The sequence below is a fragment of the Cupriavidus sp. P-10 genome (assembly GCF_003402535.2).
Taxonomy (GTDB): domain Bacteria; phylum Pseudomonadota; class Gammaproteobacteria; order Burkholderiales; family Burkholderiaceae; genus Cupriavidus.
On record NZ_AP025170.1, the window covers coordinates 1 to 452545 of the forward strand.

Annotated in this window: 416 protein-coding genes, 2 tRNA genes, 3 pseudogenes and 2 riboswitches (1 of these 423 cut by a window edge); of the genes and pseudogenes, 265 read left to right on the forward strand and 156 right to left on the reverse strand. The window is 66.8% G+C overall.

The features are described from left to right. The 9 genes and pseudogenes from dnaA to CTP10_RS00040 all read left to right on the forward strand — a co-directional run bounded on the left by dnaA (window position 1) and on the right by CTP10_RS00040 (window position 16709). The gene (gene dnaA, locus CTP10_RS00005) at window positions 1-1794 is read left to right on the forward strand and encodes a chromosomal replication initiator protein DnaA (RefSeq protein ID WP_116320111.1); all 1794 of its coding nucleotides are present in this window, start codon (window positions 1-3) and stop codon (window positions 1792-1794) included. Window positions 1795-2173: 379 nt separating this feature from the next. Continuing rightward, window positions 2174-3289 (forward strand): DNA polymerase III subunit beta, encoded by a 1116-nt coding sequence (gene dnaN / locus CTP10_RS00010; protein ID WP_116320112.1) that lies wholly within the window; start codon window positions 2174-2176, stop codon window positions 3287-3289. A gap of 242 nt (window positions 3290-3531) precedes the next feature. Then, window positions 3532-6057, forward strand: a complete 2526-nt coding sequence (gene gyrB, locus CTP10_RS00015) for a DNA topoisomerase (ATP-hydrolyzing) subunit B (RefSeq protein ID WP_116320113.1) — start codon at window positions 3532-3534, stop codon at window positions 6055-6057. A 608-nt stretch (window positions 6058-6665) separates the two neighbouring features. Beyond that, window positions 6666-6911, forward strand: a pseudogene (locus CTP10_RS41240) (ankyrin repeat domain-containing protein); the annotation flags it as partial. Window positions 6912-7334: 423 nt separating this feature from the next. Then, the gene (locus tag CTP10_RS00020; protein WP_233528159.1) at window positions 7335-9572 is read left to right on the forward strand and encodes a sigma-70 family RNA polymerase sigma factor; all 2238 of its coding nucleotides are present in this window, start codon (window positions 7335-7337) and stop codon (window positions 9570-9572) included. A gap of 35 nt (window positions 9573-9607) precedes the next feature. Next, window positions 9608-11059, forward strand: a complete 1452-nt coding sequence (locus CTP10_RS00025) for an ATP-binding protein (protein WP_116320115.1) — start codon at window positions 9608-9610, stop codon at window positions 11057-11059. 24 nt (window positions 11060-11083) lie between these two features. After that, window positions 11084-13951 carry a Z1 domain-containing protein gene (locus CTP10_RS00030; protein WP_116320116.1) on the forward strand — a complete coding sequence of 956 codons (2868 nt, stop codon included), beginning with the start codon at window positions 11084-11086 and terminating at the stop codon, window positions 13949-13951. After that, entirely contained in the window at window positions 13935-14939 is a 1005-nt protein-coding gene (locus CTP10_RS00035; protein WP_116320117.1) for a PD-(D/E)XK motif protein, read from the forward strand. The genes CTP10_RS00030 and CTP10_RS00035 overlap by 17 nt, the downstream gene beginning before the upstream one ends. Then, window positions 14940-16709, forward strand: coding sequence for an AIPR family protein (locus CTP10_RS00040; protein WP_116320118.1), 1770 nt, complete (start codon window positions 14940-14942; stop codon window positions 16707-16709). It begins immediately after the preceding gene. Window positions 16710-16889: 180 nt separating this feature from the next. On the opposite strand, the gene CTP10_RS00045 is transcribed toward CTP10_RS00040, so the two are convergent. Beyond that, window positions 16890-18440: a DNA cytosine methyltransferase gene (locus CTP10_RS00045; protein ID WP_116320119.1), complete on the reverse strand. Its 1551-nt coding sequence runs from the start codon at window positions 18438-18440 to the stop codon at window positions 16890-16892. A 142-nt stretch (window positions 18441-18582) separates the two neighbouring features. Between CTP10_RS00045 and CTP10_RS00050 the strand changes: the two genes are divergently transcribed. From CTP10_RS00050 to CTP10_RS00060, 3 genes are all read left to right on the forward strand, one after another. Next, window positions 18583-19035 (forward strand): very short patch repair endonuclease, encoded by a 453-nt coding sequence (locus CTP10_RS00050; RefSeq protein WP_116320120.1) that lies wholly within the window; start codon window positions 18583-18585, stop codon window positions 19033-19035. A gap of 20 nt (window positions 19036-19055) precedes the next feature. Continuing rightward, window positions 19056-19406 carry a hypothetical protein gene (locus CTP10_RS41245; RefSeq protein ID WP_233528160.1) on the forward strand — a complete coding sequence of 117 codons (351 nt, stop codon included), beginning with the start codon at window positions 19056-19058 and terminating at the stop codon, window positions 19404-19406. Window positions 19407-19742: 336 nt separating this feature from the next. Further along, complete coding sequence (locus CTP10_RS00060; protein WP_116320122.1) at window positions 19743-20072, forward strand: DUF1484 family protein; 330 nt, start codon at window positions 19743-19745, stop codon at window positions 20070-20072. Between the two features lie 105 nt (window positions 20073-20177). On the opposite strand, the gene CTP10_RS00065 is transcribed toward CTP10_RS00060, so the two are convergent. The 7 genes from CTP10_RS00065 to CTP10_RS00095 all read right to left on the reverse strand — a co-directional run bounded on the left by CTP10_RS00065 (window position 20178) and on the right by CTP10_RS00095 (window position 27274). Then, the gene (locus CTP10_RS00065) at window positions 20178-20945 is read right to left on the reverse strand and encodes a YdcF family protein (protein WP_233528161.1); all 768 of its coding nucleotides are present in this window, start codon (window positions 20943-20945) and stop codon (window positions 20178-20180) included. 49 nt (window positions 20946-20994) lie between these two features. Then, window positions 20995-22568 (reverse strand): IS3 family transposase gene (locus tag CTP10_RS00070; RefSeq protein ID WP_271815432.1). Its coding sequence is split into 2 segments (ribosomal slippage): window positions 20995-22139 and window positions 22139-22568, totalling 1575 coding nucleotides; the frame shifts between segments, so codons are not numbered across the junction. Window positions 22569-22661: 93 nt separating this feature from the next. Continuing rightward, complete coding sequence (locus tag CTP10_RS00075) at window positions 22662-23060, reverse strand: DUF350 domain-containing protein (RefSeq protein ID WP_116322302.1); 399 nt, start codon at window positions 23058-23060, stop codon at window positions 22662-22664. 63 nt (window positions 23061-23123) lie between these two features. After that, window positions 23124-23852, reverse strand: a complete 729-nt coding sequence (locus tag CTP10_RS00080; protein ID WP_158577724.1) for a hypothetical protein — start codon at window positions 23850-23852, stop codon at window positions 23124-23126. Between the two features lie 4 nt (window positions 23853-23856). Further along, a complete protein-coding gene (locus tag CTP10_RS00085) occupies window positions 23857-25029 on the reverse strand; it encodes a glutathionylspermidine synthase family protein (protein WP_116322303.1) in 1173 nt (390 codons plus the stop codon). Next, window positions 25029-26444, reverse strand: a complete 1416-nt coding sequence (locus CTP10_RS00090) for a saccharopine dehydrogenase NADP-binding domain-containing protein (RefSeq protein WP_116322304.1) — start codon at window positions 26442-26444, stop codon at window positions 25029-25031. Before CTP10_RS00090 ends, CTP10_RS00085 begins: the two co-directional genes overlap by 1 nt. A 170-nt stretch (window positions 26445-26614) precedes the next feature. Beyond that, window positions 26615-27274: a methyltransferase family protein gene (locus CTP10_RS00095; protein ID WP_116322305.1), complete on the reverse strand. Its 660-nt coding sequence runs from the start codon at window positions 27272-27274 to the stop codon at window positions 26615-26617. A gap of 155 nt (window positions 27275-27429) precedes the next feature. On the opposite strand from CTP10_RS00095, the gene CTP10_RS00100 reads away from it, so the two are divergent. Further along, entirely contained in the window at window positions 27430-27753 is a 324-nt protein-coding gene (locus tag CTP10_RS00100; RefSeq protein WP_116322306.1) for a nucleotide pyrophosphohydrolase, read from the forward strand. A 70-nt stretch (window positions 27754-27823) separates the two neighbouring features. Here the strand turns inward: CTP10_RS00100 and CTP10_RS00105 are convergent, their stop codons facing one another. From CTP10_RS00105 to CTP10_RS00115, 3 genes are all read right to left on the reverse strand, one after another. Further along, a complete protein-coding gene (locus CTP10_RS00105; protein ID WP_116322307.1) occupies window positions 27824-28696 on the reverse strand; it encodes a hypothetical protein in 873 nt (290 codons plus the stop codon). A 325-nt stretch (window positions 28697-29021) separates the two neighbouring features. Then, window positions 29022-30233 carry a hypothetical protein gene (locus CTP10_RS00110; protein WP_116322308.1) on the reverse strand — a complete coding sequence of 404 codons (1212 nt, stop codon included), beginning with the start codon at window positions 30231-30233 and terminating at the stop codon, window positions 29022-29024. A gap of 145 nt (window positions 30234-30378) precedes the next feature. Next, the gene (locus CTP10_RS00115) at window positions 30379-31269 is read right to left on the reverse strand and encodes a class I SAM-dependent methyltransferase (protein ID WP_116322309.1); all 891 of its coding nucleotides are present in this window, start codon (window positions 31267-31269) and stop codon (window positions 30379-30381) included. Window positions 31270-31343: 74 nt separating this feature from the next. Here CTP10_RS00115 and CTP10_RS00120 point away from each other — a divergent pair, with 74 nt between their 5' ends. Continuing rightward, window positions 31344-31775 carry a helix-turn-helix domain-containing protein gene (locus CTP10_RS00120; RefSeq protein ID WP_116322310.1) on the forward strand — a complete coding sequence of 144 codons (432 nt, stop codon included), beginning with the start codon at window positions 31344-31346 and terminating at the stop codon, window positions 31773-31775. A 78-nt stretch (window positions 31776-31853) separates the two neighbouring features. Here CTP10_RS00120 and CTP10_RS00125 read toward each other — a convergent pair whose 3' ends face one another. From CTP10_RS00125 to CTP10_RS00140, 4 genes are read right to left on the reverse strand one after another with little or no spacing between them, the layout of a single operon-like run. Further along, complete coding sequence (locus CTP10_RS00125) at window positions 31854-33047, reverse strand: DUF3322 domain-containing protein (protein WP_116322311.1); 1194 nt, start codon at window positions 33045-33047, stop codon at window positions 31854-31856. Continuing rightward, window positions 33044-36418 carry an ATP-binding protein gene (locus CTP10_RS00130; RefSeq protein ID WP_116322312.1) on the reverse strand — a complete coding sequence of 1125 codons (3375 nt, stop codon included), beginning with the start codon at window positions 36416-36418 and terminating at the stop codon, window positions 33044-33046. Before CTP10_RS00130 ends, CTP10_RS00125 begins: the two co-directional genes overlap by 4 nt. Then, entirely contained in the window at window positions 36411-37103 is a 693-nt protein-coding gene (locus CTP10_RS00135; protein ID WP_442875096.1) for a DUF4194 domain-containing protein, read from the reverse strand. Before CTP10_RS00135 ends, CTP10_RS00130 begins: the two co-directional genes overlap by 8 nt. A gap of 2 nt (window positions 37104-37105) precedes the next feature. Continuing rightward, entirely contained in the window at window positions 37106-38560 is a 1455-nt protein-coding gene (locus CTP10_RS00140; protein WP_116322313.1) for a DUF3375 family protein, read from the reverse strand. Window positions 38561-38757: 197 nt separating this feature from the next. On the opposite strand from CTP10_RS00140, the gene CTP10_RS00145 reads away from it, so the two are divergent. The 7 genes from CTP10_RS00145 to CTP10_RS00175 all read left to right on the forward strand — a co-directional run bounded on the left by CTP10_RS00145 (window position 38758) and on the right by CTP10_RS00175 (window position 47304). Next, complete coding sequence (locus tag CTP10_RS00145) at window positions 38758-39882, forward strand: Fic family protein (RefSeq protein ID WP_116322314.1); 1125 nt, start codon at window positions 38758-38760, stop codon at window positions 39880-39882. Window positions 39883-40470: 588 nt separating this feature from the next. Next, complete coding sequence (locus tag CTP10_RS00150) at window positions 40471-41673, forward strand: DUF4382 domain-containing protein (protein WP_442875130.1); 1203 nt, start codon at window positions 40471-40473, stop codon at window positions 41671-41673. Between the two features lie 139 nt (window positions 41674-41812). Beyond that, window positions 41813-42733: a DUF72 domain-containing protein gene (locus tag CTP10_RS00155; RefSeq protein ID WP_116322316.1), complete on the forward strand. Its 921-nt coding sequence runs from the start codon at window positions 41813-41815 to the stop codon at window positions 42731-42733. A 22-nt stretch (window positions 42734-42755) separates the two neighbouring features. After that, window positions 42756-44177, forward strand: a complete 1422-nt coding sequence (gene dbpA, locus CTP10_RS00160) for an ATP-dependent RNA helicase DbpA (RefSeq protein WP_116322317.1) — start codon at window positions 42756-42758, stop codon at window positions 44175-44177. 156 nt (window positions 44178-44333) lie between these two features. Further along, the gene (locus tag CTP10_RS00165) at window positions 44334-44774 is read left to right on the forward strand and encodes a CBS domain-containing protein (RefSeq protein ID WP_116322318.1); all 441 of its coding nucleotides are present in this window, start codon (window positions 44334-44336) and stop codon (window positions 44772-44774) included. A 336-nt stretch (window positions 44775-45110) separates the two neighbouring features. Then, window positions 45111-46601 (forward strand): MDR family MFS transporter, encoded by a 1491-nt coding sequence (locus CTP10_RS00170; RefSeq protein WP_116322388.1) that lies wholly within the window; start codon window positions 45111-45113, stop codon window positions 46599-46601. A gap of 82 nt (window positions 46602-46683) precedes the next feature. Further along, a complete protein-coding gene (locus CTP10_RS00175; RefSeq protein ID WP_116322319.1) occupies window positions 46684-47304 on the forward strand; it encodes a glutathione peroxidase in 621 nt (206 codons plus the stop codon). A 21-nt stretch (window positions 47305-47325) separates the two neighbouring features. On the opposite strand, the gene gstA is transcribed toward CTP10_RS00175, so the two are convergent. The 3 genes from gstA to CTP10_RS00190 all read right to left on the reverse strand — a co-directional run bounded on the left by gstA (window position 47326) and on the right by CTP10_RS00190 (window position 50264). Continuing rightward, window positions 47326-47952, reverse strand: coding sequence for a glutathione transferase GstA (gene gstA, locus CTP10_RS00180; RefSeq protein ID WP_116322320.1), 627 nt, complete (start codon window positions 47950-47952; stop codon window positions 47326-47328). A gap of 195 nt (window positions 47953-48147) precedes the next feature. Beyond that, window positions 48148-48876 (reverse strand): maleate cis-trans isomerase family protein, encoded by a 729-nt coding sequence (locus CTP10_RS00185; protein WP_116322321.1) that lies wholly within the window; start codon window positions 48874-48876, stop codon window positions 48148-48150. 89 nt (window positions 48877-48965) lie between these two features. After that, window positions 48966-50264, reverse strand: a complete 1299-nt coding sequence (locus tag CTP10_RS00190) for an MFS transporter (RefSeq protein WP_116322322.1) — start codon at window positions 50262-50264, stop codon at window positions 48966-48968. A gap of 42 nt (window positions 50265-50306) precedes the next feature. Here CTP10_RS00190 and CTP10_RS00195 point away from each other — a divergent pair, with 42 nt between their 5' ends. The 3 genes from CTP10_RS00195 to CTP10_RS00205 all read left to right on the forward strand — a co-directional run bounded on the left by CTP10_RS00195 (window position 50307) and on the right by CTP10_RS00205 (window position 53590). Next, on the forward strand, window positions 50307-51173 hold the full coding sequence (locus CTP10_RS00195; protein WP_233528318.1) for a GntR family transcriptional regulator: 867 nt from the start codon (window positions 50307-50309) through the stop codon (window positions 51171-51173). A 43-nt stretch (window positions 51174-51216) separates the two neighbouring features. Beyond that, a complete protein-coding gene (locus CTP10_RS00200; protein WP_116322324.1) occupies window positions 51217-52077 on the forward strand; it encodes a fumarylacetoacetate hydrolase family protein in 861 nt (286 codons plus the stop codon). Window positions 52078-52366: 289 nt separating this feature from the next. After that, window positions 52367-53590 (forward strand): M20 aminoacylase family protein, encoded by a 1224-nt coding sequence (locus tag CTP10_RS00205; RefSeq protein ID WP_116322325.1) that lies wholly within the window; start codon window positions 52367-52369, stop codon window positions 53588-53590. A 43-nt stretch (window positions 53591-53633) separates the two neighbouring features. On the opposite strand, the gene CTP10_RS00210 is transcribed toward CTP10_RS00205, so the two are convergent. Further along, window positions 53634-54509: an AraC family transcriptional regulator gene (locus tag CTP10_RS00210; protein WP_233528314.1), complete on the reverse strand. Its 876-nt coding sequence runs from the start codon at window positions 54507-54509 to the stop codon at window positions 53634-53636. A gap of 129 nt (window positions 54510-54638) precedes the next feature. Here CTP10_RS00210 and CTP10_RS00215 point away from each other — a divergent pair, with 129 nt between their 5' ends. From CTP10_RS00215 to CTP10_RS00230, 4 genes are all read left to right on the forward strand, one after another. Further along, on the forward strand, window positions 54639-55895 hold the full coding sequence (locus CTP10_RS00215) for an MFS transporter (RefSeq protein ID WP_233528315.1): 1257 nt from the start codon (window positions 54639-54641) through the stop codon (window positions 55893-55895). A 365-nt stretch (window positions 55896-56260) separates the two neighbouring features. Next, the gene (locus CTP10_RS00220; protein ID WP_233528316.1) at window positions 56261-56560 is read left to right on the forward strand and encodes an EamA family transporter; all 300 of its coding nucleotides are present in this window, start codon (window positions 56261-56263) and stop codon (window positions 56558-56560) included. An 88-nt stretch (window positions 56561-56648) separates the two neighbouring features. Further along, complete coding sequence (locus CTP10_RS00225) at window positions 56649-56933, forward strand: hypothetical protein (protein WP_233528317.1); 285 nt, start codon at window positions 56649-56651, stop codon at window positions 56931-56933. 160 nt (window positions 56934-57093) lie between these two features. Next, the gene (locus CTP10_RS00230) at window positions 57094-58086 is read left to right on the forward strand and encodes a Bug family tripartite tricarboxylate transporter substrate binding protein (protein WP_116322326.1); all 993 of its coding nucleotides are present in this window, start codon (window positions 57094-57096) and stop codon (window positions 58084-58086) included. A 16-nt stretch (window positions 58087-58102) separates the two neighbouring features. Here the strand turns inward: CTP10_RS00230 and CTP10_RS00235 are convergent, their stop codons facing one another. Further along, window positions 58103-58783, reverse strand: coding sequence for a response regulator transcription factor (locus CTP10_RS00235; RefSeq protein ID WP_116322327.1), 681 nt, complete (start codon window positions 58781-58783; stop codon window positions 58103-58105). Window positions 58784-59050: 267 nt separating this feature from the next. On the opposite strand from CTP10_RS00235, the gene CTP10_RS00240 reads away from it, so the two are divergent. Beyond that, the gene (locus tag CTP10_RS00240) at window positions 59051-59758 is read left to right on the forward strand and encodes a response regulator transcription factor (protein ID WP_116322328.1); all 708 of its coding nucleotides are present in this window, start codon (window positions 59051-59053) and stop codon (window positions 59756-59758) included. 71 nt (window positions 59759-59829) lie between these two features. On the opposite strand, the gene CTP10_RS00245 is transcribed toward CTP10_RS00240, so the two are convergent. The 4 genes from CTP10_RS00245 to minC all read right to left on the reverse strand — a co-directional run bounded on the left by CTP10_RS00245 (window position 59830) and on the right by minC (window position 63216). Continuing rightward, window positions 59830-60909: a porin gene (locus CTP10_RS00245; protein ID WP_116322329.1), complete on the reverse strand. Its 1080-nt coding sequence runs from the start codon at window positions 60907-60909 to the stop codon at window positions 59830-59832. A gap of 335 nt (window positions 60910-61244) precedes the next feature. After that, window positions 61245-61499: a cell division topological specificity factor MinE gene (gene minE, locus CTP10_RS00250; protein ID WP_006164360.1), complete on the reverse strand. Its 255-nt coding sequence runs from the start codon at window positions 61497-61499 to the stop codon at window positions 61245-61247. Between the two features lie 21 nt (window positions 61500-61520). After that, window positions 61521-62336 carry a septum site-determining protein MinD gene (minD, locus tag CTP10_RS00255; protein ID WP_116322330.1) on the reverse strand — a complete coding sequence of 272 codons (816 nt, stop codon included), beginning with the start codon at window positions 62334-62336 and terminating at the stop codon, window positions 61521-61523. A 67-nt stretch (window positions 62337-62403) separates the two neighbouring features. Then, the gene (minC, locus tag CTP10_RS00260; protein ID WP_116322331.1) at window positions 62404-63216 is read right to left on the reverse strand and encodes a septum site-determining protein MinC; all 813 of its coding nucleotides are present in this window, start codon (window positions 63214-63216) and stop codon (window positions 62404-62406) included. 241 nt (window positions 63217-63457) lie between these two features. Between minC and CTP10_RS00265 the strand changes: the two genes are divergently transcribed. Continuing rightward, window positions 63458-64429 (forward strand): magnesium and cobalt transport protein CorA, encoded by a 972-nt coding sequence (locus tag CTP10_RS00265; RefSeq protein WP_116322332.1) that lies wholly within the window; start codon window positions 63458-63460, stop codon window positions 64427-64429. Window positions 64430-64574: 145 nt separating this feature from the next. Next, window positions 64575-65276 carry a tetratricopeptide repeat protein gene (locus tag CTP10_RS00270; RefSeq protein ID WP_116322333.1) on the forward strand — a complete coding sequence of 234 codons (702 nt, stop codon included), beginning with the start codon at window positions 64575-64577 and terminating at the stop codon, window positions 65274-65276. 278 nt (window positions 65277-65554) lie between these two features. Here CTP10_RS00270 and gatB read toward each other — a convergent pair whose 3' ends face one another. From gatB to gatC, 5 genes are all read right to left on the reverse strand, one after another. Beyond that, window positions 65555-67012, reverse strand: coding sequence for an Asp-tRNA(Asn)/Glu-tRNA(Gln) amidotransferase subunit GatB (gatB, locus tag CTP10_RS00275; protein ID WP_116322334.1), 1458 nt, complete (start codon window positions 67010-67012; stop codon window positions 65555-65557). 130 nt (window positions 67013-67142) lie between these two features. Then, window positions 67143-68252: a dienelactone hydrolase family protein gene (locus CTP10_RS00280; protein WP_116322335.1), complete on the reverse strand. Its 1110-nt coding sequence runs from the start codon at window positions 68250-68252 to the stop codon at window positions 67143-67145. Between the two features lie 11 nt (window positions 68253-68263). Further along, complete coding sequence (locus CTP10_RS00285) at window positions 68264-68722, reverse strand: hypothetical protein (RefSeq protein WP_116322336.1); 459 nt, start codon at window positions 68720-68722, stop codon at window positions 68264-68266. A gap of 2 nt (window positions 68723-68724) precedes the next feature. Continuing rightward, window positions 68725-70230 carry an Asp-tRNA(Asn)/Glu-tRNA(Gln) amidotransferase subunit GatA gene (gene gatA, locus CTP10_RS00290; RefSeq protein ID WP_116322337.1) on the reverse strand — a complete coding sequence of 502 codons (1506 nt, stop codon included), beginning with the start codon at window positions 70228-70230 and terminating at the stop codon, window positions 68725-68727. A gap of 93 nt (window positions 70231-70323) precedes the next feature. Then, a complete protein-coding gene (gatC, locus tag CTP10_RS00295) occupies window positions 70324-70623 on the reverse strand; it encodes an Asp-tRNA(Asn)/Glu-tRNA(Gln) amidotransferase subunit GatC (RefSeq protein WP_116322338.1) in 300 nt (99 codons plus the stop codon). Window positions 70624-71251: 628 nt separating this feature from the next. Here gatC and CTP10_RS00300 point away from each other — a divergent pair. The 7 genes from CTP10_RS00300 to CTP10_RS00330 all read left to right on the forward strand — a co-directional run bounded on the left by CTP10_RS00300 (window position 71252) and on the right by CTP10_RS00330 (window position 79437). After that, window positions 71252-72295: a rod shape-determining protein gene (locus CTP10_RS00300; protein WP_008648066.1), complete on the forward strand. Its 1044-nt coding sequence runs from the start codon at window positions 71252-71254 to the stop codon at window positions 72293-72295. A gap of 196 nt (window positions 72296-72491) precedes the next feature. Continuing rightward, the gene (gene mreC / locus CTP10_RS00305; RefSeq protein WP_116322340.1) at window positions 72492-73475 is read left to right on the forward strand and encodes a rod shape-determining protein MreC; all 984 of its coding nucleotides are present in this window, start codon (window positions 72492-72494) and stop codon (window positions 73473-73475) included. Beyond that, on the forward strand, window positions 73472-73984 hold the full coding sequence (mreD, locus tag CTP10_RS00310; RefSeq protein WP_042883744.1) for a rod shape-determining protein MreD: 513 nt from the start codon (window positions 73472-73474) through the stop codon (window positions 73982-73984). The genes mreC and mreD overlap by 4 nt, the downstream gene beginning before the upstream one ends. A 34-nt stretch (window positions 73985-74018) precedes the next feature. Next, the gene (gene mrdA / locus CTP10_RS00315) at window positions 74019-76325 is read left to right on the forward strand and encodes a penicillin-binding protein 2 (RefSeq protein WP_116322341.1); all 2307 of its coding nucleotides are present in this window, start codon (window positions 74019-74021) and stop codon (window positions 76323-76325) included. An 11-nt stretch (window positions 76326-76336) separates the two neighbouring features. Then, the gene (rodA, locus tag CTP10_RS00320; RefSeq protein WP_116322342.1) at window positions 76337-77479 is read left to right on the forward strand and encodes a rod shape-determining protein RodA; all 1143 of its coding nucleotides are present in this window, start codon (window positions 76337-76339) and stop codon (window positions 77477-77479) included. Window positions 77480-77654: 175 nt separating this feature from the next. After that, window positions 77655-78335, forward strand: a complete 681-nt coding sequence (locus tag CTP10_RS00325; RefSeq protein ID WP_116322343.1) for a DUF484 family protein — start codon at window positions 77655-77657, stop codon at window positions 78333-78335. Window positions 78336-78345: 10 nt separating this feature from the next. Continuing rightward, complete coding sequence (locus tag CTP10_RS00330) at window positions 78346-79437, forward strand: tyrosine recombinase XerC (RefSeq protein ID WP_411860331.1); 1092 nt, start codon at window positions 78346-78348, stop codon at window positions 79435-79437. A gap of 1 nt (window position 79438) precedes the next feature. Here CTP10_RS00330 and CTP10_RS00335 read toward each other — a convergent pair whose 3' ends face one another. Continuing rightward, window positions 79439-80395 carry a transcriptional regulator GcvA gene (locus tag CTP10_RS00335; RefSeq protein ID WP_116322344.1) on the reverse strand — a complete coding sequence of 319 codons (957 nt, stop codon included), beginning with the start codon at window positions 80393-80395 and terminating at the stop codon, window positions 79439-79441. 248 nt (window positions 80396-80643) lie between these two features. Here CTP10_RS00335 and CTP10_RS00340 point away from each other — a divergent pair, with 248 nt between their 5' ends. From CTP10_RS00340 to pxpA, 6 genes are all read left to right on the forward strand, one after another. Continuing rightward, window positions 80644-81012 carry a DUF2917 domain-containing protein gene (locus tag CTP10_RS00340; RefSeq protein ID WP_116322345.1) on the forward strand — a complete coding sequence of 123 codons (369 nt, stop codon included), beginning with the start codon at window positions 80644-80646 and terminating at the stop codon, window positions 81010-81012. 164 nt (window positions 81013-81176) lie between these two features. Further along, entirely contained in the window at window positions 81177-81914 is a 738-nt protein-coding gene (gene lipB, locus CTP10_RS00345) for a lipoyl(octanoyl) transferase LipB (RefSeq protein ID WP_116322346.1), read from the forward strand. Between the two features lie 40 nt (window positions 81915-81954). Beyond that, entirely contained in the window at window positions 81955-82950 is a 996-nt protein-coding gene (lipA, locus tag CTP10_RS00350; RefSeq protein WP_116322347.1) for a lipoyl synthase, read from the forward strand. Window positions 82951-83086: 136 nt separating this feature from the next. Further along, window positions 83087-83737 carry a 5-oxoprolinase subunit PxpB gene (pxpB, locus tag CTP10_RS00355; RefSeq protein ID WP_116322348.1) on the forward strand — a complete coding sequence of 217 codons (651 nt, stop codon included), beginning with the start codon at window positions 83087-83089 and terminating at the stop codon, window positions 83735-83737. Next, window positions 83734-84753 carry a biotin-dependent carboxyltransferase family protein gene (locus tag CTP10_RS00360; protein WP_116322349.1) on the forward strand — a complete coding sequence of 340 codons (1020 nt, stop codon included), beginning with the start codon at window positions 83734-83736 and terminating at the stop codon, window positions 84751-84753. Before pxpB ends, CTP10_RS00360 begins: the two co-directional genes overlap by 4 nt. 71 nt (window positions 84754-84824) lie before the next feature. Continuing rightward, window positions 84825-85565 carry a 5-oxoprolinase subunit PxpA gene (gene pxpA / locus CTP10_RS00365; RefSeq protein ID WP_116322350.1) on the forward strand — a complete coding sequence of 247 codons (741 nt, stop codon included), beginning with the start codon at window positions 84825-84827 and terminating at the stop codon, window positions 85563-85565. Window positions 85566-85595: 30 nt separating this feature from the next. Here pxpA and CTP10_RS00370 read toward each other — a convergent pair whose 3' ends face one another. The 5 genes from CTP10_RS00370 to CTP10_RS00390 are packed head-to-tail and all read right to left on the reverse strand — an operon-like array spanning window position 85596 to window position 90556. Then, window positions 85596-86870 (reverse strand): VanZ family protein, encoded by a 1275-nt coding sequence (locus CTP10_RS00370; RefSeq protein WP_116322351.1) that lies wholly within the window; start codon window positions 86868-86870, stop codon window positions 85596-85598. Window positions 86871-86890: 20 nt separating this feature from the next. Further along, window positions 86891-87595 carry an ABC-type transport auxiliary lipoprotein family protein gene (locus CTP10_RS00375; RefSeq protein ID WP_116322352.1) on the reverse strand — a complete coding sequence of 235 codons (705 nt, stop codon included), beginning with the start codon at window positions 87593-87595 and terminating at the stop codon, window positions 86891-86893. Window positions 87596-87615: 20 nt separating this feature from the next. Further along, complete coding sequence (locus CTP10_RS00380; protein WP_116322353.1) at window positions 87616-88554, reverse strand: MlaD family protein; 939 nt, start codon at window positions 88552-88554, stop codon at window positions 87616-87618. Continuing rightward, the gene (locus CTP10_RS00385) at window positions 88551-89423 is read right to left on the reverse strand and encodes an ABC transporter ATP-binding protein (protein ID WP_116322354.1); all 873 of its coding nucleotides are present in this window, start codon (window positions 89421-89423) and stop codon (window positions 88551-88553) included. Before CTP10_RS00385 ends, CTP10_RS00380 begins: the two co-directional genes overlap by 4 nt. Beyond that, window positions 89420-90556 (reverse strand): MlaE family ABC transporter permease, encoded by a 1137-nt coding sequence (locus CTP10_RS00390; protein WP_116322355.1) that lies wholly within the window; start codon window positions 90554-90556, stop codon window positions 89420-89422. Before CTP10_RS00390 ends, CTP10_RS00385 begins: the two co-directional genes overlap by 4 nt. 197 nt (window positions 90557-90753) lie before the next feature. Here CTP10_RS00390 and CTP10_RS00395 point away from each other — a divergent pair, with 197 nt between their 5' ends. The 3 genes from CTP10_RS00395 to CTP10_RS00405 are packed head-to-tail and all read left to right on the forward strand — an operon-like array spanning window position 90754 to window position 92759. Continuing rightward, window positions 90754-91635, forward strand: a complete 882-nt coding sequence (locus tag CTP10_RS00395; RefSeq protein ID WP_116322356.1) for a biotin--[acetyl-CoA-carboxylase] ligase — start codon at window positions 90754-90756, stop codon at window positions 91633-91635. Continuing rightward, window positions 91632-92462 carry a type III pantothenate kinase gene (locus tag CTP10_RS00400; protein WP_116322357.1) on the forward strand — a complete coding sequence of 277 codons (831 nt, stop codon included), beginning with the start codon at window positions 91632-91634 and terminating at the stop codon, window positions 92460-92462. The genes CTP10_RS00395 and CTP10_RS00400 overlap by 4 nt, the downstream gene beginning before the upstream one ends. 48 nt (window positions 92463-92510) lie before the next feature. Beyond that, entirely contained in the window at window positions 92511-92759 is a 249-nt protein-coding gene (locus CTP10_RS00405) for a hypothetical protein (RefSeq protein ID WP_116322358.1), read from the forward strand. Between the two features lie 9 nt (window positions 92760-92768). Here the strand turns inward: CTP10_RS00405 and rfaE2 are convergent, their stop codons facing one another. From rfaE2 to CTP10_RS00445, 8 genes are all read right to left on the reverse strand, one after another. Then, entirely contained in the window at window positions 92769-93263 is a 495-nt protein-coding gene (gene rfaE2, locus CTP10_RS00410; RefSeq protein WP_116322359.1) for a D-glycero-beta-D-manno-heptose 1-phosphate adenylyltransferase, read from the reverse strand. Between the two features lie 121 nt (window positions 93264-93384). Beyond that, window positions 93385-94350, reverse strand: coding sequence for a LysR family transcriptional regulator (locus CTP10_RS00415; RefSeq protein WP_116322360.1), 966 nt, complete (start codon window positions 94348-94350; stop codon window positions 93385-93387). A gap of 517 nt (window positions 94351-94867) precedes the next feature. After that, a complete protein-coding gene (locus CTP10_RS00420; RefSeq protein ID WP_116322361.1) occupies window positions 94868-95731 on the reverse strand; it encodes a ferritin-like domain-containing protein in 864 nt (287 codons plus the stop codon). Between the two features lie 186 nt (window positions 95732-95917). Beyond that, a complete protein-coding gene (locus CTP10_RS00425; protein ID WP_233528319.1) occupies window positions 95918-97102 on the reverse strand; it encodes a patatin-like phospholipase family protein in 1185 nt (394 codons plus the stop codon). A 138-nt stretch (window positions 97103-97240) separates the two neighbouring features. After that, window positions 97241-98068, reverse strand: a complete 828-nt coding sequence (locus CTP10_RS00430) for a PhaM family polyhydroxyalkanoate granule multifunctional regulatory protein (protein WP_116322363.1) — start codon at window positions 98066-98068, stop codon at window positions 97241-97243. A 63-nt stretch (window positions 98069-98131) separates the two neighbouring features. After that, on the reverse strand, window positions 98132-98968 hold the full coding sequence (locus CTP10_RS00435) for an enoyl-CoA hydratase/isomerase family protein (RefSeq protein ID WP_116322364.1): 837 nt from the start codon (window positions 98966-98968) through the stop codon (window positions 98132-98134). Window positions 98969-99104: 136 nt separating this feature from the next. After that, on the reverse strand, window positions 99105-100085 hold the full coding sequence (locus tag CTP10_RS00440; RefSeq protein ID WP_116322365.1) for a fumarylacetoacetate hydrolase family protein: 981 nt from the start codon (window positions 100083-100085) through the stop codon (window positions 99105-99107). Between the two features lie 93 nt (window positions 100086-100178). Continuing rightward, window positions 100179-101141: a Bug family tripartite tricarboxylate transporter substrate binding protein gene (locus CTP10_RS00445; RefSeq protein WP_233528320.1), complete on the reverse strand. Its 963-nt coding sequence runs from the start codon at window positions 101139-101141 to the stop codon at window positions 100179-100181. Between the two features lie 250 nt (window positions 101142-101391). On the opposite strand from CTP10_RS00445, the gene CTP10_RS00450 reads away from it, so the two are divergent. The 4 genes from CTP10_RS00450 to CTP10_RS00465 all read left to right on the forward strand — a co-directional run bounded on the left by CTP10_RS00450 (window position 101392) and on the right by CTP10_RS00465 (window position 104731). Beyond that, window positions 101392-102225 carry an IclR family transcriptional regulator gene (locus CTP10_RS00450; protein ID WP_199414687.1) on the forward strand — a complete coding sequence of 278 codons (834 nt, stop codon included), beginning with the start codon at window positions 101392-101394 and terminating at the stop codon, window positions 102223-102225. An 85-nt stretch (window positions 102226-102310) separates the two neighbouring features. Beyond that, on the forward strand, window positions 102311-103276 hold the full coding sequence (locus CTP10_RS00455; RefSeq protein ID WP_233528321.1) for a DUF3108 domain-containing protein: 966 nt from the start codon (window positions 102311-102313) through the stop codon (window positions 103274-103276). A 127-nt stretch (window positions 103277-103403) separates the two neighbouring features. After that, complete coding sequence (locus CTP10_RS00460) at window positions 103404-104246, forward strand: alpha/beta fold hydrolase (RefSeq protein ID WP_116322368.1); 843 nt, start codon at window positions 103404-103406, stop codon at window positions 104244-104246. A 227-nt stretch (window positions 104247-104473) separates the two neighbouring features. Then, a complete protein-coding gene (locus CTP10_RS00465; RefSeq protein WP_116322369.1) occupies window positions 104474-104731 on the forward strand; it encodes a BTH_I0359 family protein in 258 nt (85 codons plus the stop codon). 105 nt (window positions 104732-104836) lie between these two features. Here the strand turns inward: CTP10_RS00465 and CTP10_RS00470 are convergent, their stop codons facing one another. Beyond that, the gene (locus tag CTP10_RS00470; RefSeq protein ID WP_116322370.1) at window positions 104837-105229 is read right to left on the reverse strand and encodes a rhodanese-like domain-containing protein; all 393 of its coding nucleotides are present in this window, start codon (window positions 105227-105229) and stop codon (window positions 104837-104839) included. A gap of 242 nt (window positions 105230-105471) precedes the next feature. Here CTP10_RS00470 and CTP10_RS00475 point away from each other — a divergent pair, with 242 nt between their 5' ends. From CTP10_RS00475 to CTP10_RS00495, 5 genes are all read left to right on the forward strand, one after another. Next, complete coding sequence (locus CTP10_RS00475) at window positions 105472-106533, forward strand: homocysteine S-methyltransferase family protein (protein WP_116322371.1); 1062 nt, start codon at window positions 105472-105474, stop codon at window positions 106531-106533. A gap of 17 nt (window positions 106534-106550) precedes the next feature. After that, on the forward strand, window positions 106551-109298 hold the full coding sequence (gene metH / locus CTP10_RS00480; protein WP_116322372.1) for a methionine synthase: 2748 nt from the start codon (window positions 106551-106553) through the stop codon (window positions 109296-109298). A gap of 267 nt (window positions 109299-109565) precedes the next feature. Continuing rightward, window positions 109566-109979: a hypothetical protein gene (locus CTP10_RS00485; RefSeq protein WP_116322373.1), complete on the forward strand. Its 414-nt coding sequence runs from the start codon at window positions 109566-109568 to the stop codon at window positions 109977-109979. A gap of 289 nt (window positions 109980-110268) precedes the next feature. Next, entirely contained in the window at window positions 110269-110901 is a 633-nt protein-coding gene (locus tag CTP10_RS00490) for a response regulator (protein WP_116322374.1), read from the forward strand. 66 nt (window positions 110902-110967) lie between these two features. Further along, the gene (locus CTP10_RS00495) at window positions 110968-111375 is read left to right on the forward strand and encodes a response regulator (RefSeq protein ID WP_116322375.1); all 408 of its coding nucleotides are present in this window, start codon (window positions 110968-110970) and stop codon (window positions 111373-111375) included. Window positions 111376-111477: 102 nt separating this feature from the next. Here CTP10_RS00495 and CTP10_RS00500 read toward each other — a convergent pair whose 3' ends face one another. Continuing rightward, the gene (locus CTP10_RS00500) at window positions 111478-112881 is read right to left on the reverse strand and encodes a sensor histidine kinase (RefSeq protein ID WP_116322376.1); all 1404 of its coding nucleotides are present in this window, start codon (window positions 112879-112881) and stop codon (window positions 111478-111480) included. A gap of 285 nt (window positions 112882-113166) precedes the next feature. Here CTP10_RS00500 and CTP10_RS00505 point away from each other — a divergent pair, with 285 nt between their 5' ends. Together CTP10_RS00505 and CTP10_RS00510 are read left to right on the forward strand one after the other, a co-directional pair. Beyond that, window positions 113167-113331: a DUF1328 domain-containing protein gene (locus tag CTP10_RS00505; protein ID WP_029047756.1), complete on the forward strand. Its 165-nt coding sequence runs from the start codon at window positions 113167-113169 to the stop codon at window positions 113329-113331. Window positions 113332-113380: 49 nt separating this feature from the next. Beyond that, entirely contained in the window at window positions 113381-113806 is a 426-nt protein-coding gene (locus tag CTP10_RS00510) for a DUF883 family protein (RefSeq protein ID WP_116322377.1), read from the forward strand. 158 nt (window positions 113807-113964) lie between these two features. Here CTP10_RS00510 and CTP10_RS00515 read toward each other — a convergent pair whose 3' ends face one another. Then, window positions 113965-114288 (reverse strand): DUF1840 domain-containing protein, encoded by a 324-nt coding sequence (locus CTP10_RS00515; protein WP_116322378.1) that lies wholly within the window; start codon window positions 114286-114288, stop codon window positions 113965-113967. A 276-nt stretch (window positions 114289-114564) separates the two neighbouring features. Here CTP10_RS00515 and argS point away from each other — a divergent pair, with 276 nt between their 5' ends. From argS to CTP10_RS00540, 5 genes are all read left to right on the forward strand, one after another. Further along, window positions 114565-116361, forward strand: coding sequence for an arginine--tRNA ligase (argS, locus tag CTP10_RS00520; protein WP_116322379.1), 1797 nt, complete (start codon window positions 114565-114567; stop codon window positions 116359-116361). Window positions 116362-116461: 100 nt separating this feature from the next. Beyond that, on the forward strand, window positions 116462-117229 hold the full coding sequence (locus CTP10_RS00525; RefSeq protein ID WP_116322380.1) for an SPOR domain-containing protein: 768 nt from the start codon (window positions 116462-116464) through the stop codon (window positions 117227-117229). Between the two features lie 184 nt (window positions 117230-117413). Continuing rightward, the gene (locus tag CTP10_RS00530; protein ID WP_116322381.1) at window positions 117414-118049 is read left to right on the forward strand and encodes a thiol:disulfide interchange protein DsbA/DsbL; all 636 of its coding nucleotides are present in this window, start codon (window positions 117414-117416) and stop codon (window positions 118047-118049) included. A gap of 94 nt (window positions 118050-118143) precedes the next feature. Then, entirely contained in the window at window positions 118144-118947 is an 804-nt protein-coding gene (locus CTP10_RS00535; protein WP_116322382.1) for an SDR family oxidoreductase, read from the forward strand. A gap of 2 nt (window positions 118948-118949) precedes the next feature. After that, complete coding sequence (locus CTP10_RS00540) at window positions 118950-119792, forward strand: helical backbone metal receptor (RefSeq protein ID WP_116322383.1); 843 nt, start codon at window positions 118950-118952, stop codon at window positions 119790-119792. Window positions 119793-119801: 9 nt separating this feature from the next. On the opposite strand, the gene CTP10_RS00545 is transcribed toward CTP10_RS00540, so the two are convergent. Beyond that, on the reverse strand, window positions 119802-120878 hold the full coding sequence (locus CTP10_RS00545; protein ID WP_116322384.1) for an MBL fold metallo-hydrolase: 1077 nt from the start codon (window positions 120876-120878) through the stop codon (window positions 119802-119804). Between the two features lie 246 nt (window positions 120879-121124). Here CTP10_RS00545 and CTP10_RS00550 point away from each other — a divergent pair, with 246 nt between their 5' ends. From CTP10_RS00550 to CTP10_RS00670, 25 genes are all read left to right on the forward strand, one after another. Beyond that, on the forward strand, window positions 121125-121589 hold the full coding sequence (locus CTP10_RS00550; protein WP_116322385.1) for a MerR family transcriptional regulator: 465 nt from the start codon (window positions 121125-121127) through the stop codon (window positions 121587-121589). Window positions 121590-121682: 93 nt separating this feature from the next. Then, window positions 121683-122177, forward strand: a complete 495-nt coding sequence (locus tag CTP10_RS00555) for a PaaI family thioesterase (RefSeq protein WP_116322386.1) — start codon at window positions 121683-121685, stop codon at window positions 122175-122177. Window positions 122178-122214: 37 nt separating this feature from the next. Then, the gene (locus CTP10_RS00560) at window positions 122215-123396 is read left to right on the forward strand and encodes an isovaleryl-CoA dehydrogenase (RefSeq protein ID WP_271815440.1); all 1182 of its coding nucleotides are present in this window, start codon (window positions 122215-122217) and stop codon (window positions 123394-123396) included. Window positions 123397-123526: 130 nt separating this feature from the next. Continuing rightward, the gene (gene aceK, locus CTP10_RS00565; RefSeq protein ID WP_116324008.1) at window positions 123527-125350 is read left to right on the forward strand and encodes a bifunctional isocitrate dehydrogenase kinase/phosphatase; all 1824 of its coding nucleotides are present in this window, start codon (window positions 123527-123529) and stop codon (window positions 125348-125350) included. Further along, the gene (gene can / locus CTP10_RS00570; protein ID WP_116324007.1) at window positions 125347-126018 is read left to right on the forward strand and encodes a carbonate dehydratase; all 672 of its coding nucleotides are present in this window, start codon (window positions 125347-125349) and stop codon (window positions 126016-126018) included. Before aceK ends, can begins: the two co-directional genes overlap by 4 nt. 80 nt (window positions 126019-126098) lie before the next feature. Continuing rightward, window positions 126099-127277, forward strand: a complete 1179-nt coding sequence (locus CTP10_RS00575; protein ID WP_116324006.1) for an acetyl-CoA C-acetyltransferase — start codon at window positions 126099-126101, stop codon at window positions 127275-127277. Window positions 127278-127355: 78 nt separating this feature from the next. Next, entirely contained in the window at window positions 127356-128036 is a 681-nt protein-coding gene (locus CTP10_RS00580; RefSeq protein WP_116324005.1) for an SDR family oxidoreductase, read from the forward strand. A 30-nt stretch (window positions 128037-128066) separates the two neighbouring features. Continuing rightward, complete coding sequence (locus tag CTP10_RS00585) at window positions 128067-129197, forward strand: acyl-CoA dehydrogenase family protein (protein WP_116324004.1); 1131 nt, start codon at window positions 128067-128069, stop codon at window positions 129195-129197. 120 nt (window positions 129198-129317) lie between these two features. Next, window positions 129318-129986 carry a 2-hydroxychromene-2-carboxylate isomerase gene (locus CTP10_RS00590; protein ID WP_116324003.1) on the forward strand — a complete coding sequence of 223 codons (669 nt, stop codon included), beginning with the start codon at window positions 129318-129320 and terminating at the stop codon, window positions 129984-129986. Further along, window positions 129983-130669, forward strand: coding sequence for an HAD family hydrolase (locus tag CTP10_RS00595; RefSeq protein WP_116324002.1), 687 nt, complete (start codon window positions 129983-129985; stop codon window positions 130667-130669). Before CTP10_RS00590 ends, CTP10_RS00595 begins: the two co-directional genes overlap by 4 nt. Continuing rightward, complete coding sequence (locus CTP10_RS00600; RefSeq protein WP_116324001.1) at window positions 130666-131094, forward strand: YchJ family protein; 429 nt, start codon at window positions 130666-130668, stop codon at window positions 131092-131094. Before CTP10_RS00595 ends, CTP10_RS00600 begins: the two co-directional genes overlap by 4 nt. 89 nt (window positions 131095-131183) lie before the next feature. Continuing rightward, on the forward strand, window positions 131184-132791 hold the full coding sequence (locus tag CTP10_RS00605) for a carboxyl transferase domain-containing protein (RefSeq protein WP_271815441.1): 1608 nt from the start codon (window positions 131184-131186) through the stop codon (window positions 132789-132791). 81 nt (window positions 132792-132872) lie between these two features. After that, complete coding sequence (locus CTP10_RS00610; protein ID WP_116316856.1) at window positions 132873-133763, forward strand: dienelactone hydrolase family protein; 891 nt, start codon at window positions 132873-132875, stop codon at window positions 133761-133763. Between the two features lie 44 nt (window positions 133764-133807). Next, window positions 133808-134596 carry an enoyl-CoA hydratase/isomerase family protein gene (locus CTP10_RS00615; RefSeq protein ID WP_116316857.1) on the forward strand — a complete coding sequence of 263 codons (789 nt, stop codon included), beginning with the start codon at window positions 133808-133810 and terminating at the stop codon, window positions 134594-134596. Between the two features lie 337 nt (window positions 134597-134933). After that, window positions 134934-136346 carry an adenosylmethionine--8-amino-7-oxononanoate transaminase gene (gene bioA, locus CTP10_RS00620; protein WP_116316858.1) on the forward strand — a complete coding sequence of 471 codons (1413 nt, stop codon included), beginning with the start codon at window positions 134934-134936 and terminating at the stop codon, window positions 136344-136346. Beyond that, window positions 136336-137550 carry an 8-amino-7-oxononanoate synthase gene (gene bioF / locus CTP10_RS00625; protein ID WP_116316859.1) on the forward strand — a complete coding sequence of 405 codons (1215 nt, stop codon included), beginning with the start codon at window positions 136336-136338 and terminating at the stop codon, window positions 137548-137550. The genes bioA and bioF overlap by 11 nt, the downstream gene beginning before the upstream one ends. Continuing rightward, window positions 137547-138284: a dethiobiotin synthase gene (bioD, locus tag CTP10_RS00630; protein ID WP_116316860.1), complete on the forward strand. Its 738-nt coding sequence runs from the start codon at window positions 137547-137549 to the stop codon at window positions 138282-138284. Before bioF ends, bioD begins: the two co-directional genes overlap by 4 nt. Window positions 138285-138307: 23 nt before the next feature. Further along, window positions 138308-139330, forward strand: a complete 1023-nt coding sequence (gene bioB, locus CTP10_RS00635) for a biotin synthase BioB (protein WP_116316861.1) — start codon at window positions 138308-138310, stop codon at window positions 139328-139330. A gap of 98 nt (window positions 139331-139428) precedes the next feature. Then, window positions 139429-141444 carry an acetyl/propionyl/methylcrotonyl-CoA carboxylase subunit alpha gene (locus CTP10_RS00640; RefSeq protein WP_116316862.1) on the forward strand — a complete coding sequence of 672 codons (2016 nt, stop codon included), beginning with the start codon at window positions 139429-139431 and terminating at the stop codon, window positions 141442-141444. 156 nt (window positions 141445-141600) lie between these two features. Next, window positions 141601-142542: a 2-hydroxyacid dehydrogenase gene (locus tag CTP10_RS00645; protein WP_116316863.1), complete on the forward strand. Its 942-nt coding sequence runs from the start codon at window positions 141601-141603 to the stop codon at window positions 142540-142542. Between the two features lie 54 nt (window positions 142543-142596). Next, window positions 142597-143532 carry a hydroxymethylglutaryl-CoA lyase gene (locus tag CTP10_RS00650; RefSeq protein ID WP_116316864.1) on the forward strand — a complete coding sequence of 312 codons (936 nt, stop codon included), beginning with the start codon at window positions 142597-142599 and terminating at the stop codon, window positions 143530-143532. A gap of 22 nt (window positions 143533-143554) precedes the next feature. Beyond that, window positions 143555-144055, forward strand: a complete 501-nt coding sequence (locus CTP10_RS00655; RefSeq protein ID WP_116316865.1) for a YbaK/EbsC family protein — start codon at window positions 143555-143557, stop codon at window positions 144053-144055. Next, window positions 144052-144486: a thioesterase family protein gene (locus tag CTP10_RS00660; protein WP_116316866.1), complete on the forward strand. Its 435-nt coding sequence runs from the start codon at window positions 144052-144054 to the stop codon at window positions 144484-144486. Before CTP10_RS00655 ends, CTP10_RS00660 begins: the two co-directional genes overlap by 4 nt. Continuing rightward, window positions 144479-144742, forward strand: coding sequence for a DUF1289 domain-containing protein (locus tag CTP10_RS00665; RefSeq protein WP_116316867.1), 264 nt, complete (start codon window positions 144479-144481; stop codon window positions 144740-144742). Before CTP10_RS00660 ends, CTP10_RS00665 begins: the two co-directional genes overlap by 8 nt. A gap of 11 nt (window positions 144743-144753) precedes the next feature. After that, the gene (locus tag CTP10_RS00670; protein ID WP_116317790.1) at window positions 144754-145668 is read left to right on the forward strand and encodes an MBL fold metallo-hydrolase; all 915 of its coding nucleotides are present in this window, start codon (window positions 144754-144756) and stop codon (window positions 145666-145668) included. A gap of 89 nt (window positions 145669-145757) precedes the next feature. Here CTP10_RS00670 and CTP10_RS00675 read toward each other — a convergent pair whose 3' ends face one another. From CTP10_RS00675 to CTP10_RS00700, 6 genes are all read right to left on the reverse strand, one after another. Further along, complete coding sequence (locus CTP10_RS00675; protein WP_116317791.1) at window positions 145758-147926, reverse strand: TonB-dependent receptor; 2169 nt, start codon at window positions 147924-147926, stop codon at window positions 145758-145760. A 156-nt stretch (window positions 147927-148082) separates the two neighbouring features. Next, window positions 148083-148550, reverse strand: a complete 468-nt coding sequence (locus tag CTP10_RS00680; protein WP_442875131.1) for a hypothetical protein — start codon at window positions 148548-148550, stop codon at window positions 148083-148085. Continuing rightward, window positions 148501-149766 (reverse strand): GTP-binding protein, encoded by a 1266-nt coding sequence (locus CTP10_RS00685; RefSeq protein WP_116316868.1) that lies wholly within the window; start codon window positions 149764-149766, stop codon window positions 148501-148503. The genes CTP10_RS00680 and CTP10_RS00685 overlap by 50 nt, the downstream gene beginning before the upstream one ends. 254 nt (window positions 149767-150020) lie before the next feature. Next, window positions 150021-150710 (reverse strand): RNA polymerase-binding protein DksA, encoded by a 690-nt coding sequence (dksA, locus tag CTP10_RS00690; protein ID WP_233527968.1) that lies wholly within the window; start codon window positions 150708-150710, stop codon window positions 150021-150023. Between the two features lie 320 nt (window positions 150711-151030). Then, window positions 151031-152125 (reverse strand): CobW family GTP-binding protein, encoded by a 1095-nt coding sequence (locus CTP10_RS00695; protein ID WP_116316869.1) that lies wholly within the window; start codon window positions 152123-152125, stop codon window positions 151031-151033. Between the two features lie 30 nt (window positions 152126-152155). Continuing rightward, window positions 152156-152662 (reverse strand): Fur family transcriptional regulator, encoded by a 507-nt coding sequence (locus tag CTP10_RS00700; RefSeq protein WP_116316870.1) that lies wholly within the window; start codon window positions 152660-152662, stop codon window positions 152156-152158. Window positions 152663-152799: 137 nt separating this feature from the next. Here CTP10_RS00700 and CTP10_RS00705 point away from each other — a divergent pair, with 137 nt between their 5' ends. The 5 genes from CTP10_RS00705 to CTP10_RS00725 all read left to right on the forward strand — a co-directional run bounded on the left by CTP10_RS00705 (window position 152800) and on the right by CTP10_RS00725 (window position 157722). Next, window positions 152800-153699 (forward strand): alpha/beta fold hydrolase, encoded by a 900-nt coding sequence (locus tag CTP10_RS00705; RefSeq protein WP_116316871.1) that lies wholly within the window; start codon window positions 152800-152802, stop codon window positions 153697-153699. A gap of 293 nt (window positions 153700-153992) precedes the next feature. Next, window positions 153993-154979 (forward strand): tripartite tricarboxylate transporter substrate-binding protein, encoded by a 987-nt coding sequence (locus CTP10_RS00710; protein ID WP_116316872.1) that lies wholly within the window; start codon window positions 153993-153995, stop codon window positions 154977-154979. Window positions 154980-155251: 272 nt separating this feature from the next. Beyond that, a complete protein-coding gene (hslV, locus tag CTP10_RS00715) occupies window positions 155252-155788 on the forward strand; it encodes an ATP-dependent protease subunit HslV (protein ID WP_116316873.1) in 537 nt (178 codons plus the stop codon). Window positions 155789-155825: 37 nt separating this feature from the next. Next, a complete protein-coding gene (gene hslU / locus CTP10_RS00720; protein ID WP_116316874.1) occupies window positions 155826-157157 on the forward strand; it encodes an ATP-dependent protease ATPase subunit HslU in 1332 nt (443 codons plus the stop codon). 232 nt (window positions 157158-157389) lie between these two features. After that, a complete protein-coding gene (locus CTP10_RS00725; protein WP_116316875.1) occupies window positions 157390-157722 on the forward strand; it encodes a hypothetical protein in 333 nt (110 codons plus the stop codon). Between the two features lie 35 nt (window positions 157723-157757). On the opposite strand, the gene CTP10_RS00730 is transcribed toward CTP10_RS00725, so the two are convergent. Then, window positions 157758-158369 (reverse strand): response regulator transcription factor, encoded by a 612-nt coding sequence (locus CTP10_RS00730; RefSeq protein WP_116316876.1) that lies wholly within the window; start codon window positions 158367-158369, stop codon window positions 157758-157760. Window positions 158370-158390: 21 nt separating this feature from the next. Continuing rightward, entirely contained in the window at window positions 158391-159779 is a 1389-nt protein-coding gene (locus tag CTP10_RS00735; RefSeq protein ID WP_116316877.1) for an ATP-binding protein, read from the reverse strand. 199 nt (window positions 159780-159978) lie between these two features. Here CTP10_RS00735 and CTP10_RS00740 point away from each other — a divergent pair, with 199 nt between their 5' ends. Next, on the forward strand, window positions 159979-160455 hold the full coding sequence (locus CTP10_RS00740) for a copper chaperone PCu(A)C (RefSeq protein WP_116316878.1): 477 nt from the start codon (window positions 159979-159981) through the stop codon (window positions 160453-160455). A gap of 191 nt (window positions 160456-160646) precedes the next feature. On the opposite strand, the gene CTP10_RS00745 is transcribed toward CTP10_RS00740, so the two are convergent. Beyond that, window positions 160647-161582 (reverse strand): LysR family transcriptional regulator, encoded by a 936-nt coding sequence (locus CTP10_RS00745; RefSeq protein ID WP_116316879.1) that lies wholly within the window; start codon window positions 161580-161582, stop codon window positions 160647-160649. A 94-nt stretch (window positions 161583-161676) separates the two neighbouring features. Between CTP10_RS00745 and CTP10_RS00750 the strand changes: the two genes are divergently transcribed. Continuing rightward, window positions 161677-162216: a DMT family transporter gene (locus CTP10_RS00750; RefSeq protein WP_116316880.1), complete on the forward strand. Its 540-nt coding sequence runs from the start codon at window positions 161677-161679 to the stop codon at window positions 162214-162216. Here CTP10_RS00750 and CTP10_RS00755 read toward each other — a convergent pair. Beyond that, entirely contained in the window at window positions 162189-162419 is a 231-nt protein-coding gene (locus tag CTP10_RS00755; RefSeq protein WP_116316881.1) for a cysteine-rich CWC family protein, read from the reverse strand. The two genes, CTP10_RS00750 and CTP10_RS00755, sit on opposite strands and share 28 nt — an antisense overlap. A 331-nt stretch (window positions 162420-162750) precedes the next feature. Between CTP10_RS00755 and argB the strand changes: the two genes are divergently transcribed. From argB to metW, 5 genes are all read left to right on the forward strand, one after another. Continuing rightward, window positions 162751-163668 (forward strand): acetylglutamate kinase, encoded by a 918-nt coding sequence (gene argB / locus CTP10_RS00760; protein WP_116316882.1) that lies wholly within the window; start codon window positions 162751-162753, stop codon window positions 163666-163668. Window positions 163669-163737: 69 nt separating this feature from the next. Continuing rightward, window positions 163738-164697, forward strand: a complete 960-nt coding sequence (locus CTP10_RS00765) for a pyrimidine 5'-nucleotidase (RefSeq protein ID WP_116316883.1) — start codon at window positions 163738-163740, stop codon at window positions 164695-164697. Beyond that, window positions 164694-165374, forward strand: coding sequence for a nucleoid occlusion factor SlmA (slmA, locus tag CTP10_RS00770; RefSeq protein ID WP_199414490.1), 681 nt, complete (start codon window positions 164694-164696; stop codon window positions 165372-165374). Before CTP10_RS00765 ends, slmA begins: the two co-directional genes overlap by 4 nt. A 286-nt stretch (window positions 165375-165660) precedes the next feature. Further along, on the forward strand, window positions 165661-166851 hold the full coding sequence (metX, locus tag CTP10_RS00775; RefSeq protein ID WP_116316884.1) for a homoserine O-succinyltransferase MetX: 1191 nt from the start codon (window positions 165661-165663) through the stop codon (window positions 166849-166851). Then, window positions 166848-167459, forward strand: a complete 612-nt coding sequence (gene metW / locus CTP10_RS00780; protein WP_063241126.1) for a methionine biosynthesis protein MetW — start codon at window positions 166848-166850, stop codon at window positions 167457-167459. Before metX ends, metW begins: the two co-directional genes overlap by 4 nt. 33 nt (window positions 167460-167492) lie before the next feature. Here metW and CTP10_RS00785 read toward each other — a convergent pair whose 3' ends face one another. Then, on the reverse strand, window positions 167493-167921 hold the full coding sequence (locus tag CTP10_RS00785) for a VOC family protein (protein WP_116316885.1): 429 nt from the start codon (window positions 167919-167921) through the stop codon (window positions 167493-167495). Between the two features lie 87 nt (window positions 167922-168008). Between CTP10_RS00785 and CTP10_RS00790 the strand changes: the two genes are divergently transcribed. Continuing rightward, entirely contained in the window at window positions 168009-168587 is a 579-nt protein-coding gene (locus tag CTP10_RS00790; RefSeq protein ID WP_233527932.1) for a TetR family transcriptional regulator, read from the forward strand. Here the strand turns inward: CTP10_RS00790 and CTP10_RS00795 are convergent, their stop codons facing one another. Further along, complete coding sequence (locus CTP10_RS00795; protein WP_116316887.1) at window positions 168588-169502, reverse strand: LysR family transcriptional regulator; 915 nt, start codon at window positions 169500-169502, stop codon at window positions 168588-168590. It abuts the gene before it with no gap. A 111-nt stretch (window positions 169503-169613) separates the two neighbouring features. On the opposite strand from CTP10_RS00795, the gene CTP10_RS00800 reads away from it, so the two are divergent. Then, window positions 169614-170501, forward strand: coding sequence for a DMT family transporter (locus tag CTP10_RS00800; RefSeq protein ID WP_116316888.1), 888 nt, complete (start codon window positions 169614-169616; stop codon window positions 170499-170501). 101 nt (window positions 170502-170602) lie between these two features. Then, complete coding sequence (locus CTP10_RS00805) at window positions 170603-171451, forward strand: acyl-CoA thioesterase (RefSeq protein WP_116316889.1); 849 nt, start codon at window positions 170603-170605, stop codon at window positions 171449-171451. Window positions 171452-171463: 12 nt separating this feature from the next. On the opposite strand, the gene CTP10_RS00810 is transcribed toward CTP10_RS00805, so the two are convergent. Beyond that, a complete protein-coding gene (locus tag CTP10_RS00810) occupies window positions 171464-172723 on the reverse strand; it encodes a muropeptide transporter (protein WP_116316890.1) in 1260 nt (419 codons plus the stop codon). Between the two features lie 154 nt (window positions 172724-172877). On the opposite strand from CTP10_RS00810, the gene CTP10_RS00815 reads away from it, so the two are divergent. Further along, the gene (locus CTP10_RS00815) at window positions 172878-173837 is read left to right on the forward strand and encodes a M48 family metallopeptidase (protein WP_116316891.1); all 960 of its coding nucleotides are present in this window, start codon (window positions 172878-172880) and stop codon (window positions 173835-173837) included. Between the two features lie 95 nt (window positions 173838-173932). Further along, a complete protein-coding gene (locus tag CTP10_RS00820; RefSeq protein ID WP_116316892.1) occupies window positions 173933-176002 on the forward strand; it encodes a S8 family peptidase in 2070 nt (689 codons plus the stop codon). An 82-nt stretch (window positions 176003-176084) separates the two neighbouring features. Here CTP10_RS00820 and argC read toward each other — a convergent pair whose 3' ends face one another. Beyond that, window positions 176085-177032 carry an N-acetyl-gamma-glutamyl-phosphate reductase gene (gene argC / locus CTP10_RS00825; protein WP_116316893.1) on the reverse strand — a complete coding sequence of 316 codons (948 nt, stop codon included), beginning with the start codon at window positions 177030-177032 and terminating at the stop codon, window positions 176085-176087. Between the two features lie 272 nt (window positions 177033-177304). Continuing rightward, complete coding sequence (locus CTP10_RS00830; RefSeq protein WP_116316894.1) at window positions 177305-178081, reverse strand: exodeoxyribonuclease III; 777 nt, start codon at window positions 178079-178081, stop codon at window positions 177305-177307. Between the two features lie 30 nt (window positions 178082-178111). Between CTP10_RS00830 and pyrE the strand changes: the two genes are divergently transcribed. Both pyrE and CTP10_RS00840 read left to right on the forward strand, forming a co-directional pair. Then, window positions 178112-178816 carry an orotate phosphoribosyltransferase gene (pyrE, locus tag CTP10_RS00835; protein ID WP_376790652.1) on the forward strand — a complete coding sequence of 235 codons (705 nt, stop codon included), beginning with the start codon at window positions 178112-178114 and terminating at the stop codon, window positions 178814-178816. 86 nt (window positions 178817-178902) lie between these two features. Then, window positions 178903-180234: a patatin-like phospholipase family protein gene (locus tag CTP10_RS00840; RefSeq protein WP_116316896.1), complete on the forward strand. Its 1332-nt coding sequence runs from the start codon at window positions 178903-178905 to the stop codon at window positions 180232-180234. A gap of 29 nt (window positions 180235-180263) precedes the next feature. Here CTP10_RS00840 and CTP10_RS00845 read toward each other — a convergent pair whose 3' ends face one another. The 4 genes from CTP10_RS00845 to CTP10_RS00860 form a co-directional block, all read right to left on the reverse strand. Further along, window positions 180264-181073 carry a polyphosphate kinase 2 family protein gene (locus tag CTP10_RS00845; protein WP_116316897.1) on the reverse strand — a complete coding sequence of 270 codons (810 nt, stop codon included), beginning with the start codon at window positions 181071-181073 and terminating at the stop codon, window positions 180264-180266. 98 nt (window positions 181074-181171) lie between these two features. Continuing rightward, window positions 181172-182038 (reverse strand): diaminopimelate epimerase, encoded by an 867-nt coding sequence (gene dapF, locus CTP10_RS00850; protein ID WP_116316898.1) that lies wholly within the window; start codon window positions 182036-182038, stop codon window positions 181172-181174. 53 nt (window positions 182039-182091) lie between these two features. Then, window positions 182092-182985, reverse strand: a complete 894-nt coding sequence (locus CTP10_RS00855) for a lipid A biosynthesis lauroyl acyltransferase (RefSeq protein WP_116316899.1) — start codon at window positions 182983-182985, stop codon at window positions 182092-182094. Next, window positions 182982-183863, reverse strand: a complete 882-nt coding sequence (locus CTP10_RS00860) for a lysophospholipid acyltransferase family protein (protein ID WP_116316900.1) — start codon at window positions 183861-183863, stop codon at window positions 182982-182984. Before CTP10_RS00860 ends, CTP10_RS00855 begins: the two co-directional genes overlap by 4 nt. A gap of 304 nt (window positions 183864-184167) precedes the next feature. On the opposite strand from CTP10_RS00860, the gene metK reads away from it, so the two are divergent. The 3 genes from metK (at window position 184168) to CTP10_RS00875 (ending at window position 189323) form a co-directional block, all read left to right on the forward strand. Then, window positions 184168-185331: a methionine adenosyltransferase gene (gene metK / locus CTP10_RS00865; RefSeq protein ID WP_029047350.1), complete on the forward strand. Its 1164-nt coding sequence runs from the start codon at window positions 184168-184170 to the stop codon at window positions 185329-185331. Between the two features lie 1040 nt (window positions 185332-186371). Then, window positions 186372-187316: a Kdo hydroxylase family protein gene (locus tag CTP10_RS00870; RefSeq protein WP_116316901.1), complete on the forward strand. Its 945-nt coding sequence runs from the start codon at window positions 186372-186374 to the stop codon at window positions 187314-187316. 327 nt (window positions 187317-187643) lie between these two features. Then, window positions 187644-189323, forward strand: coding sequence for a GMC family oxidoreductase (locus CTP10_RS00875; RefSeq protein WP_116316902.1), 1680 nt, complete (start codon window positions 187644-187646; stop codon window positions 189321-189323). Between the two features lie 25 nt (window positions 189324-189348). Here the strand turns inward: CTP10_RS00875 and CTP10_RS00880 are convergent, their stop codons facing one another. Continuing rightward, window positions 189349-191019, reverse strand: coding sequence for an acyl-CoA dehydrogenase family protein (locus tag CTP10_RS00880; protein ID WP_116316903.1), 1671 nt, complete (start codon window positions 191017-191019; stop codon window positions 189349-189351). A 211-nt stretch (window positions 191020-191230) separates the two neighbouring features. After that, window positions 191231-191332, forward strand: a riboswitch (TPP riboswitch). A gap of 103 nt (window positions 191333-191435) precedes the next feature. Between CTP10_RS00880 and thiC the strand changes: the two genes are divergently transcribed. From thiC to CTP10_RS00915, 7 genes are all read left to right on the forward strand, one after another. Beyond that, window positions 191436-193316: a phosphomethylpyrimidine synthase ThiC gene (gene thiC, locus CTP10_RS00885; protein WP_116316904.1), complete on the forward strand. Its 1881-nt coding sequence runs from the start codon at window positions 191436-191438 to the stop codon at window positions 193314-193316. A 142-nt stretch (window positions 193317-193458) separates the two neighbouring features. Beyond that, window positions 193459-194649 (forward strand): FAD-dependent oxidoreductase, encoded by a 1191-nt coding sequence (locus CTP10_RS00890; RefSeq protein ID WP_116316905.1) that lies wholly within the window; start codon window positions 193459-193461, stop codon window positions 194647-194649. 12 nt (window positions 194650-194661) lie between these two features. Continuing rightward, entirely contained in the window at window positions 194662-194859 is a 198-nt protein-coding gene (gene thiS / locus CTP10_RS00895; RefSeq protein ID WP_029047356.1) for a sulfur carrier protein ThiS, read from the forward strand. 4 nt (window positions 194860-194863) lie between these two features. Then, window positions 194864-195706, forward strand: coding sequence for a thiazole synthase (locus tag CTP10_RS00900; RefSeq protein ID WP_116316906.1), 843 nt, complete (start codon window positions 194864-194866; stop codon window positions 195704-195706). Beyond that, a complete protein-coding gene (locus tag CTP10_RS00905) occupies window positions 195703-196836 on the forward strand; it encodes a thiamine phosphate synthase (protein ID WP_116316907.1) in 1134 nt (377 codons plus the stop codon). The genes CTP10_RS00900 and CTP10_RS00905 overlap by 4 nt, the downstream gene beginning before the upstream one ends. A 7-nt stretch (window positions 196837-196843) precedes the next feature. Further along, window positions 196844-197350 carry a GNAT family N-acetyltransferase gene (locus CTP10_RS00910; protein ID WP_116316908.1) on the forward strand — a complete coding sequence of 169 codons (507 nt, stop codon included), beginning with the start codon at window positions 196844-196846 and terminating at the stop codon, window positions 197348-197350. A gap of 122 nt (window positions 197351-197472) precedes the next feature. Continuing rightward, a complete protein-coding gene (locus CTP10_RS00915) occupies window positions 197473-197922 on the forward strand; it encodes a PaaI family thioesterase (protein WP_116316909.1) in 450 nt (149 codons plus the stop codon). Window positions 197923-197945: 23 nt separating this feature from the next. On the opposite strand, the gene CTP10_RS00920 is transcribed toward CTP10_RS00915, so the two are convergent. Continuing rightward, window positions 197946-198380 carry a PGDYG domain-containing protein gene (locus CTP10_RS00920; RefSeq protein WP_116316910.1) on the reverse strand — a complete coding sequence of 145 codons (435 nt, stop codon included), beginning with the start codon at window positions 198378-198380 and terminating at the stop codon, window positions 197946-197948. Window positions 198381-198387: 7 nt separating this feature from the next. After that, entirely contained in the window at window positions 198388-199224 is an 837-nt protein-coding gene (gene thiD / locus CTP10_RS00925; protein ID WP_199414491.1) for a bifunctional hydroxymethylpyrimidine kinase/phosphomethylpyrimidine kinase, read from the reverse strand. Window positions 199225-199282: 58 nt separating this feature from the next. Continuing rightward, a riboswitch (S-adenosyl-L-homocysteine riboswitch) is annotated at window positions 199283-199376 on the forward strand. 119 nt (window positions 199377-199495) lie between these two features. Here thiD and ahcY point away from each other — a divergent pair. The 4 genes from ahcY (at window position 199496) to CTP10_RS00945 (ending at window position 203110) form a co-directional block, all read left to right on the forward strand. Beyond that, window positions 199496-200929 carry an adenosylhomocysteinase gene (ahcY, locus tag CTP10_RS00930; protein WP_116316912.1) on the forward strand — a complete coding sequence of 478 codons (1434 nt, stop codon included), beginning with the start codon at window positions 199496-199498 and terminating at the stop codon, window positions 200927-200929. Window positions 200930-201023: 94 nt separating this feature from the next. Continuing rightward, window positions 201024-201374 (forward strand): phage holin family protein, encoded by a 351-nt coding sequence (locus CTP10_RS00935; protein WP_116316913.1) that lies wholly within the window; start codon window positions 201024-201026, stop codon window positions 201372-201374. A gap of 40 nt (window positions 201375-201414) precedes the next feature. Next, a complete protein-coding gene (gene metF / locus CTP10_RS00940) occupies window positions 201415-202245 on the forward strand; it encodes a methylenetetrahydrofolate reductase [NAD(P)H] (protein WP_116316914.1) in 831 nt (276 codons plus the stop codon). Between the two features lie 121 nt (window positions 202246-202366). After that, window positions 202367-203110: a Mut7-C RNAse domain-containing protein gene (locus CTP10_RS00945; RefSeq protein WP_116316915.1), complete on the forward strand. Its 744-nt coding sequence runs from the start codon at window positions 202367-202369 to the stop codon at window positions 203108-203110. A 39-nt stretch (window positions 203111-203149) separates the two neighbouring features. Here the strand turns inward: CTP10_RS00945 and CTP10_RS00950 are convergent, their stop codons facing one another. Continuing rightward, window positions 203150-203767, reverse strand: a complete 618-nt coding sequence (locus tag CTP10_RS00950; protein WP_116316916.1) for a 5-formyltetrahydrofolate cyclo-ligase — start codon at window positions 203765-203767, stop codon at window positions 203150-203152. Window positions 203768-203876: 109 nt separating this feature from the next. On the opposite strand from CTP10_RS00950, the gene CTP10_RS00955 reads away from it, so the two are divergent. From CTP10_RS00955 to CTP10_RS00970, 4 genes are all read left to right on the forward strand, one after another. Further along, a complete protein-coding gene (locus tag CTP10_RS00955) occupies window positions 203877-205832 on the forward strand; it encodes a lytic transglycosylase domain-containing protein (RefSeq protein ID WP_116316917.1) in 1956 nt (651 codons plus the stop codon). Window positions 205833-205938: 106 nt separating this feature from the next. After that, window positions 205939-206961, forward strand: coding sequence for a complex I NDUFA9 subunit family protein (locus CTP10_RS00960; protein WP_116317794.1), 1023 nt, complete (start codon window positions 205939-205941; stop codon window positions 206959-206961). 159 nt (window positions 206962-207120) lie between these two features. Next, entirely contained in the window at window positions 207121-207810 is a 690-nt protein-coding gene (locus CTP10_RS00965; RefSeq protein WP_116316918.1) for a glutathione S-transferase family protein, read from the forward strand. Between the two features lie 57 nt (window positions 207811-207867). Further along, entirely contained in the window at window positions 207868-209115 is a 1248-nt protein-coding gene (locus tag CTP10_RS00970; protein WP_116316919.1) for a multifunctional CCA addition/repair protein, read from the forward strand. An 18-nt stretch (window positions 209116-209133) separates the two neighbouring features. Here the strand turns inward: CTP10_RS00970 and CTP10_RS00975 are convergent, their stop codons facing one another. Both CTP10_RS00975 and CTP10_RS00980 read right to left on the reverse strand, forming a co-directional pair. Further along, entirely contained in the window at window positions 209134-209328 is a 195-nt protein-coding gene (locus CTP10_RS00975; protein ID WP_116316920.1) for a DUF2905 domain-containing protein, read from the reverse strand. 15 nt (window positions 209329-209343) lie between these two features. After that, the gene (locus tag CTP10_RS00980) at window positions 209344-210546 is read right to left on the reverse strand and encodes a class I SAM-dependent methyltransferase (protein ID WP_116316921.1); all 1203 of its coding nucleotides are present in this window, start codon (window positions 210544-210546) and stop codon (window positions 209344-209346) included. 15 nt (window positions 210547-210561) lie between these two features. Between CTP10_RS00980 and CTP10_RS00985 the strand changes: the two genes are divergently transcribed. The 3 genes from CTP10_RS00985 to ttcA all read left to right on the forward strand — a co-directional run bounded on the left by CTP10_RS00985 (window position 210562) and on the right by ttcA (window position 212999). Beyond that, the gene (locus CTP10_RS00985) at window positions 210562-211410 is read left to right on the forward strand and encodes an SDR family oxidoreductase (protein ID WP_116316922.1); all 849 of its coding nucleotides are present in this window, start codon (window positions 210562-210564) and stop codon (window positions 211408-211410) included. A 97-nt stretch (window positions 211411-211507) separates the two neighbouring features. Continuing rightward, a complete protein-coding gene (locus CTP10_RS00990) occupies window positions 211508-211912 on the forward strand; it encodes a dihydroneopterin aldolase (RefSeq protein WP_116316923.1) in 405 nt (134 codons plus the stop codon). 145 nt (window positions 211913-212057) lie between these two features. Next, window positions 212058-212999 carry a tRNA 2-thiocytidine(32) synthetase TtcA gene (gene ttcA, locus CTP10_RS00995; RefSeq protein ID WP_116316924.1) on the forward strand — a complete coding sequence of 314 codons (942 nt, stop codon included), beginning with the start codon at window positions 212058-212060 and terminating at the stop codon, window positions 212997-212999. Window positions 213000-213075: 76 nt separating this feature from the next. On the opposite strand, the gene CTP10_RS01000 is transcribed toward ttcA, so the two are convergent. Further along, window positions 213076-214179: a DUF6279 family lipoprotein gene (locus CTP10_RS01000; RefSeq protein ID WP_233527933.1), complete on the reverse strand. Its 1104-nt coding sequence runs from the start codon at window positions 214177-214179 to the stop codon at window positions 213076-213078. Window positions 214180-214193: 14 nt separating this feature from the next. On the opposite strand from CTP10_RS01000, the gene glmU reads away from it, so the two are divergent. Together glmU and glmS are read left to right on the forward strand one after the other, a co-directional pair. Then, window positions 214194-215558, forward strand: coding sequence for a bifunctional UDP-N-acetylglucosamine diphosphorylase/glucosamine-1-phosphate N-acetyltransferase GlmU (gene glmU, locus CTP10_RS01005; protein WP_116316925.1), 1365 nt, complete (start codon window positions 214194-214196; stop codon window positions 215556-215558). A gap of 105 nt (window positions 215559-215663) precedes the next feature. Continuing rightward, the gene (glmS, locus tag CTP10_RS01010; protein ID WP_116316926.1) at window positions 215664-217502 is read left to right on the forward strand and encodes a glutamine--fructose-6-phosphate transaminase (isomerizing); all 1839 of its coding nucleotides are present in this window, start codon (window positions 215664-215666) and stop codon (window positions 217500-217502) included. 141 nt (window positions 217503-217643) lie between these two features. On the opposite strand, the gene CTP10_RS01015 is transcribed toward glmS, so the two are convergent. The 6 genes and pseudogenes from CTP10_RS01015 to CTP10_RS01040 form a co-directional block, all read right to left on the reverse strand. Next, window positions 217644-218462, reverse strand: coding sequence for a hypothetical protein (locus tag CTP10_RS01015; RefSeq protein WP_116316927.1), 819 nt, complete (start codon window positions 218460-218462; stop codon window positions 217644-217646). Window positions 218463-218473: 11 nt separating this feature from the next. Further along, window positions 218474-219085, reverse strand: a complete 612-nt coding sequence (gene lpoB, locus CTP10_RS01020) for a penicillin-binding protein activator LpoB (protein WP_116316928.1) — start codon at window positions 219083-219085, stop codon at window positions 218474-218476. A 66-nt stretch (window positions 219086-219151) separates the two neighbouring features. Continuing rightward, window positions 219152-219574: a YcfL family protein gene (locus CTP10_RS01025; protein ID WP_116316929.1), complete on the reverse strand. Its 423-nt coding sequence runs from the start codon at window positions 219572-219574 to the stop codon at window positions 219152-219154. 99 nt (window positions 219575-219673) lie between these two features. Continuing rightward, the gene (locus CTP10_RS01030; RefSeq protein ID WP_147316177.1) at window positions 219674-221161 is read right to left on the reverse strand and encodes a COG3014 family protein; all 1488 of its coding nucleotides are present in this window, start codon (window positions 221159-221161) and stop codon (window positions 219674-219676) included. A gap of 194 nt (window positions 221162-221355) precedes the next feature. Continuing rightward, window positions 221356-221493, reverse strand: a pseudogene (locus tag CTP10_RS01035) (transporter); the annotation flags it as partial. Between the two features lie 23 nt (window positions 221494-221516). Then, window positions 221517-222467 (reverse strand): LysR family transcriptional regulator, encoded by a 951-nt coding sequence (locus CTP10_RS01040; protein ID WP_116316931.1) that lies wholly within the window; start codon window positions 222465-222467, stop codon window positions 221517-221519. 107 nt (window positions 222468-222574) lie between these two features. On the opposite strand from CTP10_RS01040, the gene CTP10_RS01045 reads away from it, so the two are divergent. The 4 genes from CTP10_RS01045 (at window position 222575) to CTP10_RS01060 (ending at window position 225265) form a co-directional block, all read left to right on the forward strand. Beyond that, entirely contained in the window at window positions 222575-223555 is a 981-nt protein-coding gene (locus CTP10_RS01045; protein WP_116316932.1) for a Bug family tripartite tricarboxylate transporter substrate binding protein, read from the forward strand. Window positions 223556-223886: 331 nt separating this feature from the next. After that, entirely contained in the window at window positions 223887-224366 is a 480-nt protein-coding gene (gene bfr / locus CTP10_RS01050) for a bacterioferritin (RefSeq protein WP_116316933.1), read from the forward strand. Between the two features lie 99 nt (window positions 224367-224465). Next, a tRNA-Cys gene (locus tag CTP10_RS01055) sits at window positions 224466-224540 on the forward strand. A gap of 281 nt (window positions 224541-224821) precedes the next feature. Continuing rightward, window positions 224822-225265, forward strand: a complete 444-nt coding sequence (locus tag CTP10_RS01060) for a GNAT family N-acetyltransferase (RefSeq protein WP_116316934.1) — start codon at window positions 224822-224824, stop codon at window positions 225263-225265. A 64-nt stretch (window positions 225266-225329) separates the two neighbouring features. Here the strand turns inward: CTP10_RS01060 and dmeF are convergent, their stop codons facing one another. Then, window positions 225330-226328 (reverse strand): CDF family Co(II)/Ni(II) efflux transporter DmeF, encoded by a 999-nt coding sequence (dmeF, locus tag CTP10_RS01065; RefSeq protein ID WP_116316935.1) that lies wholly within the window; start codon window positions 226326-226328, stop codon window positions 225330-225332. Between the two features lie 232 nt (window positions 226329-226560). Between dmeF and CTP10_RS01070 the strand changes: the two genes are divergently transcribed. Beyond that, complete coding sequence (locus CTP10_RS01070) at window positions 226561-227439, forward strand: alpha/beta fold hydrolase (protein ID WP_116316936.1); 879 nt, start codon at window positions 226561-226563, stop codon at window positions 227437-227439. A gap of 449 nt (window positions 227440-227888) precedes the next feature. Here the strand turns inward: CTP10_RS01070 and CTP10_RS01075 are convergent, their stop codons facing one another. Next, window positions 227889-229352, reverse strand: coding sequence for an aminotransferase-like domain-containing protein (locus tag CTP10_RS01075; RefSeq protein ID WP_116316937.1), 1464 nt, complete (start codon window positions 229350-229352; stop codon window positions 227889-227891). Window positions 229353-229735: 383 nt separating this feature from the next. Between CTP10_RS01075 and CTP10_RS01080 the strand changes: the two genes are divergently transcribed. Beyond that, complete coding sequence (locus CTP10_RS01080; protein WP_116316938.1) at window positions 229736-231067, forward strand: aspartate aminotransferase family protein; 1332 nt, start codon at window positions 229736-229738, stop codon at window positions 231065-231067. A gap of 118 nt (window positions 231068-231185) precedes the next feature. Next, a complete protein-coding gene (locus CTP10_RS01085; RefSeq protein ID WP_116316939.1) occupies window positions 231186-232703 on the forward strand; it encodes a CoA-acylating methylmalonate-semialdehyde dehydrogenase in 1518 nt (505 codons plus the stop codon). On the opposite strand, the gene CTP10_RS01090 is transcribed toward CTP10_RS01085, so the two are convergent. Then, window positions 232681-232866 carry a helix-turn-helix domain-containing protein gene (locus CTP10_RS01090; protein WP_233527934.1) on the reverse strand — a complete coding sequence of 62 codons (186 nt, stop codon included), beginning with the start codon at window positions 232864-232866 and terminating at the stop codon, window positions 232681-232683. The two genes, CTP10_RS01085 and CTP10_RS01090, sit on opposite strands and share 23 nt — an antisense overlap. Window positions 232867-232890: 24 nt before the next feature. Here CTP10_RS01090 and CTP10_RS01095 point away from each other — a divergent pair, with 24 nt between their 5' ends. The 3 genes from CTP10_RS01095 (at window position 232891) to CTP10_RS01105 (ending at window position 234948) form a co-directional block, all read left to right on the forward strand. Further along, window positions 232891-233154 (forward strand): hypothetical protein, encoded by a 264-nt coding sequence (locus CTP10_RS01095; RefSeq protein WP_233527935.1) that lies wholly within the window; start codon window positions 232891-232893, stop codon window positions 233152-233154. Between the two features lie 9 nt (window positions 233155-233163). Then, on the forward strand, window positions 233164-233367 hold the full coding sequence (locus tag CTP10_RS01100; protein WP_116316940.1) for a hypothetical protein: 204 nt from the start codon (window positions 233164-233166) through the stop codon (window positions 233365-233367). A 183-nt stretch (window positions 233368-233550) separates the two neighbouring features. Further along, complete coding sequence (locus CTP10_RS01105) at window positions 233551-234948, forward strand: amino acid permease (protein WP_116316941.1); 1398 nt, start codon at window positions 233551-233553, stop codon at window positions 234946-234948. Between the two features lie 3 nt (window positions 234949-234951). Here CTP10_RS01105 and CTP10_RS01110 read toward each other — a convergent pair whose 3' ends face one another. Beyond that, window positions 234952-236361 (reverse strand): aminotransferase-like domain-containing protein, encoded by a 1410-nt coding sequence (locus CTP10_RS01110; protein ID WP_116316942.1) that lies wholly within the window; start codon window positions 236359-236361, stop codon window positions 234952-234954. Window positions 236362-236524: 163 nt separating this feature from the next. Here CTP10_RS01110 and CTP10_RS01115 point away from each other — a divergent pair, with 163 nt between their 5' ends. From CTP10_RS01115 to CTP10_RS01135, 5 genes are all read left to right on the forward strand, one after another. Then, the gene (locus CTP10_RS01115) at window positions 236525-236872 is read left to right on the forward strand and encodes a DUF2917 domain-containing protein (RefSeq protein ID WP_116316943.1); all 348 of its coding nucleotides are present in this window, start codon (window positions 236525-236527) and stop codon (window positions 236870-236872) included. 263 nt (window positions 236873-237135) lie between these two features. Continuing rightward, a complete protein-coding gene (gene icmF, locus CTP10_RS01120) occupies window positions 237136-240426 on the forward strand; it encodes a fused isobutyryl-CoA mutase/GTPase IcmF (RefSeq protein ID WP_116316944.1) in 3291 nt (1096 codons plus the stop codon). A 155-nt stretch (window positions 240427-240581) separates the two neighbouring features. Further along, complete coding sequence (locus CTP10_RS01125) at window positions 240582-241019, forward strand: HIT family protein (RefSeq protein WP_116316945.1); 438 nt, start codon at window positions 240582-240584, stop codon at window positions 241017-241019. Between the two features lie 53 nt (window positions 241020-241072). Beyond that, window positions 241073-241927, forward strand: coding sequence for a 3-hydroxybutyryl-CoA dehydrogenase (locus CTP10_RS01130; RefSeq protein ID WP_116316946.1), 855 nt, complete (start codon window positions 241073-241075; stop codon window positions 241925-241927). Window positions 241928-242147: 220 nt separating this feature from the next. After that, window positions 242148-242480, forward strand: coding sequence for a hypothetical protein (locus tag CTP10_RS01135; protein ID WP_116316947.1), 333 nt, complete (start codon window positions 242148-242150; stop codon window positions 242478-242480). Between the two features lie 27 nt (window positions 242481-242507). Here CTP10_RS01135 and CTP10_RS01140 read toward each other — a convergent pair whose 3' ends face one another. Continuing rightward, a complete protein-coding gene (locus CTP10_RS01140; protein WP_116316948.1) occupies window positions 242508-242930 on the reverse strand; it encodes a DUF3293 domain-containing protein in 423 nt (140 codons plus the stop codon). 2 nt (window positions 242931-242932) lie between these two features. Continuing rightward, window positions 242933-243601, reverse strand: coding sequence for a Crp/Fnr family transcriptional regulator (locus CTP10_RS01145; RefSeq protein WP_116316949.1), 669 nt, complete (start codon window positions 243599-243601; stop codon window positions 242933-242935). 281 nt (window positions 243602-243882) lie between these two features. Here CTP10_RS01145 and CTP10_RS01150 point away from each other — a divergent pair, with 281 nt between their 5' ends. From CTP10_RS01150 to CTP10_RS01180, 7 genes are all read left to right on the forward strand, one after another. Continuing rightward, the gene (locus CTP10_RS01150; RefSeq protein ID WP_116316950.1) at window positions 243883-245841 is read left to right on the forward strand and encodes an AMP-dependent synthetase/ligase; all 1959 of its coding nucleotides are present in this window, start codon (window positions 243883-243885) and stop codon (window positions 245839-245841) included. A 23-nt stretch (window positions 245842-245864) separates the two neighbouring features. Beyond that, a complete protein-coding gene (locus CTP10_RS01155; protein ID WP_116316951.1) occupies window positions 245865-246827 on the forward strand; it encodes an ABC transporter ATP-binding protein in 963 nt (320 codons plus the stop codon). Window positions 246828-246840: 13 nt separating this feature from the next. Next, on the forward strand, window positions 246841-247755 hold the full coding sequence (locus CTP10_RS01160; RefSeq protein ID WP_029046687.1) for a branched-chain amino acid ABC transporter permease: 915 nt from the start codon (window positions 246841-246843) through the stop codon (window positions 247753-247755). A 24-nt stretch (window positions 247756-247779) separates the two neighbouring features. Next, window positions 247780-248856: a branched-chain amino acid ABC transporter permease gene (locus tag CTP10_RS01165; protein WP_116316952.1), complete on the forward strand. Its 1077-nt coding sequence runs from the start codon at window positions 247780-247782 to the stop codon at window positions 248854-248856. Window positions 248857-248957: 101 nt separating this feature from the next. Then, a complete protein-coding gene (locus CTP10_RS01170; protein ID WP_116316953.1) occupies window positions 248958-250295 on the forward strand; it encodes an ABC transporter substrate-binding protein in 1338 nt (445 codons plus the stop codon). A 110-nt stretch (window positions 250296-250405) separates the two neighbouring features. After that, complete coding sequence (locus CTP10_RS01175; protein ID WP_116316954.1) at window positions 250406-251221, forward strand: ABC transporter ATP-binding protein; 816 nt, start codon at window positions 250406-250408, stop codon at window positions 251219-251221. Between the two features lie 173 nt (window positions 251222-251394). Next, window positions 251395-252645 carry a phenylacetate--CoA ligase family protein gene (locus CTP10_RS01180; protein WP_116316955.1) on the forward strand — a complete coding sequence of 417 codons (1251 nt, stop codon included), beginning with the start codon at window positions 251395-251397 and terminating at the stop codon, window positions 252643-252645. 223 nt (window positions 252646-252868) lie between these two features. Here the strand turns inward: CTP10_RS01180 and CTP10_RS01185 are convergent, their stop codons facing one another. The 8 genes from CTP10_RS01185 to CTP10_RS01220 form a co-directional block, all read right to left on the reverse strand. Further along, entirely contained in the window at window positions 252869-253270 is a 402-nt protein-coding gene (locus CTP10_RS01185) for a YbaN family protein (RefSeq protein ID WP_233527936.1), read from the reverse strand. An 85-nt stretch (window positions 253271-253355) separates the two neighbouring features. Further along, complete coding sequence (locus CTP10_RS01190) at window positions 253356-254333, reverse strand: NAD(P)H-dependent flavin oxidoreductase (protein WP_116316957.1); 978 nt, start codon at window positions 254331-254333, stop codon at window positions 253356-253358. A 130-nt stretch (window positions 254334-254463) separates the two neighbouring features. Further along, a complete protein-coding gene (creC, locus tag CTP10_RS01195; RefSeq protein WP_116316958.1) occupies window positions 254464-255894 on the reverse strand; it encodes a two-component system sensor histidine kinase CreC in 1431 nt (476 codons plus the stop codon). Window positions 255895-255903: 9 nt separating this feature from the next. After that, window positions 255904-256617: a two-component system response regulator CreB gene (gene creB / locus CTP10_RS01200; RefSeq protein ID WP_271815668.1), complete on the reverse strand. Its 714-nt coding sequence runs from the start codon at window positions 256615-256617 to the stop codon at window positions 255904-255906. A gap of 11 nt (window positions 256618-256628) precedes the next feature. Further along, window positions 256629-257756, reverse strand: a complete 1128-nt coding sequence (locus CTP10_RS01205) for an NAD(P)/FAD-dependent oxidoreductase (RefSeq protein ID WP_116316959.1) — start codon at window positions 257754-257756, stop codon at window positions 256629-256631. Between the two features lie 1017 nt (window positions 257757-258773). After that, window positions 258774-260099 (reverse strand): sigma-54-dependent transcriptional regulator, encoded by a 1326-nt coding sequence (locus CTP10_RS01210; RefSeq protein WP_116317797.1) that lies wholly within the window; start codon window positions 260097-260099, stop codon window positions 258774-258776. Window positions 260100-260107: 8 nt separating this feature from the next. Beyond that, the gene (locus CTP10_RS01215; RefSeq protein ID WP_116316960.1) at window positions 260108-262141 is read right to left on the reverse strand and encodes a sensor histidine kinase; all 2034 of its coding nucleotides are present in this window, start codon (window positions 262139-262141) and stop codon (window positions 260108-260110) included. A gap of 100 nt (window positions 262142-262241) precedes the next feature. Then, a complete protein-coding gene (locus CTP10_RS01220; protein ID WP_116317798.1) occupies window positions 262242-263537 on the reverse strand; it encodes a dicarboxylate/amino acid:cation symporter in 1296 nt (431 codons plus the stop codon). Between the two features lie 395 nt (window positions 263538-263932). Between CTP10_RS01220 and CTP10_RS01225 the strand changes: the two genes are divergently transcribed. The 5 genes from CTP10_RS01225 to CTP10_RS01245 all read left to right on the forward strand — a co-directional run bounded on the left by CTP10_RS01225 (window position 263933) and on the right by CTP10_RS01245 (window position 268129). Further along, window positions 263933-264253: a (2Fe-2S) ferredoxin domain-containing protein gene (locus CTP10_RS01225; RefSeq protein ID WP_029046700.1), complete on the forward strand. Its 321-nt coding sequence runs from the start codon at window positions 263933-263935 to the stop codon at window positions 264251-264253. Between the two features lie 174 nt (window positions 264254-264427). Next, window positions 264428-265081 carry an alpha/beta hydrolase gene (locus CTP10_RS01230; RefSeq protein ID WP_116316961.1) on the forward strand — a complete coding sequence of 218 codons (654 nt, stop codon included), beginning with the start codon at window positions 264428-264430 and terminating at the stop codon, window positions 265079-265081. Window positions 265082-265147: 66 nt separating this feature from the next. Continuing rightward, window positions 265148-266356: a D-alanyl-D-alanine carboxypeptidase family protein gene (locus CTP10_RS01235; RefSeq protein ID WP_116316962.1), complete on the forward strand. Its 1209-nt coding sequence runs from the start codon at window positions 265148-265150 to the stop codon at window positions 266354-266356. A 49-nt stretch (window positions 266357-266405) separates the two neighbouring features. Beyond that, a complete protein-coding gene (locus CTP10_RS01240) occupies window positions 266406-266714 on the forward strand; it encodes an HP0495 family protein (protein WP_116316963.1) in 309 nt (102 codons plus the stop codon). Window positions 266715-266932: 218 nt separating this feature from the next. Beyond that, a complete protein-coding gene (locus CTP10_RS01245; protein ID WP_116316964.1) occupies window positions 266933-268129 on the forward strand; it encodes a class I SAM-dependent rRNA methyltransferase in 1197 nt (398 codons plus the stop codon). A gap of 31 nt (window positions 268130-268160) precedes the next feature. Here the strand turns inward: CTP10_RS01245 and CTP10_RS01250 are convergent, their stop codons facing one another. From CTP10_RS01250 to CTP10_RS01260, 3 genes are all read right to left on the reverse strand, one after another. Then, a complete protein-coding gene (locus CTP10_RS01250) occupies window positions 268161-270272 on the reverse strand; it encodes an ATP-dependent helicase (protein ID WP_442875100.1) in 2112 nt (703 codons plus the stop codon). 164 nt (window positions 270273-270436) lie between these two features. Further along, entirely contained in the window at window positions 270437-270970 is a 534-nt protein-coding gene (locus CTP10_RS01255; protein ID WP_116316966.1) for a TlpA disulfide reductase family protein, read from the reverse strand. Window positions 270971-271088: 118 nt separating this feature from the next. Beyond that, window positions 271089-271625, reverse strand: a complete 537-nt coding sequence (locus CTP10_RS01260) for a thioredoxin fold domain-containing protein (protein ID WP_233527937.1) — start codon at window positions 271623-271625, stop codon at window positions 271089-271091. Window positions 271626-271764: 139 nt separating this feature from the next. Between CTP10_RS01260 and CTP10_RS01265 the strand changes: the two genes are divergently transcribed. The 5 genes from CTP10_RS01265 (at window position 271765) to zwf (ending at window position 276407) form a co-directional block, all read left to right on the forward strand. Next, window positions 271765-272397, forward strand: coding sequence for a hypothetical protein (locus CTP10_RS01265; RefSeq protein ID WP_116317800.1), 633 nt, complete (start codon window positions 271765-271767; stop codon window positions 272395-272397). An 82-nt stretch (window positions 272398-272479) separates the two neighbouring features. Beyond that, window positions 272480-273139 (forward strand): LysE family transporter, encoded by a 660-nt coding sequence (locus CTP10_RS01270; protein WP_116316967.1) that lies wholly within the window; start codon window positions 272480-272482, stop codon window positions 273137-273139. A gap of 71 nt (window positions 273140-273210) precedes the next feature. Further along, the gene (locus CTP10_RS01275) at window positions 273211-273381 is read left to right on the forward strand and encodes a hypothetical protein (protein ID WP_199414492.1); all 171 of its coding nucleotides are present in this window, start codon (window positions 273211-273213) and stop codon (window positions 273379-273381) included. A gap of 363 nt (window positions 273382-273744) precedes the next feature. Next, the gene (nagA, locus tag CTP10_RS01280) at window positions 273745-274848 is read left to right on the forward strand and encodes an N-acetylglucosamine-6-phosphate deacetylase (RefSeq protein WP_116316968.1); all 1104 of its coding nucleotides are present in this window, start codon (window positions 273745-273747) and stop codon (window positions 274846-274848) included. A gap of 71 nt (window positions 274849-274919) precedes the next feature. Then, on the forward strand, window positions 274920-276407 hold the full coding sequence (gene zwf / locus CTP10_RS01285; RefSeq protein ID WP_116316969.1) for a glucose-6-phosphate dehydrogenase: 1488 nt from the start codon (window positions 274920-274922) through the stop codon (window positions 276405-276407). A gap of 65 nt (window positions 276408-276472) precedes the next feature. On the opposite strand, the gene CTP10_RS01290 is transcribed toward zwf, so the two are convergent. Together CTP10_RS01290 and CTP10_RS01295 are read right to left on the reverse strand one after the other, a co-directional pair. Then, window positions 276473-278017, reverse strand: coding sequence for a YifB family Mg chelatase-like AAA ATPase (locus CTP10_RS01290; RefSeq protein WP_116316970.1), 1545 nt, complete (start codon window positions 278015-278017; stop codon window positions 276473-276475). Between the two features lie 106 nt (window positions 278018-278123). After that, window positions 278124-278402, reverse strand: a complete 279-nt coding sequence (locus CTP10_RS01295) for an accessory factor UbiK family protein (protein ID WP_029046713.1) — start codon at window positions 278400-278402, stop codon at window positions 278124-278126. A 390-nt stretch (window positions 278403-278792) separates the two neighbouring features. Here CTP10_RS01295 and CTP10_RS01300 point away from each other — a divergent pair, with 390 nt between their 5' ends. The 12 genes from CTP10_RS01300 (at window position 278793) to mnmH (ending at window position 290478) form a co-directional block, all read left to right on the forward strand. Then, on the forward strand, window positions 278793-279587 hold the full coding sequence (locus CTP10_RS01300) for a TorF family putative porin (RefSeq protein WP_116316971.1): 795 nt from the start codon (window positions 278793-278795) through the stop codon (window positions 279585-279587). Window positions 279588-279641: 54 nt separating this feature from the next. Continuing rightward, a complete protein-coding gene (locus CTP10_RS01305; RefSeq protein WP_010814843.1) occupies window positions 279642-279980 on the forward strand; it encodes a P-II family nitrogen regulator in 339 nt (112 codons plus the stop codon). 32 nt (window positions 279981-280012) lie between these two features. Then, window positions 280013-281563 (forward strand): ammonium transporter, encoded by a 1551-nt coding sequence (locus CTP10_RS01310; RefSeq protein ID WP_116316972.1) that lies wholly within the window; start codon window positions 280013-280015, stop codon window positions 281561-281563. Between the two features lie 529 nt (window positions 281564-282092). Continuing rightward, on the forward strand, window positions 282093-283388 hold the full coding sequence (gene gshA / locus CTP10_RS01315; RefSeq protein WP_116317801.1) for a glutamate--cysteine ligase: 1296 nt from the start codon (window positions 282093-282095) through the stop codon (window positions 283386-283388). 23 nt (window positions 283389-283411) lie between these two features. Continuing rightward, entirely contained in the window at window positions 283412-284365 is a 954-nt protein-coding gene (gene gshB, locus CTP10_RS01320; RefSeq protein ID WP_116316973.1) for a glutathione synthase, read from the forward strand. A gap of 78 nt (window positions 284366-284443) precedes the next feature. Continuing rightward, window positions 284444-284899 carry a PTS sugar transporter subunit IIA gene (locus CTP10_RS01325; protein WP_116316974.1) on the forward strand — a complete coding sequence of 152 codons (456 nt, stop codon included), beginning with the start codon at window positions 284444-284446 and terminating at the stop codon, window positions 284897-284899. Beyond that, window positions 284868-285137 (forward strand): HPr family phosphocarrier protein, encoded by a 270-nt coding sequence (locus CTP10_RS01330; protein WP_116316975.1) that lies wholly within the window; start codon window positions 284868-284870, stop codon window positions 285135-285137. The genes CTP10_RS01325 and CTP10_RS01330 overlap by 32 nt, the downstream gene beginning before the upstream one ends. A 58-nt stretch (window positions 285138-285195) precedes the next feature. Next, window positions 285196-286986 carry a phosphoenolpyruvate--protein phosphotransferase gene (gene ptsP / locus CTP10_RS01335; RefSeq protein WP_116316976.1) on the forward strand — a complete coding sequence of 597 codons (1791 nt, stop codon included), beginning with the start codon at window positions 285196-285198 and terminating at the stop codon, window positions 286984-286986. 223 nt (window positions 286987-287209) lie between these two features. Further along, window positions 287210-287515 carry a (2Fe-2S)-binding protein gene (locus tag CTP10_RS01340; RefSeq protein ID WP_199414493.1) on the forward strand — a complete coding sequence of 102 codons (306 nt, stop codon included), beginning with the start codon at window positions 287210-287212 and terminating at the stop codon, window positions 287513-287515. 126 nt (window positions 287516-287641) lie between these two features. Beyond that, the gene (bfr, locus tag CTP10_RS01345; protein ID WP_061957256.1) at window positions 287642-288121 is read left to right on the forward strand and encodes a bacterioferritin; all 480 of its coding nucleotides are present in this window, start codon (window positions 287642-287644) and stop codon (window positions 288119-288121) included. Between the two features lie 195 nt (window positions 288122-288316). Beyond that, complete coding sequence (gene selD, locus CTP10_RS01350) at window positions 288317-289363, forward strand: selenide, water dikinase SelD (RefSeq protein ID WP_116316978.1); 1047 nt, start codon at window positions 288317-288319, stop codon at window positions 289361-289363. An 11-nt stretch (window positions 289364-289374) separates the two neighbouring features. Next, a complete protein-coding gene (gene mnmH, locus CTP10_RS01355; RefSeq protein WP_116317802.1) occupies window positions 289375-290478 on the forward strand; it encodes a tRNA 2-selenouridine(34) synthase MnmH in 1104 nt (367 codons plus the stop codon). A 21-nt stretch (window positions 290479-290499) separates the two neighbouring features. Here the strand turns inward: mnmH and CTP10_RS01360 are convergent, their stop codons facing one another. The 3 genes from CTP10_RS01360 to gpmA all read right to left on the reverse strand — a co-directional run bounded on the left by CTP10_RS01360 (window position 290500) and on the right by gpmA (window position 293917). Further along, window positions 290500-291264 (reverse strand): HesA/MoeB/ThiF family protein, encoded by a 765-nt coding sequence (locus CTP10_RS01360; RefSeq protein ID WP_116316979.1) that lies wholly within the window; start codon window positions 291262-291264, stop codon window positions 290500-290502. Window positions 291265-291361: 97 nt separating this feature from the next. After that, window positions 291362-292969 (reverse strand): S41 family peptidase, encoded by a 1608-nt coding sequence (locus CTP10_RS01365; RefSeq protein WP_116316980.1) that lies wholly within the window; start codon window positions 292967-292969, stop codon window positions 291362-291364. Window positions 292970-293170: 201 nt separating this feature from the next. Continuing rightward, a complete protein-coding gene (gene gpmA, locus CTP10_RS01370; protein WP_116316981.1) occupies window positions 293171-293917 on the reverse strand; it encodes a 2,3-diphosphoglycerate-dependent phosphoglycerate mutase in 747 nt (248 codons plus the stop codon). Between the two features lie 180 nt (window positions 293918-294097). Here gpmA and CTP10_RS01375 point away from each other — a divergent pair, with 180 nt between their 5' ends. From CTP10_RS01375 to CTP10_RS01400, 6 genes are all read left to right on the forward strand, one after another. Continuing rightward, window positions 294098-294511 carry a rhodanese-like domain-containing protein gene (locus tag CTP10_RS01375; RefSeq protein ID WP_116316982.1) on the forward strand — a complete coding sequence of 138 codons (414 nt, stop codon included), beginning with the start codon at window positions 294098-294100 and terminating at the stop codon, window positions 294509-294511. A gap of 165 nt (window positions 294512-294676) precedes the next feature. Beyond that, the gene (gene grxC / locus CTP10_RS01380) at window positions 294677-294934 is read left to right on the forward strand and encodes a glutaredoxin 3 (RefSeq protein WP_116316983.1); all 258 of its coding nucleotides are present in this window, start codon (window positions 294677-294679) and stop codon (window positions 294932-294934) included. Between the two features lie 1217 nt (window positions 294935-296151). After that, on the forward strand, window positions 296152-297852 hold the full coding sequence (gene ltrA / locus CTP10_RS01385; protein WP_116316984.1) for a group II intron reverse transcriptase/maturase: 1701 nt from the start codon (window positions 296152-296154) through the stop codon (window positions 297850-297852). A gap of 184 nt (window positions 297853-298036) precedes the next feature. After that, complete coding sequence (secB, locus tag CTP10_RS01390) at window positions 298037-298555, forward strand: protein-export chaperone SecB (RefSeq protein WP_116316985.1); 519 nt, start codon at window positions 298037-298039, stop codon at window positions 298553-298555. A 97-nt stretch (window positions 298556-298652) separates the two neighbouring features. Beyond that, on the forward strand, window positions 298653-299669 hold the full coding sequence (locus CTP10_RS01395; RefSeq protein WP_116316986.1) for an NAD(P)H-dependent glycerol-3-phosphate dehydrogenase: 1017 nt from the start codon (window positions 298653-298655) through the stop codon (window positions 299667-299669). 39 nt (window positions 299670-299708) lie between these two features. Beyond that, window positions 299709-300686, forward strand: a complete 978-nt coding sequence (locus CTP10_RS01400; RefSeq protein WP_116316987.1) for a Bug family tripartite tricarboxylate transporter substrate binding protein — start codon at window positions 299709-299711, stop codon at window positions 300684-300686. Window positions 300687-300697: 11 nt separating this feature from the next. On the opposite strand, the gene trmL is transcribed toward CTP10_RS01400, so the two are convergent. Together trmL and CTP10_RS01410 are read right to left on the reverse strand one after the other, a co-directional pair. Beyond that, window positions 300698-301168, reverse strand: a complete 471-nt coding sequence (gene trmL, locus CTP10_RS01405) for a tRNA (uridine(34)/cytosine(34)/5-carboxymethylaminomethyluridine(34)-2'-O)-methyltransferase TrmL (RefSeq protein ID WP_116317803.1) — start codon at window positions 301166-301168, stop codon at window positions 300698-300700. A gap of 62 nt (window positions 301169-301230) precedes the next feature. Continuing rightward, on the reverse strand, window positions 301231-302070 hold the full coding sequence (locus tag CTP10_RS01410; protein ID WP_116317805.1) for a ComF family protein: 840 nt from the start codon (window positions 302068-302070) through the stop codon (window positions 301231-301233). Here CTP10_RS01410 and CTP10_RS01415 point away from each other — a divergent pair. The 8 genes from CTP10_RS01415 (at window position 302059) to CTP10_RS01450 (ending at window position 308857) form a co-directional block, all read left to right on the forward strand. Further along, on the forward strand, window positions 302059-303030 hold the full coding sequence (locus CTP10_RS01415; protein ID WP_233527939.1) for a methyltransferase domain-containing protein: 972 nt from the start codon (window positions 302059-302061) through the stop codon (window positions 303028-303030). The genes CTP10_RS01410 and CTP10_RS01415 overlap by 12 nt on opposite strands. 261 nt (window positions 303031-303291) lie before the next feature. Continuing rightward, window positions 303292-303801 carry a DUF2244 domain-containing protein gene (locus tag CTP10_RS01420; protein ID WP_116316988.1) on the forward strand — a complete coding sequence of 170 codons (510 nt, stop codon included), beginning with the start codon at window positions 303292-303294 and terminating at the stop codon, window positions 303799-303801. Window positions 303802-303859: 58 nt separating this feature from the next. Continuing rightward, a complete protein-coding gene (coxB, locus tag CTP10_RS01425; RefSeq protein ID WP_116316989.1) occupies window positions 303860-305125 on the forward strand; it encodes a cytochrome c oxidase subunit II in 1266 nt (421 codons plus the stop codon). A 38-nt stretch (window positions 305126-305163) separates the two neighbouring features. Beyond that, window positions 305164-306771, forward strand: coding sequence for a cytochrome c oxidase subunit I (ctaD, locus tag CTP10_RS01430; RefSeq protein WP_116316990.1), 1608 nt, complete (start codon window positions 305164-305166; stop codon window positions 306769-306771). A 63-nt stretch (window positions 306772-306834) separates the two neighbouring features. After that, window positions 306835-306966 (forward strand): cytochrome oxidase small assembly protein, encoded by a 132-nt coding sequence (locus CTP10_RS01435; RefSeq protein WP_209756341.1) that lies wholly within the window; start codon window positions 306835-306837, stop codon window positions 306964-306966. 17 nt (window positions 306967-306983) lie between these two features. Next, complete coding sequence (locus CTP10_RS01440; protein WP_116316991.1) at window positions 306984-307619, forward strand: cytochrome c oxidase assembly protein; 636 nt, start codon at window positions 306984-306986, stop codon at window positions 307617-307619. Between the two features lie 12 nt (window positions 307620-307631). Continuing rightward, complete coding sequence (locus tag CTP10_RS01445) at window positions 307632-307856, forward strand: DUF2970 domain-containing protein (protein ID WP_116316992.1); 225 nt, start codon at window positions 307632-307634, stop codon at window positions 307854-307856. Between the two features lie 140 nt (window positions 307857-307996). Further along, window positions 307997-308857: a cytochrome c oxidase subunit 3 gene (locus CTP10_RS01450; RefSeq protein WP_116316993.1), complete on the forward strand. Its 861-nt coding sequence runs from the start codon at window positions 307997-307999 to the stop codon at window positions 308855-308857. Window positions 308858-308982: 125 nt separating this feature from the next. On the opposite strand, the gene CTP10_RS01455 is transcribed toward CTP10_RS01450, so the two are convergent. Continuing rightward, window positions 308983-309192: a twin transmembrane helix small protein gene (locus CTP10_RS01455; RefSeq protein ID WP_029046742.1), complete on the reverse strand. Its 210-nt coding sequence runs from the start codon at window positions 309190-309192 to the stop codon at window positions 308983-308985. A gap of 117 nt (window positions 309193-309309) precedes the next feature. Here CTP10_RS01455 and CTP10_RS01460 point away from each other — a divergent pair, with 117 nt between their 5' ends. The 5 genes from CTP10_RS01460 to CTP10_RS01480 all read left to right on the forward strand — a co-directional run bounded on the left by CTP10_RS01460 (window position 309310) and on the right by CTP10_RS01480 (window position 313642). Next, on the forward strand, window positions 309310-310092 hold the full coding sequence (locus tag CTP10_RS01460) for an SURF1 family protein (RefSeq protein ID WP_116316994.1): 783 nt from the start codon (window positions 309310-309312) through the stop codon (window positions 310090-310092). Window positions 310093-310166: 74 nt separating this feature from the next. Beyond that, entirely contained in the window at window positions 310167-310835 is a 669-nt protein-coding gene (locus tag CTP10_RS01465; RefSeq protein WP_116316995.1) for an SCO family protein, read from the forward strand. Between the two features lie 10 nt (window positions 310836-310845). Continuing rightward, a complete protein-coding gene (locus CTP10_RS01470) occupies window positions 310846-311958 on the forward strand; it encodes a COX15/CtaA family protein (RefSeq protein ID WP_116316996.1) in 1113 nt (370 codons plus the stop codon). After that, on the forward strand, window positions 311955-312899 hold the full coding sequence (cyoE, locus tag CTP10_RS01475) for a heme o synthase (protein ID WP_116316997.1): 945 nt from the start codon (window positions 311955-311957) through the stop codon (window positions 312897-312899). The genes CTP10_RS01470 and cyoE overlap by 4 nt, the downstream gene beginning before the upstream one ends. A 128-nt stretch (window positions 312900-313027) precedes the next feature. Next, complete coding sequence (locus CTP10_RS01480) at window positions 313028-313642, forward strand: SCO family protein (protein WP_116317806.1); 615 nt, start codon at window positions 313028-313030, stop codon at window positions 313640-313642. A 125-nt stretch (window positions 313643-313767) separates the two neighbouring features. Here CTP10_RS01480 and rpoH read toward each other — a convergent pair whose 3' ends face one another. Further along, entirely contained in the window at window positions 313768-314697 is a 930-nt protein-coding gene (rpoH, locus tag CTP10_RS01485) for an RNA polymerase sigma factor RpoH (protein ID WP_116316998.1), read from the reverse strand. Between the two features lie 349 nt (window positions 314698-315046). On the opposite strand from rpoH, the gene CTP10_RS01490 reads away from it, so the two are divergent. Continuing rightward, a complete protein-coding gene (locus CTP10_RS01490; protein WP_116316999.1) occupies window positions 315047-315925 on the forward strand; it encodes a pirin family protein in 879 nt (292 codons plus the stop codon). A gap of 27 nt (window positions 315926-315952) precedes the next feature. Here the strand turns inward: CTP10_RS01490 and ybiB are convergent, their stop codons facing one another. The 5 genes from ybiB to CTP10_RS01515 all read right to left on the reverse strand — a co-directional run bounded on the left by ybiB (window position 315953) and on the right by CTP10_RS01515 (window position 321227). Next, a complete protein-coding gene (ybiB, locus tag CTP10_RS01495; RefSeq protein WP_116317000.1) occupies window positions 315953-316945 on the reverse strand; it encodes a DNA-binding protein YbiB in 993 nt (330 codons plus the stop codon). A 94-nt stretch (window positions 316946-317039) separates the two neighbouring features. Continuing rightward, window positions 317040-317843, reverse strand: coding sequence for an ABC transporter ATP-binding protein (locus CTP10_RS01500; RefSeq protein ID WP_116317001.1), 804 nt, complete (start codon window positions 317841-317843; stop codon window positions 317040-317042). Between the two features lie 18 nt (window positions 317844-317861). Next, window positions 317862-318773, reverse strand: coding sequence for a nitrate ABC transporter permease (ntrB, locus tag CTP10_RS01505; RefSeq protein ID WP_116317002.1), 912 nt, complete (start codon window positions 318771-318773; stop codon window positions 317862-317864). 56 nt (window positions 318774-318829) lie between these two features. Continuing rightward, window positions 318830-320170, reverse strand: coding sequence for a CmpA/NrtA family ABC transporter substrate-binding protein (locus tag CTP10_RS01510; protein WP_116317003.1), 1341 nt, complete (start codon window positions 320168-320170; stop codon window positions 318830-318832). 421 nt (window positions 320171-320591) lie between these two features. After that, window positions 320592-321227, reverse strand: coding sequence for an ANTAR domain-containing response regulator (locus CTP10_RS01515; protein WP_116317807.1), 636 nt, complete (start codon window positions 321225-321227; stop codon window positions 320592-320594). 242 nt (window positions 321228-321469) lie between these two features. Between CTP10_RS01515 and CTP10_RS01520 the strand changes: the two genes are divergently transcribed. Both CTP10_RS01520 and maiA read left to right on the forward strand, forming a co-directional pair. Beyond that, the gene (locus tag CTP10_RS01520) at window positions 321470-322171 is read left to right on the forward strand and encodes a fumarylacetoacetate hydrolase family protein (protein ID WP_116317004.1); all 702 of its coding nucleotides are present in this window, start codon (window positions 321470-321472) and stop codon (window positions 322169-322171) included. 4 nt (window positions 322172-322175) lie between these two features. Next, window positions 322176-322823, forward strand: coding sequence for a maleylacetoacetate isomerase (gene maiA, locus CTP10_RS01525; RefSeq protein ID WP_116317005.1), 648 nt, complete (start codon window positions 322176-322178; stop codon window positions 322821-322823). Between the two features lie 107 nt (window positions 322824-322930). Here maiA and ftsY read toward each other — a convergent pair whose 3' ends face one another. After that, complete coding sequence (gene ftsY / locus CTP10_RS01530; protein ID WP_116317006.1) at window positions 322931-324094, reverse strand: signal recognition particle-docking protein FtsY; 1164 nt, start codon at window positions 324092-324094, stop codon at window positions 322931-322933. Between the two features lie 228 nt (window positions 324095-324322). Here ftsY and CTP10_RS01535 point away from each other — a divergent pair, with 228 nt between their 5' ends. The 5 genes from CTP10_RS01535 (at window position 324323) to CTP10_RS01555 (ending at window position 329123) form a co-directional block, all read left to right on the forward strand. Continuing rightward, window positions 324323-325861 carry a M16 family metallopeptidase gene (locus CTP10_RS01535; RefSeq protein ID WP_116317007.1) on the forward strand — a complete coding sequence of 513 codons (1539 nt, stop codon included), beginning with the start codon at window positions 324323-324325 and terminating at the stop codon, window positions 325859-325861. A gap of 9 nt (window positions 325862-325870) precedes the next feature. Then, complete coding sequence (locus CTP10_RS01540) at window positions 325871-327262, forward strand: M16 family metallopeptidase (protein ID WP_116317008.1); 1392 nt, start codon at window positions 325871-325873, stop codon at window positions 327260-327262. A gap of 88 nt (window positions 327263-327350) precedes the next feature. Further along, entirely contained in the window at window positions 327351-328070 is a 720-nt protein-coding gene (gene rsmD, locus CTP10_RS01545; protein WP_199414494.1) for a 16S rRNA (guanine(966)-N(2))-methyltransferase RsmD, read from the forward strand. Window positions 328071-328309: 239 nt separating this feature from the next. Continuing rightward, window positions 328310-328795 (forward strand): pantetheine-phosphate adenylyltransferase, encoded by a 486-nt coding sequence (gene coaD, locus CTP10_RS01550; RefSeq protein ID WP_116317009.1) that lies wholly within the window; start codon window positions 328310-328312, stop codon window positions 328793-328795. A gap of 67 nt (window positions 328796-328862) precedes the next feature. Next, on the forward strand, window positions 328863-329123 hold the full coding sequence (locus CTP10_RS01555) for a YfhL family 4Fe-4S dicluster ferredoxin (RefSeq protein ID WP_116317010.1): 261 nt from the start codon (window positions 328863-328865) through the stop codon (window positions 329121-329123). 132 nt (window positions 329124-329255) lie between these two features. Here the strand turns inward: CTP10_RS01555 and CTP10_RS01560 are convergent, their stop codons facing one another. The 8 genes from CTP10_RS01560 to CTP10_RS01595 all read right to left on the reverse strand — a co-directional run bounded on the left by CTP10_RS01560 (window position 329256) and on the right by CTP10_RS01595 (window position 337584). Then, a complete protein-coding gene (locus tag CTP10_RS01560) occupies window positions 329256-331112 on the reverse strand; it encodes a PhoX family protein (protein WP_116317011.1) in 1857 nt (618 codons plus the stop codon). 205 nt (window positions 331113-331317) lie between these two features. Further along, window positions 331318-331914, reverse strand: a complete 597-nt coding sequence (gene pth, locus CTP10_RS01565) for an aminoacyl-tRNA hydrolase (RefSeq protein WP_116317012.1) — start codon at window positions 331912-331914, stop codon at window positions 331318-331320. 161 nt (window positions 331915-332075) lie between these two features. Beyond that, complete coding sequence (locus CTP10_RS01570) at window positions 332076-332690, reverse strand: 50S ribosomal protein L25/general stress protein Ctc (RefSeq protein ID WP_116317013.1); 615 nt, start codon at window positions 332688-332690, stop codon at window positions 332076-332078. A 133-nt stretch (window positions 332691-332823) separates the two neighbouring features. Next, entirely contained in the window at window positions 332824-333777 is a 954-nt protein-coding gene (locus CTP10_RS01575) for a ribose-phosphate pyrophosphokinase (RefSeq protein ID WP_116317014.1), read from the reverse strand. Between the two features lie 95 nt (window positions 333778-333872). Beyond that, a tRNA-Gln gene (locus CTP10_RS01580) sits at window positions 333873-333949 on the reverse strand. A gap of 59 nt (window positions 333950-334008) precedes the next feature. Continuing rightward, the gene (gene ispE, locus CTP10_RS01585; RefSeq protein WP_116317015.1) at window positions 334009-334887 is read right to left on the reverse strand and encodes a 4-(cytidine 5'-diphospho)-2-C-methyl-D-erythritol kinase; all 879 of its coding nucleotides are present in this window, start codon (window positions 334885-334887) and stop codon (window positions 334009-334011) included. Further along, window positions 334884-335492 (reverse strand): lipoprotein insertase outer membrane protein LolB, encoded by a 609-nt coding sequence (gene lolB, locus CTP10_RS01590; protein ID WP_116317809.1) that lies wholly within the window; start codon window positions 335490-335492, stop codon window positions 334884-334886. The genes ispE and lolB overlap by 4 nt, the downstream gene beginning before the upstream one ends. 124 nt (window positions 335493-335616) lie before the next feature. After that, entirely contained in the window at window positions 335617-337584 is a 1968-nt protein-coding gene (locus CTP10_RS01595) for a tetratricopeptide repeat protein (protein WP_233527940.1), read from the reverse strand. A 140-nt stretch (window positions 337585-337724) separates the two neighbouring features. On the opposite strand from CTP10_RS01595, the gene mutM reads away from it, so the two are divergent. The 3 genes from mutM to mutY all read left to right on the forward strand — a co-directional run bounded on the left by mutM (window position 337725) and on the right by mutY (window position 342179). Then, on the forward strand, window positions 337725-338600 hold the full coding sequence (mutM, locus tag CTP10_RS01600) for a bifunctional DNA-formamidopyrimidine glycosylase/DNA-(apurinic or apyrimidinic site) lyase (protein WP_116317016.1): 876 nt from the start codon (window positions 337725-337727) through the stop codon (window positions 338598-338600). Between the two features lie 273 nt (window positions 338601-338873). Further along, on the forward strand, window positions 338874-340826 hold the full coding sequence (locus tag CTP10_RS01605; protein ID WP_116317017.1) for a dynamin family protein: 1953 nt from the start codon (window positions 338874-338876) through the stop codon (window positions 340824-340826). A gap of 180 nt (window positions 340827-341006) precedes the next feature. After that, complete coding sequence (mutY, locus tag CTP10_RS01610) at window positions 341007-342179, forward strand: A/G-specific adenine glycosylase (RefSeq protein WP_116317018.1); 1173 nt, start codon at window positions 341007-341009, stop codon at window positions 342177-342179. Between the two features lie 18 nt (window positions 342180-342197). Here mutY and CTP10_RS01615 read toward each other — a convergent pair whose 3' ends face one another. The 11 genes from CTP10_RS01615 to CTP10_RS01665 form a co-directional block, all read right to left on the reverse strand. Continuing rightward, window positions 342198-342866: an LON peptidase substrate-binding domain-containing protein gene (locus CTP10_RS01615; protein ID WP_116317019.1), complete on the reverse strand. Its 669-nt coding sequence runs from the start codon at window positions 342864-342866 to the stop codon at window positions 342198-342200. A 109-nt stretch (window positions 342867-342975) separates the two neighbouring features. Continuing rightward, a complete protein-coding gene (rapZ, locus tag CTP10_RS01620) occupies window positions 342976-343860 on the reverse strand; it encodes an RNase adapter RapZ (protein ID WP_116317020.1) in 885 nt (294 codons plus the stop codon). A 121-nt stretch (window positions 343861-343981) separates the two neighbouring features. Then, complete coding sequence (locus CTP10_RS01625; RefSeq protein ID WP_116317021.1) at window positions 343982-344314, reverse strand: PsiF family protein; 333 nt, start codon at window positions 344312-344314, stop codon at window positions 343982-343984. A 177-nt stretch (window positions 344315-344491) separates the two neighbouring features. Then, the gene (gene hprK, locus CTP10_RS01630; RefSeq protein WP_063236682.1) at window positions 344492-345463 is read right to left on the reverse strand and encodes an HPr(Ser) kinase/phosphatase; all 972 of its coding nucleotides are present in this window, start codon (window positions 345461-345463) and stop codon (window positions 344492-344494) included. Between the two features lie 80 nt (window positions 345464-345543). After that, on the reverse strand, window positions 345544-345999 hold the full coding sequence (gene ptsN / locus CTP10_RS01635; protein WP_116317022.1) for a PTS IIA-like nitrogen regulatory protein PtsN: 456 nt from the start codon (window positions 345997-345999) through the stop codon (window positions 345544-345546). A gap of 370 nt (window positions 346000-346369) precedes the next feature. Further along, window positions 346370-346720, reverse strand: a complete 351-nt coding sequence (gene hpf, locus CTP10_RS01640; RefSeq protein WP_029046778.1) for a ribosome hibernation-promoting factor, HPF/YfiA family — start codon at window positions 346718-346720, stop codon at window positions 346370-346372. A gap of 48 nt (window positions 346721-346768) precedes the next feature. Further along, window positions 346769-348247, reverse strand: coding sequence for an RNA polymerase factor sigma-54 (locus tag CTP10_RS01645; protein ID WP_116317023.1), 1479 nt, complete (start codon window positions 348245-348247; stop codon window positions 346769-346771). A gap of 155 nt (window positions 348248-348402) precedes the next feature. After that, window positions 348403-349203: an LPS export ABC transporter ATP-binding protein gene (gene lptB / locus CTP10_RS01650; protein ID WP_116317024.1), complete on the reverse strand. Its 801-nt coding sequence runs from the start codon at window positions 349201-349203 to the stop codon at window positions 348403-348405. 53 nt (window positions 349204-349256) lie between these two features. After that, window positions 349257-349904: a lipopolysaccharide transport periplasmic protein LptA gene (gene lptA, locus CTP10_RS01655; RefSeq protein ID WP_116317025.1), complete on the reverse strand. Its 648-nt coding sequence runs from the start codon at window positions 349902-349904 to the stop codon at window positions 349257-349259. A gap of 138 nt (window positions 349905-350042) precedes the next feature. Further along, entirely contained in the window at window positions 350043-350672 is a 630-nt protein-coding gene (gene lptC / locus CTP10_RS01660; RefSeq protein ID WP_116317026.1) for an LPS export ABC transporter periplasmic protein LptC, read from the reverse strand. A gap of 22 nt (window positions 350673-350694) precedes the next feature. Further along, window positions 350695-351678, reverse strand: a complete 984-nt coding sequence (locus CTP10_RS01665; protein WP_116317811.1) for a KpsF/GutQ family sugar-phosphate isomerase — start codon at window positions 351676-351678, stop codon at window positions 350695-350697. A 151-nt stretch (window positions 351679-351829) separates the two neighbouring features. On the opposite strand from CTP10_RS01665, the gene CTP10_RS01670 reads away from it, so the two are divergent. Further along, entirely contained in the window at window positions 351830-353809 is a 1980-nt protein-coding gene (locus CTP10_RS01670; RefSeq protein WP_116317812.1) for a monovalent cation:proton antiporter family protein, read from the forward strand. 19 nt (window positions 353810-353828) lie between these two features. On the opposite strand, the gene CTP10_RS01675 is transcribed toward CTP10_RS01670, so the two are convergent. Together CTP10_RS01675 and CTP10_RS01680 are read right to left on the reverse strand one after the other, a co-directional pair. After that, window positions 353829-354218 (reverse strand): ribbon-helix-helix domain-containing protein, encoded by a 390-nt coding sequence (locus CTP10_RS01675; protein WP_116317027.1) that lies wholly within the window; start codon window positions 354216-354218, stop codon window positions 353829-353831. Between the two features lie 86 nt (window positions 354219-354304). Further along, entirely contained in the window at window positions 354305-354883 is a 579-nt protein-coding gene (locus tag CTP10_RS01680) for a DJ-1/PfpI family protein (RefSeq protein ID WP_116317028.1), read from the reverse strand. A 167-nt stretch (window positions 354884-355050) separates the two neighbouring features. Between CTP10_RS01680 and CTP10_RS01685 the strand changes: the two genes are divergently transcribed. From CTP10_RS01685 to CTP10_RS01695, 3 genes are all read left to right on the forward strand, one after another. Next, window positions 355051-355623: an adenine phosphoribosyltransferase gene (locus CTP10_RS01685; RefSeq protein WP_116317029.1), complete on the forward strand. Its 573-nt coding sequence runs from the start codon at window positions 355051-355053 to the stop codon at window positions 355621-355623. A gap of 53 nt (window positions 355624-355676) precedes the next feature. Then, complete coding sequence (locus tag CTP10_RS01690) at window positions 355677-356288, forward strand: LysE family translocator (RefSeq protein ID WP_116317030.1); 612 nt, start codon at window positions 355677-355679, stop codon at window positions 356286-356288. A 178-nt stretch (window positions 356289-356466) separates the two neighbouring features. Beyond that, window positions 356467-358146, forward strand: a complete 1680-nt coding sequence (locus CTP10_RS01695) for a Na/Pi cotransporter family protein (RefSeq protein WP_116317031.1) — start codon at window positions 356467-356469, stop codon at window positions 358144-358146. Window positions 358147-358155: 9 nt separating this feature from the next. Here the strand turns inward: CTP10_RS01695 and CTP10_RS01700 are convergent, their stop codons facing one another. Beyond that, on the reverse strand, window positions 358156-358641 hold the full coding sequence (locus tag CTP10_RS01700; protein WP_116317032.1) for an adenosine-specific kinase: 486 nt from the start codon (window positions 358639-358641) through the stop codon (window positions 358156-358158). Window positions 358642-358755: 114 nt separating this feature from the next. Here CTP10_RS01700 and CTP10_RS01705 point away from each other — a divergent pair, with 114 nt between their 5' ends. After that, window positions 358756-359358 carry a histidine phosphatase family protein gene (locus tag CTP10_RS01705; protein ID WP_116317033.1) on the forward strand — a complete coding sequence of 201 codons (603 nt, stop codon included), beginning with the start codon at window positions 358756-358758 and terminating at the stop codon, window positions 359356-359358. Between the two features lie 26 nt (window positions 359359-359384). Here CTP10_RS01705 and uvrA read toward each other — a convergent pair whose 3' ends face one another. Next, window positions 359385-362249: an excinuclease ABC subunit UvrA gene (gene uvrA / locus CTP10_RS01710; protein ID WP_116317034.1), complete on the reverse strand. Its 2865-nt coding sequence runs from the start codon at window positions 362247-362249 to the stop codon at window positions 359385-359387. A 432-nt stretch (window positions 362250-362681) separates the two neighbouring features. Between uvrA and CTP10_RS01715 the strand changes: the two genes are divergently transcribed. After that, window positions 362682-363932, forward strand: a complete 1251-nt coding sequence (locus CTP10_RS01715; RefSeq protein WP_116317035.1) for an MFS transporter — start codon at window positions 362682-362684, stop codon at window positions 363930-363932. Between the two features lie 276 nt (window positions 363933-364208). Next, entirely contained in the window at window positions 364209-364766 is a 558-nt protein-coding gene (locus CTP10_RS01720; RefSeq protein WP_116317036.1) for a single-stranded DNA-binding protein, read from the forward strand. 75 nt (window positions 364767-364841) lie between these two features. On the opposite strand, the gene CTP10_RS01725 is transcribed toward CTP10_RS01720, so the two are convergent. Next, the gene (locus CTP10_RS01725) at window positions 364842-365189 is read right to left on the reverse strand and encodes an ArsR/SmtB family transcription factor (protein ID WP_116317037.1); all 348 of its coding nucleotides are present in this window, start codon (window positions 365187-365189) and stop codon (window positions 364842-364844) included. 281 nt (window positions 365190-365470) lie between these two features. On the opposite strand from CTP10_RS01725, the gene CTP10_RS01730 reads away from it, so the two are divergent. Both CTP10_RS01730 and kdpE read left to right on the forward strand, forming a co-directional pair. Further along, complete coding sequence (locus CTP10_RS01730; protein ID WP_116317038.1) at window positions 365471-368371, forward strand: DUF4118 domain-containing protein; 2901 nt, start codon at window positions 365471-365473, stop codon at window positions 368369-368371. Next, entirely contained in the window at window positions 368372-369067 is a 696-nt protein-coding gene (gene kdpE / locus CTP10_RS01735; protein WP_116317039.1) for a two-component system response regulator KdpE, read from the forward strand. Window positions 369068-369180: 113 nt separating this feature from the next. On the opposite strand, the gene CTP10_RS01740 is transcribed toward kdpE, so the two are convergent. After that, a complete protein-coding gene (locus CTP10_RS01740; RefSeq protein WP_116317040.1) occupies window positions 369181-370107 on the reverse strand; it encodes a LysR family transcriptional regulator in 927 nt (308 codons plus the stop codon). A gap of 102 nt (window positions 370108-370209) precedes the next feature. Between CTP10_RS01740 and CTP10_RS01745 the strand changes: the two genes are divergently transcribed. From CTP10_RS01745 to CTP10_RS01775, 7 genes are all read left to right on the forward strand, one after another. Then, entirely contained in the window at window positions 370210-371184 is a 975-nt protein-coding gene (locus tag CTP10_RS01745; RefSeq protein WP_116317041.1) for a tripartite tricarboxylate transporter substrate binding protein, read from the forward strand. A gap of 38 nt (window positions 371185-371222) precedes the next feature. Next, complete coding sequence (gene leuC, locus CTP10_RS01750; RefSeq protein ID WP_116317042.1) at window positions 371223-372641, forward strand: 3-isopropylmalate dehydratase large subunit; 1419 nt, start codon at window positions 371223-371225, stop codon at window positions 372639-372641. Then, on the forward strand, window positions 372634-373278 hold the full coding sequence (gene leuD / locus CTP10_RS01755; RefSeq protein WP_116317043.1) for a 3-isopropylmalate dehydratase small subunit: 645 nt from the start codon (window positions 372634-372636) through the stop codon (window positions 373276-373278). Before leuC ends, leuD begins: the two co-directional genes overlap by 8 nt. Window positions 373279-373505: 227 nt before the next feature. After that, a complete protein-coding gene (locus tag CTP10_RS01760) occupies window positions 373506-374534 on the forward strand; it encodes a porin (RefSeq protein ID WP_233527941.1) in 1029 nt (342 codons plus the stop codon). A 24-nt stretch (window positions 374535-374558) separates the two neighbouring features. Next, window positions 374559-375545, forward strand: a complete 987-nt coding sequence (locus tag CTP10_RS01765; protein WP_116317045.1) for a Bug family tripartite tricarboxylate transporter substrate binding protein — start codon at window positions 374559-374561, stop codon at window positions 375543-375545. Further along, a complete protein-coding gene (locus tag CTP10_RS01770) occupies window positions 375542-376474 on the forward strand; it encodes a BMP family ABC transporter substrate-binding protein (protein WP_116317046.1) in 933 nt (310 codons plus the stop codon). Before CTP10_RS01765 ends, CTP10_RS01770 begins: the two co-directional genes overlap by 4 nt. Window positions 376475-376599: 125 nt before the next feature. Next, window positions 376600-378087, forward strand: a complete 1488-nt coding sequence (locus CTP10_RS01775) for an ATP-binding protein (protein ID WP_116317047.1) — start codon at window positions 376600-376602, stop codon at window positions 378085-378087. A 56-nt stretch (window positions 378088-378143) separates the two neighbouring features. Here the strand turns inward: CTP10_RS01775 and CTP10_RS01780 are convergent, their stop codons facing one another. Continuing rightward, a complete protein-coding gene (locus CTP10_RS01780; RefSeq protein WP_116317048.1) occupies window positions 378144-379325 on the reverse strand; it encodes a GGDEF domain-containing protein in 1182 nt (393 codons plus the stop codon). A 385-nt stretch (window positions 379326-379710) separates the two neighbouring features. Between CTP10_RS01780 and CTP10_RS01785 the strand changes: the two genes are divergently transcribed. Continuing rightward, window positions 379711-380055, forward strand: a complete 345-nt coding sequence (locus tag CTP10_RS01785; protein ID WP_116317049.1) for an RcnB family protein — start codon at window positions 379711-379713, stop codon at window positions 380053-380055. A gap of 97 nt (window positions 380056-380152) precedes the next feature. Here the strand turns inward: CTP10_RS01785 and CTP10_RS01790 are convergent, their stop codons facing one another. Further along, entirely contained in the window at window positions 380153-380401 is a 249-nt protein-coding gene (locus CTP10_RS01790) for a hypothetical protein (protein WP_116317050.1), read from the reverse strand. Window positions 380402-380929: 528 nt separating this feature from the next. Here CTP10_RS01790 and CTP10_RS01795 point away from each other — a divergent pair. From CTP10_RS01795 to CTP10_RS01810, 4 genes are all read left to right on the forward strand, one after another. After that, entirely contained in the window at window positions 380930-382132 is a 1203-nt protein-coding gene (locus tag CTP10_RS01795; protein ID WP_147316178.1) for a collagen-like protein, read from the forward strand. A gap of 124 nt (window positions 382133-382256) precedes the next feature. Further along, entirely contained in the window at window positions 382257-382751 is a 495-nt protein-coding gene (locus CTP10_RS01800) for a two pore domain potassium channel family protein (protein ID WP_116317051.1), read from the forward strand. A gap of 129 nt (window positions 382752-382880) precedes the next feature. Further along, window positions 382881-383234 carry a hypothetical protein gene (locus tag CTP10_RS01805; RefSeq protein WP_116317052.1) on the forward strand — a complete coding sequence of 118 codons (354 nt, stop codon included), beginning with the start codon at window positions 382881-382883 and terminating at the stop codon, window positions 383232-383234. A gap of 367 nt (window positions 383235-383601) precedes the next feature. Beyond that, the gene (locus CTP10_RS01810; protein ID WP_116317053.1) at window positions 383602-384561 is read left to right on the forward strand and encodes a transporter substrate-binding domain-containing protein; all 960 of its coding nucleotides are present in this window, start codon (window positions 383602-383604) and stop codon (window positions 384559-384561) included. 6 nt (window positions 384562-384567) lie between these two features. On the opposite strand, the gene CTP10_RS01815 is transcribed toward CTP10_RS01810, so the two are convergent. Continuing rightward, entirely contained in the window at window positions 384568-385500 is a 933-nt protein-coding gene (locus CTP10_RS01815) for a MurR/RpiR family transcriptional regulator (RefSeq protein ID WP_116317054.1), read from the reverse strand. A 308-nt stretch (window positions 385501-385808) separates the two neighbouring features. Here CTP10_RS01815 and CTP10_RS01820 point away from each other — a divergent pair, with 308 nt between their 5' ends. The 6 genes from CTP10_RS01820 to CTP10_RS01845 are packed head-to-tail and all read left to right on the forward strand — an operon-like array spanning window position 385809 to window position 392419. Beyond that, the gene (locus CTP10_RS01820) at window positions 385809-386327 is read left to right on the forward strand and encodes a type IV pilin protein (RefSeq protein ID WP_116317055.1); all 519 of its coding nucleotides are present in this window, start codon (window positions 385809-385811) and stop codon (window positions 386325-386327) included. A 2-nt stretch (window positions 386328-386329) separates the two neighbouring features. Continuing rightward, window positions 386330-386827 (forward strand): GspH/FimT family pseudopilin, encoded by a 498-nt coding sequence (locus CTP10_RS01825; RefSeq protein WP_116317056.1) that lies wholly within the window; start codon window positions 386330-386332, stop codon window positions 386825-386827. Beyond that, entirely contained in the window at window positions 386824-387465 is a 642-nt protein-coding gene (locus CTP10_RS01830; protein WP_116317057.1) for a type IV pilus modification PilV family protein, read from the forward strand. The genes CTP10_RS01825 and CTP10_RS01830 overlap by 4 nt, the downstream gene beginning before the upstream one ends. Next, the gene (locus CTP10_RS01835) at window positions 387462-388508 is read left to right on the forward strand and encodes a PilW family protein (protein ID WP_116317058.1); all 1047 of its coding nucleotides are present in this window, start codon (window positions 387462-387464) and stop codon (window positions 388506-388508) included. The genes CTP10_RS01830 and CTP10_RS01835 overlap by 4 nt, the downstream gene beginning before the upstream one ends. A gap of 32 nt (window positions 388509-388540) precedes the next feature. Beyond that, the gene (locus CTP10_RS01840) at window positions 388541-389095 is read left to right on the forward strand and encodes a pilus assembly PilX N-terminal domain-containing protein (protein WP_116317059.1); all 555 of its coding nucleotides are present in this window, start codon (window positions 388541-388543) and stop codon (window positions 389093-389095) included. 39 nt (window positions 389096-389134) lie between these two features. Then, entirely contained in the window at window positions 389135-392419 is a 3285-nt protein-coding gene (locus tag CTP10_RS01845) for a pilus assembly protein (RefSeq protein WP_116317060.1), read from the forward strand. A 23-nt stretch (window positions 392420-392442) separates the two neighbouring features. Here CTP10_RS01845 and CTP10_RS01850 read toward each other — a convergent pair whose 3' ends face one another. Genes CTP10_RS01850 through CTP10_RS01870 form a run of 5 tightly spaced genes read right to left on the reverse strand, consistent with a single transcriptional unit; the run spans window position 392443 to window position 397836 of the window. After that, a complete protein-coding gene (locus tag CTP10_RS01850) occupies window positions 392443-393939 on the reverse strand; it encodes an efflux transporter outer membrane subunit (RefSeq protein ID WP_116317061.1) in 1497 nt (498 codons plus the stop codon). Window positions 393940-393951: 12 nt separating this feature from the next. Then, on the reverse strand, window positions 393952-395130 hold the full coding sequence (locus CTP10_RS01855) for an ABC transporter permease (RefSeq protein WP_116317062.1): 1179 nt from the start codon (window positions 395128-395130) through the stop codon (window positions 393952-393954). Then, entirely contained in the window at window positions 395127-396113 is a 987-nt protein-coding gene (locus CTP10_RS01860) for an ABC transporter ATP-binding protein (RefSeq protein WP_116317063.1), read from the reverse strand. Before CTP10_RS01860 ends, CTP10_RS01855 begins: the two co-directional genes overlap by 4 nt. Continuing rightward, window positions 396110-397096: an HlyD family secretion protein gene (locus CTP10_RS01865; protein ID WP_116317064.1), complete on the reverse strand. Its 987-nt coding sequence runs from the start codon at window positions 397094-397096 to the stop codon at window positions 396110-396112. Before CTP10_RS01865 ends, CTP10_RS01860 begins: the two co-directional genes overlap by 4 nt. Then, entirely contained in the window at window positions 397093-397836 is a 744-nt protein-coding gene (locus CTP10_RS01870) for a TetR/AcrR family transcriptional regulator (RefSeq protein ID WP_116317065.1), read from the reverse strand. Before CTP10_RS01870 ends, CTP10_RS01865 begins: the two co-directional genes overlap by 4 nt. 176 nt (window positions 397837-398012) lie before the next feature. On the opposite strand from CTP10_RS01870, the gene CTP10_RS01875 reads away from it, so the two are divergent. Beyond that, the gene (locus CTP10_RS01875) at window positions 398013-399389 is read left to right on the forward strand and encodes a carbohydrate porin (protein ID WP_116317066.1); all 1377 of its coding nucleotides are present in this window, start codon (window positions 398013-398015) and stop codon (window positions 399387-399389) included. A 29-nt stretch (window positions 399390-399418) separates the two neighbouring features. On the opposite strand, the gene queF is transcribed toward CTP10_RS01875, so the two are convergent. Both queF and ilvA read right to left on the reverse strand, forming a co-directional pair. Next, the gene (gene queF, locus CTP10_RS01880) at window positions 399419-400252 is read right to left on the reverse strand and encodes an NADPH-dependent 7-cyano-7-deazaguanine reductase QueF (RefSeq protein ID WP_116317067.1); all 834 of its coding nucleotides are present in this window, start codon (window positions 400250-400252) and stop codon (window positions 399419-399421) included. Between the two features lie 21 nt (window positions 400253-400273). After that, complete coding sequence (gene ilvA, locus CTP10_RS01885) at window positions 400274-401812, reverse strand: threonine ammonia-lyase, biosynthetic (RefSeq protein WP_116317068.1); 1539 nt, start codon at window positions 401810-401812, stop codon at window positions 400274-400276. 300 nt (window positions 401813-402112) lie between these two features. Between ilvA and otsB the strand changes: the two genes are divergently transcribed. The 4 genes from otsB to CTP10_RS01905 all read left to right on the forward strand — a co-directional run bounded on the left by otsB (window position 402113) and on the right by CTP10_RS01905 (window position 406644). Continuing rightward, complete coding sequence (gene otsB, locus CTP10_RS01890) at window positions 402113-402940, forward strand: trehalose-phosphatase (protein WP_116317069.1); 828 nt, start codon at window positions 402113-402115, stop codon at window positions 402938-402940. Between the two features lie 13 nt (window positions 402941-402953). Next, window positions 402954-404819: a glycoside hydrolase family 15 protein gene (locus tag CTP10_RS01895; protein ID WP_116317070.1), complete on the forward strand. Its 1866-nt coding sequence runs from the start codon at window positions 402954-402956 to the stop codon at window positions 404817-404819. A 64-nt stretch (window positions 404820-404883) separates the two neighbouring features. Then, window positions 404884-406275 carry an alpha,alpha-trehalose-phosphate synthase (UDP-forming) gene (gene otsA / locus CTP10_RS01900; RefSeq protein ID WP_116317071.1) on the forward strand — a complete coding sequence of 464 codons (1392 nt, stop codon included), beginning with the start codon at window positions 404884-404886 and terminating at the stop codon, window positions 406273-406275. Window positions 406276-406308: 33 nt separating this feature from the next. Next, entirely contained in the window at window positions 406309-406644 is a 336-nt protein-coding gene (locus tag CTP10_RS01905; protein WP_116317072.1) for a 4a-hydroxytetrahydrobiopterin dehydratase, read from the forward strand. A 941-nt stretch (window positions 406645-407585) separates the two neighbouring features. Here the strand turns inward: CTP10_RS01905 and CTP10_RS01910 are convergent. The 8 genes from CTP10_RS01910 to CTP10_RS01945 all read right to left on the reverse strand — a co-directional run bounded on the left by CTP10_RS01910 (window position 407586) and on the right by CTP10_RS01945 (window position 415841). Next, window positions 407586-408191: a nucleotidyltransferase family protein gene (locus tag CTP10_RS01910; RefSeq protein WP_116317073.1), complete on the reverse strand. Its 606-nt coding sequence runs from the start codon at window positions 408189-408191 to the stop codon at window positions 407586-407588. A 23-nt stretch (window positions 408192-408214) separates the two neighbouring features. Further along, window positions 408215-409255 (reverse strand): XdhC family protein, encoded by a 1041-nt coding sequence (locus CTP10_RS01915; protein WP_116317074.1) that lies wholly within the window; start codon window positions 409253-409255, stop codon window positions 408215-408217. Next, complete coding sequence (locus tag CTP10_RS01920) at window positions 409228-409794, reverse strand: CoxG family protein (protein ID WP_116317075.1); 567 nt, start codon at window positions 409792-409794, stop codon at window positions 409228-409230. The genes CTP10_RS01915 and CTP10_RS01920 overlap by 28 nt, the downstream gene beginning before the upstream one ends. Further along, a complete protein-coding gene (locus CTP10_RS01925; RefSeq protein WP_116317076.1) occupies window positions 409785-411035 on the reverse strand; it encodes a vWA domain-containing protein in 1251 nt (416 codons plus the stop codon). Before CTP10_RS01925 ends, CTP10_RS01920 begins: the two co-directional genes overlap by 10 nt. Window positions 411036-411044: 9 nt before the next feature. After that, window positions 411045-411941, reverse strand: coding sequence for an AAA family ATPase (locus CTP10_RS01930; protein ID WP_116317077.1), 897 nt, complete (start codon window positions 411939-411941; stop codon window positions 411045-411047). A gap of 190 nt (window positions 411942-412131) precedes the next feature. Next, window positions 412132-412932: an FAD binding domain-containing protein gene (locus CTP10_RS01935; RefSeq protein WP_116317078.1), complete on the reverse strand. Its 801-nt coding sequence runs from the start codon at window positions 412930-412932 to the stop codon at window positions 412132-412134. A 23-nt stretch (window positions 412933-412955) separates the two neighbouring features. Then, window positions 412956-415331, reverse strand: coding sequence for a xanthine dehydrogenase family protein molybdopterin-binding subunit (locus tag CTP10_RS01940; protein WP_116317079.1), 2376 nt, complete (start codon window positions 415329-415331; stop codon window positions 412956-412958). 12 nt (window positions 415332-415343) lie between these two features. Then, complete coding sequence (locus tag CTP10_RS01945) at window positions 415344-415841, reverse strand: (2Fe-2S)-binding protein (RefSeq protein ID WP_116317080.1); 498 nt, start codon at window positions 415839-415841, stop codon at window positions 415344-415346. A 341-nt stretch (window positions 415842-416182) separates the two neighbouring features. On the opposite strand from CTP10_RS01945, the gene CTP10_RS01950 reads away from it, so the two are divergent. The 17 genes from CTP10_RS01950 (at window position 416183) to CTP10_RS02030 (ending at window position 436240) form a co-directional block, all read left to right on the forward strand. Then, on the forward strand, window positions 416183-416761 hold the full coding sequence (locus tag CTP10_RS01950) for a YqaA family protein (RefSeq protein WP_116317081.1): 579 nt from the start codon (window positions 416183-416185) through the stop codon (window positions 416759-416761). A gap of 180 nt (window positions 416762-416941) precedes the next feature. Then, a complete protein-coding gene (locus CTP10_RS01955) occupies window positions 416942-420916 on the forward strand; it encodes a DUF3683 domain-containing protein (RefSeq protein WP_116317082.1) in 3975 nt (1324 codons plus the stop codon). Between the two features lie 9 nt (window positions 420917-420925). After that, a complete protein-coding gene (locus CTP10_RS01960) occupies window positions 420926-421363 on the forward strand; it encodes an HIT family protein (RefSeq protein WP_116317083.1) in 438 nt (145 codons plus the stop codon). A 132-nt stretch (window positions 421364-421495) separates the two neighbouring features. Further along, window positions 421496-423361 carry an ABC transporter ATP-binding protein/permease gene (locus CTP10_RS01965; protein ID WP_116317813.1) on the forward strand — a complete coding sequence of 622 codons (1866 nt, stop codon included), beginning with the start codon at window positions 421496-421498 and terminating at the stop codon, window positions 423359-423361. Between the two features lie 95 nt (window positions 423362-423456). After that, window positions 423457-423882: a gamma-butyrobetaine hydroxylase-like domain-containing protein gene (locus CTP10_RS01970; RefSeq protein ID WP_116317084.1), complete on the forward strand. Its 426-nt coding sequence runs from the start codon at window positions 423457-423459 to the stop codon at window positions 423880-423882. Window positions 423883-423912: 30 nt separating this feature from the next. Beyond that, on the forward strand, window positions 423913-424644 hold the full coding sequence (gene ubiE / locus CTP10_RS01975; RefSeq protein ID WP_116317085.1) for a bifunctional demethylmenaquinone methyltransferase/2-methoxy-6-polyprenyl-1,4-benzoquinol methylase UbiE: 732 nt from the start codon (window positions 423913-423915) through the stop codon (window positions 424642-424644). 62 nt (window positions 424645-424706) lie between these two features. Next, a complete protein-coding gene (locus tag CTP10_RS01980; protein ID WP_116317086.1) occupies window positions 424707-425699 on the forward strand; it encodes a Tim44 domain-containing protein in 993 nt (330 codons plus the stop codon). A 141-nt stretch (window positions 425700-425840) separates the two neighbouring features. Then, window positions 425841-426521, forward strand: coding sequence for a ubiquinone biosynthesis accessory factor UbiJ (locus CTP10_RS01985; RefSeq protein WP_116317087.1), 681 nt, complete (start codon window positions 425841-425843; stop codon window positions 426519-426521). 75 nt (window positions 426522-426596) lie between these two features. Beyond that, window positions 426597-428174: a ubiquinone biosynthesis regulatory protein kinase UbiB gene (gene ubiB / locus CTP10_RS01990; protein WP_116317088.1), complete on the forward strand. Its 1578-nt coding sequence runs from the start codon at window positions 426597-426599 to the stop codon at window positions 428172-428174. Between the two features lie 66 nt (window positions 428175-428240). Further along, window positions 428241-428858 carry a methyltransferase domain-containing protein gene (locus CTP10_RS01995; protein ID WP_116317814.1) on the forward strand — a complete coding sequence of 206 codons (618 nt, stop codon included), beginning with the start codon at window positions 428241-428243 and terminating at the stop codon, window positions 428856-428858. Window positions 428859-429148: 290 nt separating this feature from the next. Further along, entirely contained in the window at window positions 429149-430585 is a 1437-nt protein-coding gene (locus CTP10_RS02000; RefSeq protein WP_116317089.1) for a sodium:solute symporter family protein, read from the forward strand. Between the two features lie 196 nt (window positions 430586-430781). Continuing rightward, complete coding sequence (locus tag CTP10_RS02005; protein WP_116317090.1) at window positions 430782-431144, forward strand: FmdB family zinc ribbon protein; 363 nt, start codon at window positions 430782-430784, stop codon at window positions 431142-431144. 13 nt (window positions 431145-431157) lie between these two features. Then, window positions 431158-431865 carry a DUF502 domain-containing protein gene (locus CTP10_RS02010; RefSeq protein ID WP_116317091.1) on the forward strand — a complete coding sequence of 236 codons (708 nt, stop codon included), beginning with the start codon at window positions 431158-431160 and terminating at the stop codon, window positions 431863-431865. A gap of 65 nt (window positions 431866-431930) precedes the next feature. Next, window positions 431931-433739: an aspartate--tRNA ligase gene (gene aspS / locus CTP10_RS02015; RefSeq protein ID WP_116317092.1), complete on the forward strand. Its 1809-nt coding sequence runs from the start codon at window positions 431931-431933 to the stop codon at window positions 433737-433739. Window positions 433740-433959: 220 nt separating this feature from the next. After that, complete coding sequence (locus CTP10_RS02020; RefSeq protein WP_116317815.1) at window positions 433960-434886, forward strand: hypothetical protein; 927 nt, start codon at window positions 433960-433962, stop codon at window positions 434884-434886. An 89-nt stretch (window positions 434887-434975) separates the two neighbouring features. Further along, entirely contained in the window at window positions 434976-435458 is a 483-nt protein-coding gene (gene nudB, locus CTP10_RS02025; protein WP_116317093.1) for a dihydroneopterin triphosphate diphosphatase, read from the forward strand. Next, window positions 435455-436240, forward strand: coding sequence for an endonuclease/exonuclease/phosphatase family protein (locus CTP10_RS02030; protein WP_116317816.1), 786 nt, complete (start codon window positions 435455-435457; stop codon window positions 436238-436240). The genes nudB and CTP10_RS02030 overlap by 4 nt, the downstream gene beginning before the upstream one ends. A gap of 43 nt (window positions 436241-436283) precedes the next feature. Here CTP10_RS02030 and mobB read toward each other — a convergent pair whose 3' ends face one another. After that, complete coding sequence (gene mobB / locus CTP10_RS02035; protein WP_116317094.1) at window positions 436284-436793, reverse strand: molybdopterin-guanine dinucleotide biosynthesis protein B; 510 nt, start codon at window positions 436791-436793, stop codon at window positions 436284-436286. A 106-nt stretch (window positions 436794-436899) separates the two neighbouring features. Between mobB and clsB the strand changes: the two genes are divergently transcribed. The 7 genes from clsB (at window position 436900) to CTP10_RS02070 (ending at window position 446649) form a co-directional block, all read left to right on the forward strand. Next, complete coding sequence (clsB, locus tag CTP10_RS02040) at window positions 436900-438192, forward strand: cardiolipin synthase ClsB (protein WP_442875102.1); 1293 nt, start codon at window positions 436900-436902, stop codon at window positions 438190-438192. 343 nt (window positions 438193-438535) lie between these two features. After that, window positions 438536-439126 (forward strand): TetR/AcrR family transcriptional regulator, encoded by a 591-nt coding sequence (locus CTP10_RS02045; RefSeq protein WP_063236773.1) that lies wholly within the window; start codon window positions 438536-438538, stop codon window positions 439124-439126. A 76-nt stretch (window positions 439127-439202) separates the two neighbouring features. Continuing rightward, window positions 439203-440990, forward strand: coding sequence for an acyl-CoA dehydrogenase C-terminal domain-containing protein (locus CTP10_RS02050; RefSeq protein WP_116317096.1), 1788 nt, complete (start codon window positions 439203-439205; stop codon window positions 440988-440990). A 128-nt stretch (window positions 440991-441118) separates the two neighbouring features. Beyond that, the gene (locus CTP10_RS02055) at window positions 441119-443554 is read left to right on the forward strand and encodes a 3-hydroxyacyl-CoA dehydrogenase/enoyl-CoA hydratase family protein (RefSeq protein WP_116317097.1); all 2436 of its coding nucleotides are present in this window, start codon (window positions 441119-441121) and stop codon (window positions 443552-443554) included. A gap of 21 nt (window positions 443555-443575) precedes the next feature. Continuing rightward, window positions 443576-444775 carry an acetyl-CoA C-acyltransferase gene (locus CTP10_RS02060; RefSeq protein ID WP_116317098.1) on the forward strand — a complete coding sequence of 400 codons (1200 nt, stop codon included), beginning with the start codon at window positions 443576-443578 and terminating at the stop codon, window positions 444773-444775. A gap of 120 nt (window positions 444776-444895) precedes the next feature. Further along, window positions 444896-445852, forward strand: a complete 957-nt coding sequence (locus CTP10_RS02065; protein WP_116317099.1) for a DegV family protein — start codon at window positions 444896-444898, stop codon at window positions 445850-445852. Window positions 445853-445872: 20 nt separating this feature from the next. Next, window positions 445873-446649: an enoyl-CoA hydratase gene (locus tag CTP10_RS02070; RefSeq protein WP_116317100.1), complete on the forward strand. Its 777-nt coding sequence runs from the start codon at window positions 445873-445875 to the stop codon at window positions 446647-446649. A gap of 87 nt (window positions 446650-446736) precedes the next feature. On the opposite strand, the gene CTP10_RS02075 is transcribed toward CTP10_RS02070, so the two are convergent. Further along, entirely contained in the window at window positions 446737-447141 is a 405-nt protein-coding gene (locus CTP10_RS02075; protein WP_063236959.1) for an acyl-CoA thioesterase, read from the reverse strand. A gap of 112 nt (window positions 447142-447253) precedes the next feature. Between CTP10_RS02075 and CTP10_RS02080 the strand changes: the two genes are divergently transcribed. The 5 genes and pseudogenes from CTP10_RS02080 to CTP10_RS02100 form a co-directional block, all read left to right on the forward strand. Beyond that, entirely contained in the window at window positions 447254-449167 is a 1914-nt protein-coding gene (locus tag CTP10_RS02080; RefSeq protein WP_116317101.1) for an ABCB family ABC transporter ATP-binding protein/permease, read from the forward strand. A gap of 9 nt (window positions 449168-449176) precedes the next feature. After that, a pseudogene (locus CTP10_RS02085) lies at window positions 449177-449290 on the forward strand (ABC transporter permease); the annotation flags it as partial. 56 nt (window positions 449291-449346) lie between these two features. Continuing rightward, window positions 449347-450294 carry a LysR substrate-binding domain-containing protein gene (locus CTP10_RS02090; protein WP_116317102.1) on the forward strand — a complete coding sequence of 316 codons (948 nt, stop codon included), beginning with the start codon at window positions 449347-449349 and terminating at the stop codon, window positions 450292-450294. 141 nt (window positions 450295-450435) lie between these two features. Then, on the forward strand, window positions 450436-451743 hold the full coding sequence (locus CTP10_RS02095; protein ID WP_116317103.1) for a Glu/Leu/Phe/Val family dehydrogenase: 1308 nt from the start codon (window positions 450436-450438) through the stop codon (window positions 451741-451743). Window positions 451744-452033: 290 nt separating this feature from the next. After that, window positions 452034-452545, forward strand: the 5' portion of a protein-coding gene (locus tag CTP10_RS02100) for a glutamate/aspartate ABC transporter substrate-binding protein (RefSeq protein WP_116317104.1). It continues 388 nt past the right edge of the window; only the first 512 of its 900 coding nucleotides appear in the window; the start codon lies at window positions 452034-452036; its stop codon lies off the right edge, out of view.

Sequence of the window (452545 nt, forward strand, 5' to 3'; positions counted from 1 at the left end):
ATGCAAGATTTCTGGCAGGCGGCAGCCGCGCAACTCGAGCGCGAACTGACGCCGCAACAGTTCAAAACGTGGATCAAGCCGCTGGTGCCCGTTGCGTTCGATGAAGAAACGCATGCGCTCCGGATTGCTGCGCCCAACCGTTTCAAGCTGGACTGGGTCAAGAGCCAGTTCTCCGGGCGCATCACCGCACTGGCCTGCGAGTACTGGGAAGCGCAGGTCAGCGTCCAGTTCGTGCTCGATCCCGCGGCCTCCGGCCGTGCCGCCGCCTATATGCAGGCGCCGCAGCCGGCCATCGGGCCGGGCGCGCACCAGCCGGGCGGCGCCATGGGCGTGGACGGTCACGCAGCCCCGGGTACGGGCATGGGCGGCTATCCGGGCGGCCAGCAGATGGCCGCGCAGGCGCCCTACCCCATGGCCGGCCAGCCCGGCTATGGCGACTATCCGCCCGCTGCCGGCTACGGCATGGGCCAGCCCCCTTATGGTCATTCGGGTCATTCTGGTCATTCTGGAAACCCATCCGCCGCGCCGGTCCCGGCCGGCGCCCGCGCGCAGATGTCCGGCATGGGCCAGGGCGGCCAGCATCCCGGCCAGCACGGCGGCCATGGCAACCCGCTTGGCAACCACCCTGGCCAGCACGGCAATGACATGGGCGATATCGACGTGGTCCACATGGACCCCGCCGAAGCCAGCGCCCGCTCCTACCGCGCGCAGCAGTCGCAGCAACCGATGGGCGGGGCCATGCCGGGCCACCAGCCCAATGACACGGTCCATGAGCGCTCGCGCCTGAACCCGATCCTGACGTTCGACAACTTCGTCACCGGTAAAGCCAACCAGCTGGCCCGTGCCGCAGCCATCCAGGTTGCGCACAACCCCGGCAAGTCCTACAACCCGCTGTACCTGTACGGCGGTGTGGGCCTGGGCAAGACCCACCTGATCCACGCCATCGGCAACAACATGCTGCTGGAGAACCCGCGCGCGCGAATCCGGTACATCCATGCCGAGCAGTACGTGTCCGACGTGGTGAAGGCGTACCAACGCAAGGCGTTCGACGAGTTCAAGCGCTATTACCACTCGCTTGACCTGCTGCTGATCGACGATATTCAGTTCTTCTCCGGCAAGAACCGCACGCAGGAAGAGTTCTTCTACGCCTTCGAGGCCCTGATCGCCAACCGGGCGCAGGTGATCATCACCAGCGATACCTACCCCAAGGAAATCACCGGCATCGACGACCGCCTGATCTCGCGCTTCGACTCCGGCCTGACCGTGGCGATCGAGCCGCCCGAGCTGGAAATGCGCGTAGCGATCCTGATGAAGAAGGCCGCCGCCGAGAACGTGAACGTTCCGGAAGAAGTTGCCTTCTTCGTTGCCAAGCACCTGCGCTCCAACGTGCGCGAGCTGGAAGGCGCGCTGCGCAAGATCCTGGCGTTCAGCAACTTCCATGGCAAGGACATCACCATCGAGGTGACGCGTGAAGCGCTGAAGGACCTGCTGACGGTGCAGAACCGCCAGATCTCGGTGGAGAACATCCAGAAGACCTGCGCGGATTTCTACAACATCAAGGTCGCTGACATGTACTCGAAAAAGCGGCCTGCCAATATTGCCCGTCCGCGCCAGATCGCGATGTACCTGGCCAAGGAGCTCACGCAGAAGAGCCTGCCCGAGATCGGCGAACTCTTCGGCGGCCGCGACCACACCACCGTGCTGCACGCCGTGCGCAAGATCGCCGACGAACGCAGCAAGGATGCGCAGCTCAACCACGAGCTGCACGTGCTGGAACAGACGCTCAAGGGCTGACGGAAGGACTGACAGGTTCAGTCCTGATTAGAAGCCAGTTTTGAAGGGCCGGCCCCCCGGGCTGGCATACTGTAGGGTGCGCGTCACGGGAAACCCGTGGCGCCTGGGAATTAACGTCAGCGTCGCCGGAGCAAAAGTCCGGAAAATGGCCACCGATAAGGCTTTGCGGTGAGTCGGGACGGGATGGCAAGTGCGGAACAGCGCACCAAGGCACCAGCGTGGCTTTTTGTGCACAGCTGGCCCGCCCGCCGGTCCCGCCCCGCTTCACCGCAGCGGCTTATCCTTGGTACAATGGCACATTAACTCCTTGATTCCTAAGTGAATTTGGAGTTGTTTGCGTTCTGCGGTCGCCGACTACAAACGACGAAGGATAAATTCAATGCAATTGGTCAAAACCTCGCGAGACAACCTGCTGCGTCCGCTGCAAATCGTGAGCGGCATCGTGGAGCGCCGCCACACCCTCCCGATCCTGGCCAACCTGCTGATTCGCAAGTCCGGGTCGAACGTGTCCTTCCTGTCGACCGACATCGAAATCCAGATCACCACGCATGCAGAATGCGGCGTCGGCAACGACAGCGTCGCCACCACCGTGGCCGCGCGCAAGCTGCTCGACATCCTGCGTGCCATGCCTGACGGCGACGTGGCCCTGTCGCTCAACGACAAGCGCATGACCGTGCAATCCGGCAAGAGCCGCTTCGCACTGCAGACGCTTGCCGCTGAAGAATTCCCGACCGTTGCCGAAGCCAGCGAATTCAACGCCAGCGTCACGCTGCCGCAGAAGACCTTCAAGCACCTGCTGGCGATGGTCCACTTCGCCATGGCGCAGCAGGACATCCGCTACTACCTGAACGGCATGCTGCTGGTGGTGGAAGGCAAGAAGGTCATGGCAGTCGCCACCGACGGCCACCGCCTGGCCTACTGCGGCGTCGAGCTTGAGAACGAAGCCGCCGGTGTGGGCGCGCGCCAGGAAGTCATCATTCCGCGCAAGACCATCCTGGAACTGCAGCGCCTGCTGGAAGACAACGACGATCCCGTGACGGTGCAACTGGCCGCCAACCAGGTCAAGTTCACGTTCGCCAATATCGAACTGATCTCCAAGCTGGTCGAAGGCAAGTTCCCCGACTTCCAGCGCGTGATCCCCAAGGGCTACAAGAACGCCTTCGCGATCGACCGCGTGCGGCTGCAGCAGGCGCTGCAACGCACCGCGATCCTGACCACCGACAAGTTCAAGGGCGTGCGCTGCATCCTCGACACGCACGTCCTCAAGATCAGCTCCACCAACGCCGACCAGGAAGAGGCGCAAGAAGAGCTGGAACTCGATTACTCGGGCGACGCGCTCGATATCGGCTTCAACGTGACCTACCTGCTCGACGTACTCGCCAACCTGAAGAGCGAGCAGGTGCAGGTCAGCCTCGGCGACTCGAATTCGAGCGCGCTGATCACCGTGCCGGAAGACGACAACTTCAAGTACGTCGTCATGCCGATGCGCATCTGATGATCCGGTAACAGGACACGCAGAAGACGAGCTACCGGAGCAGCAAACGGCACGCATTGACACCCGGCCCGGCCGGGAAGTCCTGGGGATAGGCATCCCGCAGCGGGGGCAGGATCGACATGACGATCCGCCCCTTTTGCCGTTTTTAGTAACCCGCCATGCGGACCCTTCGCGCCCCGCTGCCAGCATCCAGAGCATGCCGGCCCGGCCCGAGATCCGTATTCGCCGCAAGTAGGAAAGACATGACCGAACAGCAGAAACCGCAACAGGAAAACACCTACGGAGCCTCCTCGATCCAGATCCTGGAAGGCCTGGAGGCGGTACGCAAGCGCCCGGGCATGTATATCGGCGACACCTCCGACGGCACCGGCCTGCACCACCTCGTCTTCGAGGTGCTGGACAACTCCATCGACGAAGCGCTGGCCGGGTACTGCACCGAGATCCAGGTCACCATCCACAGCGACAACTCGATCTCCATCGTCGACAACGGCCGCGGCATCCCGCCCCTGGTCAAGTTCGACGACAAGCACGAGCCCAAGCGCAGCGCGGCGGAAATCGCCATGACCGAGCTGCACGCCGGCGGCAAGTTCAACCAGAACAGCTACAAGGTATCGGGCGGCCTGCACGGCGTGGGCGTGTCCTGCGTGAACGCACTTTCCAAGTGGCTGCGCCTGACCGTGCGCCGCGACGGCCAGGTCCACCTGATCGAATTCGCCAAGGGCGATGTGCAGAACCGCATCATCGAGACCGTGCCCGGCCCCGACGGCCAGCCCGTTGAAGTCTCCCCGATGAAGGTCATCGGTGCCACCGACAAGCGCGGCACCGAAGTCCACTTCTTGGCCGACGAAGAAATCTTCACCAACGTCGAGTTCCACTACGAGATCCTCTCCAAGCGTATCCGCGAACTCTCGTTCCTGAACAACGGCGTCCATATCAAGCTGGTCGACCAGCGCACCGGCAAGGAAGAAGACTTTGCCTTCTCCGGTGGCGTGAAGGGTTTTGTCGAGTACATCAACCGCGCCAAGACCGTCCTGCACCCCAACATCTTCTACGCCAACACCGAAAAAGACGGCATCGGCGTGGAAGTGGCCATGCAGTGGAACGACGGCTACAACGAGCAGGTGCTCTGTTTCACCAACAACATCCCGCAGCGGGATGGCGGCACCCACCTGACCGGCCTGCGCGCCGCGATGACGCGCGTCATCAACAAGTACATCGAAGAAAACGAAGTCGCCAAGAAAGCCAAGGTGGAAACCACCGGCGACGACATGCGCGAAGGCCTGGCCTGCGTGCTGTCCGTGAAGGTGCCCGAGCCCAAGTTCAGCTCGCAGACCAAGGACAAGCTGGTCTCGTCAGAAGTGCGACTGCCCGTGGAAGAACTCGTCAGCAAGGCCCTGACCGACTTCCTGCTGGAAACGCCCATCGACGCCAAGACCATCTGCGGCAAGATCGTAGACGCCGCCCGCGCCCGCGAAGCCGCCCGCAAGGCCCGCGAAATGACCCGCCGCAAGGGCGTGATGGACGGCATGGGCCTGCCCGGCAAGCTGGCCGACTGCCAGGAAAAAGACCCCGCCCAGTCCGAACTCTTCCTGGTGGAGGGCGACTCCGCAGGCGGCTCCGCCAAGCAGGGCCGCGACCGTAAGTTCCAGGCCATCCTGCCGCTCAAGGGCAAGATCCTGAACGTAGAGCGCGCCCGCTTCGACAAGATGCTGTCCAGCCAGGAAGTGCTGACGCTGATCACCGCGCTGGGCACCGGCATCGGCAAGGACGACTACAACCTGGAAAAGCTGCGCTACCACCGCATCATCATCATGACTGACGCGGACGTGGACGGCTCGCACATCCGCACGCTGCTGCTGACGTTCTTCTACAGGCAGATGCCTGACATTATCGAGCGCGGTTATGTGTATATCGCGCAGCCGCCGCTGTACAAGATCAAGCATGGGAAGGAAGAGCGGTATATCAAGGATGATGTCGAGCTCAATGCTTATCTGTTGAAGTTGGCGATGGAGAAGGCGTCGCTGGTTCGGCCGGATGGTAGCGAGATCAGTGGTGATGCGCTGACTGAGCTGGCGCGGCAGTATCAGCTGACCGAAGGCGTGATTGGCCGCCTGTCACGTATTGTGGATACGGATGCCCTGCGAGCCATTGCGGACGGCGTGGCGTTGGATCTGGACAGTGCTGCTGCGGCGGAAGCCTCGGCCGTGGCGCTGAAGGCCAAGCTGGCTGAGATGCATGCGAAGACGCTGCTCGGCGCGGCCGTGAATGATGACGGTACGGCTGATGTGTATGCGCAGTTTGATGAGAAGACGGACAAGCATCGGCTGATGATTGCGCGTCGTCATCATGGCAATGTGCGGTTGTCGCATCTGGACGCGGATTTTGTTCATGGTGCTGACTACGCCGCCCTCTCCAATGCGGCTAAGACTTTCCAGGGGCTGACGCCCGAAGGGACTAAGGTGCAACGGGGTGAGGGCGATAAGCTGCGGGATCAGACTGTCAACGACTTCCACGGTGCTATGCAGTGGCTGTTGGCTGAGGCCGAGCGTGGGGTTTCGCGCCAGCGGTATAAGGGTCTGGGGGAGATGAACCCTGAGCAGCTGTTTGAGACGACGCTTGACGTAACCCAGCGACGCCTGCTGAAGGTCCAGATTGAGGATGCTATTGCGGCTGATCAGATCTTTACCACCCTTATGGGTGATGAGGTGGAGCCGCGACGGAATTTCATCGAATCCAATGCGTTGGTTGCACGGAATATCGATGTTTGAGATCCTGTGGGATCCTAGGATAGTCGATGCAATACACAAATCACTGAATCGATCTGAAACGAAGCTTCTCGGCAGATTGAGGGCTTGAGCCACTCTGGTTTGCTATGAGCGTCAAGAAAAGCCGCCTTCCCGCAAGGGTTCGCGGCTTTTTTGCTGCTCGCCAACCATGGCCAGTCATCCGTCTTCAGCAATTCTTCTGGTCGTTGTATGCGGGAACCTGGATACCTGCATGCATTTGAACCAGACCAGTGGATAGACATAATAGACATCGCGACGCTGAAGCGTTACAGCTTCCTGTTTTCACAGCGACAATCGTAACTGTCTCACGGTCGCATTGGATTGACGCTGAAATTGAACATGATCGAAAATCATGAACTTGGACATCATTGGTGGCTTTAGCACCTGTAAAATCAAGCGTATCGTCCAAAAATGAACCCTCATGGTTAGCGAGAAATTAAATCGCCAGAGAGCGACGTGTAGCCAGGGTAGGAGTGTGTGCGTGGAAAATCATTCCGACTGCCCACACACGTCATGAAAAAGTGGGGTTGACTGTGACCGAATCCACGCCAAGCATTGTGCGGCCCATTGGAAAGCTGTTTCGAATTGCTGTGTCTGCAGGTATTGAGACAGCGGTGAAACTGCACATTTCTCGGGGCGACGACTTGGAGTGCCGAGACGAGAAAGGCCTTACTCCCCTCATGCTCGCTGCGTCACGCAATCGGGCGGGAGTTTGCCGATTGCTCATTAAGGCGGGCGCGAATGTGTTCGCTGTCGACTTTTCTGGCCGGGACGCACTAACAATCGCTCGAGAACGTGGCGCCGCCGCCGCCGCTGAGACGATAGCGGAGTACTTGGCCAGTCACGGGACCATCCAGGCACGCTCATCGGGCCCCACGGATGCTACCGGAGAACTTCAGGCATCTGCGCCTGAACGCCCGAACGCCAGCAGTGATCGAAAAGCATACCCGGTGGTTGCATCTCTGACAATCGATTCGGCGCATGAGGGCTCTCAACACGAGGTCTCCAGCAAGGCAGCTACCGGCACTATCATCGCTGGAAGCGCAACCCCTGTGAGTCTCGCAGAAGACCATGCACCGCTGCGCCGTATCGGAGCAGATGCATTAGCACCTCCGGTTCCCGCTACGATTGGAACAGCTCCACTGGCCGGAGAAGCTACCCCTCTCGATCGTCCGTCGAACGCAAGCGGACTAGATGAGGTAGAGCTACTGACCGCAGCACCAGTCGCGGCAGGGGGCGGAGATTTGTGCGGAATCGATGTGCGGCAGCCCAGCACTGAGCCGTCGCCATTCCTTTCGCAGAGGAGCGGCGCTCAAACCAACAACTGCGAGCTCCAAGACGAGCGGAGCGATACACCGAATGCCCCGGACCGCGAAGGCCAGCTAACTGAACTGACGTTCGGAGATTGGGAAGCCGTAGAACTCTCGGAACCGCCTCGTGACAATCCCGTTGTGCTCATAACCGAGGCAGAACGACAGCGTCGAATCGACAACCATACGCCGATCGACCACAGCGCAGCTTGGGATGACTTGGAGGCCTTCTTGCCGGATTCGGCCAAGTCAATTCTGCGGGTGAGCAATCAGCCTTTCCGGGAGTCGTTGCGAGAATTGCTGCTGCGAGCACTGCGGGAAGGCAGCGTTCCACTAGTGGCGATTGAGGACGTAATGTCCCGTCGAGGAGATGGCGAAGAGCGCGATCTTCCCGCGGAGGCAGCTCTGGGATTCGTCCTTGGCGATATGGGTGCCGAGGTCGATGAACGCCTTGAATTCCCATCTGCGATCCCAAGTGAAAACTTCATGGTGATCGTCGATCCCGTAGAAACCGACAATGAAGAAGCGGAGGTCGACGAGGCTATCCAGCATTTCGAGGAGCTGCTCTCTGACAGGAACGATCCGCTTCGGATCTACCATCGCGCTGCGGTTAAGCCCTCGCTTCTGTCAGCGGCGCAGGAAATCGATGTTGCGCGAAAGATGGAAGACGCAGCCTCGCACGCACTCGATGCGTTGGCGACGTGGCCCCGGGGTTTAAACTACCTTCTTGACAAAATTGGCAAGGCCGCTGGTACCTCGCACCTATCAACCTTCGTGGTTTTGCGCGACGGCGACGCTGACGATGGGGAGCAAAATGCTGATACCGATGAGAGCGCCAACGCGAAGCCAGACCTCGAGATTTACCCGGAAGATAATGCTCCTCAGGGCGAATTTATGGGCAAAGAAGAATCGCCCAACGTTGTGGACGACCCTATCGAAGTCTTAGCCGGCATCCAAGCGCTGGCTGCCGAGTCAATGGACGGAGCATCGACGCCCCTGCGACATGAGCTAGGCCGGCTGCACTTCAGGCGGCCGTTCCTCATAAGCTTGGAAGAAGTGGCGAAGGGTGACAGTCATCCTTCTGCCTTGGCCTATAGAAGCGCCATCGCCGAGCTAATCCGCTATCGTGACTACATGACACAGGCCAACCTGCGCTTGGTCATGGACGTCGCCAGGCGTCGCATGCATTCGGGGTTATCGCTCGAAGATCTGATCCAAGAAGGCAACCTTGGCCTGCTAAAAGCAGTGGACCGCTTCGATTGGCGTCGTGGTTTTCGATTCTCGACCATGGCGACTTGGTGGATCAAGCAGCAGGTCGGGCGTGGGATCTTCGATACGGCGCTTGAGATTCGTTTACCTGTTCATATCCACGAGAAGGTTTCTCGTGGCCGCTGGGAAATCGAGTCGCTCGAGCGCATGCGCGGCAAACCCGCCTCATTGGCCGAGCAGGCAGCGATTTGCAGCATGACGCCCGATAAGTTCGAGCTGGCCGCCCGCGCGCTTTCGGAGCCTCTCTCGATTGATGAGGCACAGCAGGAAGGCTGTTTCGAGTCCGAAGAGACTGACGAGCCGTTCGCTCGCATGGTCGCGCACGATGAGGCGCGGTTGGTCGACGAAATGCTTGCAAAGCTGAAAGGAAAGGATGCAGAAGTCCTTCGATTGCGGTTCGGCATAGGTGTCCCTGAGGCGCTTACTTTGGATCAAATTGGAGGAATTCTCGGCGTAACTCGCGAACGCGTTCGCCAGATTGAATCGGCAGCGATGCGCAAACTCTCGTCTTCGTCTTACCGCGACGCTTTGACAAGGGCGCTGGGAAAGGTCCCTACGCAATGTAAGACGAAATCTGATGAAGAAGCGCGGACGGGGAGCGACGTCCCTCCCACGCGTTCCGCAAAAACCCGTTCGGGCGAGTCCACGTCCACACCCGATCTCGCGAGCGACATTGATACCAACGCGATGCCGGTGCCGCCTCCTGAGGAAACTGCCGCCCCGATATCCGCTTCGATGCAACGACTGCTCGATATGGCTCATGAGCTTGGTGTTCGGGTTGTTCGAGACCCGTCTGGCCCCAATGCAGGCTTCATATTCGGCGAGATCGATCACCAAGACCGCAAGGCGCGCAAATTGATCCGAGACTTGCTCGGGACGGGCTTCGCATGGCAACCGGGAATAGGCTACCGACAATGAGTGCGATACGAAATGCGCCACCACGAGCTGGCGCAATGCTTGAGGCCCTGCGCGGCATGGGCTACTCCACGGGTGCGGCAGTTGCCGACATCATCGATAACAGCATTGCGGCGGGAGCCACTCACATAGACGTCCAGTTCGCGTGGGACGGTTCAGCCAGTCGCGTGGCCATTCTCGATGACGGCCGTGGAATGGACGACTCAGAGCTTGAGAGCGCCATGACGCTGGGGGACAAGAGCCCGCTTGACGCACGCGATCCTGAAGACCTCGGCCGGTTCGGCATGGGGCTCAAGACAGCGTCCTTCTCTCAGTGCCGCAGGTTGACCGTAGTGAGCGCCAAAAGCGGCTCGCACTCCTGCTTGCGATGGGATCTCGATGAGCTTGCGCGAAACCCCGAGATTGGGTGGGCTCTGCTCGAAGGACCGGCCCCCGGATCGGAGCCCTTCATCGCAACGATGCTCGAGCGCTCTCACGGGTGCTTGGTGCTGTGGGAGTCGATGGATCGCATTGTGACCAAGGCATTCTCACCTGAACACTTCCTTGATTTGGTCGACGAGGTCCAGCAGCACCTAGCCATGGTATTTCACCGACTCATCGGAGGACTGCATCCAAAGTTGCAACTTGCGATCAACGGGCGTCCTGTCATCGCTTGGGACCCATTCATGTCGGGGCATCCGGCGAAGCCTTGGGAGTCACCAGTCGCCCGGAAGTCGACGGATTCTGGCCCGATCACCCTGCAATGCCACGTGCTGCCTCACAAGGACCGGCTCAAAGCCGACGAGTTTGATTCCAACGGCGGCCCCGCAGGCTGGAGCACACAGCAGGGGTTCTACGTCTACCGCAACGAACGACTTCTCGTTGCCGGTGGATGGCTAGGGCTCGGGCAGGGCCGCGGTTGGAACCGTGAAGAAGCCTACCGGCTCGCACGAATCCAACTGGACATACCGAATACCGCCGACGCAACCTGGAAGATTGATATCCGAAAGTCGACCGCACGGCCGCCCGTTTCGTTGCGACCTTGGCTTACCAAGCTCGCCGAGGACACACGCGAAAGAGCGCGGCGCGTGTTTGCCTATCGCGCGGCCCCGCAAGGCCGGATAGGTTCGGCACCAATTGAACTGGCGTGGAGAGCTGAGCACACCAAAGCTGGCGTGAAATACCGCATCGACGAGAAGCATCCTGCAGTCGTAGCTGTATTCGACACTTGTGAAAAGGGTTCGGAGCTTGTGCGGGTGATGCTCCGGGTAATTGAGGAGACAGTGCCCGTTCAGCGCATTTGGCTGGACACTGCCGAGTCGAAAGACACGCCGCGCAGCGGCTTTTCAGGTGAGCCCAGCGCAGAGGTGCAGAACGTCTTGGTTGTTCTGTTCAGGGACATGGTCGTTCGAAGGAACATGAGCGAGGAGCTCGCCCGAACAACGCTAGCGGTAACGGAGCCCTTCCAAGATTATCCGGCCTTGGTTGCCGGCCTGCGTCTCGAATCTTGAAAATGTCTAAAAAAGGGGGAGAGGATGAGCGTATCTGAATCCATACAGACGAAAATAATTTCGATCGCGCAGATCCTGCTGCGTGACGCGCCAGAAGAAACAATGCGCTCGCCCAGTGCGATAGCCGACAACGTACGGATAGCCGCTATGACGATGAGAGCGGCGCCGGGTGACTATGACGAGGAAGCAGCTGTTGCCGAGCTCATCCGACGATTCAGTCAATGGGTTCCCAACGATTCTGCGTTGACTGACCCCGCTGGACACGAGGACTGGTTTCAACCCTCGATAAAGAAGGACTGGCGCTACTGGCAGCGACTCCAACGCTACTTGGAGCGCTCCCTTGCTGTAAATGTCGTGGAGGCGCTTGACCGTTCGACTGATGGAATCATTGCGCAACTTGAAGACCCCAAGAGGGAGGCCCCTTGGGACCGTCGAGGATTGGTTGTGGGTCATGTGCAATCCGGCAAGACCAGTAGCTACTCGGCGCTTATTTGCAAGGCGGCGGATGCTGGCTACAAGATCATCGTTGTACTTGCGGGCATGCATAACAACCTTCGCTCGCAAACGCAAATACGCCTCGAGGAAGCGTTCCTGGGTTACGAGACTTCTCCGAACCGCGATCCGGGCAATCCAATCGGTGTCTTCTATGAAGATCGAGATCCGAACATTCACCCCAACTGCGCCACCTCACGCGATGAAAAGGGCGATTTCAACGGAGCGGCAGCCAAAAAATTTTCGGTCTCACCAGAGCAACGACCTTGGCTGTTTGTCGTCAAAAAGAATAAGTCGGTGCTCCAAAAATTGCTCAAATGGATGCGTAGCAATCACGTCGCGAATGCGACCGATCCAGAGACGGGCCGGAAATTTTCGACAAATTTGCCGCTGCTGGTAATCGACGATGAGGCCGACAACGCGTCCATCGACACCGGCGAGCAAGAGTTCGATGAAAACGGCATCCCTGATCCCGAGCATGAACCGAAGGCTATCAACAGCCTAATCCGACAGATCCTGGATACCTTCGCAAAATCGGCCTACGTAGGATATACGGCCACGCCCTTCGCCAACGTCTTCATTCACCGGCGGGGCAAAACGAAGGATGAAGGCGAAGACCTCTTTCCTCGATCTTTCATCTGCAACTTGGCTGCTCCGTCGAACTACGTTGGGCCCACCCGCGTCTTCGGTATAACTGGCCCCAGTGGTGAGCGGATCGGGGAACTTCCGCTAGTGCGTGCGTTCGATGACCATGCCGACATGGAGGGTGGGGGCTGGATGCCCGCCAAGCATGGAAAGGATCATATCCCGACACATGGTGGAGAAGACTCCTTGCCGCCGTCCCTGCGCGGGGCCGTCCACTCATTCTTGCTCGCTTGTGCCGCACGCGCTTGCCGCGGACAAAAAGCTAAGCACTGTTCGATGCTGATCCATGTCACGCGGCTCACGCTTGTGCAAAATCAAGTGCGGCGGCAAGTTGACGAATTCGTCAAGCGGATGTCGCAGCGCTTGGCACGGAAGGTCGATGCTGCGGAGCTTCTGGCTAACCTTCAGGACCTCTGGGAATCCGACTTCGTTCCGACTCATAAAACAATCCAAGAGGCATTAGTCGATGGCGATCGACCGGCTGATCTGCCCTCGTGGGACGAAATCGCGGCCGTGCTACCAGACGCAGCCGCCGACATCGTCGTCAAGACGATCAACGGATCCGCCAAGGACGCACTCGACTACGTCGAAAAAGAGGCCACCGGCCTCAAGGTGATTGCCATCGGCGGCGATAAGCTCGCGCGAGGTCTGACGCTCGAGGGGCTAACAACCAGCTACTTCGTTCGCACCACGAAAATGTATGACACGCTCATGCAGATGGGGCGATGGTTTGGTTATCGACCAGGCTATCTCGATCTTTGCCGGTTGTATACGACCGGCGACCTGATTCGCAGCTTCGGACTGATCGCAGATGCTGCCGAAGAGCTGCGGCAAGAGTTTGACGCAATGGTGGCTGTGGGTTCCACGCCTGACAAGTATGGTCTCAAGGTAGCGTCGCATCCTAGTCTTTTGGTCACCTCGCCAATGAAGATGAGGACTGCGCAAACGGTGCGGCTTTCGTACAGTGGTTCGCTCACGCAAACCATCGCGTTTCCATCGGACTCTGCATCGCTTCAAGGCAACCTTGATGCAGCCGAACACCTTGTCGCAAACATAGGGGCACCCGCAGTCATCGGTCCGAAACAGGATCGGCCGGATGGGATCGATGACTGGAAGCGCTCTTGGCTCTGGAGGGATGTCTCATCCGAAAGAGTCAAGGCGTTCCTGCATGCCTACGCGGCTGCCCCAGGCATCGAGCGCGCCAACGGGGAAGTAATGGCGGAATTCGTCGATGAGATGAACAAAAAAGGCGAGCTGGAATTATGGACGGTGGCGCTTATCGCCGAAGGTCGATCCGATAATGATGCCAGGCGTTACAAGTTCGCCGAACGCTTCGAAGTTAAGGCCATGCCCATGCGCTCACCAAAGGGAGATGGCAAAGGGTACTCGATCGGTGTGCTGACTGATCCCGCCGATGAGGGAATTGACGTAGCGACGGACGGGTGGGAGGCAGCCCTAGAGGTCACAATCGGCACATGGAAACGCGAAGGGAATAAGGGGCGGCCCATACCATCCCGCCCGAGTGGGCGTTCGCTGCGTGATCTGCGAAGTGCCGAACGACCCGGCCCGACCCATCGAGGATTGTTGCTGCTCTACCCACTTTCACCAACACCCAACAGGGAACACGCTATTGCCGGCTGGGACAAGCCGATTATCGGATTTGCGGCCAGCTTCCCATCGAGCAATCAAGAGGTGGCAGTGGAATACAAAGTCGATCACTTGTTGTGGGAGCAGCAGTATGACTCTCCCGAGTGATCAACTCACGCTTGCCTGGAGTTCCCTTGCAACATCCGGCGATAGAGGCGAGGGCTGGCGCAGCATCGTGATCTCGCCTGCCGGAGCTGCCTTGGTCCGCGCTGGTCTCCGCTTCCCCGCTGGGGCGGAGGCAATCCTAGTGCGATTCTCGGCTTCCTCGCTACCAACAACAGTCAAGCTGCCCGAAGGTGGTGGGTTCCTCATCGAGCGCGCGTCGCTTGAAGATGGCCTCACCTGGGTTGCATTGACGCGGCGCGCAGCCGCCAGTCTGGATTTGTTCGCGGCGATGGCGAGCGATGTTGCCGCTGCGCTTTCTTCTTGCCCAGCTTCCGACGAGACCAAGTCGCTGGCGACACTCTTGGGACGTGTGCGAGCGTGGCAGGAATTCATGCGCAGGGGCGGCGAACCTTTGAGTGCGGAAGCCGAAATCGGTCTCTTCGGCGAACTTTTGCTGCTGCGCGCAATGCTGGATGAGGGCCTCGACGCCTCGACAGCATGTGAAGGATGGCGCGGACCGCTTCGCGGCCTGCGCGATTTCGAGCTTGGCACGGGAGGCATTGAGGTAAAAAGCACGCTGTCCTCATTGGGCTTTCGTGCAAAGGTAGGAAGCCTTGAGCAACTGGACGACACGGAGCGACAGCCACTGTTCTTGGTTGCTGTGAGGCTGCGTCAGATACAGAGTGGTCAATCTCTTCCCGATGCTGTGGAGATGTTGCGCGACATCGTTGCGGGCGACTCCGTCGCCGAACGCTTGCTTGCTGAGCGGCTTATTGCGTCTGGCTACCGAGATCAGCACGTCGACAGTTACACTCGGCGATTCGAGGTCGCTCAGACTCGAGTTCTGCGGGTTGACCAAGGATTTCCTCGACTAACACCGTATTCGGTACCCCATGGTGTTGAACATGCTTCATACGAGATCGACATCGACAAAGCTGACGCTGCGACGCTCGACTTGCACTGCGCTCTCTCGGAACTGAAAGGAATCTAAATGGAACTTATTGACTTCCTGCGCGAGACGCAGGCCGAAGTGCTTGCCCAGACCGAGAGTGATCAACCTTATGCCGAGAGCGCTTTCACGGAAATTGTGATGCAGCATATGGCTGATATCGGGATGACATACGAGCCGGAGCCAACGCATTTCTCCCGTAAGGTTGGCAACGCGAACGTCCGCCTGAGCGGCTATTCGGTCTCGGACGAGCAGGAGCAGCTCGACCTTTTCGTAAGTCTGTATGAGGGGGTCGACGAGCTCGCCACGGTCCCGGACTCCGAGACCAAGACAGCCGTGGAGCAATGTCTGAGATTCCTCCAACTTTGTGCTGAGGGCAAGCTTGCGAGCAAGCTTGACCCGTCCGACGAGGTGCGCATCCTGGCCGACATCATCCACGGCCTATATGATGAGCTTGAGCAGATTCGTATCTATGTACTGACTGATCGAGTGGCCAAAACTCTTCAGTTCAAGCCGCGGGAGATTGGCGGAAAGACTGTGCATTTGGAAGTCATGGACATCGCGCGCCTGCACCGTCACTGGTCCGAGGGTAAACCGCGCGATGAGCTGGTCGTGGACTTCAGCGACGTTTGTGGCGCTCCCCTTCCATGCGTCTTTGTCCCTGGGAATGGAGAGGACTACGACTATGCGCTGACGGCCGTACCTGGCGAGGCACTACGCCTACTCTACGAAAAATTCGGTGCGCGGCTGCTCGAGGCTAACGTGCGCTCATTCCTTAGCGTCAAGGCAAAAGGCGTCAATGCCGGCATCCAGAATACACTGAGGACAGCGCCAAGCCGGTTTATGGCGTACAACAATGGCATAGTGGTTGTAGCCGACGAAATGAGGCTTGACGACACGGGGGGCGGGGCTGCCGGCATCGCTTGGCTCAGAGGTCTCCAGGTAGTCAACGGCGGTCAGACGACCGCCTCGATCTACTTTGCTAAGCGTAAATACCCCGATACGGATCTTTCCCGCGTGCGCGTGCCAGCGAAGATCATAGTCATGAAAACGCAAGACGCCGCGAAAGAAGAAGCACTGGTCGCGGATATCTCGCGATTCGCGAACAGCCAAAATGCGGTGAAACAGTCCGACCTTTCCGCCAACAAGCCTTTCCACGTCCAAGTCGAACGCCTATCGCTGGCTGTCTACTGTCCTGATGGCCGCAGCCGCTGGTTCTACGAACGCGCAGCTGGAAGCTACAACACAATGCTGGTTCGCGAGGGAACGACCCCTGCAAAGCTGCGAGACCTCAAGGAAACCATGCCTGTGTCACGGCGCATCACGAAGACTGACTTGGCCAAATACCTCGCCGCTTGGGACAGGCACCCCGACATTGTCAGTCGCGGCTCACAGAAGAACTTCGAGCAGTTCATGGCAACATTGTCCGGGCCCGAAGGCGCTGAGGTGCCGCCGCCTGAAGTCGTGGATTACAAGCGAATGATTGCTAAAGCGAAATTATTCAGAGACACACAGAAGATGATGCGCTCGATGTTCCCCGCTTTTCAGGCGAACATTGCAGCTTACACATTCTCGTTGCTTGCGGACCGGCTAGGCGAACGTATTGATCTCGAACGTATATGGGCAACGCAAGGCGGTTCTAACCAGTTGATGGATCAGATCGCCCGCTGGGCCCGCGAGGTAGACACAGTCCTGCATCGCACTGCGAATGGTCGAATGGTTTCGGAATGGGCCAAGAAGCCTGAGTGCAAAGAGGCCGTATTCGCGGCGAACTACTCTGCACCTGATGAAGCCATTCCGGAGCTCAAATGAACCTAAACACCGGTTCACGCACAAAGAAGTGCTGCCGAGCCAGATAGACATAAACGTTGCTGACATCGTTCCTCGGGCCGCGCGCCGTCGCATGACGGCGCGTATTCAGCGCAAAGAAAACTGCATCCGAAGCGCGTAAACGCGATCGGCATCTCCTGCCGCCCCCATGATTCAGTGCTTTCAGATGAGCTGAAGAACAACCTGTGCGATCTTGTATGCCAGCAGCGGCGGAACGGCATTGCCGACCTGATGGAACTGCTCGGTGCGATTGCCCTGAAAGAAATAGTTGTCGGGGAACGTCTGCATCCGTGCCGCCTCGCGAACGGTGAAGCTCCGACATTGCGCAGGGTCCGGGTGGATGAAGTAGTGACCATCCTTCGCGATATGGCTTGTGATCGTCGTGGAAGGTCGACCGTACTGTTGCACCCTGAACCGGTCAGCAAACTTGCCGGACTTCCAGTTGCGATGCTCTGGGTGAAGTCCGCTCAATAGCGAGAATTCTTCGTGTCCCTTCGGCGAGCGTTCAAACGCCTTCGCGAAGACCGCCGAATATGCGTATCGCCTGAGATCGCTGCTCATGTGTCCACGCACCTCGGAATTCAGCCATACCCGGAGGTTGCTGTCGTGATACCAACGCTCTAGCTCTGTCCGCGGCGTGAACTCCGACCTAGTCCTTTCCAGCCGTAGGTTTCCGGTGCCGAGGTCGCCGGAAAGGCTGGATAGTGCTTGTCTGAGTTCGCGGCGGAGTGGCGACAGGTCATAGCGGCCCTTCGCATCGTCTAGCAGTTCGGTCAGGTGCCGCTTCACAATGCGGTTCCAAGGAGCGACCTGTTCGTCGCGCCTGCTCAGTTCGCTGCGCAGCTTGGGCAATCCGCTGAGCGCGTGCTCGACATACTTTTGAGCCGTTGCTTGAAGCTGGCCGGGGTTCGCTCCGAGATCCTTGCGGATCCCTAGCAAGATCACGCGATGCCGTGCCTGCGGAATGCCGTAGTCCTCCGCCCTGATGACGAATTCCCGTGCGTCAATGTCGTCCGGAGACATGTCCCCATGGAATGCGACCGGCGAGGCCAGCGAGTGGATTGTGTATTCATGCTGCGCCCGCTTGCCCAATGCCGTGTCAGGCGATGCAAGGTCTTCAAGGATGGTATGGAAGATCTGCTGGTCACCCACCCGCGAGGTCAGAATGCCTTTGACGTTCTCCATGACGAAAACGGCTGGCTTGTATTTCTGGATGATCTTCAGATATTCGCGATAGAGGAAGTGCCGATGGTCTTCCTCGGGCTTGTAGTCGGCTTTGCCGCGATTTCGCGACCGCCCGACCAGCGAATATGCCTGGCAGGGCGGGCCGCCGATAAGTACCCAAGGCTTGTCCGGGCCAAGGCCCGCCTTCGAGATGGCCCGTTCGAGTTCGGCATTTCCTTCCGGCGTACCCAGCGTGATCTGGCGTGCTTCCTCGCCAGCCTCCTCCCATGCAGCGGCCGTGGCCATGTCCCACGGCGTGTCCGCTATACCGTTGCAGAATCGATAGTATGGCTTGAGTGCAACCGGATCCTCTCGCTTGAGCAGGCGGTAGAATGCCCTCAACCGCAGGGTGCGGTGCGCAGATTCGTCCATCTCCGCGGAAACGATGGTGCGGAACGCCTTACCATCATCGAGTGCTGAAAAGCCTTCGCCAAGGCCTCCAGGGCCTGCAAACAAGTCGACGACGGGGGTGGGAATTGGCCGTTGCATCACAAATCGGGCAGAAGAGCTTTCAAGAGCGGGACATTACCAGGAACGCGGCTTCCAGTCGAGTGCAGCGAACCGCTCGTGCAGTACCGGGCTTCCTGCAGGAGCGAATTCAACCAATGCGCAACATTGGGAGGAGCCTTGGATGGTCGATGTAGTTTCAGTGGAGACGCGCTCGCGGATGATGTCCGGTATCCGGGCGAAGAACACCCGACCGGAAATGCGCCTGCGGCGATTTCTGCACAAGGCGGGATTCCGATACCGGTTGCACGATCGCTCGCTTCCGGGCACTCCAGATCTGGTGTTCCCGCGCTTTCGTACCGTCATATTGGTTCACGGCTGCTTCTGGCATCGCCACGCCAAATGCCGCCTCGCCACGACGCCCGGTACGAATGTCGAGTTCTGGCAACGCAAGTTCGCCTCCAACGTCGAAAGAGATAGCGTTGCAGTGGGGGAACTGCTTGCCGCCGGTTGGAAGGTAATCGTGATCTGGGAGTGTGGCCTCAAGTCGGTGAGTTCCGAAAGTCGCCTCGAATGGCTTCCCGGACACATAGCGGGAGGCTTGAAGCAGTATCTGGAATGGCCGGCATCTGAATAGCTGTCGTGCGGAAACGGACGATGCAACGATCGCTGACATTCTGCGGGCCAATTTTGCGATTCCGTCACGCCATTGCCGGTCATGGCCATGCTCTGACCCAGTTCCAGCTGCAGCTTGGCCGGCGGTACGCCGGTATCGCTCAGGATAGTGGTGAGGTGATGCAGGAACTGCTCGTGGCGGAATTGCTGCGTGGAGCGGTTGACGGCAATCCGGCCAAACGCGAAACCCTCGTCGATCCAGAGGCGTGCCTGCCAGCAGGCTTCACACAATACCCAAGTGGTGATGGACGCGCCGGGTGCCAACGGCCCCGACCCCGGATGCTGCCGGCGCAGCAGCGCTTCCAGACAATGTCGCCGCTGCGCATGTCATAGACCGGCTGGTAGTGCACGCGGAATTCGTCGGATCCGTTTGGGAATCGGCTGTTTTGAGATTCCGCTGCATTGTTCCCAGCGGATGGTCGTCGGAAACTGGCAGCGTCACCAGCAATGGCTGACCAGGTTTGACAGCCTGTCCCATATATAGCGGACGAAGCAGATAGCGGTATCCTCTCGTCCTTGCGCCTTCGCACGTCCTCTGGGCGGGCCTTGGCAGGGGAGCCCTAAGGCTCGCCGGTTTATATGTGGCCGGTCTGTCAATCCTGCTTCGTGCCCGCCCACCCCGATTGACAGCGGACAGCGGGCCTCCATCCCACATATACGGAGGTCGCAATGCCTAGCACCACCCCAGCTCCCCAAGAGCCCACCCTCGTCCAAAAACAATCCCAACTAGCCGAGAACCTGGCTAAAGCCGACCGCGCCCAGTTCCGCCGCCGCGCTAAAGCCATCCCACCGCAACCCAGCAAAGCCGTCACCCTCGAGGACCACATCCTTGAAGCCAGCGACGACCTCCTGCGCGTCAGCGCCGGCCTTCAGTCCGTCCTGACCTTGCTGGATCTGCAGGCCGGCGATATCCCCGACAGCATCGGCCTCCACGCCCTGCTTTCGCCGCTCAAGCGGCAAATCGACCAGAGCGCCGACCGCCTGCAGACGCTCGTCTGACGAGGGACAGGCCCGCGCAACGCGGGCCTGAAAGCAAAGCGGCGCGAGCCCACTGGTCTCGCGCAGTTCTGGTAGTGACAATGCGAGGTGCCACAAGCTGAAGCCTCAGTACTCCCTCAACACCCAACTGCTGATCGCCGCGAAGTACTCGCGCAACCACGCATTGAAGCGAAGGTACGAAGGCGTCACGGCTCCCACGCCGAATGCCTCCACGGATCCCGCCTTCCGTGCAATCCCCACCGCCCGCCGCACGTGGAAATCGCTGGTCACCACCACAATCGCACTCGCACCATCAACGCCCTGCCCCTCCAGCAACCGCCGACTGAACACCAGATTCTCCTCAGTGCTGGTACTGCGTCCTTCGCGAAACACCTTGTCGGGCGCTATCCCACGCGCAACGAGGTAGTCCGCCATGATGTCCGCCTCAACACACCGCAGCCCAAAGTCCTGCCCACCACTCACAACAACCTTGGCCTCCGGCCACCGCCGCGCCTGCACCAACCCCTGATCCAACCGCGCAATCAACGTCGGCGACGCCTCACAGTTCGGCGTACCAGACCCAAGAATGACAATCGCCTTCACCGGCGCCCCCGCCGGCACGGACACGCCCATGCCACTGCGGATGCCATAAAAGAACACCCCGACAGTCACCAGCCACACAGCAAACGCACCCCACCCCGCACGCCAAAACAACTCCCGCCGCCGATCAGCCTTCCGCCACCGCGCCACGCCATCCCAACACAACGCAAGCAACAGGAACGCAATCCCAATACACCCCGGCATCGTAATGCCAAGGCTGAACAACCCCATCCCCATCAGCGCAACAGCATCCCCAAGCAGCACAGCACCAACCAGCGCCAGCCCAATGCGCACCCAATGCCTGCTGCTCTTCCGGCGCGCGTCAAGGTAGATGTCGCCTCATTCATGCAGCCAAACGCTGGTTTTCGGCTCCTGGCTTGATACCACCGGTGGGCACGGCAATCTCGCGCTCCGGATTGAGCGTGACCGTGTCGATTGGCGACCAGTCGCGCGTGTGTCGTGACCAGCGACGCGGGTTGCAGTCACGAGCCTGAACATAGAGCGCGTGGCGCGCGGCCAGAATCTTGTTGTCCTCTCCGGCATGGCGCTGTGCCGGGCTCACGTAGCGGATGCCGCTGTGCCGGTGCTCATGGTTGTACCAGTGGACGAAGTGGGCCGCCCACGTACGTGCCGTGACCAGATCGGCAAAGCCTGTAGACGGGAACTCCGGCCGGTACTTGGCCGTGCGGAACAGGCTTTCCACGAAGGCGTTATCGTCGCTCACCCGCGGACGCGAGTACGAGGGCTTGACGCCCAGCCAGTGCAACATCGCCAACACCGTGGTGGCCTTGAGCGTGGCGCCGTTGTCACCGTGCAGCACCGGCTTGGCCGCCATGGCGTGAATGCCCTCGGCCAGCGCTGTGCGTTTGACCAGATGCGCCGCGTGGTCGGCGTCGTCGCGGTCGTGGACCTCGAAGCCCACGATTTTGCGGCTGTACACGTCCAGGATGAGGTACAGATAAAACCAGCGCCCGGCGACCTCGGCCGGCAAATACGTCATGTCCCAGCACCACAGTTGGCGCGGCCCCGTGGCCACGTGCGTGGTGGGCGGACGGCGCTGGCGCGGCGCCTTAGCGCGTCCTCGATGCCGGGTCTGCCCATGGGCGCGCAGCACCCGACCGAAGCTCGATTCGCTGGCCAGGTAGACACCCTCGTCGGCCAGCATCGGTACGATGCGCGCCGGCGGCATGTCGGCGAAGCGCGGCTCGTTGGCAACGGCCAGAATGCGTTCGCGCTCCTCAATGCTCAGCGCATGCGCGGGCGTGGGCCGTTCGGCCCCGGGGCGGCGGTCGCCGACCACCAGGCCATCGTGGGCCTTCCAGCGTTGCAGAGTGCGCACGGTTATGCCAGCTACCTCGCACGCCAGGCGCAGGCGAGCGCCGCCTGCATGCGCGGTTTCGATATGGCGGACCATCGTGTGGCGATCTTCCAGGCCGATCATGCGTCCTCGTCCTTGTCCTTCGGGAAGATGCCCTCTAGCTTTTTTGAGAGTATCAGCAGGGCGGCGGCTTCAGCCAGCGCCTTCTCCTTGCGGCGCAGCTCGCGTTCGAGTTCCTTGATGCGGCGCCGATCGGCCTTCGTCTCGCGAGGGGTGGCGCGCGCATCCTCGGGCTCCGCCAGCGCCTGCGTGGCGGCAGCACGCCACTGCTCCAACTCCTGCGGATACACACCGTTCTCACGGCACCAGGCGTTCTTGCTGGCCTCGTCCATCGCAGCCGTCGCCAGCACCGCCTCAAACCTGGCCGCCGCTGTCCATGCCCGCTCGCGAGCGGGCATGGACATAGCGTCCGCACGCCAGCGCTCCAGCGTGGCCACTGCCACACCCAGTTCCCTTGCAACCACTTCCACCGCCGCACTCTCCGGCGGTAACAACCGCGCTACCGCCCGGTCCTTGAAATCCTTCCCGTAACGAGCCACTTCTCTCTCTCATCGCCCCCAGGGTTCAAATTCTATAGGGGCGACATCTATTCTGCCGCGGGGGGCTTCACCGCCGGCCCTGCCTCCACCACCTCAGCTAAGACACGCCGCATTCACCACCCCCACCGACAACGAAATCACCCCCATCACCGCCCCAACCCCCCGGTTGTCGTTTGAGATCGCCTCACTGACACCCCCCAACGCCCGCGCCGCCACCAGGTAAGCCACCACCTGCACAGCAAACGCCCCAAACGCCCACAACAAGAACATCCCAAACGTAGCGTTATGCTGAATGCTCGATGACAACGTCAGCGAGAACCCCAGCGCCGCCCCACCCAGCGACAACGCCGCCGCCACGTTCCCCTCGCGGATCAGCTGGAATTCCCGATGCGGCGTCACCCGCGTATAGACCAGCAGGAACAACCCCAGCAAGCCAAAGCTGGTGACGATATAGATCAGGTAGGCAAGCGCCGGATGCATGGCATTGACCATAGGTTCGACTCGTTGTCAGTGGATCAGGGAAGGAAATAAGACACAGCGAAAGCGAAGCAACACTCAACCGCCACCAGACCGCCCGGAGCTGCCAAAGCGGCTGGCAAAGCCACCACGCGACACCACCGGCGCGCGCGACACGGCGGCGGTGCGCATGGACAGCCCCATGGATTGCCCGCGGCCGAGCGAGCTGCGGCGCACGGTGGCTTCTTCCACCATCGCGGCGTTCGGCGTGGATGGCGCCCATTGCTGCTGCGTGCGCATGCCGTTGCTGTCGTAGGCAGTCATCGGCCGCAGCGGGCCGGACGACATGTCGCGCCGGGTCTGCGAGCCGTCGGGGTGGTAGACGGTGCCGCTGGCGGTGTAGTACGGGCCGTACCAGCGCGCGTAGTAAGCGGTGCTGCCATGGCCGCTGCCTGAACTGCCGTTGGCGCCCGGGCTGCTGGCGGCGTCGGCCAGGCTGGAGCTGTAGAGGTTGCGCGTGTCGTCGGCCGGCACGCTCTCGCAGTCGTTGGGCGTGTTCCAGTCGGCTTCGCAGTCTTGCAGCGTGGCGTAGCTGGCGCGGCGGACGGTCACGCCGGGATCGTCGTCGGCGTCGTCGCTGCAGGAGCCGAGTGCCGCTACGCCGGCGACCACGGCGCAGGCGCCGATGATCCACAGCGTGGGCGACTTCTTCGGCTGGGTGTTGTAGGCCTGCGCCTGCCATGACACCTTCGCGGAGCGGCTGGGCCTGGGGCTGTAGGGGCTGTCGTACTTCGACGGCCGTTGGCTGCCCGGCTTCTTCTTGGCCATGTGCTTACGCGTTCGTGAAGTAGTGTGGAACGAAGAAACTGGTGTTCCTGGCGATGGGCCCGGATTCCTCGCGCACGCACAGGCCGCTGGGCACGTCGTCGACGATCCAGACGCCCAGCGTGGTGTGGCGGCCGTCAAAGCGCCGCGCCGGTGAGTAGGCCTGGTAGATAAAGCCTTCCTCGCCATACTCGCCGGGGTTGTGGACGTGGCCTTCCGGGGTGAGCAGGGTCACGCTCTCGCCTTCGCGCGACAGGAAGGGCTTTTTGGCGTGCGGCTGGCCGGCGAAGCGGCCGGGGTCGAAGCTGGCTTCGAGCAGGTTGGGGTGTCCCGGGAACAGCTCCCACAGGATCGGCAGGATGGCCTTGTTGGACAGCACGGCCTTCCACGGCGGCTCGACCCAGCGCACGGGGCTGTGCGCTAGCTGGCCGCGGTAGTCGGAGGTGGCCATCCATTCCCACGGGTAGAGCTTGAAGACGACTTCCATCGGCACGTCGTCGGCGTCATAGAAGCCGCCGCGGCCGTCGGTGCCGATGTCTTGCAGGTCGACCAGCTTGACGGACCAGCCGGCCTGCAGCGCGGTGTCCATCAGGTACTCGGTGTTGCAGATGTCTTCCTGGCTGTCGAACATGCACGCAAAGTGCAGCACGCTGGCGTTGCGGTAGTGCTGGCGCAGCCATTGCCAGCGCGCCACCAGCGCCTCGTGCAGGCTGTTGAACTGGTCGGCCTGCGGCTGCACGGTGTCTTTCCAGTACCACTGCGCCACGGCGGATTCGATCAGCGAGGTGGGGGTGTCGGCGTTGAACTCGTACAGCTTCGGCACGCCGTGCTCGTCCAGCGTCATGTCGAAGCGGCCGAACAGCGTGGGCTCGTCGCGGTCCCAGGAGGTGCGGATCCGTTGCGCGAAGTCCTGCGGGATGGCCAGGCGCGCGAACAGGTCGTGGTCGATCACGTGCTGCACGGCTTCCAGGCAGCGCTGGTTGAGGTCGTACGCGGCTGCGTACAGCGTTTCGATCTCATGCTTGCTGAAGGCGTAGGCGGCGTCTTCGCGCCAGTAGAAGAAGGTGTTGTCATCGACTTCGCGCGGGACGTTGAACTCGTCCAGCGAATGGAAGTGGAAGCCGACCTTCTCGAGTTCGCGCGGCCAGTTACGGCGCGGGGTCTGGGGGATGCGTTGCATCAGCAGGCCATTGTCGGTGACGTTGCAGGTTGGCAGGCGACGGGTTGCGCGGTGGCGTCGTCGAGCAGGAAGTCGTTGAAGGCGAGCGACGTGGCGCCTGGCCGCGGCTGCCAGTCGGTGAAATGCACGCTGAGCGGCGCCCACCAGTGCGCGGCATCGGCCAGCACGGGGCGGAAGTCGAGCGCGTCGGATTCCACCACGCCGCGCGCGGGGTTGGCCAGCATCCACTGCATGCCGGCGACCAGGCTCGATGCCACCTGCAGGCTGGTGGCGGTGTTGTACGGCGCCAGCGAGCGCGCGCGCTGCACGGACAGGCGCGAGCCGTACCAGACCGCGCCGTGCCGGCCGCTCATCAGCAGCACGCCGAGTTCGTCTTCGCCGCACTGGATCTCGTCGCGCAGGATGCGTTCGCCGCGCACGCGCGGTGCGGCGCGGTCGTCCAGCCATTGCATCGACACCTGCGTGGCGGTGGTGGGGCGATAGGCGTAGTAGACGGTGGGGCGGTATGGCGGCTGGCCGGTGGTGGTGTTGCCGGTCAGGGTCAGGTACTCGGCGATCGAGATCGATTCGTTGTGCGTGATCAGGTACGCGTCGAAGGGGCCATGCTGCGGCGACCACGACCGCACGCGCGTGCGGTGCCCGGGCCGGTCCAGCGCGATGGCCGCGCCACTGCCGTAGCCGTGGCGATAGCCGTCGGGCGGCAGCGTGGGTTCATGCGTGCCCCAGCCGAGTTCGGCGTCCTGCAGGCATTCGGTGATGAAGCCTTCGGCGGACCAGGTGTTGGCGAATTCGCCGTCGCGCGGGTAGCCGGGGGCTTGCTGGCTGTCGTACTCGGCGACCTGGATGACGCGTATGTCGAGCGCGCGCGCGAGTGCGGCCCAGTCGGCGCGGTCTTCAGGCTCCGGCAGCCGTAATCCCACGTTGCCGACCAGTGCCATCAGCGCGGCCTTCACCAGCACGGACACCAGCCCGGGATTGGCGCCATGCGCGACCAATGCGGTCGGCAGGGATTCACGGCCGCGGGCGAAGGCCAGCATCTCGTCGCGCAGCGCGTAGTTGCTCAGGTGCGAGGCTTGCGGGTCGGCTTCGTAGTCCCATGGCTCGATGCCGGCGTCGACGTAGAACGCGCCGCGCGCCTGCGCAAAGGCGATCAGGTCGCGGCTGCAGACGGATGGGGCGAGGTTCAGCAGGAAGGTGCCGGGGCTCAGCAGCGGGCCAAGTACCGTTTCATGGTTGCCGGCGGTGATGTTGGCCTCGATGGCGTGCAGGCCGTGTCCGGCTACGATCTGCATGCGGGTGTGGTCGAGCACGCGGTCCACTACGGTTATCGCAGCCTCTGGCCAGGTTCGCTCCAGCAGTGGCAGCACGGCCTGGCCGATGCAGCCGAAGCCGACGATGACGATTTGTTCGATCACGCAGACCTTTATGCCCGTAATGACGAGCGGCCGGGCCGCGCGCCTGGTTTTATTCGTTCTGTCTGGATTTGCCAGAAATGGCGAAGGCAATACTATAGCGGGCAGTGGTTGCTGCCAAGCATGCGTGCAAGCCGTGTCATCGCAGGCGGTATGACCTTGTAGGCAACACCTTAGTACACCCCTGGCACCATCCGCCATGTCCGTCCACAGTACGCCGCATACTCATCCCCAAATTGATCAAGCAATAACGCCTCTTCCGCCCGGATCCGCGCCACCAGCACCGGCACCATCGCCACCGTCAGCAACACGCCCACGCCTGAACGGAATCCGAGTACCCATCCCAGCGAACTGACCACGAATCCGAGATAGCTCGGATGCCGGATCACGCCGTAGATGCCGGTAGTCACCAGCGTATGCCCGGGCTGGATCGCCACCAGTCCGCTGAACCGATGCCCAAGCACGAACACCGGCCACAAGCGCAGCACGCCGCCGGCGGCAAACAACGCCACGCCAATCCAGCGCACGGTATCCCCATCCAGCGTCCAGAAGCCGATGCGGTCGGTATAAGCCGGCAGGTAAGCCGCGAGCAGCCCGAGCACGCCGAACGCGGCCAGCACCCAGCGGTTGCCGCGGTCTTCGCGCATGCCGCTGCTGACGTTGCCGCCGGAGAACAGCGCGGTCACGGCCAGGGCGAACAGCACGATGGTGAGGGCCACGCGCGCGGGATGCGCAAAGAAGGCGCCGATGCGGCCCCAGCCCGCGATCGCGATGGCGAGGTAGGCAACGGTGCCGGCGAGGGTGGCGAATGCCAGGCCAGGAGTCGGGCGCATGGAGACCTCCGCTGCGACGATCGATGCACCTGTGTAGCGTAAGCCCGGCATGGCGGGGCTGTCGAGCGTGCGTGGCCGTGCTTAAATTGCGGTTTCGCCCCGCTGCCGATGCCCTGACGTCGCAGGGGCACCATGAAACGCCAACGCCATCCGCCATGCCACTGATCGATATCCAGAACCTGCAGCAAGCCGCCTATGACTTCGGCAAGCTCCGTAACTGGGGCAAGTACCACAGCCCCAAGAACCTGGCGATGGCGCTGAGCGTCGAGGTGGCCGAGCTGGTCGAGATCTTCCAGTGGCAGACCGAGGAGGAGTCGCGCCAGGTCATGTCGTCGCACAAGCGCGAGCATGTGGAGCAGGAGCTGGCCGATATCACCATCTACCTGACGCAGCTGGTGACGGCGCTGGGCGTCGATCTTGACGCCGCGGTCCGCGCCAAGATGGAGATGAATGCCAGGAAATATCCGTTGCCGGAGTGAGCGGGCGGGCTGGATGAACCGACGCCGGAAGCCCAGGCCTGTGTGGCATTGCGCGACGGCGGCCCAGGCTTCATGAGGCGGATGCGCCTTGCGCCAGGATGCATACGAACAGCACGGCATTCAGCATCAACAGCCCGCAGACCGTCAGCGCCATGGCGGACGCGTCGCGCAGGCGCTCGCGCATGCGGTGCGCGCCGGGCAGCCATTCCCCCCGCGTCCTGCGAGACCAGCAGCAAATGCCCGCGCTGCACATGCCCAGCCACGCCAGCGTGCCAAGCGATTCCCAACCGGTTTGCCGTGGTGCCAGCGCGCGCGGCGGCGACGTACGCAGCGGGATGGAAGCCGGGCGCGGTCGATCGATCGCGACAGGAGGGAGGCGGTCATCGAGGCTTCCCGACTCGGCTTCGTGAGCAGGCGCAGGCTGTGGCACGAGGACCGGCGGAGCGGGCTGCGGCCGGCTCGCCAGCGTTGGCTGGGGCGCCATCTTTGGTGCCGCTTGCGGCTCGCTCTTTGCAATGTTGCGCACAGGCGCCTCGGGCGCATTGGGTTGCGGCGCGGAGGCGCGAGGTGCCGGTTTGCGGTTCCTGTGCGGTTGCCAGCTGGCAAAGACGCTGTCCAGGCATGCCACCGACGTGCAGGCATCCCGGCGCCGTCGCCATGCGGCGATGTCGTCCTGCGCGATTACCCCGGTGCGCAGCAGTCGCTGCTGCTGTGCATGAATGCGTTCGTGATTGCGATAGAGCATCGCGTAGTCGCAGATCAGCGTGGCTGCGCTTGCTTGCCTGTTTTCCCTGCATGGGCTGGGGGAGGCATACAGATCGTCGCAGCGGGCGGCCGGGGAGCGCAGCGTGTTCTTGCAGGCGATATCCGACGCCTGCGCACCGGCGGTGAGCAGAAGGTTGATCGAGATGCAAGCGACCAGAGGGCCGGGAAGCCTTTTCATCCTGTCGCCCCGGGGGCAAGCCGAGGGAGGCGGCGCAGGGACGGCGTCGATGGGGTCCTATTCTGGCGCCCTGTAGCGGATGTTCGGTACGGTGGCGCACGGAAGCGGCAGGGGTGTCCGGGCACAGGGCTGTGCGCGCGGCTGGCGATGGCTTCCTGGCGCGGCTTGATCATTGGATCGAAAGCCCGCTGGCGGTTGATCTTTTCATGAAGCCGACCGCTCCGGATGCGGCGGCGCACGGCCCGCGCTCCGCAGGCTGTGTCTGCTTGCGTCCGCATCCGGACGCTCCACGCGTTTCCCGCTGCACCTGGCCCACTGTCCGGCGTTACGCCAGGATCCAGAACAGCACGATGCTGTTCACGGCGATCAGTCCGGCCGATACCAGCACGATCCGCGCCGCGGTCCGCGTCCGCTGGCGCCGGCGCGCGGCATCAGGCAGCCATGGAACCTGCCGCCGGCGGCACCAACGGACCATGCAGGCGCCGCACAGACTCAACCACGCCAGCGCGCCAAGTGGTTCCCATCTGCCTGGCAAGGATCCATCCACGGGGTAGGCGGGAGTCCATAGCGTGGCGGGGCCGGGGGACGGCTGACTGATCGCCGGCGCGGTGATGGGGCGCTCCGGGGTTTCGCTCTTGGTCACGGCCTGGGGCCTGGACTGTGGCGTGGGCAGGGGGGCGGAATCCAGGAGCGGCCGGTCAATCGTGGCCGGAGCAATCGGACTCTCGTTGATTTTCCTGTCGGCCGAGGGGTCAGGCGAAAGCTGCGGCGCAGGCGGCGGGACGGTATCCGGAAACGGCTGGCTTTTCGCGACAAGGTTGACGGGTTGTGGTGGGCTTCCTGACGGCACCACGGCCCCAGGCGACGGCTGCGGCGTAGCGGGAGAAGCAAGCTGCGTCGGGGCTGTCTGCGTTTCCGGCTGCTTCTTCTCCTGCTGCGTCTCCTGCTGCTTCGCCTGCTGTTTCTCCTGCTGCGTCGCCTGCTTCTTCTCCTGCTGCGTCTCCTGCCGCCTCTCCTGCTGAGTTTCCCGCGGCACCGGCTTCACCACAGGCGGCGGGGGACGGACCTCAGCCCTCGGCCCGGCAGCCTCCGGCTTGCTCTTCCTGGCATTGCGCGCGGCTTGGGCGGGCATCGCCGGCGGCGCCTGGGCAGCGGGGGGAACCGGTTTCTGGCTCCTGTAGTCGCGCCAATTGGCAAAGGCCCTGTCCAGGCACGGCACCGACGTGCAGGCATCCCGGTGCCTTCGCCATGCGGCGATATCGTCCGGCCCGATCTCCCCGGTGCGCAAGAGCTGCAACTGCTCTGCGTAGACGCGTTCATACGCACCGCGGAGCATCGTGTAGTCGCAGATCAGGGCGGCGCCACTGGGCGGCTTGTCCGCATGCCTGCAGGTATTTCCCGCGACCGGCTGGCCGTCGCAGCGGGCGGCCTGCGAACCCAGCCCATGATGGCAGGCAATATCCGACGCCTGCGCAACAGTGGTGAGCAGAAGGCTGGATGCGATGCAGGCGGCCAGTCGGCCAGTAAGCCTTGCCATGCAGTTGCCCCGCGGTAGCGGAATGCGGTGCGCGATGGCGCCGAAGGGTTCCTATTCTCGGCCTGCACAACGGATGCTCGGTGCGGTAGCGCACTTAACTTAGGCTTCCTGGCGATGGAATGCGGCAGGCCCCGTAATTACGGCGTCAGCCATGACCACCTGTCTCCCCTGTCTCCGAGCCAGTGGGCGCCCGCGCGGCAATCATCCAGCAGGCAGCGGTGAAGTGCACGGTCTGGCCACGCATATAGGGCCTGAAGGCGTTGCCGACGGCTTCGACAACCTGGCCACGCGTGCCTGCGTCTGCGTCCCGCAGCGCCAGGCCGACGGGGCCCAGGCTCGTGAAATAGTCTTCCAGCGCGTGCGCCGGCAGCGCGCATGCCACGTCGATCGGCGTGATGTCGATGGCGGTCCAGCCGCTGTCCTCGAGAATGGACCGCACCAGCTGACGATCGCCGAACGCGAACTGCCCAGGGCCACCCGGCTGGCGGGGTGGCAGGTTCCGCAACAACGGCGCAGCGGCGCGCTCTGCAGTGGTCATGAACGGGTTTTCCGCCGCACCGCGCCATGCGATGCAACGCAACGCGGCGCCCGCCTTCGCGGCAATCCGCAGGTTGGCAAAGGCGGCGACCGGGTCGGTGAAGAACATCACGCCGAGGCGCGACACGATTGCGTCGAAGGTGCCAGGCGCGAAGACATGGGTTTGCGCATCCGCCTGGACAAAGGTGGCCGGCACGCCTTCCCGTTGCGCGCGCGCCCGTGCCACGTCCACCAGCGGGCCGGAGATGTCGATGCCGGTGCATTGCCCGCGCGCGCCGATGCTCCGCGCCAGCGCCAGCGTCGTCGCGCCCGCACCGCATCCGACGTCAAGCACATGCCGCGCCGCGCCGGCATCGACCGCGCCGACGAGCAGCGCTTCCAGCGGCTGTAACAGTTGGTCGAGCAGCGCCTGCTGCGCTACCCATGCCTGGCCGGACGGGCCGTTCCACAGCGCGGCCTGTTCGCCGGCACCATTGCTCGTTGACTGCTTGTCACCCATGGTTGTGTCCTCCCGCACGCCATCATGGCGTCGAAGCTACACTGTGCCAGTTCAAGTCAACTTGAGGTCAAGCGGTGAAAAGCCTGGATATCGCCGAAGTGGCGCAGCAGGCGGGCGTGCCTGCGTCGACGCTGCGTTTCTATGAGGAAAAGGGCCTGATCGCTCCCATCGGCCGGCGCGGGATGCGGCGGGTGTACGACGCCGGTGTGCTGGAACGGCTGGCGCTGATCGCGCTGGGGCGGGCGGCAGGATTCTCGCTGGACGACATCGCCCGGATGTTCTCGCCGGAAGGCGGGCCACGGATCGACCGGAAGCTGCTCGCGGCCAGGGCCGATGAACTGGACCGCACGATCCGCAAGCTGACGGCAATGCGGGATGGCTTGCGGCACGCGGCCGTGTGCCCGGCGCCGAGCCATATGGAATGCCCGACGTTCCGGCGGATTCTGGGCGCGGCGGCAGCCGGGGCGATCGGAGGCAGGAAAAAGGCAGGCGTTGCCGCGAGGTGAAGGCATCGCCGTGGAACGCGCCGGCCCTCTTCCCCGGCGCCTCTTTCGCCGCGGGAGAGGGGAGAAGACCAGCGGTGCTTAATCGTGCGCGATGTTTCCGATTGCGGCGCGAACCCAATCGAACCCGACGCGCTCCTGCTCAAGCCTCAGGTTCTTGCGGATGCGGTTATCCCGCAGGTCATCGTAGAGTGCCTGTTCATCGGCGTTCAGCCGGGGCAGATTCCGCAGCATCTGGCAGTCCTCCACGCCCCATTGCCCCTCGAATGCCATCAACGTTTCGCGGTCCATCAGGATCGATTCGGCATGCTCAAGCACGCCGCGCAGCTGGCTCAGGATGGCAAAGCCGTGGGTGTCGATGTCGCCCCAGTAGTAAATCCGGCAATCCGACAGCCAGCACGCGCCCGCGAGCAGGCTGAAGCCATAGCCCGCGCCAAAGATCACCAGGCCTTCGGGCACTTCCGGGAAGGCCAGGAAGTTGGTCTCGTTTTCCGTGATGAACACGCGCGAGACACCCGGTGCCAGCGCCGCAAAGCTGTCGGTATCCAGCGTGACATCGTGCGTCGGCGCATTGCCTGGCAGCGTGCGGTTGTTGCGGTCGAGGAAGCGGAAGCGAATGCGCATCGGCTTGTCGAGAAACCCATAGCGCGTGGAAAACTGGTGGACGCCGGAGTGCTGCGCGGCGATGGCGTCAGGCCGCAGCGCCAGGTCCAGCAGCTCGGCCAGCACGCCGCGATGGGCCTCAACGAACTTGGTATGCACGCCTGGGAGATCGACCTGGCGCAGGTATACGCCAGGCCTCGGGTGCCGCTGCAGCCATCCGACGATGGCAAGGAGCCTGTCCCAGGCGTCGTGGAATTCCAGCGCGCGCAAGGGCCGCTGCGTCAGCCAAGGTAGCAGCAACGGCTGCGTAGCGCGCGTTGCTGCAACCATGGCGGCGAAGCGCTCGACCTCGCGGCGTTTGCCCAACAGTGCGACGGCATCGTTCAGCGTGTCGATCCACGCCGCGCATGGCATGGAATTGGCGCCAAACGTTCGATGGCGGAATTCGCGCATTTCCAGCCGGAAATACGCCATTTGCCGCAGCTCGCCAATCCAGGCGCGCGCTGCCTCGAAGCGCTCCGTCAGTTCACCCGAGGATGGTGCGCGCAACGTCAGCCGCCTCGGAAACAGCACTTCCTCCGGAACCGAGCTGACCATTGCGCGCAGGATGTCGCCCTTGTCCCAGAGCCTCTGCACCTGGGCACGCAAGTCGGCGGGGAGGCTCCAGTTCATGCGGTCATCCTGGCTTTTTCGGCGCGGTACTCGTCGATCGTCAGGTTGCGCACCTTGGAGGCACGCCCTTCGTCGTTCTGCACGAATGCGACGCTGGACACGTACGGCTCGATGATGTGGATCTTCTGCAGCGGCGTCACGATCAGCAGTTGCAGGTTGAGCTTGGCGAACAGCCGCAGGCCGTATTGCGCCGACTCGTCCGAGCCGCGCCCGAAGGCTTCGTCGATGACGACAAAGCGGAACGAGCGCGAACGCACCGCGCCCCATTCCAGCCCGAACTGGTAGGCCAGGCTCGCGGCGAGGATGGTGTAGGCGAGCTTTTCCTTCTGGCCGCCTGACTTGCCGCCGGAGTCAGAGTAGTGCTCATGCTCGGCATTGTCTTCACGCCAGCGTTCGCTTGCGCCGAAGACGAACCAGTTGCGCACGTCGGTCACCTTGACGGTCCAGCGCCGGTCCTGGTCAGTCAGGCCGGTGCGGCCGCGGAAGCGTTCGATGATGTGCTTGACCTGCAGGAACTTGGCTTCGGAGTACTGGCTGTCCTCGGAGCCGGTCAGCGCACCTTCGGTGCAGGCGCGCAGCTCGGACTGGAAGTCGCGGATCTCGGCATCGGGCGTAACCTGCGCCTCCAGCCGGATGTAGCGCCCGGTGTTGTAGTCGATCTGCGTCAGCGATTCGTTGATGCGCTCCACGCGCTCGCGGATGGTCTGCTGTTCCTTGCCGAGCTGCGCGTTGAAGTTGGCGATCTCGTTGATGGTGTTGACGTTCAGCAGTTCCTTGAAGCGGGCCTCGAAACGGGGCAGATCGTCCGTGCGCAGCTTATCGAGCATGCTGCGGTATTCAAAGCCGGCCGAGACACTGGCATCGACCTCGCTGGTTTCCAGCTTGAACGCTTCCTTATATGCTGACATCGCCTTGACGATGCTCTCGCTGAGCCGCACCAGCCGCTTCGCCTCGGCGTCGAGGCGCTCCTGTAGTGCCGTCCGCATGTCCCGTTCGCGGCCGTCGCAGGACTCGACCGTCAGGCTGTGTTCGCCGAGTATCTCGGCACGCAGCGCATCGATGGATGGCGTCGGGACCATGTCTGCAAAGTCGGCAGACGCGTCCAGGGTTGCCTGCGTTTCGGCACGCAGCGCCAGCGCGTCGGTCCTGCGGCCCTCGGCTTTCGAACGCTTGTCTCGGTGGTCTTCCAACTGCTGCTCGGTCTCCTGCAATGCAGCCCCGAGCTCGTCAAGGCGGATCGTCAGCTGCCGCAGCACATCCGACGCTGATTCCAGCTGGCGTTTTTCTTCGGCCAGCCGGGCGGCCTCCCGCGCCGGCGCCTGCCAGTCGAGCTCCTCGAAGTCGGCAAAGATATCCAGCTGGGACAACGCCGTGACCTGCCTCCGCAGCACGTCTCGCTCGTTCATCAGCTTGCCCATCAGCGCCCCCAGCTCCGCAAGCCGGTTTTGCAGCGTGCGAGCCTCGCTTTCCAGCGCGGCGATCTTGGCGGCGTTGCTCCAGCCCAGCACATATCGGCTGCGATCGTCCAGGCGGTGGCGGTCGTCCTTCTCATGGCGCTCGCCGGGCATCTTGACCTGACCGGCGCGCGTGACGGCACGCGTTTCGCGGCGAAACTGTTCATGCGTGGCACAGCACGCGACGTCAAAACGCGCGGCCACCTCGCGTTCCAGCCAGCCGTACAACGGGGAATCGGGCTTGATGGCGAGTTTGCGCGCGAGCGAATCACGGTGCAGCGCCGCGACGTCCGTCCTGGCGCCTTCGCGAACGCGGAAATAGACCAGCCGGCCTTTCAGGTGGGTGCGGTCCACCCAGGCCGATACCTCCGGATACAACACATCTGGCACCAGCAGCGACAGGCCGAAGTTGTGCAGCAGGCGCTCCGCCGCACCTTCCCAGTCACGCTCATCGTCCCGTACTTGCAGCAGTTCGCCGGCAAAGGGCATATCGTCTTCGGAGAGAGACAGGGCTTCGCCCAGGGCGTTGCGCATGGCGATCTGGGCAGCCGGGATATTGCTGCGGCGCGACTTCAGGCTGCGGATTTCCCCGTCCAGCGCGTCGTGGTCGGCCTTGCCCTGGCGCAGCGTGACGCCGTGCTCGGTAAGATCGTTTTCCAGTGCGGCTTCGCGGGATTTCGCCGTCTCGGCCAGTGCTGCAAGGCGCGCTCTTAAAGCCAGGAAGGCGGACGCTTCCTCCGGGGGCGCCTCGCCGACCGCGCGGACCAGCTCGCCATAACGTTCTGACTTTTGCTGCCGCCTGGAGCTTTCGTCGGTCTGCAAGCGGATTTCCTCGGCCAGCCTGCCGATGCGGTCGCCTCCGTTCTCGGCGATATGACGACGTAGTTCGGCTTCGTCGCGGCGCTGGCTTTCGTACCGCTCCTGCAGTCTGCGCACCTGGTTGTCCTGCCGCTCAAACTCCTCGGTGAGGCCGGAAATGCGCTTGTCCAGCAGGCCCAACTTGAGCTGCGCGAAATAGGGGCGCAGCGCCTCGCGGCAGGCACGCAGCTGCTCGGATGCAGCGGCCACTTCGGCATGGCGCTCACAATCGGCGACCAGCGGCGTCAGCATTGCCTCCTGGCGCTTGGCCTTGAGGACTGCTTCATGGGCGCGATCCAGGTCATCGAAGTGCCCCAGCAAGGCCTCGATGCGCGGTGCCACATCGAACGGCTCCAGCATGTGGCTGCGCACGAAGTCGGTCAGGTTGCCGACCGATTTCATCGACACGGTCTGGTGGAAGAGTTCGAGCGCCTGCTCGTTATCGATGCCGAAGCGGCGCCGGAACCAGGCGCCATAAGGATTGAATGCGTCAAACAGCTCCACCTTCAATGCGCGCAGCTTCTTGCGCAGCGCGGCGATGTCCATCCCGAAGTGGGCGAAGTCCTGTGCGATCGAGAGGTCTTGCTCCGCGCCGACATAGAAGCGGGCGGGCTGCCCGTGGACGTCCTTCATCCAGAACACTTGCGCCAGCGTCACGGTCTGGTCGTAGCCGGCGTTGTGGAAGACGCCCAGGATAACGGAGTAGTTGTTCTGGTCGCGCAGCGCCACGGGACGCGTCGTGCCGGTGACCTCGTTGCGCTCGGATTTGTAGTGGCCGAGAACGTAGCTGCGCAGGGTGCGTTCGCGGTTTTCGGCACCCGCCGCCTTGTTGTAGGCGATGCGCTGGGCAGGTACAAGCAGCGTGGTCACGGCGTCAACCAGCGTCGACTTGCCTGAGCCGATGTCGCCGGTCAGCAACCCGTTCCGGCCTTCGGGATGGATCACCCAGACACGCTTGTCGAAGGTGCCCCAGTTAAAAACTTCGAGCCGGGACAGGCGAAAGCCCGACAGCGTGTCGTCGCCGGTGAAATCCAGGCCGAGATTTTGGGGTTCATGCATCGGCTCGCCCCCCGTTCAGTACGGACGTGGGGACCCCTTGGCCGCTCAACTGGATTTGGTAGGCCGCCAGCCGGGCATCGAACTCGGACAGCCATTGAGCATCGACAAAGGCCTTCAGGATGCGTCGGACTTCGAAGCCGGCCTCGCCGCCGGCGCGGGCATTGCCGTCCGCCTTCAGCCGCCTCAAAAAACCCAACTCCACGATCTTGTTCACATGCAGTTCGATCTGGTCGATCAACTTGGCTTCATTGGTGCCGCCGGGCAGGAACACCCGCAGCAGTTCAGCGATTTCATCGAGCGTCAGTACCAGCCGCGTGTCGCCGCCGGTGGCGTCGAACTCAGCCAGCTTCTTGCGCAGCAGCGCCAGCGTCAGGCTGACCGGGAACGACAGCTGGCGCCGCGCGATCAGGCGTGGCGGACGCTGCGCGCCGTCGTCCTCGATGTCCGGCTGCGAGCGCAGGAACGCATAGCCTTCCGCCTCCTCCAGTACCAGTTCGAGGCCCAGCACCGCGACATAGTCGCGCACGGTGGGTTGCAGGTTCAGCAGCGCATGCCAGAGGGCGGCATCGCCTTCGCGGTAGAGCACGCCTTTCAGCAACGGCACGACCAGCGCCGACAGGGCGAGGTTGGCCGGCACGCCCGCGGCGGGCGCCGCCACGTCAATGGGATCCAGGTCTTGCATCATGCTTATCGCATAAAAATGACCCGGGGCAGCCGGGCCTGTCTTACCAGTGTGCCGGCATCCTGTGTCTGCATCGTCCAGCTGACGGCATCGATCTCGGATTCGTCAATCACGGAACGGAAGGAATCGCCGGACAGCTGCAGGTAGGCGACCAGCTCGGCCAGGCCATGCTGCAGGGGCCGCAAGTTGCACAGTTCCTGCAGCGTGACCTGTGTGCGGCTTTGCAGTGCATGGCGGACGTGCGCCGCCAGTTCCGCCTTGTCGATGACGACCTGCGAGAACAAGGCGTCGGCGGCGACGTCGGCGTCGCCGGCTTCGATATCGGTGTCGGCGATGCGGGCCTTGAGGGCCGGCACGAACAAGGGGCGTTCCATCGGCAGTTCGATGTCGGCGGCGGTGTCGTCCACGGCCATCATAAGGTCTGGCGGCGGCGCGTCTCGCACGGCCAGCGCCCGGGCCTCGATGCCGCGCAGGAGGTCCATGATACGGCGGTTCTCCAGCCAGGCCTTGTCGTCGAGGAAGCGCCGCAGCTGTTGCGAGAGCTGGGCCACAGTGCGCTGGGTATGCTCGCCGGCTTCCAGCCAGTCGTAATGCACGCGGCGCAGTCGCGTGTCAGGATTCAGTTCCGAAACCGTTGGCAGTGCCAGCACATGCTCGAGCAGGGACGAAAGCTCTTCCTGGCGGCGGCTGCTCATCACGAAATCCCAGAATGCGCGGAAGCTGCGGCCTTGGTCGGAATCGGCGATGGTATCGCGCTCGCCCATGATCTCTTCCAGCAGTGCGCCCTTGGAGCCTTCCCAAAGCGCAATGCGCTCTCGCACGCGGCGATCCAGAGAGCGGAAATTGTCTTCCACTTCGCGGAAATCGGTCAGTAGTTCGCGTGCCAGCGCGACGAATTGCTGGAAGCGGTCTTTCAGCGCGGTGTCGTCAAGCAGCGGCAAGTCGCCGCCGGTGACCCGAGCGATCTCCGCATCCAGCTCGTCGCGGCGCCGGTGCAATTCCATCAGGCGCGCCTGCGGGTCGGTCTGCGTGCCTTCGTGCATTTGCTTGAGCAGATCGAACAGCGTCAGCAAGCGCGACTCCGTGCCGACGAAGCTGCGCTCGGCCAGCGTGCCGAGCCACGCGATCGCCTTTTCGGTGGCCGGTGTCAGGTCGAACTGCGGTTCGTCCGACCCCTGCCGGTAAAACTTGCGCAGCCAGCCCTTCTCGTTGGCCGCCCAGTCGTTCAGGTAATCGAGCGCCGGTTTGGGAAAGGTGTCCTGGCCGAGGCGTTCGCGCAGCGCGAACAATGCATCCTCCAATGCTTCGGCGAGGTCGGATTGCCCGATCGAACGGCGGTTGGGTTCGACGAATGCGCGATGGAGGAACGCCGCGACCAGACTGGCGTGGTCAGAACGGAGCAGGCGCCATGCCGGATGGCTTTGGCGCAAGCGCTCCAGGGTGTCGAAGTCTAGGTTCACGGCAGGAGCCGGGCATGTCCCGGCGGAACAGGCGGAATCGATGCTGATTGTAAGGCGTAATTCCACCATGTGATCTCTGATTACCTTCCCAAGGTTGTCCCTGCAATTTCGAAAGCTGCGGTGATCCTTCGTTGTAATCTCCGCAAAGTACGCGGTGAAAAATTGCCTATACGGAGATTTCGCGACATAATTTCCGCATGAAACGCGGAGATTGGCTCTACATGTGGCAGGCGCCTGACTGGCCTGCATTGCGCTATGACCTGACAGCCCTGGCGCAGCCGCTGTCGGAAGTGACGCGGGCGCAGGGGATGCTGCTCGGTCGGCTTTCAGACGTCGGCATGGCGCTGCGCGACGAAGCAAGCTTGGCCGCGCTGACTGAAGATGTCGTCAAGACCAGTGAAATCGAAGGGGAAAGGCTCAATGTTGATTCGGTGAGGTCGTCAATTGCGCGCAGGCTCGGCGTTGACATCGGCGCATTGGCCCCGGTAGATCGTCACGTGGAAGGTGTCGTGGAAATGGTCCTCGATGCCACGACGCACAGCAACGCGCCGCTCAGCAGGGAAAGGCTGTTCGGATGGCATGCGGCGCTGTTCCCCACAGGCTACAGTGGCATGTCCCGGATACGTGTCGCACAGTGGCGCGATGACGCAAAGGGCCCCATGCAAGTTGTCTCCGGACCTTTAGGCCGTCAGCGCGTGCATTTCGAGGCTCCGCCGGCTGATTGTCTACCGTTGGAAGCGAAGCGATTCCTGGATTGGGTCAATGACGACCAGTCCGATCCGCCGGTGCTGAAGGCAGGCCTTGCACATCTTTGGTTTGTCACGCTGCACCCCTTCGACGACGGCAATGGCCGTATCGCCCGCGCGATCGGAGATCTTCTGTTGTCCAGGGCCGATGCGAGCCCGCAGCGCTTCTATAGCCTGTCGGCGCAGATCCAGCGGGAGCGCAAGGACTACTACGACATCCTGGAGCGCACCCAAAAGGGCTCGCTGGACGTGACCGCTTGGCTGTTGTGGTTTCTGGACGCTCTTTACCGCTCCGTTCAGAATGCTCAACACACGCTTGATGCTGTGCTGGGGAAAGCCCGCTTCTGGCATCGCTGGGGTGCGACGCCTATGAACGAGCGGCAAACGAAGATGCTGAACCGTTTGCTCGACGGCTTCGACGGGAAGCTGACGAGCAGCAAGTGGGCCTCAATCGCCAAATGCTCCGCTGACACGGCGCTGCGGGATATCAATGAACTGGTAGCCCATGGTGTCCTGCAGAAGTCGGGGGCCGGCGGGCGGAGTACGTCCTATATGCTCGCAGCCCTTGAAAGTTGAATTGGCCGAAATTTGCGGTGCTCGCTCTCCTCTCCCGCAAGCGTGAGTGGAGAGCGAGCTGGCAGCGTAGTGGATTGTCTGCCCGCTGGGATAGCCAGAGCCACTGCTCATTGGGTAGCAGTGCGCGCCCTTATCCCAACTGTTACCCCAACCTGTTACCCCAACCTGAACTGCCCCACCGCCCCCGCCAGGCTTCCTGCCTGCGTCTGCAACGCTGCCGCCGCCGCCGTCGACTGTTCCACCAGCGCCGCATTCTGCTGCACCATCTCGTGAGCTGGCTGACCGCCTTATTCACCTCTTGAATGCCGCGTGTCTGTTCCATCGTCAGCAACGTGTCGAAGGTGACTGGGATTATTAACGAGATCACTCACGCATCGGAGCGGCCGCTGCCGACTTGAGGCAGCAATGCGCGTCGCCGGGACATTCGCTGAAGTTGACGACGCAACCCGTCAATTTGGTGCGTGATCGGGCCGTCACGCGGAGGATCGGGAGCGTCTTCTTTGCAACGCTTTACAAAGGCTTACACCGGTTATGCGATCGGCAACATATTCTGCGGGCACCCCACAACTACAAGCGGAGAGCACCGTGCTGAACCTTTCATACTCATCCACGCCGCTGCGCATCCTGGCGCTGAGCGGCGCCCTGGCGCTGGCCGCCTGCGGCGGCGGCGGTGGCGATGATTCCGGTGGCGGCCAGGGAACGCTGAAGGTTTCGATGACCGATGCGCCCGCCTGCGGCTATGACCATGTTTTCGTGACCGTCAACAAGGTGCGCGTGCACAGCAGCGCCAACGCCGATCCGGGCGCCGGCGGCTGGGTCGATATCGACGTGGTTCCCGCGCGCAAGATCGACCTGCTGTCGCTGACCAATGGCGTGCTGACCACGCTGGGCCAGACGGTGCTGCCGGCCGGCAGCTATCAACAGGTACGGCTGCTGCTCGACGCGAACCGCGGGGGCGGTTCGGGCGCACTGGCCAACTCGGTAGTGCCCACCGGCGGCACCGAGCAGTCGTTGGATACGCCGAGCGCGGTGCAGTCCGGCATCAAGATCAACCGGCCCTTCACGGTTGCGTCCGGCACGCTGACCGACCTGGTGCTGGACTTCGATGCGTGCAAGTCGGTGGTGACGCGCGGCAACGGCAGCTACGGCCTGAAGCCGGTGGTGACGGCGATCCCGATGGTGGTCAGTGGCGCGGTCAGCGGCGTGGTGGCCTCGGCGCCGGGCGCGCGCGTCTACGCCGAGCGCAACGGCGTGGTGGTAAAGGCCACGGTGGCCGATGCCAATGGCAACTTCACGCTGTCGCCGATCGAGCAGAGCAGCACCGCCGGCGCGGTCGACGTGGTGGTGGTGCCGGGCGCAGCCAATGGCCGCGGCACGGGCATCGTGCGCAGCGTGCCGGTGGTGGCGGGCGGCAGCACGGCGATCTCGACCTCGGCGTCGCCGATGTCGCTGCCGACTTCCGCGTACCGGCGCGTCTCGGGCACGGTCACGCCGGCTTCGGCCGAAGCGACGCTGCGCGCGCTGCAACTGGTCAACGGCGGCACCTTCGAGATCGCGGCAACCGCCGCGGCTACCAATACGGGTGCCTACAGCTTGTACGCGACCGAGCCCGCGCTGCCGGTGGCGGCGCCGGTGATCGGCACTTACCAGGCCTTGCTGCCGATCCCGCTGCTGCCGGACAGCGCCGCGGGCGGCAAGTACAGCGTGCAGGCCACCAGCACCAGCGGTGCGGTGGTGACGCAACAGGTCGACGTGAATACGGCTGATGTAACCCAGAACCTCTCGTTCTGAGCCAGCTCGGCTGGAGCAAGACAGCCGGAAGCGGGCGGGGGCCTGCTTCCGGCTTTGTCGTTTCTAGCGCTCAGACGCCCCACCCGCTTGCCGCGGTTTCCCGCTAGACTTTGACTCTCGCGTCCCGGGAGATCGCGCCATGGCAGCACGCACCGCGGCCAAGTCCGCACCTGAGCCAGCAACCAAGGCAGCAGCCGAGCCAGCATCGGCAGCGGCGTCGCCCACAGCGCGGCGCAAGTCTGGCGGCAGCTTTCGGGTTGGCATCGGCGGCTGGAATTTCGCACCGTGGCGCGACAATTTCTATCCGGCCAAGCTGCCGCAATCGCGTGAACTGGCCTACGCCAGCCGACATCTCAGCGCGATCGAAATCAATAGCACTTATCACGGCACGCAAAAACGTTCGTCGTTTATCAAATGGCGTGATGAAACGCCGGAAGATTTTGTGTTTTCAGTCAAGGCGTCGCGCTTTGCCACCAACCGGCGCGTGCTGGCGGAATCGGGCGAATCGATCGAGCGCTTTATCGACAGCGGCATCGCCGAACTGGGTCCCAAGCTGGGTCCGCTGGTCTGGCAGTTCGCGCCGACCAAGCAATTCGATGCGGAGGACTTCGAGGGTTTCCTGCAATTGCTGCCCGCTTCCGTCGAAGGGGTGAAACTGCGTCATGTTCTGGAGGTGCGGCACGACAGCTTCATGTCGCCGGACTACCTGAAGCTCGCGCGCAAGTACAAGGCTGCGACCGTCTTTACCGATTCACCGAAATTCCCGTCGATGGCGGACCTGACCGCGGATTTTGTTTATGCGCGCTTGATGGAAAGCAGCGAGAAGCTGAAGACCGGCTATGGTCCCAAGGCGCTCGACGAATGGGCCGCTCGCGCGCAGTCATGGGCGCAGGGCGCGCAGCCGGGCGACCTGCCGGTGCTCGAAGACCGCAAGGCCGCCGCAAGCAAGCGCGAGGTCTTTCTCTTTTTCATCAACGGCGCCAAGGAACGCGCCCCGGCCGCCGCGCAGGCGCTGCTGGAGCGGCTGGGCTGGACACCGCCCGCCGACGCGGAAGCCTGACGCCGGATCGCTATAATCCCGCATGAACTCGACCCCTGTCCAAGCACCCCCCCAGCCGCAAGCCGGCCCCGCTTTTTCCACCCTCCCGCTGTCGCCCGCCATGCTCGCCACGCTGGCGCAACTCGGCTATGACGAGATGACGCCGATCCAGGCGGCCAGCCTGCCGATCACGCTGGCCGGCCAGGACCTGGTCGCGCAGGCCAAGACCGGCAGCGGCAAGACCGCGGCGTTCGCGCTGGCGCTGTTGAACCGGCTCGACCCACGCCGCTTCGATGTGCAGGCCATGGTGCTGTGCCCCACGCGCGAACTGGCCGACCAGGTCACGCAGGAAATCCGCCGCCTCGCGCGCGCCGAAGAGAACATCAAGGTGCTGGCGCTGTGCGGCGGCTCCCCGATGCGCCCGCAGGTGGATAGTCTTATTCACGGCGCGCATATTGTGGTGGGCACGCCGGGCCGAATTCTTGATCATATCGATCGCGGCAGCCTGGACCTGGCGGCAATCGGCACGCTGGTGCTCGACGAAGCCGACCGCATGCTCGACATGGGTTTCTTCGACGATATCGCCTACATCGCCAGCCGTTGCCCGAAGGAACGCCAGACGCTGCTGTTCTCGGCGACCTATCCCGAGGGCATCGACAAGCTCGCCCACAAATTCCTGCGCAAGCCGCAGTCGCTGAAGCTGGAAGCGACGCACGACAACGCCACCATCCGCCAGCGCTTCTATGAAGTGGAAGAAGGTGAGCGCCTGGGCGCGGTCGGGCGGCTGCTCGATCATTTCCGCCCGGCCAGCACGCTGGCGTTCTGCAATACGAAGGCGCGCTGCCGCGAACTGGTGGAGCTGCTGCGCGCGCAGGGCTACGAGGCGCTGGCCCTGCATGGCGACCTGGAGCAGCGCGATCGCGACCAGGTGCTGGTGCAGTTTGCCAACCGCAGCTGTTCGGTGCTGGTTGCCACCGACGTGGCCGCGCGCGGGCTGGATATCGCGCAACTGGAAGCGGTGATCAATGTCGAGATCACGCCCGACCCCGAGGTGCACGTGCACCGCATCGGCCGCACCGGCCGCGCCGACCAGGAAGGCTGGGCGTTCAGCCTGGTCAGCATGGACGAGATGGGGCGTGTAGGTAACCTGGAACAGCACCACGGTGGCGAGTTCGAATGGCATCCGCTGGCCGAGCTGACGCCCGCGAGCAGTGATCGGCTGCTGCCGCCGATGGTGACGCTGCAGATGCTTGGCGGCCGCAAGGAGAAGATCCGCGCCGGCGATATCCTGGGCGCGCTGACCGGCGAGGCTGGCTTTACCAAGGAGCAGATCGGCAAGATCAACGTGCTGGAGATGTCGACCTATATCGCGGTGGAGCGCAGCATCGGGCGCGAGGCGGTGAAGCGGCTGAATGCGGGCAAGGTCAAGGGCAAGAAGGTGAAGGTGCGTCTGATGACGGAGTAAATGGAGGCCGGCAGTAGTGGGTGCGCCACAACATCGCTTACAAAGATTCGCGTAAGTCACCCTGTAAGCCGGCGCATTCCTTTGCTACTCTGGTTCCATTGGTCGCAAGGCAGGTAGCGCCAGCCGCATGATTTCTCGACGGAAGAGGAGTTGGTGATGAAAACTGCACGCCAGGTTCTGGAATCCAAGCCGACTCAGGCCATCTACAGCATCCCCCCGACGGCGACGGTGTATGCCGCGCTGCAGCTGATGGCCGAGAAAGGGATCGGCGCCCTGCTGGTCATCGAGCACGGTGACATCATGGGCATCCTGAGCGAGCGCGACTATGCGCGCAAGGTGATCCTGATGCAGCGCACGTCGCGCGAGACGCTGGTGCGCGACATCATGACCAGTTCGGTGATCTACGTCAGTGCCAGCCAGAGCACCGACGAATGCATGGCGCTGATGACCAAGCACCGGCTGCGCCATCTGCCGGTGATGGACAACGAAGAGCTGGTCGGCATGCTGTCGATCGGTGACCTGGTGAAGGACATCATCTCCGAGCAGCAGTTCATCATCGAGCAGCTGGAGCATTACATCCATGGGGGTGGGCATTAGGCAATTTGCGTTGGGCTGGTGGTGAATTGATCCGCCGGCCCTCTCCCCCCGGCCCCTCTCCCGCGGGCGGGAGAGGGGAGAAAACCGTAGGGGTTTGACGACAGCCCTTGGGCCTCCCTCAGCGCGATATGCGCTAACCGCATATAATTATGCGGTTACTGAATTACGGTCACTCCGCTGCGGCTTCCCAGCCGTTCCTGGCGGAACTTCCGGCCGGCAATTCCTCCTTCCCAAGTCTGCTTCGCGGCACGATGCCGCGTACCCGTCTCTGCAATGTCGTCGTCCGCATCCGCCGCCCAGGCCATCCTCGCTCCCGTCCACGATCATCGCGCCATCATGCGTGTGATCGGCGGCATCGTGCTGTGTATCCTGCTGGCGGCGCTGGACCAGACCGTGGTGATCCCGGCGGTGCCGGCCATTGCCAATGACCTGAACGGATTTGGCCACCTGTCGTGGATCGTGACCGCGTACCTGATCGTGTCGACGGTGACCACGCCGCTGTACGGAAAGCTTTCCGACAGCTTCGGGCGGCGCCGCCTGCTGATGGTGGCGATCACGCTGTTCATCGGCGCTTCCGTGGCGTGCGCGCTGGCGCAGACGCTGGGGCAGCTGATCCTGTTCCGCGCGCTGCAGGGCGTGGGCGGCGGCGGGTTGATGTCGCTGGCGCAGGCGGCCATCGCCGACGTGGTGGCGCCGCGCCAGCGCGGGCGCTACCAGGGCTACCTGGCCACGGTGTGGGCGGTGGCGTCGATTGCTGGGCCGCTGGTGGGCGGCTGGGTGTCGGACCACATGTCGTGGCGCTGGCTGTTCTGGGTCAACGTGCCGCTGGGCCTGCTGGCGATGGTGATGTGCTATCGCGGCCTGGCGATGCTGCCGCCGCGTGGCGGCCGGGCGCGCGTGGACTGGCTGGGCGCGCTGCTGCTGGCGGTGGCCATCGTCGCCTTCCTGCTGGCAATGAGCTGGGGCGGCGATGTCTATGACTGGCTCTCGCCGGAGCTGGCCGCGCTGCTGGTCGCCGCGGCCGTGGCGGTGGCGCTGCTGGCGTGGCAGGAGCGCCGCGCCGCCGACCCGATGCTGCCGCCGCGGCTGTTCGGCAACCGTGCCTATGTGATGGGCGTGGCGGCATCGGCGCTGTCGGCGCTCAATATCTTCCTGTGCATCTTTGCGCTGCCGCTGCATTTCCAGCTGGTGCGCGGCGCGGATGCCTCGACCTCCGGCCTGCTGGTGATGCCGTTCCTGCTGGCGACGGTGGCGGGCAACTTCATCGTGGCCTGGGTCGCGCCGCGCGTGGGCCGCATGCGCGGCATCCTGACGGCGGGCTATGTCGCCGGGGCGCTGGGCCTGATCGTGCTGGCGCTGGTGACGCCGGCGGTGCCGCTGGCCGTGGTGCTGGCGGCGATGACGCTGGCCGGCGTGGGCCTGGGCATCACCATGGTGGCCACGCTGATGAGTGTGCAGAACGTGCTGGAGCGCCGCGATACCGGCGCCGGCACCGGCGCGCTGCTGGTGCTGCGCTCGCTCGGCAGCGCGCTGGGCGGGGCGCTGGCGGGCACGCTGCTGACGCTGGAATTCCGCCATGCGCTGGTGGCTTCGGGCGTGACGCAGGCGCTTGACCTGGGTGCGCTGCGCCATGGCAGCGAGGCGCTGGCACAGTTGTCGCCGGCGGTGCGGCACGTGCTGGCCGGCGGTGTCGAGTCGGGCTTTCAGCTGATCTTTGCGGTTGGCGCGGCTGCGTCGGTGCTGGCGCTGCTGGTCGTGCGCAGCATGCCGGACCTGGAGTTGCGCAGCAGCGTCACGGAGCATGCGGCCACGCTGGCGATGGACTGAAGCGGCGGGCGGCAGCCAGCCCGTCATCGGCGTAGACTACGCGTACCCGATACAGCGAGCCGACCCCTGGAGCCCCGTCGCCATGTTCCGTCGTTCCCTGATTTCCCGCCCCTTCGCTTTCGCCTTCGCCTCCGTGGCGCTCGCCGCGTCGGCCCTGCTGCCCTCGCCCGCCCGCGCCGCCGAGAAGTCCGCAGCGCCCGCCGCCGCGCAGGCCGGTGCTTGCCCCGCATCGCTCAACTTCACCTTCCCGCGCCTGCAGGATGAAGCGCCGCAGAACCTGTGCCAGTACGCCGGCAAGGTGGTGCTGGTGGTCAACACCGCCAGTTATTGCGGCTTTACGCCGCAATATGAAGGGCTTGAGGCGCTGCACGCCAAATACAATGCGCGCGGGCTGGTGGTGCTGGGATTCCCGTCCAATGATTTCTCGCAGGAACCGGGCTCGGAGAAGCAGATCGCGGACTTCTGCTACAACACGTACGGCGTCAAGTTCCCGATGCTGGGCAAGTCGCACGTGCGCGGCAGCGACGCCAATCCGATGTACGCGCTGCTGGCCAAACAGACCGGCACCGCGCCCAAGTGGAACTTCTACAAATACCTGATCGGCCGCGACGGCAAGGTGGTCGCCAGCTACGACAGCCGCACCAAGCCGGACGACAAGGAACTGGTGGCGAAGATCGAATCGCTGCTCGGCGCGCAGCACTGAGCAGCGCCCTGCACCCTTCGCTCAGTCCCGCACCAGCCCTTCCGCGCGCATTGCTTCCTGCACCGCGGGCCGTGCGGCCACGCGCGACAGGTATTCCTGCAACGACGGGTACGCGGTCAGCGGCATCATCAGCATGCGCGCCCAGCCGAGGATGGTGAAGCAATACGCGTCGGCCACGGTGTAGCGGTCCCCCGTCAGGTATTGGCGGGTTTGCAGGTGGCGGTCGAGTTCGGCGAAGCGCGCCTGAAGCTTGGCCTTGCATGCCTGCTGCGTGCTTTGCGCGGTTTCCTTGTGCCACAGCCACGGACTGAACACCTTGTGCAGCTCGGTGGAGACCAGCGTCAGCCAGCCGGTGGCTTCCAGCCGCTCGCGCGTGCCGGAGGCGGGCAGCAGGCCGCGCTCAGGCACGAGATCGGCGATGTACTGGAGCAACGACGCCACTTCGGTATGGCGTGAGCCATCATCCAGTTGCAGCAGCGGCACGTAGCCGCGCGGGTTGATCGCGTAGTAGTCGTCGCCGCCGTTCTCGGGCTGCGCCAGCTTGTGGTGTTGCAGGTCAACCTGGGCCAGCGTGACCGGCAGGCCGGCTTCGCGCAGCGCGATGTGGACGGACATCGAGCATGCGCCTGGGGAGTAGTAGAGCTTCATCGCGATCCTGTTTGGGGTTGGCTGGCCGCCACGCCGTTGTGGGGCCGTGCGAGCAGTCTAGGATCGCGTTTGCGGTGCGGCAATGCGCGGGCTTGCGGAGGGGGATTGCAGATTTGCACAGCCCGCGCCAGGTGCGATCGGGCGATGGTGCGATGGCGCGACCTGTCGACCGTCGCGCCGTCGCCCTTCAGCTACTTATTCCACTTCGCGGAACAGCCGCCCCCATCCTTTCAGCTCGCGTGTATCCACGCCGCACAGCCGCAGCGATTTCCACACCACGGTAGAAATGGTGTCGTACAGCGGAATCCCCGTCTCGGCCTCAAGCTCTTCCGCCAGGTGCGCCGCACGCAGGTTGGTGCAGAACGTGGTGATCGCCTGCGGCCCATGCTGCGCGAGACCGCGCACCATCTCGCGGATGGTGTCCGCCTCGACTTCGGCAAAGCTGTAGTTCACGTGCAGGTCGAGGTGGCTTTCCGCCACGCAGTGAAAGCCGCTGCGTTCGTAGTTGGCGATGATGCGCTGCTGCACGTCGTCCAGGTACGGCGTGGCCAGGCCGAAGTTGCGCGCGCCGGTCTTTTCCAGGATCTCGTTGAGCGCCAGTACCGAAGTGGTGGCCGGGATGCCGGTCGCCTCGGTGATCTGCTTGCACAGCGCTTCGTCCTTGTCGAAGCCGAGCCAGCCGGACGACGTGCCGTTCCAGGCGATGACGTCGACGCGCGCATCGGCCAGCAGGCTGGCGGCGGCCAGGATCTTGTCGAGGTTGAACTGCCCCAGCGCCTGGTCGCGCAGCGAGATCTCGGTCACGGTGAAGCGCGAGAAATGCGCGCTGACGTTGGGCAGGCCGGCAACCATCGCGCTGGTGATGGGCTCGAGCGCCGTGTTGGAAGACGGCGTGAGCATGCCGAGTCGGATTTGCTTGGTCATGTGGTGGTCTCAGGAGTCAATGCGGGGGACGGGACGTTGCCGGCCCCCTGCTCGTCTTGGAATTCGGTGATCGCGGCGATCCGCGAGGATCAGACCGGAATCTTGGTCTCGTAGTCGATGGCTGTCGAGGCCAGCAGCAGCCCCACGCCCGCCGCCGCGAAGAACATCAGCGCCAGGAAGTACGAGCCGGTGAACTGCACGATCATGCCGACGATGATGGGCACGGTGATGCCGCCGATATTGCCGCCCAGGTTCATCACGCCGCCCAGGAAGCCGACCTTGTTGCGCGTGCCGAGCATCGACGGCACGCACCAGAACAGGCCGCACCAGCGCAGGAAGAACAGCGTGGACGACAGCAGCACCACCACGATGATCGGATCGCTGACATAGGCCACCGAGAAGATCGAGGCCGTGGCCACCACCGCGGCGATGCCGAACAGCGTGCGCATCACCACATTGGGACGGCCGCCCGCCTCTTTCCACTTGTCGGCGATCCAGCCGCCGATCAGTTCGCCGATAAAGCCGCTGAAGAAGATGATGAAGCTGGCGCCGCCCATCTGCTTGATGTCGAAGCCATGCACCTTGTTCAGGTAGTTGGGCATCCAGGTCAGCAGGCCGTAGAACACGGTGTTGAAGCACATCCAGCCAGCGGCCATGCACCACACCGAGCGGTACTTGAAGAAGTCCATGGAGCGGCCCGACAGGTTGGCCGGCTCGGCGCGGTGTTCGTTGGCTTGCGCTTCTTCGATATAGCGCGCTTCCAGCTCGTTCACGCCGCGGTGCTCGCGCGGGGAATTGCGCACGTAGTACCAGGCCAGCACGCCGGCCAGCACGGTGCCCACGCCGGCCACGATAAAGGCCAGCCGCCACGAGCCCAGCGAGGCGATCAGCCACGTGATGATGATCGCGCCGAGCGCCGCGCCCAGCGGTGCGCCGCCATCAAGCAGCGTGGCGCCGCGGCCGCGTTCGTTCTGCGTCATCCAGATCGCGTTGAGCTTGCCGCCGGCCGGGTAGATCGGCGCTTCGGCGGCGCCCAGGCCAAGCCGGGTCAGCATCAGCGAGGTGGCATTGGTGGTGAACGCCGCGATGGTCTGGGCGAGCCCCCAGAACACGGTGGCGCAGGCGATCACGATGCGCGGCTTGTACTTGTCGGCCAGCATGCCGCCCGGCACCTGCATCAGGGCGTAGGTCCAGAAGAACGAACTGAGGATCAGGCCCTGCATGGTGGGACTGAGGTCGAACTCCTTTGCGATCAGTGGCATGGCCACCGAGAGCGAGGCGCGATCGATGTAGTTGATCGCGATGAGGAACAGCATCATCAGAAAAATCTTCCAGCGCACGGAGGTCTTGGCCTCCGTTAACACCGTCGCCTGGCTTGTCGTTTGCATGGCGGCGTCTCCTTGTCTTGGTCCTTTGGATGGGCAGTTCTAATTGGGTGTCGCGCAACAGGGCCGAGTATAGGATACGTAATCTGTAATTACAACGCGTGTAAGTCATTGATTTTACGATGTTGCGAATTCACATTTTTGGGATGTGATAGCCTTGCTGTGGTGCATTTCCCCATTCTGGTGACGTCTTTGACACAAACGCTTCCCAAAACCACGCGCCTGCGCACGCTCGGCATGTCGGCCGAGATCGCCGTCCGGCTGCGCACCATGATCGAAGAGGGCGAGTTGCCGCCGGGCGCGCGCATCGATGAACGCGCCTTCTGCGAAGCCTTCGACGTCTCCAAGACGCCACTGCGCGAGGCGCTCAAGGTGCTGGTGTCCGAGGGACTGGTGCTGCACCGGCAATACATCGGCTACCGCGTGGCGTCGCTCGACCTGGAGGAGTTGCGCGCCACCTTCGAGACCCTGCACGGGCTCGAGGCGCTGGCCGGCGAACTGGCCGCGCGGCGGCTGGGCGACGCCGCGATGGCGAAGCTGGAGCGGCGCCACCAGGCCATGATCGACGCGCATGCCGCGGGGCGGCGTACCGACTATTTCCGCATTAACCAGGAAATCCACCAGTTCATCATCGACGGCGCCGCCAACCCGGTGCTGGCTGGCGTCTACGCCATGCTGATGAGCAAGGTCCACCGCGCGCGCGGCGCCGCCAATGCCGACACGCTGCGCTGGCAAGAGTCGCATGAGGAACACGAGGCCATCATGGCCGCGCTGCGCGAGCCCGGCCGCCCGCGCCTGGCGCAGGTGCTGCGCCAGCATTCCGAGAACACCGCGAAAGAGGTGCTGGCCGTGGTGGCGCGCTCGCTGGCCGAGGCCGGCGCACGCGACCCTGGCCTGAAGCAGTCCGCATGAGTCATCCCTGACTCAAACGCAATCCCTGACGAAGACAACGACGATGAAACTGGTTCGAGTAGGCAATCCCGGCGCGGAGCGCCCGGGCGTGATCGATGCAGAGGGCCGCGTGCGCGACCTGAGCGGCGTGGTGGGCGAGATCGGCCCGGGCGAACTGGCGCCTGCGGCGCTGGCGCGGCTGGCGCAGGTGGACGTGGCGGCGCTGCCCGTGGTCGAGGGCGCGCGCGATGGTGTGCGTTTCGGTGTGCCCTGGACGGGTATCGGCAAGATCGTGGCGATTGGCCTGAACTATGCCGATCACGCCGCCGAGGCCGGCATGCCGCTGCCGGCCGAGCCGATCGTGTTCCTGAAGGCCAACAGCTCGCTGAACGGCCCGGACGACGCCGTGATGCTGCCGTTCGGCTCCGAGAAGTCCGACTGGGAGGTCGAGCTCGGCGTGGTGATCGGCACCACCGCGCGCAATGTCTCGCGCGAAGAGGCGCTGAACCACGTGGCCGGCTACTGCGTGGTCAACGACGTGTCCGAGCGCGAGTTCCAGATCGAGCGCGGCGGCACCTGGGACAAGGGCAAGGGCTGCGACACCTTCTGCCCGGTCGGCCCGTGGCTGGTGACGCGCGATGAAGTGGCCGACCCGCAGGCGCTGGGCCTGTGGCTGGAGGTCAATGGCGAGCGCGTGCAGCGGGGCAGCACCGCGACCATGGTCTTCGACGTGGCCACCGTGGTCAGCTATGTCAGCCGCTTCATGACACTGCTGCCGGGCGACCTGATCGCGACCGGCACGCCGCCGGGCGTGGGCATGGGCTTCAAGCCGCCGCGCTTCCTGAAGGCGGGCGACACCATGCGCCTGGGTGTCGACGGGCTTGGCGTGCAGAGCCAGCGCGTGGTGGCCTACGGCGAGCGCTGAACACACTGGCGCAAGCCGGGCAGGGCGCGGCGTCACCCGGCAAGGTGACGCCGCCGCGCGTCGGGCAAAGCTGCAAAGCCGGTAAAAAGCGCCCGTTTCAATGGTTCCCCATCGAAACGCTTTCATACAAAGCGTTGGGTTTCCATACAAAGCGTGCCGTGCGCGCAACGGTTCCGGTGGCGAAAACGCCCGGATCGCATCGATTTACGCGAAATCGCACACTTGGCATTTCGCTTGCGTTTTCTGCGTGAAATACTGGTTATACAGGTTTCGCCAGAGAGCAAACGCCATGTCAGAGCACGCCCCCGAGATCGAGTCCTACCTCGGTACCACACTCAAGCGCCGCTACTGCGGGCTGGCCGACACCCTGGACAGCCGCGCTGAACTTGAAGCGATCCGGCGCAACATCCACCAGAATCCCGAGCTTGCCTTTGACGAGGTCCGCACCTCCGGCCTTATCGCCAGCCTTCTGGAAGCGTGGGGCTTCACGGTCACGCGTGGCGTGGGCGGGACCGGCGTGGTCGGGACGCTGAAGTGCGGCGAGGGCGCGCGCAGCATCGGCATCCGCGCCGACATGGACGCACTGCCGATCCACGAGCGCACGGCGCTGCCTTACGCGAGCGTCAATGAAGGTCGCATGCATGCCTGCGGCCACGACGGCCACACTGCGATCCTGCTCGGCGCTGCGCGGCAGCTGGCGCGTACGCGGAATTTCGACGGGACCGTGCACCTGATCTTCCAGCCGGCGGAGGAAATCGGCGCGGGCGGCGGCGCGGAGCGCATGCTGGCCGACGGGCTGTTTGAACGCTTCCCGTGCGACGCGATTTTCGGCCTGCACAACCATCCAGGCGTGGAGCAGGGCAACTTCCTGTTCCGCTCGGGCCCGTTCATGGCGGCGTGCGACACCGTCACCATCACCATCCGCGGCAAGGGCGGCCACGCGGCGCGCCCGCACCAGTCGGTCGATCCGATCCTGGCCGCCGGCAGCCTGGTGATGGCGCTGCAGTCCGTGGTATCGCGCTTCGTGGACCCGAACGAGGCCGCGGTGGTGAGCATCGGCACGCTCCACGCCGGCCACGCACCCAATGTGATCCCGGACAGCGCGCGCATGGAGATCAGCGTGCGTTCGTTCAGCCCGGACGTGCGCGCTTCGCTGGAGAACCGCATCCGCCAGCTTGCAATTTCGCAAGCCGAGGGCTATGGCGCGGTGGCGGAGGTCGACTACGTGCGCGGTTATCCGGTACTGGTGAACAGCGAACGCGAAACCGACTTCGCGCGCCAGGTGGCCGAGGAACTGGTCGGCGTCGACAAGGTGGTGTCGCAGGCCGCGCGCATCACGGGCAGCGAGGACTTTGCGTATTACCTGCAGCAGCGTCCGGGCTGCTTCGTGCGGCTGGGCAATGGTGCCAACCAGCCGCTGCTGCATAACGCGGGCTACGACTTCAACGACGAGAACCTGACGGTGGGGGCGGCGTACTGGACCAGGCTGGTGGAGCGCTACCTGGGGCGTTGAGCGGGGAAAACGCCAGTGGTTTTCTCCCTTCTCCAACAAACGCCTACCGAAAAAACGCGCTCGGCGGCACGCCGAACTGCCGCCTGAACATCGTTGCGAACGCGCTTGGGCTGTCGTAGCCCAGGTCCAGCGCCACGTCGACCACCTTGCTGCCCGCGGCCAGCTTTTCCAGCGCCGCCAGCAGCCGCGCCTGCTGGCGCCATTGCCCGAAGGTCATGCCGGTCTCGCGCGCAAAGCGGCGCTGGATGGTCTTGGGATCCACGCCCAGCTGTTCGCCCCAGTCCGCCAGGGTCAGGGCGGTGTCGGGCGCTTCCACGATCGCGTCGCAGATCTGCCGCAGGCCCGCGTCCGACGGGCGCGGCAGGTGCAGCGGCAGCGATGGCACCAGCAGGACTTCATCGAGCAGCAGCCGCATCAGGCGCGCATCGCGCGTATCCGGATCATAGGGCAGGGGGATGTCGATCGCGGCCAGGATCAGCTCGCGCAGCAGCGGCGAGATGCCGAGCACGGTGCAGCGCTGCGGCAAGCCGGGCGCGGCATCCGGGCGGATATAAGCGGTGCGCATCTGCACGTGGCCGACCATGCGGATCCAGTGCATGGTGCCGCCGGGCATCCACATGCCGCGCGTGGGTGGCACGATCCACTGGCCTTCCTCGGTGGCCACCACCATGACGCCGTGCACCGCGTGGATCAGTTGCGCATGGGGGTGCTGGTGCCGCTTGGTCACTTCGCCAGGCAGGTAGTCGGCGGCCATCGCGGCGACCGGCATCGGGCTGCGATCGTAGCGGACGTAGCGCGGGGGATCGCTGTAGGTGTCGCCCGGCGTGGCGACGGGGGGTACCGGCAGGTCGCGGACACGCCGCCGGGCGGTGGGACCGGGCGGGGCGGTGTCGCCGGGAGCACGGGGGGCGCGCGGCATGTCCTTTTCTCCAAGGTTGCGGACTTATTCTCGCAGGACAGGCGCCTGCGCGCCAGCTAGCATCCATGCTCACAGTCCTGACTGGCCAGCGCCCCCCGCTGGCCGCTTTCCGTTTGTCGAGAGCCGCCAATGAGCACAACCATCGACTCCGCGCCGACCGGCGCTGCAGCTTCCAGCACCACCATTGCCACCACTGCCACCACGCCCGCGCAGGCCGAACGCACCGGCTTCCGCGTGCTGTCGGCAATCAGCTTCGCCCACTTCCTCAACGACATGATCCAGTCGTTGATCCTGGCGATCTACCCGATGCTCAAGGGCGGCTTCAACCTGAGCTTCACGCAGATCGGGCTGCTGACCATGACCTACCAGGTCACCGCATCGCTGCTGCAGCCGGTAGTGGGGCTATACACCGACAAGCATCCCAAGCCGCATTCGCTGGCGATCGCCATGGCCTTCACGCTGGCGGGCCTGCTGCTGCTGTCGGTGGCGCCGACCTACGGCGTGCTGCTGGTAGCGGCGGCGCTGGTGGGCACCGGCTCGTCGATCTTCCACCCCGAATCGTCGCGCGTGGCGCGCATGGCGTCGGGCGGCAAGCATGGGCTGGCGCAGTCGATCTTCCAGGTCGGCGGCAACGGCGGCAGCGCCATGGGCCCGCTGCTGGCCGCGCTGATCGTGCACCAGCAGGCCAGCCTCGCCTGGTTCTCGCTGGCGGCGCTGGTGGGCATCGTGGTGCTGTGGCGCATCGGCGGCTGGTACTCGCGCCAGCTGGCGCAGGGCGCGCGCAAGCGCAAGGCTGCAGGCGCCGCGGCCAGCCCGGTGCCGACGCGCGTGGTGATGCGGGCGATGGTGGTGCTGATGGTGCTGGTGTTCTCCAAGTACTTCTACATGGCCAGCCTGACTTCGTACTACACGTTCTACCTGATGGAGCGCTTCGGGCTGGAGCGCCAGAACGCGCAGCTGCACCTGTTCCTGTTCCTGTTCGCGGTGGCGGCGGGCACTATCCTGGGCGGGCCGATCGGCGACCGCATCGGCCGCAAGCGCGTGATCTGGGCGTCGATCCTGGGCGTGGCGCCGTTCACGCTGCTGCTGCCGCACGTGGGCCTGTTCTGGACCACGGTGCTGACCTTCATCATCGGCTTTATCCTGGCGTCGGCGTTTTCGGCGATCCTGGTGTTCGCGCAGGAACTGATCCCCGGCAAGGTCGGCATGGTGTCGGGGCTGTTCTTCGGCTTTGCCTTCGGCATGGGCGGCATCGGCGCCGCGGTGCTGGGCGGGATGGCGGATACGCATGGCATCCGCGCGGTGTATGAGTACTGTGCCTACCTGCCGCTGCTGGGGCTGCTGACGGTGTTCCTGCCGGACCTGCGCGAGCGCGCGCACGGCTGACGCGGCTGGATTGCCGAGGCGCCGGGCCAACAGGGCTCAGGCGTCGTTTGTCTCCCCGCCGCCGCCAGGCGGCGGTTCGAACTGGTGCAGCCAGCGCCGCAGCAGCGTGGCCAGCTGGGCCCGTTCCGCGGCGCTGAGCGCCTCCACCAGGCGGTGTTCGTTTTCGACGTGCGGCTGGCGCTAATGTCGCCGCTTCTGCCGCCGCCTTTGCTGGCCCGGCTTCTCCGGCCCCGGCGTCCTCCACGCCCGGCAGGCTGCCGCTGCGGGACATCCTGCTCACCGGCCTGGCTCCCGCGATCTGGGACAGTACTTACCTCGTCACCAGCCAACGGGGCCTGGCTGGGCGCGCGCCCGCGGACCGCGGCGTGGCTGGCAGGCCTGGGCGGGCTGCTGGGGGTGGCGTTGCTGTTGCTGGGGCAACGCTGGCCAACTGGCTTGGCTATGGCTGGCTGAGCATCGTCGGCGCCGGCGTGACCTATGCGCTGTGGTTCCGCGGGGTGGCGCGCATGCCGTCGTCGGCGGTGTCGGCGTTGGGGCTGCTGAGCCCGGTCAGCGCCACTGCGCTCGGTTTCCTGGTGCTGGGGCAGGCGCTGACCGCGGTGCAGGCGGTCGGGGCGCTGCTGGTGCTGGCCAGCGTCTGGCTGGGGCAGCGCGCGCCAAACTGAGTGCATGGGCACTGCCGCGGCGGCCGTGAACTGCTGCGGGCGGGCATTTTGCGGCATCATGGCGGGCATGAAGTCCGCCGTGCCCACGATGCCCCCGCTTTCTCCGGTCACCTCCCAGCCTGTCGCGCCGCCGGCCAACCCCAAGCCGGCCTGCGAGCGCTGCCTGGAACTGGCCGCCGACCCGCGCCGACGCGAGCCGCCGGCTTGCCTGGCGCTGCGCAATACGGCGCCGCTGGTCAGCAAGAGCGAGGTGGGCGTGCCTTTCAGCATGCTGACCTTTGCCTGTCGCGACTGCGGCACGGTCTGGCGCCTGTATGACCGTGCCAACGAACTCTTTGTCTCCTGGGTGCCGGAGCGCCCGCTGGTGCGTTGAGGGGGGCGCGGAGTTGTTCGTGGAGTTGAGCGTGGAGCTGGGCGCCCAACACCGTTGAGCGCGCAACCGATCGGCTAAGATAGCGGCTGTCGCGCGCTGGCCGGCAGGCCGCTCGCCCTGCGAGGCGCGCCCCAGACACTCTCCCCGTATTCCCGACACTATGGCCTTCCCGTTCCGCCCGACTTTGCTGGCAGCCACCGTTGCCGCCGGCCTGCTGGCCGCCGCACTCCCCGTCGCCGCCGCCGCCGCAGACAACTACCCCAGCCGCCCGATCCGCCTGATCGTCGCCTATCCCACCGGTGGCATCAGCGATACCGTGGCGCGCGCGCTCGGCGAGCGCCTGTCGGCGCAGATGGGTACCTCGGTGGTGGTCGAGAACAAGGCCGGCGCCGGTGGCAGCATCGGCATCGACGCCGTCGCCAAGGCCGCACCGGACGGCTATACGCTCGGCTTCGCCTCGACCAGCCCGCTGACGCTGAACCCGCACGTCGGCCACGTCAACTACGACCCGCAGAAGGACGTCGCGCCGGTCATGAGCGTGATGTACTCACCGGTGCTGGTGATCGCCACCAACGGCTTCAGCGGCAAGGGGTTCGCCGACGTGGTCGGCCAGGCCCGCGCCAAGCCAGGCTCGGTGCGCTGGGCGACGTCGGGCCTGGGCACGGTCGGCCATGTGGTGCTGGAACAGGTCAAGCAGAAGTCGAAGGCCGACATCACGCTGATCCCGTACAAGGGCGCCGGCCAGCAGATGAACGATGCGCTCGGCGGCCAGTTCGAGGTGATGAGCACCAACGCCAGCCCGGCGCTGACCCAGCATATGCAGGCCGGCCGCCTGCGCGCGCTGGCGGTGGGCGCGCCCAGGCGCCTGGAGAGCCTGCCGCAGGTGCCGACGCTGGCGGAGCTTGGCTACCCCAAGGCCAACCTGACTTCGACCTTCGGCATCTTCGCCCCGGGCAAGACCCCCGTGGCGATCATCGACCGCCTGAATGCCGAGCTGAACAAGGCACTGGCAGAACCGGAAGTCCACGAGCGCCTGCTCAAGGGCGGCGAAGTGCCCACCGGCGGCACGGCGGCGCAATTTGCCAAGGCGATCCGCGAGGAGTACGCGGAGAACGCGCGCATCGTCAAGGAAGCCGGCATCAAGGCGGACTGATCCGGCGACTGCCGGCTCAGGCAGTATCGAGCCGGCACCCCAGCCCATATACCGACGACAGCCGCACGCCGTTGTGCGGCCACAGCGACAGCTTGGTGCGCACGCGCGACAGATGGCTGTCCACCGTACGCGACGTCGGCTCGACATGGTAGCGCCAGACCTGGTCGACCATGGTCTGGCGCGGCACCACGGTACCGAGATTGCGGAACAGCAGCACGGCCAGGTCGAATTCCTTGGGCGCCAGCGGCACCGGCCTGCCGTGCACCCAGGCACGCCGCTCCGCGGGGGCGAAACGGAACGCGCCATGCGCAACGTCGCAGGCTTGCGCGGTCGGCCGCGCAAGCCGCAGCAGCGCCTGCACACGCGCAGCCAGCTCGCCCAGCCGCAACGGCCTGGGAACATAGCTGTCGGCGCCCTGCGCAAAGCAGGCCGCGACGAAGTCGTCTTCGTTCGAGCCGCCGGTCAGCATCACCGGCAGGTCATGGCCCAGCGAGCGCCGCACCCACGCCAGCACGTCCAGCGCCGGGATCCCCGGCGTTTCGCAATCGAGGATCAGCAGGTCGAACGGCTCGGCGTGCAGCGCGCCCAGCAGCGTGCGGCCGCTGAGGTAGCGCCGGCACCGGTGGCCGTCCAGGCGCAGGCTCTGTTCGATACGGATGGCGAGGGTCGGATCGGCCTGCAGCGAGGCAATCTTCACGGTCGTGGCTCCTCCTGCCGGCGCGATGCCGCCGGCAATGAATGCGGGCAGGGAACGGGAACAAGCGGGAAGCAGGGCACCGGTTGCCCGGTACCGCGGCGAAGCCATGTTATGGGCCGCCTTGCTGAGGCAAGAAGTAAAAGATTGTTGAAAGCCTGAATTGAGGTCTTTCCTATTCGTCCCGCCGGTTGCGCGGTCTTAAATGACTCGCTACGGCCGGCAGCCACGGTGTGCTGCCATGGCCGGCAACATCGCCGGAGATCAAATATGGGAAAGAAGATTGCATCGCTAGAGGACGCCCCCGCCGACGCGGCGCTGATCCGCCGGATCATCGCCGGCGGCGGGCATGAATGCGTAACCTTCACGGAAAGCCGCAAGCTGCTGCTGGCGCTGCGTAACGCGTGCTTCGACCTGCTCTTGCTCGACTGGTCGATGCCGGACCTGTCCGGGCGCGAGGTGCTGGGGTGGGTGCGCACGCATCTCGACCGGCGTGTGCCGGTGATGTTCCTCAGCGGCCGCGACGCCGAGCAGGACATCATCAGCGCGCTGTCCGCCGGCGCCGATGACTACATGGTCAAGCCGGTGCGTCCCGCCGAACTGTCGGCCCGCGTCGAATGCCTGCTGCGGCGCGCCTATCCCGCGGTGCAGTCGCCGCACGCGCCGCTGCGGCTGGGCGAATATGCCTTCGACTGCGCCATGCGCACGGCCACCTGCAACGGGCATCCCATCTGCCTGACGCCCAAGGAGTTCGACCTTGCCGTGCTGCTGTTCCGCAACGAGGGCCGCATCGTCACGCGCGACCACATCACCGCGGCGGTCTGGGGGCGCGAGATCTCGTCGCTGTCGCGCACCATCGATACCCATGTGTCGCGCGTACGCAGCAAGCTAGGCCTGCAGGCGTCGCAGGCGCTGCGGCTGACACCGGTCTACACGCATGGCTACCGGCTCGAACGGATCGAGCGCGCCGCCGCATGACGGACGGCGCGCGCCCATGAAAAAAGGCACCCGAAGGTGCCTTTTGCCAGGGACTGCTGATCGGGTAACGATCAGAAGATGTGGCGGATACCCAGCGCAGCGCCGGTCTGGTTGTTGCGGCCCGGCATTTCGGTGATGGTGCCGCCCGAGACCTTGTTGAAGTCCACGGTGCCGTAGACCTGGGTGCGCTTGGACAGCGAGTACTCGGCCAGCAGCACGCCGGTGTAGCGGCGGCCGTTGTTGTCGTTCACGCCGTTGACGTTCTCGACGTAGTCGCCGTAGAACACGCCGGTCAGGGCCAGGGCCGGGGTGGCCTGGTAGGTCAGGCCGATGTAGCCGATGGTGTCCTTGCGCGGGTTAGCCGCGAAGTTGCCGCCAGCCGGAACCGGGTTCTGCGTTGCGCCGCCGGTGAAGTTCAGCGAAGCGTCGACCGAGCCGGTGCGGTCCTGGCCGCCGATGTAGCCCAGGAAGACCTTTGCCGGGCCGATCGAGTACTTACCGGCAGCGCCCCACATTTGCTGCTTCTGGCCGGTGGTGTTGCGGACTTCCTGGTACACGCCGCCGATGCCGAACGGACCGTAGGTGTAAGCGGCACGAGCGCCCCAGTACTGGTTCTGGCTCATGCTGCCCGGCTGCTCGCCGAAGCCGTAGCTGGCGCCAACATCCAGGCCGCCGAACTTGCCGCCGTAGCTGACGACGTTGTCGTTACGGAAGTTGGTCAGGAAGAACGGCCAGGCGTTGTTGGTGTAGTTGCCGATGGTCAGCGGATCGTAGTCGCCGAAGAAATTGAAGCCTTCGGTGTACTGGCGGCCCAGCTTGATCGTGCCGAAGTCGCCCGACAGGCCCACATAGGCTTGACGGCCGAACAGGCGGCCATTCTGGTTGGCACGGCCGGTGTCCGGATCGAAGCCGTTCTCCAGCTGGAAGATTGCCTTCAGGTTGTTGCCCAGGGCTTCGCTGCCCTTGATACCCCAGCGGCTGTTGGTCACTGCGCCGTTGGTCAGTTCCCACGAGTTGTCGTTGTTGGCGCTCGAGTTCGTCTGGAAGCGAATGCTCTGGTCAACGATACCGTAGAGGGTGACGGACGACTGGGCGAATGCCGAGCCCGCCAACAGGCTGCCGGCTGCGAGGACGATGGCCGATTTCTTCATGGTGCTCCTTTTCTGTCTTGTACTGTTCTCTGCCGGATCACGGCAGGAAGAAGGTCTACGTTTCGTGTAAACGCCGCGAAAATTTAACAAAACGTAAGCAGTAAGGACACAAAACTCCGCGAAGCCGCGCTTTCAAGCAGGATTTTGGTGGAATTCCGTTGTCGCGCCGCTACACAATACCGTGATGGTGCGGTGCGTCAGCATGGACTGGCGGGGAGCGCGAGTGGTGCGAGTGAGAGCGTAAAGCGACAACAGGCCAGGACGCAGATACGCGTCCTGGCCTGTGGCAAAGATGGCATGAAAACCGGCCGGCCCGTGACGGCGCGGCCGGCGGATCAGCCTTGCGGGATCTCGATCTTGACTTCGAGCACCTCCAGGTTGTCCTGGCGTTCGAGGCTGACGCGCAGGTCCTGGTCGCTGATCTTGACGTACTTGGAAATCACCGCCACCAGTTCGCGCTGCAGCGCGGGCAGGTAATCGGCGGGTGCGGAATGGCCGGTGCGCTCGTGGGCGAGGATAATCTGCAGCCGCTCCTTGGCGACCGACGCGGACTTTTTCTTCTCCCCCAGCAGGAAGGAAAGGATCGACATGGGGATGGGCCTCCGGACCGTTTATTTGTTGCCGAAGATGCGGGAGAACAGCCCCGGCTTCTGGTAGTCAGTGAAGCGCATCGGCTTGTCCTTGCCGAGGAAGCGGTCCACCACGTCGCCATAGGCGTCGGCCACGTCGCTGCCTTCCAGGTGGATGGCGGGCGTGCCCTGGTTGGATGCGTGCAGCACGGCTTCGGACTCAGGCACCACGCCGATCAGCTTGATGCGCAGGATTTCCTGGATGTCGGTCAGCGACAGCATCTCGCCGCCATGCACGCGCTTGGGGTTGTAGCGGGTGATCAGCAGGTGTTCCTTGATCGGGTCGCCGCCTTCGCTGGCACGCTTGGTCTTGGAGGCCAGGATGCCGAGGATGCGGTCCGAGTCGCGCACCGACGACACTTCGGGGTTGGTGACGATCAGCGCCTCGTCGGCAAAGTACATCGCCATCAGCGCGCCCGACTCGATGCCGGCCGGCGAATCGCAGACGATGTAATCGAAGTCCATCTCGATCAGGCCGTTGATGACCTTCTCCACGCCTTCCTTGGTCAACGCGTCCTTGTCGCGCGTCTGCGAGGCGGGCAGGATGAACAGGTTCTCGCACTTCTTGTCCTTGATCAGCGCCTGGCGCAGGTTGGCTTCGCCCTGCACCACGTTGATCAGGTCATACACCACGCGGCGCTCGCAGCCCATGATCAGGTCGAGGTTGCGCAGGCCGACGTCGAAGTCGATCACGGCAGTCTTGTGGCCGCGCAGGGCCAGGCCGGCGGCAAAGCTGGCGCTGGTAGTGGTCTTGCCGACGCCTCCCTTGCCGGAGGTCACAACGATGATTTTTGCCATGGCTCTTTGGTCCAGTAATTAGGTTGAAGCTTGCGCTGCTTGATTGGGGTCCCCGATGCCGGCGCGGTTACTTGAGCCGCAGCGCCTCGAGGATCAGTTTTTCTTCGGCCAGGCGCACCTGGGCCGTCTTGCCGAGCACGTCGGCCGGGAACGCCTGCTCCGCGGTACGGTAGATGCCGGCAATGGAAATGAGCTCGGGCTCCATGCACGTGCTGAAGATGCGCGCGCCGGTATTGCCCTTGACACCCGCCAGCGCGCGGCCGCGCAGCGGGGCATAGATATGGATGTTGCCTTCGGCGATGACTTCGGCGCCATAGCTGACCACGTCGAGGATCACCACGTCGCCGTGCGCGTAGACCTGCTGGCCGGAGCGCAGCGGCTTGTCGATCACCATGGTCTGGTGCTGGCGCAGCGCGGCGGCGACCGCGGCGTCGGTGGTGGCCTGCGCGGCGGCGCGGACGGCGTCCTCGCGCGCGGCCTGCTCGGCCGCGGCTTGCGCGGCGGCCTGTTCCGCCTCGGCGGCGGCCTTGGCCTCGGCGGCACGATCGACCCCGCTGCCGCGGCGGCTCTGGCTGTCCAGCAGCGGCAGGCCGAAGCGCTCGGCCCATTCGCGCTGGTCCGCGCGGGCTACCACGCCGATGGCGCGTGCCTTGAGCGTGGCCAGGGTCTCGATCACCGTGCCGAGCGCGACTTCTTTATCGTCCTCGAGCGCGCGCAGGTCCAGTGCGATCACGTCGTTGGAGAAGAAATCGGGAGTAGCTTCGAACCGGGAGAGGAGGTCATCCCTCAGCGCTGCCATGTCGGCGGTCTGGAGGGCGAGAAGGAGGGCGTCGACGTTGCCACTGCGCAGCTCGAATCGTGGCGATTTCTTCTGGGACATAGCCGGTGACCGTGGAAATGCCACATTCTAACGTTCTCTTACTCGCGAACTGTAACAATTGGCGCGATCCGTGAGATCAAGGCGCATTGGGTGGCCTGTGCGTTCCATCCGCGCGGGCGTTGTGCGTCAGGCGGCTCGCAACGCCTGCCGCGTGTGACGGTCGACACGCAGCGCTACCACGCCCGGCGGTAGCAATTTGCAAAGGCTTGTTACGATTGCGCCATCTGATAGCGGAGTTCCCATGGGCGCCATCGTCAATTGCGTGGCCTACCGGCAGGGCAAGCGGCTCGGTACGGTCGGCATGGAGGAGATCCCTGCGGTGCTGGGCGTGCCCGGCACCTTTGTCTGGCTGGGGCTGCATGAACCCGACCTGGCGCTGCTGCGCCAGGTGCAGCTCGCCTTCGGCCTGCACGACCTCGCAGTGGAAGATGCGCTCGACGCGCACCAGCGGCCCAAGCTCGAGGCCTACGGCGATTCGGTCTTTGTCGTGCTCAACACGGCGCAACTGGTGGAAAACGAAGTGGTGGTCGGCGAGACGCACCTGTTCGTCGGCCCCAACTACGTGGTCTCGGTGCGCCATGGCGCGAGCAGCGCCTACACCCCGGTGCGCGATCGCTGCGAAAGCGATCCGCAGGGCCTGTCCAACGGGCCGGGTTATGTGCTGTACGCGCTGATGGATTTCGTGGTCGACCACTACATGCCGATCGTCACGCGGCTGGAAGACACGCTGGAGGAGCTGGAGCAGGGCATCTTCCGCGACGAGTTCGACCGCGGGGCGATCGAGGACCTGTACAAGGTCAAGCGCCAGGTGCTGCGGCTGCGCAATGCGGTCAGCCCGGTGGAAGACATGTGCAGCCAGCTGATCCGCCTGCACGAGGAACTGGTGCCCAAGGAACTGCGCGCCTACTTCCGCGACATCGAGGATCACGCCAGCCGGCTGGTGCGCACGCTCGACGTGATCCGCGAAATGCTGACCACCGCGGTGCAGGTCAACCTGGCGCTGGTGACCGTGGGCCAGAACGAGGTGGTCAAGCGGCTTGCCGGCTGGGGCGCGATCCTGGCGATTCCCACGGTGGTGTTCAGCCTGTACGGGATGAACTTCGATTTCATGCCGGAACTGAAATTCCACTATGCCTATCCGGCGGTGATCGGCGTGACGGCGATGGCGTGCGGGCTGCTGTGGCGGCGGCTGCACCGGGCGGGATGGATATGATCCGCTCGGTTCTTTATCGATTCAATGAATGATCTGTTCTATTTTCCTTCATGGTTGATTATTCGCGTTGATAAATGGCCGCCTACCGGGTGCCCTCGCTGACTCCTACACTGGAGCAAAGAAGGCGCCGCACCCGGAGTCCGCCATGTCGAAAGTCCGTTTCCCGCATGCCGCCGTGCTGGCCGGCATCCTTGCCACATGGCTGTGCCTGCCGCCTGCCGACGCCGCACCGCAGCCGCCCGCTCCCGCGCAGGCACAGACCCGCGAGGCCGTTGCCGCCTATGAGTCGGGCCGCTTCGACCAGGCCTTGCAGGGTTTCTCCAGCGCCGCGCGCCAGGGTAACCGCCTTGCGCAATTCAACTACGCGATGATGCTGCTGCGCGGCGAGGGCACCGCTGCGCGGCCGCAAGAGGCATTGGTGTGGCTGCGGAAGGCGGCCGACAATGGCATGACGCATGCGCAATACACCTGGGGCGATCTCTATGAACGCGGCGAGCTGGTGCCGAAATCGCTGGAAGAGGCGAACCGCTGGTATGAGCGCGCGGCGCAAGGCGGGCACGTGCAGGCGCAGATGGAGCTGGCGACAAATTACTTCACCGGGCGCGGCGTGCCGCGCGACTATGCGCAGGCGTTTGTCTGGTACCGGCGCGCGGCAAGTGCGGGAGATGGCGGGGCGCAGTACATCGTCGGCAGCTTCTATGAGCACGGCGAGCCTGGCGTGGTCGACCGCGATATCGAGCAAGCGAAGATCTGGTACGCGCGCTCGGCTGCGCGCGGGGATCCCGGGGCGCTGGCGAAGCTGAGGTCGTTGCTGGAAGAGACGGTGAAGGGGAGGGCGGGGATGTAGGCAAGAATTGCCCAACACAAACTGCCCAACACACAAAGGGGGGAGCGGTTTTGGGTGCTCCGGAGTGGCCCGAGCTAGCCTAAGCAAGGTGTTCTCCCTCTCCCCTCAGCGACCTCAGCGGGAGAGGGTTGGGGAGAGGGGGGTCTGGCAAGCGACCACATCAAGCGGGGCCAACGGTTTTAACCCACGGGCGTCAGCCTGTGATCCTCCGGCCTTCTCCCCGCCCCCTCTCCCGCAAGCGGGAGAGGGGAGCAAACCGGCGGCTTGGAGACTGGTCCTCAGCCCAATTTCTTCCGCAGCAGCTCATTAACCTGCGCCGGATTGGCCTTGCCCTTGGTCGCCTTCATCGCCTGGCCGACCAGCGCGTTGAACGCTTTTTCCTTGCCCGAGCGGAATTCCTCCACCGACTTGGCATTGGCCGCCAGCACGTCGTCGATGATCTTTTCCAGCTCGCCGCTGTCCGACATCTGCTTCAGGCCCTTGGCGGCGATGATGGCGTCGGCATCGCCGTCGTGCTCGCCCGCCCACATGGCCGGGAACACGTCCTTCTTGGCGGTGTTGTTCGACACCGTGCCGTCGGCGATGCGCGCCAGCAGCCTGGCCAGTTGCGCCGGCTTGACCGGTGCGTCGTCGATGGCCATGCCTTCGCGGTTCAGCTGCGACGCCACATCGCCCATCAGCCAGTTGGCGGCGGGCTTGGCGCTGGCGCTGCCGGCATCGGTGACCACGGCCTCGTAGTAGGCGGCGAAAGCCTTGGTCGCGGTCAGCGTGGTCGCGTCATACGCCGACAGGCCGTATTGCGACACGAAGCGCGCCTGCATCGCGGCAGGCAGTTCGGGCAGTGCATTGCGCACGCGATCGACCCATGCCGGTTCGATCTCCAGCGGCATCAGGTCGGGATCGGGGAAGTAGCGGTAGTCGTGCGCGTCTTCCTTGGTGCGCATCGCGCGGGTCTCGCCGGTGTCCGGATCGAACAGCACGGTGGCCTGCTGGATCTTGCGGCCGTCCTCGATCTCGGCGATCTGCCACTGCACTTCGTATTCGATGGCCTGCTGCAGGAAGCGGAACGAGTTCAGGTTCTTGATTTCGCGGCGCGTGCCGAATTCCTTCTGCCCGTACGGGCGTACCGACACGTTGGCGTCGCAACGGAAGCTGCCTTCCTGCATGTTGCCATCACAGATGCCCAGCCACACCACCAGCGAGTGCAGCGCCTTGGCGTAGGCCACCGCTTCGGCGGCGCTGCGCATGTCGGGCTCGGTCACGATCTCGAGCAGCGGCGTGCCGGCGCGGTTCAGGTCGATGCCGGTCATGCCGGCAAAGTCCTCGTGCAGCGACTTGCCCGCATCCTCTTCCAGGTGCGCGCGTGTCAGGTTGACGGTCTTCTCGTAGAACTCGCCCTTCTTGCCTTCGACCTGGATGGTGATGGTGCCGCCCTGGACCACCGGGATCTCATACTGGCTGATCTGGTAGCCCTTGGGCAGGTCGGGGTAGAAGTAATTTTTGCGCGCGAAGATGCTGCGTGGCGCGATGGTGGCACCGATCGCCAGGCCGAACTGGATGGCGCGCTCGACCGCGCCCTTGTTGAGCACCGGCAGCACGCCGGGCAGCGCCAGGTCCACCGGCGAGGCCTGCGTGTTGGCCTCGGCCCCGAAGGCGGTGGAGGTACCGGAAAAAATCTTGGAGGCCGTCGAAAGCTGCGCGTGTGTTTCGAGGCCGATCACCACTTCCCATTGCATGGCGGTATTCCTGTTCGGTTCTTTCGTTCTGTCTGTTGCGGCGGGGCGGCGGGCCGCCCCGGGTTCGGTCTGTCTGGTTGCGGCCCTCGGTGCGGCCTCAGTGTGGGCTCAGTGCGGTCTCAGTGCGGGCTCAAGGGTCGGGGCTGGCAAGCCAGGAATCGAGTTGCGCGAGTGCCGCGGCGCGCGCCACCGCGTCGCCGCCGACGGTCACCGCGCGCGCCTTGCGCACGCCGCCGCTGCCGTTGCCGTTGCTGCTGCCCGGGACGTCGCGGCGGACGTGCAGTTCGCTGGTGCCGTCAAAGCCGTGATGGGCGCCGGGGTAGATCTCAAGCCGGAAGCGCGCGTTGGGCTGGCGCGCCAGCACGGCGGACTGCAGCATGGCGCAGCGCGTCGCGGGCGTCCAGTCGTCGGCGCCGCCGATCATCAGCAGCATGGGCGTGCGCAGCCGGTAATCGTGCTGGCGCACCGCGCGCTTGCAGCCGGGATAGAACGCGACGGCGCGCTCTACCTGCGGCGTGCCGGCCGGCCATGGGCGGCTGGCGTCGACGGTGGCAAGCACCGCCTGCGCGCCGTTGGACCAGCCCAGCAGCACGATGCGCGCGGGGTCGACGCCCGGCTGGCTGCCCAGCCAGCGCAATGCGGCAAGTGCATCGGCGCGGCGGGTGCGGTCGTCGATGCCGCGGTTGTCGACGGGTTCGGTACAGATGCCGTGGGGTTTGCCACGGGCACTGAAGCTGTCGGGCATCAGCACGGCGTAACCGCGCGCGGTCAGCCACTGGGCGTATTCGCGGTAGCGCTGCTGCAGCAGTGCTGACGCGTCGGCAGCGTCGCCGGTGGCCATGGGGTCGTGCGCGGACAGCAGGCCGCCGCAGCCATGCAGCGCCACCACCACCGGCAGCGCGCGCGGCGTGGCACCCTCGCGCGGCACGAACCAGTAGGCGGTCAGCGCCGGCGTGGCGGCGTCGCCGCGCAGCAGCACGCGTTGCGCAGGCACCGGGGCGGAGCTGGTGGCCGCGGTTGCCGGCGTGGCACCGTGGCGCGTCACCGCGCTTGGCGCCAGCGCGCCGGCCGGCGACATCAGCGGAGGCTGCACCAGCGACGGCGCCGGCAGGTCGGGCGTATGCGCCGCGGCGCCGCCGAGCCACGCCACCAGGCCGAGCGCCAGCACCGCTGCCGCGGTGCGGCGTGCGGCGGGGATGGCGCTGGCGGGGTGGGGCTGGATGGCGGGCGTACGCGGCATGGTCGTTGCGGTCAGCGCGTGGCGGCGCAGCCGCCGCTGCCGGGCTCGAACATCACGGGCCAGGCCTGTTCATAGATGCCGGGCGTGCAGCGCTGCTGGCAGTTGGCATGCGCCAGCGTGACGCGGCGCGGGTCCTGCCAGACCATCAGCTTGCAGCCGCTGCCGTCGTTGGCGCGCAGCTCGATATGCGGCTTCTTCTGGACCTGGCGGAAGTCCGCCAGGTTGAAGGTGCACGAGCCGCGCCGTCCCACCCACAGCTTCCACGACAGCTGCTGCACGGTGTTGTCGGACACGCGCAGCTGGGCATCCTCGCGGAAGCCGTCTTCCTCGGTGCGGCGGCAGTCGCCGGCCAGGTCGATGTCGCGGCTGGCAATGGGCGTCGGCTTGCCGATGATCGGCAGCTGGATACAACCCGCCACCAGCGTGGCGAACACCGCGGCGGCAAGCAACCGGAGGAAGGTCGGCGTCATGGTCAGGCCTTGGCGGGGCGGCGCAGGTGCCAGTCGGTCGCCTGCTGGAACGCGTGCGCGGCCTGCAGCAGGCGCGCTTCGTCGAAGTAGTTGCCGATCAGCTGCAGGCCGACAGGCATGTTGCCGTCGCCGAAGCCGCACGGCACGCTCATGCCGGGCAGGCCGGCCAGGCTGGTCGACAGCGTGAAGATATCGGCCAGGTACATCTGCACCGGGTCGGAGGTCTTCTCGCCAAGCTTCCACGCCACCGTCGGCGCCACCGGGCCCATGATCACGTCGCACTGGGCGAAGGCGCGCTGGAAGTCGTCGGCGATGATGCGGCGGATCTTCTGCGCCTGCAGGTAGTAGGCGTCGTAGTAGCCGTGCGACAGCACATAGGTGCCGACCATGATGCGGCGCTTGACCTCGGCGCCAAAGCCTTCGGCGCGGCTCTTCTTGTACATGTCGAGCAGGTCGCGGTACTCGGCGGCGCGGTGGCCGTAGCGCACGCCGTCGAAGCGCGACAGGTTCGACGAAGCCTCGGCCGGCGCGATCACGTAGTACACGGGGATCGACAGCTCGGTCTTGGGCAGCGACACCTCGACCAGCGTGGCACCGAGCCTTTCATATTCGGCCAGCGCGGCGCGCACGGCCTGCTCGACGTCGGCCGACAGGCCCTTGCCGAAGTACTCCTTCGGCAGGCCGATGCGCAGGCCCGCCAGCGGGCGCTCGGCGGTGGCGCCGGCGCGCGGCTGGCCCAGCAGGCGGGTGTAGTCCTCGTCCACGCCGCCTTGCTCCGGCGGGATGCTGGTCGAGTCCTTCGGGTCGAAGCCGGCCATGGCGTTGAGCAGCAGCGCGCAGTCCTCGGCCGAGTGCGCCATCGGGCCGCCCTGGTCCAGCGAGGAGGCGAACGCGATCATGCCGTAGCGCGACACGCGGCCGTAGGTCGGCTTGATGCCGGTGATGCCCGAGAACGACGCCGGCTGGCGGATCGAGCCGCCGGTGTCGGTGCCGGTGGCGGCGGGCGCCAGCCCGGCGGCAACGGCCGCGGCCGAGCCGCCCGACGAGCCGCCGGGCACGCGGCTCGCGTCCCACGGGTTCTGCACCGGGCCGAAATGCGAGTTCTCGTTGGACGAGCCCATCGCGAACTCGTCCATATTGGTCTTGCCCAGCGTGACCATGCCGGCGGCGGCCATGCGCTCGACCACGGTGGCGTCGAACGGGCTTTCATAGTTGCCCAGCATCTTAGAGCCGGCGGTGGCGCGCCAGCCGCGGGTGACGAATACGTCCTTGTGCGCGACCGGCACGCCGGTCAGCGGCGCGGCCTCGCCGCGCGCGCGGCGCTCGTCGGCGGCGCGCGCCTGCGCCAGGGTGCGCTCGGGGTCCACATGGATAAAGGCGTTGAGCGCGGCGGCTTGCTCGATGCGCGACAGGTACTCGCGCGCGAGTTCCTCGGCGGAGACGGTGCGCGCGGCCAGGGCGTCAGCGAGCTGGCGCAGGGAGGTCACGGAATCAGCGGAAAAGGGCATGACAGTCGGGTTGGCATTCGGGGTGGCGTACTGGCTGGGGCGGCCGGCGCGACGAGCTGGTGCGTAACTTGTAACCGGCGCGACCGGCGCAGGTCACTCGATGACCTTGGGCACCAGGTACAGCCCGTTCTCGGTGGCCGGGGCAGGGCGCTGGTAGTCGATGCGGCGGTCGCTCTCGGTGACCGCGTCGTCGCGCAGGCGCTGCACCATGTCGCGTACGGCCGACAGCGGGTGCGCCAGCGGTTCGATGCCGGTGGTGTCGACCGCCTGCATCTGCTCGACCAGCGAGAAAAAGTTGTTCAGCTGCGCAAGCGTCTGTTCGGCTTCGGCATCGCTGGTTTCGATGCGGGCCAGGTGGGCGATGCGCTTGACGTCGGATAGGTCGAGGGCCATGGCGTGGTGGTTCTGATGCACGGATGCGGAAGGTGCCGGCAGGGCCGGCGTCCGGCCGTGCGGCGGTGGCGTCGCGCGGCCCGGACAAGGCGGCTCCGGGGCGCGGCAACGGCGCAACGGAGTCGTCGGAATTACAGGGTTTTTCAGGCCGTAAACGCCCGAAGCAGCAGGAATTATAAGGTATCATTGCGTGTTCCCGACCTTTGGCAACGCCTTCGTCACATTGCCGCCAACGTCGCCGCAAACCGGTCCCCGGCCGGCCTGCCGCGTCTGCCTGCCGAAGGTGCCCGAAGGGCGAAATCTGGGTCCTCTGATTAGGCCTCCGCCGCCGGCCACGACATCCCTCGAGAGACGGGACATGCCGAGCCGGCCACTGCACATTTTCGCGAACTTTTTCGCGAGGCCTAATCAAAGGTTCCCGTAGGGCTGGCCCGCGCGGCATGCCGGCGGCGGCGCCGAACCCGACTCCAATCTAGCACCCCGGCCCGGGTTCCCCCGCGCCGGAGCGTGGGCGGGCCGGGAAGCCGAGAACCATTCCGTATTCAACACCCAAGCAATTCGTGGCCGGGCCGCCCGCGGCGCCGGCCGCTTCGCCTACCCGCGAACACCACCACAGACAGGATTCCTGATGTTCGGATTTCTCCGCAGCTACTTCTCCAACGACCTGGCGATCGACCTCGGCACCGCCAACACGCTGATCTACATGCGCGACAAGGGCATCGTGCTGGACGAGCCCTCGGTCGTCGCGATCCGCCAGGAAGGCGGTCCCAACGCCAAGAAGACGATCACGGCGGTGGGCAAGGAAGCCAAGCAGATGCTGGGCAAGGTGCCGGGCAATATCGAAGCGATCCGCCCGATGAAGGACGGCGTGATCGCCGACTTCACCGTCACCGAGCAGATGCTCAAGCAATTCATCAAAATGGTGCATGACAGCAAGCTGCTGCGCCCGAGCCCGCGCATCATCATCTGCGTGCCGTGCGGCTCGACCCAGGTCGAGCGCCGCGCCATCCGTGAATCCGCCCTGGGCGCCGGTGCCAGCCAGGTGTACCTGATCGAGGAGCCGATGTCGGCAGCGATCGGCGCCGGCCTGCCGGTGTCGGAGCCGTCGGGCTCGATGGTGGTCGATATCGGCGGCGGCACCACCGAGGTGGGCATCATCTCGCTGGGCGGCATGGTCTACAAGGGTTCGGTGCGCGTCGGTGGCGACAAGTTCGACGAGGCCATCGTCAACTACATCCGCCGCAACTACGGCATGCTGATCGGCGAGCAGACCGCCGAAGCGATCAAGAAGGAAATCGGCTCGGCCTTCCCGGGCTCCGAAGTCCGCGAGATGGAAGTCAAGGGCCGCAACCTGTCCGAGGGCATCCCGCGCGCCTTTACCGTTTCGTCCAACGAAATCCTGGAAGCCCTGACCGATCCGCTGAACCAGATCGTGTCGGCCGTGAAGATCGCGCTGGAACAGACCCCGCCGGAACTGGGCGCCGACATCGCCGAGCGCGGCATGATGCTGACCGGTGGCGGCGCGCTGCTGCGCGACCTGGACCGCCTGCTGGCCGAGGAAACCGGCCTGCCGGTGCTGGTCGCCGAAGACCCGCTGACCTGCGTGGTGCGCGGCTCCGGCATGGCGCTGGAACGCATGGACAAGCTTGGCAGCATCTTCTCCTACGAGTAAGCACCAGGAACTGCACGTGGCGATGCGCGGCCTGCCGGATCGTTGGATCAGGGCGGCGCCGCGGCGCCGCATCGGCCGGGGGATTGCCCCGGCAACGCCCGCCGCCCTGCGGCGCCGTGCCCCCGCCGGGCGCGGCACCGCGGGCGGCGCGGTGTTTGCGGCATTCGCATGCGTGCACCGGCCTGCGTTCGGGTAAATGGATTACTCTCCTCCGCCGCTCTTCAAGCAAGGCTCCTCTGCTGTCGCCAGGCTGGTGCTCTACGTGGGCATCGCGCTGGCGCTGCTGGTGGTCGACGCCCGTTTCAACGCGCTCAGCGTGGGCCGGCAGGTGGCCGCCACCGTGCTGATGCCGGTCGAGCGCCTGGTGCTGGTGCCGCGCGACGCGCTGCGCACCGCGTTCGACTACGCGCAGTCCTCGGCGATACTCGCCTCCGAGAACCGCGAGCTGCGCCACAACGCCGTGCAGCAGGCCGAGGCCTCGGTGCGCCAGGCCCAGCTGGAAGCCGAGAACAACCAGCTGCGCAAGCTGCTGGGGCTGGCCCGGCAATCGGCCACGCCGGTCACGTCGGCTGAAATTCTCTATGACGCGCGCGACCCCTACAGCCAGCGCATCGTGATCGACAAGGGCAGCCAGCAAGGCATGCGCGCCGGCTACCCGGTGATCGACGAGCGCGGCGTGGTCGGCCAGGTCACGCGCGTGTCGCCGTTCCAGTCCGAAGTCACGCTGCTGACCGACAAGGACCAGGCGATTCCCGTGCAGGTGGTGCGCAACGGCCTGCGCAGCGTGGCCTTCGGCGGCGCGCGCGCGGGCCACTTGGACCTGCGCTTCATGGCCGCCGCCGCCGACCTGCAGCAGGGCGACCTGCTGGTGACATCGGGGCTGGACGGCACCTACCCGCCGGGGCTGCCGGTGGCGAAGATCGTACAGATCGAGCGCAAGGCCGATACCGCCTTCTCGCGCATCTACTGCGAGCCGGTGGCCGGCGTGCGCGCGCACCGGCAGCTGCTGGTGGTGCGCTATGACTCCGCCATCCCGCCGCGCGAGTCCGTCGAGGCCAAGCCCGAGGCGCCGGTCAAGGGCGCCAAGTCCGCCGCGGCACGCGCGGCCGCGGCCAGCGCCGCGGCGGCCAGGGCGCCTTCCGCCAAAGAGGCCAGGGACGCCAAGGAGGGTCAACGGTGACCAACCCCCAATACCTGCTGCGGCCGGTCAACCCCGCGTTTATCGCGCTCAGCTTCGTGCTGGCGTTCCTGTTCAACCTGATGCCGTGGGGCGACACGCTGTGGATCCCCGACATGGTGGCGCTGGTGCTGGTGTTCTGGAACATCCACCAGCCGCGCAAGGTGGGCATGGGCGTGGCCTTCGCGCTGGGCCTGCTGATGGACGTGCACGATGCGCGCCTGCTGGGCGAGCATGCGCTGGCCTATACGCTGCTGGCTTACTTTGCCATCACCATCCACCGCCGCGTGCTGTGGTTCACGGTGTACACCCAGGCGCTGCACGTGCTGCCGCTGCTGTTCGTCGCGCACGCGGTGCCGGTGCTGATCCGGCTGGCGATGGGCGCGCCGCTGCCCGGCTGGCCGCTGCTGCTGGCGCCGGCGATCGAGGCGCTGCTGTGGCCGCTGGCGACCAGCCTGCTGCTGGCGCCGCAGCGCCGTTCGAGCGATGTCGACGAGACGCGCCCGATCTGACGCCACTCATCCCTAACAGGCCCCGCGCAGTACCATGACCGAAATCCGCAACGTCGAACTGGAAATCGGCCGCTTCCGCATCCGCGTGGCGGCCGCGGCCCTGTTCACGGTGATCTGCTTTGGCCTGCTGTTCTCGCGCTTCCTGTGGCTGCAGTGGTACAAGCATGACCAGTACTCGGCCAAGGCCGAGGACAACCGCATCTCGGTGGCGCCGATCGAGCCCAACCGCGGCATCATCATGGACCGCAACGGGATCGTGCTGGCGCGCAACTATTCGGCGTACACGCTGGAGATCACGCCGTCCAAGCTGACCGATACCCTGGACAACACCATCGAAAGCCTGTCGGGGCTGGTGGAGATCCAGCCGCGCGACCGGCGCCGCTTCAAGCGGCTGATGGAAGAGTCGCGCAGTTTCGAGAGCCTGCCGATCCGCAGCCAGCTGACCGACGAGGAAGTGGCGCGTTTCTCCGCGCAGCGCTTCCGCTTCCCCGGCGTGGACGTGCGCGCGCGGCTGTTCCGCCAGTACCCGCTGGGCGAGTCGGCATCGCACGTGATCGGCTACCTGGGCCGCATCTCGCAGCGCGACCAGGAGCGGATCGAGGCCATGGACGAGGCCAATGACGCCGACAGCGCCAAATACGATCCCCGCAAGGACGCCGACAACTACAAGGGCAGCAACTACATCGGCAAGATCGGCCTGGAGCAGAGCTACGAGACCGAGCTGCACGGCCTGACCGGCTTCGAGGAAGTCGAAGTCAGTGCCGGCGGGCGCCCGATCCGCACGCTGTCGACCTCGCCCGCCACGCCCGGCAACAACCTGATCCTGTCGCTGGACATCCGCCTGCAGCAGCTGGCCGAGGCGCTCTATGGCGACCGCCGCGGCGCGCTGGTGGCGATCGAGCCGACCACCGGCGATATCCTGGCCTTTGTATCCAAGCCGACCTTCGATCCCAACCTGTTCGTCGAAGGGATCGACACCAATACCTGGAACGAGCTTAACGGCTCGCCCGACAAGCCTCTGCTGAACCGTCCGCTGCGTGGCACGTATCCGCCGGGCTCGACCTACAAGCCGTTCATGGCGCTGGCGGCGCTGAGCACCGGCAAGCGCACGGCGGCGTGGGGCATGTCGGATCCGGGCTTCTTCACGCTGGGCAACCACACTTTCCGCGACGACAAGCCGGGCGGGCACGGCTGGGTCGACATGCACAGTTCGATCGTGCATTCCTGCGACACCTACTACTACGCGCTGGCGCGCGACATGGGCGTCAACGGCATCCATGACTTCATGAAGCCGCTGGGCTTCGGCCAGATCACCGGCATCGACATCGAGGGCGAAAGCCGCGGCATCCTGCCGTCGACCGAGTGGAAGCGCAAGGCCTACCGCAAGCCCGAGCAGCAGAGGTGGTATGACGGCGAGACCATCTCGCTGGGCATCGGCCAGGGCTACAACAGCTTCACCATCCTGCAGCTGGCGCAGGCGACCTCGGTGATCGTCAACAACGGCAAGGTGATGAAGCCTCACCTGGTCAAGGCGGTCGAGGACGCGGTCACGCGCAAGCGCACGCTGACGGTGCCCAAGGAAAGCTACACGATCCCGTTCAAGCAGGCCGACATCGACGTGATCAAGCGCGCCATGGTGGCGGTGACGCACGCCGGCACGGCCGCGCGCGTGTTCGCCGGCGCGTCGTACGAGTCGGCCGGCAAGACCGGCACGGCGCAGACCTACAGCCTGTCCAAGGGCGAGAAGTACAACCACCACGCGCTGGCCGAGCACAAGCGCGACCACTCGCTGTACACCGCGTTCGCGCCGGCGGACCAGCCGAAGATCGCGATCGCGCTGATCGTCGAGAACGCCGGCTTTGGCGCCGCGGTGGCTGCGCCGATCGCGCGCAAGCTGATGGACTACTACCTGACCGGCAAGTGGCCGGCCGACCTGGAGGCGATGGCGCCACCGGCCAGTGAGCGCGTGGCCGGCCGTCCGCCGGTGGATACGCCGAGCGTGTTCACCACCGGCCAGACCGCCAGCATTGCCAGCGCCACGGTGATGTCGTCCGGTGCCGGCCCCGCCAGCGGCGCCGCCGCCAGCGCGGTGGCCGCGGCCTCCGGCGCGCAGCCGGTGACGCCGGAGGCCATCGCCGCCGCGCTGAACGCCGGGGCAATCGCGCCGGCCTCGGCCGTGGAGACGCTGGACCAGCGCATGCTGCAGGCCCTTGGCCATAGCAAGCCCGCTCCGCAGCCGGCCTCCGCCCCCGCCGTGCAGCCCGTCAGGGCGCCCGCGCCCAAACCTCGCGTCAAGCCCGTGTCCGCCAAGGCGGCCAGCGGTGCCGACGCCACCCGCTGAAGGAGACGCGCATGGATCGCCGCCGCGTCATGTCCCTGGTCAAGACCGCGCTGACCGGTTTTGACAAACCGCTTTCGCTGATCGTCTTCCTGCTGTTTGCCACCGGCATCGTCGCGCTGTACTCGGCCGCCATCGACATGCCGGGCCGCGTCGAAGACCAGTTGCGCAACATCCTGCTGTCGTACGTGGTGATGTTCGTGATCGCCTACCTGCCCACGCAGACGCTGATGCGGGTGGCGGTGCCGATGTACACGGTCGGCGTGGCGCTGCTGATCGCGGTGGCCATGTTCGGTTTGATCCGCAAGGGCGCGCGCCGCTGGCTCTATGTCGGGATGGTGATCCAGCCGTCCGAGATCATGAAGATCTCGATGCCGCTGATGCTGGCGTGGTACTTCCAGAAGCGCGAGGGCATGATCAAGTGGTTCGACTTCATCGTCGCGCTGGGGCTGCTGGTGATCCCGGTCGGCCTGATCGCCAAGCAGCCCGACCTCGGCACCGCGCTGCTGGTGATGGCGGCGGGCCTGTATGTGATCTACTTCGCCGGACTGTCGTGGAGGCTGATCCTGCCGCTGTTGGGGCTGCTGGTGGTGGCGATCACGCTGCTGATCACGTTCCAGAACGACATGTGCGCGCCGGGCGTGAACTGGCCGGTGCTGCACGACTACCAGCAGCACCGCGTGTGCACGCTGCTCGACCCGACCAGCGACCCGCTCGGCAAGGGCTTCCACACCATCCAGTCGATCATCGCGATCGGCTCGGGCGGGGTCGAGGGCAAGGGCTTCCTCAAGGGGACGCAGACCCACCTCGAATTCATCCCCGAGAAGCACACCGACTTCATCTTCGCGGTCTACTCCGAAGAGTTCGGCCTGATCGGCAACGCGCTGCTGCTGGTGCTGTATTTGCTGCTGATCTTCCGCGGGCTGTTCATTGCCGCCAACGCGCCGACGCTGTTCTCGCGGCTGCTGGCGGGGTCGATCACGCTGATCTTCTTCACCTATGCGTTCGTCAACATGGGCATGGTGAGCGGGATCCTGCCGGTGGTGGGCGTGCCGCTGCCGCTGATGAGCTATGGCGGGACGGCGCTGGTGACGCTGGGGGCGGGGGTTGGGCTCCTGCTTAGTATTTCGCGGCAGAAGCGGCTGATCCAGACGTAGGTTTTTGCATAGCGCTGGTTTGCTCCCCTCTCCCCATGAGCCCCACGAGGGGGAGGGAGAACACCTTGCTTAGGCCAGCTCGGGCGGCGTTGGAGCACCCAAAACCGTGCGCCCCTGCGCAGGCAAGTGTGTTTGCTAAACTGCCACCCAATTTTCCTCTACCGGTCCAAGCCCCATGAACGCCCAAGACGTCGCCGCCTACCTGCAGAGCCACCCCGAATTCTTCGAAGAGCACGCCGAGCTGCTGGCTGCCGTGCAGCTGACCAGCCCGCACAGCCACCGCGCCGTGTCGCTGCAGGAGCGCCAGATGGAAATCCTGCGCGAGAAGAACAAGGGCCTGGAGCTGCGCCTGGCCGACCTGGTGCGCCATGGCCACGACAACGACCGCACCCAGCAGCGCCTGCACGACTGGCAGCTGCGGCTGCTGGCCGAGGCCGATTCGCACGCGCTGCCGTATGCAGTGCAGGACGGCCTGCAGCAGGTGTTCGACGTGCCGGCCGTGGCGCTCCGGCTGTGGGACGTGGCCGAACAGTACGTCCACATGGAAGTCGCGCAGGGCGCCAGCGAAGATATGCGCCTGTTCGCCGACGGCCTGCGCGCGCCGTATTGCGGCGCCAACAGTGGCTTCGAGGCGGCAGCGCTGCTGGAGCGCGACGATATCGTCTCGCTGGCGATGGTGGCGCTGCGTGTGCCCGTGCGCGCGGCCGATGCCGGTGCCGACGTGCAGGGCGCCGCGTTCGGCCTGCTGGTGCTGGGCTCGCCCGACCCGCGCCGCTTCCATGAAGGCATGGGCACGGCCTACCTGGCGCAGATCGGCGAAGTCGCCGGGGCCGCGCTGAACCGCCTGCGCGACTGAGGCCGATGCCGTGAGCGCACGCCGGCCATCGCGCCAGCCCGCTCCCGCGCCGGTGGATGACGGCGCGTCTTCGTCGACCGATCTGCCGGCCGATCCGCTGGTCGTGCGCTATCTCGACTGGCTGCGCGGCAGCCGCAAGCTGGCCGACCATACGCTCGCCTGCTATGGGCGCGACCTGCGCGTGCTGCAGGCGCATGCCGCGCGCTACGCGCCCGGTGTCGCATTGCTGGCGCTGCAGACCCAGCATATCCGCAACTTCGCCGCCCGCCTGCATGGCAGTGGGCTGGTCGGCACCAGCATCGCCCGCACGCTGTCGGCGTGGCGTGGCTTCTACCAGTGGGCGGCGCGGCATGGCCATGGCGTGACGGTCAACCCGGTCGAAGGCGTGCGCGCGCCGCGTTCCGGCCATGCGCTGCCGAAGGCGCTGTCGGTCGAGCATGCGGTGGCGCTGGTCGCCCACACCGCCGGCACCGATGCGCAGGCCTTGCGCGACCACGCGGTATATGAACTGTTCTACTCCAGCGGGCTGCGGTTGTCGGAGCTGGTGCAGCTGGACCTGCGCTATGCCGCCGTTGACGGCTACCAGTCCAGCGGCTGGCTTGACCTGGGCGGCGCCGAGGTGACGGTGACCGGCAAGGGCGCGCGCCGGCGCACGGTGCCCGTCGGCAGCAAGGCCATCGAGGCGCTGCGTGCCTGGATCGCGGTGCGCGACACGCTGCTGCGCCCCGGCGCGACGCCTGAAGATGCGCACGCACTGTTCCTGGGGCCGCGCGGGCGGCGGCTGTCGATGCGCACGGTGCAGTTGCGGCTCAAGCAGCAGGCGCTCGGCGCAGGCGTGCCGGCCGACGTGCATCCGCATATGCTGCGGCATTCGTTCGCCACCCACGTGCTGCAGTCGTCGGGCGACCTGCGCGCGGTGCAGGAGATGCTGGGGCACGCCAGCATCTCGACCACGCAGATCTATACCTCGCTGGATTTCCAGCACCTGGCGCGGGTCTACGACAAGGCGCACCCGCGCGCGGGACGGCGTTCGGCGCCTGCGTCGGAACCAACAGGCGACGAGGCCGACAAGACCGGCGCCGCCGACGAAACCGGGGACTAATTCACTCCCACTGCGCCAGCACTTCGCGGAATCGCTCGATCTCCGGCATCAGCCAGCTGCGGAAGGCCTGCACCTTGGGCAGGTTCAGCGACCCCGGTGCGCACACGAAGTACAGCAGCCACGGACACGGGATGCTGACGTCGAACAGCCGCACCACGCGCCCCGCCAGCAGGTCGTTGTAGGCCAGCGACGAGCGGATCAGCGCGATCCCCTGGCCCTCCGACGCGGCCTGCAGCAGCAGCGACGAATCTTCCATCAGCAGGCCCTTGCGCGGCTCGGGCCAGTCCAGCCCGGCGGCCTCGAACCACGGCTTCCACGGATCGCCCTCGCCGCGCAGCAGCGGCATGCCGGCCATCTCTCCCGGCTTCTGCGGCAGCCGTCCGCCGTTGAAGCTGGGGCTGCACATCGGAAAGAAGACGTCGTCGAGCAGCTTTTCCACATACAGGCCGGGATAGTCGCCGCTGCCCATGCGCAGCGCGATATCGACTTCTTCATGCGCAAAGTTGACCAGCGTGTTCGACGACAGCAGCTCGACGTCCAGCTCGGGATGGCGCTCGATAAAGCTGCCGATGCGCGGCGTGAGCCAGCGCGCGGCGAACGAAGGCATGGTGCTGATGGTCAGGCGCTTGTCGCGGTTGCCCGCCTGCAGCACGCGCGTGGCATCGGCGATCTGGAGCAGCGCGTCGCGCACGCGTTCGGCGTAGACGCGGCCTGCCGGGGTCAGCGCCACGCGTTTGCCGTGGCGCTCGAACAACGGCAGGCCCAGCTCGTCTTCCAGCCCGCGGATCTGGTGGCTGACCGCGCCGTGGGTGACGAACAACTCCGTCGCCGCGCGCGAAAAACTCTCATGGCGCGCCGCCGCCTCGAACGCGCGCAGTGCGGTCAGCGCCGGCAGGCGCGGCAACTCGCGGTGCCAGCCGCGCGGCAGGTCTTTTTCCCAGGCGCTCTTCCAGGCCATGGCTGCCTCCGGTGAAGTCGGGTTTATGTGAATCTGACTAACAAGAACAAAGAAAATATATCGTTTTGATAGTGTCCGGGCAATCACTAATATTCCATCACCGGCCCCCGCTGTAGCGATTCACCTAACGACGAATTCCACAGGATTTAACTGGCATGGTCCTCTTGCCGGGCCAATTGCATGGATTCGTTGCCCATAAGCGACAGCGTGGCGCAACTGCCTCCGGGCCGGCTGAACGGAGAACTTCGATGAAAACCGTGCTCACAACGACCGTGTTCACCCTGAATCCTGGCGAAGTCACCGCGCTGTCGGTGCACGCCGCCCAGCGCCTGCATGTCGAGAAAGCCAATGGCATGGATGTATGGCTGACGCGCGAAAGCGATTCGGAGGACTACTGGCTGCGTTGTGGCGGCAGCCTGTTGCTCCGCACTGGCGACGAGGTGGTGGTCAGCATCGACCCGCGCGCGCAGGAACCGGTACGCCTGGCGTTGATCGCCGAGGCGCGCCGTCCGGCGCTGGCGCTGGCCGATGTGCCGCACCTGGTGTACCGCAGCCTGCGCCGACTGGTTCGAGGCACGGAATGGACGCCTAACCAGGACCAGGCCGCCGCATCCTGAAGCCGAAGCGGAAGCGGAAGGGACATCGTCCGCGTCACACCGGCGCCGCGCGCATCTGCGCCTGGCCTGGTCCCGTGACGCAAACGACGATTCCCCCGCGCCGCAAGGCTGACAGGGGCAAGCAGGGGCCGGCGCAAGCCGGCCCTTTTCGTTACACTCTCGCCATGCATCCGATTCAGATCATCGAACGCGGCCGCGAGGACTATCAGCCGTGTTTCGACGCGATGCGCGCCTTCACCGCCGCACGCTCCCCCGAGACGCCAGACCAGATCTGGCTGGTCGAGCATCCGCCGGTCTACACCCTGGGCCAGGCGGGCGATCCCGCACACCTGCTGTCGCCTGACGACAACATCCCGGTGGTTCAGATCGACCGTGGCGGCCAGATCACTTATCACGGCCCAGGCCAGGTAGTGGCTTACCTGTTGCTCGATTTGCGCCGCCGCCACCTGATGGTGCGCGAGCTGGTCTACGCCATCGAGCAGGCAGTGCTGGACACGCTCGCGGCGTATAATCTCGCAGCCGAACGCAAGCCCGGCGCCCCTGGCATCTACCTGTCCGAGGGGCCGCACCAGGGCGCCAAGATTGCCGCGCTCGGCCTCAAGATCCGCAACGGCTGCAGCTACCACGGCGTCAGCCTCAACGTGCAGATGGACCTGTCGCCGTTCCTGCGCATCAATCCCTGCGGCTATGCCGGACTGGAAACAGTCGACATGGCTACCGCGGGCGCCACCTGCCCGGTGGCGGATGCCGATGGCGCCCCCCTGCCCGTGACCGCGGCAAGACAAACCGACATCGCACAGCGCCTGGCGGCTGCATTGTGCGAAGTGCTGGCAGCGCACGAATCCCGCGTGCTGGCGGCTGAAGCCGCCGACGTGAATGCCGACCCGGCCCTGGCCTCCTAGTCAAAAGCGAAATGCACGCTGAGCGCGTGCGGAGAAATGTATGAGCGACGCCCTGATCGCCACTTCCAGCGAAGCCCCGCAGTCCCCCGCGGAGGCGTACGACCCGACCCGCAAGCAAAAGTCGGCCGACAAGACCGCACGCATCCCCATCAAGATCGTGCCGGCCGAAAAGCTCAAGAAGCCGGACTGGATCCGCGTGAAGGCTGCAACCGGCAATTCGCGTTTCTATGAGATCAAGGACATCCTGCGCGCCAACAACCTGGTGACGGTGTGCGAGGAAGCCAGCTGCCCGAACATCGGCGAATGCTTCGGCAAGGGCACGGCCACCTTCATGATCATGGGCGACAAGTGCACGCGCCGCTGCCCGTTCTGCGACGTCGGCCACGGCCGCCCCGATCCGCTGGATACGAACGAGCCGGGCAACCTGGCCCGCACCATCGCCCAGCTCAAGCTGAATTACGTGGTGATCACCAGCGTCGACCGCGACGACCTGCGCGATGGCGGTGCCCAGCACTATGTGGATTGCATCTCGCAGACGCGCGAGCTGTCGCCGGCCACCCGCATCGAAGTGCTGGTGCCGGACTTCCGCGGCCGCCTGGACAAGGCGCTGGACATCCTGCAAGCCTGCCCGCCGGACGTGATGAACCACAACATGGAAACCGTGCCGCGCCTGTACAAGCAGGCGCGCCCGGGCGCGGACTACGCGCACTCGCTCAAGCTGCTGCAGGAATTCAAGCGCCGCAACCCCAACGTGCCGACCAAGTCCGGCCTGATGGTGGGTCTGGGCGAGACCGACGAGGAAATCCTGGAAGTCATGCGCGACATGCGCGCGCACGACATCGACATGCTGACCATCGGCCAGTACCTGGCGCCGTCGAACCACCACCTGCCGGTGCTGCGCTACGTGCACCCGGACACGTTCAAGATGTTCGAGGACGAGGCGTACAAGATGGGCTTTACCCACGCTGCCGTGGGCGCGATGGTACGCAGTTCGTACCACGCTGACCAGCAGGCGCATCAGGCGGGGTTTGCCTGATCAGCATCGGGTTCAATGCGTTTTCAAAACGGCCGGGATTGACCCCGGCCGTTTTGCATTGCGCTGGCCTGTTTTCTGCATCGCATTCCCCTGGCCGCCAGCCTACACTGGTAAAAAGTGCGCTACCAGGAATCCCATGAGCCTCTGTACGATCCACCGCCTCGCCGAACAAGCGCTGCTCTACAGCGTGGCGCCCCCCGCATCGCTCGAGGTCCAGCGCCGCATCTGGGCCATGGCATCCCGGGCGGAAGGCTGGCGCGGCGTGGTCGACGTGGTGCCCGGCATGAACAACCTGACGGTGATCTTCGACGGCAGCGCCGATGTCGAGACGCTGGAGCGCGGCCTGAAGCAGGCCTGGTCCTCGGGCGAGGCGCGCAACACCACCGGCAAGTTGGTCGAGATCCCGGTGCGCTACGGCGGTGAGCACGGGCCGGACCTGACCGATGTGGCCGCGCATACCGGGCTGTCGCCGCGTGAAGTGGCGCGCCGTCATGCCGCCGGCGAGTACGTTGTCTACTTTGTCGGCTTCCAGCCCGGCTTTGCCTATCTGGGCGGGCTGGCGCCGGAACTGGCCACGCCGCGCCGGCGCGAGCCGCGGCTGGCGGTGCCGGCCGGGTCGGTCGGCATCGGCGGCGAGCAGACCGGCATCTATCCGGCGGTGCTGCCGGGCGGCTGGCAACTGATCGGCCACAGCGATGTTGGACTGTTCGTCGCGGACCGCGATCCGCCGTCCCTGTTGGCGCCCGGCGACACCGTGCGCTTTGTCGCCGAGGAAATCATCGCGTGATCGAAATCATCCGACCTGGCGCGCTCGCCTCGGTGCAGGACCTGGGCCGTACTGGCTTCCGCCGTTTCGGCGTGGGCCGTTGCGGGGCAATGGATATGCTGGCCGTGGCGGTCGGCAACCGGCTGGTGGGCAATGCACCCGAGTGCGCCGCGATCGAGTTCACGCTGGGCCGAGCCGCGGTGCGCTTCCATGCGGACATGCGCGTCGCGCTGTCTGGCGCGGAGTGCGGCGCGACGCTGGACGGAACACCGGTCTGGTCCTGGCATGCCTTCGACGTGCACGCGGGAGAGATCCTGGTGCTGCCGCCGGCGCGCGGTGGTACCCATGCCTACCTGTGCGTGGCCGGCGGGATCGCGGTCGACCCGGTGATGGGTTCGCGCAGCACCGACCTGAAGGCCGGTTTCGGCGGGCTGAACGGACGCGCGCTGCAGGAGGGCGACCGGCTGCCGGCGGGACGGCCGGGCCTGCGGGCCGACGGCGACTGGATCGGCGTGCAGGCGCCCGCTTGGGCGCTGCCGGCCGCCGTCGACGGCAAGGCGACGCCGGTGCGCATGTTGCGGGGGCCCGAGTACGATGACTTCGAGGCGGAATCGCAGCAGGCGCTGTGGCAGGCCGACTGGATCGTCACGCCCAACAGCAACCGCATGGGCCTGCGGCTGAATGGGCCGGCGCTGGCGCGCCGCGCAGAATGCAGCGCCGACCTGCTTTCGCACGGCGTGATGCCGGGCGTGATGCAGGTGCCGCCGGCCGGGCAACCGATCGTGCTGATGGCCGATGCGCAGACCACCGGCGGCTATCCGAAGATCGGCGTGGTGATCGGCGCTGACATGTGGCGGCTGGCGCAGGTGCCGCTGGGCGCGGCCGTGCGCTTTGTGCCGGTCACGCTGGCACAGGCCGCCGCCGCGCAGGCGGAGCTTGACCGCTACCTGCGGCAGATCGAACAGGCGCTGCAATGGCAGGGCGACGGCATGGCCATCGCCGCACGCCGGCGCACGCTGACCCGCGTGGCGGCCTGAGCCTCGCGCTTGTACACATCGACAGAAGGCGGCATCGCGGTCCCCTCGCCGCACCGCCCAGGAGAACGGCAATGCAGATCGACCTGAACGCCGACCTCGGCGAAGGCTGCGGCAACGACGAAGCGCTGCTGGCGCTGATCAGTTCCGCCAACGTGGCGTGCGGCTGGCACGCGGGCGACGCCGCCACCATGGTGCAGACGGTGAAGTGGGCGCTGCAGCATGGCGTCGCCATCGGCGCGCACCCGAGCTACCCGGACCGCGAGAATTTCGGCCGCACCGAGATGCAGCGCGATCCCGAGGACGTGTATGCCGACGTGCTGTACCAGATCGGCGCGCTCGACGCGATCGTGCGTGCGCAGGGGGGCGAGTTGCACCACGTCAAGCCGCACGGCGCGTTGTACAACCAGGCCGTGCGCGACCCGGCGCTGGCCCGCGCCATCGTGCGCGCGGTGCGGGATTTCGATGCCGACCTGGTGTTCTTCGGCCTGGCCGGCAGCCAGATGATCGACATCGCCAAAGAGGCCGGGCTGCGCGTCAAGCAGGAAGTCTTTGCCGACCGCGGCTACAACCCCGATGGCACGCTGGTCAGGCGCGGCACCCCCGGCGCACTGCACGAGGACGAGGAAGTCGCGCTGAACCAGACCCTGACCATGGTGCGCGAAAAACGCGTACGCGCCATCGACGGCACCTGGGTCCCGATCCAGGCCGAGACCGTTTGCCTGCACGGCGACGGTGCGCATGCACTGGCCTTCGCGCGCCGCATCCGCGAACGGCTCGGCGCCGAGGGCATTGCCATCCGCGCCGGCGACTGACGGCCCTTCAACCGACGGCGCCGCGCGTCGTCACCGTTCCTGCGTCCCGGTAGCGGCCGCCTCACGGCGCGCCGCGGCCTTCTTCATGGCGTGGCGGCGCAGGCTGACCTGCTCGAAGCGCCAGATCACATAGCAGAACGCCAGGAACGGCCATAGCCAGCCCAGCCATTGCGCCAGGCTGTTGAAGTGGATGAAGCGGCCCATGCGCCAGCCCTGCTCGGAAATCCACGCGTAGGGATTCGACGGCAGGACATTGGTCAGCGCCACCAGTGCGAGTAGCGCCACCATCGCCAGCACGGCGCGCACCCAGCGCGGCAGGTACAGCAGCAGCGCCAGCACCAGCGAGCTCGTCAGCAGCGCAAAGCGGCCGCCTTCGGACAGCCAGTTGAAGGCGCTGTCGGCCGGGAACTGCAATTCGGCCGCGGTGGCCTTGATCAGCAGCGCGGCGGCCAGCAGGCCAGCCAGGATGCGCAGCATCGGCGCGTTGCGGCGCATGGCGATCGAGGCGAACAACCCGGTGCCGATCCAGCTGCTGGCGGTCACCAGCGATTCCAGCAGTTGCTGGCTCTGCATGTCTTCGGGCCGCAGGCCGATGTGGTCCTGCCACGCCTCCAGTTGCGGGAACAGCATCTGCAGCACCTGCATCGGCCAGGACTCGGGATCGGTCAGCCATTCGCGCACGATGCCGCCCATGCCGAACAGGTGCTCCTGCGGGAAGATCTGCGCGAACGGCCACAGCATGAGCAGGATGATGGCAAAGCTGGCATGCGGCTCGAACCACGCATGGCGCAGCCGCGTCAGGCGGCCGCCGTCGATCAGCGCATGCGTGAAGGGCGCCACCACCGCGCCGCCCAGCAGCGCGCCCAGCGCATTGGTGATCAGGTCGATGTTGGAAGAGATGCGGCTTGGCAGCCAGGTCTGGAACGCTTCCATGCAGGCCGACAGCAGCGCACCGGCGACCAGCGCCACCAGCGTGGCGCGTCCGCCAGACATGCGCGGATGCAGCGACAGCACGACCAGCGCCCCGAAGGGAACGTAGCCGATGACATTGGTCAGCAGGTCGAAGTCGGTGATATAGCGCGGCTTGGGCGCGGTGACGAAGGCGAACGGCGAAATGCCGTTGTCGACCCAGCCCGAGAACGGGTAGAGGCTGGCATACACCACCAGCAGCGTGAAGCAAAGCAGCCCCACGCGGGCCAGCGGCGAATACTGGGGCTCGGCGGGTCCGGTCACAGGCGGTACCGCCGCCGGTTGCGCGGCTGGCGCCGGGGGCGGTGCGGAGGGCGGCGGGACAGCCGGCTCCATGGCAATTCTCCTTGTCTGCCTTACTTTAGCGGCAGCGTGGCGGTCCAGTCGAGCAGCGCGGCGATGGCGGCGTCGCTGGCATCGGCCAGCGCCTTGACCCCGCCGGCGCCGTCGGCGCTGGGCGCGGGACGGCGCACCTCGAAGGTCTGCTGGCCGAGCTGGCCGCGGTGGTACACGGTGGCGCGCAGGCGCACCACGCCCTGGCTGGTGGTGGCGCTGTCGAACACCTGCTCGAAGGCCAGCAGGTCTACTTTCAGCCCGGGTGCGCTGGGGTCGCCGGACCAGGCCAGTCCGCTGCGTGCCGACACCGCCTCGCGCAGGCGCTCGTCGAACAGGCGCGTCGGCGACATCACCCACCGCTGCGTGGCATAGGGTTGCAGTCGCTGCGCCTGCGCGTACAGCAGGCGGTAGTAGAGGGCATTGCCTTCGAGCCAGTCGGGTCCGTCGGTGTGCGATACGCGCAGCTTTGGCAGCGGCGTGGGCGCTGTCGTGGCCGCTGTCGTTGCCGCGTGGGCAGCGGTGCCCGCCGTGCCGCCAGGCGCGGCGGACGGCCCCAGGTCGTACGTGACGGTCGGCGTGCCGCGCGACAGCGCGCAGCCTGCCAGCACCAGCGCGGCGCCTGCCAGCGCCAGCAGCGTGGCGGCGGTGCGGGAGCGGCTGCTCCGGCATGAATTCTCGGTGGCAGGGTTCACGGCGGGGCCTCGGCGGTTATCGTTCTTCGGCATGGCGATGGGTCGTCGATACGTCAGGGGGCGAAACCCGGTTCGCCCGGGCCCGGCGCGGGCGCAGGCGCGCCGAACAGCACGCTGGTCGGGCTGTCGTTGAACTGACCGGCGGCGCGCTCGAAGCTGCGCGCGGTCTGGCGCGCATCGCGGGCCAGTCCGTTGAGCTGTGGCAGGGTCTCGTCGCTGAAGGTGCCGGCGGCCGTCTGCACCGACGCCGCCGCGCCCTGCAGGTCGCGGCCGACGCTGTCGACCGTGCGCAGCACCGTGCCATTGGGGCTGGCCAGCTCCTGCGTCAGGCGCCGCGTCGATTCCAGCGTGGCGTTGAGGTTCTCGGCCACGCGCGGCAGCCGGTTCACGGCGGGCGCGAGCGATTCCGACAGCTTCGAGTAGTCCTCGGCGGTCTTGCGCACGGATCGGATCGCCGCCATCAGTTCATTGCGGTTGGTGGTCTGGAACATGTCGTTGAGCGAGGCCATCAGCGTCTCGGCCTGCGTCAGCAGCGAATCGCCGCGCTTTTCCAGCTCTTCGAAGAAGCCCGGGCGCATGGCGATGCGAGCCACCGCCTTGGGTGAGGTGCGCAGCGGCGGCGAGGCTTCGGCGCCCGCATGCGCGGCGGTGTCGTCCAGTTGCACGTAGGCGATCCCGGTCACGCCCTGGAAGCCCAGCGTGGCATAGGTGGTGCGCGTGATCGGCGTGTCCTGGTTGACGCTGATGCGCACGATGATCTGGCCCGGCACCTGCGGGTCGAACTTGATCGACTCCACCTTGCCTACCGCCAGCCCGCGGTACTTGACGTCGGCCTGCGGCCCCAGCCCGTTGACGGTGGAGCGCGTGATCAGGTCATACGGCACGCGCACGGCGTGGTCGCTGCTGAACCAGAACAGCGCGAACAGCACCAGCACGGCCAGGCCGATGGTGAACACGCCGGCAAGGAATGCGTGTGACTTGTTTTCCATCATGCTTCTCCGGGGGGCGCCGCGGGCTGAGGGGGCTGAGGGGGCTGAGGGGGCTGAGCACCCTGCGGCAGCGCCTGCAAGGCGCGCTGGGCGCGGTCGCCCAGGAAATATTCGCGGATGAAGGGGTGGTCCACTTTCACCACTTCAGGAATCGGCGCGGCGGCGACGACCTTGTGGTCGGCCAGCACCGCGACGCGGTCGGACAGCGCCACCAGCGTGTCGAGATCGTGCGTGATCATCACTACCGTGAGGCCCAGCTCGCGCCGAAGTTCCCGGATCAGCGCAACGTAGTCGTCCGACGCCATCGGGTCCAGCCCGGCGGTGGGCTCGTCGAGGAACAGCAGTTCCGGCTCCAGCGACAGCGCGCGTGCCAGCGCCACGCGCTTGATCATGCCGCCGGACAGGTCCGACGGCATCTTGTCCGCATCGCGCGCCGACAGGCCCACCAGCTGCAGCTTGAGCAGCGCCGCCCGGCAGATCAGGTTGTCCGGCAGCGCGCGCAGCTCGCGCAGTGGCAGCGCGATATTGTCGATCACCGACAGCGCCGAGAACAACGCGCCGCGCTGGAACTGCAGCCCCCAGCGGTTGCGCAGCGCCTGCAGCTGCGCCGGGCGCAGTTTGGCCGGGTCTTCGCCAAACACCTTGATGCTGCCCGATGTGGGCCGCTCCAGCCCCACGATCTGGCGCAGCAGCACGGTCTTGCCGCTGCCCGAGCCGCCCACGATCGACAGCACCTCGCCACGCCACACGTCCAGGTTGACGTGGTCGTGCACCAGGGCCTTGCCGAAGCGCTTTACCAGGTTGCGCACCTCGATCACCGCGGTGCGTTGTGCCGGGGCCGCTGCCGATGCGGGTTCCGTTGGCGCGTTCACAGGCCCACGTCCTTGAACAGGATGGCAAACACCGCGTCGGCCAGGATCACGATGGTGATGGAGGTCACGACCGACGCGGTGGTGCCTTCGCCCAGGCTTTGCGTATTGGGCTTGATGCGCAGCCCGAAGTGGCACGCCGTGAGCGCGATCAGGATGCCGAACGCCACGCCCTTGCCCAGCCCCAGCCACAGGTTGGCCACCGGCACCGCGTCGGGCAGCTCGCGCAGGAAGAACGCGGCGCTGATGCCCAGTTGCATGCGCGCGGCCACCATGCCGCCGGCCAGTGCCATCACGTCGGTCCACGCCACCAGCAGCGGCATCGAAATGGCCAGCGCGATCACGCGCGGCATGATCAGCCGGAAGCCGTGCGAGATGCCCATCACGCGCATGGCGTCAAGTTCCTCGGTGACGCGCATCACGCCGATCTGCGCGGTAATGGCCGAGCCCGACCGGCCCGCGATCAGGATCGCCGCCAGCACCGGCCCCAGTTCGCGGATCACCGCCATGCCGAGGATATTGACGATAAACGTGCTGGCACCGAACACACGCAACTGGTTCGCCGACAGGTACGACAGCACGATGCCGATCAGGAACCCGACCAGCGCGGTGATGCCAAGCGCCTTGTAGCCGACGTTATAGATATTGGCCGAGATCTCGCGCCAGGGGCCGCGCTGCGGAACGCGCGCTAAGCGCAGCAGGTCGAGCGCCAGCTGGCCCAGCATGGTGACGCCGATGGCCAGCTGCGCGCCGAACGAAAGCACGTTGGCGCCGAACAGCGCGACCGGGTTGAAGCGGTCCACCATGTGCTTCTTCCAGCCTTCATCCTGCACCGCGGCGATGCGCTCGAACACGCGGCGCTGGCCGTCGCTGGCCTCGATCTGCTGCGGCATCTTGCCGTTCCAGGCCTGCCATAGCAGCTGTCCGCCGATATGGTCCAGACGCTGCACCTCCGCCAGCGACCATTGCGCGTGCTCCGGATCCTGCGCCAGTTCGTGCAGCTGCGAGCGCAGCTGGCGCGCCTGGTGGCAGCCGGCCAGCGCGAGCGCGGTCCAGTCGCCACGCAGCGCTACGCTGACGGTCCCGTCCCCGCGCGTGATATGGAAGTCTGGCGTTGTCTGGCGTTCCAAGGGCATGCGATGTGATGGCCGAGTCTCGATTCTAAGCCACCCGCCCGGCTGGCGCGACCGCGGCCATGCCGGGCCAGGGGGCAGGGCCGGGGGAACCGTCCCGCGCGGCTACAATGCGGCAGTCGCGCAGGCGTCATGCCTGCCAGCCCTTGTAACGCCTTTCATAACGCTTGCACCGTCGATTGCCACCAGCGCAGCTTCCCATGCCAGACGCCCCTGACACCTCTCTCACGCCCGCATCGGGCCCGTCCGCCCCCTGGCGCATTGATCCCGCCGCCCTGCGTGCCGCGCTGTCGCCGGCGCTGCGCAACTGGACGCTGGAGCTGGTCGAGGAAACCGGCTCGACCAACGCTGACCTGACCGCTGCGTGCCGTCAGGCGCCCTGGTCCGATGCCGGCTGGCTGCGCCTGGCCTACCGCCAGACCGCGGGACGCGGGCGCCTGGGCCGGCCCTGGCAGGGGCAGGCGGGCATGACCTTCTCGGTGGCGCTGCCGTTCGCACTGGCGCCGGCGCAGCTCACCGGCCTGAGCCTGGCGGTGGGACTGGCGCTGGCCGAGGCCCTCGGCGATGTCGACGCGCGCCTGGGTGCCCGCGTCGGCCTGAAATGGCCGAACGACCTGCAGATCGATGGCCGCAAGCTGGCCGGCATCCTGATCGAATCGGTGCCCGCCGGGCCCAACCGGATCTGGGCCGTCGTCGGCATCGGCCTGAACCTGGTGCGCGATGCGCAGATGGAAGTCGCGCTTGGCCGCGAACTGGCCGGCGTGGCCGAGGTTATTCCGGGCTTCGACGCCAATCGCGACACGGCGCGCCTGCTGGCCGCGGTGCTGGAGCGGCTGGCATCGATGCGCACCGCGTTCCTGGCCCACGGCTTCGGACCGATGGCGCGGCGCTGGTCCGCCGCCGATGCCTACCGCGACCAGCCCGTGCGGCTGCTGCACGACGGCAAGGTGATTGCCGAGGGCATGGCGCGCGGCGTCGACGAGGCCGGCCAGCTGCTGCTGGAAACGCCCACAGGGCTGGAGCGGGTCGCCAGCGGCGAGCTGTCGCTGCGCGCCGCGCCGGGGCAGGAGGATGGCGCATGAGCGTGCCGCAGCTGCTCATCGACATCGGCAACACGCGCCTGAAATGGGCATGGTGCAAAGCCGGCGCGCCACTGCCGGCCGGCGCGGGTTTGCCCACGCCGTGGCAGCACGGCGGCGCGGTCGCACATGCCGATGACGATGCGCTGAAGACGCTGGCCGCCGACCTGCGCGCGCTGCGCGGCAGCGGCCCGATGCCGGCGGTATGGATCACCAACGTGGCCGGCCCGGTGATTGCCGCCGCCGTCGATGCGGCGCTCGCCGACGCCTTCGGCGGCTGCGCGCCGGTGCAGTGGGTGCGCAGCACCGCGGCGCACGGCAACCTGGCCAATGGCTACCGCGAGCCCACGCAGCTGGGCGTCGACCGCTGGGTCGGCGCCATCGGCGCGCACCGCTGGCTGCCGCACGACACGCTGCTGGTGGTGACCGCGGGCACCGCCACCACGCTCGACATCGTTACCGTCGCCGCGGATGGCCGCGCACGCTTCGAAGGCGGGTTGATCCTGCCGGGGCTGGCGCTGATGCTCGGCACGCTGGCGCGCAATACTGCGCAGCTGCCGGCGCTGGAAGTGGACGAGGCCGGCACCGTGGCCGGCGCGCACCTGCGCTGGGCTGACAACACCCACGACGCCATCGCCGCCGGCTGCCTGGCCGCGCAGGCGGGGGCGATCGAACGCACCTGGCGCGCGCTGGGCGAACGGGGGCCGACGCGCTGCCTGCTGTCTGGCGGCGCACGTAGCGCGCTGGCCGGCGCGCTCGCGGTGCCTTTCGAGATGCACGATAATCTGGTGCTGCTCGGCCTGCATGCGATGGCGTCGGCCGAGGCCTAGCGGCCATCGCCTTCACCACGGAATTTCCGCACGCTCCGCCGCCGTTCCATGCCCGTCCCACGCGCCCTGCGCATTGCCCTGCTGTTGCTGTTGCTCGCCAACGCCTTGCTGCTGGTGGCGCTGGCCGGCCTGTTTGGAAAGAATCCGTTGGGCGGGTGGTTCGGCACGCCGCGCGAGCCGCACCGGCTGGAGCAGCAGGTGCGTGTCGAACGCATGCAACTGCTGCCGCCGGCACCGTCGCCCGCGGCCAATGGGACGCCGCGCGGCGCCTTGCCGGTGGTTCGGCGCCAAGGCTGAGCGCGCGGCTCAGCCGGCCTGGCGCACCTTGGTCAGCAGCTTGGTGGTGGAGCGGTCGTGCAGGAAGGGGATGGCATAGGCCTGGCCGCCCCAGCTGCGCACCAGCCGGGTTTCTTCCAGCGTATCGATGTCATAGTCGCCGCCCTTGATATAGATGTCGGGGCGCACCAGCCGGATCAGCTCGACCGGCGTCTGCTCGCGGAACATTGCCACCAGGTCGACCGATGCCAGCGCGGCCAGCAGCGCCATGCGGTCCGATTCATGGTTGAGCGGGCGGTCGTCGCCCTTGCCCAGCATCTTGACCGAGGCATCGCTGTTGACGCCGACCACCAGGCTCGCGCCCAGCGCGCGCGCCTGCGCCAGGTAGGTGGCATGGCCGCGGTGCAGGATATCGAAGACGCCGTTGGTGAACACCAGCGGACGCGGCAGCGCGGCGATGCGCGCGGCCAGCTCGGCGGGGTTGTCGGCGGGAGTCAGCTTGGATTCGAAGGCGGGTACGGACATGGGTAAGGGATCGGAAGGTGGAGGCCGGCGCTGGCGGCGCCGGCACGCTTGTCCGAATGGTACCCCGTTCGATGCGCGGTTCGCCGCCCGTCAGCGCGAGTTCGCACCTTGCTTGCCTTGCTTAGCCGACCAGCGCCACCGCCGCGTCGTTGGCGGGCAGGGGCACCGTGGCCGCGGCAATGCCGCGCAGCACCGAGACCAGTGCCTCGCGCACCGCATCGACGTGCGCCGCCTGGGCGCGGCCGCCCAGGTACAGCAGGCTGACGTCAGCCCAGGCCGGGAAGCCCTCGGGCACCTGCGCCACGTACGCGCTGTTGGCCCCGTCGATCCACGGCACGTTGAACTTCAGCACCGGCGTCACGCCGCCGCGCGAGCGCCACAGCGCGACCTGGCCGTTCCATGACGGCGCCACGGTCAGGCGGACCTGGTCAGACATATCCGCCAGGAAGCGCCGCACCGGGCTTTCGGCGTCGGCATCGTCGCTGAGCAGGGTCCAGTGCTCGGGCAGGGGGATGTCGTTGCCCGCGGCCTCCGCCTCCACGGATGGCAAGGATGGCAGCCGGATCAGGCTGCGCTGCGCCATCATCACGTGCTCGGCCAGCACGCCGCCCGCGCCCGGCAGCGCGTCCACGGTGACGGCGCAGTCGATCTGCCCCTTTGTCAGGGCCTGCCCGACCAGGCGGCCGTTGCCGATCACGCCCGAGACGATATGCACGTCCGGCAGCGCTGCCGAGAGCCGTGCCAGCACCTGCGTCAGCGCGGGATCGCCCAGCGCCATCGAGACGCCGACGCGCAAGGTCTGGCGCGGGCCGCCGCGCGGTACGCGTTCGCCCGCATTTGCCACCAGCCCGTTCCAGCGTTCCAGCATGCCGGCCGCGGCGCGTTCCAGCTTCAGCCCGTACGCGGTGGGCACCAGGCCGCCGCGCCGCTCGAAGAACAGCTCGTCGCCGGTCACGTCGCGCAGCTTGCGGATGGCGTAGGCCACGGTGGGCTGGCGCACGCCGAGCGCCTGCGCGGCGCGGCCGATGCCGCCGTAGTGCATGACCTGGACAAAGACGCCCAGGGCCTTGAAATCGATATGACGCAATCTTTACCCCTGCCAAGACGTTGCCGCGCGCCGTCGTCGCTGGCCCCGGGCCCGTACGTTGCGGGAGCGCGGCGAGGGCGCACCCGGGAAGCGGGTGGCACCTTGCCGGCGGGGCCGAGCGGCGCTGCGGATAATCGCCAGCCGCGACTGGCGGATTTTTCGGGGATGTTATCGGAATTACAGTCTATTACAAAATGATTTGCGCCAATAACTAAAGTCCGATCAATAACACATGAGGCAAAAAAGATAATCGCGCCGTGTGATTTAAGTATTTTATTTTCGGAATTAAAAGTTTTAGGAATGGCGCGCCACGGCTGGCATTGCGGCCAATGCGGGGAAGAGCTTCCGGATAACCCGGCCGTCATGCCAGCGGTGTAGTAACGGGATACCACCCGACCCGTTGCAAAATCTGGCAGGCACCGTTGTTTCCGAGTATTCGGGAATGGCGGTGCTGGCGCGCCAATGAAAAAACCCCGCCGTAGCGGGGTTTTTGTCGGGGTGGCAGCAAGCTGCCGGATCAGGCCTGTGCCGGCTGGGCGCCGCCGGCGCCGGGCAGGCGGGCGTTCAGCTCCTTGCGGTAGCGGTTCAGGTCCTGCACCGATTCAAAGGTGCGTTCGAACAGCAGCGACATATTGTGCAGGATCCGTTCGATGACCTTCTTTTCCCAGCCTTCGTCGAAGCGGATCTGTTCGTCCAGCCATTTTTCCAGCCAGTCCGGGTCGGGCAGGCGCGACTGCACGGTGTCGTTGGGGAACAGCGCCTTGTTCACGTGCAGGTTGGTCGGGTGCAGCGGCTTCTCGGTGCGGCGCGCCGATGCCATCAGCACGCCGATCTTGGCGAACGCGGCGCGCGCGGTGTCACCGAACTGGGCCAGGTATTTCTTCATGTAGCGCAGGTAGGCACCGCCGTGGCGGGCTTCGTCCTGCGACAGGGTGCGGTAGATATGCTTGATCACCGGTTCCGAGTGCCATTCGGCGGCGCGCCGGTACCAGTGGTTCAGGCGGATCTCGCCGCAGAAATGCAGCATCAGCGTTTCCAGCGGCGGCGCCGGATCGAATTCGAAGCGCACCGCGTGCAGCTCTTCCTCGGTCGGCACCAGGTCCGGGCGGAAGCGGCGCAGGTACTCCATCAGCACCAGCGAATGCTTCTGCTCCTCGAAGAACCAGATGCTCATGAACGCCGAAAAGTCGGAATCGTGGCGGTTGTCACGCAGGAACATCTCGGTCGCGGGCAGGGCGGACCATTCCGTGATCGCGTTCATGCGAATGGTCCTGGCTTGGTCGTCCGTCAGCAGGCTGGGGTCGAAGCTATCCCAGGGGATGTCCTTGTCCATGTGCCAGCGGACCGCTTCCAACGATTTGAACAGTTCGGGGTAGAGCATGGTAAGCCTTTGAAATTACGGGCAGATTCTACCAGATGCGAATTATTCTCTTCTCCCTTTTTTAGTGCGGATCGGGGCAAATGCAACGACTTTTATGGATTTTGGCGCAGTCCACTGCATATTACGGGCGATCAGCGGCGCGGCGGGCGGGCCAAGTGCCAGCAACGACGCCTGGCGGCAGGCTGCTCATGGCGAGACCGCGCCCTCGGGCAAGGCAGCGGGTGCCGTACCCGGCACCACACCGTACAGGAAGGCGGCCAGTTCGGCGGCCTGCGCTTCGGCGTCGCGCTCGCCCAGCGCCATCAGCGCCTGGGTGAACTCGGGCTCGAACAGCAGGTAGCTGGCAAAGGCGGCGCCGCGCGCCTCGGTGCCGCCCAGCGGCGCCAGCAGCGCGCGCACGGTGCGCGGCAGCTGTTTCAGGTGCTCGGCGGCGAGCGCTTCGATCGGTTCGCTCGGGGAGATCGTCATGACCTGCACCGGACGCCAGCCCTCGCGGTCGCCCGCGAGCTCCGGCATGCGTGCCAGCAGCCGGTTGATATGCAGCAGCCGCTCCAGGTCGGCGTTGAGCCCGTCCAGGAAGATGCTGGCCAGCGCCTGGCCGCCTACCTGCGCCAGCGACGGATAGCCGCCGGCGGGCACGGTGTCGAACCAGCCGGAGCGCTGGCGCGAGGCCGCGCCGATCGCCAGGACGCGCGACGCGCCCAGGTGGATGGCCGGCGAAAGCGGCGACATCTGCCGCATGGTGCCATCGCCGAACCATTCGTGATGGCCGTCGATCTCCAGCGGCATCGCCGGGAACAGGAACGGGATCGAGGCCGATGCCAGCAGGTGGTCCACCGTGATCGACGCCGGCACCGCGATGCGCTGGCTGCGGTGCCATGGATGGATACGGTGGTGCGACTGGTAGAAGGTGACGTGGCGGCCGGTGCTGTAGGACAGCGCGGTGACCGCGAACGCCTGCAGCGCGCCGCTGTCCAGGCTGGCCTGCACCCGCGCGGGCTCGAACAGCTCGCCCAGCATGCTGCCCAGCGGGGTGTTGTCGAACAGCGCGCGCGGCGCCCTGCGCTGCGTGGCCCAGCCCAGCGCCAGCGTCGACAGCCAGCGCGCGCCCGACACGCCCACGCGCAGCACGTCAGTACGATAGACGTCGTCGGCGTGGATGCCGTGCCACAGCGCACCCAGGCTTTGCGTGGCGGCCTGGAAGTCGCTGGCGTGGATGGCCAGCCCGGCACCGTTGATCGCGCCCGCCGAGGTGCCGGCGATAATGCCGAACGGCAGCCCCCCATGCGCCTTGCCGTGGCGCGCGGCGATCCGCGCCAGCCCGCACAGCACGCCGGCCTGGTAGGCGGCGCGCGCGCCTCCGCCCATCATGATCAGCGCGGTGGCGGCGGGGTTGGGGCCGCTATGGCCATTTGCGCCGTTGCGTGGGGCGGTCTGGTGTCCTGGCAGGGAATCGCGGTGCATGGCGGGGGCGCGGCGTAGCGACAGGTCAGGCGGTGCGGTGAAGCGTCATTCGTCGCCGCCGTTGTTGTCGTCCCTGGCGTCGTCGTTGCCGGTGCGCGTGGCCTTGGCTGTCTTCCCGGCAGCGGGCTTCTTTGCGGCCGGTTTCTTTGCAGCGGGCTTGGCCGCAGCCTTGGTCCCGGACTTGGCCGCACTCGTGGCGCCGTTCTTTGCCGTGGCGCTCGCCCTGGCGCCGTCGCCATTGCCATTTCCGTTGCCAGCGGCCTTGCGTGGCGCGGCGCCGGCGTCCGGCGCGGTGCCCGGCTGCGCCGGCGTGCCACCGGCACCGAAGCCGCCCATATTGAACGGCGCGATGCTGGCCGCGGCGGCGCTGCTGGCGATCTGGCTGAACTGATGCTGCAGCAGGTCCCACCACACCGCGGCGTTGGGTGCGCTTTCGGATGTGGCCTCGGCCGACGGCTCGGGCGCCGGCTCGGGCTCGCCCGCGGGCTGCGCCGCGGGCGCTTCTTCGCCCAGCCCGGTGCCGGCGCGCTGCGGCGGCGAGGCGCTGGGCGCATTGGCCGCGCGCGCCACGTTTTCCATTGCCGCCTGCATGGCGTCAGGCGAGAGCGCCTTGCCGAAGGTCTGCAGCGCCACCAGCGTGGCGCGCTGGACTTCCAGGCCCTGGATCGTGGTGCGCAGCAGGTTGGTATTGAGTTGCAGCCAGCTTTCCACGGCCTGGAGGTCGGCGATGCGCTTGTCGAGGTCGTCGAGGTCCATCGGCGGCGTCATTGCCTGCAGGCCGGGCATCAGGCCGCCGGGCATGCCGGCGCTGCCGCCCCACAGGCGGCGCATGAAGTCGAAGCTGTTGGTGAAATCGGGAATCTGTCCGAACATGGTCGCGTGCTCCGTGTGCGGCGCAGCCCGCGCCCGGATGCGGGCTGCTCGGCTGCGTCGTCGTTACCTGAATTGTGGCGGCCGCTTCTGGCGCAGGCTCGCCATGCCCTCGTGCACGTCGGGGCCGGCAAAGCCCATGAATTCGAGCGCCAGCGAGGTATCGAAGGCGGGACCGGCCATGCGCAGCCAGTTGTTGAGGGCGTACTTGGTCCAGCGGATCGCTGTCTGCGATCCTGCCGCCAGCCGGTTGGCAACCTCGAAGGCGCGCGCCACCAGTTCGTCCTCTTCCACCGCGAGCGAGACCAGGCCGATCCGCTCGGCCTCTTCGCCGCTGACCGACTCGCACAGCATCAGATAGTACTTGGCCTTGGCCATTCCGCACAGCAGCGGCCACACGATCGCGGCATGGTCGCCCGCAGCCACGCCCAGCCGGGTGTGGCCGTCGACGATGCGCGCGGTCTTCGCGGCGATCGAGATATCGGCCAGCAGCCCCGCCACCAGCCCGGCCCCTACGGCCGGGCCGTGCATGGCCGAGACCACCGGCTTGTCGCAGTTGATGACGTTGTAGACCAGGTCGCGCGCTTCGTGCCACACGCGCGTGCGGGTCTCGAAGTCGTTGGCCATGTCCTCCACCAGCGCCAGGTCGCCGCCGGCGGAGAAGCCCTTGCCCTCGCCGCGGATCAGCGCCACGCGGATGTCGGGGTCGGCGGAGACGTCGCGCCAGATCTCGGCCAGCTCGCGGTGCATGTTGGCGTCGGCGGTGGCCAGCTTCTGGTTGGCCGACTGGGCCGCGCCCATGATGATCTCGAGGATGGGGCCGTGGCGGCGCAGCGTCAGAGCCCGGTAGCGGGCGTAGCGTTCGGACAGTTCAGTGGAAGGCGAGTCGTTGGAAGCAGTCATGGGGGGCCTGTCAGGTAAGAGGCGCGAGCTGCGCGCCGGGTGCATCGCGAATTTGCCAACCAATCGGTCGGTTAATTATATGCGTATCCGTCTATGCAAATCCGGCGGCAGGACCTTCCTGACAGGCGCGGCCGGTTCAGGGCGCCGCCACCAGCTGGTCGATCGCACCAAACACCGAATGCCCCTGCGCGTCGAACATCTCGATCTTGACCGCGTCGCCGAATTTCATGAACTCGGTGGCGGGCTTGCCGTCGTCGATGGTCTCGAGCATGCGCTTTTCGGCGATGCAGCAGTAGCCCTTCTTGCGGTCGACATTGGAGATCGTGCCCGAGCCGACGATGCTGCCGGCGCGCACGTTGCGGGTCTTGCAGATATGCGCGATCAGCATGCCGAAGTCGAACACCATGTCGGTGCCGCAGTCGGGCTGGCCGACCTTCTTGCTGTTCCAGTGCACCGTCATCGGCAGGTGCACCTTGCGCTCCCGCCAGGCCTCGCCGAGCTCGTCGGGCGTGACGGCGACCGGCGAGAAGGCGGTTGCCGGCTTGCTCTGGAAGAAGCCAAAGCCCTTGCCCAGCTCGGCCGGGATCAGGTTGCGCAGCGAGACGTCGTTGGCCAGCATCACCAGTCGGATCGCGTCGCCGGCCTGCTCGGGCGTGGCGCCCATCTTCACGTCGCCGGTGATGACCGCGACCTCGGCCTCGAAGTCGATGCCGAAGGCTTCGCTGGCGCACACGATGTCGTCCTGCGGGCCGAGGAAGTCGTCCGAGCCGCCCTGGTACATCAGCGGGTCGGTCCAGAACTCGGGCGGCATCTCCGCGCCGCGTGCCTTGCGCACCAGCTCGACGTGGTTGACGTAGGCGGAGCCGTCGGCCCACTGGTAGGCGCGCGGCAGCGGCGCCATGCAGTCCTTGGGATTGAACGCGAACGGATGACGCGCGCGGCCGGCACTGAGCGCGTCGTACAGATCCTGCAGCTGCGGCGCGAAGAAATGCCAGTCGTCCAGCACGGTCTGCAGCTTGCCGGCGATATCGGTGGCGAAGTGGGCTTGCTTCAGGTCGCGCGACACGACCACCAACTGGCCGTCGCGCGAACCGTCCTTCAGGGTTGCGAGTTTCATGGGATGCGATGCGGTAGAGAGCGGGGCGTCCGCGCGGCGGACGCAGTGCCCGCTAGTCTACCGCGCCGTGCAGCGCGCCCCTGCGACAATGGCTCAGTCGACCGTGATGCCCTTGGCCTTGATCAGCTTGCCCCAGCGCTCGGCTTCCGCGCGCGCGTAAGCGGCGAATTCCTCGGGCGTGCTCGACACCGCCTCGACGCCGACGCCTTCCAGCTTCTTCTGCACTTCGGGGGTCTTCAGCGCCTTGACCAGCTCGGCGTTCAGCCGCGTGACCACCGCCTTGGGCGTGCCCGCCGGCGCCACCATGCCTTGCCAGGCATAGGCCTCGAAGTTGCTCACGCCGCCTTCGGCCACGGTCGGCACGCCGGGCAGCACCGCCAGGCGCTTGGGCGTGGCCACGCCCAGCGCGCGCAGCTTGCCGGCGCTCACGTTCTGCTGGCCCGAGGCCAGGTCCAGGAACATCAGGTCGACCTGGCCGGCCAGCAGATCCTGCACCGCGGGCGCAGCGCCCTTGTAGGGCACGTGCGTCATCTTGACCTTGGCCTGGTCCATGAACAGCTCCATGGCCAGGTGGTGCGGGCTGCCGGCGCCGGGCGAGGCGAAATTGACCTTGCCCGGGTTCTTCTGCGCGTACTCGATGGCTTCCTTCAGCGTGCGCGCCGGGAAATTGGGATTGGCCACCAGCACCAGCGGGAAGCGCGCCAGCTGACCGATATAGACGAAGTCCTTCTCGGGGTTATAGGGCAGCTTCTTGTACAGCGACGGGTTGGCCGCGAGCGTGGCGGTGTCGGCGGTCAGCACGGTGTAGCCGTCGGGCTTGGCGTGGGCGACGGCATCGGCGCCGACGATGGTGGCCGCGCCCGGGCGGTTGTCGATCACCAACTGCTTGCCCAACCCGGGAGTGATGGCCTGGGCGAGGGTGCGCGCCACCACGTCGGTGCCGCCGCCGGCCGGGTAGGGCACGACCCAGCGGATCGGTTGGGCGGGCCACTCTTCGGCTTGTGCGGGCGCGCTGGCGGTGAACAGGGCGCCGGCGGCAGCCGTAGCGGCCAGCATGAGATGGGCATAACGACGCCCAAAGAAGGGACGCAGGGGGCGCATCGGTAGTCTCCGTGTTAAAAAGGGGCCCGGCTCGGCAGGCATCGACACGTGCGCCGCCGGGTCTGTTGCGAAGGAAGTCTACCGACGGCTTAAAAATTGGTAAATCGATTTCGCTATAGTAAATTTACCTACGAACTTGCCCGGGTCTCCGGGCGCCGATTCCCCGCCCCAATCCGCCCTTGCCGCTGGTCCACGCATGTCACGCATTGCTGAAAACGAAGAAGACGACGCCAAGCTGCGCTCCGGCATCCAGTCCATCGAAGTGGGCTTCAAGCTGCTCCAGGCGCTGGCCGCCTCGCCGCGCGCGATGATGCTGCGCGACCTCGCCGCCGCCGCCGGCATGAACCCGGCCAAGGCGCACCGCTACCTCGTCAGCTTCATGCGGCTGGGCGCGGTGGCGCAGGACCCGGTCAGCGGCCGCTATGACCTGGGGCCGTTCGCGCTGCAGCTGGGACTGGCGGGGCTCAATCGGCTCGACCCGGTGAAGAAGGCGCGGCCGATCCTGTCGCAGTTGCGCGACGAGATGGATCTCACCGCCGGCATCGCCGTGTGGGGCAACCACGGCCCGACCATCGTGCACTGGGAGGAATCCAGCCATCCGGTCACGGTGAGCCTGCGGCTGGGCGACGTGATGCCGATGCTCAACTCCGCCACCGGGCGGCTCTACGGCGCCTACCTGCCGCGCAAGCAGACCCTGCCGCTGGTCGAGCGCGAACTTGGCGCGCGCGGCAACGGCGCCGTGCCGGACATGCCGGCTTCGTTGGCCGAATACGACGCGATCTGCGCCGACGTGCGCGCGCATGGCGCCGCGCGCACCCTCGGCGGCGTGCTGCCGGGCATCAACGCGTTCTCGATGCCGGTGTTCGATGCCAACGGCCACCTGGCCATGGGGTTAATCGTACTGGGCGCGCAGAGCCTGTTCGATGCAGAATGGGGCGGTACGATGGATCGTCGCGTCCGCGATATCGCCCAACAGCTCTCATCGGAACTCGGCTACCTTGGTGCCGCCCCTCCGGCCGGAGAAACCGGCCACCCCTGATCCTCGCGCCCGCGCGGGCGCGGAGTCCCCCGTCTGGCGCCGCCGGCGCTGGGTGATCGCGGTTGCGCTGGTGGTGCTGGTGCACGTGCTGGCGGTGGTGGGATTCCTGCGCATGCCGGGCCCCCTGATCCCGCTCGACGTCACCGACACCCCCACGCTGGAGGCGGTCCTGCTGCCGCCGCCCAAGCCGCCCGCCCCGCCCAAGCCGCGCCCCGCGCCGCAGCCGCGCCCGAAGCCCGCGGCGCCGGTACCGGCGCCCGAGCCGCAGCCCGAACCGCCGGCCCCGCCGCTGGCAACCAGCCCGCAAGGCCCCACCGAGATGGCAACGGGTCCCGGCGGCACCGGGGCGGCCCCGGCGCCACCCGCCGCGCCGGCTCCTGCGCCGTCTGGCGGCCCGCAGGGTGGCGTCGACGGCGTTGTCTACAGCGCGCCACCGCCCGCCACCTACCATTACGCCAGCTACGTCAACGGCGTGCAGAACCCTGATGGCCTGATCCGCTGGGAGCACGACGGCCGCCGCTACCGGCTCGCGGTGGAAACGCGCGTGCTCTGGTTCCGCTTCGCGTTCCAGAGCAGCGGGGCGCTGTCCGAACAGGGACTGTTGCCAGAACGCTACGAAGAGCACCGCCGCAACAAGGCCGAGTCATCGCGCTTCGACCCCGCCGCCGGGACCGCTGTCCTCGGCAACGGCACGCAGTCGCCGTTCCCGGCCGGGGCTCAGGATCGCTTCAGCGTATTCCTGCAACTTGTCGGCCTGGTGCGTGGCAATCCGCAACGCTATGTCACGCCCGGTGTGACGGAAACGTTCCAGGTGGCGGATACGCGCAATGTGGAACCGATGCAGGTGCAGTATGTTGGAGAGGAGGACATCGACACGGGCAGCGGTGTGGTACGTGCAAAGCACTTCTTGCGGATGCCGCGCCGCGCCAATGACCGTCGCCGGGTCGAGCTATGGCTGGCGCAATCCCTTGGCTGGATGCCGGTGCGGCTGCGGCAGACCGAACCCGACGGCACCCAGATCGACCTGGTCTACCGCGGTAACGGAAGCTAAAAGCCACGGGCCGGCGCCCAGTCGATCACCGATAACCGGCCGGGCGAATGTCAACAATCGTCAAAAGATTTGTCGCCCGGGTCAACGCCGCCGCGTTTGGCGCATTCTTACTGACAGGAGCCCAGCCATGACTGTTGCCACGCCACCCGCCGAAACGCACCGCGTCCATGCCGACGGCGCCGAGCTTTACGTGCGCATCGACGGCACCGACGGACCGTGGGTGATCCTGGCCCATGCACTGGCCGCCAGCCACGCGCTGTGGGACCAGACCGCCGCCCACCTGGCGTCGCGCTACCGCGTGGTGCGTCCCGACATGCGCGGGCATGGCGGCAGCGATGCGCCGCTGGGGCCCTACACCATGACGCGGCTGGCCGACGATGTGATCGCGGTGATGGACGCGCTGGAAATACCGCAGGCCCATTTCTGTGGCATTTCGGTCGGCGGCATGATCGGGCAGACGCTGGGGCTGCGCCATGCGGAGCGGCTGCTGTCGCTGGCTTTGGTCGCCACCAACAGCCAGACTCCGATGGAAGCCCACCCGATGTGGCATAACCGCATCGGCCAGGCCGAGGCCCATGGCATGGCCGGGATGGCCGATGCCACGCTGGAGCGCTGGCTGACGCCGGCCTTCCGCGCCGCCCATCCCGATGCGGTGGCGCGCATCCACGCCATGCTGGTGGCCACGCCGGTGCGCGGCTACGTGGGCGTGGCCGAGGCGATCATGGCTTTCGATCTCGCCGGCGCGCTTTCTCGCATCCATTGTCCTACGCTGGTAGTAGCAGGAGAGAACGACCAGGGCGCGACCGTGGCGATGGCGCAGAGCATTGCGGCCGCCATCCGAGGCGCCCGGCTGGAAGTGATGCCGCAGGCGGCGCACCTGGTGCATGTGGAGCAGCCCGAGAGCTTCCATGCGGCGCTGGACGCCTTCCTCGGCAGTGCGGCGTGCGGTGGCCAGTGCGACGTTCCGTGACAGACAACACACTGATGCACCAGGCTCAAGAAACTTGTTGAAAGGGCCGATGCCCAATCTATGCAGGCAGCAATGACGTGGCAACACAGTGACCCGCATAACTCCTTGATTTCGCGAAGGTCACCCCAAGTTTGTAGGTAAAGCCGCGGCGCCCCCCTCACGGCAACATCGACGAGGCAAGAATCACAAGGGCATGCCGCCCAACCATGACGCCCAGGAGGTGTGCCATGCAAATGATCTACAACAGCGACAATTACTGCATCGTCGAGTTCGGCGCGGATGTCGAGCAGGCGCCGCTTGAGTTCGGCGGCTATGAAATCGTCGACAAGAACCTGAAGCGCGAAATTTTCCTCGGCGGGCATCTGGCCGAAAGCTTCCGCGCCGACGTCAAGCGCCTGATCGAAAGCGAGCCATCCGTGGAGGAGGTCGACGACTTCCTCGGCAAGTTCGATAACGTCATGACGCATCCACTGGTGATGCACTGAGCGGCTTTGCGCGGCTGCCGGCCACGGCCGGCGGCACGCCATCGCGCCCGCCCTGGCGGGCGTTTTTATTTGGCGGCCCGGGTCGGCATCGTTGTCCAGTACTGTTCAGTACTGTTCCCACGGCAGCCCTTCATGCCGCCAGCCATTGAGCGTGTTGCGGTGGCGCTGCGGGTCCAGGTCGCCCTCGAAGCCGTGCAACACGTTATAGACATTCGCAAAACCCGCACCCTCCAGCGCCCGTGCCGCCGCCGTCGAGCGGTTGCCGCTGCGGCAGATCAGCAACACCGGCCGCGCTGACACATGCCCGGCCAGCTTCTTCACCATCTGCACGAAATGCGGGTTGACCTCCCAGTCCGGGCCGTCGTTCCACGGGACGTTGTGCGCACCCTTGGGGTGGCCAACGAACAGGTATTCCATCTCGCTGCGGCAGTCGATGAACAGCGTGTCGGGCGATTGCGCCAGCAAGTCGTTGGCGTCGGCGGGGGCTAGGTGTTGCATGGTAGGCTGGGCGAGGGTGCGCGGGATGAGCGGCGTGGTGACGCGTGGTGACGCGTGGTGACGAATGGTGACGGTTACGCCTCTCAGTGTAGGCGTCGACGGCCCCGGCAGGCAACCGTGGGGCACCGCAAGGCCTTGATACACCTGATAAAATCGACCCTCTTTGGCCAGCATCGGCCACAGCAGCGCCCGCCGCCGATCCTCCGATCGAGCGCCCGGCCGCCTTTCCAGAGTTCCCCGCCATGAGTGCCCCTGAATCCCGCGCGGCCGCACCGCGCCCCTACACCCGGGCTGCCGAGCTGCCCCGGCTGCTGCAAGAACGCATCCTGATCCTGGATGGCGCCATGGGCACCATGATCCAGCGCTACAAGCTGACTGAAGCGGACTACCGTGGCGAGCGTTTCACCGAACACAAGATCGACGTGAAGGGCAACAACGAACTGCTGTTGCTGACGCGCCCGCAGGTCATCAGCGAGATCCACGAGCAATACCTGGCCGCCGGCGCGGACCTGATCGAGACCAATACCTTCGGTGCCACGCGCGTGGCGCAGGAAGACTACAAGATGGCCGATCTGGCGTACGAGATGAACGTCGAGGCCGCGCGCCTGGCGCGCGCCGCCTGCGACAAGTACAGCACGCCCGACAAGCCGCGCTTCGTTGCCGGCGCCTTCGGCCCGACGCCCAAGACCGCCAGCATCTCGCCCGACGTGAACGACCCGGGCGCGCGCAATGTCACCTTCGAAGAGCTGCGCGAGTCCTACTACGAGCAGGGCAAGGCGCTGCTCGAAGGCGGCGCCGACGTGTTCCTGGTCGAGACCATTTTCGACACGCTCAACGCCAAGGCCGCGCTGTTCGCCATCGACCAGTTGTTCGAAGACACCGGCGAGCGCGTGCCGGTGATGGTCTCCGGCACCGTGACCGATGCCTCCGGCCGGATCCTGTCGGGCCAGACCGTGGAAGCGTTCTGGAACAGCCTGCGCCACGCGAAACCGGTCACCTTCGGGCTGAACTGCGCGCTGGGTGCCACGCTGATGCGCCCGTACATCGCCGAGCTGGCCAAGGTGTGCGACGCCGCGGTGTCGTGCTATCCGAACGCGGGTTTGCCGAACCCGATGAGCGACACGGGCTTCGACGAAACGCCGGAAGTCACCTCTGCGCTGGTCGAGGAGTTCGCCGCCTCCGGCCTGGTTAACCTGGTGGGCGGCTGCTGCGGCACCACCCCCGAGCACATCGCCGCCATCGCCCAGCGCGTGGCCGACAAGAAACCCCGCACCTGGCCCGGCCAGTACCGCGACGCCGCCTGAGCCCGGAGCCTTAGAACATGAGCGAGAACAAACTGCCCCCGCGCCCGATGCGCCTGTCCGGCCTCGAGCCCTTTAGCATCGACGACGACACGCTGTTCGTCAACGTAGGCGAGCGCACCAACGTGACCGGCTCCAAGGCCTTCGCGCGGATGATCCTGAACGGCCAGTTCGACGAGGCGCTGGCGGTGGCGCGCCAGCAGGTCGAGAACGGCGCGCAGATCATCGACATCAACATGGACGAGGCCATGCTGGACTCGAAGGCCGCGATGGTTCGCTTCCTGAACCTGATCGCCTCCGAGCCGGACATCGCGCGCGTGCCGATCATGATCGACTCGTCCAAGTGGGAAGTGATCGAAGCCGGCCTGCAGTGCGTGCAGGGCAAGCCGGTGGTGAACTCGATCTCGCTGAAGGAAGGCGAGGAGCAGTTCCGCCACCACGCCGAGCTGATCCGCCGTTATGGCGCGGCCAGCGTGGTGATGGCCTTCGACGAGAAGGGCCAGGCCGACACGTTCGAGCGCAAGACCGAGATCTGCAAGCGCAGCTACGACGTCCTGGTCAATGAAGTCGGCTTCCCGCCGGAAGACATCATCTTCGACCCGAATATCTTCGCGGTCGCGACCGGCATCGAGGAACACAACAACTACGCGGTCGACTTCATCGAAGCCACGCGCTGGATCAAGCAGAACCTGCCGTACGCCAAGGTGAGCGGCGGCGTCTCCAACGTGTCGTTCTCGTTTCGCGGCAATGACGTGGTGCGCGAGGCGATCCATACCGTGTTCCTGTACCACGCGATCGGCGCGGGCATGGACATGGGCATCGTCAACGCCGGCCAGCTCGGTGTGTATGACCAGCTTGACCCCGAGTTGCGCGAACGCGTTGAAGACGTGGTCCTCAATCGCCGCGAGGATTCCACCGACCGCCTGCTGGAAATCGCCGACCGCTTCAAGGGCGGCGGCGCGAAGAAGGAAGAGAACCTCGCCTGGCGCGGCACGCCGGAGCAGCCGGTGCCGGTGGGCCAGCGCCTGGCGCACGCGCTGGTGCATGGCATCACCACCTTTATCGTCGAAGACACCGAGGAAGTCCGTCAGCAGGTAGAGGCGCGTGGCGGCCGCCCGATCGAGGTGATCGAAGGCCCGCTGATGGATGGCATGAATATCGTCGGCGACCTGTTCGGTGCCGGCAAGATGTTCCTGCCGCAGGTGGTCAAGAGCGCGCGCGTGATGAAGCAGGCGGTGGCGCACCTGCTGCCCTACATCGAGGAAGAAAAGCGCCTGCTGGCCGAGGCCGGCGGCGATGTGCGCGCGCGCGGCAAGATCGTGATCGCCACCGTGAAGGGCGACGTGCACGACATCGGCAAGAACATCGTGTCGGTGGTGCTCCAGTGCAATAACTTCGAGGTCGTCAACATGGGCGTGATGGTCCCGTGCAACGAGATTTTGGCCCGCGCCAAGGTCGAGGGCGCGGACATCGTCGGCCTGTCGGGACTGATCACGCCGTCGCTGGAAGAAATGGCCTACGTCGCGTCCGAGATGCAGCGCGACGATTACTTCCGCGTGAAGAAGATCCCCCTGCTGATCGGCGGCGCGACCACTTCGCGCGTGCATACCGCGGTAAAGATCGCGCCCAACTACGAGGGACCGGTGGTGTACGTGCCTGACGCCTCGCGCTCGGTCAGCGTGGCATCGAGCCTGCTGTCCGATGAAGGCGCGGCCAGGTACCTGGATGAACTGAAGACCGACTACGACCGCATCCGCACCCAGCACGCGAACAAGAAGGCCACGCCGATGGTGACGCTGGCGCAGGCACGCGCCAACAAGACGCCGATCGACTGGAGCGCGTACGCGCCGACCAAGCCGAAGTTCATCGGCCGCCGCGTGTTCCGCAACTACGACCTGGCCGAGCTGGCCAACTACATCGACTGGGGCCCGTTCTTCCAGACCTGGGACCTTGCCGGCAAATTCCCCGACATCCTCAACGACGAGATCGTCGGCGAGTCGGCGCGCAAGGTGTTCTCGGACGGCAAGGCGATGCTGTCGCGCCTGATCCAGGGCCGCTGGCTGAGCGCCAACGGCGTGATCGCGCTGCTGCCGGCCAACACCGTCAACGACGACGATATCGAGATCTACACCGACGAGACCCGCAGCAAGGTCGCGCTGACCTGGCACAACGTGCGCCAGCAGAGCGAGCGCCCGGTGGTCGATGGCGTGCGCCGGCCCAACCGCTGCCTCGCGGACTTTGTCGCGCCCAAGGACAGCGGCATCGCCGACTATGTCGGCATGTTCGCCGTCACCGCCGGCCTGGGCGTGGACAAGAAGGAAGCCCAGTTCGAAGCTGACCTCGACGACTACAGCGCGATCATGCTGAAGGCGCTGGCCGACCGCCTGGCCGAAGCCTTCGCCGAATGCCTGCACGAGCGCGTGCGCAAGGACCTGTGGGGCTACGACGCGGCCGAGCAGCTTACCAACGAGCAGCTGATCGCCGAGTCGTACCGCGGCATCCGCCCGGCGCCTGGCTACCCTGCCTGCCCCGAGCACACCGTCAAGGGCCCGATGTTCCAGTTCCTCGACGCAGCCGAGATCGGCATGGGCATCACCGAGTCGCTGGCGATGACGCCGGCCGCTTCGGTCAGCGGCTTCTACCTGGCGCATCCGGAGTCGACCTACTTCACCATCGGCAAGATCGGCCAGGACCAGCTCGACGACATGGTGGCGCGCCGCCATGAAGAGCGCGCCACGCTGGAGCGCGCACTCGCGCCCAACCTGTAACCGCGTGCGACGGCGCAGCGGTGCCGGTATCGGCACCGCTGCGCAGCGCGGAGCCTTGATGCAGCAGGGAAAACCTGCGTGGCAGGCCGCATCCGCCCCATGTCAGCGTTGTTTGCGGTGCATCACAACTCCTTACACAGCCTTTCAACTCCTCACAGACCGGTGCCGGCAGCGTCCCTAGACTGAAGGCTCGATTCACGCACAACACCACGGCGTGAACACCGCGGCGAATGTTTCGCTGCGGGGCACCCTGAAAGGAGTCCTTCCATGAAGAAACTGCTGATCTCCCTGTCCGCTCTGTCGATCGCCGCTGCTTCCTCGCTCGCCATGGCGCAAGGCACTGGCGCCTCCGTGGGGACCAAGGCTGATGTGGGCGCTTCGGTGACCACGCCGGCACCGTCTGCCGGCGGCGCGCTGGGTGGCGCGACCGGTGCCGCGACTGGCGCCGCGGACAAGGGCCTGTCGACGGCGGGCTCGGCGGCCGACAAGGGCTTGTCGACCGCGGGTTCGGCAGTTGGCTCGGCGGCCGACAAGACCACTGGCGCGGCCGCCGATGTGGGCGCAGGCGCCAAGGCCGAAGCCGGCAGCAAGGCCAAGCATGGCAAGCAAGCCACCAAGTCGGCCAAGAAGTCTAAGGCTGACGCCAGCGTCGGCACCGAGGCGGGCGCCAAGGTGCAGTAAGCTCGCCGCCAGTCGGCACAGGCGCGCAGGCCATGGTGGCCTGACGCGCCGCAGCAAAGCGGGACGGACTCCAGGCCGTCCCGCTTTGCTTTTGTACGTCAGGCCTCGCAACGTGGACCGCAGGCGTGCGCCATGTGCGCTCGACGCGTTGTGGCCGCGCGTCATGTCAGCCTGACACCGACAGCCCGCGCGCGCGGCCGGCACTACAATGACAGCAACGCAAGCGGTTCCGCCTGCACCCGACTGCACCGGGCAATGTGCCGGTCCGTTCAACCCCGTGGAGCCCCACATGATCCGCGTCTTGATCGCTGACGATCACGAGATTGTGCGTGCCGGGCTGCGACAGTTCATTTCCGAAGAGCCCGATATCCAGGTGACTGGTGAAGCCGGCAGCGGCGACGAAGTCATGGCGCGGCTGCGCGACGCCGAGTTCGATGTGCTGGTCCTGGATATCTCGATGCCCGACCGCAACGGCATCGACGTCCTCAAGCTAATCCGGCAACGCAAGCCTGAACTGCCGGTGCTGATCCTGTCGACCTACCCGGAAGACCAGTACGCCATCAACCTGATCCGTGCCGGTGCTTCAGGCTACCTGACCAAGGAAAGTGCCCCCGACGATCTCGTCAAGGCGATCCGCACGGTGGCGCAGGGGCGGCGCTATGTCAGCGCCACGGTGGCCGACCTGCTGATCGGGGGGCTCGACAAGCCGACCGAGCAGCCGGTGCACCAGATGCTGTCCGAGCGCGAGTTCCAGATTTTCTGCAAGCTCTCGCGCGGGCAGTCGGTGTCGGTGATCGCCGACGAATTATTCCTCAGCGTCAAGACCGTCAGTACCTATCGTTCCCGCATCCTGGAGAAAATGGGCATGAAGACCAACGCTGACCTGACTTACTACGCCATCAAGAACGGCCTGGTCGAGTAGCGGCACGCCGCGGGCCGCATCGCGGCCTGCGGCGGATCGCACCGGACCGGGCCTGCAAACGAGAACATGTCGGAGCAGGCTTCGAACACTTCCTACCGGGCGCTGAGCATACTGCTGATCGAAGACTCGGCGGTCCTGCGAGGCATGTTGCTCGAATACCTGAAGGACTTCCCGTTTATCGAGAACGTGGACTGGGCCGACACTGAAGCCATGGCCCTGCGCCTGCTCGACGCCGGCAAGTACGACGTCGCCATCGTCGACCTGCAGCTGCGCCAGGGCAACGGCATCAATGTGCTGCGCGCAATGCAGCGCAAAGGCACGGACACCGTGCGCATCGTCTATACCAACCACGCCCAGGTGCAGATGTATCGCAGCCAGTGTGCCGATGCGGGCGCCGATTATTTCTTCGACAAGTCGCTGGAGCTGGAACAGGTGTTCCGCGTGATCGAGGAACACGCGGCGACGGCGTCCTGATCCCGCAAGGCATCCCTCAGGCAGCGACCCTCAAAGCTCCCATCAAGCTTCCCATCAAGCTTCCCATCAAGCTTCCCATCAAGCTTCCCATCAAGCTTCCCATCAAGCGCGCGCAGGCTCTTCGCCTTCCGGCTCTTCCGCCGGCGCCAGCACCGACGCCGTCAGTGGCACCTCGATGTGGATGCGCACGCCCGCATGCGCCGACGAGTCGATCTGCATGCTGCCGCCCAGCGCGGTGACGCGCTGCTCCATGCCCAGCAGGCCGTGGTGGCCGGCGGTGCTGCCGGCGTCGAAGTCGGGCGGCAGTCCCTTGCCGTCGTCGCGCACGGTCAGCGTGAGCAGGTCGTCGCGGCATGCCAGGCAGACTTCGACGCGCCTGGCTTCCGAGTATTTGCTGGCATTGGTCAGCGATTCCTGCACGATCCGGTACAGCGCGATCGCCGCTTCGTCGCGCAGCGCAGGCAAATCCTCGGGCACGCTGACGTCGATCTCCCAGCTGTTGCGCGCGCCGACATCCTCCACCAGCTGGCATACCGCGGCGCGCAGGCCGAGGTTGAGCAGCACGGTGGGGCGCAGGTCCTCGATCAGGCGGCGCTTGATCTGGATGCCCTGGTCGACGTGCAGCATCACGCGCGTGAGGCGCTCGGCGCCTTGCGGATGCGCCTCCTGGATCTGGCGCCGCACCCAGTGCAGGTCGAGCTTGATGGCGGTCAGGATCGCGCCCAGCTCGTCGTGCAGCTCGCGCGCCAGGCGCGTCTTCTCATCCTCGGTGACGCGCTGCAGGTGGGCCGCCAGCGCCGAAAGCTGGCGCGTGCGCGCGCGCACCTTGCGGTCCAGCTTGGCGCTTTCGTCTTCCAGTTGCGCACGCACCGCATCGGCCATGGACAGGCGCTTGGCGTGGCCTACGCCGACCGCGAGCATCAGGACGATGTTGATCGCGGTCAGCAGGCCGATGCCATAGCGCGACAGCTGCACGTCGTTCTCCGCGCCTTCCAGCCGATGCGAGACCGAGCCCGCCTCGCGCGCCTGCAGCTGGTCGAGCCCGCGCCGCGCGTTGTCCATGGTCTGCTTGCCGTAGTCGGTACGGACCAGATCCAGCGCCACTTCCAGGTCGCGCTTGCCGTAGACCAGCGTCAGCGCCATCTCGTTGAGCTTGCTGTTGATCAGCTTGGAGGTGTCGCCGAACATCTTCAGCCCCTCCGCGTCGTTGGCGTAGTCCGCGCGGATCTGCGCCATCAGCTCGGCGATGCGCGGCAGTGCCTTGTAGTAGGGCTCGAGATAGGTTTCCTTGCCGGTCAGCAGGAAGCCGCGCTGGCCGGCCTCGGCATTGACCAGCTCGCCGTTGAGCGCGGCCAGCTCGGTCTGCACGCGCTGCGAGCGGATCACGTCGGTGTAGCTCTCGCGCAGCCGGATATTGCCCGTTTCCGACGCCACCAGCACCGCCAGCGTCAGCACGATGCCACCCGCCAGCAACAGCGTATGAGGAAGAAATGACTGCTTGAACATGGGGGCAGATTTCCTGTAGTTGAGGCGCGCCGCTTGCCCGCGCAGCGCCAGGGAGCGCTCATGGAATCACATCGATCCGCATGGGTCAACCTTGATGCGTCGGGCGTGCCGCACCCGTATTGCCGTGCTGTAGGACTCGGCTGACAGCCGAATCGGCTCGCTGTCGGTATTGGTGCGGCGGCTGGCTTCCTACGATGAGGCTATGAGCTTGCACCTTGTGGCGCAAGTCTTCACTTGGGCCCCGGGCCAGTGCCGGCCCGGTCAGCCATCTTCGGGAGCCTAGCCATGCTGCACTATGCACTCGTATTTTTTGTTATCGCCCTGATCGCGGCGATCTTCGGCTTCGGCGGTATCGCTGCCGGCGCCGTGGAAATCGCCAAGATCCTGTTCTTCATCTTCCTGGTCGTGGCGCTGGTGGCCGCGGTGATGGGCCTGGTCCGCAGGCGATAGCGCCGGCCACGTGCCGGCTCCTGTGCCGATCGCAACCTGAGGAGACCCCATGCTGACGCAAAACCCCAAAGTCCGGAAGGAACTGAACCACTTGACCGACAGTGCCGACAGCGCCATCCGCCATATCAAGCACGCCGCGCGCGATTCGCGCGAGGCCGCCGCGCCGGTTTCCGGCGAGGTCAAGGCGCTGATCGCCCAGCTTGAGCACACCATTGAAGTGCTGGCGCGGGAAGGCTCGGCCGAAAGCCTGCGAGCGGGCCAGCGGCTCCGCGACCGTGCCAGCGAGATGGCGCACAAGCTGCGCGACCAGACCACCGACAGCATGATGCGCGCCCGCGACCGCATGGACGGTGCGGTCGAACACTCGCGCCAGCGCGTTGTCGAATCGCCGCTCAAGGCTGTGGCGATTGCCGCGGCCATCGGCGCGGTGATAGGCCTGCTGCTGGCCAACGGCCGCCACCACGAAGAAGAGTAGGCCTGGTGGCACCGGGCCCCGCCGCGGCGGGGCCACTGAAAGCATTCCCCCCCTTTCCGGCGCCCTCGTCCGGAAGCCCGGCAACCTCAACGCGGTGCCGGGCGCTTTTTTTTTGCGCGCGCCGCGCGTGCGGCGTCGCGCAGGTGTGCCGCCAGCGGCTACACGCCCCACAAGACGTTGGCCCCTTCCCGCTGCGAGGCGCGCAGCATGTCCAGGAAGGGATAGGCGCGCTGTCCCAGGTGCAGCGGCTCTTCCTCGTCCTCGTCGGCGGCGGCCCGCTCCTCGACCGCCGAGCTGGCGGGGTGGTCGCGGCGGGCATCGACCACCGCCGCTTCCAGCTTCTGGATCGCGCGTGGCAGTTCTTCGACGGTGATCACCCCCCGTTCCCCGAGATGCTTGCCGATGATGCCCAGCAGCGTGATGGCCAGATCCTTCATCATGATCAGGTCTTGCGCAGCATGGGATTTGAAGGTGATCAGCATGGTGTGGTTTCCTTTTACGGACATGCGGGGGACGGCGTTCCCGGGGGCGGGCCGCCGCATGGATTGTGGCCCGGGGCCATCTTCGCGCATGATGTCAGCATAGCACCTGATAAAATTCCGCGTTCCCGATTCCAATGCCTGATATGCGGCGCGGCGTACCGTTGCCGTCACATGCCGTTTCAGGGCGTTGGTGTCGCGTTTAAGTGGCTTGGACCAGCCGTCCAAAGCCGTCCAGACGCGGCGCCTGAATACTTGCCCACAGGGCTTCCGACATCCATGCTGCCTGTTCAGACCTCCAATCTCGCCGCCGCGTTCACCGATGCCGTGCGTGCGCTCGCCCCGGCCGATGCCACCCTGCCCGCCGTCACTTTCGAGCGGCCCAAGGCGGCCGCCCACGGCGACCTTGCCTGCAACGTCGCCATGCAGGTCGCGCGCGCGCTCAAGAGCAATCCGCGCGAGCTGGCGCAGCGCATCGTCGCCGCGGTGCAGGCCGATGCGCGTGCGCAGGGCCTGGTCGAGGCCATGGAGATCGCCGGTCCCGGCTTTATCAACCTGCGCCTGACCCCCGCCGCCAAGGCCGAGGTGCTGCGCGCGGTGCTCGCCGAGGGCGACCACTACGGCGCGCGCGAGCGCGGCGTGCACGGCCAGGTGCTGGTCGAGTTTGTCTCCGCCAACCCGACCGGCCCGCTGCACGTCGGCCACGGGCGCCAGGCGGCGCTGGGCGACGCGCTGGCCAACCTGCTGTCGTGGCAGGGCTTCCACGTTCACCGCGAGTTCTACTACAACGACGCCGGCGTGCAGATCCAGACCCTGGCGCTGTCAGTGCAGGCGCGGGCGCGCGGCCTGAAGCCGGGCGACGCCAGCTGGCCCGAGTCCGCCTACAACGGCGACTACATCGCCGACATCGCGGCCGACTTCCTGGCCGGCAAGACCGTCAGCGCCTCGGACGGCGAGCCGGTGACCGCGTCGGGCAACGTCGAGGATATCGACTCGATCCGCAAGTTCGCCGTGACGTACCTGCGCAACGAGCAGGACATCGACCTGCAGGCCTTCGGCGTCAAGTTCGACCGCTACTACCTGGAGTCGTCGCTGTACAGCGACGGGCGCGTGGAAGCCGCGGTGCAATCGCTGGTCGCCAAGGGCAAGACTTACGAGAGCGAAGGCGCGCTGTGGCTGCGCACCACTGACGACGGCGACGACAAGGACCGCGTCATGAAGAAGACCGACGGCACCTACACGTACTTCGTGCCGGACGTGGCCTACCACACCACCAAGTGGGAGCGCGGCTTCAGCAAGGTCATCAACGTGCAGGGCAGCGACCACCACGGCACCATCGCGCGCGTGCGCGCCGGCCTGCAGGGCCTGGACATGGGGATCCCCACGGGCTACCCCGACTACGTGCTGCACAAGATGGTCACCGTGATGAAGCACGGCGAGGAGGTCAAGATCTCCAAGCGCGCCGGCTCCTACGTCACCGTGCGCGACCTGATCGAATGGTCCAACGGCCAGGATGACACCTGCGAGACCATCCGCGGCTGCCTGGAGCAGGGCGTGGCCGACTGGCCGGAGCACTTCACCCGCGGCCGCGACGCGGTGCGCTTCTTCCTGCTGTCGCGCAAGGCCGATACCGAATTCGTGTTCGATGTGGACCTGGCGCTCAAGCAGAGCGACGAGAACCCGGTGTACTACGTGCAGTACGCCCACGCCCGCATCTGCTCCATCTTCGAGTCGTGGGGCGGCGCAGAATGGGAGAGCCGCCTGGCCGAGCTGGCCGGCGCCGACCTGTCGGCCGTCACCGGCCCCGAGGCCAGCGCCCAGGCGCAGGCGCTGGGCCGCCGCCTGGCCGAGTTCCCCGACATGCTGTCGGCCGCCGCCTCGGAGCTGGCACCGCATGCGGTCGCCTTCTACCTGCGCGACCTCGCCGGCGATTTCCACGCCTTCTACAATGCCGACCGCGTGCTGGTCGACGACGAAGCCGTCAAGCGCGCCCGGCTGGCGCTGCTGGCCGCGACGCGCCAGGTGCTGCGCAACGGCCTGGCGGTGATCGGCGTCTCGGCGCCGCGCCGCATGTAATTGATGAGCGCAAAGAAGGGCGCAAAGAAGGGCGCAAAGAAGGGCAAACAGGGCCGCCCGGCGGTGGCCCTATAATCCCGGCATCACCTAAGAGGACTTCATGCAACAGCAACGCAAGCGCGATGTGCGCAAGGCCCGCCGCAGCCAGCAGCGCGGCGGAACGTTCCTGGGCCTTGTGCTCGGGCTGATCGTCGGGCTGGCCATCGCCGTGGTGGTCGCCCTGTACATCACCAAGTCGCCGACGCCGTTCCAGCAGAAGAACGCGCCGCGGCCGAGCGAGCCGGGCAATGTCGCCAGCCAGTTGCCGCCGCCGGCCAAGCGCGCCGACGAGGGCCCGACCGACCCGAACAAGCCGCTGTGGAGCAAGACGCCGGCAAAGCCGGTGGGCCAGGCCCCGGAGCCGGAGCCGAAGCCGAGCGCCCCGCAGAGCCAGTCGAGCCAGTCGAGCCAGCAGAACGGTCACCAGAATGGCCGCCAGAACGGCGAGCCTCCGGTGGCGGTCACCCGCCCGGCCGAGAAGCCGGTGGAAAAGCCGGTTGAAAAGCCCGCCGACAAGCCCGTGGCCACCAAGCCGGCCGAAAAGCCGGTGTCCGACCCGATCGCCGAGATCGCCCAGGCCGACGCCAACAAGGTCGGCTACCTGCTGCAGGTGGGCGCGTTCCGCTCGTCCGACGATGCCGACCGCCAGAAGGCCAACCTGGCGATGCAGGGCTTCGAGGCCCGGATCACCGAGCGCGATGTCAACGGCGTCAAGATGTACCGCGTCCGCATGGGCCCGTACAACCGCATCGAAGACATGAACAAGACGCGCGACCGGCTGCAGTCGTCGGGCTTCGAGGCGTCCGTGATCCGCTTCACCAAGCAGTAATGGTCAGCGGGAACCCCGGCTCGGGCGTTATGCGCCTGGGCGGGTACGCCCGGCCACGAAAGCGTCATAAATACGCCGTAACCAACGCAACACCCTTGTCACCACCGCGGTCGGCGCCCGGGCTGAACCGGACGTCGCCGCCGCGGTCATACGCTCATCGACCCAACTGCAAGGCCGCACCAAGATGAAGAAACTCGCCGCACTGTTCGCCATGTTCGCCGCCGTGGGCGGCCTGCTGATGTCCGCGCCGTCCCAGGCCGCGCCCACCGAGGGCAAGGAATACCAGGTCCTGAAGGCGCCCCAGCCGGTCACGCCGGGCAAGATCGAGGTCACCGAGTTCTTCTGGTACGGCTGCCCGCACTGCTTTGACTTCGAGCCCGACCTGGAAGCCTGGGTCAAGAAGCAGGGCAACAACGTCGTGTTCAAGCGCGTGCCGGTTGCCTTCCGCGACGACCTGCTGCCGCACACCAAGATCTTCTATGCGCTGGAAGCCATCGGCAAGCTCGACGCCATGAACATGAAGGTCTTCAACGCCATTCACGTCGAGCGCAAGCGCCTGCTCGACAGCAACGAGATCGCCGACTTCATGGCCAAGAACGGCGTCGACCGCAAGGCGTTCCTGGACGCGTACAACTCGTTCACGGTGACCACCAACGCGCAGCGCGCCAACAAGATCGCCGACGCCTACAAGATCGACGGCGTGCCGACGGTGGTGGTGCAGGGCAAGTACGTGACCTCGCCGTCTATCACCGGCAACAAGCAGGGCGCGATCCAGGCCATGGATTACCTGGTGGAGCAGGTGAAGGCGAAGAAGATGTAAATGTGACTGGCGGCCTTGTGCAGGCCGGTGGTTAGCCAAACGGCTGGTATCCTGTACCAGCCGTTTTTTCATTTCGGACAGCCTTCTTCCTCCCATGCGTCCCCTCAAAGTCTTCCTCACTGGCGCCTCCAGCGGACTCGGCCAGGCACTCGCGCGCGAATACGCATCGCAGGGCGCCATCCTCGGCCTGGTCGCCCGGCGTGAAGACGCGCTGCGCGAATTCGTGGCGACGCTGCCGAACCCGGGCGCGGTGCGCGTCTACGGTGCCGACGTGCGCGACGCCGACGCGATGGCGCGCGCGGCGGAGGACTTCCTTGGCCATTTCGGCTGCCCGGACGTGGTGATCGCCAATGCCGGCGTCTCGGTCGGCACCGTCGCCAGCGAACGCGAAGACCTGGACGCCTTCCGGCAGGTGATGGACACCAACTGGTTTGGCGTGCTGACCACCTTCCAGCCCTTCCTGCACGCGATGCAGCAGCGCGAACCCGGTCCCGGCGGCAAGCGCGGCACGCTGGTCGGCATCGCCAGCGTCGCCGGCGTGCGCGGGCTGCCGGGTGCCGGTGCGTACAGCGCATCCAAGTCGGCGGTGATCAAGCTGCTGGAAAGCCTGCGGCTGGAGCAGCGCGCGCTCGGCATCCGCGTGGTGACGATCGCGCCGGGCTATATCCGCACGCCGATGACCGCGAAAAACCCGTACCGGATGCCGTTCCTGACCGATGCCGACGTGTTCGCGCGCAAGGCCGCGCGCGTGATCGCCGCCGGCCGGCGCTTCCGCGTGATTCCGTGGCAGATGGGCGTGGTGGCGGGGCTGATGCATGTGATGCCGCGCTGGCTGTACGACATGCTGGCGACCGGCGCGCCGCGCAAGCCGCGGCGTGGAGAAAGCAAGGAGCCCTGAACATGTGGACCGATGCCATTGGCCAGCAGCACGCCGCCGCAAGCGGCGAGGTGCGCATCGCTTCGCTGGTGCCATCCGTGACCGAACTGCTGTTCGCGCTCGGGCTGGCGCCGCAGATGGTGGCGCGCACCGGCTTCTGCATCCACCCCGAACCGGCCGTGCGGGCGGTGCCCAAGGTCGGCGGCACCAAGGACGTCAGGGTGGCGCGGCTGCGCGAGCTGGCGCCCACGCACGTGGTGGTCAATATCGACGAGAACCGGCGCGAGACGGTCGACGAGATCCGCGCCTTCGTGCCCAACGTGATCGTCACCCATCCGTGCGCGCCGGAGGACAATTTGCCGCTGTACCGGCTGCTGGGCGGCATTTTTGGCCGCCATGCCGAGGCCGAAGCGCTGTGCGCGGCCTTGCAGGCCGAGCTGGGTGCCATCCACGCGCGCCCCTGGCCGGCGCGCCGCGTGCTCTACGCGATCTGGCAGGACCCGTGGATGACGGTGTCGCGCGACACCTATATCAGCCGCATGCTGGCGCTTGCCAACTGGCAGACGTGGCCGGGCGATGCAGGCAATGCAGGCGCCGTGCAGGCGTGCGCGGGCGGCGACTGCAGCCGCCCCAATGCCCCCGGCGAACGCTATCCCACGTTCCGCTGGAGCGATGCGCTGGTGCGCGAGCTCGACCTGGTGCTGCTGTCGACCGAGCCCTATCGCTTCACCGAAGACCACGCCGACGCGCTTGAGCGCCAGCTCGGCAAGCCGGTGCTGCTGGTCGACGGCGAGATGCTGTCGTGGTACGGCAGCCGCGCGGTGGACGGCGTGCGTTACCTGGCGGCGCTGGCGGCCGCCAACTGACTTGCGCTGTCAGGCAGCGCGGAAGCGGTACACGCCGTCGTCATCCAGCTGCCGCACCAGTTCGCCGCGGTGCCACAGCAAGTGCAGGTGCGCCAGCGATTCACCCATGGCGAAGGTCATCTGGTGGATGTCGAACTGGCGCTTGAAGATCACGCTGACGATATCGTGCGCGCAGCACGGCTTCTCGCCGCAGGCTTCCAGCGTTTCGGCGAGGCGGTCGGCGTGGTGCTCGCGCAGCTGCATGATGCGGGTATGCAGGTTGCGGAACGGGCGGCCGTGCGAGGGCAGGATCAGCACGTCCTGCGGCAGCGGCTCATACTTGCCCAGCGAATCCAGGTAAAGCTGCAGCGAGTTGCCTTCGGGCTCCATGTCGAACACGCTGACATTGGTCGAGATGCGCGGCAGCACCATGTCGCCGGACACCAGCACGTTGGTTGCTTCGTTGTACAGCGCCACGTGCTCGGGTGAATGGCCGAAGCCGGTGATCACGCGCCAGCCCGAGGTGGCCGTGTCGGTGCCGATCCGCACCGTGTCGCCTTCCATCAGGCGGCGGTACTGCATCGGCAGGTCGGGCACCAGCGACGGGTAGTAGGTCTTGCGCGCGCGCAGCTTTTCCTGGCTGTCGGGATCGGTCAGGCCATGCAGCGCGAAGTGTGCGGCGGCGGCGTCGCCGCCCGCGCTGGAACCGGCGCCGGTGCCGGTGCCCATCACGCGCGCGCTCATGTAGTCGCCCAGGCTCATCCACAGCCGCACGTCGAAGCGCTTGCACAGCCAGTGCGCCAGGCCAACGTGGTCCGGGTGGCTGTGCGTCACCAGCACGCGCAGCACCGGCAGGCCTTCCAGCTCGTTGGCGAAGATGGTTTCCCAATGCGCCTTGATGGTGTCGTTGGTGATGCCGCAGTCGATGATGGTCCAGCCGTCGCGCCCGTCCAGGCGGTCGCGCAGCAGCCACAGGTTGATATGGTCGAGGGCGAACGGCAGCGGCATGCGCAGCCAGTAGACGCCCGGGGCGACTTCCTGCCTGGTGCCGGGCTCGGGCATGGTGTCGCCGAACGGGTATTGGAGCTGGTGTTCGAGTGCGTTCATGAGGAGTCTCTTGTTCGAAGCCTTGTGCCGCGCCGGATCAGTGTGGTGCCGTGCGGGGGCAGGCGGGCTTTCTCGTTGCCGGTCATGGCGCCTTTCCGCCTTTCCAGAATCTGGAGGGCGTAAAAGCGCCAGTTGCCAGTCGCCGGGGTTGACGCTAACGTAAACGTCAACTCTGGCGGTTCGTCTCCATCTTAAGCGAAAACTTGACTTCGCAACGAACGACCGTTCACTTTACTGGGCGCACCCATGGCAGTCACGCAAAATCCCGCCTCCGCAACCTACACCATCACCGACCTCGCGCGCGAGTTCGATGTCACGCCCCGCGCTATCCGCTTCTACGAGGACCAGGGCCTGCTGTCGCCCGAGCGTGAAGGCCCCGGCGGCCGCAAGCGGGTCTACAACAGCCGCGAGCGGACCCGGCTGAAGCTGACGCTGCGCGGCAAGCGGTTAGGACTCACTCTCAATGAGATCCGCGAGATCCTGGATCTGTACGAGTCGCCGCGCGACACCACCCCGCAACTCGAACGCTTTCTGCACGCGCTCGCCGCCCACCGCGGCGCGCTGGAGCGGCAGATGGAAGACCTGCAGGCGCAACTCGCCGAGATCGACCAGCACGAGCGCCACTGCCGGGACTTGCTGGCTGCGCAGGCCGGCGGCAAGCCCGCGGCCACGGAGGGCGGCGATGCGCCGGCCCGGAAACGATCGGCCTGATGCATCACCTGGCACGGCTTCCGTGCCGATTCGGATTGACGTTTACGTAAACGTAAATAGAATACTCCAACGCCCTCACCCCGGAACCCTGCCATGACGCCTGCCAACGCCAGTGCCCTGCCAGCCGAACGCGCTGAACTCGCCGAACCCGAAGCGCTGTCCGCAGCGCGCGCCGATGCCATCGCCACCAGCTTCTCGCGCCAGGGGCTGATGACCAGCTTCGGCGCCACGCTGCAGCGGGTGGAGCGCGGCGAAGTCGAGATCGCGATGCCGTGGTCCGACGGCGTGACCCAGCAGCACGGCTTCTTCCACGGCGGCGCGGTTGGCGCGCTGGCCGACAGCGCCTGCGGCTATGCCGCGCTGTCGATGGTGGGCGAGGGCGAGGCGGGCCTGACCGCCGAATACAAGATCAACCTGCTGTCCCCCGCGCAAGGCGAACGCCTGGTCGCGGTGGGGCGGGTGCTGAAGCCCGGGCGCACGCTGATCGTGGCGCAGGGCGAGGTCTATGTCGAGCAGCAGGGCCGCCGCAAGCAGGTGGCCACCATGCTGATGACGCTGTGCGTGGTCAAGACCCTGGACCACGTCTGAAGCACGAATACAAACCGAATCCAAACAGGAGACCGACATGACCGAACTGCCAGGCCTGAAATTCGATCTGGGCGAAGACATCGAGATGCTGCGCGATTCCGTGCGTACGTGGGCCCAGGCCGAACTGGCCCCGCGCGCGGGCGAGATCGACCGCACCGACCAGTTCCCGATGGACGCCTGGAAGAAGATGGGCGACCTCGGCGTGCTCGGCATCACCGTGGCCGAGGAATACGGCGGCGCCAATATGGGCTACCTGGCGCACATGATCGCGATGGAAGAGATCAGCCGCGCGTCGGCGTCGGTCGGCCTGTCGTACGGCGCGCATTCGAACCTGTGCGTGAACCAGATCCACCGCAACGGCACGCCGGCGCAGAAGGCCAAATACCTGCCGAAGCTGGTGTCGGGCGAATGGATCGGCGCGCTGGCGATGAGCGAGCCCAACGCCGGCTCCGACGTGGTCAGCATGAAGCTGCGCGCCGAGTTCAAGGGCGACCGCTACGTGCTCAACGGCACCAAGATGTGGATCACCAACGGCCCGGACTGCGACGTGCTGGTGGTGTACGCCAAGACCGAGCCCGAGCTGGGCGCGCGCGGCATGACCGCATTTATCGTCGAGAAGGGCATGAAGGGCTTCTCGGTGGCGCAGAAGCTGGACAAGCTGGGCATGCGCGGCTCGCACACCGGCGAGCTGGTGTTCGAGGACGTGGAAGTGCCGGCCGAGAACATCCTTGGTGCCGAAAACGGCGGCGCCAGGGTGCTGATGAGCGGGCTGGACTACGAGCGCGCGGTGCTGTCGGGCGGCCCGGTTGGCATCATGCAGGCGTGCATGGACGTGGTCACGCCCTACATCCACGACCGCAAGCAGTTCGGCCAGAGCATCGGCGAGTTCCAGCTGATCCAGGGCAAGGTGGCGGACATGTACACCACGCTGCAGGCGGCGCGCAGCTACCTGTACACGGTCGGCAAGAACCTGGACGCGCTCGGCAGCGGCCACGTGCGCCAGGTGCGCAAGGACTGCGCCGCGGTGATCCTGTACACGGCGGAAAAGGCCACCTGGATGGCGGGCGAGACCGTGCAGATCCTGGGCGGCAACGGCTATATCAACGAATACCCGGCCGGGCGCCTGTGGCGCGATGCCAAGCTGTATGAGATCGGCGCCGGCACCTCGGAGATCCGCCGCATGCTGATCGGCCGCGAGCTGTTCGCGGAAACGATGTAAGGGGTGCCGGGGGTGCCGGGGGCGCCGGAATCACCTCCGGCGCCCCCGGGCATCCGGAGCGCTCCCCCAGAACCCATTTACAATCTCACTACCCGTCGCAAGACCGTCACGCAGTCGCCCCCGTCGACCCATGTCCCACTTCCCCAAACTGCTTTCCTCGCAGATTGCCTTCGATGTGGCGAGAACGATGCTCGACGGGTTCGACAAGCACTACCGGCTGTTCCGCGAGGTCAGCCACCAGGCCAAGCTCAAGTTCGAGGGCGGCGACTGGCACGGGCTGCAGCAGATCCAGCGCGACCGCATCGCCTTCTACAACGAACGCGTGCGCGAATCGAGCATCATCCTTGAAGACGAGTACGACGCCGAGAACATCGACGACGAGATCTGGCAGCAGATCAAGCTGCACTACATCGGGCTGTTGACCAATCATCACCAGCCCGAGCTGGCCGAGACCTTCTTCAATTCGGTCTGCACGCGCATCCTGCACCGCTCGTACTTCAACAACGATTTCATCTTCGTGCGTCCGGCGATCTCGACCGAATACATCGAGAACGAGGAATCGCCGACGCGCCCGACCTTCCGCGCGTACTACCCGGGCAGCCGCGCGGGCATGGCGGGGTGCTTCGAGCGCATCGTGCACAACTTCCAGCTGGAGCGCCCGTTCGAAGACCTGGAGCGCGACATCGGCTACGTGGTGCGCGCCATGAGCGAGCATTTCGGCGATTTCCGCATCGCGCCGAATTTCCAGATCCACACGTTGTCGTCGCTGTTCTTCCGCAACAAGTCGGCCTTCATCATCGGCCGGATCCTGAACGGCGACCGCACCTTCCCGCTGGCGATCCCGATCATCCACGGCCCGTCAGGCCAGCTGGTGCTGGACACCGTGCTGCTGAAGAAGGAACAGCTGCTGATCCTGTTCTCGTTCACGCATTCCTACTTCATGGTCGACATGGAGATCCCGTCGGCCTACGTGACCTTCCTGCGCGACATCATGCCGCGCAAGCCGCGCGCGGAGATCTACACGACGCTGGGTTTGCAGAAGCAGGGCAAGAACCTGTTCTACCGCGATTACCTGCACCACCTGCAGCATTCGTCGGACAAGTTCATCGTCGCGCCCGGCATCCGCGGGCTGGTGATGCTGGTGTTCACGCTGCCGTCTTACCCGTACGTGTTCAAGGTCATCAAGGATTTTTTCCCGGCGCCCAAGGAAACCACGCGCGAGCTGGTCAAGTCCAAGTACCAGCTGGTCAAGCAGCACGACCGCGTCGGCCGCATGGCCGATACGCTGGAGTACTCTGACGTGGCGTTCCCGCTGTCGCGCTTCGACGAAGCGCTGGTGCGCGAGTTCGAGCAGCATGCGCCGTCGATGATCGAATACCAGCGCGGCAAGCAGGGCGGCGAGGAGATCGTGGTGCGCCACGTCTATATCGAACGCCGCATGACGCCGCTGAACATCTACCTGCAGGAAGGCTCCGACGAGCAGGTCGAGCACGGCGTGCTGGAATACGGCAACGCCATCAAGGAACTGATGGCCGCCAACATCTTCCCGGGCGACATGCTGTACAAGAACTTCGGCGTCACGCGGCACGGGCGCGTGGTGTTCTACGACTACGACGAGATCGAGTACCTGACCGACTGCAATATCCGCCACGTGCCGCAGCCGCGCAACGAGGAAGAGGAGATGTCGGGCGAGGTCTGGTACACGGTACGTCCGCACGATATTTTTCCCGAGACCTTCCGCACGTTCCTGCTGGGCGACGCGCGCGTGCGCGCGGCGTTCCTGCGGCACCATGCGGACTTTTTCGACCCTGCCATGTGGCAGGGCCACAAGGACCGGCTGCTTGCCGGACATGTCCATGACTTCTTTGCCTATCACCCTACAGAGCGATTCATCAACCGCTACGGCGCTGCCGCCGTGCTGCCTGCCGCCGACCCTGCAAGGAGAGTCGCATGAGTGACGCCATCGCCCAACTGTTCCGCAACAACCGCGACTGGGTGGACCGCGTCAACGCGGAAGATCCCGCGTTCTTCACTCGCCTGGCCAACCAGCAGGCGCCGGAATACCTGTGGATCGGCTGCTCCGATTCGCGCGTGCCGGCCAACCAGATCCTGGGGCTGGCGCCGGGCGAGGTGTTCGTCCACCGCAATATCGCCAACGTGATCGCGCACAGCGACCTGAACGCGCTGTCGGTGATCCAGTTCGCCGTGGAAGTGCTCAAGGTGCGCCATATCACCGTGGTGGGCCACTACGGCTGCGGCGGCGTCAAGGTCGCGCTCAAGCGCGAGCGCATCGGCCTGGCCGACAACTGGCTGCGCCATGTGCGCGATGTGGCCGACAAGCATGAGGCCTACCTCGGCACCATCCTGCGCGAGGAAGACGCCCATACCCGCCTGTGCGAACTCAACGTGATCGAGCAGGTCAGCAATATCTGCCAGACCACGGTGATCCAGGACGCCTGGGACCGCGGCCAGGCCGTCACGGTGCACGGCTGGATCTACGGCGTGTCCGACGGATTGCTGCGCGACCTGGGCATGGCCGCCAGCAACAACGACGAACTGCACGAGCAGCTCGCCGCGGCCTACCGTCAATACGGCGATCCGCCGCAGGCGTCGATCCGCTGAGAGCGCGCATACCGGCCACCACATCCGCCACCACATCCGCCACCACTTCCGCACACATACACCGATCCAGGAGACCCGACATGGAAGAGATCGTCATCGTTTCAGCCGCCCGCACGCCGATGGCTGCGTTCCAGGGCGAATTCGCCAGCGTCACCGCGCCGCAGCTTGGTGCCGCCGCCATCCGCGCGGCGGTCGAGCGCGCCGGCCTGAAACCCGAGCAGGTTGAAGAAGTGGTGTTCGGCTGCGTGCTGCCCGCCGGGCAGGGCCAGGCACCGGCACGCCAGGCCGCGCTGGGCGCGGGCTTGCCGCTGGGCGTGGGCTGCACCACCGTCAACAAGATGTGCGGCTCGGGCATGCGCGCGGCGATGACCGTCTATGACGGCCTGATCGCCGGCTCGTTCGACGTCGCGGTTGCCGGTGGCATGGAAAGCATGACCAACGCGCCGTACCTGATCCCGAAGGGCCGCGGCGGCTACCGCATCGGCCACGGCATGGTCTACGACCACATGATGCTCGATGGCCTGGAAGACGCGTACGACAAGGGCCGCGCCATGGGCACCTTCGGCGAGGACTGCGCCGCCAAGTACGGCTTCACGCGCCAGCAGCAGGACGAGTTCGCGATGGAAAGCGTGCGCCGCGCGCAGCAGGCCACCGAGAACGGCGACTTCCGCTGGGAGATCACGCCGGTGACGGTGTCGGGCAAGGGTGGTGACACCGTGATCGACACCGACGAAGGCCCGCGCCGCATCAAGCTCGACAAGATCCCGTCGCTCAAGCCGGCCTTTGCCAAGGACGGCACCATCACCGCCGCATCGTCGTCGTCGATCAACGACGGCGCCTCGGCGCTGGTGATGATGCGCGCGTCCACCGCGAAGCAGCTGGGCCTGCAGCCGATCGCCCGCATGCTGGGCCACACCACGCACGCGCAGGCGCCTGGCTGGTTCACCACCGCACCGGTGGAAGCGATTGCCAAGCTGTACCGCAAGCTGGACTGGACCACCGACAGTGTCGACCTGTTCGAGATCAACGAGGCCTTTGCCGTGGTGCCGATGGCCGCGATGCACGACCTCAAGATCCCGCGCGACAAGGTCAATATCCACGGCGGCGCGTGTGCGCTGGGGCATCCGATCGGCGCTTCGGGCGCGCGCATCATGACCACGCTGATCGGCGCGCTGCGCAAGACCGGCGGCAAGCGTGGCGTGGCGAGCCTGTGTATCGGTGGCGGCGAAGCGACGGCGGTGGGGATCGAGATCCTGTAACGCTTTTCCTTCCCGCTTGTTGTCTCCCCTCTCCCATAAGTGGGAGAGGAGAGTAAAACCAGAAAAAGGAGCCCAGCCTTGCCAACCGTCCTGATCCTCGGTGCCTCCCGCGGCATCGGCCTTGAATTTGTCCGGCAGTACCGCGCCGACGGCTGGCGCGTCATCGCGGCGGCACGCTCGCCGGAAGGCGTGGGCGAGTTGCAGGCGCTTGGTGCCGAAGCCCACCAGGTCGATTTGTCAGACCCCGGCGCGGTCGCCGGGCTCGGCTGGAAGCTTGACGGCGAAGCGCTCGACGTGGCGATCTACAACGCCGGCGTGCTGGGCCCGCGCACCGAAGGCGCGCAACCGGTGACGCCGCAGGAGTTCGACCAGGTGATGCACGTCAACGTGCTCGGCCCGATGATGGCGCTGCCGCTGGTGCTGCCCTACGTCGAAGCCGGCCAGTCCGGTCATGGCGGCGTGCTGGCGGTGCTGTCCTCGCGCATGGGCAGCATTGGCGGGATGGAGCACAACGGCAGCTGGCTGTACCGCGTCAGCAAGGCCGGCGCCAATGCGGCGCTGCGCGCGGTGTCGCTCGACGCGCGCCACGCAACCTGCGTCGCGCTGCACCCGGGCTGGGTCAAGACCGACATGGGCGGCCAGGAAGCCGACCTGACCGTGCAGCAGAGCGTCAAGGGCATGCGCCAGGTGCTGGCCGGCGTCAAGCGGCGCGACAACGGCACCTTCCACAACTACGACGGCACGCCGATCCCCTGGTGATCGCGCGCGCACGACCAACCGACCATCGACATGCTGCTGACCCCCGAACAGGAAATGATCCGCGACGCCGTGCGCCAGTTTGCGCAGGAGGTGATCGCGCCGCAGGCCGCGCAGTGGGACCGCGACAAGACCTTCCCCAAGGACGTGCATCGCGAACTGGCGACGCTGGGCGCGTATGGCGTGGCCGTGCCCGAGGAATACGGCGGCGCCGGCCTTGACTACCTGTCGCTGGCGCTGATCCTGGAAGAGATTGCGGCTGGCGACGGCGGCACCTCCACCGTCATCAGCGTCAACAACTGCCCGGTGTGCAGCATGCTGATGTCGTTCGCCAGCGAAGCGCAGAAGCAACAGTGGCTGGTGCCGCTGGCACGCGGCGAGATGCTGGGCGCGTTCTGCCTGACCGAGCCGCACGTGGGCTCTGACGCCTCGGCGCTGCGCACCACCGCGGTCCGCGACGGCGACGGCTACGTGCTCAACGGCGTCAAGCAGTTCATCACCAGCGGCAAGAACGCCGATGTGGCGATCGTGCTGGCGGTGACCGACAAGGCCGCCGGCAAGCGCGGCATCAGCGCGTTTATCGTGCCGACATCGACGCCGGGCTACGTGGTGGCGCGGCTGGAAGACAAGCTCGGCCAGCATTCGTCGGACACCGCGCAGATCCTGTTCGAGGACTGCCGCGTGCCTGCCGCCAACCTGCTGGGCGACGAGGGCGGCGGCTACAAGATGGCGCTGTCCGGGCTGGAAGGCGGGCGCATCGGCATCGCCTCGCAAAGCATCGGCATGGCGCGCGCGGCGTTTGAAGCGGCGCTGGCGTATGCCAAGGAACGCGAGAGTTTCGGCCAGCCCCTGTTCCAGCACCAGGCGGTGCAGTTCCGGCTGGCCGAGATGGCCACGCGCATCGACGTCGCGCGCCAGATGGTGTGGCACGCCGCGGCGCTGCGCGATGCCGGCCGGCCGTGCCTGAAAGAAGCCGCGATGGCCAAGCTCTTTGCCAGCGAGATGGCCGAGCGGGTCTGCTCCGATGCGATCCAGGTATTCGGCGGCTATGGCTATGTCAGCGACTTCCCGGTCGAGCGCATCTACCGCGACGTGCGCGTGTGCCAGATCTACGAGGGCACCAGCGACATCCAGAAGATCCTGATTGCGCGCGCACTGGCCTAACACGGGCTTAAAAAGCGTACGATGATGCCAAGTGCCGCCGGCGCCCCCGGCAACAGGCGGCACGACCCCCGTCTCCGGTATCGCCAACCGAATCGCCAACACAAGAACAAGGCCCCCGACATGACCGCAGCGATCGACTTCTACTTCGATTTCTCCTCGCCCTACGGCTATTTCGCCAGCACCCGCATCGATGAACTGGCGCAGAAGTACGGCCGCATCGTCGCCTGGCATCCGATCCTGCTGGGTGTCGTGTTCAAGACCACTGGCGCGTCGCCGCTGCCGCAACTGCCGCTCAAGGGCGATTACAGCTGGCGCGATTTCGAGCGCACCGCGCGCTTCCACGGCATCGAGTACAAGCGGCCCACGCATTTCCCGCTGCCGACCACGCATGCCGCCCGCGCGATGCTGTGGCTGCAGAACCATCACGGCGACGATATTGCCGCGGCCTTCGCCAAGGCGGTGTACCGCGCGCTGTTCGTCGACGACATCAATATCGCCGAGCCGGCCGAGATCATGAAGCTGGCCGAGCCGCTGGGCATCGACGTGCAGGCCATGGACGTCGGCGCCACCAGCTACCAGATCAAGGACCAGCTCAAGGCCGAGATCGACGTGGCCATGGCCAAGGGCGTGTTCGGCTCGCCCTTCGTCATCATCGACGGCGAGCCCTTCTGGGGCTTCGACCGTTTCGAACAGGTCGAGGCGCACCTGAAGGCGCGCCGCCAGACTGAACTCCGGGCCGTACCTGGTGTGGCAAGCAGCCTGGACAACAAGGAAAAGACATCCGCATGACCGCAGTAACCCCTGGCCACTCCGGCCGTTTCGATTGCGTGATCTTCGACTGCGACGGCGTGCTCGTCGACAGCGAGCCCATCGTCAACCGCGTGCTCAACCAGATGCTGAACGAGCTTGGCATCGAGATCTCGGTGGAAGACTCCACGCGCCTGTTCCTCGGCCGCGCCGTGCGCGAGGAACTGGGCATGATCGAGCGCATGCGCGGCGCGCCGCTGCCCGAGAACTGGCTGTCGACCTGGCTGGCGCGCCGCAACGCGGTGCTCGAGGCCGAAGTGGCGGCGGTGGAGCACGTGCGCCACGCCATCGCCAGGATCGCGGCCACCGGCATGCCGGTGTGCGTGGCGTCCGGCGCGGACCGCATCAAGGTCAAGCTGCAGCTGACCAAGACCGGGCTGGTCGAGCTGTTCCAGCAAGATGAGCGCGAGCATATCTTTTCCGCCACCGAAGTGGCGCGCAGCAAGCCCGCGCCCGACGTGTACCTGCTGGCTGCGCGCACCATGGGCGTTGAGCCGGCGCGTTGCGCCGTGGTCGAGGACAGCCCCACGGGCGTCACCGCCGGCGTGGCGGCCGGCATGACGGTGTTCGGCTACGCCGCGCGCAACGACGCCGCGTCGCTGCGCGAAGCCGGTGCGCATACGCTCTTCACCGACATGCGCGACCTGCCGGAGCTGGTGGGATGACAGCGCGCCGCCCGCCCAAGGCCGGTCCGGCGCCGTGCCCCTGCGGCGGCGCCGACTATGCCGCGTGCTGCGGCCGCTTCCATCGCGGCGAGGCGTTGCCGCCCAATGCCGAGGCGCTGATGCGCTCGCGCTACAGCGCCTATGTGCTGAACGACACCGACTGGCTGCGCCAGACATGGCATCCGTCTACCTGTCCGGCCGATCTTCTGCCGGATACCGCCACGCGCTGGCTCGGGCTGTCGGTGAAGACGCACGCGCAGCAGGACGATACCCATGCCGAGGTGGAGTTCGTCGCGCGCTACAAGGTTGGCGGGCGCGCCTGGCGGCTGCATGAGCGCAGCCGCTTCGTGTGCGAGCCGCGCGCGCCCGACGAAGCGCCGCGCTGGCTCTATGTGGATGGCGACATGATCGGGGAAGCGCCATGAGCATCGCCACATAGCCGGGCCTCCACCCCACGCCCGCAGCGCAGGCTGGACAGATCCCCACCAAGACCCAAGCACGAAGAGACGATACGATGCCCACGCTGGAAACCAAACTGAACGCCCGCTCAGAATCGTTCAAGGCCAACGCCGACGCGATGCGGGAACTGGTGGCCGACCTCAAGGCGAAGATCGCAAAACTGGCGCAGGGCGGCGGTGACGACGCGCGCAACAAGCACCTGTCGCGTGGCAAGCTGCTGCCGCGCGACCGCGTGCAGATGCTGCTGGATCCTGGTACGCCGTTCCTGGAGCTGTCGCAGCTCGCGGCCTACGACATGTATGACGATGCCGCGCCGGGCGCCGGCATCATCACCGGCATCGGCCGCGTGGCCGGGCAGGAGTGCGTGATCGTCTGCAACGACGCCACCGTCAAGGGCGGCACGTACTACCCGATCACGGTCAAGAAGCACGTGCGCGCGCAGGAGATCGCCGAGCAGAACAACCTGCCGTGCATCTACCTGGTCGATTCCGGGGGCGCCAACCTTCCCAACCAGGACGACGTGTTCCCCGATCGCGACCACTTCGGCCGCATCTTCTACAACCAGGCCAACCTGTCCAAGCAGGGCATCCCGCAGATCGCGGTGGTGATGGGTTCCTGCACCGCAGGCGGCGCCTACGTGCCGGCGATGAGCGACGAGTCGATCATCGTCAAGAACCAGGGCACCATCTTCCTGGGCGGCCCGCCGCTGGTGAAGGCCGCCACCGGCGAGGAAGTCAGCGCCGAGGACCTGGGCGGCGCCGACGTGCATACGCGCCTGTCCGGCGTGGCCGACTACTTTGCGCAGAACGACCACCACGCGCTGAGCCTGGCGCGCAATATCGTGCAGCACCTGAACCGCCGCAAGCCGGACCAGATCCGCCTGCACGAGCCGGCCGAACCGCTGTACCCGGTGGAAGAACTGTACGGCGTGATCCCCACCGACACGCGCAAGCCCTATGACGTGCGCGAGGTGATCGCGCGCATCGTCGACGGCTCCGAGTTCGACGAGTTCAAGGCGCGCTACGGCACCACGCTGGTATGCGGCTTCGCGCGCATCTGGGGCTACCCGGTCGGCATCGTCGCCAACAACGGCATCCTGTTCTCCGAGTCGGCGCTGAAGGGCGCGCACTTTATCGAGCTGTGCTGCCAGCGCAAGATCCCGCTGGTGTTCCTGCAGAACATCACCGGCTTCATGGTGGGGCGCAAGTACGAGAACGAAGGCATCGCCCGCAACGGCGCCAAGATGGTGACCGCGGTGGCGACCGCGCAGGTGCCCAAGTTCACCGTGATCATCGGCGGCTCGTTCGGTGCCGGCAACTACGGCATGTGCGGCCGTGCGTATTCGCCGCGCTTCCTGTGGATGTGGCCGAACGCGCGCATCTCGGTGATGGGCGGCGAGCAGGCCGCGAGCGTGCTGGCGACGGTGCGCCGCGATGGCATCGAGGGCAAGGGCGGCAAGTGGAGCGCGGAAGAGGAAGACGCCTTCAAGCAGCCGATCCGCGACCAGTACGAGCACCAGGGCCACCCGTACTACGCCAGCGCGCGGCTGTGGGACGACGGCGTGATCGATCCCGCGCAGACGCGCACGGTGCTGGGGCTGGGCCTGTCGGCCAGCCTGAACGCGACGATCGAGGACATGAAGTTCGGCGTGTTCCGCATGTAGTGCCGGCAGGGCATCGGCCCTGTCTGCTTTACTGGTTTCATTGGCTTTATCGGTTTCATCGGTTTTTTGGCTGCTACTCCCATGCGTTGCGTGACCCGCCTGCTTTCCTGCCTTGCCACGGTGCTGGCCTTGCTGCCGGCCCTGCCGGCGCCGGCGCAGACCGGGGCCGGCACCGGGCAGGCTGTGCCGCGCATGCGCTTCACCGAGCAAGTGGTGATGCTGCCCAAGGCTGCCATCCCGTCACGCATCGACCTGGAGGCGACGGTGTTCAAGCCGCCGGGAGAAGGGCCGTTCCCGCTGGTGGTGATCAACCACGGCAAGGCGCCGGGCCGGCCCTTCACCCAGGGGCGCGCGCGGTTTCCGGCGCAGAGCGCCGAGTTCCTGCGCCGCGGCTACGTGGTGGTGCTGCCGATGCGGCAGGGCTTCGCGCGCTCGGGCGGCGCCTATGTGGGCGGCAGTTGCGACATCGAGGCCAACGGCATGATGCAGGCTGACGACGTGGTCGCCACGCTCGACTACATGGCCACGCTGCCCTATATCGACATGGAGCGCATCGTGGTGATCGGGCAATCGCATGGCGGCCTGACCACGATGGCCTTCAGCACCATCGGCTATCCCGGCGTGCGCGGCGTGGTCAACTTTGCCGGCGGGCTGCGCAACCTTAACTGCGCGGACTGGGAAGACCGGCTGGTGGACGCCTTCGCCAGCTACGGCGTCGCGGCGCGCTACCCGTCGCTGTGGGTGTACGGCGACAACGACAGCTACTGGCCGGTGCCATTGCCCGGCCGCATGTTCAACGCATACAAGGCGCAGGCCAAGGGCGAAGCGGCCAATGCACGGCTGTTCGACGTGGGCGAGTTCAGCAACGACTCGCACCGGGTGTTCAGCGCGCGCGAAGGTATCCCGCTGTGGCTGCCCGAGGTCGCCGACTTCTTCCACTCGCTCGGCCTGCCGTTCGAGACCGGCTCCTGAGCCGTACCCGCCAACCATTCAGACATCCGCCAACGGAGCGAACCATGGACTTCACCACCCTCACCGTCACTATCGCCAACCACGTCGCCACCGTGACGCTGAACCGGCCCGACGTGCGCAACGCCTTCAACGAGACCGTGATCGCCGAAGTCACCGGCGCCTTCCGCGCGCTCGGCGACATGGACGAGGTGCGCGCCATCGTGCTGGCCGGCAACGGTCCGGCCTTCTGCGCCGGCGCCGACCTGAACTGGATGAAGAAGATGGCCGGCTATTCCGACGACCAGAACCGCGCCGATGCGCTCACGCTGGCGCAGATGCTGCATACGGTCTGGTCGTGCCCGCGCCCGGTAATCGCGCGCATCCAGGGCGACACCTACGCCGGCGGCATGGGACTGGTCGCCGCGTGCGACATCGCCGTGGCCGCCGAGCACGCGCATTTCTGCCTGTCCGAAGCGCGCCTGGGGCTGCTGCCCGCCACCATCAGCCCGTACGTGATCCGCGCCATGGGCGAGCAGGCGGCCCGCCGCTACTTCATCACCGCCGAGCGCTTCGACTCGGCCGAGGCGCTGCGGCTGGGATTCGTGCACGCGGTAGTGCCGGCTGAAGCGCTTGACACCAAGGTGGCTGAACTGGCGGCCGCGCTGGTCGGCAACAGCCCCAACGCCGTGCGCGAGAGCAAGCGGCTGGTGCAGGATATTGCGGGGCAGGTGATCGACGACGACCTGCTGGCGGATACGGCGGACCGGATCGCAAAGATCCGGTCGTCGGAGGAAGGGAAGGAAGGCGTGCGGTCGTTCCTGGAGAAGCGGTCGCCGGCGTGGCGGCCGGCCTGAGGCCTTAATCCAGCCGCGTGTTTGCTCCCCTCTCCCGCCTGACGTCGCCTGACGGGAGAGGGAAGTCATGCTGCAGCACACCGGACGCTTGCAGCACCGAAAAAAGCTCGCGGAATTTTGCGTGAAGATCGCTGCACGCTAACCGCAAGACTGGTGCTTCACCCCAATAACATCCCCCAAGTCCGGCTAAACCACCCCCAAACCAAAAAAACCGGCAACATTGCCAACCGCAAGGGGACATTCATAACATGACCCTCCCGAACCCGTCCGCCCACATCGCGCACCCGGCCCAGCCGGCAACGCCAGGCACCCGGACGGTCAACAAAGGAGGGCTACCTTGGATCACCCGTCCCTTTTTCCAGGCGAAGCGCCGGCGCAGTCGCTAGGCCAGCGCAGCCGCAACGCGGTCTGGCACCCGTGCACGCGGCTGCGCCCCGATGACGATGCGCTGCCGCTGGCGATCGTGCGCGGCGAAGGCCCGTGGCTGTTCGATGCCGACGGCCGCCGCTATTTCGACGCCACCAGCTCGTGGTGGGTCAACCTGTTCGGCCACGCCAACCCGCGCATCAACGCCGCGCTGGCCAGCCAGCTGGAAACGCTCGAGCATGTGATGCTCGCCGGCTGCACGCATGCCCCCGCGGTGGAACTGGCCGAGCGCCTGTCCGCGCTGAGCGGCGGGGCGCTCGGCAATGTGTTCTACGCCTCGGACGGCGCTTCGGCGGTCGAGATCGCGCTCAAGATGAGCTTCCACTACTGGCGCAACACCGGTCTGCCGGCCAAGCGCGAGTTCGTCTGCCTGCGCAATGGCTATCACGGCGAGACCGTGGGCGCATTGGCGGTGACCGACGTGGAAATCTTCCGCGACGCCTATGACCCGCTGATCCGCCGCGCCCACGTGGTGATGTCGCCCGACGCGCGCCAGGCCTTGCGCAGCGAATCGGCCGCCGACGTGTCCGCGCGCGCGCTGGCTGAACTGGAAGCGCTGCTGCGCGAGCGCGCCGGCCAGGTCGCCGCGCTGATCGTCGAGCCGCTGGTGCAGGGCGCCGCCGGCATGGCGATGCATGACCCGTCCTACCTCGACGGCGTGCGCGCACTGTGCGATCGCTATCGCGTCCACCTGATTGCCGACGAGATCGCGGTCGGCTGCGGGCGTACCGGCACCTTCTTCGCGTGGGAACAGTCGCGCGGCGAGGCCTCGGCCGAGACGCCGCTGCCCGCGCATGCGTGGCCCGATTTCCTGTGCCTGTCCAAGGGCATCAGCGGCGGCTACCTGCCGCTGTCGCTGGTGCTGTCGCGCCCGGAGATCCAGCGCGCCTTCGTCGCCGACGAACTCGCGCGCAGCTTCCTGCATTCGCATTCGTACACCGGCAACCCGCTGGCCTGCCGCGCCGCGCTGGCCACGCTCGACCTGTTCGAGCAGGACAACGTGATCGAACAGAACCGCCAGCGCGCCCGCTGGCTGGCCGACGCGATGGCGCCGCTGGCTGCCGACGCGCGCCTGCAGCACGTACGCCAGCGCGGCCTGATCTGGGCCGCCGATGTGCGCGACGATGTGGCCGGCGCGGAATTCTCATCGCGTTTCCACCATGCCGCGCGGGCGCGCGAGTTGCTGGTGCGGCCCATCGGCAACACGCTGTACGTGCTGCCGCCCTATGTATTCGATGCCGCGCAGGCAAGCTGGCTGGGCCAGCAACTGCTGGCCACGCTCGACGATGTCACCACCAGCGCGGAGGTTCGCCATGCTGCTTGAACAACTGAAACAGGCCGCCGCACAGCGCCAGCAACTGGCCCTGACGCGCCGCCGCCGCATCGCGCACACCGCGTGCGCGCCGCACCAGGCCGTGGGCGCCGTCGATGCGCAACCGCAGCCGCTGCTGACTTTCTGCAGCAACGATTACATGGGACTGGCCAACCATCCGAAGGTGATCGCCGCGCTGGCGGAAGGCGCGCACCGCTACGGCGCCGGCAGCGGCGCGTCGCATTTGGTCAGCGGCCATTCGCTGGCGCATGCGCAGCTGGAGGAAGAACTGGCACGCTGGTTCGCGCCGCATATCCCGCACGCGCAGACGCTGTACTTCTGCACCGGCTACATGGCCAACATGGCGGTGCTGACCGCGCTGGGCACGGCGGGCGCAACGCTTTTCTGCGAATCGCTCAACCATGCCTCGCTGATCGACGGCGCCCGGCTGGCACGCGCCGACGTGCAGCGCTACCCGCATTGCGACACCGCCGCGCTGGAAGCGCTGCTGGCGGCCAGCACCAGCGAGCGCAAGCTGATCGTCACCGACAGCGTGTTCAGCATGGACGGCAATGTCGCACCGCTGCGCCAGCTGCTGGCGCTGGCCGAGCGCTACGACGCGTGGATCATCGTCGATGACGCGCATGGCTTCGGCGTGCTGGGCGAGCAGGGCCACGGCGTGCTGGAAGCGCTGGGACTGTCGTCCGAGCGCTTTATCTATATCGGCACGCTGGGCAAGGCAGCCGGCGTGGCGGGCGCATTCGTCGCCGCGCATGAGACCGTGATCGAGCACCTGGTCAACACCGCGCGGCCATACATCTACACCACGGCCGCGCCGCCGGCGGTGGCGCATGCGCTGCTGGCCAGCCTGGCGATCATCGAAGGCGAGGAAGGCCGGCAACGCCGTGCGCAACTGACGCGCTGCATCGCGCTGCTGCGCGAGGGGCTGGCACGGCTGGCCGCCAGCGCCGGCTGGTCGCTGGGCGAGAGCCAGACCGCGATCCAGCCGCTGATCATTGGCGACAACGCCGCGTCGCTGGCACTGTCGGCGGCACTGGAGGCCGGCGGCATCCGCGTCGGCGCGATCCGGCCGCCGACCGTGCCGGAAGGCACGGCGCGGCTGCGCATCACGCTGTGCGCCGCGCATGACGAGGCCGACGTGCGTCGCCTGCTCGACGCCCTGTCCGAGGCGATGCCGCGCAAGGAGGCAGCATGATCGCCCCGCGCAACTTCGCCTGCTTCGTCACCGGCACCGATACCGGCGTCGGCAAGACCCACGCCAGCGCCACGCTGCTGCATGCGTTGAACGGCGCCGGCTACCGCAGCGCGGGCATGAAGCCCGTCGCCAGCGGCAGCGACTGGCGCGACGGCCACTGGCACAACGACGACGTGGCGCAGTTGCGCGCCGCCAGCTCCGTGACGGTGCCGCTCGGCCATACCTGCCCGTTCCTGCTGCGCACGCCGTGCTCGCCGCACCTGGCCGCGGCGCAGGAAGGGGTGCGCATCACCCGCGCGCCGATCCGCGCCGCCTTCGACGCGCTGCGCCAGCAGGCCGACGCCGTGGTGGTGGAGGGCGTGGGCGGTTTCCACGTCCCGCTTGATGCCGGCGCCGTGCGCTGGAGCACCGCCGACCTGGCCGTGATGCTGGGCCTGCCGGTGGTGATGGTGGTCGGTATCCGCCTCGGCTGTCTCAACCACGCCGTGCTCACCGCCGAAGCGATCCGCGCGCGCGGCCTGTTGCTGGCCGGCTGGATCGCCAACCGGATCGATCCCGACATGCTGCTCGCCGACGAGAACATCGCCACGCTGCATGCATCGCTGGACGCGCCGTGTCTGGGCGAGCTGCCCTGGCAACTGGAGCCCGCCGCCGCCGCGACACGCCTCGACCTCGCTCCGCTGTTCGCCGCCACCGCCAAATCCCAGGCCGAGGCCGCCGGCCTTGCCGCCTGAACCAGAATTCGACTGAAAAAAACATGACCCAAGCCCACACCGTTACCACCATCTCCGCCGATTCGCTGCGCCAGACCGCACGCCAGCACGCATTGCCTGACGACGCCAAATGGCGCGTCGACGACGTCGCCGCGCTGTTCGCGCTGCCGTTCAACGACCTGCTGTTCCGCGCCCAGCAGGTGCATCGCGAGAATTTCGACGCCAACACCGTGCAGCTGTCGACGCTGCTGTCGATCAAGACCGGCGGCTGCGAGGAGGATTGCGGCTATTGCCCGCAGAGCGCGCACCACGATGCCGGCGTCAAGGCCGAGAAGCTGATGCCGCTGGACGAGGTGCTGGACGCCGCGCGCGCCGCCAAGGCCAACGGCGCCACGCGCTTCTGCATGGGCGCTGCCTGGCGCAGCCCCAAGGACCGCCACCTGGAGCCGGTGATGGACATGGTGCGCGAGGTCAAGGCGATGGGCCTGGAAACCTGCGTCACGCTCGGCATGCTCAAGGCCGAGCAGGCGCAGCAGCTCAAGGACGCCGGGCTGGACTACTACAACCACAACCTGGATACCTCGCCTGAGTTCTACGGCAAGATCATCACCACGCGCACCTACCAGGACCGGCTCGACACCATCGGCCATGTGCGCGACGCCGGCATCAACGTCTGCTGCGGCGGCATCGTCGGCATGGGCGAATCGCGCGAGGCGCGCGCGGGCCTGATCGCGCAGCTGGCCAATATGGACCCGTATCCGGAGTCGGTGCCCATCAACAACCTGGTCCAGGTCGAAGGCACGCCGCTGGCCGGCACCGAGGCGCTGGACCCGTTCGAGTTCGTCCGCACCATCGCGGTGGCCCGCATCACCATGCCGGGTGCCATGGTGCGCCTGTCCGCCGGCCGCGAGGCCATGGACGAAGCCTTGCAGGCGCTGTGCTTCATGGCCGGCGCCAATTCCATCTTCTACGGCGAAAAGCTGCTGACCACCGGCAACCCGCAGGCCGACCGCGATCGCGCCCTGCTGGCCCGCCTGGACATCCGCGCGGAGGGTTACGCCGGGTAGTTGCGCGGGGAAGTTACGCGATAAAGCGACATCGGAAATAACCCATTGGACATCTCCCCGCCGTAAGATGCCGATAACGGCATAACAAGGAGGGAGCCATGTTCAGCAAGATCCTGATCGCCAACCGCGGCGAGATCGCCTGCCGTGTCGCCGCCACTTGCCGCCGGCTCGGCATCCGCACCGTCGCGGTGTACTCGGATGCCGACGCCAATGCCCGCCACGTCGCCTTCTGCGACGAAGCAGTCCATATCGGCGGCGCCGCCGCGCGCGACAGCTACCTGCGCGCCGACCACATCATCGAGATGGCCAGGGAAAGCGGCGCCCAGGCGATCCACCCCGGCTACGGCTTCCTGTCCGAGAACGAAGCCTTTGCCGAGGCCTGCGCCGCGGCCGGGCTGGTCTTCATTGGCCCGCCGGCCTCCGCCATCCACGCCATGGGCAGCAAGAGCGCGGCCAAGCAGTTGATGGAAAAGGCGTCGGTGCCGCTGGTGCCGGGCTATCACGGCGAAGACCAGGACGCGGCGCTGCTGCGCCGCGAGGCCGACCGCATCGGCTACCCGGTGCTGCTCAAGGCCAGCGCGGGCGGCGGCGGCAAGGGCATGCGCGTGGTCGAGTCGGGCGATGGCTTCGAGGCCGCGCTGGCGTCGGTCAAGCGCGAGGCCAGCGCCAGCTTCGGCGACGACAAGGTGCTGGTCGAGAAGTACCTGACCCGCCCGCGCCATATCGAAATCCAGGTGTTCGCCGATACGCACGGCAACTGCGTCTACCTGTTCGAGCGCGACTGCTCGGTGCAGCGCCGCCACCAGAAGGTGCTGGAAGAGGCGCCCGCGCCGGGCATGACGGAAGAACGCCGCCGCGCCATGGGCGAAGCGGCAGTCGCCGCTGCCAAGGCGGTGGGCTATGTCGGCGCCGGCACCGTCGAGTTCATCGCCAACCAGGACGGCTCCTTCTATTTCATGGAGATGAACACGCGCCTGCAGGTCGAGCACCCGGTCACCGAGATGATCACCGGGCAGGACCTGGTCGAATGGCAACTGCGCGTTGCCGCCGGCGAGCCGCTGCCGCTCACGCAGCAGCAACTGCGCATCGACGGCCATGCGCTGGAAGCGCGCATCTACGCCGAGAACCCCGACAAGCAGTTCCTGCCCTCCACCGGCACGCTGCGCTTCCTGCGCACGCCGCCGGCGGTGCAGTTCATGCGTGGCGAAGATGCGCATGGCCCGGCCGGCATCCGCATCGATGCCGGCGTGCGCGAAGGCGACACCATCAGCCCGTACTACGACCCGATGATCGCCAAGCTGATCGTCTGGGGCAAGGACCGCGACGAGGCGCTGGCGCGCATGCGCCAGGCGCTGGCGGCATACCATGTGGTCGGCCTGTCGACCAACGTGGCGTTCCTGCAGCGGCTGGTGTCGTCGCAGGCATTCCGCACCGCGGACCTCGATACGGGACTGATCGAGCGCAACGAGAAGACCCTGTTCCCGCCGCGTGCGCCGGTCGGCATGGAGATCATCGCGCTGGCGGTGGCCGCGCTGCTGGATCGCGAGGCGCGCGAGCTGCGCATCGACGCCGCCGATCCCCACTCGCCGTGGACCCACGGCGGCGCGTGGCGGCTCAACGGCGGCGTGTCGCGCCAGCTGCGCTTCGGCTACGGCGACCATGTGCTCGACGTGACGCTGAACACCAATGCGCGCGGCAGCACGCTGATCTACGCCGACCAGGCCGCGCCTTTCGCCAGCACCTGCCAGGCCGACGACCTGCGCGTCAACCTTGGCACCCGCCGTGCGCATGGACAGGTGCACAGCGATGGCGAGACCTTCCATGTGTTCTATGCCGGGCGGCATGTCGCGCTGGCTTGGCTCGACCCGCTGGCCCATGCCGGCGAAACCGAAAGCGAGGGCGGCAAGCTGACCGCGCCGATGCCGGGCAAGGTCATCGCGGTGATGGTCGAAGCCGGCAGCACGGTCACGCGTGGCACGCCGCTGCTGGTGATGGAAGCGATGAAAATGGAGCACACCATCAGCGCACCGGCCGACGGCGTGGTCAGCGAAGTGCTCTACGGGGTGGGCGAGCAGGTGGCCGAAGGGGCGCAACTGCTGGCGTTCGAAGGCTAGTAAGGAGCGCGCACGACGGGGTCTGGCCCGAAGCCTGACCCCGATCGCATTCCTCTGCCAGAATAGCCTTTTGAGCGATCAATGCCTGCCGTCAATCCCGCACACGCGGAAACGGCACGGACGCCGCTTCTCCCCCGCAATATCCCTGGAGACAAAATGAAGTTGCAGTTGTACGTCCCCGACGGCCGCTATGACCCGTGGATCGAAGGCTTTGCCGAAGCCCTGCCTGAAGCCGAATGCCTGACCTGGGAGGGCAGCCGCGACGAGCCAGCCGACTATGCCGTGGTCTGGCGCCCGCCTGTGGAAATGCTGCGCGGCCGCACCGACCTGAAGGCGGTGTTCAACCTCGGTGCCGGTGTCGACGGCATCCTGCGGCTGCGCGACGAAGCGCCCGATGCGCTGCCCGCCGGCGTGCCGATCGTGCGGCTGGACGATGCCGGCATGGCCGCGCAGATGGCCGAGTACGTCACCGCCGCCGTGCTGCGCTATTTCCGCAAGCTCGACGCCTATGAGGCGCAGGAGCGCGCCGGCAACTGGAAATTCCTCAAGCCGCATCGCCGCGCCGACTTCACCATCGGCGTGATGGGCGTGGGCACGCTCGGCACGCATATCGCCCGCACGCTGGCCGGCTTCGGCTTCCCGGTGCGAGGCTGGAGCCGCACCGCGCGCGCGATCGAAGGCGTCAGCGGTTTCTACGGCGATGCGGGGCAGGCGCCGTTCCTGGACGGCCTGCGCGTGCTGGTCAATGTGCTGCCGCTGACACCGCAGACCGAGAACATCTTGAATGCCGGCCTGTTCGCGCGACTGGCGCAGGGCGCCTATGTGATCAACGTGGCGCGGGGGCAGCACCTGGTCGAGGAAGACCTGCTGGCCGCGGTGCAGTCCGGCCAGCTCGGGGGCGCCACGCTCGACGTGTTCCGCACCGAGCCGCTGCCGGCCGACCATCCGTTCTGGCAGGAGCCCCGCATCACGGTGACGCCGCATATCTCGGCGCTGACGCTGCGCGAGGACAGCATCGCCCAGATCGCCGGCAAGATCCGCGCGCTGCGCGCGAACCAGCCGATTGCCGGCGTGGTCGACTTGCAGCGCGGGTACTGAACCCGGCTGCTGAGCACGGCACCCCACATAACGAACAAAGGACAGGAGACGGCAATGACCATCCCGAACTACGTGAAGATCGTCGAAGTCGGCCCGCGCGACGGCCTGCAAAATGAAAAGGCCATGGTGCCGACCGACGTCAAGGTCGCGCTGGTCAACCAGCTGACCGATGCCGGCTTCGTCAATATCGAGGCTGCATCGTTTGTCTCGCCCAAGTGGGTGCCGCAGATGGCCGATGGCGCCGACGTGATGGCGCGCATCCAGCGCCGGCCCGGCACGCTGTACTCGGTGCTGACGCCGAACATGAAGGGTTTCGAAGGCGCGGTCGCCGCCGGCGCCGACGAGGTGGTGATCTTCGGCGCCGCCAGCGAGGCGTTTTCGCAGAAGAACATCAACTGCTCGATCGCCGAGTCGATCCAGCGCTTCGAGCCGGTCGCAGCCGCGGCGAAAGAGAAGGGCGTGCGCCTGCGCGGCAGCATCTCGTGCGCGCTGGGCTGTCCCTACCAGGGCGAGGTCCCGGTCAGCGCCGTGGTCGACGTGGTGCGCCGCATGCGCGAGCTGGGCTGCGACGAGATCGATATCGCCGACACCATCGGCGTGGGCACTCCGGTGCGCGTGCAGGAAGTGATGCGCGCCGCCTCGGCGGAGTTTGCGATCGACCGGCTCTCAGGCCATTTCCACGATACCTACGGCCAGGCGCTGTCCAACATCCTGGCCAGCCTGGAAGTCGGCATCGCGATCTTCCACGCGTCGGTCGCCGGTCTGGGCGGTTGCCCGTATGCGAAGGGCGCGACCGGCAACGTGGCCACCGAAGATGTGCTGTACATGCTGCACGGCATGGGCATCCATACCGGCATCGATCTGGAAGCGGTGGTGCGCACCGGCGACTACATCTCACAGTCGATCGGCCGCGCCAACAGTTCGCGCGTGGGCCGGGCGCTGCTGACCAAATGGGCCGCCGCCAGCGATGCGGCGCCCGCCTGCGTCTGAGCACAGGGAATAAGGAGAACGCATGACGGCAAGTAACGAAGCGCTGCCCGAATCCGCGCAGCGCGTGGCGGACCTGCTGGCCGGGCTCGGGCACGACCGCCCGGTGGTGATGCTGCCCGCCACCGGCAAGACCTCCGCCGAAGCGGCGGCGGGGCTGGGCTGCAGCGTGGCGGAGATCGCCAAGTCGATCATCTTCCGCCGCGTCGAGGACGATGCGCCGGTGCTGGTGATCGCCAGCGGCAGCAACCGCGTCGACGAGGCCAAGGTGGCCGCGCGCGTGGGCGCGCTGGGCAAGGCCGATGCGCGCTTCGTGCGCGAGAAGACCGGCTATGCCATCGGCGGCGTCTGCCCGATCGGCCATGCGGTGGCGCCGGTGATGCTGCTCGACCAGGACCTGTTTCGGTACGACAGCCTGTGGGCCGCCGCCGGACATCCGCACGCGGTGTTCAACCTGACGCCGCGGCAGCTGCAGCAGATGACCGGCGCGGAAGTTGCCGACGTGGCCGCCGGAGCGCCGGCGTGAGCCCCGGGCTACGTGCAGGGCTGAGCTTCAGCTGGCAATACACGGTGCCGCCCAAGGCCACCGTGCCGCGCCTGTACGACGATATCCCCTGCTGCCCGGAGATGCCCGACGTGCTGGCCACCGGCTACATGGTTGGCATCATGGAATGCGCCTGCCTGCAGATGCTGCGCGAGCACCTGGACTGGCCGCGCGAGCAGTCGCTCGGCACGCTGGTCAGCTTCTCGCACCTGGCGCCGACGCCGCCGGGCATGACGGTGACGGTCAAGGGCCAGCTGGTCGAGGTGGACGGACGCCGCCTGCGCTTTGAACTGAGTGCCTGGGACGGCGAGGACAAGATCTCGGAGGGCGTGCACGAGCGCCACCTGATCGACGCGGGCCGCTTCAACGAAAAGGTGGCGGCCAAGGCGGCGCGCCAGGCAAAGCATGCCTGAAGCGCGCGCATCTGCGACGCTTGCGGCATTGGCCGCGGAGCTCGCGGCACAGGCCGCCCGGCTGGCAACGCCGGTGCCCTCGCCGTGCCGCAACGTCTGCCGCATGGATGCGGCCAGCGGCTACTGCGAGGGCTGCCTGCGTACCATCGAAGAGATTGCCGGCTGGTCATCGGCCGGCGACGAAGACAAGCGCCGCATCTGGGCGCAACTGCCCCAGCGCGCCGCCTGGCTGGCGGGCGAGGAGACACCCCCTTGAGCGAAGCATCGATGCCGACGTTGCCCGAGACCATGCGCGTGTTCGAGCGCGGCTGGCTGTCGGCCAACAACATCCTGTTCGTCGATGGCGACGATACCGCGCTGGTCGACACCGGCTACGTCAGCCATGCACCGCAGACCGTGGCGCTGGTGGCCTCAGCGCTGCAGGGCCGGCCGCTGGCTCGCATCCTCAACACCCACCTGCATTCCGATCACTGCGGCGGCAATGCCGCGCTGCAGGCGCGCTGGCAACCGCGCACCGCGATTCCCGCTGCCGAAGCCGCGGCCGTGGCCGCGTGGGACACCGAGGCACTTACCTACCGCGCCACCGGGCAGCAGTGCGACCGCTTCGGCTTCGACAGCGTGCTGCACGACGGCGATGCGGTGACGCTGGGCGGCATGGAATGGCGGGTTGTGGCCGCGCCTGGCCATGATCCGCATGCGGTGATGCTGTTCGCGCCGGGGCCGCGCATTTTGATTTCCGGCGATGCGTTGTGGGAAAACGGCTTCGGCGTGATCTTTCCCGAGCTGGAAGGCGAGAGCGGCTTCACCGAGCAGGCGGCGGTGCTGGCACGCATCGCGGAGCTGGATGCGCGGCTGGTGATTCCCGGCCACGGACGCATGTTCACCGACGTGGTCCCTGCGGTCGAGCGCGCCACCGCCAGGCTGCGCCACCTCAGCGCCGATCCCGCGCGCAATGCCAGCCATGCGGTCAAGGTGCTGGTGAAGTTCAAGCTGCTGGAGCAGCAGCGGATGACGCAGGCGGAACTGGCGCAGTGGATGGCGGAGGCGCCGTTGATGGTGCGGATCCGCGACCGGTTCATGCCGGGGCAGGAGATGGCGGAGATTTCCGCGCAGACGGTGCGGGCGCTGGTGGGCGCCGGGGCGTTGGCGGTGGAAGGGGAGTGGGTGGTGAATCGGGATTGAGGTGGTTGCAGGCCTTCGCGATTGAAAGCGCCTGCAGGCGCCTCAACGAAGTCCTGCCAGCCTCTAAGCCGCCAAGCCCCCAAGCGGCCTCAGAACGACGTCCTGAACCCCACCTTCACACTCCGCCCCGCCAGCGGCGCGATATCCCGCAGGATCGAGGTCGCATTGCGCGCATCCTGGTTGGTCAGGTTATCCCCGCGCAGGTACACCAGCGTCTGCGTCCCGGACACCTTGAACTTGTAGGTCAGCGCCAGGCTCAGCAGCGTATAGGCATCGGTCGGCGTGTCATTGCTCGGCACGCGCGTCTGCCTGGCCGCATACGTGACATCCACGCGCGCGCCCCATGGCCCCGCGCCATACACCAGCGCACCGCCCAGGCGCAGCGGCGCCAGCCGCGGCAGCGGCTCGCCGGTGTCGCGGTTCTCGCCACGCACGTAGTCGGCGCGCGCCTCGAAGTCGAGCGTGTCGCTGCTGGTCAGCATCTTCTGCAGCAGCCGGGTCTTGCCTTCGGCCTCGAAGCCGTAGAGCGTGGCCGGCACGCCCAGGTACTGGAATTCCGGCAACGCACCCGGGCTGCCGATGGCGACGACGTCGCCGGCCTCGTCGCGCGCGCGGCCCGTGGCCGACAGCGCCAGGTAGTTGGCAAAGCGGCTGTAGTAGCCCGATACGCTCGCGCTGTGCGCGCCCGACTTGAAGCGCGCGCCCAGGTCGATCGAGGTGGCGCGTTCCTTGTTGGCGTTGGGGTCGCCCACTTCCCACGAGCCGGTGGCCACGTGGGGGCCGTTGGCGTACAGCTCGTAGAAGGTCGGCGCGCGTTCCGTGTAAGACAGGTTGCTCGTCAGCGACCACGCCGGGTTGACCTTGTACAGCAGGCCGGCCGAGGCGCTGGTGGCGTTGAAGCTGCGGTTGGCGTCGGCAAAGCGGTCGTTGCCGTTGGCGCTGGCCTTGATGCTGCTGTGGTCGAGCCGGCCGCCGAAATTCAGCTTGAGGTCGCCCGAGGTGTTCAGCGGCAACTCTTCGAACAGGAACAGCGCGGCGTTGTCGGTATTGGTGCTCGGCACGAAGGCTTCCTCGCCCAGCGCGGAGAAGTCGGTGTGGCCGAACTGCGTGCCGATCACCCCCGTCATGTTGCCGATCCTGGCGTGCCTGGCCTCGAAGCGCGCATCCCAGCCGCGGTTCTTGAAGATCGTGCCGGTCTCGCCGTCCTCGATCTCCTTGTGCTCGTAGTCGGTGTAGCTGAACTTGCCCTTGACCGATTCGATCCAGCCGCCGGTGTTGCCGGCCAGGTTGCGCGCCTCGCCCTCCAGCGCGAAGCGGTCTTGCTTCATTTTCAGCCGCACGTCGTCCTCGGCGGGCGTGCCGTAGTCATTGCGGTAGGCGCTGTAGTTGGCGCCGAGGAAGCCATCGGCCCAGGTATAGGAGCCGCCCAGCGAGCCGCCCTGCTGCTCGGCGCTGGTGTTGGGCAGGCGGCCATAGGCTTCGCTTTCGCCCTCGGGCAGCGGCTCGGCGGCGCGCAGGCGGTCGCTGCGGGCGTAGCCGGGGATGCGCAGGTCGCTGGTCTTGCGTGCGAACGCATCGGCATGGACGGCGAACTGGCCGTTGCCGGCCTCGATCAGCGCGCTGGCATTGCGGGCCTGGTCGCCGCCGATGGTGCCGCTGGCATCCACGGCGCCGCCGACGCCTTCGATCGGCTCCTTGGGGATGCGGTTATCGATCACGTTGACCACGCCGCCGATGGCGTTGCCGCCGTACATCAGCGCCGCCGGACCGCGCACCACCTCGATGCGTTCGGCCACCAGCGGGTCCAGCGCCACTGCGTGGTCATAGGACAGCGTCGAGGCGTCGACGGTGCTGCCGCCGTTCTGCAGCACCTTGATGCGGTCGCCATCCAGGCCGCGGATCACCGGGCGGCTGGCATTGGGGCCGAAATACGTCGACGACACGCCAGGCAGCTTGTCGAGCGTCTCGCCCAGCGTGCTGGCCTGGCGCACGGCCAGCGCGTCGCCGCCCAGTGTCGATACCGGCGCGACCATGTCGTTCAGTTCGCTGCCGAGCGGGTTGGCGGTGACGACGACTTCGCGCAGCGTGCCGCTGGCGGTGGCGGTGGCCGGCGCTGTTTCGGCGGTGGGCGCAGGCGTGGCGGTCTGCGCGTGCGCAGGCGCCGCCAGGGCAGCGAGCGAGGCAGTCAGGGAAGCGGCAATGGCCGCGAGCGGGGTCAGGCAGGGGGCGCTGTTTTTCGAGCGGTTCTGTTTGGACATGGCGCGCATAGCGAGGCGTGGCAATCGGCCCCGGCTGGCCAGCAGGTACGGCATGGCGCGCCACGCCCAACGGGTATGGCCGCGCCGCGCAGGCGGCAGGCGTTCAGCTCGGGAAAAATTCGAAAGCCGGACACGCGGCGATGGCCGCGTCCCGGATCAGGCGAGGGCGATGGCCGGCGCCGGTGGCGCGCGCGAATGGAAGGGGTGGGCGGCAGGCAGGTCGGGCCAGCGCCAGGCGAGATTGGCCGGCTTGGCCGGCTTGCCGAAGGCGAGCCGCGGCAACGGCAGCTTGCCGCACAGCGTGTCGGCGACCGTGGCGCCGTCGAACAGCACGCAGGAGTGGCCGCTGAATTTCTGTGCCAGCGAGTGGGAGTCGGTATCGGCGTCAGTGCCGGCGTCAGTGCCGGCGTCAGTGCCGGCATCGGCCGCGGCCAGCGTAGCTGCGGCAGGCGGCAGCAGGCCGCCGTGCACGATGCGGTGGGTCAGCCCGGCATGCTGCGCCAGCAGCAGGCATAGCGCCAGCCATAGCGCCGGCCAAAGGCCCGGGCCGTGCGTGCGCAGGCGGGCGAACCAGTCAGTGCGCATGGGGATGGTGCGGCGCGCCGCAGCCGCAATCGTCACCATGGTCATGATCGTGGTCATGGCCATGGTCGTGCTCATGGTCCTCGTCCAGATCGTCGACCCACGCCGGGAACGGGTCCGCGTAGGTGGCCCACGCCGCTGTGCCGGCCGCCATTTCTGCGTCGTCCAGCAGGCAGGCATCGAGCCGCGCCGCCAGCGCGGCCGCGTCCAGGTCCATGCCGATCAGCACCAGTTCCTGGCGGCGGTCGCCAAACGGTGCCGGCGCCCCATCGACCTCCATGTCGGCCTCGATCTCGGCGCGGTCCGCGTCATCGGTCGGCCACTCGGCCGGATCCAGCGCGGCCCACCAGGCGCCAGCGCCGCCGTGGCGGCACACGCCGCCGGCCTGGTTCCAGTCACCGGCGGTGTCCATGCGGCTCGCCAGCCAGAACAGGCCCCTGGAGCGCAGCACGCTGCCGTGTTCGCGCAGCCATTCGGTATGGATCAGGTCGGCAAAGCGCTGCGGATGGAACGGGCGGCGGCGCCGGTACACCAGCGTCGACACGCCGCAGTCTGGCTCCGGCGCCGTGCCCTGCAGCGCGGCCAGCCAGCCCGGGGCATCAGCGGTGGCGGCAAAGTCGAAGCGGCCGGTGCCGGACACGCGCTGCGGCGGCACGTTGCCGAAGCTGGCATCGACGATATCGGCGCGCGGGTTCAGCGCATGCAGCACCGCGCGCAGCCGCGCCAGCGCGTCTGCACTGGCGAGGTCGGTCTTGTTCAGCAGGATGACGTCGCAGAACTCGACCTGCGCGGCCAGCACTTCCGCGACGGTGCGGTCGTCTTCCGGCCCCTGCGCCAGGCCGCGGTCGGCCAGGAAATCGGCTTCGTTGAGGTTGGCCAGGAAGGTGGCCGCGTCGACCACCGTCACCAGCGTGTCGGGCTGCAGCGCGGCATCGGGGCCGGCGCCGTGCTCGGCCTCGAACAGGAAACCCTCGGCGATGGCGAGCGGGTCGTCCCGGCCGTCCGCCTCGACCAGCAGCGCATCGAAGCGGCCTTGCGCGGCCAGCCGCGCGGCCTCGGCCATCAGCGTGTCGGCATCCGGCAGGACCGTGGCCTCGCAGCCGGGCGGCAGCGGCGCCAGCGTCTGGCCGTCCTGCGCGCCGCAGACCAGCACGGCCACGCGCCCGCCGGCGCCTTGCGCAAGCAGGTGGTTCAGCAGCGTGGTCTTGCCGGCGCCGGTAAAGCCGGACAGCACGGTGACGGGCAGGCGATCAGCCATGGCGGGAGAGTGGAGAAGGTGACGGACCGGTCGCGAACAGGTCGCGCATGCGGTGCGCTTCCGGTTATTGCAACAAAGTTGCGAATTTACCAGAAAGGCCCCGCCGGCGACAGCCGGACGATTCTCACAATGGTAGGCCGTGGCCGCGCCACGACAAGTGCAGCAGCGCCCGGCGGGCGCGCGCCAATGCAAACGGCCCGGTCAAACCGGGCCGTTGTGGTGCGGCAACGCCGGCAGGCCGGCGCGCCCGGGGATCAGTCCCCGAACAGCTTCTGGCGCAGTTCGCGGCGTTGCTGCGCTTCCAGCGACAGCGTCGCGGTGGGCCGGGCCAGCAGGCGCGGCACGCCGATCGGCTCGCCGGTTTCCTCGCACCAGCCGTAGTCGCCGGACTCGATGCGCTGCAGCGACTGCTCGACCTTCTTCAGCAGCTTGCGCTCGCGGTCGCGCGTGCGCAGTTCCAGCGCATGCTCTTCCTCGATGGTGGCGCGGTCGGCCGGATCCGGCACGATGACCGTTTCGCGCAGGTGTTCCGTGGTCTGGTCAGCGTTCTTGAGGATTTCGTCACGCAGCTGTTCAAGCCGATGCTTGAAGAAGGCGAGCTGCGCTTCATTCATGTAATCCTTGTCGCTCATCTTCAGGATTTCAGCTTCAGTCAGAAGTTTGTTGCTGCTCATGGTTGCTGCTGATTCTCTTGTTGAGGCGGCCGGCGGCGTCTGGGTCCGCTCGGATTCGCTGTCCGTGCGCTTGCGCGCCACGGTCGTCGTTTCACTCTGGCTGGCTGCAGTCTTGCTGCTTCGCGGGCCTCCCTTCGTTGCGCCCGCTTCGGCGTTCGCCGTACTGCCGCGGGGAGCGGGCGCGGCCTTCACAGGCTGCGCCTTGAGCGTCTCTGCCGCGGCACTACCTGTCTTGCTGCGGCTTTCTTTCGTCTTCGTTGCGGCTGTCATGGGACACCTCTCTCTCGCGTCAGTCAGTGACGGCGCGTGCCGAGGCACCCCAAGCGGAAAGGCGGTCTCCGCACGAAGCACTGCGACCGCACCTGCCCGGCGGCCTGCCTCGTGCTGACGACAACCGCCGCCCTGCAAGATCCCGGGGCGGAAAAAAGGTGCGCCACCGGTATCAAATCCGGCCTATTGTACTTGAACAAATTTTTCCGAGATACGGGGGAAAGCCAGCCTGCACTTCGGTATTTCCCCGGTACCCCGAACGGGGGTGGCCGTGAGAGGGTGTCCGCTGGCAGGAGCCGCCCGTGCGGCGGCCCGTGCACTCAGGCCAGGCAGTTCTCCAGCCCCTTGAGAATGGCGTCCCGCGGCAGGTCCACGCCGATAAATACCATCTTGGTGCCCGGCGTCTCGTCTTCCCACTTGGCGCCGATATCGCTGCCCATCAACTGGTGGACGCCCTGGAACACGACTTTCCGGTCCACACCCTCCATATATAGTACGCCCTTGTAGCGCAGCAGTTTTTCCCCGTACACCGCCAGAATCCCCGACAGGAATTCTTCCAGCTTGCCGTAGTGGAAGGGCTTGTCGCTGCGGAAGACGAACGACGCGATGCGGTCGGTGTGGTGATGGTGATGGTGGTGGTCGTGCCCGTGGCCATGGTGGCCGTGGTCGTGCCCATGGTCGTGGCCGCAGTCGTCTGCGCACTGCTCACCGTGCTCGTGCTCGTGGTCATGATCGTGGTCGTGACCATGTTCGTCGGCGCGCAGGAATTCGGGATCCAGTTCCAGCTTCTCGTTCAGGTTGAAGCCGCGCAGGTCGAAAATGGTGTCGATCGCCGTCTCGCCGAAGTTCGCCGTGCGGATCGGCGCCCGCGGGTTCATGTGCAGCAGGCGGTGGCGCAGCTCGGCCACGTCGTCCTCGCTGACGAGGTCGGACTTGGTGATGAAGATGGCATCGGCAAAGCCGACCTGGCGCTGCGCCTCTTCCTGCTTGTCCAGCTGCATGTGCGCATGCTTGGCGTCGACCAGCGTGATCACCGCGTCGAGCAGGTAGCGCGAGGCGATTTCCTCGTCCATGAAGAAGGTCTGCGCCACCGGGCCCGGGTTGGCCACGCCGGTGGTCTCGATCACCACGCGGTCGAAGTCGATCTCGCCGGCGTCGCGGCGCGTCAGCAGCCCGGACAGCGCCTGCACCAGGTCGCCGCGGATGGTGCAGCAGATGCAGCCGTTGCTCATCTGCACGATCTGCTCGCGGCCATCCTGCACCAGGATCTCGTTGTCGATGTTTTCCTCGCCGAACTCGTTCTCGATGACGGCGATCTTCATGCCGTGCTGCTCGTTCAGGATGCGCTTGAGCAGGGTGGTCTTGCCGCTGCCGAGGAAGCCGGTCAGGATCGTGACCGGGGTCAGTTTGGACATTTGTTGTTCTCCGGGAAATAAGAGTGCCGGTCAGTGGGCGGCGGGCGTACGCTTGCCGCACTCGGCGCAGACGCCGTTCACGGTCAGTTCGACATGTTCGATGGCAAAGCCGCTGGGCACGCGCGGCGCGGCCGGCTGGGCCGGGGCGCTGGCGTCGTCCAGGCAGAAGGTACGGTCGCAGCGGGTGCAGTGGAAATGGCTGTGCTGGCGATGTTCCTGCGCGCGCGCGGCCTCGTGCTCGACCAGGCTGAAGCGGAACACGCGGTCGTTGCCGGCGCGCTTCTGCGCCACGCCCTGATCCACCAGCCAGTCCAGCACGCGGTACACGGTGACGCGGTCGATGGTCTCGCCCTGCTCGGGCAGGCGGTCGATCACGGCCTGGTGGGTCAGCGCTTCGTCGCTGCCGATCAGGCAGGCCAGGATGCACAGCCGCGGCTGCGTCACGCGCGCGCCCAGCTGGCGCAGGCGCTCGTGGGCGGCTTCTAGGATGGCGGGCGCCAGTGCGGCGGACGGCCCGTCCGGGCTAATGCGGGTCATGGGCCGATTTAACCATAGGCCCACGGTTGATGCAATTCAGTTGCAACGGTCCATGGATGCACCCCGCGGTCACGGGCGGCGCCGAGGCCGGGGTTTGCGCCTATGATCGACAAGCGACCCAGAAGCGGAGACACGCCATGCTGAACGACGCCAGCGCGTTGCTGTTCCCCAATTTCGAACCCTTCCGGCACCGTATCGGCGAGGTCGAGATCGCCGGCGTGCAGGGCGGTTCGGGCCCGCCGCTGCTGCTGTTGCACGGCCATCCGCAAAGCCACCTGATCTGGCACCGGGTGGCGCCGAGGCTGGCCGACCACTTCACCGTGATTGCCACCGACCTGCGCGGCTATGGCAGCAGCTCGGCGCCGCCGGGCAACGCCGGGCATGAGCGTTACAGCAAGCGCGCCATGGCGCAGGACCAGGTCGGGCTGATGGCGAAGTTCGGCTTTACGCGCTTTGCGCTGTGCGGCCACGACCGCGGCGCGCGCGTCGCGCACCGGCTCTGCGCCGACCACCCCGAGGCCGTGAGCCGCGCCATGCTGCTCGACATCGCCCCCACGCTGGCCATGTACGAGCGCACCAGCATGGCCTTTGCCGCGGCCTACTGGCACTGGTTCTTCCTGATCCAGCCCACGCCGTTCCCCGAGACGCTGATCAACGCCGAGCCCGAGTTCTACCTGCAGAAGCTGGTCGGCCTGCGCCAGGCCGGGCCGAGCCCGTTCGCCCCGGACGCGATGGCGGCCTACGTGGCGGCCATGCGCGACCCGGCGCGGGTGCATGCCATGTGCGAGGACTACCGCGCCGCCGCCACCATCGACCTGGAGCATGACCGCGCCGACCGCGAGGCCGGGCGCCGGCTGGCGCTGCCGCTGCGCGTGCTGTGGGGCGAGCACGGCGTGGTGGCGCGCTGCTTCGAACCGCTGGCGTTGTGGCAGGAGGTGGCGACCGACGTGAGCGGCGAAGCCCTGCCGTGCGGGCACTACATCCCGGAAGAAGCCCCAGAACCGCTAGTTGAGGAAATGCTCGGTTTTTTCCGTTGAGCAGCTCCCGGTGTCGCAAACACGAGCCTTTATAGCCGATCCCTGCATAACTACCCGGTTTCCCGCCATATGCCGCTGATTGCAGGCGGGTTAGCACCTATACCTGCGTATTGTCTGGTGTTGTTAACATCATCCTCCCCCCTTGCGTTTTACGGCAGGGGTAGCGGCGCCAGCCGGTCATGGTCCAAGCGCGGCCAGTGAGACCGCGCCAGATGCGCCCCCGCATGAGCAGGGGCCGGGCCGGCGGCAATGCATTGCTTGACGGGTATTTGAAGGAACCAGGAGAAGAGAGCATGAAACGAGTGGCAAAGACGATCGCGGCCGCGCTGGCAGTCAGCGCGATGGGTGTGGCGGCAGGCGCGTACGCGCAGGAATTCCCGGGCGGCAAGCCCATTTCGGCCGTGGTGCCGTTCTCGGCGGGCGGCCCGACCGACAAGGTTTCGCGCGAGCTGACCGCGATCATGTCCAAGCACCTGGGTGCGACCATCGTGATCGAAAACCTCGGCGGCGCCGGCGGCACCATTGGCGCCAAGAAGGTGGCCCAGGCCAAGAACGATGGCCATACCGTGCTGATCCACCATATCGGCATGGCTACGGCCCCGGCGCTGTACCGCAACCTGGGCTTCGATCCGCTGAAGGACTTCGAGATGGTCGGTGAAATCGCCGACGTGCCGATGATCCTGGTCGGCAACAAGCAGCTGCCGCCGAACACCTTCAAGGACCTGCTGCCGTACATCAAGGCCAACGCCGCCAAGCTGTCGCTGGCCAACGCCGGCATCGGCTCGGCCTCGCACCTGTGCGGCCTGCTGTTCCAGAGCGCGATCCAGACCGAGCTGACCACCGTGCCGTACAAGGGCGCGGCGCCGGCGCTGACGGATATCCTGGGCGGCCAGGTCAACCTGCTGTGCGACCAGACCACCAACCTGGCGGGCCACCTGAAGGCAAACTCGGTCAAGCCGTACGCCGCCATGCAGGCGCGCCGCGTGGAAGCCTTCAAGGACATCCCGACCGCGGGCGAGCAGGGCATGCCGAACGTGGAAGTGAAGGTCTGGCACGCCATGTACGCACCGAAGGGCACGCCCAAGCCGGTAATCGACAAGCTCACGGCCGCGCTGCAGAAGGCCGTGACCGACCCGGCCTTCCGTGCCAAGATGGCCGAGCTGGGCGCCGAGGCGGTGCCGGCACAGCGCGCCACGCCGGAATCGCTGCGCACCTACCTGACCGCCGAAATCAACAAGTGGACCCCGGTGATCAAGAAGGCCGGCGTCTACGCGGACTGATCGGGTGGATCGCTGGAAGTGATGCGCCAAGCGCGCGGGCCACTGGCTCGCGTGCGGCAACACTGGCATAAAAGAATGGGCCATGCGGCAACGCATGGCCCTTTTTGCTTTGGGGCCGGACGCACGGGGCGGGCCGGCAGGCCGGCGCCCGGCATCCTATATTGTTCAGACGCCCGCGCGGCGCGTCGCCTGTGTGGCCCGGCGCACGAAGGGGCTTGAAACCGGCCGGGGGCGTCGCCAACTACGATCGTGACATATTCACGGAAGCCACCATGGAACAGTATCACGGCACTACCATCGTCAGCGTCCGCCGCGGCAACCAGGTCGCACTCGGCGGTGATGGTCAGGTCACTCTCGGCAATATCGTGATGAAGGGCACCGCACGCAAGGTGCGCCGCATCTACAACGGCAAGGTGCTGGTCGGGTTTGCCGGCAGCACGGCCGATGCATTCTCGCTGCTGGACCGCTTCGAGGCCAAGCTGGAGAAGTACCAGGGCAACCTGACCCGCGCCGCGGTCGACCTGGCCAAGGACTGGCGTTCGGACCGCGCGCTGCGCCGGCTTGAAGCCATGCTGATCACCGCCGACCGCGACACCACGCTGGTCATCACCGGCAACGGCGACGTGCTCGACCCCGAGGGCGGCATCGCCGCGATCGGCTCGGGTGGCGCGTATGCGCAGTCGGCCGCGAAGGCGCTGATAGAGAACACCGAGCTGTCGCCGAAGGACGTGGTCGAGAAAGCGCTGACCATCGCCGGCGAGCTCTGCATCTACACCAATACCAACTTCGTCATCGAGACGCTGGAATAAGCGAAGGCGGCAACGCGCGCCCTACTGAACGGATACCATGTCGCACACCATGACCCCGTCGGAAATCGTTTCCGAACTCGACAAGCACATCATCGGCCAGGACAAGGCCAAGAAGGCCGTGGCGGTGGCGCTGCGCAACCGCTGGCGCCGCCAGCAGGTGGCCGAGCCGCTGCGCCAGGAAATCACGCCCAAGAACATCCTGATGATCGGCCCGACCGGCGTCGGCAAGACCGAGATCGCGCGCCGCCTGGCCAAGCTGGCCGACGCGCCGTTCATCAAGATCGAAGCGACCAAGTTCACCGAGGTGGGCTACGTCGGCCGCGATGTCGACACCATCGTGCGTGACCTCGCCGAGATGGCGATCAAGCAGACGCGCGAGTCCGAGATGAAGAAGGTGCGCACCAAGGCCGAGGACGCGGCCGAGGACCGCCTGCTCGACGTGCTGCTGCCGCCGCCGCGCGACATCGGCTTCTCGCAGCCGGAAGAGAAGGATTCCAACACGCGCCAGGTGTTCCGCAAGAAGCTGCGCGAAGGCCAGCTGGACGACAAGGAAATCGAGCTGGAACTCGCCGCCGGGGTGCCGAGCATGGACATCATGGGGCCGCCGGGCATGGAAGACATGACCGAGCAGATCCGTTCGATGTTCGCCGGACTGGGCCAGGGCAAGAAGGCTCGCCGCAAGATGAAGGTAAAGGAAGCCTTCAAGCTGCTGATCGACGAAGAGGCCGCCAAGCTGGTCAATGACGAGGAGCTCAAGCACAAGGCCATCGCCAATGTGGAGCAGAACGGCATCGTGTTCCTGGACGAGATCGACAAGATCGCCAGCCGCAGCGATATCGGTGGCGGCGAGGTGTCGCGCCAGGGCGTGCAGCGCGACCTGCTGCCGCTTGTGGAAGGCACCACGGTGAACACCAAGTACGGCATGATCAAGACCGACCACATCCTGTTCATTGCCTCGGGCGCGTTCCACCTGTCCAAGCCGAGCGACCTGATCCCCGAGCTGCAGGGCCGTTTCCCGATCCGCGTGGAACTGGAATCGCTGTCGGTGCAGGATTTCGAGGCCATCCTGACGCAGACCGATGCCAGCCTGACCAAGCAGTACCAGGCGCTGTTGAACACCGAAGAGGTCAACCTGGTGTTCGCGCCGGATGGCATCCGCCGGCTTGCCGAGATTGCGTTCTCGGTCAACGAGAAGGTCGAGAATATTGGCGCGCGCCGCCTTTACACGGTGATGGAGCGGCTGCTGGAGGACCTGTCCTTCCACGCCACCAGGTCGTCGGGCGAGACCGTGACGATCGACGCGGCGTACGTCGACCAGCGCCTCGGCGACCTGGCCGGCAACGAGGACCTGTCGCGCTACGTGCTGTAAGCAGGCACACAGGCCGGAGAAGAAGGCGCACTACGGTGCGCCTTTTTTGTGCCGCTTTGGCCGGAATCTGTTGTCAGTACGTATCCGCCTGCCACATCGCGGTAAGCATCGTAAGCATTGGTAAGCACACTGGCGGAGCCGCGTCTCGCAATGAGACCCTTACGCACCTTGACGGTCGATTGACCGGTGCGGGAGCCACCGCATCCCACTCAACTACTGGCAGGAGAAATCAATGGTCAACTACAAGACCCGCCGCGTGGTGCTCGCCACCGGAGGCCTGCTAGCCGCACTGGCCGCGGCCACCGCATTCCTTTGCATCCGTCCCGCGGTGCCTTCCGTGCAGGCAGCCGAAGCCGCGCAGGCTGCACAGGCCACACAGGCCACACAGGCCAATGCGCGCGGCGCCGCCGCCAAGGCTGCCGCCGCGACGCTGGCGCTCGATGCCGGCGCGCTGTTCTCGCTGTCGGACCGGCATGCGGGCGACGCCATGCGCATCGTCGCGCAGGGCGACACGGCCGAGGCGAGCGAAGGGCTGGACTGGGAACACGTGCAGCTGCGCCTGTAAGCGCGCGGCTGCCGCAATCCACCTTCCTTACCCTTCTACCGCGACACCGGCCGCTTCCCCAGCTTGCGCTGCAAGGTGCGCCGGTGCATGTTCAGCGCCCGCGCCGTGGCGGAGATATTGCCGCCATGCTCGGCCAGCACGCGCTGGATATGTTCCCACTCGAGCCGCGCCACTGACAGCGGCACCGGCTCTTCCAGCGCGGCCTGCGCCGCGTCTTCCGACACCCCCGCCATGAGCGCCGTCAGGATCGAATCGACATTGGCCGGCTTGGCCAGATATTCGTCCGCGCCTTGCTTGACCGCCGCCACCGCGGTGGCGATGCTGGCATAGCCGGTCAGGATCAGGATGCGCGCGTCGGGCAGCGCCTGGCGCAGCGGCGCGACCAGCTGCAGGCCGGATTCGGCCGGCGCGGTGCTGCCGGCTTCGGGCGGCGGTTCCAGGTGCAGGTCGAGCGTGACATAGGCAAAGTCGGTACGGCCCGCCAGCGCGAGCGCGGTGCGGCCGTCATGGGCCACTTGCACGGCGTAGCCGCGGCGCATGAGCGCGCGCGCCAGCGTGCCGGCAAAGACTTCGTCGTCGTCGATGACGAGGAACGGCGTGCCCGCCGGTGCGGTGGCTTCAGGAACCGTCTGGAAGGTATCGGTCATGGTCAGGTGTGGCGCGTGGGTTCAGGATGCGCTGCGCGCAGGCGGCGCCGATAGCGAGGACAGCGCGGGCAGCCGCAGCTCGGCCACCGTGCCGCCGCCCGACCGGTCGCGCCAGGCCAGCTCGCCGCCCATCTGGCGCGCGCCACTCTGCGCCAGGTACAGGCCGATGCCCTGGCCGCCATGCTGGCTGGCCACCGGCATTTCGCCGAGCTGGCCGCGCAGTGCTTCGGGAATGCCCTCGCCATGGTCGGCGACGCGGAACGACAGCCACGGCGCCACTTGTCCCGGCTCCATGGCGATCTCCAGTTGCAGCGGCTTGCTGGATCGGCCCGCGTTCTGCTGGGCGCGCGCGGCGTTGTCGAGCAGGATGGTCAGGATCTGGCCGACCCGCGCGGTTTCGACCGGCTGCGCGCCGGCACCCGGCGTGGCGCTGGCCTGCAGGCTGGCGTTGGGATGGCGCAGTTGCCAGCGCTCGGCGAAGGCCGGCAGCCAGGCAGCGAGGCGCTGCGGCGCGAGCGTCGCCGAATCTTCGCGCAGCCGCGCCAGCGTGGTGCGGCAGAGCGCCAACTGCTGCTCGACGGTCTGCAGGTCGGGCAGGTAGCTGCGGATCGGCGTGGTGCCGAGCGCCGCGTCGGAGGCATCGGCGCGCAACTCGCCGGCGATCACCGCCAGCGTCGCCAGCGGCGTGCCGATCTCATGCGCCACCGCGGCGGCCTGGCCGTTGAGGTCTTCCACGCGCGCCTCGCGCAGCAGCTGCTCGCGTGCCAGGTTCAGTTGCGCTTCGCGCTGGCGCAGCACGCCCGACAGCCGTGCGACGAACAGCGCGATCATCACTGCGCTGGCGACAAAATTCAGCCACATGCCCGCCAGGTGGTAGTTCACGGCGTTGTCGGGGTTGTGCAGGTCCAGCGGCACGTACTCGAACAGCAGCACCGTGTAGCAGGCGAGCGCATACACCGACAGCGCGATCACCTGCCGCCACGGCAGGATGGCCGCGGCGATCGCCAGCCCGGGCAGGTAGAACGACACGAAGGGGTTGGTCGCGCCGCCGGTATAGAACAGGATCGCCGACAGCGCGGTCAGGTCCACCAGCAGCTGGCCCATCAGTTCGGCTTCGCCGGGCGCGCTGTTGCGCCGCCTGTGCTGGCGCAGGCGCAGGGCGGTGATCAGGTTGAACAGCGCCTGCAGCCCGAGCACCACCATCAGCGGCTTATACGGCAGCCGGATGCCGGCGATCGGGTCGCATGCCAGCAGCGTCAGCGCCTGCCCCGACAGCAGCGCCCAGCGCAGCCAGAACAGGCGGCGCAGCGTCACCTGGCCATGGCGGGGCGAACTGGCGGCCGGCAAGGGCGACAGGAAGGGCAGGTCAGGCAAGCGGGGCGAGGGGGGCACGGCTGCGGCAGTGGTCATGGCGCGAGTGTATCAATGCGGCTGGAAGGTGCCGGCGCGTGCGACACCTTGCCGCATTGGCGGCGCGGTGCCGCCGCTGCCAGACTAGCCGGCTTTGGCCGGTACCCGCGTGCCACCCGCGCGCCGCGTACCTGCCCCGGCGGGCCTGCACGCGGCGCGCGACGCCATGTTCTAATGTCTGCTTTCAGGAGAGACAAAGATGCAAGCCAAATTCCGCGCGGCCACGCTGGCCGCATCGATTGCCGCACTGGCCACGGCGCTGGCGTCCGGAGCCGCGCTGGCCCAGGTCGACGTCAGCAACGCCTGGGTGCGCGGCACGGTGCCGACCCAGGCCGCTTCGGGCGCGTTCATGGTGCTGCATGCGCACGAGAACGCGAAGCTGGTGGGCGTCTCGTCGCCGGTTGGCGAAGCCGAGATCCACGAGATGAAGATGGAAAACAACGTGATGCGCATGCGGCAGATCAAGTCGCTGGACCTGCCCAGGATGCAGAACGTCGAACTGAAGCCCGGCGGCTACCACGTGATGCTGATGGGCCTGAAGAGCCAGCTCAAGAAGGGCGATACCGTGCCCATCACGCTGAAGATCGAGCAGGGCGGCAAGGTGACCGAGCAGAAGGTCAACGCCGAAGTGCGCGACATGGTGCCGGGCGGCAGCCACGGCGAGCACAAGCACTGATCAGAAGGGGGCCAGGCATCGCCCTGGCCGCCAGCCATCATGGCCAACAAGCAACACGGCACGCGCCAGAAACTGGTTTTCCGCGGAGGCACGCCGCCCGCACCGCCCGCACCACCCGAAAAGCCGACAAGGCGCCCTGACGCCCGGCCGCAGCCGCCAGTGCCGGGTGCCGCCAAGCCGGCGCGGCGGCGTCAGCCGCGCAAGCTGATCGGCTCTTCCGATTCCTGACTGGCCGCCGCCGCCAGCATGCGCTCGCGCAGCCAGGCGTGGGCGGGGTCGGCATCGGTGCGCTCGTGCCAGATCATGCTGAAGGTGAAGTCCTCCAGCGCAAACGGCGGGTCGAACACGGCGTAGCGCGAGTCTTCCTCCAGCGCGGCCAGGCTGCGCCGCGCCGTGGTCAGCACCAGGTTGGTCCCGGCGATCAGCGCCGGCGCCACGCTCCAGTGCGGCACCACGCAGGCGATCTTGCGGCGCCCGCCCAGCCTGGTGACCGCGGTGTCGATCGCATCCATGCGTTCGCTGTGGGTTGCCACCAGCACATGCGAGCGCGCCAGGTAGGCCACCTGGTCGAGCCGGCCGGTGTCCCGCACCGTGGCCGCGTCCACCGCGCAGGCATAGCTTTCGCGGAACAATTCGGCCGACTGCACGCCTTCAGGCTGGTAGCTGAACACGCCCAGCGCCATGTCGATCTCGCCGTCTGCCACTTGCGCCGTCATGCCCTCGCGGCTGGCCTGCGACACCACCAGGTCGATATTGGGCGCGGCCTTGCGCACCGCGCGCAGCAGCCGCGGCAACACCACCAGCGCACCGTAGTCGGACATCGCCAGCCGGAAGGTGCGGCGGGTGGTGGCCGGCTGGAAGCCGCTCGGCCCGAGCAGGATGCGCACCTGCGACAGGGCTTCGGCCAGCGGGCCGGACAGTTCATGGGCGCGCGCGCTCAGCACCAGGCCGCCCTTGCCGCGTACCAGGATGGGATCGTCGAGGAGCTGCCGCAGCCGCCCCAGTGCATGGCTGACCGCCGGCTGGCTCAGGTGCAGGCGCAGCGCGGCGCGTGAGATGTGGCGCTCGGCGAGCAGTGCTTCAAGCACCACCAGCAGGTTCAGGTCGATTCCGCGTAGGCTATTCATTCGACGAATATTAAACGTATGAAAGCAGAATTGGGAATTCGCTTTGCGATATTTCAAACTGTCAGGCATCGCAGTTTGCCCTACGGAGCGTGACATGTCAGGCATCCAGTTGCCGAATTCCTTCCCGATTACCTTGCTGTTGCCCCTCGCAACCGCCGTGCTGGCGGGCGCCGTGATTCCGTTCCAGGCGGGTGCCAATGCCACGCTGGGGCGTTCGCTGGGCCATCCGCTGGCGGCAACGCTGGTGTCGCTGCTGGTCAGCCTGGCGGCGCTGCTGCCGCTGCTGTGGCTGCTGCGCGTGCCGCTGCCCGCGGCATCGATCCTGGCGCGCGCGCCGGCGTGGACCTGGATCGGCGGCGTCCTGGGGGTGTTCTATATCTCGGCCGCCCTGGTCATGGCGCCGAGGCTGGGCGCGGCAGGCTTTATCGCCGCGGTGGTGGCGGGACAGGTGCTGGCCGCGCTGCTGGTGGACCAGTTTGGCCTCGCCGGGTTTGCGGCGCGGGCGATGACGCCGGGGCGGCTGGCGGGCGCGGCGCTGATCGTGGCGGGAATGCTGGTGATGCAGTGGGGCGGCGCCGCTGCGCCCGCCGGCGCGGCGCCGGCGGCTCAGTCCGCGGCGGGCTCCGGCGCCTGAGCGCCGCGCTGGCGCGCCGCCAGGCAGCCGGGACACAGGCAGTGTTGGCCCGGCACGATGCGCCGCGCCGGCAGCAGTGGCTGGCTGGCGCACCAGCACTCGCGCAGCCCCGCCACGTAGCCGCACACAAAGCCGGCGCCGCATTGGCTGCAATGCTCGACAGGACGGAGCTGGCCGGTCAGGACGGTGGCGGGATCGGTCATGGTGCGGGATTGGGAACTGGTGCGCCGGGGAGCGGGACAAACGGTCAAAGACGGCAAAGATGGCAAAGGCCGTGGGCCATGCCGGATTGCCCGCGCTGTTGCGCGAACGGAACGCTGGCGGGCCGCCGTGGTGCCCCGTGCGGCGCTTGCAGGCGGATGGCCGGACCTGCCCGGGCCGCGGGACTCGCGCCCCGCGCGGTTTCTTGTAAAATCGGCGCCTGCCATAGCCGGATGGCGCACTTTCGGGCGATCCCTGTTGCGCGCTGTTGCGTTTTCCCCCGGCTACGCGGCTGTTAGCCATCATACCTGTTGAATCTCACGGATGTCCCCCATGAACGCCGACAACCCCGGGCCTGCCGCGACTGCGGTGGCCGCCATCGCTCCCGCACTGAAAGCCGAGATCCTCGCCGAGGCGCTGCCGTATATCCGCAAGTTCCACGGCAAGACCATCGTGGTCAAGTACGGCGGCAATGCCATGACCGAAGAAAAGCTGAAGCACGGCTTCGCGCGCGACGTGATCCTGCTGAAGCTGGTTGGCATGAACCCGGTGGTGGTGCACGGCGGCGGCCCGCAGATCGATGAAGCGCTGAAGAAGGTCGGCAAGATCGGCACCTTCGTGCAAGGCATGCGCGTTACCGACGAAGAGACCATGGAAGTGGTCGAGTGGGTGCTCGGCGGCGAAGTCCAGCAGGACATCGTGATGCTGATCAACCAGTACGGCGGCCAGGCCGTGGGCCTGACCGGCAAGGACGGCGGCCTGATCCGCGCCAAGCGCCTGCAGATGCCCGACCGCGAAAATCCGGGTGCCTTCATCGATATCGGCTACGTGGGCGATATCGAGGCGATCAACCCGGCGGTGGTCAAGGCGCTGCAGGACGACGCCTTCATCCCGGTGATCTCGCCGATCGGCTTCTCCGACGACGGCCAGGCCTACAACATCAACGCCGACGTGGTCGCCGGCAAGATGGCCGAGATCCTGAAGGCCGAGAAGCTGGTCATGATGACCAACATCCCCGGCGTGATGGACAAGAAGGGCAACCTGCTGACTGACCTGACCGCGCGCGAGATCGAAGAGTTGTTCGCCGACGGCACCATCTCGGGCGGCATGCTGCCGAAGATCTCGTCGGCGCTGGACGCGGCCAAGAGCGGCGTGCATTCGGTCCACATCGTCGATGGCCGCATCGAGCATTCGCTGCTGCTGGAAATTCTGACCGAGCAGGCGTTCGGCACCATGATCCGCTCGCACTGAGCGGCACCGCCGGGGCGCGGGCCACGACCGGCCGCCCCGGCATCCCCATCATCACCAGAGCTGCCCGGCGTGACTTCCAGTCTTCCTCCTCCGCGCCGTGTCCGCGCTCGCCTGCGCCGCCGCCCGGCCGGGGACAACTCCGGGCGCACGGTCTGGCTGTTCGACCTCGACAACACGCTGCACGACGCCTCGCACGCGATCTTCCCGGCGATCAACCGGCTGATGACCGCCTACGTGGCGCGCGTGCTCGGTTGCGACGATGCCACTGCCAGCCGCGTGCGCGTCGATTACTGGCAGCGCTACGGCGCAACGCTGCTCGGCATGATCCGGCACCACGGTGTCGATCCCGCCGACTTCCTGCGCGCCGCGCATGAATTCCCGGCGCTGGCCGAGATGGTGCGCGTGCAGCGCGGGCTGGCGGCGCACCTGCGGCGCCTGCCGGGGCGCAAGATCCTGGTCACCAACGCGCCGCAGGACTATGCGCGCGCGGTGCTGGACATCGCCGGCATCGGCCACTGCTTCGAGCGCGTGGTGGCGATCGAGCAGATGTGGGTGCATGGCCACCTGCGCCCCAAGCCGGACCGCCGCATGCTGCGCCGGCTGCTGGTGCAGGCGCGCGTGGCGCCGCATCGCGCGGTGCTGGTGGAAGATACCGTGTCGCACCTCAAGCGCTATGCCGGCACCGGTATCCGTACTGCCTGGGTGACGGGCTACCTGCGCACGATCGCGCCGTCGCGCCCGCACGACGTACCTGGCGTGGCCGCTTCGGCGCAAGATGACGGCAGCCGGCGCGATGCGGCGGTACGCTCGACGCTCGAGGCGGAAGAAGACCGCCGCGCCGGCCATGCCGTGCAGGAGCAATCGGTCACGCTGATTGCCGCGGAAGCACAGGTACCGCAGGCACCGCAGGCGCAGCCCGACAACGTGCCGCGCGTGCGGGCCCGCGTCCCCAACCGGCCGGCCTATGTGGACATAAAAGTACAATCGATGCATCAACTCCAACGACGAATGCGGAGAAACGGGTCATGACGCAAAGCAACGGGGACCAGCCGGAGGCAGTCATTACAGGCGGGGCCGATGAGATGGACACACCCGCGGACACACCCGCCGCGCCTGCCGCGCCGGCGCGCAAGCGCCCGCGCCCGGGCGAGCGGCGCATCCAGATCCTGCAGACGCTGGCGACCATGCTCGAGCATCCGCGCGGGGAAAAGATCACCACCGCCGCGCTGGCCGCGCGCCTGAGCGTGTCCGAGGCGGCGCTGTACCGCCACTTCGCCAGCAAGGCGCAGATGTTCGAGGGCCTGATCGGCTTTATCGAGCAGACCGTGTTCGGCCTGATCAACCAGATCACCGCCAAGGAAGAACACGGCCTGCGCCAGGCGCATGCGATCGTGCGCATGCTGCTGTCGTTCGCCGAGAAGAACCAGGGCATGACGCGCGTGCTGACCGGCGAGGCGCTGGTGGGCGAGCATGAGCGGCTGCAGGAACGCATCAACCAGGTGGTGGACCGCATCGAGGCCTCGCTGCGCCAGTGCCTGAAGGTGGCAGTGACGCAGGCCGAGTTTCCCGCGGACGCCGATATCCCGGCGCGCGCGGCGCTGATCATGGCGACGGTGCAGGGCCAGTGGCACCGCTATGCCAAGAGCGGTTTCCGCAAGTCGCCGTCGGACCATGCCGAGGCGCATCTGCGCGTGCTGCTGGGCTGAAACCGACACGCCGGGCCGATTGCTCTATAATTGCCCGGTCGCGCCGATTTGATGACTGGCTTGCGGGCGCGCGGCAGCCACGGGAACACCAAGGGACCAAGGTCCGGGCTGCCACTATAAATGCGGCTAAAGAGGTTGGGTCGGCGCCCCACGTCACCACGACGATGATCGGCACCGGCACGCGGAATCCCGCAAGGAATCCAGTGAATCCCGACTTGGCTGCGATGCTTTACACGCAAATGCCGGTCGGGTTTTTTTATGCCCGTTCGCCGCGGGCCCGGATTCCATGACTGATGTCGCCCTGCCGTCTGCCGCGCCCAGCGCGCCCAACGCGCTCTCCCTGCCGCCCGATTCGGTCGGCGTGGTCACGCCGCAGCGCATGCACTTTGCCGAGCCGCTGAAGCTGCGCAACGGCACGTCCCTCGCCGGCTATGACCTGATGGTCGAGACCTACGGCACGCTCAACGCGGCGCGCTCCAACGCGGTGCTGGTGTGTCACGCGCTCAATGCCTCGCACCATGTCGCTGGCGTCTATGCCGACGACCCGCGCGACGTGGGCTGGTGGGACAACATGGTCGGCCCCGGCAAGGCGCTCGATACCAATCGCTTCTTCGTCATCGGCGTGAACAACCTGGGTTCGTGTTTTGGCTCGACCGGGCCGATGAGCGTGAATCCGGCGACGGGCCAGCCTTATGGCGCGACGTTCCCGGTGGTGACGGTAGAGGACTGGGTCAACGCGCAGGCGCGCGTGGCCGACGTGTTCGGCATCACGCAGTTCGCCGCGGTGATGGGCGGCAGCCTCGGCGGCATGCAGGCGCTGGCCTGGAGCCTGATGTACCCGGACCGGCTGCGCCACTGCATCGTGGTTGCGTCCACGCCCAAGCTGTCGGCGCAGAACATCGCCTTCAACGAAGTGGCGCGCAGTTCGATCCTGTCGGATCCCGACTTCCACGGCGGCAACTACTACGCGCATGGGGTCAAGCCCAAGCGCGGCCTGCGGGTGGCGCGCATGATCGGCCATATCACCTACCTGTCTGACGAGGACATGGCGGAGAAATTTGGCCGCGAACTGAAGGCGGAGGACATCCGCTTCTCGTTCGATGTCGAGTTCCAGGTGGAGAGCTACCTGCGCTACCAGGGAGACAAGTTCGCCGAGTACTTCGACGCCAACACCTACCTGCTGATCACGCGCGCGCTGGACTACTTCGACCCGGCGCTGGCCTTCGGCGGCGACCTGACCCGCGCGATCGCGCAGACGCAGGCGAGCTTCCTGGTGGCGAGCTTCAGCACCGACTGGCGCTTCGCGCCCAGCCGCAGCCGCGAGCTGGTCAAGGCGCTGCTGGACAACAAGCGCCCGGTTTCGTACGCCGAGATCGACGCGCCGCACGGCCACGATGCCTTCCTGCTCGACGACCCGCGCTACCACAACCTGATGCGCGCCTACTACGACCGCATCGCAGAGGAGATCGGTGCATGAACGCCCTGGCCAATCCCAATATCCTGGCGCTGCGCCCCGACTTCCGCGCGATCGCGCGCTGGATCGAACCCAACTCCACCGTGCTTGACCTGGGCTGCGGCGACGGCAGCCTGCTGCGCGTGCTGCAGGACGAGCTCGACGTGCAGGCCTACGGCATCGAGATCCGCGACGAAGGCGTGCTGGCGTGCGCGCAGAAGGGCGTGCATGTCATCCAGCAGAACCTGGAAGGCGGACTGGCGCTGTTCGAGGACAAGAGCTTCGATACGGTGATCCTGTCGCAGACGCTGCAGACCATCCACAACACCGCGCAGGTGCTGCGCGACACGCTGCGGGTGGGGCGCGAGTGCATCGTGTCGTTCCCGAACTTCGGCTACTGGCCGCACCGGCTGTCGGTGTTCCGCGGGCGCATGCCGGTGTCGGAGTCGCTGCCGTACCAGTGGTACAACACGCCCAACGTGCGCGTGCTGACCATCAGCGACTTCGAGGAACTGGCGCCCACGGTCGGCTTGCGCGTCATCGACCGCGTGGTGATGCACGAGGGCATTACCGTGAACTGGGGCGTCAACTGGCGCGGCAGCCTGGCGGTGTACCGGGTCTGCGCGGCCTGACCTCGCACGGCGGGCGGCGCCTGGCCGCCTGCCTTATTGCGGCAGCGCGCCGGCCTCATACTGCGCCGCATACTCCTCCGACGGCGGGATCGGCTTGATCACGTCGATCAGCACGCCGTTGGGATCGGCGGTGATGAAATGCCGCTGGCCGAAGGCCTCGTCGCGCAGCGGCAGCAGGATCGGCAGCCCCGCCGCCTGCAAGCGGTCATGGACCGCATCCGGGTCTTCCACTTCAAAGTTCAGCAGCAACCCCTGGGCGCGCTGGCCGCGTGCCGGCGCGGGGATGGTTTCGTGGCTGCTGTCCAGCACGGCGAGATTGACCGATGGATCCCCGGCCAGTTGCAGGTGCACATACCAGTCGCTGGTGAACAGCGGCACGAAGCCGAGGTGGCGCTGGTAGAACGCGGCGGTGCCGGCGACATCGCCGGTCATGATGACGGGGTAGCAGCTGGTGACTTTCACGGGCGGGCTCCTTTTTTCTGCATACATACAGCTTGTATGTAAATTGATATTAAGATACAGGCTGCATGTATGCAAGGAGAAAACCGCGTGGCCCGATCCAACCGCGAACGTACCGAGGCTACCCGGCAGGCGTTGCTCGACGCGGCTCGCACGCTGTTTGTCGAACGCGGCTACGGCGAAACCTCGACCCCCGACGTCTGCGCCGCGGCCGGCATCACGCGCGGGGCGCTGTACCACCACTTCGCCGACAAGCGAGACCTGTTCCGCCACGTGATGGCTGACGAAGCCGCGGCGGTCGCCGCCGATATCGAGGCCGCCGCGCCCGCCGGCCTGGATCCGGCCGAAGCGCTGATGGCCGGCGCGCAGGCCTATCTGGACGCGATGACAGTGCCCGGCCGCACCCGGCTGCTGCTGGTCGAGGGGCCCGCCGCGCTGGGCCTGCGCGAAACGCTGGCGCTGGACGAAGCCAACGCCGCGCGCACGCTGCGTGAAGGGCTCGATGCCGCCGGGGTGGGCGGGCAGGGCGAGGTGGCGCTGCGCGCGCTGGCGCCGCTGCTGTCCGCGGCCTTTGATCGTGCCGCGCTGGAGATCGAGGCCGGCGCCGATGCCGCGCGGGTGCGCGAAGCCATGCTGTGGCTGCTGCGGCGGGCGCTGGGCAAGGATTAGTCAGGCAGGAAGCTCGCTGGCGGTGGCGGCCAGGTGGTCGACAAAGGCGCGCACCTTCGGCGGCACGTGGCGCGTCGGCGTATACACCGCGTAAGCTGTGCCGATATAGGGCTCCAGGATGTCCCACTCCGGCAGCACCGTAACGACGCGGCCCTCGTCCAGGGCGCTGCCGAGCGAGAAGTCCGGCACCAGCCCGATGCCCGCGTCGCCTTCCACCATTGTCATGATCGCCAGGCTGTTGTTCAGCGTCAGCCGTGGCGGGATACGTACCACCACGGTCTCGCCGCTGGCATGGTGGCGCAGCGTCCAGCGCTCGCCAAAATTGCCATAGCCCAGGTACAGGCAGCGCGCCGCCGGCAGTTCGGCCGGCGCAGCGGGCGTGCCGCGCTGCGCCAGGTAGCGCGGCGAGGCCACCAGCCGGTAGCGCACCTCGCGCAGCGGCCGCGCCGCCAGGCCGGGCGCCAGCTCGCGCGCGATGCGCACGGCCACGTCCAGGCCTTCCTCGACCAGGTCGACCATGCGGTCGATCAGGGTCAACTGCAGGTCCAGTCCCGGGTATTTCTGCAACAGGGCGGGCAGGCGCGGCGCCAGCCAGGCCTGCCCGAACGAGACCGGCGCGCTGACGCGCAATACGCCGTGGGGCGTGCCGCCATGTTCGCCTGCCAGCGCGGTGACCTCGCGCGCGGCGGCGGTCATGCGTGCGCAGGCGGCGTAGACCGACTGGCCCAGCTCGGTCAGCGCAAAGGCGCGCGTGGTCCGCTGCAGCAGGCTGGCGCCGAGCGTCGCTTCCAGCCGAGACACGTGCCGGCTGACGCCCGACGGCGTCATGCCGAGATCCTGCGCCGCCGCGGAGAAGCTGCCGCATTCGACCACGCGGGCGAAGACGGCCATCGCGTTGAGTGGTGTATCCGACATGCGGCGTCTCCCATCTTTGATCACAGCTCAAATACTAATTGAGCTTCAGCGGGATTGTTGAGCGGATGGCACGGTGGAACAATGCCGCCATTGCATCCCCCGGAGCGCTCCATGCCTTCACCCCAATCCCTGCCCGGCGGTGCCTGGCGCATGGTCGCGGCCATGGTGTTGTCAGGCACCATCGGCTGGTTTGTCGTCACCAGCGGGCAGCCGCCGCTGGACGTGGTGTTCTTCCGCTGCATCTTCGGCGGCGCCGCGCTGCTGGGCACGCTGACGCTGCAGCGCGGCTGGGTGCGCATGAGCCGCGCGCAGCTGGGCTGGCTGGCGCTGGGCGGCGTCACGCTGGTGCTCAACTGGCTGGCACTCTTCTCGGCATACGCCCATAGCGGCATCGCGATTGCGACCGTGGTCTACCACACGCAGCCGTTCTTCCTGCTGCTGCTGACCTCGGCGATGCAGCGCGAGCCGTTCCCGTTCGCCAGGCTGCCGTGGCTGGTACTGGCCTTTGCGGGCGTGATGCTGATCACCGGGCTCGAGCACGGCACCACCGGCACGGCGATGCTGGCCGGGATCGGCCTGGCGCTGATGGGGGCCTTGCTGTATGCGGTGACCACCATGGCTACGCGCCGGCTGCAGGCGATCCCGCCCGGGCAGATCGCGGGCCTGCAGATGGTGCTGGGCGTGCTGATGCTGGCGCCGCTGGCGCATCCCGCGATCGGCACCTATGGCACCGGCACCTGGGCCGCGCTGCTGGCCCTGGGACTGGTCCACACCGGCATCATGTACACCTTGCTGTACGGCGCTTTCCAGCGGCTGAGCGTGGTGTCGATCGCCACGCTGTCGTTCGTCTATCCGCTGGTGGCGATCGTCATCGACGTGATGGTGTTCGGCGTCGTGCTCGGGCCGCTGCAGGTCGCGGGCATGCTGCTGGTGCTGCTGGGCGTGGTGGCCAACCAGCTCGGCTGGAGCCTGCCGTGGCGGCGCCGGGCACAAGGCTGATGCGACGCCGGGGCCGCTTGCACGCAGCGCCGGTTGACCGAACTCCTGACTACGGTTAGTGTAGGCAGCTATCGAACGACCGTTCTATTTGCGCCCTCGCCATGACTGCTTCCGCCGCTTCCCTGTCCGCCACCGCTCCCGTCGCGCTGCATGCGTTCGACGAGGCCATCGCCCTGGAGGCCGCTGGCGAGAACCGTTTCCTGGGCCGCACCACGCCGGCCTACTGGAACATGATCGGCCCGTTCGGCGGCATCACCGCCGCCACGCTGCTGCAGGCGGCGCTGCTGCACCCGCAGCGGCTGGGCGACCCGATCGCGCTGTCGGTCAACTTTGCCGGCCCGATCGCCGAAGGCCCGTTCGAGATCGAGGCACAGCCGGTGCGGACCAACCGCTCGACCCAGCACTGGAACCTGACGCTGCGCCAGGGCGATTCCGTGGCCACCACCGCCACCGCGGTGTTCGCGGTGCGCCGAGAGACCTGGGCCTGCGGCGAGGCGGTGATGCCCGAGGTGCCGGCTGCCGAGTCGCTGCCGGCCATGGGCGGCTTCGCGCCGGTGCGCTGGCTCAAGTCCTATGACATGCGCCCGGTGCGCGGCGCCAAGCCGACCGCCGAGGCCGGCACCGAGCACTCCGACAGCCTGACCCAGTTCTGGCTGCGCGATGCGCCGGCGCGCACGCCGGACTTTGCCGCGTTGGCGTCATGGGCGGACAGCTTCTATCCGCGCATCTTCCTCAAGCGCGCGGGCTTCGTGCCGGCCGGCACGGTGTCGATGACCACGTATTTCCACGCCGATGCGCCCACGCTGGCGGCGCTGGGCGACAGCCACGTGCTGGCGAGCGCGCAGGCGCAGGTGTTCCAGCAGGGGTACTTCGACCAGCGCGCGCAACTGTGGAGCCCGGCTGGCCAGTTGCTGGCCAGCTCGCACCAGATCGTCTACTACAAGGAATAAGAAGGGGCGGGCTCAGGCGATCGCTTCGCGCGCCTGGGCCTCGTAGCGGTGCACGGTATTGCGCATGGCCCAGAGCAGCATCACGCCGGGCAGCGCCACCACCACGGTGCCAAGGTAGAACGGCGCCCAGCCCCAGGCCTCGACCATATAGCCCGAGGTCGGCCCCACATAGACCCGGCCCACCGACGCCAGCGCCGACAGCAGCGCGTACTGCGTGGCCGAGAACGAGCGGTTGCACAGCGTCATCAGCAGCGCCACGAAGGCCGCGGTGCCCATGCCGCCGCACAGGTTTTCCACCGCGATGGTCGCGCCCATGGTCCACAGGTGCGGCGGCGTCACGGCGAGGATCCAGTAGCCCAGGTTCGATACCGCCTGCAGCACGCCGAATACCATCAGCGAACGGTACAGCCCCAGCCGCACCATCAGCGTGCCGCCGAACAGCGCGCCGATGATGGTCGCTGCCAGCCCCAGCGTCTTGTTCACGATGCCCACCTCGCCCGCCGAGAAACCCACGCCGCGGATCAGGAAGGTGGTCGACAGGCTGCCGGCAAAGGCGTCGCCCAGCTTGTACAGCACGATCAGCAGCAGCAGCCACCACGCGCCTGGCCGCGCGAAGAAATCGCGCAGCGGGCCGAGCACCGCCTCCTCCAGCGAGCGTGGCGCGCGCGAGGGCACGTCGGGCTCGGGCGCCCACAGCAGCGTGAGGATGCCCACGGCCATCAGCGCCGCCATCAGCAGGTAAGTCTGCTGCCAGCCCAGCACGCGGTCAGCCAGCCACAGCGCCAGGCCGCCGGAGACCAGCATCGCCAGCCGGTAGCCCAGCACCTTGACCGCCGCGCCGGCGCCGCGCTCGGCCGGGCGCAGCACGTCGGTGCTGTAGGCGTCGAAGACAATGTCCTGCGAGGCCGACAGGAAGGCCACCAGCGTGGCCAGTGCCGCCAGCGTCCACAACGCCTCGCGCGGGGGGCAGAATGCCATCGCGGCGATGCCCGCCACCAGCCCCAGCTGCGTCACCAGCAGCCAGCCGCGGCGCCGGCCCAGCAGCGGCGGCGTGTAGCGGTCCATCAGCGGCGCCCACAGGAACTTGAAGATATAGGCCTGGCCTACCAGCGAGAAAAAGCCGATGGTCTTGATATCCAGGCCCTCGACCGTCATCCAGGCCTGCAGCGTGCCGGAGGTCAGCGCCAGCGGCAGCCCGGAAGCGAAGCCCAGGGTCAGCATGGCGCCGATGCGGCGGTTGCGGAAGATGTCGAGGTAGGCCTGGAAAGTCATGGATGCGCGGGGGGTGGAGCGCCGCGCGGCTGCGCGGGCGCCGTGTATTATTGCATCACCTGTTTGCCGCCCCGCCACTTGCGCTGCGGCGGCGTTGCCGCGGATCGCTCCGGTCCGCCGCTACGATCCCTCCACTGCGCCCGAGGAACCGCAAATGCTCCGCCCCCAGCATCGTGTCCAGCGTCCGATTCGTGTCCGGCTTGCCCGCGCACTCGCGCTGGCGGCGGCGTTGCTGGTCTGGTCGGGGGTGCCCGCCCAGGCGCAGGAAGCCGAACCGGGCGGCATCAAGATCCAGCGCGGCGGCTCGGCCGTGCGCAACATCGTGCCGGCCGAGGCGATCGAGCAGCAGGCCGCGCAGGAGTACGAGCAGCTCAAGCAGGAAGCCATCGCCAAGCGCGCGCTGGCCAGCGACGACAACCCGCAGCTCAGGCGGCTGCGCGCGATCGGCAAGCGGCTGCTGCCGCAGACCGTGCGCTGGAACGAACGCGCGCGCAACTGGCCTTGGGAGATCAACCTGATCGGCTCGAAGCAGGTCAATGCGTTCTGCATGCCGGGAGGCAAGATCGCGATCTACACCGGCCTGCTCGACCAGCTCAAACTGACCGACGACGAGATCGCGATGGTGATGGGCCACGAGATCGCGCACGCGCTGCAGGAGCATGCGCGCGAGCGCGCGGCCAAGTCCGAGATCACCAATCTCGGCGCCAATGTGATTTCGCAGCTGTTCGGCTTCGGCAACCTCGGCAACATGGCGCTCGGCACCGGCGCACACCTGCTGACGCTGCGCTTCTCGCGCGCCGACGAGACCGAGGCCGACCTGATTGGCATGGATATCGCCGCGCGCGCCGGCTTCGATCCGCGCGCCGCGGTGTCGCTGTGGCAGAAGATGGGCAAGATGTCGCAATCGGGCACTGAATTCCTGTCGACGCACCCGTCCGGGCGCAGCCGCATTGCCGACCTGGAAAAGCACATGCCCGAGGTGCTGCCGCTTTACGCACGCGCGATCAATACCTCGGTCGACAGGCTGCCGCCGTACCGCGCCAATATGGCGGGACTGGGCGATGCGCCGGTCGACGCGGGCGACGACGACCGAAGCAAGCCGCTGAAGCGCTAGCCGCTGCTCCCGGCGCCTGGCGCCTGGCGACAGTAACCAGGGCGGCCACCGGATCGAAGGACAATGCGACAACCGTCTGGGGAAGGGGAACCCGCATGAACCTGAACCGCATGAGCCCGTCGGAGCAACGGGCCGCCTATATGCTGATCTTCGCGGGCTGCGAGGCCGAGCCCGACCGCTTTACCAGCGACCTGCCGGTCAGCTCGGAAGTCTGGCTGCTGTATGCGTCGGGAGAATCGTTCGAGGTGCCGCGCGGGCTGTTGCTGACCCCGCACCACGCCGCCGGCATTGCCGCCCTGCGCTCGGCGGTTCTGCGGCGCCTGCCGGCGCTGGCCGAGCCGGCATCGGCTGCAACCGGCCAGCGCTTTCTAGCGGCCAATGAATCGTACCTGCTGGCGCAAATCGATTTCTTCGACATGCTCCGGCTGCTGCCGCTGACGGCCTGGTGGCACCGGCAGGTTCGGCTGCCGATGGCCGGCGTCAGGTGGTCGGCCGCCGCCCGCCACGCGCTCGAGCACAGCCTGACCGGCGATGCCTTTGTGCGCTGGCTGGGCGAGTCGGTGCTGGCACATGTCGGCAGCGAGGCGGCGCTGGCGAAGTTCAAGGATATCGGCTACACGGCGTCGCGGACGCGCTTCGGCGGGATCGCGGCACCGGCTGGCCAGGCGCTGGGGCAGTTGGTCAATGTTGCCGCGCAGTACGTCGCGCTGACGCTGCTGGGGCTGGACGACGACAGCTTCCCGCCCGGTGGCCTGACCCGGCGCGTCGCGCAGGCCAGCCGACAGGTGCTCGAAACCTTGTGGGCCTGCCTGCAGGACGACCATGCGGCGCTACCAACGGCATTGGCCGAGGCGTCGGGAGCGTTGGAGGGTGTTGCCGCTGCGGCCGCGGCGCCGCTATGGCGCATCTCCGTCAACCGCCCGGCCGAGCACGCGGTGTTTGCCTCGCGCAAGACCGTGAAAGCGGATGCCGCCATCCGCGTGTTCGATACCGGCGGTCAGGGCGTGCGCTGGGCGGTGATCGATTCCGGCATCGATGCGCGCCATCCGGCTTTCTTCGATCCCGCCAAACTGGAAGGACCGTTGCCGGTCCGCGACGGCCTGATCGCGCCGCGCCTGTCACGCGTGGTCAGGACGCTGGATTTCACCCGCCTGTCGGCCATCACAAGCGGCCGCCTGCCGCCCATGCCCAAGGGCAAGCGCGGTCCCGGCGAGGCCGAGCTCAGGGAGCGCATCGCGGCGATCGCCGACGACCTGGCCAACGGGCGCATCATCGACTGGTCCGTGATCGAGCCGCTGCTGGAAATCAGCCAGGAAGACCCCGCGCAGTACGTGCCGCCGGGCGGCAGCCACGGCACGCATGTGGCTGGCATCATCGGCGCGGGCTGGCCGTCGTCGGCGTATCTGGCGCGCCCCGACCCCATGCCGCTGCCGCCCGAACTCGCCGAAGCTGGCGACGTCAGCGGCATCTGCCCGCGCATCGAACTACTGGATCTGCGCATCTTCGATGCGCAGGGCAGGGGCGACGAGTTCGGCATCCTGGGCGCGCTGCAATACGTGCGGTGGCTCAACCAGAGCCGCGACCGGCAAACCGTGCATGGCGTCAACCTCAGCGTGGCGCTGCGCCATGACGTGCGCAACTACGCCTGCGGCAGCACGCCGGTCTGCGTCGAGTGCGACCGGCTGGTGGCAAACGGCGTGATCGTGGTGGCAGCGGCGGGCAACTACGGCTACGACGAGGCATTCGCGGCTGCGCACATGGGGGCGGGCTTTCGCGGCCAGACCATCACCGATCCTGGCAACGCGCGCGCCGTGATCACGGTGGGCGCGACCCATCGTACCGATCCTTACCGCTACGGCATCTCTTACTTTTCCAGCCACGGTCCCACCGGCGATGGCCGCATCAAGCCAGACCTCGTCGCCCCCGGGGAGAAGATCACCTCCACCGTGCCCGGTGGCACGCTGGCGTCGATGGACGGCACCAGCATGGCGGCGCCGCATGTGTCCGGCGTGGCCGCGCTGCTGCTGTCGCGCAACAATGAGCTGATGGGCCAGCCAGAGAGCGTCAAGGCCATCCTGTGCGACGCGGCCACGGATCTTGGGCGCGAGCGCGCCTTCCAGGGTGCGGGACTGGTGGATGCGTTACGGGCGCTGCAGCGCGTGTAAGCCGCGCCCGTAAGCCGCGCCCGCCGTCAGCCAACAAAAAAGCCGGCAGTGCCGGCTTTCTTGTGTTTAGGAAGCAGCTTTATCAGGCCTGCAGCCCGGTGGCCTCGTCGGCGCCGACATGCACGTTCATGCATTGCACCGCCGCGCCGGCCGCGCCCTTGCCCAGGTTGTCCAGGCGCGCGACCAGGTTCAGGCGCTCGGGCGTGCCGAACACGAACAGGTCGACACGGTTGGTGTCATTGTTGGCCTGCACATCGAAGAAACCGTCGTCGAGGTTGTCGTCGCTGTTGTAAGGCATCACGCGCACGAACTGCTCGCCTTCATAGTGCTTGCGGTAGATGTCGACGATCTGCTCGGGGCTCACCTTGCGCGCCAGGCGATCCGCGAACACCGGCACCGTCACCGCCAGGCCCTTCAGGAAATTGCCGACGATCGGGTTGAAGATCGGGTCCGACGACAGGCCGCCCTGCACCCGCATCTCGGGCAGGTGCTTGTGCTGCAGCCCCAGTGCGTACTTGCGCGGGCTGTGCAGCTTCGGGTTACCGCCGGCCTCGAAGTCGGCAATCATCTTCTTGCCGCCGCCGCTGTAGCCGGTCAGCGAGAACGCCGACACCGGGTAGTCGCGCGGCATCACGCCGGCATCCACCAGCGGACGCACGGCCAGCACGAAGGCGCTGGCGTGGCACCCCGGCACCGCGATGCGCTTGCTGGCGCGGATCTTCTCGCGCTGGCCGCGCACCAGCTCCGGCAGGCCATAGGCCCAGCTGTCGGTGGTGCGGAACGCCGTGCTGGCGTCGATCACGCAAGTATTCGGGTTGGTCACCAGCGATACCGCCTCGCGCGAAGCCACGTCCGGCAGGCACAGGAAGGCGACGTCGGCGGCGTTCAGGAAGCGTGCTCGCTCGGCCGGATCCTTGCGCTTGTCATCGGCAATGCGCAGCAGTTCCACGTCGGAACGACCGGAAAGATAGTCAAGCAGCCGGAGACCGGTCGTGCCTTCCTGACCATCGACGAACACTTTGAAAACCATGGCGGACTCGCTATATGAAATGCGGGGATACGCGGAGAAAACGCGTGAATGCGCGCGTGAATGCGGAACATCTCCTGCCGGGCAGGGGAGAACCTGCATTGTAGCGGGGATGGGGGTCGGTCGCAGGGGTTTGTACCGATTGGATTATTGCGATCTGCGTCTGGATCAGCGCAAAGCCGCCGGGATCTTCGGCGGCGGTGTCAATGCTGCTGAAGTTGCTCGACCGCCACCCGGAGCTGCTCGTGCAGGTCCGGGTGGCCTGCTCGCCGCGCTCAGAGCGGAAAGTCGTAGTCGATTGACAGCGGCGCGTGGTCGCTGAACTTCTCGTCCTTGTAGATCGAGCACAGCTGCGCGGTGTCGGCGATCTTTGGTGTCGCCAGGTGGTAATCGATCCGCCACCCCACGTTCTTGGCGTAAGCCTGCCCGCGGTTGCTCCACCACGTGTACTGGTCCGGACGCGGGTCGAGCTTGCGGAACACATCCACGTAGCCGTGAACATCGAACAACTCGCCGATCCAGGCGCGTTCTTCCGGCAGGAAGCCCGAGTTCTTCAGGTTGCCCTTCCAGTTCCTGATGTCGATTTCCTTGTGCGCGATGTTGACGTCACCGCATAGCACGATCTCGCGCCCGCTGGCCTTCAGCTGCAGCAGGTGGGGAAGGAAGGCCTCCATGAAGCGGAACTTGGCGAGCTGGCGTTCCTCGCCGCTCGAACCGGACGGCACGTACACCGAGATCACCGCGAGGTGCGGGTACTGCACTTCCACATAGCGGCCTTCGCCATCGAACTCGCTGTTGCCGAACCCGGTGATGACCCGCTCAGGCTTGTGTCGCGTGTACAGGCCCACGCCGCTGTAGCCTTTCTTCTCCGCATAGTGGAAGAAGCCATGGTAGCCATGTGGCGCCAGGAACGCTTCGGTCATGTCGGCCGCCTGGGCCTTCAGTTCCTGCACGCAGACCATGTCCGCGTCCTGCTTGCCCATCCAGTCGAAAAAGCCCTTCTTGGACGCGGAGCGGATGCCGTTGAGGTTGGCGCTGATAATCCGTAACATTCGGGGAAATTTTGAATTCAGAGAGAAATGATGACGCAGCAGAACACGCCGGCCGCCTTGTCCGAGGGCATGCAGGGTACCGACCTGAGCCAGACCTTCATCCGCTTTGCGCTCGATGCCGGCGTCCTGTCGTTTGGCGAATTCGTCACAAAGGCCGGCCGCAAGTCGCCTTACTTCTTCAATGCAGGCCTGTTCAACCAGGGCGCGATGCTCGGCGAGGTGGCGCAATTCTATGCGAAAACCCTGCTGGCCTCGGGCGTGCAGTTCGACGTGCTGTTCGGACCGGCCTACAAGGGCATCACGCTGGCCTCGGCAACCGCGGTGGCGCTGGCGGGCATGGGACGTGACGTCGGCTTCGCCTACAACCGCAAGGAAGCCAAGGACCATGGCGAAGGCGGCACGCTGGTCGGCGCCAGGCTGCAGGGCAAGGTCGTCATCGTCGACGATGTCATTTCCGCCGGCACCTCGGTGCGCGAATCGGTCAACCTGATCCGCGCCGCCGGCGCCGAGCCGGCCGCGGTGCTGATCGCGCTGGACCGCATGGAGAAGAGCGGGACGGCCGAGCAAGTCGGCACGCATTCGGCAGTGCAGGACGTGCAGCGCGAATTCGGCATCCCCGTGATCGCGATCGCCAGCCTGAAGGACCTGCTGGCCTACCTCGACGCGTCGCAGGACCAGTCGCTGGCAACTTCGCGCGAGGCCGTGTCGGCCTACCGCCAGCGCTACGGCGTCTGACGGCGCCTTGCGCCCGCGCGCGCTGACGCGCCGGGCGCTGCAACGATCCAGGGCAGGCGGAGTATCCATTCGGCAGGGGGCGTGGCGTGGCGGCAAAAGAGCGGCAGGAACGGGCAGGGCGGCAACCGGCATCGGCAGCAGCGAAGGAGACGGAACGGGAAGCGGCAAAGGCCATCGGCAACGGCAACGGCGATTCGCTCGCCGAGCGCGGCGCACAGGTGCGCCCGCGCAAGCCGGTGCGCCAGGACGCCAAGGCGCCCGACCGGCCGCCGCATGAAGCCTACGCCGTGCGCGCCCTGGTGCTGCAGGGCGGCGGTGCGCTCGGCGCCTACCAGGCCGGCGTGTACCAGGGCCTGGCCGAAGGTGGCATCTACCCGAACTGGGTCGCGGGTATTTCCATCGGCGCGCTCAATGCCGCGGTGATCGCCGGCAATCCGCCGGAGCGCCGCATCGAACAACTGCGCGCGTTCTGGGAACACATCTGCGCGCAGCCGTGGCTGCCCAGCCTGTCGCCCACCTGGCTGACCGATAGCGCCGAGAGCTGGCCCGAGCCGCTGCGCATCTGGTTCGATGGCCTGCACGCAGCGCGCGCGATGGTCGAAGGCCAGCGCGGTTTCTTCCAGCCGCGCAGCTGGCCGGAGCTGGTGACGCGCTTTGCCGATCCCACTCGCGCCAGCTTCTACGACACCTCGCCGCTGAAGGCGACGCTGGAGCGCTTCGCCGACTTCGACCTGATCAACCATCGCCCCGACCTGATGCGGGTCTCGGTGGGCGCGGTCAATGTACGCACCGGCAATTTCGCCTACTTCGACAACACCCGCGACAAGCTCTGCCCCGAGCATTTCATGGCCTCGGGCGCGCTGCCGCCGGGCTTTCCGGCGGTGGAGATCGACGGCGAGTACTACTGGGATGGCGGCCTGGTCTCCAACACCCCGCTGGCCGAGGTGCTGACCGCGCAGCCGCGTCGCGACGCGCTGATCTTCCAGGTCGACCTGTGGAGCGCGCGCGGCAAGCTGCCGCACGATCTGGTCGACGTCGCCGAGCGGCAGAAGGACATCCAGTATTCCAGCCGCACCCGGGCCATCACCGACTACATGCGCGAGCAGCAGAACATGCGCCGCATGCTCAACGAAGTGATGGCGCTGGTGCCGCAGTCCAAGCGCAACAGCGAGTGGTACCGCCGCGCCGCCGAGCAGGCCTGCGACGCGCGCCGCAACGTGATCCAGCTGATCTACCGCGACAAGTCATTCGAGAACCTGGCCAAGGACTACCAGTTCGGCCTGCTGACCATGAACGAGCACTGGAGCAGCGGCCTGGACGATATCCGCCAGACGCTGCGCCATCCGCACTGGCTGGCCATGCCCAGCCGCGAGCACCCGTTCGTCACGCACGACGTGCATCGCGGCAACGGCGGCTGAGCCCGGCCGCCATCCGTCGGCCAGGGGCGCTACTCGACCTTGACGTTCGCCAGTTCCGGCTTGGGCGGCGGGTAGGCGGGCTTCAGGTCCTCGAACACCTGCGTCAGGATCTCCGCCACCATCAGGTTGCGGTGCGTCTTGGAATCGGCCGGCACCACGTACCACGGGCATTCCGGCGTGCTGGTCGCCATGATCGCGGCCTCGTACGCATCCATGTAGGCCTTCCAGTACTTGCGCTCGGCGAGGTCGCCGGTGTCGAATTTCCAGTGCTTTTCCGGGTCTGCCAGCCGCGCCTCCAGCCGCGCCTTCTGCTCGTCGCGCGAAATATGCAGGAAGCATTTGACAATGGTGGTGCCGGTCTCGGTCAGCATTGCCTCGAAGTCCCGGATCTGGCGGAAGCGCCGTTCGGTTTCGGCATTGTCGATCCAGCCATGCACGCGCGTGACCAGCACGTCTTCATAATGGCTGCGGTTGAACACCACGATCTCGCCGGCCCTGGGCACCTGAAGGTGGATGCGCCACAGGTAGTCGCGCGCCAGTTCAATGGGCGTAGGCGCCTTGAAGCCGACCACGCGGATGCCGAGCGGATCGAAGCTGCGGAACACGCCGCGCACCGTTCCGTCCTTGCCGCTGGTGTCCATGCCTTGCAGCACGACCAGCAGTTTGCGGCGGTGTTCGGCGTAGAAGATGTCCTGTTGTGCGTCCAGGCCCTCGCCCAGTTCGGCGATGCGGGCCAGGTCCTCGGCCTTGTTGCCGCTTGACAGCGGCTTGCTGCCGGGGGGGAAGTCGGCAAGGCGGAATCGCTTGCCCGTCGTGATGCGGAAATCGTCCAGCGGCATGGGCGCTCCATCGGTATGACCTGCAAGATCAGGGAATGGGCGCCCCGCGTGGGCCGGAATGGATGCGGGCGGTGTCGTGGGGCGCGCTGCCCCTATGGTCAGGCCGGCAGGGTCGCCAGGTCAATGGTGCCTTCGAACACCGTGGTCGCCGGGCCGGTCATGCGCACCGGTTCGGCGCCGCCGTCCCAGGCAATGCTCAGGTCGCCGCCGTGGGTATGCACCCTGACCGGCGAATCCAGCAGGCCGCGCCTGATGCCGGCGACCACGGCCGCGCAGGCGCCGGTGCCGCAGGCCAGCGTCTCGCCGGCGCCGCGCTCGTAGACGCGCAGGCGGATGGTGTTGCGGTCCTGCACCTGCATGAAGCCGGCATTGACGCGATTGGGGAAGCTGGCGTGCTGCTCGATCACCGGGCCGTCCTGCAGCACCGGGAAGTTCTCGACGTCTTCGACCACCTGCACCGCGTGCGGGTTGCCCATCGACACGGCCGAGATCCAGGCGGTGCGGCCATTGACCTCCAGGCCGTAGGCCGTATCCACGCCTTCCGCCCGGGTCGGCAGGCCCTCGGCACGAAACGGCACCTGGGCTGGTTCCAGCTCGGGCGCGCCCATGTCGACGGTGACCTGGCCGTCGTCCTGCAGCGTCAGCGTAATCACGCCCTTCATCACCTCCACGCGCACCGAGCGCTTGTCGGTCATGCCCTTGTCGCTGACAAAACGCACGAAGCAGCGCGCGCCGTTGCCGCAATGCTCGACCTCGCTGCCGTCGGCATTGAAGATGCGGTAGCGGAAGTCGACATCGCCGCGCGACGGTTTCTCGACCACCAGCATCTGGTCGGCGCCCACGCCGAAATGCCGGCTGGCGAGCGCGCGCCACTGCGCGGGGGTCAGGTCGATCTGCTGGTGGATGCCGTCGAGCACGACAAAGTCGTTGCCGGCGCCATGCATCTTGGTGAACTGGAGTTTCATGGTGGGGATTGTAGCCGCGGGCCGCGCGAATTGCTGCCGCCCTCGGCCGGCGCTCAGTAGATATCGGGTTCGCCCGGCAGGCGGTGCTTGAAGCGCTTGTGCACCCAGTAGTACTCATGCACGCGCGGGCGGATGCAGTCCTCGAAGAAGGCGTTCATGCGGCGCGTGTCGTCGGTGACGCTTTCTCCGGGGTAGTTGTCCCAGGCAGGCAGGATGCGCAGCACGTAGCCCTGGTAGTCGGGCAGCATCTCGGTGTAGATCGGCACCACCTTGGCGCCGGTCAGGCGCGCCAGCCGCGACACCGAGGTCAGCGTCATCGCCTGCACGCCAAAGAACGGCACGAATTCCGAATCGCGTTCGCCGAAGTCCATGTCGGCGATCAGCTGCAGCGCTTCGCCCTTCTTCAGGCAGCGCAGGATATCGCGCGCGCTGTCGTTGCGCGAAATCATGTTGGCGCCGAAGCGGCCGCGCGCGTGCTTGAGGAACCCATCGAACAGGTCGTTCTTCTGCCTGGTGTACAGCGAGGCGCCGGAACGCCCCACGTGCTCGCGCAGGTGGATGGTCAGCCGGATCGCGCCGGCCTCGACGCCCGACAGGTGCAGCGTGACCAGGATGTGCGGCGTGCCGTCCAGCGACACCAGGTCAGCCTGGTCGTCGATCTGGACCCAGCGGCGCATCTGCGCTTCGTTGCCGGTCCAGAAGATGCCGCGCTCGGCAAAGCTGCGGAACAGGGTGCGGAAGCTCTGGCGCGCCAGTTCGTCGATCTCGGCCTCGGTCTTGTCCGGAAAGCACAGGCGCAGGTTGGCCTGCACCACGCGGCGGCGTTCGCCGGGAACCAGGTAGAGCAGGCTGCCCAGCCCTTCGCCGAAGCGGGCGACGAACGGATATGGCAGCTTGCCCAGCACCGTCAGCAGGCCGATGCCGAGCCAGGTGAACACGCGGCTCATGACATCGATTGGTCGGTGCTCGGCTCGCTGCTGCGGCTGGGGGCTGCTGCGGGTCCCTTGTAGCGGCTGTATCCCCACAGGTACTGGGTGGGACACAGCCTTACCAGGGTCTCGACGGCCTGGTTGATCACCGCGGCCGCTTCGGCAGGGTCATCCGGCAGCATGGCGCCCTCGTTGAGCACGTGCAGGTGCGCGCGATAACCCGCGCCCTTCGGCAGCCGCTCCGCAAAGACCGCGACCACCGGCGCGCCGGTCAGCTGCTGCAGCCGGTGTACCAGCGCCATCGTGTAGGCCGGCTTGCCGAAGAACGGCGCCCAGTTGCCCTCGCCGCCGCTGGGTACCTGGTCCGGCAGGATACCCACCGCCTGGCCTCGCTTGAGCGCCTTGACCAGCATGCGCACGCCGCGCGGCGTGGCCGGCGCCATGTGCATATTGGGCCGGGTGCGCATCTTTTCGATCCAGTCGCGCAGCCAGGGCTGGTGTGGCGGCTTGAACAGTGCCGTGACCGGGCGCACCAGCGCGTGGGACTGCGGCAGCACTTCAAAGCAACCCAGGTGGGGCGTCAGGATGATGAGGCCCTTGCCGCGGGCCTGCAGCTGTTCCAGTGCCGGCCACATGTAGTCGTCGAAGCCATACAGCCGCGCGCCAATCTTCTTGCGGCTCCAGAAATAGGGCATCTCGATCATCATGCGCCCGGCGGAGCGGGCGGCTTCATCGAGCATCTCTTGCGTGGCGTCAGGGAACGCCAGGCGGAAATTTTCACTCAGGCGCTGGCCGTAGCGGCCGGGCAGCCGTGCTGCGAGTAGTCCAAGCGCGCCGCCTGCGGCATGCAGTACGCGCAGCTGGAAACGGGAGATCAGCCAGAAAAGAAAGGTCATCGGGCGTGGCTTGCAGTCCGGGCTGCAACAGGTCAAAACCGGCGTTTTTTCGGCGCGGTATTCAGTTCCGCGCCGACTTGCCGTAATCCGGGCAAACGGCATGCCGTGGCGGCAGCGTGTTGCGTCGGCGCCTTTGGCGCGCTGCAACGAGCCCGGCAGGCGCGTATAATAGCGTGTATCGCCGAGTTAACTGACAACTTGCGGGGCGATGCGGCTCTAACCGGGCTGCCTTAAATACCGCTAAAGCGTCGCCGCCATGAACCCGACCGGGTGGCACGCAATAGCCAACCTGGAGAATAAGTTCGTGGCAAACGACTTCCTTTTTACTTCGGAATCGGTTTCCGAAGGCCATCCCGACAAGGTCGCCGACCAGATTTCCGACGCCGTCCTGGACGCCATCCTGGCGCAGGACAAGTACGCGCGTGTGGCTGCCGAGACGCTTTGCAACACGGGGCTGGTGGTGCTGGCAGGGGAAATCACCACGACCGCCAACGTCGACTACATCCAGATCGCGCGCGACACGATCAAGCGCATCGGCTACGACAACACCGAATACGGCATCGACTACAAGGGCTGCGCCGTGCTGGTGGCCTATGACAAGCAGTCCCCGGACATCGCCCAGGGCGTGGACCGTGCCTCTGACGACTACCTGAACCAGGGTGCCGGCGACCAGGGTCTGATGTTCGGCTACGCCTGCGATGAGACGCCGGAACTGATGCCTTTCCCGATCTACTACGCCCACCGCCTGGTCGAGCGCCAGTCGCTGCTGCGCCGCGATGGCCGTCTGCCCTGGCTGCGTCCGGACGCCAAGTCGCAGGTCACGGTGCGCTACGTGGATGGCAAGCCGCACAGCGTGGATACCGTGGTGCTGTCGACGCAGCATTCGCCGGATATTACCCAGGCGCAGATTCGCGAAGCCGTGATCGAAGAGATCATCAAGCCGGTGCTGCCGGCCGAGATGCTGAAGGAAACCAAGTATCTGGTGAATCCGACCGGGCGTTTCGTGATCGGCGGCCCGCAGGGCGACTGCGGCCTGACCGGGCGCAAGATCATTGTCGATACCTATGGTGGCGCTTCGCCGCATGGTGGCGGTGCGTTTTCTGGCAAGGACCCGTCCAAGGTCGATCGTTCGGCTGCCTACGCGGCGCGCTACGTGGCGAAGAACGTGGTGGCCTCGGGCCTGGCGCGCCAGTGCCAGGTGCAGGTGAGCTATGCCATCGGCGTGGCGCGTCCGATCAACGTGACGGTCTACACCGAAGGTACCGGCAAGATCCCGGACGCCAAGATTGCCGAGCTGGTGCAGGAGCATTTTGACCTGCGGCCGAAGGGCATCGTGCAGATGCTGGATCTGCTGCGTCCGATCTATGAGAAGACCGCTGCTTACGGGCACTTTGGGCGTGAAGAGCCGGAGTTTTCGTGGGAGGCTACGGATAAGGCGGCTGCTTTGCGAGCTGCTGCGGGACTGTAAGTGGTACTTCGGAGTCCGGACGCTGGACTCCGGCGCTTCTGACTTCGGCAAGCCCCGCCGGCCCGCAAGGGTTGGTGGGGTTTTTTGTTTTTGGTGGTCGGTCGATGCATGGTGACATGCTGTTGGCTGTTTAAGCGCCCGCTGTCGGTGTTGATGACATGCTGTCGGCCGTTGAACCGCCTGGTTCCGCCCTGCTGGGCGGGTCACTTTTTGTCCGAGCGACAAAAAGTAACCAAAAAACGCGTCGCCTGAGCGGCTGGCTATCAATTCAGCGGCGTGGGTGGGTGGGTCGGGCGGTGGTGATTGCCGTTCGATGTGGCAAGTGGTTCGGACCTGCTACGCCAGGTGAGTTTGGGATCGTGGCTGCGTCGACCCACTATTGGACGATCCCCATGCCGGGCGTAGGCCGCCTGCTGCCGGTGTCAACGCGGGGACGCCTACGGCTGCGCTGCGCGCGCTCTGTATAGGTCGGGGGTTCGAGCACGGAGTGCGTCGCTGCGCTCCCACAGCGCCGTTGTGAAAGACGCCGCGCCCGAAGCCGGGGCGAGGACGTGGGCGGCAGCCCTGCCCTTAGGGCCGGCGCGCAGCGCAGCCGTAGGCGTTCCTACCATGCCGCCAGCAGCAGGGGCCACGCCCAGCTCTGGGCTAGTTCAAACATCGCTTTAATCCCAGGCCACCGCGGCGCACCACGGCGTCAGGCAGTCCTGCCCTGCAACGAAGCAAAGCCCCGTACGAAAGCCCCCGCCCACTACGATAAGAGTGGCCGCCCGCAGGGCCGTAAACGCGCTTTTTGGTTACTTTTTGTCGCTCGGACAAAAAGTGACCCGCCCAGGAGGGCGGAACCAGGCGGTTCAACAGCCGACAGCATGTCACCAACAGCGATAGCAGACGCTAAAACAGCCGACAGCCTGTCACCAGGCCAGAACTCCACCATGCAAGAAAACCCCACCCCTGCGCCCCAATCGCCACCCAAACAACCAGGTAGTAAAATCCCATCACCATAAAATTCCTTCACGGGGGCCCGTCCCCAGAGGATTGCCATGCCCGCAGCATCAGCCATTTCCACTGCCACCGCGCCGGCCCGTTCCGCGGCCGGAGGCAATCTCGACCTGATCCGCCCGCAGCCCTACACCGACTGGGCCCCGCAGGTGTCGGCCGAGGTTCGCGCCACGCTGCGCCGCGAACTGGAGCAGGGCGCCGTGCTGTACTTCCCCAACCTGAAGTTCCACTTCGAACCCGGTGAGGAACGCTTCCTGGACGCCCGCTATTCCGACGGCAAATCCAAGAACATCAACCTGCGCGCCAACGACACCGCGGTGCGCGGCGCGCAGGGCACCCAGCAGGACCTGTCCGACCTCTACACGCTGATCCGCCGCTACGCCGACAACAGCGAAGCGCTGGTACGAACGCTGTTCCCGGAATACATCCCCCACATGACCCGCGCCGGCACCTCGCTGCGCCCCAGCGAGATCGCCGGTCGCCCGGTCAGCTGGCGCAAGGACGACACCCGCCTGCACGTCGATTCTTTCCCGTCCAACCCCATGCTGGGCAAGCGCCTGCTGCGCGTGTTCCACAACATCGACCCGGCCGCGGCGCGGGTGTGGCGCGTGGGCGAGCCGTTCGGCGATTTCGCGCAGAAGTTCGTGCCGAAGACGCACGGCATGTGGCCGGGACAGGCGGCGTTGATGAAGCTGCTGCATATCACCAAGCGCAAGCGCTCGGAATACGACCATCGCATGCTGCAGCTGCACGACCTGGCAAAGGCCGACCTGGACTACCAGCGCGACGTGCCGCAGCAGGAGTTCCACTTCCCGCCCGGTTCGACCTGGATCGTGTTCAGCGACCAGCTGCTGCACGCCGCCATGCGCGGGCGCGCGATGATGGAGCAGACCATCTACCTCGATCCCCAGGCGATTTCCGACCACACCCACTCACCCGAGGCGGTGCTGGCGCGCATGCTCGGGCGGCCGATGCTGGTGTCCTGACCCGCAGGCCAGAAGCGCAGCGGTCGCGTCACCCCCGGACATCGGGATGGCGCGCCGGCTGCCGCGCGCAGCACATGGAGGCCCGCGGCGATCGCCGGCCCCAGGACCACGCCACAATCGCCCATCCCCGCGCACGGTAAAGCGGCATGCCGGCCGAGGCCATGGAGGCCTGGTTCCCATCGGCATTTCAACCACCCCGCCTGGCCGACCACGCCGGCACGCCGCAACCCTTCACCCCCGCTCAGGCTAGCGCCTACACTGAATTTCACGGCTTGCCATCCGCTGGCCCGGCTGACTCTCGCCGCCTGCGGACACGCGGGGAGACAGATGGAAACCACCTACGACTACGTCATCGTCGGCGCGGGATCGGCGGGCTGTGCGCTGGCCGGACGCCTGGCCGACAGCGGGGACGACACCATTGCCCTTGTCGAAGCCGGCCAGCACGACCACCATGTGCTGGTACGCACACCCGCCGCATGCGTCGCCATGCTGCCGCGCGCCGGCGCGCGCAACTACGCCTACGAAACCGTGCCACAGCCAGGACTCAACGGCCGCCGTGGCTACCAGCCGCGCGGCCGCGGCCTGGGGGGAAGCTCGTCGATCAACGCGATGGTCTACACGCGCGGGCGTCCCGCCGATTACGACGACTGGGCCGCCGCCGGCTGCGACGGCTGGTCATGGGACGACGTGCTGCCGTATTTCCGCCGCTCGGAATGCAATGAACGCCTCGCCGGCAGCGACGACGATCCGCTGCATGGCGGCAATGGCCCGCTTCATGTGTCGGACCTGCGCACGCCCAATCCCTTCGCCGAGCGCTTTATCGAGGCCGCGCAGCAGGCAGGCATTGTCCGCAACGACGACTTCAACGGCGAAGAGCAGGAGGGCGTGGGCTGGTACCAGGTCACGCAGCATGCCGGCGAGCGCTGGAACGCGGCGCGCGCCTACCTGCACGGCGGCAACGCGCGCGACAAGGCTTGCAACGGCGGGCGCGCGCGCCTGCAGGTGCTGACCGGCACGCAGGCACTGCGCATCGTCTTCGAGGGCCGCCATGCGGCGGGCGTGCTGGTCACGCGTGACGGACGCCAGCAACTGCTGCGCGCACGACGCGACGTGATCGTCTGCGCCGGCTCCTTCGGCTCCCCGCAGTTGCTGATGGTGTCGGGCGTAGGGCCCGCGGCGCAGCTGCGCGAGCTGGGTATCGACGTGGTCCACGACCTGCCCGGCGTGGGCGCCAACCTGCAGGACCATCTCGATATCATCCTGCACAAGCGCGTGGCGGCGCCTGAGTTGTTCGGCGTGTCGTTTAGCGGATTGATCACCCTGCTGTCGGAAATCCTGCGCTACCGGCGCGAACGCACCGGCATGCTGTCGAGCAACTTCGCCGAGGCCGGCGGTTTTGTCCGCAGCCGCCCCGAACTGGCCGAGGCCGACCTGCAGCTGCATTTCGTCGTCGGCATGGCCGACAACCACATGCGCCGGCTCAACTTCGGCCACGGCTATTCGTGCCATGTGTGCGTGCTGCGTCCGCGCAGCCGCGGCGAGGTGCGGCTGGCATCGGCCGATATCCGCGAGGCGCCGCTGATCGACCCGCGCTACCTCAGCGATGTGCGCGATCTCGACGACATGGTCGCCGGCGTGCGCATCGTGCGCCGGATCTTCGCGCAGCCGCAGCTGGCCAGCTTCGGCGGGCGCGAGCTGTACTCCGGGCACCTGCTTGCCGACGGCAGCGACGATGCCGATGTGCGCGAGATGATCCGCGCGCATGCCGACTCGATCTATCACCCTGTCGGCACTTGCCGCATGGGCATGGACGCGATGGCGGTGGTCGATCCGCAGTTGCGCGTACGCGGCGTGGAGGGGCTGCGCGTGGTCGATGCCTCGGTGATGCCGACGCTGGTCGGCGGCAACACCAACGCGCCCGCGATCATGATCGGCGAGCGCGCGCATGACCTGATCCGCTATGCGCCGCGGGTGATGCTGCGCGCGCTGGAGTCGATGGAGGCGTGAGGCAGGGACTGGAACGCGTGCAGGGTTAGCCTTCGAAGCCGCGAGAAGCCACCCGCTTCAGGGCCTCCGCCTCGGCATCCAACGTGCCGAACACGCGCCCATGCTGCCGCCCCAGGCGGCTGGCGACGAACAGCTCCGCATTCTCCGCATCGGCATGCGCCAGCATCAGCGCCGCCTGGGTGGTCAGCACCAATCCTTGCGCAAAGCGGCGCGCGTTGGCTTCCAGATGCTCCGGCGCCTCGTGCAGCAGCGCCTGCAGCGACGCCAGTTCAGCGCGCACCGCGGGATGGCCGCCGGCGCGGCGCTGCAGGTTCTGCAGCAGGCGCGAACCGTCGTCGGGGTTGCGCTGGATCGCCCGCAGCACGTCCAGGCACATGATGTTGCCCGATCCCTCCCAGATCGAGTTGACCGGCGCTTCCCGGTACAGCCGCGCCATCGGGCTTTCTTCCACGTAGCCGTTGCCGCCCCAGACTTCCATCGCCTCGCCGGTGGCCTCGATGGCGCGCTTGCAGATCCAGAACTTGGCCGCGGGCGTGACCACGCGCTTCCACGCGGCGGCGAGCGGGTCAGGGTTGTCGCCCTCGGCCTGCTCGAAGGCATGGCCCAGTTCCATCATCAGCAGCGAGGCCGCTTCGGATTCCAGCGCCAGGTCGGCCAGCACGTTGCGCATCAGCGGCTGGTCGGCCAGCAGGCGGCCGAAGGCGCTGCGGTGGCGGGTATGGTGCAGCGCCTGCACGAAGGCCGCGCGCAGGATCGCCGAGCTGCCGATCACGCAGTCGAGCCGTGTGTTGGTCGCCATCTCGATGATGGTGGGGATGCCGCGCCCTTCCTCGCCGATCAGGATGCCGGTGGCGTCGCGGAACTCGACTTCGCTGCTGGAGTTGGAGCGGTTGCCGAGCTTGTCCTTCAGGCGCTGGATCTGGATCGGGTTCTTGCTGCCGTCGTCGCGGAAGCGCGGCACGAAGAAGCACGACAGCGGGCCGTCTTCGGCGCCCATGCGCGCCACCACCAGGTGCGCATCGCACATCGGCGCCGAGAAGAACCACTTGTGCCCGGTCAGCGCATATTCCGCGCCACGGCCTTCACCGCGCACGGCGCGCGCCACGGTGGTGTTGGCGCGCACGTCCGAGCCGCCCTGTTTCTCCGTCATGCCCATGCCGATCATGATTGCGGTCTTGTCGCGCCAGGGCAGGTCGCGCGCATCGTGCTCGTTCGCGTACAGGCGGGGTTCGAGTTCGGCGAACAGCGCGGTTTCCTTGCGCAGCACCGGGATGCTGGCAAGGGTCATGGTGGTCGGGCACAGCGAGCCGGATTCCACCTGCGCCTGCAGGAAGTAGCCCGCGGTGCGCGCGCTCCACGCGCCGGCGCGCGGCTGCGCGAAGGGCAGGGCCTGCAATTGCTGGCTGCGCAGCAGCGACAGCAGCGCGTGCCAGCTCGGGTGGAATTCCACCGAATCGATGCGCTCGCCGGTGCGGCTGTGCGTGTGCAGTTCGGGTGCATGGCGATTCGCGTCGGCCGCCCATTGCTGCACTTCCGGCTCGCCCAGCCGCGCGCCGAACTGCCCCAGCGCATCGGCATGCCAGCCGCCACCGAGGCGTTCCAGCGCGGCGCGAACGAAAGGATCGCAGCGGAAGAGGTTGTAGTGCGCAAGGTCCGGCACCTGGTTGAAGACGCGGTGCGTGGCGGCGTCGGTCATGATGGGTGTCTCCTGGATCGGTTCAATGCTTGCCGTTTTTCTTGCATGGTAGAGCACGTGACAGGCGTTTGAGTGCATGATCGTCCGCTTGGTGGCGGTTTTTGCGCTGCACCATGCGCGATTCGATACCTTTGCGCACAGGTGTGGCACCACAAACGACGCGGAACTGGCACTGGCGCCCACCGGTGCTCTGTGCTTAAATTCACCCCGTTGGATGAAACAGGGGTGCCGTACGGATGGGCCGTGCGGCTGAGAGAGTCCCTTAGAACCCGATCCGGTTAGTACCGGCGTGGGAAGTTTCAGCAAGACCAAGCCTCTTGTCCCTCCGGGACTCGCCGCCCAGGCCACCACGCCGCAGGCAGCGCTCACAGGGCTCCTGGTTTCGTCCACCCCGCAAGAGAGAGAGGACGACACCCATGGCCCGTACTGCCCCCGCTGCATCTTTCGAATCGCTCGAGAGCGATCTCGACCAGAAATTTGCCTACCCCGCTTCCAGCAAGACCTACCTGACCGGCAGCCGTCCGGATATCCGCGTGCCGCTGCGCACGATCCTGCAGACTTCCACGCGCACGGAAAAGGGCGACATGCCCAATCCGCCGATCCCGGTGTACGACACCTCGGGCCCGTACAGCGATCCGGACGTGCATATCGACCTGAAGGCCGGCCTGCCGGCGGTGCGCGCCAAGTGGATCGACGAGCGCGGCGACACCGAAGTTCTTTCGGGCCTGTCGTCGGAATACGGCCGCGACCGCGCCAACGACCCGGCCACCGCGCACCTGCGCTTTGCCCAGCTGACCAACCCGCGCCGGGCCAAGGCCGGTGCCAACGTGTCGCAGATGCACTATGCGCGCAAGGGCATCATCACGCCTGAAATGGAGTACGTGGCGCTGCGCGAGTCGCTGAACCTGCAGGCGCTGTACGACAAGCCCGAGTACAAGGCGCTGCTGCGCCAGCACCCCGGCAACGCGCTGGGCGCCGGCCTGCCGCTGCGTCCGGAAGACATGACGCCGGAATTCGTGCGCCAGGAAATCGCCTCGGGCCGCGCGATCATTCCCGCCAACATCAACCACACCGAGCTGGAGCCGATGGCGATCGGGCGCAATTTCCGCGTCAAGATCAACGGCAACCTCGGCAACTCCGCCGTGACCTCGTCGCTGGCCGAGGAAGTGGAAAAGATGGTGTGGTCGATCCGCTGGGGCGCGGACACCATCATGGACTTGTCCACCGGCAAGCACATCCACGAAACCCGTGAATGGATCCTGCGCAACTCGCCGGTGCCCATCGGCACGGTGCCGATCTACCAGGCGCTGGACAAGACCGGCGGCATCGCCGAGGACCTGACCTGGGAGATGTTCCGCGACACGCTGATCGAGCAGGCCGAGCAGGGCGTCGACTACTTCACCATCCACGCCGGCGTGCTGCTGCGCTACGTGCCGCTGACCGCCGACCGCGTCACGGGCATCGTTTCGCGCGGCGGTTCGATCATGGCCAAGTGGTGCCTGGCGCACCACAAGGAAAACTTCCTGTACACGCACTTCGACGAGATCTGCGAGATCATGAAGGCCTACGACGTGTCGTTCAGCCTCGGCGACGGCCTGCGTCCTGGTTGCATCGCCGATTCCAACGACGACGCCCAGTTCGGCGAACTGCGCACGCTGGGCGAGCTGACCGCCAAGGCCTGGAAGCACGACGTGCAGGTGATGATCGAAGGCCCGGGCCACGTGCCGCTGCAGCGCATCCAGGCCAACATGGACGAAGAGCTCAAGCATTGCTACGAGGCGCCGTTCTATACCCTGGGACCGCTGGTGACGGACATCGCCCCCGGCTACGACCACATCACCAGCGGCATTGGCGCTGCCAATATCGGCTGGATGGGCACGGCCATGCTGTGCTACGTCACGCCCAAGGAGCACCTGGGCCTGCCGGACAAGGAAGACGTGCGCGAAGGCATCATCACCTACAAGATCGCTGCCCACGCCGCGGATCTTGCCAAGGGCTGGCCGGGCGCGCAGCTGCGCGACAACGCGCTGTCCAAGGCGCGCTTCGAGTTCCGCTGGGAAGACCAGTTCAACCTGGGCCTGGACCCGGAACGCGCGCGTTCGTACCACGACGCCACGCTGCCGGCCGAAGGCGCCAAGATCGCCCACTTCTGCTCGATGTGCGGGCCGAAGTTCTGCTCGATGAAGATCACGCAGGAAGTGCGCGACTACGCGGCGTCGCTGCCCAAGGACGCGCAGCAGGGCATGGAAGAGAAGTCGATCGAGTTCCTGAAGAAGGGCAGCAAGATCTACTCGTAAGGCCACGGCAGTACGGGCATGGCGTCGCAACCGTGCCCGCGTATGTTCCGCCGCCGCGCAGCGCCCCGCGCGGCGGCCCTGACAACAAGGAGGCCGGCGCGGCTGCATGCCCGCATGCCCATGCCCCGGCACAACATCCCTCATGACAGCAGTACAGTCGTTTGACGTCGCCATCCTCGGGGCCGGACTCGCCGGCCGCCTGGCTGCCTGGCAACTGGTGCGCAGCGGTGCCCGCGTGGCACTGGTGGAGCGCGCGGGGCCGGACGGCGCGGGTTCGGCCGCCTACGTGGCCGCGGCCATGCTGGCACCGCTGGCGGAGTCGGCCATCGCCGAACGCCGCATCGTCGACCTCGGCATTGCCAGCGTCGACCTGTGGCGCGCGTGGCTGGCCGAGCTGACCGAGCCGGTCTTCTTCCAGGAAGACGGCACGCTAGTGGTCTGGCATGCGCGCGATCGCGCCGAGATGTCGCTGTTCACCAGCCGCATGCGCGCGGTGGCGCCGCCCGATCTGGTGTCGCAGCGGCTGCGCGCGCTGGACGGCAAGGGCGTGGGCGAAGTCGAGCCGGCGCTGGCGGGCCGCTTCCCGCAAGGGCTGCTGCTGGCCGGAGAGGGCCAGCTCGACAACCGCGGTGCGCTGCGCGCGCTGCTGTCATGCGCGGTGAGCGAGGGTGTGCATTGCGTCTGGGAAGCCGGTGAGGTCGAAGCCGACACGCTGCCCACGCTGGGCATCCGCGCCGACGTGGTGCTGGATTGCCGCGGCCTGGGTGCGCGCACGGCGTGGCCGTCGCAGCCCGGCGGCACCACGCCCGGCCTGCGCGGCCTGCGCGGCGAAGTGGTGCGTGTGCATGCGCCTGACGTGAAGCTGCACCGTCCGGTGCGGCTGCTGCATCCGCGCTACCCGATCTATATTGCTCCCAAGCCCAATGACCTGTACGTGATCGGCGCGACCGAGCTGGAAAGCGAGGACGATTCGCCGATGAGCGTGCGTTCCGCGCTGGAGCTGCTGTCGGCGGCCCATTCGCTGCATCCCGCCTTCGGCGAGGCGCGCGTGCTGGAACTGAACGTGCAACGCCGCCCCACGCGCCCCGACCACTTGCCGGCGATCCGCGTCGACCAGCGGGCGCGCGTGGTGCGCGTCAACGGCTTGTACCGCCATGGCTTCCTGATCGCCCCGGCGGTCACCGAGGCCGCGTGCGCGGTGGTGAATGCGTTGCTCAAGGGCGATCCTGCCGCCCACGCCGTGCCTGCCGCGCTGCGCTGGCCCGGCATGATCGAGGCAGTGACGGAAGCGCCTGCGGCCGCGCTGCACGCGCGCACCGGGATGCTGCACTAACGCAAGACTGACATGGAAATCCTGCTCAACGGCCGACCCCTCGCCCTTGCCGAATCCGCCACGCTGGCGGACGCGGTGGTCGTGGCGAAGATCGCGCCCCCTTTTGCCGCGGCGGTCAACGGCCAGTTCGTGCCGCGCGCCGCGCATGCCAACACCCCCCTTGCGGCCGGCGACCGCATTGACCTCGTGCAACCCGTGACGGGAGGCTGACCCCATGACATTCGAACCTTCCGAAACCCTGCGCGACCCGTTCGTGCTGTATGGCGAGTCGTTCGGCTCGCGCCTGCTGCTGGGCACCGCGCGCTATCCGTCGCCGGCCACGCTTGAAGCCGCCGTGCAGGCATCCGCGCCGGCCATGATCACCGTCGCGCTGCGCCGCCAGGGCGCGGTGGGCGACGGCGAGGGCGGCCAGGCGTTCTGGCAGATGCTCAAGGCGCTGAACGTGCCGGTGCTGCCGAACACCGCCGGCTGCTTCACCGCGCAGGAGGTCATCACCACTTCGATGATGGCGCGCGAGGTGTTCGAGACGCCGTGGATCAAGCTGGAGCTGATCGGCGACGACTACACGCTGCAGCCCGACACGCTGAACCTGCCCGCCGTGGCCGAGACCCTGATCAAGGAAGGCTTCAAGGTGCTGCCGTACTGCACCGAGGACCTGGTGCTGTGCCGCCGCCTGCTCGACGTCGGCTGCCAGGCGCTGATGCCGTGGGCCGCGCCGATCGGCACCGGCCGTGGCGCGGTCAATCCGCATGCAATGCGCGTGCTGCGCGAGCGCCTGCCGGATACGCCGCTGATCGTCGATGCCGGCCTGGGCCTGCCATCGCATGCGGCGCAGGTGCTGGAGTGGGGCTACGACGGCGTGCTGCTCAACACCGCGGTGGCGCAGGCCGCCTACCCGGTCAACATGGCGCGCGCGTTCGCGCAGGCCGTCGAAGCGGGCCGCACCGCGTACCTGGCCGGGCCGATGCCCGAGCGCGAAGTGGCGCAGGCCAGCACGCCGGTGGTCGGCATGCCGTTCTGGCACGCGGAGGCAGAGCAGCGGGAGCAGCGCGCATGACCCGCCGCCCCGTGCACGCCGCCAGCGACGGCCCGCTGCGTGCGGCGGTGCTGGAACACTATGGCGAAACCTTCGGCATCGACGACAAGCCGTGGCAGGCCTGGCGCCTGGAAGATGCGCCCGCGCAGCCCGGCGCGCATGACGTGCTGCTGTCCGACGGCGAAGCCACCGAGGAAGTCATCGCGCGCATTGCCGCCACCGGCGCCACGCTGATCGAGACCGACCGCGAAGGCGGCCAGTGGATCGACACGGTGCGCTCGCCGATGGGCACCTGGGTGTTCTCGGTTGCCGCGGACAGCGACCAGCCGCATTCGGACGCGTTCGTCGCGGTGCTGCTGGCGAGCCTGTCGCTGCATTTCCCCGCGCACGACGCGCTGTCCCTGGCGCGCGCCTGGGAGCCTGGCTCGGCCGACTGGCCGTCTGACTTCGCCCGCTTCCCGCGCGTGCGCCATGCCGCGCTGGTGGCGCCGGAGCAGGCCGTCGAGCCGTTTGCGCCGTGTCCCGCGCTGGGCCTGTACGTGGTGGTGCCGAGCGCCGCATGGATCGAGCGCCTGGCGCCGCTGAACGTGCCGACGGTGCAACTGCGCTTCAAGTCAGACGATCCGGCCGCGGTGCGCGCCGAGATCGCGCGCGCGGCCAGGGCCATGCAAGGCTCGTCGTCGCGCCTGTTCATCAACGACCACTGGCGGGCGGCGATCGACTACCACGCCGCCAATGGCGCGAAAAGCGGCATCTACGGCATTCACCTCGGCCAGGAAGACCTCGACGACGCCGACCTTGGCGCGATCCGAGAGTCCGGGCTGCGGCTGGGCGTATCCACGCACGGCTATGCCGAGATGCTGCGTGTCGCGGCGATCCGCCCGAGCTACCTGGCGCTGGGTGCGATCTTCCCGACCACGACCAAGGTGATGCCCACCCAGCCGCAAGGCATGGGCCGCTTCCGCGCGTATGCAAAGCTGATGCAGCCGGTGATCCCGTCGCTGGTTGGCATCGGCGGCGTCAATGCGTCCAATATGCGCGAAGTGCTGGCCGTGGGTGTTGGCAGCGCCGCCGTGGTGCGCGCCGTCACCGAGGCCGAAGACGTGCCGGCTGCGGTGGCACACCTGGTCGGCCTGTTCCCGGCCGGCTGAGCGCGTAGTGCCCGCCCCGCGCATCCGCCTGGCGGTGACTGACGACCTGCCGCGCCTGCCCGATATCGAGCTGGCCGCGGCGGCGCTGTTTCCAGATGCTGACCTGCCGGTATTGCTGCGCCTGGTCAGCACGCCGGATTCGGCGCTGGCCGCCGCGCAGCGGGAAGGGCGCCTGTGGGTGGCCGAGCATGGCGGCGAAGTCGCCGGCTTCGCACTGGCCAGCCACAATGGCGCCTGCGGCTATCTCGATGAAATGGACGTGCATCCGGACCATGGCCGGCGCGGTATCGGTCGGGCGCTGGTCGGAACCGTACAGGGCTGGGCGCGGGCAAGCGGCCTGCGCACGCTGAACCTGACCACATTCGCGCATTTGCCCTGGAATGCGCCGTTCTATGCCTCGATGGGGTTCCGGACGCTGGGCGACGGCGAACTCTGCCCATTGCTGTCCGAGGCGCTTGCGGCACAGCGCGCCGCAGGATTGCGGCAGCGCGTGGCGATGCGGCAAACGCTGTGAGCAGCGAGTCGCACGCCCGCCCCAAGATTTGTGCGACATTCGCCCAGCCGCGGGAACCGAACCGGACCCCGCCGCTATGATGTTGGGCAGCATTCCCCGCCAACCATCCCGCCTTGTCCACCATGTCGACCCAGCTCCCCGAAATCGTCCCAGCCGCCCCCGGCACGCCTGAGAAGCCCTATTTCGGCATCGACGTGCCGCTGATGCGCTATTTCGGCCTGCAGCCGGAGCTTATCGAGGAGGGCTACTGCCGCACGCGCCTGCCAGCGCACCCGCAACTGGTGAACAGCCGTGGCGACGTGCACGGCGGCACGCTCATGGCGACGCTGGACTTCACGCTGAGCGGCGCGGCACGCTCGCACGCGCCCACGGAAACCGGCGTGATCACCATCGACATGTCGACCCATTTCCTGGCCGCCGCGCGCGGTGAACTGACGCTGGAGGCGCGCTGCCTGCGCCGTGGCGCGCGCATCGCCTTTTGCGAAGGCGAAGTGAAGGATGCGGCCGGCAACGTGGTGTGCGTGGCGCGGGCCGCGTTCAAGCTGGTGCCCCTGTCCAGCGGCGGCAACTGATTCCCGCGTGAAAAAGCGGCCGCTCAGTCCTGCAGCGGCCGGTACACCTGTTCGAACCTCGCGCGCTCGGTGATGCCATAGTCACCGGGCGCGTATTGCATCAGCCAGTCGCCCGGCTTGCCGTGCAGCACGTCGCCACCGGCGCTGCGTTCGATGCTGAAGGCCTCGTGCATCTCGCGCGCCAGCACCGGGATTGGTTTGTTGCGGTAGGTGCCGTCCTGGCCGTGCTCCAGCGGCGGGATGGCGTCGTACTTGGGATCGAAGCGGTCGCGCGACACGCACCAGCGGTCGCCGGCGGGGCTGGTGATCAGTGCATCGCCGGGCTGGTAGCGGTTGGGGCCTTCGCGGCTGATCAACTCGCCAGCCTCGGTGGCGAACGCCACGTCGACCACTTCATGCTTGAGGTAGAACGCGGCGTCGGGATCGCTGCGCAGGTCGATATGGGTGAGCCTCGGCATCTGGCGCTCAACCCAGCGCGCGCGGCGCGAAGGCGTGGTTCAGCGGGCCGTTGCCGCTGCCCAGCCGCAATCCCGCACCGGCCGCGATCGCCTGCGCCACATAATCCAGCGCCTTGCCCGCCGCATCTTCCAGCGCATCACCGCGCGCCAGCTGCGAGGCGATCGCCGCCGCCAGCGTGCAGCCGGTGCCGTGCAGGTTGCGGGTTTCGACGCGCGGATGCGTGAACACGCGCACGGTGCCGTCCTTGAGCATCAGCAGGTCGTCGAGCCCGCCGGCGATGCCTGCCGCGCCATCGTCTTCCAGATGGCCGCCCTTGAGCAGCACGGCCGGGCAGCCCATCGCGATCAGGTCGGCGGCGGCCTGTTCCATCTCGGCGCGGCGCGCAATCCTGCGGCCCAGCAGGTAGGAGGCCTCGGGCAGGTTGGGCGTGACCAGCAGCGCGCGCGGGAACAGCAGCCGCACCATGGCCTGCGTGGTGGCGTCGTCCGACAGCGTTGCGCCGGAAGTCGAGATCATCACCGGGTCCACCACCAGCTTGCGGATGCCATGCCGATCCGCTGCAGCGGCCACCGCTTCGACGATGGCGGCCGTGCCCAGCATGCCGGTCTTGGCCGCATCCACGCCGATATCGCTGGCGACCGCGTCGATCTGCGCGGCGACCATGTCGGCCGGGATCGCATGCACGCCGGTCACGCCCAGCGTGTTCTGCGCGGTGATCGCGGTGATGGCGCTCATGCCGAAGCAGCCCAGCGCGGAGAAAGTCTTCAGGTCGGCCTGGATGCCGGCGCCGCCGCCGGAGTCGGAGCCGGCGATGGTCAGGGTGCGGGGTGGCGTTGGGGTCATCTGTGAGAAATCAAGGAGGGGCCGGTGCGCAAGGCGGCCGGGCACGCTACAATACCGCCACTCCGAGGAGCGTTGCAACGGATGCGGTAGGCAAAAAGTGCCACCCCATGCATCCGCCAGGCTCGGACTGTCTTCAACGGCGCTCGCTGATCCGTGGTTTGCACGGAGGCGAGTCGACCTATCCGCCCGCTGCGCATGCGCCATTGCCATGCCGCCGCCGCCAGATCTCCCGTACTCGTCACCTGCGTGCCACTCTTCACCGGAGTGAAACATGAACGCCGTGACCGACCTGAAGCAAGACTACCTCGTCGCCGACATCAACCTGGCCGGCTGGGGCCGCAAGGAAATCGCCATTGCCGAGACCGAGATGCCCGGCCTGATGGCGATCCGCGATGAATTCGCTGCCGCGCAGCCGCTCAAGGGCGCGCGCATCGCCGGCTCGCTGCACATGACGATCCAGACCGCCGTGCTGATCGAGACGCTCAAGGCACTGGGCGCCGACGTGCGCTGGGCCTCGTGCAACATTTACTCGACGCAAGACCACGCTGCCGCGGCCATCGCCGCCGGCGGCACGCCGGTGTTCGCCTTCAAGGGCGAATCGCTGAAGGAATACTGGGACTTCACGCACCGCATCTTCGACTGGGCCGATGGCGGCACGCCGAACATGATCCTGGACGACGGCGGCGACGCCACGCTGCTGCTGCACCTGGGCGCGCGCGCCGAGAAGGACCAGTCGATCATCGCCAAGCCGGGCAGCGAGGAAGAAACCTACCTGTTCGCCGCGATCAAGGAAAAGCTGGCCAGGGATCCGAGCTGGTATAGCCGCAACCTCGAAGCCATCCGCGGCGTGACCGAGGAAACCACCACCGGCGTGCACCGCCTGTACCAGATGGCGCAAAAGGGCGAGCTGCGCTTCCCGGCGATCAACGTCAACGACTCGGTCACCAAGAGCAAGTTCGACAACCTGTACGGCTGCCGCGAATCCCTCGTGGACGGCATCAAGCGCGCCACCGACGTGATGATCGCAGGCAAGGTCGCCATCGTGGCCGGCTACGGCGACGTGGGCAAGGGCAGCGCGCAGGCGCTGCGCGCACTGTCGGCGCAGGTCTGGGTGACCGAGATCGACCCGATCTGCGCGCTGCAGGCCGCGATGGAAGGCTACCGCGTGGTGACCATGGACTACGCCGCCGAGCATGGCGATATCTTCGTCACCTGCACCGGCAACTACCACGTCATCACGCATGACCACATGGCCAAAATGAAGGACCAGGCCATCGTCTGCAACATCGGCCACTTCGACAACGAGATCGACATCGCCTCGATCGAGAAGTACGAATGGGACGAGATCAAGCCGCAGGTCGACCACGTCAAGTTCCCTGCAGTTGGCGACAAACCAAGCAAGAAGCTGATCATCCTGGCCAAGGGCCGCCTGGTGAACCTGGGCTGCGCCACCGGCCACCCGTCGTACGTGATGAGCAGCTCGTTCGCCAACCAGACCATCGCCCAGATCGAACTCTGGCAGGAACGCGACAGCGGCAAGTACCCGGTCGGCGTCTACACGCTGCCCAAGCACCTGGACGAGAAGGTCGCGCGCCTGCAGCTGCGCAAGCTGAACGCGCAGCTGACCGAGCTGACCGAACAGCAGGCTGCGTATATCGGCGTGAAGAAGGAAGGCCCGTACAAGGCGGATCACTACCGCTATTGATGCGCGCAGGCCGGCAGGACTCCCTCTCCCGCTTGCGGGAGAGGGGCAGGGGAGAGGGGAGGAACACCGCCATTGAGCCAATCAAGGAGCCGTCATGAGACTACTGGTCGTCTGGGTCATCAACGCTGTCGCGCTGTTCGTGCTGCCATACATCATCCCGTCGATCCACATCAAGAGCTTCGGCTCGGCGATGCTGGCGGCGCTGGTGCTGGGCCTGGTCAACACGCTGATCCGGCCGATCCTGGTGATCCTGACGCTGCCGGTCACGCTGCTGACGCTGGGGCTGTTTATCTTCATCATCAACGCGCTGCTGTTCCTGTTCGTCGGCAACCTGCTGTCAGGATTTACGGTTGGCGGTTTCTGGGCGGCGCTGCTGGGCTCCATCCTGTACAGCGTGATTTCGTGGCTGCTCGCCAGCCTGCTGCTGGGCAACCGCGACGACTGACCTCATTTCGCGCGCCGCGCAAACGCGGCGCGCCACCATCATGCAAGATCGCTACTTCAGCTTTGAATTCTTCCCGCCCAAGACGGCGGAGGGCACGGAGAAGCTGCGCAACACGCGTGCGCAGCTGGCCCCGCTCAAGCCCAAGTACATCTCGGTGACGTTCGGCGCCGGCGGCACCACGCAGCAGGGCACCCTCGACGCCGTACTGGAAATCCAGCGCGAAGGCATCGAGGCCGCGCCGCACCTGTCGTGCGTGGGCTCGTCGCGCGAGAGCATCCGCGCCATCCTGCAGCAGTACCGCGACGGCGGCATCCGCCATATCGTCGCGCTGCGCGGCGACATGCCCTCGGGCATGGGCGAGATCGGCGAGTTCCGCTATGCCAACGAGCTGGTGGAGTTTATCCGGGCCGAGACCGGCGACTGGTTCAATATCGAAGTCGCCGCGTACCCGGAATATCACCCGCAGGCGAAATCGCCGCGCCACGACCTGGACAATTTCGTGCGCAAGGTCAAGGCCGGTGCCAACTCGGCGATCACGCAGTACTTCTACAACGCCGACGCGTACTTCCGCTTTGTCGACGACGCGCGCGCGCTGGGCGTGGAAGTGCCGATCGTGCCGGGCATCATGCCGATCACCAATTACTCGCAGCTGATGCGCTTCTCCGAGATGTGCGGCGCCGAAGTGCCGCGCTGGGTGGCCAAGCGGCTGGAGAGCTTCGGCGACGACCGTGAATCGATCCGCGCCTTCGGCCTGGACGTGGTCACCGCGCTGTGCGAGCGGCTGCTGGCCGCGGGCGTGCCGGGGCTGCATTTCTACACGCTCAACGCGGCCGGCGCGACCAAGGCGATCTGGCAGCGGCTGAAGCTGTAAGGAACGCCGCTTCGAGCCTGGCTGGCTGGCAAGGTGTCCTCCCTCTTCCCTCATGGGAAGAGGTGGCCTGGTGCAGGCGTGTACGCTCCCACGCCCCCTCAATCGGTGCCATACTCGCCCCATGGTCACCGCCACCTTCCGCTTCTACGAGGAACTGAACGACTTCCTCGCGCCGGACCAGCGCCGGCGTGACCTGCCCTGCGCGTGCGCGCGCGCCGCGACTGTCAAGCACATGATCGAGGCGCTGGGCGTCCCCCACACCGAGGTCGAGCTGATCCTGGTCAACGGCGAGTCCTCCGTCTTCGAGCGCCAGCTGCGGGATGGCGACCGGGTCTCGGTCTATCCCAAGTTCGAACGCCTCGACGTCACGCCGCTGCTGCGCGTGCGCGAACACCCGCTGCGCGTGATGCATTTCGTTGCCGATGCGCACCTGGGCGGCCTTGCGCACCTGCTGCGCATGACCGGCTTCGACACCCTCTACGACAACCACTTCGAAGACAGCGAGATCGAGCGTATCGCGGTCGACGAAGGCCGCGTCGTGCTGACGCGCGACCGCGAACTGCTGAAGCGCCGCGGCATCACGCACGGCTGCTATGTGCGCGCGCTCAAGCCGCGCCAGCAGGTGCGCGAGATCTTCGCGCGGCTGGACCTGGCGCGCAGCGCGCGGCCGTTCTCGCTGTGCCTGGACTGCAATGTGCCGCTGCACGCGCTGGATGCAGCCGCGGCGGCCGGGCGCGTGCCCGACGGCGTGCTGGAGCGGCACCGCAGCTTCGCCACCTGCGACCAGTGCCGGCGGGTATTCTGGGAAGGCTCGCACTGGCGCTGCATGCGCGCGCTGGTGGACGAGCTGGTGCAGGCCGGCTGAGCTCAGGCTTTGCCCGCACGCTGCCGTCACCCTCTCTGGCTAGAACGTCCCGGCCTCGGTGACGATCCAGTCCATCGCCACGTCATGCGGCTGCGCAGGCAGCGCGATGCGGCACGCTTCATAGCCGATGCCGATCGCCACGGGCCGATGCGCCAGCGCGGCCAGCGTGCGGTCGTAGAAGCCGCCGCCGTAACCCAGGCGGAACTTGTCCGGGCTGAAACCGACACAGGGAATGAGCAGCGCGTCGGGCGTCACGGCCTCGGTGCCGTCTGGGATCGGGATGCCATAGTGGCCCCTGGCCATCGGCGTGTCCGGGTCCCACAGATGGAAGTCCAGCGGCGCGCCGGGCCGGCTCACCGCCGGCAGCGCGGCCTGGCGCCCCGGCACGGCCGCAAGCCAGTGCGCGACCGCGCCGCGCGCGTCGAACTCCTGCTGGATCGGCCAGTAGAAGCCCAGGCAGCGCACGGCCAGGCCCGCCAGCAGGTCGGACAGCGTGGCGGCGATGCGCGCATCGGCATCCTCGCGCGAGGGCAGGCCGGCACGCAAGGACAGCAGGCGCGCACGCTGCGCGCGGCGGTCTTCGGCGGGGTCGATTTGCGAACTGGCGGGCGAGGTGGCGGGCAAGGTGGCGGGCGAGGTGGCGGAACTTGAGGACATGGCGTGGGATAATGCCCGCGTCCGAACCAACACGGACGGCGGAAGCTGCTGCGGCCCTTGCCTTGCATGGCGGGTACCGGCGCCGCCGTCATCGACAAGGAAGCAAAGAATGCTGAAGGGAGTATATCTGCAGCGTGCCGGGCGGGCCGCCTGGATCGCCATGGCATGTGCACTGCTTGTCACGCCGGTCCATGCGCAGAAGCGCCCGCAGGCGCCCGTGCGCCAGCAGCAGCCGGCGGTGATCCCGAGCGATCCGGACGAGGCCTTCGCCGCGCTGCGCGAAGCGGCGCGCAAGAACGACGTCGAGCGCGCCTATGCGATCTCGGCCACCCTGGTCGACTACCCGATTCCGTCGTACGTCGAGTACTTCCGCATCAAGCCGCAGATGTTCGACGCCAGCGGCCTGGCGCGCATCGACGCGCCCGACGATCAGGTGCGCGCCTTCCTGCAGCGCTACAAGGGCCAGGCCATCGCCGACCGCATGCGCAACGACTGGCTGCTGGTGCTGGGCAAGAAGCGCGACTGGGCCAATTTCGATGCCGAGTACCCGCAGTTCGCGCTCAAGGACGACACCCAGGTCGAATGCTATGCGCTGCTGTCGCGCGCGCTCAAGGGCCAGAACGTTGCCGCCGAGTCGCGCCAGGCGCTGAGCGATCCGCGCTATTTCGGCGAAGGCTGCGTCGACCTGATCGGCTACCTGGTGCAAAGCCAGCAGATCCAGCGCAGCGATGTCGCCTTCCAGGCGCGGCTGGCGCTGGAGCAGAACTACCTCACGCTGGCCGGCAAGATCGCCGCGCTGCTGCCCGATGCCCGCGTCGACGGCGACGCGCTCGCCACCATCGTCAAGATGGCGCGCACCGACCCCAACCAGGCCGTCGCCTACCTGGGTACCGCCCAGGGCACGCTGTCGCGCGACGAGCAGGGCGCCGCCTGGGGCGTGATCGGCCAGTTCGCGGCCAAGAAGCTGATGCCGGAAGCGGCAAACTACTACCGCCGCCAGATGGACCTGGGCGGCAACCAGTGGCTGTCCGACGACACCCAGGAATGGCGCGTGCGCGCCGCGCTGCGCCAGGGCGACTGGAAGCAGGTGCGCCAGGCGGTCGAGCTGATGCGTCCCGAGCTGCGTGCCAAGGATCCGGCGTGGCTCTACTGGTATGGCCGCGCGCTCAAGGCCGAAGGCCGCGACACCGAGGCGCAGCAGAATTTCCAGCAGATCGCCGGCCAGTTCAATTTCTACGGCCAGCTCGCCAGCGAAGAACTGGGCAACCGCATCACGCTGCCCGCGCGCACGACGGTCAGCGATTCCGAGGCCAATGCCATGCGCTCGCGCGCCGGCTTCCAGCGCGCGCAGAAGTTCTATGCGATGAACATGCGCTTCGAGGGCAACCGCGAATGGAACTGGGAGCTGCGCGGCATGAACGACCGCGAACTGCTCGCCGCGGCTGAATACGCGCGCCGCCTCGAATTGCTCGACCGCACCGTCAACACCGCCGACCGCACCCGCAACGAGCATGACTTCGCGCTGCGCTTCCTGATGCCGTACCGCGACATCATGCAGCGCGCGACCGACGATGTCGGGCTCGACATGGCGTGGGTCTACGGCCTGATCCGCCAGGAATCGCGCTTCCTCATGAGCGCGCGTTCGTCGGCCGGCGCACACGGCCTGATGCAGGTGATGCCGGCGACGGCCAAGTACGTGGCGCGCAAGATCGGCATGAACGATTTTTCGCCGTCGATGATGGGCGATCCGAACATCAACATCCTGCTCGGCACCAATTACCTGAACATGGTGCTGACCGACCTGGACAGCTCCTGGACGCTGGCATCGGCCGCGTACAACGCCGGTCCGGGCCGGCCCAAGACCTGGCGCAGCACGCTGGCGCGGCCCGTGGAAGGCGCGATCTTTGCAGAGACCATCCCGTTCAATGAAACGCGCGGCTATGTGAAGAATGTGCTTTCCAACGCCACGTACTATGCTGCATTGATGAGTGGCCGGCCGCAGTCGCTGAAATCGCGCCTGGGTACGGTCGCGCCGTCGCCGGTGACCACCACCAGCCTGCCCTGACGGGCACCCGACGGGACGGGCCGCTGGTGTGCAGTGCCGGGCGCGTTGCGGCGGCCCGGCTGGCGCAATGCGCCGCGACGTGCAGTTCACTTTGCACGGAGGCATCATGCAGACCAGCAACGTCCTCGTCATCGGTGGCGCCGGCTTTATCGGCAGCCACCTTGTCTCGCGCCTGGCCGGCGCCGCCTCTGCCTCGGGTGCGCCTTTAGCCCCGGGCAGCAATCCGGATTCACCGATCGCCCCCGACCGCATCGTGGTCGGCACCCGCAACGTCGAGCACGCACAGCACCTGTTGCTGCTGCCGCGCGTCGAGGTGGCGGAGCTGGGGCTGGCCGACAATGCCGCGCTCGATGACGCCATCGGCTCGCTCGGGGTTGACGGCATTGTCGTCAACCTGGTGGGCGTGCTGCACGGCGAGCGTGCCGATCCCTATGGCGACGCCTTTGCCAGCGCCCATGTGGAAATGGTGCGGCAGATCGTCGCTTCGTGCCTCTCCACCGGCGTGCGCCGGCTGTTGCATATGAGCGCGCTCGGCGCCGACAGCAAGGGGCCGTCGATGTACCTGCGCAGCAAGGGCGACGGCGAGCGCATCGTGCGCGCCAGCGGGCTGGAATGGACCATTCTCCGCCCGTCGGTGGTGTTCGGCCCCGATGACCATTTCCTCAACCTGTTCGCGCAGATGCAGCAGATGGCGCCCATCGTGCCGCTGGCCTGCGCGCAGGCGCGTTTCCAGCCGGTATTCGTACAGGACGTGGTGCAGGCCTTCCTCAATGCGATGGTCAACCCGGCCACCATCGGCCGTGGCTATGAACTGGGTGGCCCGCAGGTCTATACGCTGGAAGAACTGGTGCGCTTCGCCGGCCGCGCTTCCGGCCATCCGCGCCCGGTGATCGCGCTGCCGGATGCGCTGGCGCGGGTGCAGGCGACCATCATGGAACACATGCCGGGCGATCCGCTGCTGTCGCGCGACAACCTCGACTCGATGCAGCTGGACAACGTGCTCGAACATCCGGTCGCGCCGGAGCTGGACCTGCATCCGGCCAGCCTGGAATCGGTGATGACCGACGCGCTGGCCGGGCGCAACCGCGATGCAGCGCTGACCTCGATGCGAGCCAGCGTGCACCGCTGAAGGGCGGGTGGGCGGCGGGCCGCGGGTGGCCTATGTGACCCATTTTCGGATCGTTTGCGAGTGCAATTCACTTTGAGGCAGGCTGGCGCGCTGGCAAAATGACCGGTCCGGCGCGCCGCCGCCGCCGTCTCCCTTCGCCTCCTCCCCCAAGGACCTACGATGAAGCTCGTCATCGGCAACAAGAATTACTCCTCCTGGTCGCTGCGCCCCTGGCTGCTGCTGCGCCAGGCCGGCATTGAATTCGAAGAGGTACAGGTGCGCCTGTTCACCGGCAGCTTCGCCGCCGAGATCGCGCGCTATTCGCCTGCCGGCAAGGTACCGGCGCTGGTCGATGGCGACGTCACCGTGTGGGACTCGCTGGCGATCGCCGAATATGTGGCCGAGCGCTTCCCGGAAAAGACGCTGTGGCCCGCCGACCGCGCCGAGCGTGCGGTGGCGCGCGCGGTTTGCGCCGAGATGCATTCCGGCTTCGGCAACCTGCGCAGCCAGTTGCCGATGAACGTGACCGCGGTGCTGCCCGGATGCGGCTGGAACGTGGCCGTGCAGCGCGACGTCGACCGCATTGCCGCGATCTGGGGCGGGCTGCGCCAGCAGCATGGTGCGCGCGGGCCGTTCCTGTTCGGCGAATTCACCGTGGCCGACGCCTTTTTCGCGCCGGTGGTGAGCCGCTTTGCCACCTATGGCATCCACCTGCCGGAAGACGCCAAGGCCTATGCCGACTTCATGCTGGCGCTGCCGACCATGCAGGAGTGGATCGCCGCCGCACACGAGGAGCGCGATTTCCTGGCCGACGACGAGCCCTACCGCGTGTCCCCCGACCGGCCCGACGCGATCATCGTCAACCACTGAGCCATGCAGCCGGCGCCGGGCATCTGCCCTGTGCCGGCACCAGAAGAGGCCACAACGATGCAGGTGTATGCCGTCGGCGGCGCGATCCGCGACGAACTGCTGGGCAAGCCCAGCCAGGACCGTGACTACGTAGTCGTCGGCGCGACCCCGCACGAGATGGAAGCCGCGGGCTATCGTCCCGTGGGCAAGGATTTCCCGGTCTTCCTGCATCCGCGTACCCATGAGGAATACGCGCTGGCACGCACCGAGCGCAAGACCGCGATGGGCTACAAGGGCTTCGCCTTCTACTGCGAGCCCGATGTCACGCTGGAAGACGACCTGGTCCGGCGCGACCTGACCATCAATGCGATGGCGCGCGAGGTCGATGCCGACGGCAACCTGGTCGGCCCGGTGATCGACCCGCACGGCGGCCAGCGCGACCTGCAGGCCCGGCTGTTCCGCCACGTCTCCGATGCCTTCGCCGAAGACCCGGTGCGCATCCTGCGGCTGGCGCGCTTCGCCGCGCGCTTCCACGGGTTCACCGTCGCCGCAGAGACCCAGCGCCTGATGCGCGAGATGGTGACGGCCGGAGAGGTCGATGCGCTGGTGCCCGAGCGCGTCTGGCAGGAGCTGGCGCGCGGCCTGATGGAAGCGCACCCGTCGCGGATGTTCGAGGTGCTGCGCGACTGCGGCGCGCTGGCGCGCTTGCTGCCCGAGCTTGACCGCCTGTGGGGCGTGCCGCAGCGCGCCGACTTCCACCCGGAAGTCGATACCGGCGTGCACGTGATGATGGTGATCGACACCGCCGCCGCAATGGGCGTGCCGCTGCCGGTGCGCTTTGCCGCGCTGGTGCACGACCTGGGCAAGGGCACTACGCCCGAAGACGTGCTGCCGCGCCATACCGGCCATGAGCTGCGCAGCGTCAACCTGCTGGAAGAGGTCTGCCTGCGGCTGCGCGTGCCCAACGATTGCCGCGACCTGGCGCTGGTGGTGGCGCGCGAGCACGGCAATATCCACCGCTCGCTGGAATTCAGCGCCGCTGCGGTGGTACGGCTGCTGGAGCGCTGCGACGCGCTGCGCAAGCCCGGCCGCTTCGCGCTGGCGCTGCAGGCGTGCGAGGCCGACAAGCGCGGGCGCAAGGGCTTCGAGCACAGCGACTATCCGCAGGCGACGCGGCTGCTGGCGGCGCGCGAAGCCGCCGCCGGCGTCGATGCCGGTGCGATCGCGCGCGCCTGTGCGGACGACGTGGGGCAGATCAAGGACCGCGTCCATGCGGCCCGCGTCGCGGCCGTGGCGCAACGGCTCGGCGAGCACGCACCGGATTGAGAAGCCGCGGCGCCGCTCCTACAAGAGCTTGCCGATCACCAGCGCCACCAGCGACAACAGGATCGTCGAAGCAAACGGCAGCACGAACTCCCGCCCGAACAGGCGGAAGCGCACGTCCCCCGGCAACCGTCCCAGCCCGATCTTCTGCAGCCACGGCAGCGCCGCGGACAGGATGATCACGCTCAGGAAGATGGTGAGGGTCCAGCGCAGCATGGCGTTGCCTTTGGCTTACAGGGTGTGGCAGCGGTCGCCGCGGGCGAAGCCGGCCAGCGGCTCGCTCTGGTCCGTGCCGTCGTCGAGGCCCCGCGTCAGCGCGATGACCTTGAACAGCTCGCCCATCTCCGCTTCGGACAGCAGCTTTTGCACGGCGTTGGCTTGCGGCAGGAAGGCGCGCGCATCGGACGGGTCCAGCGCCATCAGCAGCTCGGTGATGCCCGCGTTCATCAGGAAGCGCGCCTGCGAGGCAAAGCCCGATACGGTCAGCCCGGTTTCCACCGCGGCGGCGGCGATGCCGCTGAAATTGACGTGCGCGGTGATGTCCTGCAGGCCGGGGTAGAGGAACGGGTCCGGATGCGCGTGATGGCGGTAGTGGCACATCAGCGTGCCGCCGGCGCGCTGCGGGTGGTAGTACTCGGCGGCGGGAAAGCCGTAGTCGATGAAGAAGGCGGTGCCGCGCGCCAGCATCGCGCCGACGGCACGCGTGAAGCCCTCGGCTTCGGCATGGGTCTCGGTGACGACATCATGGTCGCCGGCAATGTCGCGCAGCATTGCGGGCACGTCGGCATCGGCGAGCAAGCGGTCCTCGAAGCGGAATGCCGTGGCCGCGCCGGTTTCGGCGCGGGCCACGCCGCGTTCGTGCCAACGGCCACCAACGCGTGCGTAGAGCTGCACCGGCATCGCATCGAGCACTTCGTTGCCGACGATGACGCCCTCGAAACTGTCGGGCAGCGCGTCCAGCCAGCGCACGCGCGCTGCCAGGTGCGGGGCGCGCTGCGCCAGCGTTTCCTGCTGGCGTGCGCGCAGCTCGCCGGACAGTTCGACGATCGCGTATTCCTGCGGCAGCTGGCCTTCCTGCTCCAGCCCCAGCAGCAAGTCCGCGGCCAGGCGGCCGGTGCCGGCGCCGAACTCCATCATCCGCGGCAGGTCTTGCGCCACCAGTGGCGCGACCTGGCGCGCCAGCGTGCGCGCGAAGAACGGGCTCAGTTCCGGTGCGGTAATGAAGTCGCTGCCGTCGCGGGCATCGCGCCCGAACTTGGCCGAACCGCCGCTGTAGTAGCCCAGGCCGGGCGCGTACAGCGCCAGCGCCATATAGCGGTCAAAGCCGATCCAGCCGCCGGCCGCATCGATCGATTCGCCAATACGGGCTGTAAGGGTATCGGAAGCGGCCTGCGCGTCGGCGGGGGGAAGGGGTAAACTAGCGGCTTTCTGCATCCCGCGATTGTAGCAATGCCCGCATCCGATACCCCGGCACCCGCTGCCGCCAATCCTGCCGCCGCCCAGACCGCTGCCCGCGGCGTCGCCCTCGTCACCGGCGGCGCGCGTCGCCTGGGCCGCGCCATTGCGCTGGAACTGGCAACGCAAGGCTGGGACGTGGCCGTGCATTGCCACCGCTCGGTCGACGAGGCCGAGGCGCTGGCAACCAGGATCCGCGCGCTCGGCCGCCGGGCCGCGGTGCTGCGCGCCGACCTCGCAGACGAGGCCGCCACCGGCCGCCTGATCGCGGACTGCATCGCCGCGCTGGGCTTGCCGACCTGCCTGGTCAACAACGCCTCGCTGTTCCAGTATGACGTGGCGACCAGTTTCTCGTATGCGTCGCTCGATACGCATATGCGCACCAATGTGGCGGCGCCGCTGCTGCTGGCGCGCGAGCTGCACAAGGCGCTGGCCGCCGCTGCCCCGGGCGGCGACAAAGACAAGGCGGCCGAACCGCGCGGCGTGGTGATCAACCTGCTCGACCAGAAGCTGGACAACCTGAATCCCGATTTCCTGTCGTACACGCTGTCCAAGGCCGCGCTGCAGACCGCCACGGTGCAGCTGGCGCAGGCGCTGGCGCCGCGCATCCGCGTGGTCGGCGTGGCGCCGGGCATCACGCTGGTGTCGGGCGAGCAGTCGGAGCAGAGCTTCCGCCGCGCGCATCGCGTGACGCCGCTGGGCCAGTCCTCGACGCCCGAGGATATCGCCCAGGCGGTGGCCTATATGGCGCAGGCGAAAGCTGTCACCGGCACCACGCTGTATGTGGACGGCGGCCAGCACCTGATGCCGCTGGCGCGCGACGTGATGTTCCTGACCGAGTAAGCTGGCGCCTGTACGCCAAGGCACGCCGGAAAACCGTACCCTGATGTGCCGTGCCCGCCCGGCGCGGCGTTTCCATTTCTAGTCTTTTCTCCCAGCCATGACCATGCTCGCCGCTCTTTCCCACCCCAGCCTGCAGGACTGCCGACGCATGTTCCTGCGCAACTATGAAGTGCAGATCAATATCGGCGTGCATGAGTTCGAGAAGAAGGGCGAGCAGCGCGTGCTGATCAATATCGACCTGTTCGTGCCGCTGGAAGAATGCACCCCGCACGCCGACAAGCTCGACGAAGTGGTTGACTACGACTTCATGCGCAACACCGTGGCCGAGCGCATGGCGCAGGGCCACGTCCACTTGCAGGAAACGCTGTGCGACGACGTCGCGCGCGCCATGCTCAAGCACCCCAAGGTGCGCGCCGTGCGCGTGTCGACCGAGAAGCCCGACGTGTACCCGGACTGCGATTCCGTGGGCGTCGAGGTGTTCCAGATCAAGCAGGGCGCCTGAGGCGGTATTTGCGGTATTTGCGGCATTTGCAGTATCTGCGGCATTTGCCTGGCGCCTGCAGCGTGCGGGCGCCTAAAGTAGAATGTTGCCCCTTCGCGCGCTGCCGGCCATTCCATCCGGCAGGCGCCATGCAACAGGATGCTTCATGAGCCACTCGAACAATTTCTACCGCCTCGAGACGAGGCTGCAATCGCAAACCGGCAAGGCCATCGGCGACTTCGGCATGATCGAGGACGGCGACACCGTGCTTGTCTGCATGAGTGGCGGCAAGGACTCGTACACCATGCTGTCGGTCCTGATGGCGCTGCAGAAGCGCGCGCCCATCAAGTTCAAGCTGATCGCGATGAACCTGGACCAGAAGCAGCCGGGTTTCCCGGAGCATGTGCTGCCTGAATACCTGAAGTCGGTGGGCGTGGAGTACCTGATTGTCGAGGCGGACACGTACTCGATCGTCAAGGAGAAGGTGCCCGAGGGCAAGACGACCTGCTCGCTGTGCTCGCGCCTGCGCCGCGGCGTGATCTACCGCACCGCCAAGGAGCTGGGCGCCAACAAGATCGCGCTGGGCCACCACCGCGACGACATCGTCAACACCTTCTTCCTGAACATGTTCTTCGGCGGCAAGATGAAAGCCATGCCGCCCAAGCTGGCCACCGACGACGGCGCGCATATCGTGATCCGCCCGCTGGCGTACTGCTCGGAGAAGGACATTGCGTCGTACGCGCGCGCGATGGAATTCCCGATCATCCCGTGCAACCTGTGCGGCTCGCAGGAAAACCTCCAGCGCAAGAAGGTCAGCGAGATGCTGCAGGAGTGGGAGCGGCAGAACCCGGGCCGCATCGACAATATCTTCTCGGCGCTGCGCAACGTGGTGCCTTCGCACCTGGCCGATACCGAGCTGTTCCCGTTCACGGGGCTGGCCACGGGCCTGGCCAAGGTGGACGAGGCCTCGCTGTTCGGTGAGACCACCTTCCAGCAGCAGCCGCTGGTGTTCGCGGGCAGCCTGGAAGAGAACCGGATGGAGTTCGTGCGCTTCGAGCGTCCGCCGGCATCCGCGCCCGAGGCGGAGCAGGCCGGCGCGCCGCAGTAACTGCCGCCACATAGCCAAAATGCCCGCGCGAGCGGGCATTTTGCATTGAGGGTGGCCGAAACCCGGTGGCCGAATCCTAGTTCGTCGCCGCGGACTGCACCGGGGCGTTCGCCTTTTCCCGCATCAGCGCGTTGGTATCGTCGATCCACTTCTGGAACCGGTCCTGCGCATGCGCCTTCTGTTGCGGCGTGGTCATGTTGGCGATTGCCACCGTCAATGCGATCCCGGCGGTGGTGCTGGCATCGTGGCGCGCCGCCTGCTTGGCCGGCGGGTTCTGCCAGTAGTCGCGGAAGCGCCGCAGCAGGTCTATCACCTGCGGCTTGGACGGCTGCGTGGTTTGCACGTAGCGCACCATCTTCAGCCATTCCTGCTGCCGCGCCACCCGCTCGGCATAGCGCGCCTCGGCGCTGTCGACCACGGGCAGTATCGCCTCACGGATCTGCTTTTCCTGCTCGCCGGAGAAGCCGCCATAGACCAGCCGCGCGTAGTCCATCACCTTGTCGAAGCGGGCATCGACCCGCTCGGCCGGATTCGGGTTCAGGAATTTCTTGCGGTACTTGGCGTTGCCCTCGGCGAATTTCTTCTCCATGCGGGCGATCTGTTCGGGCGTCAGGGTCAGCAGCAGGTCGGCCATGTCGGGCATGGCCTGCTCGTAGGAGCGGCGTGCAAGCTGCTGCGAGGCGTCCTGGAAGTGCTCGACCATGGCCGGCGTCACCGGCTGGCGGACCTCGGCCTTGGCCTGCTGCAGCAGGCCCGAGATTTCAGGCAGCTGAGCCTTGCGGTGCCAGGCAAAGAAGCGCGCGATCGCCTCGCGCGTGAGCGGCTCCTGGGCGGAAGTGACGTCGACATAATTGTCGATCCACCAGTACGCCAGCCGGTCACCCTGCTGGTACCCGAGTTTCATCGCGTTGCACGCGCACAGCGCCGCCGCGCTGAAAATCACCAAAATCCGCCGCGCCCACCTATTGTGAAATTCGGAAACAGCGCGGCCTTGGGCAGAAAACGCCATGTTAAAATCGGCGCGCATTGCAGCAGGGCCCTCCCGAGCGCCGCCAGCCCAAGACTGGCAAGGGTTTGCGGGTTTCCGCACCGACTGGGCCCGGGCCTGCAGCCAAGCTGGGCGGCGCAGTCCGCGAATCACCCGGTTGGCGTTTTCCAGAATATTTTCGGACACACTCACTTAGGGGTCTCCTTGTGAATATCGTCATTCTCGCCGCCGGCATGGGCAAGCGAATGGTTTCCGATTTGCCCAAGGTACTGCACCCGGTTGCAGGGCGGCCCATGCTGGCGCACGTCCTCGATACGGCACGCGCGCTGTCGCCGTCGCGGCTGGTGGTCGTGGTCGGCCACGGCGCCGCGCATGTGCGCGAGGCGGTCGCCGCCGACGATGTCGCCTTCGCGGAACAGGCCCAACAGCTTGGCACGGGCCATGCGGTGATGCAGGCACTTCCATTGTTGGACGACAGCCAGCCTACATTGGTTCTATACGGTGACGTGCCGCTCACAACCGCCGCCACGCTGAAGGCACTGGTGGCCGAGGCCGGCACCGAGCGCTTCGGCGTGCTGACGGTCGAAATGCCCGATCCGACCGGCTATGGACGTATCGTACGCGACGCCGCGGGCAGCATCGTCCGCATCGTCGAGCAAAAGGACGCCAGCGAGGCCGTCAAGGCCATCCACGAGATCAATACCGGCATCATCGTGTGCCCGACGGGCCACCTGCGGCGCTGGCTGTCGACGCTCGGCAACGACAATGCCCAGGGCGAGTACTACCTGACCGACACGGTCGAGCGCGCCGCCACGGAGGGCGTCGAGATCGTCTCGGCCCAGCCCGCGGCGATCTGGGAAACCCTCGGGGTCAACAGCAAGCTGCAGCTGGCCGAAGTCGAGCGCATCCACCAGGGCAACCAGGCCCGCCGCCTGCTGGAAGCCGGCGTGACGCTGCTGGACCCGGCGCGCATCGATGTGCGTGGCGAGCTGACCTGCGGGCGCGATGTCACCATCGATGTCGGCTGCGTGTTCGAGGGCCGCGTGCACCTGGAAGACGGCGCCAGCATCGGCGCCCATTGCGTGATCCGCAACAGCACCGTGGGTGCCGGCGCGCAATTGCACCCCTTCTGCCATGTCGATAGTGCCAAAATAGGCCCTGCCGGCCGCATCGGGCCCTACGCGCGGCTGCGCCCGGGCACCGAACTGGGCGAAGATGTCCATATCGGCAACTTCGTCGAGGTCAAGAATGCCCAGGTGGCGGCCCACAGCAAGGCCAATCACCTTGCATATGTTGGAGACGCCACAGTGGGTTCGCGCGTCAATATTGGCGCCGGCACGATCACCTGCAACTATGACGGTGTGAACAAGCACCGGACGGTGATCGAGGACGACGTCTTTATCGGCTCCGATACGCAACTGGTCGCGCCAGTGACGGTACGCCGCGGCGCCACGCTGGGCGCGGGCACTACGCTGACCAGGGAAGCACCCGCGGACAAGCTGACGCTGTCGCGCGCCAAGCAGATGACCATCGATGCCTGGCAGCGTCCGGTCAAGCCGCCGAAGAAGTAATCGTCAGGCCGCCGCGTGAGCGGCCATGGAAGCGCCGACCCGGCACGGGCGGCGCGATTGGATTGGATAGTGCGCCGCAGTGGGCGCCAGCAACGGGGGTTCAGCATGTGTGGCATCGTCGGCGCGGTTTCGACGCGCAATATCGTTCCGGTCCTGATCGAGGGTCTGCGCCGCCTGGAATACCGCGGCTATGACTCGTGTGGCGTCGCCGTCGTGCGCGACGATGCGGTCGAGCGCGCCCGCACCGTGTCGCGCGTGGCCGACCTGGATGCGCAGACCCAGGCCTCGGGCCTGTCGGGCTTGACCGGCGTGGCGCACACGCGCTGGGCCACCCACGGCAGGCCCGACACCGTCAACGCCCACCCCCACCTGTCGGGCGAGACCATCGCGCTGGTGCACAACGGCATCATCGAGAACTACGAGCCGCTGCGCGAGGAACTGCGCGCGGTCGGCTACGGCTTCGAGTCGCAGACCGACACCGAAGTTGTCGCCCACCTGATCCACCAGGCCTATTCCTATCCGAGCAGCGCCACCCGCGGGGACCTGTTCGGCTCGGTGCGCGCGGTCACCAAGCGCCTGCACGGCGCCTACGCCATCGCCGTGTTCGCCAAGGACCAGCCCGGCGTGGTGGTCGGCGCGCGCGCCGGTTCGCCGCTGGTGGTGGCGCTCGGCGAGAACGAGGCCTTCCTCGCGTCCGACGCGCTCGCCGTGGCCGGCACCGCCAACCGCATCATCTACCTGGAAGAGGGCGACGTGGTCGAGATCTCGCTCGACGGCGTGGTCATCCATGACGCGCAAGACCACGCGGTCGAGCGCGAAGCCCGCCTGGTTGAAGCCCATGCCGCATCGGTCGAGCTGGGCCCGTACCGCCACTTCATGCAGAAGGAAATCTTCGAACAGCCGCGCGCGCTGGGCGACACGCTGGAAGGCGTGGAAAGCATCACGCCGGCGCTGTTCGGCGACAAGGCCGCCGAGGTCTTTGCCGGTGTCGACAGCGTGCTGATCCTGGCGTGCGGCACCAGCTACTACTCCGGCTGCACGGCCAAGTACTGGCTCGAAAGCATCGCCAAGATCCCGACCCAGGTCGAGGTCGCCAGCGAATACCGCTACCGCGAAACCGTGCCGAACCCGCGCGCCCTGGTGGTGGTGATCTCGCAGTCGGGCGAAACCGCCGACACCATGGCCGCGATGCGCCACGCGCGCGCGCTGGGCCATGTGCACACGCTGGCCGTCTGCAACGTCGCCACCAGCGCCATGGTGCGCGAGACCGAGCTGCGCTTCCTGACCCGCGCCGGCACCGAGATCGGCGTGGCCTCGACCAAGGCCTTCACCACGCAGCTGGCCGCGCTGTACATGCTGACGCTGTCGCTGGCCAAGGTGCGCGGCCTGCTGACCGAGGAAGCCGAAGCCAGGGACCTGGCCAACCTGCGCCACCTGCCGGCCGCGCTGCACGGCGTGCTGGCGCTGGAGCCGCAGATCATCGCCTGGTCCGAAGACTTCGCGCGCCGCGAGAACGCGCTGTTCCTGGGCCGTGGCCTGCACTATCCGATCGCGCTCGAAGGCGCGCTCAAGCTCAAGGAAATCTCGTACATCCACGCCGAGGCCTATCCGGCCGGCGAACTGAAGCACGGCCCGCTGGCGCTGGTTACCGAAGCGATGCCGGTGGTCACCGTCGCCCCCAACGACGCGCTGCTGGAAAAGCTGAAGTCCAACATCCAGGAAGTGCGCGCGCGCGGCGGCCGGCTCTATGTGTTTGCCGACAGCGATACGCAGATCCAGTCGTCGGACGGCATCCAGGTGATCCGCATGCCCGAGCACTATGGCGACCTGTCGCCGATCCTGCACGTGGTGCCGCTGCAGCTGCTGGCGTATCACACGGCTTGCGCGCGCGGTACTGACGTCGACAAGCCGCGCAACCTCGCCAAGTCGGTGACGGTGGAGTAAGGTCGCGACAGCAGGTTGAGTGCCATAAAAAGGAAGAGCCGGCCCTCATTGGCCGGCTCTTTTTTTGTCAAAGCCATTCGTGCTCCATGGCGTTTCGACCGTAGGGCGCAGGGGCTGCAAAGGGCAGCCCCTGGTTCGCCGTTACTCAAACACCCTGACCTTGCGAGGTGATCCGGCGGTTTCAGGTCCGCGCGGGCTGCGCGAGCCGTCGTAGTTCTCCTCGCCCATGGCCAGGCGGCCACCGCCCACGCTGAACTGGTCGCCGAGCTGGCGAACCACTTCTTCAGCCAGCGAGCGCGACACGGCCTGCATCACCCGTGCCTTGTTGGGCGTCAGCGCGGCGCCGGATGACCAGATCTTGTTGTCATTGCCTTCGCCAACGGCCGAGAACGCGGCACGCACTTCCATGGTCCGGGTGTTGATGAGGCTGAATTCAGCGCCGACTTCCAGGCTGTAAAGCAGCATCGAGTTGCGCGTGTGCTGCACCGGCTGTACGTCGTTACGCCACTCCAGGCTGTTGACTACGCCGAAGAGCACATAGTCCGCGCCGGCGAAATCGCCCTGGCGGATGCGCTCGCGGACATTGAAGAGCGCCTCGGAAGGGTCGCCGGTGTACTGCCTGGCCTGTACGACCCGTATCGCGCCACTGCTGACGAGTTGTCCCTTGATGTCAGCGGTGAAGCGGCGCAATTCGCCGTATTCGATGCGCGTGAGTTCACCGGATGCCTTCACAAAAGCCGACTCGCTGGATGACGAGTGGTTTGCGTGGCCATTCGACGACCCCATGCCGCCGCTGTAGTTCATTGCCCCGCTGTTGTGGGACTTCCGGTAGCCGGACTCATAAGAGAACGCTTCCCGGATGGTGTCCTTATAGGCCAGGTCTGCAACGGCGACCTTCACCTGGGCGATGGCCCCGGAGCAGGCCAGGGCGGCGACTGCCGCGGTCAGGAAACGTAGCATCGCAGCCTCGCTCAACGATACGACGTCTTGCGGATTTCCTTCTCGTCAGCCCACTCCAGCATGCCGGACTCGTTGTCCACCAGCGTCAGGTTGAACAGGTAGTACACGTCCTTCACGTTCGAGGTGCGCTTGGTGATGGACGTGATGTTGCCCTCGAGCCGGTACCTGGCTGCCTGCATCTGGCCCATGCGGGCCTTGCCACTGTTCTTGTACAGGCCCGTCTGGTTCTGCCGCTGCAGTTCATCCACCTGGCCCTGCATGTCCACGCCCGCGGTAGCAAAGCGCACCGAACCGCTCTTGAGCAGCTGGTTGCGGATCTTCTCCGTGATGGCGCGGGTGTCGATGTATTCGCCCGTCTTGTTCTTGACCTCGGCCAGCGTGACAACCGGCGCCTCGCGCGGCGCAGTGATGGGGCGCGATTGCAGCAGCGAGCGCGTCATGGCTTCGGCAATCGTCTGCAGGTCGGTAGAGCCGAATTCATTGGTCAGGGCCTCGACGGCCCTGGCGTCGCCATACTGGACGTTGCCATCCATGCGCGGGCCGGCAACGGTGGTACAACCGCCCAGCAGCGCACCGGCGGCGAGCAACGCGAGAATAGGAGAACGAGCAAAAATCGGATGCATGACTGGATTTCCTTGATGAGTCTTCGGGTAAGGCAAAGGCTGTATGGCGGGTGAGGCTGGCTGTCGTTACCTCGACGGGCCGAACAGCGACGCGGTGTTGTCGACAGCGTGCAGTTCAATGCGGAAGTCTGTCGCCGCACGGGTGGGCGCCAGGGACTGGATGTCGGTGGACTGCACGCCATGCAGCATGACCGGCTTCCAGGCTTCGTCTTCCCACACGCTCATCTGGTCCTGGTCAAGCCATTTGAAGCGATAGGCGAAGTGCTGTGGGTCCGTCGAAGTATTGGCGAACTGCGCCTGTACCAGCAGCCGGCCGTTGCGTTCCACGGCGCGAAGCGCGCTCACGCGGATCTTGTTCGCTTCGCCAAGCTGTACCACCCTGGATGCAATGGTTTCGGCGTGTGCCAGGCCTGGCAGCAGCGCGCTTGCACCCGACAGGGCCAATGCCGCCACGGCAGATACGGAGAAGTTGCGGAATAGGTGGTTCATTCTTCAGGGTGCATCAGACGTGCAAAAGGCCGGCACAGGGCCAGCCAGGATTTGAGGCCGCGACGCGCGCGGCCTCGTTCGAAAAGTCAACTTAAGGCCTTACTGTCCTTTTGCCGCGCCCTTGGACGCCACCGTGGTACTGGCGCGGCGCGCATTGCGCTTGGCGGGCTCGGGCTTGGCTGGCGCGGCAGCAACCAGCCCAGCCCCTGGCTGCGAAACCAGCGCGCTGAGGTCGCTATTGCCCAACGGGCGCAGGACCACGAGTGCATAGGTGCCGTCGACCTTGACCTCCTGGCGGAAGGTACCTTGCGGCGTGGTGAACGACACCGGCAATGCGCCGCTGGGTACCACGGCGCGCGCCAGCGAGATGTTGGCCGGCAGCGTGCGCCATTGGCGCGTGTCTGCGCTCTCCGTGGCGGCGCTGGTCAGGCCAACCGCAAGGCTCATCAGGGAGCCGAAGGCGCCGCCATTGCGCTGCAGCGCCTCCTGAGCGGCGCCGGACACAACCATGCGAACCATGCTGCGCGCTACCGCCCCGGGCATCTCGTCCTTCAGCGCACGGCGAGCCATGGCATCCAGGCTGGTGACCATGGCCGCGGGCACGGAAGCATCGCCGACCTTGATCGAGGTCGGGATGAAGGTGTCTTTAGCCGGACGAATCACAGGATAAGAGGTGGACAGCAGCTTCACCCCCGCCCCGATCGGCACAGGCAGCGTGATCTTCACGGTTTCCCGCGCCGGCATGCTTCCGGACTCGATGACGAACAGCACGTCGGTCTTGCCGGCCGGCACACGCTTGCTGGTGGCAACGCCTTCCAGGCCCTTCTGCAGCATCGGTACGTCAGGGCGCAGCTCGATAGCCTGCCGATAGCCCGCCGTGGCAAGGCTGGGCTCGTTCAGCGCCTCGAAGACGAAGCCGGCCAGGTAATGCGATGCAGCGCTCTGGTAGGCATTGCGCAGGCCGGTCACTTCGGGGTCGTCGAAGATCTCGACCGGATACCCCTTGATGTCCTTGAGCTTGACTTCAGTGTCCTTCGCCCCTTTCTCTTCCGCCGCATCCTTGAGTGCCTGCACCTCCTTCTCGCGCAGGGAGGCAATCAATGTCTCGCGCTCGTACATGCGCCGGATTTCGATACGTGCGTCGTCCCAGCGGCCAGCCATCAAATGGTTCTGTGCCAGCCGGGTGCTGAGCATGACTTTCTCGTAGTCCTGCCCGTCATAGCGGTTGAACGACTCCGAAAGCAATGCGGCGCCGAGCTCGCCAGCGCTCTTGGTCAGCTTGCTCCGGCTATCCTCTTCCCATACCTGGATCTTTTCGGTCGCCTTGAACCATGCGTCGGTACTTGGCTTCAACCCGTCCTTGCGCAGGCGCATCAACTCGCCGCGCTCCAGGAAATACAGCAGGTCCAGGTCTTCCGGCTTGACCCCCTCATGGGCCTTGTCATGGGCTGCGATGGCGGTCTCGATGCCCCCTGCGCGAAAACTATCGGAAGTCGCGGCTACACGGTTTCCATAGTTCTGCGCGCAAGCGCCAAGCAAAGTGGCGCCGCACACGAGCGCCGTCGTGCGAAGAGTTGCTCCCCACATTTTTGATATTTCCCCGTATCGTTTTGGTTTTAAGCGGGGACTGAACTGCTTTGACCGCCCCGCACCGCCTATATCGACAGGCGCGCGTGCGCTCTTGAGAGCGTCTGGACGTGCCTGTTGTCAGCGGCGGCAGGAGCATAGCGTGCACCAAGGGGATTCGACAATAACCGGTTCATGGTATTGCCGCGGGGAATGTTCAGGCTGGGATTGGCCAGTGAGTTGGGATCGTACTCGCCGGTCGGCGCCCAGATGGTCAGGCTCAGCGCCACATGCCCGGTCTTGGAGAAGTGGTAGCCCGCGATCAGCGGCGTGAAATAGATGTCGAAGAGGTCGCCGCCGTGTCCTGCGAAAGTTTCTAGCGAACCGGGACGATGCTCGCCCCCGCCCCCGGGTAGCCCGCCAGCGCCGCTTGCACCTCCGCCACGAACGCGCGCGTCGCCGGCGACGGGGTATGCCCGGCCAGCGACACAATGCCGTACTGCGCGCGCAGGTCGTGGGGCGGGCGCATCCGCAGCGGCACCGCCGCGCCCCGCGCGCAGGCCTCGGCCATCATCGCCACCGGCACCAGCGCGACCGCGTCACCGGACAGCATCAGCGCGCGCAACGCGTGCATGTCATTGCAGGTGACGGTGAGCAGGCCGGTGCTGTCGTCCCCGGGCGTGCCGTCGCCTGCCGCCTGCAGCGCCTCGCGGAAGTACTGCTGGATACGCGCCGGCAGCCTCGGGCCTGCCACCGGGTAGTCGCGCAGCGCGGCGAGGCTGATGTCGTGCTGCTGCGCCAGCGGGTGCGCCGCGCGTACGAAGACGCCGGTTTCCAGCGCCGGCAGGCGCTCGATCTGCAGGTGGCCGAGCGGCGCCAGGCTGCGGCTTTCGCCGACAAAGACATCGAGCCGTTCTGCTTCCAGCGCGCGCAGCATGGTGGTGGTGTCGGCGGTTTCCACGTCGATGCGCAGGCGCGGGTAGCGCCGCACCAGCGCTTCCAGCACCGGGTCGAGCAGGAACGATGCCGCGAACGGTCCGAAGCCGGCGCGGATCTCGCCGATCTCCACATCGTCCAGCAACTGCAGGTCGCGGCGCAGTTCGCGGCTTTCGCGCAGCATGCGGCGCGCGCGCTCGAGCACCAGCGTGCCGGCGGCGGTGGGGCGAACCTTGCCGTAGCTGCGGTCGACCAGTGTGCCGAGGTCGGCCTCCAGCGCCTGGATGCTGCGCGTCAGTGCCGGCTGCGACAGGTGCAGCGCCGCGGCCGCGCGCGCGAAGCTGCCCTGTTCCACCAGGGTGACGAAGTGATGCAGCTGTCGCAGGCCCATTGATCTAACTGTTTATGCATCGAAACCTGAAAAATATTGCATTGGACGTACTTTCTCAAGCCCGCTACCGTTGTCCTTCAAAACCATAAAGACGATCTGGAGACGACATGAAACGACGCGCATGGCTCGCGCTCGCAGTCAGCGGGCTTTCGCTCAGCCTCGGGCTGCCGGCCGCGGCACAGACCTATCCGGCCAAGCCGATCCGCCTGGTGGTGCCCTACGTGGCCGGCGGCGGCACCGACACCATCGCCCGCGCCATGGGCGAGAAACTCAGCAAGCGGCTGGGCCAGCCGGTCGTGGTGGAGAACAAGGCCGGCGCCTCCGGCATCATCGGCACCGATGCCGTGGCCAAGGCTGCGCCTGACGGCTACACGCTGCTGATGACGCTGACGCAGTCGGTACTGACCAACCAGTTCCTGTTCGACAAGCTGCCGTACGACCCGCGCAAGGACCTGACCATGATCAGCGTGCTGGCCGACGCGCAACTGGTGCTGGTGGCGCACCCGTCGGTGCCGGCACGCACGCCGCGCGAGCTGGGCGACTATGCGCGCGCCCAGGCCGGCAAGGCTACCTATGCCTCATGGGGCGTGGGATCGCTGTCGCACCTGAGCGGCGCCTACCTCAGCAAGCTCACGCGCGGCAACGCCACGCACGTGCCCTACAAGGGCGAGGCGCCGATGCTGCAGGATCTGCTCGGCGGCCAGGTGCAGTTCGGCTTTGCCAGCATTCTGACGGCCAAGCCGTATATCGAGAGCGGCAAGCTCAAGGCGCTCGCCGTCACCGGCACGCAGCGCAGCAGCGCGTTGCCCGCGATGCCGACCTTTGCCGAGCTGGGCATGCAGGACAGCGCGTTCAAGACAGTGGGCTGGATCGGGCTGGTGGCGCCGGTAGGCGTGCCCGCGCCGATCTTGGCCAAGCTCGAAAGCGAGGTGAAGGCGATCCTGCAGACCCCCGACATGCAGGCGCGCATGGTCGCGCTGGGGCTGCGCCCGGTAGGCAGTTCGCCGGCCGAGGCGCAGGCGCTCTATGCGCGCGACTGGCCGGTGCTGAAGACGCTGGTGGCGGATTCGGGCGCGCGCCTCGACTGATTATTCCTTCTGATCCTCCAATGGCGGGCGGCGCGGCAATATGCTGCGTACGCCCGCTTTTTTATGGGGCAGGCATGTGTCCGAAATGCCCGCATAATAATGGCGGAAGCGGTTTTCCATACGCAAGGGAAAACCGAATGGAAACCATTGCCATTCTCATCCTCAATAACCACGGATAATCGGCGAATATACGCTGAATTTGCTTGATGTCCCCCTTGGCCGGTCTACCATGAAAGCCACGGCGCGATATTCACAACTATTCGCCGCAGCAGCGCGCTGGCCGCGATAATGAGAATTGATCCACCCAAATCGAGGGGTCGTTGGTGCTGTCATGAAAAGCGATAAAAAGGCGATTCAGATGCTCAATGGCCAGCTCCGGCATGAGCTGACCGCAATCAACCAGTATTTCCTGCACGCGCGCATGTACCGGCATTGGGGACTCAATGCCCTGGGCAAGCACGAGTACGAGGAATCAATCGAGGAAATGAAGCATGCCGACAAGCTGATCGAGCGCATCCTGTTGCTCGACGGCTTGCCCAACCTGCAGGACCTCGACAAATTGCTGATTGGCGAGAACACCGAGGAAATGCTCGGCTGCGACCTGAAGCTGGAACAGGTCTCGCAGGCCAGTTGCAAGGATGCGATCAAGTATCTGGAGTCGATCGGCGATTATGTTTCGCGCGAGGTGGTGGTCGATATCCTGGAGGCCACTGAATCGCATATCGACTGGCTCGAATCGCAGATAGAACTGATCGGCAAGGTCGGCTTGCAGAACTACGTGCAGTCGGCCATGGGCGAGATCGGCGACTGACTGCCCGCCGCGGGCGCTCGCGCAGCGCCCTGCAGACTTTTCCATTTCCCGCTACACTGCGGCCCGCAGCACGACGCGCCGGTATGGCGCGCCATCCACGGCGGGGTGGCAGAGTGGTGATGCAACGGCCTGCAAAGCCGTGTACGACGGTTCGATTCCGGATCCCCGCCTCCAGTTTTCTTCTCCCTTCTTCGCACCTGCTCGCACCTGCGCCGCGTGATGCACGCGACGGCGCGCCGTTGCCGCAGCCGCCCCTGTGCGGAATGCGGCGGGCAATTGCCGACACCCGTTTGCCCTGTTCTTCCCCAATAGTACAAAGCAATCGATTCAGGTAGTGTTGCGCGGTCAGGCCGGACCGGCCTGCGTGCACAGAGCGCCGCCAGCAGGGCGGCGCAACCATGCCGGGCTTCCATGGTGTTCCCGTCGCCAAGTGATGTGAAGAAGAGAGGCTCCTGATGATGAAAGACCTGCGAATCCGGGCGGCGATGCCCTCGGACGCGCCAGCGGTGGGGGCGCTGCTAGAGCGCTGTGGCCTGCCGAGCGACGATGTGTTCCGCGTGCTGGAGCACTTCCATGTCGCCATCCTCGAATCGCGGATCGTCGGCTGCGCTGCCGGCGAGCCGTTCGGCCAGACCGTGGTGATCCGGTCGGTGGCGGTGCTGCCCGAGCACCGCGACCAGGGCGTGGCCACGCACGTGGTGCGTGCCGCGCTGATGCGCGCGCGGTCGAATGGCCTGCAGCGTGCGGTGCTGCTGGCATCGAGTTGCCCGAGCTATTTCGCGCGCTACGGTTTTTCGCTGGTGCCGGCATCGAAGCTGCCGGAGGAGGTGCTGTCCTCCAGCGAATTCCAGCGCCATACCGATACGCCGCCGCTGTGCATGTGGTGCGAGCTGGGCTGAACTGAACTGAGCTGAAGAGAGCCGCGCGCCAGGTCTGGCGCGCTGTTTTGCGTTCGGCGGGTGTTCAGTGCGCGGCCGCGCAGCGGCTGATCTCGACGGTAACGTGCACCAGTTCCTCGTGCACGGACAGTGCCTGGCGCACGCGCTGCGGCGTCAGCGCGGCGTCATGCGTGACCAGGCAGACGATGCAGGCAAAGTGCTGCCGGCCGACGCGCCAGACATGCAGGTCGGTCACGCGGGTGCCTTCATCGCCGTAACCGCCATCACCGCCGTCGCGGTTTAGTTCGGCCAGCACCTCGCGCACTTCTTCGACCACCGGGTGGTCCATCTCGCGGTCCAGCAGCACGGTGCCGCTCTGGCGCAGCAGGCCGATCGCCCATTTGCCGACCAGCGCCGCCCCTACGAGTCCCATCACCGGGTCTAGCCAGGCCCAGCCCAGCCACCAGCCGCCGGCCAGCGCCACGATCGCCAGCACCGATGTGGCGGCATCGGCCAGCACGTGCAGGTAGGCCGCGCGCAGATTGATGTCATGGTGGTGGCCGTGGTCGTGGTGATGATCGTGGCCATGGTGGTGGTGCCCGTGCGCGTGGTCATGCCCATGCCCGTGCGTATGGCCACCCAGGATCAGCGCGCAGCCGAGGTTGACCAGCAGCCCCAGCGCCGTCACGGCCATGGCCTCGCGGTAATGGATGTCCTGCGGGCTGAACAGCCGCTCGACCGAACCCGCCGCCATCAGCGCGGCAATGCAGAGCAGGAACACCGCGCTGGCAAAGGCGGCCAGCACTTCGATCTTCCAGGCGCCGAAGGCAAAGCGCCGGTCGCTGGCATAGCGGCGCGCGGCCGCGTAGGCAAAGGCGGACAGGCCGATGGCCAGCGCGTGCGAACTCATGTGCCAGCCGTCGGCCAGCAGCGCCATCGAGTTGAACCAGAGGCCGGCGGCGATTTCCACCACCATGACGATGGCGGTGATAACCATCACCAGGCGCGTGCCGCGCTCCGCGTCACGGTTGCCGGCGTCAAAGGTATGGCTGTGGGTCCATGCGGACAGGTCTTGGCTATGCATGGTCGGATCTGGCGGTTGCTTGAAATCGGGCACTGCGGATGATGCAAGGGTAGCAGACCGCCGTTGTGCACCCGGGGGCATCCCTGCCGGCGGCAGGGGCTGGCGGTATCCGGCAATTCATGAATCCACCGACCGAATGAGTGTCGTGGCAGGAAATCCTGTCGCGCTGCTTAGTGATTACACTTGCCAGCACGGATGCAGACGGCCGCCGTTCCGGCCATGGAGACAGACGATGTTCGAAGGATTCACGCCGCACCGGATCGACTGCGGCGACGTTGCCATCCACGCGGTGGTCGGCGGCCAGGGGCCGGCTTTGTTGCTGCTGCACGGCCACCCGCAGACGCATGCGATCTGGCACAAGGTGGCGCCGGTGCTGGCACGGCATTTCACCGTGGTGGCCGCCGACCTGCGTGGCTACGGCGACAGCGACAAGCCCGCGGGTTTGCCGGACCACGCCAACTACAGCAAGCGCGCCATGGCCGCCGACCAGCTCGCGCTGATGCGCGCGCTGGGCTTCGAACGGTTCAGCGTGCTGGCGCACGACCGCGGCGCGCGCGTGGCGCACCGGCTGGTGCTGGATCATCCGCAGGCAGTCGGGCGGCTGGTGACGCTGGACATTGCACCCACGCTGGCGATGTACGCGCAGACCAGCGAGGCCTTCGCCCGCGCCTACTGGCACTGGTTCTTCCTGATCCGGCCGGCGCCGTTTCCGGAAACGCTGATCGAAGCGGATCCCGCGCTTTACCTGCGCCAGACCATGGGCGCCCGCAGCGCCGGGCTGGCGCCATTTTCCGAGGCCGCCATGGCCGAGTATCTGCGCTGCCTGAGCCTGCCCGGCGCGGCCCACGGGCTGTGCGAGGACTACCGCGCCAGTGCCACCATCGACCTCGAGCATGACCGCGCCGATCTCGCCGCGGGGCGCATGGTCGAATGCGAGATGCTGGCGCTTTGGGGCGAGCAGGGCGCCGTCGGGCAGTGCTTCCGCCCGCTGGACGAATGGCGCAAGGTGGTGCGGCGTGTGCGCGGGCATGCGCTGCCGTGCGGCCACTACATTGCCGAAGAGATGCCTGAGCGGCTTCTGGAAGACGTGCTGCCGTTCCTGCGCGGCTGAGGCTGTCAGCCTGCCTGGCGGCGCGCCATGCCGTGCCGCCGCGGCCCCATCGTCATGCCGCCAATGTGTCGCAGTCCGCGGCAGATCGCCGCAGGGCGCCTGCCACATGCGGCAAAAGGCGCTTTCTTGCCTTCCCACGTTGCGAAAAATCCCCAAAACATCTCAGGGAAATCCCATTGCGCCTTACATACATTCATGAATGGATGTATGATTTCGCGAAAAATTCATATTCCCGCAACGACTTTATTGTCGGTTTTGAGATGACATATCGTTTTATCACCATCGCGCTCGTGACCTGGGTGGGCATCTGCGCCACCGCAGGCTGGGTCGTCGAGCGCCTCTGGAGCTGAGGCAGCGCCGTGCGCGCGGCACCGGCCCGCGCCAGCGCCGTGCCCTCCGCACCATTTCCCTACCAGTTGCCTGCGCTACCGCTTCTGATGTCGCGCGTTTCAGGCAGCGGCACGCGGCGCCTGCGCCAGGCCGTCGAAGAACTGCCACAGCTGCGGCGCATCGCCGGTGGCCACGTTGAAGCGGATCCACGGCGAATCGGTCTCGTCTGGCTCGAAGTACGAGCCCGGTGCCAGCCAGATGCCGTGCTCCAGCGCCAGCATGGCCAGGCGGTTGCCGCCCAGCGGCTCGCCGCGCCGGGTTGCCTGCAGCCGCTGCTGGATGTCTTCGCGCAGCCGCGCCCAGGCGAACATCCCGCCCTCGGGGCGCAGCAGCACCTCCAGGCCGTGGGCCTCCATCTTTTCCGTCACCAGGTCCTGCTGCGCGCGCAGCCGCTCGGCCAGCGCGGCCACGTGGCGGCCGTAGTGGCCGCTGGTCAATACCGAGTAGACCAGGCGCTCGGTCACTTCCGACGACGTCAGCCCGACCGCCATCTTGGTCCGCGCGAAGGCCTTGGCGAGGTCGGGGCTGGCGGCCAGGTAGCCCACGCGCAGCGACGGTGTGATGGTCTTGGAAAAGCCATTGACGTAGACCACCTGCGACAACCCGTCCATGGCGGCCAGCATCGGCGAGCCGGCCGGTGCCAGTTCGCGATAGATATCGTCCTCCACCACCAGCAGCCGGTGCTGCTCGGCGAGCTGCAGCACGCGGAAGGCGTTCATGCTGCTGAGGCTGGCGCCGGTCGGGTTCTGCAGCACGGTGTTGACGAACAGCGCACGCGGGGCGTGGGCGCGGATCGCGTCGTCGAGCGCATCGGTGTCGAGCCCGGCCGCCGAGCGTGGCACGCCGACCACGCGCAGCCCCGCCAGCCGCAGGATCTGCAGCAGGTTGCAGTAGCAGGGCGATTCCACCAAAACGGTATCGCCGGGGCGCAGCAGCGTACGCACCACCAGGTCCAGCGCCTGGGTCGCGCCTTGCGTCAGCACTACCTGCTGCGCCTGCAGCGGGATGCCGTACTGGCCCAGGCCGGTGGCGATATGCTCGCGCAGCGGCGCGAATCCGTAGGGATGGCCGTAGCCTGACAGCTGTGCCGCCGGCACCCGGCCAGAGGCCCGCATGGCCTGGTGCAGCCCTTCCTCGTTGAGCCAGTCGCCGGGCAGCCAGCCGGCGCCGGCCTTGATCGGCACGGAATGATCGGCGAATACGTCCGACAGCAGCCACGCCGCGTTCAGTCCCGGCGCTTCCCACTGCGGCGCGCGGGCGCTGCCTGTGGGCGCATGACGGTGCGCCACGGTGTAGCCCGAGCCCGGCCGCGCGGCCAGGTAGCCCAGCGCCGTCAGCCGTCCGTAGGCCTCGGCCACGGTGAAGGTGCTGACCTGGTGGTGCTGGGCAAAGCGGCGTACCGATGGCAGCGTGGTGCCGGCGCGCAGCGCGCGCTGCTCCACCAGCGCGGCGATGCCGGCGACGATCTGCTCGGTCAGCGTTTCGCCGCCGCGGCGGCTGCGGGTCAGGTTCAGGGTCAGCATCAGAAGCGTTGCGTCAGGCACCCGGAAGGGCGCGAACCTGTACAGTTTAGCGGGCCGCGCAGGGCGCCGGGCGCCGCGTCATGCCGGTGCCATTCCGGCTGGCGAAATTTGCCGCAGTGCAGCGTGGGATGCCGTACGGCGCTGGCAAGCGCGACGTGGCAGCGTGTCTGGCCCCGCGCGTGCCACGGTAGCTTGCCTGTACGGTTTGTCGTGATCAAACTGTACGGTAAGGCGGTGCTGTCCGGACTGTATATTTTGTCGGCCAGACGCCGCCGGTAGAGTGCATTGTCGCCGTTCCGGTACCCGCTTCAGTGCTCGCCACTCGCAGCGGTGCCGCACCGGCATCAGCCAACAGACCCGCCCAATTGCCCCGAGGAGGACGTATGGACGCCGCCAAGACCGTGATTCCCGATCTCGATGCCCTGTGGATGCCCTTCACCGCCAACCGCCAGTACAAGGCGGCGCCGCGCCTGCTCGCGTCGGCAAGCGGCATGTACTACACCACCCACGACGGACGCCAGATCCTGGACGGTTGCGCCGGCCTGTGGTGCGTGGCCGCGGGCCACTGCCGAAAGGAGATCGCCGACGCCATCGCGCGCCAGGCGGCCACGCTGGACTATGCGCCGCCGTTCCAGATGGGCCACCCGCTGTCGTTCGAGGCCGCCACCAAGGTGGCCGCGATCATGCCGCAGGGGCTGGACCGCATCTTCTTCACCAACTCGGGCTCGGAGTCGGTCGACACCGCGCTGAAGATCGCGCTGGCGTACCACCGCGCGCGCGGCGAAGGCCAGCGCACCCGCTTTATCGGCCGCGAGCGCGGCTACCACGGCGTGGGCTTCGGGGGCATGGCGGTGGGCGGCATTGGCCCGAACCGCAAGGCCTACTCGGCCAACCTGATGCCGGGCACGGACCACCTGCCGGCCACGCTGAATATCGCCGAGGCTGCCTTTTCCAAGGGCCAGCCGCAATGGGGCGCGCACCTCGCCGACGAACTCGAGCGCATCCTTGCGCTGCATGACCCGGCCAACGTCGCCGCCGTGATCGTCGAGCCGCTGGCCGGCTCCGCCGGCGTGCTGGTTCCGCCGGTCGGCTACCTGGAAAAGCTGCGCGAGATCACCAGCAAGCACGGCATCCTGCTGATCTTCGATGAAGTGATCACCGCCTTCGGCCGCCTCGGCGCGGCCACCGCGGCCGAGCGCTTCAACGTGACGCCCGACCTGATCACCATGGCCAAGGCGATCAACAACGCGGCGGTGCCGATGGGCGCCGTGGCCGTGCGCCGCGAAGTGCACGACACTGTGGTCAACAGCGCCGCGCCGGGCGCGATTGAACTGCTGCACGGCTATACCTACTCCGGCCACCCGCTGGCCGCCGCCGCCACCGTGGCCACCCTCGACCTGTACCAGCGCGAGAACCTGTTCGGCCGCGCCGCCGAGCTGGCGCCGGTGTTCGAGGCCGCGGTGCATGGCGTACGCAGCGCGCCGCATGTGAAGGACATCCGCAACTTCGGGCTGGTGGCGGGGATCGAGCTGGAGCCGCGTCCGGGCCAGCCGGGGGCGCGCGCCTACGAGGCCTTCCTCAAGTGCCTGGAGCTGGGCGTGCTGGTGCGCTACACCGGCGACATCCTGGCGTTCTCGCCGCCGCTGATCATCTCGGAAGCGCAGATCGGCGAGCTGTTCGATACGGTGAAGAAGGCGCTGCAGGACGTCAAGTAAGCGGCGCACGCCGCATCGCATCGCCGCCGGGCCTTCGGGTCCGGCTCTCTGATTCTCTGATTGCAGACCACGGCGCGCGCTGACGTGCGCGCGCCGTGGCCATCGAAGGAAATCCCAAGTGAGCATCGCAGAAAACCGGCAACTGGCCGAAATCCATCATTACATCGGCGGCGCCGTGCGCCGCGCCGGCGGCCAGCGGCTGGCGGACGTGTTTAACCCCGCCACCGGCGAAGTTGCCGCGCGCGTGGCGCTGGGCACCGTGCAGGATGTCTCCGATGCGGTCGCCGCCGCCAAGGCCGCGTTTCCGGCATGGTCCGAGACCCCGCCGTTGCGCCGCGCGCGCATCCTGTTCAAGTTCAAGGAACTGCTCGACCAGCACCATGACGACCTGGCCGCGCTGATCACGCGCGAGCATGGCAAGGTGTTCTCCGATGCCAAGGGTGAAGTCACGCGCGGCATCGAGGTGGTGGAGTTTGCCTGCGGCATCCCCAACCTGCTGAAGACCGATTTCACCGACAACGTCGGCGGCGGCATCGACAACTGGAATCTGCGCCAGCCGCTGGGCGTGGTGGCGGGGATCACGCCGTTCAACTTCCCGGTGATGGTGCCGATGTGGATGTTCCCGGTGGCGCTGGCTTGCGGCAATACGTTCGTGCTGAAGCCGTCTGAGCGGGATCCGTCGCCGAGCTTGCTGATCGCCGATCTGCTGCGCCAGGCTGGCTTGCCTGATGGCGTGTTCAACGTCGTGCAGGGGGACAAGGAAGCGGTCGATGCGTTGCTGGCGCATCCGGATGTGCAGGCGTTGTCGTTCGTTGGGTCGACGCCAATTGCCGAGTACATCTATACGGAAGGCACGAAGCACGGCAAGCGGGTGCAGGCGCTGGGCGGGGCCAAGAACCACCTGGTGGTGATGCCTGACGCGGATCTGGATCAAGCCGTCGATGCGCTGATCGGTGCGGCCTACGGCTCGGCGGGCGAGCGCTGCATGGCGATCTCGGTGGCCGTGGCCGTGGGCGATGTCGCTGACAGGCTGGTGCCGCGGCTGGCGGAGCGGGCGCGCTCCCTGAAGATCCGTAACGGCATGGAGTCCGACGCCGAAATGGGTCCGCTGGTGACCGGGGCGCACAAGGCCAAGGTCGAAGGCTATATCGCCAAGGGCGTGGAAGAGGGCGCGACGCTGGTGACCGATGGGCGGGGACACCAGGTCGAGGGGCACGAGAACGGCTTCTATGTCGGCGGCACGCTGTTCGATCACGTCACGCCCGACATGACCATCTACAAGGATGAGATCTTCGGGCCGGTGCTGTCGGTGGTGCGCGTGGAAGACTTTGCCCACGCGGTTACGCTGATCAATGCGCATGAGTTTGGCAACGGCGTGTCCTGCTATACCAGCGACGGTGGGATTGCGCGTGCGTTTGCCCGGCAGATCCAGGTGGGCATGGTCGGCATCAACGTGCCGATCCCCGTGCCGATGGCCTGGCATTCCTTCGGCGGCTGGAAGCGCTCGCTGTTTGGCGACCATCATGCCTACGGCGAAGAAGGCGTACGGTTCTACACGCGCTACAAGAGTGTGATGCAGCGGTGGCCGGATTCCATTGCCAAGGGGGCGGAGTTTACGATGCCGGTGGCGAAGTAAGGGTTGGTTTGGCGGCGCGCGCTTGTCGGTAAGCCCTTGGCGTGGCCGCCTCGGCCTTGTTCCAGCAGGCACGAAAGGCCTGCACGCTGGCGAAACCGCTTTTCAACGCAATCTCTTCCACAGCCAGGCTCGATGACGCCAGCAGCTTGCGGGCGCGTGCCATGCGCAGCGCGAGCTCCTGACCTCGATGTTCTGCTTCGAGCGCTATGGCAGCCGGATCAAGGGCAAGGTGTTCGGGCTGCTGTTCCTGGGCCACCAGCTCGGCGCCTTCCTGACGGTGCAGCTGGGCGCGTGGTCGTTCGATGCCACGCGCAGCTACCAGCAAACCATCGTCGCGCTGGTCGGGATCACGCTGTGTTCGGCGGCATGTTCTTGGTTCGGGCTGCGCCGTGCGGGGGCCTTGCCGGTGGAGGCCGCAGGCCAGCCGCAGCCTGTGGCGGCTAGCCGTTGAATCGGCACCATGTTGTTGAAGCTTCTCCTGCTGACCGCCACGCTGGCTCCGCTGGCGGCGGCGGCCTGCACGATACCGTGCCCGCGGCACACCCGGATCATCGCCCTCGCGGTGCTGGCGCTCGCCGGCACCGCCATGCTCATGCTGGACCCGCTCTCCACCGCGCTGGCGCGCGTGGACGGCGTCCTTTCCGCGCCCGGCTGCGGCGGCTGACGACAGCTTGTCTCCGGTCAGCACCGGACGATCGCGCGTTCCCTATTATTCCGATGTCGTGCCCGCCGGGCGCGGGCGCCGAATGTGACGTCTGCGCAGTAAGGCAGGCGTAAACTAGCGCGCTTTTTCCGGGCCGCCGCCAATGCAGAAGCAGGCGCCCCGGCTACTGCTGCAGGAGTCTGAATGAGTTTGTTCCGCACCAAGGACATCGACGCGATGCTGGCTGTCGCGCGCGATGACGGCCTGAAAAAGGTGCTGGGTCCGGTCGACCTGGTGATGATGGGAATCGGCGCGATCATTGGCACCGGGATTTTCGTGCTGACCGGCACCGGCGCGCTGACCGCCGGGCCGGCGCTGACCGTGTCCTTCATCATTGCCGCGCTGGCGTGCGGCTTTGCCGCGTTGTGCTACGCGGAGTTCGCATCGGCCATCCCCGTATCGGGGTCGATCTATACCTACAGCTATGCCACGCTCGGCGAGATCGTCGCGTGGATGATCGGCTGGGACCTGCTGCTGGAGTACGGGCTGGCCACCTCGGCGGTGTCAGTGGGCTGGTCGGGCTACTTCCAGTCGCTGATGGCGGGCTTCGGGCTGAAGCTACCGGCGGCGCTGACCGCCGCGCCGGGCTCGGTGCCGGGCGTGGAGACCATGATCAACCTGCCGGCCTGCCTGATCATGCTGGCGATCACCTGGGTGGTGTCTTACGGCGTGCGCGAGTCCACGCGCATCAACAACCTGATGGTCGCGGTCAAGATCGGGGTGGTGCTGCTGTTTATCGCGGTCGGCGTCTGGCATGTGCAGCCGGCCAACTGGGAGCCGTTCGCGCCGTTCGGCTTCACGGGGATCTTCAATGCCGCGGCGCTGGTGTTCTTTGCCTTTATCGGCTTCGACGCGGTGACGTCGGCGGCGGAAGAAGTGCGCAACCCGCGCCGCGACCTGCCGATCGGCATCATCGGCTCGCTGGCGGTATGCACGGTGCTGTATGTCGTGGTGGCGGCGATCATGACCGGTATCGTGCCATTCGCCAAGTTCGCCGGCGTCGACCACCCGGTGTCGCTGGCGCTGCAGTACGCCGGGCAGAACTGGGTGGCGGGCTTTGTCGACCTGGGCGCGATCCTGGGCATGACCACGGTGATCCTGGTGATGACCTACGGCCAGACCCGTGTGATCTTCGCCATGTCGCGCGACGGGCTGCTGCCGGAACGGCTGTCGTCGGTGCACCCCGTGCACGCGACGCCTTACTTCGCCACCTGGACCGTGGGTCTTATCTTCGCGGCGATCGCCGGCTTCGTGCCGCTGAACGTGCTGGCCGAGCTGATCAATATCGGCACGCTGGCGGCTTTTACGCTGATCTCGGTGGCGGTGCTGGTGCTGCGCAAGACCCGTCCTGACCTGCCGCGCGCATTCCGCTGCCCGGGCGTGCCGGTGGTGCCGCTGCTGTCGATCGGCTTCTGCCTGTTCCTGATGGCGCACCTGCAGGCACTGACGTGGATTGCCTTCCTGGTGTGGCTGGCGCTGGGGCTGGTGATCTACTTCGCCTACGCGCGGCGCAACGCCGTGCTGCATAACCACGGCGGCTGAGCCTCAGCGCGTGCGGCGCTCCGCGGCCGCCTTCATGAAAGCCACCGCGCGCGGCTCGTTGGCATAGGCGGCGTTGATGCGGATCCAGGCCGAGGCCTCGCCGCCGGGCCGGAAGTAATTGCCCGGCGCCAGCGTCACGCCGTATTCCTCGCCCAGCGTCACCAGGTCGCGCGAATCCTCGATGAAGGGCGGCCGCGCCCACAGGAAGTTGCCGCCGGCCGGTTCGCAGAACACTTCCCAGCCGCAGCCGGTCAGCTGCCGTACCGCGTTGGCCGACGCCTCGCGCACGCGCAGGCGCAGCCGTTCGATGTATTTGCGATAGCCGCCGCGCTCCAGCAGCGCCGCGGTCACCGCTTCCGCGAAGTGCGAGCCGGCGACGCTGGTCAGCACCTTCACGTCGACCAGGTCCTTGATCAGCGCCTTGTCGGCCACCAGGTAGCCGATCCGCAGCGACGCCGACACCGTCTTGGAAAACCCGCCGATGTAGATCACGTGCTCGAGCTGGTCCAGCGTGGCCAGGCGGTCGGTGAAGTGCGTCTGGAAGTCCGAGAAGATATCGTCCTCGACAAAGCGGAAGCCGTGCCGGCGCGCCAGCTCCAGCAGCCGGAACGCGACCGGCGGCGCCAGCGTGGAGCCGGTGGGGTTCTGCAGCACGCTGTTGGTGAAGAACAGCTTGGGCTTGTGCTGGCGCAGCAGCGCCTCGCACGCATCGGGGTCCGGGCCGTGGGGCGTGTGCGGCACGCCCACCAGCTGCACGCCATGCAGCCGCAGCAGGCCGAACAGGTTGTAGTAGCCAGGATCCTCCACGAACACGGTATCGCCCGGCTTGAGCAGGTGGCGCACCACCAGGTCCAGCGCCTGGCTGGCGCCGCTGGTGATCAGCACCTGCGACAGTTCCGCCGCGATGCCGAGCTGGCGCACGCGCAGCAGCACCTGCCGGCGCAGTTCCGGGTGGCCAAGCGGCGTGGCGTAGTGGATCACGCTGTCGATCTCGGTACGCGAGACCGCGCGGATCGCCTGCTGCAGCCCTTCCACGTCGCGCCAGGTCTCGGGCACGAAGCCGCCGGCCAGCTTGAGCGTGCTGCTGGGGTGGTTGAACTGCTCCAGGATGTGGTCGGAAAGATCCTCCGCCAGGCTGGGATCCGACCAGCCACACGCCGAGCGCCCCGCGAGCGGGCTGTCCGCCACGTAGAAGCCCGACCCCTGCCGCGAATCCAGCAACCCCTGCGACACCAGCCGGTCATAGGCCTCGATCACGGGGAAGCGGCTGATGCCGTTTTCTGCCGCCAACTGGCGGATCGAAGGCAGTTTTGCCCCCGGCCGGGCCTCGCGGTTGCCGATCCACGACTTCACGCCATTGACGATCTGATCGGTCAGTGGAATTCCGGTGGAAGCATCTAAGATGAGTTTCATAGGCAGGCAGCCGGGGGAAACCGGAATACGCAACTGTCAGGGAAAACTACCGAACAGTTCATCGAAAACTGTTCACAACTGTACATGGGATTGTAGTGAGGGAGGCGAATAATGGAAGCGTGGCGGAGATAACGGAGACCGCCAGGCTGAAGAGGAATGCATCATGCGCGAACTACGGACTTTCGAACTGGACCAGCCCGGACAGCCAGTGAGCTGGCGCGCCGGTTACGGGCAGACCGTCTGCGCGGCGGCGGGCAGGCTGTGGGTGACGGTCGAGGGCAATCCCAACGATATCTGGCTGGAGCCGGGTGCCGAGCTGGCACTGCCGGAGGGCTACCGCGTGTGGCTGTCGGGCGATGGCGCGGAAGCGCGCTTCACGCTGGCGCAGACGCCGGCGCCGTGGTCGCTGCGGCGGCTTGGGGCGTGGGTGCGGGCGTTGCAGCATCGGGTGGAAGAGCATAGTACGGATGCGTTTGGGGAATGCCCGCGGATTTGGGCGTTGTGCCGGTGACCCGGCAGTCAATCCGGATGCAGCGCAAAGGCCACCGACAAGGTGGCCTTTTGTTTGCCCGTAGCCCGCAGACACCTACTCTATAAGGACACCGGCACCCCGCCTTCGGGGTTCCGCCTCATTGATTTACGTTAACGTCAACGTCATATAATCGACCAGCCCCAACCGCGGGGCGCAGCCCGCGCGTTTCCAGCCAAGCCGGCACAGAACGGCACCTCCGGCGGATGCCGCGGTCGCAGCCAACACCAGAAACGGTGGAGACAATGACCGACCTTTCCGATGTGCATGATGTGCGCCGCGGCGCGCCGCAGCCCAAGCCGGTCGTGCCGGGCCGCGGCCCGGCCAACAAGGTGCGCTTTGTCACGGCGGCGTCGCTGTTCGACGGCCATGACGCCTCGATCAACATCATGCGCCGCATCCTGCAGTCGCACGGCTGCGAGGTGATCCACCTGGGCCATAACCGCTCGGTCGAGGAAGTGGTCACCGCGGCCTTGCAGGAAGACGCGCAGGGCATTGCCATCTCCAGCTACCAGGGCGGCCACGTCGAATACTTCCAGTACATGGTCGACCTGCTGCGCGGCAAGGGCGGCGAGCACGTGCAGGTCTTCGGCGGCGGCGGTGGCGTGATCGTGCCGGACGAGATCCGCGAATTGCAGGCCTACGGCGTGGCGCGCATCTACAGCCCGGAAGACGGGCAACGCATGGGCCTGGCCGGCATGATTGCCGACATGGTGCAGCGCTGCGACATCGACCTGTCACGCTATGCGCCGGCCACGCTCGATCCCGTCGCCGGCGGTGACCGCCGTGCGCTGGCGCAGCTGATTACCGCGCTGGAAAACGGCAAGGCCGATCCCGCGCTGGTGCAGGCGATGCATGCGCAGGCGAACCAGGCCGCGATTCCCGTCCTTGGCATCACCGGCACCGGCGGCGCTGGCAAGTCGTCGCTGACCGACGAACTGATCCGCCGCTTCCGCCTCGACCAGCAGGATGCGCTGTCGATCGCCGTGATCTCGATCGACCCGTCGCGCCGCAAGTCCGGCGGCGCGCTGCTGGGCGACCGCATCCGCATGAACGCGATCAACCATCCCAGCATCTTCATGCGCTCGCTGGCCACGCGCGAGGCGGGCTCGGAGATCTCGCAGGCGCTGCCGGACGTGATCGCGGCATGCAAGGTGGCGGGCTTCGATCTCGTGATCGTGGAGACCTCGGGCATCGGGCAGGGCGATGCGGCGATCGTGCCGCACGTTGACCTGTCGCTGTACGTGATGACGCCGGAGTTCGGCGCGGCCAGCCAGCTCGAGAAGATCGACATGCTGGACTTCGCCAACTTCGTTGCCATCAACAAGTTCGACCGCAAGGGCGCGCAGGATGCGTGGCGCGACGTGGCCAAGCAGGTGCAGCGCAATCGCGAGCAATGGCACGGCAAGCCGGAAGACATGCCGGTGTACGGCACGCAGGCATCGCGCTTCAATGACGATGGCGTGACCATGCTGTACCAGGGTTTGCGCGAGGCGCTGGCCGAGCGCGGCTTGAAGTTGCGGCCCGGCACGCTGCCCGAGCTGTGGGGGCGCATTTCCACCGGGCGGAACGTGATCGTGCCGCCTGCGCGCAGCCGCTATCTGGCCGAACTGGCCGATACCTTGCGCGCCTACCACCGCCGCGTGGCCGGACAAAGCCGCCTGGCGCGCGAGCGCCAGCAGTTGCGTGAATCCAGCCGCATGCTGCAGGCCGCGCAGGGAGATGGCACCGCGCTCGATGCACTCGCCGCCGAACGCGACACTGCCCTCGGTCAGGTCGAGCGCAAGCTGCTGGCAATGTGGCCGCAGATGCGCGAGGCCTACAGCGGCGACGAATACGTGGTGAAGATCCGCGACAAGGAGATCCGCACCGGGCTCGTCACGACTACGTTGTCAGGCACCAAGGTGCGCAAGGTCGTACTGCCGCGCTTCGAGGACGACGGCGAAGTGCTGAAGTGGCTGATGCGCGAGAACGTGCCCGGCAGCTTCCCGTACACCGCCGGCGTGTTCGCCTTCAAGCGCGAGAACGAAGACCCGACGCGCATGTTCGCCGGCGAGGGCGACGCCTTCCGTACCAACCGCCGCTTCAAGCTGGTGTCGGAGGGCATGGATGCCAAGCGCCTGTCGACCGCTTTCGACTCGGTCACGCTGTACGGCGAGGACCCCCACGTGCGGCCCGATATCTACGGCAAGGTCGGCAACTCCGGGGTGTCGATCGCCACGCTCGACGACCTGAAGGTGCTGTACGACGGCTTCGACCTGACCAGTCCGTCGACGTCGGTGTCGATGACCATCAACGGCCCCGCGCCGACCATCCTGGCGATGTTCATGAACACCGCCATCGACCAGCAGCTTGACAAGTTCCGCGCCGACAACCAGCGCGAGCCCACCGCCGACGAAGAAGCCAAGATCCGCGCCTGGGTGCTGCAGAATGTGCGCGGCACGGTGCAGGCGGACATCCTCAAGGAAGACCAGGGCCAGAACACCTGCATCTTCTCCACCGAGTTTTCGCTCAAGGTGATGGGCGATATCCAGGAGTATTTTGTCCACCACCAGGTGCGCAACTTCTACTCGGTGTCGATCTCGGGCTACCACATCGCAGAGGCCGGCGCGAACCCGATCTCGCAGCTCGCCTTCACGCTTGCCAACGGCTTCACCTACGTGGAGGCGTACCTGGCGCGCGGCATGCATATCGACGACTTCGCGCCCAACCTGTCGTTCTTCTTCTCCAACGGCATGGACCCGGAGTACAGCGTGCTGGGCCGCGTCGCGCGCCGCATCTGGGCGGTGACGATGCGCGACAAGTACGGCGCCAACGAGCGCAGCCAGAAGCTCAAATACCACATCCAGACCTCGGGCCGCTCGCTGCACGCGCAGGAGATCGACTTCAACGATATCCGCACCACGCTGCAGGCGCTGATCGCGATCTACGACAACTGCAATTCGCTGCACACCAACGCCTACGACGAGGCCATCACCACGCCCACCGGCGAATCGGTGCGCCGCGCACTGGCGATCCAGCTGATCATCAACCGCGAGTGGGGCGTGGCCAGGTGCGAGAACCCCAACCAGGGCAGCTTCCTGATCGAGGAACTGACCGACCTGGTCGAAGAAGCGGTGCTGCAGGAGTTCGAACGCATCGCCGAGCGTGGCGGCGTGCTGGGCGCGATGGAGACCGGCTACCAGCGCGGCAAGATCCAGGAAGAATCGCTTTACTACGAGCAACTCAAGCACGACGGCACGCTGCCGCTCATCGGCGTGAACACCTTCCGCAACCCGGACGGCGACCCCGTCCCGCAGAAGCTGGAACTGGCGCGCTCCAGCGAGGCCGAGAAGCAGAGCCAGCTGGACCGCCTGCACGCGTTCCAGCAAGGCCATGCCGATGAGGCGCCGGCGATGCTGCAGCGGCTGCGCCAGGCGGTGATCGACAACCAGAACGTGTTCGCGGTGCTGATGGACGCGGTGCGGGTCTGCTCGCTGGGGCAGATCACGCACGCGCTGTTCGAGGTCGGCGGGCAATACCGGCGCAATATGTAGACCCCGATTCACGTAGTGCCGGGGTAGTGACCGGTAATCGCGCAGGGCGGCCGCAGTGAAGGGCCGCCCTGCGTTACACTCGAATGCTGCGCCGCACCCTGACCGCAACATAGCGCTGGCGGCAACAAATTCCGAGACAACCGCAAGACAAGACCATGGACAGCCAGTACAACCCGAACAATATCTTTGCCAAGATCCTGCGCGGCGAGATGCCGTGCATCAAGGTGTACGAGGACGATGACACCATCGCTTTCATGGACATCATGCCGCAGGCCGACGGCCATACGCTGGTGGTGCCCAAGGAAGCCGCGGTCAATCTCTTCGACCTGTCGGAGCAAGGCGCACAGGCGGCCATCGTGGCCACCCAGCGCGTGGCGCGCGCGGTGCGCGCGGCCTTCAGCCCCGACGGCATCTCGATCGGCCAGTTCAACGGCGCAGCGGCGGGCCAGACCGTGCCGCATATCCATTTCCATATCGTGCCGCGCTACAACGACCAGACGCTGCGCGGCCACGCGCGCGACATGCAGGAGCCGGAAGTGCTCAAGGGACATGCCGAACGCATCATCGCCGCGCTGGGCAAGCAGGCGGACTGAAACCAGGCATCCATCAGTAATCAGCAAGCAACCAGCAAACAGAGGAAGAGAAGATGGCAATCAGGACAGTAGGCATCGTCGGTGCCGGCACCATGGGCAATGGCATCGCCCAGGCCTGCGCGGTAGTGGGACTGAACGTGGTGATGGTCGACATCAGCGACGCTGCCGTGCAGAAGGGCGTGGCTACCGTGGCGGGCAGCCTGGACCGGCTGATCAAGAAGGAAAAGCTGACCGAGGCGCAGAAGGCCGACGCGCTGGCGCGCATCAAGGGCAGCACGTCGTATGACGAGCTCAAGGCCACCGACATCGTGATCGAGGCCGCTACCGAGAACTACGACCTGAAGGTCAAGATCCTCAAGCAGATCGACGACATCGTCGGCGAGAACGTGATCATCGCGTCGAACACCTCGTCGATCTCGATCACCAAGCTGGCTGCGGTGACCTCGCGCGCCGACCGCTTCATCGGCATGCACTTCTTCAACCCGGTGCCGGTCATGGCCCTGGTCGAACTGATCCGCGGCCTGCAGACCAGCGACACCACCCACGCCGACGTGGAAGCGCTGGCCAGGGAACTGGGCAAGTACCCGATCACGGTCAAGAACAGCCCGGGCTTCGTCGTCAACCGCATCCTGTGCCCGATGATCAATGAAGCGTTCTGCGTGCTGGGCGAAGGCCTGGCGTCGCCGGAAGAGATCGACGAGGGCATGAAGCTGGGCTGCAACCATCCGATCGGACCGCTGGCGCTGGCCGACATGATCGGCCTGGACACCATGCTGGCCGTGATGGAAGTGCTGTACACGGAATTCGCCGATCCGAAGTACCGCCCGGCGATGCTGATGCGCGAGATGGTGGCCGCTGGCTACCTGGGCCGCAAGACCGGTCGTGGCGTGTACGTCTACAGCAAGTAAGTCAGGCGGCGTTCGCCGCACTTGACTCGTTGCCCCATGCCGGGGTGACGCCAGTCATACCACCAGGGGCCGCCGCGTGCGGCCCTTGTGGTTTCGGGGTTGGCGACCCCTTCGCCAAATCCCGCTTACACGCCGTTATAAATGGAAACAATCCGCCGCATCCAGTAACAGGAATGCCGGGTACAGTGCACCCATTCCAATTACGACAAAACGAAACCCAATGCTGCCTCCGGTTCTTGTTGCCGCCCTGCTGGCGGGGGCGATGTCGCTGCTTGCCGCCCGCTCCGCCATGGCCCATGTTGATGTCGGCGTGCATATTGGCGCGCCGGTCTATGTTGCCCCTGCGCCGGTCTACGTGGCGCCGCCGCCGCCGGTGGTCTATGCGCCGCGTTATCACGGCTGGCATGGTGACCGCTACTGGGACGGCCGCCGCTGGTATGGGCGGCATGAGTGGCATGGGCACCGCCACCACCATCGCCACCATCGGCACCACCACCATCGCCACGGGCATGGACACGGCCACGGCCACGGCCATCACGGGCACCGCCACTGAGCGGCCGCAGGGGTGAGGTGCCGCCGCTCAGCGCAGCAGCACCAGCCGCGGCACCGCGTCGGCGCCGCTCCACACCACCGCGTTCTGGCCGTATTTCTTGCCCAGCAAGCGCGCATCCGCGAGCGACAGGCCCGGCACCAGATAGCTGGGCTCGGCCGGCCAGCCGTTGGCGGGATGCTCGCCGGCGGCCTGGATCGCACGCAATCCCATTTCCGCGACGTCCTGCGCCAGTGCCTGCTGGCGCGTTGCGTTGGTGTTGTCGTCGCAACGCTGGCTGAACGGATTGGCGGCGGTAATAAAGGCGCTGCACGTTACGCCAAGCAAGCTGTGCAGCGTTGCCAGCGGCGCGCAGGTTTGCTCGATCCGCAAGGTCATCGGCGCATCGCCCAGCACGCGGTAATGCGTCTCGCGATAGGCCCGCAGCGTGGCCGCGTCGATGACGGTGGCCACCGCTACTCCCCGTACTGCCGCAACCCGTCGAGGTCCAGCACTTCGATCACCCCGTAGTCGACCCGCACCAGCCGCTGTTGCTCCAGCACCTTCAACGCCTGGTTGGCGCGCTGGCGCGAAATGCCGGCGAGCAGGCCGATCTCTTCCTGCGAGATCTCCAGCGTCTTGCCGATGCCCGGATACAGGTGCTCATTGAACAGCGACGACACCGCGCGCGCCACGCGTGAATCGATGTCGAGAGAGCGTTCATATTCCACCGCCGCGATGAACTGCCCGAGGCGCTCGTTGAGCTGCGTCAGCAGGAAGCGCGTGAACGGCAGGCTGGTCTCCAGCAGCCACTGAAAAGTCTCGAGCGGCAGGAAGGCGATGGTCGAGCGGCGCAGCGCCATCACGTCGTACTTGCGGATCTCCGACTTGAGCACCGCGCCTTCGCCAAACCAGCCGCCGGTGGGCACGCCGGTAAAGGTCACCGACTTGCCCGACGGCGAGACCGTGGTGATCTTGACGATGCCCTCCAGCACGCCCATCCAGTGCTCGGCCCTGTCGCCCTTGTGGCAGACGTAGTCGCCCTGGCTGTATTCATGCACGCACATGGCACGGCGCACGCGCTCGCGCTGCTCGGGGCTCAGGTCTGCTGCCCACACGCAGCGGTCGACAAAATCGTTCAGCATGGCCTGCAGAAGCTCCGGTAGGGATTAACCCGGAATTGTCACCGGCGTGACAACCCGGGTGGTTGGCATGGGCTATCGTACGATCACAACGGAACCGCGGGTGCCAGAGAAGGGCACGCCGGGAAGGCAGAAGACGCTTCCCCCGGCCCCTCCAGACCAGGCACAGACGGGCTTGATGCGATGCGGCAGATGCCGCCGGGCAAAGCAAGCCAAGTATAACGACCGGACCGGCAGCTTGACACCGGGCGTGGACCCCCACGCCGGAGGGACAGGAGACAGCGATGCAGGAATCGTCGGCGACGACCTTCCCGCGATGGCTGCTGGCGCATGCCCAGCAGCGGCCGGAGCATCCGGCTCATCGCGAGAAGGATCTCGGCATCTGGCAGACATACAGCTGGGCCCAGGCGGCACAGCAAGTGAGGGCGCTGGCATGTGGTCTTGCCGCGCTCGGATTCAAGCGCGGGATGAACCTGGCAGTGGTTGGCGACAACCGCCCGCGGCTGTACTGGGCCATGACCGCGGCGCAGGCGCTGGGTGGCGTGCCGGTGCCGCTGTACCAGGACGCTATCGCCAACGAGATGGTGTACGTGCTCAACGATGCGGAGATCGAGTTCGCCATCGTCGAGGACCAGGAGCAGGTCGACAAGCTGCTTGAAGTCGAGGCGCAACTGGCCGCATCCGGCCGCGTCGTGCGCCATGTCATCTATGAAGACCCGCGCGGCCTGCGCGACTACGAGCATCCTTCGCTGATGTCGTATGAGCGGCTGCAGGAGCTGGGGCGCGAGTTCGACCAGGCGCATCCAGGCTTCTATGAGGAAGCGATTGCCGCGGGCCAGCCCGACGATACCGCGATCATCCTCTATACCTCCGGCACCACCGGCAAGCCCAAGGGCGTGTGCCATTCGCACGCGGGCCTGATTGGCTCTGCGCGCAATGGCTGCGCGTTCGACGGCCTGACCGCCAAGGACGATGTGCTGTCGTACCTGCCTATGGCATGGGTCGGCGACAACCTGTTCTCCTATGCGCAAGCGATGGTGGCGGGCTTCACGGTGAATTGCCCGGAGTCGCGCGAGACGGTGATGACCGACCTGCGCGAGATCGGCCCCACCTATTACTTTGCTCCGCCGCGCATCTATGAAGGCTTGCTGACGCAGGTCATGATCCGCATGGAAGATGCGGGCTGGATCAAGCGCAAGGTGTTCCACTGGGCGATGGACGTGGCGCGCCGCTGCGGCGCGGACATCCTCGACGGGCGCCCGGTGTCCGTCATGGAGCGCGCGCGCTATGCGCTGGGCGAAGCGCTGGTCTACGGCCCGCTGCGCAACGTGCTCGGCATGAGCCGCATCCGCGTGGGCTATACCGCCGGCGAGGCGATCGGGCCGGACCTGTTCCGCTTCTACCGCTCCATCGGCGTGAACCTGAAGCAGTTCTACGGCCAGACCGAGACTTGCGCCTACGTGTGCCTGCAGCCCGACGGGCAGGTCAAGTTCGATTCCGTGGGGCCGGCCGCGCCGGGCATGGAAATCCGCATCGCCGACAACGGCGAGGTGCTGGTGCGCGGCGTGGGCCTGCTCAAGTCCTACTACAAGCGCGACGACGCCACGCGCGAGGCCATCAACGACGAGGGCTACTTCATGACCGGCGATGCCGGCGTGATCGATGCCGACGGCCACCTGAAGATCATCGACCGTGCCAAGGACGTGGGCAAGCTCGCCGACGGCTCGATGTTCGCGCCCAAGTACATCGAGAACAAGCTCAAGTTCTTCCCGTACATCAAGGAAGCCGTGGCCTTCGGCAACGGCCGCGGCGAGGTCTGCGCGTTTATCAACATCGATTTCGAGGCAGTCGGCAACTGGGCCGAGCGCCGCCACCTGCCGTACGCGGGCTATGTCGACCTGGCCGCGCAGCCGGACGTGATCGAGATGATCGGCGAATGCGTGAACCAGGTGAACGCCGATCTCGCCAACGATCCCATGCTGGCCGGCTCGCAGGTCGCGCGCTTCCTGATCCTGCACAAGGAACTGGATCCCGACGACGACGAGCTGACGCGTACGCGCAAGGTGCGCCGCGGCTATATCGCCGAGAAATACGGCGTGCTGGTGGATGCGCTCTATGCGGGCAAGTCCGAGCAATTCATCGAGACGCGCGTCAAGTTCGAAGACGGACGCGAGGGCAGCGTGTCGGCCACGCTGAAGCTGGTCGACGCGAAGCGCCAGCCCCCGGCGGCGCGCGCGGCATAAGAGCATAGGGCGGAGGCATCAACATGACGCAAGTGGCCTGGCAAGGCACCGGCAAGCCTGAATGGACCGGCACGGCACGTACCGACGCAAGTGCGGCCGGCGGCAGCGGCGCGATGGCGCCCGCGGGCCCGCTGTCCCCGGCGGGACTGTCGGACGACGGAGGGGCGCAACCCGGCACGCATCACGCGCAGCGCACCGGCGAGCAAGCCCGCACCGGCGGCGAGGTAATCCTGGACCTGCAGCATATCTCGCTGTCGTTCGGCGGGGTGAAGGCGCTGACCGATATCTCGTTCGACGTCTGCGAGCACGAGATCCGCGCCATCATCGGCCCCAACGGCGCCGGCAAGAGTTCGATGCTGAACGTGATCAACGGCGTGTACCACCCGCAGCACGGGCGCATCGTGTTCCGCGGCGAGGAGCGCAAGCAGATGCACCCGACCGCCGCCGCGCGGCAGGGCATCGCGCGCACGTTCCAGAACATCGCGCTGTTCAAGGGCATGACGGTGCTCGACAACATCATGACCGGGCGCAACACGCAGTTCCGCACCGGGCTGCTCGCGCACGCGCTGTGGTGGGGACCGGCACGCAACGAAGAGATGCGCCACCGCCAGAAGGTGGAAGAGGTGATCGATTTCCTGGAGATCCAGTCGATCCGCAAGACCCCGGTGGGACGGCTGCCGTACGGCCTGCAGAAGCGCGTGGAGCTGGCGCGCGCGCTGGCTGCCGAGCCCTCGATGCTGCTGCTCGACGAACCCATGGCCGGCATGAACGTGGAAGAGAAGCAGGACATGTGCCGCTTCATTCTCGATGTGAACCGGCAGTTCGGCACCACCATCGTGCTGATCGAGCACGACATGGGCGTGGTGATGGACATCTCCGACCGCGTCGTGGTGCTGGACTACGGCAAGAAGATCGGCGACGGCACGCCCGAGGAAGTCAAGGGCAATCCGGATGTCATCAAGGCGTATCTGGGCACATCGCACTGAGGGGTTTTCCACCATGACGTTCTTCTTTGAAATCCTGCTCGGCGGTCTGCTGTCCGGCCTGATGTACTCGCTGGTGGCGCTGGGCTTCGTGCTGATCTACAAGGCTTCGGGCGTGTTCAACTTTGCCCAGGGCGCGATGGTCTACTTTGCCGCGCTGGCGGTGGTGGGGCTGATGGACAAGGGCATGCCGATGTGGGCGGCGGTGATCGGCGCCTTCGTGGTGATGATCCTGGTCGGCATGAGCACCGAGCGCTTCGTGCTGCGCAAGCTGGTCAACCAGCCGCCGATCACGCTGTTCATGGCGACCATCGGGCTGTCGTTCTTCCTGGAAGGGCTCGGGCCGCTCTTGTTCGGCAATGAAGTGCGCCCGATCAACCTGGGCATCGTCGACGAGCCGATCGAATCGATCCTGACCAACTTCAACATCGTCATCTCCAAGTTCGACCTTGCCGCCGCTGCCATTGCCGGCGCGCTGGTGGGATCGCTGGCGCTGTTCTTCCAGTACACCAAGGTCGGCCGCGCGCTGCGTGCGGTGGCGGACGATCACCAGGCCGCGCTGTCGCTGGGCATCCCGCTGCAGAACATCTGGGCGATCGTGTGGGGCGTGGCGGGCTTTGTCGCGCTGGTGGCGGGCATGTTGTGGGGCTCGCGCAATGGCGTGCAGTTCGCGCTGACGCTGACCGCGCTGAAGGCGCTGCCGGTGCTGATCCTGGGCGGCTTCACTTCGGTGCCCGGCGCCATCGTCGGCGGGCTGATCATCGGCGCGTCGGAGAAGCTGGCCGAGATCTACATCCCGCCCGTGTTCCAGTCGGTGTTCGGCGGCAATTTCGGCGGCATCGAAGGGTGGTTCCCGTATGTGTTTGCCCTGCTGTTTCTGCTGGTGCGGCCCGAAGGGCTGTTCGGCGAGAAACATATCGACCGCGTCTGACCGACTTCGCACAGGAGACTTGCCATGTTTTATCGTGAAGCCGGCCAGTTCAAGACCAGCTACGTTGCCGACAGCCAGATCTTCCCGATCCGCCAGGACCGCATCGGCTTTGCCGTGCTGATGGCCGTCGCCTTCGTGGCGATCCCGTTCGTCGGATCGGAATACTGGTTCTCGGCCATCCTGATCCCGTTCCTGATCTTCTCGCTGGCGGCGCTGGGACTGAATATCCTGACCGGGTATGCCGGGCAGCTGTCGCTGGGCACCGCGGCCTTCATGGCGGTGGGCGCCTACGCGGCCTACAACTTCCAGTTGCGCATCGAAGGCATTCCGGTGCTGCTGTCATTCCTGCTGGCGGGGCTGTCGGCCGCACTGGTGGGCGTGGCCTTCGGGCTGCCGTCGCTGCGCATCAAGGGCTTCTACCTGGCCGTGGCGACGCTGGCCGCGCAGTTCTTCGTGGTATGGGCGCTGACCAAGTTTCCCTGGTTCTCGAACAACAGCTCGTCGGGCGTGATCACGGCGCAGCGGCTGGACCTGTTTGGCATCGCCATCGATACGCCGGTAAAGAAGTACCTGTTCGTGCTGGCCATCGTGACTGTGCTGGCGCTGCTGGCCAAGAACCTGGTGCGCTCGGCCACGGGCCGCGCCTGGATGTCGGTGCGCGACATGGACGTGGCCGCCGAAGTGATCGGCATCCCGCTGATGCGCACCAAGCTGCTGGCGTTCGCGGTCAGCTCGTTCTACTGCGGCGTGGCCGGCGCGCTGTACGCATTCTGCTACCTGGGCTCGGTCGAGCCGGACGGCTTCTCGCTGGACCTGTCGTTCCGCGTGCTGTTCATGATCATCATCGGCGGCGTGGGCAGCATCCTGGGCTCGTTCCTGGGCGCGGCGTTCATCCTGCTGCTGCCGATCTTCCTGGACAACGTGCTGCCGCCGCTGGCCGGGCTGCTGCACCTGCCCTTTACCAATGCCACGGTGTCGCACATCCAGCTGATGGTGTTCGGCGGGCTGATCATCTTCTTCCTGATCGTGGAGCCGCACGGGCTGGCCCGGCTGTGGCAGATCGCCAAGGAGAAGCTGAGGCTGTGGCCGTTCCCGCACTGACGGAGCGGGGTCCTTGTCTCACCGCATATACCGCAGGTCCTGAGCGAAGTACTGAAGCTTACGCATAACGAAACGCCCCACCGAGGGCGAAGGAGACTGTCATGACCAACCTGATCCGCAACGTGCAACGCGCCGCCCTGGTGGTCAGCGCCGCGGCTGCACTGCTGGCGCCGGCGGTGCCGGCACTGGCGCAAAGCAATGAGCAGTTCGTCGCGCTGCCGAGCTATCGCGTGGGGCCGTATGGCGCCAACGGGCAGTCGTGGTATGGCGGTTTCATCGACTACCTCAACTACGTCAACCTGAAGGACGGCGGGGTCAACGGCGTCAAGCTGAGCTGGGAAGAGTGCGAGACCGAGTACAACAACGCTAAGGGCGTCGAGTGCTATGAGCGCCTGAAGTCCAAGAACGCCACCACCAAGGGCACGGCGTACCACGCCATGTCCACCGGCATTTCCTACGCGCTGGTCGACAAGACCGCCGCGGACAAGGTGCCGCTGGTGATGATGGGCTACGGCCGCACCGATGCCGTGGATGGTTCGGTGTTCCCGTATGCGTTCCCGCTGGTGACCACGTACCAGATGCAGGTCTCTGCCATCGTCAAGTACCTCGCCTCCAAGAGCGGTGGCTCGCTGGCCGGCAAGAAGATCGTCTACCTGTACCACGACTCGGCCTATGGCAAGGAGCCGATCGTGGCGCTGCAGGCCGAGGCAAGGCTTAACAAGTTCAACCTTGTCGAGATCCCGGTGGCGCACCCGGGCAACGAGCAGGGCGCGCAGTGGCTGAAGATCCGCCAGGAGAACCCAGACTATGTGATCTTCTGGGGCTGGGGCGTGATGAACCAGACCGCGTTGAAGGCCGCTCAGAAGGTGGGTTTCTCGCGCGAGAAAATGATCGGCTCCTGGTGGGCGGGCTCCGAGGAAGACACGGTGCCGGCGGGCGATGCCTCCAAGGGCTACATGAGCGCGACCTGGAACGTCGCGGGCAAGAGCGTGCCGCTGATCGCCGATATCGAGAAAGTCGTGTACGGCGCCGGCAAGGGCAACATGCAGGACAAGAACAAGATTGGGTCGATACTGTACAACCGCGGCGTTTCCGCAGCGGTGGTGACGGTGGAGGCGGTGCGCGTGGCGCAGGCCAAGTTCGGCAAGGGCAAGCCCATGACCGGCGAGCAGATGCGCTGGGCGTTCGAGAACCTGAACCTGACCAACGCGCGCCTGCAGCAACTGGGTGCGACCGGCCTGTTGCCTGAGATCAAGACCAGCTGCGAGAACCACGAGGGCTCGGGCAAGGTGAAGATCCAGCAGTGGGACGGCAGCAAGTGGGTGGTGGTGTCGGACTGGATCGAGGGCAACAAGAGCCTGATCCACCCGCTGTTCAAGGCCACGGCGGCGCAGTATGCAAAGGAGAAGGGGATTACGCCGGGGTGCTCGAAGTCCTGATGCCTCTTGAATCCTGAAGGTTTGCACCCCTCTCCCATTTGCGGGATAGGGGTGCAAACCGACAGGAACGCGAACTACCGAGTAACAGCAACACCAATCCGAGCCGCACCATGAGCCTCCTGTCCGTCAACAACATCGAAGTCATCTACGATCACGTGATCCTGGTGCTCAAGGGCGTTTCGCTCGAAGTGCCGGAAGGCAAGATCGTGGCGCTGCTTGGCGCCAACGGCGCGGGCAAGACCACCACGCTGAAGGCGATCTCCAACCTGCTGCACGCCGAGCGCGGCGATGTCACCAAGGGCTCGATCCAGTATCGCGGCGACCGCGTCGACCAGCTCACCCCCAACGACCTGGTGCGCCGCGGCGTGATCCAGGTGATGGAAGGGCGCCACTGCTTCGCGCACCTGACCATCGAAGAGAACCTGCTCACCGGCGCCTATACGCGTGGCTTGTCGCGGTCGCAGACGCGCGACGAGCTGGAGAAGATCTACAACTATTTCCCGCGCCTGAAGACGCGCCGCAAGTCGCAAGCGGGCTATACCTCGGGTGGCGAGCAGCAGATGTGCGCGATCGGCCGGGCCATGATGGCCAAGCCCGCGATGATCCTGCTCGACGAACCGTCGATGGGCCTGGCGCCGCAGATCGTCGAGGAGATCTTCGAGATCGTGCGCGACCTGAACTCGCGCGAGAACGTCAGCTTCCTGCTGGCCGAGCAGAACACCATGGTGGCGCTGCGCTATGCCGACTACGGCTACATCCTGGAAAACGGCCGCGTGGTGATGGACGGCGACGCCGAGTCGCTGCGCACCAACGAGGACGTGAAGGAGTTTTACCTCGGCGTGGCCGCCAACGACGCGGATGGCGGCGCGCGCAAGTCCTTCCGCGACGTGAAGAGCTACCGCCGGCGCAAGCGCTGGCTGGCCTGAGAAGGGCGCATAGACCGGCTGCGCGGACCGTATCGAGCCCTGCGATGCTCGCCGTACCGGTGTACGGCTGCGCTTCTCGGACTCGCTACGGCCCGCTCGCTGCGGTCTCTGCGCCCTTCTCGGACGCGCCCGACCAAGAATGCAAACATTTGCCACTCACGGCAGCACTAATCATGCCCGAACACTTCGATTCGCTCGAAACCCGCGCGCCGGCAGTCCGCGAGCAGGCGCTTCTTGCCGCCCTGGCACGCCAGGTTGCCCACGCGCGCGACAACGCGCCGTACTTCGCGGAACTGCTGCGCGACGTCGACCCGCGCACGCTGACCTCGCGCGAGGCGCTGGCGGCGCTGCCGGTCACGCGCAAGTCCGATTTGACCGCGCGGCAGCGCGCGCTGCCGCCGCTGGGCGGCCTCAACGCGACGCCGCTGGGCAGGCTGCGCCATGTATTCCAGTCACCGGGCCCGATCCACGAACCCGACGGCCACGACGCCGACTGGTGGCGCACGGCCCGCGCCATGCACGCCGCGGGCTTCCGTGCCGGCGACCTGGTCTACAACACCTTCTCCTACCACTTCACGCCGGCCGGCATGATGATGGAAACCGGCGCGCACAAGCTGGGCTGCTGCGTGTTCCCGGCAGGCGTCGGCCAGACCGAGTCGCAGGTGCAGGCGCTGGCCAGCCTGCAGCCGGCGGCGTACGCGGGCACGCCATCGTTCCTGAAGCTGCTGCTGGAGCGCGGCGACGAGATGGGAATGCCCTGCACCAGCCTGGCCAAGGCGCTGGTGTCCGGCGAGGCGCTGCCGCCGTCTTTGCGCGCGTGGTTCCAGCAACGCGGCGTGCGCGTGCAGCAGATGTACGGCAGCGCGGATCTCGGACTGATCGCCTATGAGTCCGAGGGCGGCGACGGCTGGGTGGTGGACGAGGGCGTGCTGGTCGAGATTGTCGAGCCGGGCGGCACGCGGCCGATGGCCGAGGGCGAGACCGGCGAGGTGGTGGTCACCGTGCTGGGCAACGGCGACTATCCGCTGATCCGCTTCGGCACCGGCGACCTGTCGGCGGTGGTGCCGGAGTCCTCGCAGCGGCCGAGCCCGTGCGGGCGCACCAATATCCGGCTCAAGGGCTGGCTGGGCCGTGCCGACCAAGCGACCAAGGTCAAGGGCATGTTCGTGCATCCGGGGCAGGTGGCCGACGTGTTGCGCCGCCATCCGGAAATCCGCGCGGCGCGGCTGGTGGTGACTGGCGCTCCGGGCGCGGACGTGATGACGCTGCGCTGCGAAGCGACGCGCGAGGACGCGGAGCTGCAGCGTGCAGTGGCCGAGTCGCTGCGCGAGGTGATGCGGCTGCGCGGGGAGGTGGCGTTCGTGGCGGCGGGATCGTTGCCGCAGGATGGGAAGGTGATCGAGGATGCGCGACGGTATGAATGAGGTCGGGGTGCTTGGGCTGACGGACTTCGTCGATACGCCGGCCCTCTCCCCCGGCCCCTCTCCCGCACGCGGGAGAAGGGAGCAAACCGACGGTATGCGAGTGCGTTAGCGCTTGCCGCCACCCCATGCAGTCGCACCCCTCTCCCGCTAGCGACGCTAGCGGGAGAGGGGTGGGGGAGAGGGCCGAAGCGCCAACGAAGTCAGTCGCCGCAATCGACCACGGTCAAGTCTTCCCCCCATCCTCCGGCCGCGTCGGCAACCGGATCATCCACACGCTAACCCCCACCGCACAAGCCAGCAACGCCGCGGACGCAACCGGCCGCCCCCGCAGCAGCCATGCCGTCGTCCCCATCGACACCCACATCATCGACAGCGCCAGGCACTTCGCCTTGAACGGGATGCTCCGGTAACGCTGCCAGTCGCTGACCAGCGGCCCGAAGCGCGGATGCTCCATCAGCCAGCCGTGGAAGCGCTGCGAACCGCGCGCGAAACACGCCGCGGCCAGCAGCACGAACGGCGTGGTCGGCAGCACCGGCAGGAAGATGCCGATCACGCCGAGCAGCAGGCTGAGCCCGCCCAGCAAGACCCAGACGGCGCGCAGCACGCGCTGGCGGCGGCTCAGCACGGCTTCAGGATCGGGCGAAAGGTCGGGTGAGGAAGGCCGCAATGGTCGGACAAAGGGCCGCTAAGCGGCCCTGGTGATGGATCGGTCAGCGCGCAATCCCAAGCCGCGCCTTGGCCGCATCGTACTCCGCTTTCATGCGCGCGACGATTTCGCCGGTGCTCGGGATGTCGTGGATCTGGCCCACGCCCTGGCCGGCGCCCCAGATGTCCTTCCATGCCTTTGCCTTGGAGCTGCCGCTGGAGAAGTCCATCTTGGTCTTGTCCGCCACCGGCAGGTTGTCCGGATCCAGGCCCGAGTTGCTGATGCTCTCGCGGATGTAGTTGCCGTGCACGCCCGTGAACAGGTTGGTGTAGACGATATCCGCGGCGGCCGAGCTGGTGATCGACTGCTTGTACGTCTCCGCCGCGTGGGCCTCCTGCGAGGCGATAAAGCGCGTGCCCACGTAGGCGAAGTCGGCGCCCATGGCCTGCGCGGCCAGCACCGCCTCGCCGGTGGCGATCGAGCCCGACAGCGCGATCGGGCCGTCGAAGATCTTGCGCACCTCGCCCACCAGCGCGAACGGCGACAGCATGCCGGCGTGGCCACCGGCGCCGGCTGCCACCAGGATCAGGCCGTCGACGCCGGACTCGATCGCCTTCTCGGCATGGCGCATGCTGATCACGTCATGCAGCACGATGCCGCCGTAGCTGTGCACCGCGTCGATCAGTTCCTTGGGCGGGGCGCGCAGCGACGTGATGAAGACCGGCACCTTGTGCTCGACGCAGACCTTGATGTCGTGCTCGAGCCGCGCGTTGGATCCATGCACGATCTGGTTGACCGCGACCGGTCCCACCGGTGCGCCAGGGTTGGCGGCCTTGAACGCGGCCAGCTCTTCCTCGATCTGCGTCAGCCACTCGTCGAGCAGCTCCGCCGGACGCGCATTGAGCGCGGGGAACGAACCGACGATGCCTGCCTTGCACTGCGCCAGCACCAACTCGGGATAGCTGACGATGAACATGGGCGAGGCAATCACGGGCAGGGCCAGGTTCTGCAGGACCTGGGGCAGTTGCTTGGCGGCGGGCATGGTGTCTCCTGAACCACTGAGGGGCACGTTGGCGGTGCCCTAAATGAACGGTCGTTCGATTATAGGGAGTTTCTGGGGTGCGTCGCTAGAAGCCCCAGTCTATGCCGATCCGCGCGCCATGGCAGGCGGGTCAGGCCGCGGGCAGCGTCAGCTCGGCCAGCGCGCCGCCGCCCGGCCGGTTGGCCAGGGTTACGCTGCCATGATGCAGCGCCGCCACCTCGCGCGCAAAGCACAGGCCCAGGCCAGTGCTCTTGTCGGCGCCCTGCGGGCGCGGCAGCGAGTAGAAGCGCTCGAACACGCGCGGCAACGCGTAGTCGGGGACGCCGGGGCCGTCGTCGGCGACGGTGACCGCCAGCTGCACGCCGCGCCGCTCCAGCCGCACCGCGATGGCACTGTCCGCGGGCGCGAAGTCGATGGCGTTCTCCAGCAGGTTGGCGATGGCCTGGCGCAGCAGGAAGGGGTCGCCCGCCACCACGTCGGGGCCCGGCATTGCCTCCAGCCGCAGCGCCACGCCACGTTGCCGCGCGCGCGGCTCCAGCCCGGCGCACAGCTGCGCCAGCAGTTCGCCCAATGGCACCGGCTCGCGCGCTTCCAGCCGCTGGCGCTGCTCCACCTCGGCCAGTGCCAGCAGCTTGCGGATCATGGTTTCGAGCCGGCCCGACTGCGCGCGGATATTGGCGACGAAGCGCTCGCGGTCCGCCGCCGGCATGTCTTCCTGCAGCAGTTCGGCGGCGCCGCCGATCGCCGCCAGCGGGCTCTTCATCTCGTGCGTCAGCGTGTGGATGTAGTGCTCGACATACTGCTTGTCTTCCAGCCGCTCGCGCATGCCCTGCACCGCGCGGCCGAGGTCGGCCAGCTCGCTGGTGCCGCGCAGCGGCATCTCGGCGCGCTCGCCGGCGGCCACCGCGCGCGCATAGCCGCGCAGCCGCCGCAGGCCATGCACCAGCCACAGCGTGCAGGCCAGCCCGATCACGCACGCGGTGCCGATCAGCAGCCCGCCGTACAGCAGGATGCGGTGCTGGCTGCGCGCGATAAAGGGCGCCATCGTGGCATTGGGCTTGGCCACCGTGAGCGCGCCGATGATGCGGTCCCCATCGCGTATCGGGGCGGCCACGTACATCACGGTGCTGGCCTCGTCGTCCGGGTCGCTGCGCGTGCTGCGCGCGCCGTACTGGCCGCGCAGCGTCAGGTAGACATCGTTCCAGCGCGAATAGTCGCGGCCCAGGTCGGTGCCGGTGGAGTCGTAGCGGACGGTGCCGCTGGCGTCGGTGACATAGACGCGATAGCCGATGCTGTCCTTGTGCAGGCCCCATACGTTGGCATTGACCGGCGCCTCACGCAGCGCCGCCATGCGCCGCGCGAAATCGCCGTCGGCGATGCGGCCGGCCTTCATGTCGTCGGCGGCCAGCGCGGCCAGCACGTGGGCGGTGTCGATCAGCGTGTCTTCCATCGCCTGCCGCACGCCGGGCTTGACCTCCTGCACGAAGACGCGCAGCGTCAGCACCGTCGCCAGGCCGACAATCAGGAAAAAGCCGAAGAAGATGCGCAGGCCGATCCGCATGGCGCGCGCTCAGGGCTGCAGCGGGTCGAGCGAGTAGCCCATGCCGCGATGCGTGCGGATACGCTCGGCGCCTTCACCTTCCGGCGTGGCGTCGCGCAGCTTGGCGCGCAGCGTCTTGATATGGGTGTCGACGGTGCGGTCGCTGGTGTCGAGCGCATCCTGCCAGACCAGTTCCATCAGCTGCGCACGGGTGTAGATGCGGCCTGGGTGCGCCACCAGCAGTGCCAGCAGCAGGTACTCGTAGCGGGTCAGGTCGAGCCAGCGGCCGCGATAGGCCAGGCGTGCGCCGTCCTTGTCGTGGGTGAAGGCGGCATCGCCAGAAGGCTGGGCAGTGGGGGCGCCGCCGCCGCGCGCCCGGCGCAGGATGGCGCGCACGCGTGCGGCCAACTCGCGCGGCGAGAACGGCTTGACCACGTAGTCGTCGGCGCCGATCTCCAGCCCGACGATACGGTCGATCTCTTCATGGCGCGCGGTCAGGAAGATCACCGGTGCATCGCAGAAGGTGCGCAGCGTGCGGCAGACCTCGAAGCCGTTCGCATCGGGCAGGCCCACGTCCAGGATCACCAGGTCGGCCGGATCGGCGCGCATCCGCGCCAGCGCGGCGCTGCCCAGGGTGCAGTGCTGCGCCTGCATGCCGTCGGTGCGCAGGGCGTAGAGGATGGTATCGGCGATGGCTTGCTCGTCTTCCACCACCAGGATGCGTGGTTGTTCCATGCCCGGCATTCTATTCCACGTCACAAGCTGGGCACCGTGCGCGGCGGCGGCGCGGCCTGGTCGCCGCGGCGCTTGTGGAAGTAGATCTGCTCGGCGGCCCAGCGCAGCGGCGGCGAGTACAGCAGCAGGTCGAAGGGCCAGTCGCACTGGAAGCGGTCGAACATCCAGCGCAGCGCGCGCTTGCCGCGAAAGCGCGGCGCGCTGGCGGTGGCCACGGCTTCCGGCGCCGGGCCGTTGTGCAGCAGGTGTTCGGCGATGGCGTTGCCGACTGATTCGCCATGGGCAAAGGCGTAGTGGATGCCGCCCGCGGTCAGCGGGGAGACGATGCCGGCGGCATCCCCGGTCAGGATCACGCCGTCGCGCGCGAGCGGCATGGCGGGGCCGCCGCATGGGATCAGCCCGGCGCGCGTGGCGGCGGGCTGCGTCAGTTCGGGCAGGCCGGCGCGGGTGCGTACATGGGCGAGCAGGCCATCGAGATCCGGTGCGCGGCCGTGGCGCGGCAGGTAGCGCAGTGCCAGGCCGGCCTGGACTCCGGTGGGATTCTGTGCGATCCAGCCTATGTAGCCGGGCGCGAAGCGGCGGGTGATGAAGCAATGGAGCATGGCGGGGTCTGGCAGGGATAGCCCGGGGAATTCGTATTCGATGCCATACAGGAAATTGTGTGTGCGGCCGAGACCTGCGCATTGCGCCACGCGCGATTTGGCGCCGTCGGCGCCGATCAGGTAGCGGGTGGTGCCGACGCCGGTTACGTGCCAGCCGCCGTGGCGTGGGATTGCGCGGATGAACGACTGGCCCAGGCGCAGCGTGGCCCCGTGGCGCACCAGCTCGTTGGCTAGCCAGCGCATCAGATTGGGTGTGTCGGTGGTGTGGAAGTAGTAGCCTGGGGCGGCCAGGTCGAGGCTGCGTAGGCGTGGTGAATAGAGTCGCACGCGTTCGACGCGGTGTACGCAATCGGCGGGGGCGCGGCCCAGCCAGGTTTGTTCGATGGCTTCCTTGACCAGGATGCCGGTGGTATGGAGTTTTTCGCCGGGGTCGGTCTTGCGTTCGAGGACCAGGACGCGCAGGCCGGCGCGGGCGGCGGCCAGGGCGCAGGCCGCGCCGGCGAAGCTGGCGCCGGATACTACGAGGTCATAGTCGAAGTTGGGCATTTGGAGTTGCTTCTTGGTGAAGGGCTCTCCAGTGTCGTTTTGTTCGGTGAGGGGAATGTGGGGTGGTTGTGAAGTTGCGGGTGGTGTTTGCGGCTGGGGGGCGCTGTTTGTGACATGCTGTCGGCCGTTGAACCGCCTGGTTCCGCCCTGCTGGGCGGGTCACTTTTTGTCCGAGCGACAAAAAGTAACCAAAAAACGCGTCGCCTGAGCGGCTGGCTATCAATTTGGCGGTGTGGGTGGTTCGGGCGGTGGTGATTTCCGTTCGATGTGGCAAGTGGTTCGAACCTGCTACGCCAGGTGAGTTTGGGATAGTGGCTAAGTCGCCCCACTATTGGACGATCCCCATGCCGGGCGTAGGCCGCCTGCTGCCGGCATCAACATAGGAACGCCTTCGGCTGCGCTGCGCGCCGGCAGTACCCGGGATTTAGGCTCTGGCACAGAGTGCGTCGCTGCGCTCGCACCGCGTCGTGAAAGACGCCGGGCCCGAAGCGCGGCGAGGATGTGGGCGGCAGCCCCTGCCGTTTGGGCCGGCGCGCAGCGCAGCCGAAGGCGTTCCTACCATGCCGCTAGCAGCAGGGGCCACCCACAGCTCCGGGCTCGTTCAAACATCGCGTCAATCCCAAACCACCGTGGCGCACTACGGCGTCAGGCAGTCCTGGTCTGCAACGAAGCAAAGCCCCGTACGAAAGCCGTAGCCCACTACGATAAGAGTGACCGCCCGCAGGGCCATAAACGCGCTTTTTGGTTACTTTTTGTCGCTCGGACAAAAAGTGACCCGCCCAGGAGGGCGGAACCAGGCGGTTCAAAAGCCGACAGCATGTCACCAATAGCAACGGCAGCAGGTGGCCGAATCAAAGCCCACAAAAAAACGCCCCGCGACACCGCGGGGCCATCAACTACCACGAAGATTGATACAACCGGCAGGGCACCTGCCAATGCCACAACCGCACGCAAAGAATAGAAAACCAATGTGACGCCCACATGGCAACAAGGTGAACGACCAATGACAGTCAAAAATCAAAGCCCATACCGCTTGATCTTGTCATACAGCGTAGCCTTGCCAACCTGCAGCAAATCAGCCGCCTGACTGACAGCGCCACCCGTCCGCGCCAGCGCATCGGCAATCACCGCCCGCTCATACCGCTCCATCCGCTCCCGCAGCGGCGCGGTCTCGTCTGAAGCCGCGGCATGCCCGCCAGCCTGCCCACCCTCAGGCACCCCCAGCACCAGCCGGTCAGCGGCATTGCGCAACTCCCGCACATTCCCCGGCCAAGGCCGCTGCTGCAACCCCTGCCGCTGCGCCTCCGACAGAATCGGCGCCGGCCGCTGGTAACGCACTGCTGCCACCAGCATGAAATGCTCGAACAACGCCACGATATCCTCGCGCCGCTCCCGCAAGGGCGGCAGCGCGATCGTGACCACGTTCAGCCGGTAATAGAGGTCCTCACGAAAGGAACCCTGCGCCACCAGCGCATCCATATCACCCTTGGCCGCCGCCACGATCCGCACATCGATCTTCACCGACGCATTCGACCCCAGCCGCTCCAGCGTCCCCTCCTGCAGCACCCGCAACAGCTTGACCTGCAGCGCCAGCGGCATGCTCTCGATCTCATCGAGAAAAAGCGTCCCGCCCGAAGCATGCTCCAGCTTGCCGATACGTCGCTTGCCCGCGCCGGTAAATGCGCCGGCCTCATGCCCGAACATCTCGCTCTCGAAGATCGCCTCAGGCACCGCCCCGCAGTTCAGCGCGATAAACGGACCGTCGGCGCGACCGGACAACGCGTGCAGGCTGCGCGCCACCAACTCCTTGCCGCTGCCAGTCTCCCCGTTGATCATCACCGGCACGTCTGTCGGGGCCACGTTGGCAACTAATGCCCGCACCTGCTCAATTGCCGGCGAACGCCCGATGATCCGCGTTCCCGCTGCCGGACCAGCCAGCTCACGCCGCAATGCCTGGTTCTCCAGCTCGAGCGCACGCCGCTCGAGCGCCCGGCGCACGGTGTCCGTCAGCCGGTCGGCGCCAAAGGGCTTCTCGATAAAGTCATAGGCGCCTTCGCGCATCGCCTGCACGGCCATCGTGATATCGCCGTGGCCGGTCACCAGCACCACCGGCACGCCCGGCGCGCCGTTGCGGCAATGGTGCAGCAGGTCCAGGCCGCTGGCACCGGGCAGGCGCACGTCGGTCACCAGCACGCCAGGAAAGCCCGCATGCAGATGCGGAATCGCGGCTTCAGCCGATGGCAGCGCCAGCACGGTAAAGCCCGCCAGCTCCAGGCTTTGCGCGGTAGCCTGCCGCACCAGCGGCTCGTCTTCGACAAACAGGACACGGAGACCGTCTTGCATGGCAATGCTCATTGAGGTGTGGATACCGGCAACGCGGCTTCGCTGGCCGGCGCGCGCGCCAGCACCAGCGTGAACTGCGCGCCGCCGCCGGGCACGTTGGCCACGCTGAGCTGGCCGCCGAACTCGCGCACGATCGACGACGAGATCGCCAGCCCCAGCCCCAGGCCCTGCCCGGTTTCCTTGGTTGTGAAGAAGGGTTCGAACAGGCGCGGCAGCGCTTCCGGCGCAATGCCGGTGCCGTTGTCGCGCACGGCGAGGGTGACGGTGCCGCTGTTGGTGCCGCTGTTGGTGCCGCTGTTAGTGCCGGCATCGGCCTGCACCTCGATGTCGATGCGGCCTTGCGCCGGCGCCGCCGAGCCGATGGCATCGAGCGCATTGCCGATCAGGTTCAGCAGCACCTGTTCAAGCTTGAGTTCGTCGGCGCGTACGGACAGGCCGGGCTGTTCGTCGAGGCCGGCCACGCTGACCGTCACCGCACCCAGCCGCGGCGCCAGCAGCGCCAGCACGTGGTCCAGCGCGGTGCGCACCACCACCGGCCGCCGCACCGGGCGCGCCTTGCCGGCGAACAGCTTGAGCTGGCTGGTGATCTTGCCCATGCGCTCGGTCAGGTCGGCGATGGCCGTCAGGTTGCCTTCGGCGGCAGCAAGCTGGCCGCGTTCCAGCAGCACGCGCGTGTTGTCGGAGAAGGTGCGCAGCGCCGCCAGCGGCTGGTTCAGCTCATGCGTGATGCCGGCCGCCATCTGCCCCAGCGCGGCCAGCTTGCTGGCCTGCACCAGTTCGTCCTGCGCCGCGCGCAGCTCGCTCTCGGCGCGGGTGCGTACGGCGACCTGTTCTTCGAGCTTTTCGTTGATCGCCATCAGGTCGGCGGTGCGCGCTTCCACGCGGCGCTCCAGCTCGTCATAGGCCGCTTCCAGCAGGCGGCGGCTGTACTGCATGTCGCGCGCGCGCTGGCGGCGCTGGCGCCAGTTGACCAGCAACAGGCACATGCAGGCATAGGCCAGCGCCGCCGCCACGGTGGCGTTGCGCGCATTGGCCAGCACCGGCTCCAGCGGAGCCATCACCTGCATGGTCCAGTCGGCCGGGCCCACGGTGCGGCCCAGTTCCAGGTAGCGGTCGGCGCGCCGGGTGCCGTCGGAGGTAAAGGTGGTAGGGGCCGAGGGCGACTCGTTGCGCACGCGTACCAGCCGCGCGTTGGCGCCCAGCGTGGTCTCGGCGAGCCAGCGCGTGACGAGCGAGTCCAGCGGCTCCAGCGGCAGCGGCGTGACGGCGCGGCCGTGGTACTGGCGCGTGTTTTCCATTTCGGCCTGGAGCGCCGGCGGCAGCGGTCGCAGCGTGCGGTACTGCCAGGCCTGCACCGACGACAGGAAGATCACGCCATGTTCGTCGCTGACCATCAGCGGCTCGGCACCGCTGCCGGCGCGCTGGAACCACTCCAGGTTGAGCTTGACCACGGTGACGCCGATGACCTTGCCGTTGGATTCCACCGGCTGCGCGATGTAGTAGCCCGGTTCGTCGCTGGTGATGCCGATGGCGTAGAAGCGGCCCATCTTGCCACCCGCGGCGATCTGGAAGTAGGGGCGGAAGCGGTAGTCGGTGCCGACGAAGCTGCCGGGCAGGCCATGGTTGCTGGCGGCCAGCGCGATGCCGTTGGCGGCGATCACATAGGTGGCCGACGCATGCGCGCGCCGGTTGACCTCGGCCAGGTAGTGGTTGGCGGCGGCGACGCGTGCCGGGTCGTGGGGGGATTCGAGCAGCCCGCGCACGAAGGGGTGCAGCGACACCAGCGCGGGCAGGAATTCGTATCGGTCGAGGGTGCTTTCAAGCGTGGCGGCGTAGCGGTCGGCACGCGTGGCGGTGCTCTGCTGCAGCGTGGCCAGGCCGCGCTGGAACGACACCAGCCAGGTCAGCCCGCACAACAGCAGCAGGCCCACCGTCAGGGCGATGGCAAAGCCCCACCACCGGCTGCTGCCGGTGTCCGGCGCATGCACCGCGCGGGTGGCGGCGGGATCATGCACGGCGAGGAAATCGTCGGAGTGTGGCATCGGCGCGCGCAAGGGCTGTCGCGCCGATGATACCCGCTGGCGGGCGGCCGGGGCAGCCACCTACGCGGCCACCCACGCAGCCCCCCGCGCAGCGGTGCACTTAGCGGGCGCCCTGGCCGGCCTCGGCAAGCTCGTCGGCAACGCCGCCGCCCTCCAGCACCTGCGCCAGGCGCTTGCGGTCCAGCTCGCGTTCCCAGGCAGACACCACCACCGTGGCCACGCCGTTGCCGATGATGTTGGTCAGCGCGCGGCACTCGCTCATGAAGCGGTCGATGCCCAGGATCAGCACCATGCCCGCCACCGGGATGGTCGGCACCACGGCCAGCGTCGCCGCCAGCGTGATGAAGCCCGAGCCGGTCACGCCGCTGGCGCCCTTGGAGGTGATCATCGCCACCGCCAGGATGGTCAGCTGCTGCATCCACGTCAGTTCGATGCCCGTGGCCTGCGCGATGAAGATCACCGCCATCGTCATGTAGATGTTGGTGCCGTCCAGGTTGAACGAATAGCCGGTAGGCACCACCAGGCCCACCACCGACTTGGAGCAGCCCAGGTTCTCCAGCTTCTCCATCATGTGCGGCAGCGCGGCTTCCGACGAGCTGGTGCCCAGCACGATCAGCAGTTCTTCCTTGATGTACGAGATAAAGCGCACGATGCTGAAGCCGGTCATGCGCGCGATCGTGCCCAGCACCACCAGCACGAAGATGATGGCCGTGAAGTAGAAGGTGCCGATCAGCTTGAGCAGGGGCACCAGCGAGCCCAGGCCGTACTTGCCGATGGTGAACGCCATCGCACCGAAGGCGCCGATCGGGGCCACCTTGGTGATCACGTGGACGATGTGGAAGAACACCTTGGAGACCTGCTCGATCAGCTGCACCACGAAGCGGGCGCGTTCGCCGAGCGTGGCCAGCGCGGCGCCGAAGAACAGCGACACCAGCAGGATCTGCAGGATGTCGCCGTTGGCGAAGGCGCTGAAGACCGTCTCCGGGATGATGTGCATGAAGAACTCGACCGTGCTCTGGCCGTGTGCCTTCGACACGTATTGCGCGATCGCCTTGGTGTCCAGCGTCGACGGGTCGATATTGAAGCCCACGCCCGGCTTGAGCAGGTGCGCGGCGCCCAGGCCGATCAGCAGCGCGAAAGTCGACACCACTTCAAAGTAGAGCAGCGCCTTGCCGCCGACGCGGCCGACCTTCTTCATGTCGCTCATGCCGGCCATGCCGGTCACCACGGTACAGAAGATGATCGGGCCGATGATCATCTTGATCAGCTTGATGAAGCCATCGCCCAGCGGCTTCATGGCCACGCCCGTATCGGGCCAGTAATGGCCCAGCAGGATGCCGACCAGGATGGCGAACAGCACCTGCACGTACAGGATCTTGTAGAAGGGTTTCTTCATGGTGTCGTCCTCGGTGTTGACCGTACCCGGGGCGATGGCGCCGCGGGCGCGCGCCGTCACGGTTGCGGCGCGTTCAGGGACGGGAATTTGCAACCGGCATGCCAGTCCAAACGGTATTGCTAACTGATTGATTCACAAGGAAACGCGGGCTTTGCCGGGGCGCGCGGCTTCCGGGATTCCGGAAATCCGGACGCCGTGCCTCCGGGGATTCGGAATGCCGGAGCCGGCCCAGGTGGCTGAGGCGCCACCTGGACCGTGGGCAAGCGGTGGTCAATGGCATGGCGCGGGTGCCGGAAGGCGCGGGCGGGCCGCCATGACGCCGTATAATTCCGAGCTTCCGTTCAATGTCCTGCGGCCATGCCGCCGCGCGGGCGCCCTCCTTGTCACCGCATCGCATGAGCAGCTACTACCAGCACCACGTCTTCTTTTGCCTGAACCAGCGCGAGGCCGGCGAGAACTGCTGCGCCAACCACAACGCCAAGGCCATGCAGGAATACGCCAAGAAGCGCTGCAAGGAACTCGGCATCGCCGGCGGCGAAGGCCGCGTGCGCATCAACAAGGCGGGCTGCCTGAACCGGTGTGAACTCGGACCGGTGCTGGTGGTCTACCCCGAGGCAATTTGGTACACCTTTGTGGACGAGCACGACATCGATGAAATCATCGACAGCCACCTGCTCAACGGCAAGCCGGTCGAGCGGCTGATGGTGGACCGCTGAACGAGAACGAACCCGCGGCGCCGCCGATGACGCAGCGCCGATGCCAGACACCGCCGCCCGCACGCCGGACGGTTTTTTCATTTTTTGCCCCGGGATTTCCGGGTCTTGAGCCAGCCGGCGTATCACCATCCTGAATCGCCATCCTGCACGCCTCCTGATTGCCCTGACCGTCCTATGAACGCGCATACACAGGTACTTTCCATCGCCGGCCCCGTCGGCGCGATCGACGTTTCGGTGGACCTGCCGCAAGGTCTGCCGGACACACCCTTGCGCGGCCTGGCGCTGGTCGCGCACCCGCATCCGCTGTTCGGTGGCACCAAGGACAACAAGGTGGCGCAGACGCTGGCGCGCGCCTTCGTACAACTGGGCTATGCCACCGTGCGCCCCAACTTCCGCGGCGTCGGCGGCACCGCCGGCGAGCATGACAACGGCATCGGCGAGCAGGACGACCTGCTGGCCGTCGCCGCCTGGATGCGCGAGCAGACCGCGTGGTCGGCGCAGGCCGCGACGCTGCCGCTGGCGCTGGGCGGCTTCTCCTTCGGCAGCTTTGTCAGCACGCACGTGGCCCGGCGCCTGGCCGAGGCCGGCACGCCGGTGCAGCGCCTGGTGCTGGTCGGCACCGCCGCCAGCCGCTGGCAGGTGGCCGAGGTGCCCGCCGACACCATCGTCATACACGGCGAGCAGGATGACACCGTGCCGCTCGCGAGCGTGCTTGACTGGGCGCGCCCGCAGGAGCTGCCGGTGATCGTCATTCCCGGCGCCGACCATTTCTTCCACCGCAAGCTGCACCTGATCAAGCAGCTCGTCGTCAACGCGTGGGACCGGTGAGCGGCGCAGCTTCACCACCGCGCCATCCCGTCCCGCACGATCCCTTTCTTGTCGGAAACAGAAACAATGCTGAATAGAGCCACGACACGCCTTTCCTCCGCCTTTGCACCCGCCGCCATCGTCGCTGCCGTCGCCGCGGCCACGCTGGCCGCCGCGCCCGCCGCCGTCCTTGCGCAGGGCGTGCCGATGCCGCAGGTCGCCGCCAAGTCGTGGATGCTGTTTGACGTGACCAGCGGCCAGGCACTGGCCTCACAGAACGCCGACCAGCGCATCGAGCCGGCCTCGCTGACCAAGCTGATGACCGCCTACCTGGCGTTCGAGGCACTCAAGGAAAAGCGCCTGACGCTGGAACAGACCGTGGTGCCGACCAACCTGGTGCTCAAGGTCAAAAGCGACGAGTCGCGCATGTTCATCGAGCCCAACAAGCCGGTCAGCGTGCAGGACCTGCTGCTGGGCCTGATCGTGCAGTCGGGCAACGACGCCGCGCTGGCGCTGGCCGAGGCCGTGGGCGGCTCGGAAGAGGGCTTCGTCGCGATGATGAACCGCGAGGCCCAGCGCATGGGCATGAAGAACACCCACTTCACCAACACCGACGGCATTCCCGACCCGAACCACTACACCACCGCGGTGGACCTGGCGACGCTGACCACGCACCTGATCAAGGACTTCCCCGAGTACTACGCCATGTACTCGCAGAAGGAGTTCACCTATAACAAGATCAGGCAGCCCAACCGCAACCGCCTGCTGTACATCGACCCGACCGTGGACGGCGTCAAGACCGGCCACACCAAGTCCGCCGGCTATTGCCTGATCTCGTCGGCCCAGCGCCCGCTGGCCAATGTGCCCAACGGCCAGCGCCGCCTGATCTCGATCGTGATCGGCACCACCACCGAACAGGTGCGCACGCAGGAAAGCCTGAAGATCCTCAACTACGGCTTCCAGTTCTTCGACACGCTGCGCCTGTATGACAAGGGCCAGGTGCTGGCCACGCCCGAGATCTACAAGGGCAAGGCCGGCACGGTCAAGATCGGCGTGCAGCACGAGACCTTCGTCACCGTGCCCAAGGGCACCGGTGGTCGCCTGAAGCCCGTACTGGAGCGCCAGGAACTGATGATCGCCCCGATCGCGGCAGGCCAGCAGGTGGGCATGGTCAAGCTGATGGACGGCACCAACAAGGTGGCCGAGTTCCCGGTGGTGGCGCTGGAGGAAGTGCCCGAGGCCGGCTTCTTCGGCCGCCTGTGGGACACCATCCGCCTGTGGTTCAAGCGCAAGTGATTGGAATGCGCGGCCCTGGCATGCGCCGGGCCGCGCCGGAGAAAACGACATGACAGCCGACAACCAGGGCAGCGGCAACAAGCCCGGCGATATCCCGCCGGAGCAGTCGCTGATCGAATACCCGAGCCATTTCCCGATCAAGGTGATGGGCTCGATGCAGGATGGCTTTGCCGAGGCCATCGTCACGCTGGTGCAGGAGTTCGATCCGGACTTCCACGCGGGCAAGATGGAAATGCGGCCCTCGAGCAAAGGCAACTACCTGGGCCTGACCGTGACGGTGTGGGTGACCAGCCGCGAGCAGCTTGATGATCTGTATCGGGCGCTGACTGCGCATCCGATGGTGAAGGTGGTGCTGTAAGGCATCGCTCCCGCATCGTTTTCTCCCCTCTCCCGCGCGCGGGAGTGGGGCCGGGAGTGGGGCCGGGGGAGAGGGCAGGCCCTGGCATACCGACACGCGTTGCTTCGTTGACGCTCCCGCCGCCCTCTCCCCCAACCCCTCTCCCGCAGGCGGGAGAGGGGAGCCCGCCCGCAGGCACGGCAACGCATCCGCTGCGGCATGCATTTTCCCTGATCGACATGAACACCATCACCCTGAAACCCGGCAAGGAAAAATCCCTGCTGCGCCGCCACCCGTGGATCTACGCGACCGGCATCGCCACCACCGAAGGCCGCTGCGAGCCGGGCTCGACCGTGACCGTGCGCGCCGCCGACGGCCGCTTCCTGGCCAAGGCCGCCTACAGCCCCGAATCGCAGATCCGCGCGCGCGTGTGGACCTTCGACGAGAACGAGCCGGTCGACCACGCGCTGTTCAAGCGCCGCGTGGCCGCGGCCATCGCGTACCGGCGCCAGTGGGTGAAGGACAGCGACGCCGTGCGCCTGATCTTTGGCGAATCGGACCGGCTGCCGGGCCTGATCGTCGATTACTACGGCAATGGCGCGCAGGGCCAGCTGGTGTGCCAGTTCAATTCCGCCGGTGTCGAGCAGTGGAAGACCGCGATCGTGCAGGCGCTGGTCAAGGAAACCGGCTGCCCTAACGTCTATGAGCGTTCCGACGCCGCCGTGCGCCAGCGCGAAGGGCTGGAGCTGGTGACCGGCGTGCTGGCCGGCGCGGAGCCCGATCCGGCGCTGTCGGTGACCGAGCATGGCGTGCGTTATTACGTCGATGTGCGCAACGGCCACAAGACCGGCTTCTATGTCGATCAGCGCGACAACCGCAAGCTGGTCGGCGACCTGGCCGAAGGGCGCGAGGTCCTGAACTGCTTCTGTTATACCGGCGGCTTTTCGCTGGCCGCGCTGCGCGGCGGGGCCAAGTCGGTGACGTCGATCGATTCGTCGGGCGAAGCGCTGAAGATCGCCGCGGGCAACGTGACGCTGAACGGGTTTGAGCCGGAGCGTGCGGCCTGGCTCGACGCGGACGTCTTCAAGACACTGCGCGAATTCCGCGCGGAAGGGCGGCAGTTCGACCTGATCGTGCTGGACCCGCCCAAGTTCGCGCCGTCGGCACAGCATATCGACCGCGCCGCGCGGGCTTACAAGGAAATCAACCTGGTCGGTATGCAGTTGCTGCGTCCGGGCGGGCTGCTGTTCACGTATTCGTGCTCGGGGGCGATCAGCATGGAATTGTTCCAGAAGATCGTGGCGGGGGCGGTGACGGATGCGCGGGTGGATGCGCGCATCCTGCGCAGGCTGTCGGCGGGCACCGATCACCCGATGCTGGCGGCGTTCCCGGAAGGCGAGTACCTGAAGGGGTTGTTGCTGGAGAAGGTGGCGTAAGCCAGCAAATTGCAGGCGGCGAGGCTGCAACTCACCGCCACATATTGCGCATCCGACTGGCCAGGTCCACCGGCGCCAGCGCCGGCTTTGCCTTCCCTTCGCCTGGCATCGGCGGCGGCGGCCATGCCCGGCTGTGGAAATTCGGCATCACGCGATTCGGAATGAACCGCGTGCGCGACGCATACACATGCCGATCGCCAAATCCCACCTGCTGGTGCACGTAGAAGCGCTGCGGCACGATGACGTCCAGATGGTCCTTGGCCCGCGTCATTGCCACATACAGCAGCCGCCGTTCTTCCTCGATCTCTTCCGTCGTGCCCGTCGCCAGATCGCTCGGCATGCAGCCATCGACGGCATTGAGCACATACACGGCCTTCCACTCCTGCCCCTTGGCCGAGTGGATCGTCGACAGGATCAGGTAGTCCTCGTCGCGCGAGGGCACGCCGGACTCATCGCTGGATGCGCTGGGCGGATCGAGCGTCAGTTCCGTCAGGAAGCGCTCGCGCGCGCCGTAGGTGGCGGCTATGCGCTCCAGCTGCTGCAGGTCGGCCTGGCGCGCGGCGGCGTCGTCGTGCAGGCGTTCGAGGTGCGGCGCGTACCAGGCCAGTACCTGCTCGAATTCCGAGGGCCACGGCGAGGTCGGCGCCATCAGCGCGCGCGCCAGCGTCAGCAGGTCTGCCCAGGCGGGCGCGGCGGCCGGCGGCGGCTCGAATTCCTGCAGCGAGAACAGCGGCTCGGTGGCCAGTGCCATGGCGTCGAGCACGCGCGCCGCGGTCTTCGGGCCGATGCCCGGCAGCAGTTGCAGCGTGCGGAAGCCGGCCATGCGGTCGCGCGGGTTTTCCAGCCAGCGCACCACGGCCAGCACGTCTTTCACGTGCGTCGATTCCAGGAATTTGAGCCCGCCGAACTTCACGAACGGGATATTGCGGCGCGCCAGCTCGATCTCCACCTGCGCGCTGTGGTCGGCGGCACGGAACAGCACCGCCTGCGCCATTAGCGCCAGGCCGGCCTCGCGCCGCGCCAGCACCTGCTCGACCACGTAGCGCGCCTGGTCGGCCTCGTCGTTGACGACGATGATGCCGGGCTTCTCGGCCGACAGCCGCTCGGACCAGAGATCCTTGGTATAGCGCTCGGCAGCCAGCCCGATCACCGCGTTGGCTGCCTGCAGGATCGGCTGCGTGGAGCGGTAGTTCTGCGACAGCGTCACCTGCTGCGCGTGTGGTGTGAACTGTTGCGGGAAATCGAGGATATTGCGCACGGTCGCGCCGCGGAACGCGTAGATCGACTGGGCATCGTCGCCGACCACGGTCAGGCCGCGGCCATCGGGCCGCATGGCCAAGAGGATCGACGCCTGCAGCGCGTTGGTGTCCTGGTATTCGTCGACCAGGACATGGTCAAAGCGGGCGCCCATGTCCTGCGCGATGGCGGGCTCGGCCATGGCCTGTGCCCAGTACAGCAGCAGGTCGTCGTAGTCGAGCACGTGCTGTTTCTGCTTGGCCTCGACATAGCCGGCAAACAGCGTGCGCAGCGCATCGACCCACATGGCGTAGCGCGGAAACTGCTGCTTGAGCACGTCTTCCAGCGGCGCCTGCGTGTTGACCACGCGCGAGTAGATCGACAGGCAGGTCTCTTTCTTGGGAAAGCGGCTGGCGGTCTCGGACAGGCCCAGGTCGTGGCGCACCACGTGCATCAGGTCGGCGGCATCGCCGCGGTCGCTGATGGTGAAAGCGGGCGACAGGCCCAGGGTCTCGGCGTACTCGCGCAGCAGGCGCGCGCCGATGGCGTGGAAGGTGCCCGACCATTGCAGCGCCGCGCGGCCCGCGCCGGTCTGCGTGCCCAGCGCCTGGTCGACGATGCGCTCGACGCGCCGGCCCATTTCGGCGGCGGCGCGGCGCGAGAACGTCAGCAGCAGGATGCGGCGTGGATCGGCGCCGCCCAGCACCATGTGCGCGACCCGGTGCGCCAGCGTGTTGGTCTTGCCCGATCCCGCACCGGCGATGATCAGCAGCGGGCCGTCGCTGCCGTGCTCGACCGCGGCGCGCTGCTCCGGGTTGAGTTTGGACAGGTAGGCGGGGCCTGCGTCGGCCGCATCGGGGGCAAGGGCGGATGCGAGATCCGCGGCGGGGGCAAGGTCCAGTGACACAGGCAGCAAAGAGGCAGGGGGAAAAAGCGGGCAGGCAAAAAAGCTGGCGCTAACTGTATATCCATACAGCCCCGCAGTGCAAGCCGCTTCGCGCGGGATCGGGCACGAACCAACAAAAAAGGTGCTCGATGAGCACCTTTTCCTGGATGTTGCGGGCGACAGCGTTACGCAGACTTTGCCAGCGCGCTATCAAGCAGCTTGTGCAGCGCATCCCACTCGGGCTCGCCGACATAGCGCTTGAGGATGCGGCCGTCCTTGTCGACCACGAAGGTGGTCGGCGTCAGCTGCACATTGCCGAAGGCCTTGGCGGCGGAGCCGTCCGAATCCATTGCCACCTTGAACGGCAGCCCGCGTGTCTTGGCGTAGTTCATCACGTACATCGGCGGGTCATAGTTCATGGCCACGGCGACGAATTCCAGCCCCTTGCCCTTGAACTGCTCGTAGGTCTTGACCATGTCGGGCATTTCCTTGATGCAGGTGGCGCAGCTGGTGGCCCAGAAATTGACCAGGTAGACCTTGCCCTTCAGGTCGGCGGTGCTGAGCTTCTCGCCCGACAGCAGCGTGAACGTGGCGGCCGGTGCGGCATTGGCCGGCGCCAGCGCGCGGTAGCCGAACCAGCCCAGCAGCGCCAGCACGACGATGGCGGCGACGATGGGCCAGGGCTTGCGGGAGGACTTGGCGGGAGCGGAAGTGGTCATGGAAGGCGGGGAATGCGAATTCTCTTCGGGCAACGCCACATTCTAATGCCGCTGGCGCCGGGGCGCTGCGCGGAGCCTGGGTGCGGCAATCTGCCGCAATGCCGGCGGTGACCGTGATTCAACGCCGGGTGGCGACGGCGGCGCGTGCCTGGTCCAGCGCCTGTTCCAGGTAGGCGCCGTAGAAGTCGGGCTGCATGCCGCGCAGCGGGCTGGCGGCGGCGCGGCCCTGGCGATCGAGGAACAGCACCGTCGGCGCCACCCGCACCTGATGCGCCCGCGCCCAGTCGCGCGCCGTGGTCACGGTACCGTCGGCGTCGCGCAGCGGCGTGACGGCGGTCAGGTCCAGCTCGCGCACCGCGATCTCGCCGGCGGCAGCCTGCGGACCGAGGTAGTTGCGGCGCACCGCATCGCAATAGCCGCATCCGGGCATCGACACCAGCAGCACCAGCGGCTCGCCGCGCTGCGCGGCTTCGGCGCCGTGAGCGCCCAGGTCGGTGGCGGCAGGCAGGTGCGCCGTGCCCGCGGCCAGCGCCGTGCCGGCGGCTGTTGCCAGCAGCGCGCACGTGGCCAGACGGAACAGTGCGGTCCGGGCTGGTAGCGCAGGTAGCGCTGGTAGCGATGGCAGGGCGAGGCGGGGCAGGGTGGGGGCAGGCATGCGGTCAGGAAAAACTGTCAGGCGGCGCACCATGCACCGGGGCGCCGCTTCCGCGATAATACCGGTTTCCGCCCGCAGGCTCTGGCGGCCGCCAGAGCCGCTCCATGGCCTGCGCGCGCTGTCCGCCACACGCTTCCCCATGCGTCCTCTTCCACCCACGCCGAGCCCTGCCGCTTTCATTCGCAGTCTCGCCCCCAGTCTGGCCCGCAGCCCCATGATGCGCTGCGCCGCCCTGTGCGTGGCGCTGGCCCTGTGCGCCTGTTCGCCCCGCTATGACTGGCGCACGATCCAGTCCGGCGAGGGCGCCTATGCCGCGCTCTATCCGGGCAAGCCCAGCAGTGCCGCGCGCGACGTCACCATCGCCGGCCGCAAGCTGCCGATGACGATGGAGGCCGCGCGCGTCGACGACACGCTGTTCGCCGTGGGCGTGGTCACGCTGCCCGCCGACGACGAAGGGCTGCGGCGCGAGGCGCTGGCGGCAATGCAGGCGGGGCTGCTGGCCAACCTCGGCACGGCCTCGGGCGAGCCGCCGCGCACGCGGCCGGTCACGATCACGACCGCCGACAAGCCGGGGCGGCCGCTCTCCGGCGTCGAAGTGCAGGCCAGCGGCGTGTCGCCGCAGGACCAGGCGCCACGGCGGCTGACCGCGCGACTGGTGGCGGTGGGCGCGCGCGCCTACCAGGCGGTGGTGCTGGAGTCTGGCGACGCCGCGCGCGACCAGCGCCAGGCCGAGCAGGTGGAGCAGTTCCTCGGCGGCTTCCATCCGTTCTGAGGCCAGGCACCGCGGGAGCACAAGGTTTGCGCCGTGGCCGCGGCAATGCGGCGGCGGCAGTTGTCGTCAAAGGAGAATCGAAATGCGTTGGGAAGTGTGGCTGGCTTATTTCGCCGCCTGCTGGGTGATCGCGGTGTCGCCGGGATCGGGGGCGGTGCTGTCGATGAGCCACGGCCTGTCATATGGCTTGCGCAGGACCAGCACCACCATCTTCGGCCTGCAGACCGGGCTGGTGATCGTGCTGCTGATTGCCGGCGGTGGCCTGGGTGCGCTGCTGCTAGCCTCGGAGCAGGCATTCATGGTGGTCAAGACCGTGGGTGCGCTGTACCTGATCTACCTGGGCGTGCAGCAGTGGCGCGCCAAGGTCGAGAGCGGCGCTGACGGGGCCGCTGACGGGGCCGCGGGCGCCGGACCCGTGCGCGTGTCGGTCATGAGCGCGCGCCGACGGTTCGCCACCGGGCTGCTGACCAACGTGACCAACCCCAAGGGCATCATCTTCATGGTCGCGGTGCTGCCGCAGTTCATCGACCCCAACCACCCGCTCGCGCCGCAGCTGGCGATCCTGGCGCTGACCATGTGCTGCGTTGACCTGGCGGTGATGCATGGCTATGCGCTGCTGGCCTCGCGCATGCAGGGCCTGTTCCGCAATGCCCGCGCGGTGCGCTGGCAGAACCGCTTCTTCGGCAGCGTGCTGATGGCGGTGGGCGCGGCGCTGTTTTTCGTGCGCCGGCAGCACGCCTGAGCCGCGACACTGGCGCGTGCGCGCCGGGTTTGCTTCAATGAGGGAGTGCCCCCGGTCACGGAGACCCTCGTATGCCCGTCTCGCCGAACCCCCGCGCCGGCGCGCGCGTGATGCCGCGCCATACCGAGCCCCCGGTGGAAGAGCCATCGCCGCCCGGCGTGCCGCCTGACTTGCCGCTGCCGCCAGAAGAGGACCCGATCCCGCCGCCGGTGGAACCGCCGGTGGCCGCGCCTTACCGCTGAAACGACTGTTAGAGCGATTGACTGTCAGGCGATTCCATCCGGAAGCTCTGGCCGTCGGCCATGCGCAGTCGGGTCAGCCTGACGATTTCTTCCCCCTCCTGCCATTGCCGCGCCGGGGCTCCCTGCGGCGTGGCGCGGTGGCGCCCTAAGGTCACCAGTTCGCCGGCTACAACCTGTCGCTGCTGTCCGGCGTCTGCCACGTCAGCTGAACGAAAGCGGCGGGCATGGCACGCTTGTCACACCCGGCGCAAAGTATGACCTGCCGCAGCACCCTGCCGCGGCCGGGTTCAGCCAGCAGGGCGCGTATGCCGGCATCGTCCACCTGTCCTGAAGGCGCGCGCTGGTGATATGGAGAGGACTGCCATGAAAGGAAACATCCTGACGCCGGCAGGCTGGGTCTTCGGCGAGATCCGTGCCGGCCCGGACGGACGCATCGAGCGCATCGACGGCGTGTCTGCCACCCCCGACGGCAACGATGCCCCGTACGTGCTGCCGGGGTTTGTCGACCTGCTCAACCACGGCGGCGGCGGCAAGGACTTCATGGACGGCGAGGCGGCGGTGCCGGCGATCTTGCGCGCGCATGTGCGCTTTGGCACCACCAGCCTGCTGGGCAGCACCATGACCGCGCCGCCGGAGGTGCTGCTGCCGGCACTGCAGGCGCTGGACCGTGCCAGCCGCGCGCGGCCGACTGGCGCGGCGCGCATGCTTGGCGTGCATCTGGAAGGGCCGTATATCAATCCCGGCAAGCTTGGCGCGCAGCCCGACGCGTCGGCCATCGCCACGCCGGCCCAGCTGGAGCAGTACCTGGACGCGGCGCCGATCCGCGTGGTCACGCTGGCGCCTGAGCTGCCCGGCCACCTCGACATCATCCGCGCGCTGGCCGCGCGCGGCGTGCGTGTGCAGCTGGGCCATACGCTGGGCACGTATGAAGACGCGGTTGCCGCGCTCGAGGCCGGCGCGTCCGGCTTTACCCACCTGTTCAACGCCATGACGCCGCTGCAGCACCGCGCGCCGGGCATGGTCGCGGCGGCGCTGGCGCATGCCGAATTTGCCGAGCTGATCCCGGACCTGGTGCATGTGCATCCCGGCGCCATCCGCGCCGCGCTGCGCGCGATTCCGCGGCTGTATGCCGTGACCGATGCCACCGCCGCGGCGGGCATGCCGGACGGCGTGTATCACCTCGGCAGCCAGACCGTCTACAAGTCGGACGGCAGCGTGCGGCTGGCCGATGGCACGCTGGCCGGCAGCGTGCTGACCATGGACCAGGCGTTGCGCAATCTCGTGGCGATCGGACTGGATCTGGCCGATGCCGCGAGGCGCGTGTCTCTGTATCCGGCCCAGTACCTGGGCTTGTCCGATCGCGGCGCGCTCGCCGCCGGCTGCTGGGCCGACGCGGTCGTGCTGGACCGCGCACTGGCGGTCCGCAGCGTCTATGTCGAAGGAGAATGCTGTGTCGAGAATGCCTGAGACCCGCTGATCGCCACCGATGCCAACGATTCCCGCTTGTGCCGGCGCCCCCGGCATGCAAGGAGCCCGCCATGCCATCCACCCGTTCCGCCTCTTCCTTTGGCAGCGCCGACCCGCGGCCGCTGGACCTTGTCATCTTCGGCGGCGCCGGCGACTTGTCGGCGCGCAAGCTGCTGCCTTCGCTGTATATGTGCCATCGCGACGGCAACCTGCCTGACGGCACCCGCATCATCGGCGTAGGCCGCCACCCGTGGAATGCCGAGGCCTTTGTCAATTTTGCCAACGACAGCGCGCAAGGCTTTGTCGATGCCCGCTATCTCGATCCGGCCAGGTGGCAGGCCTTCCTGCAGCGGCTCGACTACGTACGCCTGGATGCATCGCAGCCCGGAGACTATCCCGCGCTGGCCGCGCAGCTGCGCAACGACGCGCTGCGCATTTTCTACATGGCGATGCCGCCGGGGCTGTTCGCCGCGACCTGCGACAACCTGGCCGGCCATGGGCTGATCGCCGACGACACGCGCCTGGTGCTGGAGAAACCGCTGGGCGTCGACCTGGTCTCGGCCATCTCCATCGGCGAAGTGGTCAGCCGCTACTTTACGGAAGACCGCACCTACCGCATCGACCATTACCTCGGCAAGGAAACGGTGCAGAACCTGATGGCGCTGCGCTTCGGCAACTCGATCTTCGAACCGCTGTGGCGCACGCCGTTTGTGCGCAGCGTGCAGATCACCGTCGCCGAGACCGTGGGCGTGGGCACGCGCGGCGGCTTCTACGACGAAGCCGGCGCCATGCGCGACATGGTGCAGAACCACCTGCTGCAGCTGGTCAGCATCCTGGCGATGGAGCCGCCCGCGTCGCTGAACTCGGACGCGGTGCGCGACGAGAAGCTCAAGGTGCTGCGCTCGCTGCGGCCGATGTCGGCTGAGGACGTGCGCCGCAATACCGTGCGGGGCCAGTACACCGCGGGCGCGATCGCCGGCGAACTGGTGCGCGGCTACCTGCAGGAAGCTGGCATCCCGCCCGACAGCCGCACCGAGACCTTTGTCGCAATGCGCGCCGAGCTGGGTACCTGGCGCTGGAACAAGGTGCCGTTCTACCTGCGCACCGGCAAGCGCATGCAGGAGCGCGTGACCGAGGTGGTGATCCACTTCTCCGAGGTGCCGCATTCGATCTTCGACAGCGGCAGCACGCTGCAGCCCAACCGCATGGTGATCCGGCTGCAGCCGGAAGAATCGGTGCGGCTGACGCTGATGGTCAAGCAGCCGGGCGAGGGCATGAAGCTCAAGCCGCTGAGCCTGGCGCTGAACCTCGACTCGGCCTTCACCACGCGGCGCGCCGAAGCCTATGAGCGGCTGCTGCTCGACGTGATCCGCGGCCGGCTGGCGTTGTTCGTGCGGCACGACGAGCTGCAGGCCGCATGGACCTGGGTCGATCCGATCCTGGAAGCGTGGCGGCAGCAGGATGAAGGGCCGCGGCCTTATACCTCGGGCACGTGGGGGCCGGCGGCATCGTCGGCGTTCATGGCGCGGGAGGGCGTCCAGTGGTCGGAGGAAGCATGACCGGGTAGATGGAGCTGGCGGTCGTGCAGCAAGGCCCGGCGCGCCGGTGCGGCTTGACCGCTCGCCTAGCCGGATGCCATCCGCAGCGCGCGCCGGTACTGGATCGCCTCGGCTACATGCTCGGCGCTCAGTACCGCCGCGCCTTCCAGGTCGGCAATCGTGCGCGCCACCTTCAGTACACGGAAGTAGGAGCGTGCCGACCACGCCAGCCGCGTCATCGCCCCGCGCAGCAGCGCCTGTGCCTGCGGCTCCGGCACGCAGTGCTGCTCGATCTCGCGCCCGCCCAGTTCGCTGTTGGGCTTGCCTTGCCGGGTCAGCTGCAGCATGCGCGCCGCCAGCACGCGTTCGCGCACCGCGGCGCTGGGTTCGCCGGGCGGGCCGTCGAGCATCTCGCCCTGGTCCTGGGCGGGCACTTCCACCTGCAGGTCGATCCGGTCGAGCATCGGCCCGGAGATGCGCGACTGATACCGCCGCACCTGGTCGGGCGTGCAGCGGCAGGGGCGGTCAGGATGGCCCAGGTAGCCGCACGGGCACGGGTTCATCGCCGCCACGAACTGGAAGCTGGCAGGGAAGTCGGCATGCCCGTTGGCGCGGGCGATGGTGATGCGCCCGGATTCCAGCGGCTCGCGCAGGACTTCCAGCACGCGGCGGTCGAACTCCGGCAGTTCATCCAGGAACAGCACACCGTGGTGCGCCAGCGAGATCTCGCCGGGGCGCGGGTTGCCGCCGCCGCCAACCATGGCCGGGCCCGACGCGGTGTGGTGCGGCGCGCGGCAGGAGCGCTGGCCCCACAGCGCGGTACGGAAGCCGCCGGGCGTCAGGCTCATGACCGCGGCGGATTCCAGTGCTTCCTGCAGCGACATCGGCGGCAGCAGGCCCGGCAGGCGCTGGGCCAGCATCGACTTGCCGGTGCCGGGCGGGCCGACCAGCAGGGCCGAGTGCTTGCCTGCGGCTGCCACTTCCATGGCTCGGCGCGCCTGCGCCTGGCCGCGCACGTCGCGCATGTCGGGGCCGCTGGCAACCGATTGCGGCAGCGCGGCGGGGGCGGCGCGCGGCAGGCGGGCGTCGGGCAGGGCGCCGAGGTGCTCGCACACCTCGCGCAGCGTGGCGGCGGCGTGGACCGCCAGGTCTTCGATCAAGGCCGCTTCGGAGCCGTTGTCGCGGGCCACCAGGAACGCGCGTGGGGCGGCGCCGGCCCCGTGGCGCGCGGCGTTGTCCTGCGCCAGGCCCATCGCCATGGCCAACGCGCCGCGCACCGGCCGCAACTCGCCGGACAGGGACAGCTCGGCGGCGAATTCATGGTGGTCGAGCGCATCGGCCGGGATCTGGCCGCTGGCGGCCAGGATGCCCAGCGCGATCGCCAGGTCGAAGCGGCCGGACTCCTTGGGCAGGTCGGCCGGCGCCAGGTTGACGGTGATGCGGCGGTTGGGGAACTCGTAGCCGCTGTTGAGGATGGCGGCGCGCACGCGCTCGCGGCTCTCGCGCACGCCGGTGTCGGCCAGCCCGACGATGGTGAAGACCGGCAGGCCGTTGGCCAGGTGGGTCTCGACGCGCACCGGCGGCGCCGCGATCCCGGTCAGCGCCCGGCTACCCAGGACGGCGAGGCTCATGCCGGGTCTCCCACGACAACTAACCGTCGCCGATTTGTTAACGAAAAAGGCCGCCAGGATTAGCGGCCTTTGGACAGGCTGGCTTGAGTGGGCCGGAGCGGCAGTCTCATGCGCCCCCGGTCGAATCCACTGCGCCGGCGCCCGGCGGGATGCCCGCACGGCGCTCCAGTTCGGCCACGCGGGCTTCCAGCTCCTCGAGCCGGGAGCGGGTACGGGCCAGCACCTGCGACTGGACGTCGAATTCCTCGCGGGTGACCAGGTCGAGGCGGGCAAAGCCCTGCGTCATCATGCTGCGCACGTTTTTCTCGATGTCCCTTGCCGGCGAATTGCGCAGCGCCTCGCTGACCTTGTTCTGCAGGTCGTTGAAGAGATCGGTCGGTTTCATGGTTTCTCCTTTGTGCACCTAACTGGTGCCAATCCCGGTGGACATCTGGCGTATAGCGCGCTTTCGCACAGGTTTTGGGCGCCCCCAATGCGGGCGGGATCCCGTGGCATGGCCGCACGCAGCCACCGTCAGGACTCGATTATCGCCCCTGCGGCACGTGGACGAAAGCTCCGGCGTGCCCGTCTTTACACCTTTTAACGTGATTTGCCTTTGCTGCAAGGCAGATTCAAGCGGGGCGTGGGTCACTGGGGTTCGCTCCGGCAACGCGAGGCGTGCCTGCGCCGGCAACTTTTCGATCGGCTGGCACGGCAGTTGCAGTAGTGATGCCGCCTGCCTCACCGAAATTCAAACAAACGAAATCCGAGCCACAACGAAAAGGAGAAGAAATCCATGAAGAAGTTGGCCCTTGCAGTCAGCGCGGTCGTCCTGTCCAGCGCCGCCGCCACCGCCGTTGCGCAGAGCACCGACGCGGCCCCGGCGCCCGCTGCCGCCGCTGCCGAGCCGGCATCGCCACATACCTTTACGGCCAACGTGTCGCTGGTCTCTGACTACCGCTATCGCGGCATCAGCCAGACCAACCTGCGCCCGGCCATCCAGGGTGGCTTTGACTACGCGCATGAGAGCGGCTTCTACGTGGGTAACTGGAACTCGAGCATCAGCTGGCTCGAGGACGCCAACCCGGCCGTGTCGGCGCCGGTCGAGATGGACTTCTACGGCGGCTTCAAGAACACCTTCAAGGTTGCCGGCACGGAATTCAACTATGACCTGGGCGTGCTCGAGTACTACTACCCGGGCGGCTACAACAATCCGCGCCCGTACACCACCGAGCTGTATGCCGGCATTGGCTGGGGCCCGGTGTTCCTGAAGTACTCGCACTCGGTCACCAACCTGTTCGGCTGGGCCGACAGCAAGAACAGCTACTACGTCGACCTGACGGCCAACGTGCCGCTGAACTTCTGGGACCTGACGCTGAACGCGCACGTCGGCTACCAGGGCGTGAGGCACAACAGTGACGCGTCCTACACCGACTGGAAGATCGGCCTGACCAAGGACCTGGGCAAGGGCTTCGCGCTGGCGGTGGCCTATGTCGACACCAACGCCAAGGAAGTGGCTTACACCAGCGTCAACCGTGGCCGCTACCTGGGCAAGGCGACGGCCTGGGCCTCCATCACCAAGACTTTCTAATCACCGTCGCAGGTCCGGCAGGCCGGAGCAGAGCCTGCCCCAAGGAGAATCCGGATGAAACTCATCATCGCAGTCATCAAGCCGTTCAAGCTCGACGAGGTGCGTGAAGCGCTGTCGGACGTGGGCGTGTCCGGCATCACCGTGACCGAAGTGAAAGGCTTCGGCCGCCAGAAGGGCCATACCGAGCTGTACCGCGGCGCGGAGTACATCGTCGACTTCCTGCCCAAGGTGAAGATCGAGGTGGCGGTGCCCGACGACGTGGTCGAGCGCGCCATCGAGGCGGTCGAGAAATCGGCCCGCACCGGCAAGATCGGCGACGGCAAGATTTTCGTGGCACCGATCGAGCAGGTCATCCGCATCCGCACCGGCGAGACCGGCGGCGATGCCCTGTGACCCAAGACAGCATAGAGACAGAGGTTAATCACATGAAAACCTGGATCAAGCGATTCCTGACGGCCGGTGCGATGGCGCTGGCCATCGGCACGGCGGGCGTGGGCATGTCCGCGCCGGCCGCCGCACAGGACAAGCCGGCGGCGGAGGCTTCGGCCCCGGCCGCCTCCGCCGCCGCCCCCGCTGCTGCCGCCGCGGCACCTGCAGCCGCCCCCGCCGCAGCTGCCCCGGCCGCCGCCCCCGCGGAAGCCGCTGCCGCCGCACCGGCCGCGCCGCAGCCCAACAAGGGCGACGTGGCCTGGCTGCTGGTGGCCACCGCCTTCGTCATCCTGATGACACTGCCCGGCCTGGCGCTGTTCTACGGCGGCCTGGTCCGGTCCAAGAACATGCTGTCGGTGCTGATGCAGTGCCTGGTGATCTTCTCGCTGGTGGCGCTGCTGTGGGCGATCTACGGCTACAGCTTCGCCTTCACCGAGGGCAACGCGTTCTTCGGCGGCACCGACCGGCTCTTCATGAAGGGCCTGACGGTGGAAGCCATGGCGGCCACCTTCAGCAAGGGCGTGGTGATCCCGGAACTGGCCTTCTTCGCCTTCCAGTGCGCCTTCGCCTGCATCACCTGCGGCCTGATCATCGGTGCCTTTGCGGAGCGTGCGCGCTTCTCTGCCGTGCTGGTGTTCGTGGTGCTGTGGTTCACCTTCGCCTACATCCCGATGGCGCACATGGTCTGGTTCTGGCCGGGTCCTGACGCCTACACCGACGCTGCCGCCGGCGCTGCCGCGACCGCCAAGTCGGGCTGGCTGTTCCAGAAGGGCGCGCTCGACTACGCGGGCGGCACCGTGGTGCACATCAACGCCGCCGTGGCGGGGCTGGTGGGCGCGTACATGTTCGGCAAGCGCATCGGCTTCGGCCGCGAGGCGATCCGTCCGCACAGCCTGACCTTCACCATGGTCGGTGCCTCGCTGCTGTGGTTCGGCTGGTTCGGCTTCAATGCCGGTTCGGGCCTGGAAGCCAGCGCCGGTGCCGCCCTGGCCTTCGTCAACACGCTGCTGGCCACCTGCGCCGCGGTGCTGGCGTGGACCTTCGGCGAATGGATCAGCAAGGGCAAGCCGTCGATGCTGGGCGGTGCCTCGGGCGCGGTGGCCGGCCTGGTGGCGATCACCCCGGCAGCCGGCTTCGTCGGCCCGATGGGCTCGATCGTGATGGGCCTGGTGGCTGGCCTGCTGTGCCTGTGGGGTGTGAGCGGCCTGAAGCGCATGCTGGGCATGGACGACTCGCTGGACGTGTTCGGCGTGCACGGCGTGGGCGGTATCGTGGGTGCGCTGCTGACCGGCGTGTTCGCCGCGCCCAGCCTGGGCGGCACCGGCATCTATGACTACGTGGCCAACAAGGTGGCGGACGATTATTCGATCGCCGGCCAGCTCTGGATCCAGTTCGAGGGCGTACTGACCACGGTGGTGTGGTCGGGAATCGTCTCCTTCGTCGCCTACAAGCTGGTCGACATGCTGATCGGCCTGCGGGTGCCGGAAGACGAAGAGCGCGAAGGCCTCGATATCACCTCGCATGGCGAGACCGCATATGAAGTCTGATCGCAAAGGTGTTGTGCTGGAGAGCTGATTGGGAATCTTCTCTCAGGAGTTTCGCCCGGCCGCGTGCCGGGCTTTTTTCTTTGTCTTATCAAGCGGGCATCAGGTCCGGGCGGATCGCCGTCCCGGACCGCGGCGGGGCGCCCGGAGAAAACTCGCAAAAGGCGCCAGCCCAATGCCCGCATGGACTGGCGGCAGATCTCCCCGCACCGCGCACGGGCTTTTCGCAAAGTGCTTAACTCCGATCTTAAAAAGCTTCAATTGTCTTTAATGTGCGGGGCACATACATTGCCAGTGAGGCAGTTTCCTCCACCTGCAGAACGCTCCCCGTATCTGTCAGGCCATTTAAAAGCGCGGCGCTTGCCGCGCTTTTTTTTTGCCCGCGGCAGCGGCCCTTTATTTCCCGCGCGGCGTCCCCATATCGTTATCCCTAATGCCAAGGCCTGCATATCCTTATCAGGAGTGTGCCTGCGCCTGTTTGGCCGTTCCTCTACAATCGGGGCGAACGATAAAGACGATCTATAGGATGGATATGGTCCCGCATCTCATCACCGCGCTGAACGGTCCTCTGCTCGAACTGGAGAAGAAGATCCTGGACGCCACCCCGTCGATCGAGCGTTGGTTCAGGCTGGAATGGCAGGAGCACACGCCTCCGTTCTATTGTTCGGTGGACCTGCGCAATGCCGGCTTCAAGCTGGCGCCGGTCGACACCAACCTGTTCCCGGGCGGCTTCAACAACCTGGCCCCGGAGATGCTGCCGCTGGCTGTGCAGGCGGCGATGGCGGCGATCGAGAAGATCTGCCCGGATGCCAAGAACCTGCTGCTGATCCCCGAACGTCACACGCGCAACATGTTCTACCTGCAGAACGTGGCGCGGCTGTCGCTGATCATGCGCCAGGCGGGGCTGAACGTGCGCCTGGGTTCGCTGTCCGAGGAAATCACCGAGCCGACCCCGATCGAGCTGCCCGACGGCCAGACCCTGGTGGTCGAGCCGCTGGCGCGCCTTGGCACCAAGGGCCGCCGGCTGGGGCTGAAGGACTTCGACCCCTGTTCGATCCTGTTGAACAACGACCTGTCGGCCGGGATCCCGCCGATCCTGGAAAACATCAACGAACAGTACCTGCTGCCGCCGCTGCATGCCGGCTGGTCGACCCGACGCAAGACCAGCCACTTTGCCGCCTACGACGAGGTGGCGAAGAAGTTCGCCAAGCTGATCGATATCGACCAGTGGATGGTCAACCCGTACTTTGCCCGCACCACCGGTGTGAACTTCCACGAGCGCGTGGGCGAGGAAGAGCTGGCCGATGCCGTCGAGGGCGTCCTGAAGAAGATCGCCAAGAAGTACCGCGAGTACGGCATCAAGGAAACGCCGTACGTGGTGGTCAAGGCCGATGCCGGCACCTACGGCATGGGCATCATGACCGTGCGCGACCCGTCCGAGGTCAAGGGCCTGAACCGGAAGGAGCGCAACAAGATGAGCGTCGTCAAGGAAGGCCTTGAGGTCAGCGACGTCATCATCCAGGAAGGCGTGCACACCTTCGAGAAGGTCAACGAGGCGGTGGCCGAGCCGGTGGTCTACATGATCGACCGCTACGTGGTGGGCGGCTTCTACCGCGTACACACCGGCCGCGGCAACGATGAGAACCTGAACGCCCCGGGCATGCATTTCGTGCCCCTGGCGTTCGCGCCCAACGGCATCCCCGACACCCACGCCAAGCCGGGCGCGGCAGTGCCGAACCGCTTCTATATGTACGGCGTGGTGGCGCGGCTGGCGCTGCTGGCGGCGTCGATCGAACTCGAAAAGACTGACCCGAACCCGATTCTGTGACGAGCCCTGACGAGCCCTGACTGATGCGCATCCTCTTCATCACCGATCCGCTGGAGACCTTCAAGACCTACAAGGACTCCACCTACGCCATGATGACCGAGGCCGCCGCGCGCGGCCACGAGCTGTACTGGTGCCTGCAGCCGCAGTTGTGCCTGTCGGGCAGCATTGTCGAGACGCTGGCCACGCGCCTGCACCTGACAGGTGACGACAAGGACTGGTACCGCGAAGGCAACAGCGCGCTGGAGCCGCTGTCGGCCTTCGACGCGGTGCTGATGCGCAAGGACCCGCCGTTCGACATGGAGTACGTCACCAGCACCTGGCTGCTGGAACTGGCCGAGCAGCAGGGCGCCCGCGTGTTCAACAAGCCGCGCGCGATCCGCGACCATTCCGAGAAGCTGGCGATCGCCCAGCACCCGCAATTCATCACGCCGACGCTGGTCACGCGCGACCTGGCGCGCATCCGCGACTTCCATGCCGAGCATCGCGACATCATCGTCAAGCCGCTCGACGGCATGGGCGGCATGGGCGTGTTCCGGGTGGGCGCGGACGGCATGAACCTGGCCGCCATCGTCGAGACGCTCGGGCAGGACGGCGCCCGCACCCTGATGGTGCAGCGCTATATCCCGGCGATCAAGGATGGCGACAAGCGCATCCTGCTGATCGGCGGCGTGCCGGTGCCGTATTCGCTGGCGCGGGTGCCGATGGCCGGCGAAGTGCGCGGCAACCTTGCCGCCGGCGGCAGTGGCCGCGCCCAGGAGTTGAGCCAGCGCGACCGCGAAATCGCCGAGACGCTGGCGCCGGGACTGTGGGAACAGGGCCTGCTGCTGGTCGGCCTGGACGTGATCGGCGACTACCTGACGGAAGTCAATGTGACGAGTCCGACCTGCTTCCAGGAGATCACCCAGCAGACCGGGTTCCACGTCGCGGCGATGTTTACCGACGCGCTGGAACACGCCGTGGGCGCCGCCGGCAGCTGACCGGCAACCATCCCGGCTGGCAGCAGGAGCGCGGGGGGCCGCCTGCTACAATCTGGGCAATCCAACGGATTCACCATCATGGCAGGCATCCTGATCATCGCGCACACCCCGCTGGCTTCGGCCCTGCGCGATTGCGCCGCCCACGTCTACTGCGGCCAGCCGCAGCGGCTGGAAGCCATCGACGTCCTCCCCGACGCGGACCCCGCCGCGGTGCTGGCCGAGGCGAAGCGCCGCCTGGCCGCCGTCTGCGAAGACAACGGCGCGCTGGTGCTGACCGATATCTTCGGTGCCACCCCGGCCAATATCGCCGCGCGCCTGGCCGAGCCGGGCCGCGTGCGCGTGCTGGCCGGCGTCAACCTCCCAATGCTCGTGCGCGCCATCTGCTACCGCTCCGAAAAGCTCGACCAGCTTGCCAGCAAGGCGCTGGCCGGCGGCTCGCAGGGCGTGCTGCAGATTGGCACTACCACCGTACAGAACCAAATCGCCAACCATCCCGACAAATATGCTGCAGAGGGACACCACCATCATCAATAAGCTCGGACTGCATGCACGCGCGTCCGCAAAGCTGACCCAGCTCGCAGGCAGCTTCGTCAGCCAGGTCAAGATGTCCCGCAACGGACGCCAGGTCGATGCCAAGAGCATCATGGGCGTGATGATGCTGGCGGCAGGGATCGGCTCGACGGTGACCCTGGAGACCGACGGGCCCGACGAGCAGGACGCCATGGACGCACTGCTGGCGCTGATCGCCAACCGGTTTGGTGAGGGAGAGTGAGGCCGGCGGCGCCGGTCCCGCAGCTTCGAATTTTTAAACGTTCCTGACGGAGCGGTACATGCCTTTCGCCCTGCACGGCATCCCGGTCTCGCGCGGCGTCGCCATCGGGCGCGCACACCTGCTCGCGCCCGCGGCGCTGGACGTGTCGCACTACCTGGTCGACGAAGAACAGCTCGATGCCGAGGTGGAACGGCTGCGCGCCGCCCGGGCCGCGGTGCGCGCGGAACTGGCGGCGCTCAAGCGCGACCTGCCGCGCGACGCGCCCGAGGAGCTGGGCGCCTTCCTCGACGTGCACGCGATGATCCTCGACGACGAGGCGCTGGCGCGCGAGCCCGAGGCGCTGATCCGGGGCCGCCGCTACAACGCTGAGTGGGCACTCACCACGCGGCTCGAAGAACTGATGCGCCAGTTCGACGAGATCGAAGACGAATACCTGCGCGAGCGCAAGGCCGATATCCAGCAGGTGGTCGAGCGCATCCTGAAGGCGCTGGCCGGCGCCCCGGTGCTGGTGCCCGCGCCGGTGCCGGCGCTGGCCGCGGACGGCGAGCCGGCGCCGGGCGTGATCGTGGTGGCCCACGACATCGCCCCGGCCGACATGCTGCAGTTCCGCCACACGGTGTTCCACGGTTTTGTAACCGACCTGGGCGGGCGCACCTCGCACACCGCCATCGTCGCGCGCAGCCTGGATATCCCAGCGGCGGTGGGGGTGCAGAGCGCGAGCGAGCTGATCCGCCAGGACGACTGGATCATCATCGACGGCGATGCCGGGCTGGTAATCGTCGACCCCACCGCCATCATCCTGGAGGAATACCGCCACCGGCAGAGCGAGCGCGCGCTGGAGAAGAAGCGCCTGCAGCGGCTGCGCCATACGCCGGCGGTGACGCTGGACGGGCTGGAAATCGAGCTGCTGGCCAATATCGAGATGGCCGAGGACGCGGGCGCCGCGCTGTCGGCGGGCGCGGTGGGCGTCGGCCTGTTCCGTTCCGAGTTCCTGTTCATGAACCGGCGTGGCGATCTGCCGGACGAGGAAGAGCAGTTCCAGGCCTACCGCGGCGCGGTCGACGCCATGCACGGTCTGCCGGTGACCATCCGCACGATCGACATCGGTGCCGACAAGCCGCTCGACGGCCGCGACGGCCGCGATGGCCGCGGCGATGGCCGTGGCGACGATTTCGAGACCGCGCTGAACCCGGCGCTGGGGCTGCGCGCGATCCGCTGGTCGCTGTCCGAGCCGGGCATGTTCCTGACCCAGTTGCGCGCGCTGCTGCGTGCCTCCGCCTTTGGTCCGGTGCGGCTGCTGGTGCCGATGCTGGCGCACGCCAGCGAGATCGACCAGACCCTGGCGCTGATCGCCAAGGCCAAGCGCCAGCTGGACGAGCGCGGCGAGCCGTACGACCCAGGCATGAGGGTCGGCGCCATGATCGAGATCCCGGCGGCGGTTTTGCTGCTGCCGCTGTTCCTGCGCAAGATGGATTTCCTGTCGATCGGCACCAATGACCTGATCCAGTACACGCTGGCGATCGACCGCGCCGACAATGCCGTGGCGCACCTGTTCGACCCGCTGCACCCCGCCGTGCTGCAACTGGTGGCGCGTACCATCCGCGAGGCCAATCGCGCCGGCGTGCCGGTGGCGGTGTGCGGCGAAATGGCGGGCGATCCTTCGATGACGCGGCTGCTGCTGGGCATGGGCCTGCGCGAGTTCTCGATGCATCCGGCGCAGTTGCTGCGGGTCAAGCAGGAGATCCTGCACGCCAATTGCGAGCACCTCGAGCCGCTGGTCGACCAGGTGCTTAACGCCTATGATCCCGAGGACCTCGCGGTGGCACTGAGCCAGATCGCCAGACCCTGACGACGGCAGGGTTTTCTAAGGGACGGGCCACAGAAAATGCACTTTTTACCACAGTCAAGTGCCCTTCACGCCGCCTCATTTTCGCGCCTGACGGTGTTGTCCCGACGGATGTGCAGAGATGTTCCCATGTCGCTAATGGGAATTGTTATCATTTTCGATCTCTGATATTCTGACGTTCATTCGCAGTGGCATGCCGGTGCCACGCGCCGCAACGGAGGGACTTGTGTACGTCTGCATCTGCAACCAGATCACCGATCGTGAGATCCACGGTGCCGCGCACCTTGGCGTCGAGACTCTCGACGAACTGGCCGAGACGCTTGGCGTCGGCACGTGTTGCGGACGCTGCCGCGACTGCGCGCAGCAAGTGCTGCAGGAAGGCGTCGCAGCGGTGCGCAATGTCACCGTGGCCACCCTCGCCAGCATCCAGGTTGTGGAGATTTCTTCCTGTTCCGTGTCGGGCCCATGTACCATAATGGACACTCGGGACCCGGCAGTCGCGAACGACCAGCGCAAGGCGATGGTTGCCTGAACGCGCCCATGTGAGCTGAAAGTCAGTTCACGGCGCGTTTTGCGCATTTCTATTCTCACCGACTGCACGCGGCGCCTTTTGGCGCCGCTTCGTGTTTTTGCGCGGGCCCGATGACAGGAGCCGCCAATGAAAGGTGACAAGAAGGTCATCCAGCATCTGAACGCCCAGCTCAAGAACGAGCTGACCGCGATCAACCAGTATTTCCTCCACGCTCGCATGTACCGCCACTGGGGCCTGAAAAAGCTCGGTGACGTCGAGTACAAGGAGTCGATCGGCGAGATGAAGCACGCCGACCGCCTGATCGACCGCATCCTGATGCTGGACGGGCTGCCCAACCTGCAGGACCTGCACAAGCTGCTGCTGGGCGAAGACACGCCCGAAATGCTCAAGTGCGACCTGAAGCTGGAGCAGACCGCGCACCAGACCGTCAAGGAAGGCATCGCCTACTGCGAATCGGTCGGCGACTACGTCAGCCGCGAAATCCTGGTCGATATCCTCACCGACACCGAGGAACACATCGAATACCTGGAGACGCAGCTGGACCTGATCGACAAGGTCGGCCTGCAGAACTACCTGCAATCGCAGATGGAACCGGGCGAGCAGTAAGCCGCCCGTCCCAGGCGCGGCCGCCGCTGCAGTATCCTGCAAAGGCGGCCAGCCCCACCGCGCGGCGCCACCCGGCGCTGCCATGTTGTCCGGCTGTAGGCAGTAACCCTTCTCATTCCAATTCCTTTCTTCATCCAGGCGCGCCTGGTCGGGTAGTGGCTCCTCCCCGGCCGGCGCGCTGCGACGGAGCCACCCATGACCACCGGTCCCATCCGCCTGACGCAATACAGCCACGGCGCTGGCTGCGGCTGCAAGATTTCCCCGAAAGTGCTCGATGTGATCCTGGCCGGCAGCGGTGCGCAGCACCTCGACCCGCGGCTGTGGGTCGGCAATGCCTCGCGCGACGATGCGGCGGTCTATGCGCTGGATGGCGCGGATAGCGGAAGGGGCGTGGTGTCGACGACGGACTTCTTCATGCCCATCGTCGACGACCCGTTCGACTTCGGGCGCATCGCCGCCACCAATGCGATCAGCGACATCTATGCAATGGGCGGCGACCCGCTGATGGCCATCGCGATCCTCGGCTGGCCGGTCAACGTGCTGCCGCCCGAGGTGGCCCGGGAGGTGGTGGCGGGTGGACGCCGCGCCTGCGATGACGCCGGCATCCCGCTTGCCGGCGGGCATTCGATCGATGCGCCGGAGCCGATCTTCGGGCTGGCCGTTACCGGCATCGTCGAGCGCGCGCACATGAAGCGCAACGACACCGCCACGCCTGGCTGCCGGCTGTTCCTGACCAAGCCCCTGGGCATCGGCGTGCTCACCACAGCCGAGAAAAAAGGCCTGCTGCGGGCCGGCAACCGCAACCTCGCGCGCGACTGGATGTGCATGCTGAACCGCCCCGGCAGCGCCTTCGGGCGCCTGCCGGGGGTGCGCGCCATGACCGATGTGACCGGCTTCGGGCTGCTCGGACACCTGGTCGAGATGGCCGATGGCAGCGGCCTTACCGCGCGGCTGGACTACGCCGCGGTGCCGGTGCTGGACGACGTGGTGGAGTACATCGGCCAGGGCTGCGTGCCGGGCGGCACGCAGCGTAACTTCGACAGCTACGGCCACCGCATCACGCCGCTGACGGAGGCGCAGCGCGCAGTGCTGTGCGATCCGCAGACCAGCGGCGGGCTGCTGGTGGCGGTAGAGCTGGCTGGCGAAGCGGAGTTTGCGGCCGAATGCCAGCGCCTGGGCTTGTCGCTGGCGCCCATCGGAGAAATGGTGGCGCGTGCCGCGCTGGCGGTCGAGGTCACCTGATGCCAGGCAGCATGCGCGCCGATACCGCGGACTTCCGCAGCCTGTTCCTCGGCGGCGTGCCGATGCTGGATGTGCGCGCGCCGCTGGAGTTCACGCGCGGCGCCTTTCCCGGCGCGGTCAACCTGCCGCTGATGGACGATGCCGAGCGGCACGCCGTCGGCCTGTGCTACGCCGGGAAAGGGCAGCAGGCCGCGATCGAGCTTGGGCACCAGCTGGTGTCGGGCGAGCGCAAGGCGGCCCGCGTCGCTGCATGGTCGGACTTTGCCCGCGCGCATCCGGACGGCTACCTGTATTGCTTCCGCGGCGGGCTGCGCTCGCAACTGGTGCAGCAGTGGCTGCACGATGCCGGCGTCGACTATCCGCGCGTGACAGGCGGCTACAAGGCGATGCGCACCTTCCTGATTGCCACCCTTGATGCGGCGGTCGCCGGGCAGCAGTGGCTGGTGCTGGGCGGCATGACCGGCAGCGGCAAGACCGACGTGCTGGCTGACGTGCCGGCCGCGCTCGACCTCGAGGGCCATGCGCGGCACCGCGGCTCGGCCTTTGGCCGGCGCGCGCTGGCGCAGCCGCAGCAGGTGGACTTCGAGAACGCGCTGGCGATCGATGTGCTGCGCCGTATCGACGCCCGCTTCCGCGCGCTGGTGGTGGAAGACGAGGGCCGCTTTATCGGCAGCCGCGATGTGCCGCAGGCGCTGTCGCAACGCATGCAGGGCAGTCCGCTGGTGTGGCTGGAGGCGTCTTTCGAGGAACGCGTGGAGCGCGTGCTGCGCGACTATGTGCAGGGGTTGGCGGCGGAATTCATCGCCGAGCATGGCGACGGCACGGGTTTCGACGCTTATTCCACACGGCTGCGCGACGCCATGGCGGCGATCGCGCCGCGGCTGGGCGGGACGCGCTACGGCAAGTTGTCTGCGTTGCTGGAGCAGGCGCTGGCGCGTCAGGCCGAGTCAGGCGACGTCGCGCTGCACCGCGGCTGGATCGAGATACTGCTGCGCGACTACTACGATCCCATGTATGTCTATCAGCGCGCGCAGCGCGAGCCGCGCATCGTGTTCCGCGGCGACCGCGCCGCCGTTACCGACTGGCTGCTCGCGCATGCAGCGCCGCAGGACTAAGCGGCAGCCCCATTCGATCGTTCAGTGCCCGGCACACACCGGGCAGTCCGGCGTGCGGGCCAGCCGCATCGTGGTCCATTCCATTGTCAGCGCGTTGACCATCAGCAGCCGGCCCGCCAGGCTCTCGCCCACGCCGGCCAGCAGCTTGAGCGCCTCGGCTGCCTGCACCGTGCCGACCATGCCAACCAGCGGCGCGAACACGCCCATGGTGGCGCAGGCCACTTCGGGCGCGGGCTCTGCCGGCGGGAACAGGCAGGCGTAGCAGGGCGCTTCGGGCTGGCGCCGGTCGAACACGCTGATCTGGCCGTCGAAGCGCAGCGCGGCGCCTGACACCAGCGGCACCTTGTGGCGCACGCAGGCGCGGTTGACGGCCTGGCGCGTGGCGAAATTGTCGCAGCAGTCCAGCACCACGCTGGCCGAGGCGACCAGCTGGTCGAGCTCGGCATCGGCCACGCGCGCGGGTACCGTGACGATGTCCAGCCCCGGGTTGATGCGCAGCATGCCTTCGCGCGCGGAGTCGACCTTGGGCCGGCCCACGTTGGCGGTGGTGTGGATGATCTGGCGCTGCAGGTTGGTCAGGTCGACCTCGTCGTTGTCGACGATGGTAATGCGGCCTACGCCGGCCGACGCCAGGAAGGGCAGCGCGGCGGCGCCCAGGCCGCCGGCGCCGATCACCAGCGCATGGCCGGCGAGCAGGCGGCGCTGGCCTTCGATGCCGAGCTCGTCCAGCAGGATGTGCCGGGAGTAGCGCAGCAGTTGTTCGTCGTTGAGGCCGTCGTCGCTCATGAAATCTCTCTACTGCGAGTTCGAAAGTGGAGGCCATTGAGACCCCCGCCCTCTCCCCCGGCCCCTCGCCCGCAAGCGGGAGAGGGGAGGAACACGCTCAGGGCGCCTTGCCAGTCGGCGTCCCCAGCGGCTCGCCGATCGGCGCGCTCGCCGGCGGCTGCTTGCCCGGGGCCGGCGCGGCCGGCTTGGCGGCCGGAGCGCTGGTGCCCTTGGTGCTGCTCTTGCCCGACGGCTTCGCCGCCTTGCCGTTGTCAGCCGGCGGGTTGGTCTCCAGCTTTGACTTGGAGCGCTTGACCGGCTGGCCGTTGAGCTGTGCGATCGCCTGCTGCAGCATGAAGTCGTCGGTCGAGCCGAATTCCACCGGCTTCTTGCGGCGGTCCTTCTCGCGCTCTTCCGGCGTCTTCTTCGCGTTCTCTTCTTCCAGGCGGCGCAGTTCCTCGACACGGCGCTGCTCGCGTTCGGTCATCTCCGGCTCTTCCGATTCCTGCTTGTTATGCAGGTGGCGCTCGGTGTCGATCTCGCGCGTGATCAGCGCGTCGTCCGGATCGCCCTCGGGGTTCTGGTCGACCGGGATGTCCGGGCGGATGCCCTTGGCCTGGATCGACTTGCCGCTCGGCGTGTAGTAGTACGCGATGGTCAGCTTGATGCCGGTGTCATTGGTCAGCGGCCGCACCGTCTGCACCGAGCCCTTGCCGAAGGTGGTCTTGCCCATGATCTGCGCGCGGTGGTGGTCCTGCAGCGCACCCGCGACGATCTCGGAAGCCGAGGCCGAGTAGGCGTTGGTCAGCACTACCATCGGGATCTTCTTGTACAGCGCGGGCAGGCTCTTGAGCGGATCGTCTTCCAGCGACGACAGGCGGTAGTTGTTGTACGACGCCTTGTAGGTACGCTTTGCATCGGGCACCTGGCCGTTGGTCGAGACCACGGTGGCGTCTTCCGGCAGGAAGGCCGCCGCCACGCCGACCGCGCCTTGCAGCACGCCGCCGCCGTTGTTGCGCAGGTCCAGCACCAGGCCCTTCATGTTGGGGTTCTTCTGCGCCAGCTCGGCCAGCTTGCGCGACAGGTCGGCGACGGTGCGCTCCTGGAAGCTGGTCAGGCGCACCCAGCCGACATTGTTGTCGAGCATCTTGGCCTTGACCGACTGCACGCGGATCTCGGCGCGCGTGATCGAGACCGGGAAGGTGCGTTCCTCGCTCTTGCGGTAGATGGTCAGCGTAACCTTGGTGCCCGGCTCGCCGCGCATGCGCTTGACCGCCTGCTCCAGCGGCAGGCCGCGCACCGGCTTGTCGTCGATGCGGGTGATCAGGTCGCCCGGCTGGATGCCGGCACGGAACGCGGGCGTGTCCTCGATCGGGTTAATCACCTTGACCAGGCCTTCTTCCTGCGAGATCTCGATGCCCAGGCCAGCGAAGCGGCCGCGGGTGCCTTCCTGCAGTTCCTTGAAGTCCTTCTCGTCCAGGTAGGACGAATGCGGGTCGAGGCTGGCGACCATGCCCTTGATGGCTTCGGTCAGCAGCTTCTTGTCATCGACCGGCTCGACGTATTCGCGCTTGATTTGCCCGAAGATATCGGCCATCAGCCGCAGCTGGTCCAGCGGCAGGGGGCCTGATGTGTTCTGTGCGGTCGCCGAGATCTGCAGCGTGGCGAGCACGCCGGCGACGAGTCCGACAGAAACTAGACTGATGTTCTTGAGCGTCTTGCGCATGAGGGCTGCCTGAACGTGTACGGAATGTACGTTTGGGGATTATGCCGGCTGCGGGCGCCCGGCGCCGGGGAGACCGGCATGGCGGGGCGCTTGTGTCCGACAGTATAAGGGCGAGCGGAAAAATGGACCTGCCACGTCCCGGTTCAGGGTGGGCGGCCGCACACCGGCGCACAGGCGCCGCCACGGCTGCCCGGGCGGGCGTCAGCGCGCCTTGCCCTGGTTGGCCACGGCCGCCAGCGAAGCGGCGATGGCGTCCTGGTCGCCCAGGTAGTAGTGGCGGATCGGGCGCAGGTCGGCGTCCAGCTCGTACACGAGCGGGGTGCCGTTGGGGATATTGAGTCCAACGATATCGTCATCCGAAATCTGGTCCAGGTACTTCACCAGCGCGCGGATGCTGTTGCCGTGCGCGGCAATGACCACACGCCTGCCGGATTTGATGTCGGGAGCGATAGATTCGTTCCACAGCGGCATCACGCGGGCCACCGTGTCCTTCAGGCATTCGGTCAGCGGGATCTCGTTGCGCGGCACGTTGGCATAGCGCGGATCGTCGAACGAGGCACGCGGATCGGTCGGTTCCAGTGCAGGGGGCGGCGTGTCATAGCTGCGGCGCCACACCAGCACCTGCTCGTCGCCGAACTTGGCGGCGGTCTCGGCCTTGTTCAGGCCGGCCAGCGCGCCATAGTGGCGTTCGTTCAGGCGCCATTCGTTGCGCACCGGGATCCACATCAGGTCCATTTCATCCTGCACATGCCACAGGGTGCGGATGGCGCGCTTGAGCACCGAGGTGTAGGCGATATCGAAGTCGAAGCCGGCTTCCTTGAGCAGTTTGCCCGACTGGCGGGCCTGTGCGGCGCCGGTCTCGGTCAGGTCGACGTCGACCCAGCCGGTGAAGCGGTTTTCAAGGTTCCAGGTCGATTCGCCGTGGCGGATAAGGACAAGCTTGTACATGTTGCTGCTTCCAGAGAGTAGGTAACCTGCGTGCGTCCGCGCCGTCACCTGTTCCAAAGTGCTCCATGGGCGCCCCATGTCTCGGACAGGCGACAATGGCGGGTGGCCCACTGCGGCAGGCCCCGGACGCCAAACCGCGTATTTTATAATGCCGCCGACCCAACCTACCGGAAAGCCAACGTGAATTTCTTTGCCGACTACAACAACCTCGCCCTGATCGCCCTGGCCGTGGTCTCCGGCGGCCTGCTGGCCTGGCCTGCGATCTCGCGCAGCACCGGCGCCAAGTCCGTCAATACGGCCGCCGCCACCCAGCTGATCAACAAGCGCGGCGCGGTCGTGGTCGACATCCGCGAGCCCGCCGAGTACGCCAAGGGCCACTTGCCCCAGGCCAAGAGCGCTCCGCTGGGCGACCTCGCCACGCGCGCCGCGGGTCTTGCAAAGGACAAGGCGGCCCCCATCATCGTGGTATGCCAGAACGGCCAGCGCGCAAGCAAGGCCCAGGCAGCGCTGAAGGAAGCCGGTTACAGTGAGATCTATGCGCTCGAAGGCGGCATCGCCGCCTGGCAGCAGGCAGGTCTGCCGCTGGTCAAGTAAGCCGCCGATGGCGCGGCTTTTGCATTGATCGCAGAAGCCGGGTGCCGGCCCTCGTGGTTGTCGGCAACCGGTCGCCGGCGCTGATCGGCCGTATTCCGCCGTATCCGCCACAAGGCGCACCGCCCGCCGGGTCGTGCGCCGCACTCGCATTAAAGGAGAACCCACATGGCCCGCGTCGTCATGTACAGCACCATGGTGTGCCCGTATTGCAATATGGCTGAACGCCTGCTCAAGTCCCGCGGGGTCGAGACGATCGAGAAGATCCTGATCGACCGTGAACCGGGCAAGCGCGAAGAGATGATGTCGCGTACCGGGCGCCGTACGGTGCCGCAGATCTACATCGACGAGACCCATGTGGGCGGCTTCGACGATCTCTCGGCGCTGGACCGCAAGGGCGGCCTGTCGCCGCTGCTGGCGGCCTGATCGCGCTGCCGGTCGGAACTCTCTGATTCCTGGCCGGCCGGGGCGCCGGCGCGGGTGAAATCGCCACCCGCGTCATGTACCATATGCGCTTTCGTGCGACACGCACTCTCGTGTCCGGGTAGCTCCAACGTAAGGAGCATCGACCTTTGTCGGGACAAGGGGAAGGCTTCGGCCCTCCCCGTCCAATCCCGACCATTACTTGCTTAGACGAACCCGGCCGGTAAAGCCGTGAGGAGTCCGTTGTGTTGTGGGAAGGCCGGCGTATTGGCTGCCCTGCAGCTTGCTTTCTGCTGGATGAACATCCAGCCATTGCCCAAGGGCGGGGACGCTCGCCTTTGGGCGAGTTCTCTGTCTGAATAGCGCAGCGGCATCTTTGCTACGCTAATGGTACATAGCATTCAAACCGATCCAGATGGGTCGGCGCTACGTTCTTTGGGATGGTGGTCCGGCTCGTACGAGCCCCCGCCGTCAAGCGCTCGCCCGTATGGGAGCACCTGAGTGGGAAGTGAGGTACCGGAGCGCAGCTCCATGCTTTATTGTTCGGTCGAGTACGTCCGCGAGGGCGCCTTGATAGAGAACCTGCTATGCGACTAGCAGTAGCCTAGGGAGACATGCGTCACTGGTAACGGTGGGGTGTGAAGCTCTCCTGACAACGTAGCCCCCGAAAGGGTGCCCATGGACCGTGAGGTCCGTAGGTAGAAAACCGAAGCAGCATCGGTTTAGGAGCTAGGCTGGCTGGTATGGGCAACAAATGTGAACTGCTGATAAACGCCGTGAATATGACGGTGCTTAAGCTACTAAGTGGCACTAACCAAAACGGTATGTGGTCGGATATTCCGCTGGAAGCTCGGAATACGTCGTCACTTGACCACCGGCGAAGAGGCAGGTCCTAACCCAGTCGTGTAAGGCATGGGGAACGTGGTAAGCCCGTATGGCTGCCAGAGTGCCATTTGGCTCGGGCAGGCGAACCGCAAGGAACGCTGTTGGCTGTGCGGGTATGGGAGGTTGGAAAAAGCGAATGCCGGGCTGTAATGGTCCGGATAGGGATTGAGACATCATCCCACGCGAAAGCGGGCAGACTTCCAACTGGTCTACTCGTCGCAAGACGACTGACTGAACTCGCTTGTTTAAATTTTCTTCCCTTGTGGGACAACATGTCCCGCAAGGGGCATGTTGTCTCTCGATGTTGGGGAAGATCCTCAAGATAGGAGGGCAGCATGGAAGCATTGATCCGCGAGGATGAATCTGCGCCTTCCGGCGTACCGCAAAGATGGGGCGACATTGACTGGCGCCGCGTCGACCGGAACGTTCGGGTAATGCAGATTCGAATTGCGAAGGCAACACAGGAAGGGGACTGGCGTAGGGTGAAAGCCTTGCAGAGGTCCTTGACCCGCTCGTGGTCCGCCAAGGCATCGGCGGTACGGCGAGTGGCGATGAACCAAGGTGCGCGGACGGCGGGAGTCGATCGCGTAGAGTGGGAAACGCTTGAAGACCGATGGGAAGCCATCGGGCGGTTGAAGCGCCGGGGGTACCGACCTCTGCCATTGCGGCGGGTCTATATCCCCAAGGCGAACGGGAAGAAACGCCCTCTGGGCATTCCTACCATGCACGACCGAGCCATGCAGGCGCTGTATCTGCTGGCGCTGGAACCGGTGTCCGAAGGGACGAGCGATCCGAACTCTTACGGGTTTCGTATTAATCGTTCGACTCATGATGCCATGGTCCAGCTATTCGTATCCCTATCCCGGCGCATCTCCGCGGCGTGGGTTCTGGAGGCGGATATCAAAGGGTGCTTTGACCATATCAGTCACGACTGGCTGGAGCGCAATGTCCCAATGGACAAAGCAATCCTTCGGAAGTGGTTGAAGGCTGGCGTGGTATTTCAGGGCCAGTTTCAGGCGACCGACGCTGGAACACCACAGGGGGGCATTATTTCCCCGACTCTGGCAAACGTGGCGCTGAATGGGTTAGAGCGGCAACTAGTGGAGTTTCTTGAGGCAACACTAGGAGTTAATCGAACCCGGAAGTTGAAGGTGAATGTTGTGCGCTACGCGGACGACTTCGTGATCACTGGCAGTACGCCGGAGATCCTAGAAAACGAAGTGAAGCCGTGGGTGGAACAGTTCCTGGCAGTACGGGGGCTGACGCTATCGACGGAGAAAACGCGGATCGTCAACATCGCCGACGGCTTCGACTTTCTGGGGTGGAATTTTCGGAAGTATTCGGAAAAGCTGCTTATCAAGCCGGGCAAGAAGAACGCGAAAGCGTTCTACAGCAAGGTTAAGGAGGTCATCAGTGTCAACAAGACGGCCAAGCAGGAGAAGCTGATTCGACTGCTGAATCCGATGCTAAGGGGCTGGGCACAGTATCACTGCCCGGTGGTCGCGAAGGCGGCGTTCACCCGAATGGAGAACCTGATCTTTAAGGCTCTATGGAGGTGGGCAAAACGGCGACATCGAGGGAAGAACTCCGAATGGGTGCGAAAGAAGTATTACGCCTCAGCGGGAGACCGGAACTGGGTGTTCGGAACCACTGCAGTGAACAAGGCGGGTGAACGCTACCGGTTGGAGTTGTACTCGATCCCGGGTACGCCCATACGGAGGCACAAGAAGGTGCGGGCGGACTACCATCCGTTCGACCCGGCGCAGGAGATGTATGGCGAGAAATTGCGGCAGGAACGCATGGCAGATCGCATGTCGTACCGAAAGCAATGGGCAAAGCTGTACGTTTCTCAGCGAGGCTTGTGCGTGGTGTGTCAAGGCGAGCTTACCGACGAAACTGGATGGGATGACCATCACATCGAACCCCGGATTCTCGGGGGCTCAGATGCTCTAGGAAATCGCGTATTGCTGCACCCCGATTGCCATGTCCAAGTTCATCACTACGGTAAAATTGCTGTGAAGCCGGTATTTGATTAGTCATATATTTTGAGAGGCTTGAGCCGTATGCGGGGAAACTCGCACGTACGGTTCTTAGGGGGGAGCATAACCAGAAATGGTATGCTCCTACCCTCCCACTTTTCCAACCGGGCACCGGCCAGTCCTTGCGCCTAGCAGACGCTGCCGCCGCCGCGCCCAACGCCCATCCTCCCGGAAGCCTTTCATGAGCGACCAGCAAAACACCCAGCAGGACGATCAACCCTTCTTCAACATCCAGCGCGTCTACCTGAAGGACATGTCGCTGGAGCAGCCCAATTCGCCCGGCATCTTCCTGGAATCGGAAGCCCCGTCGGTGGAAGTGCAGGTCAACGTCGGCGCTTCGCAGCTGCAGGAAGGCATCTTCGAGGTGGTCGTGACCGGCACCGTGACGACCAAGGTGCAGGACAAGGTGGCATTCCTGGTGGAAGCGCACCAGGCCGGCATCTTCGATATCCGCAACGTGCCGGTGGAGCAGCTGGACCCGCTGCTGGGCATCGCCTGCCCGACCATCCTGTACCCGTACCTGCGCGGCAATATTGCTGACGTGATCACCCGCGCCGGCTTCCAGGCCATCCACCTGTCGGAAATCAACTTCCAGGCGCTGTACGAGCAACGCCTGCAGGCGGCCATGCAGGAAGCCCAGACGGCCGAAGGCGGCACGAGCGGCATCGTGATGCCCGACGGCAGCCAGGCCCGCCACTGAGCGAGCGGCCCGACGCGCCATGCTACGGAACGGGGCTGCGGCCCCGTTTTGTTTGTGCGCATGTTTGAGCGCCTGATTTCTTTCCGATCGAGCTGCCATGAAACTGACCTTTCTCGGTGCCGGTGCCTGGGGCACCGCCCTCGCCAGCCATGCCGCGGCCACCAATGACGTGGTGCTGTGGGGGCGCGATGCCGCGCAACTGGCGGACATCGCCGCGACGGGTGAAAACGCTGCCTACCTGCCCGGTGTGAAGCTGTCCGGGCGGTTGGCGGTGCAAGCCGATTTCGAGCAAGCGGTGGCCCATGCCGCGGACGACCCGGGCGGCATCGTGGTGGTCGCCACGCCGGTCTCCGGATTGCGTGAAATGACGCGCCGGCTGGCCACGCGCAGCACGCGCCCGGTGTCGATGCTGTGGCTGTGCAAGGGCTTCGAGGCCGGCACGCACCTGCTGCCGCACCAGATGGTGCGCGGCGAACTGGACGCCGCCGGCCGCACGGAAGGCTTCGACTACGGCGTACTGACCGGTCCCAGCTTTGCGCGCGAAGTCGCGCAGGGCTTGCCGTGCGCGCTGACGGTGGCGGGCAACGTGCCGTCGCTGGCGGAGCGGGCGCAGCAGGCTTTCCACCACCACGCCATGCGCATCTACGGCAGCGACGACCTGACCGGTGTCGAAGTCGGCGGCGCGGTCAAGAACGTGCTGGCGATCGCCACCGGGGCCAGCGACGGGCTCGGCCTCGGATTGAACGCGCGCGCCGCGCTGGTGACGCGCGGGCTGGCCGAGATGACGCGGCTGGGGCTGGCGCTGGGCGGACGGGTCGAGACCTTCATGGGGCTGGCCGGTGTCGGCGACCTGATCCTGACCGCGACCGGCGACCTGTCGCGCAACCGCAAGGTCGGGCAGCAGCTGGCCGCCGGGCAGAGCCTGGAGCAGATCCTGGCCGGCCTGGGTCACGTGGCCGAAGGCGTGCGCTGCGCGCAGGCCGTGACCGAGCTGGCCGCCGCGCATGGCGTCGAGATGCCGATCGCGCGCGCGGTGTGCGCCGTGCTGTTCGATGGCCTGGGCGCCGCCGATGCGGTTGCGCAATTGCTCCAGCGCGACGCGCGCGATGAATGACGCCGTGCGCGCTCCAATCCCCCTGAAGAGATTTTCCGCATGCCTACCCGCCGACACGCGCTGATCGCGCTTGCCGCCGCCTGCGCTGCCGGCGCTTCCGCCGGCGTGCTGGCGCAACCATGGCCCGCGCACCCGATCCGCATGGTGGTGCCGTTCCCGCCGGGCTCGTCGCCCGACCTGATCGCCCGCATCGTCACCGAGAAGCTGGCGGCCGCGCTGGGCCAGCCGGTGGTGATCGAGAACCGGCCCGGTGCCGGCGGCAATATCGGCACCGGCATGGTGGCGCGTGCCGCGCCGGACGGCTATACGCTGCTGTTCACCATCAACGGCCCGCTGGTCACCGCGCCAACGCTGTCGCGCCACCTGAACTATGACCCGTTCCGGCAACTCGCCCCGGTGACGCTGGTGGCCACCTCGCCCAATGTGCTGGTGGTCGACGCGCGGCTGCCGGCGCATAACCTGCGCGAGTTCATCGCGCTGGCCAAGTCGAAGCCGGGCGCGCTGAACTATGGCTCGCCCGGCAACGGCAGCGCGTCGCACCTGGCGATGGAGCAGCTCAAGGCCATGGCGGGGGTCGACCTGCAGCACGTGCCGTACCCCGGCTTCCCGCAGATCACCACGGCGATCGTGGGCGGGCAGGTGCAGGCGGGCTTCATGGTGCCGGCCATTGCGATGCCGCAGGTCAATGCGGGCAAGCTGCGCGTGCTGGCGGTGACGACGACCGGCCGCACCGCGGTGCTGCCGTCGGTGCCGACAGTGGCGGAGTCGGGCTATCCGGGTTTCGAGGCGATCTCGTGGCAGGCCGTGCTGGCGCCCGCCGGTACGCCACAGCCGGTGATCGATCGTCTCTATCGTGAACTGGTGGCGATCATCGGCAGCGCCGACGTGCGCGACAAGATGCGGGCGCAGTATTTCGTGCCGGCCGGGACGGCGCCGGCGTCGCTGCGCCAGACCATGGTCAGCGAGAAGGCGCGCTGGGACAAGGTCATCCGCGCTGCGGGCGTGCAGCCGGAGTAGGGGGCAGGGGCCTAGCTACCGCCCGCGAACCCGTTCTGCCGCCACGCCTCGAACACCACCACTGCCACCGTATTCGACAGGTTCAGGCTCCGGTTGTCCGGCCGCATTGGCAGCCGTATGCGCTGCGCGGGCGGAAACCACTCGCGCCGCTCCGGCGACAGTCCGCGCGTTTCCGAGCCAAAAACAAACCAGTCGCCCGGCCTGAATTCCACCTGTCCGAACGGCGTCGAGCCCCGCGTGGTCAGCGCGAACATGCGCGCGGGATCGGGTTGCTCGCTGGCCATCAGCGCGTCCCAGCTCTCATGCACGCGCATGGTCGCGTACTCGTGGTAGTCCAGCCCGGCGCGGCGCATGCGCGCGTCTTCCAGCGGGAAGCCCAGCGGCTTGACCAGGTGCAGCTGCGCGCCGGTGTTGGCGCACAGGCGGATCACATTGCCGGTATTGGGCGGGATTTCGGGTTCGACCAGGACGACGTTGAACATGTTGCGGAGCTTCTTGAGAACGGTGCGCAGCTTAACGCGCGCACCAGGCGCTGTCATCCGGGCTAGGGCGTACGCAGCGCGACGATCACGCTGACATGTGCCGCGCCGTGCGCCTTGAGCGCAAGCGCCGCCTCATGCAGCGTCGCGCCGGAAGTCATCACATCGTCCACCAGCGCCACGTGCAGTCCATCCAGCCGCACGGACCGGGTCAGCCGGAACGCATCGCGCAGGTTCACCTGCCGCGCGGCCAGGTCCAGCGCGCGCTGGCTGCCGGTATCGCGCCGGCGGTGCAGCAGCACGGGGTCGGCGCGCAGGCCGAGCCGGCGCGCCAGCGGGCGGGCGATTTCCCAGGCCTGGTTGAAGCCGCGCGCGGCCAGCCGTTGCGGCGCCAGCGGGATGGGGGCGAGCAGGTCGGGCGGCGCCAGCCGCTGCGCCGCCCAAGCCGCCGGCAGTACGGCAGCAAGGCGGCTCGCCAGCCAGTCGGCCAGCGGCAGCGCGTGGCCGAACTTGAGCGACAGCACCAGGTTGTCCTGCGGGCTGGCGTAGTCGCCCAGCGTGCAGGCATGGTCGAACGCCGGAGGCATGGCGGCGCAGGCCGGGCAATCCACATGGCGGCCCAGCGCCAGCGCGCAAACGGGGCAGCGCCGCACCGGCCGCAGCAGGTCGGCGGCGCAGGGCGCGCACACCACATCGCGCTGCACGCTGCCGCACAGCGCGCAGGCGCTTGGCAGCAGCGCCGCAACAGTGGCCCGCCAGGCGCCCAGGGCCTTCTCTGCGCCCATCGCGGCCCGCGCGTATACTTGCCGTCCGGCCGCGGCCCATCGGGCGCGGCGGCCGCGTTCGTCCGGCGCGCGCGCCGGTTCCTGGTCTTTTTTCTGCCCTGCCTGTCCGTGTCCCTGCATGCCGCCAATCCTCCCGATGGCTCCGCTAGTCCCGATGCCCTCCTGCCGCCCGCGCGCCTGACCCGCCTCGCCTTCGACCGGCGCAGCCGCAACTTCGGCCAGCTGGATTTCCTGCTGGGCGAGATCGGCCGCCGCATGCAGGAGCGCATGGAGGTGATCCGGCTGGCGCCGCAGCGCGCGCTGGACATCGGCTGCGGCCACGGCCAGGGGCTGGCGGCGCTGCGCGCCCGCTTTCCGGATGCGCAGATCGCCGGCATGGACATCTCCGGGGCGATGCTGGCCGAAGCCGGCCAGCGCGACCCGCAGCGCCGCCCGGGCTGGCTCGGCCGCATGCTGGGCAAGCGGCCGCTGTTCGACCTGGTGCAGGGCGATCTTGCCACACTGCCTTTTGCGCCCGCGAGCTTCGAACTGCTCTGGTCCAACCTGGCGCTGCACTGGCACCCCGAGCCACACCGCGTGTTTCCGGAATGGCACCGCGTGACGCGTGACGAAGGGCTGGTGCTGTTTTCGCTGTTCGGCCCGGATACCCTCAAGGAATTGCGCACAGCCTTCGCCGAAGTCGACGAGGCGCCCCATACGTTGCGCTTTGTCGACATGCACGACATCGGCGACATGCTGGTCCACGGTGGCTGGTCCACGCCGGTGATGGACATGGAAACGCTGACCGTGACCTACGAGTCGCCCGCCGCGCTGCTGCACGAGGTGCAGGCCTTCGGCGGCATGCGTGGCCCGGCCGGCGCGCTGCCGCAGGGCCTGCGCGGCCGGCGCTGGTATCAGGCGCTGACGCAGGCGCTGGAGCGGCGCCGCAACGCCGACGGGGTGATTCCGCTGACCGTCGAGATCGTCTACGGCCATGCGTGGAAGCTGCCGGCGCGCGGTGGCCAGGTACTCGACGATCAGGGCCGCGCCGTGGTGCCGCTGGACCAGATCGGGCGTGCAAAGCCCCGTCGGGCAAGTTAAAACAGAGTTAACTTGCGCGTGCGGCAGATTGCCGCAGGCCGAGGGCTGGCGCGGCATCCCGGGCTATTCCCCATGCACAGAATCGAGCGGCGCGCAAGCGCCATGGTCAAGAACCGCCCTTGTCCGTGTATGGGAAGCGCCCTATAATGCGCCAGTTTGTCGCAGTGGTCCCCTGGCACAAGAACGTCCTGGTTTTGCACCTGCACTGTGCAGCCCGGGCGCCATCGTCCCGGGTGTGCATCCGATGCAGAGTGGTTGGCGATGCAAGACTTGGGTATCGCATTCCAGACGGCAGGTGGTGACTCCGGCGGAAATCTCGACGGACCTCCCCCCACGCCCCACGACTGGCTGATGAAGCGGAATTGCTCGCTGAGTCCACGCCAGGTCGGCTGGTTTTACCTCTCGATCCTCACTGTCTCGCTTGCCATCGCGTTGTTTTTCGCGTGGCAAGGGTCCTGGCTCGTGCTGCCGTTTGCCAGCATCGAGCTGGCCGGGCTGGGGATCGCACTGCTTGTGTATGCGCGCCATGCGACAGACTATGAGCGCGTCAGCATCACCGACGGCATGCTGGTCGTGGAGACAGCCAGCGGCACGCGGGTGACGCGCCAGGAATTCAATCCGCACTGGGTGCGGATCGAACTGGGTGAATCGTTCCGCGCGCTGGTGACGTTGCGCTCGGGCAAGCGTGCGGTACAGGTGGGGTGTTACGTGGACCCGTACCGGCGACGCAAGTTCGCGCAGGAGCTCGCAGCGGCCTTGCGCCACCTCTGAGAGGGGGCAGGGGCGGCGGCGGGGGCAGATTTGAATCTGTAAATTGGGTAGATAACAAATGAAAATGTGGAAGAAGGCATCCGCAGTTTGTCTGGCAGGTGCGTCCCTGCTTGCCAGCCACGCGGCGTTCGCGGTCAGCGACATGCCCGGCGGCCCCGCCGTGCGCCAGCTCAACCTGACCGAGCCCGTTACCAAGATCGCCGAACAGATTCACTGGCTGAACTGGATGATGCTGATCATCTGCACGGTGATCTTCGTCGCGGTGTTCGCCGTGATGTTCTATTCCATCTTCACGCACCGCAAGGCCAAGGGCTCCAAGCCCGCTTCCTTCCACGAAAGCATCACGGTCGAGGTGGTCTGGACCATCGTCCCGTTCCTGATCGTGATCGCGATGGCGCTGCCGGCGACCAAGACCGTGGTCGCGATGAAGGACACCACCAACTCCGACATCACCATCAAGGCCACCGGCTACCAGTGGAAGTGGGGCTATGACTACCTGAAGGGCGAAGGCGAGGGCATCTCGTTCGTGTCGACCCTGACCACTCCGCGCGAGCAGATCAACAACGAGCAGCCCAAGGGCAACACCTACCTGATGGAGGTGGACAACGAGCTGGTCGTGCCGGTCAACAAGAAGATCCGCATCGTTACCACTGCCAACGACGTGATCCACGCCTGGATGATCCCGGCCTTCGGCGTCAAGCAGGATGCGATCCCCGGCTTCGTGCGCGACACCTGGTTCAAGGCCGAGAAGATCGGCGTGTACCGCGGCCAGTGCGCCGAGCTGTGCGGCAAGGAACACGCCTTCATGCCGATCGTGGTGCGCGTTGTCTCTGATGCCGACTACACCAAGTGGGTCGACGGCAAGAAGAAAGAGTTGATGGCCAAGGCCGACGATCCCAACAAGACCTGGACCCTGGATGAATCCAAGGTGCGCGGCGAGAAGGTCTACGCCGCCAACTGCGCGGTCTGCCACCAGCCCAACGGCAAGGGCGGCGGCGCGTTCCCGGGGCTGGATGGCTCCAAGCTGGTCAATGGCCCGAAGGCCGGCCAGATGCACATCCTGCTGGAAGGCAAGGGCGGCATGCCGTCTTGGAAGCAGCTGTCGGACACCGAGCTGGCAGCGGTCATGACCTATACGCGCAACGCCTGGAGCAACAAGACGGGTGAAGTGATCCAGCCGAGCGACTTCGTGGGTGCCCGCGCGGGCAAGTTCCCCGAAGGCGGCGGCGCGGCCGGCGGCGAAGCTCCCAAAGCCGACGCCAAGCCCGCAGACAAGACCGGCGCCAAGCAGGCCAGCCTCGCGGACAACCGCGTTGCAGGCTGACCCGCTGAAGACAGAACAGGATTAGAGGAGCATTTGCGATGAGTACTGCTACCCCGGACGCACTCGGCCATCCGCACGATCACGCGCATGACGACCACGCGCACGATCACCCGCATGGCTGGCGCCGCTGGCTGTTCGCCACCAACCACAAGGACATCGGGACGCTGTACCTGCTGTTCTCGTTCATCATGCTGCTGTCGGGCGGCCTGCTGGCGCTGCTGATCCGCCTGGAGCTGTTCGAGCCGGGCCTGCAGTTCTTCCGCCCCGAACTGTTCAACCAGTTCACCACCATGCACGGCCTGGTGATGGTGTTCGGCGCGATCATGCCGGCCTTTGTCGGCTTCGCCAACTGGATGATCCCGCTGCAGATCGGCGCGTCCGACATGGCGTTCGCGCGCATGAACAACTTCAGCTTCTGGCTGATGCCGCCGGCCGCGCTGCTGCTGGCCGGCTCGTTCTTCGCCCCGGGCGGCGCCACCGCCGCCGGCTGGACCCTGTACGCGCCGCTGTCGGTGCAGATGGGCGCGGGCATGGACATGGCCATCTTCGCGATGCACATCATGGGCGCGTCGTCGATCATGGGCTCGATCAACATCATCGTGACCATCCTCAACATGCGCGCCCCCGGCATGACGCTGATGAAGATGCCGATGTTCTGCTGGACCTGGCTGATCACCGCCTACCTGCTGATCGCCGTGATGCCCGTGCTGGCCGGCGCCATCACCATGGTGCTGACCGACCGCCACTTCGGCACGAGCTTCTTCTCGGCCGCCGGCGGTGGTGACCCGGTGATGTACCAGCACATCTTCTGGTTCTTCGGCCACCCCGAGGTGTACATCATGATCCTGCCGGCTTTCGGGATCATCTCGCAGGTGGTGCCGGCGTTCGCCCGCAAGCGCCTGTTCGGCTACAGCTCGATGGTGTACGCCACCGCCTCGATCGCCATCCTGTCGTTCATCGTGTGGGCCCACCACATGTTCACGACCGGCATGCCGGTGACCGGCCAGCTGTTCTTCATGTACGCGACCATGCTGATCGCGGTGCCGACGGCCGTGAAGATCTTCAACTGGATCGCCACGATGTGGCGCGGCTCGATGACCTTCGAGACCCCGATGCTGTTCTCGATCGGCTTCATCTTCGTGTTCACCATCGGGGGCTTTACCGGCCTGATGCCGGCGGTGGCACCGATCGACATCCAGCTGCAGGACACCTACTTCATCGTGGCGCACTTCCACTATGTGCTGGTGGCCGGCTCGCTGTTCGCGCTGTTCGCGGGCTTCTACTACTGGGGTCCGAAGTGGAGCGGGTTCATGTACAACGAAGCCCGCGGCAAGGTCCACTTCTGGGGTTCGCTGATCTTCTTCAACGTGACCTTCTTCCCGATGCACTTCCTGGGCCTGGCCGGCATGCCGCGCCGCTACGCCGACTACCCGACCCAGTTCACCGACTTCAACGCGATTGCGTCGATCGGTGCGCTCGGCTTCGGCCTGATGCAGGTGTATTTCTTCTTCTTCGTGGTGCTGCCGTCGTACCGTGGCGGCGAGAAGGCCGCGGACAAGCCGTGGGAAGGCGCCGAAGGGCTGGAATGGACCGTGCCGTCGCCGGCGCCGTTCCACACCTTTGAAACGCCCCCGCAGGTTCGCTAAGCAGCCAACGTAACGAGGCGTGGTGGCGGCAATGTCCGCCGCCACGCCAGCCAGTCACACAATATGCAGGCTCCAGACAAAAACCCATCACACCCGGACCCGAAGGCCGCCAACCGGCGCCTTGGACTGATCCTGCTGTCGATCGTGGTGGTTTTCTTTTTGGGGTTCTTCGCCAAGATGGTGTTCCTTGGCTGAGGTGGCAGGGTAGCGAGATGAGCGTCGACCAGCAGGGCAGGGAAGCACGGGAAGCGCAGGAAGTCGACAAGCGCTTCAACCGCGGCATGATGGTGCGATTGATCGTGATCGTCGCCGTGATGTTCGGCTTTGGCTACGCGCTGGTTCCGCTGTACAAGAAGATCTGCGACATCACCGGCATCAACGTGGTGACCACGCGCGAGCTGCATGGCGGCTCGGTGAAGAACACGCAGGTCGACAAGAGCCGCACGGTCACGGTGGAGTTCGACTCCAACGCGCGCGGGCCCTTCGCCTTCCGTCCGGTGAAGAACAGCATGGAAGTGCACCCGGGCGAGATGATGACGATCGTCTACGAGGTGGCCAACGGGCAGTCGCGCGATATCTCCGCGCAGGCCATCCCGAGCTACGCCCCCAAGCAGGCGACCCAGTATTTCAAGAAGCTGGAGTGCTTCTGCTTCAAGCAGCAGACGCTCAAGGCGAACGAGGCGCGCGAGATGCCGGTGGTGTTCGTAATCGATCCCGCGCTGCCCAAGGATGTGAAGAGCATTACGCTGTCGTACACCTTCTTCGAGGTGGGCACGCCGGTGGCGCAGGCCCCCGAGGGCCAATTGACACCGACACCGGCGCCGGCGCCGGTGGGCAAGGGCAGCTGAGGCGAGGGGCGCATGGACGAGATGAAGGACGCCGTCAAACGGAAGATGTCCTTCGCGCAGACCATGCGCGCGGTGCTGTGGTCGTTCATCGGCCTGCGCAAGGGCGCGGAGCACGAGCGCGACATGGCACGGCTGAACCCGGTGCATGTGATCATTGCCGGGCTGATCGCCGCGGCAGTCTTTATCGCGGTGCTGATCGTCATCGTGAGGATGGTGGTCAGCCAGGCGGCAGGGTAGCAGGGCAGGAAGGGTAGACAAGAAAGCAGTCGCAGAAAAACAACCGCGCCGGCGCGGCCGTCCACAGGAGGCGGGCGGCCCCGGGAAACCGGCACGGATAACGAATACTGAATCAAAGACTCTGAGCTGGAGATAAAAGAATGAGTGCGAATCGCGCAAACGCTCCGTACTACTTCGTACCGGGCCCGTCGCGCCACCCGATCACGGCAAGCTTCGGCCTGCTGATGACAGGTGCGGGCGCCGCCGGTTGGGTAAACGGGCAATCCTGGGCGCCGTACCTGTGCGTCTTCGGCCTGCTGTGGTTCCTGTTCGTGCTCAAGAGCTGGTTCGGTGACGCCATCAGCGAGTCCGAAGGCGGGATGTACGGCAAGAACATCGACGTCTCGTTCCGCTGGTCGATGGGCTGGTTCATCTTCTCCGAGGTGATGTTCTTCGCGGCCTTCTTCGGCGCGCTGTTCTATGCCCGCGCCATCGCCATGCCGTGGCTGGGTGACCTGAACAACAAGATCCTGTGGCCCGACTTTGCCGCGGTATGGCCTAACCTTGGGCCGGCCGGCGTGGTGGAATCGTTCCAGACCATGGGTCCGTGGCCGATCCCGACCATCAACACCGCGCTGCTGCTGATGTCGGGCGTGACCCTGACCTGGGCGCACCACGCGCTGCTGGCCGGCAAGCGCAACCAGTTGATCCAGGGCATGGTGCTGACCATCCTGCTGGGCGCGATCTTCATGTGCCTGCAGGTGTATGAATACATGCACGCCTACCAGGACCTGAACCTGAAGCTGACCTCGGGCATCTACGGTTCGACCTTCTTCCTGCTGACCGGCTTCCACGGTTTCCACGTGACCATGGGCGCGATCATGCTGGCGGTGGTGCTGGGCCGCGTGCTCAAGGGCCACTTCACGCCCGATCACCACTTTGCCTTCGAAGGCGCCGCCTGGTACTGGCACTTCGTTGACGTGGTGTGGCTGTTCCTCTACGTCGTGGTGTACTGGCTGTAAGCTGCCGTACCCGCCGGTCGTCCCAGCAGTGGGGCGCCCGGCGCCAACGCAAAAGAGAAACGCCGCAGGAGGCCCGGCAGCCTGCGGCGTTTCTCTTTTGCGTTGGCCTCAAGCCATGCGGCTTGTCAGGGCGCCATGCGGATGCCCGTGCTGTGGATCCAGCCCATCCAGCTCGAGAACAGGATGAACAGGAACAGCGCCACCGAGAAGCCCACGCGCAGCATCAGCGAGCGCATCATGTTGGGCGTCTTGCCGCGGTCGCGCATCATGAAGAACAGGGCGGAGGCCAGGCTGGCGATGATCAGGATGAAGGCGACGATGATGACGAAGCGCATGGCGGGGCGGGTTGGCAGCGGAGCTTGCCGCAGTCTCGAAGTAGTGGCCGCGATGGATGACGGTGCGACACATTATCGCACCGGCCCCGCATGCATGCCGCTGGGCCTGTTGGTGCCATGAAGGCAGGCCGCATCCTCGGCGCGCTGCCGCTGGCCGCGGCGCTGGTGGTGATCGCCGTGACCGCGGCGCTCGGCAACTGGCAACTTAACCGAGCGCACGAGAAAGAGGCGCGCGCCGCGCGGCTGCAGGCTCTGGCGGCGCAGCCGCCGGTGGTGCTAAACACCGCGCGCTTGTCACAAGATGTGACCGACCGAAGGGTGCGGGTGACGGGGCGTTTCGACACGGCCCGCACCGTATTGCTGGATAATCGCCCCCACGGCGCTGGCGGCCGCAGTGGCGACAGCCGTGCCGGCTTCCTGGTGGTCACGCCGCTGGTGATCGGCCCGGCACAGGACCCTGCCGGCGCCACGCGGGCGGTGCTGGTGCTGCGCGGCTGGCTGCCGCGCGATGCACAGGATCGCACCCGGATCGCCCCGTTTCCGACACCCGAAGGCGAAGTGACCATCGAAGGCACGGCACTGGCGACCGTGCCGCGGGTCTATAGCCTGGGCCAGTCCGCCAGTGCCGAAGCCGGCGGCAAGATCCGCCAGAACCTGGAAATCGCGGACTACGCCGCCGAAACCGGGCTGGCGCTGCAGCCGCTGGTGGTCGCGCAGCGCAACGACACCGAAGACGGCCTCGCGCGCGACTGGGCACCGGCTGACGCGGGCGCGGACCGGCACTACGGCTATGCCTTCCAGTGGTTCGGCCTGGCCGCGCTCACGGTGGTGCTGATGGCCGTGCTGGGCTGGCGCGCACGCCGGCGCGCGGCATCGTCAGCGGCCCGCAACAACGCATGAGCGGATGGCAGGCTCGCCCGGGCAGGTTCCCGGACGGGCTCTGACTGCAGATGAAAAAGGACAGACGTACTCCCATGGCACAGCAAGACTCCGCCCCGGCGCCCGCCGGGACTCCGGCGATCCCGGCCTCGCCGCAGGATCCCCGCATCGACGCGCGCACGCGCCGCGGCCGCCTGCAGATGCTGATGCTGTTGCTGGTGTGCGCCTCGCCAGTGATCGCCTCTTACTTCACCTACTACGTCATCAAGCCCCGGGGCGGCGCCACCAACTATGGCGCGCTGGTCGACCCGCAACGGCCGATGCCGCCGGTGCGCGTCAACGACGAGCAGGGCAACGCCGTGCCGCTGGAGCAGTATCGCGGCAAGTGGCTGCTGGTGACGGCCGATCCGTCCGCGTGCGGCGAGGCCTGCGCCAAGAAGCTTTTCACCATTCGCCAGATCCGCGCCGGGCAGGGACAGGACCGCGAGCGCATCGTGCCGGTGTGGCTGATCACCGATGACGGCAAGGTTGACGAGCGCCTGAGCGCCGCCTACAACGAGCCCTACGCTGGCGTGCGCTTCCTGCGCATCGACCGCCAGGTGGCGCAGCAATGGCTGCCGGCCGAAACTGGCAAGCGCGCCGAGGACACCATCTTCCTGGTCGATCCGCTCGGCAACCTGATGATGCGCTTCCCGCAGGACCCCGATCCCAAGAAGGTGAGCGGCGACCTGAAGAAGCTGCTCAAGGTCTCGCGCATCGGGTAAGGGGACGGGCATGCTGCTGCAACTGGCCATCATTGGCGTCCTGATCGCACTGCTGCCGCTCAGCTACGTGCTGGTCAAGGGCGATCGCAACAAGTACCGCAAGCTGGTCTGGATCACCGCTTTCCTGACGCTGGACCTGATCATGTTCGGCAGCTTCACGCGGCTGACCGACTCCGGCCTGGGCTGCCCGGACTGGCCGGGCTGCTACGGCCACTCTAACCCGCATGCCGCGATGGAGCCGATCCGCGCAGCCGAGACCGCGCTGCCCAGCGGCCCGGTGACGCTGATGAAGGCATGGATCGAAATGATCCACCGCTATTTCGCCATGGCGGTGGGCGTGCTGATCATCGCGCTGATGGTGCTGGCCTGGGTCAAGCGCCGTGAGCTGAAGCAGTCGCCGTGGTTTGCCACCGGCGTGCTGGTGCTGGTGTGCGTGCAGGGCGCGTTCGGCGCCTTCACGGTGACCATGAAGCTGCAGCCGATCATCGTGGTCACGCACCTGATGCTGGGCATGGGCCTGCTGGCGGCGCTGATCTGGCTGGGCTCGCGCAGCGACCCGCCGCACCCGGTCGCCCCCCAGGCGGGGCGGCTGCACTGGCCGGTGCGCATCGGCCTGCTGCTGCTGGTGATCCAGATTTTCCTGGGCGGCTGGGTCAGCACCAACTACGCGGTGCTCGCCTGCACGGACTTCCCGCTGTGCAACGGCCAACTGGTGCCGGAAATGGACTTCAGGCACGGCTTCACGCTGTGGCGACAGCTCGGCATGACGGCCGATGGCGACTACATCCCGCACGCGGCGCTGGTGGCGATCCACTGGGTGCACCGGGGCTTCGCTTTCGTGGTGCTGGGCTATCTGGCGTGGTTCGGCTTGCGCGCGCGCCGGCTGGAGGGGCTGCACCGGCAGGCAGGCTGGCTGCTCGGCATGCTGGTGCTGCAACTGGCAACCGGGATGTCCAATATCGTGTTCGATTGGCCCCTGGTGGCGGCGGTCGCCCACAACGGCGGCGCGGCGGTGCTCCTGCTGCTGCTGGTCCGCCTCCACTACAATATAGGGCTCGCCGGGCTCACGATCGGGGCCGCCCGCGCCACTGCCCCTGCACCGAACGCCGCCCGCGCCACATGAAAGAAAAGACCCCTTCCGTGGTTACCGCTACACACCCTCATTCACTGGGCAAGTTGAGCCGGATACGGCACCTGACCCGGCAATATGCCGCCCTGACCAAGCCGCGCGTGACGCAGCTGGCAGTCTTCTGCGCCATCATCGGCATGTTCCTGGCCACGCCCGGCATGGTGCCGTGGCGCGTCCTGATCGGTGGTGCCGCCGGCATCTGGCTGCTCGCCGGGGCCGCCTTCGCCATCAACTGCCTGGTCGAGCAGAAGATCGACGCGCTGATGCGCCGCACCGCCTGGCGCCCGTCCGCCACCGGCGAGATCACCACGGCGCAGACGCTGGTGTTTTCCGCCCTCCTTGGCGGCGCCGGCATGTGGATGCTGCACGAGTTCGCCAACGACCTGACGATGTGGCTGACCTTCGCCACGTTCCTGGGCTACGCGGTGGTCTACACCATCCTGCTCAAGCCGGCCACGCCGCAGAACATCGTCATCGGCGGCCTGTCCGGCGCGATGCCGCCGGCGCTGGGCTGGGCCGCCGTCGCCGGGGAAGTGCCGGCCGAGGCCTGGTTCCTGGTGCTGATCATCTTTACGTGGACGCCGCCGCACTTCTGGGCGCTGGCACTGTACCGCCGCGCCGATTACGCCAAGTCCGGCCTGCCGATGCTGCCGGTCACGCATGGCGAGCGCTACACGCTGCTGCATATCCTGCTGTACACGCTGATCATGATCGCGGCGACGCTGCTGCCGTTCGTCTACGGCATGAGCGGCTACATCTACCTGGCGGCCGCGCTGGCGCTGGGTGGCGGCTTCCTCGCCTACGCCTGGAAGATGTATCGCAACTATTCGGACGAGCTGGCGCAACGCACCTTCCGCTTCTCGATCCTGTACCTGTCGCTGCTGTTCGCGGCGCTGCTGGTCGACCATTACTTCAAGTTCGTGCCGCAGGTCTGACCTGCAATCGCCACGCTGCGGGCTGCGGCATCTTGTCGCGGCCGGCGCAGCGCGGCGGCACCATCGGCGATACTGGGTGCCTTCGCCGACGTTTTCCACCGCTGACCGCTCCACACAAGCTTTCGCGCATGCCCAGACCCGCTTCCGGCCTGTTCGCCGCCTTCCGCCGCTTTTCCCTTTTTGCCGCGCTCGCGCTGGCGCTGGCCGCCTGCGGGCAGCAGAAGGCGTCGTTCCGCAATGTCGATATCAGCGGCGCCGCGGACTTCGGCAAGGATTTCTCGCTGCCTGACCATACCGGCAAGGTCCGCACCATCGCCGACTTCAAGGGCAAGGCAGTGGTGATGTTCTTCGGCTACACCCACTGCCCGGACGTGTGCCCGACCACCATGGCCGAGCTCAAGGCGGTGATGGAGCAGATGGGCCCCGATGCCGAGCGGGTCCAGGTGCTGTTCGTCACGGTCGATCCGGAGCGCGACACGCAGGCGCTGCTGGCGCAGTACGTCCCCGCATTCGATCCGCGCTTCCTGGGGCTGCGCCCGGCCGACGACGCCGCGCTGCAGAAGCTGGCCAAGGACTTCAAGGTGTTCTACGCCAAGGTGCCGGGCAGCTCGCCCAACAACTATACGGTGGATCACTCGGCGGGCAGCTATGTGTTCGATCCGGAGGGCCGGCTGCGGTTGTTCATCCGCCACGGCCAGGGTCCGGAGCCGATCGCGCACGACCTGAAGCAGTTGCTTTCCTGACGTCCCGGGTGTCTGAATGGTGCGGCATAACGTCGCACCGCCGGAGTCAAGACGAAATCAAGACAATTTCAAGACGAAAAAAAGCCGGTCCAGATGGACCGGCTTTTTGCATGGGCCGTGCGGCATCAGGCAAATGCCTGCAGCGCCCCTTTCATCTTCTTCATCGCCGCGGCTTCGATCTGGCGGATGCGCTCCGCCGAGACGCCGAACTCGGCGGCCAGCTCATGCAGCGTGGCGCCGCCCGAGCCGTCGTCCTCGACGTGCAGCCAGCGTGCCTCGATGATGCGGCGGCTGCGCTCGTCCAGCCGTCCCAGCGCTTCTTCCAGGCCTTCGACCTGCATGCGGTCGTTGCGCTTGGCTTCCAGCACGCGCGTGGGTTCGTTGTGGTTGTCCGCCAGGTAGGCGATGGGGGCGAATTCCTCTTCGCCGTCGTCGACCTGGCCTTCCAGCGCGAGGTCGCCGCCCGACAGGCGGGTTTCCATCTCCATCACTTCTTCCGGCTTCACGTTCAGCTCGCGCGCGACGGCCTCGACCTGCTCCGGCGTGAACGTGTGCAAGCCCTGCTTGTGGCTGCGCAGGTTGAAGAACAGCTTGCGCTGGGCCTTGGTGGTCGCCACCTTGACCATGCGCCAGTTCTTCAGCACGTACTCGTGGATCTCGGCCTTGATCCAGTGCATCGCATACGAGACCAGGCGTACGCCCTGCTCGGGGTCGAAGCGCTTCACGGCCTTCATCAGGCCGATATTGCCTTCCTGGATCAGGTCGGCGTGCGGCAGGCCATAGCCCAGGTACTGGCGGGCGATCGACACCACCAGGCGCAGGTGAGACATCACCAGCTGGCGTGCGGCATCGACAGAATCGTTATCGCGGAGATCGCGCGCCAGGCGCTGCTCTTCCTCCGCGGTCAGCAACGGAATTCGGTGGACAGCCTGGATATAGCTGTCGAGATTACCCACGGTCGCCGGGAAGGTCAGCGCAAAGCTGCTCCCGCTACGCGGCGCCGTCGGCAGACGGTTGGTCGTCAGGGTTTGGTCGGCAGACAAGACTGCGTTCACTCAATTGCTCCTTTCGCATCCGGCGGTTGGATTGCCGGGTCATGCCCCGCGCGTTCTTGTGGGAGCGGCGGCGGCACTGCAACACATCTTAGCACTCCAACCGGGTGAGTGCTAATTGGAGTTCCAATGCCCGTGATAGTTCCCGTCGATTGATTCTCCGCATCGCATAGCGGCAACACTATAAAGCGGCGCCGGGGATACACGTGGCTGGACACACTCCTGTTAGAGCTAGTGTGTGCCCGGCGGTTCTGCACGCCAGTGGAATGATCCGTTGCGCCAACGGCTACACTCGACGCAAGCGGCGGCAAGTTGGCATGCTTGCAGCCTCTCTCATACCCCCGGAGGAGTTATGTCTGCTATCGAACACTTGTTGAAGCCGCATGTGCGCGACCTGGGCGATTTCACCGTGCGCCGCCTGCTGCCGGCGGCTGCGACCCAGACGGTCGGCCCATTTATCTTCTTCGACCATATGGGGCCGGTGCAGATGCCGCAGGGCGAGGGCGCGGATGTGCGTCCGCATCCGCATATCGGGCTGGCGACCGTTACCTACCTGTTCGAAGGCGAGATCATGCACCGCGACAGCCTGGGCAGCGAGCAGGCGATCCGCCCGGGCGACGTCAACTGGATGACCGCCGGCCATGGCATCGTCCACTCCGAGCGCTCGCCCGACCATGTCCGTGCCGCGGGCGCGCGCCTGCACGGCATCCAGACGTGGGTGGCATTGCCGAAGGCGCACGAAACCGCCGAACCGTCCTTTTTCCACCATCCCGCGGCGACGCTGCCCCGCATCGAGCAGCCGGGGGTGCGCATGGTGGTGATCGCCGGCGACGCTTTCGGCAAGACTTCTCCGGTCAAGGTCTTCAGCCGCACCCTGTACGTAGCGATCGAGCTGGACGCCGGCGCGAGCGTGGAGATACCGGCCGAGCATGCGGAACGTGGCATTTACCCGGTGGACGGCGCGGTGGCGCTGGACGGCGAGCCGCTGCCGGCCGAGCACATGGTGGTGCTGACACCCGGACAGCCGGCCACGCTGATGGCGACGGCGCCGTCGCGCGTAATGCTGCTGGGCGGCGACCCCACCGACGGCCGTCGTTTTATCTACTGGAATTTCGTTGCCAGCAGCAAGGAGGCCATCGAAGCTGCCGCCAGCCGCTGGGAGGGCGACCAGTTCCCGCACGTGCCGGGTGACGATCGCGAGCGCATCCCGCTGCCGGCGCGCAAGCCCTGAACCGGGCGGTCCGCGCTCGGACCGCGCTCAGACCGGACTGGCCCAGGTGACGCGGGTGCCCAGTTTCAGGCACTCGCGGATGGCTTCGACCTGCGTGGCGATCGGCACCGGCACCGGTACGGCGCCATCGAGCACGCGCCGGATCCATGCCGCGGTCAGGCCGGCATCGTTGCCGGGCGGCAGTTCCGGCACTTCGGCCAGCGAGCCACCGGCCGGATCGACCAGCGTCTGCTGATGGCCTTCATGCAACCAGTCGATGCGGCCGCTGCGGCGCGCATCGGCCACCACTTCACCTTCGGTGCCACGTGCCAGCAGCACGTTGGCCGGCTCGTGCGAGAAATAATCGGTCAGCGTCTCGCGGTATTCCGGGTGGGTATAGCTGTACAGCCGCAACCCTTCGCCCGGGCTGTGCTCACCCACCGGCTGCAGCATCTTGGCCACGGTATGCGACGAATTGCGCAACCCGATCACGGTGCGCCGCTCCAGCAGCCGCGACAGGCCGGGCGACAGCACATCTACCGGCAGCACCGCCAGCGGGCCGTCGCCGCCGGTCTCACGCAGCCGTGCCGAGGCTTCTGCCGTGCTGGTGCACAGCGGAATGCCCAGCGCCTCGAACAGGGTCATGCTGGTGACGCGGTCATTGAATAGGCGAGTGCCGTGCACCAGTACGGGGATGCCTTCGCGCGCCAGCAGCAGCGCCAGCAGCGGCACCAGGTTCGGTTGCTTGCGTGCGCCGTTATAGCTGGGGATCACCACCGCCTGGCGGTCGGGCGGCGCGGGCAGCGGCTGGCAGTGCGCATGGGCGGCTTCGAGCATGCCGGCAAGCTCGTGCGGGGCCTCGCCCTTGATGCGGTAGGCCATCAGGATCGCGCCCAGTTCGATATCGGACACGCGCCCGGCCAGCATCGCGTCGAACAAGGTCTGGGCGTCGTCGCGCGGCAGCGCGCGCGCGCCGTTGACGCCACGGCCGACCTCCTTGATATAGCGGGCGGCGGGGAATGGGCTGGCTGGCGTGGTCATGGCGGCGTGGGGAGGAGTCTGTGCTGGGTTCATGATAGCGGAGCAGCGCCGTTGCGCCCATCGCCGCCGATGGGCGCAACGGCGGGAGGCAAGGTCATGCTGCCTCTTGCAGCGCCGGGTTACGCTGCTTGCGGTAGAGGAAGTCCAGTACCGCCGTGCGGCAGGCGTGGTAAGCCTTGTCGTCGGCCAGCGCCACGCGGTCGCGCGGGCGCGGCAGGTCTACCTTGAGGATCTCGCCGATGGTGGCGGCCGGGCCGTTGGTCATCATCACGATGCGGTCGGCGAGCAGCACGGCTTCATCGACATCGTGCGTGACCATCACCACCGTGCTGCGCGTGCGCGCCACGATCTTGATCAGCTCGTCCTGCAGGTGCGCGCGCGTCAGCGCATCGAGCGCGCCGAAGGGTTCGTCCATCAGCAGCACCTTGGGCGCCATCGCCAGCGCCCGGGCAATGCCGACGCGCTGCTTCATGCCGCCGGAAATCTCATGCGGGTACTTGCCCTCGGCGTGCGTCAGGCCCACCAGCGCCAGCGTCTCGTGCGTACGCGCCTTGAGTTCGGCCTTGCCCTCGCTGGCGGCAAACACGCGTTCCACGCCCAGGTAGACGTTCTCGAAGCAGGTCAGCCAGGGCAGCAGCGAATGGTTCTGGAACACCACGGCACGCTCCGGTCCGGGCCCGGCGATCTCGCGCCCGGCGCAGATCAGCGCGCCGGTGGTTGGCGTGGCCAGCCCCGCGATCAGGTTCAGCAGCGTGGACTTGCCACAGCCGGAGTGCCCGATCAGCGTGATGAACTCGCCCTCGGCAATCTGCAGGTTGATGTCGCGCAGGGCGACGAAGGGCCCCTTGCGCGTCTTGAAGGTCTGTCCGACGTTCTCGATGCTGACGAACTTTTCCATGGCGTCTCTCCCTCGCTTTTAGTTGGCGCCGTAGCTGAAGCGCCGTGCCAGTGCCAGCAATGCATGTTCGAGCATCAGCCCGATGACGCCGATCACGAAGATCGCGATCACGATGTGCTCGACCTTCAGGTTGTTCCACTCGTCCCACAGCCAGAAGCCGATGCCGGTGCCGCCGGTCAGCATCTCTGCCGCCACGATCACCAGCCATGCGGTGCCGATCGACAGCCGCACGCCGGTCAGCATGTAGGGCAGCACCGCGGGGAACAGCACCCGCGTGAACACCTTCCACTCCGACAGGTCGAGCACACGCGCCACGTTCAGGTAGTCCTGCGGCACGCGCGTGACGCCCACGGCGGTATTGATCACCATCGGCCAGATCGAGCAGATAAAGATCGCCCAGATCGCCGCCGGGTTGGCGGCCTTGAACAGCAGCAGCCCGATCGGCAGCCAGGCCAGCGGCGAGACCGGCCGCAGCAGGCTGATCACGGGCGACGCCATCGCGTTCAGGAACGCAAAGCGCCCGATCAGGAAGCCTGCCGGGATGCCGATCACCGCGGCCAGGCCGAAGCCCGCGGCCACGCGCGCCAGCGACGCCAGCACGTTCCAGCCGATGCCCTGGTCGTTGGGGCCGTTGCGGTAGAACGGGTCGGAGAACAGCGGCACCGCCGCGTTCCAGGTTGTGCCCGGCGTGGGAATCGCCGGGATCAGCGTGGCGATGCCGTGCCAGGCCAGCACGAACAGGGCAAAGCCCAGTACCGGCGGCACGGCCTTGCGCACCAGGGCGCCGAGCGCGTCGCGGCGTTGCGCGCGCCGTTCCTGCGCGGCGATCTCCAGCTCGCGCCGCCGTGCGCGTTCCTTGGCATCGGTGTCGATGGCGGCGGCATGGGCCGCATTGGCGCCGTCAGGCGCGGTGTGGGCGATGGCATTCACGTCGGGCTCCTTTGTCCAGGGGCGCTGCGGATCAGCGGGGAGGTGGCGGCCTGGCGTCAGGCGTTCTGCGCGCCGGCCTTGATCTTGAAGCCGTCGGCGTACGCCTTCGGGTCCTTGGTGGCATCCCAGACCACGCCGTCGATCAGCTTCGCGGTACGGAAGTCGCTCTTGGGCAGCGGCACCTGCGCCGCGGCAGCGGCCTGCCTGAAGATGTCGATACGGTTGACCTGCTTCGCCACGGCAAGGTAGTCCGGGTGGTCCTTGAGCAAGCCCCAGCGCTTGTGCTGGGTCAGGAACCACATGCCATCGGACAGGAACGGGTAGTTGGCGCTGCCGTCCTGGTAGAACTTCATGGCATCAGGATCGTCCCAGGTCTTGCCCAGGCCGTTGTTGTAGCGGCCGAGCATGCGGTCCAGGATGATGTCCATGTCGGTGTTGACGTAGGACTTGGCGGCGATGGTCTCGGCGGTCTTGCGGCGGTTGGAGGCCGAAGCGTCGATAAACCTGGACGCTTCCAGCACCGCGGCCACCATCGCGCGCGCGGTGTTGGGGTACTTTTGCACGAAGTCCGCGGTGGTGCCGAGCGTCTTCTCCGGATGGTTCTTCCAGATCGACTGCGTGGTCTCGGCGGTAAAACCGATCTTGTCGGCGATGGCGCGCGCGCCCCAGGGCTCGCCTACGCAGAAGCCGTCCATGTTGCCCACGCGCATGTTGGCCACCATCTGCGGCGGCGGCACGGTGATGGCCTTGGCGTCCTGCATCGGGTTGATGCCGTGGGCCGCGAGCCAGTAGTACAGCCACATCGCGTGCGTGCCGGTGGGGAAGGTCTGCGCGAAAGTGTAGTCGCGCTTTTCCTTGACCATCAGCGCCTTCAGGCTGGCGCCGTCGCGCACGCCTTTTTCGGCCAGCTTCGACGACAGCGTGATGGCTTGGCCGTTGTAGTTCAGGTTCATCAGCACCGCCATGTCTTTCTTGGGGCCACCGATGCCGAGCTGTACGCCGTAGATCAGGCCGTACAGCACGTGCGCGGCATCGAGCTCGCCATTGACCAGCTTGTCGCGCACGCCGGCCCACGAGGCTTCCTTGGTCGGCGTGATCTTGATCCCGTATTTCTTGTCGATGCCGAGCGTGGACGCCATGACCACTGAAGCGCAGTCGGTCAGCGGGATGAAGCCGATGCGCACGTCGGTCTTCTCGGGGGCGTCGGACCCCGCTGCCCACGCCCCGGCGCGCACCAGCGGATCGACCAGCGTCATGACGCTGGCGCCGGCGATGGTCGCCAGCACGCGGCGGCGGCCGCTGCTGGCTGGCACCGCGTCGGCAGCGGCCGCCGAGGCGGCTTCAGAGGCGTTCACCGCCGCGTGCAGCGGCTTGGCAATCCTGAGGCGAGAAGGCATTGCGAAACTCCAAGAAAAAAGCGTCCCTGTCCGCGGCCGGCTTCGCCAGAAGACCGGTACGGTGCAGGGACGCCGTTGTCCATGGCGTGACGCAGCCTGCGTTGGCTGTGTCCGCCTAAATTGTGATCGGCCGCCGTTGGCCGATGACTGCATATCGCAAGGCGTGTGCCAGCCTGTGCGGTGCAGCATTTCGGGGCGGGACTGTACCGGCGGAGTGACGCATCGGGTCGAAATGGGCTGGCACGGTGCGTGCGCCGACCGCGCTGCCGCATCGCGGGGCAGCGCGGCGGGAGGCGGTTAGGGGACGGTGCAGAGGCGGTGCAGAGGCGGTGCGCGAAGGGATCGCTTTGGGGCGGCGCCAGGATCGTGCATTGCACCAGCCGCGGGCTGCCGCGCCCCGGGGCCGGCGGTGGACGGGCGATCAGCCCATCACGTCGATCACGCGCTGGGCGGCGTCGACCAGTTTCAGGCCGCGCTCCATCGCCATGCTGCGCAGGCGCTTGTAGGCCTCGTCCTCGCTGATGCCGCGCGCCTGCATCAGCAGGCCCTTGGCGCGCTCGACCACCTTGCGCTCGGCCAGCTTGAGGCGGGTGGCGTCGAGTTCGGCGCGCAGCTGCTGGTCCAGCTCGAAGCGGGCATAGGCGACGTCGAGCACCGTCTTGACGCGCTCGGCGCGCAGGCCGTCAACGATATAGGCGGTAATGCCCACCGACAGCGCGGCCTTGATGCGCTGGCTGTCGTCGTTGTCGGTAAACAGCACGATGGGCCGCGGCGCATGCTGGGTCGAGACGCAGACATGCTCGATGGTGTCGCGCGCGGCAGACTCCGAGGCGATGATCAGCATGTCGGGCTGGGTGGCGGTGATCACGTCCGGCAGGTGCAGGTCGGCATCGACGATCTGGATCTCGCTGAAGCCGGCGCTGAGCAGCCCGTTGCGGATGGTTTCGACGTTGAGCGGGTTGGCGTCAAGGGGATCGCGCACCAGCAGGATACGAAGCGTCCGTCCGGCGGCGGGGGCAGGCGTCGATGGCGAGGGGGGCGGATGGCGTCGGGTCATGGCTTCATTCTGTTGCAGTGCGCCATGCAAGATTCGCGCCGGGTGCGGGGCGGACCACCCGCACTGCCGTGGTGCAGTGTGGTCGCGGGCCCGCCTGGATTCATTGTATGCCGTCGTACGCAGCCCACCGCGCGCGGTGTATCCTGTTGCCCTGCCGCGCAGGGGGCGTCTGCTGGCGACGCCGCAATGCCTACCCCGCATCCCGTGCTGCGGAACTGATCAGAAAAAATCTGGAGAGATGCATGACCGAATTCGTGTTCGCCCCGCCGGCCCCCGTTGGCGTGCCGGTGCGCGGCAGCAACGCTAGCTTCCCGGTCCGCCGCGTGTACTGCGTCGGCCGCAACTATGCTGCCCATGCCCGCGAAATGGGCTCGGATCCCGACCGCGAGCCGCCGTTCTTCTTCTGCAAGCCGTCCGACGCGGTCAGCTACGTCGCCGATGGCACCGAAGGCACCTTCCCGTACCCGCCGGGCACCAGCAACTGCCACTATGAAGTGGAGCTGGTGGTGGCGATCGGCACGGGCGGGCGTGACATCCCGTTGGAAAGCGCCGCGCAACACGTGTTCGGCTACGCCGTGGGCCTGGACATGACCCGCCGCGACCTTCAGAACGAATCCAAGAAGACGGGCCGCCCCTGGGAAACCGGCAAGGCCTTCGACCGGTCGGCGCCGATCGGGCCGATCGTGCCGGTCTCGGCCATCGGCCACCCGGAGAAGGGCGAGGTCACGCTGTCGGTCAACGGCGCGGAAAAGCAGCGCGGCGACCTGTCCGACCTGATCTGGTCGGTGCCGGAGATGGTGTCGTACCTGTCGAAGCTGTTCGAATTGCAGCCGGGCGACCTGATCTTCAGCGGCACGCCCGAAGGCGTGGGCCCGGTGGTCAAGGGCGATGTCATGCAGTGCCACGTCGGCGGCGTGGGCGACCTCACCATCAAGGTAGTCTGATCCGATGCTCAAGCTTTACAGCTACTTCCGCAGCTCGGCCTCGTTCCGTGTGCGCATCGCGCTGGAGCTGAAGGGGCTGCCGTACGAATACGTGCCGGTGCACCTGCTCAAGGAGGGTGGCCAGCAGCTCAAGCCCGAATTCCGTGCGGTGAACCCGGACGGCCTGGTGCCGGCGCTGGCCGATGACGGCAACGTACTGCAGCAATCGCTGGCCATCGTCGAGTACCTGGACGAAGTCCATCCCGAGCCGAAGCTGCTGCCCGGCACGGCGCTGGAGCGGGCCTACGTGCGTGGCCTGGCGCAGGAAATCGCGTGCGAGATCCATCCGCTGAACAACCTGCGCGTGCTGAAATACCTGAAGCACAAGGTAGGCGTGACCGACGAGGTCAAGGACGCCTGGTACCGCCACTGGATCGAGCTGGGCTTCGAGTCGCTGCAGGCCAACCTGGCGCGCGGCGGCAAGGCGGGGCGCTTCAGCTTTGGCGATACGCCGACGCTGGCCGATATCTGCCTGGTGCCGCAGGTGTTCAATGCGCAGCGCTTCAATGTCGACGTGAGCCGCTATCCGACGATCGCGAAGATCTATGAGGCGTGCATGGAGATGGAAGCGTTCCAGAAGGCGGAGCCGAAGTCGCAGCCTGACGCGGAATAAGCGTTCGCGGGATCGCACGCAAGAAAACGCCCCGGTCAATGCCGGGGCGTTTCTGTTTCTGTTTCTGTTTGATGACTGGCTGATGACTGGCTGATGACTGGCTGGCTTCAGCCCAGCAGCGCTTCGGCGAATTCCTCCGCCTTGAAGGGCTGCAGGTCCTCCACCTTCTCGCCCACGCCGATGAAGTACACCGGCACCGGGCGCTGGCGCGCGATCGCCGCCAGGATGCCGCCCTTGGCGGTGCCATCCAGCTTGGTCACGATCAGGCCGGTCAGCCCCAGCGCATCATCGAAGGCGCGGGTCTGCTGCAGGGCATTCTGGCCGGTATTGGCGTCGATCACCAGCAGCACCTCATGCGGCGCCGTCGGCATGGCCTTGCTGATGACGCGCTTGACCTTCTTCAGCTCCTCCATCAGGTGCAGCTGCGTCGGCAGGCGGCCGGCGGTATCGGCCATCACGATGTCGATGCCGCGCGCCTTGGCCGCGTTCACCGCGTCGAAGATCACCGCGGCCGGGTCGCCGCTTTCCTGCGCCACCACGGTGACGTTGTTGCGCTCGCCCCAGATCGTCAGCTGCTCGCGCGCGGCGGCGCGGAAGGTATCGCCAGCGGCCAGCAGGACCTTCTGGTCGTAGCGCTGGAAGTGCTTGCACAGCTTGCCGATGCTGGTGGTCTTGCCGGCGCCGTTGACGCCCGCGATCATCATCACCAGGGGCTGCTCGCGGCCCAGCGCCATGGTTTTTTCCAGCGGACGCAGCAGGTCGGTCAGCAGCGTCTTGAGCGCGGCCTTGACGCCTTCTGCCGATTCGATGCGCTCGGACCTGACCCGCTTGCGCAGCTCGGCCAGCAGGTATTCGGTGGCTTCCACGCCCGCGTCGGCCATCAGCAGCGCGGTTTCCAGCTCTTCGAACAGCGCCTCGTCGACCTTGACGCCGACGAACAGCGTGCCGATGTTGCGGCTGGTCTTGGACAGGCCCGTGCGCAGCCGATGCATCCACCCTTGCCGGGCTTCAGCGGTGACTGCGGGCGCGGGGACCAGTTCAAGCGTTTCGATGGCGGCGGCCGGTTCCGGCGCGGCCACGGGGGCCGGCGCCGGGGGCGGCACCTGTGCGGGAACCGGTGTCGGCGTCGGGACCGGAGCCGGAGCGGGGACCGGGGCAGGCGCGGGTGTGGGCGTGGGGGTGGGCGCGGGCGCCTCTAGCGGCGCGGGTGCCGGGGCTGGCGTCTCGACGGACGCGGGCTCGGCCTTGCGCTTCTTCCAGAAACTAAACATTGGGGAATGGAGTCAATACCGGGGCCGCTACCCTGGTGGCACATTGCCGGCAGGCGACCGGTTAATAATCAAGGGCTTACGCTGACATCGCGAAGGTCGGGGAGAACCCGTTGTGGTCCCGGCCGGCGATTGCGTATAGTTCGCTACATCAGTTCGCTACATGGCTGATCCGCGCGCGCATGCCTGCCCGTGTGGATCGATCGGCAAAATTCTAGCAGACGGGGTCGCATGAACCATTGCGTTGTCCTGACCGCGGCGGGCGCCGAAGGTGCCCAAGCACGCATCCAACGGCACTGCCAGCCTTCCTCCTCAACACTTCCCGCCGGCGCCGCGCGCCTGGCGCGGCGCATCGTCCCGGCGCTGCTGCTCGGCCTGCTGCCCTGGTCGTTGCCGGCCGGCGCGCAAGGCGTGGTCGGATCGCCGATGCCTTCCGCGCAGACCGCGCCCGCCGGCGCCACCGCGCATGGCACCACTGAATACCGGCTCTCCAACGGCCTGCGGCTGATCGTCAAGGAGGACCACCGCGCACCCACGGTGGCGCACCAGATCTGGTACCGCGTCGGCGGCATCGACGAGGTCAGCGGCACCACGGGCGTGGCCCACATGCTCGAACACATGATGTTCAAGGGCACGCTCAAGGTCGGCGTGGGCGAGTTCTCCAAGCAGGTGGCGGCACTGGGCGGGCGCGAGAACGCCATGACCAACCGCGACTTCACCATGTACTACCAGCAGATCGGCAAGCAATACCTGCCGAAGATGATGGAGCTGGAGGCCGACCGCATGGCCAACCTCATCATCAGGAAGGACGAGTTCGACCGCGAGATGAAAGTGGTGATGGAAGAGCGCCGCCTGCGCACTGACGATTCCGCCCGCGGCAACGTCTATGAGCAACTGCTCGCCACCGTCTACACCGCGGCTGCCTACCGCCACCCGGTGATCGGCTGGATGGACGACCTGGTCAACATGCGCGTCGACGACGTCAAGGACTGGTACCGCCAGTGGTACGTGCCCAATAACGCGCTGGTGATCGTCACCGGCGACGTCAAGGCCGAAGAAGTGCGGGCGCTCGCCGAGCGCTACTACGGCAAGCTCAAGCCGCGCACGCTGCCGCTGCGCAAGGACCAGGAAGAGCCGACGCAGCAGGGCATCAAGCGCATCTGGGTCAAGGCGCCGGCCGAGAACCAGTACATGGTGATGGCCTACAAGGTGCCGCGCCTGCGCGATGTCGAAAAGGATGTCGACCCCTACGCGCTGGAGGTCCTGGCTGCCGTGCTCAACGGCTATGACAATGCCCGCCTGACGCGCGAACTGGTGCGCGAGCAGCGGCTGGCCGACGACGTCAACGTCGGCTACGACAGCATCAACCGCGGCGAGTCGCTGTTCGTCCTCGACGGCACGCCCGCGGCCGGCCACAACACCGACGAGATCGAACGCGCGCTGCGCGCCGAGATCCAGCGCATCGCCAGGGAAGGGGTGTCGCCGGAAGAACTCAAGCGCGTCAAGGCGCAGGTGGTGGCGGGGCAGATCTACAAGCGCGATTCGGTGTTCGGGCAAGGCATGGAGATCGGCGTAACCGAGATTTCCGATATCCCCTGGCGCCAGATCGACCGTATGCTCGACAAGATCAAGGCGGTCACGCCGGCGCAGGTTCAGGCCGTCGCCGCCAAGTATTTCAACGACGACAACCTGACCGTGGCCACGCTGGTGCCGCAGCCGATCGACCCGAACAAGCCCAAGACCCAGGCCCCGTCGGGCCTGCGCCACTGAGGAACGACAATGTCCCAGTCCGCCACTTTCCACAAAGCGCGGTCCCGCTCGCTGCGCACGCTGGCCGGCGCGGCGCTCGGCGCCGCCATGCTGCTGGCCGCGCAACTTGCCCAGGCCGCGATCCCGATCGAGCACTGGACCGCATCCACCGGCGCGCGCGTGTTCTTTGTCCACAGCCCGTCGATTCCGATGCTCGATGTAAATATCGATTTCGATGCCGGCAGCCGCTATGACCCGCCCGGCAAGGCCGGGCTGGCGACGCTGACGGCGGCGCTGCTGGACAAGGGCGCGGCCGCGCAGGACGGCCAGCCGGCACGCGACGAGGCACAGATTGCCGACGCCTTTGCCGATACCGGCGCGGCCTTCGGCGGCGCGGCGGGCGGCGACCGCGGCGGCATCGGGCTGCGCACGCTGACCGCGCAGCCCGAGCTGGACCAGTCGGTCGCGCTGGCGGCGCAGCTGATCAAGGCACCGATCTACCCGGACGCCGTGGTCGGGCGCGAGAAGCAGCGCCTGATCACTGCCATCCGCGAGGCCGACACCAAGCCGGGCGTGATCGCCGACAAGGCGCTGGCCAAGGCCATGTACCCGGACCATCCCTACGGCGTGGCGGCCACGCCGGAGAGCGTGCAGTCGGTCACGCGCGATGACATCGCCAAATTCTGGCGCGACAACTACGGTGCGAAGCGCGCGGTGGTGACGCTGATCGGCGCGATCGACCGCAAGCAGGCCGAAGCCATTGCCGAACAACTCACGCGCGGGCTGCCGCAGGGCAGTGCCGCCCCGGCGCTGCCGCAGGTAAAGCTCAATATCCCGGCCAGCGAGCAGCGCCTGCCGCATCCGGCGCAGCAATCGAGCGTGGCCATCGGCCAGCCGTCGATCGCACGCGGCGACCCCGACTATTTCGCGCTGCTGGTGGGCAACTATGTGCTCGGCGGCGGCGGCTTCAGCTCGCGCCTGACTGACGAGGTGCGGGAGAAGCGCGGCCTGACCTACGGTGTCGACAGCTACTTCGCGCCGTCGAAGCAGCCGGGGCCGTTCGGCATCAGCCTGCAGACCAAGAAGGCTCAGACCGACGAGGCGCTGGCGCTGGTGCGCCAGGTGCTGGCGCGCTTTGTCGCCGAAGGCCCGACCGAGAAGGAGCTGCGTGCGGCCAAGGACAACCTTGTCAACGGCTTTCCGCTGCGTATCGACAACAACCGCAAGCTGCTGACCAATGTCGCCAATATCGGCTGGTACGGGCTGCCGCTGGACTACCTGGACACGTGGACCGCGCAGGTCGGCAAGGTGACGCGCGAGCAGGTCAGGGCGGCCTTCCAGCGGCATGTGCGTCCGGACGGCATGGCCACGGTGATCGTCGGCGGCCCGGTGGGCAGCACGCCGACCGCATCCCGTAAGTGACGCAAGCACCGCACCTCGCGGGCCAGCCTATGCGCGCCCCCTCACGCGCGGCTGCGGCGAACCGGCCCGCAGGCTCTACAATCACGGGATGAATTCGCGTTCCCGATTGCCTTCGCCCGCTCCCGGCGGGCGTACTCCTTCCTCCGCGCCGGCCTCCGCTGCAGCCGGCGGACGTTCTCCCGCAGGCCCTCCGCGCCCGGTGCCGCGCCCGGTGCCGCGCCAGGCGCCGTCCCAGGTCCGCATCATCGGCGGGCGCTGGAAGCGCACGCTGCTGCCCGTGCCCGACGCCCAGGGTTTGCGCCCGACACCCGACCGCGTTCGCGAGACCCTGTTCAACTGGCTTGGCCAGGACCTGTCAGGGCTTGCCTGCCTGGACCTGTTTGCCGGCTCCGGCGCGCTCGGGTTCGAAGCCGCCTCCCGTGGCGCGGCTGCAGTAACGCTGGTGGAGTTCAACCCGCGCGCAGCCAGGCAGCTGCGCGACAACCAGTACCGGCTCGATGCCAGCCAGGTCCGCGTAGTGCAGGGCGATGCCTTTACGGTCGCGGCGCAGATGCCCGACGGCAGCTTCGACGTGGTGTTCCTGGACCCGCCCTTTGCCGAGGACTGGATCGGCCCGTCGCTGGAGCATGCCGCGCGGCTGCTGCGGCCCGGTGGCGCAGTCTATGTCGAAACCGACCATGCGCTGACCGGCGTCGAGGCCCCGGTCCCGGCATCGCTGGAGATCGTGCGCCATGCGCGCGCCGGCGCAGTGCATTTCCATTTGCTGCAGCACCGCCAGCATCCACAGCACGGTAACGGCGCCGATTGACAACCTGCGCAGGGATTGCCCGAAGCTTCAGTTTCGCCATGTGCTAAGGGCACCTTTCCGATTGCGAAATGGATTCGTGGGTGCAGTGCCGCAAAACGGTGCGCTGCCCGCCTTCCAAGTGGCGCATTTAGGGTTACACTACGCCGCTGTCACAACGCTCGCGACGCAGCACCCACGCCGGTCCGACCGGCGAACGAGGCGGCCACAACGGCCGGCAGCGGGCAGATCAAGGAGGAAGTATGGTCATCGCGGTCTATCCCGGCACCTTCGATCCAATGACCCGGGGACACGAGGATCTGGTCCGCCGTGCGTCGAATATCTTCGACGAACTGGTGGTCGGCGTGGCGCATAGCCCCAACAAGCGCCCGTTCTTTGCGCTCGACGAGCGCATCGGCATTGCCCGCGAAGTGCTAGGGCACTATCCCAACGTGCGCGTGGAGGGTTTTGCCGGGCTGCTCAAGGACTTCGTTCGCAAGAACAATGCGCGCGTAATAGTGCGCGGCCTGCGCGCGGTGTCCGACTTCGAGTATGAATTCCAGATGGCGGGCATGAACCGCTACCTGCTGCCGGACGTCGAGACCATGTTCCTCACGCCGTCCGACCAGTACCAGTTCATCTCCGGCACCTTTGTCCGCGAGATCGCGGTGCTGGGCGGCGATGTCAGCAAGTTCGTGTTCCCGTCGGTGGAGCGGTGGCTGCAAGAGAAAATCGCCAAACCGGAATAAAATACGGCTTCAGACACGTCAGACCGCGGCCAGTCGGGCGCGGGCGTGTCCGCAGGAAGGAAACACCATGGCGCTACTGATCACCGACGACTGCATCAACTGCGACGTTTGTGAACCCGAGTGCCCGAACGAAGCCATTTCGATGGGGCCCGAGATCTATGAAATCGACCCCAACAAGTGTACCGAGTGCGTCGGGCACTTCGACGAGCCGCAATGCCAGCAGGTCTGCCCGGTCGCCTGCATCCCCAAGGATCCGAACCGGGTGGAGTCGCAGGAGGTGCTGATGCAGCGCTACCGGCTGCTGACGGCGGCCAAGCACGCTGCCTGATCCGCTGCCCGCCTGCCTGCATTGCTTCGCGTCGCACTCAGAGGTAAAAAAAGCCCCCGTCACCGCAAGGTGGCGGGGGCTTAACTTTTCCCCAGGTACTACGGTACTACGGCACTACAAGGCACTGCGCGGTTACGCACCCACCGGCTTGCCGTCCGTGCGGCGCACGACGATGGTCGACGAGCGCGGCGGCTTGGCGGCGTCCGGCCACTGGCCGGTCGGGTGCTGGATGTTGATGAAGCAGGTGGTCAGGTCCGGCGTGTAGGCGATGCCGGTGATCTCGCAACCCTTCGGCCCGGCCAGGAAGCGCTTCGACTGCCCGGTCGGCGAGATGTAGTACATGCTGTTGTTGCCGAAGGTGTTGGTATAGGTCGCGCTGGTGCTGGAGTCGGTCTGCACCCACAGGCGGCCCTTCGGGTCCACGCGCAGGCCGTCCGGGCTCGAGAACGTGTCGCCGTTGATGTTGCCCTTCAGGTTGTCCGTGGCCAGCGACGGGTCGCCGGCCTGCAGCAGGATGCTCCAGGTGAAGGTGGTGGCCAGCGGCGAGTCGCCGGCTTCCTTCCACTGGATGATGTGACCGTGCAGGTTCTGCACGCGCGGGTTGGCGGCGTCGGTCTGCTGGCGGCCGCTGTTGTTGGTCAGCGTGCAGAAGACGGTCTTGTCCAGGCCGACCGTGATCCATTCCGGGCGGTCCATCAGCGTGCCGCCGGCCACGCGCGCGGCTGACTTCGTGTTGACCAGCACGTCAGCTTGCGTGGCGAAGTCAACAGTGGTCGGTGCCGGCGAGGTGGCAGACTGGGTCCAGTTGCCCGGATCCGAGGCGCCGACGGTCAGGCCATTCTTGCCTTGCGTTAGCTCGATCCACTGGCCGCTGCCATCGGCGTTGAACTTGGCCACGTACAGCGTGCCGCTGTCCAGCAGGTTGGCGTTGGCCGAGCGGTTGCTGGGGTCGAACGCCTGGCTCGGGATGAACTTGTAGATGCAGCCCGGCGTGCCGTCGTCGCCCATGTAGAAGGCCACGTTGTGGCTGGCGTCGGTCAGGAAGGCGACGTTTTCATGGTCGAAGCGGCCCATCGCCGTGCGCTTGGCCGGCGCGCCCAGCGTGCCATACGGGTCGATCTCGACGACCCAGCCGTAGCCCTTCTCGTCCTGGTTCCTATCCAGGTAGTTGTCCGTGCTTTCTTCGCAGGTCAGGTAGGTGCCCCACGGCGTGTAGCCGCTGGAGCAGTTGTTGAGCATGCCGACCACGGTCGAGCCCACCACCGCAGCGGCAGGGCCGCCCACGCGGTACAGCGTGTTGCCGGTGTAGCGCTTGTTGTAGATCGAGTCGCGCTTGACCTGCCACTTGCCGCTGGCGGCCAGCTCGACCTCGATCACCGAGATGCCGACCGCCGACAGCGCGATGCGCTTCTGCTCCGGCGTGGCGGTGCCTGCGGTGTAGGTGCCGCCGGCGAACAAGATGTTGTAGTCCGGCAGTTCGTGGTTGATGGCGAGCAGGCCGCCCTTCTGCGGATCGACACCCGACAGCGCGAAGAAATGCATGCCGTCATGGTTGCCGCCGGCCTGGCGCTCGGTTTCGGCCGACGACTGGAATGCGCCGGCGTAGCCGGTGGCGCCGGCCTCGACCGGATCGCCTGCGGAGAACAGTACGTCGACGCTGTAGCCGTTCGGCACGACCACCGTGTCGGCGGTCGACTTGGCGATCGCCTCGAAGGTGACGTCGTAGCTCGGGGCGACGGCGCCAGGCACGGGGCCAGGGGCGGGAGCCGGTGCCGGTGCCGGAGCGGGCGCGGGATCGTCGCCGCCGCCGCAGGCGGCCAGCAGGCCGCTGCCAAAAGCCGAGAACAGCGACAGGCCCACGCCGCCGCGCAGCACCCGGCGGCGAGCGGGGTTGGCGGCGACGATGTCTTCCAGCCTCTGGCCGGGCACGTCAACGTCAGGCTTGGCAGCACGGCCGGCGGCGCGCGCTTCGTCGGTCAGGTACGACATGGGCTTTCCTCTCTTGTGGGTTTGTCATGCGCGCCGGCTACCATGTGATGCCGGAGCGGTGGAAACCCCGCAATGTAAGGACTGCCCGTGGAAGTTTGATGACAGCATGTCTGCAACATAAGAGTTGCAGCGCGCCAACGACAAACGGGCCGCGTGTGCGGCCCGTTTCACATGCTTGTCGCAGGAGTGTGCCTGCGGCGCTTGTTCAGCGCGTAGTGTGCAGCTGCGCCATTGCGCGTTCGGCATCGCCGCGTGCCAGCAGGCCGAGCGGATCCATGCTGCGGTCGATGGCCGCGTCGATCGCTTCCTGCTCCTCTTTGCGCGGTGGCTTGAGCACGAAGTTGACCACGTCCTCGCGTCCCGCGCCGGCGCCGCCGGGCGCATTGCGCGGATGGCCGACGCCGATGCGCAGGCGCCAGTAGTCCTGCGTGGTCAGGTGGGCCGAGATGTCCTTGAGGCCGTTGTGGCCACCCGCGCCGCCGCCGCGCTTGAGCTTGACGGTGCCGGACGGCAGATCCATCTCGTCGTGCGCGACGACGATCTCGTCCGGCAGGATCTTGTAGAAGCGTGCCAGCGAGACCACGGCCAGCCCGGAGCGGTTCATGAAGGTCGAGGGCTTGAGCAGCCAGATGTCCTGGTCCCACAGCCGCGCGCGCGCGGCCAGTCCGTGGAAGCGGCCTTCCACGCGCGGCGTGGCGCCGCCCATGCGGGCGAGCTGGTCCACCAGCCAGAAGCCGGCGTTGTGCCGGGTGGCCTCGTATTCCGCGCCGGGATTGCCGAGGCCGACGATGAGCTTGATCATGCGATTGACTGAGTCGTTGGCGCGCAGGGCTGCGCCACAGGCGCCAAGGATACCGAAAAACCCGCCACCTGCCGGTTCGGCAGGGTCGAAAAAAAACCGCCGCGAAGGGCGGCGGTTTTTCCGTGGCGCGGCCCATGGGCCGCGGCCGCTGCAGCAGCAGCTTAGGCAGCCGGCGTTTCGCCTTCGCCTTCGGCGCTTTCGGCGGCCGAAGCAGCGCCAGCCGGCAGCGAGATGCTGGCGATGGCGGGGTTGTCGTCACCGTGGGTGATGACGGTCACGCCCTTCGGCAGCTTCAGGTCGCTCAGGTGCAGGGTCTGGCCCAGTTCCATCGTGCCGACGTCCACTTCGATGAACTCAGGCAGGTCGGCCGGCAGGCACGACACTTCCAGGTCGTTGACGATGTGGTTGACCAGGCCGTGGCCCAGCTTCACGCCAGGAGCGGTTTCCTGGTTCATGAAGTGCAGGGGAACCTTGACGTGGATCTTTTCGGTGGCCGACACGCGCTGGAAGTCGACGTGCAGCACCAGCGGCTTGAACGGGTGCATCTGGAATGCGCGCAGCAGGGCCTTTTCTGCCTTGCCAGCGACTTCCAGGTCGAGGATTGACGAGTGGAACGCTTCCTTCTTCAGGGCGTGCCACAGCGCATTGTGATCCAGTTCGATCATCTTCGGCTCGGCGGCGCCGCCGTAGATGATGCCGGGGGTCTTGCCCGAATTGCGCAGGCGGCGGCTCGCACCCGTACCCTGTACGCTACGCTCGAAAGCGACAACTTTCATGATGACTCCAAAAGTAAAGAAGGCCGTCCGCGACCAGACAGCCTCGTTGCGGCGCTAACAAAAGAATCAGCGCCGATCAAGTCACGTTGGCCGCCGTAAAGCGGCTGCCAACGCAGTAAAGCGTTAAATTCTATCAGGAACCCGCAAACAGCGACATGATCGAGTCGCCCTTGACGATGCGGGTGAAGGTCTCGGCCAGCAGCGGTGCGGTCGAGAGCTGGCGGATCTTGCCGCACTTGGCGACTTCTTCCGACAGCGGGATGGTGTCGCACACCACCACTTCGTCCAGCGCCGAGTCGGCGATGCGGGCAGCGGCGCCGCCGGACAGCACGGGGTGCGTGCAATACGCGAACACCTTCAGCGCGCCACGCTCCTTCAGCACCTGGGCGGCCTTGCATAGCGTGCCGCCGGTGTCGATCATGTCATCCATGATGACGCAGTTGCGGCCTTCGACTTCACCGATGATGTTCATCACCTCGGCCACGTTGGCCTTGGGACGACGCTTGTCGATGATCGCCAGGTCGCAGTTCAGTTCCTTGGCCAGCGCACGCGCACGAACCACGCCGCCGACGTCCGGCGAGACCACCAGCAGGTCGCCGTAGTTCTTCTCGCGCAGGTCGCCCAGCAGGACCGGCGATGCGTAGATGTTGTCGACGGGAATATCGAAGAAGCCCTGGATCTGGTCGGCGTGCAGGTCCATCGTCAGCACGCGCTCGACGCCGGCGACTTCCAGCATGTTGGCCACGACCTTGGCCGAGATTGCCACGCGCGCCGAACGCGGGCGGCGGTCCTGGCGGGCATAGCCGAAGTAGGGCATGGCGGCGGTGATGCTGCGTGCCGAGGCGCGCTTGAGCGCGTCGACCATCACCATCAGTTCCATCAGGTTGTCGTTGGTCGGCGCGCAGGTGGACTGCAGCACGATGACGTGCTTGCCGCGAACGTTTTCCTGGATTTCAACCTGGACTTCACCGTCGGAGAAACGACCAACCTGGGCCTTGCCCAGCGGAATGCCGAGGTGCTGTACGACAGCCTCCGCGAGTTTGGGGTTGGCGTTGCCGGTAAATACCATCAAGCCTTCGCTGCTCATTCGGGGCACCTGTCTTGCTGCTGGGGGAGCTTGGTGTCACCGGCGAAGCCGGTGACTTGGGATATCGTGTTCCGTTAGGACACTATAGGAAGTAATGGCAGGGGAAGAAGGATTCGAACCTTCGAATGCCGGAATCAAAATCCGGTGCCTTGACCAACTTGGCGACTCCCCTACACAACCGGGCCGTTCTTCGTGGTACCAACCTGCCGTACCGCGCCGAACGATAACTTGCTATGCGAACGCTGCGAGCGGGTGATGTGCCATACTCCTCACACACCTGCCATCCCATTCGGGAGGCAACCTTTCCAAGACCTGCTGCGCTGTCTTTGCGTCAGGAAAACGCGCAAACACGCAGGCTCCGGAACCGGTCATCCTGGCATGCTGATTGTATTGCTTCAGCCATTCCAGGGCTCGGGCGACTTCGCCGAACTTCGCTGTTGCTATCGGTTCCAGGTCGTTGCGACCGAAATCGAATTTGTTTGTGCGAGCAGCGAAGACCGCAATTATGGAGAGCGGCGTATCCCTTGTCAAGCGGGGGTCCGAAAAAATTTCAGCGGTGGGCACATGCTGCTTCGGATGGATGACCACGAACCAACTCTCGGGCAGGTCCACCGCCGTCAGTTGCTCGCCCACGCCCTCGGCAAAGGCGTTCTGGCCGAACACGAACACGGGCACGTCGGCGCCCAACGACAGGCCGATGCGCATCAGTTCTTCGCGCGCCAGGTCCAGGCCCCAGAGGTGGTTCAGCGCCAGCAGCGTGGTCGCGGCATCCGACGAGCCGCCGCCAATGCCGCCGCCCATCGGCAGCACCTTGTCGATCTCGATGTCGGCGCCGAAGGTGGTGCCCGCCGCGGCCTGCAACGCGCGCGCGGCGCGCACGACCAGGTCGCTGTCGGCGGGTACGCCGGGCACGTCGGTGACGCGCGCCACGATGCCATCGTCGCGCCGGCGGAAATGCAGCGTGTCGCACCAGTCGACCAGCTGGAACACGGTCTGCAGCGTGTGGTAGCCGTCGGCGCGGCGCCCGGTCACGTGCAGGAACAGGTTGAGCTTGGCGGGCGCGGGGCAGTCGCGCAGCTCCGCGGGAGGCAGGTTGTTGGCGCGATTCATGGCGTCTGGGGATCGATGACCAGGCGCACCGACAGCGGGTTTGCGGCGGAATCGCGCGCCAGGTCGATACGGCGCGGCAATGCCGTGGCCGTGCCAGCGGCAGCAGTGTCTTGCCATGCGACATAGCGCACGGTCCAGCCGTTCTGCGCCAGCGTAGCCACGCGTCCCTGCTCGTCGCGCGTGGTGCGCGCCGGCGAGCCCTGCGCGGCACGGCCGTGCAGCCAGTCGCGCATTCCGGCCACCGGCAGCGCGAAGCCGAGCGCTTCTTCCATCAGCGTGTCGACCTCGGGCGCGTTGCGCGGCGGCTGGTTGGGCAGGTCCAGCGTGGCGCCGGACGGCGTGGCGGTGACCACTGCCAGCGTCTGGCCCAGCGGCGAGACCAGGTCGAGCCGCACGTTGCGGCCTTGCTCTTCCCAGCGGAAGCTGCCGGTCACGCCTTCGTCGCGGCCGTAGCGCACGTAGTTTGCCGAGAAGCGGCCGGTGTATTGCTGGCTTGCGCTGGCGTCGCCGGCATCGAAGCCGCGTGTCGGCGCCACGCTGGCGCAGGCCTGCAGCAGCAGTGGGGCGCCCAGGCAAAGCAGTGCCAGGCGTCTGGTTCGGTTCATGGACATGGTCGTGGAGCGGCGGTGCGCGGCCGTAGCCGCGGCCGCCGCACTGGGACGGGAATCCGGTGCCATGCCTGGCTGTGCAGGCACGGCTCGCCGGATTTCTCGGTTACGGGGTTACGGATTACTTGGCCAGCTGCACGTCGAATTTGTACCGGCGCAGCGTATCGACCAGGGTTTCGTTCTCGGGATCGATGCGCATGGCCTCGGTCCAGGTCTTGCGCGCTTCGTCGTGCTCGCCGAGCTGCCACAGCACTTCGCCCAGGTGTGCGCCGATTTCAGCTTCGGGCGCCTTGGCGTAGGCGTTGCGCAGCAGGTCGGCGGCGGGGCGCAGCTCGCCCATGCGGAATTTGACCCAGGCCAGGCTGTCCATGATGTATGGATCGTCCGGGCCCAGCTCAGAGGCGCGTTCAAGCAGGCTGCGCGCTTCGGGCAGGCGTTCGTTGCGATCGGCGAGCGAGTAGCCGAGCGCGTTGTAGCCTTGCTTCTGCTGCGGCTGCAGCGCGATCACGCGGCGCAGGCCCTTTTCCATGCTGTCGTAGCGCTTCTGGCGCTCGTCGAGCATGGCCAGCTCGTAGATCCAGTCGGCGTTGTCGGGCTCGGCCGCGACCCGGTCGTCAAGCAGTTTGCGCGCGCGGTCGTAGGCCTTGGTCTCCATCAGCGTGGCCACCTCGGCCTGGCGGATTGCCATGACGCGCTGCGCGCGCTGGCCCGGGTCGGGGATATCCTCGGCGTCGGCAAGCATTTCGCCAAACAGTGCCTGCGCGTCGTCCAGCTTGCCCAGGCGTGCCAGCAACTGCGCGCGCTTGGCGGTGGCAGCCGGGGCCAGGCGGATGTCCTCGATGCGGTCCAGCCACTGGATCGCATTGGTGTAGTCCTTACGTTCCTCGGCGATCTGTGCCAGGTACTGGTAGGCGATGTCGGGGTTGGCCGTGGGCTGCTTCTCGACCAGCTGCAGGTACTCCTTCAGGTATTGCTCGGCTTCGTCGTAGTTCTTGGCCTGCAGGCTGGTCAGCCCAAGTGCCAGCGGCACGCGCGGATCCGCGGGTGCCACCTTGCGCAGGGTCTCGAACTCTTGCCGGGCCGCCTGCATGTCGTTGCGCAGCAGGTACAGGCGTGCCAGCGTGATATGGCCGTTGACCGAATCGGGCGACTTGTCGAGGAAGCGCTTGAGGATGGCGACGGCTTCGTCGGGCTCCTTTTCGGCGCGCAGCTCGGCGGCCATCAGCGCGGCAGGCTCATAGCCCGGCCGCAGCTTCAGCGCCTGGTCGAGCGCGGCGATCGCGCCTGGCATGTCGCCGGCAACTTCGCGCGCGCGCGCCAGCGCCAGGTAGGTTTCCGGCAGCTTGGTATCGTTGCGCGTCAGCTCCTGCAGCAGCGTAGCTGCCCCGGCGGGATCACTGGTGCGCGACAGCTGCTGCTGCATCTGCAGGATGGCGTCGCCGCGGTGGCTGGCGGGTACAGCGGTCAGCTGCTGCTGCAGCAGCGGACGGGCGTCGTCCCAGCGTCCGTTCAGTACTAGCAGCGTCGACAGGACCTGCGCGGCAGCGGGCGAATTGGGCGAGATTTCGCGCCACAGCCGCGCCGCATCCAGCGCCTGCTGCGGGACGCGCGCGTTGAAGGCGATCTCGGTGGCGCGCTGCGCGAAGCGCGGGTCGCGGGTCTGCCGCGCCAGTTCGAGGTAGGTGCGGTAGGCCGGGCCGACCAGGCCGCGCTGCATGGAAATTTCGGCCGCCAGCACCATATAGACGATGTCGTCGGTCAGCTCCAGCGACGGCAGCGGGCTGCGTGCCGACTTGCCGGTGCTTCCGGCGGCGGGGCGCGCGTCGTCAGAAGCGGCGAGCTGCAGCGGCGCAACCTGCGCCAGCGGCACGTCACCGGCGGGAGGTGCGGCATGGGTGGCGCCGGCGGCTATCGCCAGCAGCGCGGCGGCGCCCAGCGCACGTGCGTGGCGGCGGGTTCTGGCAAAGGCTCTCGCGACGCCTGCTGTGCGCGAAAATGCGCCCTCGCGTACGGGTATCCCGCACACAGTGGCTTGCAATGTGGCGTCCGGCATCAAATCCGGCGTCAGGTCCAGCTTCAGGTCCGACATGTATCGAGTGCTCCGGCGCACGCTGGCGAAGGAATGGATAAGGCCATTGTAGCCTGCCGCTACAATGCGCTGCTTGGCGCGCGGGCCCATGGCCCGCAAGGCCGGCAGGAGTTTGGAGCGCTAACCAACGGAGAGGTTCGATGCCTGAATTGCCCGAGGTCGAAGTGACCCGGCGCGGCTTGCTGCCGCACGTTGTGGGACGGCGAATTGAGGCGGTGACGGTGCGCCACCGCGGGCTGCGCTGGCCGGTCGACCCGGACCTCGAAGACCGCCTGTCGCAGCGCGTGGTGCGCCGGATCGAGCGCCGGGGCAAGTACCTGCTGCTCGAATGTGTCAGCGATGAACCCGCCGAGCCGGCCGGCTGGCTGCTGGTGCACCTGGGCATGACCGGCACGCTGAGGGTACTGCCCAAGGCGCCGCCGCCAGGCGCCCATGACCACCTGGACGTGGTGCTGGCTCCTGGTGCCGAGGGCATAGAGGGCGGCCAGGGCCCGGTGGTGCTGCGCTTTCGCGATCCGCGCCGCTTCGGCGCGGTGCTGTGGACCACGCTGCCCGAGCACGAACTGCCATCCCACCCGCTGCTGCGCACGCTCGGCATCGAGCCCTTCGATGCCGCTTTCGACGGCGCCTGGCTGCACCGCCACACGCGCGGCCGCAGTGCCGCCATCAAGACGGTCTTGCTGGCCGGCGGCATCGTGGTCGGGGTCGGCAATATCTATGCGTCGGAAAGCCTGTTCCGCGCCGGCATTCGCCCCACAACCCCGGCCGGCCGTCTCAGCCGCGCGCGTTGTGACCGGCTGGCGCAGGCCGTGCGCGAGACCCTGGCGCAGGCCATCGAGCGCGGCGGCAGCACGCTGCGCGATTTCGTCGGCAGCGACGGCGCCAGCGGCTATTTCCAGCTCGATTGCTTTGTCTACGACCGGGCCGGCCAGCCATGCCGCGTCTGCGCTACCCCGGTGCGCCAGATCGTGCAGGGCCAGCGCTCTACCTTCTACTGCCCGCACTGCCAGCACTGAACGCCGCTGTGGTGATGCGCCGTGTGGCGCACAATGCGCGTCGCCGGCGATTGTCGATGGCTCGGCGCAACACTCAGGCCCGCACGCCACCCGCATGGGACGCGAATTCCACAAAACCGCCGTGGAAACCTGTATCGTGTGCGCAGTCATAAAAAGTTACAAAAATGGAACAGATTGGTCCGCCGGACGACTGCGGCGGGCCGGTAGTGCGGGAACACGGGCGCGCCACCGCTGGCGGCGCCCCGAAGTAAAAACCGAGTCAGCCGAACAGCCATGACAACGCTCGCCCACCAATTCGAACAATACGGCGCCTGGAGAACGGGGGTCCTCCAGTCCCTGGCCGAATTCCAGTCGTGGCTGCAACAGCACGACCTGTATGACGCGCAGGCCGACGATCGCGTGCAGCGGATCCAGAACGTGCTACGCAGCGACCGGCTCAAGGTAGCCTTCATTGCGGAGTTCTCGCGCGGCAAGAGCGAACTGATCAACGCGATCTTCTTTGCCGACTACGGGCGCCGTATCCTGCCGTCATCGGCGGGCCGCACCACGATGTGCCCGACCGAACTGCGTTACGACGAGGCCGAGCCGCCTTGCATCCGGCTGCTGCCGATCGAAACGCGGCTGCAGGACGCCTCCACCGCCGACTTCCTCGAGGCCGGCCCGTCGGCAACGCACTGGCATACGGTGTCGCTCGACCCGTCCTCGCCCGATGGCATGCTCGAAGCCTTCCAGCACGTGGTCCAGACCGTGCGCGTGCCGCCGCAGCAAGCCGAGGCACTGGGCCTTTACCACGAGAGCGACCCCGATGCCGCCTACGCGGTCGATGCAGAGGGCATGGTCGAGATCTCGCGCTGGCGCCATGCGGTGATCAATTTCCCGCACCCGCTGCTGCGCCAGGGGCTGGTCATCCTCGACACGCCGGGGCTGAACGCGATCGGCACCGAGCCCGAACTGACGCTGCGCCTGATCCCCGACGCGCACGTGGTGGTGTTCGTGCTGGCCGCCGACGCTGGCGTGACCAAGAGCGACCTGGAGCTGTGGCGCACCCACGTGGACGCCGGCCACCGGCGCGGCTGCCTGGCCGTGCTCAACAAGATAGACGGACTCTGGGACCCGCTGCGCCAGCCTTCCGAGATTGCCAGCGAGATCGCGCGGCAGGTCTCGAGTACGGCGCAGGTGCTGGGCATCGAGCAGGCGCGCGTCTATCCGGTGTCGGCGCAGAAGGGCCTGGTGGCCAAGGTCACGCATGACGACGCACTGCTGGCGCGCAGCGGCTTGCCGGAGTTCGAGCATGTGCTGTCCAACCAGCTGATCCCGCGACGGCGCGACATTGTCTCCGACCAGGTGCACCGCCAGGCGCAGGACATGGCGCGCGCCGCGCAGCAGCTGCTGCAGAGCCGCCGCCGCGATATCGTTGAGCAGTTGTTCGAACTGCGCGGGCTGCGCGGCAAGAACCACGCGATGGTCAAGCACATGCTGATGCGCGTGCAGGGCGAGAAGGAGGAGTTCGAGCAGAGCATCAGCAAGTTCCAGGCGCTGCGGCTGGTGTTCGGCCGCCACAGCGCCGACATCATCAAGAGCCTGCAGCTGCGCGACGTGCGCCGGACCATGCGTACCGCGCGCGAGCAGATGAAGGAGCGCTTCTTCTCGCGCGGCCTGCGCGAGGACATGGATGCGCTGTTCGCCCAGCTCACCGCGCTGGTGACCGATGCGGACAACAAGATCGGCCAGCTGCACCAGCTGATCGAAAGCATGTACCGGCGCTTCAATGCCGAGCATGGCTTCACGCTGCCCGCGCCGATGCAGTTCACCGCCGAGCGCTACGTCGCCGAGCTGCAGGAAACTCTGCGGCTGGTGCATGCGCACTTCGGCACGGTCAGCATGCTGACGCGTTCGCGGCCGCAGCTGGTGGAGAACGCGTTCAGCACCATGGCCAGCCGCGTGCTGGAGAATTTCCGCGACCTGAACCGCGATATCGAGGTCTGGCTCAAGTCGGTGATGACGCCGCTGGAAGCGCAGGTGCGCGAGCACCAGAAGCAGCTGCGCCGGCGCGTCGATTCGATCGAGCGCATCCATGAGGCGACCGATACGCTGGAAAGCCGTATCGCGCAGCTTGAGGAAGTGCTGAACGGGCTGGATGAGCGCAGCGGCAAGATCGAAGGGTTTGCGCTGCGGTTGCTGCGGCCGGCGGCCGGGGCGGAGGAAGCGAGCCTGGCGGTGGCGTGACGGGAAGCGGTTGACGGGATTCGGCTGACGGGATTCGGCTGACGGGATTCGGCTTTCCTGGCCGGTATATCATGTAGCGCCGCGCATAGCGGCGCATTTTTTTTGCTGACAACGTTCGCATCCCCCAGAAATGATGCAACGTCGGTCGTCAACACCAGCCCACACCACAAGCCGTACCCCATGCCCCGCAAGTCCACCCCCCGCGCCACCGCCGCCATTCCCGACGACATCCACGTGCCCCCCGATTTCGGCGCACGGATCGTCAACTGGCAACGCGTCCACGGCCGGCACGACCTGCCGTGGCAGAACACGCGCGACGCCTACCGCATCTGGCTGTCGGAAATCATGCTGCAGCAGACCCAGGTCAGCGCGGTGATCGAATATTTCCAGCGCTTTGTCGCCGCATTGCCGACGGTGCAGGCACTTGCCGCCGCGCCCGCAGACCAGGTGATGGCGCTGTGGGCCGGCCTCGGCTACTATTCGCGCGCGCGCAACCTGCACCGCTGCGCGATGCAGTTGGTCAGCGAGCACGGCGGCGTTTTCCCAACCGATCCCGCGGTGCTGGCCACGCTCCCCGGTATCGGCCGCTCGACCGCGGCGGCGATCGCCGCATTCAGCGCCGGCGTGCGCTCGCCGATCCTCGACGGCAACGTCAAGCGCGTGTTTGCGCGCTGCTTCGGCATCCATGGCCATCCGGGCGAGCGCGCGGTGGAGACGCGCATGTGGCAGCTGGCCGAGATTGCACTGCCCGCAGCGGGCCCGCGCCAGGCCGACGACATGGTCGCCTATACGCAAGGGCTGATGGACCTGGGCGCGACGGTCTGCTCGCGCGGCAAGCCGGCGTGCCTGGCCGATGCCGGCGCCTGCCCGCTGTCCGCCGACTGCGCGGCGCGCCGCGAAGGGCTGACCGGCGTGCTGCCCACGCCAAAGCCGCGCGCCGCGATTCCCGAGCGCAGCACGGTGATGCTGATGCTGCGGCGCGAGCGTGAAGTGCTGTTGCGGCTGCGCCCCGATAGCGGCATCTGGGGCGGCCTGTGGAGCCTGCCTGAAATGCCGGTCGACACCGTGCCTTTCGATGCGGAAGCCGCCGAAATGGCCGCGCTCGACTACGCCCGCGCCTACGGCAAGCCCGTGCGCGCCGCAATGGCGGGTGAGCTGACCCATGTCTTCACGCACTTCCGCCTGTTGATCCGCGCGATTCGCGTCGATGTGGGCGCAGGTGATTTGATGGTGCAGGACAGCGTCACGGAAGCCGGGCAACGCTGGCTCTCGCTCGACGATCTCGACGCGCTGGGAACGCCCGCGCCGGTGCGCAGGCTGCTGGAGGACCAGGCCCGCGGCGGCCTGTTCTGAAGGGGACCGCGGCGCGGGTCAGACGATGTGGTTCTGCCGCATGTAGCGGTGCACGATCTCGATGCGCATGCCCGCATCGGGCAGCGCCATCAGCATCTGCTTGGCCTTCAGCGGCACCGGCAGCAATTCGCACAACCGGTTGGCGACCCAGCTGGGATCGTCCCACAGGTAAGGCTCGTCGAACGGCATCCGGTCGGGTTGCTCGGCATGCAGCCGCGTCACGATGCGGCGCAGCGCATCCAGGCATTCGCCCAGCAGTTCGAGCTTGCAGTCGATGATATCGGCGGGCAGCACCTCCGCACGCGCCACCAGCAGGCCGTCGTCGCGGGTCTCGTGGCTGATGATGTGGAAGCGCTCGCGCCCGCGCGCGCGGATCAGCAGCACGCCGAGCTGCTCCATGTTGCAGTCGACGATCTCGGCCAGGCAGCCCACCATCTCCGGCACGGTTGCCTTGCCGGGCTGCGCCACTTCGTCGCCGCTCTCGATCAGGCAGGCGCCGAACGGGGTGCTGTCGCGCAGGCAGTTGCGCACCATGTCGACATAGCGCGCCTCGAATACGCGCAACGGCAGCCGGCCACCGGGAAAGAGCACGGTGTGCAGCGGGAACAGCGGGAGGTTGTCTAGCGTCTGCGGCGCGGGGTCGGACCCGGCGGACGAGGTGGGGCGGTAAAGGTCAGTGGAAGACATGCGGTGCCAGCGTGCATAAGGGGATGCAAGGGGATGCCAGAATGCAGCAACGGCGCGCCGCCGGACCGTACGCCGCGCCGCCGATGCCCGCAGGCCCGCACGCTTGGCGTCAGCCCGCCGGCGCGAGCTCTCGGTGTCTCACCAGCACATTACCATGCGCGCGGAAATAGTTGGCGAGCCTTTCCGCAATATAGACCGAGCGATGTTGGCCGCCGGTACAGCCGATGGCGACGGTCAGGTAGCTGCGGTTGTCGGCAATGAAACTCGGCAGCCACTTTTCCACATAGGCGCGGATATCCTCGGCCATCGCCAGCACCATCGGCTGCGCCTGCAAAAAATCTATCACCGGCGTGTCACGCCCGGTCAGCGGGCGCAGCGCCAGGTCGTAGTAGGGATTGGGCAGCGAACGCACGTCGAACACCATGTCGGCATCGCTGGGCACGCCGTGCTTGAAGCCGAAGGACTCGAATAGCAGCGTCAGGCGCTCGCTGTCGTCGCGGATCAGTTCCTTGATCCAGCTGCGCAGCGTATTGGTGCGCACATTGCTCGTATCGATGCGGTGCGCGGCCTCGGCCAGCGGACTCAGCAGTTCGCGCTCCATCTCGATCGCTTCCATCAGCGCCGTGTCGCTGAGCGCCGGTTCACCACCAGGGCCCTCCTGGTCGGCGGTACGGATCGACAGCGGATGGCGCCGCCGCGTCTCGGAATAACGCTGCACCAGTGCGTCGGTGCTCGCTGTCAGGAACACCACCTCGACCTGGTGCTCGCCGGCGAGCGCGCGCACGGTGTCGGGCAACTGGTCGAGCGACTCGCGGCTGCGGATGTCGGTGGCGACGCCCAGGTGCGTGTAGCCCTGGCTGGAAAGGTAGCGTGTCAGTTCCGGGATGAACTGCGCCGGCAGGTTGTCCACGCAGTAATAGCCTGCATCTTCGAGGACGTTCAGTGCGACGGACTTGCCGGAACCGGAAATGCCGGTGATGAGAATGATGCGCATAGCAACTGAAGCATAGCATCAGGTGATGGCCGCGTCATGACAGCAGGATGACGGCGGACCCGCAATCAACAATGGCGAACCTCGCGGTTCGCCATGCCGTGGTTCCTTCCGGGGTCGTACCTCAGGCCGCCTTCGACAGGCACTCCTTCATGTACGCCTTGTATTCGTCGCCCTTCTTGCCCTTGCCTTCCTTGCTGCAGGCTGACATCTTTTCCTGCTGGGTCTTGGGCGTGGCGTCCGATTTGGCCGACAGGCACTCCTTCATGAACGCCTTGCGGTCGTCCCCCTTCTTGTCGCCGGCCTGCGCATTGCAGGTCTTCATCTTTTCCTGCTGCGCGGTGGGCGCCTTGGCGGCGTCCTTGGCCGGGGCGGCCGGTGCCGACGCCGACTGGGCGAAGGCCACGGATGCCAGCAGCGGAGTGACCAGCGCGCACATCGCGATCAGTTTCTTCATGCTTGCTCTCCTTGGTGTGGAAAACATCGTGGCCGCACGGTGTCAGGGGCTGGCGGCGGCCTTGTAATGGGCTCGATGCCCATTACAGCACAAAACGGAAGACGTCCCCAGCGCGTTGACGGCGGTGGTCGCCGCCGTTGTAAGCAATTGAAAACGGAGCGCTGATGGCCCCGGCGCTCAGAGCAGGCGGCCCTGGCCGCGCGAGACCGCATCGGCCTGCATCGCGGCGCGCTGGCGGTCCATGAAATCGCGCAGCGTGTCGATGCCACGCAGGCGCAGGATGGTGTTGCGCACCGCGGCCTCGACCAGCACGGCGAGGTTTCGCCCGGCCGCCACCTGGATCTTGACCATGTGGATCGGCAGGCCCAGCACGTCGAGGTATTGCGAATCGAGCGGCAGGCGCTCGAACTCGCCGTCGTTGCGGCGCACCAGCTGCACCACCAGCTTGATCTTCATCTTCCGGCGCACCGCGGTCTCGCCGAAGATGGTCTTGATGTCGAGCAGGCCCAGGCCGCGCACTTCTAGCAGGTTCTGCAGCAGCGGCGGGCACCGGCCCTCGATGAAGTCCGGCCCCAGGCGTACGAAGTCAACCGCGTCGTCGGCCACCAGGCCGTGTCCGCGCGATATCAGTTCCAGGCCCAGTTCGCTCTTGCCCAGGCCCGATTCGCCCATGATCAGCACGCCCATGCCGAGGATGTCGAGAAACACCCCGTGCATGGTCACGCGCGGCGCGGAGATGCGCGACAGGTACAGGCGCAGGTGGTCAATCACCGCGGCCGACGACACCGGCGTGGTGAAGAGCGGCGTCGACGAGCGCGTGCAGCGCAGTTCCAGGTCCGGCGGCGGCTCCATGCCATCGGCCACCACCAGGAAAGGCGGCTCCAGCAGGATCAGCTCGCCCATCTGGCGCTTGCGGATATCGTCGTCCAGCCGCTGGTAGTAGGTGATTTCGGGCTTGCCGAGCACCTGGATGCGGTTGGGGTGGATCAGGTTCAGGTGGCCAACCAGGTCCGCGGCAGAGGTCGCTTCGCGGGCGAATTCCACGTCGAAGGCGCGGTCCGCACCTTCCAGGCCGGCCACCCACGAGAGTTTGAGGTCGGCTGCGTTGTCGTCGAAGATGGACTGGGAAGTGACGCCGGTGAGTTCCATGCGGGTATGACGTGTGGGGCGGTGTGCCAGGCGCTGCGCCTGTCCGGTCTGTGCCGGCCCGTTCGGGACAGATCAGGGGATCAGGGGTGCCATTCGGTCAGCAGCTGGTGCACGGCTTCGGAAGTGGGCAAGGTCGCCAGCCCTTCGCGCATGTCGCGGTCTGACAGCAGCTGCGCGATCTCTGACAGGATTTCCAGGTGCTGCTGCGTGGCCTGTTCCGGCACCAGCAGGAAAATCAGCAGCGACACCGGCTTGCCGTCAGGCGATTCGAACGGGATCGGCTCGGCCAGGCGCATGAAGGCGGCCAGCGGCTGCTTCAGGCCCTTGATGCGTCCGTGCGGGATCGCCACGCCGGCGCCGAGTCCGGTGGAACCCAGCGACTCGCGCGCGAACAGGTTGTCCGTCACGATGGCGCGCGCCACGCCATGGTTGTTCTCGAAGAGGAGCCCGGCCTGCTCGAACACACGCTTCTTGCTGGTGACGCTGACGTCGAGAGTGATGTTGCCGGGTGGCAGCAATTTGGCCAAACGATTCATGGGCGATGCGCAGGATTTCAGTTAGCGGGCGGATCCGCCGTTCCGCCGGGCAGTGGATGGCTCAGAGGCAGCGGATCACCGGCAGCGCCGAGGCGTCCGGCCATTATAGAGCAGCGGCCTCCCTGTGATTGTGCACCGCAGCGCTGCGCCCGTGTGGGTCCGCACCGTAACCGGGCGCGGGGCAGAATGCGGCGCTGCATGTATGGCGCAGCATACACCTTGCTGCGGCCGTTGCGAACACTCCGTCTCAAACGGGTGACAGCCCTTTGCGCACGCGCCACAGCGCTGCAGGCGCAAAAAAGCCGCGCAAATGCGCGGCTTGCCTGTTTTGTCTTGATTCAGCAGCCCTCTGTGGGGCCACCGGGCACGGTCATTGCTGCATCTGCGCTGCGGCCATCTGGTACTTGACCGCTTCGCGGTCGTGGCCCTGCACGCGGTCCTTGTAGCGGAGTACCTGACGGTCTAGCTTGTCGACGAGTGCGTCGATCGCTGCATACAGGTCTTCATGATGCGCTTCAACGAAGATGTCCTTGCCCCTGAGATGTAGATTGATTTCCGCGTATTGCCGACGGTCCTTTTCCTTGTGGTTGTCGACAGAGAGCAGCACGCTAACGCCAATGACCTGATCGAAATGCCTGACGATTCGCTCCAGCTTCGTTTCCACGTACTCACGCAACGGCGGCGTGATGTCCAGGTGGTGTCCACTGATCTTGAAGTTCATAGCGCTTCTCCTTCTGAAAGAGCCTCACCAGGCAGGCGGTGGGCTCGGCTACAAAGACTTGCGGAGATTCACTGCGGGGATCTTCAGGGCTTCGCGATATTTGGCAACGGTGCGGCGTGCGACAACGAAGCCTTGCTCACCCAGCAGTTCGGCGATGCGACTGTCGGAAAGGGGATTCCTCGGGTCTTCGGCTCCTATCAGTTGCTTGATCAAGGCGCGGATGGCCGTTGATGAAGCCGCGCCACCGGTTTCGGTGGACACGTGGCTGCCGAAGAAGTACTTCAGTTCGAAAGTACCCATCGGCGTTGCCATGTATTTATTGGTCGTCACCCGGGAGATGGTTGACTCGTGTAATCCCAGTGTATCGGCAATCTCCCGCAAAACCAAGGGGCGCATGGCGATTTCGCCGTGCGTGAAAAAGTTCTTTTGACGCTCGACAATGGCCTGCGAGACACGCAGGATCGTGTCGAACCTTTGCTGGATATTCTTGATCAGCCAGCGTGCCTCCTGCAGCTTCTGCTGCAGGCCAGCGGTACCTGACTCTCCCTTCGCGCCGCGCAGGATCTGCGCGTACATGTCGTTGATGCGCAGCCTCGGCATCACATCCGGATTGAGTTGCGCGATCCAGCCGCCGCCGCTCTTGCGCACGAACACATCGGGCACGACGAAGTCGGCTTCGGGGCGGCTGTACGCGTGGCCCGGGTAAGGTGCCAGCGAGCGGATCAATTCGTGCGCGGCCTTGAGTGCTGGCTCGTCTACCTGCAGCGCTTTCTTCAGGCGCGTGTAGTCGCGCACTGCCAGCAGTTCCAGGTGGTTATGCACGATGTTCAGCGCCAGCTCGCGCTGCGGGTGCTTCAGCCGGCGCAACTGCAGGCCGAGGCACTCGGCGGCATTGCGCGCGCCCACGCCAGGCGGGTCGAAGCTCTGCAGCAGCGTCAGCATGGCCTGCACTTCGTCGATCTCGAACTCGAGTTCTTCGGGCAGTTCTGCGCAGATTTCTTCGAGTGAGGCGCTGAGGTAGCCGTCGTCGTCGAGTGATTCGATCAGGAAGATGGCAAGGCCCTTGTCGCGCACCGAAATCTTCAGCGGCGTCAGCTGTTCCATCAGGTATTCGCGCAGCGTGGGCTCGGCCTCGCGCAGCTGCATCGGCGTCTTCTCGTCTTCGTCGCCTTGCGGGCGGCGCGCGAAGTCGTCCAGGCTCCAGTCGCCGCCATAGTCATCGCCGCTGTTGCTGTCGCCGTAGCTGTCGTCGTCGCCCGCGCCATCGGCGCGCGCCTCGCCGTTGCCTTGCGGTTCGGCTGGTGCCGGGGCCGGCGCGCTCTGCAAGTTGACCGAACCATCGGCAGCCACGCGCAGCGGGCTTTCGATCCAGTCGTTCTCGCGTTCGAGCAGCGGGTTTTCCGTGAGCGCCTGTTCGACTTCCTGCTGCAGTTCCAGCGTCGACAGCTGCAACAGCCTGATCGACTGCTGCAGTTGCGGCGTCAGTGCCAGGTGCTGGGAGAGGCGGAGCTGTAGCGACGGTTTCATGCGACCTATTTTATGCGCATCTTTCCGTTGTTGGAACGGAAATTGCTATCGATGTCGCGGCTTGATCGACGCCGGCAGTGGGCTGGCCCATATGCAGATCATGGGGCCGAAAGCAGGGAGAATCAATGGCCTGCCGCAGCGGGCAGGCCAGTACATCACATGCGGAAGTTCTCGCCCAGGTAGACGCGCCGCACCGATTCGTTGGCGATGATCTCCTCGGGCTGGCCCGCGGCCAGCACCGTGCCTTCGCTGATGATGTAGGCGTGGTCGCAGATGCCAAGGGTCTCGCGCACGTTGTGGTCGGTGATCAGCACGCCGATATTGCGCGCCTTCAGGAAGCTCACGATGCGCTGGATTTCGCCCACTGCGATCGGATCCACGCCGGCGAACGGTTCGTCCAGCAGGATGAAGCGCGGCGACGATGCCAGCGCGCGCGCGATTTCCACGCGGCGGCGTTCGCCGCCGGACAGCGACAGCGCCGGGTTGTTGCGCAGGTGCGCGATCTGCAGGTCGTCGAGCAGCGCGTCGAGCCTGCGTTCGATCTCGGCCTTGGCCAGCGGCTTGCCGTTCTCCACCTGCAGTTCCAGCACCGCGCGGATGTTCTCCTCGACGTTGAGCTTGCGGAAGACCGACGCTTCCTGCGGCAGGTAGGACAGGCCCATGCGCGCGCGCTCGTGGATCGGCAGGCCGCTGATATGGTCGCCGTCGAGCACGATATCGCCCTCGTCCAGGTTCACCAGCCCCACGATCATGTAGAACGAGGTGGTCTTGCCCGCGCCGTTGGGGCCGAGCAGGCCGACCACTTCGCCACTCTTCACGTCCAGCGAGACATCCTTGACCACGGTGCGCGAGCCGTAGCGCTTTTTCAGGTGGCGCACGACCAGCGTGCTGCCGCCTTCGAGGACGGCCGTGGCTTGGACGGAAGGCTTTTCGGCGATGGTGGCGGTATCGGTCATTGGCACAGTCTGGCGTTCAGCGTTTCAGGCGAGGAAGCGGTCCCGGCCCGGCGTCAGGGTTTGTTGGCGGGCGCGGGCGCCGGCTTCAGGTCCAGCGGCGAGCCGCTGCCCGAACCCTGCGCATTCGGGTCCTGCCGCGGCGACAGCACCGCGCGCACGCGGCCCGACGGATTGGCGGCCGAGGTATTGTCGCCGCCGCCGGCAGCCGTGTAGAACTCCTTGCGGCTGTCGTAGGTCAGCACCGCGCCGCGGATTTCGTCGAGCATCTTGGCGCCCTGCAGGCGCGCCATGCGCGCGTGGCCGATCAGCTTGGACAGTTCCTGCTTGCCGTCGTATTCGATGCGGTCGCCCCAGCCGTCGATGTATTCGTCGACGCCTTCGCGCTTCTGCCGGATGTAGGCCTGCTTGCCGGCCTTGGCGGTGGCCACCGCGAACTGGTAGCCCTCGGGATCGGTGCGCAGCTCGGCCGCATCTGACTTCAGGACCATCGTGCCCTTGGTCAGCACCACGTTGCCGGTCAGCGTATAGATCTGCTTGACGTCGTCGTAGCTGGCGTTGTCGGCCTCCAGCACCATCGGCTTGTCGCGGTCCGCGCGCTCTGCCAGCGCGGGCTGGGCCAGCAGCAGGCCGAGGGCCGTGGCCGTGGCGAGCAGGGCCTGGGCGGCGTGTCGACGGGACGAAGTCGTCAGGGAAGCGGTCATGTTGGCAGCAGTGGCTAGAGGGCGTGTTGGTGCGGGTGGTGCGGGTGGTGCGGGTGGTGCGGGTGGTGCTGGTCGTGCGGGCAGGCAGGGCGCGCAGCGGCATTGCCGGCGGCCGGCCGCGTGGCCGCGCGGACCGGGTCAGGGCCCCGGCGTACGGCCCGGGGACGGCCCGGTGACGATGGTGCCGCGTACATTGCCGAGCAATTGTACTTCGCGGGTGACGTTGTTGAAGATCAGCCCGTTCGCGGTCATCACCGAAGGGCCGCGCGTCAGCTTCACCGGTTTGTCGGTCTTGACGATGTCGTCGTTGACCAGCAGCTGGAAATAGCTCGACGCGGCGGTCAGCTGCGGATCCTTGGACGGATCGACACCCTGCTGGCGCAGGATATGACCGTTGCCATACAGGTCGATCACCGAGCCTTCGGCGTTCATGTGCCCGATGTCGGCCCGCGCCGTCACTGGTGGGCGGTCGGGTTCATAGGCGCGCAGCGCGGGACGCGTGACCTCGTAGGTCTGGTCGTCCTCGAAGTGGACCATGCGGTCGCCGGTGAAGCGGATCTTGGTGCTGCCATCCTGTGCCAGTTCCGTGGCCGAGAAACGGTCCATGAAATAGTCCGGCTCGTGCTTCTTGGTGGCCTGCGTATCCTGGCTTTCCTTGGGCGAGTTGATCTGCACCAGCCAGAAAGTGCTGCCAGCGACGATGGCCATCAGCAGCAGCGGCAGCAGCCGCATGACGATGCCGCTGAGGGAGGCGATGAGTGCCTGCATGGTGTGCTTGTCCGCGCCCCGTTCAGATGACCTTGGCGCGGGTCAGGTCGTGGATATGCAGCGCGCCGACCAGGCGCCCGTCGTCGTCGACCACCAGCAGCTGGTTGATGCGGTTGGCTTCCATGACCTGCACTGCCTCGACCGCAAGCTGGTTCTGGTTGACCACATGCGGGTTGTGGTGCATGACGTCGCCGATGGGAACGGTCTTCCAGTCGCGCGGGGTTTCCAGCAGGCGGCGCAGGTCGCCGTCGGTGAAGACGCCGATGGCATGGCCGTCGGGATCGACCACCGCGGTCATGGCCATGCCCTTGCGCGTGATTTCCATCAGCGCCTGGGCCAGCGGGGTGTTTTCCCGGACTTCGGGCACCGCATTGCCGCTGCGCATGACGTCGCGCACATGGGTCAGCAGCTTGCGCCCAAGCGCGCCGCCCGGGTGCGAGCGGGCAAAGTCTTCCTCGCCGAAGCCGCGCGCGTCCAGCACCGCCACCGCCAGCGCATCGCCCAGCGCCAGCGCGGCGGTGGTGCTTGCCGTCGGCGCCAGGTTCAGCGGGCAGGCTTCTTTTTCCACGCCCGCGTCGAGGTGCGCGTCAGCCAGCTTGGCGAGGTTCGATTCAGGATTGCCGGTGACCGAGATCAGCCGCGCGCCGATGCGCTTGACGATCGGGATGATCGACAGCAGCTCGCCGGTCTCGCCGGAATTGGAAAACGCGACCAGCACGTCGTCGCGCGTGACCATGCCCAGGTCGCCGTGGCTGGCCTCGGCCGGATGCACGAAGAACGCCGGGGTGCCGGTGGAGGCCAGCGTGGCCGCCACCTTGCGCCCGATATGGCCGGACTTGCCGATGCCGGAGACCACCACGCGCCCATTGCATTGCAGAATCATCTGCACGGCGTGGGCAAAGTCGTCGGTCAGGCGGCCGGAAAGTGCGGAAACCGCATCGGCTTCGGTCTGGAGGGTATCGCGGGCAAGGCGGAGTGCTCGATCCGCATCGAAATTGGCTATCATGGCGTCGAAGTATACCAACGAATGCGACGTCGCCCGGGGCTGGCTCCATGTGCCCCCGGGTGCCCGCCGCATCGCCGCGCTTGCCAAGTTTCCCCGGCAGGGTGCCCGTGCCGGGTCGGACGCGCGCCTGGCCGGTCACCCGACCATCTTGATGCACTCACCGCTGGAACTGACCCTGGTGCTGCTGGCCGCTGCCGTCTTCGGCGTGGTCGCTTTCCGCATGCTGCAGCTGCCGCCGATGCTTGGCTACCTCGCCGTGGGCATCCTGATCGGCCCGCATGCGCTGGGGCTGGCCAGCGACACCGCGCAGACCAAGTACCTGGCCGAGTTCGGCGTGGTGTTCCTGATGTTCTCGATCGGGCTGGAGTTCAGCCTGACCAAGCTACGCTCGATGAAGCGCCTGGTGTTCGGGCTGGGCGGCTCGCAGGTGGTGCTGTCGATGCTGGCGGTGGTGCCGGCCAGCTGGGCCTTCAACTGGCTGTTCCCGCTGTCGTGGCAGGCCTCGGTGGCGCTGGGCGGGGCGCTGGCGATGTCGTCCACGGCGATCGTCTCCAAGATGCTGTCCGAGCGCATGGAGCTGGAAAGCGAGCACGGGCGCAATATCATCAGCATCCTGCTGTTCCAGGACCTGGCGGTGGTGCCGCTGCTGATCGTGATCCCGGCGCTGTCGCGCGATCCCGGCGACCTGGTGGTGGCGCTGGGGATGGCCACGGTCAAGATCGTGGTGGCGCTGGGCGCGATCTTCTTCCTCGGCCAGCGCCTGATGAGCCGCTGGTTCCACATCGTCGCGGCGCGCCGCTCGCAGGAACTGTTCATGCTGAACCTGCTGCTGGTGACGCTGGGCATGGCGGCGCTGACCGAGCGGCTGGGCCTGTCGATGGCGCTGGGCGCGTTCATGGCTGGCATGCTGATCTCCGAGACGCCGTACCGCCACCAGGTGGAAGAAGACATCAAGCCGTTCCGCGACGTGCTGCTGGGGCTGTTCTTCGTCACCATCGGCATGCTGCTCAATATCCGAGTAGTGCTGGACCACCTGTGGCTGGTGCTGGCCCTGCTGGTGGTGCCGATCGTGTTCAAGCTGGTGCTGATCGCGGTGCTGGCGCGGCTGTTCGGTTCGCGCCAGGGCGTGGCGATCCGTACCGGCCTGGGGCTGGCGCAGGCCGGCGAATTCGGCTTCGTGCTGCTGAACCAGATCGACGGCCTGAACCTGGTTGACCCGGTGCTGATCCAGGTGATCCTGGCCTCGATGCTGCTGTCGATGCTGGCCGCGCCGTTCCTGATCCAGTACAGCGACGCCATCGTGCTGCGCTTTGCCGCCAACGAATGGCTGATGCAGTCGCTGAACATGACCCGCATCGCCGCGCAGAGCCTGCAGACGGAAAAGCACGCCATCATCTGCGGCTTCGGCCGCAGCGGGCAGAACCTGGCACACATGATGGAGCGCGAGGGCATCACCTATGTCGCGCTCGACCTGGACCCCGACCGCGTGCGCGAAGCCGCCGCCGCCGGCGACACCGTGGTCTACGGCGATGCCGGCCGGCGCGAGGCGCTGATCGCCGCTGGTCTCCACCGCGCCGCGGCGCTGATCATCACCTACGCCAACACGCCGTCGGCGCTCAAGGTGCTGCACCACGTGCAGGAGCTGGCGCCGGCGCTGCCGGTGATCGTGCGCACCGTCGACGATTCGGAACTGGATATCCTGCAGAAGGCGGGCGCCACCGAGGTGGTGCCCGAGATCATCGAGGGCAGCCTGATGCTGGCCTCGCACGCGCTGGTGCTGCTGGGCGTGCCGATGCGGCATGTGCTGCGCGGCGTGCAGGAGGCGCGCGACGCGCGCTACAGCCTGCTGCGAGGCTACTTCCACGGCCGCGACGACGATGAAGACATGGTCGAGCGCGATTCGGTGCGGCTCCATTCCGTGTCGCTGGGGCCGCAGTCCACCGCGGTCGGGCGGCGCCTGGGCATGCTCGGGCTGGAGCGGATCGGCGTGGAAGTGACCGCGGTGCGCCGGCGCGGCATCCGCGCCTTCGATCCGGAGCCCGAGACCGTGCTGGAACCGGGCGATATCGTCGTGCTGCGCGGCCAGCCGGAAGCGCTGGAAGCCGCCGAGACACGGATCCTGAACGGCTAGCCACCGTGCGGGGCGCCTGTCAGTGGGAGAGCGCTTGCCGTGGGCGTGCTTCCGCCCAGGACTCCGGCAGGTCGTTCAGCACCGCGCGCGCGTCCAGCGAGCGGATGGGCACCGACTGGTCCGCAGGAATCCGGCCCTCGCCCTGCAGCTTCAGGTAGCGCAGGCAGCACACCCGCAGGAACGAAGAGAAGTTGCCCGCTACCGCTTCGCTGCCGCGGTGGGCGGTCAGCTCGTCATGCAGGCGCGTGATCAGCTGGTTGACGGTCATGCCGTCGCGACTGGCCAGTTCTTCCAGCACCTCCCAGAAAAGGCTTTCCAGCCGGATGCTGGTGGCCACCCCGTGCAGCCGCAGCGACCGTGCCTGGGTCTGGTACGAGGCCGGGTTGGCGCGGATAAAGATTTCACACATCGAAGCTCTCCGTGCTGCGCCGCGAGCGGCGTGCGGGTGCATGCCACGCCGCTCTGAAATGGCGCGGCGCCGCGTGGCGGAAGGCTCTAATGTACGATCCGCGTGCCCAGCACCGCAAGGAACTGTGCCAGCCATGCCGGGTGCGCGGGCCAGGCCGGCGCGGTGACCAGCTTGCCATCGGTATGCGCCTGGTCGACCGGGATATCGACATAGGTGCCGCCGGCCAGCTTTACTTCCGGTGCGCACGCCGGGTAGGCCGAACAGCCCTTGCCCTCCAGCACGCCGGCGGCGGCCAGCAGCTGGGCGCCGTGGCAGACCGCGGCGATCGGCTTGTCGGCCTGGGCGAAGTGGCGCACGATCTCCAGCACGCGGGCATTCAGGCGCAGATATTCGGGCGCGCGGCCGCCGGGGATCACCAGCGCGTCGTACGCGGCCGGGTCGACCTCGGCAAAGGTGGCGTTCAGCGTGAAGTTGTGGCCGCGCTTCTCAGTGTAGGTCTGGTCGCCCTCGAAGTCGTGGATCGCCGTGGCGCAGGCGGCGCCTGCCTTCTTGTCGGGGCAGACGGCGTGGACGGTATGGCCGACCATCTGCAGTGCCTGGAACGGCACCATGGTCTCGTAGTCTTCGGCATAGTCGCCGACCAGCATCAGTATCTTTTTCGCCATCGCGGTCTCCTGTATGGTTACGGGTGGCCGGCCGACAGCCGGCAGGGCCATTGTGCTGGCCGGACCGGCGGCGCGGGTGGTATCCCGTTACCGCAGCCGGCGCGGGCATCTTTCACCGGCGCGCCAGCGTGATCCTGCGCTCCTGCTCCTGATTTCTTCCAGACCCTATGGCAGATTCCATCATCCAGTCCCCCGACCTCGGCGACGTCACCGGCTACCTGCGCGACCGCATCCGGACCGTGCCGGACTGGCCCATGCCGGGCGTGATGTTCCGCGACATCACGCCGCTGTTGCAGGACCCCAAGACGCTGCGCGTGCTGATCGACGTCTTCGTGCACCGCTACATGGACGCCGAGCTCGACCTGGTTGCCGGCATCGACGCGCGCGGCTTTATCCTGGGCGCGATCGTCGCGTACGAGCTGAACCTGGGCTTCGTGCCGATCCGCAAGAAGGGTAAGCTGCCATTCCAGACGGTGGCCGAGGAATACGAGCTGGAGTACGGCAGCGCGACCGTCGAGATCCATGCCGATGCCTGCAAGCCCGGCGACCGCGTGCTGCTGGTCGACGACCTGATCGCCACCGGCGGCACCATGATGGCGGGGCGCAAGCTGCTGGAGCGGCTCGGCGCCACGGTGGTGGAAGGCGCCGCCATCGTCGACCTGCCCGAGCTGGGCGGCTCGAAGCTTTTGCAGAACGGCGGGTTGCCACTGTTCACGGTATGCCGCTTCGAAGGGCATTGAGCCGCGGCCACCGGACCGCACACCCGCCGCCAGATTTCCGCTGAGGACTTCCCATGCCAGACCTGCTGCTGTTCCTGCTGACCTCGGTCGCCGTCACCGTCGCGCCCGGCCCCGACAACCTCCAGGTGCTGGCGCGCGGCATGGCGCAGGGACGCAGCGCGGGGCTGGTGGCGGCGCTGGGCTTCTCGGTCGGCTGCCTGTTCCATACCGTGATCGCGGCGGTCGGGCTGGCGGCGGTGCTGCGCTCGTCGCCGCTGGCGTTCCAGCTGATCAAGTACGCCGGCGCGGCCTACCTGATCTGGATCGGCATCCAGGCGCTGCGCGCCAAGGGCGGGCTGGCGCAGGGCGGCGATGTAGACGCCGTGCCGCTGGGCCGGGTCTTCCGCCAGAGCGTGCTCGGCAACATCATGAACCCCAAGGTGACGCTGTTCTTCCTGGTGTTCCTGCCGCAGTTCGTACGCGCCGATGCCGCGCACCCGGGGCTGCAGTTCCTGCTGCTGGGCGTGGTGTTCATGCTGCAGACCGCGGTGGTGTTCTCGCTGTTCGGCCTGTGCGCGGGCTGGCTCGGCGCCTGGCTGCGGCGGCGCCCGGCCACCGGCCGCTGGCTCGACCGGGCCGCGGGCGCGATCTTTGTCGGGCTGGGCATCAAGGTCGCGCTGCCCTGAGCGGATGGACGCGGCTTGCCCCCGCCGCCGCCGCATCTGTTGCCCGTTGCCCGCATCCCCGCCTTGTGCCGTTGCCGCTGCCCCGTGACGGGCGCATAATGCCTCATTGACAACTACACGATGACCGGGCAGGGCCGCCTCCGGCAGTAATTCGGCACCGGTCACACTGAGGCGCACAATGGGCGTACTTCTTCATCTGCTCTCGGGCGTTGCCCTGCTTGTATGGGGCACCAACATCGTCAAGGTTGGCATCCTGCGCGTCTACGGCGCCAACCTGCGCCACGTGCTGTCGACCAGCGTCTCCAACCGCTTCACCGCCTTTCTCGCCGGGCTCGGTGTCACCGGGCTGGTCCAGAGCAGCAACGCCACCGCGGTCATCGTCAGCTCCTTCGTCGGCCAGGGCCTGATCGCCGTGGCGCCGGCGCTGGCCATCATGCTGGGCGCCAACGTCGGCACCGCGCTGATGGTGCAGGTGTTCTCGCTGGACCTGTCGTGGCTGTCGCCGCTGCTGATCTTCGTTGGCGTGATCGGCCACCTGACCTGGAAGGGCAGCAAACCGGGCCACGTCGGGCGCGTGCTGATCGGCCTGGGGCTGATCACGCTGGCGCTGGAGCTGATCTCCATTGCCACGCGGCCGGTGGTGCAGGCAGCCGGCGTCAAGGTGCTGTTCGCCTCGCTGACCGGCGACTCGGGGCTGGACATGCTGGTGGGCGCGTTCCTGACCATCCTCTGCTATTCCAGCCTGGCCGTGGTGCTGTTCTGTGGTGCGCTCGCTTCGGCCGGCGTGGTATCGATCCACGTGGCGCTGGCACTGGTGCTGGGTGCCAACCTGGGCTCGGGCATCTCGGCGCTGCTGACCACCTCGGGCAACAACCAGCCGGGCAAGCGCGTGACGCTGGGCAACCTGCTGTCGCGCCTGCTGGGATGCCTGGTGGCGCTGCCGCTGCTGAACCAGGCCGAAGAACTGCTGGCGCTGATCGACCATGACCCGCAGCGGCTGATCGTCAATTTCCACCTGCTGTTCAACGTCGCGCTGGCGGTGCTGCTGCTCGGCGCCACGGCGCCGCTGGCGCGCCTGTGCGAAAAGGTGCTGCCCGGGCGCAATACCGGCGACAGCCAGGTCACGCCGCGCCATCTCGACCCGGCCGCACTGACCACGCCCACGCTGGCGCTGGCCAACGCCGCGCGCGAGGTGCTGCGCATCGGCGACCGCGTCGAGCAGATGCTGGACAACATGCTGCGCGTGATGCGGACCAACGACGCCAAGCTGGCCACAGCCACCTGCCGCATCGACAACGAGGTCGACGACCTCTACACCGCGATCAAGCTCTACCTGACCCGCATCAGCCTGGAAGCGCTGGACGAGCGCGACGGCCAGCGCTGGACCGAGATCATCTCGCTGACCATCAATCTGGAGCATGCCGGCGACATCATCGAGCGCATCCTGCTCGATACCAAGGACAAGAAGATCGCCCACAACCTGATGTTCTCCGAGGCTGGCATGCAGGAAATCGCCGAGATGCATGGGCGCCTGGTGGCCAACCTGCGGCTGGGTTTGTCGGTGTTCCTCAACGGCGACCTGAAGAGCGCGCAGGCGCTGATGGCGGAGAAGGCCAACTTCCGCGAGCTGGAGCGCAAGTACGCGCGCACCCACCTGCAGCGCGTGGCGGTGCAGACGGCCGAGAGCGTCGAGACCAGCTCGCTGCATCTGGACGTGATCAGCGAGCTCAAGCGCTTGAACTCGCTGTTCTGCGCGACGGCCTATCCGGTGCTGGAGCAGGCCGGCGTGCTGAACCGCAGCCGGATGAAGGAAGACGATGTGCCGCCCGTCACGCGGGTACAGGCGGCGCAGCACTGAGCCGCACGGCTACAGTTTGTAGCCGATCTTGCGCAGCAGCCCCTTCCGCTCCGCCACATCCGCCTCGGTCTCGATTCCCAGCGGCGAGGCGCCATCGATCACGCCCACCACGCCGCGGCCGGCATCGGTCTGCGCGACGATCACCTGCGTCGGGTTCGCCGTCGCGCAGTAGATCCGGCACACCTCCGGCACCGCGCGCACCGCGCCCAGCACGTTTACCGGGAAGAACCCGTCGCCCAGGAAGATCAGGAAGCTGTGTCCCGCGCCGATGGCGCGCGCGTTTTCGCACGCCATGTCGATCAGGGGCTCGTCGGTGCCCGACCAGCGCACCAGCCGCTTGCCCGAGGCCTCGCAGAACGCCAGCCCGAAGCGGATGCCGGGGACCGTGCCCACCAGCGCCTCGTGCAGGTCTTCCACGGTCTTGATGAAGTGCGACTGGCCGAAGATGAAGTTGGTGGCTTCCGGCTTGGTGACCGGTACGACCGTCAGTTCCATGGCGGGGCTCCTGTGCGATGCATGTCGCCGTCCGGTTCATGGTAGGGCGCGAGGTGGTGAAAGCAAGCCAGCGCCTGCTATACCGGAGGGGTTGGCCCACCACCGGAGCCGCCGATGCCTGCCTTTTGCCGCTTGCCTGCCGTGTTTGCCATGTTCGCCATCGTCCCCACGCTTGCCGCCGCGCAGGTCACGCCGGCATCACAGGGCGAGATCGCGGTGAGCGAGCTGAAGCGCGCGCATGTCGTGGTGGTGCTGCGCCATGCCAGCGCGCCGGGCGTGGGCGACCCGCCGGGATTCCGGCTGGCCGATTGCGCCACCCAACGCAACCTTGACGCGCGCGGACGCGAGCAGGCAGCGCGGCTGGGGGCGAGCTGGAAGGCGGCCGGCTTTCGCCCGACGCAGGTGTGGAGCAGCGCCTGGTGCCGCTGCCAGGACACGGCGCGGCTGATCGGCCTGGGGCCGGTACAGGTGCAGCCGCTGCTCAATTCGTTCTTCGGGGCGGAAGCGCAGCGCCGCGACGCGCAGGTCGCGCAGCTGTCGCGCCTGATCGACGGGCTCGACCCGCGGGGCGGGCCTTACCTGATGGTCACGCACCAGGTGGTGATCACCGCGTTGACCGGCCATGGAGCCGACAGCGGTGGCGGCGTGGCGATCGAGTTGCCGCACGGCGGCACGGCGCGGCGCACGCGCGTGCTCCCGGCCGCCGGACTCGATTGAGCCCGGCAGGTCGGCCGGTCGGCCGGTCAGCCGCGCTTGAGCAGCGGCGCCAGGTACTTGCCGGTGAAGCTGGCCTTGCTCTTCGCCACAGCCTCCGGCGTGCCGCGCGCGATCACCTGGCCGCCGCCGGCGCCGCCCTCCGGGCCCATGTCGATCAGCCAGTCGGCGGTCTTGATGACGTCCAGGTTGTGCTCGATGATGACCACGGTATTGCCCTGGTCGCGCAGCTTGTGAATGACCTTGAGCAGCAGCTCGATATCGTGGAAATGCAGGCCCGTGGTGGGCTCGTCCAGGATATAGAGCGTGCGCCCGGTGTCGCGCTTGGACAGCTCCAGCGACAGCTTCACGCGCTGTGCCTCGCCGCCGGACAGCGTGGTCGCCGACTGCCCCAGCCGGATATAGCCCAGGCCCACGTCCAGCAGCGTCTGCAGCTTGCGCCGCACCACCGGCACGGCGCTGAAGAACTCGTGCGCCTGCTCGACGGTCAGGTCGAGCACCTCGGAGATGTTCTTGCCCTTGTACTGCACCTCAAGCGTTTCGCGGTTATAGCGCTTGCCGTGGCAGACGTCGCAGGGCACGTACACGTCGGGCAGGAAGTGCATCTCGACCTTGAGCACGCCGTCGCCCTGGCACGACTCGCAGCGCCCGCCCTTGACGTTGAACGAGAAGCGGCCCGGGTCATAGCCCCGTTCCTTGGCCGACGGCACGCCGGCGAACAGCTCGCGGATCGGCGTGAACAGGCCGGTGTAGGTGGCCGGGTTGGAACGCGGCGTGCGGCCGATCGGGCTCTGGTCGACGTTGATGACCTTGTCGAAATGCTCCAGCCCTTCGATGCGGTCGTGCTGTGCCGGCTCCGGCGTCGAGCCGTACAGGTGGCGCGCCACCGCATGGTAGAGCGTGTCGTTGATCAGCGTGGACTTGCCTGAGCCCGATACGCCCGTGATGCAGGTCAGCAGGCCCACCGGCACTTCCGCCGTGACGTTGCGCAGGTTGTTGCCGCTGGCATTGACGATGCGCAGCAGGCGCTCATCGTCGGGCACGGCGCGCTGCTTCGGCACTTCGATGCGGCGCTGGCCAGACAGGTACTGGCCCGTCAGCGATGCCGGCGAATCCTCGATCTGCCGGGGCGTGCCCTCGGCGACGATCATGCCGCCGTGCACGCCGGCGCCCGGGCCGATATCGACCACGTAGTCGCAGGCGCGGATCATGTCCTCGTCATGCTCGACCACCAGCACCGAGTTGCCGATATCTCGCAGGTGCTTGAGCGTGCCGATCAGGCGGTCGTTGTCGCGCTGGTGCAGGCCGATGGAAGGCTCGTCCAGCACGTACATCACGCCGGTCAGGCCCGAGCCGATCTGCGACGCCAGCCGGATGCGCTGGGCCTCGCCGCCGGACAGCGTATCGGCGCTGCGCTCCAGCGACAGGTAGTCCAGCCCGACATTGTTCAGGAAGTTCAGCCGCGCGGAGATCTCCTTGATGATCTTGTCGCCGATTTCGCGCTTGGCGCCGTGCATGTCCAGCGTCAGGAAGTACGTCAGCGCGTCGCGCAGCGGCCAGCCGTTGATCTCGAAGATCGCGCGCGCCTGCTCGCCCTCGCCCAGCTTGACGTGGCGCGCCTCGGTGCGCAGCCGCGTGCCGTGGCAGGCGGGGCAGGGCTGGTTGTTCTGGTACTTGGCCAGTTCCTCGCGCACGGCGACGGAATCGGTCTCGCGGTAGCGGCGTTCCAGGTTGGGGATGATCCCTTCGAACACATGTTCGCGCACCGTGGTGCGGCCGCGCTCGTTGATATAGGTAAAGGGGATTTCCTGCTCGCCCGAGCCGTGCAGCACCACCTGCTGCACGTTCTCCGGCAGCTCCTCGAACGCTGTCTCGGTATCGAAGTCGTAGTACGCCGCCAGGCTTTGCAGCATCTGGAAGTAGAACTGGTTGCGGCGGTCCCAGCCCTTGATCGCGCCCGAGGCCAGCGACAGGTTGGGGAAGGCCACCACGCGCTTCGGATCGAAGAAGGTGATCTGGCCCAGCCCGTCGCAGCTCGGGCACGCGCCCATCGGATTGTTGAACGAGAACAGCCGCGGCTCCAATTCCTGCAGCGAGTACGAGCAGATCGGGCAGGCAAAGCGCGAGCTGAAGGTGTGCTCCTTGCCGCTGTCCATCTCCAGCGCCAGCGCGCGGCCGTCGGCCAGGCGCAGCGCGGTCTCGAACGACTCGGCCAGGCGCTGCTTGATGTCGGCGCGCACCTTCACGCGGTCGACCACCACGTCGATGCTGTGCTTCTCAGTCTTCTTCAGCTTGGGCAGCTGGTCGACCTCGTACACCCTGGCCTCGGCCTCATGCGCGGTGCCGCCGCCCGAGCGGATGCGGAAGCGCACGAAGCCCTGCGCCTGCATGCTGTCGAACAGGTCCGAATGCTCGCCCTTGCGGTCGACCACCACCGGCGCCAGGATCATCAGCTTGGTGTCCTCCGGCAGCGCCAGCGCCGCATCCACCATCTGCGACACGCTCTGCGCCTGCAGCGGCAGGTTGTGGTCGGGGCAGTAGGGCGTGCCGGCGCGGGCATACAGCAGGCGCAGGTAGTCGTGGATCTCGGTGACGGTGCCGACGGTGGAGCGCGGATTGTGGCTGGTGGCCTTCTGCTCGATCGAGATCGCCGGCGACAGGCCCTCGATCAGGTCCACGTCCGGCTTTTCCATCAGCTGCAGGAACTGGCGGGCGTAGGCGGAGAGCGACTCCACGTAGCGGCGCTGGCCCTCGGCATAGAGCGTATCGAAGGCGAGCGAAGACTTGCCCGAGCCCGACAGGCCGGTGATCACGATCAGCCGGTTGCGCGGCAGGTCGAGATTGATGTTCTTCAGGTTGTGGGTACGCGCCCCACGGATCTTGATTTCTTCCATAAGCCGAAAAGTCGTCGCCAGGCAGGCCGCCGCGGCCGGGGTGGCCGAGGTTGTCTGAAGGAAAGGCAAAACCCAATATGGCAAAGCCCAATGGCAAAACCCCACTAAGCAGGTGCAGCCAAGTGCGCTGGCTGGCACTCCGGACCGCTGGCGACGGCCGGAATGCGCATCCGGGCACACGCCGAGGGCCGCTGGCATGGCCAGGTGACCCGGGAAGCGCGAAGGAGCAAACCTGTTAATATACCCAACTTCGGTTTCCGGGGTGGTCGTCCCACAGCGGGCGCGTGCCGGGAACCTGGCGCAGAGCCGCCGCCGGCCCGGCTCCCGGGCGACCCGGAAGGCGGGAGGCGATGGGCTTCAGGCGATCCCGGTCGCGACCGTCCTGGACTGTCCGCCAGCCGACCCCGCTTTCCAGAGATCCTCACGAGCGCAATGCCGCCGATCCAGTCTTCTTCCCCGGACGCGAGCCCTGCCGGCGCGTCCCAGGCCCCCGCCCGCGAACGCATGACGCGCACCGAGCTGCGCGCCAGCGTGTCGCTGGCCAGCATCTTTGCGCTGCGCATGCTGGGGCTGTTCCTGATCCTGCCCGTATTTGCCGAATACGCCCGCAACCTGCCCGACGGGCATGACGCGCAGCGCGTTGGCCTGGCCATGGGCATCTATGGCCTGATGCAGGCCTTCCTGCATATTCCGCTGGGCTGGCTGTCCGACCGCATCGGGCGCAAGCCGGTGATGGTGGGCGGGCTGCTGCTGTTTATCGCCGGCGGCCTGGTCGCGGCGTTCTCCGACACGCTGACCGGCATCATCGCGGGCCGGGCGCTGCAGGGCATGGGCGCCATTTCCGCGGCCATCACCGCCTGCATCGCCGACCTGACGCGCGAGCGGCACCGCACCAAGGCGATGGCCATGGTGGGCGGCAGCATCGGCCTGACCTTTGCGCTGTCGCTGGTGATCGCCTCGCCGCTGCTGCACAGCATCGGCATGCCGGGCATCTTCAGCCTGATGTCGGTGCTGGGCGTGGTGGCCATCGGCGTGACGCTGTTCCTGGTCCCGACGCCGCCGGCGCCGCACCCGGTGCGCCTGCCGTTCCGCAAGGTGCTGCTCAATGCCGACCTGGCGCGGCTGAACGTCGGTGTGCTGGCGCTGCACGCTTCGCAGGTCGCCATGTTCATGGTGGTGCCGGCGATGCTGACCGATGCCGGCATGCCGCTCGACCAGCACTGGAAGGTCTACCTGCCGGTGGTGCTGGTGTCGTTCGTGCTGATGCTGGGCCCGATGATGGCGGCCGAGCGCTACGGCCGCGTACGCCCGGTGCTGCTGGGCGCGGTGGCGCTGATGACCGCGGTGCAACTGCTGTTTGCCGCGGTGCATGGGCTGTGGGCCATCGTCGGCGTGCTCTTGCTGTTCTTTGTCGCGTTCAACGTGCTGGAGGCAATGCAGCCCTCGCTGGTGTCGCGCTACGCCGCGGCCTCGCGCGGTGCGGCACTCGGCGTCTACAACACCACGCAGGCGCTTGGCCTGTTCCTTGGCGGTGCCGTCGGCGGCTGGCTGCTGAAGTACGAGGGCCGCAGCGCGGTGTTCGTCGGCTGCGCGGCGGTGCTGCTGGTCTGGCTTATAATCGCCTGGAACATGAAGGCGCCCCCGGCCCGCGGGCAGGAAGGCGCACCGGCGCCGGCAGCCTGAAATTGCCTTGCCATCGCATCAATCCGTAAAGCTTTTCGGGCCGGAACCGGCCTAGCATGATCGCGCCACCCGACACCCGGCCGGGCGGCGCGATGTTCGTTTACGTTGCTGCGCGCGACGCCGCCGCAGTGAATGCGCGGTGACGGCGCGGTGCTGAATCAGGCATCCGGGCACGGTAGCCGGCGGCGCAGTATCGGATCACACTTACAGTCAGCTTCACCCTCATCGTATTGCCACGCTTTTCAACACAGCGCGTGGCTTTTGGAGAACATTCACATGGCATCGGTCAACAAAGTCATTCTCGTCGGCAACCTCGGCGCAGACCCCGAAACCCGCTACATGCCCAGCGGCGACGCCGTCACCAACCTCCGCCTGGCGACCACCGATCGCTACAAGGACAAGCAGTCCGGCGAGATGAAGGAAGCCACCGAGTGGCACCGCGTTTCGATGTTCGGCAAGCTGGCCGAGATCGCCGGCCAGTACCTGCGCAAGGGCTCGTCGGTCTATATCGAAGGCCGCATCCGCACCCGCAAGTGGCAGGACCAGTCCGGCCAGGACAAGTACTCGACCGAAATTGTCGCCGACCAGATGCAGATGCTGGGCTCGCGCCAGGGCGGCGGCGGTGACGAAGGCGGCTTCGGCGGTGGCGGTGGTGGTGGCTACAGCCGTGACGCGCAAGGCGGCGGCGGTGGTGGTTACGGCGGCGGCCGTGGCGGCCAGGGCGGTGGCCAAGGCGGCGGCCAGGGCGGTGGCCAGGGTGGTGGCGGTGCGCGCCGCCCGCAGCAGGCACCGTCGAACGGTTTCGAGGATATGGACGACGATATTCCGTTCTGAGTTTGCCTAACGCAGAACCGTGACACCAACCCCGCCTGTGCGCGGGGTTTTTTTATGTCAGTAGCTTATGGAGTATCAGGTGCGGTCATGCTCCATGGACCCAGAGGTGACGGAACAGCTGGAAACCGGAGAACACGGATTGCCGCCACAGCAGTTCTCCGTGAGGTATCCGAGCAGGGCATTCATGGTTTCGAACTGAGCCACGTAAATGATGGAGCGCCCTTCCTGGCGGCTGGCGAGCAGGCCAGCCCGGTGCAGCTCCTTCAGGTGGAAGGACAGCGACGAGGGCGGCATCTCCATGAGTTCTGCGATGCGCCCTGCGGGCAGGCCTTCAGGACCCGCCTGCACGAGCAAGCGGAATACGGCCAGCCGGATGGCGTGTGCAAGCGCGGCAAGCGCTTCAAGGGCTTTGTCGGTTTCCATATTTCGAATATAGTCAAAATATCGGGGGCAGGCAACTGACTCGCCGGCCGGGTGCGATCTTTATACGTTCTTTATGCCGACCCGCTCCCTTTCTACCCGGTTTTTACGACCCTGCCGGTAAGCTGCATGCCAGGACTCACTCAAGGATGCCATGCCGTGATCGGGATCTTCCTGATCGTATTGATCGCCTTCGCCGCGCCGCGCCACAGGGCGCCATCCATTTGCCATCGCCGTGCGTGTGGCAGGCGGCCGTTCTGCTAGCATGGGACGCGAACTTTCCCATGCCTGATACCGAACTCCGCGCCGCGGGCGCACGCCCCGATCCGGATGACCTGCTCAGGCAGGTGCAGGCCGAAACCGCACGGGCCGCGCGCGGCAAGCTCAGGGTCTACTTCGGCGCGTCGGCGGGCGTTGGCAAGACCTTTGCCATGCTCACCGCAGCGCGCGCGGCGGCGGCGCAGGGCATCGATGCCGTCATCGGCGTGGTCGAGACCCACGGCCGCGCGGAAACCGACGCATTGATCGACGGCATCGAGCGCCTGCCGATGAAAGCAGTGCCGTACCGCGAGCGGGTCTTGAGCGAGTTCGACCTGGACGCGGCGCTGGCCCGCCATCCCGCGCTGGTGCTGGTCGACGAACTGGCGCATTCCAACGCGCCGGGCAGCCGCCATCCCAAGCGCTGGCAGGACATTCAGGAGCTGCAGGCGGCTGGCATCGACGTGTGGACCACGGTCAACGTGCAGCACCTCGACAGCCTGAACGAGGCCGTCGGCGGCATCACCGGCATCCGCGTGTGGGAGACCGTGCCCGACACGGTCTTCGACGCCGCTGACGAGGTCGTGCTGGTCGACCTGCCGGCCGATGAACTGCTGCGCCGGCTGAAAGAGGGCAAGGTCTACCTGCCCGAGCAGGCGCGCCACGCGGCACGCAATTTCTTCCGCAAGGGCAACCTGATCGCGCTGCGCGAACTGGCGCTGCGCCGCACCGCGGATCGTATCGACGACGATGTGCGCGCCTGGCGCCAGTCCGAAGCCGTGCAGGCGGTCTGGCGCACGCGCGAGGCGGTGCTCGCCTGCATCGGCAGCGGCGACGATGCGGAGCAGGTGGTGCGCAGCGCGCGCCGGCTCGCCGGGCAGCTCGATTGCGACTGGCACGTGGTGACGGTGGCGACGCCCCGGCTGGCGCCGCTATCCGATACGGCCAGGCTGCGCCTGCAGGCCGCGATGCGCCTCGCCGAGGAACTGGGCGCGCGGACCGAGACGCTGGCTGGCAACGACATGGTGCAGGCAATTGCGGGCTACGTGCGCCGCCATAACCTGACCAAGGTCGTGCTCGGCCGCGCGCCGGCGGACTGGCGCCGCGGCGGCTCGCCGGTAGAGCGTGCGCGGGCGCTGCTGGGCCTGGTGCTGTCGCCGCTCGTGAGCGGCCCGGGTGGGCTGCCCGGCCGCCGCGCCAGCTTTGCCGATGCGCTGGCGCGCGGCTGCCCCGAGATCGATATCATCCGCGTGGCCGCCGACATGACGCGCGCCGATCTCCGTCCACACCACGGCATCGACGAAACGGAAACCTCGGCAAGCACCGATGGCGCCAGGCGCAAGGACTACGCCTGGGCCGTGGCATGGTGCGCGGGCGCGACGCTGCTGTCGGCGCTGGCGCTGCCGTGGTTCGAAGTGGTCAACATCGTCATGCTGTTCCTGGTCGCGGTGGTCGGCGTGGCGCTGCGCCATGGCCGCGGGCCGGCGGCGCTGGCGTCGGTGCTGGCGGTGGCGGCGTTCGATTTCTTCTTCGTGCCGCCGCGGCTGTCCTTCGCCGTCACTGACGTGCAGTACCTGCTGACCTTCCTGGTGCTGCTGTCGGTCGGGCTGGTAGTCGGCCAGCTGACCGCGGGGCTGCGGGAGCAGGCGCGGCTGGCGGTGCGGCGCGAGGAAGATGCGCGCACGCTGTACGAACTGGCGCGAGAACTCTCGGCGGCATTGCAGCCCGAACAGATCGTCGCGATCGGCAGCCGCTTCCTGCGCGCCGCCTTCGATGCCAGCTCGGCCTTCTTCCTGGTCTCGGAGGACGGGCGGCTGTTGCCGCCGGTGTCGGATGCCAGCCCGCCGCGCAGCATGGGAAGCAGCGCCGGGCACACCGACTCGATCGACCGCGTGCTGGCCGAATGGGTCTTCCACCATGGCCAGCCAGCCGGCACGGGCACCAACACACTGCCGGGCAGCACGGTGCTGTACCTGCCGCTGAAGGCGCCGATGCGGACCCGCGGCGTGCTCGCCGTGGAGCCCGCGGTGCCGCACGCATTCGCGCAGCCGGCGCTGCGCCGGCAGGCCGACGTGTTCTGCACGCTGATTGCGATCGCGGTCGAGCGGCTGCACTATGTCGAGGTGGCGCAGCAGGCGCTGTTGTCGATGGAGTCGGAGCGCCTGCGCAGTTCGCTGCTGGCCGCGGTCTCGCATGACCTGCGTACCCCGCTGACCAGCCTGATCGGCATGGCGGAAACCATGCAGCGCGTTACGCCGCCGCTGGCCCCGCCACTGGATGAGACCGTCGCCGCGATGCTGGAGCAGGCGCGCCGCATGCGCACCATGGTGGTCAACCTGCTCGACATGGCCAGGCTGCAAAGCCGCGACGTGCACATCCGGCGCGAGTGGCAGTCGGTCGAGGAGCTGGTAGGCGCGAGCCTGGCCGCGATGCGCGATGCGCTGGCGCGCCACCGTGTCGCCGTGGCCGATCTGTCGCAGGTGCCGCTGGTGGAATGCGATGGCGTGCTGCTCGAGCGCGTGCTGTGCAACCTGCTGGAGAATGCCGCCAAGTACACGCCTCCAGGCACCCAGATCCGGCTGTCCGCGGCGGCGCAGGGCGACGAGATCCGGGTCGTGGTCGAGGACGACGGACCCGGCGTACCTCGGGGCAGGGAGCGGCAGATCTTCGAGAAATTCACGCGCGGCGAGCGCGAGTCTGCTACCGCCGGCGTCGGGCTGGGACTGGCCGTGTGCGATGCCATCATGCAGGCGCATGGCGGGCGCATCTGGGTGGAACCTGCGCAGCGGCATGGGGAGCATGAACGTCCCGACGAGAGCACCGGCGCGCGCTTCACCATCGCGTTGCCGCGCGGCAACCCGCCCACGATCGAGCCCGAGCCGGCCGAACTGCCAGAGCTGTCGCCAACCAGGCAAGGAGAGGCATAGATGCCGTTCGATTTCTCGCCCACGATCCTGCTCGTCGAGGACGAACCGCATATCCGCCGTTTCGTCCGCCTGACGCTGGAGGCCGAGGGCTGCACGGTGCACGAGGCCGAGTCGCTCAAGCGCGGCCTGATCGAGGCCGGGACGCGCCAGCCCGACCTGGTCATCCTCGACCTTGGCCTGCCGGACGGCGATGGGCTCAAGCTGATCGGCGAGATGCGCACGTGGACCGCCGTGCCGATCCTGGTGCTGTCCGCGCGCAGCGGCGAGGCCGACAAGGTCGGCGCGCTGGACGCGGGGGCCGACGATTACCTGACCAAGCCCTTCGGCGTGGCCGAGCTGGTGGCGCGCCTGCGCGTGCTGCTGCGCCGGCATGCCCGGGCCAATCCGCAGGGTTCCAGCCAGGTCAAGTTCGGCGACGTCCACGTCGACCTCGCCAACCGCGTGGTCACGCGCGGCGGGCAGGCGGTGCACCTGACGCCGATCGAGTACCGGCTGCTGGCGGTGCTGATCGCGCATCGCGGCAAGGTCATGACGCACCGCGAACTGCTGCGCGAGGTGTGGGGCCCCGCGCAGTCGGAGAGCAGCCAGTACCTGCGGGTCTACATGGGACACCTGCGCCACAAGCTCGAAGCGGACCCGGCGCAGCCGGTACACCTGCTGACCGAAGTGGGGCTGGGCTACCGGTTCGCCGGATAAGGCGGGGCACGGCAGCCGGCGGCACGCCTGCCGGCATCAACGACCACCATATCCACCCCACGGATCCGAGGACCTTCCGTGCCGGAGTGCCGTGGAAGTTCCAGGCGACGGCGCTACCACGCGCTGTCCGCGCCCCCCGGCCCCCGCGAGCGGTGCCCGGCAAACCGCTCCAGCATGAAATCCACCAGCGCCCGCACCTTGTCGGGCCGGTGGTTGCGCGCCGGGAACACCAGGTAGATATCCGCCGGCGCCAGCTGCCACTGCGGCAGCACGCGGCGCAGCGCCCCGCTGCGCAGGTGCTCGGCCACGTCCCATTCGGACCGCACCAGCAGCCCTTGCCCGTCCAGCGCCCACGCCAGCGCCGATTCGCCGTCGTTGGTGCTCATGGTGCCGCGCACCTTGACCGTTTCCTGCTGGGCGCCGTTGCGCAGGTGCCAGGTGCCGAAGGTCTCGTCCGCCTCGCGGATGAAGATGCAGTTGTGCCGCGCCAGCTCGCGCGGGTTCGCCGGCTCGCCGGCGGCCTGCAGGTAGGACGGCGCGCCGCACAGCAGGCGCCGGTTGTTGGCGAGCAGCCGCGCGGTGAGCCGCACGTCGGGCAGCTCGCCGAAATGGATCAGCGCGTCCAGGCCCTGTTCGACCAGGTTCAGCGGCCGTTCGCTCAGGTGCAGCTGCACCTCGATCCTGGGGAACGCGCGTGCGAACGCCGACAACGCGGGCGCGATATGGCGGCGACCGAAACCCAGCGTTGCGCCGATCTTCAGCAGGCCGTGCGGCGTGCTGCTGCTGCCGGCGATGGCGCGTTCCAGCGCTTCCATTTCCGCCAGGATGCGCGCGCCTTCGACCAGGTAGCTTTCGCCCTCCGGCGTCAGGCTGATGCGCCGCGTGGTCCGGTGCAGCAGCCGCACGCCCAGCCGCGCCTCCAGCGCGGCCAGCCGCTTGCTGACCGCGGGCGGCGTCACGCCCAGCTCCTGCGCGGCGGCGGCCAGGCTGCCGTGCTTGTTGATGCACTGGAAGAAGGCCAGGTCGGAAAAGTTGTCCATTGCTGAATTACAGGAACTAAAGAAGTAACGGAGTCTGAATTATGTTTCTCCGGGGCAATGATACGATCGTTTCCACAACAATTCATCCCACAGGAGACGCCCGTGAAACTTGTCCGCCTGACGGCCTTGATGGCTTGCGCCGCGGCTTTCGCCGCCACCGCTGGCACCGCCGCCGCCCAGTCCTATCCCCAGCGCCCGGTCCGCCTGATCGTGCCTTATGCCCCCGGCGGCAGCGCCGACATCGCCGCGCGCCTGGTCGCGGATGCCTGGGCCAAGAGCCTCGGCGGCACCATGGTGGTGGAGAACCGCGCCGGCGCCGGCGGCAACATCGGTGTCGACGCCGTCGCCAAGGCGCCCGCCGATGGCTACACCATCGGCCTGCAGACGGTGTCGCTGGCGATCAACCCCGGCCTGTTCCCGCGCATGCCGTACGACACGCTGAAGGACCTTGCGCCGATCGGCATGGTCGCCAGCTCGCAACATGTGCTGGTGGTCAACAACAACATTCCGGCGAAGACGCTGCCGGAGCTGATCGCCGCGGCGAAGGCCCAGCCGGGCAAGATGACCTACGGCTCGGCCGGCAACGGCAGCACCTTCCATATGTCGGCGGAGCTGTTCAAGTCGGTGGCCAACGTGTCGATCGTCCACGTGCCGTATCGCGGCGGCGGTCCGGCGCTGGTCGACACCATTGCCGGCCAGGTCGACATGAGTTTCCCGGTGGTGTCGGCGGCCCAGCAGCATGTGCAGGGCGGCAAGCTCAAGGCGCTGGCCGTGACCGGTTCCAGGCGTTCCGCGCAGCTGCCGAACGTGCCGACGGCGGCGGAGGCCGGCCTGCCTGGCTACAACTTCGAGACCTGGTTCATGGTGTTCGCGCCGACGGGCACGCCCAAGCCGGTCATCGACAAGCTGAACACTGCGCTGAACGCCGCGCTCGCGACGCCGGCCACGCGTGACCGGATGCTCAAGGAAGGCTTCGAGCCGACGCCGAGCACGCCCGCGGCCGCCCGGCAGCGGCTGGAGAAAGAAATGCCCGTGTGGGCCAACCTGATCAAGCAGCGCGGCATCACCGCGGAATGACCGTCATACCATCACCAAGCATTACCAAGGCCTTTGCCATGACACCCCGGACCCTGTACCAGAAGCTGGTCGACTCCCATACCGTCGCCAGGATCGACGACGACAACGTGCTGTTGTACTGCGACCTGCACCTGATGAACGAATACACCAGCCCGCAGGCCTTCGCCGGCCTGCATGAGCAGGGGCGCGGCGTGCTGGTGCCGGGGCAGAACGTGGCCGTGGTCAGCCATATCATCCCCACGCACCCCGGCGCGATCCGCGTGATCGCCGATCCGGCGTCGGCGCTGCAGGCCACCAACCTGCGCAGCAACTGTGACCGGCACGCGATCCCGCTGTTCGACACCAACGACACGCTGCAGGGCATCGAGCACGTGGTGGCGCCCGAGCACGGCATGATCCGCCCGGGCACGGTGGTGATCTGCGGTGACAGCCACACCACCACCTACGGTGCGCTCGGCGCGCTGGGCTTTGGCATCGGCACGTCCGAGGTCGAGCACGTGCTGGCCACGCAGACGCTGGTCTACCGGATGGCAAAGACCATGCGCATCCGCGTGGACGGCAAGCTGCCGCTCGGCACCACTGCCAAGGACCTGATCCTGCGCATCATCGGTGCGATCGGCGCGCAGGGTGCGCGTGGCTACGTGGTGGAGTACTGCGGCACGGCCATCCGCGACCTGAGCATCGAAGCCCGCTTCACGCTGTGCAACATGACGGTCGAGGCCGCCGCGCGCGGTGCGCTGATTGCGCCGGACGAGGCCGCCATCGACTACGTGCTGCGCCGCGCGCCGGATATTGATGGCCCGCTGCGCGACGCCGCGTTGCAGTACTGGCAGACGCTGCACAGCGACGCCGGCGCGCAGTTCGACATGGAATACGTCTTCGACGCGAGCCAGGTCGAGCCGCACGTGACCTGGGGTACCAGCCCCGACCAGGTGCTGCCGGTGTCGGGCCAGGTCCCGTTCCCTGAAGACCAGATCGACGAGGCGGAGCAGCGCGCGGTCGAGCGCGCGCTGGCCTACACGCACCTGCAGCCGGGCGCGACGCTTGCCGGCACGCCGATCCAGCACGTCTTCATCGGCTCATGCACCAATGGCCGCATCGAAGACCTGCGCGCGGTCGTGAGCGTGGTGCGCGGCAAGCGCGTCGCCGCGGGCGTGCGTGCCATGGTCGTGCCGGGATCGGGCGCGGTGAAGGCGCAGGCCGAGCGCGAAGGGCTGGCCGACATCCTCACCGCCGCGGGATTCGAATGGCGCCAGCCCGGCTGCTCGATGTGCCTGGCCATGAACGACGACGTGCTCGCCGACGGCGTGCGCTGCGCCTCCACCACCAACCGCAATTTCGAAGGCCGGCAGGGACGCGGTGCCATCACCCACCTGATGAGCCCGGCCATGGCGGCCGCGGCGGCCATTACCGGCGCGATCACCGACGTCCGCAAGCTGGAGCTGTCCCATGCCTGAACTTTCCTGCCTCACCGGCAAAGCCGCCGCGATCCGTTTCGAGAACCTCGACACCGACCAGATCATTCCCAAGCAGTTCCTGCGCGGTATCGACAAGTCCGGGCTCGCCGAAGGCATTCTCTATGACCACCGCTTCGACGCCACCGGCGCGCGGCGCCCGGAATTCGTGCTGAACCGGCCGGAGTACGCCGGCACCAGCATCCTGGTCGGCGGCGCCAATTTCGGCTGCGGCTCCAGCCGCGAGCATGCCGTATGGGGCCTGCAGCAGTTCGGCATCCGCGCCGTGATCGCGCCCAGCTTCGGCGAGATCTTCTACTCGAATGCGATGAACAACCGGCTGCTGCTGGTGATGCTGCCGCGCGAGGTGATCGAGCGGCTGATGAACGCCGTCGATGCCGACAGCGCCAACGCCATCCACATCGATGTCGAGGCCATGCAGGTGCGCACGCCGGTGGGCGACTTTCCGTTCGAGCTGTCGGCACGGCATCGCCGGATGTTCCTGGAGGGGCTCGACATGATCGGCCTGTCGCTGACGCAGCGCGACGAGATCGAGCAGTTTGCGCGGCGCTACTGGGACGCGTTCCCGTGGGCCAAGGATGTGGCCCGGCGCACGCGCGAGCGCCTGGGAACAACCTGAGCGCTTGCAGATGCCGCGCCATCCCCGACGCGGCAAAAACCGCATGACGTCATGCGGACACATTCGTATGCGGATGGTTGTCCGCGCCTCTATATTTTGCGTCCTAACTTTGTATGCAAAATGGAGGTCGACGTCAGATGGTCCGTCAGGGAGTCCGAACAACGAGGCGCGGTCGCGCCATCCCGCGGGGGCGTGCCGGCGGGCTCGCTGGCGCATTTGCCGGCGCATTGGCTGGCGCATTTGCCGGCGTTGTTGCCGTCAGCGTATCCACGCCTGCACAGGCCCAGTCGGTCACGCTGTATGGCCTGCTCGACACCATGGTCCGGTACTCGGACAACAACCGCGGCGACCAGCGCCTGGCGGAGTTGAGCGAGGGCTATTTCAGCGGCTCGCGCTGGGGCGTGCGCGGCACGGAGGCGCTCGGCGGTGGCTGGTCCGCGCTGTTCAACCTGGAAAGCGGCTTCGACCTGGCCACCGGCATGTCGCTGCAGGGCACCGCGACCACCAACTACGGGCAGGTCGGCACGCAGGGCAACGGCCGGCTGTTCGGGCGCCAATCGTATGCCGGCCTGCAGCATGAGACGCTCGGCACGCTGACCTTCGGCCGCCAGTTCACCACGGCCTATGACGCCACCTTCCGCTTCCAGCCGTACGGCCATCCGAACCTCGATGCCGTCGCCATCCTCAACGGCTATACCGGGCCGCGCCAGGACAACATGGTCAAGTACGCCGGCAAGTGGGGCGCGCTGTCGGCGGCGGGGCACTACACCTTCGGCGAAGTGCCGGGGGATATCCCGGCCAACAGCAGCCGCGGCCTTTCGCTGGCATGGACCACTCGCAGCATCGACGTCGGTGTGCTCTACCAAAGCACCAACGCCGCCACCACGGAAGAGCGCCGCACGATCTGGGGAATCGGCGGCAGCACGCAGCTGGGCCCGGTCAAGCTCGCGCTCGGCTATCTCGACAACCGCTACCACCTGAGCGCGACGCGCAACCACGTACTGACCGGCGGCGCCACCGTGCAGGCAACCGCGGCGCTGGCGCTGTCGCTTGCGGCGGGCTACGACCGGCAGGCGGCTGCCAGCGGCCATCGGCTGATGCTGACCGGCGTGGCCGATTACGCCTTGTCCCGGCGCACCAGCGTCTATGCCGAGTTCGACTTCAACCGTGTCAGCGGCGCCTACGCGCTGCCGGCGTTCATGGGCGTATATGGCAACAAGTTCGGCGGCGGCGTGGGCCTGCGCCACCGGTTGTGACATCGATGCCGCCGAGGAACTGACATGATTTCCAGAAGACGATTCCTGGCCGCTTCCGCCGCGCTGTCGCTGCCATTGCCCTTGCCATTGGCGGCGCGCGCCGACGCCGCGCCGTGGCCACGCCATCCGGTGCGCATGGTGGTGACCTTCCCGCCGGGCGGCGCCAGCGACATCGTGGCGCGGCTGCTGGCGCCTGCGCTGCAGGAGCGGCTGGGCCAGCCTTTTGTCACCGACAACCGCCCGGGCGCGGGCTCGACCATCGGCGCGGCCGCCGTCGCCGCGGCGCCGGCGGACGGCTACACGCTGCTGATGTCGAACTCGGCCGCGCTCAGCATCTCGCCGTTCCTGCCCGGCCGGCGTCCGTACGACCCGGTTCGCAGCTTCACGCATGTGCATTACATCGGCGCGGTCCCCACCGTGTTCGCGGTGCATCCGTCCGTGCCCGCGCGCACGCTGCCGGAGCTGGCGGCGTGGATCCGCGCGCAGCGCGATCCGGTGCCATTCGGCAGCGGCGGCGCGGCATCGGTCGCGCATATCGTCGGGGAACTGTTCGGGCAGCAGGCCGGGCTGCGGCTCACGCACGTGCCATACAAGGGCGCGGGGCCGATGCGCGCCGACCTGCTGGGCGGGCAGCTGCCCTTCGCCGTCGATGCCTTGCCGCAGAACCTGCCGTTGATGCAGTCCGGTGCGCTGCGCCTGCTCGCCGTGACCGCGACGCAGCGCGTGCCGCAGGCACCGCAGCTGCCCACCGTGGCCGAAGCCGGGTTTGCCGGGCTGGTGGCCGAGAATTTTGTCGGCGTCTCGGCGCCGGCCAACCTGTCCGGAGACATCGTGAACCGCTTGCACCATCACCTGAATGAAATCCTGCAGCAACCCGCTGTGCGCACCCGCCTCGAAGCCCAGGGCTTCGTGCTGGCACAGCGCCGGCCCGACGAATTCGCCGCGTATGTGCGCCAGCAGGCGCAGGCCTGGGGCCCGGTGGTGGCCGCGACCGGAGCGAGCCTGTCATGAGCGCGCGCATCCAGTTCGTATTGTTCGGGCCGCAAGGGCGCGGCAGCTTCAATGAAGCCGGACATGCCGGCGCCTTGCGCGCCCGCGCGGCGGGGCACGACGTAGGGATCGCATGGATCGAAGACCCGTCGCCGCAGGCGCGCACGCAGGCGCTGCTGGCGCTGTGCGACACGCGGCCGGACCTGATCGTCGCGCACGGCGGCCAGGGTGACGTGCCGGTTGCCGCCGCGGCGGCGCGCTATCCGGCGCAACGCTTCGTCATCACGCAGGGCAGCGCGCTGTCGGCCAATATCGCCAGCTACGAGGTGCTGCAGGAACAGTCCGCATTCCTGGCGGGTGTGCTCGCCGCGCTCGCTTCGCAAACGGGCGTGGTCGCGCACCTGTCCGGCGAGAAGGTGCGGCCGGGCCTGAAAGGCCGTGCCGCCTTCGTCCACGGCGTGCGCAGCGCAGTGCCCGGGCTGCCGGTGCTGACCACGTTCTGTGGATACCAGCACGATCCCGCGCTCGCGGCTGCCACCGTCGAGGCCCAGGCGCGCGCCGGTGCCGACATCTTGTTCGCGATGATCGACGGCGGCCGCGACGGCGCCATCGCGGCGTGCCGCGCCACCGGCGTGCGCCAGATCGGCAATGTGCTCGACTGGACCGCGCGTCATCCCGACGTGTTCATCGCCTCGGCCATCGCCGACAGCGGGCTGTGCGTGGAACGGGCGATCGACGACTATGTCCGCGGGCAGGTGGCGTGGGGGACGGTGCGCAGCTTCGGGCTTGAAGTTCCCGAAGCAGTCCGTCTCGCGCTGGGGCCGGGAGTCGGCCACGACGTGCGCGCGGCGCTCGCTCAGTGGAGCCAGCGGCTGCTCGACGGCAGTGTGATGTTGCCGGAAGCGGTGGCGGTGCAGGAGTTCGACATCGACAGCGCGCCGGATCATTAGCGTGTTTCGGTAAAGCCTGATGCTTCGGAAATCGGGCGAACCGAAGTTCATGCGCCCGCGGCCGCGCGTCGCTATGCTTGGCATATTTCCGCAAGCCGCAACGGCATGCAGCCCCGGACAATGCCATGACGACGAACGACGACAGCGCAGTCCCCGCACCGCCCGACGCGGGCCACCCCGCCAACCCGCGCCTGCTGGCCGCGATGAGCCACGAGATCCGCACGCCGCTGTACGGCATGCTCGGCACGCTGGAACTGCTGTCGTTGACCGAGCTGAGCGCGGCGCAGCGCCAGCAGGTTGCGACCATCACCGCATCCTCGCGCGTGCTGCTGCAACTGCTCGATGACCTGCTCGACTTTTCGCGCATCGACGCTGGCCAGCTGCGCCTGGACGCTGTGCCATTCGATCCGGTGGCGTTGGCAGAGACGGTGGCGCGCGCACAGGAGCCGCTGGCCATGCGCAAGGGCGTGGCGCTGGACTGCGACCTGCAGCCGGGCGTGCCGTGGCTGCTGGGCGATCCGCTGCGCGTGCGGCAGGTGCTCGCCAACTTGTTGCGCAATGCGATCAAGTTCACCGCGCACGGGCGCGTCACGCTGCGCATGTGGCACGAACCGCAGCCCTCGCCGCTCCCGGTCAGGCTGATGCTGGAAGTGGCCGACACCGGCCCAGGCATCGATGGCGCGCTGCTTGCGCACCTGTTCGAGCCCTTCACGCAAGGCGATACCGCAGGCGCGGACCGGCACGGCGGCGCCGGGCTCGGCCTGGCGATCTGCAGGCACCTGGCCAGGCTGATGGGCGGCGACATCACTGTGGACAGCACGCCGGGCCAGGGCAGCCGGTTTCTCGTGGCACTACAGTTGCAGGCCACCGCCGCACGGTCAGCGAGCGGCGCCGCCTGCCCCGACACGGCGCAGGCCATGCCTGCGCTGCCGCATCTCGGGCTGCGCGTGCTGGTGGTGGAAGACCATCCGTACAACCGGCAACTGCTGCGTGGCCAGCTGGAGCGGCTTGGCTGCACGGTGCAGCTGGCGAGCGACGGCGCGCAGGGGCTGGCGGCCTGTGCGGCAGGGGCCTTCGACGTCGTGCTGACCGATGTGCAGATGCCGGTCATGGACGGCTACGCGCTCAGCCGCCAGTTGCGCGCGACAGGCAATCCGGTGCGCATCGTCGCGCTGACCGCCAACGCCGGCGATGGCGAAGCCGGCCGCTGCCACGCGGCGGGCATGGACCGCTGCCTCGTCAAGCCGGTGCTGTTGCCAGAGCTGGCCGCGTGCCTGCAGGCACTGGTGCCGGCGCACGGGGAGATGTCGCCAGGCGCCGGCGACGACGCTGAAGCCAATGCGGCGCTGCTGGCGCAGAGCGTGCGTGCCGACCTCGATGCCTTGCTTGCCGCTGCCGCCAGCGGCGACCTGGGCGCGGTGCAGACGCACGCGCACCGCATGCGCGGCGCGCTGGCGCACATCGATGCCGCGCGCGACGCGGCGCAGCTTTGCCAGGAGCTGGAGGCCGGCGCCGCGTGGGCCGTGCAGGCGGCGCAGGACCGCGTTGGCGACCTCCGCCTGTCCCTCGACGCCAGTTTTCCGGGCCACCACCAGCCGCGCTTGTCGCCATGATCCGGTCGTCGTCCGCGGCATGGCAATCATCGAGGGAATCTGCCTGTAGCCCTGTCTCAGACGAGGGCGCCGAGCGCCTGCAAGGCTTCGTCCCGCTCCCAGGCGACGCAGTTGCGGCCGCGGTTCTTGGCCGCGTAGAGCACGTGGTCGGCGCGCATCAGCAGCGCATCCAGGTCCTCGCCGGGCCGCAGCGTCGCCACGCCAAAGCTGGCGGTCACGCGGTGCACGCCGGGTAATACCGTCATCGGCGTGTGTTCGAGCGTGTGGCGCAGGCGCTCGGCCAGTTGCAGCGCGGCGTCGGGCGCGGTATCCGGCAACAGCACGACGAACTCCTCGCCGCCCAGCCGCGCCGCGATGTCGCGCCGGCGGATGCCGCCGGCGATGATCTGGCCGAACTGCGCCAGCACCGCGTCGCCGGCGCTGTGGCCGTAGTTGTCGTTGATGAACTTGAAGTGGTCGAGGTCGCACAGCAGCAGGCTGAGCGGCTGCCCGGGAGGTGGCGGGATCTGGTACATGGCCAGCGCGGCCAGGCCGCGGCGGGTATGCAGCAGCGTGAGCGGATCGGTGTCGCGCTCATGCCGCAGGCCGACGATGATGTCCTGCACCGCCGCGGCCAGCAGCGCCAGGGCCAGCGCCATCAGCATCAGTGCCAGCGTGGCCTGCAGCCACAGCCAATAGGCCGAGCGGGTGAAGCTGGCCGGATCGTACGATGCCGCCGGCACGACGGTCAGCACGGTGCGCGGCAGGAAATGCAGCGCGAACAGCAGGTAGGTCCAGAACAGCATGCGGTCCGCCAGGCGCCCCGTGCGCAGTCGGGCCAGCGCCGGCATGCCCAGCAGCAGGATCATGGCGATGCCGATGTTCAGGATGTAGATGCGTGCCACCAGCCGCGGCTGCACCAGGTCGAACCACGCGATGGCGCCGAGCAGCGCGAGCGGCAACGCCACCTGCACACAGGTATCGACCCGTGCGCCGATGCGCGCCAGCATGCCGCGCAGCAGCAGCACGCCGCTGCCCAGGTACAGCAGGCCGGTCACCGTGGCCTGTCCGCCCCCGTCACGCGGCGGCCACACGATCTGCACGCTGATAGCGATCGCATACATGCAGTACGCGGCCGCCGGCAGCAACAGGTAGTGCCGGGTGCGCTCATAGCGCCAGGCCGTGACGAAGCACAGCGAGAATGCGATGGCGATGGCGGGATTGACCAGTGCCAGTAGTCGACCAGCGTCTTGCAACACGAGAGTCCCCTGTTCTTGTCGTCCTCTGGCAGGGGTGCTTGCAAGCCGCGGCAAGGGCGCGGACAAGCGGCGGCATCAGGCGGCCGGCAGCTCTCGCGACCAGCATCCGGTGACCGAAGGGGCATGGCCAGGGAACATTATGGGGCGCATGCGCCCGGGCAGGCGCGACGCTCGCCGCGGCCTGCTGAGTGTTTCCGTCAGGTCGCATTCTAGCCAGCACCTGGGCTCGCGGCGCATGGCGGGTGCCGCCGCGCGGCAAACAATTGTGAACGCAAGGGCGTGGCTGGCGGGCCACGGATGCCACGTTTTCCGCTTTTGTGACTAATCTGGAAGGTGCTGTCCGGATCCTCCGGCAGTTCGGTTTTCCGTACGCAAGGAGATCACGATGAATACCAAGAAAGCGATGCCGGCACTGCTGCTGGCGGCAAGCGTGCTGGCGGCGCCGTTTGCCATGGCGCAGGGCACCGGCCGGACTCCCCGGCCGATGACGGAACCCGCGGCGTCAGCGCCGCCACCAGCCCCGCAAAGCTCGCCGTATGTGCAGGTGCAGCAATGGAAAAAAGGCGATCGCCTGCCGACCGAGTTCAGGGATCGCCAGTATGTGATCGACGATTACAAGCAGTACAACCTGCCGGCGCCGCGCAAGGGCACGCGCTGGGTAGGGGTTGGCGCCGAGTATTACCTGGTGGCGCCCAATGGCGTGATCCAGCAGGTCGGGTCGGGCTCCTGATCCACACCGTCCGGGGCGCCTCGCCCCGGGCCATGCAGCAAAGCAGAGCCGCCGCGCGGGGTGCGCGGCGGCTCCATTTTTTGTGCAGCGCTCCGTGTCACATGCCGAGTATCTTCTTGGCCTCCAGCAGCGACTTCATCGATTCGTCATGCTTGCCGGCCTTGTGGTAGGCCTCGCCGTCGGCACGCAGCTTGGTCACCTTGGCGGCATTTTCGGGCGACAGCGCCGGCTTGGTGGAGAGCTTGGCGTCGATGGCCTTCATCTCGTTGGGACAGTTGTGGGCGAGCGCCAGGCCGCTGGCGCCGCACAACACCAGCGCCGCGAGGATCGGGATGGATTTACGCACGTCGGCCTCCGCTTGGAGATGGGGGAATTTCCAGCATAGTGCATCGCCCGCGTGGCCAACATGCCCGCTGCCGGCCGACGCCGATGCTGAAACCGGCGATACCCCCTGCAGGGGGTAAATCGGGGCGCAATGTTTCTTGCATGAAATACGCGAATCCGGTTGGCTCATCCGGATTTCAGCCGTTTGGACGAAACCTGCATCTTTTGATTTCAGCAGCGCCTTTGCCCCGCTGGTGCGTTTGACGGTCCCATTTTCCGAGGCACCGGAGGCACGCGGGAATACACGCCGGCAGGCGGTTTCCCTGAATCAAAAAGACCATTTCGCGAATCGCGCGCATTTTAAACGGCGCTATGTTTAGAGCCGTCTGCATTAGCTGGCGAGGTGATTTTCCTCATCCTTGCCGCGCGCTTCATTCCTGAATCAGCCCGTGCCAACGCACGATTCTTCTGAACCTCCGCGAAACATAAATTGAAGTCGCCCGGCAAACAGCCGGACAGCGAAATAAAAAAATATACGGGGAGCTTCACAATGAAACACATCCACCTGAAACGGGCGGCCATTCCGGTCGCGTGCCTGGCGTTCATGCTCGCCGGTTGCGGCGGCGGTGGCGGGGATGCGGCACCGGCCAGCATCTCCCCGTCGGAAAGCGTGCCGGGCCCGGCTGGCGCCAATGGCAAGACCATCCTGTCCGGCATCAATGCGCCGGGCGCGAGCGTGGGCTCGGACGGCGATTTCTACCTCAATCTTTCTACCTCGACGCTGTACGGGCCAAAGGCCAACGGCGAATGGCCGGCCGGCGTGCCGCTGGTCGGGCCGCAGGGGGTTGCCGGCGCGCCGGGCGCCTCGCTGCTGCACGGCGCGGCGGACCCGACCGCGGCCGATGGCGCCGAGGGCAGCTTCTACCTCAACACCACCACCAACACGCTGTTCGGGCCCAAGACCGGCGACAACTGGCCGGCGGGCATCTCGGTGGTCGGGCTGACCGGCCCGGTGGGCGCTGCCGGCCCGACCGGTCCCACTGGTGCGACCGGGGCCACCGGCGAGCAGGGCCCTGCCGGCCCGGCCGGCGCCGATGGGGCCACGGGGGCGACGGGAGCGACGGGAGCGACGGGAGCGACGGGGCCGCAGGGAGAGAAGGGCGATAGCGGCGCTACCGGTGCTACAGGCGCTACCGGTACGCAAGGCTCTCAAGGAGACAAGGGCGACAAGGGAGATACCGGCACTACTGGCGCTACCGGCGATACCGGGGCCCAGGGCCCGCAAGGGGAGAAGGGCGACCAGGGAGAGAAGGGAGACCAGGGCGCGGCGGGCGCAACGATCTACACCGCCAACTTCGCGGTCTCCAAATCGTCCGGCGGCAACGGCACCTATGTCATGACCGGCAGCGGACTCGACCTGCAGGGTAGCGACCCATACTTCGGCGCGCTGATGCCGGTCGGCTGCGCGGGCGGCATGACCATGACGGCAACCCTGGCCGGCTCGCCCCAGTCGGGCTCGCTGTACACCGTGACCGCCTACCGGGTGGCCAGCGGCACGGCGCTGCAGACGGTCAATCCGGTCGCCATCACCGAGTCGGCCAGCTGCAATCTGAGCAGCTCGGGCAGGACCTGCTCGACGCCGGCCATGGTGCCGGTGGCGGCCAACGACATCATCCAGGTCCAGGTCAGCGGCAACCGCACCTTCAACTGGGACGGCGGCCTGTACGTCAGCCTGTCCTGCAAGACCCAGTAAGCCGCCGCCCCGTTGCGCCAGCGTTCCCGTGCTGGTTTTCCCGCGCGCCTTCCGGTGTTATGTTGGAGGGCGTCTTTTTTTGCCCGCCCGGTACCGGACGCCCCCGCCCCTCAACCGGTTGCGCATGGAAAACTCTGCCGAAAATTTCTTGCTGGCCCTGCTGTGCGCCGCGGTGCTGACCGTGACCGTGGTGGGCATCCACTACGAAGCGCTGCGGCTGCTGTCGGCGCTGCATCCGCGGCGCTGGAGCGGGCGCGTCAATATCGGCGTCCTGATCGTCTGCATCATCCTGGTCCACTGCCTGGAGGCGATGGTGTTCGCGTTCGGCTTCTGGTTTGCCGACAACGTGCTCGGCCTCGGCTGGCTGGCGGGATCGACCGCGCCCGGCATGCCGACCCGCCACGGCGAGCCGTCGCTGCTTGTCTATGCCTACTTTGCGCTGGAGACCTTCACCACGCAGAGCCTGGGCGATCTCTACCCGGTCGGCGCGACCCGGCTGATCGCGACCATCGAGCCGCTGGTGGGCCTGATCCTGATCGGCTGGTCCGCATCCTTTACCTATGTGGTGATGCGGCGCGACTGGCAGCTCGACGACGAAGGCGAGCATCGCGCGCGCTAGTGCAGCGCCCGCCGCCGGCGCCGGCCAGGAATGCCGGAAGTGCCACAGATGCCGGTAGTGCCAGATGAGCCGCGAACGATTAAGCTTGGCATCTTCCGAAAGCCAACGAGCCACCCACGAGGAGCCACCATGCCGAGCCGACAGCGCAACCTGATCCGCCTAGCCGCCGTTGCCACCCTTGCCATGGCCTGCAGCGTCCACGCGCAGAAGCAGGACGGCCAGGGTGCCGCCGCCGCCGCGATCAATGAGGCCGTGCAGCAAGGCACCACGCCCTACCGCCCCGATCCCGCCGCGACGCCGGGCAGCATCGAGTCGGCGGAATGCCGCGAGCTGGCCGCCCAGATCGCCACGGCGCCCAAGCGCGAGTACCGTACCACCGACTCGACCATCGAGACCGCGCAAGGGCGGCAGATCCCCGAACTGGAACGCGAGCGTCCGCGCAAGTCGCTGCAGCAGGCGTACCAGGAGAAGTGCGCCCAGTAAGCCGTTTCCACGGCGGAGGGCTGCGCAGGCGCGCCATCCGCCGCCGTCCTTCCGCTGCCCTTCCCACTACCTTCCGACTACCTTCCGACTACCTTCCGACTACCTTCCGCTCCGGCGCGGTTCCGCGCCAGATCTCGCCCCTGCCAGTCCCATGCTGCGCCGCCGCACGGATCCGGCGCCTTGATGCCCCACGTTCGCGCACGCTCGCCCGCCGTCCCAACGGGCGTTTCACCACGCCGGTGTAAAATACATATGTTTCATGGTTATCCATGATGGAACACTTGTTGCTGATTGCCTAGCATTGGCGATGCGATGGCGCATCGCTGAGCGCTACCCACGCCAACCAAGCTATCCAAGGAGAGCCTGTATGAAAGCAGCAGAAGTCACGCGTCCGTGCGGCGGTTCATCGACCCCGCGCCGGTTCACGGGCGCAGCGGTCGCCGCCGCGGCGCTGGTGCTCTGCAGCGGCGCGGCCGGCACGGCGCATGCCGCCGATGTCGCCGCGAGCCCGACCCTCAGCAAGATCAAGTCGTCAGGCACGATCTCCATCGGCCATCGCACTTCGTCGATCCCGTTCTCGTACTACGACGCCAACCAGAAGGTGATCGGCTTCTCGCAGGACATCTGCGACCGGGTGATCGATGCGGTGACGCGCGAGACCGGCGTGCCGGCGCTGCAGGTGCGCATGGTGCCGGTGACCTCGCAGAACCGGATCTCGCTGGTGCAGAACGGCACCGTCGACCTGGAGTGCGGCGTCACCACCAACCTGAAGTCGCGCCAGCAGCAGGTGGCGTTCTCGACCACGTTCTTCGTCGCCGGCACGCGGCTGCTGGTGAAGAAAGGCAGCCCGGTGCGCGACTTCGGCGACCTCTCGGGCAAGGCGGTGGTGACCAATGCCGGCACCACCTCGGAGCGCATCCTGCGCCGGCTCAACGACGAGAAGCACGCCAACATCACCATCCAGAGCGCCAAGGACTATGGCGAGTCGTTCCTGATCCTGCAGTCAGGACGCGTGGCCGCGTTCATGATGGACGACGTGCTGCTGTCGGGCGCACGCACGCTGGCGCCCAACCCCGCCGACTGGACCGTGGTGGGCACGCCGCAGTCGTTCGAGGCCTATGCGTTCATGCGGCGCAAGGACGATCCCGGCTTCAAGCAGGTGGTCGACAACGCCATCAGCGGGCTGATCCGCAGCGGCGAGATCAACAAGCTCTACAGCAAGTGGTTTGCCGCGCCGGTGCCGCCCAAGCAGGTCAACTTCGAGCTGCCGATGAGCGAGCCGCTGAAGAAAGCCTACGCCAGCCCCAGCGACGAGGCCTTCGAATAATCCCCCTCAGCCGCGGCCGGCGGGCACGTAGGCGCCGGTGCGGTGCAGCTCGCCTTCCGCCTGCTCGAGCGCGCGGATCGCGCCCTTGCCCTTGCGCGCCAGCAACTGTTCGACCAGCGCCTCGACCATGGCCACGCCGGCCGTGATCGACGGGAAGAACGACGGACTCTCGACCGAAAACAGCAGCGTGCAGTCGGCCGCCAGCGCGATCGGCGACACGGTGCTGTCGGTCAGCGCGATCACCTTGCAGCCGCACTCGCGCGCGGCCGCGGCCACGCGGATGCTCTCCTGCGAATACGGGGCGAAGCTGGCCACCACCACGGCGTCCTTGGGCGCCAGGCCGCGCAGCTCCATTTCCAGCGTGCCGGCATCGGCGCGGATCAGCTGCACCGAGCTGCGGAACAGGCGGTAGACATAGTGGAAGGTGAACGCGATCGGGAAGCACGAGCGGAAGCCCGCCACGTGCACGTTCTGCGCGTGCGACAGCAGCTCCGCCGCCTGCTGCAGGGTCTTGTCGTTGTTGGCGGCGATCAGGTCGAGGTTGTGGTGCTGCGCGTCGAGCATCTCGCCGAGCATGTGGCTGGCGCTGCTTTCGCGCACCACCTTGCGCGCGCGGCGCGCATAGGGCTGGCTGCCGCCGCGCAGCGCATCGACAAAGAGCTCGCGCAGGCCCTGCCAGCCCTCGAAGCCAAGGTGCTGCGACAGCCGGACCAGCGTGGCGGGCTGCACCCCTGCGCTGGCCGCGATCTTGCGCATCGACAGCACCGGCACGTCCTGCGGGTGGTCGAGCAGGTAGCGAGCGCCGCTCTGGAACTGCGTGCTCAGGGTCGGGAAGCTGGCGCGCAGCAAGGCCAGCAGCGCGTCGAGGTCCTGGGGTGGCGCCGGCTCGGGTTCGGCCTGGGGTGGCTGCGGCGGAGGGGTGGGGCTGTCGGACGGCATGGGCACTCCGGATTCGTGGTTGTAACGATTGTTGCACAGCCGTGCACCGGAGCGCCGGGTCGCGGCGCCCCGGTGCGACCTGCCACGTTGTCACGCCGTCACATCGTCACGTCGAAAGCCGGTTAACGTCCGACCGCCGCCAAAGCTGTACCCGGGGCTTTTGGCAAGCCCCCCGATTGTCGGATTGCCGCAACGCCGGCGCACTGTCATCAGAATTTCCTTACCCACTTAGGAGGCGGTGACTTACACTCCGCGCCATAACCTCCGGAAATCGGTCATCCGGAACATAATTGGTACGGAGCGCGAGCATGGGACATAGAAGCCCTGCAGTGCGACACGGCGGCACGGTCACGCCGCCGTTTCGGGTCAAGGGTCAAATCGGGGCAGGAACAGACACGGCCGGAGCCATGCCGGGCCGCGGCGCGTGCGCGCGCGGCTTCACGCTGGTCGAGCTGATGATCGCCGTCGCGATCATCGCCATCCTGGCCGCCGTCGCCATTCCCAACTACAGCCGCCATGTGGTGCGATCGCACCGCGCCGCGATCGAGTCATTCATGCTCGAAGTCTCCGGCGCGCAGGAGCGGTTTCTCGTCGACAACCGCGCCTATGCCGCCAACCTCGGCGCGCTCGGCATGTCGGTGCCGTCCGCACAGAGCACGCGCTACGACGTCACCGTGACTCCCACTGCCTCGCTGCCGCCGGGCTACAGCATCGTCGCCACGCCCAAGGGCAGCCAGCTGAGTGCCGACACCGGCTGCGGCACGCTGACGCTGACCAGCGCCGGCGCGAAGTCGGCGTCCGGTGGCGGCACCGACTGCTGGAACTGACCATGGCAGCCACCTACCGGCTTCACCATCGCCACCGGCAGCCTCGGGCGCTGCGTGGCTTCACCCTGGTCGAACTGATGTGCACGCTGGCCGTGCTGGCGATCCTCGCGTTCGCTGCCGCGCCCTCGTTTGCCTCGCTGATGGCAGGGCAGCGCGTGCGCAGCGCCTCGCTCGACCTGAGTTCGGCGCTGCTGCTGGCGCGCAGCGAGGCAGTCAAGCGCAACGCCACCGTGACGCTGGGGCCCACCGGCGCGGCCTGGACCGCGGGCTGGGCCGTCAGCGCCGGCGCGCAGACGGTGCGCACCTTCGGGCCGTACGGCGGCCTCACCATCACCCCCAGCGCTGCCGGCGCGGTGGCGCTCGGCAACGACGGCCGGCTCACCGGCGCGGCCATGCGCTTCGAGCTCGCGCCCGCCAACGATACGGCGGCCGCGCTGCGCGTGTGCGTGCAGGTCAGCGAGACCGGCCGCGTTGCCTCCGACACGGGAGCCTGTTCATGACCCGCATCCCTGATCGCGCCGCCCGCCGCCACGGGCAACGACGGGCGCGCCTGCCGCGCCGCGCAGCGCAACGCGGCCTGCTGCTGATCGAAGTGCTGGTGGCGGTGGTGATCCTGCTGGTCGCGCTGCTGGGCACGGCCGGGCTGGTGGCACGCTCGGGCCAGAACGAGATGGAGTCCTACCAGCGCGTGCAGGCGATGGCGCTGCTGCAGGACATGGCCGCGCGCATCAATGCCAACCGCCAGGTGGCACAGTGCTATGCCGATGGCGCCAACGGCGTGCGCCTGGGCACCGGCAGCGCCGCGCCGGCGGCCTGCGCGCTGGGAACGGCCGCGCAGAACGCCACCGCCAATGGCGACCTGCAGGCGTGGAACACCGCGCTGCTGGGCAGTGCCGAAATGACTGCCGCGGCCAGCGGCGTGGCGGCGCGGGCGGTCGGCGCCATGATCGGTGCGCGCGGTTGCATCGACACGGTCGACGCGGCTGCCAACGTCTACCGCATCACCGTCGCCTGGCAGGGCCTGGCCGCCACCGGCGCCCCCGCGCTTGGCTGCGGCCAGAACCAGTACGGCGGCGAGGCCTACCGCCGTGCGGTCAGCACGCAGATCCGCATCGGCTCGCTGGGGACCGTGTCATGAAACGCCTGCCTCCGCGTATCGCACAACGCCGGCTGCGCCAGCGCGGCGTGTCGCTGGTCGAGCTGATGATCGGCATCACCATCGGACTGCTGATGCTGACCGCGCTGGCCAGCCTGTACTACGCCAACAGCCTGTCGCGCACTGAGTTCGTCAAATCGGCCGAGCAGGTGGAGAACGGCCGCTATGCGCTGGAGCAGATCCGGCGCGAAGTGGAACTGGCCGGCTTCTACGGCGTCGGCAACATCGGCCGTGCCATGAAGGCCGCGGCGCCGGCGCTGTGCGCCACCGATGCCGGCACGCTGGGCTTCTCCGCCACCGGCGAAACCGTGCCGCTGGCGTTGGCCGGCTACGGCCCCGGCGTGGCGGCGGCATGCCTGCCCGACCTGCTGCCGACTTCGGAAGTGCTGGTGGTGCGGCGCGTCTCGACCACGCCGGTCGCCGCGCCGGCCGCCGGCGTGCCTTACCTGCAGGTGTCCGCGTGCTCGCAGGACACCGTGCCGTTCGCATTCGATGCCAGCGCCGCCGCCGCCTTCCCGTTGCGCACCAAGCTGTGCGACCCGAACCAGCCTGCCGAGCTGAGGCAGGCCGTGGTGCGCATCTTCTACCTGGCCGGCTGCGACCGCTGCGGCAACGGCGGCGACGGCATCCCCACGCTGAAGATGGCCGAACTGGCCGGCGGCGCGTTCCAGGCGCGCTCGATCGCGCAGGGCGTGCAGGACATGCATGTGGAATACGGCGTCGACTTGGATGGCAACGGCTCGGCCGACTGCTATGTGGCGGACCCGACCGCGAACAACAGCGCCGCCTGCCCCGGCGTGCCCGGCTATGACTGGGGCGTTGCGCTTAACAACCAGGCCAATGTCACCACGGTGCGCGTGAACGTGCTGGCGCGCACGCTGAAGCCTTCGGCTGGACAGACTGATACGCGCAGCTATGACCTGGGCCGCGGCGTCGCCAGCGGCCCCTTCAACGATGGCTACAAGCGCCATGTCTACGCCCAGGTAGCGCGGATGGTCAACGTAGCCGGCACGCGCGAGCAATAACCCGATCCGCAGGTAACCGCAAAGAGCATGCAATGACGAAGTCCCCAGGCAAGCTGCGCCGCCGGCAGACCGGGGTCACGCTGGTCGTGACCCTGGTGTTCATGGTGCTGTTCCTGCTGATCGCGGTGGCCATGGTCAATTCCGGCCTGGTCAACGTCAAGGTCGCGGCCAACCAGCAGCACACCGCCGAGGCGCGCGACGTGGCGCAGCAGGCGATCGAGCAGGTGATCTCCGATGACTTCACCAAGGCGCCGGCGGCGGTGGAGGTGCCCGTCGACGTCAGCGGCGACGGCAAGCCAGATTACGTGGCACAGGTGGCGGCGCCCACCTGCGTCACCAGCAAGCCGGTGGTCAAGGTGATCGACCCGGAAACGCATCCCGAGGACGCGGAATGCACGCTGGGCAGCGCCACCGCCAACGGCAACCTCGTGATCGGCGCCTCCGGCGCGGGCGCGGTCAGCTCGCTGTGCAACGACACGCAATGGGACGTGGCGGCGACCGTCAACGATGCCGCCGGTACCGGCACGGTGATGACCGTGCACCAGGGCGTGGCGGTACGCACGCTGTATGGCTCCACGTGCCCGTGACGCGGCGGGCGAGAATCAGCTCCTGAAAGGAAAAACCGCATGCTCCTGTCCGCACGCCGCCCACGCATGTCTCGCGCTTTCGCTGCCTGTGCCGCCGCGCTGTCGCTGGTTGCGGCCATGCCTGCAGCCCACGCCGAAGACATCGACCTGTTCACCGGACTTCAGTCCAACGCCGGTACGCGGCCCAACGTGCTGCTGATCCTCGACAATGCGTCGGCATGGAATGCCAATGCGGCGTTCACGTGCGGGATAGACGGCGTGGTCGGCAGCAACAACCTCAACAACAACGTCGGCGCCGAGCAGTGCGCGCTGTACAAGGCCATTTCGGACCTGATCAAGGACGACAACACCAAGGGCAAGATCAACCTTGGGCTGATGATGTTCGGGCATGGCACCAACACCGGCGGGCAGTTCCGCTTTCCTGGTGTGACGCCCCCGACCGCGCCGCCGGGGCTGACGCTGATGGACGCACAGGGCGGCACTGCCTTCCTGAACTACATCACCACCATCGATCGCATCGCGGACAACGCCAACAACTCGCAGGTCGGCGGCGGCATGCAGGAGGCCTGGGCCTTTTTCTCTGGCAAGACCGGGTTGTCAGGGACGAAGTACACCTCGCCGATCACCAACCCGTGCCAGCGCAACTTCATCATCTACATCGCCAACGCGCTTAACAACGGCAAGCCGCAGGACACCGGCCAGGACGCCTACAACAAGTTGCGCGAGGCGGGCGCCAGCGCCGCGCAGCTGGTGCCGCTGGGGCTGCCCAAGGGCAACAACATCGACAACTGGGGCGACGAATGGGCGCGCTTCCTGTATGAGATGGACCTGAATGCCGCCAACAACGCCAACACGGATACGCCGACGCGGCAGAACGTCATCACCTACACCATCGCGGTGACCGACGGCAGCAAGCAAAGCCTGGACTACCGAGACTTTGCCGCCAGCATGGGCAAGGCGGGCGGCGGCGGCAACTACCTGGTCAAGTCCGGCGATGCCGATGCGCTGTCCAATGCGTTGAAGGAAATCTTCAACGAGATGCAGGCGGTGAACAACGTGTTCGCCTCGGTCAGCCTGCCGGTCAGCGTGAACGGGCAGGGTTCGTACCTGAACCAGGTCTATATCGGCATGTTCCGCCCCGACGGCAAGGCGCGGCCGCGATGGGTCGGCAACCTGAAGCAGTACAAGCTCGGCTACGACAGCGCAGGCAGCCTGGTGATGCTCGACGCCGGCACGCAGGGCGCGATTGACGAACCGGAGAGGGGCGCCGTCAGCAAGGCGGGCACCGGCTTCATCTCGCCAAACGCGCGCAGCTACTGGACCGAGGATCCGCCCAAGGTGCTGGGTGGCTCGTCGGTGGTCACCGACTGGCCAGCGGACGGCTTCTGGAAGAACGCATCGGCGCTGCTGCGCAATGCCAAGGATGCGCCCGACGGCGAGATCGTGGAGAAGGGCGGTGCCGCCCAGATGCTGCGTGCCGACTACCTCACCGGCCAGACGGCACGGCGCCTGCTGACTTGCGCCAATGCGAAGTGCGGTGCGGCCACGCCGACGCTGGCGGCATTCGATACCGGCAACAAGGCGCTGACCGAAGGCAGCGGCCCGTCGCTGCTCAAGACCACCACCGCCGACGTAGCCAACATGATTGCGTGGATGCGTGGCAAGGATGTCTTCTCCAGCCTGACCGGCACCGATCCGCGCAAGGAGGCCGAGCCCGGTCCCGGCGGCAACGTCACGGTGCGCGGCTCGATCCACGGCGACGTGCTGCATTCCCGGCCGGTGGTGGTGGACTATGGCGGCACCACCGGCGTGGTGGTGTTCTACGGCGCCAACGACGGCGTGTTTCACGCCGTGAATGGCAACCGCACCACGGCCATTGCCACCACGTCCGGCATGGTGCGCCCGGGCGGTGAGTTGTGGGGCTTCGTCGCGCCGGAGTTCTACGGCAAGCTGGCACGGCTGTATAACAACGCGCCCGAGATCCAGCTGACCGGCAGCCCGGCGGCAACCGGCGACACCCAGTTCCAGCCGCGCGATTATTTCTTTGACGGCACCACCACGGTCTACCAGAACCTGGCCGCCACCACCGGCCCCAAGGTAGTGATCTACCTGACCGCACGGCGCGGCGGCCGGCTGATCTATGCGCTCGACGTGACTGATCCGGGCCAGCCGAAGTACCTGTGGAGCAAGACCAACAGCGATATCGCCGAGCTGGGGCAGACCTGGTCGCAGCCGCGCGTGATGCAGGTGCGCGGCCATACGGGCCCGGTGCTGATCATGGGCGCGGGCTACGACCCGGACGGCGAGGACCGCGATCCGGCGCTCAATGGCGATGCCACGGCAGGCAACCTGCAGGGCCGCGGCGTGATCGTGCTGGACGCTATCAAGGGCGACCCGGTGTGGGCCGCGCTGGCCGATTGCACCGGATTCGGTGGCACCTGCGTGACCGTGCCCGCGCTCAAGCGCGCGATCCCGTCCGACGTCGCGGTGGTCGACCGCAACGGCGACGGCTATGCCGACAAGGCCTATGTCGGCGACGTGGGCGGCAATGTCTGGCGCATCGACTTTGGCTCCAATACCAGCGACCTGCCGGCCCAATGGTCGATCGGCAAGCTGGCGGAGCTGGGTGGCGCGGTCAATACCAACGACGCACGCAAGTTCCTCTATCCGCCCGACGTGGTCGCCACCGGCAAGTACGATGCCGTGATGATTGCCTCGGGCGACCGCGAGAAGCCGCTGTACTCGACCAGCAATACCGCGGGCGCGGCGCAGAACGTGCGGAACCGCTTCTACATGGTCAAGGACCCCAACACCGGCAAGGGCCTGCCCGCGGAATGGACGGCGGTCAAGGAATCGACCCTGGTCGATGCGACCAGCGTGGCCTACCGCGATTCGGCGGCCGTCAACGGCTTCTACCTGGCGTTCGGGGCCGGCGAGAAGGCGGTGAACGCGCCGCTGACGGTGGCCGGCTACACCTACTTCGGCACCAATACGCCATCGCCGATCCGGGCGGGCGCATGCTACCCCGACCTCGGCATCGCGCGCGGCTACGCGGTGTCGTTCCTGAACGGGCAGGGCATCGACAACGGCCCGCGCTATGTGGTCTTCGACAACGGCGGCCTGCCGCCGTCGCCGGTGTTCGGCATGGTGTCGGTGACGCAGCCCGACGGCTCCACGCGGCTGGTGCCGGTGCTGATCGGCGGCGGCAAGCAGGGCGGCGGCGGTGGCGATGCCACTTCATCGCTGGGCGGACAGGAGGTCAAGCCCGCGAGCGTCGGCAAGCGCAAGCGCACCTACTGGTACTCGGAGGCCGACAAGAAGTAGCCGCGAGGGTTAGGCCACCATGGTCAGCGTGGCGACTTCAACGCTGCGCTGTCGCCTTCCTGCCACCACCCGCCGCCCAGCGCCTGCAGCAGCGCCGCCGAATCCGCGAGCCCGTCGGCGCGCGACTGCGCCAGGTCCAATGAAGCCTGCCGCGCCTCGCGCTCGGCATCGAGCACGGCCAGCTGGCTGACGCCGCCGAGCCGGTACTGTTCCGACACCACCGTTAGCGTGTCGCGCGCCTGGCGCGCGTTGTCGGCGCGCTCGCGCAGCGTGGCGGCGTCGGCCTCCAGCGCGCGCAGCGAATCCGCCACGTCCTGCAAGCCTTGCAGCACGGCCTGCTGGTAGGCGGCCAGCGCCTGCTCGTACGCCGCTTCTGCCGCGCGCTTGCGTGCCTGCAGTTCGCCGCCGCGGAATACCGGCTGCACCAGCCCGGCCGCCAGGCTCCACACGTTCAGGCTGCTGAACAGGTCGCGCGCGGCAATGGCCTGGCTGCCGCCGCTGGCGCTCAGCGTGATCTGCGGATACAGGTTGGCGGTGGCCACGCCGATATCGGCGCTGGCCTGGTGCAGCAGCGCTTCGGCCGCGCGGATGTCCGGGCGGCGCCGCGCCAGCGTGGCCGGCAGGCTGACCGGCAGCGTGTCGGGCAGATGCAGCGCGTCCAGCGTGAATGTCGGCAACGAGGCCGCTGCCGGGGTCTGGCCGGTGTAGACCGCGAGCTGGTGCCGCGTGGTCTCCAGCTGGCGTTGCAGGCCAGGCACCAGCGCCTGCGTCTGCGCCAGCTGCGCGCGCTGGCGCTGCACGTCGACGCGCGCGACGCCGCCGGCGCGCAGCCGTTCGTCGGCGATGCCGAGCTGGCGCCGCTGGGCTTCCGCCAGCGCCAGGGTATCGGCCAGCTGCGCGCGCAGTCCCGCCTCGCGGATCGCCGCGGTGGCGACGTTGGCGGCCAGCGCCAGCCGCGCCGCTTCCAGCTCGTAGCCCTGGTAGTCGACCGCGGCCTGCAGCCCTTCGAGTTCGCGCCGCTGGCCGCCGAACAGGTCGAGCACGTAGGACACCTGCACCGTGGCGCCGTACAGCGTAAACGGTCCCGGGCTGGGGATCGACGTAATGCCCATCGACTGGAAATTGACCTGCTGGCGCGTGGTATTGAGCTGGGCGTCGACAGCGGGCCAGCGCGTGGCGCCGGTGCGCGCGGCGAGGTTTTCCTGCGCCTCGCGCAGCCGCGCGCGCGCCTGCGCCAGCGTGGGGCTGGCGTCGAGCGCCATGCGGATGGTGGCGTCCAGTTCGGGGCTGCGGAACAGCGTCCACCATTGTGCCGGCACGTCGGCGCCGGCGGCCAGCGTCTGCGCGTGGGATTGCGGGTGGCGATCGCCGCTGTCGGCCGCCACGGTGGCAACCGGTTGCGGGCCTGGCACGTAGCCGGCGTCGTCGGTCGGCGCGGGGCTGCGGAAGTCGGGGCCGACGGCACAGCCGGCCAGCAACGCGGCCACGGCCACGGTCACAAGAGGAAGAAATCGGGTCATGGCAACAATCCTTCAGTCCAGCGTGCGGCGGTAGAAGCGCACCGCGATCATCATCACCACCACGATGAACAGCGCCATCGGCCAGACCTGTGGCCATAGCTCGGCCCAGCCGCTGCCCTTGAGCAGGATGCCGCGCACCATGCGGTTGAAATACGTCATCGGCAGGATGTTGCCGATCGCCTGCGCCCAGCCGGGCATGCCGGCGAACGGGAACATGAAGCCCGACAGCAGGATGTTGGGCAGGAAGTAGAAGAAGGTCAGCTGCATGGCCTGCAGCTGGTTCTGCGCCAGCGACGACAGCGTGATGCCCACCGTCAGGTTGGCCGCGATGAACAGCAGCGCCGCCAGGTACACCGCAGTCACCGAGCCGACGAAGGGCACGTCGAAGATCCAGCGCGCGGCCAGCAGCACGATGGTCGACTGGATCAGCCCGATGAAGATATACGGCACGATCTTGCCGGTCATCACCTCCAGCGGCCGCACCGGCGTGGCCAGCAGGTTTTCCATGGTGCCGCGCTCGCGTTCGCGCGTCATCGCCAGCCCGGTCATCATCACCATGGTCATCGACAGGATCACGCCCATCAGGCCGGGGATGATGTTGTACTGGGTCAGGCCCTCTGGGTTGTACAGGCGCTGCACCTGCACGTCGAACGGCGCCTTGCCGCCCGCCAGCGGCGCCAGCGAGCCTTTCAGGTCATGGGTGCCGACGCTGAACGGCAGCTGCGGCAGCGCGGCGATCGCCTGGCCGGTGGCCGAGGGATCGGTGGCATCGGCCTCCACCAGCAGCGCGGGGCGTTCGCCACGCAGCAGCTTGCGCGTGAAGTCGGGCGGGATGCTGAGCACGAACTGCACGTCGCCCTTCATCAGCGCCTCGCGTCCGGCAGCTTCGTCGGGCAGCGTGGCGACCACCTTGAAGTAGGTGGAGTTCTGCATGCTGGCGATAAAGGTGCGTGTGAATTCGCTCTGGTCGGCGGCGATCACCGCGGTCGGCAGGTGGCGCGGGTCGGTGTTGATGGCAAAGCCGAACAGCAGCAACTGCATGATCGGCAGGCCGACGATCATGCCAAAGGTGACGCGGTCGCGGCGCAGCTGCAGGAATTCCTTCAGCACGATGCTCCACCAGCGCTGGAGCGAAAAGCGCGTGCCGTTGGCGCGTGGCTTGCGGGGGTTCCGGATGGCGGCGGCGTTCATGTCGGCTCCTTCGCCTTGCGCGTGCCCATGTTGTCCTCGGCCCGGCTCATCATGTGGATGAACACGTCTTCCAGGCTGGTCTCGGTCTGCGTCACGCGGCGTCCCGGTCCGGCCAGGCGTTCAAGCGTGGCAGCCAGCGCCTGCGCGTCGCGGCCGGTGACGTGCAGCGCGGTGCCAAATGCCACGGTCTGCTCCACGCCGGGCGCACCCTGCAACTGCCCTGACAGCGTGGCGAGGTCGTCGCCTTCCACGCTCCACGTCGACAGATGCTGGCTGGCCACGACCTCGTCGGCGGTGCCTTGCGCCAGCGGCTTGCCGTAGGCGATATAGGCGAGCTTGTGGCAACGCTCGGCCTCGTCCATGTAGTGCGTGCTGACCAGCACCGAGATGCCGCGCGCGGCAAGCAGGTGCAACTGCTCCCAGAAGTCGCGCCGCGCCTTGGGGTCGACGCCGGCGGTGGGCTCGTCCAGCAGCAGCAGTTCCGGCTCGTGCAGCAGGCACGCCGCCAGCGCCAGCCGCTGCTTCCAGCCACCCGACAGCGACCCGGCGAGCTGCGCCGAGCGCGTGGCCAGGCCCAGGTCTTCCAGCGCGCGGTCGACCGCATTGCGCCGGTCCGGCATGCCGTACACGCGCGCTACGAAGTCGAGGTTCTCGCGGATCGACAGGTCGTCCCAGTACGAGAATTTCTGCGTCATGTAGCCGACGCGGCGCTTGATCTCGTCGGACTCGCTCAGGATGTCGAAGCCCAGGCAGGTGCCCTCGCCGGAATCGGGCGTCAGCAGGCCGCACATCATGCGGATCGAAGTGGTCTTGCCGCTGCCGTTGGGACCGAGGAAGCCAAAGATCTCGCCGCGCGCGACCTGCATGCTGAGGTCGTTGACCACGTGCTTGTCGCCGAAGTGCTTGTTCAGCCCGCGCACGTCGATGGCGAGTCCTTGCGCGCGGCCGTTGGCGCTGGCGCCGGTGTCAATGCTCGTGTTCATTGCCGCACCACCTCGACGGGCTGGCCGGGCCGCAGCTTGATGGCATCGGCGGCCGACGGGCGCGCTTCCACCAGGAACACCAGCTTGTTGCGGGTCTCGTTGCTGTAGATCACCGGCGGCGTGAATTCGGCTTCGTTCGCGACATAGGTGATGCTGGCCGCCACCGGCGCGGCGCAGCCGTCGCAGCGCACCTGCACCGCCTGCCCGTTGCGCAGCGCGCCGACCACGGCCTCGGGCACGTAGAAGCGCACCTTGACGTTGCCGGGCGGCAGCATGCGCACCACCGGGCTGCCGGCGGGCACCCATTCGCCGAGGCGGTAGGGCGTGTCGTAGACCAGCCCGGCCTGCGTGGCGGCCACGGTCTTGCGCGACAGCTTCCAGTCTGCCTGCGCCAGCGCGGCGCGCGCGGCGGCGACTTGCGCGGCCTGCGCCGCCTGCTGCGCATCGCGGCCCGGCAGCCGTGCCACGTCGATATCGCGCTGCAGCTCGCGCACGCGTGCCGCATCGCTGCGGGCCTGCGCGCGCGATTCGTCGAGCTGCGCCTGCGCAATGCCGCCGATCTCGAACTGGCGCTCGTCGCGACGCTGCGCGGCGGCGCTGCGTTGCGCCTGGGCCTGCGCCTGCGCCAGCTGGGCACGGCTGACGTCGACCTCGACCGGGCGCTTGCCGGTCTTCATGTCCTGCAACTGGGCTTCGGCGGCGCGCAACTGGTCCTCGGCCTGCTGGCGCGCGGCGCGTTCGTCATCGGATTCGAGCGCGAACAGCGCGGCGCCCTGCGCGACCTGCTGGCCGCGCTGCACGGAGAGCGTATCGAGGCGGCCGGCAAAGGGCGAGGCGACGCTGACGAACTCGCCTTCGATATAGCCTTGCCAGGTGTCGGTGCCGGACTTGCTGCAGCCGGCGGCCAGCAGCGCGGCGCCGAGCAGCGCAGCGATGGGGAGCGCGCGCGGCGGCGCGAGAAGGTCGGAAACAGCGGTGTTCATGAAGCGGACTCCGGGGAATGCCTGGGCGCGCGGCCCTTCTTTTTCGATGCGGGTGCAGGGGAGGCGTTGGCACCGGCAGTCGGCACGGGGCTCAGGCCGTGCGTCAGCAGTGCCGAGACATGGCGCACCAGCGCGTCGGTATCGACCGCCTCGGCACCGGGCAGCCGGCGCCAGATATGCGTGGTGGCCAGCGGCAGCAGCGTCAGGCCCACCAGCGACGGCATCACCAGTGCCGGTTCCAGCCCGCGGTTGAGCTGCCCGTTGGCGATCGCCGCGGCCAGCGGCGCCATCATGGCGCCGGCACGCTGCAGCGCGAAGCGCTTCAGCACACGCTCGCGCAGCGCGCCGTCGTCGCTGGCGACCTCGCGGATCCACAGGCCGGGAAACCAGGGCGTATCGGCCACGGCGCGGACCAGCCGGGTGGCGATGCCGACCAGCATCGCCAACGGCTCAGTGTCCTGCGGGCCGGCGGCGAAGAACTGTGCCACCAGTGGCTGCACCTTTTCCTCGATCACGGCATCGAGCAGCAGGTCGCGGTCGCTGAAGTAATAGTGGACCAGCGCGGGCGTGACGCCCGCCAGCACGGCGATGGCCTTGACCGGCGTGCCGGCGACGCCTTGCCGCGAGAACAGGTCGGTGGCGGCATCGAGGATGCGCTCGCGCTGGCCGGGCTGGCCGGCGGCAGGGCGCCCGGGCGTGCGACGCTCTGGCGGCTTCGGGGTAGCGGGTTTGCGTGGCATGGCTATGTATTGAACCGTGTCGAATCAATATTAATTTTCGAATTAATTAATTCAAGCCCGGTTACAACGTCGGCATTCCCGCACCTGGCTCGCGGTGGACATGTCATGTGCCCTTGGCTATGCTGCGTGCGCCGGGGGCGCCGCTCCCGGCACTTCGTTCGCCAGCCCCTTCTTCCATGCTGTTTGCGCCACTTGCCACCGCGTACCCGCGCGCCCGATGCAGTTTCCGCCGCGCGCTGGCCGCGCTGGCCTGCTGCGCCTGCCTGCCCGCAACGGCGCAGCAGGCGATCACTGCAGACGCTGCCGCCGACACGGAAAGCCCGTTCGCCTTCCACGGCCAGAGCACCTACATCTGGCAGCGCAAGCCGGCGTTCAACGCCGCGTATTCGGGCCCGAACAGCCTTGGCACCGAACGCGCCAAGAGCTACTCGTTCAGCGCGACGCTGGACCTGGGCCTGAAGCTGTGGCGGGGTGCGGAATTCCACTTCAACCCGGAAGCCACGCAAGGCGTGCCGTTCTCGGGCCTGCATGGCCTGGGCGGGCTGTCCAACGGCGAACTGGGCAAGGCGGCCAGCACCAACCCCGTCTTCTACCGCGCCCGCGCCTTCGTGCGGCAGACGTGGGGCATGGGCGGCGGCAGCGAAACGCTGGAGGCCGATTTCAACCAGTTCGCGCGCACTGTCGACCGCCAGCGCGTGGTGCTGACCGCGGGCAACTTCGGCGTGCTCGATGTATTCGACCAGAATGAATTCGGCTCGGACCCGCGCACGCAATTCATGAACTGGTCGTTCATGACGCATGGCGCGTTCGACTATCCGGCCGATGCGCGCGGCTATACCTGGGGCGTGTCGCTGGAGTACATCGGCGACGGCTGGTCGGCGCGCATCGGACGCTTCCTGCAGCCGCTGGAATCGAACGGGCTGGAGCTCGACACGCGCATGTTCGAGCACTATGGCGACATCATCGAACTGGAGAAGCGCTACCAGCTCGCGGGCCGCCCCGGCACCGCGCGGCTGCTGCTGTTCCGCAACAAGGCGCGCATGGGCGCGTTCAGCGATGCGATCCAGTTCGGCATCGCCAACAACACCACGCCGGACCTGGCCAACGTGCGGCGCGAGCATGCCAAAACCGGCGTCGGCGTGACGCTGCTGCAGGAGGTGACGGATTCGCTGGGAGTGTTCGCGCGCGCGAGCCTGTCGGACGACAAGACCGAGACCTATGCCTTTACCGAGATCGGCAGGCAGGTGTCAGCGGGCGGCGTGCTGAAGGGGGAGGCGTGGGGACGTGCCCGCGATGCACTGGGCGTGGCCGTGGCGATCAATATGCTGGGCGGCCAGCATCGCAACTATCTTGCCGCGGGCGGGCAGGGCGCGTTTCTTGGCGATGGCGCATTGCGCTACGGGCCCGAGCAGATCCTGGAGATCTACTACAGCTTCCAGCCGGTGAAGTACCTGAGCATCAGCCCGGACTTCCAGTTCGTGCGCAATCCCGGCTACAACCGGGATCGCGGGCCGGTGAAGTTTTACGGGGTGAGGTTTCACGGGGAGTTCTGACTCCACGTCGTGCGCTTATTGCTGCGCGCTCATTGCCGCGCGTTGCGCTTGTTATCCGGCCAGGCCGTATTGAAGTTGGTCCGGAACGGATTGATATCCAGCCCCCCGCGCCGCGTATAGCGCGCATACACCGCCAGCTTGACCGGCTTGCATTGCCGCAGCACGTCCATGAAGATCCGCTCGACGCATTGCTCGTGGAACTCGTTATGGTTGCGGAACGAGATCAGGTACTTGAGCAGCGCTTCCTGGTTGATCGGCGCGCCCACGTAGCGGATCTGCACGCTGCCCCAGTCGGGCTGGCCCGTGACCAGGCAGTTGGACTTGAGCAGGTGCGACACCAGCGTTTCCTCCACCGGCGTTTCGTCCTGGTCGGCGAACAGCAGTTCGGGCGCGGGCTCATAACGGTCGACCTCGATGTCGAGCCGGTCCAGCAGCAGGCCGTCAAGCTCGCCCATCTGCTGCTTGCCGAGATCTGACTCGGTGACCAGCCGCACCTGCACCGTGCCGCCGGTGGCTTCGGACAGGTCGTGGTGCAGCAGCTGCTGCAGCGCCTCGGGCGATGCAATCTTCGTCTGGTTGAACGAGTTCAGGTACAGCTTGAACGACTTGGACTCGATGATATTGGGCGTGTCCGACGGGATGATGAAGGTGGCCAGCGCGACCTGCGGCTTGCCCCTCAGGTTCAGCCATGACAGCTCGTACGCGTTCCAGATGTCGACGCCGAAGAACGGCACCGGCCTGCCTTCGGGCAAGCCGATCTCGGTGCGCTTGGGCTGGCGCGGGATCGGGAACAGCAGCGAGGCGTCGTATTCGGTCTTGTAGGCCGAGGGCTTGCCCAGCGGCGAATGTTCGGGGAGGCTCATGGGGCGCTCAGCAGGGATCGTTCAGGACAAAAACAGCTTGTACACCGGGTTGTCCGTTTCGTCCCAGTGTACGTAGCCCAGCGTCGAAAGGAACGCTCGGAAGGCGCGCTTTTCGTTCTTCGGCACCTGGATGCCGACCAGGATGTTGGAAGTGTCCGCCCCCTGGTTGCGGTAGTGGAACAGGCTGATGTTCCAGTTCGGGCTCATGCTCGACAGGAACCGCATCAGCGCGCCCGGGCGCTCCGGGAACTCGAAGCGGTACAGCAACTCGTCATGCGCCAGCGCCGAGCGGCCGCCCACCATGTAGCGGATATGCTGCTTGGCCAGTTCGTCGTTGGACAGGTCGAGCGTGTCGAAGCCGTGCTTGCGGAAGCTGGCGGCGATCTTGTCGTTCTCGGCGCGGCTGGCGATCTGCACGCCGACAAAGATATGCGCCATGCTGGTGTCCGCGATGCGGTAGTTGAACTCGGTCACGCTGCGGGTGCCGACCAGTTCGCAGAAGCGCTTGAAGCTGCCGCGCTCCTCGGGGATGGTCACGGCAAACACGCCTTCGCGCGCCTCGCCCACCTCGGCGCGCTCGGCGACGAAGCGCAGGCGGTCGAAGTTCATGTTGGCGCCGCACGCGATCGCGACCAGATGCTGGCCCTTGAGCTTCTCGCGCTCGGCATACGCCTTCAGGCCCGCCACCGCGAGCGCGCCGGCCGGTTCCAGGATGCTGCGCGTGTCCTGGAACACGTCTTTCACGCCGGCGCAGATGGCATCGGTGTCGACCAGGATGATGTCATCGACCAGCTCGCGCGTGATGCGGAAGGTTTCCTTGCCGACCAGCTTGACCGCGGTGCCGTCCGAGAACAGCCCCACTTCCTTCAGCTCGATGCGCTTGCCGGCGTCGACCGAGCGCTTCATCGCATCCGAGTCCACGGTCTGCACGCCGATCACCTTGATCTCCGGACGCACCGCCTTGATGTACGAGGCAACGCCCGAGATCAGCCCGCCGCCGCCGATGGCGACGAATACGGCATGGATCGGGCCGGGGTGCTGGCGCAGGATTTCCATGGCGATGGTGCCCTGGCCCGCGATCACCTCGGGATCGTCGAACGGGTGGATGAAGGTCAGCTTGTGCTTCTTCTCCAACTCGGCGGCGTGGTGGTAGGCATCGCTGTAGGACTCGCCGTGCAGCTCGACCTGGACCCACTGGCCGCCGCGCTCGCGCACCGCGTCGATCTTTACCTGCGGCGTGGTCACCGGCATCGCGATGATGGCCTTGCACTGCAGCCGCGCCGCGGACAGTGCCACGCCCTGGGCATGGTTGCCGGCCGACGCGGCGACCACGCCGCGCTTGAGTTCCTCCGCCGACAGCGACGCCATCTTGTTGTACGCGCCGCGCAGCTTGAACGAGAACACGGGCTGCGTGTCCTCGCGCTTGAACCAGACCGAATTGCCGGTGCGCGCCGATAGCTGGTGCGCGTAGGTGAGTTCGGTTTCCTGCGCCACGTCGTAGACCTTGGCGGTCAGGATCTTCTTCAAATAGTCGGGGCGGGCGGCGGACGAGCGGGTCATGGTGTCAGGGCAGGGCCGCGGGGGCGGCGCAAAAAAAGCCGGAAATTCTGGCGGAAACCGCCAATGATAAAGGATGGCGGCGCCGCGCACCCTACCCGGGCGGCCCTTCCGCCGCCCTCGGCACGACGCGCGGGACGGCGCAAGGGCGTGGAGAGAGTGGCCTGGCGTGCACTCGCGGTGGGGTATGGGGCGGATGCCTGCGGCTGGCCCCGGACTTGCGTCGGTCGCGAATTGCGCTGCCGCCATGTAGGACGGCGCCCGGTGGACGCCGGTCAAAACGACGTGTTACGGTGTAACGCGATGCCTCAGCTACCGCTTATCGAACCCAATACCGCCCTGTTTCTCGACTTTGACGGCACGCTGGCCGATCTTGCGCCGCGGCCCGAACTGGTACAGGTAGAACCTGAACTGGTCGGCACGCTGCGCACGCTGTACCAGCGGCTGGATGGCGCGCTCGCCGTCATCTCCGGCAGGCCGATCGTCGAGCTGGACCACTTCCTGCAGCCGTTGCAGCTGCCGGCGGCCGGCGTGCACGGCGCCGAATTCCGCACCGACGGCGGCATGGTGTCCAAGACACCCGCGCCCGGCCTCGAACCCCTGATCCCACACCTTGAAGCGCTGGTGCACGCCTATCCGGCGTTGCGGCTGGAGCGCAAGTCCGTTGCCGTTGCCATCCACTACCGCCAGGCGCCCGAGCTGGCCGGCCTGGTCGATGCCGCGGTCACTGACGTATTGCGCCACGCGGTCGGGCTGGAAGCACTGCCCGGCAAGATGGTGGTCGAGATCAAGCCCGCCGGCGTCGACAAGGGCGACGCCATCGCCGCCTTCATGAAGTCGGCGCCGTTCTGCGACCGCACGCCGCTCTTTGCCGGCGACGACATGACCGACGAGCCCGGCTTTGCCGCCGTGCGCAAGCTCGGCGGGCTGGGCGTGCTGGTGGGCCGGCGCGAGACCGTGGCCGGCGTCTGCGTGGAGGGGCCCGCCGCGCTGCGCAGCTGGCTGCACCGTTCCGCGCGGGCGCTGGACCAATCCGCGCGCGCCGCCGGCCATGCCGGCGCCGTGCCGCACGAGGCCGAGCCAGGCCACGAGGGCGCACCGCGCCACATCCCGCATCCAACAGCATCCTGAGGGAGGTACTGCTGTGACCAATACGAGCAGCCCCAGTGAGCTGGGCAAGCCGCCGAGCGAAGGCGTAAACAGGACCGTTGACGGAAACACCCGGCATGCCGAGGGCTCGCTCTCGCTGGGCATGATCGGCAACTGCGCGATTTCCGCGCTGGTAGACGGCCGCGGGCGCATTGTCTGGTCTTGCCTGCCGCGCTTCGACGGCGACCCTGTCTTCAACGCGCTGCTGGACCCGAGCGAGAACGCCGGCCATTTCTCGATCGAGATCGAGGATTACCACAGCGCCACCCAGTGGTACGAGCCCAATACGGCGGTGCTGCGCACGCGGTTGACCGACACGCACGGCAACTGCCTGGAGATCACCGACTTCGCGCCGCGCTTCTTCCGGCTCGGGCGCTATTTCCGCCCGACCACGCTGATCCGCCGCATCCGCCCCGTCCGCGGCGCGCCTCGCGTGCGCGTAGTGGTGGCGCCGCGTTTCGAATGGGGCCGCAAGGCGCCGGAGATCACGCGCGGCAGCAGCCACGTGCGCTATATCGGCGACTCGATGACGCTGCGCATGACCACGGACGCGCCGCTGGCCTACGTGCTGTCGCACACGCCGTTCCTGGTTACGCGCGGGCACAACTTCATCCTGGGCCCGGACGAGACCCTGGCGCATGGCGTGGAAGAGATCGCGCGCGACTTCGAGCAGGAAACCACGGCCTACTGGCGCCTGTGGAGCCGCCGCCTGGCAGTGCCGCGCGAATGGCAGGACGCAGTGATCCGCGCTGCCATCACGCTGAAGATGTCGCTGTATGAAGAGACCGGCGCCATCGTCGCCGCGATGACCACCAGCATCCCCGAGGCCCCGGGCAGCGGCCGCAACTGGGACTACCGCTTCTGCTGGCTGCGCGACGCTTTTTTCGTGGTGCGCGCGCTCAACAGCCTGTCCGAAGTCGGCACCATGGAGGACTACCTGCGCTGGCTTTCCAACGTGGTGATGCAGTCGCAGGATGGCCATATCCAGCCGCTGTATGGCATCGGCCTCGAACGCGAGCTGCCGGAAAGCATGCTCGATCACCTGCCCGGCTACCGCGGCATGGGACCGGTGCGCGTGGGCAACCAGGCGCAGGAGCACTTCCAGCATGACGTCTATGGCAACGTGGTGCTAGGCGCGGCGCAGGCCTTCCATGACCACCGGCTGCTGCACCGCGGCGGCCCGGCCGAGTTCCGCCGGCTGGAAGAGGTTGGCGAACAGGCGGTGAAAGTCTTCGGCACGCCCGATGCCGGCATGTGGGAGCTGCGCACGCGCGCCCGTGTGCATACCTCGTCGGCGCTGATGAGCTGGGCGGCGTGCGACCGGCTGGCCAAGGTCGCCGAGAAGCTGCAGATCGCCACGCGCGCGGCGTACTGGCACGACCATGCCAACCGCATGAAAGAACAGATCCTGGCCGAGTCGTGGAGCGAATCGCGCCAGGCCTTTGCCGAGAGCTTCGGCGGGCGCGAGCTCGACGCCAGCGTGCTGCTGATGGCCGAGGTCAATTTCATCGATCCGCGCGACCCGCGCTTTATCGCCACGGTGAAAGCGCTGGAGACCTCGCTGTGCGACGGGCCCTACATGCGCCGCTACGAGGCCCCCGACGATTTCGGCAAGCCGGAGACAGCTTTCAATATCTGCACCTTCTGGCGTATCGACGCGCTGGCGCGCATCGGCCGGCGCGACGAGGCGCGCGAGATCTTCGAATCGATGCTCGCCGCGCGCAACCCGCTCGGTTTGCTGTCCGAGGACACCCACCCCGTGACCGGCGAGATGTGGGGCAATTTCCCGCAGACCTACTCGATGGTCGGGCTGATCAACGGCGCGATGCGGTTGTCGGCGCCGTGGGACTCGGTGATCTGATGCCGCACCCTGCGATTCCGCCACGCCGCATGGCACAAGAACAAAGGACTCCAGAAAACAACATATGCCAAGACTCGTAGCGGTATCCAACCGTGTCGCAGATCCGCGCAACGTGGCCGCCGGCGGCCTTGCCGTGGCGCTTTCCGAAGCCTTGCGCCAGACCGGCGGAATGTGGTTCGGCTGGAGCGGCAAGGCGCTGGACTCCGCCCAGGGCGGTACCCCCGGCGAAGGCGACCTGCACCTGCAGCAGGCCGGCAACGTGACGCTGGCCACGGTCGACCTGAGCCGCGAAGACCATGACGCCTATTACCTGGGTTACAGCAACGGGGTACTGTGGCCGGTGTTCCATTACCGGCTCGACCTGGCCGACTTCGATTCCAACTTCCTGAACGGATACCGCCGCGTGAACCAGCTGTTCGCGCGCAAGCTGGCGCCGCTGCTCAAGCCCGACGACGTCATCTGGATCCACGACTACCACCTGATCCCGCTGGCGTCCGAGCTGCGCGCGATCGGCTGCGGCCAGAAGATCGGCTTCTTCCTGCATGTGCCGCTGCCGCCGCGGCTGATCCTGGCAGCCATCCCGCAGCACGAGTGGCTGATGCGGGCGCTGTTCGCGTACGACCTGCTCGGCTTCCAGAGCCAGGCCGACGTGGACCACTTCTCGCGCTACGTGCAGGCCGAGGCCCAGGCCGAGCCAATGGGCGAGCACCGCTATCGCGCCTTCCACCGTACGGTGCGGGCGCAGGCGTTCCCGATCGGGATCGACGTGGACGAGTTCATCGAACTCGGACGCGGCGAGGAAGCGCAGGAAACCTACGAGATGATGTGCGGCCAGTACGCGCGCCGCCGGCTGCTGCTCGGCATCGACCGGCTCGATTACTCGAAGGGGTTGCCGCAGCGGCTCAAGGCGTTCTACCGGCTGCTGGCGGAATACCCGGAAAACCGGATGAGTGCCACGCTGGTGCAGATCGCCGCGCCTTCGCGCGAATCGGTCGATGCCTATGTGGACTTGCGCAGCGAGATGGAGCGGTTGTCCGGCGCGATCAATGGCGAGTTCGGGGAGCTGGACTGGATGCCGGTGCGGTATATCCATCGCACCACCGCGCGCAAGCGCCTGCCTGGACTATGCCGCGCCAGCCGCGTGGCGTTGGTGACGCCGCTGCGCGATGGGATGAATCTGGTGGCCAAGGAGTTTATTGCCGCGCAGGATGCGGAGGATCCGGGGGTGCTGGTCTTGTCGCGTTTTGCCGGCGCGGCGGAGCAGTTGAAGGAGGCGCTGCTGGTAAATCCCTACGATACCCGTGCGACTGCGCAGGCGATCCAGCAGGCGCTGCATATGCCGCTGGCCGAGCGCCAGTCGCGGCACCAGAAGTTGCTGGAGCGGATTCGGGCGCAGGATGTGCATTGGTGGAGTAGTGAATTCTTGCGCGCGCTGGCTGAGACCGAGGGCGGTTGATTTCTTTGCTGCCTGCCTGTTTGGGAGTGGGCTATGAGTGAGGATCTGGGGTCGCAAACTTGCACGCCATGCCGGGGCGGGGTGCCGCCGTTGACGCCTGACGAGGCTGAGGCGTTATTGCCGCAGGCGCCGGGATGGGATCTGGTGGATGGGGCTACGCGGTTGGAGAGGCGGTTTGCTTTTGGCAATTTCGCCGAGGCGCTGGCGTTTGTTGGACGCGTCGGGCAGCTCGCGGAAGAGCAGGGGCATCATCCGGAGATCAGCTTTGGTTGGGGGCATGCCACGGTGTCGTGGCGGACCAAGAAGATCAAGGGGTTGCATCGGAATGATTTCATTATGGCGGTGAAGACGGGGGAGTTGGTGGGGTAGGTCTTGTTGTTCATGTGCTGCTGCTGTTGCTGTTGCTGCTGTCGCTGCTGGGCATCTGGTGGATATTTGATACGTCCGGTTCCGCCCTGAAGGGCGGGTAACTTTTTGTCCGAGCGACAAAAAGTCACCAAAAAGCGCGTTTACTGCCCTGGGCGGGCGGCCACTCTTATCGTAGTGGGCTGGGGCTTTCGTACGGGGCTTGGCTTCCTCGCAAAGCAAGACTGCCTGCCGCAGTGGTGCACCACTGCGGCGGGGATAGACATGGTGGTTGAACGAGCCCAGAGGGTTGGTGGCCCCTGCTACCGGGGGCAACGCAGGAACGCCTTCGGCTGCGCTGCGCGCCGGCAGCATCTCAGGTCAGGGGACCGGGCACGGAACGCGTCGCTGCGCTCGCTTGGCGCGATCGCCGATGGTCCCAGCGCCCAGCGCCCAGCGCCCAGCGCCCAGCGCCTATCCCTGCCCGCCTGTTTGCTCCCCTCTCCCGCCTGCGGGAGAGGGGGCGGGGGAGAGGGCCGGAGCACCCACGAAGTGATAGCCAGTCAATCCGCTCGGGCCGGTCGAGGCTTTGCAAGCGCCAGCTATATTGCCAAGTCCAGCCGACCAACCAGGACCCGCGCGCAGCGCAGCCGCAGGCGTTCCTACTATGCCGCCTGCAGCAGGCGGCCACCAACCCTCTGGGCTCGTTCAATCACCATGTCTATCCCTGCCACCGTAGTGCACCCCTGCGGCAGGCAGCCCTGCTATGCAACGAAGCCCAGCCCCGTACGAAACCCGTCGCCCACTACGATAAAAGTGGCCGTCCGCCCAGGACAGTAAACGCGCTTTTTGGTGACTTTTTGTCGCTCGGACAAAAAGTTACCCGCCCTTTAGGGCGGAACCGGGCGTATCAAATATCCGCCGGATGCCCAGCCGCCAGGCACAGAAGCCACCAGACAAAAAAATCACCCCAAATCCCCAGGCGTATCAATATCCCGAAACGCCCCTTCATCCTCAGTCAATATCCGCGTCACCGGCTTCCCCTGAAGAAAAGCCCGCGCCCCTTCATCCCCATCGAGTCTGAGCAGGTCATCCCGCCAGGCAGCACCAAAGCCCACGGGATGCCCCCGCTGCCCATTGCGCCATGGCGCGGCAATCGTCTCCGGCGTGGTAATCGTCAGCGCCACCGCCCGCACCAATTCCAACGGCAACCAAGGCATATCAGCCAGCGCAACAACCCAACCCCGCGCATCAGGCGTAGCCGCCACCGCCGCGCGCAACGCAGCCCCCATGCCCAATTCGGCCTCGGCCGATTCGAGCACGCGGCACCCTCCGCGCTTGAGCTCTTCCGCCAATGCGGGATTGCCCGGACGAATCACCGCTATGGAATCCGGCAGCGCCGCGGCCAACGTGCGCGCACTGCGCCAGGCCACGGTGCGCCCACCGGGCAAGACCTCAAGCAGCTTGTTCCGTTTGCCGGCGGCATCGAAGCGTCGGCCAAAACCAGCCGCCAGCAAAATCCCGGTAGGCAGGTCGGTGCGAAGCAGGGGAGCATTGGGGGCGGCAGTCATGGCGGGCACTCGGTTATCACTCGTCAGGCAGACGGGCCAGCGGCAACGTCGCAACTGCTGCCGGTGCCGGCAGCCATCTCGCGCGCGGCCTTGGCGCCTTCCACCTGCAGGATGTCAGGCAGCGACACATGGTTCTTGGCGGCAACCACTTCCGCCAGGATCGAGATGGCGATCTCCGGCGGCGTGCGGCTGCCGATATAGATCCCGACCGGCCCATGCAGCCGCGCCAGCTGCAGCTCGGTCAGATCGAATTCCTTCAGCCGCTCGCGCCGTGTCTGGTTGTTGCGGCGCGAGCCAAGCGCGCCCACGTAGAAGGCATTGGTGCGCAGCGCTTCCATCAGCGCCAGGTCGTCCAGCTTGGGATCGTGCGTCAGCGCAATCACCGCGCAGCGCTCGTCCAGCTTCATGTCCATCACGGTGTCGTCCGGCATGGTGCGCACCATGGTCACCCCGGGGATGTCCCACGTCTCCGTGTATTCCTCGCGCGGATCGCACACGGTGACCTGGAAGCCCAGCCCCACCGCGATCTGGCACAGGTACTTGGACAGCTGCCCCGCGCCGATCACCAGCATGCGGTAGCGCGGGCCGTGGATGGTCAGCAAGGTCTTGCCGTCGAAGACCAGCCCGTCGGTCGCACTGGCAGGCCCCAGCGTGGCGGCTCCGGTGCTCATGTCGAGCGTGCGCGCGACCAGCCGGCCGTTCTCCACCGCGTCGAGCAAATCAGCAATGCCGCTGGCCGGCTTGAGCGGCTCGGTGACCAGTTCGATGGTGCCGCCGCAGGGCAGCCCGAAGCGGTGGGCTTCCTCTGCGCTGATGCCGTACTTGACTGCCTCGGGCTGGTCCGACGTGATGCCTTGCCGGCGCACGCGGTCGATGATGTCGTCTTCGATGCAGCCGCCCGAGACCGAGCCGACTACCAGGCCGTCGTCGCGCACCGCCAACATCGCGCCTTCCGGGCGGGGCGACGAGCCCCAGGTGCGCACCACCGTGACCAGCAGCACGCGATGGCCCTGTTGCTGCCACTGCACGCTGTTCTTCAGGACTTCGAGATCCACGCTGTCCATGATCGTTTCCGCTTCGGCTCCTCTGTCTGTTCGCTTGTTTCGCTATTACCAGCAGCTGCGGCGGGGGCGCCCTCGGCCGCTGGTGTTTCTTGTGTGGTGTCCGGTGTTACCGCCTCGGTGAAGCGCGCAAAGAAGGTATCCGCCAGCTTGCGTGCCGCGGCATCCACCAGCCGCGAGCCGATCTGTGCGATCTTGCCCCCCACATGGGCGTCGACGGTGTAGCTCAGCACGGTCTCGTCGCCATCGGGTTCGAGCCTGACGCGGGCGGTGCCCTTGCCGAATCCGGCCGCGCCACCCTGGCCGTCGAAGCGGATGGTGTAGCTGTCCGGAGCCTGGATATCCTCCAGCGCCATGCGGCCCTTGAAGCGCGCCTTGACCGGGCCTACCGCGGCCGTCATGGCCACCAGGTAGGCGTTTTCGCCGTCGGGCTCGATACTCTCACATCCGGGGATGCATTGCTTGAGCAGCTCGGTGTCGTTGAGGGCTTCCCATGCCACCTGCTGGGGGATCGGCAGGCGCTGGCTCTGGTTCATTTCCATGGCGGGGCTTCCTTTTTTGGTGGGTTGGGGGCGCCGGCCCGCACCGGGCCGCCCTGGTCGGACAGCAGGGATTCAAGCGCCAGCAGGCTGTCCAGGTTATGTGCGGGACGCAGCGCGTCGACATGCGGCAGGATCGCCTGCACGCCGCGCGCCTGCGGCGTGAATCCAGGGTAGCGCAGCAGCGGATTGAGCCAGACGATGCGGTGCGCAAAGCGGCGCAAGCGAGCCATTTCGTCGCCGAGCAGGTCGATATGCTCGTGGTCGAGGCCGTCGGTGACCAGCAGCACGGTGGCGCGGCCAGACAGCGTGCGGCGCGCCCAGTGGCGGTTGAAGCTCGCCAGCGCGGCGCCGATGCGGGTGCCGCCGGCCCAGTCGCGTACCTGGCCGGTGATGACGGCCACGGCCTCGTCCGGGTCGCGTTCGCGCAGCGAGCGGGTGATGTTGGTCAGCCGCGTGCCGAACAGGAACACCGACAGCCGCTCGCGCGACTGCATCAGCGCATGGCAGAAGTACAGCACCGCGCGCGAGTACTGGCTCATGGAGCCGGAGATATCGAGCAGCAGCACCACCGGCGGCTTGCGCTCGGCGTGCTTGCGGAATTTCCAGCGCAGCCATTCGCCGTGCTGGCGCACTGCCAGGCGCGCGCTGGCGCGCAGGTCGGCATGGGTGCCGCAGGTGGCGGCGCGCAGCCGGCGCGTTCGCTGCAGTGCAAGATGGGCGCGGCGGGTGCGCACCAGATGCTGCAGTGCGCGCCATTCCTGCGCGGTCAGGGTTTCGAAGTCGCGTTGTGCCAGGCGCTCCTGGTCGGAGAAGGTCAGCGGCACGTGGATGCGCTCCGCCTCTGCCTGCGCCGGGCGCGATGGCATTTCCGGCTGGCGCGCGGCCAGCGCATCGGCGAGCCGGTTGCTGCGCTTCGGCGGCGGCGCGCCCGCGTCGACGCGCGGCAGCAGCAGCGCGCGCAGCTTGCCTTCCCAGTCGGGATCGCGCCAGAACAGGTCGAAGGCGGCATCGAACAGTGGCCGCTGGTCGGGGCCGGACAGCACCAGTGCCGCCAGTGCGGCGCGTACCTCGTCGCGGCGGCCGATATCGATCAGGCGCAGCGCTGTCAGTGCATCCACCGCGTGCGCCGGCGACAGGGCAAAGCCGCCGTCGCGCAGCAGCCGCATGAAGTGGGTGACGTTGCGCGCCAGCACCGGCAGTCCCGCTTGAGGACCGCCGCTGCGCGCCGCGGCGTGCAGCATGGGCACGGTTCAGCCTCCCGGCGCGGGGCCCGCCAGCAGTTCCGCCACGGTGGGGCCGTCGACGCGCGCCAGGTCGTCCTGGTATTTGAGCAGTACGCCGAGCGTGTCGCGCACCGACTGCGGGTCGAGCTCGGTCACCCCCAGCGCCGCCAGCGCGCGGCACCAGTCGATGGCTTCGGCAATGCCGGGCGCCTTGAACAGGTCGATGCCGCGCAGCCGGTGCACGAAGTCGATCGCCTGCGCCTGCAGCGCGGCGGCGGCCTCGGGTGCGCGCGCGGCCACGATCTGCAATTCACGGTCGCGGTCCGGATAGCCGACCCATTGGTACAGGCAGCGGCGCTTGAGCGCGTCATGGACCTCGCGCGTGCGGTTGGAGGTGATCACGATCAGCGGCGGACGCTCGGCGCGGATCACGCCGATCTCGGGGATCGAGACCTGGAATTCGGAGAGGACTTCGAGCAGGAAGGCTTCGAAGGGTTCGTCGGCGCGGTCGATCTCGTCGATGAGCAGCACGCGTGGCACGCCCGGCGCGGCGGGGTCGGGCAGCAGCGACTCCAGCAGCGGGCGCTTGAGCAGGTAGTCGTCGTGGTACAGCGATTGCGCCTCGGGCCGCTCGCCGCGGGCTTCGGCCAGGCGCAGCGCCATGATCTGGCGGGGGTAGTCCCATTCGTACAGCGCGCTCGCGGCATCGAGTCCTTCATAGCACTGAAGCCGCAGCAGACGGGTGCCGAGCACGCCCGCCATGGCTTGTGCCAGCGCGGTCTTGCCGACGCCGGGCTCGCCTTCGAGGAACAGCGGGCGCTGCATGCGCAGGGCAAGGTAGAGCACCGTGGCGGTTTCGCGGTCGGCGAAGTATTGCTGGTGTTCGAGTCTGGCGAGGGTGTCGTCGATGGAGGTGGGGAGCATGAAGCGTTTGTATGTGCCGACGCTCTAGCGCGCCGTCGGTTTGCTCCCCTCTCCCGCTTGCGGGAGAGGGGCAGGGGAGAGGGCAGGAGGTTCGCCCGCGATAACGCCTGATTCAGGCGCGGGCCCTCTCTCCCCGACCCCTCTCCCGCCGGGCGGGAGAGGGGAGACAATATGCGGCAGTGGAGAAACGCTACCCCTTCACCGCCGCCTCCACCGCCCTTGCCGCCAGCACCGGAATCAGATGAGCCCGGTACTCCGCCGACGCATGCAGGTCCGTATTCAGCTTCCCTGCATCGACCTTCACCCCACGCGCCGCCTGCGCGGTGAAGCTGGCCGACAGCGCCTGCTCCAGCGGCTGGCAACGGAACACACTGTCGGCAGCGCCGGTGACCGCCACGCGCACCGTATTGCCGGAGCGCGCCACCATCACCCCCACCAGCGCAAAGCGCGACGCCGGATTGCGGAACTTCACATAAGCCGCCTGATCCGGGATGGGAAAGCGCACTGCGGTGATCAGCTCATCCGGTTCCAGCGCGGTCTCATACAGCCCCCTGAAAAAGTCATCCGCCGCGATGCTGCGCCGGTCGGTGACCACGGTAGCGCCCAGCCCCAGCACGGCCGCCGGGTAGCAGGCCGCCGGATCGTCATTCGCCAGCGCGCCGCCGAGGGTGCCCATCGCCCGCACCTGCCGGTCGCCGATGCCACCGGCCAGTGCCGCCAGCGCGGGAATGCGCTGGCGCACCTCAGCGTTCTCGGCCACGTCGGCATGGCGCGCGGCGGCGCCGATGACGATCTCTTTGCCGTCGACGCGGATTTCGGCCATGCCGGGAATGCGTGCCACGTCCACCAGCGTGGAGGGCGACGCCAGCCGCAGCTTCATCGCCGCCAGCAGGCTCTGGCCGCCGCCAAGGAACTTGGCATCGGGATCGGCCTTGAGTTTGGCCACCGCCGCCTTGGCATCCGCGGCGCGTTCAAAGTTGAATGCGTACATGTCGGTTTCCTTTGCGGTACGGGTCAGGGCCGGGCGGCCTGGATCGCCTGCCACACGCGGTGCGGCGTGGCGGGCATCTGCATGTCCTTTACGCCCAGCGGCGACAGCGCATCGATCAGCGCGTTGATGAACGCGGGCGGTGACCCGATCGCGCCGGCCTCGCCGCAGCCCTTCACGCCCAGCGGGTTGTGGGTGCACGGCGTGCCGCTGGCGGTCTCGACGGTGAAGTCGGGCAGGTCGCCGGCGCGCGGCATGGCGTAGTCCATGTAGGAACCGGTCAGCAGCTGGCCGCTGTCGTTGTCGTACACGCACTGCTCCAGCATGGCCTGGCCCAGCCCCTGGCCGATGCCGCCATGCACCTGGCCTTCGACGATCATCGGGTTGATGATGTTGCCGAAGTCGTCGACCGCGGTGAACTTGACCACCTGCGACTCGCCGGTGTCGGGATCGACTTCCACCTCGCAGACGTAGGCGCCCGATGGATAGGTGAAGTTGGTCGGGTCGTAGAACGCGTTCTCGTTCAGGCCGGGCTCCAGCTTGTCGAGCGGGTAGTTGTGCGGCACGTAGGCGCTCAGCGCGACTTCCCCGAAGGTCTTGGTGCGATCGGTGCCGGCCACGCGGAACACGCCGTCGCTGAACTCGATGTCGCTGTCGGACGCCTCCAGCAGGTGCGCGGCGATCTTCTTGGCCTTGGCCTCGATCTTGTCGAGCGCCTTGACGATGGCCGAGCCGCCCACCGCCAGCGAACGCGAGCCGTAGGTGCCCATGCCGAACGGCACGCGGCCGGTATCGCCGTGAACGATCTCGACCTGGTCGAGCTGCAGCCCGAGGCGGTCGGCCACCACTTGCGCGAAGGTGGTCTCGTGTCCCTGCCCGTGGCTGTGCGAGCCGGTGAAGACCGTCACGGTGCCGGTAGGATGCACGCGGATCTCGCCGACTTCGAACAGGCCGGCGCGTGCGCCCAATGCGCCGGCGATGTTGGACGGCGCAAGGCCGCAGGCTTCGATGTAGCAGGAATAACCGAGGCCGCGCAGCTTGCCGCGCTGCTTCGCCTCATCGCGCCGGGCCGGGAAGCCCTTGACGTCGGCCAGCTCCTGCGCGCGCGCCAGGCACGGCTCGTAGTCGCCGGTGTCGTAGGTCAGGCCCACCGGCGTGGCGTACGGGAACTGGCGGATGAAGTTCTTGCGGCGCAGTTCGGCCGGGTCGGTATTCAGCTCGTGCGCGGCGGTCTCGACCAGCCGCTCGACCACGAAGGTGGCTTCGGGCCGCCCGGCGCCGCGGTAGGCGTCGACCGGCGCGGTGTTGGTGAACACCGACTTGACCTCGGCATAGATCGCCGGGGTCGAGTACTGGCCGGCCAGCAGCGTCGCATACAGGATGGTCGGCACGCTGCTGGCAAAGGTCGACAGGTACGCGCCCATGTTGGCGACCGTATGCACGCGCATCGCCAGGAACTTGCCGTCGGCGTCGAGCGCCAGCTCGGCCCTGGTCACGTGGTCGCGGCCATGCGCGTCGGTCAGGAAGGACTCGGAACGGTCCGCGGTCCACTTGACCGGTCGGCCGACCTTCTTCGAGGCCCAGGTCAGCGCGACGTCTTCCGGATACAGGAAGATCTTGGAGCCAAAGCCGCCGCCTACATCGGGCGCGATGATGCGCAGCCGCGATTCCGGCAGCCCCAGCACGAACGCGCCCATCAGCAGGCGTTCGACGTGCGGGTTCTGGTTGGCGACGTAGACGGTGTAGCTGTCGTCCTGGCGCGCATAGCTGGCGTTGACCGCGCGCGGCTCGATCGCGTTGGGGATGAGCCGGTTGTTGACGATCTCCAGCGTGGTCACGTGCGCGGCCTTGGCGAAGGCGGCGTCGGTGGCGGCCTTGTCGCCGTGGCCCCAGGTGTAGCAGGTGTTGGCCGGCACGTCGTCGTGCACCAGCGTCGATGCCGACGCGGCATCGGCGGCGCGGACCACGGCGGGCAGCTCTTCGTAGTCGACCTCGATCTTCTCGGCGGCGTCGCGCGCCTGCTGCAGCGTCTCGGCGATGACCAGCGCCACCTGGTCGCCCACGTGGCGCACCTTGCCCTGGGCGATGACCGGGTGCGGCGGCTCTTTCATCGGCGAACCGTCGATGCTGTGGATCAGCCAGCCGCAGGGCAGGCCGCCGACCTTGTCGGCGGCGAGGTCATCGCCGGTCAGCACGGCGATCACGCCGGGCGCGGCCAGCGCCTCGGTCTTGTCGATCGAACGGATGCGCGCATGCGCATAAGGCGAGCGCAGGAAATACGCGTAGCTTTGCTGCGGCAGCACGATGTCGTCGGTGTACTGCCCGTTGCCGGTCAGGTAGCGGAAGTCTTCCTTGCGCTTGACCGGTGCGCCCACCAGGCGCTGGCTCTCGGGTGCGTTCATGGCGTCTCCCCCTTATTCAGCGCTGGCGGCCGTGGCTTGCATGGCCGCCTGGCCTTGCTGCACCGCACGCACGATGTTGTGGTAACCGGTGCAGCGGCACAGGTTGCCTTCCAGGTGAGCGCGGATGGTGGCGGCGTCGGCGCCGGGATGCTCCTGGACGAGCGCGGTCGCGCTCATCACCATGCCCGGCGTGCAAAAACCGCATTGCAGCCCGTGGCAGTCGCGGAAAGCTTCCTGCACCGGGTGCAGGCCATTGCCAGCCCGGTCACCCGCCAGCCCTTCGATGGTGGTCACGGTGGCGCCGTCCGCCTGCAGCGCCAGGATGTTGCACGACTTGACCGCCCGGCCATCCAGGTGGACCGTGCAGGCGCCGCACTGCGCGGTGTCGCAGCCGACGTGGGTGCCGGTCAGGCGCAGCTGTTCGCGCAGGAACTGGACCAGAAGGGTGTTGGGTTCTACCTGCGCGTCAACGGGCTTGCCGTTGACCGTCAGGCGGATCGGAATCGCCATGCTTGTCTCCATGTGGGGTGGACGCGCATGACCAATTCCCAGATCCCGAAAGCAACTGCGCGGGACTGGCCACGACGCGGTACTGCCGCTTAAGACGGCTATAGGACGGCTATTTCGTGATATTGGTGCTGCCGCTGCAACTGCTCTGGGTGCGCCAGCGAACGCTGCGGCCGGCGCTTTGGCACGGCCGGCGAACGTTTGGCCGCGACAGGCTCTAACAGTTAATCACAAATCCGTAACAGGTGCCATGAGGTTTGCCCGCGCCCCATCCGGGGTAGGGGCCTCGCCTCGGAGCGGCTGGGCCGCTGCTAGAATGGCCCGGCCCTCCCGCCTGCCCCGACATGGAAGCCTTCTTCGACTGGCTCTTTCAAACCGTCGCCTTGCCCAAGGTGGGCCTGCCCGCGATCTTCGTGGTCAGCCTGGTGTCGGCCACGCTGCTGCCGCTGGGCTCGGAACCGGCTGTGTTCGGCTACGTCAAGTTAAATCCCGAGATGTTCTGGCCGGCAGTCCTGGTGGCCACCGCCGGCAATACCGTCGGCGGCGCGATCGACTGGTGGCTGGGCTATGCGGCCAAGCTGGCGCTGGTGCGCTACCACTTGCGGCGCCGGGCGCGCGAGCACGAACTGGAGCACGAACAGCACCGGAAGCATGCGCGCAAGCCGCCCAAGCCCAAGCTCGATGCCAAATATTTCCGCTGGATGCGCCGGCTGGGTCCGCCCACGCTGCTGCTCTCGTGGCTGCCGGGGATCGGTGATCCTTTGTGCACGCTGGCCGGCTGGCTGCGTTTGTCGTTCTGGCCGAGCCTGGCCTGGATGGCGGTTGGCAAGTTCCTGCGCTACCTGGCAATGACTGCCAGCCTGCTATGGATTCCCGACAGTTTTTGGCAGAACATTGCGCAAACGGTCAAGTCATTCTTCTGATAAAAGTGCGCCGTGAAGCCTATTTCATGTGATGCAGGCACCGCCGGGTCACGCCTAATCCCTTGTTCCGACAAGGATTCCGCTTTGTTGCAATGCGGCGAAACCGGGCCTTGCAGTACAATCGCCCTTTAATGAACGATTCGCGCACTGTCCCCGTGCGCAGCAGGAAGCGGTCCCCCCATGAACGCCCCACTCGTGCTCGACGCCAAGCTCGCCGCGCAGGACGCCCCGCCGCGCCTGCGTGAAATTCCTTATAACTACACGTCCTTCTCGGACCGCGAGATTGTCATCCGCCTGCTGGGCGAGGAAGCCTGGCGCATCCTGGACGAGCTGCGCAGTGAGCGCCGCACCGGCCGCTCGGCCCGCATGCTGTACGAAGTGCTGGGCGATATCTGGGTGGTTCGCCGCAACCCCTACCTGCAGGACGACCTGCTGGAAAATCCCAAGCGCCGCCAGATGCTGGTCAGCGCGCTGCACCACCGCCTGAACGAGATCGAGAAGCGCCGCGCCGCCGACCGTGCCGAGCACGCCGAGCCCGCCGCCGAGGATCGTTCGCACCGCGTGGAGCAGCTGGTCGCCTTTGCCAAGCAGGCGATCGAGGACTTCAAGAACGAATTCGCCGCCGCCTACGACCTGCGCAAGCGCGCGCAGCGCGTGCTGGGCAAGGTCACCCAGAAAGACAACATCAAGTTCGATGGCCTGTCGCGCGTGTCGCACGTGACCGACGCCACCGACTGGCGCGTGGAATACCCGTTCGTCGTCCTGACCCCGGATACCGAGGAAGAGATCGCTGGCCTGGTCAAGGGCTGCTTCGAGCTTGGCCTGACCATCATCCCGCGCGGGGGCGGCACCGGCTATACCGGCGGCGCCGTGCCGCTGACGCCGATGAGCGCGGTGATCAATACCGAGAAGCTGGAACAGCTGGGGCCGGTCGAGCAGACCGACCTGCCGGGCGTGTCGCACAAGGTCGCCACCATCTTCTCCGGCGCCGGCGTGGTGACGCGCCGCGTGGCCGATGCGGCCGACAAGGCCGGACTTGTCTTTGCGGTCGACCCGACTTCGATCGATGCCTCGTGCATCGGCGGCAACGTGGCCATGAACGCCGGCGGCAAGAAGGCCGTGCTGTGGGGCACCGCGCTGGACAACCTGGTCTGGTGGCGCATGGTGGACCCGGAGGGCAACTGGCTGGAAATCACCCGGCTGGACCATAACCTGGGCAAGATCCACGACGTGCCGGTGGCCACCTTCGAACTGAAGTGGTCGGACGGCAACCGCGCCCCGGGCGAGAAGGTGCTGCGCACCGAGACGCTCGCGATCGAGGGCCGCAAGTTCCGCAAGGAAGGCCTGGGCAAGGACGTCACCGACAAATTCCTGGCCGGCCTGCCTGGCGTGCAGAAGGAAGGCTGCGACGGCATCATCACCAGCGCGCGCTGGATCCTGCACCGCATGCCGAAGTTCATCCGCACGGTCTGCCTGGAGTTCTTCGGCCAGGCGCGCGACGCCATCCCGAGCATCGTCGAGATCAAGGACTTCCTCGACGCCGAGACGAAGAAGCCCGGCGGCGCCATCCTGGCCGGCCTGGAGCACCTGGACGAGCGCTACCTGCGCGCGGTCGGCTACGCCACCAAGAGCAAGCGCAACGCCTTCCCGAAGATGGTGCTGATCGGCGATATCGTCGGCGACGATGAAGACGCCGTGGCGCGCGCCACCTCGGAAGTGATCCGCATGGCCAACGGCAAGAGCGGCGAAGGCTTTATCGCCGTCAGCCCCGAGGCGCGCAAGAAGTTCTGGCTCGACCGTTCGCGTACCGCCGCCATCGCGCGGCACACCAACGCCTTCAAGATCAACGAAGACGTGGTGATCCCGCTCAACCGCATGGGCGAGTACACCGACGGCATCGAGCGCATCAATATCGAGCTGTCGATCAAGAGCAAGCTGCAGCTGGTCGACGCGCTGGAAGCGTTCTTCGCGCGCGGCAACCTGCCGCTGGGCCGCAGCGACGACGCCAACGAGATCCCCAGCGCCGAGCTGCTGGAAGACCGCGTGCAGCACGCGCTGACACTGCTGCGCGAGATCCGCGCGCGCTGGCGCTATCTGCAGGACCACCTGGACACGCCGCTGGCGCAGGCCAGGGCCTCGCTGATCGGGCATGGGCTGGGGCTGCTGGGCCAGGAGTTCGAGGCGCGGCTGCACCAGCAGCCGGACGCCAACGTGTTCCACCTGCTGCAGGACCGCACCATCCGCGTGTCGTGGAAGAACGAGATCCGCGCCGAGCTGCGCAAGATCTTCAACGGCGGCGAATTCAAGCCGATCCTGGACGAGGCGCAGAAGATCCACAAGCAGGTGCTGCGCGGCCGCGTCTTCGTGGCGCTGCACATGCACGCCGGCGACGGCAACGTGCACACCAACATCCCGGTCAACTCCGACGACTACGACATGCTGCAGGACGCGCACCGCGCGGTGGCCCGCATCATGGACCTGGCGCGTTCGCTGGACGGCGTGATCTCGGGCGAGCACGGCATCGGCATCACCAAGCTGGAGTTCCTGACCGAGGAAGAGATCGGCGACTTCCGCGCCTACAAGGCCAAGGTCGACCCGCAGGGCCGCTTCAACAAGGGCAAGCTGTTGCCTGGCGCCGACCTGCGCAATGCCTACACGCCGTCGTTCGGCCTGATGGGGCACGAGTCGCTGATCATGCAGCAGAGCGACATCGGCGCCATTGCCGAAAGCGTCAAGGACTGCCTGCGCTGCGGCAAGTGCAAGCCGGTGTGCGCCACGCACGTGCCGCGCGCCAACCTGCTGTACAGCCCGCGCAACAAGATCCTGGCGACCTCGCTGCTGGTCGAGGCCTTCCTGTATGAAGAGCAGACCCGCCGCGGCATCTCGGTCAAGCACTGGGACGAGTTCTCCGACGTGGCCGACCACTGCACCGTCTGCCACAAGTGCGTGACGCCGTGCCCGGTGAAGATCGACTTCGGCGACGTGTCGATGAACATGCGCAACCTGCTGCGCAAGATGGGGCAGAAGAAGTTCAACCCCGGCACGGCGGCGTCGATGTTCTTCCTGAACGCCACCAACCCCGAGACCATCAACCTGACCCGCAAGGTCATGATCGACTGGGGCTACAAGGCGCAGCGCCTGGGCAACGAGGTGCTGAAGAAGCTGGCGAAGAAGCAGACCGCGCATCCGCCCGCCACCGTGGGCAAGCCGCCGGTGCGCGAGCAGGTGATCCACTTCATCAACAAGAAGATGCCGGGCAACCTGCCCAAGAAGACGGCGCGCGCGCTGCTCGACATCGAAGACAACGAGATCGTGCCGATCATCCGCGACCCGAAGGCGACCACGCCGGAATCGGAAGCGGTGTTCTACTTCCCGGGCTGCGGCTCGGAGCGGCTGTTCTCGCAGGTCGGGCTGGCGACGCAGGCGATGCTGTGGCACGTCGGCGTGCAGACCGTGCTGCCGCCGGGCTACCTGTGCTGCGGCTATCCGCAGCGCGGCAGCGGCCAGTACGACAAGGCCGAGAAGATCGTCACCGACAACCGCGTGCTGTTCCACCGCGTGGCCAACACGCTGAACTACCTCGACATCAAGACCGTGGTGGTCAGCTGCGGCACCTGCTACGACCAGCTCGCCGGGTATGAATTCGAGAAGATCTTCCCCGGCTGCCGCATCATCGATATCCACGAGTATCTGCTGGAGAAGGGCGTCAAGCTGGAGGGCGTGACCGGTACGCGCTACATGTACCACGATCCCTGCCACACCCCGATCAAGACCATGGACCCGACCAAGCTGGTCAACGACCTGATGGGCGGCAACGCGGGGCTGGGCAAGATCGAGAAGAACGAGCGCTGCTGCGGCGAGTCGGGCACGCTGGCGGTGACGCGTCCTGACATTTCGACGCAGGTCCGCTTCCGCAAGGAAGAGGAAATGACCAGGGGCGCAGACAAGCTGCGCGCCGACGGCTTTACCGGCGACGTCAAGATCCTGACCAGCTGCCCGTCGTGCCTGCAGGGTCTGTCGCGCTACAAGGAAGATGCGTCGGTGCAGGCGGATTACATCGTGATCGAGATGGCCAAGCACCTGCTGGGAGAGAACTGGATGCCTGAGTATGTGGCGAAGGCCAATGCGGGTGGCATCGAGCGGGTGCTGGTGTAAGCCATCGCCATGACGCGTTCTCCGAACTGCCCGCTTTGCGAAACCGACGGCGGCGAACTGGTCTGGATGGGCGACCGCGCCCGCCTGATCCTGGTCGAGCATGACCGCTTCCCCGGTTTCTGCCGCATCGTCTGGAACGACCACGTGGCCGAACTGACCGACCTCGACGAGGCCGACCAGGCCTGGCTGATGCGGCTGGTGGCGCGCGTGGAGCGCGTGGTGCGCGAGGTGATGGCGCCCGACAAGGTCAACCTGGCGGCGTTCGGCAACATGGTGCCGCACCTGCACTGGCACATCATTCCGCGCTACCGCTGGGACACGCATTTCCCCGAGGCGATCTGGGCGGCGCCGCAGCGCGCGGCGGACAGCGTGCGCGTGCAGGAGCTGGCCAGCCGGCTGCCAGCGTTGCGTACGGCACTTTCGCTGATCGAAGCCAACGACGCCTGAAGCCGGGCGTGGAACCCGCGCCGGCCTGCAACCGTCTGAATGCTGTTGCCGCCGCGGTCGCGCCCGCGCGCCGCGGCACGAGAACAACATGCCCGGCCACGCATCCCGCTGGCGGGCCAGAAAGCTGCCGCTATGTCCTCGACCCCGACTTCCGTCACCGTACCGGGCCCTGCCGTTCCTGCCAAGGCCCTCAAGATCCAGAGCCGGCTGCGCATGGCCGCGACCTGGGCGCTGATCAAGCCCTACTGGAAATCCGACGATCGCGTCGCCGGCCTCGGCCTGCTGGCGCTGGTGGTCGTGCTCAACCTGGGCATTGTCTATATCAACGTGCTGCTCAACGAGTGGAACCGCGTGTTCTACAACGCGCTGGAGCAGCGCGACTATGCTTCGTTCAAGGTGCTGCTGCTGCGGTTCTCGTGGATCGCGGCGTTCTTCATCGTGGCGGCGATCTCGCGCCAGTACTACACCATGATGCTGCAGATGCGCTGGCGTACCTGGATGACCGGCCGCTTCATGGGCCACTGGCTCGGGCACCAGGCCTACTACCGAATCGAGCAGACCCATACCACCGACAACCCCGACCAGCGGATCGCTGACGACTTGCGCCAGTTCACCGACGGCGCGCTGTCGCTGTCGCTCGGGCTGCTCAACTCGGTGGTGACGCTGCTGTCGTTCGTTGGCATCCTCTGGACGGTGTCCGGGCCGATCAGCTTTGCGCTGGGCGGCACCGAATGGACCATCCCCGGGTATATGGTCTGGTTCGCGGCTGGCTATGCGGTGATCGGCTCGCTGGTGGCGCACGTGGTCGGCCGCCCGCTGATCGGGCTGAATTTCCAGCAGGAACAGTACGAAGCGGATTTCCGTTTCACGCTGGTGCGCCTGCGCGAGAACAGCGAGCCGGTGGCGCTGTACCGCGGCGAGCCGACCGAGCAGGCCGGCCTGCGCGCGCGCTTCGACCGCATCCGCGCCAACTGGAACCAGCTGATGCGCTATACGCGGCGGCTGACCTTTGTCAGTTCCGGCTATGCGCAGTTCGCCATCATCTTCCCGATCCTGGTGGCGGCGCCGCGCTACTTCGCCGGCAAGATGACGCTGGGCGGGCTGATGCAGACCAGCTCGGCCTTCGGGCAGGTGCAGGGGGCGCTTTCGTGGTTCGTCGACAGCTATGCCACGCTGGTGGGCTGGAAGGCCGCGGCCAACCGCCTGATCGATTTCCAGGAAGCGATCCGCGTGGCCGAACGCCAGGACCAGGCCCCCGGCGGCACGCGCGACGTCGAGGTCGAGCATACCGGCAAGCCGCAGGAAGGCATCGTGATCGACGGCCTGGCGCTGGCGCTGCCGGTGCGCGCCGCCCGCGGCAGCGCCGTCGGCCAGCGCCCGCTGGTCGCGCCGTTCTCGCTGTCGGTCGCGCCGGGCGAGCGCTGGCTGGTGAGCGGCCCGTCAGGCTGCGGCAAGAGCGTGCTGTTCCGCGCGCTCGCCGGGATTTGGCCATATGGCAGCGGCACCGTGACCATGCCCGAGGGCAAGCGCATGCTGTTCCTGCCGCAGCGCAGCTACCTGCCGATCGGCACCCTTGCCGACGCGCTGGCCTACCCCGATGCCGGCACCGAGCACAGCTCGGAAGCCCTGCAGGTGGCGCTGCGCCAGGCGCGGCTGGCGGCGCTGACCGACCAGCTCGACGTGTTCGACAACTGGTCGCTGCGGCTGTCCCCGGGCGAGCAGCAGCGGCTGGCGTTCGCGCGCGCGCTGCTGCAGAAGCCCGACTACCTGTTCCTGGACGAAGCCACCAGCGCCCTCGACGAAGACACCGAAGGCGTGATGTACCGGCTGATGGTGGAGTCGCTGCCGGACGCGGCCATCGTCAGCATTGCGCACCGCAGCACGGTGGCGGCCTTCCACGGCCGGCGCCTGCGCTATGTGCCGCAGGATGGGGAGGCGGCGCGGGCTGCGCAAGCCGGCGAGCCTGGGGTAAGCTATCGGGTCGTAAGCGAAGCGTGATGCGGCGCGAGGCGGCGCCTGGGGCGCCGCTCGTCGTGTCGCCGCGCCGGATTCCTATATAGAGAGAGCGCCCGTCACCCGGGCCGCGAATCATCATGGCAGGCCTGGACAAAGACACCCCCCATCCCACCGCACTGACCGTCCATACGCAATCGCGCGTGCTGGAGGTCGGCTTCGACAACGGCCGCAGCTTCCGGCTGCCGTTCGAGCTGCTGCGCGTGTATTCGCCATCGGCGGAAGTGCAGGGCCACGGCCCCGGCCAGGAAATCCTGCAGACCGGCAAGCGCGACGTCGGCATCAGTGCCGTCGAGCCGGTGGGCAACTACGCCATCCTGATCCGCTTCAGCGACGGCCACGACACCGGCATCTATTCGTGGGAACTGCTGTACCGGCTGGGCGACCAGCAGGACGCGCTGTGGCAGGACTACCTGAAGCGCCTGGAAGCTGCCGGCGTCGATCGCGATACCCCCATGCCTGGCGCCGGCGCTGCCGGCGGCCACGGCTGCGGCCACCACCATTGAGCCGCCCCCGACAATCCTGGAGTCTGAGAAATGAGTGAAACCCACTTCGGGTTTGAGAAAGTCGACGAAACGGAAAAAGCCGACAAGGTCGCCGGCGTGTTCCATTCGGTGGCGAGCAGGTACGACGTGATGAACGACCTGATGTCGGGCGGCATGCACCGGCTGTGGAAGATGTTCACCATTGCCCAGGCCAATGTCCGGCCCGGCCACAAGGTGCTGGACATCGCCGGCGGCACCGGCGACCTGGCCAAGGCGTTCGCGAAGCAGGCCGGCCCGACCGGCCAGGTCTGGCTGACCGATATCAACGAGTCGATGCTGCGCGTCGGCCGCGACCGGCTGCTGAACAAGGGTATCGTGACCCCGGTGGCGCTGTGCGATGCCGAGAAGATCCCGTTCCCCGACAACTACTTCGATCTGGTCACGGTGGCGTTTGGCCTGCGCAACATGACGCACAAGGACGCCGCGCTGGCCGAGATGCGCCGCGTGGTCAAGCCGGGTGGCAAGGTCATGGTGCTAGAGTTCTCCAAGGTGTGGAAACCGCTGGAGAAGGCGTATGACGTCTATTCTTTCAAGGTACTGCCCTGGCTGGGCGAGCGCGTGGCAGGGGATGCCCCCAGCTATCGCTATCTCGCGGAATCGATCAGAATGCATCCAGACCAGGTCTCACTTGTACGCTTAATGGAACATGCGGGCCTGGAAAATGTCGAATACTTCAATCTGACGGCCGGAGTGGTGGCGCTCCACGTCGGGCGGAAGTATTAAGAACACTTGAAATCGCCATGCCTCGCCCACACATGGGTGAAACTGACAGGGGATAACAGCATATGTCGTCAATTCGTGGAAAATTCCTGGTGGGGTCGCTGGTAACGGCGCTGGCCTTCGGGATGACGTTGGACGCCGAGGCCAAGCGCATGGGCGGCTCGCGCAGCGTGGGCAAGCAGTCTGAATCGGTCACGCAGCGCCAGCAGACGCAGCCTACCTCGCCGACCCAGCAAGCGCAGCAGCCTGCACAACAGGCGGCACCGGCTACGGCCGGGGCAGCCGGCGCGGCAGCGGCCGCAGCGCCCAAGCGTAACTGGGGCGGCATCCTGGGCGGCATCGCCGCCGGCCTTGGTATCGGCTGGCTGCTGTCGCACTTCGGCCTGGGCGGCGCGGCGCTGAGCTTCCTGTCCAACCTGATCCTGATCGCGATCGTCGCCTTCGCGGTGATCTGGCTGATCCGCAAGTTCCGCGGTGGCAGCCAGCGCAGCCACCAGCCGGCATACGCGGGTGCAGCCGGTGCGGCGGGTGCCGGCAATGCCGGCGGCATGGGCCGCAGCGCCGAGCCGATGCTGCGCCAGCCGCTGAACACGCCGGAGAGCACGCCGGCAGCCACCCCGATGATGCAGGGCGCCGCAGCCGCGCCGGTCGCGGCGGGTGCCGTGGCCCAGCAGCCGTGGGGTGTGCCGGCCGATTTCGACACCGAAAACTTCCTGCGCAACGCCAAGGTCCACTTTGTGCGCCTGCAGGCAGCCTGGGACGCCGGCAACCTCGACGACATCCGCGAGTTCACCACGCCTGAGATGTTCGCCGAGATCAAGATGGACCTGTCCGAGCGCGGCGCCGAGGTCAACAAGACCGACGTGGTCACGCTGGAAGGCCAGTTGCTCGGCATCGAATCGACGCCGTCGCAGCATATCGCCAGCGTTCGCTTCTCGGGCATGATCCGCGAGAAGGCCGGCGAGGTGGCGCAGCCGTTCGCCGAAGTCTGGAACCTGGCCAAGCCGGCGACCGGCACCGGCGGCTGGCTGCTGGCCGGCATCCAGCAGGAGTCGTGATGCCGCGCCTCCGTGGCGAGTGATGCGCCCGGGGGAGTAGCTTAGAATGGAGGCCCACGTGAAAGCGTGGGCCTTTTTGTATTTGGGCGCCCGGCGTGCAAACCTCGCCGGATGCCTCACCGCCAGCCAAACCGCGCTGCCATGAACACTCTGCCTTCCGCCCTGGCCACTCCCGCGATCTCGGCACTGAACCACCTGCTCGAGCAGGAGCCGTGGGCCCGCAACCAGCTCGTGCCGTTTGCCGGGCGCGTGATCCGCTTCGATGCCGCCGCCTTCGTGCTGTCGCTGAAGGTGACCGAGCACGGCGGTACCGAGCTGGCGCCGGAAGCCGAGGCCCCGGCGGTGACGCTGCGCGTGCCGGTGCAGCAGTGGCCGCTGGTTGCCGCCGATGTCGCCGAAGGCGGCCAGGCCGCGGCCATGCGCCATGTGCGCATCGAAGGCGATGCCGAGCTGGCCAATACCGTGTCGGCGCTGGCGCGCAACCTGCGCTGGGATGCCGAGGAAGACCTGTCCCTGGCGCTGCGCGGCATCATGGGCGGGCCGCTCAGCGACAGCGTGGCGCAGCGCGTGGTCGGCGGCGCGCGCCAGGTCCACGAACAGGCCATGCGCGTCGGCCGTGCGCTGGTCGACAACGTCACCGATTACCTGCTGGACGAGCAGCCGACGCTGGTGCGCCACGCCGCGCTGGACGCCTTCGGCGCCGACGTGGGCCAGCTGCGCGACAGCCTGGCGCGGCTGGAGAAGCGGCTGGAAAAGCTGGAGCGCGCCTCCGTGCCAACCACCCCCGCCACGCCCGGCCAACTGCCGTCGCCGCACCGTTGAGCGCGGCCGCGCCCGCATCCATCCTGTGCCAACCGCTACCCTGACTGCCCGCCCCGGCCCCGAGAAGACTCCCGAATGACCCGCCTCCTGCGCCTTGGCAAGATCATCTTCGTCATCCTTTATTACGGCCTGGACGAGCTGGTGCTCTCCGGCTTCAGCAACCGCAAGATCCGTTTCCTGGTGCGCGTCATCACCATCGGGCGCAAGCTCGACATGCCGCGCGGCGAGCGCCTGCGGCGGGCGCTGACGGCGCTGGGGCCGATCTTCGTCAAGTTCGGCCAGGTCCTGTCGACGCGGCGCGACCTGATGCCGCCCGACATCGCCGATGAGCTGGCCAAGCTGCAGGACCAGGTGCCGCCGTTCGACTCGGTGGTGGCGGTGAAGATCATCGAGCGCTCGCTGGGCCGCCAGATTTCGGCGCTGTTCGAGACCTTCGAGCACCAGCCGGTCGCCAGCGCGTCGATCGCACAGGTCCACTTCGCCACGCTCAAGGGCGGCCCCAACCATGGCCGCGAGGTCGCGGTGAAGGTGCTGCGCCCGGGCATGCTGCCGGTGATCGACAGCGACCTGGCACTGATGCGCGACATGGCCACCTGGCTGGAGCGCTTCTGGGCCGACGGCAAGCGCCTGAAGCCGCGCGAGGTGGTCGCCGAGTTCGACAAATACCTGCACGACGAACTCGACCTGATGATCGAGGCGGCCAATGCCAGCCAGCTGCGCCGCAACTTTGCCGATACCAACCTGCTGCTCGTGCCCGAAGTGTTCTGGGACTGGTGCAGCAGCTCGGTGTTCGTGATGGAGCGCATGCACGGCATCCCGATCTCGCGCACCGAATCGCTCAAGGCGGCCGGCGTCGACATGCACCAGCTGGCCGAGGAGGGCGTCGAGATCTTCTTCACCCAGGTATTCCGCGACGGCTTCTTCCATGCCGACATGCACCCGGGCAACATCCTGGTGTCGGTGCAGCCGGAGTCCTTCGGCCGCTATATCGCGCTGGACTTCGGCATCGTCGGCGCGCTGTCGGAGTTCGACAAGAATTACCTGGCGCAGAACTTCATCGCCTTCTTCCGCCGCGATTACCACCGCGTGGCGCTGCTGCACGTGGAATCCGGCTGGGTGCCGCCCGAAACCCGCGTGGAAGAGCTGGAAAGCGCGGTGCGCGCCTGCTGCGAGCCGTATTTCGACAAGCCGCTCAAGGAAATCTCGCTGGGCATGGTGCTGATGCGCCTGTTCCAGACCTCGCGCCGCTTCAATGTCGAGATCCAGCCGCAACTGGTGCTGCTGCAGAAGACGCTGCTCAATATCGAAGGGCTGGGCCGCCAGCTCGACCCTGACCTGGACCTGTGGAAGACCGCCAAGCCGTTCCTGGAGCGCTGGATGTACGAGCAGGTGGGCTGGAAGGGCGCCTGGGAGCGGGTCAAGGTGGAGGCGCCGCAGTGGGCCAAGATGCTGCCTGACTTCCCGCGCCTGGCGCACCAGTTCCTGGAGCGCCGCGCGCTGGCCGGCAACGGCGAGAACGACAAGCTGCTGGCGCAACTGGTGGCCGAGCAGCGCCGCACCAACCGGCTGCTGGGCACGGCGTTGTTGCTGGTGGGCGGCTTTGTCGCCGGCATCGTGCTGACGCACGTGCTGGCCTGGGGCGGCTACTGGTAGGCCGGCCTCGCCGCCAGCGCACCCCCATCCCCCTTATGTAAGGACCGAGTGGAGACCATGCCGGACATGCCCAAGCCCGCCCCCGTCCCTGCCTTCAGCACCCGCGACGCAGCCGACCCGTCGTTCTGGGACGAGCGTTTCGCGCAGAACTTCACACCCTGGGACGCGGGCGGCGTGCCCGAGGAATTCCGCCAGTTCATCGCCGGCCAGGCGCCGTGCCCGACGCTGGTGCCCGGCTGCGGCAACGGCTGGGAGGCGGCCTGGCTGTTCGAGCAGGGCTGGCCGGTGACGGCGATCGACTTTTCGGCGCAGGCGGTGGCCTCGGCCAAACGCGCGCTCGGCCCGGCGGGGGTGGTGGTGCAGCAGGCCGATTTCTTCGCCTTCACGCCCCAGCCGCCGTGCCAGCTGGTCTACGAGCGTGCCTTCCTGTGCGCGCTGCCGCCGGCGATGCGCGCCGACTATGCCGCCCGCGTGGCCGACCTGCTGCCGCCCGGCGGCCTGCTGGCCGGCTATTTCTACCTGGGCGAGACCCGTGGCGGACCGCCGTTTGCGATGCCCGGGGCCGAGCTGGATGCCTTGCTGGGGCCGGCCTTCGAGCGCCTGGAAGACCGCCCCTCGGCCGCCCCGTTGCCGGTGTTCCAGGGGCAGGAGCGCTGGCAGGTCTGGCGCCGGCGGCCCGTCTGAAGGCCTGCCGCCAGGGCCTTGTGGCGACAGCGATGCACGGCGTGGCGCATTTGCGCCACTGGGGAATTTTTTTGGCCCGCGCCGGTCTGCGTCGCTATAATCCGCGTTTTGATTCGGCTACGACCGCAGGCCCTGCCGCGTCCGTCCCGCCACGGGATGGCACGCCAAGAAGCTCCTCACGCGGCCCCGACCGATGAATTGGACTCCGGGCAGGCGCCCCTGACGTATCAGGAAAGCCGCCCGGCATTCGGTTTTTCGCCACAAGGGCACTTTCTGCATAGGGCAGCGGCATGCTGATCTGGTTCGTCATCATCTACTGGGTAATCTCGGTCGGCATCGGCCTGTGGGCGGCGCTGCGCGTACGCAACACCACCGATTTCGCCGTCGCCGGGCGCAGCCTGCCGTTCCATATCGTCACCGCCACCGTCTTTGCCACCTGGTTCGGCTCCGAGACCGTGCTGGGCATCCCGGCCGTGTTCCTCAAGGAAGGGCTGTCGGGGGTGGTATCCGACCCGTTCGGCTCGTCGATGTGCCTGATCCTGGTGGGCCTGTTCTTCGCCCGGCCGCTGTACCGGATGAACCTGCTGACCATCGGCGACTACTACCACAACCGCTACGGCCGGCTGGCCGAGGTGCTGACCACGCTGTGCATCGTGGTCTCGTACCTGGGCTGGGTGGCGGCGCAGATCAAGGCGCTGGGGCTGGTGTTCTATACCGTGTCGGACGGCGCGCTGTCGCAGGAGGCCGGCATGATGATCGGCGCGGCCAGCGTGCTGGTTTATACGCTGTTCGGCGGCATGTGGTCGGTGGCGATCACCGACTTCATCCAGATGATCATCATCGTTATCGGCATGATGTATATCGGCTACGAGGTCAGCGGCCAGGCCGGCGGCGTCGCGGCGGTGGTGTCGCACGCGGCCGCGGCGGGCAAGTTCGAGTTCCTGCCGGCGCTGGATTTCGTGCAGATCATCGGCTTCGCCGCGGCGCTGTTCACCATGATGCTGGGCTCGATCCCGCAGCAGGACGTGTTCCAGCGCGTGACCTCGTCACGCACCGAGCTGATCGCAGGCCGCGCCTCGGTGCTCGGCGGCGTGCTGTATTTCTGCTTCGCCTTTATCCCGATGTTCCTGGCGTATTCGGCCACGCTGATCGACCCGGGCATGGTGGCCAAGTACATCGACACCGATTCGCAGCTGATCCTGCCGCAGCTGATCCTGCAGCACGCCCCGATGTTCGCCCAGGTGATGTTCTTCGGTGCGCTGCTGTCGGCGATCAAGAGCTGCGCCTCGGCAACGCTGCTGGCGCCGTCGGTGACCTTTGCCGAGAACATCCTGCGCCCGTACTTCCGCCATCTCGACGACAGGCAGTTCCTGCGCGTGATGCAGGCCGTGGTGCTGGTGTTCACCACGCTGGTGACGCTGTTCGCGCTGAACTCGCACCTTTCGATCTTCCATATGGTTGAAAATGCCTATAAGGTCACACTGGTGTCGTCGTTCGTGCCGCTGGCCTTCGGCATGTTCTGGAAGCACGCCACGCGGCAGGGCGGCCTGGCCGCAATCCTGCTGGGCCTGTCCTCGTGGCTGACCTGCGAGGTCGCTTTCGCCGATGCGGTGGTGCCGCCGCAGATGGTCGGCCTGCTGTTCTCGATCAGCGGCATGGTGGTCGGCTCCTTGCTGCCGCAGTGGATCGCGGATCACGCGCCGGTCAAGGAAGTGCATATCGCCTGACCCGGCGGCGCCGGCAAGCGCCGGCAGGGCTCCGATAGCCCTTCATTTCCGGCCATCAGCCAGCCACAGAACGGTTTATAATTCAAGGCTTTGCATCGCCATGCGGGACGGCTTGCGCGGGTTTCCGCGCTTCCCGGCACCGGCGGCGATGCCCGCCCTTGTACCGATTTCCGTAGTTTTCTCGCGAAAAGACACCATGCCGATCTATGCCTACCGTTGCGACGCCTGCGGCCACGGGCGCGATGTGCTGCAAAAAATGAGCGATGTCCCGCTGACGGACTGCCCGTCGTGCGGCGTCGCCGGTTCGTTCAAGAAGCAGCTGACCGCGGCCGGCTTCCAGCTCAAGGGCTCGGGCTGGTACGTGACCGACTTCCGCGGCGGCAGCGGCGGTGCCAGTGCACCGGCTGCGGGCGGCGCGGCTGCCGGCGCGGCTGCGGCCAGCGCCCCGGCGGCGGCCGAATCGTCGGCCAGTCCGTCGGCCAGTTCGTCGGCCCCGGCCAGCACGGCCGCCGCCGCGCCTGCCGCCGGCGGTTGCGGCAGCGCGTGCGCCTGCCACTGATCCGGGTCGCCACGTGGTCGCCAAGAAGACTTCCGCCCTCAAGACCTGGTTCCTGACCGGTCTGCTGGTGCTGGTGCCGCTGGGCATCACGCTGTGGGTACTCAGCCTGATCATCGGCACGATGGACCAGAGCCTGGCGCTGCTGCCCGAGGCCTGGCGCCCGGACCGGCTCATGTTCGGCAAGCGCGTCACCGGCCTGGGCGCCATCCTGACGCTGCTGTTCATCCTGCTGGTCGGCCTGCTGGCGCATAACTTCATCGGCCAGCGCCTGGTGCGCTGGTGGGAAGCGCTGCTGGGCCATATCCCGGTGGTCGGCCCGATCTACACCAGCGTCAAGCAGGTGTCGGACACGCTGCTGTCGTCGTCGGGCAATGCCTTCCGCAAGGCGCTGCTGGTGCAGTACCCGCGCGAGGGCTCGTGGACCATCGCCTTCCTGACCGGCCGCCCCGGCGGCGACGTGCAGAACCACCTGCAGGGCGAGTACGTCAGTGTCTATGTGCCGACCACGCCTAACCCGACCTCGGGCTTCTTCCTGATGATGCCCAAGGCCGACACCATCGAACTCGACATGACCGTCGACGCCGCGCTCAAGTACATCGTCTCGATGGGCGTGGTGGCACCGACCGAACTGCCACGCAAGAATGGCGGCGCACCCACGCCGCCGCGGCCGCCGGCCAGCCGCGCCAGCAGCGAGGAAACGGTCGAGACGACCGATCCTTAAGCACTCAAACTGATACGAGCCGCCCGATCCGCTTCGGGCGGCAGCGTTTTACCGGGAATTTCCATATGTCCTCCATGCGTACTCACTACTGCGGTCTGGTGACCGAACAATTCTCGGGCCAGGAAGTGGCCCTGACCGGCTGGGTCCAGCGCCGCCGCGACCATGGCGGCGTGATCTTCATCGACCTGCGCGACCGCGAAGGCCTGGTGCAGGTGGTGTGCGACCCGGACCGCCCCGAGATGTTCAAGGCCGCGGAAGAGATCCGCAATGAGTTCTGCATCCGCGTGACCGGCAAGGTGCGCCCGCGCCCGGCCGGCACCGAGAACGCCAACCTGACCTCGGGCAAGATCGAAGTGCTGTGCCACGAGCTGACCGTGCTGAACCCGTCGGTCACGCCTCCGTTCCAGCTCGACGACGACAACCTGTCGGAAACCACCCGCCTGACGCACCGCGTGCTCGACCTGCGCCGCCCGCAGATGCAGTACAACCTGCGCCTGCGCTACAAGGTGGCGATGGAAGTGCGCAAGTTCCTGGACGCCCAGGGCTTCATCGACATCGAGACCCCGATGCTGGGCAAGAGCACGCCCGAAGGCGCGCGCGACTACCTGGTGCCGTCGCGGGTGAACCCGGGCCACTTCTTCGCGCTGCCGCAGTCGCCGCAGATCTTCAAGCAGATGCTGATGGTCTCGGGCTTCGACCGCTACTACCAGATCACCAAGTGCTTCCGCGACGAAGACCTGCGCGCCGATCGCCAGCCCGAGTTCACGCAGATCGACTGCGAGACCTCGTTCCTGACCGAGCAGGAGATCCGCGACCTGTTCGAAGACATGATGCGCACGGTGTTCAAGAACGCCATCGATGTCGACCTGGACAGCAAGTTCCCGGTGATGGAATTCCGCGAAGCCATGGCCCGCTTCGGCTCGGACAAGCCTGACCTGCGCGTCAAGCTGGAATTCACCGAGCTGACGGAAGTGATGAAGGACGTCGACTTCAAGGTGTTCTCGGGTCCGGCCAACAGCGACAACGGCCGCGTGGTCGGCCTGCGCGTGCCGGGCGGCAGTGCCATCTCGCGTGGCGAGATCGACGCCTACACCCAGTTCGTCGGCATCTACGGCGCCAAGGGCCTGGCCTGGGTCAAAGTCAACGAAGTGGCCAAGGGCCGTGACGGCCTGCAGTCGCCGATCGTCAAGAACCTGCACGACGCCGCCATTGCCGAGATCCTGAAGCGCACCGGCGCCCAGGACGGCGACATCATCTTCTTCGGCGCCGACAAGGCCAAGGTGGTCAATGACTCGATCGGCGCCCTGCGCCTGAAGATCGGCCATTCCGACTTCGGCAAGGCCAACGGCCTGTTCGAGGACACCTGGAAGCCGCTGTGGGTGGTGGACTTCCCGATGTTCGAGTACGACGAGGAAGACGCCCGCTGGGTCGCCATGCACCACCCGTTCACCAGCCCCAAGGACGAGCACATGGAATACCTGGAGACCGACCCGGGCAAGTGCCTGGCGAAGGCCTACGACATGGTGCTGAACGGCTGGGAAATGGGCGGCGGCTCGGTCCGTATCTTCCGCTCGGAGATCCAGAGCAAGGTGTTCCGCGCGCTCAACATCAACGACGACGAAGCCCGTGCCAAGTTCGGCTACCTGCTGGACGCGCTGCAGTATGGCGCGCCCCCGCACGGCGGCCTGGCCTTCGGCCTGGACCGCATCGTCACGATGATGGCCGGCGCCGACTCGATTCGCGATGTGATCGCCTTCCCGAAGACCCAGCGCGCCCAGGACCTGCTGACCCAGGCCCCGAGCTCGGTCGACGAAAAGCAGCTGCGCGAGCTGCATATCCGCCTGCGCGCCGCCGAGCCGAAGCCGAACGCCTGAGCCGCTCAAGCCTCTGGGTAAAGAAAGCCGCGCCGATGCGCGGCTTTTTTGCTTTCTGCGCAATACCGGCCTGCGCCGCGGTGCCGTCTGCAGCGCTTTGGTTTCGATTTGTTACCGGTAGGAACGAAGCCCGCGGCGGCCGTGTCTCCTTTCTTTGACACGTAATTTGTCGAGGGGCCCCGCGATGAAGGCTCCCGGCGCATGGGAGAAATTCGTGAACCTGAACCTGGATACCGAACTGATCCGCCAGTTCCTGCTGGCCCACCAGGAAACCATCCTGACCTGGCTGGTGGCGGGGCTGGTGATGCTGCTGCTGGCCCGCTTCGAGTTGCGCCGCGCCCAGCGGCGCGCGGCGGTGGCCATGTCCGAAGCGGTGGCGACCACCGTGGCCGCGTGCGTGCCAGATATCGCCCATGCCGTGCAGGCCGCATCGCCGCAGCCGCTGGCCGAGCCGGTCGAGATGCAGCGGGCCGACGCGCTGCGCCGGCTGGCGCTGGACACCGTTGGTGCGGTCATGACGCGCGGGCGCTGGCTTGATGAGCTGGGCAACCTGCGCCTGGCCGACGACGCGCTGCTCGACGGCCAGCGTGCCGGCGGCGCCGACCCGCTGCTGGTGGTAGCGCCGCAGCCGGCGGTGCAGGCCTACCTGGCGGCCCAGCGCGTGTTCGAGGACGAGGCCGCGCAGGTGCAGGGGCTGCGCCGCGATGCCCAGCGCCACGGGGAGGCGCTGCAGGCGCTGGACGCCGAGGCCGCACATATCGAGCAGGAGACGGGCAGCATCGTGCTGCGCTTCGAGCAGGTCAATGCGCAGGCGGCCCAGGGCGTCGATGGCGGCGATTACCAGCGCTTCCTGATCCAGAAATACAACGCACTGGGCCAGCGCGAGAAGGAAATCGCCCAGGAACGCGCCCGCCTGCAGGCCCAGGCGCGGATGAGCGCCGACGCGCTGGCCGAGCGCGCCCACGCCGCTTCGCGCCGCTACCGCGAGGCGCTGGCGCCGCTGATGGAACAAATGCGGGCCGCATGGGGCCATGGCGATTCGCCGCAGGTGTTCGACACCTGGCAGCGCAATGGCAGCGAGCCGGGCCGCGAGCCGGGCATCGAGCCGTACCTGGCGCCCCACGCGCCTGCGCGCAACGCGGCCTGAGGCAAGGCCATCCGTCTCAGGGGCAGCGCTTTCGCGTGGCAAGCGGGCGTGGCTGCGCTATCCTTGGGTTTGTCCTTTCGCCCAGTCCCATGCCCTACAAGATTCCGGAATCCGTGCTGGTCGTGATCTACACGCCAGATCTTCAAGTCTTGCTGCTGGAACGCGCCGATCGTCCGGGATTCTGGCAGTCCGTGACCGGCAGCCTCGACACCCTGGACGAACCGCTGGCAGTGACCGCTGCGCGCGAAGTGGCAGAGGAAACCGGCATCATCGCCGGCGAACACCTGCTGGCCGACTGGGGCCATTCGATCCAGTACGAGATCTACCCGCAATGGCGGCACCGTTATGCCGAGGGTGTCATGCGCAATACCGAGCACTGGTTCGGCCTGCGCGTGCATGGAGCGCTGCCGGTGACGCTGGCGCCACGCGAGCACCTGCAATACAGGTGGCTGCCGTGGGAGCAGGCCGCCGCGCAGTGCTTCTCCAGCAGCAACGCCGAAGCCATCCGCCAGCTCGCATGGCGCTCGGCCGGTGCCGCCGGGCAGCAGGCGCTATGCGGGGCGCAGCCATGAAACTGCGCGTGGTCACCTACAACATCCACAAGGGGGTGACCGGCCTTTCGCGGCGCCCGCGTATCCAGAACGTGCGGGCTGGCCTGCATGCGATGGATGCGGATATCGTCTTCCTGCAGGAAGTGCAGGACCGCAACGATCGCCTGGTGGCGGCGGCGCTGTTCGATCCCGACCATACCCAGCTCAACTACCTGGCGACCGATGCGTACCCGCATTCGGTCTACGGGCGCAACGCGGTCTATGACTACGGCCATCACGGCAACGCGATCCTGTCGCGCCATCCGATCCTGATGTCCGAAAACCTCGACATTTCCGACCACCGTTTCGAGCAGCGCGGGTTGCTGCATGCGGTGGCGGACATCAAGGGCATCGAGACCCACCTGATCTGCGTGCATTTCGGCCTGTTCGCCCGCAGCCGCGCCCGCCAGGCCGAGGCGCTGGTCGAACGTGTGCGCAACGTGGTGCCCGAGGGTGTGCCGCTGGTGATCGCCGGCGACTTCAACGACTGGAACCACCGGCTGGATGCGCAGATCTGCAATACGCTGCATGCGGTCGAGGCGTCGCACGCGCGGGGCGCGCGGCTCCATACGTTCCCAAGCCATATGCCGTGGTGGCAGCTTGACCGGATCTACGTGCGCGGCTTCGAGATCGAGCGCGCTCACGCGCTGACCGGGCGGGATTGGGCGCAGCGGTCGGACCATGTGCCGCTGGTGGCGGAGCTGGGGCATCCGCAAGGTGAGGCGGTGGAAGCCGTCGCGGAGCAGCGGGAAAAGGCCGCCTGAGGGCGTCCTGCCACAGTCAGCACAGTCAGCACGGTCAGCACAGTCAGCGGCTTGAATAGTCGCGGATAAAGGCGAAGACGGCGTCGGCGTCGTTCAGGTCCAGCACCGGCAACGACGTCATCGCGGCGGCGGCAGCCACGTTGTCGCTCGCCACCGCGACCACGCCGGGCACCTCATCCCACAGCGGCGTACGACCCAGTCCGGGCCGGAACACCTCCAGCTTGGGGAAATCGCTGCGCTTGTAGCCCTCAACCAGTACCAGGTCGGTGTCGGACGGCAGCACCGCCAGCGCATCGTCCAGCTCGGGCGACGGCACTGCCTCGGGGTAATGCCGCATCAACGTCAGGTGGCGCGCGCCGACCAGCACGACGTTGGCGCAGCCGGCCTCGCGCATGCGCCAGGAATCCTTGCCCGGCGTGTCGGGATCGAAGCCGTGGTGGGTGTGCTTGACGCCGGCCACGCGCAGGCCGGCGGCGACAAAACGGGGGATCAGCTGGTCGAGCAGCGTGGTCTTGCCGCTGCCGGACGAGCCGGTGATGCCGAATACCTTCACGATCGGTTCCGTGGGGGCGCGTCGATGATGGCGACGACGATAGCAGAGATCCGCGCACATGTGCACGTGGCGCCTTCCGGACGGCATTCTGTCCGATAATCTCGGCATGTCACGGATATCCCACTCCGAGCGGCCGACAACCGCCGCTGGCACTGCCGAATACATCGCCGACGGGCAACGCCATCGCATGCTGCGCTGGACCTGGCGCCGCGGCAAGCCGACCGGCGGCAACACCGTGCGCCTGCTGCACGGCGGACAAGACTTCTTTCCCGCGCTGATCGCCGCGATCGACCAGGCCGTGTTCCAGGTGGTCCTGGAAACCTACATCTATGCCGACGACGACATCGGCCGCGCCGTCAGCGACGCGCTGATCCGCGCCGCCGCGCGCGGCGTCTCGGTGCGCGTCACCGTCGACGGCTTCGGCGCCGGCGACATGCCCGCCGCGATGGCCGAGCGCCTGAGCGGGGGCGGCGTGCAGTTACGCGTGTACCGCAAGCTGCGCGGCTTCCGGCTGGCCCGTCGCCACCTGCGCCGGCTGCACCGCAAGCTGGCGGTGATCGACGGGCAGGTGGCCTTCGTCGGCGGCATCAACATCATCGACGACCTCAACCACGGCCCGTTCGAGGGTGCGAACCTGGGGCCGCGCTACGACTTCGCGGTGCAGGTCAGCGGCCCGCTGGTGGACCGCATCGCGCTGACCGCCGAAAGGCTCTGGTGGCGGCTGGCGCTGCGCGACACGCACGGCGGCGGCCGCGCCGCAGCGGTGGCGGACTATCCGCTGCTGACCGACCTGCCGCCGCGCGCCGAGCCCACCGGCGGCGTGCGCGCGGCGCTGCTGCTGCGCGACAACCTGCGCAACCGCCGCACCATCGAGCGCGAATACCTGCGCGCGCTGGGCGCCGCGCGCCAGGAGGTGATCCTGGCCAACGCCTACTTCCTGCCGGGCCACAAGATGCGCCGCGCGCTGCTGGCCTGCCGCGCGCGCGGCGTGCGCGTGCGGCTGCTGCTGCAGGGCATGGTCGAATACCGGCTGCAGCACTACGCCACGCACGCGCTCTATGCCTCCTTGCTGGAGGCCGGCGTCGAAATCTACGAGTACGCGGAGAGCTTCCTGCACGCCAAGGTCGGCGTGGTCGACGAAGCCTGGGCAACGGTGGGTTCGAGCAATATGGACCCGTTCAGCCTGCTGCTGGCGCGAGAAGCCAACGTGGCCGTTTATGATGCTGCCTTCGCCGCGGAACTGCGCACGGCGCTGGAACGCGCCATTGCGCACCGCAGCGTGCGGGTCATGCCTGAAGCCCATGCAAGGCGCTCGCCGCTGCACCGGGTGGCGAACTGGACCGCGTACATGCTGCTTCGGCTCGGCGTGATCATCGCCGGCGTCACGGGGCGCTACTGAACCGGTTAGCGCTGTGCGATTGCTGCCATGCGGCAACGCACGGCCTGCAACCCGTTGCGTCGCCTTGCGTGACGGGCATGCTGCATTGCGGCCCGTTTAGAAACACGGGTCTAATTAAAAGCTTGAAGGTCGACTGCTGCGCCAGAATAATCTGAACGACCGTTCTTTTTTGGCTTAGACTGCGTGCATTCGCGGTATGCAGCGGCAAATTCGCCAGCGTCCGCAAACAAAATGCAACGTCAGGGTCATACGCACAGGCCGCAGCAGGGCCTTTGCAGAACGGAGAAATAACATGCGACACCAGTCAGCCCGTCTCGAATCCGCCGCCACTTCCCCCGCGCCCATGCGCAAGGGTGAGATGACTCGCGTGGCGATTCTGGATGCCGCACTGGAACTGTCGTCCCGCGACGGGCTTGAAGGTCTGACCATCGGCCTGCTCGCGGAACGCATGCAGATGAGCAAGAGCGGCGTCTTCGCGCATTTCGGTTCGCGCGAAGACCTGCAGGTGGAGGTGGTGCGGGAGTATCACCGCCGGTTCGAGCAGGAGGTCTTCTATCCCTCCCTGCAGGAGCCGCGCGGACTGCCCCGGCTGTGGTCGATGGTGCGGCGCTGGATGGAGAAGCGCATCCAGGAAGTGACGACTGGATGCATCTACATCAGCGGCGCCGTGGAGTACGACGACCGCACTGGCAGCCTGGTGCGTGACGAGCTGGTCAAGAGCGTCACCATCTGGCGGGCAGCGCTGAATCGCGCCATCGACCAGGCCAAGGAAGAGGGGCATTTGCGCGCGGATTGCGATCCGCGCCTGATGTTGTTCGAGATGTATAGCCTTGAACTAGGCTTGCATCATGACGCCCGTTTCCTGCGCCTGCCTGACAGTGCCGAGCTTGCCATGGTCGCGCTCAACAAACTGATTCAGTCTTACCGTACCTGAGGCCGTCGGGTCGGACCGGTTCGCGAGCAGCGAGGCGGGCGGCGTGGCGGCATCGTATAACTCCAAGGAGTCTCTGATGGGCCAGTACACCGCACCGTTGCGCGACATGCAGTTCGTGCTCCACGAACTGCTCGGCGCCGAAGCCGAACTCAAGGCGATGCCGCCGCACGCGGACATCGACGCGGACACCATCAACCAGGTCATCGAAGAAGCCGGCAAGTTCTGCTCGGACGTGGTGTTCCCGCTCAACCAGGTGGGCGACCGCGAGGGCTGCACCTATGTCGGCGACGGCGTGGTCAAGGCCCCCACCGGCTTCAGGGAAGCCTACCAGCAGTACGTCGAGGCCGGCTGGCCGGCGCTGGCGTGCGACCCGGCCTTTGGCGGCCAGGGCCTGCCGATCGTGGTCAACAACGTGGTCTACGAGATGCTGAACTCGGCCAACCAGGCGTGGACCATGTACCCGGGCCTGTCGCACGGCGCCTATGAGGCGCTGCATGCGCACGGCACGCCCGAACTGCAGCAGGCCTACCTGCCCAAGCTGGTGTCCGGCGTCTGGACCGGCACCATGTGCCTGACCGAGCCGCACTGCGGCACCGACCTGGGCATCCTGCGCACCAAGGCAGAACCGCAGGCCGACGGCTCCTACCTGATCACCGGCACCAAGATCTTCATCTCCGCCGGCGAGCACGACCTGGCCGAGAACATCATCCATTTGGTGCTGGCGCGCCTGCCGGACGCTCCTGGTGGCACCAAGGGCATCTCCCTGTTCGTGGTGCCCAAGTTCATTCCCGATGCCGGCGGCAACCCGGGCGAGCGCAACGGCATCCAGTGCGGCTCGATCGAGCACAAGATGGGCATCCACGGCAACGCCACCTGCGTGATGAACCTGGACGGCGCGCGCGGCTGGCTGGTGGGCGAGGCCAACAAGGGCCTGAACGCGATGTTCGTGATGATGAACGCCGCGCGCCTGGGCGTGGGCGCGCAGGGCCTGGGCCTGACCGAGGTGGCATACCAGAACTCGGTCGCCTACGCCAAGGACCGCCTGCAGATGCGCGCGCTGACCGGCCCGAAGGCGCCGGAGAAGGCCGCCGACCCGATCATCGTGCACCCCGACGTGCGCCGCATGCTGCTGACCCAGCGCGCCTACGCCGAAGGCGGCCGCGCTTTCAGCTACTGGACCGCGCTGCAGATCGACCGCGAACTGTCGCACCCGGACGAAGCCGTGCGCAAGCAGGCCGGCGACCTGGTCGCGCTGCTGACCCCGGTGATCAAGGCCTTCCTGACCGACAACGCCTTCACCTCGACCAACGAAGGCATGCAGGTGTTCGGCGGCCACGGCTACATCTCCGAATGGGGCATGGAGCAGTACGTGCGCGATGCCCGCATCAACATGATCTACGAAGGCACCAACACGATCCAGGCGCTGGACCTGCTGGGCCGCAAGATCCTGGGCGACATGGGCGCCAGGATGAAGGCCTTCGGCAAGATCGTGCAGGAGTTCGTGGAAGAAGAGGGCACCAACGAAGCCATGCAGGAGTTCGTCAACCCGCTGGCGGACCTCGGCGACAAGGTGCAGAAGCTGACCATGGAAGTCGGCATGAAAGCCATGGGCAATGCCGATGAAGTCGGCGCCGCCGCCGTGCCGTACCTGCGCGTGGTGGGCCACCTGGTGTTCTCGTACTTCTGGGCGCGCATGGCCAAGATCGCGCTGGAGAAGGAAGCGAGCGGCGACAAGTTCTACACGGCCAAGCTGGCCACGGCGCGCTTCTACTTTGCCAAGCTGCTGCCGGAAACCGCCGGCGAGATCCGCAAGGCACGCGCGGGTTCGGCATCGCTGATGGCGCTGGACGCGGATCTGTTCTGACTGCCGGGGCGGCTTCCTTTGCCGACCGGTTTGATCCCCTCTCCCAGAGGGAGAGGGGAGAAAGCCGACCGCCAACGGAAGCGCCCGAAGAAACTTTCACCTCAACGCTCACTAATCCAGGAGCGAGCATGTCCAATTTCATCGTCAAGAAAGTCGCCGTGCTGGGTGCCGGCGTCATGGGGGCGCAGATCGCCGCCCACCTGATCAACGCGCGCGTGCCCGTGGTGCTGTTTGACCTCCCAGCAAAAGAAGGCCCGAAGAATGGCATCGCGCTGCGCGCCATCGAGAACCTGAAGAAGCTGTCGCCCGCGCCGCTGGGGATCAAGGACGAGGCCGGCCTGATCCAGGCAGCCAACTACGAAGACGATATCGCCCTGCTCAAGGAGTGCGACCTGGTGATCGAGGCGATCGCCGAGCGCATGGACTGGAAGCACGACCTGTACAAGAAGGTCGCGCCGCACCTGGCCTCGCACGCGATCTTCGCCACTAACACCTCGGGCCTGTCGATCACCGCGCTGTCCGACGGGTTAGGGGGGGGAAATGCGGACCACCTGAAGTCGCGCTTCTGCGGCGTCCATTTCTTCAACCCGCCGCGCTACATGCACCTGGTCGAGCTGATCCCGACCGCGACCACGCAGCCGGAGATCCTCGACAAGCTGGAAGCCTTCCTGACCACCACGCTCGGCAAGGGCGTGGTGCGTGCCAAGGACACGCCCAACTTCATCGCCAACCGCGTCGGCATCTTCTCGATCTTGGCCGTGTTCGCCGAGGCCGAGAAGTTCGGCATCCCGTTCGACGTGGTCGACGACCTGACCGGCTCCAAGCTGGGCCGCGCCAAGTCCGCCACCTTCCGCACCGCGGACGTGGTCGGCCTGGACACCATGGCGCACGTGATCAAGACCATGCAGGACAACCTGCACGACGACCCGTTCGCGCCGGTGTACAAGACCCCGGCCGTGCTCAAGGGCCTGGTCGATGCGGGCGCGCTGGGCCAGAAGACCGGCGCCGGCTTTTACAAGAAGGAAGGCAAGGCCATCAAGGTGCTCGACGCCAAGACCGGCCAGTACGTCGAGTCGGGCAGGAAGGCCGACGAGATCGTCGTGCGCATGCTGAAGAAGGAACCGGCCGAGCGCATCAAGCTGCTGCGTGAATCGACCAACCCGCAGGCGCAGTTCCTGTGGGCGGTGTTCCGCGACGTGTTCCACTACATCGCCGTGTACCTGGAGCAGATCGCCGGTTCCGCCGCCGATATCGACCTGGCGATCCGCTGGGGCTTCGGCTGGAACTCGGGCCCCTTCGAGGACTGGCAGTCGGCTGGCTGGAAGCAGGTGGCGGAGTGGGTCAAGGAAGACGTGGCCGCGGGCAAGGCACTGTCGGCTGCGCCGCTGCCGGCATGGGTCTTTGACGGCCCCGTCGCCGAGCGCCAGGGCGTGCATAACGCCGAAGGTTCGTGGTCGCCGGCGACGCAGTCGTTCGTCGCGTGCAGCACGCTGCCGGTGTACCAGCGCCAGGTGTTCCGCGCCGCGCTGAAGGGCAGCGAAGCGGTCGATCCGCGCAAGGCGGGCCGCACCGTCGAGGAAAACGATGCCGTGCGCATCTGGGTCAGCGACGGCCAGGACGACGTGCTGGTGGTGTCGTTCAAGAGCAAGATGAACACCATCGGCCCGGACGTGATCGACGGCCTGACCCGTGCCGTCGACCTTGCCGAAGCGCAGTACAAGGGCCTGGTGGTGTGGCAGCCGACTTCGCTGCAACTCGGCGCGCCGGGCGGTCCGTTCTCCGCGGGCGCGAACCTGGAAGCGGCGATGCCGGCCTTCATGATGGGCGGCGCCAAGGGCATCGAGCCGTTCGTGAAGAAATTCCAGGACGGCATGATGCGGGTGAAGTACGCGTCGGTGCCGGTGGTGTCGGCGGCGTCCGGCATCGCGCTGGGTGGTGGCTGCGAGCTGATGCTGCATTCGGCGGCACGCGTGGCCGCGCTGGAAACGTATGTCGGCCTGGTTGAGGTCGGCGTAGGCCTGGTCCCGGCCGGCGGTGGCCTGAAGGAAGCCGCGCTCGCCGCTGCACGCGCCGCGCAGGCAGCTGGCAGCACCAACTACCTGCAATTCCTGACCAGCCGCTTCCAGAGCGCGGCGATGGCCAAGGTATCCGCATCGGCGCTGGAAGCGCGCCAGATGGGCTACCTGCAGCCGTCCGACAAGGTCGTCTTCAACGTGCATGAACTGCTGCACGTGGCGCAGAACGAAGTGCGCGCGCTGGCCGACGCCGGCTACCGCGCGCCGCTGCGGGCGCTGGTGCCGGTGGCCGGCCGCTCGGGCATCGCCACCATCAAGGCATCGCTGGTCAATATGCGCGACGGCGGCTTTATTTCCGCGCATGACTTCCTGATCGCCGCCCGCATTGCTGAAGTGGTGTGCGGCGGCGACGTCGAGGCCGGCTCGCTGGTCAGCGAAGACTGGCTGCTGGCGCTGGAGCGCAAGGCCTTCGTCGACCTGCTGGGCACCGGCAAGACGCAGGAGCGCATCATGGGCATGCTGCAGACCGGCAAGCCGGTGCGTAACTAACCAGGCAAGCGAGGAACCGACATCATGAAACAACTGCAAGACGCATACATCGTCGCGGCCACCCGCTCGCCGATCGGCAAGGCCCCCAAGGGCGCGTTCAAGAACACGCGCCCGGACGACCTGCTGGCTACCATCCTGAAGGCCGCGGTGGCACAGGTGCCGGACCTGGATCCGAAGCTGATCGAGGACGCCATCGTCGGCTGCGCGATTCCTGAAGCGCAGCAGGGCCTGAACGTGGCGCGTATCGGCGCGCTGCTGTCGGGCCTGCCGAACACCGTGGGCGGCATCACCGTCAACCGCTTCTGCGCCTCGGGCGTAAGCGCGGTGGCAATGGCCGCCGACCGCATCCGCGTGGGCGAATCCGATGTGATGATCGCCGCCGGCATCGAGTCGATGAGCATGGTGCCGATGATGGGCAACTCGCCGTCGATGTCGCCGTCGATCTTCGAGCGCGACGAGAACGTGGGCATTGCCTACGGCATGGGCCTGACCGCCGAGAAGGTGGCGCAACAGTGGCAGGTCAGCCGCGAGGACCAGGACGCGTTCTCGCTCGCTTCGCACCAGAAGGCCATCGCCGCGCAGCAGGCGGGCGAGTTCAAGGACGAGATCACGCCGATCGAGATCGTCGAGCGCTTCCCGGACCTCGCCAGCGGCCAGGTCAGCGTGAAGACGCGCACCATCTCGCTGGACGAAGGCCCGCGCCCGGAAACCTCGCTGGAAGGCCTCGGCAAGCTGCGCCCCGTGTTCGCCAACAAGGGCAGCGTCACCGCCGGCAACAGCTCGCAGACCTCGGACGGCGCGGGTGCGCTGATCCTGGTCTCGGAAAAGATCCTCAAGCAGTTCAACCTGGTGCCGCTGGCGCGCTTTGTCTCGTTCGCGGTGCGCGGCGTGCCGCCCGAGATCATGGGCATCGGCCCGAAGGAAGCGATCCCGGCCGCGTTGAAGGCCGCCGGCCTGACGCAGGACCAGATCGACTGGATCGAACTGAACGAAGCGTTTGCCGCGCAATCGCTGGCCGTGATGCGCGACCTCGATCTTGATCCCGCCAAGGTCAACCGCATGGGCGGTGCGATCGCACTGGGCCACCCGCTGGGTGCGACCGGTGCGATCCGTTCGGCCACGGTGGTGCATGCGCTGCGCCGCCACAACCTGAAGTACGGCATGGTGACCATGTGCGTCGGCACGGGCATGGGCGCCGCAGGGATCTTCGAGCGCGTATAAACGCGCCTGCGGGACGGTGTTCCGGGGGGGAGGCCGTCCCGCCCTTCTGTCAGGTGAGGAGAGCAGTACCGGGGGCTGCCGCCCGCGACCGCGGGTCACCAGCAGGGAGGAGACAACACTATGCAGGAGACAGCCATCCTGGCCGATGCCGCGTGCGACTTGCCGCGCGACATCCTGGCCGCGCTGAAGGTCCACACCATTCCGTTCCGCATCCGCGCGGGCGAACGCTTTGTCGCCGACACGCGCGATGAAGACGCACTGCCCATGCTCTACCAGCAATACCTGGTCGGCCGGCAGGACCACTACGCCGAATCCATTCCGCTGCTCGAACGCGAGCTGGAAGAACACCTGCTGCGCAACGTGGTCACGCAATGCGACCGCGCTATCCTGTTCACCATCGCCAGCGCGCGCAGCAAGCTGTACGCGCATGCGAGCGGCGCCGTGATCGGCACCGTGGCGCGCAGCGTGCGGCTGCGCAAGGAAGCGGGGCGTGCGGGGCTGTTCGACCTGACCGTGATCGACACCGGCGCGATCGGCCCGGGCCAGGCGCTGATCGTGCGGGAAGCCGCGCGCATGGCCATGGGCGGGGCCAGCCCGCAGGCAGTGCGCGACGCTGTTGAAACGCGCCTGCGCGATGCCGCCCACATGTTCCTGGTGCCGGACGAACTGCTCTACATGTACACCCGCGCGCGCCAGAAGGGCGAGGGCAGCATCACCTGGGGCCGCTACGTGATGGGCAGTGCATTCAATATCCGGCCGGTGGTGCGCATGCATCGTGGCCATACCGAAGCCATCGCCAAGGCGCGCGGCTCGGAAGACGGCGCACGCCGCGTGCTGCAGCATGCAGAACAGTGCATCCGCGGCGGCGCCCTGCTGGTGCCGGCGATCTCGGTCTGCTACGCCGGTCCCCTCGACGACGTGCGCGCGATGCCGGCATACCAGTCGCTGGCACATACCGCGCGCAGCCAGGGCGTCGAGCTGATGCTGGCGCCGATGAGCCTGACGGTGGCGCTGAATGTCGGTGCGCGGGCGTTCGGGCTGAGCTATCTTTCCGAATCGCCGCCGCCTTTCGATTAAATCCCACAGACGAGGACACCATGAGCATCCGTACCAGCATCGAGCAGGGCATCCTGACGCTCGAGTTCGACCGCATCGACAAGAAGAACGCCATCACCGCGGCGATGTACCAGGCGCTGGCAGACGCGCTGCGCGCGGCCGAGACCGATCGCAACGTGCGTGTGATCCTGCTGCGCGGCAAGCCGGAGATCTTTACCGCCGGCAACGACCTGGAAGACTTCATGCAGCGCCCGCCGACTTCGGGCGAGGGCACCGGGCAGGCGCCGGTGTTCCAGTTCCTGTACCAGATCAGCCATGCCAGCAAGCCTATCGTCGCGGCGGTCAGCGGCGCCGCGGTCGGCGTGGGCACCACCATGCTGCTGCATTGCGACTTCGTCTATGCGTCGGACACGGCCAAGCTGTCGCTGCCGTTCGTGCAGCTGGGGCTGTGCCCGGAGGCGGCATCGAGTCTGCTGCTGCCGCGCCTGGTCGGCTACCAGCGCGCCGCCGAGAAGCTGATGCTGGGCGAGGCGTTCAACGCGCAGGAAGCGCTGGAAATCGGTCTGGTGACGCGCGTGCTGCCGGCGGCGGAACTGCACGACTTCGCGTTGCAGCAGGCGCGCAAGCTGGCGGCGCTGCCGGCTTCGTCGCTGCGCGAGACCAAGCGCTTGATGAAATCCGGCGCGATGGCCGAAGTGGAAAAGCAGATGGCCGACGAGGGCGCGGTGTTCCGGCGCATGCTGGTGGCGCCGGAGGCGAAGGAGGCGTTCAACGCGTTCTTCGAAAAGCGGAAGCCGGATTTTACGAAGTTCGAGTGAGGGGCGGAGGGACTTCCCTCTACCACTTTCTTCCCCCTCTCTCCCGCTTTGCGGGAGAGAGGGGGAAACCCGCGACGATTGTCGCCCTCAAGCCGTCGGCAACACCCGCGGCTGCCGCGACTCATCCGTCGCCACATAAGTCAGCGTAGCCTCGGTCACCTTGACGATCTCATTGCTATGCCGCATCCGCTGCGCATAGACCTCCACCTCGACCGTGATCGAAGTACGCCCGGTCTTGACGATATCGGCGTAGAAACTCACCAGGTCGCCCACGAACACCGGGTGCTTGAACAGGAAGGAATTGACCGCCACGGTCGCGACACGCCCCTGTGCGCGCTCGACCGCCGGGATCGACCCGGCAATATCCACTTGCGCCATGATCCAGCCGCCGAACACGTCGCCGTGCACATTGGCGTCGGCAGGCATCGGCACCACGCGCAGCGCGGGATTCTTGCCGGCGGGCAGGGCGGGGACGGTATGGGGAGCGTTCATGACAGTATGCGGGTGGACTTCTGAAGGGGGGCGCGGGCCGCGGCGAAAAACCCTTCGCCTGCCGCGCAATGCGATTCCTGCGACAATCGCGCATTGGCCCGAATTCTAACGTATGCGCCGCTATTCCACGACCGCCGAGCAGGCCCCTGATGGTGCCCGAGACGCCGCCTCGGTCAAGCTCTTTCCCGGCCAGCGCGCCCCGCGCAGCGACTGGCAGACCGTCCGCAACCTGCTGCCCTACGTCTGGCACTACAAGTGGCGCGTGATGCTGGCGCTCGCCTGCCTGGTCGCGGCCAAGGTAGCCAACCTGGGCGTGCCGGTGCTGATGAAGCGCCTGATCGACAGCATGAACCTCACCGCCGGCGACCCGCGCGCCCTGCTGGTGGTGCCGGTCGGGCTGATTGTCGCCTACGGCATGTTGCGGCTGTCGGCGACGCTGTTCACCGAGTTGCGGGAAATCCTCTTTTCCAAGGTCACGCAGAGCGCCGTGCGCGAGATCGCGCTGCAGGTGTTCCGCCACCTGCATGCGTTGTCGCTGCGCTTCCACCTGGACCGGCAGACCGGCGGCATGAGCCGCGACATCGAGCGCGGCACGCGCGGCATCCAGTCGCTGATCTCGTACTCGCTGTACAGCATCCTGCCCACGCTGGTCGAAATGGCGCTGGTGATCGGCTTTTTCGTGCTGCATTACGACATCTGGTTCGCGGCGATCACGGGCTGCGCGCTGGTGAGCTATATCGTCTTCACCATCGTCGTGACGGAATGGCGCACGCACTTCCGCCGCAAGATGAACGAGCTGGATTCGCGCGCCAACCAGAAGGCGATCGATTCGCTGCTGAACTTCGAGACCGTCAAGTACTTTGGCAATGAAGAGTACGAGGCCCGGCGCTATGACGAAAACCTGTTCAAGTACCGCGCCGCGGCGATCCGCTCGCAGAACTCGCTGTCGCTCCTGAACTTTGGCCAGCAGGTCATCATCGCCGTCGGGCTGATCCTGATCCTGTGGCGCGCCACCGTGGGCGTGGTCGACGGCAAGCTGACGCTGGGCGACCTGGTGCTGGTCAATACGCTGATGATCCAGCTCTACATTCCGCTGAACTTCCTTGGCGTGATCTACCGCGAGATCAAGCAGGCGACCACCGACATGGACCGCATGTTCGTGCTGCTGGGCACGCACCAGGAAGTGGCCGATGCGCCCGGCGCGCAGCCGCTCAAGGTCAACGGCGCGCAGGTGCGGTTCCGCGACGTGCGCTTTGGCTACGAGCCGGACCGCACGATCCTGGACGGCGTCGATTTCAATATCGCGGCCGGCACCACCACCGCGGTGGTCGGCCACAGCGGCTCGGGCAAGTCGACGCTGGCGCGGCTGCTGTTCCGCTTCTACGACGTCAACAGCGGTGCCATCGAGATCGACGGCCAGGATATCCGCGCGATCACGCAGGAAAGCCTGCGCCGCGCCATCGGCATCGTGCCGCAGGACACGGTGCTGTTCAACGACAGCATCTACTACAACATCGCCTACGGGCGCCCGGAGGCCACGCGCGAAGAAGTCATCGCCGCGGCGCAGGCGGCGCAGATCGACGCCTTTATCCGCGAGCTGCCGCAGGGCTACGACACCCCGGTGGGCGAGCGCGGCCTGAAGCTGTCCGGCGGCGAGAAGCAGCGCGTGGCGATCGCGCGCACGTTGCTGAAGAACCCGCCGGTGCTCGTCTTTGACGAGGCCACCTCCGCGCTGGATTCGCGCACCGAGCAGGCGATCCAGGCCGAGCTGATGCGGCTGGCGCAGAACCGCACCACGTTGCTGATCGCGCACCGCCTTTCCACCGTGGTGCATGCCGACCAGATCCTGGTGATGGACCATGGCCGCGTGGTGGAACGCGGCACGCATGCCGAACTGATGCGCGCGCGCGGCCGCTATGCGGAGATGTGGGACATCCAGGCCCGTGCCGCCGCGCAGGGCGGCGAGGCCGAACGCAGCGCGGACGCGCTCGCCGTCGACGTTGGCGATGCCACGCAGGACGCATAGCGCAGCGCGCAGATGCCGCTGGCTTTTGCCGGGCTGGTGGTGATCGCGGTGATGACGATGTTGATGTACGAGCGGTTCGCCGTGATCGAGAAGCGCATGACAGGCTGGGCCCACCGCGGCTGAGCGCCGCGCGCCGGGGCAGGTGACGCGCCCCGGCGTGCGGTGGATAATCCTGCGTCATGGAAATCAAATGGCTTGAAGACTTCGTCAGCCTGGCCGAGACGCACAGCTTCTCGCGCTCGGCCGAGCTGCGCCACGTGACGCAGCCCGCCTTCTCGCGGCGCATCCAGTCGCTGGAGGCGTGGGTCGGCACCGAGCTGATCGACCGCTCCAGCTATCCCACCAACCTGACGGCGGCCGGCAAGGTGTTCTACGAGCAGGCGCTGGCGATGCTGGCGCAGGTCAGCGAAACCCGCGCGCTGATGCGGGGACAACGGTCGGCCAACGCCCAGGTGCTGGAATTCGCGGTGCCGCATACGCTGTCGCTGACGTTCTTCCCGGAATGGCTCAAGGCGCTGGAGCGCAAGGTCGGCACGTTGCCGTGCCGGCTGCGTGCGCTCAACGTGCATGATGCGGTGCTGATGCTGGTCGAGGGCGGCTGCGACCTGGTGATGGTCTACCATCACGCGCGCCAGGCCATCCAGCTCGATCCGGCGCGGTACGACATGCTGGTGCTTGGTACCGAGCGGCTGTCGCCGTACAGCGTGCCGGACGCCGCCGGCAAGCCGCAGTTCCGGCTGCCCGGGACCGACAAGAAACCGGTGCCGTTCCTCAGCTATACCCCAAACGCCTTCCTCGGCCGCATGGTCGACATGTTGCTTTCCGATACCGCCGAAGCGCTCAAGCTCGACAAATGCTACGAGACCGACATGGCCGAAGCGCTCAAGGTCATGGCGCTGTCCGGCCACGGCATGGCGTTCCTGCCGGAGAGCGCGGTGCGCGAGGAGGTGGCGCAGGGCAAGCTGGTGCGGGCCGAGTCGGCGCGCGGGCTGCCGTTGTCGATCGACATGGAAATCCGCCTGTACCGCGAAAAGCCGGGGGAGAACGGCGGAGAGCGGCGCGGTGCCGGGGCACGGCGCAAGAGGCAACTGGTGGACCAGGTGTGGTCTACGTTGTCGGAAGCCTGACGCGCCCCGAAACACATCGTCGTTGACAAGTCACCTTCAAACGTTATGCATATCTTGCATAACCGGATGAACAAACGGCATTGGATTCCGACGGGCCGCCAAGCCTAAGCTTGCGGCCATCCTCCACCCCGGAACCAACCGATGTCCTCCGCAGCACCGACCAACACTGCCGGCCAAAAGCACGCACTCCCGTCCTACCTCAACGCCGACAATCTCGGCCCCTGGGGCATCTACCTGCAACAAGTCGATCGTGTCACGCCCTACCTGGGCTCGCTGGCACGCTGGGTTGAAACCCTGAAGCGCCCCAAGCGCGCGCTGGTCGTCGACGTACCCATCGAACTGGATAACGGCACCATCGCCCACTTCGAGGGCTACCGCGTGCAGCACAACCTGTCGCGCGGCCCGGGCAAGGGCGGCGTGCGTTTCCACCAGGACGTGACGCTGTCGGAAGTGATGGCGCTGTCGGCGTGGATGTCGGTGAAGAATGCCGCGGTGAACGTGCCCTACGGCGGTGCCAAGGGCGGCATCCGCGTCGACCCGCGCACGCTGTCGCACGCCGAGCTGGAGCGCCTGACACGCCGCTACACCAGCGAAATCAACATCATCATCGGACCGAGCAAGGACATCCCGGCGCCGGACGTCAACACCAACGCCCAGGTGATGGCATGGATGATGGACACCTACTCGATGAATTCGGGCAGCACCTCCACCGGCGTGGTGACCGGCAAGCCGATCTCGCTGGGTGGTTCTCTGGGCCGCCATGAAGCGACCGGCCGCGGCGTGTTCGTGGTGGGTTCGGAGGCTGCGCGCAATATCGGCCTGGAAATCAAGGGCGCGAGCGTCGCCGTGCAGGGCTTCGGCAACGTGGGCGCCGTCGCCGCCAAGCTGTTCCATGAGGCCGGCGCCAAGGTGGTGGCGGTGCAGGACCACCGCACCACGCTGTTCGACCCGGCCGGCCTGGATGTGCCGGCGATGATGGAATACGCCGCGCACAGCGGCACCATCGAAGGCTTCCGCGGCGAAGTCCTGCGCACCGAGCAGTTCTGGGAAGTCGATTGCGACATCCTGATCCCGGCCGCGCTGGAAAGCCAGATCACCGCCAAGAACGCACCGTTGATCAAGGCCCGCCTGGTGATCGAAGGCGCCAACGGCCCCACCACGCCGGAAGCGGATGACATCCTGCGCGAGCGCAATATCCTGGTGGCGCCGGACGTGATCGCCAACGCCGGCGGCGTGACCGTGTCCTACTTCGAATGGGTGCAGGATTTCTCGTCGTTCTTCTGGACCGAGGAGGAAATCAACCAGCGCCTGGTACGGATCATGCAAGAGGCGTTCCGCGCAATCTGGCAGGTGGCGCAGGAGAACAAGGTGACGCTGCGCACCGCGGCGTTTATCGTGGCCTGTTCGCGGATCCTGCAGGCGCGCGAAATGCGCGGCCTGTATCCCTGATCGCAGGGTACAGGCGGAACCGGAACGAGGCGCGTGGCACTGGCATGGTGCGATGCAGCAACCGATCCGGTTCCCAGGTTCTTGACCGCCAGACGCGGTCTTCAGCAAGCGCTGGAGACCGCGTTGTCGTATCCGGACGACGTGCAGGACGACGTGCGCATGGATTGCCCTGAATAAGGGTTCTAGGAGAAAACCCAGTTGTATTGCGACGGATGCTGCGCAATACTGTTTCACCAGAGGGGGTTTTGTCTCTAGAATCCCGCTTTCTCTTCTATGGTCAAGGAGATGTTATGAATTTTGCCAAGTTGGCTTCCCTGATGATTGCCGCCGGCGTAATGTGCGGAACGGCCCAGGCGGCTGAACAACTGACGGGCACGCTGAAGAAGATCAAAGACACAGGCGTGATTACGCTTGGCGTGCGCGAGTCGTCGATTCCGTTTAACTACAACCTGGGCGGCGTGCGCCAGGTCGGCTATTCCTACGACATCAATATGAAGATCGTGGAAGCCATCAAGGACCAGCTGAAGCTGCCGAACCTGCAGGTCAAGGAAATCCCGATCACCTCGCAGAACCGCATCACGCTGCTGCAGAACGGCACCATCGACATCGAGTGCGGCTCGACCACCAATAACCTGGAACGCCAGAAGCAAGTCGCCTTCACCAACTCCATCTTCATCATCGGCACGCGCATCATGGTGAAGAAGGACGCCGGCATCAAGGACTGGGCCGACCTGAAGGGCAAGAACGTCGTCACCACCGCCGGCACCACGTCGGAGCGCCTGCTGCGCAAGATGAACGACGA

What these genes read in the sequence shown, in the direction of transcription:
- dnaA (WP_116320111.1), top strand. Translation starts at nt 1, where the DNA reads ATGCAAGATTTCTGGCAGGCGGCAGCCGCGCAACTCGAGCGCGAACTG.
- dnaN (WP_116320112.1), top strand. Translation starts at nt 2,174, where the DNA reads ATGCAATTGGTCAAAACCTCGCGAGACAACCTGCTGCGTCCGCTGCAA.
- gyrB (WP_116320113.1), top strand. Translation starts at nt 3,532, where the DNA reads ATGACCGAACAGCAGAAACCGCAACAGGAAAACACCTACGGAGCCTCC.
- CTP10_RS00025 (WP_116320115.1), top strand. Translation starts at nt 9,608, where the DNA reads ATGCTTGAGGCCCTGCGCGGCATGGGCTACTCCACGGGTGCGGCAGTT.
- CTP10_RS00030 (WP_116320116.1), top strand. Translation starts at nt 11,084, where the DNA reads ATGAGCGTATCTGAATCCATACAGACGAAAATAATTTCGATCGCGCAG.
- CTP10_RS00035 (WP_116320117.1), top strand. Translation starts at nt 13,935, where the DNA reads ATGACTCTCCCGAGTGATCAACTCACGCTTGCCTGGAGTTCCCTTGCA.
- CTP10_RS00040 (WP_116320118.1), top strand. Translation starts at nt 14,940, where the DNA reads ATGGAACTTATTGACTTCCTGCGCGAGACGCAGGCCGAAGTGCTTGCC.
- CTP10_RS00045 (WP_116320119.1), bottom strand. Translation starts at nt 18,440, where the DNA reads ATGCAACGGCCAATTCCCACCCCCGTCGTCGACTTGTTTGCAGGCCCT.
- CTP10_RS00050 (WP_116320120.1), top strand. Translation starts at nt 18,583, where the DNA reads ATGGTCGATGTAGTTTCAGTGGAGACGCGCTCGCGGATGATGTCCGGT.
- CTP10_RS41245 (WP_233528160.1), top strand. Translation starts at nt 19,056, where the DNA reads ATGCAACGATCGCTGACATTCTGCGGGCCAATTTTGCGATTCCGTCAC.
- CTP10_RS00060 (WP_116320122.1), top strand. Translation starts at nt 19,743, where the DNA reads ATGCCTAGCACCACCCCAGCTCCCCAAGAGCCCACCCTCGTCCAAAAA.
- CTP10_RS00075 (WP_116322302.1), bottom strand. Translation starts at nt 23,060, where the DNA reads ATGGTCAATGCCATGCATCCGGCGCTTGCCTACCTGATCTATATCGTC.
- CTP10_RS00080 (WP_158577724.1), bottom strand. Translation starts at nt 23,852, where the DNA reads ATGGCCAAGAAGAAGCCGGGCAGCCAACGGCCGTCGAAGTACGACAGC.
- CTP10_RS00085 (WP_116322303.1), bottom strand. Translation starts at nt 25,029, where the DNA reads ATGCAACGCATCCCCCAGACCCCGCGCCGTAACTGGCCGCGCGAACTC.
- CTP10_RS00095 (WP_116322305.1), bottom strand. Translation starts at nt 27,274, where the DNA reads ATGCGCCCGACTCCTGGCCTGGCATTCGCCACCCTCGCCGGCACCGTT.
- CTP10_RS00100 (WP_116322306.1), top strand. Translation starts at nt 27,430, where the DNA reads ATGCCACTGATCGATATCCAGAACCTGCAGCAAGCCGCCTATGACTTC.
- CTP10_RS00105 (WP_116322307.1), bottom strand. Translation starts at nt 28,696, where the DNA reads ATGAAAAGGCTTCCCGGCCCTCTGGTCGCTTGCATCTCGATCAACCTT.
- CTP10_RS00110 (WP_116322308.1), bottom strand. Translation starts at nt 30,233, where the DNA reads ATGGCAAGGCTTACTGGCCGACTGGCCGCCTGCATCGCATCCAGCCTT.
- CTP10_RS00115 (WP_116322309.1), bottom strand. Translation starts at nt 31,269, where the DNA reads ATGGGTGACAAGCAGTCAACGAGCAATGGTGCCGGCGAACAGGCCGCG.
- CTP10_RS00125 (WP_116322311.1), bottom strand. Translation starts at nt 33,047, where the DNA reads ATGAACTGGAGCCTCCCCGCCGACTTGCGTGCCCAGGTGCAGAGGCTC.
- CTP10_RS00130 (WP_116322312.1), bottom strand. Translation starts at nt 36,418, where the DNA reads ATGCATGAACCCCAAAATCTCGGCCTGGATTTCACCGGCGACGACACG.
- CTP10_RS00135 (WP_442875096.1), bottom strand. Translation starts at nt 37,103, where the DNA reads ATGATGCAAGACCTGGATCCCATTGACGTGGCGGCGCCCGCCGCGGGC.
- CTP10_RS00145 (WP_116322314.1), top strand. Translation starts at nt 38,758, where the DNA reads ATGAAACGCGGAGATTGGCTCTACATGTGGCAGGCGCCTGACTGGCCT.
- CTP10_RS00155 (WP_116322316.1), top strand. Translation starts at nt 41,813, where the DNA reads ATGGCAGCACGCACCGCGGCCAAGTCCGCACCTGAGCCAGCAACCAAG.
- dbpA (WP_116322317.1), top strand. Translation starts at nt 42,756, where the DNA reads ATGAACTCGACCCCTGTCCAAGCACCCCCCCAGCCGCAAGCCGGCCCC.
- CTP10_RS00165 (WP_116322318.1), top strand. Translation starts at nt 44,334, where the DNA reads ATGAAAACTGCACGCCAGGTTCTGGAATCCAAGCCGACTCAGGCCATC.
- CTP10_RS00170 (WP_116322388.1), top strand. Translation starts at nt 45,111, where the DNA reads ATGCGTGTGATCGGCGGCATCGTGCTGTGTATCCTGCTGGCGGCGCTG.
- CTP10_RS00175 (WP_116322319.1), top strand. Translation starts at nt 46,684, where the DNA reads ATGTTCCGTCGTTCCCTGATTTCCCGCCCCTTCGCTTTCGCCTTCGCC.
- gstA (WP_116322320.1), bottom strand. Translation starts at nt 47,952, where the DNA reads ATGAAGCTCTACTACTCCCCAGGCGCATGCTCGATGTCCGTCCACATC.
- CTP10_RS00185 (WP_116322321.1), bottom strand. Translation starts at nt 48,876, where the DNA reads ATGACCAAGCAAATCCGACTCGGCATGCTCACGCCGTCTTCCAACACG.
- CTP10_RS00190 (WP_116322322.1), bottom strand. Translation starts at nt 50,264, where the DNA reads ATGCAAACGACAAGCCAGGCGACGGTGTTAACGGAGGCCAAGACCTCC.
- CTP10_RS00200 (WP_116322324.1), top strand. Translation starts at nt 51,217, where the DNA reads ATGAAACTGGTTCGAGTAGGCAATCCCGGCGCGGAGCGCCCGGGCGTG.
- CTP10_RS00205 (WP_116322325.1), top strand. Translation starts at nt 52,367, where the DNA reads ATGTCAGAGCACGCCCCCGAGATCGAGTCCTACCTCGGTACCACACTC.
- CTP10_RS00210 (WP_233528314.1), bottom strand. Translation starts at nt 54,509, where the DNA reads ATGCCGCGCGCCCCCCGTGCTCCCGGCGACACCGCCCCGCCCGGTCCC.
- CTP10_RS00215 (WP_233528315.1), top strand. Translation starts at nt 54,639, where the DNA reads ATGAGCACAACCATCGACTCCGCGCCGACCGGCGCTGCAGCTTCCAGC.
- CTP10_RS00225 (WP_233528317.1), top strand. Translation starts at nt 56,649, where the DNA reads ATGCCCCCGCTTTCTCCGGTCACCTCCCAGCCTGTCGCGCCGCCGGCC.
- CTP10_RS00230 (WP_116322326.1), top strand. Translation starts at nt 57,094, where the DNA reads ATGGCCTTCCCGTTCCGCCCGACTTTGCTGGCAGCCACCGTTGCCGCC.
- CTP10_RS00240 (WP_116322328.1), top strand. Translation starts at nt 59,051, where the DNA reads ATGGGAAAGAAGATTGCATCGCTAGAGGACGCCCCCGCCGACGCGGCG.
- CTP10_RS00245 (WP_116322329.1), bottom strand. Translation starts at nt 60,909, where the DNA reads ATGAAGAAATCGGCCATCGTCCTCGCAGCCGGCAGCCTGTTGGCGGGC.
- minE (WP_006164360.1), bottom strand. Translation starts at nt 61,499, where the DNA reads ATGTCGATCCTTTCCTTCCTGCTGGGGGAGAAGAAAAAGTCCGCGTCG.
- minD (WP_116322330.1), bottom strand. Translation starts at nt 62,336, where the DNA reads ATGGCAAAAATCATCGTTGTGACCTCCGGCAAGGGAGGCGTCGGCAAG.
- minC (WP_116322331.1), bottom strand. Translation starts at nt 63,216, where the DNA reads ATGTCCCAGAAGAAATCGCCACGATTCGAGCTGCGCAGTGGCAACGTC.
- CTP10_RS00265 (WP_116322332.1), top strand. Translation starts at nt 63,458, where the DNA reads ATGGGCGCCATCGTCAATTGCGTGGCCTACCGGCAGGGCAAGCGGCTC.
- CTP10_RS00270 (WP_116322333.1), top strand. Translation starts at nt 64,575, where the DNA reads ATGTCGAAAGTCCGTTTCCCGCATGCCGCCGTGCTGGCCGGCATCCTT.
- gatB (WP_116322334.1), bottom strand. Translation starts at nt 67,012, where the DNA reads ATGCAATGGGAAGTGGTGATCGGCCTCGAAACACACGCGCAGCTTTCG.
- CTP10_RS00280 (WP_116322335.1), bottom strand. Translation starts at nt 68,252, where the DNA reads ATGCCGCGTACGCCCGCCATCCAGCCCCACCCCGCCAGCGCCATCCCC.
- CTP10_RS00285 (WP_116322336.1), bottom strand. Translation starts at nt 68,722, where the DNA reads ATGACGCCGACCTTCCTCCGGTTGCTTGCCGCCGCGGTGTTCGCCACG.
- gatA (WP_116322337.1), bottom strand. Translation starts at nt 70,230, where the DNA reads ATGCCCTTTTCCGCTGATTCCGTGACCTCCCTGCGCCAGCTCGCTGAC.
- gatC (WP_116322338.1), bottom strand. Translation starts at nt 70,623, where the DNA reads ATGGCCCTCGACCTATCCGACGTCAAGCGCATCGCCCACCTGGCCCGC.
- CTP10_RS00300 (WP_008648066.1), top strand. Translation starts at nt 71,252, where the DNA reads ATGTTCGGATTTCTCCGCAGCTACTTCTCCAACGACCTGGCGATCGAC.
- mreC (WP_116322340.1), top strand. Translation starts at nt 72,492, where the DNA reads ATGGATTACTCTCCTCCGCCGCTCTTCAAGCAAGGCTCCTCTGCTGTC.
- mrdA (WP_116322341.1), top strand. Translation starts at nt 74,019, where the DNA reads ATGACCGAAATCCGCAACGTCGAACTGGAAATCGGCCGCTTCCGCATC.
- rodA (WP_116322342.1), top strand. Translation starts at nt 76,337, where the DNA reads ATGGATCGCCGCCGCGTCATGTCCCTGGTCAAGACCGCGCTGACCGGT.
- CTP10_RS00325 (WP_116322343.1), top strand. Translation starts at nt 77,655, where the DNA reads ATGAACGCCCAAGACGTCGCCGCCTACCTGCAGAGCCACCCCGAATTC.
- CTP10_RS00335 (WP_116322344.1), bottom strand. Translation starts at nt 80,395, where the DNA reads ATGGCCTGGAAGAGCGCCTGGGAAAAAGACCTGCCGCGCGGCTGGCAC.
- CTP10_RS00340 (WP_116322345.1), top strand. Translation starts at nt 80,644, where the DNA reads ATGAAAACCGTGCTCACAACGACCGTGTTCACCCTGAATCCTGGCGAA.
- lipB (WP_116322346.1), top strand. Translation starts at nt 81,177, where the DNA reads ATGCATCCGATTCAGATCATCGAACGCGGCCGCGAGGACTATCAGCCG.
- lipA (WP_116322347.1), top strand. Translation starts at nt 81,955, where the DNA reads ATGAGCGACGCCCTGATCGCCACTTCCAGCGAAGCCCCGCAGTCCCCC.
- pxpB (WP_116322348.1), top strand. Translation starts at nt 83,087, where the DNA reads ATGAGCCTCTGTACGATCCACCGCCTCGCCGAACAAGCGCTGCTCTAC.
- pxpA (WP_116322350.1), top strand. Translation starts at nt 84,825, where the DNA reads ATGCAGATCGACCTGAACGCCGACCTCGGCGAAGGCTGCGGCAACGAC.
- CTP10_RS00370 (WP_116322351.1), bottom strand. Translation starts at nt 86,870, where the DNA reads ATGGAGCCGGCTGTCCCGCCGCCCTCCGCACCGCCCCCGGCGCCAGCC.
- CTP10_RS00375 (WP_116322352.1), bottom strand. Translation starts at nt 87,595, where the DNA reads ATGCCGAAGAACGATAACCGCCGAGGCCCCGCCGTGAACCCTGCCACC.
- CTP10_RS00380 (WP_116322353.1), bottom strand. Translation starts at nt 88,554, where the DNA reads ATGATGGAAAACAAGTCACACGCATTCCTTGCCGGCGTGTTCACCATC.
- CTP10_RS00390 (WP_116322355.1), bottom strand. Translation starts at nt 90,556, where the DNA reads ATGCCCTTGGAACGCCAGACAACGCCAGACTTCCATATCACGCGCGGG.
- CTP10_RS00395 (WP_116322356.1), top strand. Translation starts at nt 90,754, where the DNA reads ATGCCAGACGCCCCTGACACCTCTCTCACGCCCGCATCGGGCCCGTCC.
- CTP10_RS00400 (WP_116322357.1), top strand. Translation starts at nt 91,632, where the DNA reads ATGAGCGTGCCGCAGCTGCTCATCGACATCGGCAACACGCGCCTGAAA.
- CTP10_RS00405 (WP_116322358.1), top strand. Translation starts at nt 92,511, where the DNA reads ATGCCCGTCCCACGCGCCCTGCGCATTGCCCTGCTGTTGCTGTTGCTC.
- rfaE2 (WP_116322359.1), bottom strand. Translation starts at nt 93,263, where the DNA reads ATGTCCGTACCCGCCTTCGAATCCAAGCTGACTCCCGCCGACAACCCC.
- CTP10_RS00420 (WP_116322361.1), bottom strand. Translation starts at nt 95,731, where the DNA reads ATGCTCTACCCCGAACTGTTCAAATCGTTGGAAGCGGTCCGCTGGCAC.
- CTP10_RS00425 (WP_233528319.1), bottom strand. Translation starts at nt 97,102, where the DNA reads ATGATGGGCGGAGGCGCGCGCGCCGCCTACCAGGCCGGCGTGCTGTGC.
- CTP10_RS00430 (WP_116322363.1), bottom strand. Translation starts at nt 98,068, where the DNA reads ATGTTCGGACAGATTCCCGATTTCACCAACAGCTTCGACTTCATGCGC.
- CTP10_RS00435 (WP_116322364.1), bottom strand. Translation starts at nt 98,968, where the DNA reads ATGACTGCTTCCAACGACTCGCCTTCCACTGAACTGTCCGAACGCTAC.
- CTP10_RS00440 (WP_116322365.1), bottom strand. Translation starts at nt 100,085, where the DNA reads ATGAAACTCGCAACCCTGAAGGACGGTTCGCGCGACGGCCAGTTGGTG.
- CTP10_RS00445 (WP_233528320.1), bottom strand. Translation starts at nt 101,141, where the DNA reads ATGCTGGCCGCTACGGCTGCCGCCGGCGCCCTGTTCACCGCCAGCGCG.
- CTP10_RS00460 (WP_116322368.1), top strand. Translation starts at nt 103,404, where the DNA reads ATGACTGTTGCCACGCCACCCGCCGAAACGCACCGCGTCCATGCCGAC.
- CTP10_RS00465 (WP_116322369.1), top strand. Translation starts at nt 104,474, where the DNA reads ATGCAAATGATCTACAACAGCGACAATTACTGCATCGTCGAGTTCGGC.
- CTP10_RS00470 (WP_116322370.1), bottom strand. Translation starts at nt 105,229, where the DNA reads ATGCAACACCTAGCCCCCGCCGACGCCAACGACTTGCTGGCGCAATCG.
- CTP10_RS00475 (WP_116322371.1), top strand. Translation starts at nt 105,472, where the DNA reads ATGAGTGCCCCTGAATCCCGCGCGGCCGCACCGCGCCCCTACACCCGG.
- metH (WP_116322372.1), top strand. Translation starts at nt 106,551, where the DNA reads ATGAGCGAGAACAAACTGCCCCCGCGCCCGATGCGCCTGTCCGGCCTC.
- CTP10_RS00485 (WP_116322373.1), top strand. Translation starts at nt 109,566, where the DNA reads ATGAAGAAACTGCTGATCTCCCTGTCCGCTCTGTCGATCGCCGCTGCT.
- CTP10_RS00490 (WP_116322374.1), top strand. Translation starts at nt 110,269, where the DNA reads ATGATCCGCGTCTTGATCGCTGACGATCACGAGATTGTGCGTGCCGGG.
- CTP10_RS00495 (WP_116322375.1), top strand. Translation starts at nt 110,968, where the DNA reads ATGTCGGAGCAGGCTTCGAACACTTCCTACCGGGCGCTGAGCATACTG.
- CTP10_RS00500 (WP_116322376.1), bottom strand. Translation starts at nt 112,881, where the DNA reads ATGTTCAAGCAGTCATTTCTTCCTCATACGCTGTTGCTGGCGGGTGGC.
- CTP10_RS00505 (WP_029047756.1), top strand. Translation starts at nt 113,167, where the DNA reads ATGCTGCACTATGCACTCGTATTTTTTGTTATCGCCCTGATCGCGGCG.
- CTP10_RS00510 (WP_116322377.1), top strand. Translation starts at nt 113,381, where the DNA reads ATGCTGACGCAAAACCCCAAAGTCCGGAAGGAACTGAACCACTTGACC.
- CTP10_RS00515 (WP_116322378.1), bottom strand. Translation starts at nt 114,288, where the DNA reads ATGCTGATCACCTTCAAATCCCATGCTGCGCAAGACCTGATCATGATG.
- argS (WP_116322379.1), top strand. Translation starts at nt 114,565, where the DNA reads ATGCTGCCTGTTCAGACCTCCAATCTCGCCGCCGCGTTCACCGATGCC.
- CTP10_RS00525 (WP_116322380.1), top strand. Translation starts at nt 116,462, where the DNA reads ATGCAACAGCAACGCAAGCGCGATGTGCGCAAGGCCCGCCGCAGCCAG.
- CTP10_RS00530 (WP_116322381.1), top strand. Translation starts at nt 117,414, where the DNA reads ATGAAGAAACTCGCCGCACTGTTCGCCATGTTCGCCGCCGTGGGCGGC.
- CTP10_RS00535 (WP_116322382.1), top strand. Translation starts at nt 118,144, where the DNA reads ATGCGTCCCCTCAAAGTCTTCCTCACTGGCGCCTCCAGCGGACTCGGC.
- CTP10_RS00540 (WP_116322383.1), top strand. Translation starts at nt 118,950, where the DNA reads ATGTGGACCGATGCCATTGGCCAGCAGCACGCCGCCGCAAGCGGCGAG.
- CTP10_RS00545 (WP_116322384.1), bottom strand. Translation starts at nt 120,878, where the DNA reads ATGAACGCACTCGAACACCAGCTCCAATACCCGTTCGGCGACACCATG.
- CTP10_RS00550 (WP_116322385.1), top strand. Translation starts at nt 121,125, where the DNA reads ATGGCAGTCACGCAAAATCCCGCCTCCGCAACCTACACCATCACCGAC.
- CTP10_RS00555 (WP_116322386.1), top strand. Translation starts at nt 121,683, where the DNA reads ATGACGCCTGCCAACGCCAGTGCCCTGCCAGCCGAACGCGCTGAACTC.
- CTP10_RS00560 (WP_271815440.1), top strand. Translation starts at nt 122,215, where the DNA reads ATGACCGAACTGCCAGGCCTGAAATTCGATCTGGGCGAAGACATCGAG.
- aceK (WP_116324008.1), top strand. Translation starts at nt 123,527, where the DNA reads ATGTCCCACTTCCCCAAACTGCTTTCCTCGCAGATTGCCTTCGATGTG.
- can (WP_116324007.1), top strand. Translation starts at nt 125,347, where the DNA reads ATGAGTGACGCCATCGCCCAACTGTTCCGCAACAACCGCGACTGGGTG.
- CTP10_RS00575 (WP_116324006.1), top strand. Translation starts at nt 126,099, where the DNA reads ATGGAAGAGATCGTCATCGTTTCAGCCGCCCGCACGCCGATGGCTGCG.
- CTP10_RS00585 (WP_116324004.1), top strand. Translation starts at nt 128,067, where the DNA reads ATGCTGCTGACCCCCGAACAGGAAATGATCCGCGACGCCGTGCGCCAG.
- CTP10_RS00590 (WP_116324003.1), top strand. Translation starts at nt 129,318, where the DNA reads ATGACCGCAGCGATCGACTTCTACTTCGATTTCTCCTCGCCCTACGGC.
- CTP10_RS00595 (WP_116324002.1), top strand. Translation starts at nt 129,983, where the DNA reads ATGACCGCAGTAACCCCTGGCCACTCCGGCCGTTTCGATTGCGTGATC.
- CTP10_RS00600 (WP_116324001.1), top strand. Translation starts at nt 130,666, where the DNA reads ATGACAGCGCGCCGCCCGCCCAAGGCCGGTCCGGCGCCGTGCCCCTGC.
- CTP10_RS00605 (WP_271815441.1), top strand. Translation starts at nt 131,184, where the DNA reads ATGCCCACGCTGGAAACCAAACTGAACGCCCGCTCAGAATCGTTCAAG.
- CTP10_RS00610 (WP_116316856.1), top strand. Translation starts at nt 132,873, where the DNA reads ATGCGTTGCGTGACCCGCCTGCTTTCCTGCCTTGCCACGGTGCTGGCC.
- CTP10_RS00615 (WP_116316857.1), top strand. Translation starts at nt 133,808, where the DNA reads ATGGACTTCACCACCCTCACCGTCACTATCGCCAACCACGTCGCCACC.
- bioF (WP_116316859.1), top strand. Translation starts at nt 136,336, where the DNA reads ATGCTGCTTGAACAACTGAAACAGGCCGCCGCACAGCGCCAGCAACTG.
- bioD (WP_116316860.1), top strand. Translation starts at nt 137,547, where the DNA reads ATGATCGCCCCGCGCAACTTCGCCTGCTTCGTCACCGGCACCGATACC.
- bioB (WP_116316861.1), top strand. Translation starts at nt 138,308, where the DNA reads ATGACCCAAGCCCACACCGTTACCACCATCTCCGCCGATTCGCTGCGC.
- CTP10_RS00640 (WP_116316862.1), top strand. Translation starts at nt 139,429, where the DNA reads ATGTTCAGCAAGATCCTGATCGCCAACCGCGGCGAGATCGCCTGCCGT.
- CTP10_RS00645 (WP_116316863.1), top strand. Translation starts at nt 141,601, where the DNA reads ATGAAGTTGCAGTTGTACGTCCCCGACGGCCGCTATGACCCGTGGATC.
- CTP10_RS00650 (WP_116316864.1), top strand. Translation starts at nt 142,597, where the DNA reads ATGACCATCCCGAACTACGTGAAGATCGTCGAAGTCGGCCCGCGCGAC.
- CTP10_RS00655 (WP_116316865.1), top strand. Translation starts at nt 143,555, where the DNA reads ATGACGGCAAGTAACGAAGCGCTGCCCGAATCCGCGCAGCGCGTGGCG.
- CTP10_RS00665 (WP_116316867.1), top strand. Translation starts at nt 144,479, where the DNA reads ATGCCTGAAGCGCGCGCATCTGCGACGCTTGCGGCATTGGCCGCGGAG.
- CTP10_RS00670 (WP_116317790.1), top strand. Translation starts at nt 144,754, where the DNA reads ATGCCGACGTTGCCCGAGACCATGCGCGTGTTCGAGCGCGGCTGGCTG.
- CTP10_RS00675 (WP_116317791.1), bottom strand. Translation starts at nt 147,926, where the DNA reads ATGTCCAAACAGAACCGCTCGAAAAACAGCGCCCCCTGCCTGACCCCG.
- CTP10_RS00680 (WP_442875131.1), bottom strand. Translation starts at nt 148,550, where the DNA reads ATGGTGACGATTGCGGCTGCGGCGCGCCGCACCATCCCCATGCGCACT.
- CTP10_RS00685 (WP_116316868.1), bottom strand. Translation starts at nt 149,766, where the DNA reads ATGGCTGATCGCCTGCCCGTCACCGTGCTGTCCGGCTTTACCGGCGCC.
- dksA (WP_233527968.1), bottom strand. Translation starts at nt 150,710, where the DNA reads ATGACAGCCGCAACGAAGACGAAAGAAAGCCGCAGCAAGACAGGTAGT.
- CTP10_RS00695 (WP_116316869.1), bottom strand. Translation starts at nt 152,125, where the DNA reads ATGTCCAAACTGACCCCGGTCACGATCCTGACCGGCTTCCTCGGCAGC.
- CTP10_RS00700 (WP_116316870.1), bottom strand. Translation starts at nt 152,662, where the DNA reads ATGACCCGCATTAGCCCGGACGGGCCGTCCGCCGCACTGGCGCCCGCC.
- CTP10_RS00705 (WP_116316871.1), top strand. Translation starts at nt 152,800, where the DNA reads ATGCTGAACGACGCCAGCGCGTTGCTGTTCCCCAATTTCGAACCCTTC.
- CTP10_RS00710 (WP_116316872.1), top strand. Translation starts at nt 153,993, where the DNA reads ATGAAACGAGTGGCAAAGACGATCGCGGCCGCGCTGGCAGTCAGCGCG.
- hslV (WP_116316873.1), top strand. Translation starts at nt 155,252, where the DNA reads ATGGAACAGTATCACGGCACTACCATCGTCAGCGTCCGCCGCGGCAAC.
- hslU (WP_116316874.1), top strand. Translation starts at nt 155,826, where the DNA reads ATGTCGCACACCATGACCCCGTCGGAAATCGTTTCCGAACTCGACAAG.
- CTP10_RS00725 (WP_116316875.1), top strand. Translation starts at nt 157,390, where the DNA reads ATGGTCAACTACAAGACCCGCCGCGTGGTGCTCGCCACCGGAGGCCTG.
- CTP10_RS00730 (WP_116316876.1), bottom strand. Translation starts at nt 158,369, where the DNA reads ATGACCGATACCTTCCAGACGGTTCCTGAAGCCACCGCACCGGCGGGC.
- CTP10_RS00735 (WP_116316877.1), bottom strand. Translation starts at nt 159,779, where the DNA reads ATGACCACTGCCGCAGCCGTGCCCCCCTCGCCCCGCTTGCCTGACCTG.
- CTP10_RS00740 (WP_116316878.1), top strand. Translation starts at nt 159,979, where the DNA reads ATGCAAGCCAAATTCCGCGCGGCCACGCTGGCCGCATCGATTGCCGCA.
- CTP10_RS00745 (WP_116316879.1), bottom strand. Translation starts at nt 161,582, where the DNA reads ATGAATAGCCTACGCGGAATCGACCTGAACCTGCTGGTGGTGCTTGAA.
- CTP10_RS00750 (WP_116316880.1), top strand. Translation starts at nt 161,677, where the DNA reads ATGTCAGGCATCCAGTTGCCGAATTCCTTCCCGATTACCTTGCTGTTG.
- CTP10_RS00755 (WP_116316881.1), bottom strand. Translation starts at nt 162,419, where the DNA reads ATGACCGATCCCGCCACCGTCCTGACCGGCCAGCTCCGTCCTGTCGAG.
- argB (WP_116316882.1), top strand. Translation starts at nt 162,751, where the DNA reads ATGAACGCCGACAACCCCGGGCCTGCCGCGACTGCGGTGGCCGCCATC.
- slmA (WP_199414490.1), top strand. Translation starts at nt 164,694, where the DNA reads ATGACGCAAAGCAACGGGGACCAGCCGGAGGCAGTCATTACAGGCGGG.
- metX (WP_116316884.1), top strand. Translation starts at nt 165,661, where the DNA reads ATGACTGATGTCGCCCTGCCGTCTGCCGCGCCCAGCGCGCCCAACGCG.
- metW (WP_063241126.1), top strand. Translation starts at nt 166,848, where the DNA reads ATGAACGCCCTGGCCAATCCCAATATCCTGGCGCTGCGCCCCGACTTC.
- CTP10_RS00795 (WP_116316887.1), bottom strand. Translation starts at nt 169,502, where the DNA reads ATGTCGGATACACCACTCAACGCGATGGCCGTCTTCGCCCGCGTGGTC.
- CTP10_RS00800 (WP_116316888.1), top strand. Translation starts at nt 169,614, where the DNA reads ATGCCTTCACCCCAATCCCTGCCCGGCGGTGCCTGGCGCATGGTCGCG.
- CTP10_RS00805 (WP_116316889.1), top strand. Translation starts at nt 170,603, where the DNA reads ATGACTGCTTCCGCCGCTTCCCTGTCCGCCACCGCTCCCGTCGCGCTG.
- CTP10_RS00810 (WP_116316890.1), bottom strand. Translation starts at nt 172,723, where the DNA reads ATGACTTTCCAGGCCTACCTCGACATCTTCCGCAACCGCCGCATCGGC.
- CTP10_RS00815 (WP_116316891.1), top strand. Translation starts at nt 172,878, where the DNA reads ATGCTCCGCCCCCAGCATCGTGTCCAGCGTCCGATTCGTGTCCGGCTT.
- CTP10_RS00820 (WP_116316892.1), top strand. Translation starts at nt 173,933, where the DNA reads ATGAACCTGAACCGCATGAGCCCGTCGGAGCAACGGGCCGCCTATATG.
- argC (WP_116316893.1), bottom strand. Translation starts at nt 177,032, where the DNA reads ATGGTTTTCAAAGTGTTCGTCGATGGTCAGGAAGGCACGACCGGTCTC.
- CTP10_RS00830 (WP_116316894.1), bottom strand. Translation starts at nt 178,081, where the DNA reads ATGTTACGGATTATCAGCGCCAACCTCAACGGCATCCGCTCCGCGTCC.
- pyrE (WP_376790652.1), top strand. Translation starts at nt 178,112, where the DNA reads ATGACGCAGCAGAACACGCCGGCCGCCTTGTCCGAGGGCATGCAGGGT.
- CTP10_RS00845 (WP_116316897.1), bottom strand. Translation starts at nt 181,073, where the DNA reads ATGCCGCTGGACGATTTCCGCATCACGACGGGCAAGCGATTCCGCCTT.
- dapF (WP_116316898.1), bottom strand. Translation starts at nt 182,038, where the DNA reads ATGAAACTCCAGTTCACCAAGATGCATGGCGCCGGCAACGACTTTGTC.
- CTP10_RS00855 (WP_116316899.1), bottom strand. Translation starts at nt 182,985, where the DNA reads ATGAGCCGCGTGTTCACCTGGCTCGGCATCGGCCTGCTGACGGTGCTG.
- CTP10_RS00860 (WP_116316900.1), bottom strand. Translation starts at nt 183,863, where the DNA reads ATGACCTTTCTTTTCTGGCTGATCTCCCGTTTCCAGCTGCGCGTACTG.
- CTP10_RS00870 (WP_116316901.1), top strand. Translation starts at nt 186,372, where the DNA reads ATGCCCGCAGCATCAGCCATTTCCACTGCCACCGCGCCGGCCCGTTCC.
- CTP10_RS00875 (WP_116316902.1), top strand. Translation starts at nt 187,644, where the DNA reads ATGGAAACCACCTACGACTACGTCATCGTCGGCGCGGGATCGGCGGGC.
- CTP10_RS00880 (WP_116316903.1), bottom strand. Translation starts at nt 191,019, where the DNA reads ATGACCGACGCCGCCACGCACCGCGTCTTCAACCAGGTGCCGGACCTT.
- thiC (WP_116316904.1), top strand. Translation starts at nt 191,436, where the DNA reads ATGGCCCGTACTGCCCCCGCTGCATCTTTCGAATCGCTCGAGAGCGAT.
- CTP10_RS00890 (WP_116316905.1), top strand. Translation starts at nt 193,459, where the DNA reads ATGACAGCAGTACAGTCGTTTGACGTCGCCATCCTCGGGGCCGGACTC.
- thiS (WP_029047356.1), top strand. Translation starts at nt 194,662, where the DNA reads ATGGAAATCCTGCTCAACGGCCGACCCCTCGCCCTTGCCGAATCCGCC.
- CTP10_RS00900 (WP_116316906.1), top strand. Translation starts at nt 194,864, where the DNA reads ATGACATTCGAACCTTCCGAAACCCTGCGCGACCCGTTCGTGCTGTAT.
- CTP10_RS00905 (WP_116316907.1), top strand. Translation starts at nt 195,703, where the DNA reads ATGACCCGCCGCCCCGTGCACGCCGCCAGCGACGGCCCGCTGCGTGCG.
- CTP10_RS00915 (WP_116316909.1), top strand. Translation starts at nt 197,473, where the DNA reads ATGTCGACCCAGCTCCCCGAAATCGTCCCAGCCGCCCCCGGCACGCCT.
- CTP10_RS00920 (WP_116316910.1), bottom strand. Translation starts at nt 198,380, where the DNA reads ATGCCGAGGCTCACCCATATCGACCTGCGCAGCGATCCCGACGCCGCG.
- thiD (WP_199414491.1), bottom strand. Translation starts at nt 199,224, where the DNA reads ATGACCCCAACGCCACCCCGCACCCTGACCATCGCCGGCTCCGACTCC.
- ahcY (WP_116316912.1), top strand. Translation starts at nt 199,496, where the DNA reads ATGAACGCCGTGACCGACCTGAAGCAAGACTACCTCGTCGCCGACATC.
- CTP10_RS00935 (WP_116316913.1), top strand. Translation starts at nt 201,024, where the DNA reads ATGAGACTACTGGTCGTCTGGGTCATCAACGCTGTCGCGCTGTTCGTG.
- metF (WP_116316914.1), top strand. Translation starts at nt 201,415, where the DNA reads ATGCAAGATCGCTACTTCAGCTTTGAATTCTTCCCGCCCAAGACGGCG.
- CTP10_RS00945 (WP_116316915.1), top strand. Translation starts at nt 202,367, where the DNA reads ATGGTCACCGCCACCTTCCGCTTCTACGAGGAACTGAACGACTTCCTC.
- CTP10_RS00950 (WP_116316916.1), bottom strand. Translation starts at nt 203,767, where the DNA reads ATGTCCTCAAGTTCCGCCACCTCGCCCGCCACCTTGCCCGCCACCTCG.
- CTP10_RS00955 (WP_116316917.1), top strand. Translation starts at nt 203,877, where the DNA reads ATGCTGAAGGGAGTATATCTGCAGCGTGCCGGGCGGGCCGCCTGGATC.
- CTP10_RS00960 (WP_116317794.1), top strand. Translation starts at nt 205,939, where the DNA reads ATGCAGACCAGCAACGTCCTCGTCATCGGTGGCGCCGGCTTTATCGGC.
- CTP10_RS00965 (WP_116316918.1), top strand. Translation starts at nt 207,121, where the DNA reads ATGAAGCTCGTCATCGGCAACAAGAATTACTCCTCCTGGTCGCTGCGC.
- CTP10_RS00970 (WP_116316919.1), top strand. Translation starts at nt 207,868, where the DNA reads ATGCAGGTGTATGCCGTCGGCGGCGCGATCCGCGACGAACTGCTGGGC.
- CTP10_RS00975 (WP_116316920.1), bottom strand. Translation starts at nt 209,328, where the DNA reads ATGCTGCGCTGGACCCTCACCATCTTCCTGAGCGTGATCATCCTGTCC.
- CTP10_RS00980 (WP_116316921.1), bottom strand. Translation starts at nt 210,546, where the DNA reads ATGCAGAAAGCCGCTAGTTTACCCCTTCCCCCCGCCGACGCGCAGGCC.
- CTP10_RS00985 (WP_116316922.1), top strand. Translation starts at nt 210,562, where the DNA reads ATGCCCGCATCCGATACCCCGGCACCCGCTGCCGCCAATCCTGCCGCC.
- CTP10_RS00990 (WP_116316923.1), top strand. Translation starts at nt 211,508, where the DNA reads ATGACCATGCTCGCCGCTCTTTCCCACCCCAGCCTGCAGGACTGCCGA.
- ttcA (WP_116316924.1), top strand. Translation starts at nt 212,058, where the DNA reads ATGAGCCACTCGAACAATTTCTACCGCCTCGAGACGAGGCTGCAATCG.
- glmS (WP_116316926.1), top strand. Translation starts at nt 215,664, where the DNA reads ATGTGTGGCATCGTCGGCGCGGTTTCGACGCGCAATATCGTTCCGGTC.
- CTP10_RS01015 (WP_116316927.1), bottom strand. Translation starts at nt 218,462, where the DNA reads ATGCTACGTTTCCTGACCGCGGCAGTCGCCGCCCTGGCCTGCTCCGGG.
- lpoB (WP_116316928.1), bottom strand. Translation starts at nt 219,085, where the DNA reads ATGCATCCGATTTTTGCTCGTTCTCCTATTCTCGCGTTGCTCGCCGCC.
- CTP10_RS01025 (WP_116316929.1), bottom strand. Translation starts at nt 219,574, where the DNA reads ATGAACCACCTATTCCGCAACTTCTCCGTATCTGCCGTGGCGGCATTG.
- CTP10_RS01030 (WP_147316177.1), bottom strand. Translation starts at nt 221,161, where the DNA reads ATGTGGGGAGCAACTCTTCGCACGACGGCGCTCGTGTGCGGCGCCACT.
- CTP10_RS01040 (WP_116316931.1), bottom strand. Translation starts at nt 222,467, where the DNA reads ATGGGCCTGCGACAGCTGCATCACTTCGTCACCCTGGTGGAACAGGGC.
- CTP10_RS01045 (WP_116316932.1), top strand. Translation starts at nt 222,575, where the DNA reads ATGAAACGACGCGCATGGCTCGCGCTCGCAGTCAGCGGGCTTTCGCTC.
- bfr (WP_116316933.1), top strand. Translation starts at nt 223,887, where the DNA reads ATGAAAAGCGATAAAAAGGCGATTCAGATGCTCAATGGCCAGCTCCGG.
- CTP10_RS01060 (WP_116316934.1), top strand. Translation starts at nt 224,822, where the DNA reads ATGATGAAAGACCTGCGAATCCGGGCGGCGATGCCCTCGGACGCGCCA.
- dmeF (WP_116316935.1), bottom strand. Translation starts at nt 226,328, where the DNA reads ATGCATAGCCAAGACCTGTCCGCATGGACCCACAGCCATACCTTTGAC.
- CTP10_RS01070 (WP_116316936.1), top strand. Translation starts at nt 226,561, where the DNA reads ATGTTCGAAGGATTCACGCCGCACCGGATCGACTGCGGCGACGTTGCC.
- CTP10_RS01075 (WP_116316937.1), bottom strand. Translation starts at nt 229,352, where the DNA reads ATGCTGACCCTGAACCTGACCCGCAGCCGCCGCGGCGGCGAAACGCTG.
- CTP10_RS01080 (WP_116316938.1), top strand. Translation starts at nt 229,736, where the DNA reads ATGGACGCCGCCAAGACCGTGATTCCCGATCTCGATGCCCTGTGGATG.
- CTP10_RS01090 (WP_233527934.1), bottom strand. Translation starts at nt 232,866, where the DNA reads ATGGCACGCGCCCGCAAGCTGCTGGCGTCATCGAGCCTGGCTGTGGAA.
- CTP10_RS01095 (WP_233527935.1), top strand. Translation starts at nt 232,891, where the DNA reads ATGTTCTGCTTCGAGCGCTATGGCAGCCGGATCAAGGGCAAGGTGTTC.
- CTP10_RS01100 (WP_116316940.1), top strand. Translation starts at nt 233,164, where the DNA reads ATGTTGTTGAAGCTTCTCCTGCTGACCGCCACGCTGGCTCCGCTGGCG.
- CTP10_RS01105 (WP_116316941.1), top strand. Translation starts at nt 233,551, where the DNA reads ATGAGTTTGTTCCGCACCAAGGACATCGACGCGATGCTGGCTGTCGCG.
- CTP10_RS01110 (WP_116316942.1), bottom strand. Translation starts at nt 236,361, where the DNA reads ATGAAACTCATCTTAGATGCTTCCACCGGAATTCCACTGACCGATCAG.
- CTP10_RS01115 (WP_116316943.1), top strand. Translation starts at nt 236,525, where the DNA reads ATGCGCGAACTACGGACTTTCGAACTGGACCAGCCCGGACAGCCAGTG.
- icmF (WP_116316944.1), top strand. Translation starts at nt 237,136, where the DNA reads ATGACCGACCTTTCCGATGTGCATGATGTGCGCCGCGGCGCGCCGCAG.
- CTP10_RS01125 (WP_116316945.1), top strand. Translation starts at nt 240,582, where the DNA reads ATGGACAGCCAGTACAACCCGAACAATATCTTTGCCAAGATCCTGCGC.
- CTP10_RS01130 (WP_116316946.1), top strand. Translation starts at nt 241,073, where the DNA reads ATGGCAATCAGGACAGTAGGCATCGTCGGTGCCGGCACCATGGGCAAT.
- CTP10_RS01135 (WP_116316947.1), top strand. Translation starts at nt 242,148, where the DNA reads ATGCTGCCTCCGGTTCTTGTTGCCGCCCTGCTGGCGGGGGCGATGTCG.
- CTP10_RS01145 (WP_116316949.1), bottom strand. Translation starts at nt 243,601, where the DNA reads ATGCTGAACGATTTTGTCGACCGCTGCGTGTGGGCAGCAGACCTGAGC.
- CTP10_RS01150 (WP_116316950.1), top strand. Translation starts at nt 243,883, where the DNA reads ATGCAGGAATCGTCGGCGACGACCTTCCCGCGATGGCTGCTGGCGCAT.
- CTP10_RS01155 (WP_116316951.1), top strand. Translation starts at nt 245,865, where the DNA reads ATGACGCAAGTGGCCTGGCAAGGCACCGGCAAGCCTGAATGGACCGGC.
- CTP10_RS01160 (WP_029046687.1), top strand. Translation starts at nt 246,841, where the DNA reads ATGACGTTCTTCTTTGAAATCCTGCTCGGCGGTCTGCTGTCCGGCCTG.
- CTP10_RS01165 (WP_116316952.1), top strand. Translation starts at nt 247,780, where the DNA reads ATGTTTTATCGTGAAGCCGGCCAGTTCAAGACCAGCTACGTTGCCGAC.
- CTP10_RS01170 (WP_116316953.1), top strand. Translation starts at nt 248,958, where the DNA reads ATGACCAACCTGATCCGCAACGTGCAACGCGCCGCCCTGGTGGTCAGC.
- CTP10_RS01175 (WP_116316954.1), top strand. Translation starts at nt 250,406, where the DNA reads ATGAGCCTCCTGTCCGTCAACAACATCGAAGTCATCTACGATCACGTG.
- CTP10_RS01180 (WP_116316955.1), top strand. Translation starts at nt 251,395, where the DNA reads ATGCCCGAACACTTCGATTCGCTCGAAACCCGCGCGCCGGCAGTCCGC.
- CTP10_RS01190 (WP_116316957.1), bottom strand. Translation starts at nt 254,333, where the DNA reads ATGCCCGCCGCCAAGCAACTGCCCCAGGTCCTGCAGAACCTGGCCCTG.
- creC (WP_116316958.1), bottom strand. Translation starts at nt 255,894, where the DNA reads ATGCGGATCGGCCTGCGCATCTTCTTCGGCTTTTTCCTGATTGTCGGC.
- creB (WP_271815668.1), bottom strand. Translation starts at nt 256,617, where the DNA reads ATGCCGGGCATGGAACAACCACGCATCCTGGTGGTGGAAGACGAGCAA.
- CTP10_RS01205 (WP_116316959.1), bottom strand. Translation starts at nt 257,756, where the DNA reads ATGCCCAACTTCGACTATGACCTCGTAGTATCCGGCGCCAGCTTCGCC.
- CTP10_RS01210 (WP_116317797.1), bottom strand. Translation starts at nt 260,099, where the DNA reads ATGCAAGACGGTCTCCGTGTCCTGTTTGTCGAAGACGAGCCGCTGGTG.
- CTP10_RS01215 (WP_116316960.1), bottom strand. Translation starts at nt 262,141, where the DNA reads ATGCCACACTCCGACGATTTCCTCGCCGTGCATGATCCCGCCGCCACC.
- CTP10_RS01220 (WP_116317798.1), bottom strand. Translation starts at nt 263,537, where the DNA reads ATGAAGAAACCCTTCTACAAGATCCTGTACGTGCAGGTGCTGTTCGCC.
- CTP10_RS01225 (WP_029046700.1), top strand. Translation starts at nt 263,933, where the DNA reads ATGAGCAGCTACTACCAGCACCACGTCTTCTTTTGCCTGAACCAGCGC.
- CTP10_RS01230 (WP_116316961.1), top strand. Translation starts at nt 264,428, where the DNA reads ATGAACGCGCATACACAGGTACTTTCCATCGCCGGCCCCGTCGGCGCG.
- CTP10_RS01235 (WP_116316962.1), top strand. Translation starts at nt 265,148, where the DNA reads ATGCTGAATAGAGCCACGACACGCCTTTCCTCCGCCTTTGCACCCGCC.
- CTP10_RS01240 (WP_116316963.1), top strand. Translation starts at nt 266,406, where the DNA reads ATGACAGCCGACAACCAGGGCAGCGGCAACAAGCCCGGCGATATCCCG.
- CTP10_RS01245 (WP_116316964.1), top strand. Translation starts at nt 266,933, where the DNA reads ATGAACACCATCACCCTGAAACCCGGCAAGGAAAAATCCCTGCTGCGC.
- CTP10_RS01255 (WP_116316966.1), bottom strand. Translation starts at nt 270,970, where the DNA reads ATGACCACTTCCGCTCCCGCCAAGTCCTCCCGCAAGCCCTGGCCCATC.
- CTP10_RS01260 (WP_233527937.1), bottom strand. Translation starts at nt 271,625, where the DNA reads ATGCCTGCCCCCACCCTGCCCCGCCTCGCCCTGCCATCGCTACCAGCG.
- CTP10_RS01265 (WP_116317800.1), top strand. Translation starts at nt 271,765, where the DNA reads ATGCGTCCTCTTCCACCCACGCCGAGCCCTGCCGCTTTCATTCGCAGT.
- CTP10_RS01270 (WP_116316967.1), top strand. Translation starts at nt 272,480, where the DNA reads ATGCGTTGGGAAGTGTGGCTGGCTTATTTCGCCGCCTGCTGGGTGATC.
- CTP10_RS01275 (WP_199414492.1), top strand. Translation starts at nt 273,211, where the DNA reads ATGCCCGTCTCGCCGAACCCCCGCGCCGGCGCGCGCGTGATGCCGCGC.
- nagA (WP_116316968.1), top strand. Translation starts at nt 273,745, where the DNA reads ATGAAAGGAAACATCCTGACGCCGGCAGGCTGGGTCTTCGGCGAGATC.
- zwf (WP_116316969.1), top strand. Translation starts at nt 274,920, where the DNA reads ATGCCATCCACCCGTTCCGCCTCTTCCTTTGGCAGCGCCGACCCGCGG.
- CTP10_RS01290 (WP_116316970.1), bottom strand. Translation starts at nt 278,017, where the DNA reads ATGAGCCTCGCCGTCCTGGGTAGCCGGGCGCTGACCGGGATCGCGGCG.
- CTP10_RS01295 (WP_029046713.1), bottom strand. Translation starts at nt 278,402, where the DNA reads ATGAAACCGACCGATCTCTTCAACGACCTGCAGAACAAGGTCAGCGAG.
- CTP10_RS01300 (WP_116316971.1), top strand. Translation starts at nt 278,793, where the DNA reads ATGAAGAAGTTGGCCCTTGCAGTCAGCGCGGTCGTCCTGTCCAGCGCC.
- CTP10_RS01305 (WP_010814843.1), top strand. Translation starts at nt 279,642, where the DNA reads ATGAAACTCATCATCGCAGTCATCAAGCCGTTCAAGCTCGACGAGGTG.
- CTP10_RS01310 (WP_116316972.1), top strand. Translation starts at nt 280,013, where the DNA reads ATGAAAACCTGGATCAAGCGATTCCTGACGGCCGGTGCGATGGCGCTG.
- gshA (WP_116317801.1), top strand. Translation starts at nt 282,093, where the DNA reads ATGGTCCCGCATCTCATCACCGCGCTGAACGGTCCTCTGCTCGAACTG.
- gshB (WP_116316973.1), top strand. Translation starts at nt 283,412, where the DNA reads ATGCGCATCCTCTTCATCACCGATCCGCTGGAGACCTTCAAGACCTAC.
- CTP10_RS01325 (WP_116316974.1), top strand. Translation starts at nt 284,444, where the DNA reads ATGGCAGGCATCCTGATCATCGCGCACACCCCGCTGGCTTCGGCCCTG.
- CTP10_RS01330 (WP_116316975.1), top strand. Translation starts at nt 284,868, where the DNA reads ATGCTGCAGAGGGACACCACCATCATCAATAAGCTCGGACTGCATGCA.
- ptsP (WP_116316976.1), top strand. Translation starts at nt 285,196, where the DNA reads ATGCCTTTCGCCCTGCACGGCATCCCGGTCTCGCGCGGCGTCGCCATC.
- bfr (WP_061957256.1), top strand. Translation starts at nt 287,642, where the DNA reads ATGAAAGGTGACAAGAAGGTCATCCAGCATCTGAACGCCCAGCTCAAG.
- selD (WP_116316978.1), top strand. Translation starts at nt 288,317, where the DNA reads ATGACCACCGGTCCCATCCGCCTGACGCAATACAGCCACGGCGCTGGC.
- mnmH (WP_116317802.1), top strand. Translation starts at nt 289,375, where the DNA reads ATGCGCGCCGATACCGCGGACTTCCGCAGCCTGTTCCTCGGCGGCGTG.
- CTP10_RS01360 (WP_116316979.1), bottom strand. Translation starts at nt 291,264, where the DNA reads ATGAGCGACGACGGCCTCAACGACGAACAACTGCTGCGCTACTCCCGG.
- CTP10_RS01365 (WP_116316980.1), bottom strand. Translation starts at nt 292,969, where the DNA reads ATGCGCAAGACGCTCAAGAACATCAGTCTAGTTTCTGTCGGACTCGTC.
- gpmA (WP_116316981.1), bottom strand. Translation starts at nt 293,917, where the DNA reads ATGTACAAGCTTGTCCTTATCCGCCACGGCGAATCGACCTGGAACCTT.
- grxC (WP_116316983.1), top strand. Translation starts at nt 294,677, where the DNA reads ATGGCCCGCGTCGTCATGTACAGCACCATGGTGTGCCCGTATTGCAAT.
- ltrA (WP_116316984.1), top strand. Translation starts at nt 296,152, where the DNA reads ATGGAAGCATTGATCCGCGAGGATGAATCTGCGCCTTCCGGCGTACCG.
- secB (WP_116316985.1), top strand. Translation starts at nt 298,037, where the DNA reads ATGAGCGACCAGCAAAACACCCAGCAGGACGATCAACCCTTCTTCAAC.
- CTP10_RS01395 (WP_116316986.1), top strand. Translation starts at nt 298,653, where the DNA reads ATGAAACTGACCTTTCTCGGTGCCGGTGCCTGGGGCACCGCCCTCGCC.
- CTP10_RS01400 (WP_116316987.1), top strand. Translation starts at nt 299,709, where the DNA reads ATGCCTACCCGCCGACACGCGCTGATCGCGCTTGCCGCCGCCTGCGCT.
- trmL (WP_116317803.1), bottom strand. Translation starts at nt 301,168, where the DNA reads ATGTTCAACGTCGTCCTGGTCGAACCCGAAATCCCGCCCAATACCGGC.
- CTP10_RS01410 (WP_116317805.1), bottom strand. Translation starts at nt 302,070, where the DNA reads ATGCAGGGACACGGACAGGCAGGGCAGAAAAAAGACCAGGAACCGGCG.
- CTP10_RS01420 (WP_116316988.1), top strand. Translation starts at nt 303,292, where the DNA reads ATGCAAGACTTGGGTATCGCATTCCAGACGGCAGGTGGTGACTCCGGC.
- coxB (WP_116316989.1), top strand. Translation starts at nt 303,860, where the DNA reads ATGAAAATGTGGAAGAAGGCATCCGCAGTTTGTCTGGCAGGTGCGTCC.
- ctaD (WP_116316990.1), top strand. Translation starts at nt 305,164, where the DNA reads ATGAGTACTGCTACCCCGGACGCACTCGGCCATCCGCACGATCACGCG.
- CTP10_RS01435 (WP_209756341.1), top strand. Translation starts at nt 306,835, where the DNA reads ATGCAGGCTCCAGACAAAAACCCATCACACCCGGACCCGAAGGCCGCC.
- CTP10_RS01440 (WP_116316991.1), top strand. Translation starts at nt 306,984, where the DNA reads ATGAGCGTCGACCAGCAGGGCAGGGAAGCACGGGAAGCGCAGGAAGTC.
- CTP10_RS01445 (WP_116316992.1), top strand. Translation starts at nt 307,632, where the DNA reads ATGGACGAGATGAAGGACGCCGTCAAACGGAAGATGTCCTTCGCGCAG.
- CTP10_RS01450 (WP_116316993.1), top strand. Translation starts at nt 307,997, where the DNA reads ATGAGTGCGAATCGCGCAAACGCTCCGTACTACTTCGTACCGGGCCCG.
- CTP10_RS01455 (WP_029046742.1), bottom strand. Translation starts at nt 309,192, where the DNA reads ATGCGCTTCGTCATCATCGTCGCCTTCATCCTGATCATCGCCAGCCTG.
- CTP10_RS01460 (WP_116316994.1), top strand. Translation starts at nt 309,310, where the DNA reads ATGAAGGCAGGCCGCATCCTCGGCGCGCTGCCGCTGGCCGCGGCGCTG.
- CTP10_RS01465 (WP_116316995.1), top strand. Translation starts at nt 310,167, where the DNA reads ATGGCACAGCAAGACTCCGCCCCGGCGCCCGCCGGGACTCCGGCGATC.
- CTP10_RS01470 (WP_116316996.1), top strand. Translation starts at nt 310,846, where the DNA reads ATGCTGCTGCAACTGGCCATCATTGGCGTCCTGATCGCACTGCTGCCG.
- cyoE (WP_116316997.1), top strand. Translation starts at nt 311,955, where the DNA reads ATGAAAGAAAAGACCCCTTCCGTGGTTACCGCTACACACCCTCATTCA.
- CTP10_RS01480 (WP_116317806.1), top strand. Translation starts at nt 313,028, where the DNA reads ATGCCCAGACCCGCTTCCGGCCTGTTCGCCGCCTTCCGCCGCTTTTCC.
- CTP10_RS01490 (WP_116316999.1), top strand. Translation starts at nt 315,047, where the DNA reads ATGTCTGCTATCGAACACTTGTTGAAGCCGCATGTGCGCGACCTGGGC.
- ybiB (WP_116317000.1), bottom strand. Translation starts at nt 316,945, where the DNA reads ATGACCACGCCAGCCAGCCCATTCCCCGCCGCCCGCTATATCAAGGAG.
- CTP10_RS01500 (WP_116317001.1), bottom strand. Translation starts at nt 317,843, where the DNA reads ATGGAAAAGTTCGTCAGCATCGAGAACGTCGGACAGACCTTCAAGACG.
- CTP10_RS01510 (WP_116317003.1), bottom strand. Translation starts at nt 320,170, where the DNA reads ATGCCTTCTCGCCTCAGGATTGCCAAGCCGCTGCACGCGGCGGTGAAC.
- CTP10_RS01515 (WP_116317807.1), bottom strand. Translation starts at nt 321,227, where the DNA reads ATGACCCGACGCCATCCGCCCCCCTCGCCATCGACGCCTGCCCCCGCC.
- CTP10_RS01520 (WP_116317004.1), top strand. Translation starts at nt 321,470, where the DNA reads ATGACCGAATTCGTGTTCGCCCCGCCGGCCCCCGTTGGCGTGCCGGTG.
- maiA (WP_116317005.1), top strand. Translation starts at nt 322,176, where the DNA reads ATGCTCAAGCTTTACAGCTACTTCCGCAGCTCGGCCTCGTTCCGTGTG.
- ftsY (WP_116317006.1), bottom strand. Translation starts at nt 324,094, where the DNA reads ATGTTTAGTTTCTGGAAGAAGCGCAAGGCCGAGCCCGCGTCCGTCGAG.
- CTP10_RS01535 (WP_116317007.1), top strand. Translation starts at nt 324,323, where the DNA reads ATGAACCATTGCGTTGTCCTGACCGCGGCGGGCGCCGAAGGTGCCCAA.
- CTP10_RS01540 (WP_116317008.1), top strand. Translation starts at nt 325,871, where the DNA reads ATGTCCCAGTCCGCCACTTTCCACAAAGCGCGGTCCCGCTCGCTGCGC.
- rsmD (WP_199414494.1), top strand. Translation starts at nt 327,351, where the DNA reads ATGAATTCGCGTTCCCGATTGCCTTCGCCCGCTCCCGGCGGGCGTACT.
- coaD (WP_116317009.1), top strand. Translation starts at nt 328,310, where the DNA reads ATGGTCATCGCGGTCTATCCCGGCACCTTCGATCCAATGACCCGGGGA.
- CTP10_RS01555 (WP_116317010.1), top strand. Translation starts at nt 328,863, where the DNA reads ATGGCGCTACTGATCACCGACGACTGCATCAACTGCGACGTTTGTGAA.
- CTP10_RS01560 (WP_116317011.1), bottom strand. Translation starts at nt 331,112, where the DNA reads ATGTCGTACCTGACCGACGAAGCGCGCGCCGCCGGCCGTGCTGCCAAG.
- pth (WP_116317012.1), bottom strand. Translation starts at nt 331,914, where the DNA reads ATGATCAAGCTCATCGTCGGCCTCGGCAATCCCGGCGCGGAATACGAG.
- CTP10_RS01570 (WP_116317013.1), bottom strand. Translation starts at nt 332,690, where the DNA reads ATGAAAGTTGTCGCTTTCGAGCGTAGCGTACAGGGTACGGGTGCGAGC.
- CTP10_RS01575 (WP_116317014.1), bottom strand. Translation starts at nt 333,777, where the DNA reads ATGAGCAGCGAAGGCTTGATGGTATTTACCGGCAACGCCAACCCCAAA.
- ispE (WP_116317015.1), bottom strand. Translation starts at nt 334,887, where the DNA reads ATGAATCGCGCCAACAACCTGCCTCCCGCGGAGCTGCGCGACTGCCCC.
- lolB (WP_116317809.1), bottom strand. Translation starts at nt 335,492, where the DNA reads ATGAACCGAACCAGACGCCTGGCACTGCTTTGCCTGGGCGCCCCACTG.
- CTP10_RS01595 (WP_233527940.1), bottom strand. Translation starts at nt 337,584, where the DNA reads ATGTCGGACCTGAAGCTGGACCTGACGCCGGATTTGATGCCGGACGCC.
- mutM (WP_116317016.1), top strand. Translation starts at nt 337,725, where the DNA reads ATGCCTGAATTGCCCGAGGTCGAAGTGACCCGGCGCGGCTTGCTGCCG.
- CTP10_RS01605 (WP_116317017.1), top strand. Translation starts at nt 338,874, where the DNA reads ATGACAACGCTCGCCCACCAATTCGAACAATACGGCGCCTGGAGAACG.
- mutY (WP_116317018.1), top strand. Translation starts at nt 341,007, where the DNA reads ATGCCCCGCAAGTCCACCCCCCGCGCCACCGCCGCCATTCCCGACGAC.
- CTP10_RS01615 (WP_116317019.1), bottom strand. Translation starts at nt 342,866, where the DNA reads ATGTCTTCCACTGACCTTTACCGCCCCACCTCGTCCGCCGGGTCCGAC.
- rapZ (WP_116317020.1), bottom strand. Translation starts at nt 343,860, where the DNA reads ATGCGCATCATTCTCATCACCGGCATTTCCGGTTCCGGCAAGTCCGTC.
- CTP10_RS01625 (WP_116317021.1), bottom strand. Translation starts at nt 344,314, where the DNA reads ATGAAGAAACTGATCGCGATGTGCGCGCTGGTCACTCCGCTGCTGGCA.
- hprK (WP_063236682.1), bottom strand. Translation starts at nt 345,463, where the DNA reads ATGGAACTCACCGGCGTCACTTCCCAGTCCATCTTCGACGACAACGCA.
- ptsN (WP_116317022.1), bottom strand. Translation starts at nt 345,999, where the DNA reads ATGAATCGTTTGGCCAAATTGCTGCCACCCGGCAACATCACTCTCGAC.
- hpf (WP_029046778.1), bottom strand. Translation starts at nt 346,720, where the DNA reads ATGAACTTCAAGATCAGTGGACACCACCTGGACATCACGCCGCCGTTG.
- CTP10_RS01645 (WP_116317023.1), bottom strand. Translation starts at nt 348,247, where the DNA reads ATGAAACCGTCGCTACAGCTCCGCCTCTCCCAGCACCTGGCACTGACG.
- lptB (WP_116317024.1), bottom strand. Translation starts at nt 349,203, where the DNA reads ATGACCGATACCGCCACCATCGCCGAAAAGCCTTCCGTCCAAGCCACG.
- lptA (WP_116317025.1), bottom strand. Translation starts at nt 349,904, where the DNA reads ATGACCGCTTCCCTGACGACTTCGTCCCGTCGACACGCCGCCCAGGCC.
- lptC (WP_116317026.1), bottom strand. Translation starts at nt 350,672, where the DNA reads ATGCAGGCACTCATCGCCTCCCTCAGCGGCATCGTCATGCGGCTGCTG.
- CTP10_RS01665 (WP_116317811.1), bottom strand. Translation starts at nt 351,678, where the DNA reads ATGATAGCCAATTTCGATGCGGATCGAGCACTCCGCCTTGCCCGCGAT.
- CTP10_RS01670 (WP_116317812.1), top strand. Translation starts at nt 351,830, where the DNA reads ATGCACTCACCGCTGGAACTGACCCTGGTGCTGCTGGCCGCTGCCGTC.
- CTP10_RS01675 (WP_116317027.1), bottom strand. Translation starts at nt 354,218, where the DNA reads ATGTGTGAAATCTTTATCCGCGCCAACCCGGCCTCGTACCAGACCCAG.
- CTP10_RS01680 (WP_116317028.1), bottom strand. Translation starts at nt 354,883, where the DNA reads ATGGCGAAAAAGATACTGATGCTGGTCGGCGACTATGCCGAAGACTAC.
- CTP10_RS01685 (WP_116317029.1), top strand. Translation starts at nt 355,051, where the DNA reads ATGGCAGATTCCATCATCCAGTCCCCCGACCTCGGCGACGTCACCGGC.
- CTP10_RS01690 (WP_116317030.1), top strand. Translation starts at nt 355,677, where the DNA reads ATGCCAGACCTGCTGCTGTTCCTGCTGACCTCGGTCGCCGTCACCGTC.
- CTP10_RS01695 (WP_116317031.1), top strand. Translation starts at nt 356,467, where the DNA reads ATGGGCGTACTTCTTCATCTGCTCTCGGGCGTTGCCCTGCTTGTATGG.
- CTP10_RS01700 (WP_116317032.1), bottom strand. Translation starts at nt 358,641, where the DNA reads ATGGAACTGACGGTCGTACCGGTCACCAAGCCGGAAGCCACCAACTTC.
- CTP10_RS01705 (WP_116317033.1), top strand. Translation starts at nt 358,756, where the DNA reads ATGCCTGCCTTTTGCCGCTTGCCTGCCGTGTTTGCCATGTTCGCCATC.
- uvrA (WP_116317034.1), bottom strand. Translation starts at nt 362,249, where the DNA reads ATGGAAGAAATCAAGATCCGTGGGGCGCGTACCCACAACCTGAAGAAC.
- CTP10_RS01715 (WP_116317035.1), top strand. Translation starts at nt 362,682, where the DNA reads ATGCCGCCGATCCAGTCTTCTTCCCCGGACGCGAGCCCTGCCGGCGCG.
- CTP10_RS01720 (WP_116317036.1), top strand. Translation starts at nt 364,209, where the DNA reads ATGGCATCGGTCAACAAAGTCATTCTCGTCGGCAACCTCGGCGCAGAC.
- CTP10_RS01725 (WP_116317037.1), bottom strand. Translation starts at nt 365,189, where the DNA reads ATGGAAACCGACAAAGCCCTTGAAGCGCTTGCCGCGCTTGCACACGCC.
- CTP10_RS01730 (WP_116317038.1), top strand. Translation starts at nt 365,471, where the DNA reads ATGCCTGATACCGAACTCCGCGCCGCGGGCGCACGCCCCGATCCGGAT.
- kdpE (WP_116317039.1), top strand. Translation starts at nt 368,372, where the DNA reads ATGCCGTTCGATTTCTCGCCCACGATCCTGCTCGTCGAGGACGAACCG.
- CTP10_RS01740 (WP_116317040.1), bottom strand. Translation starts at nt 370,107, where the DNA reads ATGGACAACTTTTCCGACCTGGCCTTCTTCCAGTGCATCAACAAGCAC.
- leuC (WP_116317042.1), top strand. Translation starts at nt 371,223, where the DNA reads ATGACACCCCGGACCCTGTACCAGAAGCTGGTCGACTCCCATACCGTC.
- leuD (WP_116317043.1), top strand. Translation starts at nt 372,634, where the DNA reads ATGCCTGAACTTTCCTGCCTCACCGGCAAAGCCGCCGCGATCCGTTTC.
- CTP10_RS01765 (WP_116317045.1), top strand. Translation starts at nt 374,559, where the DNA reads ATGATTTCCAGAAGACGATTCCTGGCCGCTTCCGCCGCGCTGTCGCTG.
- CTP10_RS01770 (WP_116317046.1), top strand. Translation starts at nt 375,542, where the DNA reads ATGAGCGCGCGCATCCAGTTCGTATTGTTCGGGCCGCAAGGGCGCGGC.
- CTP10_RS01775 (WP_116317047.1), top strand. Translation starts at nt 376,600, where the DNA reads ATGACGACGAACGACGACAGCGCAGTCCCCGCACCGCCCGACGCGGGC.
- CTP10_RS01785 (WP_116317049.1), top strand. Translation starts at nt 379,711, where the DNA reads ATGAATACCAAGAAAGCGATGCCGGCACTGCTGCTGGCGGCAAGCGTG.
- CTP10_RS01795 (WP_147316178.1), top strand. Translation starts at nt 380,930, where the DNA reads ATGAAACACATCCACCTGAAACGGGCGGCCATTCCGGTCGCGTGCCTG.
- CTP10_RS01800 (WP_116317051.1), top strand. Translation starts at nt 382,257, where the DNA reads ATGGAAAACTCTGCCGAAAATTTCTTGCTGGCCCTGCTGTGCGCCGCG.
- CTP10_RS01805 (WP_116317052.1), top strand. Translation starts at nt 382,881, where the DNA reads ATGCCGAGCCGACAGCGCAACCTGATCCGCCTAGCCGCCGTTGCCACC.
- CTP10_RS01810 (WP_116317053.1), top strand. Translation starts at nt 383,602, where the DNA reads ATGAAAGCAGCAGAAGTCACGCGTCCGTGCGGCGGTTCATCGACCCCG.
- CTP10_RS01815 (WP_116317054.1), bottom strand. Translation starts at nt 385,500, where the DNA reads ATGCCGTCCGACAGCCCCACCCCTCCGCCGCAGCCACCCCAGGCCGAA.
- CTP10_RS01820 (WP_116317055.1), top strand. Translation starts at nt 385,809, where the DNA reads ATGGGACATAGAAGCCCTGCAGTGCGACACGGCGGCACGGTCACGCCG.
- CTP10_RS01825 (WP_116317056.1), top strand. Translation starts at nt 386,330, where the DNA reads ATGGCAGCCACCTACCGGCTTCACCATCGCCACCGGCAGCCTCGGGCG.
- CTP10_RS01830 (WP_116317057.1), top strand. Translation starts at nt 386,824, where the DNA reads ATGACCCGCATCCCTGATCGCGCCGCCCGCCGCCACGGGCAACGACGG.
- CTP10_RS01835 (WP_116317058.1), top strand. Translation starts at nt 387,462, where the DNA reads ATGAAACGCCTGCCTCCGCGTATCGCACAACGCCGGCTGCGCCAGCGC.
- CTP10_RS01840 (WP_116317059.1), top strand. Translation starts at nt 388,541, where the DNA reads ATGACGAAGTCCCCAGGCAAGCTGCGCCGCCGGCAGACCGGGGTCACG.
- CTP10_RS01845 (WP_116317060.1), top strand. Translation starts at nt 389,135, where the DNA reads ATGCTCCTGTCCGCACGCCGCCCACGCATGTCTCGCGCTTTCGCTGCC.
- CTP10_RS01850 (WP_116317061.1), bottom strand. Translation starts at nt 393,939, where the DNA reads ATGACCCGATTTCTTCCTCTTGTGACCGTGGCCGTGGCCGCGTTGCTG.
- CTP10_RS01855 (WP_116317062.1), bottom strand. Translation starts at nt 395,130, where the DNA reads ATGAACGCCGCCGCCATCCGGAACCCCCGCAAGCCACGCGCCAACGGC.
- CTP10_RS01860 (WP_116317063.1), bottom strand. Translation starts at nt 396,113, where the DNA reads ATGAACACGAGCATTGACACCGGCGCCAGCGCCAACGGCCGCGCGCAA.
- CTP10_RS01865 (WP_116317064.1), bottom strand. Translation starts at nt 397,096, where the DNA reads ATGAACACCGCTGTTTCCGACCTTCTCGCGCCGCCGCGCGCGCTCCCC.
- CTP10_RS01870 (WP_116317065.1), bottom strand. Translation starts at nt 397,836, where the DNA reads ATGCCACGCAAACCCGCTACCCCGAAGCCGCCAGAGCGTCGCACGCCC.
- CTP10_RS01875 (WP_116317066.1), top strand. Translation starts at nt 398,013, where the DNA reads ATGCTGTTTGCGCCACTTGCCACCGCGTACCCGCGCGCCCGATGCAGT.
- queF (WP_116317067.1), bottom strand. Translation starts at nt 400,252, where the DNA reads ATGAGCCTCCCCGAACATTCGCCGCTGGGCAAGCCCTCGGCCTACAAG.
- ilvA (WP_116317068.1), bottom strand. Translation starts at nt 401,812, where the DNA reads ATGACCCGCTCGTCCGCCGCCCGCCCCGACTATTTGAAGAAGATCCTG.
- otsB (WP_116317069.1), top strand. Translation starts at nt 402,113, where the DNA reads ATGCCTCAGCTACCGCTTATCGAACCCAATACCGCCCTGTTTCTCGAC.
- otsA (WP_116317071.1), top strand. Translation starts at nt 404,884, where the DNA reads ATGCCAAGACTCGTAGCGGTATCCAACCGTGTCGCAGATCCGCGCAAC.
- CTP10_RS01905 (WP_116317072.1), top strand. Translation starts at nt 406,309, where the DNA reads ATGAGTGAGGATCTGGGGTCGCAAACTTGCACGCCATGCCGGGGCGGG.
- CTP10_RS01910 (WP_116317073.1), bottom strand. Translation starts at nt 408,191, where the DNA reads ATGACTGCCGCCCCCAATGCTCCCCTGCTTCGCACCGACCTGCCTACC.
- CTP10_RS01915 (WP_116317074.1), bottom strand. Translation starts at nt 409,255, where the DNA reads ATGGACAGCGTGGATCTCGAAGTCCTGAAGAACAGCGTGCAGTGGCAG.
- CTP10_RS01920 (WP_116317075.1), bottom strand. Translation starts at nt 409,794, where the DNA reads ATGGAAATGAACCAGAGCCAGCGCCTGCCGATCCCCCAGCAGGTGGCA.
- CTP10_RS01925 (WP_116317076.1), bottom strand. Translation starts at nt 411,035, where the DNA reads ATGCTGCACGCCGCGGCGCGCAGCGGCGGTCCTCAAGCGGGACTGCCG.
- CTP10_RS01930 (WP_116317077.1), bottom strand. Translation starts at nt 411,941, where the DNA reads ATGCTCCCCACCTCCATCGACGACACCCTCGCCAGACTCGAACACCAG.
- CTP10_RS01935 (WP_116317078.1), bottom strand. Translation starts at nt 412,932, where the DNA reads ATGTACGCATTCAACTTTGAACGCGCCGCGGATGCCAAGGCGGCGGTG.
- CTP10_RS01940 (WP_116317079.1), bottom strand. Translation starts at nt 415,331, where the DNA reads ATGAACGCACCCGAGAGCCAGCGCCTGGTGGGCGCACCGGTCAAGCGC.
- CTP10_RS01945 (WP_116317080.1), bottom strand. Translation starts at nt 415,841, where the DNA reads ATGGCGATTCCGATCCGCCTGACGGTCAACGGCAAGCCCGTTGACGCG.
- CTP10_RS01950 (WP_116317081.1), top strand. Translation starts at nt 416,183, where the DNA reads ATGGAAGCCTTCTTCGACTGGCTCTTTCAAACCGTCGCCTTGCCCAAG.
- CTP10_RS01955 (WP_116317082.1), top strand. Translation starts at nt 416,942, where the DNA reads ATGAACGCCCCACTCGTGCTCGACGCCAAGCTCGCCGCGCAGGACGCC.
- CTP10_RS01960 (WP_116317083.1), top strand. Translation starts at nt 420,926, where the DNA reads ATGACGCGTTCTCCGAACTGCCCGCTTTGCGAAACCGACGGCGGCGAA.
- CTP10_RS01965 (WP_116317813.1), top strand. Translation starts at nt 421,496, where the DNA reads ATGTCCTCGACCCCGACTTCCGTCACCGTACCGGGCCCTGCCGTTCCT.
- CTP10_RS01970 (WP_116317084.1), top strand. Translation starts at nt 423,457, where the DNA reads ATGGCAGGCCTGGACAAAGACACCCCCCATCCCACCGCACTGACCGTC.
- ubiE (WP_116317085.1), top strand. Translation starts at nt 423,913, where the DNA reads ATGAGTGAAACCCACTTCGGGTTTGAGAAAGTCGACGAAACGGAAAAA.
- CTP10_RS01980 (WP_116317086.1), top strand. Translation starts at nt 424,707, where the DNA reads ATGTCGTCAATTCGTGGAAAATTCCTGGTGGGGTCGCTGGTAACGGCG.
- CTP10_RS01985 (WP_116317087.1), top strand. Translation starts at nt 425,841, where the DNA reads ATGAACACTCTGCCTTCCGCCCTGGCCACTCCCGCGATCTCGGCACTG.
- ubiB (WP_116317088.1), top strand. Translation starts at nt 426,597, where the DNA reads ATGACCCGCCTCCTGCGCCTTGGCAAGATCATCTTCGTCATCCTTTAT.
- CTP10_RS01995 (WP_116317814.1), top strand. Translation starts at nt 428,241, where the DNA reads ATGCCCAAGCCCGCCCCCGTCCCTGCCTTCAGCACCCGCGACGCAGCC.
- CTP10_RS02000 (WP_116317089.1), top strand. Translation starts at nt 429,149, where the DNA reads ATGCTGATCTGGTTCGTCATCATCTACTGGGTAATCTCGGTCGGCATC.
- CTP10_RS02005 (WP_116317090.1), top strand. Translation starts at nt 430,782, where the DNA reads ATGCCGATCTATGCCTACCGTTGCGACGCCTGCGGCCACGGGCGCGAT.
- aspS (WP_116317092.1), top strand. Translation starts at nt 431,931, where the DNA reads ATGTCCTCCATGCGTACTCACTACTGCGGTCTGGTGACCGAACAATTC.
- nudB (WP_116317093.1), top strand. Translation starts at nt 434,976, where the DNA reads ATGCCCTACAAGATTCCGGAATCCGTGCTGGTCGTGATCTACACGCCA.
- CTP10_RS02030 (WP_116317816.1), top strand. Translation starts at nt 435,455, where the DNA reads ATGAAACTGCGCGTGGTCACCTACAACATCCACAAGGGGGTGACCGGC.
- clsB (WP_442875102.1), top strand. Translation starts at nt 436,900, where the DNA reads ATGTCACGGATATCCCACTCCGAGCGGCCGACAACCGCCGCTGGCACT.
- CTP10_RS02045 (WP_063236773.1), top strand. Translation starts at nt 438,536, where the DNA reads ATGCGCAAGGGTGAGATGACTCGCGTGGCGATTCTGGATGCCGCACTG.
- CTP10_RS02050 (WP_116317096.1), top strand. Translation starts at nt 439,203, where the DNA reads ATGGGCCAGTACACCGCACCGTTGCGCGACATGCAGTTCGTGCTCCAC.
- CTP10_RS02055 (WP_116317097.1), top strand. Translation starts at nt 441,119, where the DNA reads ATGTCCAATTTCATCGTCAAGAAAGTCGCCGTGCTGGGTGCCGGCGTC.
- CTP10_RS02065 (WP_116317099.1), top strand. Translation starts at nt 444,896, where the DNA reads ATGCAGGAGACAGCCATCCTGGCCGATGCCGCGTGCGACTTGCCGCGC.
- CTP10_RS02070 (WP_116317100.1), top strand. Translation starts at nt 445,873, where the DNA reads ATGAGCATCCGTACCAGCATCGAGCAGGGCATCCTGACGCTCGAGTTC.
- CTP10_RS02075 (WP_063236959.1), bottom strand. Translation starts at nt 447,141, where the DNA reads ATGAACGCTCCCCATACCGTCCCCGCCCTGCCCGCCGGCAAGAATCCC.
- CTP10_RS02080 (WP_116317101.1), top strand. Translation starts at nt 447,254, where the DNA reads ATGCGCCGCTATTCCACGACCGCCGAGCAGGCCCCTGATGGTGCCCGA.
- CTP10_RS02090 (WP_116317102.1), top strand. Translation starts at nt 449,347, where the DNA reads ATGGAAATCAAATGGCTTGAAGACTTCGTCAGCCTGGCCGAGACGCAC.
- CTP10_RS02095 (WP_116317103.1), top strand. Translation starts at nt 450,436, where the DNA reads ATGTCCTCCGCAGCACCGACCAACACTGCCGGCCAAAAGCACGCACTC.